The sequence below is a fragment of the Polynucleobacter corsicus genome, from assembly GCF_018688255.1.
In the GTDB taxonomy this organism is placed as follows: domain Bacteria; phylum Pseudomonadota; class Gammaproteobacteria; order Burkholderiales; family Burkholderiaceae; genus Polynucleobacter; species Polynucleobacter corsicus.
Map to the genome: position 1 here is coordinate 1,488,056 of NZ_CP061314.1, position 461,373 is coordinate 1,949,428.

Sequence of the window (461,373 nt, forward strand, 5' to 3'; positions counted from 1 at the left end):
GTCGGGGTAGACCGTTCCACGTGCATTACGCAAGGTAGCAACGTGATCGATATTGATACCAAGTTCAAGGATGTTGGGGTTGCTCATATTTATAGATTACTAGATTTTCTTGAGATCAATCAAAATCTGACGGGTAGTGAGCACTTGATCTTGCAGGTGTAAACCCAACAAGAAGCGCATCAACTGCTTACTCTCAGAAAGTGTCTCTTGATCTGAAAAGTCTCCCGCTGCGATAGCTAGCAAGGATTTGCCGCTCAAGACTGGCCAATGCCCTGGATCGTCTCCTTGCGCAGGCCTGACGCCACGTTCTGGCTGATAAACGTACTGCTCATTTGATATGGGGGCGCTATTGGTTTCAACACAGCGGTCTAGTGCTGCTGCATAGCCGGTCTCTTGCAAGAGCGTTAACTCAAAGGGGCGTAGGATTTCTTCTAGGCCCTTGGATTGAAATTCAAGATTCGATAAAGCGGAGATCGTATCGGTGTAATGGTCGTAGAGTCTTTCATAGTCGTCTTCACGAGCCAGAAATTTGACTAGCAACTCATTGAGATAGAAGCCGCAGAGCAAGGCATCGCCTACCAAAGAGGGTGTACCGCCAACCCACTCTGATTTCGTTAAAGTACGCAGCTCGGACTTGCCACTCCAGGAAACCAATAGCGGTTGAAAACGCTGCAAGACTGGACGCAATACCGAATGGGGACGCTTAGCGCCTTTAGCAATTAGCGCCATGCGGCCATATTGTCGTGTAAACACATCCAGAATTAAGCTAGTTTCCTTATAAGGAATGCTGTGCAATACAAAAGCAGGTTCGTCAGCAACACGAATGGAGGCCATAGCTACTTACTCTAGTCCCTGAGCCCGTAATTCAGCACGATCATCTGCCCAGCCACGCTTGACCTTAACCCAAGTCTCTAAAAATACTTTGCCGTCAAAGAGCTTTTCCATATCAATGCGTGCGTCGGTAGAGATCTTCTTGAGTCGCTCACCCTTAGCACCAATAATCATCGCCTTATGGCTATCGCGATCAACCAAAATGGTTGCTGCAATACGGCGCATCTTGCCATCCATCTTGAACTGATCAATCACTACTGTGCTGGTGTAAGGCAACTCCTCACCAGTGAAGCGGAAAACCTTCTCACGCAGGATCTCGGCGGCCAAGAAGCGCTCACTGCGATCGGTAATGGTATCGCCATCGTAGACTGCCGGCGCTTCAGGCAAATATCCCTCAAGTACGTCTAATAATCTTTCAATATCCCCTGGACTCTTGGCGCTCATTGGGACGATTTCAGCAAACTCACACTTCTGATCTTCATGTCCACCTAGTTCGCACCAAGCTTGGCTCATTTCTTTCATGAAATTAAGTAAGGCCTGATCACGCTCAGAGGGAGTCTGAAAGCGGCTATTAAATAGATCCAATTTATTTAAGACCAGGACAACAGGCAAGTCATGTGGGAGTAATTTCAAAACCTTCTTGTCATCCTCACCAAAGTAGCCAGCCTCGACTACAAAGCAAGCGACATTCACATCTTGCAGAGCCGTAGTTACCGTGCGGTTCAGGGCCTTATTTAAGGTATTGATTAAACGAGTCTGAAAGCCCGGTGTATCGATGAAGATGAATTGCGCTTCTTCGCGATTCTGAATACCTAAAATACGATGGCGTGTAGTTTGTGCTTTGCGTGAGGTAATACTGATCTTCTGCCCAACTAAAGCATTTAAGAGAGTTGATTTGCCCATATTGGGACGGCCAACGATGGCGATGGTGCCGCATCTAAACACGATTAGCCCTTCAGCTTAAGATTTAACTGCTCTTCGGTTGCCACTTTTTTTGCTGCTTTCTTTTTGGCCGACCGAGTCTTTTTGGGCTTACCCAGAGCCTGCGGCAGGGCCTTCAGTGCTGCGATGAGTGCTAGCTTTGCTGCCGCTTGCTCTGCTGCACGTCGTGAGGCGCCCTCACCTTTCACAGCAACCTTGAGGTTTGGTATTAGACATTCAACTTCAAACTGCTGATTGTGAGCTGCGCCAGTAGTACCTGTGACGTTATAGGTAGGCAGTGGTAACTGATAGCTTTGTAAACACTCTTGCAATAAAGTCTTATCGTCTTTACCTAAGGTTTTAGGGTCAACATTAGCCAAAATAATGGAATAGAGTTTACGCAAACAGGTCTTGGCAGCATCAAATCCACCATCTAAAAATATGGCTCCAGTCACAGCTTCAAGAGTGTCAGCCAAAATAGATGGGCGACGAAAACCACCGCTCTTGAGTTCGCCCTCACCTAAGCGCAGGTAGTCTGATAGCGATAGTGTTTGAGCAATCTCATAAAGAGCTTGTTGCTTAACTAAGTTAGCTCGTACGCGAGAAAGATCGCCTTCATCTAAATCGGAATAACGCTCATAGAGCATTTCAGCAACAACGCAATTCAGAATGGAATCACCCAAGAACTCTAGACGCTCATTATTTTTCTTGCTGTGGCTACGGTGCGTTAGAGCTTGATTAAGTAACTCTAGTTTTTTAAACGTGTAGCCTAGTTGCGCTTGCAGCGGTGCAGTTTCGATGGCGGCGCGGGCGTTCATAACTTTATTCGAAGCTGCCAATACGGCCAAGATTTCCGAGGTTCAACCAAACAAAGAATGCTCTACCAACAATATTCTTATCCGGCACAAATCCCCAGTAACGAGAATCAGCGCTGTTATCGCGGTTATCACCCATGGCAAAGTAATGCCCTGCAGGAACAGTACAGGTAAGTCCAGCATTGATGTATTGGCAGTTTTCAAATCCAGGAAAACGCTCTGCAGGAAACATACCGGCAGGACGATCAGGATCATTCAAAATCTCATGCTTGTTGCCACCCAAGTCTGCGGGGAAGGATTCTGCAAATCGCTTGGCGTAACGCATGTTTTCAGGATCTAGGTAAGACTCGCCGCCACTGTATTGCAATGGCTGACCATTTACTGTTAAACGCTTGTCTTGATAAGTGATGGTGTCACCTGGCAAAGCTACAACGCGCTTGATATAGTCAATAGATTCATCGCGGGGATAGCGAAATACCACAACATCACCACGCTTAGGAGAGCCTAGATCGACAACTTTCTGATTAATCACCGGCAGACGAATCCCATAAGTAAATTTATTCACCAGAATAAAGTCACCAATCTGTAGAGTTGGAATCATCGAGCCCGAAGGAATTTTGAAAGGCTCCACAATAAATGAACGCAATACAAACACTGCACAAATTACCGGAAAGAAGCCCGCCGTATATTCCAGCCACAATGGCATACGATCGATGCCGACCTTGCGTCTTTGCGGAGCAAAGTAATAGCGGTCAGCAATCCAAGCAACACCAGAGACCACTACCAAGATAAAGAGGATAAGAGCAAAGTTCATTAGTCATCTACCTGCAAAATGGCTAAGAAGGCTTCCTGTGGAATCTCTACGTTACCTACCTGCTTCATGCGTTTCTTACCTTCTTTTTGCTTCTCTAATAACTTACGCTTACGGGAAATATCACCACCGTAACATTTAGCCAATACATTCTTACGCAATGCCTTGACGTTTTCACGAGCAACGATGTTGCTACCAATAGCTGCCTGAATAGCCACATCAAACATTTGACGCGGAATAATGCCGCGCATCTTGGCAACTACTTCACGACCACGATGTTGGCTATTGCTGCGATGAACGATCACCGACAGGGCGTCAACTCGTTCGCTATTAATGAGGATGTCAACTTTAACTACATCGGCTGGACGATATTCCTTAAACTCGTAATCCATAGATGCATAGCCACGAGAGATGGATTTCATTTTGTCGAAGAAATCTAAAACAATCTCCGCCATCGGTAACTCATAGGTGAGCTTCACTTGACGACCAAGATAATTCATATCCATCTGAATACCGCGCTTACCAACGCACAGGGTAATAATCGCGCCCACGTACTCTTGGGGCATATACAAATTGACTGTCACGATCGGCTCAAGAATCGTATTGATCTTGCTAGCCTCGGGCATCTTTGATGGGTTATCTACTGACAAGATACTGCCGTCAGATTGCTCCACCTGATACACCACTGTTGGTGCGGTTGTGATGAGGTTCATACCGTACTGACGCTCTAAGCGCTCTTGTACGATCTCCATATGGAGTAGACCCAAGAAGCCACAACGGAATCCAAAACCAAGCGCTTGCGACACCTCAGGCTCATACAAGAGCGAGGCATCATTTAACTGCAGCTTCTCCAAAGACTCACGGAGTTGATCGTATTCACTCGACTCTACTGGGTACAATCCAGCAAAGACCTGAGGCTTGACCTCCTTAAAACCTGGAAGTGGTGCTGTTGCAGGAGTTCGGCCTTGCTGTCCTGGGGTATGCGTAACCGTATCACCCACCTTAGCAGCTTTTAATTCTTTAATGCCGGCAATCACGAAGCCCACTTGACCAGCAGACAACTCTGGGCGATCCACCGACTTTGGACTAAACACACCAACGTGCTCGACTAAATGACTTGAGCCATTAGACATCAGAGTAATTTTTTCTTTTGGCTTTAAGGTGCCATTCACAACACGCACCAACATCACCACACCAACATAGTTATCAAACCACGAATCGATAATCAATGCTTGTAATGGATCTGTTGCACTACCTTTTGGCGGAGGTACGCGTGCAATCATTTCTTCGATAACATCCTGCACACCTAACCCCGTTTTGGCTGAACAGGTCACTGCTTCAGATGCATCAATACCAATGACATCTTCAATTTCTTGTTTAGCGCGCTCAGGATCAGCCTGTGGCAAATCAATCTTATTGAGGACGGGCACCACTTCAACACCCAACTCTAGAGCCATGTAGCAGTTAGCGACTGTTTGGGCTTCAACACCTTGACTGGCATCAACCACTAGCAATGCACCTTCGCATGCTGATAAGGAGCGACTAACCTCATAGGAGAAGTCGACGTGCCCAGGTGTATCAATCAAATTGATGTTGTAGGTTTTGCCATCTTTGGATTTATAAGTTAGCGCTGCTGTTTGGGCCTTAATCGTGATGCCACGCTCACGCTCGATATCCATCGAATCCAGAACCTGGGCTTCCATTTCACGATCAGTAAGACCGCCACAGAGTTGAATAATGCGATCAGCAAGCGTTGATTTGCCGTGATCAATATGGGCGATGATAGAAAAATTGCGGATTAAGTCCATAGCGTCTTGTGTAGTCTTCAAAAAACGCCTTGTCAGAACGCACCACGATGATGCGCTGCAAAAAGTCATCTTAGGGTGATTGTAATGGGTGGCGCTAAATTAGCGCCAAACCCGCTTATTTCATCCAAAAAACAAGGTTTTGGCTTATTTTGGCCTTACCGGAATAATCAGAGTGCTATCAGCCCGACGAACAAAGACCGGAACCGACTTATTGGCGTCCAAACCCTTTACAAGACCCTCAAACTGCTTTACCCCAGTGATATCGGCATCGGCAATTCGGATGATGACATCCCCAGGTCGCACTCCTGAACGCGCTAGGGGGCCATCTCCTAAACCGGTAACTTCAACACCTCCGCGAATATTGAGCTCCTTTTTCTTACTATCTGAGAGCTCCGAAACTGCCACCCCAAGAGAATTGGCATTTCCACCAGATGAACCTGAGTTATCCGACTTCTTCACGACAGCTTGACCTGCTTCCGTATCCACTACAGAGACCATCAAGTCCTTAGTTGAGCCTTTACGCCAAACCTGTACGTTAGCACTGGTTCCTGGCTTGGTTTCCCCAACAGCTCTTGGCAAATCAGTCGATTTACCAATATCACGGCCATTAAAGCTCAGAATCACGTCCCCAGACTCAATGCCGCCCGCCGCCGCTGGGCCGCCTGGCTCAACATTACGAACGAAGGCGCCACGAGGTTTACCTAGACCCAAGCTCTCTGCAATCTCTTTAGTCATTTCACCTAAAGCGACGCCAATACGGCCACGAGTCATTTTTCCATTGGTACGCAACTGGTCTGCAACCCGCATCGCTTCATCGATTGGGATAGCAAAAGAGATGCCCATATATCCGCCAGAGCGACTAAAGATTTGCGAGTTAATGCCAATCACTTGTCCGGCAGTATTTAATAGCGGTCCACCCGAGTTCCCAGGATTCACAGCGACGTCAGTCTGAATGAAAGGTAAGTAATCCCCAGTGTCACGGCTCTTGGCAGACACGATGCCAGCAGTCACGGTGTTTTCTAGACCAAATGGGGAGCCAATTGCTAACACCCATTCTCCCACCCTCACTCTTGAAGAGTCGCCTAGTGGCAACTTAGGCAAATCACGTGCCTCGATTTTGACAACCGCCATATCGGTTCGCTTATCCATACCCAATAACTTGGCTTTGAACTCGCGTTTGTCTGTCAAGGTGACGTAGATGGTATTCGCGCCCTCGACAACGTGGGCATTCGTCAAAATCAAACCATTGGATTCAATAATGAAGCCAGAGCCTACGCCGCGATCAGCCTCTTGAGGCTTGCCGGGATTAGGTTGCGCTTGCTTAGGTCCGCCAGGCAATCCTGGCATAGGCACGCCAAAGAAGCGACGGAAGAACTCGGCCTGATCCTCAGGCATTCCCGGAATACCGCCCTGAGCTTGTTGCTGCATTACTTTTTCAGTGGTTCGGATGTTCACCACAGCAGGACTAGCTCGCTCAACCAAGTCAGCAAAGTCAGGAATGGAGACACGTGGACTCTGGGCAGAGGCCTGAGGGATAAGCGCGATTTGCCCCAAGCTAAACATAGCTAAGAACGCAATAAGATACTTTTTCATAGTGCTATAGACCTGCTTGGTAAAAACCAATAATTAAAGAAAAAAGAGGAAGGAAACTACCTAATAAGGATATTAGGTCAATTTGCCAAAAATCAAGGTACCGTTAGTACCCCCAAAGCCAAAGTTGTTTTTCACGGCATGGTCAATCTTCACATCGCGAGCAGTATTGGCGCAGTAGTCCAAATCACACTCTGGATCTTGATTGAAGATGTTGATTGTTGGCGGAGACTTCTGGTTGTGTAGCGCCAGAATAGTAAATACAGACTCCAAGCCACCAGCGCCACCTAAAAGGTGCCCGGTCATCGACTTAGTAGAGTTAATCAAAGCCTTCTTAGCGTGATCGCCAAGGGCAGCTTTAATCGCACCGGTTTCATTCTTATCACCTAAAGGCGTAGAAGTACCGTGTGCATTGATATATTGAATTTGATCTGGATTTAAACCGGCATCGCGCATGGCGTTGACCATACAACGACGTGGGCCATCCATATTTGGAGCAGTCATGTGATACGCATCACCACTCATACCGAAACCTAAGAGCTCGCAGTAAATTTTTGCACCACGCGATTTAGCATGCTCGTACTCTTCGAGCACGATAACGCCAGCGCCCTCACCTAGAACAAAACCATCACGGTCTTTGTCCCATGGGCGTGAAGCTGTTGCAGGATCATCGTTGCGAGTAGATAGTGCACGAGCTGAAGCGAAGCCGCCAACGCCCAATGCAGAGATAGTGGATTCAGCCCCACCAGCAACCATCACATCAGCATCGCCATACTGAATTAAGCGGGCCGCCAATCCAATGCTATGCAAACCAGTAGTGCAAGCTGTCACTGCAGCTACGTTTGGACCTTTAAGACCAAACAAGATACTGAGATGACCAGAAATCATATTAATGATTGAGCCTGGCACAAAGAATGGGGAGATACGACGAGGACCACGAGCTAACAATTCAGCGCCGGTCTCTTCAATCATCGGCAAACCGCCAATGCCTGAGCCAACCATGACGCCTACACGCTCCGCGTTCTCTTCAGTGATCTGTAAACCGCTGTCGCGAATCGCTTGCGTACCAGCTGCGATACCAAAATGGATAAAGGTATCCATATGGCGCGCCTCTTTGGCAGAAACATATTCTTCGACATTGAAATCTTTCACCTCACCAGCAAAGTGCACGCTGAGCGGAGTGTGGTCAAACTTGGTGATGGTAGCAATGCCTGATTTGCCCGCGAGCAAATTAGACCAAGCTACATCAACCGAGTTACCAACGGGTGAAATCAGGCCTAGGCCGGTAACAACAACCCGGCGGCGGCCATTTGATACTGACACAGTAATAGCTTTTAACTAAGCTAGGGAATTAACCCTGAGCTTTTGACTGAGCAAAATCGATAGCGAGCTGAACTGTAGTAATTTTCTCAGCTTCTTCATCCGGAATTTCAATCCCGAATTCATCTTCCAAAGCCATTACCAATTCAACAGTGTCAAGAGAGTCTGCGCCCAAGTCATTCACAAAAGAAGATTCATTCTTGATCTCTGCTTCTGCGACGCCCAATTGCTCAGCGACGATTTTCTTAACGCGTTGTTCGATGTTATCCATTAATTCCCCCAAGGGTTGTAAAAAAACGATGAAAAGAATTTTATCAGCTTGGCAGGCTAAATTAGTAAATCCGCCAAAAAATGATCAATTCCTGCTGTGTTATTAGGCTAAATAGAGCCCGCCATTGACATGCAAGGTATTTCCAGTGATGTATCCGGCCGCTGGAGAGGCTAAAAATGCCACTGCCTGGGCTACATCTTCTGGGCTACCCAGACGCGCCAAAGGAATATTCGCTTTTAGGGCATTTTGCTGCTCTTCACTCAAAGCACGGGTCATATCTGTGTCAATAAAGCCGGGAGCCACACAATTGACAGTGATATTGCGGCTACCGATTTCGCGGGCCAAAGCACGGGTCATACCTGAAACACCAGATTTAGCAGCAGCGTAATTCGCTTGCCCAGGGTTGCCCATATGACCAACAATCGAAGTGATATTAATAATGCGACCAGCGCGCGCTTTCATCATGGGGCGCATTACAGCTTGCGACAAACGGAAAACAGCACTTAAGTTGGTATCGATCACATCGGTCCACTCATCTGTTTTCATACGCATTGCTAGGTTATCGCGGGTGATGCCTGCGTTATTCACCAAAATACTAATACCGCCAAAATCTTTGACGATCAAATCAATAATGTCTTCGCAAGCTTTTGGATCAGTCACATTCAATACCTCGCCACGACCACCGCTCGCTTGTAAACGGGCGTTGATAGCCTTAGCGCCATCTGCAGAAGTGGCAGTACCAATCACCTTGGCACCACATTTCACTAGCTCATCCGCAATGGCTTGGCCAATACCGCGCGATGCGCCGGTCACTAATGCAATTTGCCCACTTAAGTCGAGATTCATATTTGTCTTCCGTTGTTTCTTTGTTTTTTCTTTATTGTTTCTTTTTACTTTACCGCAGCCAATGCCTCATTGAGACTGACTTCATCAAAAATAGGCAGTCCAACGACATTCTCATTAATACGCTTTGTTAGTCCAGCCAATACCTTACCGGGACCGCACTCCACTACTTGAGTAATTCCCTGCTGTGCCATCGCATTGATAGTCTCTTGCCAACGCACAGGCTTGGCAGCTTGACGCACTAAGGCATCCTTAATAGCTGCTGGATCATTTAATACATTGACATCCACGTTATTGACTACAGAAATAGTAGGCACCTTAAATTCAATATCAGCCAAGTAGCCTTTGAGCTTTTCAGAAGCAGGTTGTAGTAAAGATGAATGGAACGGTGCAGATACGGGCAATGGCAAAGCACGTTTTGCGCCAGCTGCCTTGAGTAACTCACAAGCCTTGGTTACTGCATCACTACCGCCAGCGATCACCACTTGCCCTGGAGCATTAAAGTTCACTGCCTCCACTACACCACCAGAGGTTGCAGCAGCCTCAGCACAAACCGTCTTCACGATCGCATCATCCAAACCCAAGATGGCGGCCATACCGCCAGTACCTACCGGAACAGCTGTCTGCATCGCTTCAGCACGAAAACGCACCAAAGGCACAGCATCTTTAAAAGCGATTACGCCAGCAGCAACTAAAGCAGAGTATTCACCCAAGCTATGGCCAGCCATCATCTTGGGAACGGCGCCGCCCGAAGCTAACCAAGCGCGATAAAACGCAATCGCTGCAGTCAGCATCACGGGTTGTGTATTGGTTGTTAAAGACAATTCTTCAGCCGAGCCTTCAGCAATCAGTTTTGCAACATCTTCACCCAAAGCTTCTGAAGCTTCCTGCAAAGTCGCGCGGACTTCAGGGCGATTTGCAATGGTGTTGAGCATCCCAACAGATTGGGAGCCTTGGCCAGGGAATACAAATGCAAATGTCATAGGAATAATCGCTAAATAATAGTTTTAAATATATTTTTGCTTGGGTACTTTGCTTTAGTACTTCGCTTTAGTACTTTATTACTGCCGCGCCCCAAGCAAAGCCACCGCCCACACCCTCTAGCAAGAGATATTGACCACGTTGAATTTGACCAGAACGCACGCCGACATCAAGCGCAAGCGGAATAGACGCAGCAGAGGTATTGCCATGTTCATGGACGGTCACAATGACCTTATCCATTGACATACCCATCTTGCGAGCTGTGCTCTCCATGATGCGAATATTGGCTTGGTGCGGCACCAACCAATCAATTTGCTCTGGTTTGAGATTGGCTTTTTCTAAAGCCTCATGAGCAACTTGTTCAAGTACTTTAACGGCTAACTTAAATACCGCAGGACCATCCATGGTTAAGTAGGCAGTTCCCTCAACGCCACCCTGCTTAGCACGCCCTGGCACACAAAGAATATTGCGTTGACTACCATCTGCATGCAAGGCTGTTGCCAAAATACCTGGCTCTTTCGAAGCTTCGAGAACCACCGCCCCAGCACCATCACCAAATAAAACAGAGGTAGTGCGATCTTGAAAATCTAAAATGCGGGAAAAAGTTTCTGCGCCAAGAACCAATACTTTTTTATAGGTGCCCGTACGAATAAATGCATCTGCAATTGCAAGGGCATAAGTAAAGCCAGCACAGACCGCCTGGACATCAAATGCTGCGCAATTGGTATGGGCACCCAGCTTGTCTTGCACTACGCAAGCCGTGCTTGGGAAACCACCCAAATGATCTGGTGTCGATGTTGCCAAAATAATCAAATCAAGATCTTCAGAGGTGCAGCCAGCCGCCTCTAATGCTGCTTGAGCCGCCTTGACTGCCAGGTCACTCGTGAGTTGATTTTCTGCAGCAAAGTGCCGAGCAGAAATTCCACTTCTAGTCACAATCCATTCATCACTAGTTTCAAGACCAATCTTCGCTAAACGCTCAACTAAGTCTTGATTGCTCAAACGCTGCTCCGGAAGATAACTTCCAGTCCCAGCTATTCGTGAATAAGTACTCATGATTGCTTTGTCTCCGCCGCAAAAGCTTGAGCGATCCGCTCTACCATGCGATTTTTTGCTGCTTCATATGCGCGCTCGAGCGCAAAACCAAATGCAAAACGATCTGCTGAACCGTGGCTCTTAATCACGCAACCACGTAAACCTAATAATACCGCCCCGTTGTAGCGGCGATGATCTACACGCTTGCGAACACGTAATAAGGGCACCATGGCACAGATCGCCATGAGTTTAGTCAGCCATGAGTGATTGAATTCTTGTTTAATTAGGCCGCTCATCATCTTTGCCAAGCCTTCGCTTGCCTTAAGGACAACGTTGCCCACAAAACCATCACACACCACGATATCCGTAGTGCCTTTAAAAATATCATTACCTTCTACGTTGCCATAAAAGTTGAGGTTTGTTTGGCGCAGCAACTCACTAGTCTGCTTCACCACTTCATTACCTTTGATTACTTCTTCACCAATATTCAGTAGACCGATGGAAGGATTTTGTGTGCCGTCGACCACTTGAACCATGACGTTTGCCATTTGCGCAAATTGCACCAAATGCATAGGCTCGCAATCTGCGTTAGCGCCAAGATCCAACATCGTGGTACCGCGCCCTTTTTCATTCGGGATTGCAGTAGCAATTGCGGGACGATCAACACCATCCAAGGTTTTGAGAATATAGCGAGAGATGGCCATCAAGGCGCCAGTATTGCCAGAGGAAATAATCGCGTCAGCCAGGCCTTCTTTAACCTGCTCGATGGCAACTCGCATAGAGGAATCTTTTTTACGACGCAATGCCACCTCAATGGGGTCATCCATCAAAACGACTTCACTAGCGGAAATAATTTGAATGCGCTCCATTAGCGCTTTAGGGAATTGACTCAAGGCTTGCTCGAGTGCCTCCGAATTGCCAACTAAAACGATCTTCACATCAGCATGTTTTTCGAGAAAATCGCAACAAGCGGGAACAGTAACGACTATCCCGTGATCTCCGCCCATGGCATCGATAGCAAGTGTGACGCTCATAAAATCAGGTATTACCGCAAGTGGTTTTTTTCAAAGAAAAAAGCGGCTTTTATTGGAGCCGCTTCTGTCTTTCAGACTAAAGAATTAGTCGTTTTTTGTTTTAACAACTTTACGACCACGGTAGTAGCCGTTTGGTGAAATGTGGTGGCGCAAATGTGCCTCACCAGTTGTGGCTTCAACAGCCGTAGCAGGTGCGGTCAAAAAGTCGTGTGCACGGTGCATGCCACGTTTGGATGGGGATTTTTTATTCTGTTGGACGGCCATATTGAACTCCTAAGCAAGGCAATATTCTAGCATGTAAATTGAGATAAATGCCTGATTACCTGATAAAGCAGATTTGAAAACCCGCCTCCAAGGAGCGGGGCTAAATCAATTTTTCTTCATATTTTTCAATATGTTAAAGGGATTCTGAGGCTTTTCAGGGGTATCTGAAGCTTCACCGCCCTCGCTAAATGAAGAGGCATGGGGCTGGCAAGCGCCCTCTGGATGCTTTGGAATTAAGGGCATGGAAAGGAGGATTTCATCCTCTATTAAGCCAAGGAGGTCAAAGTGCTGACTTGCCACCAAAGGCTCCTGTTGATCATCCTCCATCGGAAAGGCGTCAGCCTCATCCTCGGTGGCCACCATGACAAATCGACTCTCTTGAGCCAAATCTAGGCCGCAATCCTGCAAACAGCTCTGACAAACTAGGTGAATACGGCCTTTTACGGCCAATTTCAGAATTTGCCGGGGCTCAGAACCAGGAGAATCTGCAAAATGGGTCTTTAATTCCCAATGAAAACCATCGCCCGGCTCAATGCTAGAGGCCTCTTCAGTCAGCCTAGGCAGGGCTGAAATCTCCAAAAAACCAGAGCCTTGATAGGACTGAGGGGCGCAAAAGTCGATCCGGCTCAAAGCCTTAGGATCAGCGGATAGCTCAACTTGAGGTAAAACTTGATTACGATTCATGACATCAGTCTAAATGAAGGCTTTAGCGAAAGTACAAGTAGCGATGAGTAATTCTGCAAAAAAACTAATTCTGGCATCTACCTCGGTCTACCGTCGGGAGCTCTTAGAGCGCCTGCGCATCCCCTTTGACATCATCTCCCCCCAAGTAGATGAAACCCCTCTCCCAGGAGAAGACACTGTGAATTTAGCCTTGCGCTTAGCTAAAGCAAAAGCTGCGGCAGTTGCCAAAGATCATCCAGAAGCTTGGGTGATTGGCTCAGATCAAGTGGCCGACCTTTGTGGAGCTGCTATTGGTAAGCCAGGAAACTTTGAGCGCGCCATGGCGCAACTTCAACTCATGCGTGGTGCCACTGTGACTTTTCAAACAGCACTGTGTCTCATGCACGGCCATGAGGAAACAACGATCAATGTTCCTACGGAAGTGACTTTCCGCAAACTTGCTGATGATGTTTTGGAGGCCTACCTCCATGCCGAAGAGCCCTATGACTGCGCAGGCAGCGCTAAGTCTGAAGGCTTAGGAATCTCACTCCTGGAATCCATCAAGAGCGATGATCCCACTGCATTAATTGGCTTACCATTAATTGCACTAAGTGGCTTATTGCGTGATGCTGGCTTTGTCATTCCCAATAAAAAATAAATTAATCGAATGAGAAGAATTAAATAATGAGTTCAACACCAGGCACCCTCTTTTTAATTCCCAACACTTTGGGTGACGATGATCGCGTGGAGCAATTGCCTTGGGTTTTGCCAAACGAAACCATTACCCAAACTGCCAAGCTCACCCACTGGATTGTGGAGGATGCAAAAACTGCGCGTGCTTTTTTAAAAGCAGTCGATAGTGTTTCGCCCTTAGCCTGCACTATTCAAGAAATGCAAATGAGTGAGTGGCGTGGTGTTGCACGCAATGCTAAGTATGGTGACGCTGTCAAGCCGATGGATTTACTCAAGCCCCTCATTGCCGGAAAAGACATGGGCCTCATGTCAGAAGCTGGTGTTCCGGGGGTGGCAGACCCTGGTGCAGAGCTCGTACTGGCAGCGCATAAGCTGGGTGCCAAAGTGAAACCTTTGGTTGGTCCAAGCTCTATTCTGCTGGGCCTGATGGCCAGTGGTTTAAATGGTCAACGCTTTGCGTTTCAGGGTTATGTTCCACATGACGCCCAAGATCGTATTGCACGACTGAAACAGTTGGAAGTGGAATCTAGGAAATTACAGCAGACGCAAATTTGGATTGAGACACCGTATCGCAATACTGCAATGTTGATGGCATGCCTTAATGCGCTATCTCCGCAATCGATGCTTTGCATGGGAATGGATCTGAGTCTACCAACGGAGATGATCACTACTCTATCAATTGCAGATTGGCGTAAGCGCTTCCCTAATGAGGCTGCTTGTGCTTCATTACAAAACAGGCCAGCAGTATTTCTATTGCTGGCCTAGGTGTTTTATTTGCTACCTTGCTGATCTATTGTTTTTTACTTTAGATCAGGGGTCTTAATTAAAGCCTTACCTGCTGCAGCGCCAACTTCAGCACCGAAACGTTTAGCAACACGTTCTGCGAAATTCTCTTTCATGGTGTAGTCCAAAATGTCTGGCGCTTTGAAGATATCGCGTGCCACAGTCTCTACTGTTCCATAACCATCGACTAAGCCAATTTTGATTGCTTGCTCGCCATTCCAAACGCGGCCCGTGAACATCTCTGGAGTTTCTTTTAGACGATCGCCACGACCCGCTTTGACCACCGCAATAAATTGTTGATGAATCTCATCAATCATTGTTTTAATCATTTCTACTTGCTGTGGATTTTCTTTAGAGAATGGATCCATCATGCCTTTATTTGAGCCGGCAGTAATCATGCGACGAGTCACACCTAACTTATCCATCAGGCCAGTAAAACCAAAGCCTTCCATGATCACGCCAATAGATCCAACTAAACTCGCCTTATCGACCAAAATTTGGTCGCCTGCAACAGCGACGTAGTAACCACCTGAAGCGCAGATATCTTCCACTACAACATAAAACGGTTTACCTGGATAGAGTTTACGTAAGCGATGAATTTCATCATTCATCATGCCAGCCTGAACTGGGGAGCCGCCAGGGCTATTGATGCGCAAGACTACGCCTGCACTGTTTTCATTCTCAAAAGCAGCAGTAAGCGAGGAATTAATATCCAAAGCATTGGCCATCGAGCTTGAAGAAATCTCCCCCTCTAGCGTGACTAAGGCAGTGTGCTTCTCCATGCCCATGCCGCGCCCTGGAAGATGAAAATCAAATACCGCCAGTATTACGCCAACAAAGACCAGGAGGGTGAGAACACGAAACACTGCTTTCCAGCGACGCGTCTTACGAGTCTCTTTTAAATTCTCTAGTAGTAAATGCTCGAGTGCTTGACGCTCCCAATTTTGATTCGCGTTCTCAGATTGATTTTGATCCATCTTTTTAATCCTTTTTATTAACTAGTTTTTAACAGTGAGATTCTGACTGAGCCAAGTTGCTAGCTGCGCGACATCATCCACGTGCGTCAGTGATGGCGCTTCTTTTAAAGTGCTCGGAGGATGCGCGCCATACGTTACCGCTACCGCATCCACACCTGCATTGGCTGCCATATCTAAATCATGGGTGGTATCCCCAATCATCAGCATGCGGCGCATTGGCACTTGCATCACATCTGAGAGCTCTAAGAGCATTCCGGGATGAGGCTTCGAGAAAGATTGGTCTGCAGTACGGGTTTCATGAAACATCTGTTCTAGCTGATGATGCTTTAAAGATCGATCCAATCCAACGCGAGATTTGCCAGTGGCAACACCTAATAAATAACCATCCTCGCGCAGACTTTGGAGTAATTCACGAATACCCGGAAATAAATCGAGCTCGTGATCTTTGGCCAGATAGTGGAATCGAAAGCGCTCCGTTAAATTAGGGAAATGGGCTGGCTCAATCCAAGGCACCGCTCTTCTCAGTGAATCCTGAATACCTAAACCAATGACCGAGCTGGCTAAAGTGTCATCAGGCTCTTTAAAACCCAAATCACGGCAAGCTTGCTGAATACAGTCGACGATTGTCGGTGTGGAATCCATGATGGTTCCATCCCAGTCCCATACGATCAGGTCGTAACGTCTATCGGGTTTTTGTTCTTCAGGCATTGTTGGGCGCTTCAAAAGTTTTCATCATTGCTGCAAATTCAGGGGGTAGTGGTGATTCGATACGCATTTTCTCGCCAGTACGCGGATGAGTAAAGCCGGCTAAATGGGCGTGCAAATACAGGCGTTTGGATTTCACAATCTTGTCCTGATCTTCAAAGCCATATTTATCATCACCCAAAATCGAGTGGCCTAGTTTTTGTAAGTGGACTCGAATTTGGTGAGTACGCCCAGTTTTTAATTGGGCTTCAGCCAGAGTAATCGCCACTTCCCCACGTTTCATTACCTTAGTAACACGCAAAGCGGTATGGCTTGGCAGACCACCCGGGTCAACACGAACGCGACGCTCGCCATTGGCTAATAGGTATTTATGTAATGCAAACTTCAATTGCACCGTGCCTGCGCCCTGAGCAATTTCCCCATGGGCCAGCAAGTAATAACGCTTGTCCGTTTGCCCTTCGCGAATCTGTCGATGTAGCTCCACCAAAGCGCTACGCTTTTTAGCCAACAGCAACACGCCTGATGTATCTCGATCCAAACGGTGAACCAATTCCAAGAATTTGAGTTCGGGGCGGGTAATGCGCAGGGTCTCAATCACGCCTAGGGCGATCCCTGAACCTCCATGAACCGCTAAACCTGCTGGTTTATTTACTATTAATAGAGCTTCATCCTCGAACAAAATAGGCATTTTGTCGGAATACCCCTGCGCCCGGGACTTGGTTTGAGCGGTATTGACGGCCGCCATTTGGGCAGGCTCAGCAAGACGAACTGGCGGGACTCTAATGACATCCCCCTCAATTAAGCGCGTAGTCGGCTCAGCCCTTTTCTTATTTACCCGAACCTCGCCGGAGCGAATAATCCGATAAACGTGGCTTTTAGGAACCCCTTTTGCCCAACGTAGTAGATAGTTATCTAGGCGCTGACCAGCCTCCTCTGGACCAATAGTCTGGAGGTGAACAGCGGCTGGAGCTGTGGTTTTGACCTGTAAAGGCTTGGAAATGGGTTCGGATTTCATGATTTATCTCTCTTGCCACCCCGACGGGGGTCGACAAGGGACTTAACAATACCCCATTGTCCTTCAACTTGTGCCGTATAATCAACGCTCTAGCCAATTTATTGGCCCGAGACTAGCCTGATTCAGGTTTGGATCGTGGAGCTTGGAGTCGCCCTTAATAGACTCCCGGGGTTGCCCCTCCCCCGTTGTAATGAGGCGCAGGGTTGGTGTGCCGTATGCCGCGACCCGCGATTAGAAGACAGTTTTCAGGCGCGCGCCTGCATTGATGACCTAAAGGAGGTCTCTGCGGCGATCGTCAAGTGTGGCACCGGTTTAATTGAACATGGTGTACCGGGCAAGAAATGCCCGGATTTGCTTGATCCACACTCCAAAGCCGCCAATGGGCTCTGCCCCAAGCGGTATCTAACTTGTCCCTAACGCAGCGCGCAGCGACGCACTCCCAATAGGAGAGTGTTATGAAACGCATGTTATTTAATGCAACTCAACAAGAAGAGTTGCGAGTTGCCATCGTCGATGGTCAAAAACTCATCGATATTGATATCGAAGCTGCCGGTCGTGAACAACGCAAAGGCAATATTTACAAAGGTGTTATCACTCGCATTGAGCCTTCGCTCGAAGCGTGCTTTGTAAATTACGGTGAAGAACGCCATGGCTTCCTGCCATTTAAAGAAGTGGCGCGTACCTACTTTAAAGAAGGTATTGACGTTCGTAATGCCTCCATTAAAGATGCTTTGCGCGAAGGCCAAGAAATTATTGTTCAGGTAGAAAAAGAAGAGCGTGGCCAAAAAGGCGCTGCCCTGACTTCTTTCGTCTCCTTAGCAGGACGCTATTTAGTATTGATGCCAAACAACCCACGTGGAGGCGGTGTTTCTCGCCGTATTGAAGGCGAAGACCGTCAAGAACTCCGTGAGGCGATGTCTCAATTAGAAGTACCCGATGGCATGAGCATCATTGCTCGTACGGCTGGTATTGGCCGTGACGCTACTGAATTGCAATGGGATTTAAGTTATCTCATGCAGTTATGGACAGCGATTGACGAAGCTGCTAAAGGTAATTCAGCCCCACTATTGATCTATCTCGAATCGAGCTTAGTGATTCGTGCAATTCGTGATTACTTCCAACCAGATATTGGTGAGATCCTCATCGATACGGATGACATCTACGAGCAAGCTGCGGCATTTATGTCGGTAGTGATGCCAGATAACCTGCCAAGAGTAAAGCGTTACCAGGATGATGTTCCATTGTTCTCGCGCTTCCAAATTGAGCATCAAATTGAAACTGCATACTCACGTACCGTGCCATTACCTTCAGGCGGCGCGATTGTGATTGACCATACTGAAGCTTTAGTTTCAGTTGACGTCAACTCCGCACGTGCAACCCGTGGCTCTGATATTGAAGAAACTGCTACTCGTACCAACTTAGAAGCTGCCGATGAAATCGCTCGTCAAGCACGTTTACGTGACTTGGGTGGTTTGATCGTGATCGACTTCATTGATATGGAATCAAGCAAAGCGCAGAAAGATGTTGAGAATCGCCTTCGCGATGCTTTGCGTCATGACCGTGCTCGCGTTCAAATGGGCAAGATCTCCAAGTTTGGTTTGATGGAAATGTCCCGTCAGCGCTTACGCCCTGCTCTCTCTGAAGGTAGTCATGTAACCTGCCCACGTTGTAATGGTACTGGTCACATCCGTGATACCGAATCGTCTGCATTGCAAGTCTTGCGCATCATTCAAGAAGAGGCAATGAAAGAGAATACTGCTGCTATTCATACGCAAGTTCCAGTCGAAGTGGCTGCATTCTTGCTCAATGAGAAGCGCGCTGAAGTCATTAAGATCGAGTCACGCTTCAAAGTGAATGTCTTGATGGTTCCGAATAAGCATTTAGAAACACCACATTACAAGCTTGAGCGTTTACGTCACGATGATCCACGTCTTGATGATCAAAAGGCCAGTTACGTGATGGCAGAAGAAGCTGCGCGTGAACTCGAAACGGATACCGCGGTAAGCCGTAAAGATGCTGACGTTAAAGTTCGCCCAGAAGCTGCTGTCAAAGGTATTACACCAAATGCACCAGCGCCAGTAAGTCAGCCACGTCCTGCACGTACTGAAAAAGCATCTGCAGAAACAGCTAGCACTGGTAGATTCTTCGGATTCATTAAGGGCCTATTCTCCTCAGCGCCTAAACCAGAAGCACAACCCGCACCTAGCGCACCACGTGGTCGCAATCAAAATAATCGTAACGGCAATAACCGCAATCGCGGTCGTCGTGGCGAGCGCAACGATCGCGCTGAGCGTCCAGCTGAGGGTGCAGCAAGCACTGAAGGTGCAAATGCGCCACGCGAAGCAGGTTCAGGTAGAGCTCGTCAAGATGGTCGTAACCGCAATGGCAATAACCGCAACCAGAACAATCCAAAACCAGAGAATCAAGCTGCGGTAACTCCAGCTACTGAAGCTGCTCCTGGAACTGATGCAGCTCCAAATGCAGATGGTGAAGAGCGTCGTGGTCGTGGTCGCAACCGTCGTGGTCGTGGTCGTGGTCAACGTGGCGAGCGCACTGAGTCTACTGGTGATGCAGCAATTGCTTCTGTTGTTGCAGTAGCGACTTCATTCTCAGGCCCACCAGTAGGAATGGCGGGAGCTTCTGCTTCAATGCCGATTCAGAATATTGCCCAAAGCTTTGGCCATACGACTGCACCTGTAGCTTCTAAGGAAGTGAAAGAGCGGGCACCACGTGCGCCTAGAGAACCAAGAGAGCAACGTGCACCACGTCAAAGCAATCACACTGATAATGCTGCTCCAGTATCTACTCCAGTAGCTGCAGTCCCAGCAATTGAAGTGATCGCTAAACCGATGCCTGAGCTCCCTAAGGTTGCCTTTCAGGCACTTGAAGAGACCCCATTGCATAGCGTAGTTCAGTCTGCTGGCATGGTCTGGGTAGCAACAGATTCTGGCAAGCATCAAGAAGCGCAATCGCAAATCCAAGCAGAGCCAGAAATTTTGCCAACAGGCAGAACTCCTAAAGCACCCGTTAGTTTGCAAAATGGTCCAATGGTTTTAGTTGAAACCGGCGGCCAAGAAAAAACGGTTTAATCCAGTTTCTCCAGACTGCTATTTATCCCACAAGGATATTTGGCAGTTTGGCAGAAACACGGTTTCACAGCCATAATTATGCATGGTTGAAAAAGTAATCCCTATACGTTTAGATGAAGGTAAAGGCCTGACGCCGTCCATACCAGGACAGCTTTTGGCTGCGAATGCTTCGACCAAAGATACCCGCGTACGCCAGCTACGTGATTTACGTATCTCCGTCACTGATCGCTGTAATTTCCGCTGCACCTACTGCATGCCTAAGGAAATCTTCGATAAAGACTACCCCTACCTCTCTCATAATGAATTACTGAGCTTTGAAGAGATCACCCGGTTAACAACTATCTTTGCTTCGCTAGGTGTAGAAAAAATTCGCCTTACTGGTGGTGAACCTTTGTTGCGCAAAAATCTCGAAGTGTTGATTGAGATGCTGGCCAAGATTCGCACCACGTCAGGTCGGCCGCTTGATCTCACCTTAACTACGAATGGCAGTATTTTGCGCAAGAAAGCAGCTGCATTAAAAGCTGCAGGTTTGCATCGCCTCACCATCAGCCTGGATGGCCTAAATGATGATGTCTTCAAAAAAATGAATGATGTCGACTTTCCAGTTACGGATGTGCTTGATGGAATTGCTGCAGCTCAAGAAGCGGGCTTTTCCAATCTCAAAGTCAACATGGTGGTTAAGAAGGGCACAAACGATCAAGAGATTATTGGCATGGCCAAGCACTTCAAAGGTAGCGGTGTAACACTGCGCTTTATTGAGTTTATGGATGTGGGAAGCTCTAACGGCTGGGATATGTCCCAAGTACTCCCCTCACAAGAAGTTGCTAATCATATTAATGCCGTCCTTCCGATAGAAGCTATTGAGGCTAACTATCCTGGTGAAGTAGCTCAGCGCTGGCGCTATCTTGATGGCTCCGGTGAAATTGGCTTTATTTCTAGCGTCACACAAACTTTTTGTCACGAGTGCACGCGCGCTCGTATCTCTACGGATGGTCAGCTTTATCTTTGCTTATTCGCAAATGAAGGCTTTGATTTCAAAACGCTACTGCGTTCCGGTAGAAGTGATTTAGAGATTGCCAATGCCATCATGTCAACATGGTCTGGACGAAATGATCACTACTCAGAAATTCGGGGATCCAATACTGCCGGATCAAAATCCGCTCGCAAAGTAGAGATGTCTTACATCGGCGGCTAATGATTACCTCAGAAGACATTACTGGACTGATTTTGGCAGGGGGCCGCGCCCAAAGAATGGGTGGTATTGATAAAGGTCTAATCCCCTTTCATGGCAAGCCCCTGATTGAATCGGCTATCAGCCGACTCAAACCTCAAGTGAGCACTATCCTGATTAATGCTAACCGTAGCATTACAAAGTATTCCCACTATGGCTATCCAGTACTCATGGATGAAACTCCGGATTTTTCTGGCCCATTGGCTGGCTTCTCAGTTGGACTGAGGCATTGCAAAACGCCCTACTTGCTCACGTCGCCTTGTGACTCCCCTTTATTGCCAACCGATCTTGCCGAAAAGATGGCGCACCAATTGGAAAATAATAATTTGGAGCTTGTCTTTGCTTCTTCAAAAGAGGGTGACGGCAAGGCTTGGTCGCAACCAGTTTTCTGTTTAATGAAAAGTGATTTACAGGATTCTTTAAATGCCTTTCTAAGTAAAGGGGATTTAAAGATTGATCGCTGGTTTAAAGAATTGCGCTCTGCTACTGTCATATTTGAAAATGCTCAAGCATTCGCCAATGTCAACACACCGGAAGAATTAGCTGCCTTAGAAAAAGTATCGTCATGACCGATTTAATCAAGCACTCCCCAAACAGCCCCATCCTCTTGACTGCCTCACTCCATGTAGATGAAGCACGTAAGGCTATCTCAGGCTTAGTCAACGAATTACTTCTAGAGTCTCGCAAGCTGAACAATGCGAGCGATATTGAGTTAGTCACTTTGGATCAAGCGATTAATCGCATTTTGGCGGAAGACTTGCTTTCTCCAATAGATGTCCCTGCTGCTGATAACTCCGCCATGGATGGCTTTGCATTTCATGGGGATTGCCTGGGAAATAGTGAGGCAATAGTCACCCTGAAGATCATTGGCACAGCCTATGCTGGCAAACCTTATGAAGGCGCTGTTGGCCCAGGCGAATGCCTCAAGATCATGACTGGCGCCGTCATGCCCAAGGGCTGCGATACCGTCATTCCTCAAGAATTTACCGAATCCGCAAGTGAGTCAACTTTAGGCTTTAAACAAAACCAAGTGAAGCGTGGTGACAATCGCCGCTTACGAGGTGAAGATTTGCAAAGCGGTAAAGCTGCTATTGCTGCTGGTCGCTTATTGCGACCCTCCGACCTTGGCCTAGCTGCGTCCTTGGGCATCGCCAGCCTCAAAGTGCATCACAAACTCAAGGTGGCCATTCTCTCCTCTGGAGATGAATTGCGTACTCTAGGACAAGCTCTTGATGCGGGCAGTATTTATGACAGTAATCGCTATAGCCTGACTGGACTTCTCAATCGACTCAATATAGAAATTATTGATTGCGGCATTGTGCGTGATGATCCTGTCTCGCTGAAAGCCGCCTTCGTAGATGCAGCCTCTAAAGCAGATGTTCTGATCTCTTCTGGCGGAGTCTCCGTTGGTGAGGCGGACTTTACCAAGCAAATCATGCAAGAACTGGGTGATGTAGGCTTTTGGAAAATTGCCATGCGCCCAGGTCGACCCATGGCCTTTGGAATGCTCAAGCCTGTTAATGGCTCTAGCCGCAAGACCCTCTTTTTTGGCCTGCCTGGCAATCCAGTAGCTGTCATGGTGACCTTCTATCAATTTGTTCGCTCCGCTTTATTGCAACTCAACGGTGCAAGCCAGACTGAGCAGCTCATGACCCAAGCAATTGCCGAGGCACCGATTCGGAAAAAGCCAGGTAGGACAGAATTTCAGCGCGCCATTATGGGTCGCGGTCCCGATGGGAAGCCGACGGTAAAGCTTACTGGTAGCCAAGGTGCTGGAATTTTACGATCGATGAGCGAGGCAAATTGCTTTGTCATCCTGTCTCACGACCAAGGGAATGTGGCGACTGGTGACTGGGTAGATGTAGCGCTTTTCGACGGACTGCTTTAAGATTGCACCTCATGAAACTGACCAAAAAAGAAATTGCCTTCGTAGACCCAATGCATACCGCCAAAACTCTGGTTTTGGTTTATCTCTGCTTCTCTGTGCCGATTGTGTTGTTAGCCTTGTTTGTAGCCTTCATTCGTGACGGCGCCATCCCTGGATTTACCGTTCTCTCTGCACTGATTCTGAATGCCCTACTTGGTTTTGCTTTGCTGTGGATTGCTTGTAAGGTCTACAACTGGGTAGCAGGTAAGTTTGGCGGCATCGAACTTGCTCTTCGCGAGCTCCCAGAAGAAATTGAAGCAGATTAAGTTTTCAGCTAGGCTGTAAATACTTCTGTATTGATTAAGCTTGGTGGTTTATTTCCATCAAGCGCTGCTCGCAAATTCTCTACCGCTAAATCTACCATCGCTCTGCGTGTTTTTTCTGTAGCGCTAGCAATGTGCGGGGCCAACACAATATTGCTGCACTTGAGTAACTCGGGATGTACCTGAGGCTCACCTTCAAAAACATCTAAGCCCGCTGCAAAGATCTTGCCACTCTGCAATGCTTTTGCTAAAGCCACATCGTCCACAATACCGCCACGGGCTATATTAATCAGGGTTGCAGTGGGTTTCATCAGCGCAATTTCTGGAGCGCCAATCGTGTGATGATTTTGAGTTGTATAAGGCAGCACCAACACCACATGGTCGGCAGTACGCAGTAATTCTTCTTTGGAAACATAGCTTGCTTTACAAGCTTGTTCATCTTCGGAAGATAAGCGACTGCGGTTGTGATAAATCACTTTCATACCAAAACCTAGTGCACGTTTTGCAATGCCTTGGCCAATGCGGCCCATACCGATAATGCCGACCGTACTGTGGTGCAAATCCATGCCTAATGGGTTATTCACAATCGACCATTGATCCCACTTACCTGCTCGTACCCAATGCTCGGATTCTGTAATACGCCTAGCAGTTGCCATTAACAAGGCAAAGCCAAAATCAGCCGTTGTATCCGTAAGAACGTCAGGGGTATTTGTAGCCATGACCCCAGCAGCAGTAATGGATGGGATATCAAAATTGTTATAGCCAACAGAAATATTGGCTACTACCTTTAAATTTTTGGCTTGAGCTAAAGCGGAAGCGTCAATTCGCTCACTTCCCGCCACTAGGGCGCCCTGGACTTCCGAAAGTGCTTTTTGCAACTCTTCTGGGGTCAATATTTTGTCAGACTGGTTAGAGCGAACCTCATAGGACTCCTCTAATTTGGCTAGCGCTTCAGGAAAAATGGCCCTTGCGACCAAAATTTTGGATTTTTGGGTATCTTTGGAAGTATTTGCTAGAGTGTTCATAGCGTGACTTTACCTCAAGTAAATTAAGGCTTTCGCCTGAAAAAATAGCTGATTCAGCTAAAATGGGCTTTTATAACTTGGCAGTCCATAACCTGGGCTCCTTAACTGCAAACCATCATGACTTACGTTGTTACCGAAGCTTGTATTCGCTGCAAATACACTGATTGCGTTGATGTCTGCCCAGTCGATTGTTTTCGCGAAGGTCCTAACTTTTTAGTGATTGATCCAGATGAATGTATCGACTGCGCAGTCTGCGTACCAGAGTGCCCAGTCAATGCGATTTATGCGGAAGATGATGTACCAGGAGATCAACAGTCTTTTATTAAATTAAATGCAGATCTTTCCGCAGGATGGACATCTATCACCAAATCCAAATCAGCCCTTCCAGATGCGGATGAGTGGAAAGACGTTAAAAACAAAATTGATCAGCTGGTAAAGTAAATTGCACCCCCCCATTGAAACCGATGCAGTCATTATTGGCGCCGGTCCGGTGGGGCTCTTCCAAGTCTTCGAACTTGGACTCTTAGAAATTAAAGCGCACGTCATTGACTCATTGCCTGAGGTAGGCGGTCAATGCACCGAGCTCTATCCAGATAAACCGATCTATGACATTCCAGCAATTCCGGTTTGTACTGGTCGTGAGCTCGTTGGCAACCTTCTAAAACAAATTGAACCATTCAAGCCACAGTTTCACTTAAATCAAGAGGTCTCTACCCTTGAGAAACAGGCTGATGGTCGCTTTCTGATTCGCACATCCCAAGACCAGCAATTTTTGAGCAAAGCGATTTTTGTTGCTGCTGGCGTTGGTGCATTTCAGCCACGCACACTCAATCTAGATGGCATCGAGGCTTTTGTCGATAAACAAGTTTTCTATCGCGTCAGGAATCCTGAGCAATTTGCAGGTAAGCGCATGGTGATTTGTGGTGGCGGAGACTCTGCCTTAGACTGGGCATTGCATTTTGCAGATCAAGCAGCCAGTGTGACACTCATACATCGCCGAGATGAATTCAAAGCAGCGCCTCAATCCGTTGCCAAGATGCGCGCTCTTTGTACTGCTGGCAAGATGCAACTCATTATTGGGCAAATTACTGGCATTGAATCCTCCGATGACAAACTGACTGAAATTGCCGTCACCAACATTGATGGCGAAGTTCAAAGCATTGCCTTAGATGTACTCCTATTGTTTTATGGCCTTTCTCCTAAATTAGGCCCAATTGCTGACTGGGGCTTAGATATCGATCGCAAGCAAGTTACTGTGGATACCGCCTGTTTTCAGACCAGTACTCCTGGCATCTACGCTGTGGGGGATATCAACATCTACCCAGGTAAGAAAAAGCTGATTTTGTCGGGCTTTCATGAGGCAGCCTTAGCAGCCTTTGCTGCAGCCGCCTATCTGGCCCCTGAAAAGCAGATTCAACTCCAATACACCACCACCTCCCCAAAGCTTCATAAAGTGCTTGGGGTAAGCCCATCGACATTCGAGTAAGCTCTTAATATCACTGAATTATTTGACTGAGTAAACCTATGCGTCAATATCACAATCTCATGAAGGAAGTCCTCGAAAAGGGCGTCCAAAAATCCGATAGAACCGGGACTGGAACTATCTCTATCTTTGGCCACCAGATGCGCTTTAATCTGGCTGAGGGCTTTCCGATGGTGACTACTAAAAAGCTCCATCTCAAATCCATCATCCTAGAATTGCTCTGGTTCCTTAAAGGTAGCACCGATAACAATTGGCTCAAAGAGCGCGGCGTTTCCATTTGGAATGAATGGGCAGCACCAGATGGTGATCTAGGTCCAATTTACGGTTATCAGTGGCGCTCGTGGCCTGCACCTAATGGCGAACATATTGACCAGATCGCCGAAGTTGTCGAGACCCTGAAGAAGAATCCAGACTCTCGCCGTATTATTGTTTCAGCGTGGAACGTGGCTGATATTCCTCGCATGGCTTTGGCACCTTGCCACGCATTCTTTCAGTTTTATGTTGCCGATGGCAAGCTTTCTTGCCAACTCTATCAACGCAGTGCGGATATCTTCTTAGGTGTGCCCTTCAATATTGCTAGCTATGCCTTACTGACTCACATGATGGCGCAGCAGTGCAATTTAGAGGTGGGCGATTTTGTGTGGACTGGTGGCGACTGCCATCTCTATAGCAACCATTTAGAGCAAGTTGATCTTCAACTCTCAAGAGATTTCTTCCCGCTGCCTAAGCTCAACATTTTACGCAAGCCTAACTCCATCTTTGATTACGAATTCGAAGATTTTGAAATCGCTGGTTATGAATCCCATCCCGCCATTAAAGCTCCTGTAGCTGTTTAAGAAATTAGATCTTATGACCGTAAATAAGCACCCCGCCATCTCCATGATTGTTGCCCGCTCACGTAACCATGTGATTGGCAAAGACAATCAAATGCCTTGGAAGATTTCTGCTGATCTGCAATTTTTCAAAAAGGTAACGATGGGTCACCCCGTCATCATGGGTCGCAAGACTTGGGAGTCGATTGGTCGCCCTCTTCCGGGACGTCGCAATATTGTGGTGAGTCGCAATGCTGGTCTCCAGTTGACTGGTGCGGAGGTGGTTAACTCCCTAGATGCAGCACTTGCTACTTTAAGTGAATTCCCCCGGGTATTTGTGATTGGTGGGGAGCAACTCTTTACTCAAGCTTTCCCCAAAGCAGATCGCCTTTTCATTACTGAAATTGATATCGATGTTGACGGTGGCGATACTTTCTTTGAAGTTCCCGATCCATCCGATTGGAAAGAAGTGGAACGTACTCCAGCATCTGAAGGTGACATTACATTTAATTTCATTACGCTTGAACGCAAATAAAAATACCGCCTAACCTGACGCCTGTCTTTAGTCAGCTTTTAAAAGGAAGTACCCATGAAATTTTCATCAAAACTACTTTCTGTCCTACTGATATCCCAATGCACTTTTATTTTTGCGAAAAGCGAGGTGGACATGATTTTTTATGGTGGCGATATTGTCACGATGAATAAATCACAAGCTACTGCAGAGGCTATAGCGGTTCAAGGTGGAAAAATCATCAAGGTTGGCTCTCTGGCTAAGCTCAAGACTCTGCAAGGACCAGAAACAAAGCTAGTTAACTTGAATGGTCAGACCTTAATGCCCGGTTTAGTTGAGCCACACGTACACATTATAGGCACCGCATTTTCAGAAGAGATCTTCCTCAATCTCTCCAACTTCACGATGCCCCATGACACCTTAGATAGCCTGGTAGCGAAGCTAACTGCCTATAGTAAAAACTTTAAAGATGGTGAGTGGATTAATGCCTTTGGCGTTGACCCATCCAGAACAGAACCATTTATGTCTGAGTTAACTGCAGACATTTTGGACAAGGTATCGACAACTAAGCCCATCTTTGTGATGAATCAAAGTATGCATATCGCTTACGTGAATCACAAGGCACTAGAAATGGCGGGATTAACTGATTCCAGCCCAGACCCCAAGGGCGGTAAGTTACTGAAGGATAGTAAGGGGCGCTTAACTGGTGTGGTGTATGAATCACCTGCTTTTTATTTATTCCTCGATAAGATGCCGCCACCTACTCAAGAGGTAGTTGAACAAGCTGTTGCCAAGGTTGGTCAGAGACTGGTGAGCAAGGGTGTCACCACTTCAGCAGAAATCACTGTTGGTGGGTACCTTGGCGTTGATAAGGAATACGCCTTGTTTAATGCAATGACCCAAAGCGGCAAGCTTCCAGTTCGGGTAAGGGGCTATATGTATTCAAATGCATACCCAACCACGAACAATAAGTACAAGCCAGGGCAAGGTGATGACACCTTTAAATTAATCGGCGTCAAAATTGTGGCTGATGGCTCCAATCAAGGACTGACTGGTGCGATGAGTAAGCCATATGACTATCCATCTGGGACAAGCAATATAGGCACTCTCAACTTTACTGAGCAAGAGCTATACGACCTTGCCAAGCCAAGATTTGATGAGGGTTGGCAACTTTCTGTTCACTCAAATGGTGACAGGTCAATTGAGCAGACTCTGAATGTTTTTGCGAAGTTGGTTACAAAACCAGCTGATGCTAAAAAAAGATTAAGAATTGAGCACTTCACTGTAGCAACTGAAGCGCAGATTGCTAAAGCAGCAAAGCTTGGAGTTGTTCCTGGCTTTACCATTGGGCACACCGACTATTGGGGCGAGGCATTTCATGATCACCTCTTGGGAGCCGAAAGAGCGGATCGAATTGATCCTAGTGCAAGTTTGATAAAAAAAGGTATGCGTTTTGCATACCATAGCGACTCCCCGGTCTCACCGATTCATCCGCTCAAGTACGCCTCCGAAGGTGCTGCTCGCTTATGGCAAGTCTCACCCCAAAAGGTACTGAATCCAAGCCAGAAGATTTCCATCAATAATGCTCTAAAAGCCATCACGATTGACGCTGCCTACCAACTAAAAATGGATGACAAGATTGGATCGATTCAAGAAGGCAAATATGCTGACTTCGCTATTGTGAGTCAGAATCCGATGAAAACGGATGCCTATAAAATTAGAGATATTGAAGTGAATGAAACCTGGGTTAATGGAAAACAGGTATTTAAGAAGCAGTAAATATTTTTGCATCTCCCCTTATAAGAAAAACCACCCAAGGGTAGTTTTTCTTTATCTGCAGCTAAAGTTTTGCACTCATAGCTTAGACCTTAAAGCTTCTTAGCAAAGCTATATTGAGCGAATGCCTGCTCTGCCACATTGAACCACTGCGCTTCCATGTTCCTGAACACGCGATAGTCTTCGAAAATTTTCTTAAATTGGGGATTCTTAGCGGACTCTTCGGCATAAGTTTCTTGGCTTGCCTTAAAGCAGGCATCCATTACAGAGGTATTGAACTTACGCAAGACCGCGCCATTCTGAATGAGGCGCTGTAATGCTGGTGGATTTAAGGCATCGTACTTGGCACACATATCGGTATGCGCCTCAAAGCAAGCCGCCTCCCATGCCGCTTGATATGAGGGTGGTAATGAATCCCACTGCTTCTTATTCACTAAGAATGAAAGTCCAGCCGCGCCCTCCCAAAATGCAGGGTAGTAATAGTTTTTCGCAACCTTAGCTAAACCCAACTTCTCATCATCATAGGGGCCAACAAATTCAGCGGCATCGATCGTGCCTTTTTCTAGTGCTGAGTAAATTTCACCAGCGGGTAACTGTTGTGGCACTACACCTAACTTCGCCAGCACTTGCCCTGCAAAACCAGCGATACGGAATTTGAGTCCCTTGAGATCTTCTGGAGATTTAATTTCTTTACGAAACCAGCCGCCCATTTGAGTACCCGTTTGTCCGCCTAAGAAATTAACGATGTTATAACTAGCGTAAAGCTCACGCATTAGCTTCATGCCGTTGCCATGTAACATCCAGGCAGTTTGCTGGCGCGCTGTCATACCAAAAGGTGCTGCCGTATCAAAAATAAATGCGCTGTTCTTACCTAAGTAGTAATAGCTGGCGGTATGGCCACACTCCACTGTGCCGTTTTGAACGGCATCCAATACTTGCAGGGCTGGAACTACCTCACCAGCGGCAAATACTTTGACATTGAACTTACCATCAGTTGCCTTACGCAAGGCATTAGCAAAGACTTCTGGAGTGCCAAATAAAGTATCTAAAGATTTAGGAAAGCTGGAGACCAAACGCCAATTTAAGGTTGGCAAACTCTGAGCAATTGATGGTGCTGCCAATGCTGCTGCGCCTGCACCGATAGTGGCTTTCTTTAAAAAGGAACGTCTTTGCATTATTTTCTCCTCTGAATTTTATTTTCCACCAACCGTCATTGATCCAATCAGGATGGAACCGATTTCCTTGGTACCCCGAATCAGTGTGTCACTACCAATCATCTGAATATCCATCAACATATCACGCAGGTTACTGGCAATCGTAATGCCCTCAACCGGATATTGAATCTCACCGTTTTCTACCCAGTAACCAAAGGCACCGCGCGAGTAATCACCAGTGACATAGTTCACGCCCTGCCCCATGAGTTCGGTAACCAGTAAACCTGTGCCCATCTCTTTAAGGAGTGCGGGTAATCCACCCTTTGGCGTCTTACGACTTTGTAATGTCAGATGATGAGAGCCGCCTGCATTGCCAGTGGTCTTCATTCCAAGCTTTCTCGCGGAATAAGTAGACAGGAAATAACCTTGCAAAATCCCTTTTTCAACCACGGTTCGCGCCGAGGTCTTCACGCCTTCCTCATCAAAAGGCACGCTTCCTGTCATTGCCTTGAGGTGGGGGTTTTCAAAGACGCTAATGTGCTTTGGTAGCACTTGCTTACCCAAGCTATCCAATAGAAAACTGGAGCGGCGATATAAAGCGCCACCAGATACTGCTTGCACTAACCCGCCCAGTAGGCCTGCTGCTAAGGGGGCCTCGAAAATCACTGGGCAACGGCGAGTACTGAGCGATCTTGCCTTAAGACGGGAGAGTGCACGCTCTGCTGCGTATTTACCAATGGCAACTGGATCAGCCAACTCCCCTGGAATGCGCGAGCTGGAATACCAATCATCTCGCTGCATGAGCGATTTCTTACCGCCCTCATTTGCAATTGGTGCACAAGAAATATAGTGGCGTGAGAATGGGTAGCCGCCCATAAATCCGTGACTGGTTCCCATCATAAAATGTGCGTGATGTGCCGATACTGAAGCACCATCGCTATTTTTAATTTGCTTACTGACTGCAAAGGCAGCACCTTCAGCAGCGCGTGCAATATCAATTGCTGTTGCTGAGTCTAAGTCCCATGGATGAAATAAATCGAGATCGAGCGGATGTTTTTCGAGCAACTCTTTTTCAGCAGGACCGGCACACAGATCTTCCGCTGTATGTTGAGCAATATGGTATGCAGCCTCAACCGTTGCCTTCAAAGAATCCTTGGAGAAATCACTAGTGCTGGCATTACCTCGGCGATGACCTAAAAATACTGTTACGCCAACCTGCTTGTCTAGGCTTTGCTCAATCGTCTCGACCTCGCCTTTGCGAACGGTAACCGAGAGACCCTGACCTTCAGAAACTTCAGCAACGGCATCTGAGGCGCCACGTCTTTTGGCTTCTGTGAGCATGAAATCGATGATTTCTTGAAACTGATTTGATGAGTGTGTAAACATGCCCTAATAATAGCTAGAATAGAAACATGAAGCATACCGAAGCCTGGAAAAGATCCTCCCCAAACGAAATCAAAATCGGCCTCATATCGATCTCCGATAGAGCCAGTAAGGGCGTTTACACCGACGAGGGCATCCCTGCCCTACAAATGTGGCTACAAACCGCCATCAGCGGTCCCTGCGTGTTTCACGAGCGCCTGATTGCAGATGAGCGGGAGATCATCACCGAAACGATCGTGGAGCTCTCTGACGATCTCGGCTGTGATTTGGTCCTCACTACAGGCGGTACAGGCCCTTCACGCAGAGACGTCACCCCAGAGGCCACAATTGACGCTGGAACCCGGGAAATGCCCGGATTTGGCGAGCAAATGCGCCAAATTAGCCTGCGCTTTGTACCTACGGCAATCTTGTCACGCCAGACCGCAGTTTTACGAGAAATCGAGGGGCATGCCACCCTCATCATTAATTTGCCAGGTCAGCCCAAATCTATCAAAGAAACTCTTGAAGGCTTGAAGGATGCCGAGGGCAAATCTATTGTTCCAGGTATCTTTGCTGCCGTGCCTTATTGCATCGACCTGATTGGTGGCCCCTACATCGAGACCGATGAAACCATCGTCAAAGCCTTTAGGCCTAAGAGCGCCATCAAAAAATAAAGGTGAGTCATCGTTCTGGCAATTAAAAAGGGTTCATCGCTGAACCTTTTTCTTGTTATGGATGCTGAAGTTTATTCCGGCAAAGGCACGATGAACTTTTCCCGGTAGTACTTGAGCTCTTCAATAGATTCCTCAATATCGGCCAAGGCGGTATGCGCCTGCTTTTTGGTGAAGCCCTTTACCAACTCAGGGTGCCAACGCTTACAGAGTTCCTTGAGTGTTGAAACGTCAATATTTCGATAATGAAAGAACGTCTCTAGTTTTGGCATGTACTTCGCCATAAAGCGTCGATCCTGACCAATCGTATTGCCACACATTGGCGCAATACCGGGCTTAATATATTTTTTCAAAAAGGCAATGCATTCAGCTTCAGCAGTGGCTTCATCTGTGGTTGAAGCCTTGACCTTGTCAATCAGGCCAGAGCGGCCATGAGTGCCCTTATTCCAGGCATCCATCGCATCCAATAAGGCATCTTCCTGACGGATCACCCAAACTGGAGCCGTGGCGATGGTGTTGAGGTGTGCATCGGTCACGATCACAGCAATTTCTAAAATGCGCTCTTTTTCAGGATCTAGGCCTGACATCTCCATATCCACCCAAATCAGGTGCTCATTGGCTGGCGCGGCCTTTGGTGTTGGAGTACTTGTTTTTTCACTCATATCTATAATCATCTCATGACATTCACAATTGTTTTTTTAATCGCTTTCATCGCCAGCTTTGGTCTACGCCACTGGTTATCCCAACGCCAAATTCGGCACGTCGCGATTAACCGCGATATAGTGCCTGCTGAGTTTGCATCCCAGATCTCTTTGGCCGAACATCAAAAGGCTGCCGACTATACGATCGCCAAACTGCGCCTAGGTATTTTAGAGAATGGCGTCAGTGCCATTATCTTGATCGGCTTCACGCTCTTGGGTGGTTTACAGATCTTAAATTTATCCCTTTTGCAGCTATTGGGTGAGGGCATTGCTCAGCAAATGGCCCTACTGATATCCATCGTCTTAATCTCCGGAATTCTGGACCTGCCTTTCTCTTGGTACAAACAGTTTTACCTAGAAGAGCGCTTTGGTTTTAATCGCATGAACCCCAAGCTCTTTTTTAGCGATATGTTCAAGGGCTTAGGTGTTGGTGGCGCAATTGGCGTTCCCCTCCTTTGGATCATCCTCAGCCTGATGGCTCAGGCAGGTGACTTTTGGTGGTTGTGGGCTTGGGGCGTACTCACTGTATTTAGTCTATTAATGCAGTGGATATTTCCGACCTTTATCGCACCAATCTTTAATAAGTTTGAAGCGCTAGAAGAGGGACCACTGAAAACCCAAATTGAAGCTTTATTAAGCCGCTGTGATTTTGCTAGCCAAGGTTTGTTTGTCATGGATGGCAGTAAGCGTAGCGCTCATGGCAATGCATTTTTTGCAGGCATGGGTAAAGCTAAGCGTATTGTCTTTTTCGATACCTTGATTGAGAAACTCAATCCCGGCGAAGTCGAGGCTGTCCTAGCTCATGAACTGGGTCACTATAAGTGCAACCATATCCGCAAGCGTTTGCTAGTGTCCTTTGCGGTGAGCTTTCTGACATTTGCACTCTTGGGATGGATCAGCACCCAGCCATGGTTCTACACCGATCTGGGTGTGATGCCCAATCTCAATGGCTATAACGGTGGTTTGGCTTTAGCACTCTTCATGCTCATTACACCAGTATTTAGTTTCTTCCTAACACCCCTGTCTAGCTTGGCATCCCGCAAACATGAATATGAGGCTGATGGTTTTGCTGCGAATAAATCTTCTGCGAGTGATTTGATCTCCGCTTTAGTCAAACTCTATCAAGACAACGCATCGACCTTAACTCCAGATCCGATCTATACCGCTTTTTATAGCTCGCATCCACCAGCTCCATTGCGCATTGCTAATCTCAAGCGATTTAGCTAAGTAATCTAGGATTGTTTAATTAATGGAACAATTTCATGCGCTACTGACTGCCTCCTATGGAAGGCATTATTTAGCGCAGCGCTTTGTTAAAGATGAGCGCGGAAATGAATCCCCTACCGGTGAATTAATTCAAGTCAGCACTCCGGCTAAGCAGCATATTGGTGCCGTGGGTGACCGCATGTTGCTAGAGATGACCTCGGTTGATCAAGCGCGAATTATTCGCATCGAACCACGAGAAAATTTGCTCTATCGATCCGATGCTTTTAAAAGCAAACTGATTGCTTCTAATGTCGATCAAATATTAGTCGTGCTAGCTACGCAACCGGCTTTCTCTCCCGATCTATTAGGAAGAGCGGTTGTTGCTGCAGAGACCAATCAAATTGGTTTACATATCTTGCTGAACAAATGTGATCTTAAAGATAACTTGGAGCACGCACGCAAAATCATTGCACCTTATGCGCGTATGGGCTACCCCGTTACTGAGGTTTCCGCGAAGTTTGATGAGGCCTCTATAGAAGCATTGCGCCCCGCCATTTGCGGCAAAGTATCTGTGTTTGTAGGTCAATCTGGCATGGGAAAATCCAGTCTACTCAATGCCTGGGTTCCCAATGCAGCTGCGATTACTCAAGAGTACTCAGTTCGCCTAGATACCGGCAAACACACCACCACCGCTTGCCGCTACTTTGAGCTACCCGAAGCTTGGGGACGTGATGCTAGCGGTAAATTAGGCGCTTTGATTGATTCGCCAGGCTTTCAGGAGTTTGGCTTGGCACACATGTCGGTTAGCGAGCTGGAGCATGCCTTTAGGGAGTTTCATGATCTGCTGGGCAAGTGTCGCTTTCATAACTGTGCGCACCAATCAGAGCCAGATTGCGCAATCCGAGAAGCTGTCGACAAAAATGAAATAGCGCCAGAAAGACTGGCGCTATTTAGGCAATTACGTTCTGACTCAAAAACTGCTGATACGCAAATTCAGGGCATTAGCCAAGCCAAAGAGCGATGGTCAGCATTAGCAATAAAGCCATCCAAGCGATAACTAAGCGCCATACCAAGCCGACGGCGGAACGCATGGTGCGCTCGTTTGGCTCCTGACCCACTTCGTAAAAAACAGGCTCGCCAGCTTCGGCCATACGCAAAGCTTCATCGCTATCTGGCTCACTCATGGGCTCACCCAAGCGAACACCTAAGGCACCACTTCCAGATGCCAAGATCACTGCTGACAGAGAGTCAGACCATTTACCAGTCAGGTGACGCCATGCATACACAGCGCCTTCAAAGTTACCCACAATCGCAAAGCCCATTGCAGTGATGCGTGCAGGCACCCAATCTAATACGTAGAAAAAATGGCGTGCTGCTTCACTTAAATTAAAGTCGCCTTTTTCTGACCAGCGCTGAGCAGCAGTATCAGCTAAGCGATACAACACTACGCCTGCAGGGCCCATGGGCATTAAGAACCAGAACAACACACCAAACACATGGTGATGTGAGCCAATAATGGCACGCTCTAGTGCAAGCGAAATTACTTCAGTTTCAGTGAGTTCAGAAGCATCTAATTCCGGACCATACCACTGCGCCAGTGCTAAGCGAGCTGCTGGCAAATCATGATTTGCAATTGCCTCGTGAACTAATGTGAAGGAATGGCTAAATTGGCGAAAGCCAAAAAATAGATAGGCAATTAATACGTTCCATAGGAATCCCAGAATTGGGAAGGTCACCATGAAGACAACGTAAAGCACAAAGACCAGGAATGTTGGCAGAATGAACGCCACTAAGCAGGCCATGCGAGCACCTACAGGGCTGGCACCCTGTTCAGTCTTGCCACCGAATTCACCGGCAACCCAATCAAGCCAGCGAGCGCTCATGCGCGCGATCCAATGGGTCGAGGTTACCGGGCGATATTGCTCAGCAATGAGGGCGAAGAGAATAGAAAAGAAAGTCATACTTTTAATAAATGATAAAGGTTACGCAACATTCCAGCAGTAGCACCCCAGATAAAACGATTCTCATAGGGCATTGAATAAAATCGACGACTACCCTGATCACTCTCCCAGACTCGCACTTGATGATTTGCTGGATCCATTAAAAAATGTAAAGGTACTTCAAAAACATCCGCCACTTCAAAAGCATCTAAAGCATATTCTGCCTGAGGTTTTACCAAGCCCACAACCGGCGTCACACTATAGCCGGAAACCGTTAAATATTGAGGTAAATGGCCAATGATCTCGACCCCTTGTGGGTCCAAACCGATTTCCTCTGCACTTTCCCGTAAAGCGGTGTGATTGGGATCCATATCACTCGGATCCATCCGTCCACCTGGAAAGCTAATTTGACCTGCATGGTCATGCAAATGATCGGTTCTTTGGGTCAACAATACGGAGAGTCCCTCACTCTTGAGCAGCAAGGGGATTAAGACGGCTGCCCGAGTCACTTTTCCAGCGGCTTGACGCTTGGAAATAATATCTGCAGCGATAACGTGTCGATTCTCATCAGTAATCTCTGGCTGCCAAGCAGGCGGATTCTGAAAGCGATGCTTTAGATTGGATGGTTCCAAATGGCGAGCAATCACTTTGAGCTGATCGCTACAAACCTCATGAATTGGAATTGCTTGCGCATCAAACCCCAGCGGAGCAGCAACATTTAATCTTTGTTCTTGGGGCTTGGGGGTCTTTGGCATGAGTTTATTTTAGGGCAATAAAAAAGGCAGCCTAGGCCGCCTTCTTTTTGGATTAAAGCAAACCTTATTCTGCTACTGTCGCAGCAACTGCCTTGACTTTGCGTGCAGGAAGCTTCTCTTTAATACGTGCAGACTTACCTGAACGATCACGCAAGTAGTACAGCTTCGCGCGACGTACATCACCGCGACGCTTTACTTCAATGCTAGCGATCAATGGTGAGTAAGTTTGGAATGTACGCTCTACACCTTCGCCAGATGAAATCTTGCGAACGATAAAGCTGGAGTTCAGTCCGCGATTGCGCTTAGCAATCACAACGCCTTCAAAGGCCTGGGTACGCTTACGCGTACCTTCAACTACGTTTACGCCAACAACGACTGTGTCGCCAGGAGCGAAAGCAGGAAGTACTTTGTTAACACTTAAGCGAGCAATTTCTTCTTGCTCAATTTTTTCGATCAAATTCATTATTAATCCTTAAACATCTTGTCAGCGTTTAATCCCGAGACTTTCATCAACGGACCAGACAGAGGATGCAGTTAAAACCATTTCACTAAATCAAAACACAAACACTTTATTCAAAACCATAATTACTTACAGCGTTCGAAGAAATTGCTCATCTTCTTTACTTAGCAACCCATTAGCTCTTGCTGATTTAATTAAATCAGGCCTGAGCCTTAGCGTCAGCTCTAAAGACTTCTGCCGACGCCAATCCGCTATTTTAGCGTGATGTCCGCCTAAAAGCACGTCCGGAACCGATAAATTTTCATATATTTCAGGGCGGGTGTAGTGCGGATAGTCCAAAAGACCATTGATAAAGCTGTCCTGGACGGCAGATTCGCCATCACCTAAGGCGCCTGGAATGAGCCGAATAACCGCATCCATCATGGTCATTGCGGGCAATTCCCCGCCAGAAACCACAAAATCACCCATTGAAAGCTGTAAATCGACGTTTCGATCGATAAAACGCTGGTCAACCGCCTCATATCGACCGCAAATAAAGGTGAAATTGCCATGGTTCAAAATATCTGTCGCTATCTTCTGAGAAAAGACCTCTCCCTGAGGGGCGAGGAGGCAAATGGGGCCGGAAGCGACGTTTTGAGACTGGTGTGCCGCTTTAACAGCAGATATCGTATCTTCCAAGGGCTTTGCCATCATGACCATGCCCGGACCACCACCATATGCCCGGTCATCCACAGTCTTACGAGGGTCAGAGCAATAATCCCGAGGATTCCAAAGGTTGATATTGGCAAGGCCTTGTTCGCAGGCGCGTCCAGTAATTCCCCACCGCGTTAAAGCAGGGAACATTTCAGGGAATAAGGTGACTACATCAAAGCGCATATTGGGGATCAATGACTTTTCTAACTACCAAACTACCAGTCGGATTGCCAGTCTAGGGTAATCAGTCTATTGGGCAAGTCAACATTTTGCACCGCTTCTTTTACAAAAGGCACTAACTGTCTTACCGTTTTGGTTTGCGCATCGCCAAGAGCAATGATTCCATGAGCGCCGTTATCGTTGACCTCAATCACCTCACCCAGACTTTCGCCCTGAAGGTTGATGGCCTTACAACCGATTAGATCAACCCAGTAATAACTATCGCTATCCGTCTTAGGAAATACCTCACGCGTAACTAAGATGCGAGCACCTTTTAAGGCCTCCGCCTGATCACGGTCAGAAATACCATCCAAAGCAATCACTACCGTGCCGCTATGCATCTTAGCTTGCTTCACCTGATACAAAGTCAATGAAGCCTGCTCATGAGATGCGGCAACTCCCGCATTCCGACGAGGAATGAGGGATAACCACAATTCTTTGCTAGATAAGAGAGCTACTGGATCGGAAGAATGAGGGCGAACCTTAATCTGACCCTGTAAGCCTTGAGCGTCTTGAACTGCACCGAGCTCAATCAAATCATTTAGGGAAGGTGTATTCATATCGAAGCCACCTCAAATCCCCAAATAACACTACCAATAAATTCTGCTACCAAAGACTTTGTCGCGAAGAGAGAGTCTTTGGAATTGAAGTCTTTAAACCGCAGGATTGTTTTTGATCAAACGAACTACAGTTGGAGAAATCTGCGCACCAACACCAGTCCAATAGGTCAAACGATCTTGAGCAATACGCATTGCTTGCTCTGTCGCTGCTGCCTGTGGATTGAAGTAACCAATACGCTCGATAAAGTTCGAGTCGCGACGATTGCGCTTGTCTGTAGCCACGATGCTATAAAAAGGGCGCTTCTTTGAACCGCCGCGTGCCAGTCGAATGACGACCATACTTATTCCTTAAAATCTAAAATGAAAACAGGTTGATTACAACCCAATGAAATTACTACAAAATCTTGGACTCCAACTAACTGAGCAAATTAACAAAACAAATGCACGGTATAGCGGAAAAGCTCATATTCTAGACGAAAACCCCTACTTGATCCACCTATTTAAGCGAACGTCTTCTTAGCTTCAACAGTAGAATGGTATCCAGTGAATTATAAAATTATCATTAAAAACAATAACTTATAGAAATATTGCCATGAAATTAGCCACTTTTAGACCCTCTAAAGGCCATATAAGGCGTTTTTTTCTCACGCTTTCTTGCCTCGGTTTAGGTTTTTTGACGGCTTGTGCCAACGTCATCCCGCCCTGCACCGCCAAAACTAGCCCTCCGAGCAGTGAGTTTCGTAACACTAAATGGGAGCTCGTTCGTTGGAATCTCGCACCCAACAGCAAAGGTGAAGTGCGCACCCGACAAATTCCCCAAGGTGACAATAGCAACCCCATCCAAATCACTTTTGATGCCAATGGTGAGCGCGTGAGCGGATCAACTGGCTGTAATCGCTTTACTGCACGCATTACCGAAGATGCTAGAGGCTTTACGCTAGATCAAATTGCCACTACAAAGATGGCCTGTGCACCCCAGCGTATGGAATTGGAAAATGATTTCCTCTATGAATTGAATGATTACCGCTCGATTGTGCGCAATGGCGATCAATTACTGATGATTGGCGCGGATCGCGAAGTTTTAAGTTTCATGCAAAAAAATAATTCATCGAAATAAAAAATGGTTCGCCATTGCAATAACCCATCACTGAAAGTCTGAATGAAAAAATACAAACTCCTATTCTGCTCACTTGGATTATTTTTTCCAGGAACCGGCTTGAACTGTTTTTATTTACAAGGATTGAAATCCTTCTGGGGCTGGGCACAACTATTCTCTTTTATCGGCGGAATCGCTGGTTGCTTAATTCTGAAAGAGTCGCACTTTCACTCTGCACCAGGTTGGGTGCTCATCACCCTCGGCTTCATCACCCTTGAAGCCAGTTGGTTGACCACTATCGCTTATGGCTTACGCGCTGATGAAAGGTGGGATGCCCAATTTAATCCAGGCTTAGAACCTAGTAGAGCAACGCAGTCTGGTTGGCCAGTTGTACTGACGGTGATTTTTTCTTTGGTCTTGGGTGCCGGCGTGATGATGACCTTCTTGGCAATTGCATTTGAACAATTTTTCATCTCCCAACTGCAAGAAGCAAAAAAGCTATCCCAGTAATACAGATAGCTTTTTGATCGACAACTGTTAACAGGCAGCGATAGTTATTCCAGTTTTAAAACTGCTCCGCTGTCAGCGCATTAGTGGATTGACCACTCTCTAAGATCGAAGTCGCAAGAGCTTGAGATTGGGGCAATAGATTTTCTGCAAAGAAGCGTGCCGTGGCAATCTTGGCGTCATAGAAATTCGGATCTCCTGCACGCAACTCTTGTGCGGCCAGTAAAGCGCGTGCCATTTGCCATGCGCCAAATACCAAACCACATAAACGCAAGTACGCAAAACTACCTGCATACACTGCCTTGATATCTGTTTTTGCATTAGCCACAATGTAAGCCACTGAAACTTCGAACGCTTCACGCGCGGGGGTTAGCTGCTTCAATACTGCTTTTGCATCTGCGGTGCCACTGCTTGCTAAATCTTTTTCAGTTTGCTGGATTCTGTCCGAGAACAGCTTCGCAGTTGCGCCACCATCACGCACTGTCTTTCTACCAATCAAATCATTTGCCTGAATCGCTGTGGTGCCTTCATAAATAGTCAGGATACGAGCATCACGATAGTGTTGTGCTGCACCCGTCTCTTCGATAAAGCCCATACCGCCATGTACCTGAACACCCAAACTCGCAGCGTCGATCGACATCTCAGTCGAAAAGCCTTTCACAATCGGCACTAGGAATTCATATACCGCTTGATTCTGCTTGCGAGCCACTTCATCTGGCGAGGCATGCTGTGCATCGTAAGCAGCTGCAGCGTAATATGCCAAGGCTCTAGATGCCTCAATGTTGCCACGCATAGTCATTAACATCCGCTTCACGTCTGGCTGATGAATAATGGCTACGGGACCTGGAGAGCCCTCTAGATCACGACTCTGAACACGGTCTTTGGCGTACTGGACTGCTTTTTGATAGGCGCGCTCGGCAACAGCAATGCCCTGCATACCCACTGCAAAGCGGGCCGCGTTCATCATGACGAACATATATTCCAGGCCACGATTTTCTTCACCAACCAAGTAGCCAATTGCGCCACTATGATCACCAAACTGCAAGACTGCAGTTGGGCTGGCCTTAATACCCAGCTTGTGCTCAATCGAGACGCAGTGCACATCATTACGCTCACCTAGTGAGCCATCTGCATTCACCAAGAACTTCGGCACTACGAACAAAGAAATACCCTTCACACCTTCCGGAGCATCTGGCGTTCTAGCTAATACGAGATGGACAATATTTTTTGCCATGTCGTGCTCACCATAGGTGATGTAAATCTTGGTTGCAAAGACTTTGTATGTACCATCAGCATCAGGGACAGCGCGAGAACGCACCATCGATAGATCGGAACCTGCTTGAGGCTCTGTGAGACACATGGATCCAGTCCATTCCCCAGAGATCATCTTAGGTACATAACGCTCTTTTATCTCGGGGCTTGCTGCAGTTAACAAAGCTTCAATCGCGCCATCAGTCAACATGGGGCATAAAGCAAATGACAGACTTGCAGAGTGAACCATCTCAAAGCACGCCGTGGCAATCAGTTTTGGTAAACCTTGACCACCAAATTCTGCAGGGTGCACAACGCCTTGCCAACCTGCTGTAGCAAATTGCTCAAAAGCCTCTTTAAAGCCAGGAGAAGTAGTGACGACACCATCCTTCAATGAGCTAGGATGTTGATCGCTAGGCCAGTTGAGGGGTGCCACAACATCTTGATTAAATTTAGCAGACTCTTCCAAAATCGCTGGCGCTAAATCTACATCAGCGCCGGCCTCAGCATAAGAAGGATAAGAAACAACTTCAGATAGCCCCGCTAGTTCGTTCATCACAAATAGCATTTCTTTTACTGGGGCTACATACGGCATAGGTATTCCTATAGATCAAAGATGGGAGCAGTTAAAGAGATCTCTTAAATGCCTTAGCCAAGTAAGTTAGTTAACTCCGGGACGGCGGTATTGAGATCTGCAACCAAACCATAATCAGCAACACTAAAGATTGGTGCCTCGGGATCTTTATTAATCGCTACGATCACCTTAGAGTCCTTCATGCCGGCTAAATGCTGAATCGCACCAGAAATACCAATGGCAACATACAACTGCGGAGCAACGATCTTGCCGGTCTGACCTACTTGATAGTCGTTTGGAACATAACCTGCATCGACTGCAGCGCGAGATGCGCCTAGTGCTGCACCGAGCTTGTCAGCTAAGGGCGCAATAATTTCTTGATACTTCTCACCAGAGCCTAAACCACGACCACCAGACACAATGATTTTGGCGGCAGTGAGTTCAGGACGGTCTGATTTCGTAAGTTCTCGACCCACAAAGGAGGAACCACCAGAAACCTCTGTAGCAGTTTGCTTTTCTACTGCAGCCGATCCACCGCTTGCAGCAACAGGATCAAATCCAGTGGTGCGAACCGTCATCACTTTGATTGGGTCAGCAGATTGCACGGTAGCAATCGCATTGCCCGCATAAATTGGACGCTCAAAGGTGTCAGGTGAGACAACTTTAGTGACATCCGATAACTGAGCTACATCTAACTTAGCAGCAACGCGTGGCAAGGCATTCTTACCGTTAGCAGTTGCCGGTGCCAGGATATGACTATAACTATTGGCAATAGAGAGAATCTGCGCAGCTAAGGGTTCAGCGAGTTGATCAGCTAAAGATGCAGCATCCACTTGAATTACTTTACGCACCCCAGCGATTTGAGTGGCAGCAGAAACGGCAGCATCAGCACTACTACCAACTATCAACACATCCACCTCAGGGGAGCACTGCAAAGCAGCCGCTACGGCATTGAGCGTAGCAGCCTTTAAGGATTGATTATCGTGTTCAGCAATAACAAGTGCGGCCATTTAAATCACCTTCGCTTCATTTTTAAGTTTATCTACCAAAGCTGCAACATCAGCCACCATCACACCAGCAGAGCGCTTTGGCGGCTCCTCTACTTTAAGAGTTTTGAGGCGTGGAGCAATATCAACACCCAGCTCTTCAGGCTTCACGATTTCTAAAGTTTTCTTTTTGGCTTTCATAATGTTTGGCAAAGTCACATAACGTGGCTCATTCAAACGCAAGTCAGTAGTAATGACTGCAGGCAGCGCAATCGAAATTGTTTCCAAGCCGCCATCTACCTCACGAGTCACACTCGCTTTACCGTCAGCAACGACTACTTTAGAAGCAAAAGTTGCCTGTGGGATATCCATCAAGCTAGCTAACATCTGACCCGTCTGATTACTATCATCATCAATCGCCTGTTTACCCAAGATGATGATCTGAGCCTGTTCTTTTTCAGAAAGCACTTTAAGAATTTTTGCAACGGCTAAAGGCTGTAATTCAGTATCGGTCTCTACCAAGATGGCACGATCTGCGCCAATCGCTAAGGCAGTACGCAGGGTTTCTTGACATTGAGTGGGGCCAGCAGAAACCACCACTATCTCAGTAGCAACACCAGCCTCTTTTAAGCGAACCGCCTCTTCTACCGCAATCTCATCAAATGGATTCATACTCATTTTGACGTTTGCTAGATCAACACCAGAGTTATCTAATTTCACCCGAATTTTGACGTTGTAATCAACAACCCGCTTTACTGCCACTAAGATTTTCATGCTGGATCTCTATTTTTGAGTAACTTTGATATTTTATCCGCCCAACGCTATTTGGGGTTAGACGTCGATTGCTGAAGCCGAGCCCGCCTGCTTGCGAAGTTCAAACTTCTGAATCTTGCCAGTAGAAGTCTTTGGTAGCTCACAGAACACAATGGCTCTTGGCACCTTAAAGCCAGCTAGATGCTGCTTGCAATGCGCAATGATCTCAGCAGGCGTAACTTCTATTCCCGGCTTAATTTCCAGGAAGGCACAAGGCGTCTCTCCCCACTTAGTGTCTGGCTTGGCAACTACTGCAGCAGCCATGACGGCTGGGTGGCGATAAAGAACATCTTCAACTTCCACAGAGGAGATATTTTCACCACCAGAGATGATGATGTCTTTGCTACGGTCTTTCATCTTCACATAGCCGTCGGGGTTCATTACCGCTAAGTCGCCAGAATGAAACCAGCCGCCCTCAAAAGCCTCTTTGCTTGCCTTCTCATTTTTGAGATAACCCTTCATGGCAATGTTGCCCTTGAACATAATCTCGCCCATCGTCTCGCCATCAGCAGGAACGGGCTCGAGGGTTACGGGATCAAGAACGGCAATCGCCTGCTGCAGGTGATATCGAACACCTTGCCGCGCATTGAGGCGAGCCCTCTCACCAATCTCAAGATCATTCCATTCATCCTGTTTGACACACACCGCTGCTGGTCCATAGGTCTCTGTTAATCCATAGACATGCGTAAGATCAAAGCCCAGCTTTTCCATCCCCTCAATAATGGATGCAGGAGGTGCAGCGCCTGCGATTAAGCCTTTTACACCTACAGGTACTCCTTCTTTTAATTCATCAGGGGCATTAACTAATAGGTTATGCATAATTGGAGCAGCGCAGTAATGGGTAACGCCGTGATCTTTAATGGCGGCAAATATATGTTGTGCATCCACGCGACGTAGGCAAACATTAATGCCGGCACGTGCCGCCACCGTCCACGGAAAGCACCAGCCATTGCAATGGAACATCGGGAGCGTCCAGAGATAGGTGGGGTGCTTGCTGATATCCCAGTCTAAAATATTCGAGATCGCATTGATCGCTGCGCCGCGATGGTGATACACCACCCCCTTTGGATTACCAGTAGTGCCTGAGGTGTAGTTCAAACAAATGGCTTGCCATTCATCTGCAGGGACCTGCCAAGCGAATTGAGGATCACCTTCAGACAAGAACTTTTCATAAGTGAGCTTGCCGAGCTTTTCACCAGGAATATCAAACTCTGTTTCCTCGACATCAATCACCAGAAACTGACGACCGCTTTCTTTCTTGGCTATCTCAAGAGCTTTTTTCATCACCCCCGAAAATTCAGGATCTACGATCACGACTTTTGCTTCACCATGATTGAGCATAAAAGCAATTGACTCGGGATCAAGGCGGGTATTTAAAGCATTTAATACCGCACCCGACATTGGAATTCCAAAGTGCGCCTCAACCATGGGCGGCGTATTGGGCAACATCACAGCAACCGTATCACCCAGGCCAATACCCTGTTTTTGCAAGGCACTTGCTAAGCGACGGCAACGCTCATAAGTCTGAGCCCAAGTCTGACGTAGCTTGCCGTGAATCACCGCCAAGCGATTTGGGTAAACTTCGGCGGATCGCTCCAGAAACAATAATGGAGTAATCGGAGTGAAGTTTGCAGAATTACGCTCTAAACCCTGCTCAAAAATATTAGCCATGTGTTCCCTGGATATTGATTTTTTTTATTTCTAGATTTCTGGAATCTGACTGTAATTAAATATCAGCAAGCGCTTTGACATGCGCTACTACGCTACGACCTAAAGCAGAAAGGTTGTAACCCCCCTCTAGGCAGCTGACGATACGGCCCTGAGCGTATTGGCTTGCAACGCCTTTTAACTGCCTAGTAATCCAAGCGTAGTCATCTTCTACCAAACCCATCTGACCCAAGTCATCTTCACGATGAGCATCAAAGCCCGCAGAAATAATGATGAGTTCAGGTTCAAAATCTCGTAGACGCGGTAACCATTGCTCTTCTACTATGGAGCGCACCACATCACCACGCGTAGATGCTGGAAGCGGTACATTCACCATATTGCTTGCTCTATCTAAGCCGCTGTATGGATAAAACGGATGCTGAAAGAAACTGCACATAAGTACATTAGGGTCATTAAAAAATGCGGCTTCAGTACCGTTGCCGTGGTGAACATCAAAATCAATAATGGCCACGCGCTCAATGCCGTATGTCTCCATCGCATATCGCGCTGCTACGGCAACGTTATCAAAAACACAGAATCCCATTGAGCGGGTTGGCTCTGCATGGTGACCTGGAGGTCGAACTGCGCAAAATACGTTTTCCACTTCACCCTTCATTACCGCATCAACACCCGCAATAGCAGCGCCGGCCGCACGTAGCGCAGCACTCCAAGTATGGGGGTTCATAATGGTGTCGCCATCGAGCATAAAGTAACCGCTCGCTGGTGAGCGCTCTTTAACGAAGGCAATATGATCTGGGCTATGAACTAACTCTAGCTGCTCTTCAGTTGCCAAAGGGGCGTCGAGGTGCTGCAGCAAGCGATCAATGCCACTTCGAATTAATTGATCATTGATTGCCTGAATACGCTCCGGGCACTCAGGATGATGGCTACCCATCTCATGTTTTAGAAAATCGGGGTGAGTTATGTATCCTGTTGTCATTACTAGAAATCCTCAATAGCAAAACTGTAGTTTTTATAATCTAATTAAATCTGCCAACTCTTCAAAAACCCATCCTCATATCCATGAATTTTCGCGTCTCCTACCTTGCTTCAATACCATTAATAGTGCTACTACTTGCTGCCTGTTCCAGCACCCCTATTCAGCAGGCTAGTCCTAAAGAGACTATCGTAAACCAGTCTGAGGATGTTGCGACAGAAGCCCGTTTTAGCCAAAACCTTAATGAGCTAATTACTCAAATTGCCCAAACCCAGGGAATCCCACAGACAACTCTTGCATCAGGCTTCCTAGATACCAAAACGATCCCCTCCATTCGTAAATTGGTGCTACCCCCATCAGGCAGCTTTAAAAAGAATTGGGTGGCCTATCGCAAGCGCTTTATTGAGCCAGTTCGTCTGAAGGCTGGTAAGGCTTTTTGGGAGCAAAACCAAGCATTCCTCAGTAAAGTTGAGCAAGAATCGGGAGTTCCAGCTGAAGTCATTGTCTCCATTATTGGTATTGAAACCATCTATGGCCGTCAAACCGGCAATTTTCGAGTCAAGGATGTACTTTCTACCTTAGCTTTCAGCTATCCCGATACCCCCAATAAAGCGAGCAGAGAACAACTCTTTAAAGACCAACTTCAAGAACTTGTCCTTATGTGCTGGACTGAGAGCGGTGGCAGCTTGCCAGCCAATAATAGTAATCAAGGCTTGAGTACATCTCGCTTTAATAATTGCCTTAATCAAAATAGCTCTTATGCAGGTGCCATTGGCTTGCCACAATTTATGCCTGGCAGCATCCGTAACTTTGCAGTGGATGGCGATGGTGATGGTCACATTGACCTTAAGCAAAGCCCTAAAGATGCTATCGCTAGTGTGGGTAATTTCATGAAAAAACATAGTTGGCAGCCTGGTATGCCGATTTACTTCCCAGTACAGGAAGCGGCGATCAGCGAAGCAAGAGCCCTAGCTGATGGTGAGCCTCAACTCAAATACACCGTTCAAGAACTCATCACAAAAGGCATCCTCACCAATGAGCAAGGTGACCTTCAGTCTGGTGGCGTTGAACCACAAAGTAAGGCTCTCATTGTTGATCTTCCTTATCCCGATAAAGATGGTAACGATCAAGTACGCTATGTCGTTGGCTTAAATAACCTTCTAACGATTGTGCAATACAACCGCAGTTACTTTTACGCACAAAGTGTTGCAGAGTTTGCAGAAGCCCTAGGCTACAAGAACCAAAGCGTAGTACCGGTCAGCACACCTAAGGCAAAGCCCGAAACAAAAGCGAGCGAATCAGCCAAATCTAAACCTAAGAAAACTGCCAATAAGAAAAAGCCAAAGCAGACTTAATGTTGAAGTTTGATTGTCTTATGCTGGAAAAACCCCAGTAGATAAATAGCGATCACCACGATCGCAAACGATAAAGACAATCGTGGCGTTTTCAACCTGGCGAGCGATTCGCAAGGCAACCACTAAAGCACCGCCAGCAGAAATGCCGCAGAAGATGCCCTCTTGGGCCGCAAGGCGACGCGCCATTTCTTCAGCATCTGCTTGGCTTACATACTCTATGCGATCAACCCTATCGCCTTGGTAAATCTTAGGCAGGTACTCTGGAGCCCATTTACGAATACCTGGAATCTGCGAACCCTCTTCCGGTTGAGCGCCAATAATCTGAATATTGGGGTTCATGGCTTTAAGGTAAGTAGAGACTCCGGTAATGGTTCCAGTAGTACCCATCGATGAGACAAAGTGTGTCACCTGGCCATCGGTATCGCGCCAGATTTCTGGGCCAGTCGTCTCGATGTGAGCGCGTGGATTATCTGGGTTTGCAAATTGATCCAATAATCTGCCACGACCTTCCTTCTGCAATTGTGATGAATAGTCACGAGCAAATTCCATGCCACCAGAAGCTGCTGTCAGAATAAGTTCTGCTCCATAGGCCGCCATACTTTGTCGACGTTCAATGCTTTGGTTTTCAGGCATTACCAAGACCATCTTGTAGCCCAACATTGCGGCAGTCATTGCCAAAGCAATGCCAGTGTTACCGCTGGTAGCTTCAATCAGGGTGTCGCCAGGTTTAATTTCTCCACGCTCTTGTGCGCGCAGGATCATCGACAGCGCAGGTCGGTCTTTTACCGACCCCGCTGGATTATTACCCTCTAACTTTCCTAAGATCAGATTATTTTTGGAATCGTTTTCAGCGCCCGGAATACGTTGCAAACGAACCAGGGGCGTATTGCCCACGGTCTGTGAAATAGTTAAGTAAGAGGGTGTGTTCATGAAACCATTTTAGCCATAAGCTAGGCTAGGCGTAAAAGGGTTTAATTTCGGCGACTTGGTTCCGCACGATCCGAATGATGGCGCGCACCACTTTGACCGCGTGAGCCACGTCTGCTAGCCTTGGAGCCCTCTTTATTGGTGCGGCCATGCGGTTCACGAAAAGAACTTGGCGCCTCAATAGTTAAGCCGTTATCCACCATCTTTTCTACGGATTTCATACCGATACCACGAACCCGTTTTTGGAGGTCATTGGCATCCTGAAAATGCCCACCATCTAAACGCTCAGCAATGATTGTTTTTGCCTTAGATGGCCCAATTCCTTTGATACTTTCTAATTCAGACTGGGTTGCAGTATTGACATTGATTGGTGAGGCGGCAGCTAAACCTGAGACAGCTACAAACACTGAAAATACTAAAGACTTTAATAATTGATTCATTTAATCTCCATAGGTTAATAAAAAATCCACCAACACAAAGTGCAAGTGGATTAGTTACAACGAATAAAGATTCAGTCGGTTGACTGCTTTTGGCTTCCTAGAGAGGGCTTGCCAAAAAATCTGCATTGGCTGATAGCCAGGCAATATAACGACTGACACCCTGCTCTACATTGAGGAAGGGCTCTGAGTAGCCAGCAGCACGCAGCTTAGTTAAATCTGCTTGCGTGAAGCACTGGTACTTACCTTTAAGCGCATCTGGGAATGGGATGTACTCAATCGCTTTTTCTTTAACCAACTCTTCTAGGCTCGCAGGATTGGCATTATCAATTTTACGCATGGCATTGGCTACCGCATGAGCCACATCATTAAATGGTTGCGCGCGGCCACTACCAAGATTGAAGATCCCGCTAATTTCTGGATGATCCAAGAAGTGCAAATTCACTTTCACTACGTCTTCTACTGATACAAAGTCGCGGCTTTGTTCCCCTGCGCCATAGCCTCCATACTCACCAAACAGCTTAACTTTGCCGTTGGCTTTGTACTGGTGATACTGGTGGAATGCCACTGAAGCCATACGACCTTTGTGTGATTCACGTGGTCCATAGACATTGAAGTAGCGGAAACCAACCACTTGTGCAGTGTTGGCTTTTTCAGCAAAGCGCTTGCGCATCACTTGATCGAATAGGAACTTGGAGTAGCCATAGATGTTCAACGGCTTCTCATGCTCACGACTCTCTACAAACACATCAGAACCACCATAGGTTGCTGCTGAAGAGGCATAGAGTAATTGCACTTTTTGCTCTGTGCAGATATCGAGTAAATCCATGGTGTAACGGAAATTATTTGCCATCATGAAGATGCCATCCGTCTCCATCGTATCGGAGCAAGCGCCTTCATGAAAGACTGCTCTCACCTTACCAAAGCGACCACTTCTAAATGCTTCCAGAAACTCGTCTTTATCGAGGTAATCAATGATGTCTAGATCTGCTAGATTGCGATATTTATCGGCCGGGCGTAAATCATCGACCGCAATAATATTTTTCTCGCCACGGGCATTGAGCGCCTGAACAATATTGGCACCAATAAACCCAGCTGCGCCGGTCACGATAATCGTCATTGTAATTCCTCAGAAGTAACAGTGGCAGTACCCAACTTACCAACCACAATACCACCAGCTCGATTAGCCAAAGCCATCGCTCTTTCTAGTGGCCAGCCAGCTGCTAATGCGACTGCTAGTGTACCGATAACGGTATCGCCCGCACCTGATACATCAAACACTTCGCGTGCCTGCGCTTTCACATGACTCACACCAGCATCGGTAAACAAACTCATACCCTCTTCGGAGCGAGTGAGAAGAAGCGCCTCGAGGTTTAATGACTTTCTGAGATCTTGGGCTCTCTTGGTGAGATCCTCTTCACTAGTCCATTGGCCAACTACTTGACGCAATTCACTACGATTTGGAGTGAGTACAGTAGCGCCACGATATTTAGCGTAGTCGTCACCCTTAGGGTCAACCAAAATTGTCTTCTTCTGAGCACGAGCCTGCTCAATCATCAAAGTTACTTGACCTAATGCACCCTTGCCGTAGTCAGACAAAATCACGACATCAGCATCACCAACCAGCTTCTCATAGCGCTCGAGTTTGTGAGCCAAAGCTGCCTCACTTGGAGCCTCTTCGAAATCCAAACGAATCAGTTGCTGCTGTCTTGCAATGACGCGCAACTTCACAGTGGTCGGCACTTTGCTATCAATCTCTAATTGGCTATTCACACCACTGGATTTTAGGAGATCTGTAACGCGTCTCCCTGCCTCATCATCACCAATCACACCCAAAATCGTGGTCACAGCACCAAGAGCGGCTACGTTACGAGCTACGTTAGCAGCGCCACCTAAGCGCTCATCGATCTTGCCTACCTGAACAACTGGTACTGGCGCCTCAGGAGAGATCCGATTCGTATCACCAAACCAGTAGCGATCAAGCATGACATCACCCACTACCAATAAGCGGGCTTTAGAAAATTGTTCTCGGTTAGCTTTTTCCACGATGTAACTAATCTCTCTAATCTATCTAATGGATTCTTTTGTACTGCTAGTTAATTATGACGACCAATACCCTGATACTCAAAGCCTAATTCTTGCATAGCTTGGGGCTCGTACAGGTTACGTCCGTCAAAGATGATGGGGTTCTTCAGATTGGCTTTGAGAAGGTCAAAATCAGGGCTACGGAAGGCTTTCCACTCGGTCACGATTACCAAGGCATCTGCGCCTTGGGTTGCTGCCATGGGGTCATCCACCAAAGTCACTTGTTTGAGACCATCTGGATTACCTTTGAAGTCCACCTCTAGACAATGTTTAGTTTCCGGCATCGCTACTGGGTCATGGGCCACCACTTGGGCGCCCCGCTTAACCAGCTCCTGGATGATGACCCGACTAGGTGCCTCGCGCATATCGTCAGTATTCGGTTTAAATGCCAAGCCCCACATAGCAAACTTCTTGCCAGCTAAATTCTTACCAAAGCGTTTTTCAATCTTCTCTACGAGGATGTACTTTTGAGCTTCGTTCACCGCTTCGACAGCATCTAAGATCTTCAGATCACGTCCATGCTCAATAGCAGTTTTAGATAGAGCTGAAACATCCTTCGGAAAGCAAGAGCCGCCATAGCCAGTACCGGAGTATAAAAAGCCATAACCAATGCGAGAGTCTGAACCAATACCTTGGCGTACTGCTTCAATATCAGCGCCGACTAAGTCAGCCAGATTGGCTAACTCGTTCATAAAAGAGATGCGGGTTGCTAACATGGCATTGGCTGCGTATTTGGTGAGCTCAGCACTCTTCACATCCATGTAATAGGTACGCTCGTGATGGCGATTAAATGGGGCGTAGAGTTTGCGCATTTGCTCTTTAGCGCGCAGACCTGCTGGAGTATTTTGTGTGCCGATCACAATGCGATCTGGCCGCATAAAGTCCTCCACTGCCGCACCTTCTTTGAGGAACTCCGGGTTGGAAACTACTGAACAAAGCTCTGGTGAGAGACCTCTTTTATTGAGCTCTTCGGTAATCGCTGCGGAAACCTTATCTGCCGTACCTACTGGCACAGTAGATTTATCGACGATCACCTTAGGACTTGTCATATGAAGTCCAATGTTGCGGGCAGCTGCTACAACGTATTGCAAATCAGCTGAACCATCTTCATCGGGAGGGGTACCTACCGCAATAAATTGAATGTCGCCGTGATCGACAGAGGCTGCAATATCAGTAGAGAACTGCAGGCGACCAGCAGCGCGATTGCGCTCAATCATCTCTTTTAAACCTGGCTCATAAATCGGTACGCCACCAGAATTAAGAATCTCAATCTTCTTGGAATCTACGTCTACACAAAAGACATTATTGCCCTGCTCAGCTAAGCAAGCGCCGGTAACAAGACCTACGTAACCGCTGCCGATGATGGTGACTTTCAAGATATCTCCAAGTAATTCAGTATTAGATTAGTAATTGCAGCTCAGCTTACATTGAGGGGCCGCTGGGAACAGCGCCCTCACTGCGTCTTGGGGAGTATGCCTCCCAATGATTACAACCCGGACACTGCCAGTAAAAACGTCTTGCACGGAAACCACAGTTACCACAGGTATAGCGAGCCAAACTGGTTGTACGCTGCTTCAATAAACTCAATGTTGCCTGTAAATCAGACACTCGCTCTGGTGTACCGTTACTTTCAGCCAAAACCAAGCGAGTCTCTGCTAATTTCGAGAGTGCACTCAAACTGGGTGAATGCTGCATTACCTCAACTAGCATCACCTCAGCAGCTTGAGCCCCACGAATTTGGGTCATATGCTTTTGCACAATGTCCAGTAACTCACCAGAGGCTTGGGTTTTAAGCAGCTCACACAGCGCACTCAAGCCTGAATCTGCTTTATCAAGCGATGTGTGCGCAGCCATCCAGCGATCTGCAAGCAAATGCATATAAGCAGGATGAGTCTTTGCAATTAAAGCCCATACCTCGATTGCCTGAGCTGGGCGGTCCATAGCTATCAAATAATCACCCTGCAGAATGAGTGCACGGGCGTGATGCGGAACCGCTTGTAATGCCAACTGAACAGACTGCTCCACCGCTGGTAAATCTTTGCGACGCAATGCTTCTTGACCAAGCTCACAATGAAACTGTGCAATCTCGGTGTGATGTGACTTTCCTTGCAGGGCCTCGAGCTCGCTTGCAGCAATGATGGCTTTTTTCCAGTCTCGCTCAATTTGATACATCTCGAGCAGGCTCTCTTTTGCGGGCGCCGCAAACTTGCCTTGGCCCACGCGATTTAATGATGCTTCGGCGCGGTCTAATAGACCAGCACGTAGAAAATCACGACCTAGTTCATAGGCGGCATGATCTCGATCACGTGGCTTTAAGTCATCTCGATTGGCCAGGTGCTGGTGAATTCGAATCGCCCGCTCAGTTTCGCCACGGCGACGGAATAAATTACCTAAAGCAAAGTGAAGATCGATTGTTTCAGGATCAAGCTGAGCGATCTTGACTAAGGTTTCAATTGCCTGATCAGGCTGCTCATTTAACAAGAGACTCAAGCCTTTAAAGGTTGAACGCTGCTGACGCATGCGCTCACGCTCATCCATACGATTTTCAAGGCGCAGATCCCAGCGACTAGCCAACCAACCAATGCCAAACATGACTGGTATTAATAACAGCCAGGAGGTTGCGATCTGAATCATGCTGTACAGAATTTAAATAAAAAAATGGTCCGAATGGACCACTGGATATGCGCTATGGGACTAGGCACCAGAACCCTCTTTAGGGCTCACCTGCTTCAGAGGCTTGTAATCAACACGCTCACGTAATTCTTTACCTGGCTTGAAATGGGGCACCCGTTTTTCTGGGATCAATACCTTCTCACCAGATTTTGGGTTACGACCAGTGCGCGCAGGACGGTGATGCAAAACAAAGCTACCCACACCGCGTAACTCAATTCGCTTGCCTTCGGCCAAAGCGTGAGTCATGGTGTCTAGCAATGTTTTTACTGCCAACTCCACATCTCTTGGTAGTAGCTGGGGAAACTGTTCCGCCAAGCTCTCCACGAGTTCGGAGCGAGTAATTGCTTGTTGCTCTTGATCTGACATATCTATCAATAAAAAAACCGCCGCTCCCCAGTGGAAAGCGGCGATATTGATTTAGCCTTGATTGTCCATTTTTGCTTTTAACAAAGCGCCCAAATTGGTTGTACCGGACTGCGCATCACCTTGGAGCTTGCTCATAGCATCTTGTTGGTCAGAGCTGTCTTTAGCTTTGATTGAAAGATTGATTACTCGTGACTTACGATCAATATTAATGATCATTGCAGTTACGCTATCGCCTTCTTTCAATACATTGCGTGCATCTTCAACGCGATCTGTTGAGATCTCAGAAGCACGTAAGTAAGCTTCAACTTCATCAGCCAAGTGAATAGTTGCACCCTTAGCATCAACAGCTTTCACAGTACCAGTTACAAGGCTACCCTTGTCGCTTACGGATGTGTAGTTATTGAATGGGTCACCAGACAATTGCTTGATGCCGAGAGAGATGCGCTCTTTCTCAACATCAATGGCCAATACAGTTGCTTCAACTTCATCGCCTTTTTTGTATTTCTTAACAGCTTCTTCGCCAGGCTCATTCCAAGAAATGTCTGAGAGGTGAACCAAACCGTCGATACCGCCAGGCAAGCCAATGAACACACCAAAGTCAGTAATAGACTTGATTGCGCCAGTCAACTTGTCGCCTTTTTGTTGGCCACGTGAGAACTCTTCCCATGGATTTGCTTTGCACTGCTTGATGCCCAAGCTGATACGACGCTTGTCTTCATCAATATCCAGAACCATGACTTCAACTTCAGTTCCTAATGCAGTAGCTTTGCTTGGAGCAACGTTCTTGTTAGTCCAGTCCATTTCAGAAACGTGTACCAAACCTTCGATACCAGATTCGATTTCTACGAACGCGCCGTAATCAGTCAGGTTGGTTACCTTGCCGAATAAACGGGTGTTTGGTGGGTAACGACGAGCGATACCAACCCATGGATCATCACCAAGTTGTTTCACGCCGAGTGAAACGCGGTTCTTTTCTTGATCGAACTTCAAAATCTTTGCGGTAACTTCTTGACCAACAGTCAACATCTCGCTTGGGTGACGCACACGACGCCATGCCAAATCGGTAATGTGCAACAGGCCGTCGATACCACCGAGGTCCACGAACGCGCCGTAGTCAGTAATATTCTTAACGATACCTTGAACAACACTACCTTCTTTGAGGTTAGACATCAACTTCGCGCGCTCTTCACCTTGGCTAGCTTCAACAACCGCACGACGTGACAACACTACGTTGTTACGCTTACGGTCAAGCTTGATAACCTTGAACTCCATCGTCTTACCTTCGTAAGGGCTGGTGTCTTTAATTGGGCGTGTATCAACGAGTGATCCAGGCAAGAATGCGCGGATACCGTTAACCATGACTGTCAAGCCGCCTTTAACCTTACCGGTAACAGTACCAGTAACGATTTCAGCTTGCTCAAGCGCTTTTTCCAAATTCATCCATGATGCCAAGCGTTTCGCTTTATCACGGGAAAGGATAGTATCGCCATAGCCGTTCTCTAGAGCGTCAATAGCAACAGAAACGAAATCGCCAGGAGCTACTTCAATCTCGCCAGCGTCGTTATGGAATTCTTCAACAGGAATAAACGCTTCGGATTTCAATCCAGCGTTAACAACGACGAAGTTATGGTCGATGCGAAGTACTTCAGCCGAAATAACTTGGCCGGTCTTCATATTCGATCGGGTTAATGATTCTTCAAATAGTTCTGCAAATGATTCAGACATTTATATATTCACTTTGTGCCGCCAGAAGGCTTGACGGGTTAGGTTAAAAAAGCCCCAAGAAACACGCTAAATTAGATAATCGCGTTGTAGAGTTCCTTAAGACGCCAAAACAACTTCCACTACTCTTTACTGCCCACCAAAAACTAAGCTGCTTTTGATTGATACCAATCTAAAACCGTCTTAACTGCTTGATCTATCGATAATTCCGATGTTTCTAGCACTTTGGCGCCGTCTGCGACCAACAAAGGTGCGGCACCTCGACTGCTGTCTCTGGCATCGCGCTCTTGTAAATCGTGCAACAAGTCGTCTAGTTTAGCAGAAATTCCCTTAGCTATCAATTGCTTATACCGACGTTCGGCTCTAGCCTCAGCTGTTGCAGTGAGGAAAATCTTCAAAACCGCATCAGGAAATATCACGCTGGCCATATCGCGACCATCGGCAACTAAGCCTGGGGCAAGCCTAAAACCCTGCTGAACAGCCACTAAGGCCTGCCTAACTTCTGGATGTACCGCTATTGCAGAAGCGCGCAACCCAATGCTTTCTGTGCGAATGGCATCAGTCACATCTTCCGAATTGAGCAGAATTTGGCCATTTTTGAACGAAATCACCAGTTTTTTGGCCAAAATACCCAGTTCCGGGCCATTTTCAGGATCAATGGATGCTTTTTGACTCCCCAGAGCGACGAGCCGGTAGAGCGCTCCACTATCCAGATAATGAAAGCCCAGCTTTTCAGCCACCAAGGAGGCAACCGTACCTTTTCCAGAAGCGGTAGGTCCATCAATGGCGATGACTGGAGGCAGATTCATCAAAAAAGACTTTTAGGAAACAATCTTTGCAAATTCAGCAAAGTAAGTGGGGAATGTTTTAGCAACGCAATTAGGGTCATTGATCTTGAGCGCATTGGGGCCAAAAGCAGCCAAAGAGAAACACATAGCCATGCGATGGTCATCATAAGTATCGATGCCCTCTGCAGGAGACTTCCAGTCAGCGGTCGATTGAGGAGCTTGCACCACGATATAGTCAGCACCCTCTTCCACGATGGCACCCACCTTTTTTAGCTCTTTGGCCATCGCTGCGATACGATCAGTTTCTTTTACGCGCCAGCTCGCAATATTATTCAAACGAGTAGGGCCTTCAGCAAACAAAGCTGCAACAGCCAAAGTCATCGCAGCATCCGGAATCTCTGTGCAATCGATTGTGATGCCATTAAGTTTGCCATTGGCATTCTGAACACCAGCAACTTCAATCCAATCCTCGCCCGATGAAATCTTCGCCCCCATGAGGGCTAGCGCATCAGCAAAAGCCACATCACCCTGAATGCTTTGACTACCAACACCTAAAACACGCACTGGTCCATTACCGATTGCACCAAGTGCTAAGAAGTAAGAAGCAGAAGATGCGTCACCCTCAACCGATAAGACGCCAGGGCTTTGATATACCGCCTCAGACGTCTTAGCAGGAATGACAAATGATTGGGCATCAGGGCAAGCCACTTTGACGCCAAAGCGCGCCATCAGCTTGAGCGTGATATCAATATAAGGGCGAGAAATCAACTCACCAATGACCTCAATCTTGACGGGCTCTTTTGCTACCAAAGGCAAGGCCATCAACAAGGCAGTTAGGAATTGGCTAGAGACATCGCCGCGTACCTTCACTACATCTTTAATTTCAATATCAGCAGCAAGAATCTTGATCGGCGGATAACCTTCTTGCAATTCATAGTCAATCTTTGCGCCTACTTGGCGCAGACCATCTACCAGATCTCGAATTGGTCTCTCATGCATACGAGGCACACCAGATAAATGGTAATTACCGCCCTGCATTGCAAGAGCTGCTGTTAGCGGACGAATAGCTGTACCCGCATTACCCATAAAGAGATCTGCATTTTGCACTGGGAACTTGCCGCCACAACCTTCGACCACACAGACTTTGTCGACTTGATCAGCTACCGATAAACCTAGCTGTCGGAGAGCATTACGCATCACCTGAGTATCGTCGGCATCTAGTAAATTTTTGAGAGTTGTTGTGCCTGAAGACAGGGCAGCTAGTAATAAAGCTCGATTAGAAATGCTCTTAGAGCCTGGCAAGACTATCGAGCCCTGTGCTCGCTGGAATGGTCCAATTTTGATATCCGGCAAGCCACTCATCAAAGCCCATCCAAATCTTGGCGTGCTTTGCTAGCCTTGTTGAATAACTTCTCTAAGCCAGCACCATCATTCTCAGCAATCAATTTACGCATATGGGTCACGATGAGTAAATATTGATCAAGCTCTTTGAGAACTGCGGTGCGATTACCCAAACAAATATCACGCCACATCTCTGGACTCGAAGCTGCAATGCGTGTGAAATCTTTAAAGCCTGCGCCCACATGACTGAGCTTTTGATCAGCATCTTCTGAGTTCACAACGCTGGCCATTAATGCATAAGACAGGAGATGCGGTAAATGAGAGACTGCTGCATAGATCGCATCGTGCTGGACACAAGAAATCTTTTTAACAACAGAGCCAACTGACTGCCAAAAGCCTTCGATTAAATCGGTATCTTGCGGAGAGTTTTCTTGCAAGGGGCAAAGAATGGTTTGCTTACCCTCAAATAAATCTGCTTTTGCAGCGCTAGCGCCATGTTGAGCACCGCCTGCAATCGGATGGGCCGGTACAAACTGGCAAGCTTTTTTACCCAAGACTTCTTTAGCAGCCAGTATCACATCGCCCTTAGTGCTGCCCGCATCGGTAATCATTGTTCTGGGTTCGAGATGAGGTTCGATGGTTTCAAAGGCTGCACGCATCTGGGCCACTGGCATGCACAACACCATCACATCAGCTTGCTTAGCCGCTTCAACTAGGTCGACCACAGCATCTATAGCACCCATCTTGAGGGCTTGATCTAAATTTGCGGCGCTACGGCCGACACCCAAAACCTGATTGACCACGCCCGCTTTTTTTAATGCCAAGCCTAAGGAAGCGCCAATGAGACCAACACCAACAATCGCGACGGTACCGTAATTACTAGATGGATTAATGATGGCCATTGGCTTATGAAATTTGTTTAATTAACCTTGAATTACCGCTGCGCCAAAATATCTTTGAGGGCATCAATAAATGCTGCGTTCTCTTCCGGTAAGCCAATAGAAATACGCAACCATTGTGGCAAACCGTAGTTGCCAACTGGGCGAACAATAATGCCACGCTTAAGCAACTCTAAATTAATGCGAGCACCAGCGCCATCATCCTCACCCACCCTCACCAATACAAAGTTGCCAGCTGAAGGAAGGTAAGCTAAGCCAAGCGCATCAAATGCTTGCGTTAGCTGAACTAAACCAGCGCGATTCAATTCAAAACCTTGCTGCAAGAAAGCAGAATCTTGGAACGCTGCGATCGCTGCCGCTTGCGCCAGACTATTGACGTTAAATGGCTGACGGATACGATTTAGCAAATCCGTCAAAGCAGGCTGAGCCACACCATATCCAATTCGTAAACCTGCTAAGCCATATGCTTTAGAAAAGCTACGCGACAAGATCATGTTTGGGAAGCGCTTCACCCAAGCAATCGCATCGTAGCGCTGCTCCGGGGTGAGGTACTCGTTATAAGCTTCATCCAATACAACCACCACATGATCAGGTACAGCCATTAAGAAATCTTCGATCTCTTTGGCAGTTAAGTAGCTACCGGTTGGATTATTTGGGTTAGCCACAAACACCAACTTCGCTTTATCACCTGAGGCTTTAATTGCTTGCAACATAGCAGGTAAATCATGGCCATACATTGCAGTGGCAGCCACTTCAATCGCCTTGGCGCCAACAGCTTGTGTTGCCAATGGATATACCGCAAAGGCATGTTTAGAGAAAATTACCTCATCGCCAGCTTGAGCTACTGCGCGTGCAGCCAACTCCAAAATGTCGTTACTACCATTGCCCAGGGTAATCCAATCCGCTGGAACACCTAAACGTGCTGATAAAACATTCTTTAATTCAAAACCATTGGAATCTGGATAGCGGCCCAAGTCACTCGCAGCCTTAAGCATCGCGTCTTGCGCCGACTTTGGCATGCCTAATGGATTCTCATTAGATGCCAACTTCACAATCTTATTTTCATCAAGACCGTACTCACGCGCAACCTCACTGATAGGTCGCCCGCCGACATAGGGTGCTATCGCATGGATATGCTTTAAACCGATATTAGATTTTGATGTCATGCTGAGTGAGGATATGAGCCGAGGTTTTTATAAAAAGCAGCTGTCGTTTTTAACTCGTCCAAGGCTTTGGCTACTTTTGCATCTTCAGCATGCCCCGCTACATCAATATAGAAGTGGTACTCCCAAGTTCCCTTACGAGCAGGACGAGACTCAAAGCGATTCATGGAAACACCATGCTTAGCCAAGGGCTCTAATAAACGATGTACGGCACCTGGTTGGTTATCCACTGATAGCACTAAAGAAGTTTGATCTTTGCCGGTAGGCTGACACTCGTAAGTACCAACCACCACAAAACGGGTGCGGTTGTGTGGATCATCCTGAATCTGTGCGGCTACTGCCTGCAATCCGTAAGCCTCTTGCGCAGGGTCTCCAGCAATCGCCGCTAAAGTCAGATCATTGGCAGCCATCCGAGCAGCTTCTGCATTACTACTCACTGCCTGGCGCTTTAAGTGGGGAGCATGCAAACTCAACCATTGCTGACATTGCGCCAAAGCCTGAGCGTGAGCACAAACCGTAGTCACGCCATCTAAGCTACCGTTCTTACTTAAAAGATGGTGGCGAATAGGCAGCACTACTTCACCGCTAATCCGCATCGGCGAATCTAGAAGCAAGTCCAAGGTTCTTGAAATCGCACCCTCACTAGAATTTTCTACAGGCACAACACCAAACTGCGCCGCGCCCTTCTCTACTGCCTTGAATACTTCATCCAAACTGTTACAAGGAAGACCGGCAATCGAGTGACCAAAATAGGTTTGTGCTGCTTGCTCTGAAAAGGTTCCTGCTGGTCCAAGATAGGCAATCGTCTGACGCGCTTCTAAAGCACGGCAGGCAGACATGACCTCACGCCAAATTGCCGCAATACCATCAGGCAACAACGGACCCTTGCTGAGCTCCTGTAAACGAGCAACAACTTGACGCTCACGCTCTGGCCTGAACACTGGTGATGAAAACCCACCCTTAATGTGGCCGACCTCTTGAGCAGCTTGTGCACGCTGTGATAACAAATCCAAAATCTGCGCATCCAGTGCGTCAATCTTGTCGCGGATTGGCGCTAGGTGCTGTTCTTCGGTACTCTGGTCTTTGGAGCTCATTAGGCACGCCTTTCAAAGTCACGCATAAATTCCACTAAGGCCTTGACACCCTCTAGCGGCATTGCGTTGTAAATGCTAGCGCGCATACCGCCTGCCGCCTTATGACCGCGCAAGGCAACTAAGCCTGCTGCATTCGATTGCTCCAGAAACTGAGCATTTAAATTTTCATCCTTCAGAAAGAATGTGACATTCATTCTGGAACGATATTCTTTAGCAACGCGGCTCTCATACAAGCTACTCTGATCCAGGAAGCTATAGAGCAAGTCTGCTTTTTCTTGATTGCGTTTCTCAATCACTTTTACACCGCCTTGCTTCATCAACCACTTAAAGCCAAGGCCAGCCATGTAAATGGCAAAGGTAGGTGGCGTGTTCAACATAGAATCAGTTGCTGCTTGTTTAGACCAGTCCCAAATCGATGGTGTAATTTTCATACTGTGCCCCATCAGATCTTTTCGAACGATCACGATCGTTACGCCGGATGGACCAATATTTTTTTGTGCGCCACCAAACCAGACGCCACACTTTGTGACATCGATTTCTCTAGAAAGCATATTGCTAGAAATATCAGCAACCAAGAGCTTGCCATTGACATCAGGCACATCTGGAAACTCTACGCCGCCAATAGTTTCATTCGCACAGTAATGAACGTAAGCAGCATCATCTGACAGCTGCCAACTCGAGCGATTTGGAATCGTGTTGAATTTTTCAGCCGCAGAAGAGGCTGCCAAATGAGCAACACCATACTTGCCCGCTTCTTTATGCGACTTTTCCGACCAAATGCCGGTCACCAAAAAATCTGCCTTGGGGCCATTCTTGGCTAAGGGCATCAGGTTCATGGGGATGGCAGCATTTTGACCTAATCCACCGCCTTGAAGCATCAATATTTCGTAGGAATCCGGAATGCCCATGAGGGTACGCAAATCTTGCAGCACTTCCTCATACAAGGCCATGAACTCTTTGCCCCGATGGCTCACTTCCATGACGCTGGCGCCCAAGCCACGCCAATTCAACATCTCTGCAGCGGCCTGCTTCAATACCTCTTCAGGCAAGGTAGCAGGCCCCGCAGCGAAATTGAAAATGCGGCGGTCAAACGTCATGATGAGTTAATTAACCTTAAGTGGATGCCAATTAGGCATCGCCAGCTTTGGCAGAATTGGAATCCAGCGCTGGATCAGCGGAAACATCTCCACCTTCACCGTCTTCACCATCATCCAAATCATTCTCATCATCAGTATCGCTTTCAGCAATGCGCTGCAAGCCAGACAAACGTGTACCTTCATCAACGTTAATCAATGTGACACCTTGTGTGGCGCGACCCATCTCACGAATCTCTGAAACGCGTGTGCGCACCAAGATACCGCCAGTAGTAATCAACATAATTTGATCTTCAGGAGATACCAAAGCAGCGGCAACTACTTTTCCGTTTCGTTCGGTTGTCTGAATCGCAATCATGCCTTTAGTGCCGCGACCATGACGGGTGTATTCACTAATCGGAGTGCGCTTACCAAAACCATTTTCAGTTGCAGTCAACACGCTACTCGGAATGGCAAGGCCATTCGCATCAACGACAGCCGCCTCAACACCTTCAGCAGCTTCAGCTGGAGCAACCAACATGGCAATGACTTGATGACCTTCGCCTAAGTTCATACCGCGCACACCACGCGCCGTACGACCCATTGGACGAACATCATTCTCATCAAAGCGAACCGCTTTACCAGCATCGGAGAACAACATCACATCATGCTGACCGTCAGTAATCGCAGCGCCAACTAAGAAGTCGTTTTCATTTAAGTCGACAGCAATAATTCCGGCCTTACGTGGATTGGAGAAGTCGGATAAACGTGTCTTCTTCACAGTACCCAAGCTCGTTGCCATAAAGACGTAATGATCATCTTGATATCCCTTAATCGGGAGAATCACGGTAATCTTTTCACCTTCAATCAGCGGGAACATATTCACGATTGGCTTACCGCGTGAGTTACGACTACCCTGTGGAACTTCCCACACTTTGAGCCAGTACATACGGCCACGATCGGAGAAACACAAAATAATGTCATGCGTATTCGCAACGAAGAGTGTTTCAATCCAATCTTCATTCTTAGTAGCTGCAGCTTGCTTGCCACGTCCACCCCGTTTTTGCGCACGGTATTCACTCAGAGGCTGGCTCTTCATGTAACCAGTGTTAGAGAGTGTGACCACCATATCTTGCGGAGTGATCAAATCTTCTGTGAACAACTCGGTTGCATTCATTTCAATAAATGAACGGCGACCAGAGTCACCACCAGCAATACCAAACTCGGCTTGTACTTCTTTCAACTCAGATTCAATGACTTGAGTGACACGCTCTGGCTTAGCAAGTAAGTCAAGCAAATCCGAAATCTCCGCCATCACATCTTTGTACTCATTTACGATCTTGTCTTGCTCGAGGCCAGTCAAGCGTTGTAAACGCATCTGCAAAATTTCTTGCGCCTGGCTATCAGACAAACGATAGAGGCCGGTAGTTTGCATGCCGTACTCTGGCAGCAAACCTTCAGGGCGGTAGGCATTGCGACCGCCGGGAGTGTCTGTCTCTGCACGCGCCAACATCTCGCGCACCATGGAAGAGTCCCAAGGCTTACTCATTAATTCTTGCTTAGCAACTACGGGGTTTGCAGCAGCTTTGATGATGGCAATAAATTCATCAATGTTTGCCAATGCAACTGCCAAACCTTCTAAGACGTGACCACGCTCACGAGCTTTGCGCAATTCAAAAATCGTACGACGTGTCACAACTTCACGACGATGCTGCAAGAAGTACTCCAGCATTTGCTTCAGGTTCAACAGGCGCGGCTGGTTATCTACCAGAGCCACCATATTCATACCGAAGTTGTCTTGCAGTTGAGTGCTCTTGTACAAATTATTGAGAACTACTTCAGGCACTTCACCGCGCTTCAATTCAATGACTACACGCATACCTGACTTATCTGACTCATCACGTAAATCAGAAATGCCTTCTACTTTTTTCTCATTCACTAACTCAGCAATACGCTCGAGTAAGTTCTTTTTGTTTACTTGGTATGGCAACTCATCGACGATGATGGCCTGACGAGCGCCCTTGTCGAGGTCTTCAAAGTGAGTCTTGGCACGCATCACAACACGGCCACGGCCAGTGCGATAGCCCTCTCGAACACCTTGAACGCCATAAATAATGCCGGCGGTCGGGAAATCCGGTGCCGGAATGATTTCAATGAGCTCGTCAATCGTGCATTCTGGGTTGTGTAATACGTGTAAACAGGCTGTAACCACCTCATCCAAGTTATGGGGAGGGATATTGGTCGCCATACCCACGGCAATGCCTGAGCTGCCATTAATGAGCAAATTAGGCACTTTTGCAGGAAGAATCAGTGGTTCTTTCTCGCTACCGTCGTAATTTGGCCCAAAATCCACGGTTTCTTTGTCCAAATCAGCCAAAAGCTCATGGGCGATCTTACGAAGGCGGATCTCGGTATACCGCATTGCAGCAGCGTTATCACCGTCTACGGAGCCAAAGTTACCCTGCCCGTCAACCAGCATATAGCGCAGAGAGAAGTCCTGGGCCATGCGAACAATGGTGTCATACACCGCAGAATCGCCATGTGGATGGTATTTACCGATCACATCGCCAACTATACGGGCAGATTTTTTGTAAGCACGGTTCCAATCGTTGTTTAATTCATACATCGCAAATAAGACCCGGCGATGGACCGGTTTGAGGCCGTCACGTACGTCTGGCAGGGCTCTGCCGACAATGACGCTCATTGCGTAGTCCAAATAGGACCGCCGCATTTCGTCTTCTAGGGATATTGGTAGTGTTTCTTTAGCGGCTTGTTCCATTTTGAAATAATATCATTTTGATGACTGATAGCCCCTATGCTAAGATTCTGTCAGTTTGTACTAAATTGAGATGTGTCGCTTTGCGGTCTTTTGCTTCAAAGTAGGGCGAATTACATTTAAGTTTGACTTTAATTAAAAAAGAGATTTTTGAGGACTAAAAATGAACAAAACCCTAAAAGTGTTGTTAGCTTCTGTTGTTACTGTTTCTGCTTCCGCAGCAATGGCTTCTGATAACTGGGAAAACAGTGCTGGTTTGAGCTGGAAAAACGGCGACGGCACATTGTGCTGGCGTGACAACAACTGGACACCTGCAACCGCAGCTGCTGGTTGCGACGGCTTTTTAACACCAAAACCTGCAGCATCCGGTGTAAGCCAAAGCAAGATCACTTTGCAAGCTGACACACTCTATGACTTCGATAAAGCAACATTGAAGGCAGAAGGTCAAGCAACATTGAACAAGATCGCTGCTGACTTGAACAAGATCAAATTAGAAGTAATTATTGCTGTTGGTAACACTGATAGCGTTGGTACTGATGCTTACAACATGGCTCTCGGCCAGCGTCGTGCTCAGTCCGTTAAAGCTTACTTAGTAAGCAAAGGTGTTGACGGTAGCCGTATTTACACAGAATCAAAAGGCAAGAGCAATCCAGTTGCATCAAATGCAACTGCTGAAGGCCGCGCTAAAAACCGCCGCACCGACATCGAAGTTGTTGGTACAGCTGCAGTTAAGTAATTTTTTTACTTGTAAAAAAGCCCGGTTCTGCCGGGCTTTTTTATTTCCGCTATATTCGTAATTCACCTATCTCAACGCGCTTACCGCGCTTATCCCTATGAACGTCGATCAATCTGAAATCGCTAAATTTAGCGCCCTAGCCCATCGCTGGTGGGATCCCCAAAGCGAATTCAAGCCTTTGCATGCCATTAACCCCTTGCGCCTCAACTGGATTAAGTCCTTTGTTGACTTGGACGGCAAGAAAGTTCTTGATGTCGGTTGCGGCGGCGGGATTCTGGCGGAGTCGATTGCGCAGTCAGGCGCTGATACCTGCGGCATCGACCTATCTGAAAAAGCCCTTAAAGTCGCTGAGTTACATGCGCTAGAGGTAGGCGCCACCCTCAAATACCGCTCTATTTCAGCTGAAGCGCTAGCTGAGGAAGAGCCAGGGCAATATGACGTTGTTACCTGTATGGAGATGCTTGAGCATGTGCCAGACCCCTCATCTGTAGTCCATGCCTGTGCAAAGCTGTGTAAACCAGGCGGCACCCTCTTTTTTAGCACCCTGAACCGCAACCCCAAGTCCTACTTATTTGCCATTATTGGCGCTGAATATATCTTGCGACTACTCCCCAAGGGCACTCACGAATATGCCAAATTTATTAAGCCCTCTGAATTAGTCGCATTTACCCGTCACGCCGGATTGGAAATGCTTGGCATGAAGGGGATGACATACAACCCCATCACACAAGTCTACAAATTGGGTGAAGATATGGATGTGAACTACATGATTGCTGTTCGCAAATGAGTAGTGGGTTAGTAAGCCCTTACAAGGGCATCTTTTTTGACCTTGATGGCACTCTTGCCGATACGGCTCCAGACCTTGTCGCAGCTGCTAACCAACTCCTCATCACTCGCAATCTTCCAGCTATGCAATATGAGGTATTACGCCCCCGTGCTTCGGCAGGGGCTCGTGGATTGATTAAAGGGGCATTTGGGATCGATACCGATCATCCTGATTTCATTCCGCTTCGAGATGAGTTCTTCTCAAATTATGAAAAAGCACTCTTGGTCAATAGCGTCATTTTTGATGGTGTTGACCACTTGCTTGATCAATTAGATGGCGCAAAGCTACCTTGGGGCATTGTTACCAATAAAAGCGAGCGCTTTACCAATCCCCTAACTGAGTTAATGGGCTTACGCCAAAGAGCAGCATCAACAGTTTCAGGCGACACCACCCCTCACTCAAAACCCCATCCCGAGCCTATTTTGCACGCAGCTAGACTCGCCAATATTGACCCGACTAAATCGGTATATGTCGGTGATGACATTAGAGATATCGTGGCGGGTAAGGCAGCAGGCATGAAGACCATCGCAGCAGCCTATGGCTATTGTGGCTGCGAGGAGCCTCCAGAGGCCTGGGGCGCGGATTATCTCGTATATCACCCAAAAGAATTACTGGAAATCATCTTCCCGCAGTAGGGAGATAAAAAGATAACGAGCAATTTAGGGGTAAGCGCCTTAAAATAGATTCTCCAATGCATGAACTCCGGGGTCGACATGGTTTCGACGTGGATTACAAAGCATCAAGGGCATACCGAGGACCCGTTATCTCGTAAATCAATGGGAATGTAATAACTGCAAACGACGAACGTTTCGCACTAGCCGCTTAATTGCGGTTGCCCCTGAACTGATTCTCTCTTGGGTCAGCTAGCGAAAGCTAGATCAGGGTCATTTACAAGAGATAAGATCATTTCATGTCACGGGGAATGGTTCGAAAACTTAGTGAATCGCCAGCGTGGAACATGTCAGTCTGTGACTAGCTAGCTAAATTAAATGATATGACTAAGTATGTAGAACTTGTTGTAGAGGATTTGCGGACGCGGGTTCGATTCCCGCCGACTCCACCATTTTGAAGTATGTAACAGTCCAACGCCACCCACCAGGGTGGCGTTTTTCTATATAGATAAAAGCTTGCAAGGCCATCATGGTCTTTCCAAATCCAGCTCTAGCCAAAACCTCTGGGGGTATTATTGGGGGTATTCAAGCAAAATCGAACTAGATAAAAAACATGGTTGGGGGTACGTCTGGAAAGCTTACGGATAAAGGGATTAAGAGCTTCGTCAACCTAAATATTTCTAGAGCATTGTTTTACCGCTAATTAATAGGGACTTTAATAACTTGACTCTTTATTAAAGAGTACTTTAATATACATATTTAAATTAAAGAGTTCTTTAATATGAACCGAGTTAGCGGCACTTATGTTGTTACAAGCACCCTTAGCGAATCCGTTAAGGCATTTGTTCCTGCGCCACTGCCACCTAAAGATCCAGCACTCTCGCCTGCCTGCTATATAAAGCAAAACCAAGCGGCTGAGCTCGCATTAGCGCGCCTATCTGGTGTAACAGGTTTAGTGTCGTCGATTGATTGGCTGCTTTATGGCGCTATCCGCAAAGAGGCTTTACTCACCTCCCAGATTGAAGGTACTCAAGCTACCCTCACCGACTTATTTGATGACGAAGCTGGCTTAGATATTAAGAATGCCGATGACATTGAAGAAGTCACTAACTACATGCAAGCCTTTCGGTTTGTTAGAGAAAACTTGCGCGATGAGGCTGGTCTACCTATAAGTGTTCGTCTTTTATGTGGCGCCCATCAGCTACTTCTCAATGGCGTAAGGGGCACAGGCAAACAACCTGGTGAGCTTCGTAAATCCCAAAACTGGATTGGCGGCACGCGGCCGGGTAACGCAGTGTTCGTTCCACCACCAGCAGATGAAGTGCCTCAGCTTCTAGCCAATCTTGAGCAATTTATTCACAAGGAGGATGATGGTCTACCGCGTCTGGTAAATATCGCCCTTGCTCACGCCCAGTTTGAAACCATTCACCCATTCTTAGATGGTAATGGTCGTATTGGCCGATTATTAATTGCAGCATTGATGGAATACTTTGGCTTGTTACCAGAGCCTCTGATGTATTTAAGCTCTTACTTAAAAGAACATCAAATGGAGTATTACCGTTTACTTGGCGCCATCAGAACTGAGGGTGGTTGGGAGTCCTGGGTAAGTTTCTTTTTAGAAGGCGTTACTGAAGCAGCTACGTCAGCCGAAAGAGGAATCATTGAAGTGGCATCTAGAGTGTCAGCTGATAGGCGTCTGTTGCTTGCGTCTCAGGGCGCAAGCCCTGCAAGCTTGCGTCTCTTTGAATTGTTACCGATGATGCCGCGCTTTACGATTGATCGTATTAAGGTAGAGCTAAAGACGACCTTTCCAACTGCGAACGCTGCCGCTAGAACCCTAGAGGGACTTGGGATTGTTACTGAGGTCACGGGTCAATCTCGCAACCGCAGTTTTAGCTATCAACCTTACATTGATTTGATTTCAAAATAAGGTTGATATCAAATTCGATTAACGCTTCGGCGTTTTACCAACGATCTTCACTGCTCTCAAGAAATCAAAGTCAACGCCCTTGTCTGCTTGAGTGACTGTATCTAAGAATAGCTTTAGGTAGCCACGTTCTGCAGTGGGCTCCATTACTGGATTTGCTTTTGCACGCTTTGCCAACTCTTCATCTGAGACCAACAAACTAATCTCACGATTCTTCACGCTCAAGCGGATGCGGTCACCATTATGCACAAACGCTAATGGTCCACCTACTGCAGCTTCTGGAGTCACATGCAACACAATGGTTCCGAACGCCGTTCCACTCATACGCCCATCAGAAATTCTCACAATATCTTTTACGCCAGCGCGAGCAAGCTTCATCGGAATCGGAATATACCCTGCCTCTGGCATACCGGGTGCGCCTTTAGGGCCAATGTTCTTCAGCACCAAAATATCATCTGCTGTCACATCCAAGTCTGGACTATCAATGCGATTGGCTAGGTCTTCACTGTTTTCAAACACAACAGCGCGACCCTCATGCTCCATAAGTTTTTCATTGGCCGCTGATTGTTTAATGATGGCGGCACCGGGTGCTAGGTTGCCATGCAATACTGCAATGCTGCCACGTGGATAAATCGGGTTATCGAACTTGCGCACTACATCTTGCTTAAAGCTTGGAGGGGCCGCATCAATCTCTTCACCTAAAGTGCGACCTGTTACCGTCATCGCATCTAGCTTTAGTAAAGGCTTGAGCTCACGTAGCAGCGTAGTCATACCACCAGCATCATGGAAGTTCTCCATGTAGTGATCACCAGAGGGCTTTAAATCCACCAACACTGGCGTCTCATCACCCATCTTATCGAGTGCATCCAAGTCAATCTCTAGGCCCATACGACCAGCGATGGCAGCTAAATGTACGATGCCGTTAGTCGAGCCACCAATTGCCAATAAAACACGCATCGCGTTTTCAAAAGCGTCTGCTGTTAATACCTTATCAATTGTTAGGCCGTCTTTTGCCATTTGTACAGCGCGAGTACCAGTCTCTTCTGCAATCCGAATACGGTCGGCAGTAACTGCTGGTGGTGTTGCGCCACCAGGCACAGTCATACCAAGCGCCTCAGAGATACAAGCCATCGTACTAGCAGTACCCATGACTGAGCAGGTACCTACGCTAGCTACCAATTGGTCATTCACTTCATCTTTTTCAACTTCATCAATTTCGCCAGCGCGGAATTTTCCCCAATAGCGGCGACAGTCAGTGCATGCACCCACACGCTCGCTTCGATGGGAGCCCGTCAGCATGGAACCAGTGATCAACTGAATTGCTGGAAGACCAGCAGAAGCTGCGCCCATCATTTGCGCAGGTACAGTTTTATCGCAACCACCAATCATCACTACTGCATCCATCGGCTGAGCACGCAACATCTCTTCCGTATCCATTGACATCAGGTTACGCAAATACATGCTGGTAGGCGCAGCAAAGCTTTCATGAATCGAGATGGTGGGGAAATCCATCGGCAAGCCACCAGCCAACATCACGCCCCGCTTTACAGCCTCAATCAGTTGCGGCATGTTGCCATGACAGGGGTTATAAGCACTGCCAGTATTAATAATGCCAATGACGGGGCGGTCCAGAGCGCTATTGGTATAGCCAGCACCCTTGATAAATGCTTTACGCAAAAACAGCGAGAAGCCTTTATCGCCGTAACTGGTTAAGCCCTTACGTAAACCGCTCTCTGTGGGCAGCTTTTTTTCTTTATCTACATTGCTTGTCATAAGTAACTCTTTAACTTAAAAAATAAATGGTGCTTACTCAGCCTTAATATCAGCTTCTCTGATGACCTTTTCCCAACGCTTCACTTCAGTAGCTAGCAACTCAGCTGATTTCTTGGGCTTGGTTGGCGCTGCGGCGTAAACACCCTGCTTAAGGAATGCTTCCTTCACCTCAGGATTGAGTAATAGTTTAGCGATAGCACTATTTAACTGATCAACGATAGGCATGGGCGTACCGACTGGCGCTAAAACACCAAAGGTAGAGCTCACTTCCAGCGCAGGCATACCAGATTCAGCGGTCGTGGGAACATCAGGCAACATCGAAATGCGTTTTGCCGTTGTCACTGCTAGAGGACGTAATTGCCCAGCGTTGATAAACGGCAATGCAGCCGGAACGGTTTCTACTATCATGTTGACTTGTCCCGCAACCAAATCGGTCATAGCTGGGCCGCTACCCTTGTATGGCACGTGCGTGATTTTGAGACCCGCTTCTTTTTGGAAAATTTCTGCACCCATTCTCTGCGGTGCGCCGGCACCGGAAGAGGCGTAATTTAATTTATCTGGATTGGCTTTTGCGTAGTCCACTAAGCCTTTTAAGGTTCTTACGGGAACGTTGGGGTTCACCACCACCACCAAAGGTACAGAACCAACAATCATGACCGGAGTGAAATCTTTCAGGAGATCGTAACGTAACTTGCCCTTTTCAAGCGTGGCCATAGTGGAATGTGAGGTAACTGCGCCCATCAGTAAGGTGTAGCCATCTGGGTTTGCCTTAGCTACCGCTTCTGCACCGATATTGCCACCAGCTCCACCGCGATTCTCAACTAACACTTGCTGACCCAAAGATTCACCTAAATTCTTGGCTAGAATTCGTCCAATGACATCGGTAGCCCCACCAGGAGGATAGGGCACGATGAGTTTGATTGGCCTGTCTGGATAGGCGGCATGCACTAAACCAGAAAAACTCAGGATCAGGGTTGCCTGAGCGATAGAACGGCAAATCCTGCCCAATTGAAAAGTGATCATTTTTATCTCCGTGTCACAGTTTTATATTTATGCTCTCAATATACTAAACTTCATCATTACATCTATTTAAGCTTGCTGAGCCTAATTCCACATCTTGCCAAGGACCGCTATGTCAAACATTCAACCTTTTCACCTGGCTTTTCCTGTAGACAACCTGGAAGCAGCCCGTACTTTTTACGGCAGCACCTTAGGTTGCGCAGAAGGTCGCAGCTCTGATGAATGGATTGATTTTGACTTCTTTGGACACCAATTAGTTGCCCACCTTGCACCTGAAGAATGCAGTCATGCAGCCTCAAATGAGGTTGACGGACATCAAGTTCCCGTAAAATACTTTGGGGTGGTGCTGACAATGCCAGATTGGCATGCATTAGCGGATAAATTAAGTAGCAGTGGCATGAAGTTCATCATCGAGCCACAGATTCGCTTCAAAGGAAAAGTGGGGGAGCAGGCCACCATGTTCTTTCTCGATCCTGCTGGCAATGCCTTAGAGTTCAAAGCATTCGAGGATCCCAGCCAGCTATTTGCTAAATAATTGGCTGAGATAGAAAAAATGACTACAAGCTATCTATTGCATTAGAAAAACTGGTAACTCATGCCTGCTTGAAAATTGATGGGTGCGCCAGCAAAAATTCCATCAGGACTTCTACTGGAAATATAGCGCTTGTTCAGCAAGTTGTTGACCACACCAAATACTTTCAAACTTTTATTGATTGCATAATTCGCACTCCAATTCACAGTGGTGATAGTAGAGATTTCCCCTAAAGTGCCAATGGAGTTTGACAAAACAGTATTTGCTGAATCGGCAAATTGAGGTGATAAGTAATTCACACTAACTAAAGTGTTGAGGCCATTTTTCTGATAGCTGACACCTAAATTCGATACCAACTCTGATGTGTATGGGATACGGTTTCCATCTTTCCCCATAGAAGAATTACCAACAAACTTAGCAACCGGAATGTAAGTTAGATTCCCACTCAGACCCCATCCAGATTCAAGCGCGTAAGCTAAAGATAATTCCATCCCCTGATGTAAGCTCTTGCCGCCGTTGGCTTTAGTAATGCCCGCAGCAAGACTTTGATTGACGATTTGATTACTAAAGTTCATGCTAAATATCGCCGCATCATAGCTGAACCCGTTATTGACGCCCCGTAGACCAAACTCAAAATTAGTTGATCTCTCAGGATCCAATTGCTGATCCACACCCTTTTCACTAATGGCAGTTGCCAATTGAGCGGGCGCAAATCCTTTATATACACTCGAGTAAAGCTGTAACTCTGGAATCAGTTGCCAGCTTGCTCCGATTTGAGGCACAGTTTCTAAATTCTTTGCACTACCTGACTTTTCAGTCAGGACATTATTTCGAGATTGGTTATAGCTTTCAATACGTACACCAGGAGTCACTGCAAAGTCTTTTGATAGCAAGAATCTATTTTGCGCAAAGAGAGCTACTGAATTGGCTTTATTTTCTTCATGCCCTGATACTCTTCCAGACTTAGCTAAGCTTTGGGATGCCACCAGCTGGTTTGATTGCGACTCAGTATGCAAGCGCAGCCCAAATTCAAATTCATTACCTATGCCCATTGCCTCATAAGCATGAGTCACTCGTGAATCCACTCCGAGCATTTGAAATTCCCGATTACGCCCAAACATACAATCATTATTACCATTGCAAAGAGTAAAACTGGTTTTGTCCGCAGTACGACTACTGATGCTTTGACGCCAGTAATCCCGATCTAAGCGACTCCAGTAAAACAAGGTGTTCATTTTTGTCCCTGAACCGAGCTCCCAAGAGTGATTCAGATCAACAGCATTTCTCTGAGTAACGAAGTAATCATTGGGGGCGGGATTCCCTGAAAATCGTGTGTCATATTGATTTGGTCTCAAGCCAACATATGAGGTATTGATATTGTTGTCATAGTGGGTATATTTCAGGCTTAGCCATTGATTTTGATCAATGGCCACCCCGCCCTTGAAAAGAATGTCGTACATCTTGAAGCCATTGCCTTGATACCCATCACTCTCTGACTTAATGATGTTGATGCCTGCGATCGCTCCATTACTTTCCGACTTTCCGCCGGCCTCAATTTGAGCCAATTGATAACCATAATTACCCGCTTTACCAGAAAGCTTAAAGCCCTCCTCTGGAGTCTTGGTCAGGTAATTAATAACCCCACCAATATTAGAAGGGCCGTACTGCAAGCCTGATGCCCCCTTCAAAACTTCAATGCCGCTCATACGATCAACAGGCGGGCTGTAATAAGAGGCGCTAGAAATAAATAGGCTGGGGTGGATAGGTGCACCATCCTCCAGTAACAAGACTTTCTGACTACGACTAGGATTAAGTCCTCGAATGCCAATATTCGGAATGGAGCCTAAGCCGCCTTCATCACCCCGGATATTGATACCTGGAATAGTCTTAAGAGCATCTTGAATAGATAAGGGCTGAAGTAACTCCAGCTGCTTTTGATTGATTACTTCGACCGTACCTGGAATTTTCGAGCGCGCATTTTCCTCGCTGCCGACAATATCCATTCTTGGCAAATCTATTTCCTTAGCCTGAATACCCGAGCTCAAGGAACACCCGCAAATCAAGGCCAAGCGCAAAGCCCAAACCAATTTTTTCTGCTTCATATGCAATCTCCAGAGATAAAAACATCAAATCGCTGGCTAATCGCATATCAAAATACTTTTGCTGGCTAATAAATTAGGGTGCTTAGTGCATCACTATTTAGTCAAAATAAGCTTCTTTAATTTAGTAATTCTTAAAATATATCTTTCGCCATCGTGGATGATGACCACGGTTTTCTCTTTGCCAAACAAAGTCGAACTGGCAATCACCTTATCTAATCTCAATTGAGGATTTACAAAATCTGCTCTCGAGACACTTAACTCTGGTTTCAAGTTACGCCTCTAACCTGAAGTGGATCGGGAGATGGTAGCAGTGAGATATGACCTGATCCTGAGGCTCTAGGGCAGAAAATTTCCACTCTCTCACACCCTCTATGGCGGATCTATCTAGTTTTTCATAGCCAGAACTTTTGAGTAACTGAACATGTTCCACTCGCCCTCGACCATCAATACACAACTTGAGTTGAACGGCCCCTTGCTCACGCATTCGCCTACTTAAAAGGGGATAAATGGGTTTTGGATTGAAAAATATATTTCTATCACGAAAGGTTTGAGCTACCGGAGACGACATGCTTGGCTCATGATTACTGAAGTCCTTCGCAATCGTTGATGCAAGGTAACTTGGAGTGACGTTGATGTCCTGAGTTTGTTTTGATACTTTGGATACAGCGCGATGATCAAGCGAGTCCCTCAAACTGAGATCTAGCCTCTCTGGTGCAAAAGTCTGCGGTGCTCTCACTTGAAATATTCCCATTCCAAAAATAATGGAAATATGCGCCCCAATTACCCCAAGAGGAATGAGATTAGATGCGCTAATCTTTAATTTTTTTCCTATCAAGAAACAAAGCCCTTACATACATCAACTCAATAATGAAAGATGATAATCATTCTCATTTATTTTATTAGATGTTTTCCCGGCCAACAACCCCTTCAATTAAAGGGCCCGCAGGCTCCAAGGATATTCAGAGAGTTGGATGGGTGAAGCTAATACTTCTGATGAATTTGTAAGCGCCAGAGTGAAGTGATTTCAGCTGCTCTTGCAAAATGAAGAGAGTCTGAGTCATCAAATGCTTTCGGATGTTTAGGTTTGGTATCAATACGGTCAAGAACAACTAATCCGGCATCTTCAATCCAAGAGAGTAGCTCTTGTCGAGATCTGAGCTCTAAATGTTCGGCCAAATCAGACAGAATCAACCAGCCCTCACCTTGAGGCAGCAAATGTTCTTTCAATCCCGCCAAAAATCCTTTGAGCATCTGACTCTCGGGATCATAGACCGCATACTCTAGTAAGGAGCTAGGCCTTGCAGGTACCCATGGTGGGTTACAGATAATCAATGAAGCCTTTCCTGCTGGAAATAAATTAGCCTTCACAATGTCTATTTGAGAACCTAAACCTAAGAGTGCAATATTTTCTTTGGCACATATCAGCGCTCGATCATCTTGATCGGTGGCAACAATTTTTTGCACATCCCGCATTGCCAAAATAATCGATAGCACACCAGTACCCACGCCAATATCAAAAGCTGTGGATTCTCGATCAAGGGATTTGGGTAAAGGGGCGCTACAAACTAACTCAATGTACTCACCACGAACGGGTGAGAAAACGCCGTAATGCGGGTGAACGTAAATTGGCTCGCCATTTTCATCTGCCAGAATAGGCAAACCATTTTTGCGCCACTCATGAGCGCTGACTACGCCCAAGAGTTCACGCAAAGAAACTACATAAGAGTGATCAACGATGCCATATGCCTCTAAACATGCTTGCGTGATATTGGGCGCACGACGTAGAGAGATGGTGTGATCCGCATTACATTGAATTAACAACATACCCAGTATTCGGGCACGCTGAGATTGAATTAGGCGGTGTTGATTAAAAATATCTTTTGCTGTTTTCTTGGGGGCAGCATCGATAGACTTATCCACCCTCTTACCGGCACGCTTTGATTTTTTTGATGGTTTGTCTATACGACGAACCAAGGCCTGCAATAACTGTCTAGCGTTTTGGAAATCACCCTTCCAGAGAATAGCCGTACCTTCACATGCCAAATGATAAGCATCATCTGCCGTTAATGTATCGTCGGCAGTCACCACTTTTTTATGTGCTGCGATCCCATTTTCAGAATGCCAAACTGCTGAACAGTTCTGGCCACCCTCTTCCCAGTGAATGAAGCTATCCTGGTTCATGAATTACTCAGGAGGATGTTCCTCGGTATTGACATCTAAAGCAATCAAGAACCGAGAGACCATGTTGTAAGCTGCCACTACAGTGACAAGCTCAACGGTATCGGTATTACCCAAAGTAGCCTGCAAGCGCTTAATCAGAGCGCTATCCACCTGAATATTGCGCGTCATCTGGAACGTGAGTGCTGCAGCATCATTCTCTACAGAAGAGAATAAGGCGCTAGGAAAGTTTGGCTGACCAATTAAACGCAGTGCTTTCACTTGCTCTTCAGTGCCCCCAGCCTTTATAAACGGCGGAGCGTGATGGAAAAACTCATATTCAGCGCCATTCAGAACAGCTACCCCGCACATCGCCAACTCACGCAGCTTTGGATCTAAGGAGAGATTATTGCGAATCTCGCCCACAAAATGGTTCCAGCCCTCGGCAATTGGAGTGCTGTGTAAAAGCATGCGATCCAAATTAATGAACTGACCACCGCGTCTTTTACGAATAGCTGCTACCAAATCAGCAGGCTCAGCCAGGTCCATCGGCTGATAGGGAATTAAACGCTCACTCATATCAATTCCTTATTGTGTTTCTTTAATATTGTTTTCAATCACAAACTTACCCCATACCGCAATTTGCTTACCGATAAAGTCACGCAGAGTTTCTGGATTACCAGCAACAACTTCAATGCCTTGTGATTTTAATTTAGATGCAACTGCAGGCGTCTTGAGTGCTTTCGTGACAGCTTGGTTCATGGCGTTGACGATTGCCGGTGGAGTTTTTCCTGGAGCTAAAACTGCCCACCATGCTGGTGCATTAAATCCAGGGAAGCCACTCTCAGAAATCGTTGGCACATTGGGCAACTCAGGGGATCTTTTAACGGTAGTGATGACTAGGGGAATAACACCACCACTATCAATATGGGGCTTGACTAAGAATTCTGAGCCAACAGCCAGTTGAACTTGGCCACCGAGTACATCTTGCATCAATGGTCCTCCGCCACGGTAAGGAACGTGATTCCAATCAAAGCCCGCTTGCTTAGCCAAACGCGCCATAGCTAGGTGACCTAAGCTACCAATACCAATGGATCCATAGCTAAATTGTTTACCAGTCTTAGACTGGTCTACCAACTGCTTAAAGCTCGTGATAGCAGAATTCTTGCTGGCCACCAATACCATCGGTGAGGTACCAATTAAGGTTACAGGGGCTATGTCTTTAATCGTGTCATACGGAAGCTTATCTTTGAGGACTGGATTTACTCCGTGAGTATCAAAAACTACAGCAAAGGTATAGCCATCAGGATCTGACCTGGTCATGGCGGCCGTTCCAATCACGCCAGATGCTCCACCAACATTTTCGACAATGACGTTTTGCTTTAATTCTGCTTGCAAAGCCGGGGCCAAGGTACGCGCCACTTGATCCACAGAGCCGCCAGGCGGGAAAACAGCAATCAGGCGAATCGGTTTTTGGGTAGGCCAAGCGCCTACACCCGCAGTTTGAGCGCTAGCAAAAGAACCAGCGAACATCATGAAAAAGCCAAATAAAAGGGCTTTTTTAGTTATTTTCAAGTAAATCGGCATGCATCATCTCCCTCGATTAAGACTGCAAGATTACCACCCATCCTCGCCGCTTGTTTGATAATGGATGCCGGAGCAAGATGAGATTACCTATGAAACCAATTTTGAACGTGGCCGCCTACTTATTTGTCAGTCTAGACAATTTAATTGAGCTACGCGCCAAGATCCTAGATGAGTGCAATTCTGGCGAGTTAAAGGGCACCATTCTCTTGACTGGTGAAGGCATCAATATGTTCCTAGCCGGTAGTGAACCTGCATTGCGTCACTTTCTAAATTACTTGCGCCAGGATCCGCGCTTTGCAACCCTTCAAACCAAAGATAGCTGGTCCGAAACTCAGCCATTCAAGAAGATGTTGGTCAAAATTAAGAATGAAATCATTCGGATGAATCACCCAGCGATTCGTCCAGAAGAAGGTCGCGCTAACTTCATTACACCAAAAAAGTTACAAGAGTGGCTTGATCGTGGAACCGATGATTTAGGACGCCCAGTAGTCATGGTGGACACACGCAATGCTTTTGAAGTCGAGTATGGGACTTTTGAAAATGCACTGCATTTTAATATCGAAAAATTTACAGAATTTCCTGCGGCAATTTCAGCTCATAAAGATGAGTTAGCGGATAAAACTTTAGTAAGCTTTTGCACCGGTGGAATTCGTTGTGAAAAGTCTGGTCTCTACATGCGTGAAATTGGCATGCAACACAGCTATCAGCTAGAGGGCGGCATCCTCAAGTACTTTGAAGAAGTTGGCTCCGCACACTACAACGGTAGCTGCTTCGTATTTGATGAGCGGGAAGCGCTAGAACCTAACCTAGACACCATCCCACTTGAACGCTCGATCCGAAAAAAACAGATCGCCTAAATACCGAGGGTTTTAGCGTGATTTACCCACCAAAGTCATATGCTCAACAAAAGGTGGTTTTACGAAGAATGGCCCAACAATAGCTCGCCAATCAGCAAAGGCTTCAGACCCCCTAAAGTCCACTGTATGGTTCTCCAGGGTATCCCAGTAAATCAGCAATAGGTAGCGAGCAGGACTTTCGATACTGCGGTTAACCTTAAAACCCTGGAAGCCTTTAGCTTTAGCAATCACCGTATTGACGCCACGCAAAATGGCCTCCTCAAACTCAGCGCTCTCAGTTGGGTCAATTTCTATATCGCAGTGCTCTAAAATCATGATGCTTCCTTTTTAAAAAGTATTTCTATATCAATAGTAAAATTCATTTATAAAAGAAGCTTAATCTAAAAAATATCTGGGCTCGAGACATGTCTAATATCCTCCATCGGCAAATGCCGATTTTTTTATCTGCCTTGATTTTTTCATGCACAAGCTTAGTAACGAGTTTCAATACTGCAGCGCAATCAACACAGAGCTACCCCAACAAGCCAATTAAGTTGATTGCCCCAGTGGCGGCTGGGGGTGGTCTCGATAACATCGCTCGCTCGCTTGCTGAGAAAATGTCCAAGTCGATTGGTCAAACCGTCGTTGTAGAAAATATTGGTGGAGGCGGAGGTACTATTGCCTCGCAGTCAGTCGCAAAAGCGACCCCAGATGGCTACACCTTAATGGTTGCCTACGTTGGCTCGCATGGAACTAATCCAGCGGTTCGAAAACTACCCTACGATGCCATAAAAGATTTCACGGCAATTGGCATGATAGGGGCAACGCCAAACGCTCTGGTCATCAATCCTGATTTACCGATTAAAAACTTCAAAGAATTTATTGATTACGCCAAGAAGAATCCAGACAAAATCAGTTACGGCTCTGCTGGCCCAGGAACATTGACCCATTTAGGGATGGAGCAATTAAAGCTGGCTGCAGGAATCTCCATGGTTCATGTCCCTTATCGTGGTGTAGGGCCAGCCTATACGGATTTGTTAGCAGGCCAAACTCAAGCGATGCTGCCAACCCTCTTTGCTGCCATGCCCTACTTAAATACCAATCGAGTTCGTGGCTTAGCCATCACTGGCGCCAAGCGTAATCCTGCTGCACCGAATATTCCTACCTTTAAGGAGCTTGGCTACAACGGCTTTGATGGGCAGCAATGGTATGGAATCGTTGGCCCCGCCAACCTTCCGCCTGCGATTGTTAAGAAGCTTAATTCGGAGCTCAATAAGGCATTGGCGCTTCCCGATTTCTCGGAAAAAATGACCAATGAAGCCATGACATTAATGCCGATGTCTCCGCAACAATTTGAAAACTATATTAAAGAAGATATTGCTCGCTGGGCTAAGGTCGCCAAAGAACGCAATATTGAATTGGAATAAATTCAGTTACTCGGTTACTCAGCTATTCACTCTCACTAAATTCGATACTTATAAAAAATAGGAAATCACATGTCCCAAGTTATTCAAGCAGCATCCGATCTAAATGCGCCACCAGTCACTAAAATATTGGCTGAGTTTGTTACTTCACACCCCAGTCAAGGCTGGAGTCCTGAGGTTGACCATGAGGCTCATCGCACCTTTTTAAATTGGCTTGGATGCGCAATTGGCGCAGCTAATCACGAGAGCGTTGAATCCTCATTAGCTGCTATCCGCGAATTTCAACCAGCACCTCAGGCAAGCATTCTGGGGCGAAAGGATCGCGTTGACATGGGTGGTGCAGCGCTCATCAATGGCATTAGCTCGCATACCTTTGACTTTGACGACACGCATCTAAAAACGGTGATACACCCTGCAGGACCAGTAGCCTCTGCCATTCTCGCTTTGGGTGAACATACGAATGTCACAGGCCGTCAAATAGTGGATTCACTCGTTTTAGGAATTGATGTTGCTTGCCGTGTTGGTAATGCTATGTATCCAGACCACTACCATCGTGGCTGGCATATCACTGGCTCTACTGGCATGCTAGGCTCTGCTGCAGCTTGCTCACGTCTAATGGGGCTGGATGTCCAGAAAACCACCATGGCATTAGGCATCGCAGCATCTCAGCCAGTGGGTATGCGTGAGCAATTTGGCACCATGACAAAACCCTTTCACCCAGGCGGTGCAGCACGTGCAGGACAACTCTCTGCCCTGTTAGCAAAGCATGGCTTTACTGCTAGCCCTAAAGCTTTAGAAGCGGGCCGTGGCTATATGCAAACCGTTTCAACTAAATGTGACTGGTCAGAAATTGATCGAGAGCTTGGTAAAGCATTTGAGATTTCATTAAACACCTACAAACCATTCGCTTGTGGAATTGTGATCCACCCAGCCATTGATGCGTGCGCGCAACTCAAAGCACAAGGCGTCAAAGCAGAAGAAGTGGAACGCATTGAATTACGCGCTCATCCACTTGTCCTAGAATTAACTGGTAAGAAAACACCTAAAGATGGTCTAGAAGGTAAATTCAGCGTCTACCATGGCTGTGCCGTCGGCTTAATTTTCGGTCAAGCGGGTGAAGGTGAATATGCCGATGATATTGTCAATCGCCCTGATGTAGTTGCCTTGCGCGCCAAAGTAAACGCCACAACTGATACATCCATCAGTGAAGCATCGGTGGACGTCAAAGCGATTCTGAAGGATGGAAGAGAAGTCCATATCTTCGTTAAAAATGCAATTGGGTCTGTTGAGAATCCAATGAGCGACGCTAATTTAGAGCAAAAGTTCACTAGCTTGACTGAGCCAGTGATTGGCAAAGAAAAAACTGCTCAACTCATTGCAGCATTATGGAATCTAGGAAGTGCACCCGATCTCAAGAAAATATTGAGTCTTTGTACTCCCGACTAACCCACCCTAAAGAAGAAAGCAGTCATCATGGCCAAATTACCGAATATCGTCATCCTCGGAGATTACGAGCGCGCCCTGCGTCGCTTCTCTCAATGGGATCGGATAGAGCAAAATTCACATCTCATAATTCATCATGAGCCATTGCGAGATGAGGCCTTATATGAGGCAGTCAAAGATGCTGATGTCATTGCCATCGTACGTGACCGCTCCCCTTTTAATGAAGCCATGATTGCGAGGCTGCCAAAGCTCAAATTATTGATGTTCACAGGCAAGCGCAATGGCACGCTAGATAGCGCCGCCCTTCTTTCTCGTAATATTCCAATTGCCTGCACGCCAGGAGGCCCTTCGAAAGAAACTACTGCCGAATTAACCTGGGCATTAATTTTGGGTGCGTCAAAACAATTGGTTCGCCAAAATCATCTCGTGAGCTCTGGTGGCTGGCGCGATGAACTCTCCGTTCTACCCATGCTCTGCGGTGAGCGTTTAGGCGTTCTTGGTCTTGGCGCCATCGGCAGCGCCGTTGCTCGTGTTGGTAGGGCATTCGGTATGGAGATTGTTACCTGGAGCCCTAACATGACTCCAGAACGTGCTGCAATTGAAAATGCCACTTCCGTCAGTCTCGATGAATTACTACGCACATCGAAAGTAGTTACTATGCACTTAGTAGCAGGCCCCGGAACTAAGGGCTTGATCAGCGCTGATCAACTCGCCTTAATGCGCCCTGACTCCATTCTGGTCAATACCTCGCGCTCTGCATTGATTAATATGTCCGACTTATGCGCAGCCCTCAAAAAAGGTTGCCCCGGCCAAGCTGCCATCGACGTATTTGATATTGAACCATTACCATCCAATGATCCCTTACGCAGCACCCCAAATTTATTGGCCACTCCCCACCTAGGCTTTATCGCAGAGCCTGTCTTTAAAATGTTCTCTCAGGGGATTACTGAAACTCTGGAAGCATGGTTGGATCAAAAGCCAGTACCTCATCCATACCAGCCTTAACACTTTTGAAAACACTCACTCCAACAGAATTATTTATTACCTTTAGCAAGATCGGTATGTCTGGTTTTGGTGGAGTGCTACCTTGGGCTCGCCGCACTCTGGTAGAGCAAGACAAGGTGCTCAGTTCAGAAGAGTTCAGCGCTATTCTTGGGATATGTCAGATTGTTCCAGGACCCAATATTCTCAATCTCGCTGTCTGCATTGGCTCACGCCTTTGTGGAGCTAAGGGTGCCTTTGCCGCAGCGCTTGGCCTGACCCTTGGGCCAATCTGTATTGTGATGTTGCTAGCAGTCTTGTATCAGCATTACAGTAACTTAGAGAGTGTTCAAGGCCTACTCAGAGGCATCTCTGCAGTGGGCGTGGGATTAATCGCCTCCACTGGTATCAAAATGTTGCGTGATGAGTTTAAATACCCCGCAATGCTTTTGGTCGTAGCTCTGACAGTGACGGCCGCAAGCTATTTCCATCTTGGCCTTGGCTGGGTTGTTCTCCTGGTATCGCCGCTTGCCTTGCTTTTAGCATTCAAGAAGGCTCGCAAGTAATGGGCATACTCCTCGGTTTGTTCTTAAAGCTTTCTGCTTTTTCTTTGATTGCCTTCGGCGGAATCAATGCATTACTTCCCAGCCTTTTAGAGCTTTCGGTTAATCAAGAACGGTGGATAGACCTACAAACTTTTGCTGATTACTTTGCGATTGCTCAAGCTGCTCCCGGCCCAAATTTTATGACGGTCACTCTGATCGGCTGGCATGTTGGAGGGATTCTGGGGGCGCTACTAGCCACTTTTGCTATTGCCTGGCCATCATCTATTTTGGTGTACTTTGTGCAACGACTGATCCTGAGTATGAATGACGAACAAAAAAAGAAGGCGATTCAGTACGCTGCTGCTGCACTAGCAATTGGCTTAGTTCTCTCTTCTGCGTGGCAGATTGCACTGCAAATCAATCATAGCTATGCTGCTTATGGATTGACTCTACTAACTATTGGGATGACAGTCTTTACCCGCTGGCATCCTTTATATTTGATTGCACTGGGCGCAGCCCTTGGAACAATGGGATTGATATGAAACTGACTTCACTTCTGAGTATGACTATTGCCGGCGCAGCGCTCTCCTTGGCGCTGACTTCGCAGGCTCAAAATAGCTACCCTAGCAAATCCATTAATTTAATAGTGCCTTATGGTGCGGGTGGCAGCGCAGATTCTCGGAGCAGACAACTGGCTCAGAAAATGAGCGTCATTCTGAAGCAAGCGATTGTGGTTGATAACAAACCAGGTGCTGGCGGAAACATTGGAACTGAGTTTGTTGCAAGAGCGGTTCCGGATGGCTACACCATTGGTATGGGCAACTTTGCACCAATAGCAGTAAACAAAACGCTTTTTGGAAACTTACGCTATGACCCAGAAACTGCTCTAACTCCCATCATCCTAGTAGAAAAGGGGCCGCTGATTTTAGTAGTGAATCCGAACTCCCAATACAAGACTATTCAAGATATCGTTACAGCAGCCAAAGCAAAACCAGGGACCCTGACATTCTCCTCGGGAGGAATCGGCGGCAGCCATCAACTCTCAGCCGAGCTGTTTATGCAAAATGCTGGCATCCAAATGATTCATGTACCTTACAAGAGTGGTTCTGCTGCGCTGACCGATTTGATGGCAGGCAACGTCGACATGATGTTTGATCAGATGTACTCTGCAGTGCCGAGTATTAGGGCAGATAAACTGCGCCCTATTGCTATTACGAGCAAGAAAAGATCTCCGCTCTTTCCGAGTGTCCCTAGTTTTGTGGAGCTTGGTTACCCTAAAGTTGAAGTGCTTAATTGGCAAGGCTTTATTGCGCCTGCTGGCACACCTAAACCCATTATCGATATATTAAATAAAGCCGCTAATGAGGCGCTTAAAGATCCCCAACTCAGAGAGTTGATGCTCTCCCAAGGAAATGAAATTGGCGGCGGAAGTCCCGCTGATTTTGCAGCCCTCATTAAATCAGAAGCTGCAAAATGGAGTGCTGTAGTCAAGGCTGGAAATATTAAGCCCGAGTAAGCTAGATGCACAAACTTACTTCAGCGCTTGGTAAGTCAGAATACCTAAAAAGGTTAGGCAGAGTGAGCCAACTAAATGTAAGAGCGCAGTACCTAGCGCCCAACTCACTTCGCCACGCTGCATAAAACCAACCACTTCGGCAGAGAAGCTGGAGAAAGTAGTGAGGCCACCCAAGAATCCCGTAATCACGAATAGCTTCCATTCAGGGGAGAGGCTTTGATTATTGCCAAAAAAAGCTACGGCAATACCGATGAAATATCCGCCAACCATATTGGAAATAAAAGTACCTAATGGAAGAGTTGAGGTAACGCTGACTGTGAGGAGATTAAAGCCCGCTCTCAGCAAAGCACCAAGACCGGCGCCAAAAAAAATTGCAAAAATAGATAGCCACATATTCGATATTTATTGGATTGAAAAAGTGAGCATGCTAATAGAACCCATCTCTACTCCATCAATCAATACTTTAGGGGTCTCATTTTGCTCTTGTAGGGCAAGCGCGTATAGAGCTGGCCAATAGTGCTCAGGGGTCGGAATAGATAGATGCGCGGCATCACCGCACTGCTCCCAATTAATTAAATTATCGTGATGATTGGCGCGCATCTCAGAAACAAAAAAATCATTGAACTTCATAGCCCATGGATAAGGTGTTGCACCGTCTTCCCAATGAATAGTGCGCAAGTTATGCACAACATTACCGCTAGCTAGAATCAAGATATTCTCGTCACGCAAAGGTCGTAATTTTTTAGCAAGCTCATAGTGCTCAGTCGCAGACATGGAGCCATCTAGACTCAGTTGCACTACTGGTACATCTGCATTTGGATAAAGGTATGTCAGAACAGACCATGCGCCGTGATCAATACCCCACTCGTTCTCCTCAAGCACTACGGGAACATCCAACAATTCTTTTACGCGATCTGCCAGTGCAGGACTACCTGGTACTGGATATTGAATATCAAAAAGGGCTTGCGGAAATCCGCCAAAGTCATGAATGGTTTTAGGTTTGGGCATTGCAGTAACCCACACTCCGCGGGTTACCCAATGGGCCGAGATGACCAAGATGGCATCTGGGCGTTTAAGTGATTTACCAAGATTGGCCCAAGCAGCTGTATAGCGATTGGGTTCAATGGCGTACATTGGACTGCCATGGCCAGCAAATACTGCAGGTTGGCGATGGCTAGTCATTAATGCAAATTAGCCGAATACGTAGCCAGTGTGAGCCGCAACCAACGCAAACAAAATAGCCAAACTAGTAGCAGCCGCCAACATCACGATCAAAGTGATGATTTTCTTATTGATTTCTTCTTTCGACTCTTTATGCCATTCGTTCATGCTAAACCCCTATTAAACACATTATTTGATAGTGTAATTATCCACTATCGGCCGCGACCAGCCTTGCGCATCATGGCTTTTCCACCCCCAAAGCCTGCCTGAGGCCTGCCGCCAGGACCAGACGGACCTTTTGGGGCTGGTGGACGGGCTGCTGGCTTAGCTGCTGTGGGCTTAGCGGGGGTCTTTGATTCAGGTTTTTTATCGTCTGTCACTTTTTGCTCCTATGGATATCATATTGTCATGATTACTGACTATTCTATCCAAGCCGTTGCCATTAATGCGATTCCTTTGATTTTTGCCATCACCATTCATGAGGCTGCCCATGGCTATGCAGCCCGTCTATTTGGTGACAATACCGCCTATATGCTTGGGAGAGTCAGTCTCAACCCCATTAAACATATAGATCCTGTGGGTACTATCCTCATTCCCCTGCTGTTAATTCTGAGTGGGTCCCCCTTTTTAGTGGGCTATGCCAAGCCAGTTCCAGTCAATTTTGGGCGTCTACGTAACCCCCGAATTGACTCTATCTGGGTAGCCTTAGCCGGACCTGGATCCAATTTCATCCAAGCCCTCATTTGGGCCATCTTCCTGATCATCCTCTTTGGTTTTGACGTGAATGAGCGATTCCTCTTAGCCATGGCTCAAGCGGGCATCACCTGGAACTTGGTCTTACTGGTGTTTAACCTCTTCCCTCTGCCCCCACTAGATGGCGGTCGCATTTTGGCGAGCTTATTGCCAGCACGACAATCCATCGCCTTTGGAAAACTAGAGCCTTACGGATTCTTTATTGTTCTGGCCCTCATCTTCACGGGCGTCATTGGCAGCTTTTGGATGGAGCCCTTGACAGCCTTTTTTAAGAATGTTGTTTACTTTGTCACACTTCCCCTGCAAATGCTTTTCTGAAGTATTCTAAAAATTCGAATTGATCAGCAGTAACCCACTGACCTCACTGGAGCTTAACTATGAAACTAAAACATGTCATTTTGGCCGCCATCGTACCTGCACTAGCCGCTGGGACAGGTATTGCTTATGCGGACTTTAAAAAACCAGAAGACGCTATTAAATATCGTCAAAGCGCTTTTATTGTGATGGCCAATTCCTTTGGGAAAATTGGTGCAGTTGTTAAAGGCGAGGCACCGTTTAATAAAGATGAAGTAGCGAAGAACGCGGCCGTTGTTGCCATGATCTCGACTTTGCCATGGCAGGCTTTTGGTCCAGGCACTGAAGGCGGCAATGCTCTTCCAGTCGTATGGTCAGATAACGCTAAATTTAAAGCGGCGGGAGAAAAAATGCAGTTGGCTGTTGCTAGCCTTAATACTGCTGCGCAGTCAGGCGATCAAGAGGCAATCAAAAAGGCCTTTGGTGCAGCTAATGCTACCTGCAAAACCTGTCATGATGACTTTAAGAAAAAGTAATCAGCTAGTAATGAAGTAGCCCAGAGTTATCGCAATGAGGCTGAGTAGCAATAGCGCAAAGCCTCTTTGCCAACCTCCATCCTTGGAAGCATGGCCCAAGTCTGCAGAGAGATTGATGTCTGTTTCGCTTGGGTCAATTTCTTTATCACCCACCAACATAGGTTTAATTAAATTCTCACCTTTGAATTTTTGGTAATACAGGATTGCACATAAATGCAGCGCAATTAAAATAATTAAAACTATTTCATTCTGACGATGAATTGAAGTGAGCAACTCAACTGTTCCACTAGAAATATATTTTGCAAAAGGTCCTTCGAAGGCAATATCGTCATTTGCAAACAGGCCAGTTACTGCTTGAAGGCCAACTGAAAAGAGTAAAGCTAGAACAGATAAGGCGCCCAAGGGATTGTGGCCAAGACCCGCTTTGACCTTACCCCTTAGAAAATGCATTAAACCCTTTGGACTCGGTACAAAATGAATGAAGCGTGCATGGTAAGAGCCGACAAAGCCCCACAGGATTCTGAAGACAATCAAGCTGAGCACGCAGTAACCAGAGAGCGCATGCCAACTCATCGCATTACCGCCGACTTTGACAGTGACAAAACTCAGAATAATGCCGACTACCAAGAACCAGTGAAACAGGCGAATCGGCAAATCCCAGATACGGATGGTTTTTTTCATATCTAAAGCATAAATCACTACCCCCTTTAGAATAAGAAAAATTCATGAAAACTAGCCAAGCCTTTAAAACTCTGCTGCTCTACCGTATAGGCGCAACCCTGAGCTATCAAATCATGATGGTTGCAGTGGGTTGGCATATCTATGAGATTACCAACAGCGTTATTTCCCTTGGCTTGATTGGTCTTGCGGAACTCATTCCCTACTTTGCATTAGCCCTCTATGCTGGCCATGCAGTAGATCGCCATTCTCGAAAATGGATCGCTGCGATTGCCTGCACCTTTCATATTGCCGTTGCCCTGTTTCTAGTTGCAATCGCACTGGATTGGTTGGCGCCGCCCGTTCCCTTAATTTATTTAGCAGTAGCTTTTTTAGGTTTAGCTCGTGCACTCTTGCGCCCTTCTTATCAGGCTATCTTTGGACAAATTATTCCCCGAGATCAAATGCCGCGCTATACCGCTTATGCATCCTCTGCATTTCAAATTTGCGTGGTAACTGGGCCGGGTCTAGGCGGACTCATGATTGGATTTGCTGGCCTGGAGTGGACTTATGCTCTGGCTGCATTGAGTGGCGCCATCGGCCTCTATGGAGTGAGCTTCATTCGCATCAAACCTGAAAAGTCAGAAGGTATGAGCAATGACTTCTTAAAAAGCTTTTTGGAAGGCTTTCATTACGTACGAAAACACGATTTGATTGTCAGCATCATGCTGCTAGATATGTTCGCCGTACTTTTTGGTGGCGCAGTATCGATACTCCCCGCCTTTGTGAAAGAAGTTCTCAATGCCGGTCCTGAAACCCTGGGAATTTTGAGGGCAGCGCCAGCAGCCGGGGCCGTGATCACCGGTCTTTACTTAGCGCGTCGACCCCTACTAGAAGATTCTGGAAGACATTTATTGTTATCAGTCGGCGGCTTTGGAATTGCCATTATTGCCTTTGGACTTTCAAACAATCTTTGGCTTTGTGCACTCTTCTTATTTATTTCTGGTTGCTTTGACTCTATCTCAGTAGTCATCCGTGGCAGCATTATGCAATTGACTACTCCAGATCAGATGCGCGGCAGGATCAGCGCAATCAATGGGATATTCATTGGCTCCTCCAATGAATTGGGCGCACTTGAATCTGGAATTGCAGCGAGCCTGATTGGGCTTGTTCCATCCATCGTATTTGGTGGAGCTGCAACCTTGCTAGTTGTCTTGCTGACCTATAAGCTTGCACCTCAACTCAGAAAGCTCAATCTTAAGGATCTAACCTAGTCAATCTGAGGTAAATCTTTTTGAATAATTTTTAGACCTTCGCGCAAGGCTTCCTGGTAGCGCTCTCGCTCTGCCTTCATGGTGTCTGCAGTCCAAGAATAAAAACCTTCACCGGTTTTCATACCCAGCTTGCCACTAGCGATGCGATCACTTAAGCATTTGGCAATATCTGGGGAATTATTGAGAGTCGGATAAATCGTTGCACCACCGGCACCATGCACATCCAATCCAGCATGGTCTCTCTGCATTGCAGGTCCTGCAGCAATATAACGAAAGCCAAAGCCAAAACGTACGGCCTTATCGATATCTTCTAAGCTAGCAATGCCGGCGTCGACCATGGCGAAGGCTTCGCGCGATAAGGCGTGCTGTAAGCGATTTGCCAAGAAGCCTGGTAAATCTTTTTTCACGGTAACGGGAACCATACCGCAAGCCGTCATCAAACGAGAAAGGCTTTCGCCCACCATCGGCGAAGTCTTTGCACCGTAGACCACTTCCACGCAAGGCACGAGATGTGCAGGCATGAAGAAATGCAAACCAATCATCCGTGCCGCTGTTTTTAGTCCTGCTGAAATATCGCTAATTGGAAAGCTGGTGCTATTACTCGCTAAGACCGCTTCTGGTTTTGCGTATTGCTCTAGCTTGGCAAATAACTCTTGCTTGATATCCAGGCGTTCAGGTACGCACTCAATTACCAAATCAACTTCAGACCAATCTATTTCTTCCAAGGACCCAGCTGTTGAGAGTAAATGTAGGCGATGCTCATAACCAAGATCGGTCATGGTATTGGCAAAGTAATCCGGTAAAAGTGCGCGGCGCTCGGTAGTAGGCTCCATTACCTGAACCGCGCAACCCCCGCGTGCACAAACCGCGGCTACATCAGCACCCATGGTGCCGCCACCAACGATGACGACCTTAGTTTCAGATGGGGTAAATAACATCTCAATTTCTCCTTCGGGGGCCAGATAAGGATCAAAATCCTCTTACAATGCCTTCATTATTCCAATAAAAAAGTAAGTGAGACATGATCCCAGTCAATTCAGTACTGCAGGTCGGGCAATTTCCTGAGGTAATGCAAGCGGCAATTAACCGGCGCATTAGCCCGGTTCGCTTTCCCGACCTCAATGCCGATCTACCACCAGGCTCTTTTGAGAGTATTTTGATTCGCTCAAACACCCAGCTACCCGCCCAATTACTTGAGAAACTCCCTACGGTAAAGATGGTGGCTACTTGTGGCGTAGGTTATGACAATCTTCCTCTGGATTACCTGAAAGCCAATGGAATCAAGGCCAGCAACACCCCAGGTGTTTTAAATGATGCGGTTTGCGAGCTGGCCATTGGCATGCTCTTTGGCCTATTACGTCGCATTCCGCAGGCGCACGAGTTTGTTAAAAGCGCTGCCTGGTCCAAGGGTTTATTTACCGTCACCACAACGCTTGCTGGTAAACGGGTCGGTATTGCAGGAATGGGTCGCATTGGACAAGATCTAGCAAAACGCCTAGAGCCATTTAAGGTGAATTTAGCTTACACCGGCCCAACCCAAAAAGATCTGCCTTACGAGTACTTTCCTGATATCCAATCTTTAGCAAAGGCATCTGACGTCCTTTTTCTCGCTTGCCCTGCCACCCCAGAAACAGAAAAAATGATTAATGCTGAGGTTCTAGAGGCTCTCGGCCCTCAGGGTTATCTGATTAATATTGCACGCGGTAGCGTAGTGGATGAGGCTGCACTTTTAGTTGCACTGCAACAAAAATGGATTGCCGGGGCAGCCCTCGACGTATTTGAAAATGAACCAAACCCAAACCCAGGGTTCTTAAATCTCGATAATGTTCTGTTAACTCCGCATATTGGCAGCGCAACCTCCGAAACGCGGCAATTGATGACAAATTTAGCAATAGATAATTTAGAAGCTTTCTATAATAAAAGACCACTTCTGACTGAAGTAAAAAATTAAAACGGAGCAAGTATGACAATGACCCTACACCCCTCAACACTACCTGCGGTGCTTTCACCTGTATTGACTCCGTTTAAAGCTGACGGTAGCCCTGATACACAAAAATTACTCAAGCAATGTCAATGGCTTGAAGCCAATGGTGTTGGTCAAGCAATCTTCGGCACCAATTCAGAAGCCAATTCCATTTCAGCGCCACAAAAAATGGATACGCTAACAGCACTCATTAAAGGCGGATTGAATCCTGCCCATATGATGCCTGGCACCGGAGCGACTTCGATTGACGCCACTGTCACGATGACTCGTCATGCAGTTCAACACAAATGTGCTGGCGTGTTGATGTTGCCCCCGTTCTATTACAAAGATGTCACCGATGATGGTTTGTTTGCCTTTTATTCAGAAGTCATCCAAAAAGTAGGTGATGCTGGTTTACAAATCTACATCTACAACATTCCACCAGTCACTAAGATTAATTTAAGCCTCTCTCTACTAGAGCGCCTCACAAAAGCCTATCCAAAAACAATCATTGGCATGAAAGATAGTTCTGGTGATTGGGCTTATACAGAATCCGTTATTAAATTGTTGGCACCCTCCGGTTTCCGCGTTTATGCCGGCAGCGAAGTCTTCCTCATGCGCACCTTGCGCGCTGGTGGTGTTGGTTGCATCTCAGCCACAGCTAACGTAAACCCTAAAGCTATCGCTGAATTAGCAGCCCATTGGCAAGAATCTGATGCAGATCAACACCAAACTGCCCTTGATCAAGTACGCTCCATCTTTGCTCAATATCAAATGATTGCCGGTATGAAAACTGCAGTTGCGCATTACAGCAAGGATTCAGAGTGGTTACGTGTACGCCCACCGCTCATGCAACTAAGCGCAGATCAACAAGCAAAGTTATTGAGTGAGCTACAAAAGATGAATTTCAGCATGCCAGGCCTTTAATTTAATAGATAAAAACAGGAGACAAAATGAAGCTGATTAAAGTAATTTCTGTGTCACTCACAATGTTGTTCGGTGCTGTACAAGCCCAAAACATTTCTATTGCAACTGGCGGAACTGGTGGCGTTTACTACCCAATGGGCGGAGGCCTAGCCTCAGTCTTATCCAAGCATATACCAGGAATGTCAGCAACTGCTGAGGTTACAGGTGGCTCAGTTGATAACTTAAAACTCGTTGGTACTGGCAAACCTTACGTTGGATTCTCAATGGCTGATGCCGCTAAAGATGCTCAAGATGGTGAGGATAAATTTAAGGGCAAGCCAGTAGATTTACGCAACCTACTCATACTGTATCCAAACCTCATGCACGTTGCTACCGTGGAATCCACTGGCATTAAGACCATGAAAGATCTCAAAGGTAAGCGCATCAGTACAGGCTCACCAGGCAGTGCTACTGAAGTAATGGCTTTTCGCTTGTTAGAGGCTGCGGGGCTGGATAAAGATAAAGATGTCAAACGTGAGCGCTTGAGCGTTGCAGAATCTGTCAATGCTGTAAAAGACCGCAAGATTGACGCCTTCTTTTGGGTGGGTGGATTACCAACTGCTGCCGTTACCGATTTAGCAAACAGTCCTGGCATGAAAATTGTGATGGTGGACACTACTGCTGAAATTCCCGCCATGAATAAAAAATATGGCAATCTTTATTTCCCATCCGTAATTACGAAGCAAACTTATAGCGGCATGGAGAAAGATAATAAAGTTGCAGCGGTTGCTAATCTTTTGGTTGTGAGCGCTTCGATGTCTGATGCAGAGGCATACAAAATTGTTAAAGCTATTTTTGATAATCAGCTTGAACTTGTCCGCTCACATGCTGAGTACAGAAATATCAAGCTAGAGAACCAAAAAGCAAACGCCTCACCAATTGCCTTTCATCCAGGCGCATTGAAGTACTTTAAAGAAAAAGGTATCAAAGTAAACTAAGCCATATCGGGGTGAGTTAATCTCACCCCTTCCGCTTTAATGCCATGCATAAATATAAAAATAGATTGAATAAGACATGAATCAGAATGTAATTGATAACGAAACCCAAGAAAAATTAGATGCCTTCATTAAGCAAGAAGAGGGTGATTCTAATGACTACAAAGGTCTACTAGCTGTATTCATTTCTCTGGTGGCAATAGGCATGTCTTTGTTTCATCTATATGCAGCCTACTCGATCGTTCCAACGCATCAGCTCAGAGTGATTCACGTTGCCCTAGTCTTGTTTCTAGTGTTCTTAAGCTTTCCTATTACCGCTCGCTTTAAAAACCAGTTGAAATTTTGGGATGTTTTATTTGCCATATGCTCAGTTGCTATCGCCTATTACATTCTGGCAGGCGGCGATGATCTCATGGACAGAAACACCGCCCCAAACTCTACTGATGTCATGGTTGGTATCGCTCTCATACTGCTCATCCTTGAGGGCGTGAGAAGAACCAACGGTATGGTGCTCGTCACCGTTACTGTACTTTTCTTGTTATATGCTTTCTTTGGCAACTATCTTCCAGCCCCATGGACTCACAAAGGTTACGGCTTAGATCGACTCGTGGGTTATATGTACATGAGTCTAGAGGGCATCTATGGCACCGCAGTCGACGTCTCTGCAACCCTGATTATTCTTTTCACTATCTTTGGCGCCTTTTTGCAATTTACTGGCGCAGGAAAATTCTTTATCGATTTCTCTTTTGCTGCAATGGGCGGCAAATCATCTGGGGTAGGTAGAACGATTGTTTTGTCCTCCTTCCTCATGGGCGGCCCATCAGGATCAGGTGTAGCAACTACCGTTACGGTCGGCTCTGTAGCCGCGCCGATGCTTGACAAAGTAGGATACGATAAAAATGCCGCAGGTGGTCTTTTAGCTGCAGGCGGACTTGGTGCGATCATCTCACCACCAGTGTTAGGAGCAGCCGCCTTTCTGATTGCTGACTTCCTCAAAATCTCTTACTTAGATGTGTTGCTCATGGCAACTATTCCCACAATTCTGTTCTACCTTGGCTTGTTTGTCATGGTTGAAATCGACGTACGCAAGTACGGCATGAAAAATATTCACTTTCCATCGGCGGAAAGCGCCTGGCAGTTAACCAAAAAATATTGGTTTCATTTTTTCTCTTTAATTTCTATTGTAGTTTTCATGATGTTTGGCTTCTCGCCAGTGATGTCAGTATTTTGGGCAACCGTTGTTTCTGCGTTTTCTAGCATGTTGCGCGAAGATACTGCGATCATTCCATGGGCCTGGTTTAAAGGTAAAGAACCGATACTCTCCGGTCTTTACAATTCGAGTTTATCGAAGGCACTCTCGTCTGGCTCTACAGGCGTATTGGCAATTGCAGCAACGTGTGCGGGCGCAGGCCTCATCGTTGGTACTGTTACCCTCACTGGCCTAGGTCTCAAATTTAGCTCCATCGTGATTCAATATGCGGGAGGCTCATTGCTGTTAACGGCCATCTTTACAGCATTGATTGTCTGGATCGTCGGCCTCGCAGTACCAGTAACCGCCTCTTATATTATTTGCGCTGTAATCGCTGCGCCGGCACTCATTAACTTAGGTGTGCCTGCATTTGCTGCACATATGTTCATCTTCTATTACGCGGTACTTTCAGAGGTGTCACCCCCAACTGCACTTTCTCCTTTTGCAGCAGCGGCAATCTGCAAAGGCAATCCCTACAAGACAACGCTACAGACATGGAAGTATGTTGCTCCAGCGATCTTGGTGCCATTTATGTTTGTCCTCGATGAATCAGGCGTGAGCTTACTTCTGATGGGCTCTACCAGCGCTCTAGAGCAGGCTGACTGGATGCAGATTGCCTGGATTTCATTTACTGCCGTAGTTGGCATCATCTGTTTGGCTGGTGGCTTACAGGGTTGGTTTATTGAAAAAACCAAAGTATTTGAGCGCGTCATCATGGTGATCTCCGGGGTGGCTTTAGCCTATCCCTCTACGGAAGCTGATCTGATTGGTTTTATTGGTTTTGCTTTGGTACTGGTCACCCAACTCATGACCCACTACAAACTCAATCCCAAATCCACCTGAACCTATTGAAGCAGTTCAAGATCATAAAAAATCCCGCCTCTTGAGCGGGATTTTTTATTGCCGAGAATTGAAATACTTTAAATAATCTTGGTCCAAGCAGCCTTACCAGCATACTTTTTGATAGCAGTTTCATCAAACTCAAATCCTAAGCCTGGCGTCTTATGCAAGATCAGATCACCATTCTTGAAGGTGAGCTGCTTATTAATCAATCTACGGAAGTTCAAAACCTGATCATCCAAGAAGAATTCCACAAAACGCGCATTTGGTGTTGCTGCCACTAAAGGAGCATGCAGATCATGCATCCAATGTGGGCAAACAATCACACCCTTTAAATCCGCATAAGCAGAAATACGACGCCACTCAGTGATACCGCCACAGACTGCCGCATCAGACTGCAAAATAGCGACGCCACCAGATTCAATTAACTCCCTAAAACGCCAGCGTCCAGCCTCCATCTCACCAGTAGCCACGTTGATCTTAGTTTGACGGGCTAGGACCGCATGTAGATCGATAGCATCTGGGGAGAATGGCTCTTCGATCCAATAGGGGTTGTATGCCTCAAAGCGGCGAATATATTCAAGAGCAGTCGGCAGGTCACGCCAAGCATTGTTAGCATCTAAGGTCAGCAAAACATCCTCACCTACGGCCTTACGAGCAGCTTTAACCCGAGCTTCCTCTTCTCTTGGGGACAGGCGCCCTACTTTCATTTTGACGGCCTTAAAGCCCTGTTTTACGTAGGACTCCATTTCTTTACCCAACATGGCAGGGGTTTTACCATCAAGGTAGTAACCACCGCTGGCATAAGCTGGAACGCGATCATCTACGACCGACCCCAAGTATTGGTGAAGAGGTAGTTTCGCGGCACGGGCATTTAAGTCCCAGAGGGCGGTATCAAGAATAGAGATGCCGCGCATGACTGCGCCAGCGCGCCCTTGCAAGATAGACTCGTTATACATGTCCATCCACAGACCTTCGCTGCGATGACTATTTTGACCAATCAATTTTGGGGCCAGCAATTGCTCAACGGCAATCTTGGCAATATCTCCACCCGCACTGCCGACATAGCAAAACCCAATACCCTCATTGCCATCTTTGCCCCGCACTTTAACCAAGCAATAGTGCCGCTCTGAAACCGTTCGAGTGGAGAAGGAGGTAACCTTATCTAGGGGCACCGCTACTGCAGCAACTGATACTGACTCAATAATGGGCATGAAAATTCCTTTAGCGAAAAATTGATTGTATCTACAACTTTTGCCACTTTCCTTGACCAATTTCAATAGAAAATTGCTGCACTACAACATAAAAAACGGGGGGCTGGGCAACAATATTGGATAATTGAGCAGTGAAAAAAATAGCGAGCCAATTACCTTACTTATTAAGAAACGTCATCAGCGTTGTTGGACTCTCTCTGATCGTACTGGTTTCTAGTGCGAACGCTCAACAAGCAAGTCCAACGAGCAAAACTAACAAAACTCCTCAGGTAAAGCAAAAAACAGTCAGTGCTAGTAATAAGCAGGTTGGCATTCAGCTGAAAGAAAATTCACTCAATCGCTCTACCAAAAGTATGAACTTAAATCCTGAATTATTTAAACGGATTGAGAGCGCGGATAGCAATGGAAGCGGTGCGAATCTGGACTATCGCGTCCAACGTGGTTGCCTGCGTCGAAGTTTTAGCGAAGAAAATCTTCCCGCGAATCTGGGTTTAGAAAACCGAGAATTCAATGATTTCTTTAAATCTCAAACTAAAGGTTTTTTTAATCGGATGCGGGGCAATTGCATTCCTTATGCACTAGCCCTCGGCAACCGCAACCGCTTTGAATCCCTGAGCGTCATGAATGGCCCGATACAGGATGCTAAGACTGAGATTTGGACTTTTACACCATCAGCAGCGGGTAACTTTTTAATTCAACAGGACTATCTCAGAGATGAGTCTAAGCGTTTTACGGAAATTCAACTGCCTCTGAGTACTGTTTTTTATGATCCCAAAAAAGTGGGGGATAAATTACCCGTTGAACTGGTTTGGGAACTGAACTCGATCATCAAACAAATTTACCCTGAAGAAAATAATGCGCTTGAAAATACCAATAGCATTGTTCGCCTGATTGTGGATTTTGGCGATAAGGAGCGTTGGGCTCAAATTTGGGCGGTGGAAATCATTGAACCGTCCTCAAGTGAAGTATTTGCCAGCGCTTTTTGGGTCGAAAGAAGTGATATTCCTGGGAGCTTTTATACCGCCAGCGGAGAATCGATTGAACGTACTTTCTGGACCAACCCCCTGAGCTATCGACGCATCTCTCGCGGGGTTGGTAGTGTCAGAGCATCAAGCAAAAAAGCTGCGCCACCAAAGAACGGTAGCGCTGTTGCTGCCGCTCCCAAGCAAAGATATCGCACCCATATGGGAATTGATTATGCGGCACCAATTGGGACGCCAATCTTTAGCGTAGCTACAGGCAAGATAGTGCATTTGGGCTATAGCGGCGCGTTCGGCAACCTCATCATTCTTGAGCATCCTGGTAACTACCGCACCTACTATGCCCACTTGAGTAACTACAACTCAGAACTAGAAGTGGGCAATGAAGTACGGCGTGGCCTAGAGATTGGCTATGTTGGATCAACCGGACGCTCGACTGGCCCCCATCTTCATTTTGAATTAAGAAAGGATGGGGTCTATGTTGATCCCTATGCTGTAAAAACTCAGCTAGATTTATGGAGTATGCGCGATAGTGACAGTGGATTGCTAACCCGAGAAATTCTATTACTAGGTACACCACCAATCAACTAAGAGATGTCAATCAGTAATTGAAAAAGGGGCCCATTGGACCCCTTTATTTTTGATGCGCTAGCTCTTAACCAAGTACCAATACCGGTATCTTGGAATGCACAATCACCTCGTGCGTTTCGCTACCCAATAAGACGCTCTTAATACCAGTACGCTTATGTGAGGCCATCACAATTACGTCAGCTTTCGATTTCTTGGCGCCATCCAAAATACCCTCTGATAAATTGCTATTAGGGATATGAAGGGTGCTTACTTTTATGCTGGCACCCAATAAAAGAGAGGCCTTTTTAAAGACATCATTGGCGTATGCTTCACAGACCTTCTTATGGTCTTTTTGAGAAATTACGTAGCCCATAGAGCTATCGGAGTACACCATTGGTGGCATTGGATCGGAAACATAAACCAGTGTCACCGCAGCTTTATGAGCCTTTGCAAGCTCAGCTACCTTCTTTAAGGACTTTTTGCTCACATCTGAACCATCGACTGGTACTAATAAGCGCTTAAACATATTTAACTCCTGTTAAATTAACCCTAATGCCTTCCATTCCATCATAGTCTTTATTATTCAACTGTGAAAGCATAAAAAAGGAAACTAAATTGCTCAAGTACTTTGCAGTGTATTTTTCATTTCTCTCAACATTGATCATCATTGATTTAATTTGGTTGCTTGGCATTGCCAGAAACCTCTATCGTGACGAAATGGACTCGCTCATGGCTAGCGAGCCAAAGCTGTGGGCAGGACTAGCTTTTTATCTCTTGTATGCGCTTGGGGCATCGATTTTCGTAATCTTTCCAGCAATTTCAAAACAATCCTGGATGTATGCAGCGCAGTATGGCGCCCTATTTGGGTTCTTTTGTTATATGACTTACGATCTCACTAATCTTGCAGTGATTCGCGACTTTCCTATGCGCCTGGCATTTGTAGACATTGCCTGGGGATCTGCTGTTACCGCACTATCCACAACGATTGCCTACTGGGTTGGCAATCGGATGGCTTAAGAGCCTTTCGCACATGAGTTTTTTTCACCCCAAACTACTCGACACCCTTCAGGGCTATAACGGCGCCCTTTTAAGCAAAGATATATTGGCAGGCATCACGGTTGGAGTAGTTGCACTACCTTTAGCGATGGCATTTGCGATTGCTAGTGGACTCAAACCAGAAGCAGGCATCTTTACCGCCATCCTTGCCGGCGGATTAATTTCCATCTTGGGCGGCAGTCGCGTGCAAATTGGTGGGCCGGCTGGCGCATTCATCGTCATCGTTTACGGCATTGTTGAGCACTATGGCGTTGCCAATTTACTTCTAGCAACTATCATGTCTGGAGTATTTTTATTTCTAATGGGTCTCTTTCGGTTAGGGACATTAATTCGCTTTATTCCGATAGCGGTCATTATTGGTTTTACCAACGGCATCGCTGTATTAATCGGCTTATCTCAAGTAAAAGAATTTTTTGGCCTTCAAATTACCAAAATGCCTGCTGAGTTTTTTCAAGCAATTCAAACTCTGTATGCTGCTGCCGATACGGTTAACCCTATCGCACTCATGCTATCCAGCGGAACTCTCGCTTTTTTAATTGCTTGGAGAGTCTTTCAAAAACAGCTGGGGCAGCTGAGTCATCTGCCAGGCACCGTCATTGCCATGGCTGCCGCCACCATAACCACGAGTACATTTAATCTGCCAGTAGATACCATTGGCAGTCGCTTTGGCGGCATCCCCTCTGGTCTGCCGAGTTTTGAATGGATCCCGATCAGCTGGGGCACCGCACAATTTGTGATTGCGCCTGCAATTACCCTCGCTCTACTTGGAGCGATTGAGTCGCTACTCTGCGCCCGAATTGCTGATGGACTGATTCATGATCGTCATGAATCTAATCAAGAGCTGATGGCTCAGGGTGTTGCCAATGTAGTCACCCCATTCTTTGGTGGCATGCCGGCTACAGGAACGATTGCCAGAACGGTTACCAACATACAGAGCGGGGGAAGTACTCCAATTGCTGGAATCATTCACTCAGTAACATTGCTAGTGATTATTTTATTTGGAGCTCCGCTAGCAGAAAATATTCCTCTGGCTAGCTTAGCAGCTATCCTCATGTTTGTTGCTTGGAATATGGGTGAGTGGAGAAAGTTTGCAGACCTCAAACAATTTCGTCTGCCTTATCGCTTAACTATGTTGAGTGTATTTTTTCTGACCATCGTATTAGACCTCACCATCGCAATACAAGTGGGCTTACTGCTGGCATTCATTACCTTCATCTATCGAATCTCCAGTTTGTCACGCTATGAACCGGTCAATCTCGCTGATTTTCCAGAGCTACAGCAGTATCAGGGAAGGATTGCTGCATTCAGAGTTTATGGCGCTATCTTTTTTGGTGCAGTCAAAATTCTGGAGAACATTGAAAACGAATTACCCTCAAAAGTATTGATACTTGACCTCAAGAATGTGATCTATATCGACGTTTCTGGAATGGATGCGGTGCTTGAACTTGAAGCGGTTTGTAAAAATCGTAATATTAATCTCATGATTTGTGGACTGGCACATCAACCCCACGAGATGGCTATTCGAGCAGGCCTCCTAGAGCGCCTACCTATCGATTGCATCTACCCAGACCTGCAGCAGGGCATTGCCAAAGCCATGAATGAATTATGACTTGCGGGCGATAGACCCACTAACCCAACCATTACGACGTTCATACAGCACAAATAGAACACCCCAAACCACCACTGCAGCATAGGCCCAGACCCAAGATATTTGCGAGGTACGTGAGCCAGTTAAGTCCAGGACAAAACCAAAAATAGCCGGGCCTAACAACCCGCCTCCAAAGCCCATTAAGGAGTGGAGCCCCATTGCAGCACCTTTAATATCGTCCTTAGCACTTATGACTAAGCCTGCAGTTAAGGTGGAAGAATCAGCCATGATGAAAATTGTATGCCCTACTGCTAAGGCAATAATTAACCACCAAGATTGTCCTGTTGACCAAGCGAGCGCCACACCAAATGCTGCGCTAGATAACATGACAAAGAAAATCCATTTTTGACGCCCTATTCTTAAGGCAATCTCATTTCCAATGATGGATGCAGGAACACCAAAGAAATTAATCACGCCAGCAAGAGTAGTTGCAGTTAATAGAAAGGGGTCGCCTGTCACAATGGCACAGAAACCAAAAAAAGCTACGATCCAACTACGGCAAGCAAATAACTCAATGGAGTGGGCGGTATAGCCAAAGATAAATCCTGAGGCTGTTTTGTCTTGCAAGACTAAGCGCCACTTATCTACCGGAAAAATATCGTGCAAGCGAATACGGATTGGACCGTGCCACTTTTCATGGGCGAGTGCAGGAATAAATGAGAGCACAATCAATAATGCCGTGAATGGACCTAGGGCGATGATTCCAAAAACATAGCGCCAGCCCAAACTATTTAAGATCCAACCAGAGCAAAGATAAGAGAAGCCAGTGCCAATACCAAAGAATGCGGTATAAAAGGCAATATGGCGAGTCAGCTCACCGGTCTTAATGCGATCAGACAGAATTTTTAAGCCGGGCATATAAGTACCCGCTAAACCGACTCCATTGAGTGCCATAAATATCAAAGCGGTCCAGAAGTTATAGGCAAAGAGGCCCATACCGAGCAATCCACAAGTCGCTGAAAGACCGCCTACGAGATAGACTTTTTTTGCATCAACGCGATCGGTGAGAGCGGTTGCCAATGGAACCATCAGCATATAACCAAAGAAAAAGGCGCTAGCAATTAAGCCGGATTGCAAATTACTCAGATGCCACTCATCTTGCAATGTGGTTAACACCACCGCGTAACAGGCAAAACCCAATAGCGCGCAAGTTTGCGCCATCAGCATTAGGGGTGTGTAACCAGTGGGTTTCAAGCGCATCAGAACTTATTGCTGACTACTATTTGGGGAATCTTGAAAACTGTTCGAGCGGAACGTGAGCACCAGAGTATCTCTATAGCCATATTGCCCCAGGGGCTGAATAGGGGTAGATTCATGAATCATTTTTTCATCATTCATCAGCAGTAAAGACCAAGGCTCAGTGAGGGTAAATCGTAAACCAGTAGAGCCGGTTGCACTAAAAATTCGGGTCTCGCCACCCTTGACATCGATTCGATTGATTAAAAAGACAGCTACAAAATCAACGCCATCACGATGAGCCCCCTCAGGAGTTGGTCGCCCAATCCCATCGGTCGTATCAATCCGAAATTGGTGAGCTTCTACAAACCAGGTGTTTACTTGCTTAACGCCATCCAGAATATGAGTCAATCCCAGCAAAAGGGCATGCCAAGCAGGATTGCTAGTGAGCTCAGTTTGGGAAGGCTCAAACCAACGTTCAATACCGCCATGCAAGGCGTTGTAATTGACAGACTGCCAGTGGGCACGATGCGGCACGGTAGCTAAAGATTTTCCCTTGATCTCAAAGCTTGAATGGCGGCGAAAGCGATACCGTCCACCATCCTTAAGATAGGGGTCTCTGGGCAAGCCTTCCCAAAACTGAGTGAGGTTGCGAAGCTGATCAAGATCCACATGTGCAATCTGCGCCACATCCTGAGCAGAGACAACAGCAAAACCATCATCTCGTAAAGATTGAACCAAATCCTTAGCGGGCGTTAGTGGCGGTAAAAGGCTGGAAAGAGTCATGGGTTTATTTTAGGCGCATACCAATGCATTAGGAATGCAAATTCAAACGACCTCGCACCTCTCCTACGTGACCTTTTAGGTCATACAACTCTTTTGCATCCAGCATAGAAACTCTAATATTCCCAACTCTTCGCTCAATATCTACCAAATCTCTATAGTTTTTTTCTTTTAACTCTGGGACAGATGCATTTTTCTCTATGACCTTCAGTTCTTCGTACACCCTGGATAACTTGAGACGTAAAAAGAAATTCTTAGCAGCGGGAATATAGGTAAATAAAGGAATCAAAATGACGAGTAATGGAATCACAATTTTGGCAAAGCGCCCAATCCATACCGCCGTCCAGAAAGGTAGGTGGCGATGCAAGAAAGACGGACCATCCTTTAAATAGATTTCAGCATCAACATGTAGAGGAAAATCAAGGCCAGTACCAGATGGGAATTCTCCCGGCTTTTGCAAATAAGAATAGTTTTTCAGAACGTCATAAGTGTCCCCCAGTAATAATGTTACTAGGGCAGGGTTAACATCATCTTTACCAACTAAGGTTGCCGTTGCAGCCAGTACCTGTATATCCTGACGCGGAAGATCATATGCAATACTCACAACCCCACGAGGTACAGTGACCTTTGATAAGAAAGGAAATAGGTGGACATAAGCATCAGCCTGCTCAAAACTCATTAAACGAATGCCGGGTGTTGCATAAAAATTTTTCAGGATGGGCGCCTCAGCTGCGCTAACAATGAAGACTGCATCCAATTCATTCTTCTTAAATTTTTCCAAGGCATCCAGCGGCTTTAACTTTTCAGCATGAAAGTCATTCATACTCAATCCGCTTGCTTCAAGTAACTTAGTCGTCAAGGACAGGGTGCCACTGCCATCATTACCAATCGAGACACGCTTGCCTTTTAATTGACTCAATAAGCTTAAACGTCCACCTTCATTTTTAAAGCTAGATTCCCTATACCAAACCCATACCGGCTCATAAAACACGCCCGCAATAGAAACTAAGTTAGGATATTTAGATAGATCGGCTACACCACCCTGCACCATTGCAAAATCTACGCCGGAATGCTGGTCACTGAGTAAGGCTAAGTTGTCACCTGTTCCGCCGGTCGTACGCAATTTCATAGATACGCCTTGCTCAGCAAGTTCACTCTGGAGTCTTTCACCAAATTTCTGATAAAGACCGGTTGGGAAACCTGTGGCCAATTCAATCGATCTCGGTGGAGGCGGTACGAGCACCCAGAGTGTGGCAAACAGCAAGGCCACTAGACCCAAAAAGGCTATGCCAACCGCAATAGGGTTATAGATATTTTTGCGTATGAAGTTCATAAAAAATTCTGCTTGTTTTTGCCATTATGCCCCGAGCCCATGGATCTAGAGCAGAATGAATTGATTCGAATTATTTCAGGATAAGATGGGGGTTTTATAGAGCCATTAGGACATTCATGAATTCAGCTGCCAATAAAGTAGCCCTAGTCACAGGGGCTGGAACAGGTATCGGAAAAGCCGCAGCAAAAGCACTGTTGCAAGGTGGATTTAGAGTTGTTCTGACCGGTCGAAATCTCGAGAAGCTCAACTTAGCCATTCATGATATTGGTGGGAGCAGTCAAAACTGCCTCGCAGTGAGCTGCGATGTCGGCAAACCAGAGCAAGTAAAAACCCTATTTACAGAAATCCAAAAACAGTTTGGCCGCATTGACGCGCTCTTCAACAATGCCGGCATGGGAGCGCCAGCTATTCCCATGGAAGAGCTGAGCTATGAACAGTGGATGAATGTGGTTAATGCCAATCTCTGCGGCGCTTTCTTATGCTCTCAAGAGGCCATCCGCATGATGAAGGCTCAGTCTCCGCAAGGTGGCCGAATTATTAATAATGGCTCCATCTCTGCACATGCGCCCCGTCCAATGTCTGCACCATACACCGCCACTAAACATGCCATGACTGGATTAACTAAATCTATTGCATTGGATGGTCGCCCATTCAATATTACCTGCGGTCAAATCGATATAGGTAATGCCGGCACTGAAATGACTATTCCCATGGCTGCTGGTATTTTGCAGCCAGATGGCTCAAAGAAGATTGAGCCACTCATGGATGTAGATCATGTTGGACAAGCCGTCTTGCATATGGCCCAGCTCCCCTTAGAGAGCAATATTCTGTCGATGACCATTATGGCAAGCAATATGCCATTTATTGGTCGGGGCTAATTAGGGCCTAATCTGCCCAATGACGAGGCGGGCATTGGAAGTGCCTACCTTAATTGTTTGCGGTGCAGATATCAAATCGCCAGATTCTGGCATTGCCATTCCCGTTTTGGAAATACGCACCTCAACTGATACTTCAGGCAGTTGAGAAATCAATGCATTGGGACTCATTGCTAAAGCATCATTCAAAACAAAGTTGATTGGGAATGCAGTAACCGGAGTTTTGAGAACAGCCACTGGCATGCGCTCGCCTGGCTTACGGGCAATCACCATCAAAACATCACCTGCTTTAATTTTGGACTTCAGCTCTGGTGCAATGTCTACCTGTCCAGTCACGCTTGCACCTTGATTACTGATTGCTGGCTTACTAACTGGTGCAAGGCTACCCTTGCTACGCGCCTCTGCAATAGAGGCTGCAATCGCACGAGCCTCATCGGACTCGGCGGGCAATAGCTTTGCTAACTTCTCCCAAGACTGCACTGCAGCCTTATAGTTCTGCGCATTAAAAGCGGCAGTTCCAGAAAGCCAAAGGGCTAATAAATTATTAGGATCCTGAGCTAATGCCTTATTAATCAATTGCTGTGGCTTACCAGCAAAATTACCATTCGCGTTGGCTGCTAAGACATCGGCATAGTCAGCCAATAATTGTGGGTCTGAATCAACAAATGAGCCGGCACGAGCGTAGGCATTTGCAGCCTCGGTATTGCGGCCTAAAATCCGATAGGAGCGCGCCAGCATAGCCCAGCCCTTGAGATTGTCAGGCTCCTTGTCCATCTTGGCAGCGAACTCATCAACCATCTTTTCAACTGACTCTTGAGTCATCGGCTTCTCAGTACTCTTCTGGGCAATCTGAGCGGCATCACCTAGGTAGAAATAGAAACCCCCTGAGAGTATTGCCACAAAAAGACAAATCCCAATGATGGTTTTTTTAGGAGAGCCCAGTACCGCATGATCATCGGCTTCATCCGTATCCTGAAAAAGCCGCTGACGCATTTCTGCATGAGTCTGCTCATAGCTTCGGCTATCTACTGTACCCGCCAAACGATCAGCCTCGAGCTTATCAAGCTCTTCCCGATAGATGGCTGCATTCATCTGGCGACGCGAGGTTGAGGATTCTTTCGCAGGAAAAAACAATGGGCGCAATAACAGCACCAAGACTAGGATCAATAAAAGAAAAGCGGAGATTACAAAACTAGTCATGTTATTTTTCTATTGAACTGGACTTGGCATCCTGAAGTAGTTCATCAATGCGACGATTATCCGCTTCAGATAGTGTGGTGCTAGGTACGGCTTTATTTCTGCGACGTAGATACACCATCAAGCCAATAATTCCTGCGAGCAAAATTATAAAAGGGCCTATCCATAAGAGCCAGGTGATTGGCTTCACAGGGGGACGATATAGGACGAAGTCCCCATAACGCTCCACCATAAAATTCCGAATTTGCTCGTCTGTCTTGCCCTCATTAATCAGGATGCGAATTTCTCGGCGCAAATCATTTGCCAAATCAGAGCGTGAACCTGCAAGAGATTCATTCTGACAAACTAAGCAGCGCATTTCTTCTGAAATCACAATCAGACGCTGCTCCGTGACAGGGTCATCAGCCAAAGGCACTGCATCTTTAGCAGACGCACTGATAGAGCACAGCACAATAAAAGTGAGTAAGAGGGATTGAAGTGTCTTTTTCAACATTATTTGAGCTCATCCAACAAAGGAATGATCTTCTTACGAAGTAATTCCATCGTGATTGGTCCAATATGCTTAAACCGAATGACGCCAGTCTTGTCAATCACGTAGGTCTCTGGAACGCCATAGACGCCATAATCAATACCTACGCGACCATTGGCATCAAAAGCTGACAATAGGTAGGGGTTGCCTTGACGAGCAAGCATAGTCATCGCATCGTCACGCTTATCTTTGTAATCCAATCCAATAATTGGCGCTAATTGCAATTTACCCAGCTCAACAAGAACGGGGTGCTCCTCACGGCAAGCAACACACCAAGAAGCCCAGACATTCAAAATCCAAGGCCTGCCTTTCATACTCGCTGGTGAAAAGGTTTTTTGAGGATCTGCCAGCTGAGGTATTTCAAAGGCGGGTGCTTGCTTACCAATTAGTGGCGAAGGTATTTCCTGTGGGTCACGATTCAAGCCTACCGCTAAAAATCCAACCAGAATGACAAACAAAATCAGTGGGATTAAAAACTTGGCTTTCATGCTGCTACCTTCTTCAACTTCATACGATAGCGCTTATCAGACATTGCCAGCAAACCACCCAAAGCCATCAGTACACAACCGCCCCAAATCCAATCCACAAATGGCTTGTAATACACTCGCACTGCCCAGGCTTTATCTTCCAACTCTTCACCCAATGAAATATAAATATCTCGGGTGAGACCTGCATCAATCGCCGCCTCAGTCATAGGCATCGTTGATGAAAAATAATTACGCTTTTCTGGGTACATCGTAGTTTCTAGTTTCCCGTTGCGGGTTAATAAGAAAGTGCCTTGTATCGCTTTATAGTTGGGGCCAGGAACGGCTCTAACGCCCTGAAGCTGAATATCGTAGCCACCGACACTAACGCTTTCACCAGCGAGCATACGCACATCTTTTTCCTCTTGATAGGCACCCACCATGGTGACGCCAATCGTAAAGACTGCTATCCCCAAATGCGCTACCTGCATACCAATAAATGAACGCGTTGGCTTACCTGCTTTTGCTTGACGAATAATTTGTAATACGCCAGAAGTAATCACCCAGAAAGCCAATAAGAAACCAAGGCTGCTAAGCCATGTAAATGCACCCATAGCAAACGGAATTAAAGCCGCTGCAATCACTGCGACCAGGGCTGCAATCCATAAGCGCTTAATCACATCCAAGAGATTAGAGTTCTTCCAGCTTGTCCAAGGCCCAATTCCCATCAGCACTAACAATGGGATCATGATGGGTACAAAGACACTATTGAAATATGGAGGCCCTACTGAGATCTTTCCTAAATGCAGAGCATCAATCAATAAAGGGTAGAGAGTACCTAAGAGTACTGAAGCAGCGGATACCACCAAGAAAACGTTACCTAGCAAGATAAAGGTTTCACGGGATGTTAGGCTGAACTTACCACCAAGGGTACTTTTGGGAGCGCGCCAAGCATAAAGCGTCAAAGAAGAGCCCACCACCAGCACCAAGAAAATCAAAATAAAGACGCCGCGCGTAGGATCAGTTGCAAACGCATGAACTGAAGTGAGCACTCCAGATCGAACTAGGAAGGTTCCCAAAAGCGATAGTGAGAAAGCAGTAATTGCCAATAACACTGTCCAACTCTTAAAGCCGCCACGCTTCTCTGTAACCGCAAGCGAATGAAGCAAAGCGGTACCAACTAGCCAGGGAATGAATGATGCATTCTCAACAGGATCCCAGAACCACCAACCACCCCAACCGAGTTCGTAATAAGCCCACCAAGAACCTAGTGCAATACCGAGCGTGAGAAATACCCAAGCAGCCGTTGTCCATGGACGCGACCAGCGTGCCCAAGCAGCATCTAAACGTCCGGATAACAAAGAGGCAATCGCAAATGCAAACGCTACTGAAAAGCCAACATACCCCATGTACAACATTGGCGGATGAAAGACCAAACCTGGATCTTGCAGTAGAGGATTGAGAGATCGTCCATCCTGAGCGGCTGGCAGCAGTCTCTCAAAAGGATTGGAGGTGGCGAGCACAAATAGCAGTAGGCCGGTAGTCACCAAACCCAATACGCCAATCACTCGCGCCACCATAAACTCATCTAGCGCCTTCGAAAGCTGGGAAACTAAAAATGTCCAAGTAGACAATAAGAAGATCCACAGTAACAAGGAGCCTTCATGACCGCCCCATACCGCACCCAAGCGATAAATGACGGGCATTTGTGAATTGGAATGCTCTGCTACATAAAGAACAGAAAAATCATTTGAGTAAAAGCTCCAGGCCAAAATCACAAAGGCAATACCAAGCAATAGGAAAACAGTTTGTGCGGCTGGCCTAGCTAAGATAATCCATTCACGGCGACTTTGATGTGCGCCAACCAATGGCAGTGTCCCCTGAATGATGGCGATACATAAGGCCAGTATTAATGCGTAATGCCCAAATTCAGGAATCATTATTTATTTCCATTTTTTTGAGCCTGCTCTAAAGCATGCTTTGCCTCTGGAGGCATATAGTTCTCATCGTGCTTAGCCAATACTTCACTCGCAACGAATTTTCCACTTGGGTCAAGGCGACCTTGAATGACTGCGCCCTTACCCTCTTTAAACAAATCCGGAAGAATGCCAGTGTAGGCCACCGGAATATCTTTCACCATATCGGTAATCACAAAGTTCACCGTTAAGCCATCCCGCTTAACCGATCCATCCTTGACCATGCCACCAATACGGAAGACTTGACCAGATGGTGACTTACCGGCAGCAACCTCACTCGGGGTGACGTACAGAGCAATATTGCTGTTAAGGGCATTCAAAATTAATACTGCCGCGATGCTAATGGCAATTAGTGCGCCAACAATAATGGCAGCTCGCTTATATCTTGGTTTCACTTGCTACCCTTTTGATCAAACTGCTCCGCTAACACTTCACGTTGCAGTCTGCGTACGATTTTCTTATGGCGTGCGCGAACAGCCAGGGGCTCCAATAAGAACACCAGAGCACAGGCACCAAAGCTGCACCATACATAGGGGGCATAACCACCCATGGCAAAGAATTCAGCCGAACTATTCCACATTACCGCTTCACCTCATTTAATTGCCTAACCCAATCAGTATGAGCCTCGCGCTCCAAAATGATGGCGCGCACACGCATTAACCCTACTGCAATTGAGTACATCCATAAGCATAAGGCCATTAACAACATCCCCCAAAGCATGGTCTGAGCCATGGCTGGTGCTTTAGTTAGCGAAACAGAGGCGCCTTGATGCAAGGTATTCCACCATTTCACTGAAAAATAAATAATAGGTACATTCACCACGCCTACCAAGGCGAGGATCGCGCCCGCTTTATCGGCACGGCGCACATTATCAATAGAGGCCTGGAGGGCGATAAAACCGAGATACAAAAACAGTAGGATTAATTCCGAAGTTAAGCGCGCGTCCCATACCCACCAAGCGCCCCACATCGGCTTACCCCAAAATGCACCAGTCCACAGAGATAAGAAAGCCATCAAGGCGCCGATCGGAGCCAGTGCCTGAGCCATCATGGCTGATAGACGAGTATTAAATATCAGACCTAATCCAGCCCATGCGGCCATCACCACGTAGATGAACATCGACATCCAAGAAGCGGGAACATGAACAAAAATGATGCGATAACCCTGACCTTGCACTGCATCTACTGGCGCCACAAAGAAACTTACCCACAAGCCGGCAGCTCCAAAAATAATGGTGAGTGCCCAGAACCAAGGAATCATTTTTCCAGCCAGCGGATAGAAAGCGCTCGGACTCGAAAATTTGAACCAGCTCATTACGTGACTAGAAGATAAATTATTTATATTACTCATTCAATAGCAATCTTTACAGCGCTCGCACTAACCCAAGGTACAAATGCTAATGCCAAAATCAATAAAGCGCCTAACAGTGAAAAATGCCCCGTGATATCCAGTCCTACACTGCTAGCGTATACGGCGCCAGCCCCAAAAATTAACACCGGAATATAGAGCGGCAAGATCAACAGACTCATCAATACGCTACCACCCCTTACCCCTAGGGTGAGGGCAGCCCCAACCGAGCCTAGCAATGATAAAACAGGTGTTCCGAGCAATAAGGCGGCCATCAGCACCTTTAAGGACTGGGCATCTAAGTCAAACTGAATGCCGATCACCGGCGCCAACAAAACCAAAGGTAGCCCACACACCAGCCAATGAGCGACGATCTTGCCAAATACTAAGGCGGTAAATGAATTCGGGGACAAGACCAGTTGCTCTAGGGTGCCGTCTGCGTAATCTGCTGCAAACATCCGCTGCAAACCCAGCAAGGTTGAGAGCAAGGCTGCAACCCAAATCACGCCAGGCGCAATCTTTCTTAGCAAGGCAGTATCAGCACCAATCCCCAATGGAAATAAGCTCGTCACAATCACAAAGAAAAACAATGCAGTGAGAACCTCGCTCTTACGACGCATCACTAGCAATAGATCACGATGGACGATAGCAATAAAGGCGTTCATAGATCCAATACTCGCAGACCGGAAACAGCTAAGGGCTGATGACTAGTCAGCACGACCAAACCATTGCCCTGAAGATGCTCGACAATCAAATCTTGTAACTCTCCCACGGCATGGGTGTCTAGGGCGTTAAAGGGTTCATCCAAAATCCAGATCTGCGCCCGTCGCGTTAGCATACGCGCCATCAAAACACGTTTTTTCTGTCCAGCTGATAAACAATGGACAGGCAGATCTTCGCGCCCCTTCAGACCAAATCGCCATAAGCTAGCAAAAGCGTCTTGCTCGGAGAGTGCAATGCCATCAATCGCCGCATACATGCGCAAATTCTCAATGGCACTAAGATCTTCTTTTAGCGCATCTCGATGACCCAAAAACAATAGCTTGCTGTGATATTCCGATACTGGTTTTTTGATAGGATGACCACACCAAAGAACCTCTCCAGAATCAGGAGCAGCCAAGCCAGTGAGCAAGCGCAATAGACTTGTTTTACCTACGCCATTCTCGCCACGAATATGGAGGCACTGCCCAGCAAATAACTCTAAATCGAGGCCTGAGAAAAGCGCTCTATCACCGCGCACGCAAGAAATTCCCCGAGCCTCGAGGGCTGCGGTTGCAGTTGCTGGGAAGGGGGAATTGGTCGCTGTCATTGGAAGAAATGGCTTGAATCAAACCACCTCAGGCATTGTCCAAGACCCACTTGGGGCTGTCAAACCACCTAAAACAGTATTCAAAGAATAAATTTCTTTTAATTCAAGCGCTTAGCCAATTATATGCGGAGTGAGGGAGAAGCACTCCGCACTTGAATCATGCTGCTATTCAGGCTTAATACCGGCGCTTTTAATAATCTTGCCCCAGAGGACTGATTCTTTCTTCTGAAATGACCCAAAGGATTCGGGTGACATGGCGTAATACTTAGCCCCTTCTGCCTCTAGCTTTTTCTGCACGGCTGGCTGTTGCATAATTTTTCCCACCTCAGCATTGAGCTTCTTCACAATTGCAGGGGGCGTGCCTGCGGGAGCAAATAAGCCAATCCAATTTTTGACATCGAATCCAGGCAGTGTCTCACTCATACAAGGTAAATCGGGCATCGAAGGATCTCTTGTGGCACCGGTAACTGCTAAGCCACGTAATTTATCGCTCTTCACATAAGGCAGAATTGTGGGCATCGTGGCGAACATTAATTGAGTTTGGCCGCCAATCAAATCCGTAATTGCCAATGCATTTCCCTTGTAAGGAATGTGCGTCATATCCACCTTTGCAGTGAGAATAAAAAGCTCTCCTGCCAAATGACTAGCGGTACCGATGCCACCAGATCCATAAGATACTTTTCCTGGATTAGCTTTGATGTAGCTAATGAGCTCACTGACATTTTTTACCGGGACGCTAGGATTAACAGCCAATAAACCTTCGGCATCAAGCACAAAAGCTACTGGTACAAAATCCTTGAAGGGGTCATAAGGCATGCTCTTTACTAAAAAGGGGTTTACTGCGTGCGTACCAATACTGCCCATAATCAAGATGTAGCCATCTGCCGGTGATTTGGCCACAAAATCAGCCCCGATATTACCTCCACTACCCGTTTTATTTTCTACTATTACCGGCTGCCCAAAAGCTTCGCTTAATCCCTGGGCAATGATTCGTGAAAATCCATCCGCGATACCACCAGTAGCAAATGGGGAGATGATTTTAATTTGATGATTTGGATAAGTCGCTACTTGAGCAATCGCAGCTTGAGTGAATAAACTTGAACCCAAAATGAGGGCCAGGAAAAACTTTTGCATATGATTTTTCTGAAGATATTTAAGGGAGCGGTGCAACTGATAGACCCTGTACCTGATATTGGCTAATGAGATCAGCCACCAAGCCAGATCTAATGAATTCTTCTACACAATTATTCAAAAACTCAACCGACTCTAGGTGGGGTTTTTGTGTGGCAATCGCCTGCTGTATTCCAGTAAATTGGCCATCCAAAATTCTGGATCCAGGAATATCTTGAGAAGCAGCAACTAGGCCAGTTTTCAAGCCTGCCAGAGCATCTAATTTCTCACTGACAAACAATTCATTGCTGGCTTTCACACTATCAGCATGAACTAAGCTGGCATGTTTAAGATTACGCTGTAACCATAAGTCATAAGCACTTTTGTAAAAAGATGCAATCCTCACTCCTGGCTGATCTACCTGTGACAACTCAGTGATGGGAGAGTTGGCGGGAACCAAATAGCAAGCCTCTAGCTCGACATAAGCAGGAGTAAAAGTGACCTTCTGAGCGCGCGCGGGGTCAGAGCCCAATAAGGAGATGCCACATCTGCCGCTGACGGCAGCCTCGACAACTTCGTCTTGCGTATTAAATCCCTGCAAACTTAACTCCACACCCAAGTGTTTTGCAATCGCCCGGCAAATATCAGGCGCAATCCCAATAGGCTCCCCAGAAGGTGATCGACCAGTAACTAATAAGAAGTTGCCTAAATACACCGCAGCAGACAGAACCCCATTAGGCGCGAGTTGCATCCTCACTTCAGGCGAAATAGGGCTCATAAAATTCCTATTTAACAGCGCATTCAATTAATTAGAACTGAACTGTCTGCCCCTCAGTCATGGGAACAATCTTAATTGCGCTACCCTTCATAGCCTCTTGGAATTCCGCCAAGGTACCCTTTGCCAATGGATTGGAGTTGTAATGCATTGGTATCACCATTTTTGGCTTCACCCAAGTACGTAAGGCATAAGCAGCATCATCTGGTGCCATAGTGAAATTACCGCCAATGGGGATCATGACTAAATCTGGCTTGTAATGCTCACCAATAAATTTCATATCACCAAAAAGCCCCGTATCACCCATGTGCCAAATTTTGAAGCCATTCTCAAGCTCAATAATGTAGCCCATCGCCTCACCTGCTGGGTGCGACTCCATCTTTTCAGTTGCCGGATTTTTCCACACTAGCAAGGAGGAGTGCTCAGCCTGTACTGCCGTAACCTTAATACCAGGTAATGGCGTCACACGGCCAGTTTTGTTGAAGCGATAACCAAGATCAGCCGGCAATATCCCCAGAGTAATTAATGGAGTCACCATATCTGCAGGTCCGTATAGCTTGGTGTTATTCATTTTTGCAAGCGCAGGTGCGTCACCAATGTGGTCGACGTGAGCATGCGTTACCAATAGCAAATCAATCGGGCCAATAGCAGACAAATCATTCTTATAAATAGCGGGAGTTTTAGGGCCGCCAGTAATCCATGGGTCGATCAAGATGGTCTTGCCCCCAGGACTTTTAATACGAAATCCAGCCTGTCCTAACCACAAAACTTCTGTTGCGGGCTGCGCACTAGATTTACCCGGCGCTTGAGCTTGGGCAGATACTGAGGAAACCATTAAGAATGCAGCAGCAATCCCAACTAAAAAAGTATTCAACAAAATATATCTACGCATTACTGCCTCCGAGTTTTTTAATTGATCTTGTCAAACTATAGCCGAGAAAGTGGAATTGAGTTTTTGGATCTCAGTTTATGTGGCACTGCATCAATTGATAGATGTTGCCTGTCTCCAATAAAAAAACCCCGCCTTAGCGGGGCTCTGATAACTCAACATTTCGTTTACGGCGTAATGACGATCGCGCCCGAAACTTTTCTACCTTCTGCTGCTTTGTGCGCATCAGCAGCCTGCTCAAGCTTAAACTTGGCACCAATCTGCACTTTCACACGACCCTGAGCAATCGCATCAAATACTGCGCGAGCATTTTCTTGTAGCAACTCGGGAGTGGCGTTGTGCGGGAATACGGAAGGTCTAGTTAAGAAGAGACAACCCTTCTTATTCAGAATCTCCGGCTGAATCTCTGGAGCAGGTCCAGAGGCAGCGCCGAATAAGGCGACCGTGCCAAATGGTGCAGCACAATCGAGTGATCCCAAGAAAGTAGTCTTAGCAACTGAGTCATAAACTACATTCGCTTTACGACCGCCTGTTGCCTTCATAAACTCTTCGACCCAATTTGGTTTTGAGTAGTCCACTACAGCATCACAGCCCGCTTCTTTGGCTGCGGCAAACTTGGCTTCAGATCCTACGGTACCCACTACAAAGGCACCCAAAGATTTTGCCCATCCCGATAGAATTTGGCCAACACCACCAGCGGCAGCGTGAACTAAGACGACATCCCCAGACTTCACCTTATAAGTTTTTTGAACTAAGTATTGGGCAGTCATTGCTTTGAAAAACACAGCAGCAGCAATTTCATCAGATACATTATCTGGTACTGAAACCAATTTATCCACTGCAACATTGCGCGCACTGGCATAAGCACCAATACCGGCATTCATGTAGGTCACACGATCGCCTATCTTGAATCGAGTAACGCCTTCACCAAGTGCTTCAACTACACCGACCGCCTCATGACCTAAACCCGTTGGCAGTTCCAAGGGATAAACACCAGAGCGCTGGTACACATCTATAAAGTTAAAACCAATGGCGGTTTGACGAAGTTGCACTTCGCCTTTACCAGGAGCTGGAAGCTCTTTATCGATTAACTGAATCACATCGGCATTGCCGAGTTCCGAAAGACTAACAATTCGAGCAGTTGTCACAAGTCACCTTATTATTTTTATAAAAAATTATCTTACTGCAAGCGAGGAAGAGACGGTCTCATCCTCCTCAACGATAGCCCAGGTACTATCCCCAAGCTTTTTGACCGCCATCGAATAAGTCCAGGCGTCCGGAATACCACAGCTCCACTGATCAGGCCCGTTCTGAATCAATACATTGCTGCCAATGCGGCTGTCGAAGTAGAGATGGTAGGTTTTTCCATGAAGGGGATTAAAACTAAATTTGGCACTATGAACCATTTCTGTGGCATCCAAACGAGCCTGAAGAGAGCGTGCCTGCTTCATTAATACTTCAGCCTGCTCCATGATGCGATCGTATTCAAGCTTGGCGTTCTGGCGTGCGACATTGACCGCCTTGTCTTTTTCTTCTAAGACCTTAATCGGTGCAAATACAGGTGCACCCACTTCCATGGGATATTCAATACCAGCATGCCGTGCTGGATCAGTATCTTCAATTCTCATAACTTTTTAACCTGCTGATTTATATAGTGAAAGTGTGACACAAATTCACAAAATGCGTTTTTTCCAGCTATAAATAGGGTAAGACTCTTACAAGGAGTTTAAATCCCCTAAAAGGCCTTTGGCATGGAGCACGATTGCCTGCTGATCGATATCGCTAATACGGGATAGGTTGGCAGTCATCAACCGAGTACGCGGGCTTGCCTCAAATTGGGTGCGATGCTTAATGAGAAAGTTCCAATAGAGGGTAGTCATCGGGCAGGCGCCCTCCCCAAATCGAATATCAGGCTTATATTGGCAAGAGCCGCAATAGTTGCTCATTCTCTTAATGTAGGCGCCACTGGCAATATAAGGCTTACTAGTGAAGCGGCCACCGCTCGCAAATAAGGCCATACCCGCCGTATTGGGCAACTCTACCCACTCAATCGCATCAACATACACCGCCAAATACCAATCGCAAACCTCTTTTGGCAAGACTTCTGCAAGCAATGCAAAGTTACCAGTCACCATCAGGCGTTGAATATGGTGGGCATACCCATACTCCAGCGTTTGGCCTATCGCCTGCTGCATACACTTCATCTTGGTGTTGCCAGTCCAATACCAGGAAGGCAATGCATTCTGATGACCGTAAAAATTATCAAGCGCCATTTGCGGCATATCTAGGTAGTACATGCCTCGTACAAATTCTCGCCAACCTAGGATTTGACGAATAAACCCTTCTACCGTCGCCAATTCCAAATCATACTTTTTCCAAGAAACCAAAACGGCATCAATCACTTCTCTGGGGTTGAGCAACTTCAAATTCAATGAACTCGATAACAGTGAGTGCCAACCAAACGGTGTGTCCGTCCACATCGCATCTTCATAAATACCAAACGTTGCTAAGCGGTGCTCAACAAATCCTGTCAGAGCTTGCAGCGCATCTTGACGGGTTACTGGCCACTGAAAATGCGCTAGCGATCCAGGATGATCCGGGTAGCGCTTCTCCACTTCAGCCAACACAGTTTTAGTAATAGCATCTGGTGCAAATAGTTCTGGAGGTGGAATTAAGCCAGGGCCCTTCTTTGGAAAAGGTTTGCGATTATCTCGATCGAAGTTCCACTGCCCGCCCTCAGGGTTACCCTCTTGATCAATCAAGATCCCATGGGTTTTACGCAGGAGTCTATAAAAGTACTCCAGTCGCAACTCTTTTTTATTGGCAACCCATTCTTTAAATTCTGCATGTGTGCAATAAAAATGGCTGTCTTGCCGCATTTCTAGAACAATGTTGAGTTCTGCGGCCAAAGCTTCAATCGATTGCTTAAGGCGCCACTCCCCAGGCTCAACACAAACCAGATGCGTGAATTTACCGCTGCTAATCTTTTGACTAAGCTCCTCAACAATAGTCTTGGGCGAATGTTGAATATAGGTGAGAGTAAAACCCAATTCTTTTAGATGCTCAGCAAAGTGGCGCATTGCCGATAAAAATAGAGCAATCCGCGCCTTATGAGACCAAACGTGCTGCGCTTCATTAGCAGACTCAACCATCAGCACTTCATCTGCTTTAGGGTTGATGTCTTTTAAGGCGGCACTATCGATATCTAGTTGATCGCCTAAAATCAGTATGAGCTTTTTCAAGCCAGCGCCCTTTGCCGTGACATAGATAAAAGGATTTGAGAGATCATCAATTAGCGTTTATAAAAACTCAAAGTGACTTCACCCAAGTCAATCCCAAATTTACTCATCTTGGCTTTATTGAGCATGACCTTAGGCGTTACTAAATACATCCAATCATTAAATTGCACGTGATAGATTGTGCCGTCTACTGGCAAGGCCAAGGTGTATGACCAATTGAGAGCATTACCAGCCGATTCACCTAGCGCATCTCCCACCACATCATCAGCCCTACCAATATATTTACCAGGAGCAGTTTCAGTCAAAGTCCAGATACGCTTTTGCTTCGTACCATCAGAATATTCAAAGCTTTCGTCGAGGGTGCCTACCTTCTTACCATCAACCACTTTCCACTGCGCCACTAACAGTACAGTAAACCGTTTTTTGACTTCACCACTGCGGTCAGTAAAGATCCCATAAGCATCGATCGTGCCATTAAAGTACTCGCTTAGATCAAGATTCGGTTTCTCATTAGCGTACTGCGTTACCGAAGGTGATGAGCAAGCAAATAGGCCTGTGATTATTAAACCTAAAAACATCCATTTTGTAGCGATATAAGTTTTACGCATTTAACATGCTCCTGAAATGAGTTGTGGGGGACAACCTTGCCCTAATAAGTCCGCCCTGAGTTTGGGTGCACTAGTTTTTGAATCAAGCCAAACACCAAAAAAAGCTTTTGCAAAATCATTGCCCTGGATTTGAGATATTTTTTTGCCTTCATAAAAGAAACTGGTTCCCTGCTTTAGGGTATAGACGGCAGAAATAGTCTGGCCAGGCTCCACATTAGGGAAAAAACTTGCCAGCTCTTTGCCCCAAGACGTTGCTTGAGCATCGGCTACGCCTAAGTTTTTCATCTCTTGTGCCGTGCGGTTAGCGAGTGCTTCGCCAGAAAAGGCTCTCTGGTATTTCAGCTCAAGTGCAAACTCTTGAGAATCCTGAGTCGCACTCCGATATAGACTGGCATCGTAAACATGAAACCCCCAAAAGTTCAACCTACCCAAACCTTGCAATTGGACTTGACCCATCATGCTCTTAATATGTGGCGGCTCTTTGGCAAGGCTCATTGGAGCGAGCGTACTGAGCGCTAAAGTGATCACTAATTTATCAAGCAGCTTCATATCTCTAACCCTTTCTATTGACGAGTCGCAGAGCAAGCGGTCCTAAGAGCGCTGAAATTGTATGGCGATACTTTGCAAAGAATCGATAAGCCACATTCCAAAGTGGCTTGAGTGCGGGTCTAGAAAAAAGCCACGCGAGCTTGGGCAGATCGGCACGACGATAGGCTTCCGAAAATACATCCACACCCTCAAGCAGTTCGCCATCATCATATTGCGCACACATGGAAGCCAAAGCTTGCTTGCAAGAGACGCCTACGCGCTCAGGCGAATACTGGTCCGAGTTGATATCAACAAAGCTTAGTAGTCCCGCTTGATTACGTCCCGAAAGGAATTGAATTTCTGCCTGACATAAAGGACAAAGACCGTCATAGAACATGGTGAGCTTTTTCATGACGTTTATTTTTGCTTGTACTGAGTTGCGCAGTAGGCGCGGTTCACCAACTTACTACGCAGAGCGATATGCTTAGTTGATCTGCCGGTAACTCGCTTGCGCCATAATTCAAAAGAGTTGCGTTTGAGATTCTTTCTCATCAAAGCAATGACTTGAGGCTCGGAGTATCCAAAAGTAGCTTCAATAGCTTCAAAAGGAGTGCGATCCTCCCAAGCCATCTCAATTAACCTGGAGAGGTCAGCTTCTGATAATGCTTGGGGTAGGCGGGTCGTCATCAAGCAAGTTTAAGACTTATTCAATAAACTGGCTGAGACCCCTTTCATTGCAACTTTTATGCCACTCATTCCCATACCCTTCCGTGCACTCGTGATTGGCTCCTCTGGAACCATTGGCACCGCCTTTGTAGAGTTACTGCAAGCTGATCCAGAGTGCACTGAGGTGTTTGGCATACATCGCTCATCTGCCAGTCCGATTGATTATCAAGATCTCAGCACAATTGAAGAGGCGGCTAAGACTTTTGCTGGAGAAGCTCCTTTTCAGCTCATTATTAATACCATTGGGATATTGCACTCTGCGGATTGGATGCCCGAGAAAAAACTAGATGATCTCAATGCCCAACAGTTGCAAACTTTATTACAGGTCAATACCATTGGCCCTGGACTAACAATCAAGTATTTCTCCAAATTACTCGATCCAGCGGGATCCGTTATGGCAACCCTCTCCGCTAAAGTAGGTAGCATTGAGGACAATCGATTGGGTGGCTGGTTTAGCTATCGAGCCTCTAAGGCTGCCCTAAATATGCTGATCAAAACAGCCTCAATAGAATTTGCCAGAACCAAACCCAATACGGCCTTAGTGGCCCTGCATCCGGGAACGGTAAACTCCCGTTTATCTAAGCCCTTTAAGGGCGAACAAATAGGTAGACCTGCTTTGGATGCGGCAAGCGATATGCTTGCGGTATTACTCTCACTTCAAAAAACTGATTCAGGTAGTTTTCTGAGTTACTCCGGAGAAAAGTTACCTTGGTAGCTCAACCATAATGATGAAATTTTTACCCCCATTACTTGTTGTACTAACGACCCTCATTGGAGCTCAAGGTAGCGCTCTCGCTCAAACTGAGTTGGCCAGTGCAATGCAAGATGGTCAGCACGTCTTACTCATGCGGCATGCCGATGCACCAGGGTATGGAGACCCTAAAGGCTATCAATTAACGCAGTGCTCCACCCAACGCAATCTGGGTGAAGCAGGCAAGCGCCAGGCTCGGCTGACTGGCGAGTGGCTAGCCAAGCAGGGCATTAGCAAAGCGCAGGTCTATAGCAGCCCCTGGTGTCGTTGCCTTGATACGGCAATTCTTCTGAATAAGGGTGCCGTTACCAAGGAGGCAGCCTTGGGTTCTTTTTTCGACGACATGAGTCAGGCCAAAAAACAAACTGATGATTTAGCTAAGCTGATTCAGGAAGAGCGCATCAAATATCCTAAAGCACCGATCATCATGGTGACCCACCATGTCAATATCCAATCCTTTACCGGCAAGGTTGTTAATTCAGGGGATATGGTTTTGGTAAAAGTAAATTCATCTGGGCAAGCTTTGTCCCATAAGCTCTACCCTAGCCCGTAGCTTGATGCATCAATCTATCAATCGTCCATACATCACCACTTAAAGAGCATTCATGTCCACTGAACTACCCCTCAATGTTTTAGGTCAACCCTTGGTTGCCTGCTCGTTTGATCCGCTTACTGGATTTTTTAGAGATGGTTGCTGCAAGACCAATGAACAAGATCTTGGTAGTCACTTAGTCTGTGCAATTGTGAGTAATGACTTTCTACAATTTAGCCTCAAGCGTGGCAACGATCTCATTACCCCACGTCCTGAATATCAGTTCCCAGGACTGATTGCTGGAGATCAGTGGTGTCTTTGTTTGAATCGCTGGATTGAGGCATTAGAAGCCAACTGCGCACCTAGGATTAAGTTAGAGAGCACACACATCAAAGCTTTGGAGAAAGTCTCACTAGAAATACTAGAACAATATGCAGCGGTAGAGCAGTTATGAAACCCTATTGGGGTGAGAGCCAAAGTTTGCGATAGATTTCTTTTGGATCGTGGTCTTGAGTTTGCTTGGCTACATTAAAAGGTCTACCACCCCTTGGATCCGTTCCGCGCCCAGCAATATAAAGCCAATTTCCTTGATTACTATAGACGTCATAATCAAGTAGCTGAGACTCAAACCACGCTGCACCTGCACGCCAATCGCCTTTCATATCGTATATCCAGTAACTAGCCACAATCTGACGCAATCGGTTCGATAGATAACCACTCTGCTGCAACTCGCGCATACCCGCATCAACTAAGGCACTGCCCGTAGTGCCCGTGCGCCATTGTTCAAAGCTGGGTGCATATGATGGTTTTACGGGTACGCCAGTTAAACCACTGGCGCGATACAACTTCTGACCATATTTGAAATGAATAAAACGGAAGTAGTCGCGCCAAAGTAATTCAAACCAAAGCCAATAGGTCCCATCATTAGCGCCATAGTGATTTTCATACTCGTTAATTTGCGCTGCGATATCCCGGGCTGAAATGCAACCCAAAGCCAACCATGCTGAAAACTTGCTGGAGTAATCTCTACCAATGAGTTGATTGCGTGTCTCCTTATAACTATCAGGAAGGCGTCGCTCTAGATATTGACTGAGGTGCGCTTGTGCGGCAGTAGCGCCTCCTAGAAAGAAAGGGTGAGCATCAGATTGAGGGCTACAGGACGATATTGAACTCTGAGCTAAGACTGCCGGCAACATCGGAATCTGCTGAGGCGCCTTGATGGGCTGAGCGAACTTGAGTTGCGCCCGCTCAATATCACGACGAAACGCCGTAAATACATCGGGCATTTTTTCCAAGGCAAAAGGAAGATGTTGTGGATCCAACATGCTCGATTGCCAAAATTCTTCAACATCAACACCCTGCTCTCGCATTATTCGAACTTGTTCAATTTCTTCAGGGGCTTCGATTTGCTCACAATAGATTGCGATTGCAGCAGTATCTTTGACTAGCTGCAGCAGTACTTCCGCCGACTTACCAGATAACTCGAATAGGTCTGACCCTTGAGCTTGAAGCTGAGCCTTTAAATCACCTAAGGATGCCCTTAAAAAAGTCTGCCGGTGGGAGTCTTGTCGCTCAAAGCCATAAACCTTCTCCTGCTCTTTTGAATCATGCACATAAACCGGCAAGAGCTGGTCAGCTTTTAAGCATGCTTGTACAAAGGCAGGATTATCTGCCAAACGTAAATCATTTCGAAACCAATAGATGATGACTGTCACTTATTCTTTCCACTAGTGCTGGCTGCGATGTTTGTAGTTGATTTTTTAGAGCGGCAAGCATCAGAGCAGTACTTCACCTCATCCCAGTTTTTAGCCCAGGACTTACGCCAAGTCATTTCTTTGCCGCAGACCACACAAGTCTTACTAGGCAGAAATGATTTGTTTCCTTTAAAACCCAATTTTTCAGCTCGAGTCATACTTCCCTATTGAAAAACGAATAGACTATTCAACACATTTAAGAGCCAAGAAAAGACCAGATCGCATTGAAAGCTTTTTATACCGACCACTATGTTTTACCACTTCCGCCGGGACACCGCTTTCCGATGGAAAAGTATAGTCAGCTGCGTGATTTAGTGAGTAAGCTAGCAGGGTTAGATCTAGTAGAGGCTCCCGCCGTCTCTGATACTCAGATTCTATATGCGCATGATCCCAGTTATCTCATCAAAATCCTCTCAGGCAATTTGAGCCCTAAGGAGCAGCAAGACATTGGCTTTCCTTGGAGCGAACACATGGTGGAGCGCTCACGTCGCTCTGCTGGTGCCACCCTTGCAGCCGCTAAGGCGGCACTCAATGAGGGCTTAGCAGCCAATCTCGCTGGCGGCACGCATCACGCTTACCGTAATAAAGGCAGTGGATTTTGCGTCTTTAATGACTCTGCGATTACAGCCCGAGCACTTCAGAAAGAAATCAATCCAAACCTAAAGGTTGCGATCATCGATTTGGATGTCCATCAGGGTAATGGCACTGCTTCTATTTTAGAAAATGACGCTTCTATATTTACCTTATCGATACATGGGGAGAATAACTTCCCCTTTACAAAAGAGCGTAGCGATCTTGATGTTGGCCTCCCAGACAAAACGGGAGATGCGGCCTATTTAGCAGCGCTTCATCAAAGCTTAGAAATAGTAGATACGCGCTTTAAGCCTAACTGCATTATTTACTTGGCTGGAGCCGATCCTCACGAAGGGGATCGCTTAGGAAAGCTCAGCCTGACTCAAGAAGGAATGCGACAGCGAGATGAAGCTATTTTTCAGTATGGCTTAGATCGCCAAATTCCGATTGCCTTCAGTATGGCGGGCGGATACGGCAAAGAAATTCAGTCAACTGTGGCTATTCATTTTCAGACCATCCAAACTGCACTTCAGTTTCAGCGGCAATACGGTTGAATTACCCTACAATACGCCAGCCATGATTTACATTCGAACCGCCCTATTTTTATTAGTCTTGACCAGACCACTTGCATCGTGGGCTGTAGATTTGCAACCTAACGATATTGTTGCGCCACTACCCAATAAAAATTACGTCACGGTGAGTTACCTCAATACCGAGAACAACACGCTCTATCGAAACGGTAGCATTGCATCTGGTAACCCTATTATTGATACTCAGAGCGCAATTTTTCGTGGCACCAGAACGTATGATTTTGGCAGCCTGCCAGCAGCCAGCTTTATTCAACTACCCTACGGATCCATTCAACCAGGGGGCTCACTAGGAAGCCAAGCAGGCGATGCCGGGATTGGTGATCTCACTATTGCAACAGCAATATGGCCTTATCACAACAGAGCCACCAGAACCTATCTTGGCCTAGCGGGATACCTCATTAGTCCAACTGGCAGCTATTCCAGTCAGCGAGCTTTTAATGTGGGTGAGAATCGCTTTCGGTCGGACTTGCAGATGGGCTTTCAAACGCCGATCACTTCCAATGTGGATGGCATGATTGCGGTTGACACCATGTGGTTTGGCGGCAATAGTCAATGTGCTACTGCATGCGGCCTAACTACTGACGGATCCTTAACCCAAAAGCCACTGACCACCACTCAGTTGGGTCCAATCTACCGTATCAATCAAACCTTTACCGTAGCAGCCTCTTACTTTTATGTCGCTGGTGGTGCAATATCAATTAACAACAACTATCAGAATAACGTTGCCAATACACAAAGATTTTTATTAAGTGGGCAAGCGCACACATCGATTGGCAGAATCTCTTTGCAATACGGACGTGATACAGAAATTAAAAATGGCTTTGTTCAAACGCGCTTACTTGCTGTCAGGCTCATGAAAGAATTTTAATCACAGATTAGCGCTTACTAGCATTACTCAATGCTGATTAGCTTTATAAGTAGTCCAGTATTTCTGCATTTCAATGAACAAAAATGAAGCAGACCAAGTAATTAAGATGAAGCCAGTCAGCGCTTCTACTCCAGTCAAGTATCTTAAGTAGCCCTGAGCCACAATCTCACCATAGCCCAAAGTAGTGAATGTGACGAAAGATAAATAAGCGCAGTCCAACAAAATGCCATGGCCTGAAAACTCACCAACGAGACCACCCATGACGGGGAACTGCAAGGTAAAGAAGTAGCCCAAGGCAAACAGCCAGATCTCCACTACATGGGCCATAAAAATGGCGCCAACCCCAACTAACACCCGAAAACGCTGTGCAAGGTGGGCCATTCTGGGAAGCAGCTTATCAAGCTGAAAAAGGGCTTCGTAATGCAATAGGATCGCAATAAGTGCCAGAGAACCATTGATGATGAAGGCAGTGATAAGCAACATCGTCAAATTATCCCCCATTTTCAGGGGATTCCCTCAATAACTAGTGATCAGTGGTCAGCATGATCAAGCATCTAATTTAACCCTCTCAATCAGCTTCAATCCTGGCGATCTTAACCACTGAGGTCCATCTGATATTTTCGGTCTTAATAAACTCATCCAACTGCTTGGGATTCATGTAGACAGCCTCAGCACCCATCTCTACTGCCTTTTGTTTGAATGCGGGCTCGGCCATTACTTTAGCGATTTCAGTTGTCAGTTGATTCACAATAAATGCAGGTGTATTGATTGGAGCAAAAACCGCAAACCATGATGTTGCATCTAGTTTTGGTAAGCCTGCCTCGGTAGCCGTAGGAACATCAGGCAAGCTCTGCAAACGCTTCTTGCCTGTTGTTGCTAATGCGCGTAGTTTTCCAGTTTGGATGTGAGGAATAAATGGTGGAGGCGTTCCAAATGTTAAATCAACCTGGCCACCTAATAAATCAGCTAATGCCGGACCGGTACCTTTGTAAGGAATATGGGTCATTTTGATACCAGCCTGCTGCTCTAACATCGCGCCAGTAACGTGTTGCAAGGATCCATTGCCTGAGGATGCGTAATTCAACTTTCCAGGATTTGCTTTTGCATAGGCGATGAGTTCATTCATCGTCTTAAATGGTAAGTCTGCACGTACCACTACGATTTGTGGTGCTGAAATCACATTTGCTACAGGCTGGAAATCTTTAAGCTCCCATGGCAACGGATTTTTGCTAACCAAAGGCGTAATGACGTGATAGCCAGAATACTGAACCAGCAAAGTGTAGCCATCGGGATCAGCTTTCTTCACAGCAGCAGCTGCAATCGCACCAGATGCTCCTGCTTTGTTTTCAACCACAATCGTTTGGCCCAGAGCAGCCCCAAGAGGAAGAGCCAACACTCTAGCTGTGAAATCTGTCGTACCACCCGGGGCAGAAGAAGCAATAAACGTAATCGGACGATTCGGATACTTCCCCGAATCCTGACCGTAGCTAGAAATTGATAATTGACTTAATAGAATCAAGACCAATATGTTGATCTGAGAAAAATAGGTACGCATTGGACTAACTTTCAATTTAAATAAATCAAATTAACGTAAATCTCCTACATAAGCAGGTGCTGGATGTAAAGTACAGCTACTACCAGCCTGAGCAACTTGCCCTGGCACGGGATGCCCAACAATCAAGGGTAACTCACGTGCCAAATCGATTAATTTAGGGATATTGATACCGGTGTCGTACCCCATGGCATCAAGCATATGAACAGCGTCTTCACTAGAGATATTGCCGCTAGCACCTGGTGCATAAGGACAGCCCCCTAACCCACCTAGGGAGCCATCAAATCGAGTGATGCCGGACTGCACTGCAGCTAGCACATTAGCCAAGCCCATTCCACGTGTATTGTGAAAATGGAATGTCAATTGCAGATCAGAAAACTTCTTCTGTAGATCATTTGCCATAGTCGAAACTTGAGCAGGATGTGCCATCCCGGTTGTATCGCAAATAGAGACGCCACGTACACCCAAGTCTGCAAAGCGTTGCACCAAGTCCTCCACTACGCTTTGCGGTACATCACCTTCCATCGGGCAACCAAAAGCGGTGGATAGGGAAACATTGATGGGGGTTCTGCCATCTACATACTGGATCACCTCAGCCAACCCAGAAAAACTTTTATCTCGACTCATTCGCAAATTAGCTAAGTTATGAGTTTCAGAAGCAGACATCACCAGATTGAATTCATCTGCGCGAGATTCAAAGGCACGCTCCGCGCCGCGTAAATTAGGAACCAAGACTGTATATTCAACACCGGGTACACGCGCAATTCTTCCCATGACCTCTTCTGCATCGCGCAGCATGGGAATCGCTTTAGGCGATGTAAATGAAGTTACTTCAATCTTGGCAAATCCACATTGGCTTAGTGCATCTACCAACTTAACCTTGTCATCCGTAGGAATGAAATTGGGCTCAATCTGAAACCCATCCCTAGCAACAACATCATTGAAATAAATTCTAGTCATAATATGGCATCGTTTGCTTAAGTTGTTGATTATTTAGTGAAGGCAATACCGCGCTCTTTTAAGGATGCTACCTGAGCCTCTGTTAAACCAATACTTTGTAAAATTTCATCCGTATTCTCGCCAATATCCGGAGCCAGAGTTTTAATTGATCCAGGGGTACGCGAGAGCTTTGGCAGCACGCCTGGAACGTCTAATGTAGTCCCGTCATGCATCTGAATACTTTCGATATTGCCACGGGCTTTGTAATGGGGATCGCTGACGATATCAGCCACGGTATATATTTTTCCTGCAGGAACTGCTACTGAATCGAGTAGCTGCAGGGCTTGGTCAGTCGTCATGGTTTGAGCCCAATCACCAATTGCCTGGTCCAACTCTGCAACACGAGCTACCCTGCCATCATTATTTTCAAGTGCTGGATCATTTGCTAGATCTGCTCGACCAATCAGATTCATCAAGCGCTTAAAGATACTATCGCCGTTACCAGCCACCAATACATAACCACCATCTGCACAAAGGTAGGCATTGCTCGGGGCAATGCCCGGCAGGGCACTTCCACCTGCTTGCCGCACCTCTCCAAAAGCGCTGTGTTCAGGCACCAAGCTTTCCATACAATTAAAGACCGCTTCATATAAAGCAATATCAATGATTTGGCCTTTGCCACTCTGGTGACGCTCTTGAAGTGCCAATAAAATTCCGATCACGCCGTGCAGTGATGCCAAGGTATCTCCAATACTGATACCGACGCGAACAGGCACCCTTCCAGGCTCCGCAGTTAAATGTCGCAAGCCACCCATCGCCTCAGCAACCACACCAAATCCTGGCTTATCTCGATAAGGACCAGTTTGGCCATAACCACTAATTCTTAAAACAATGAGTTTGGGATTGAGCTCAAGCAACTTCTCTGGATCCAGCCCCCAACCTTCTAAAGTGCCCGGTCGAAAATTCTCGACCAGAACATCTGCTTCTTTAATTAAGGTGCGAACAATTTCTTGAGCTTCGGCCTGCTTTAAATCTAATGAGAGAGAGCGCTTATTGCGCGACTGAACCTGCCACCAGATCGAAGTACCATCTTTGAGTAAGCGCCATTTACGTAAGGCATCACCCACTTTCGGCGGCTCAATCTTGATGACCTCAGCACCAAAATCTCCCAGCGTTTTAGCGGCAAATGGTCCAGCGATTAACTGGCCCATCTCAATCACTTTTAGCTTGGCTAATGGCTCCATATTTACGCTTGAATGGGCTATTTTTTAAGAAAATTAAAATTTAAATGTCACGGCAACTTGGGGGCCCAGCATAGTTGTTTTTTGCAAAACACCGCCCTCTTTCATGTCATAGTACAAAGCACGATAGGTCAGTGACGCATCGATTAGCTTACCGAACGTTTTACCAACTCCAGCCATTGCTTGCCAGGTTAAGTTTGTCGTACCTCCTCCGCTACCAATATCGCCGTAGAACGGTACATACCAAGTGGAATCTGCAATTCGATAACGACCTTTAGCACCAACAATAGGATCAACTGTAGAAGTAGTTTTAGATGCCGTACCTAGTGCACTGGCATTTAATGTAGCTGTCGCATAGATCGCTCTTGCACCAAGCAAGGCATCTAGGTAAACGTCTTTAGTATTAGCGACTGTATAGCTTGCCATACCAGTCAATATGGTCTGCTGCAAAGTAATCTTATCTCCGACGGTATTACCTGTATTTGGAATCACGCCAGTTTTTTGCAAAGTGGCAGAAACTACATCGCCCATGACACCCCAATTACCCTTGTGCGCTTCTGCAGAAAGCATGCCTCCAGATTTGAGATTACTGACAACATTACTTGAATTAAAGCTAGCCGACTTCGCAAGCCCACTATCCAGACCAAGAGTGCCTCGAATACCAGGAGCCCAAACGTATGGCGTTATCTCAAAGCGCCAAGCCTCAGAAATTGTAGGAATAGGACTAACATCTTCTGCCGCATGAGCTAATCCTGCAGATACAAAGCTTGCAGTTAACAAAACAATCAATGATGAGATATTTTTCATAATATGTAAAAAGTGAGCTGTTAAAAATAGTTTTCTATTTTAGAGTTTAGCGTCTTGAAAGTGAATATCGATCTAATTAACTGGACACCCATTAGCTAATGGCTTTCCAGCAATACGATCTTTAATCCAAGCTAGATACATAGGAGCTGAGACGCCGGGAGTACTAAAGTGGGTTTGCTCTCCTGGCAACTGGACTCTCTGTATGTTTGCGCCCATAGCGCACATCTGCTTTTGATATAGCTCATGCTCAATTGGGGGAACTGCAGTGTCCTTAGTGCCCCAGTAAATAACAACTGGCACAACAGGCTTAACTGGTTTAACACTGCCATCAATTAACGCTTTCACCCAGGCCAAGGAGTTGCTAGCCTGAGGCTTTAATAAAGACTTGTACTGGTCTCCGTAGGCGTAATTAAAAGAATCGGCCATCACATGCACACACTTATTGCTAGCCAATTTATCCACAAACTGCGCGCCCTCATCAGTCAGAATGTCTGTCAACTTGAGATTTGGGTATGCGGCTTGAGTACCCCAAAGACCCATCACATAGTGAGCGAATAAAAATATGTTCGGGACATTAGCCTGAGTAAATTCATTCATCAACTTATTCGCGCCAAGCTCATCAGTCGGTGGGTTACGGAGCATGGCTGCTTGATCATCAGGTGCCAAGCCAACAAACCCAAGATATTGAAGATTATCTGCGACAGTGCCTTGAAGGGCTTGATAGTCGAGCAAACTTGCAGCAGCCAGAATTGCTCCCCCACCCTGTGACCAGCCATAAGCAATCGCCATCTTGCCAGCACCAGGCTTTTTCATTGAGCTTGCTGCTCTTACAGAATTAATAACATCTCTACCATTGGTCCCCGCAATCGCATATTGATGTTTACCGCCACCGCCCAACCCCTGATAATCCGTGGCAACAATCACATAGCCTTCCTTAATAAATTGCTCAACATTTGGAATTCCGTAGTCGGTCCAAGAGTTGCCATCTACCAAAAAATATTCATTCAAGGGTGCGGTTGGATCAACAATTTGGGATGGTCCACAACTTTGAGCCGAACCCGTAGTGCCGTGCGCCCAAGCCAAAATTGGTCTTCCTTCTTTTGGGGCTGCTCCAAGTGGGGCAATAACGACCCCCGTGGCAATAGTCTTGCGCTCAGCTACATCAGATGAGATGTAAGCAATTCGCCATGCTTGCGCGCCCTGCACTGATGTTTTAATTTTCTCTTGCTTTACGATTTGCCCCAGCTTTCCTGCGGGGCTTATTTTTGTGACAGCTTCATAAAAAGGCGGAAGTGGTGGAGCTGCTTGAACGTACAAAGGAGTTAAGCCAATAAAAAATAGAGCTGATAAAAATACTTTGAATACATTTTTCATAAAAATCCCGTAAATACAATCAATCTAATAAATGTCCAGTTTTAACAAATATAGTGCATCCCTCTCTACTAAAGGGCTGATGCAAACTCAGATGAGGGCTTCTAATCCATGAGCCAGCGGGATAGCGTCCATGCTCATCCTCAAACACACCATCCACTACAAAAATTTCTTCACCACCATAGTGCTTATGTGGATTGAAATAAGTTTGGGGAGCCCATCGAACCAAAGTGGAGCCATTACCCTGCCGCATGAGCGGCATTACATGAAGACCAGCTACCATGCCTTGATGCCAAGGCGCTGATTTTGTATCAACGAGCTCGCGCTCCACCTGCTCAACTCCAAGATGTCGCAGCTTCACAAAAAGAGTACAGCCAGATTTACTATGAGGTGCATGAGAGGATCCCGGGGGATTCATGATGTAGGTACCAGCCTGATAATCGCCGGTTTCATCACTAAATTCCCCATCAAGCACCAATATCTCTTCACCAAATTCATGAGTGTGCATTGGAAAATGAGAATTAGGCAAATAACGAACGATCGAGCTTGCCTTTGCAACTTCATCGCCAACACGATCGAGCATACGTCTTTCAATACCCGCCTCAGGGCTAGGAACCCAAGGTAAATCATGGTGATTAATCACGACTCTCTTGCTGTAATCAGAGTTGATATTCATTTATTAGATTCAGATAATTTAAAAGGATGGCTAAGCATATCAAGCAATTTTAGTAGACGCTGTGTAATCTCAACTGAGCCTGTCCATCGTTTTTCTTGCAACATCTTTTACCCAAGGTTGCTTATTCCAGTGCTCTTGGGCAAAAGCATCGATTTCCACCTTGTACTTTAGGGTCAGGCCAATCACATCCAAGCCTTCTAGGAACATGCGGCGATATCTTGCTGACATGGCAAATGCGAACTCATGATGAAGAGTGCGCACCGTGAGGCTCTCAATATCAATATCCAGACTGATTGGCGCACCCTTATCATCAGCCTCCTTCATTAAGGCTTGCACTTGATCTTCAGGCAGAACAACAAGCAATAAACCATTACCCATTGCATTGGAGTAGAAAATCTCCGCAAAGCTAGAAGCAATGACCGCCTTAAATCCAAACTGCTGCATCCCCCAAACAGCGTGCTCGCGACTTGAGCCACAGCCATAGTTTGGGCCTGTAATCAAAACATCAGTTCCTACATAAGCAGCTTGATTCAAAAAGAAGTTTTGCTTCGGCTCTCCATACTCATCAAAACGCAGATCATAAAATAAGCCCTGCGCTAAGCCAGACTTATCGATACCACGCAAAAACTGCTTTGGCATGACTTGATCAGTATCAAAATTAGCAATGCGCAATGCAGCGGCGTGCCCATGAATTTTCGATAGCTTATCCATTTGCAGCTCCTTGTAACTTACGCACATCCGTAATCTTGCCTGTAACTGCAGCAGCAGCTGCCATCGCAGGACTCATCAAGTGGGTAATTGCACCTCTACCTTGACGACCCTCAAAGTTACGATTAGTTGTGGAAGCACAGCGTGTGCCAGAAGTTAAAATATCATCATTCATGGCAAGACACATAGAGCAACCGGGCTTGCGCCATTCAAAACCAGCGGCAATCAGCTTATCGGCAATTCCCTCTTGTTCAGCCTGGGCTTTGACGGCGCCAGAACCAGGTACAACCATCGCTCGAACACCAGCCGCTACTTTGCGATCACCGATTGCGGCAATCACATTCCGCAAGTCTTCAATGCGCCCGTTGGTGCAAGAGCCGATAAATACATGGTCAATTGGTGTGCCCTCCAACGTCTGACCATCAGATAAATGGGTATATCTCAATGCTTGCTCAAGACTTAACTTATTAATCGGATCTTGAATAGAATCCTTAGTTGGGATGGCTGCGTTAATGGCAATAGCTTGGTCTGGACTGGTACCCCAAGTTACAAAGGGCGCCATATCACTTGTATCAAATTCATATTCTTTTTCAAACTGAGCATCTTTATCTGAATATAGACTTGCCCAGTGCGCTAATGCACGGTCTTTCATCTTGCCTGTAATATCAGGACATCTTGCCAGCACGTAATCAATAGCTGTTTTATCTGGTGCGATTAAGGCTCCTCGAGCACCTGCCTCCACTGCCATATTGCATAAAGTAAAGCGTGCCTCTGTACTTAAATTTATTAGTGCGGATCCGCTGAACTCCACTACATAGCCAATTGCACCCTTAGCTCCAATCTGACTAATGATGTTCAATATCATGTCTTTAGAGGTGGTGCCAGCTGGCAATGTGCCATTGATCTTGATGTGCATATTTTTAGCTAAGCGATATACCAAAGTTTGCGTAGCTAGAACATGCTCAACTTCGGATGTGCCAATACCAAAACCCAGAGCCCCCAAAGCTCCATAGGTAGTAGTATGGCTATCACCACAAATGATCACCATACCCGGACGTACCATGCCATGCTCTGGCGATACGACATGCTCAATGCCTTGTAATGGATGATTAGTGTCAAACAGGGGGATGTTGTGCTTTACACAATTTCTCTTCAGATTGAGGGCTTGTAATGAAGATGCTGGATCAGTAATCTGTCTGGGCATTTCATGATGGGTTGGGATGATGTGACTCACAACAGAGATGCTCTGCCCCGGAATGAGTACTCCACGACCTTGTTCATCTAGACCTGAAAATGCTTGTGGACTGGTGTATTCATTCATCAAATGTAAATCGCAGAAAAGGAGCACATTCTCCTCATCTAACTTCACTACCGTATGAGAATCCACTAATTTTTGATATAGAGTTTTAGCGCTCATCAACTATCCTGATTTAAAAATGGCATCACTTTTTCCAGCAGAATCTCTGGAGCCTCCTCTGGAAGATAGTGCCCACAAGGCAAAGTCTCACCAATCACATTTCGACAAATCGCCTGCCACTCTTGGAGGGGCTTAAAGCATTTATCAACCACTCCGTCTGCGCCCCACAGCACCATCGTAGGCATCTCTAGCTTCCTACCAGCGGCAATATCTTCGCGATCATGGATCAAATCAATGTCAGCTGCAGCGCGGTAATCCTCGCACATCCCATGTGCTGCTCCAGGCAAGGCAATACAGCGCATGTATTCAGCTAAAGCCCTAGGATCAAAAGGCTTTAGTCCAGCATGGCGCCTTCCCATTAAATCCCGAATATAAGCTGCAGGATCCGCTTCAATGAGTCGCTCTGGCAGAGGCGAAGGCTGTATTAAAAAGAACCAGTGCCAATAGGCTTTAGCAAATGCATCATTGGTTTTTTCATACATAGAGAGGGTGGGAGCAATATCGAGCATGACCAAGCTTCTGACTGATGCAGCATGATCCATCGCCAAGCGATGTGCGACTCGCGCACCCCGATCATGCGCCAGCACATCAAAACGATTAAATCCAAGTTGGCGCATCACCTCAACCTGATCCTGTGCCATCTCTCTCTTTGAATAATTACTATGATCACTTGTACCCTGTGGTTTTAAAGAGTCGCCATAACCCCGCAGGTCCGTCATGACTAATGTGTGCCTCTTCATGAGCTCTGGCGCAACCTTATGCCAAATGGCATGGGTTTGGGGATGTCCATGCAGCAGCAATAGTGGTGAGCCAGTCCCACCCACATGGCCAGCAATTTGAATCCCGTTCACCTCAAAAACACGCGCCTGAAATCCAGGAAATAATGCATCTGATGACATAAGTACCATTCGTATATTGATTTGATCTACAGTAATACTAAGCTGATTCATGTGGCTCTTTAAACTCAATGTAACAAAAAAATGCCAACCCTAGAGTTGGCATTACTGTTACAAGTTAGGCCGCTAAGGCCTAAGCCCTAAAACCACAGTCAAAAGTTACTGTTTCAACCCCAATAACTTGGCGGGATTCTTTTTCATCATAGTGTCAATATCTGACTGAGAAACGCCAGCAGCTTTAACAGCTGCAATCTCATTTTCAACTCCATCAGGAGGCGTCATCATCCCTTGCTGACCTAGGTCAGTCGACAATACTAAGTGCTCTGCACCGATTTCCTTGACTGCCTTTGCCACAGTATTGGCATCCACCTTCTCCCAATGCGTCATCCACTTGTATTGAGCATCTGGGCCAGTCATAAACTGCAAATAGCAAATCTCAATCTTTGCACCCATCGCAGCAACTTGCTTCGCCTGCTCCATACTGAGCCCTGGAATATTTGTTAAGCCATGGGTAATTAAAATATTATTTACCCCCAACTCTTTTGCACGCTTAACCACCACCATAATTTCCTCTGCTGAAACGTGGCCAGTTGCTAAGATCAAATTTTCTCTAGCAATGATCTTTAATACCTCCTCCATCTCTGGCGTGACATTGCCATTAGCAGTTACTACAAGACCCGATTTATTTTTATCAACTAGTGTCTTAATATGCTTATCGGAGTCAAAGGTAGGCAGCCATACCACTTTGCCGCGACCGCCTGACATACGGTGCATCCACTCCACTGCAGATGGATTTACACCCCCGACAGATTTATTGAGGACAATTCCGCCCCAAACTTCAATACCCGGAACTTGCTGCATCACGAGTGCAGCTCTATCTGCAGTAGTAACAACGTGATTTTTAATTACAAAACCAAGCATGCCCTTACGTTTAGCGATCATTGCAAGCTCAATGTCCGTCAGTGATCTACCAAAAACATCAGGATCTGGATGCACATGCATATCAATTACTCCAGCAGCTGGGCTCACTTTCGGGGGTGGCGGTGGGAATCCAACTTGCGCCATTAGAGGGGTAGCAGTCCCTAGTAAGCCCGCAGTACAGATGAGCAAAATGGTATTGAATGTATAACGAATCATTTACTGTCTCCTTTTATTATTTTCATCTACTGTACTTCAGATAAATTGGGGCGTATTTAAGTAGTTGCCCTTAGGAGGCACTCAATGTATCTGACCTTCTAAATCATTTCACAATACATTGGCTTCTGTAGAATGAATCCCATGAAACCAACGATCAAAATTGATTATGTATCCGATGTTGCTTGCCCTTGGTGTGCCGTAGGCTTAGGCAATCTCAATCTGGCAATTGCCCAATTAAGTGATAAAGCAAATTTTGAGGTTCATTTTCGACCCTTTGAGCTCAACCCTAAGATGCCCTTAGGTGGTCAGGATGCCATCGAGCATCTCACCGAAAAATATGGCTTAACCTTAGAACAGGTCCAAGCCAATCAAGCAAATATAAGAGCCAAAGCTTTAGAGGCAGGATTTGAGTTTCATCCAGAGGGACGGAAAAGGGTTTACAACACATTTGACGCTCACCGTCTTTTACATTGGGCGGGACAGGAGTTTGGAGTGGAGAAGCAAGCAACCCTCAAAAAAGAATTACTCAATACTTACTTTTGCCTGGCAGTGAGTTTAGATGACCAAGAAAATTTGATAGCTGCGGTAACTCGTTCTGGCCTAGATAAAGATAGAGCTCAAGAGGTACTCCAAAATAATGAGTTTTCTAAAGAAGTTCGGGAAGAAGAATCTACCTACACAAATGCAGGTATCAGCTCCGTTCCTTCAATCATTCTGAATGATCAATATCTTTTGCAAGGAGCCCAGCCTCCCGAGTCATTCGTAAATGCATTTAAAGAGCTGATTCAAAAAAGCTAAAAGACAAAAACCCTAACCTACTAAAGCAGGCTAAGCTAGAAACTGCTAAACATTCTTAATCCCATGAACATAGCCGAGCTTGAAGTGATAACGATAGAACATAATTCGAAAACTCATGAATTCAATACTCTTGATGAAGCTATGAATTGGGCTAAGCAACTAGGTGAATTTGTGACGATCAAATTTAATGACCTTGAAATTGCAGGAAAGTTTGGGGTGGATGGCATCTCTGGCGGTAAATTCCCAAACGGTGAACCCTACACATGGAAAAAACGCAGAAAGCACTAGATGGCTGATTGATTTTCACCATTGATGAGTATAGGTACTCAATCCATTATTTGCGGGAGCACCCTATCGCGAGCGTCACTAAAGCAACACTCAAAAAAACCACCCGAAGGTGGTTATGGAAATTCTTAGCAACTTAAAGCAAAAGACAGATTGCATCCTTACGGCTTAAGCTGGGCCCTGATTTCGCCAGGCTTATTTACAGCGCTATGGACATTGAGATAAAGATTACCGCTCTTCAGACTTTGAAGCTGTGCGTCGGTTAATTTTGCGCCAGCTGCAGCAGACCAAACATTATCTGCAGTCTTGGTAAATGGCACGATGACAGGACCATTTTGACCCATTGCCCCTTCGTGAATATGTGCCATTGTTCCTTCAACGCCATTAGTGGTAATTGTTCCCGATAATGAACCATCCGGACCAACCACAATTGATCCCACCCCGGAAGCTGAAGTCATTACTGGTGGAACCTCTTGGGCTCCAGTGAGATTTACTTTCATTGATTGAGCCGAAACGGCTAATGAAGCGACACCAATACTTAATCCCAAAAAAACTTTAGTCAAAACGTGATTAATTTTCATTTATATCTCCTATAAGTTAACTTCTAGATTCAGACTATCACAACTAAGTTAATAAAATATGTTGAGCCTTGGAATGGAAGAAAATAGCCTAAGCAGTGAGCTATTTAGATATTCAGACTTCGAATAATTGCAGATAATTCATCAAATGTTTTATATCCAGTGATGGGCATAAAGCTTTTGGGAGAAAAATCTTTCTCGCCGATTAACATTGCCGGCAAGCCCTGGAAACCATAGGTCTTAAATTCTTGTTCATCAGCCATGACGTGCTTAGTCAGCTCACCGCTATCAAGAGCCTGCCTTAATAGTTGGCAATCAATTCCACTCTGGGAAGCAATTTGCATCACCACTTCTTCATTGCTGATATCAAGACTTTCTAAAAAGAATGCATCAAATAGTGCCCTAGCTAGTTTTAGCGATAGCCCCTGAGGGTTGGCAAAATAAACACTTTCTTGTGCAAGCCATGTGTAGGTCAGAAATTTAGGCCTTAAAAGCTTTAGCCCCTCATCTGCAACAATTGGCTCTAGCTTAGCCTCCTCGAAGTTACTTAGGTAGGATTGCGACGGTGAGATATTGACTTCTACTGGACTTAATTCAAACGCTCTCCACACTATCTCCACTCTATCTTGATACTGCGCTTGTATTTTTTCAAGAACAATAGTTTGAAAATAACTGTATGGACATTCAAAATCTGCCCAGACCTGAATCTGAATCATTGTATTTTTACCTTTAGCAATTCACTACATTCATCAATTTTTTATATACGTCTTGCCAGCACAACTGCCGCCGCTGAGCCGCTACCTACCATAGCGCACCATGCTCTTAGAGCTAAGGATAGTGAAGGGGAGGCCTTTGATCGCGCCTCATTTTTATGATCAATTTCATCGGCTTGGCAACGGATTAAGAGGTCAAGTAATTGCTCATGGCCGCCATATATTTTGAGGTGATTAATCTGATCTTGGTAGTGCTGCTCTACAAATGTCTCAACTGCATCAATAGTGGCATAGACCGTTTTTCTGCCAAATAGTGCTGGTATGGCTCCTGTTAGCCATCCCGCTACCCGCCATGGCCCCAACAAACGGCTTCGATACTTTTTCTCAAAGATAGCCTCTATTAACTGCAAATGCTCAGCTTCAGTAGCTCCATGTTCTTTTGCAAAACAGATGAGCTCCTGATCCTTAAACAGTGTTGCAATAGCGATGATTCCTTTATAAATATAGACAGCGCCTGTTTCACCCGCATGATCAGATCGAAGCTCTTGCTCTAGGTATTTAGAGTATGGAGCCATGCCAGACTCAATCACAGCGCTCATCTTAAACATGCCCTGATGTAACTGACTATCTCGTCATAAAACTGTCGCATTTTTTGTATGAATTTCATTTTTGGCTATGGAATGTAATCTCTGAAATCAAATCTGGAGGTGGGGTCTAGCTTTTTTACTTTTTGCATCTCTAGTTTGGTTCCTTGTGCTTTCTATGTATCCACTTCAAAAAAGAAGTCGCCCAAAAGCGACTTAAGGACCCTGATTACGAGTCAGAAGACATGAACTATTCTCTACCTATCAGAGCTTTTATGTTTAAAACTACTAACAAAGGGGTTTTTACGGCTCTGCAATATCAAAAAATTGAGCGCATACTAACTAAGTATTAACCCTAATGCATATAACTAAAGGATCCTTAAATGACAAAGTTCAAACAGTTTCTTAATAATTTGGTCTTAGCTTTAATTGATGCCCGCAAAGCGTATGCCAAGCGTCATTTGAACCATTTATTGGGCTCATAACCCTTTTTAAACAACCCTAAATGCACTTGACCGTGTTTCGTTATAAAGTTTGGATTAGCCAAGGTTGTGGCCAAACCCAAATTTCACCTTAGTGCGCTATCCAAAAATAGCCGCTATTTAATCGAAGCAACTCTAGAGGAAAAGCACTATGTCTATATTTCGCAGTTTTGCACTCTTAGGTTTTTTCTTGCTTGTGTCTAACCAGTCATACGCCGAGGCAATCTCTAAGGACTATCAAAAGAATTGTGCTCGTGAGCAAGTAGCTGAGCATCAAGGCATTAAAGGCAAAGCGCTTACTGAGGAGGACTTTACCGCTTATTGCGGCTGCCAAGCCGACTTCATTTCTAAAACGGCTTCAAATCGACAAGTTAATGAGTTGGTCATGAATCCAAAAGCAAAGCCTGAGTGGCTCAAGGTTATAGAGTTAAAGGCCATGAAAGCCTGCTTCACAGATCCTAAAATGACTACATAGAATTTAGAAAATCAATGGATGACTTTGGCAGTGTTATTTTGATTGAAGTAGTACTCGTGTTTGGAGGGGTTTTAGTATTTGCATGGTGGCAATTACGAGACCTTCGGAAAGAGCGAGAAAAAAATCAAAAGAAAAAAGAGTAAGAAACTTTAAGATCAGCTTGGCACTCTACTTACCTGCTGAAATCATCGCGTAGTTCAGTGCTCAAATTGATTCACCAAAATGCTTTACTGTTTTAATAATTGCATCATTCAGTACGCCAGTTTGCATACAACCCTATTTATCTTGAGGCTACACTTTGTTTGAAAACGCTCTCCACACATCTGCTTTATTAACTTCCTCCTTACTATTTGGAGGCATGTTATTTTTTTCTGCGAGCTTTGCTGCTTTTTTACTTAAATCCTTACCGCTAGCAGAAGCACGTGCATTAATACGCAAGGCCTTCCCTTCTTTTTATATTTTTGTGGTGATCACATCACTCATTGCAGCATTACTGGCTCTAGCGAGCAGTCTATTTAGTGCCAGTATCTTGACACTCATTGCCCTATCCACTATTCCTACTCGTCAAATCTTAATGCCCGCAATTAATGCGGCTACAGATGCAAAACTAAAACAGCGTTTCTTAGTGTTGCATGGTTTATCTGTGGTTATTACTTTGGCACATATTGTCGCATTAGGATTTGTGATTGTTGATTTAGCAGCCTAATAAACAAGCCTGGTTCTCAGGCTACCCGTGTTATGACCGGACGCATTAAGAAAAAACTGATTCTGTTTGGGTTGAGTAATGCACCAGATCAACCATCTGAATTACTGATTTGCCCACTTTGTGACAGAGCCGTTCCAAAATCTCAACGAGATGAGCACCATCTGGTTCCTAAGTCCCATGGGGGTCGTCAAACGGCGGTATTACATCGTATTTGCCATCGACAGATCCATGCTGTCTTGACTGAAACCGAGCTCGCGCGCCAATACAATACTGTTGAACAACTCAGGCTACAAGCTGACTTAGCAGGTTTTATTGAGTGGGTTCGCTCAAAGCCCGATGATTTTTTTGAGCGCACACGTAAAAGTCGAAGGCTAAAGTCTGCGTAGTGCCTTGTATCAGCATGTGCCATGACAAAGCAATGTTGCTATCTGGGCAAAATTAGCCAAAGGCTTTTATGATGAGACATTGCATCTCAAAGAGATTAATTTTGAGTTGATATTCATCTGAATCAATTTCTAATACTACTAAATTATGAGTTATCAACTGGTTTGGTTTAAGCGTGATTTACGCTGTGAGGACCATGCCGCTCTTGTCGAGGCTGCAAAGCTGGGCCCTATTCGCTGCATTTATGTGCTTGAGCCTACGCTATGGATGCAGCCAGATGTTGCCCTCCAACATTTTGAGTTCATTCGAGAGTGTCTTCATGATCTAGATGCCCAACTGCATTTACTTGGTGGCACTTTGGAGATTCATGAGGGTGAAGTCACTAAAGTACTGAATAACATTTGGGAATCCAGTCCCTTTCAAGGTTTGCATTCTCATCAAGAAACTGGCAATGGATTTACGTATTCCAGAGATCAAGAGGTTGGCAAATGGTGTCAATCTCATGGCATTCATTGGGGTGAGTATCCCCAGTTTGGCGTCGCAAGAGGGTTAAAAAATCGCAATGAATGGCATGCTCATTGGCAAAAGCATATGGAAGCACCTTTATGTAAACTTCCGACGATTCAATTTTGGAAAGCATCGCCTGCACCGAATCTCAGCGCTCACCGTCTCACGCCATCGTCGATGCAGGCTCCTGCGCACCTAAAACATAATCCACCCCTAAGACAACGCGGCGGAAGATCTCTTGCACTCAAAACGCTCAATAGTTTTTTAAAGCAGAGGAGCAAGTGGTACCGAGGCGGGATCTCATCGCCCCTATCAGCGCCAGATGCGTGCTCTCGATTATCGGTATATCTAAGCTATGGATGTCTTAGCATCAGGGAAGTGGTACAAGCAACCAATGAAGAGCTGCTTCAAATGTCGCCAGATGCAAGCAGAAGAAAATCAGGCTTAGTTGCTTTTATGAGTCGCTTATATTGGCACTGTCATTTCATTCAAAAGCTGGAAAGCGAACCTGAAATCGAGTGGCAAAATATGCACCGTGGATATGATGCGTTACGCGAGAATGAATTTAATGATGACTACTTTAATGCATTAAAGGATGGCAAGACGGGTTGGCCCATGGTGGACGCCTGTGTCGTCATGCTACGTCAAACGGGATGGCTGAATTTTAGAATGCGCGCAATGCTGGTCTCAGTTGCAGCCTATCCACTGTGGTTGCACTGGAAACCAGTAGGAGATTGGTTAGCTACCCAGTTTTTGGACTACGAGCCCGGAATCCACTGGAGTCAACTACAAATGCAATCGGGCACGACCGGAATCAATCTGACGCGTGTTTATAACCCGATTAAGCAAGCGCAGGATCATGATCAAAAGGGCTTTTTTGTTAGAAAGTGGCTTCCTCGCATGCGTCAAGTACCGGATATATGGCTTTTTGAGCCATGGCAGATGACTCAAGAGGAACAAAATAATATCGGCATTTATGTGGGCAAAGATATTCCACAGCCAATAGTGGATCTTGCTATCGCCACAAAAATATCTAAGGATCGCCTACATGCTAGGCGTAACTTATCAGACGTTCGGGCTGGGAAAAAAAATGTTATTGATAAACATGCTTCTCGAGCAAAAATGACTGACCGTAAGAACTCTAGAGTTAAAACTGCAGAAGCAAGTCCACAACTTACTCTGGAGTTTTAGATAAGCTCTTATTTTGGTGGTCTGTGCATTGCGCAGATTTTGTTACCAGCAGGATCTCTGAGCCAAGCAATATAAATAGTGCCGGCGACGCCTTCTCGATAGCCTGGGTCTCCCTCGCAGGAAGTTCCGCCATGAGCAACGCCGATGGCATGGAATGCATCTACATCAGCCATTGATTTAGCACTAAAACCAATTGTGCCGCCATTGGCATGGGTCGCTTCATTACCATCGATAGGCTTGGTAATTGCAAAGACACCACCGGGACCGCGATAAAAGTATTTGTCATGACTAAAGCTCCCAGCCTTTATACCCAAAGCTCCTAGAGCAGCATCATAGAAGCCCCTCGAAACCTCTAAATCATTTGCGCCTAGCATGATGTGACTGAACATAGTTCTCCCTATTGATTTAATTAACTATACAAATACCGCTTAAGAATCCATCTGCTCTTCAGATAGATTGATAGGTGCACGCAGAACGGTATTACGAATAAATTGCTTTTCGTAATGTCGATTACGCCTTGACTTCTTAGCTAATGAGCGTTGACCCCTGCGCTTGTCAGAAACAATATTACTCAATTGACTTAGATCATCTAAGTCTCGTATTTGACTTGGTGAATTTCGGAGAGGCATTGCTAGCGATTTTTACTTTAGTGGTATCAGTATTGCGCTTGGAATAAGCATTAAGTGCATTAACTCATATAAATTGATTTTATGCTCGCAGTTGCCTATCTTTTGAAAATTGCATTGATGCTTTGGTTGACGGAAATACCAAAAAACATGGAATTTATGCCTACAGTGAGGGATAGCGACGTTTTTTTAGCGGATACTCATATGAACACCTAAAATGTCTAATGAACTTTTTTTATATAAATGCCCTTTTCCTGGCCTTAGTAACCTCTTCAGTCCAAGCAGCAGAAGTTTATATTACTGATCCTGAGCACACCTTTGTTAGCTTTAGCTACAAACATTTGGGTTATTCAATTCAAACTAGTCGTTTTGATAAGGTGAATGGCACCATTACACTCAATGATCAAATGGATGGCGGCACTATAAATATTGCAATTGAGACCGGCTCAGTCAGCACAGGCTCTGATACCTTTAATAAGCTACTGAGAACCGAAGATTACTTTTATTCAGAAAAGTTTCCTGTAGCTAAATTCACTTCTAATAAGCTTATATTTGATAATCAATCCATTACATCGCTAGCAGGCGAGCTAACCATCAAAGGTATCACCAAGCTCATTAATCTTGATGTAAGCAACTTTGCCTGTAGCCGTAACTTTATTACCTTTAAATATATGTGTGGGGCCAACGCAAGCGCGAAGTTAAGTCGCTCAGAATTTGATTTAGGAAAATATGTTCCATTTGTTGGCGACGAGATAAGCTTAAGCATAGTAATCGAGGCGTCAAAAGAATAGTCTTAATTTAAGCATCAACTCTAACAGCGATATTTCTAGCAACTCACTATGTCTTCATTAAAAAATCTCGCAAATGAATCTGCTTTAATCTCACAAAAAACCATTGCGCATTATGATCAAAATGCTGTTTCTTATGATGAGGGTACAAAAAATCATGATGTCAGTCAAAATATTGATGCTCTATTAAGAGCAATCAAGACTGAGCCGCCGTTTCATATTCTTGATTTTGGATGTGGCCCAGGAAGAGATCTTCAAACCTTTACCAAGCTTGGTCATGTCGCTATTGGGCTTGAAGGTAGTCAACAAGCCGCTCAAATAGCCAAAACTAAAAGTGGTTGCGAAATCTTAGTCCAGGATTTTTTCAGATTATCTTTGCCAGATAATACATTTGACGGTATCTTTGCCAATGCTTCGCTATTTCATATTCCTAATAAGCTATTGCCTATGGTGCTAAGTAATTTATGGGCATGCTTAAAACCGAATGGCATTCTTTTTAGCTCGAATCCTCGCGGTAACAACCAAGAAAGCTGGTGCGGGGATCGCTTTGGCTCTTATCACGATCTAGCAACTTGGAGATCTTTTATGACCCATGCACAGTTCACTGAAATTGAACACTACTATAGGCCAAGTGGACTGCCTATTGAACAACAGTCATGGTTAGCAAGCGTTTGGAAAAAATAATTCGGACTTATAAACCCAAGACTAGCTTGCAGCAACTAATCCAATCGCTTTAATCTTTTTCGGCTGGCCAAGTAGCGCACACCTTCTACGCCATAACGCTCAGAATGTAATTGATTCGGCTCTAAATGAAAGACATCCCCAGATCGATAGATAGTCGTTTTTCCATTAATCTGAATCGCTATTTCTCCATCAAGAACAAGAGCCATGGGCTCAAAATCATGGCAATGCGGGCCTAGCCCACCAGCTTCACACTCAACTAATACAGGCTCAGGAAATCCTTCTTCTTTTAATAGGGTTTCAAAAGTGGTGCGATCAATAGGCATTTATCTATTAACCTTAAAACAGATTCTAAATAAAAGTAAAAAAATATACCAAACCGAGGGTTGGCATTTTCATTTCTGGTAGGCCCAGCAGGACTTAAACCTTGGGCTAAAGAATTCCGGTTTGTGTAGCTTTCACCACTCCCTAAACTATACCTTCATCATATTGATGCTCGACTTAGATGGGTGCCGTCTAGTCGCGCGCTGTTATGAGGTTTTTGCTAGAGAAAAGTTGTCAATAAATAAGCTCGCCTCCAAAAGCTAATTAATGATTGTAGTATCCCCCGTCAATCCGACATTCCTAAAGTGTTGTTTTCTGCCTTTGCTCGATAGTCCCTAGGCGATATTCTGCCAAGAGAGCTGTGTGGTCTTTCTTCGTTGTAAATCGTGATCCAGTTTTCTGTTATTTCACGCACCTCCCTGAGGTTTTCAAATAAATACGCGTTGAGTACTTCATGACGGTAGGTTTTATTAAAGCGTTCAATAAATGCATTTTGTTGAGGCTTTCCTGGCTGGATAAATTTCAGTTCAATGCCTTTAGCTTCACACCAGCCCATAAAGATGGCAGACCGCAGTTCACTCCCGTTGTCCAGACGTATCGCCTGAGGTAAACCATGGATCTCTTCCAGATGCTCCAATGTTCTGACTACTCTGGCTGCTGGCAAACTAATATCAATTTCAATAGCCAAGATCTCACGGTTGGATTCGTCAATGACGTTCAGGGTCCTAAAAGGCCGGCCGTAATGCAAGGTGTCGTACATAAAATCTAAGGCCCACATCGAGTTGGCTTCGGTCGGGGCAATGAGCGGAACTCTGGGCATCTTGGGGATGCGCTTCTTAGTTCTTCTGGGTAAGTTCAAGCCCATCTCCTTGTCCCTAAAGGGACTTCCTTTGGTCGTAATACGCCATACCCGCTTGTGATTCCACTCGTAACCCTGATTGCGCACCCAATCAAAACAGAGCCTAAAACCCCAGCGCCCATTCTTGGAAACCACTTGATTAAGTACTTCAATGACAGGCTCATCGGCTTTAGCTTTGCTCCTTGGGCGCTCGTAATACGATGATTCTCTCCAGCCCCAAATGAGCGCAAGCCCGTGTAATGGGTACCGCTTCTTCGCCAACCAGGTAATCGACTGCATCTCTTTTACCGGTTGGCGCTAGAGCTTTTTTTCGATTAAGTTCTTGAGCGCTCGGTTATCGTGGGTCAGTTCAGCCACCATCGTTTTATATTCTGATAGCTGCTGTTCTAGCTCCTTAACGCGTTTCAGTTCAGAAGCTTCTAGGCCGCCGTATTTGGATCGCCACTTATAAAAGGTAGCGCCGCTAATGCCATGCGTGCGCAATATGTCTGCCATCGCTATGCCACTCTCAGCTTCCTTCAAAATCCCAACAATTTGGGTCTCTGTAAATCGTGACTTCTTCATATTGATTCTCCTGTTGTAAATACTGCCATAAACAACAGAAAACTCAACTTTTTAAATGTACGAATCTAAGGGGATACTACAAATGCTAGAGTTGGTTTTTTATTAGAAGGTAGCACTACACAATCAGATCAAGACAAGAACCCAGTTGAAATCCAAGGCACAAATGCAACAATTAAAGTGCCAATGACTAAAGCAATAAGATAACCAATGATAGGCTTAACGCCTTCATCAGGATTGACCTTGCCGATTGCACAGGCCGCGTAATAGCCAACCCCCAAAGGTGGCGCAAAGAGACCAATACCCATCGATAGAATTACCACCATGGAATAATGCACATCATTAATGCCAAGCTGACGAGCTACTGGGAATAGAAGCGGTCCAAATAAAACAATCGCTGGAATACCCTCGAGTACCGATCCCAGAATCACAAATACGATGATTGAAATGAGCAGAAATAAATGAGGGCCGCCATTTAGGTCCGCCATGATCTGAGCCACTACTTGCGAGAAGCCGGACTGAGTAAGCCCCCAAGCCATTCCAGTTGCGGCACCAATGATCAACAAAATGGCGCCAGACAAAGATGCCGTATCAATCAACATGGGTACGATACGCTTGATATCGAATTGACGATAGATCAAAACGCCGCAAATCACACCATAGACGATGCCAATTGTTGATACCTCAGTTGCAGTCGCAACACCCTCCACTACTGCAGCACGAATAACAAACGGTAGCGCCAGCGCAGGAAATGCGACTAAACAAAGTTTGAATACTTCGGCAGGTTTTGGGCGGGCTATCTGTGTAATCTGCACATGACGATTACGCCACCACACCAAGATACACAAAATAAATGCCAATATTAGTGCAGGCAACATACCTCCTGTAAATAGGGCGGCAATGGAAACACCAGTAACTGAACCAATCGTAATTAGCACCAAGCTTGGCGGGATTGTTTCTGTTTGCGCTCCAGTAGCGGCTAACAGGGCAACCAACTCACCTGGAGGTGTAGTCTTTTTCATTTCTGGGAATAGAGCTGGTGCAATCGCAGCCATATCGGCAGCCTTTGATCCGGAAATACCAGAGACTAAATACATAGCACCCACTAATACATAAGAAAGGCCGCCGCGAACGTGTCCAAGTAATGATGCAAGAAAGGCAATCATGGCTCTTGCCATACCAGTCATTTCCATCAAAAGCCCAAGGAATACAAACAGGGGCACCGCTAATAAGACCATATGAGACATGGCCTCATCCATACGACCAATCACAACAGATATTGGCATATGCGTGCTCAAACCTAAATACGCTACAGTACCTAGCCCAAATGCAAAGGCAATCGGCACTCCAGCAAAAATACTAAAGCCTGCAACTCCCACAAAAAAGATCAGTAGGTTATATTTACCGAGACCTGCAAATGTTGGGGAACAAATATATAAAATAGCAAAGGCAACTGACAAGGACGAAATACTTAAAATCATCACTTTAAGAGTGGCGATTCTGGCAAGTCGAAATAAACAAAAAAACATCATCAGAATCACACCGCTTGGTAGGGCGGCAGCACGCCATAAATTCGAAATCTCTAAGGAAGGTGTAGTGACAATCAACTCATCGAGTGCAAAATGATATGCAGGCCTCAGGATGATTGCTAAATAGAGTAGACAAGCCAATAATCCAGTCGACTCAAAGTACATTTTCTTTTGATCACTCAGCTTACTAATCCAAGCTGTCATGCGCATATGCTCACCACGCTTTAAGGCGATAACCGATCCAATCATGGCCAGCCATAGAAACAGAATAGAAGCCAGTTCATCAGACCAGACAAGTGGTGAGTTCAAAACATACCTACCCACCACCCCAGAAAATAGTATTCCAATACAAGCCAAGACTAAGCAAGCCGCCACCCACTCCACTAAAGTAGCAACGATTGTTTCAAGCCATGAAGCATATTTACCGAAAGGCCCCTTAAAAGGGGCCTCGTTCATGAAAGCTGGTGAACTCACGCTAACTTGCCCGTATATTTCTCAAGCAAGGACCAAGCCTCATCACCAAACTTAGCTTTCCACTCGGAGTAGAATCCAGCCTGTCTTAACTTCTCACGAAATGGATCTGGATTGGTGTCATTGACTGCCATTCCTTTTGCCTTTAGTTCAGCCTGTAACCCATCATTCATCTTTCGCACGTCAGCTCTTTGTAAGATTGCTGATTCAGCAACGTTACGAGTAACAATAGCTTGCAAATCTGGTGGCAGCTGTTCAAACAATTTTTTGTTGCCCATGAACCAGTAACCGTCCCACATATGGTTAGTCATAGAGCAGTATTTTTGAACCTCATATAACTTAGCCGTATAAATAATTGCCAAAGGATTTTCTTGTCCATCAACCACTTTAGATTGCAATGCAGAATATACCTCCGCAAAATTCAATGGGGTTGGTGCCGCGCCCAGGGCTTTAAACAAAGATACCCACATTAGACCAGGAGGCGTACGCAGCTTAATACCTTTTAGAGCATCAGGTTTATTAATCGGGCGCACACTATTGGTCACTTCACGATAGCCGTTATCCCAAATCTTGTCGAAAGCAAAAATCGTACCAGTGTTCGCAATTTGACGACGAACATAAGCGCCTAGCTCACCATCCATTGCAGCCCAAACTTGCTTGTAATCTTTAAATGCAAAACCAACGCCGTTGATCTGCGCTTGAGGAACCAATGAACCCAAGATTAAGGGTGATAGCGTCATGAAATCGAGGGCACCAGATCGTAACTGTGACAGCATATCGGTGTCATTTCCCAGCTGGTTATATGGGAATACCTGAATATCTACACGCCCCTTTGTCTCGAGTTTGATTTTCGATGCCATCTTGTAGGCATGGATATTGAGCGGATGAGTAGCTGGCAAGTTACTACCAAACTTCATATTAAATTCTGCACTCTGTGCAAAGGTATTACCCGCTACCAAAGGAAGCGCTGCAATACCAGCATGCTTAATAAAGTCTCGTCTTGTAAACGTCATACTGTCTCCATTAGATAAATTTCAATTCTTTTTGGGTGAAACAGCCCATCAAGTAGGCTTTTATTTTGGTCTTTAATATAACGTTTATTTTAATAAAACCCCATCAATCAAGGGAAAACCAGCAGATCGTCAAGACTTAGGGACCTCATTATTGCGGCGCAGCGTCGGCAATCCAACGCCTGTCGCCTCAAATCCACCATCTACGGCCAGCACCTGGCCATTAATGAAGGTTGCCTCATCGCTACATAAGAACCCAACGGTATTGGCCATCTCTTCAGGGGTGCCGTAACGGCCCAATGGGATCGTATCGTAATAGTCTGAGCGAATCGCCACACTATGAACTAACTTTGCCATTTCTGTATCGACTGGACCGGGTGCAATCACATTCACACGCACATTGGAGTTTCCTAACTCGACTGCATATTGCTTGGTCAATTGAATAAGGGCAGCTTTACTTGTGCCGTATGCAACCCGCAGAGTGCTGGCCCTCAAACCAGAAATGGAAGCAATATTCACAATCGCACCGCCGCCTTGCTCTACAATCAATCGGCCAAATACTTGGGAGCAAATGAAAGCACCATCTAAGTTGGTATCGAGGACGGTGCGCCATTCTTCATAAGAGGTTTCAAATGCAGGCTTAAATACAGCTACTCCAGCGTTATTGACCAAGGCATTGACATTACCAAACGCAGAAATTACTTTCTCAGCGGCACCATCCACCTCTTGTGGTTTAGATACATCGCAATGAATGCCAATCACATCAACAGATCCACCAAATGTTTTCATGGTGAAATCAAGTGTGTCTTTATCGATATCTAGGAGTGCAACCCGATAACCATGATTTAAAAACCATTGTCCTATTGCCAGACCAATACCACGTGCACCACCCGTGACAACTGCAACGCGATCCCGTATTGAATGTTTTGTATTCATTGACTATTAATCTTTCGGCTTACTTTACAGATTGACATATTTTTGATTGCTCTAGCATTTTTACTAATGCATATATCGATGCGTTATAAGGCACAGGAATGCCATGCTTCTTTCCTAATTCCAGGATATGGCCATTTAAAAAATCAATTTCGGTTTTCTTGCCTCTCGCTAAATCTTGTGCAGTTGAAGAACGCTGCGTGACCATAGTTGTGGCGATCAGAGCATTTGCCTCTAAAGCCTCTGCTTCCGAAATAAAAACTCCCTCTGCTCTAGCAACTGCTAAAAATTCTTCAGTGGTATGTTCAATCTGTTGAATGATCTCGGGAACGCGAACCATCTCTCCATAGGTAATTTGACCAATACCGGAGATGCCGTTGTAAGCGCAATTCACCAAGAACTTTAACCACATGTCCTTCTTGATGTGTTGCGCTATGGAGCAAGGAACGCCCGCACCTTCAAATAGCTTACAAATAGCAGCGAGATTTTCCTGATCCCACTCTTTGGCTGGCTGCAGTGTTCCGACATAGAGCTCACCCCTACCATGATGTTTCATAGTTCTTTGCCCGAGCATTCCTGTAGCGACATAAACAACTGCCGCATACACTGAATTTGAAATCCATTTCGTAGCGATATCTACATTAGCTACACCATTTTGTAAACTCAGAATGACTGCATGACTAGGCACTATCGATGCAATCGCTTTTATGGTTTTTTCTGTATCTAAAGATTTCACACTAAGCAAAACTAGATCAGCATCCTCCAAAACAGACAAATCATCAGAAGCCCGAATACTCACTACATCTTGAAAGGATTTACAGTCCATCTCGAGGCCAAACTCATTGATCGCTTGGACCCGTTCAGATCTCCCAATCAGGGTGACATCGTGACCAGCGCGCGCCAGCATGCCACCGAAATAGCAGCCAACTGCGCCTGCGCCTAGTACATAGATTTTTTGATATTTTGACAAAGAAATAAAGTCTATTAAAAGTTCTTTTATAAATCGAGAACCAATGTTCCACTTTTTATATGAGAGATACAAGGAGTTAAATATTCTGCATGTTCAGCATCACTCAAAATACAATCTCCATGCTCTACATCTCCACTGATGTAGCGTGTTTTACAGGTGCCGCAAAGACCTGATTGACATGAAGTAGAGACATCAACTCCTAGTTTTGCCAACGCATCAATTAATGACTCCGATCGCAAGAGGGCTATTTTTTGGCCAGTGCTCTGAATTTGAATAGCTAATTCACTAGCATCTACATTAACCTCGGCTTGACCACCCTCTTTTTCAGGAGGCTTGAAGTGTTCAAAATGAACATGAATATCACTCCGTTCTTTTGCAGCTTGAGCACATGCCTTCATGAATCCCGCTGGCCCACAATAATAGAGATGGGAGCCAGCCTCAAGCCCCCGAACCATTTCCGTAATATTCAAACCATTGCCAGAAATACCGCCATCCAAATGGAACTGAACTTCACCTGCATCCGATAAATTCCGAAGCTCCTGGTGAAATGCAATATTTTCTTGAGAGCGTGCGCAGTAGTGGAGTTCAAATGGGATGCCTAAAGATTTCAGGCGATGACTCATCGACTTCAGGGGAGTAATACCAATACCACCGGCCAATAAAATGACTTTCTTCGCGGATTCATCCAGTTGAAAATGATTGCGCGGATTGCTTACTGACAAGGAATCGCCCACTCTGAGTGCCTGATGAACTTCTTTTGAGCCACCGCGTCCGTGCTCATCACGCAATACTCCAACTACATAACGATTCTTTTCTACAGGGTCATTACTCAAAGAGTACTGACGGATAGCGCCTGATGGTAAATGCAGATCAATATGTGAACCTGCGTCAAAAGGTGGCAGTGCTTCTCCATCTTCAGAAACTAGCTCATACGAATGAATTGCGCTAGCCTCATGACGGATTCGTTTTATTTTTAATTGTAGTAATTTTTTGTCCGCCACTTTTTTGTCTCGCTCAAAAAAAAGATGGGCTATAAGCACAGCCTATCTCTTTCAATACTTAAATTAATGTTTAAATTGGCCTTTTGCAGTCTGCTCAAGCTCTTCCATCTTGTTCTTAACAAACTCAATACGCTCTCTACCCTTGTATTGTTCGCTTTCAGTAAGAATGGCAATCACTCCTTTGGCAACAAAACGTCTTTGTGCAACTTCCTCTTCTGTAGTTGCGCCAATAGGTAGCTCAAATACATTGCCAGAACAGTAGCTATTAGGCGCCCCACCAACTTCTTTTAGCCACTTAGAAAATGCTTCTGCACTAGCCGCCGGATTGGATCCACGAACTGCATCACGCAACATTTTTCTAAAGAGATAAGGACCTGCATCAAACTTTGTTGGGTTCTCTAAAGCATGAATTGCAATAGGTCGCTGACTAATAATTGCCTCATAGTCACCAGGTGCATATTGAGCCATCTTGTAGTTTGACCTGGATCTGTGATCGGTAGGAATCTCTACGACATCGTTAATCGTGTGATTACCAAAGCGCTCCGCCCTACGCAATGCTACCTGTCCGTCCAAGAAGTCAATAGACTCGTATCCCACAAGTTCTTTTTGACCAATGCCGCGAGTATCGATGCCAGGGCCCATTACACGCCAACCGATCATTTTGCTATTAAAGTCATCGACTGGAACTGTCCAGCGAATAATATGAAAGCGGCTAAATAATTTTTTATTTTCGCCATCTTCAGACGTATAAGCATGCAGACTTAAGTTTGGAAGTACTTGATGCTGTACGCGGATAAATAATTTATCGTTATTTACACGACGTGCACCTGAACAAGCTAAACCACGACCGCCATGAATGGGCACAAATTGCATATCAGGATGAACTTCCATGGTTGGCGCACCTACCTCGTCAAAGGTGGTTCCCTGGTAGTGCCCACCCACCACATTCTTAGCTGCATGTAATTCAGCGGTGTGAAAATTATCTGCCGCATTATCTTGCACTTGCAACCAATTGCAATGCTGAAAATTGCTATAAGGAACTAACTCGTCACCTTCTGCAACAGTAAAGTCCGCCTCCCACTCTGGGAATGGCGGCTCCTTATCTGGCGGCCCCATGTATGCAAAGACTAAACCATTTTTTTCAAAAGCTTTATAAGCACCTTGTTGAATTGAGCAGGCATATTTTTCAGCTTCTACCTCTTCGCCTTTGGGAAAGGGCGCATTCAGACAAGTGCCGTCTACATCAAACACCATGCCGTGATAACAACATTTAATCCCATGCTCCTGAATCAAGCCGTACTCAAGTGATGCACCGCGATGCACACAATGTGCATGCAACACACCAACGCTACCGCTGCCGTCACGAAAGGCGACTAATTCCTCTCCTAAGATCGTCAAAAACCTGGGTGTATCCGTCAGTTCAATTGACATACAAACCGGATGCCAAAAACCGCGCATATACTCACCCATAGGAGTGCCGGGCCCAACTTCCGTTAACTCTGGATCATGCCCTGGAACTTTATTGGTGTAATAACCACCAAAAGGCACCAATTTTTTAGTTGTTGCTGCTGAACCAGCTGATGCACTAACCTTCTTTTCCGCCTGCTCTTGCTTAGTTGTCATTCCTAGGATCTCCTGTTTTTTGACTATTTTACGTACTCCGTATACTGTATACAGAGTATATTATAGTTTTTGAACACCCATACTGTGTAAAACTACCTCCATCAAGCCCTTAAAACCCTGAAAAGTAGATGCTGTCTCAACTGAATAAACTTCCCGCAAGAACTGACTATGTCGACGCAGTTTATAAAGCCCTGCTTGACGCTATTAGTGACGGCTCACTACCCCCAGGCACCAGAATCACTCAGGAAGAAATTGCTGAGCAAATGAACGTATCACGCTTGCCGGTCTTACAAGCCCTTCGCATGTTAAAAAATGATGGTTTTGTAGAGGACGCCCCGGGGAGAGGGGTTCAAGTCACAGCACTCAATATTGAATGGATTGATAAACTTTATGAAGTGCGTGGTGCGCTTGACTCTCTAGCCGCAAAATTAGCGGCGCTAAAGAAATGTGTCATTGATCCCGCCTTAATTCAGAATGGACGCTCTATTTCAGAAAAAGGGGATGTTAGAGCACTAATCGATGCTGACATGGCCTTTCATAGCGCTATTTATGAAGCCTCTGAAAATCCTTTGATTGCTAAAAGTGCTCACTTACACTGGGTTCATCTGCGAAGAGTTATGGGTGCCGTTTTACAATCCACGCAACGGTCAGCTATCTGGGATGAGCATCAGGCAATTGCTGATGCAATTAAAAACGGGGATGAGAAAAAAGCTTCTGAACTATCGGAATTGCATGCCATGCGAGCGAGAAAGAATCTGATTCACCAGCTCAGCGAAGTCCTAACTAGCCATTAAAAAATCCCAGCAGTACTGGGATTTTTTAATGGACTTCAATCTGATCTTAAGCAAACATATCTGGTTGGTTTTCTTTCAAATAACCCCAGATTGGTTGAAAATGAAGCCAGCCAATGTATTCACTACCTACATGCTCACGACTGTAACGAGCGACTTCAGGTGTAAGCATATTCGGCTTAATGCCAGTAGCTTCGACCATCATTTGTTGCTTGCAGCAACGCTCTAGAGCAATAAACCAAAATGCAGCTGCTTCAATACTATGACGACTGACCGTTAACAAGCCATGATTGCGGTGAATAATTGCCTTCACTTTTTTTAATGATCCCGCAACGTTGTAACCTGAGTTATCTTCAACTGCAACTTGCCCTGCTTGTTCAGACAAGACCATGTGGTCTTCATAAAATGCAGCTGCATCTTGAGAAATAGGATCCAACGGTTTACCAAGAGCAGCAAATGCAGTTCCATAAATAGTGTGAGCATGGCACATCGCAACAATATCAGGATGCTTTTCATGTACTGCCGCATGCAACACAAAGCCTGCGCGATTCAATGCATGCTTACCCTCCAAAATATTGCCATCGTGATCCGCCAAAATGAGATTAGATACCTTGACTTGATCAAAATGCACTGCCATTGGATTAGTCCAATACAGGTGTGGATGCTCTGGGTCACGCACAGTCAAGTGCCCCGCAAATCCGTAATCAAACTTTTCTAAAGCAAATGCACGACATGCGGCAACCAAACGCTCCTTGAGATGTTGACGCTCTTCAGCAAAGCTGTTGAATTTAGGCTGATAAGGAAAAATCAGATTTTTATCTTCTGGTTGATAAATAGACTCTCTTCCGCCCAAGTCCAACTTACGTTCTTTTTCCATCACTTCAGCCATGGTCACACCCCTTCTCTGTCAATATTCATTTCAGGTGAACTGATTCAGTTCACCAATTAACAGCAATCATGGGCTTTTGTGAGCGTTTTGACAAACGATAACTATTCATAGATAGATGAATAATAATCATGTATATTATATTTACATGAGAAATATTCCTAACTATATCTTATTGAGGGCTTTTGAGGCGGCTGCACGGCTAGAAAGCTTTACGCTGGCGGCAAAAGAACTGCATCTGACTCAGTCTGCCATCAGTCATCAGATTCGTGAGCTTGAGGACTATTTTGGTAAATCATTATTTTTGCGTCAGAACCGCAGGGTAGCACCCACAGCAGAAGGTCGTCGACTATTAGATTCACTCTCAAGAGTTTTTGATGTCATTGAAGCGGCCTGCAATGAAGTCACTCTTGCGCCCAGCTCACAAGTTCTTGCCTTGCACTGCTCACCTAGCTTTGCCGCAAAATGGTTAAGCCCCAGATTGCCAGAGTTTATTAAAGATAATCCCGACATCACCATTCGCTTAACTTCTGGGGCTGACCATATTGATTTATTGCGCAATCAAGAAATTGATATCGCCATCTCTTATCAATTTTCTCATGAGGGTCCCGGAGTAACCTCGCTTTCCCTGGGCGAAGAGAAAATTACACCACTTTGTTCCCCAGATTTGATTGATCCGAATATTCCTGTTGAGGAATTGATGAGCAAATTAACGCTCATCGAATCCTCACTGAATCACCATAGTTGGGAGCAGTGGTTTGAAATCAATCACCTCAAAAATCCCTCAACTAGAAAAATCGCCTTCGATCGTGCAGCCCTCTCAGTATCAGCCGCTGTAGACGGCATCGGAGTTGTACTAGAAAGCATCCGCTTTGCAGAAAGAGAAATTTCACGTGGAGAGTTAGTAGAAATTGGCGCAAGGGTTTTTCTACCAACAATGGATAGAACCCATTTTCTCTCTTTTAAATCTAATACCAAGAACAATCACAAAATTAAACTTTTTAAAGAATGGATTTGCACTAAGGCAGGAGTAGCTACAGAGTGAATTCACCAATATTCTTGTTTATATTAAGCGGAATTTGCTTTTCTAGTGTAGATGCTATTGCCAAGATTCTCGTTCAGGATACCAATCTCATTGCAGTGGTATGGTCTCGATTTTTTGGTCAGCTCTTACTCGCAGCTCCGATTGCATGGTACTTCTTAGGTAAGAATTTTTGGCGTACTCGTCATTTAGGCTTACAGTTATTTAGGTCTTGCTTATTAGTGGCTACTGCCACCTTATTTTTTGCGGGATTAAATTGGCTACCATTAGCAGAAGCATCCTCTATTACTTTCACCGCGCCAATTTGGGTGGCAATTCTATCGGGCTCGATTTTAGGTGAGCGTGTTGGCTTGAAAGAATGGCTAATAGCTGGGGTCGGGTTCTTGGGAATCCTCTTTATTGCTAGGCCAGGGTCGGCTATTTTTCATTTAGCCGCTTTGCTACTTGTCATGATGGCATTTTTGAACGCTATTTTCCAGCTCTATACACGCAAACTCACTCAAGATTCTGCATACACCACCTTTTTTTATAGCGGTATCGTTGGCTTAATAGCGTCAACTGCCTTACTCCCCTATGCGGATCCACTCCCTGTTTTGCCCGTCTACGAATATGCCTTATTTGGATTGTTAGGCTTGTTGGGTGGATTTGCACATTTACTGGTTGTACTCGCCTTCTATCAAATGCGGCCTTACAAACTCACCCCGCTGGTTTTCTTGCAATTAATCTGGGCGGTTGGATATGGCTATCTCATTTTTGGACAGCTTCCAGATGGCCTCAGTGCGCTCGGCATGGTTCTTATCGCCGCTTCAGGTATTTGGCTCATCTGGAATCATCACTCTGCAGGCGTTGAGGATCCCAATAAGACTTAATAAAAAGAATTCGGTTATTTCTTTAACCAGCTAATGATGAGTTTAGTGACCGCCTCAGGCTGCTCGCGATGTAAAAAATGACCTGCATTATCGACTAGCTGAAAGTCATATTCGCCCGTGAAATACTGTGACTGCTCTAGCATGAGCTCTGCTCTTAGGTCCTCTCGTCCGCAAAGGGCTAATGTAGGAACCTTGATTGGACGCGCCATTTTTTCTCTGACAGCAGCAAGATTGGGATCGGCTTTAGCAGGATCAAACATCGCGCGGTAATAAGCCAATGTGGCTGCAAGTACCCCTGGCTTTTCTAGCGTTTTTTTCACTGCCTGAATATGCTGTTCATCACGGTGACTTGGAATGGTCCAATAAGCCCAAAGATAATCAATAAATGCTTGATTGTTTGCGAGGATCGCTTTTTCTGGAAGATCGGCCAGTTGAAAGAACCACCAATGAAACGATCGATGAATATGTCTCGGATTGACTAAACTCTCGGTGACTTGACCCGGGTGGGGGACCGCCATGACTACAACCCGGGTAATCAATTCTGGATATGCTGCCAGTAATGCATAGGCAATGATCGCACCCCAATCTTGACCCACTAAATAAACCGGCTCTCCACCAGAGAGCCCATTAATGAAAGCGGCAATATCTTCTACTAAAGTCGCTTTGTCATAGAAGCCATCTTGAGGAATTTCAGTAGGCGCATAACCACGCAAATAAGGCGTTACTACTCGATAGCCTTGCGCAACTAAAGTGGGTACTTGATGACTCCAAGTGCTCGCAATATCAGGGAAACCATGTAACAATACTATCAAGGGGCCTTGGCCCTCTTCGTGGTACGCGAATTTGATACCGTTAGCTTCAATATATTTAATAGTCATAGTGTGATCTGTTGGTATTTCAAAGCAAGACGCCGCTTCGAGGCGGCGTCTTTTAAAAAAGCACATCAGTTTGAGTGCATTACATCTTCTTGGCTTTTGCATCCTCTGCATTGAGATATTGAACGCGTCCGTTTTCAATAACGCCCATCACAATATCTTTAGCCTCAATTGCCTCGTGGTCAGTTGCACTGTAAGGCTTCACATAAGTGGTAATCACACCAGGTACAGGCTCATTAAGATTTTGTAATGCTGCCAATACTTTTGGGCCCTCCGTGCTGTTAGCTTGTTTAATAGCAGCCGCCAAGATATAAACAGAATCGTAACCTTGTGCAGCAGAAACTGCTGAAGGCATTAACCCATTTTTTGGCTTGAACTCTTTTAGGTAAGCATCAATAAAGGCCTGACGCTTAGGCGTGTTGCCAATCTGAATAAAGGTCTGAGGCATGACTGCACCATCACCATTTTTACCGGCCGTATCAATAAAGCTAGACATAGACAAAGTCCAGCTACCGATAATGGGCTTTTTCCAACCTAACTTCGCCATGCCGTTTGCAATTTGAGCTAATTCCGGACCGATGCCATAAGTCAGGATGGCTTCTGCGCCAGCATTCTTTGCTGAGAGTAATTGAGAGGTCATATCCACATCAGCAATGTTAAATTTCTCGACTGCCACCGGAGTAACACCATAGGTCTTCAGCGCTTTTTCCATATCTTCACGACCTAACTGGCCGTAATTAGTAGAGTCAGCCAGAATGGCCACCTTCTTGAATCCACGCTTTTCTACGGCCTCTTTAGCGATCATAGGGGCTTGGAGACTATCCCTAGCAGCAATGCGGAAAATATAATTTTCAGGAGCATTAGGAAATTGTTGGGTTACAACTGATCCGGATGGCATTCCAATCACAGGAATTTTTGCATCCTGATAAAAACGAGAAGAAGCCAAAACTACTCCAGTATTCACAAATCCTAAGGCTCCTACAATCTTCGCATTATTAATAAATTCTTGCGCAATTTGAACGCCGCGCTCATTCTTTGCCTCATCATCCCTTTCGACCAAAACAATTTTCTTGCCAATAACTCCACCGGCGGCATTAATTTCATTGACTGCAATTTTGATGCCAGCGCGGTTACTGACACCCATTGAAGATGAACCACCCGTATAAGGACCTTGCACTCCAAGAATAATATCTTCAGCATAAGCACTGGTTGTAAGCATTCCGATAACTGCTGCTGCATAGATGTGATGACGAATTTTCATACTGTCTCCTAATTTAATGTTGTAATTAACACAACTATCTTTGTTACTATCATTAGTGAAATACATACTACAGGCAATACAAAAACAAAAAAACTTATTGAGCTAGGGATTACGCTAATACGAACTGAAAAATACAAATACTATTTACTAAATACTTTTTCCATCTCTCGACGGAACGCAATCGCTTGCTTAGTGCTGTCATAATCAACATCACTCCAACAGACAGGTTTGCCTGCAGGAATATCCTTATTAAGAACCATGCTATGTGCTAGCCCAATTGGGAGAGCGCCCAGCTTCAGTGAATCAGCCGTTGTCATGAGCTTTCCATAAACAGTAAAACCACCTTCACCATCCAATTTCTCGCCGGTCTTCAGAGCTCGTTTAGCGGTGGCAACTACATCACCCCTCCAGTCACCGGTAGCTCCAGTAGCCTCTCCACGAACTGCAATGCTCGCAACAGACGTGCCCAATTCCAAACCGATTAAATGGTACGGTTTATACATTGCTGCATATTTACCGGTGCTATCCGTTTTTAAGCCATATTGCGAAAAACAATCCATTACATACTTACTTGGTGCCTCAAAAACTACATACACACCCCAACGCAGGTCTCGAAATACTGGTCTACCATCTCTCTCTACGGAAGAAGTCACTTCGACTGTGCCCTTTTGCGTCAAAATACCACCCTCAGATACTGGGCGGAAAATATGAGGCAAGTCATCTACTCCACAAGGAGGGAACTCTAAGCCGTTGCTGGGAGGATTGAGGTCACAACCATTCGATACCGCCGCCATTTCCAGCGCGGATTTAGTTCCATCTAAAAATGAATTAAACATTTGGGCATTAAAGTCACCGTCCGCAACTTGCTCCTCTGAAAAACCATAGTGCCCCCATACCGTATCTGGAGTGGACTGGTGATAGATGGGCAAATATTTAGTACCCTTGCCTGCGCACACCACCTCCATACCAATGGTTCTAGCCCAATCGACGAGTTCAGCGATGAGAGCCGGTTGATCGCCAGAAGCCATGGAATAAATCACGCCCGCTTCTGCCGCTTTACGAGCTAATAAAGGACCGGCCAACACATCAGCCTCTACATTCACCATGATGACGTGTTTACGATGCTCAAAGCAGAGCAATGCATGATTAATACCTGCTGCCGGACTACCTGTAGCGTCAATCACGATGTCGATGAATTCGCTGGCAATCATCTTGCCCGCATCGTCAGTGACAAAAGTAGCCCCTGACTTGGCTGCATCTTGTAATGAAGCTGCGCTATAACGAGGCGCATCCCATCCCACACGCGCTAGAGATTCTTTTGCACGGGCAGGTGATAAGTCAGCAACAGCAACCAAATGAATGCCTGGCGTCCGCGGTGCTTGCGAAAGATACATTGAACCAAATTTTCCAGCACCAATGATGCCCACTCGTACGGGATTATTATTTTCTGCGCGTGCTTTTAACTTTTGAATAAGGGACATCTAAAAATCTCCAGTTCTTTTTTTGTAGTAAATATTTCAGTTATTTTTTAAGGCTTCTTTCGCCACCTTGGCAATATTATCTGCATTAACTCCAAAATATTTTCGCAATGCAGCTCGAGTGTCACTCCTGCCGAAACCATCAGTACCGAGAGTAATATACCCCCTAGCCTCGGGAATGTAAGCGCGAATACTTTCAGGTAGCGCATGCACATAATCAGTGGCAGCAATAATGGGGCCTCGCGCTTGAGCAAGTACTTGGGTAATAAACGGCAACTCAACGCCCTTCTCGCCCGCGAGATTTGCCTGCTCTTTAGTCTTACCATCTCGGGAAAGCTCGCTCCAGCTCGTCACACTAAAAATATCGACACTAATACCAGCATTGGCCAATTCATCTGCAGCCTTCAATACTTCAGTCATGATGGCACCAGAACCTAACAAGCTTACACACTTCTTGTTATCGCCATTTTTAGCATTAACCGTCTTAAATTTATAACAGCCACGAATCACGCCTTCTACTGCATTCACAGGTAAATCTGGTTGTGTGTAGTTTTCATTCATCAGGGTGATGTAGTAAAACAAATCTTTTTGATGTACCAACATGTCACGCATCCCTTGATCCACAATCACAGCCAACTCACCAGCAAAGGCTGGATCATAAGCTTTGCAGTTTGGAATAGTGCCCGCAACCAGTTGACTGCTGCCATCTTGATGTTGCAGACCTTCGCCACCTAAGGTAGTCCTACCAGATGTTGCGCCCAATAAAAATCCCCGTGCACGTTGATCTGCTGCTGCCCAGATAGCATCACCAATTCTTTGGAAACCAAACATCGAGTAATAGATGTAAAACGGCAACATGGCTGTGCTGTGGACGCTATAGCTCGTAGCAGCTGCTGTCCAGCTAGCAATAGCACCCGCTTCACTAATACCCTCTTCTAAGATTTGACCATCCAAAGCTTCGCGGTAACTCAGTACAGAACCAATATCTTCAGGCTCATAGCGTTGTCCTACGCTGGAGTAAATGCCAACCTGTTTAAATAAATTAGCCATACCAAAGGTACGCGCCTCATCCGCAACAATCGGCACAACCCGTGGGCCCAGCTCTTTATCTTTTAGTAAGTTACCAAGCATTCGCACAAATGCCATCGTAGTAGACATCTCCTTGTTTTCTGCCTTAATTGCAAAAGCTGCATAAGAATTAATATCTGGAACATTTAACTTGTCGCAAGTGGAATATCGCTTTGGCAATTGACCGCCCAACTGAGCACGCTGTTGTTTTAGGTACTGCATTTCATGGCTACCTTCTTCTGGCTTGAAGAATGCCAAGCTAGTAGCCTGCTCATCAGTCAATGGCAAATTAAAGCGATTGCGATATTCAATTAAGGCTTCATCGTCGAGCTTCTTCTGACTATGGGTAGTCATCTTTCCTTGACCTGCGCTACCCATACCGTAACCTTTTTTGGTATGAGCTAAGATCACGGTAGGCTGCCCTACATGGTTGGCGGCTGCATGATAAGCAGCATAGATCTTAACCAAATCATGGCCGCCACGCTTGAGTCGATCGATCCGTTCATCGGTCATGCCCTGCGCAAGGCGGGCAAGCTCTTCATTCTGACCAAAGAAGTTTTTACGGTTAAAGCTACCATCTTTTGCAGCAAAAGTTTGCATTTGGCCATCAACGGTTTGTGCAAAGGCCTTGACTAAAGCCCCGGTGGTATCTCTGGCAAATAAACCATCCCAATCACTACCCCACACTAACTTAATTACATTCCAACCTGAACCACGGAAAAGCTTTTCGAGTTCATCGATGATTCTGCCATTACCACGTACTGGCCCATCCAAACGTTGTAAGTTGCAATTAACGACCCACACTAAGTTATCCAGCTTTTCTCGTGAAGCTAAAGTGAGGGCGCTCATACTTTCTGGCTCATCCATCTCGCCATCACCAAATACTCCCCATACTTTTCTGGTGGTGCAGTCTAATAACTTACGATCAGTGAGATAACGCATAAAACGGGCGTGATAGATTGAACTAATGGGACCAATACCCATAGATCCTGTTGGAAACTGCCAAAAATCAGGCATGAGCCATGGATGGGGGTAGCTTGATAAACCTCTCGCACCAGAATCCGGCGCAGTGATCTCGCGTCTGTAATGGGCTAAATCATTTTCTGTGAGCCTACCCTCTAAATAGGCGCGCGCATATACGCCCGGCGCACTATGGGGCTGAAAGAAAACCAAATCGCCACGCTCTTTTGCATTCCCACCTTCTGCTCGAGCGCGGAAGAAGTGATTAAAGCCCACCTCAAATAAGTCTGCGGCACTTGCATAACTGGCAATATGTCCACCAAGCTCACCATAGGCTTCATTAGCCTTAGCCACCATGGCTAGGGCATTCCATCGCATTAATGATGCCAGTTTTTCTTCTGTTGCCAAATCTCCAGGGAATTCTGGCTGTTCATCAACAGGAATGGAATTGATATAAGGGGTAACTAAATCAGGCACCCAATTAATCTGATTTTTATTGGCCAGCTTTACTAAATTATCTAAAATAAATTTAGCGCGCTCACTATCCCCAGATGCGAGCAAATCCATAAATGCTTCATTCCACTCGGCAGTTTCAGCGGGATCCGCATCGATGTGCTCAAGGTTTAAGTACTTCTTAATGTCAGGCGCGTTCATGAAAATTTCCTTTGGACTGTCTTTGTTCTAGCTTTACAAAACTACTTTACGAAAATCAGCCAATAATTGAGCAAGATAGGTGGTGAAATGGGTTGCTAATGCACCATCAATTACGCGATGATCTGCCGTCATTGATAAAGGGCATATGAGACGAGGCACAAATTGGTCGCCATTCCAAACTGGCTTCATGACCGACTTATTTACTGCCAGAATAGCTACTTCAGGGGCATTAATGATGGGCGCACAGTAAGTGCCGCCGATACCGCCCAATGAAGAAATCGTAAAGCTTGCGCCCTGCATTTGATCTGGTTTTAACTTTCCTTCACGAGCTAGCTTTGCTAGAGCAGCCGTTTCTTCTGCAATTTCCAAAATACCTTTTTGATCTGCATTACGAATCACTGGTACCACTAAGCCAGCATCTGTATCCACAGCAAAACCAATATGGAAATATTTTTTGAGGATAAGGTCTTCGCCGTCAAGGGAAGCATTGAATGTGGGATATTTTTTTAATGCGACTACTGCAGCTTTGATTAAAAATGCCAATAGCGTGATCCTGACCCCATCTTTTTTAGATTCTGCATTAAGACGAGTGCGAAATGCCTCTAGATCAGTGATGTCAGCGTCATCGTGATACGTCACCGCCGGAATCATGACCCAGTTTCGGGCTAGGTTCGCTGCAGAAACCTTTTGAATACGTGTACGTGGCTGACACTCAATCTCACCAAACTTAGCAAAGTCTACTTTAGGCCATGGCAAAATATCAAAGCCCGCAATCCCTGCGTTAGGGCGCTCAGACACTAAGCCAATAGATGACATCATGCGCTTAATAAATTGCTGAATATCTTCTTTGGTAATCTGACCATTTAATCCGGTGCCAGAAACTTTTTTGATATCAACACCAAATTCGCGAGCAAATTTTCGTGCGGAAGGACTGGCCCAAGTTTCATGTCCTTCAATATTTTGTTTTACATCCTGACGAGTCATGAGCTCTGATGACTTTATTACAGGTGCCTCAATGGCCTTCGCTTTATTGATAATCTCTATTGTGGTTGATTCAATTTTCTGAACATCGCTTACCACATCCGCTTTTTCTTCAGCTTCCTCAAGAACAATGACTGAGCCTCCTTGAGAAAGGAGATCCCCAATCTTCACTTTGATTTCTTTAACAATGCCAGCATGTGAGGAAGGCACATCCATTGTGGCCTTATCAGACTCTAGCGTGAGAATAGATTGCTCCTTCTGAACTTGATCGCCAACTTGCACCAAGACCTCAATCACAGGAATATTTTGATAGTCCCCGATATCAGGAACAACAACCTCAATAGCCAAAGCCCCTCCAATAAGTATCAAAACTAAATATGAAAATTATTTTGGAATAATCCCACCAAAATAGGATGCTAATTATTGGCTTTAAATCTTAATTTTCAGCATAATATGCCGATATATTGCAACATTAAGGAATTTTATGAAACTAGATACGATAGATATCAGAATATTGAACGAACTGCAAAATGACAGTTCTCACAGCAATGTAGAGTTGGCTAAGCGGGTTCATTTATCACCCTCCCCTTGTCTAATGCGGGTCAAGGCACTCAAAGATAAGGGGGTTATTAGGAACTATGTAGCCCTGGCAGACCCAAAAGTTCTAGGACTGGGTCTAAATGTTTTTATCTCCATCAGCCTGAAGGAGCAATCCAAAGAGGCTTTGGCTGAATTTGAGAAGCGCATCTCTGAACATGATGAGGTCATGGAGTGCTACCTCATGACTGGAGATAGCGACTATCTCATCCGCGTCGCAGTTGCCGATATGGATGCCCTCGAAAAATTTATTTTGGAACAGCTGACACCCATTGCCGGCATTGAAAAAATCCGTTCGAGCTTTGCTCTGAAACAAGTTCGATATAAAACTGCCCTACCACTCCCTAAGTAAGTTGAGCACAAACCTCGTCATTTCATTTAGCGTAGACTTGCAATACTCAATGTAGAGAAATAATAATTATTTAGAGACAAGATTAACAAGGGAATCTATGAACCAAAACAATAAAGTAGCCCTCGTTACTGGAGCCGGTGTTGGGATCGGAAGAGCGGCAGCTAAAGCCCTACTTCATGGCGGCTATCAAGTGGTCCTTACTGGACGTAATGTAGATAAGCTTCAAAAGGCGATTGCTGATATTGGTGGTAATGCCGATAACTGCTTAGCAGTTGCCTGTGATGTTGGTAAACCAGATCAAGTGAAAAAACTGTTTGCTGCTATTAAAGAAAAGTTTGGTCGCATTGATGTGCTCTTTAATAACGCCGGCATTGGTGCTCCTGCAATCCCAATGGAAGATCTCACCTACGAACAATGGATGGATGTAGTCAATGCCAATCTTTGTGGTGCGTTCTTATGTTCACAGGAGGCCATTCGAATGATGAAGGCGCAATCCCCACAGGGCGGCAGAATTATTAACAACGGATCTATTTCCGCTCACGCACCAAGACCAATGTCAGCACCCTATACGACAACTAAACATGCTATTAGCGGTCTCACCAAAACGATTTCTTTAGATGGTCGCCCGTTCAATATTGCTTGCGGCCAAATCGATATTGGCAATGCCGCTACTGAAATGACTGAGCGCATGGCCGCAGGCATCATGCAAGCCGATCAGTCCATCAAGGTTGAGCCGCGCATGGATGTAGATCATGTTGGCCAAGCTGTTCTCCACATGGCCCAGCTACCTCTAGAGAGCAACATTCTCAATATGACCATCATGGCAACCAACATGCCATTTGTCGGTCGAGGTTAATCAAGTGTTCTTGTAAATTAGGCATTGAATTTTTAGATCCAAATAAAATTGTTTAATACTTTATTTCGTCCTCATCAATTAATGCTTATCTTTATCTTTGTATTTGTTTCTTCATTATTACTTTATGCGAATATATTTAAACCCGAGTCACGCACAAAAACTACATGGCAAACTGCAGTAAATGAAACAATAGAGGGGGAATTTTGCTCGAGTGTTAAAAAAGATCTTACTGCCTGGGAAATATCAAAAGACGTCGTTCACAGAAAAAGTTTTGAAAATCAGCTAACAACTACGATATCAAATATAAAAAGAAGTTTCGGCTATTTTCCGAAATTATTTACTGTGCCCCCAGAATTTCCAATTAAATATTACTTTGATGAAAGCAATACTCTTTCCTGCGATGGTGCAACTGCAAAGTGGTTAATTCTAGTTCCCCAAACATAGATGACATAATGACCTTTTTTGTTTACAGCACTCTTTGGGGCCATTTCTTAAAGTAATACTCAAAAAAATACCCGTCTACGTAGACGGGTATAAATTTGAAACTAGCTGGAGACTACAACTTTATCCTACCCCAATATCCTAAAAAGATAAAAACAAATTATTTCCCCCGTAAACCAAGATTATTCCGAGCTTTAGCTTAAGTTTAAGCTCTCTGACTATGACAGCAGACTGGCGTTACTTAAAGTAACGCTTAAAAGACAAAACCCCCACCATTACTGATGAGGGTTTGCATTTCTGGTGCGCCCACCAGGACTTGAATCTGGGGCCAAAAATTAATTACTTTATTTGACTACCGCTGCAGAAACCAGCTGCTTAATCATGCGGCGATAGTACGGTCGAATTGGGCCTGGAACTTGACTCATGACGACAACAGCCATCTGCTCCTTAGGATCAATCCAAAAGAATGTACCCGCTGCGCCAGCCCACATGTGTTCACCAGGAGAGCCATCAACAGATGCTAGGCCCTGACCTTGGCGAACCATAAAACCGAGACCAAAAGTGTAGCCATCAACACCCATCAGCAATTGACCAGGCGAAAGCGGTACCGTTGTTCTACTGCCCAACATATCAGATGCCATCAAATTAACTGTCATTGGCGACAAAATTCTTTGGCCATTTAACTCACCACCATTGAGCATCATGCTGGCAAAGTTTAGATAGTCACCAGCCGTACCTGCTGCCCCTGCACCACCCGAATCATTGTTTGGCTTGATGGTGACATCTAGCAACTTGATAGGAGCTTTATTAAATGGATCAGTTGTGAATGGCTCAGCAATACGTGACTGCTTATCCGCAGGGACAGAAAATGCAGTGTCCTTCATCTGCAAAGGAGTAAACAAACGCTCTTGTAGGAAATCCCCAAGACGTTTGCCGGAGGCTACTTCAACTACGCGACCCAACAAGTCTACGGACATACCGTATTCCCAGTTAGTCCCAGGCTGAGTACTTAATGGTGCCTTTGCAATACCCGTGATCATTTCTTGCGGGGTGACACGACGTTGATCATAGTCAGTACCGCCTGCCACATAAAGACCAGCATCGGTATATGCCTTCTTGATATTAGGATTGGAAGTAATTTCTGGGTAGCCAATTCCTGATGTGTGGCGTAAAAGATCCTGTACTGTAATTGGCTTTGCTGCAGGCACTAAGGAGTATTCCATATTGCCACTACTATCTTTTGTTCCTACGCTAACTTGCATATTGGCAAACTCAGGCATGAACTTAGAGATTGGATCGGCTAACTGAATCTTGCCCTCTTCTGCCAAAATCATTGCTGCAACAGATGCTAGCGGCTTGGTCATTGAATAGATTCTAAAAATAGAATCTTTGCTCATAGGCTTATTGGTGCTTTTATCTTGATAACCCACTACCTCTGAATAAACCAACTTTCCTTTGCGGTTGATCATGACTACCGCACCAGGAATATTGCCTTTATCTACCTCAGCCTGCAAAGAGGCCTTCACATTTTTCAATCTCGCAGATGACATGCCAACATCCTCAGGCTTTGCTGTTGGAATGTTTTGTGCAATCGCTAAGTTGCTGATAAAAAAGCTTGCTACAAGTAACTTATTAATAAGATTTTTTTGATATCGCATGTCGGTCTCCTTGTTGTATTAATTTCGAACGATAATAGCATGTGGTATTTTTCAACCCCAGCATAAATTTAGTGCAGCGCACAAAAATTGCCGGTTACCAATTCAATAGATAAACTAGTACTAACCCCAAACCCTCAAACGTGCGATATCGTGACAGTGCAGAGAAAAAATAAAAGGATGTTTCAAATCAAGGAAACATTCAATTAAATTAAAACTAAAAAAGGAGATTTAATGAAGATCAATGTATATGTGACACGTTTCTTAATGCTAATAGCGAGCGCTTGTATTGCACATTCCGCATTTTCCCAAAACTACCCAATAACACCCCTTTCAGAATCAGCTCTAAAAGCACCTCTTATTATTAACAAACAGGGGAGTTTCTTTGTTGGTGGTCAAGATGTCGAATCTAGCACCCTATCAACCATGCCAGCATTTGGCTCTAAAGGAACGATCACTCTAGATCAGATGTATGTGGCATATCAAATTCCTGTTAAAGCCAAGTCAACCTCCGTTGTCCTGATACATGGTTGTTGCCTAACGGGCAAGACCTGGGAGTCAACTCCAGACAATCGCATGGGATGGAACGAATACTTCGTCCGCAGAGGCTTTCCAACCTATGTCGTTGATCAAGTTGGACGTGGCCGCTCTGCAGTCAATGCGGCCTCTCAAATTAATGCAGTTAAAACAAATCAGGTTCCACCTGAAAAATTACCGACTGTAATTGCCGCTAGCCATGAGGGTGCCTGGCAAATCTTTCGTTTTGGTGCTGAATATCCAAAGACGTTTGAGAACCAAAGATTTCCCATTGCCGCACAAAAAGGCCTTTGGCAACAGATGGTAGCCGACTGGTACTACGGACTAGAAGAGCCTAACGCTACGCCAATAGCATTGTCAACGCTATCAAAAGAGCTCAAAAAAACTGTGTTGATAAGCCATTCACAATCTGGTATTTTTCCATTTAATTCTGCCAAAATTAGTAACGAAGGTATTGCAGGTATCATTTCTATTGAGCCGGCAGTATGTCCCTCAGCAGATTCTGATTTAACGCCTTACTTAAAAATACCCTCACTGGTCATGTTTGGGGATTTTGTTGAGTTATCAACTAGATGGGCTCCGCGATTAAAAGCCTGCCGAGAGTTTGTTACTAAAGTCAATGCGCAAGGCGGCAAGGCTGAATTACTCGTTCTACCTGAAATTGGCATAAAAGGAAATACGCATATGTTGATGCAAGATAACAATTCAATTGAGCTGGCTTCATTACTGAGTACTTGGATTGAAAAATGTCTATCAATTAAATAATTCTCTCTCACGCTATTTCTAAAAGATATTCAAGTATTTAGAAAAACATCACAGATGTAACGTAAAGTAGCAATAAAAAATACCAACCCGAAGGTTGGTATTTTCATTTCTGGTGGGCCCACCAGGACTTGAACCTGGGACCAAAGGATTATGAGTCCTCTGCTCTAACCAACTGAGCTATAGGCCCGTTAGTCTTTGGATCAATCCTCTTCGAGGAAGGTCTTGAGTTTGTCGCTGCGGCTTGGATGACGCATCTTTCTCAAGGCCTTGGCTTCAATCTGACGAATACGCTCACGCGTCACGTCAAATTGCTTACCCACTTCTTCGAGAGTATGGTCTGTACTCATCTCAACACCAAAGCGCATGCGCAGCACTTTTGCTTCGCGTGGCGTTAATGAATCTAGAACGTCTTTCACTACATCGCGCATCGAATCGTGCAAAGCTGCTTCAGCTGGGGCCAAGGTATTGCTATCTTCAATGAAGTCGCCCAAGTTGGAGTCCGCATCATCACCAATTGGCGTTTCCATGGAGATTGGCTCTTTAGCAATCTTCATAATCTTGCGAATCTTGTCCTCAGGAATTTCCATCTTGAGAGCCAAGGTTGCAGCATCTGGCTCATGACCAGTCTCTTGCAAGATTTGACGGCTAATACGGTTCATCTTGTTGATCGTCTCAATCATATGCACTGGGATACGAATCGTACGTGCCTGGTCAGCAATAGAACGGGTAATCGCCTGACGAATCCACCAAGTTGCATAAGTAGAGAACTTATAACCACGACGGTATTCAAACTTATCTACCGCCTTCATCAAACCGATATTACCCTCCTGGATCAAATCCAAGAACTGCAAACCGCGGTTGGTGTATTTCTTAGCAATCGAGATTACCAAACGTAAGTTGGCAACAGTCATTTCACGCTTTGCTTCACGGGTACGCTTCTCGCCAGCAGTCATCTGCTTGTTTACTTCTTTCAACTCTGGAAGTGGTAATACAACGCGCGTCTGAATATCAATCAACTTCTGCTGTAGTTCTTGAATCGCTGGAACGTTACGCTGCAGCAATGCGGTGTATGGCTTGTTTTCTTTGAGGAGCTTATTTACCCACTCTAGATTCATCGACATTTTTGGGAAGTCTTTTAATACCTCACCACGATTAACGCCAACCTTATCTACCAACAAGCTCACAATGCCGCGCTCGAGCTTCCAAACTTGGTCCACTTGTGAGCGCATGGTGTCACATAATTTCTCAACACTCTTTGCAGTCAAACGGAAGCCAAGTAACTCACCACGAATAGCTTCTTGCGCCTTGATATAAGCTGGGCAGTTATAACCCTCTTTATCAAAAGCACGACGCATCTTGTCAGACTGGGTGCGCACAATTGCAAACTTCTCTAGGGAGATCTGCTTTAATTCCTCGAGTTGTTTTGCGTTTGCTGTCGCTGCACCGCCGCCGCCTCCACCTTCATCTTCGCCGCCTTCTTCGTCACCCTCTTCAGCATCTGGGTCGATTTCTGGCTCTTCAGGTCCAAGCTTAATATCTTCGGCGTTTGGATCAACTAAACCATCGACAAATTGATCAATCTCCATCTCGCCGCTAGCAATCTTGTCTACGTTAGCCAAGATCTCGCCGATCGTAACAGGGCAAGCGGCCAAGGCCATCACCATGTCTTTAAGACCTGCTTCAATCTTCTTCGCAATCACGATCTCGCCTTCGCGAGTTAGCAAATCTACAGTACCCATCTCGCGCATATACATACGGACTGGATCAGTTGTACGACCGAACTCGGAGTCAACAGTAGCTAAAGCAGCTTCCGCTTCTTCTTCAGCCTCTTCTTCGGAAGTCGTTGCGGAAGCATTTTCATTTAGGAGCAGGGTCTCAGCATCTGGAGCCTGCTCATACACAGTAATGTTGATATCGTTCAAGAGACTGATCAATGTTTCTAATGCGTCAGCATCTGACAACTCATCAGACATCACGTCATTCATTTCGCCATGAGTTAAGTAACCCTTGGACTTACCCATCTTGATCAATGTCTTCAGACGAGTACGACGTAATTCTTGTTGCTCTTCAGAACCCAACTGTTGCGCTGCGAATTCTTTTAAGAGTGCTTTTTCTTTTGCCTTACGCTCACGTGCTTTTTGACGATCAGTGAGAACTGGTTCAGCACCTTCCGCAGCAGCATCCGCTTTTGGTTTGCGACCTTTTTTTACTTCTTCTGTCGCAACAAGCTCAGTCTCTAGCTCAACTGCTTTTGCTTTTTTACCCTTAGCTTCTTTGGCTTCCGGAACTTCCTTAGCCGCTTTAGCATCCTTGGCTGGCTTTAACTCAAGCTTAGGAGCGGCAGCTTTGGCTTTTTTAGGTGCTTCTACTTTCGCTACTGGCTTTGCCGCGGTCTTTGTTGGAGCTTTTGCTGCTGGCTTAGCGGGAGCCTTCACTGGCTTAGCTGGTGCTTTTGCTGTTACTTTAGATTTAGCTACTGGTTTGGCAGGGGCCTTCGCTTTTGCTGCTGGCTTGGCAGGTGCTTTTACTGGTGCCTTAGCTTTAGCAACTGGTTTAGTAGGCGTCTTGGCTTTTGCCGCTGGCTTAGCCGGTGCTTTGGCTTTGGCTACTGGCTTGGCTGCCTTTGCGGGGGCTTTAGCTTTAGCAACTGCCTTGGCTTTTGCCACTGGCTTGACTGGTGCTTTGGCTTTCGCTACTGGCTTGGCTGGTTTAGCTGCTGGTTTTTTCTTGGTATTAGGCATTTATTAGCACTTACTCACGTTACTGATGATTGTTCTCGACTGCTTAGGCGCAGCCACTTAGTCCACTTGCCCCAAATTTCTTCAAAATAAAGCGCAAGTGGCTGAATTAAATCGGTTTTTTTCTGGGAATAGAGGATTATAGTCGATTACGACTTTTTTACCCCCATCCGCACTCAAAATATGGGGTAAATTTCGGGTTTTTCTAGGGTGAAATCAGAAAATTCTTAGGAGAATTTCAATCTTTCGCCCAGTTCGCGATATCGTGCTCGATCTTGCTCTGTAGCAGTACTGCCAGCAATCTTTTGGGCGATTTCTGTCATTTCTGTTTTTAGGTGGGTAAGCTCCAGCTTTTTAAAGGCTCCATCTAAATCTGCCATCGCTCCTTCAATCTCTAAATCGGAGCCCATGACCCGCTTTCTTAGTACCTCATAGAGCGGGGCCAGCTCGCTGCGAGATAGTTGCTCTTGAAATAAAGCAAATGCGCCGGCGCCTACTGCTGGTGGCTTACCGTTTTCACTAGGAATCAATTCAACCTGATCGCACTGAGTCAATAAATCCTTCATGAGCTCTAATGCTTTTTCTGAGCGTAACTCGGAAGCCTGCAAAGCAAGCGCCCTCTTATTAGTATCCAAAGCTTTTCCTAAATGTGGAAACTGAATCAAGACGCGCAACATCTGCTCAGCTAAATCTGTAGGGGCTTGTGGAGGTGGGATATTGAGTACAGGGGCTCTTTTCGCTGAACCCTTAGAGGCCTGCCAAGGTGCGCCCTGAGTCCGGTTGCCGTTATTGGCTTGAACAAAGTTGGGTGCACGTTGATTTGTTGTTGCGTAAGAACCTTGCTGCACTGGTGCAGGAACTATCGTCAATCCACAGAAAGACTCTAACTCTGCCGGCGTTGAATTCGTTCGAATGGCGAGCTCACGCAAGATTTGCGTACGCAGAGCAATTGGCGGCATGGATAGCAACATCGGCTTTGCTGCATGGTGCGTTTGCGCCCTTCCTTCAGGCGTTGTCAGCTCGTGGTCTTGACTTGCAATCTTAAAAAAGAAGCTGGAGATCGACATCGCTTCTTTGATGACTTTTTCAAAGGCAGGCGCGCCATAGGCTCGGACATAACTATCGGGGTCGTGCTCTGTAGGTAAAAATAAGAAACGAATTTCTTTGTCATCCGACATTAACGGGAGGCACGCTTCCAGCGCACGTTGCGCCGCACGCTGTCCAGCAGAGTCACCATCAAAGGAAAATACAATCCGATCAGTTTGGCGCAACAACATGCGCACGTGGTTTGCAGTACAGGCCGTACCTAATGTAGCTACGGCATTAGGAAAACCCAATTGCGCGAGTGCCACGACATCCATATAACCCTCGCACACCAAAACATATTCTTGCGAGCGGATAGCCTGTCTAGCCTCGAACAGGCCATACAAGGTATTGCCTTTAGAGAACAAAGGTGTTTCTGGTGAATTTAAATACTTAGGCTCACCTTGATCCAAAATGCGTCCACCAAAGCCAATGGTCTGCCCCTTGGGATTGCGAATCGGAAACATGATGCGATCACGAAAGCGATCGTAGCGTCTTGCGGTTTGGTTATTGTCGCTCTGCTCACTCTGAATGAGTAAGCCACCCTCAAGCAAAGTCTTGGCCACTTCATCATTGGCATAAGTACCAAAGACTGCCTCAAGACCTTGCCAGCCATCAGGTGCGTAACCCAGGGAATACCGTTTAGCGATCTCACCAGTGAGACCGCGCCCCTTCAAGTACTCCACAGCACGCGGCGCTACTTTCAGTTGTTGGCGATACCAATCGGCAGCTGAACTCATCACTTCACTTAATGCCATGGTCTGCTGTTGGCGGGCAACATCATTCGCAGTACGCTCTTCACGCGGCACATCTAATCCTGCGGAACGTGCCAAGTCTTCAATGGCATCCACATAACCAAGACCGGAATACTCCATGAGAAAACTAATAGCAGAACCATGCGCCCCGCAACCAAAGCAGTGATAGAACTGCTTGGTAGGTGATACAGAAAATGAAGGGGATTTCTCAGAATGAAAGGGGCACAAACCCTGAAAGTTCGCACCTGCTTTTTTTAACTTCACGTGCTGCCCAACCACATCCACGATGTCGACCCGATTTAGTAAATCGGCAATGAAGGATTGGGGTATGAGAGCCATCAGTATGGGATGAGGCTGAACTTATTAACTTACTTAGCCAGCGCCACTTTTACTAAACCAGAAACTTTGCCCATATCGGCTTTACCAGCCAATTGACCTTTAAGAACGCCAATCACTTTACCCATATCCTGTGGGCCAGCAGCACCAGTCGATGCCACTGCTGCAGCTACCGCCGCCTCTACTTCTGCATCAGATAACTGTGCTGGTAAGTAGTCTTGCAGAATGACCATTTCAGCTGCTTCGATCGCTACTAAATCATCACGATTGGCTTTTTCAAATTGAGAAATAGAATCTTTGCGCTGCTTAATCATCTTTTCAATCGTAGCGATGACGCTGGCATCATCCATCACAATGCGATCATCTACTTCACGCTGCTTGATGGCTGCTAATAGAAGACGAATAGTTCCAAGGCGTGCCACTGCTTTTGCACGCATCGCGTTTTTCATATCTTCAGTAATTTGATCTTTCAGACTCATGGTATTTTTCTCTGGTATTCAATATCTCATACATTGCTGGCGATTCAAAAGCAAAAACCCGCTGCGTTTCACCGTCAGCGGGTTTCAAAGCCTCTCGGTGAGGAGAGCTTTTAAATTCGATTAGTAAAGCTTTTTAGGCAACATCTGGCTGCGAATACGCTTGTAATGGCGTTTAGCAGCAGCGGCCTTTTTACGCTTACGTTCAGCCGTTGGCTTCTCGTAGAACTCGCGGGCACGCAAGTCGGTCAAAAGGCCATTCTTTTCAATGGTGCGCTTGAAACGGCGCAATGCCACTTCAAAAGGTTCGTTCTCACGGAGGCGGACTGTAGTCATACTTGTTTAACTCGTATATGCTCGAAAAATATCGATAAATTAACTGAAAAGCGATTCTAGCACGACCAAGTACAAAAATGATTGTTTTAGGCATAGAAACTTCTTGTGACGAGACCGGGGTGGCCGTATACGACACCACCCCCTGGGAAAACCACGCCCCAGCCCATCAGGGCATCCTAGGACAGGCACTGCACTCCCAAATTGCCATGCATCGGGACTATGGGGGCGTTGTCCCAGAATTGGCCTCTAGAGACCATATCAGGCGGGTTTTACCCCTTTTGGATGACACTTTGTATGAGGCTGGGCTCAAATTAAAAGATATTGATGCGGTAGCCTATACCCAGGGCCCCGGATTGGCTGGTGCCCTACTCGTGGGGAGTGCTTTTGCTAAATCCCTAGCCCAGGGTCTGAATTTGCCCTCGATTGGGGTGCATCACCTCGAAGGACACCTGCTTTCACCACTTTTAGGGGTTTCTGTACCAGAATTCCCTTTTATCGCCCTTCTAGTCTCGGGCGGACATACCCAGCTGATGCTGGTGAGCGGGGTTGGTAAATACCAACTTCTGGGTGAAACCTTGGATGATGCCGCTGGCGAAGCCTTTGATAAAACAGCCAAATTACTGGGCTTGGACTACCCGGGCGGAGCTGCTATCTCCAAATTGGCAGAAAAAGGCCAATCCGGACGCTTCGATTTGCCCAAGCCAATGCTGCACTCAGGGGATTTGGACTTTTCTTTCTCCGGACTCAAAACAGCAGTTCTAAACCAGGTGAAAAAATTTGAGGCATTAGGCATTACTGATTCTGATGAGATAGCAACTTTTCATGCGGATCTCGCACGAAGCTTTGTCGATTCCTTGGTCACAGTACTCGTCAGCAAATCAGAGAAGGCGCTTAAGCAAACTGGCTGCAAACATGTTGTGCTGGCAGGTGGCGTGGGTGCCAATTTGCAATTACGCGCAGCTCTTAATGCGAGCGCTCAAAAGAATCGATTTGAAGTGCACTATCCACCTGTCGATCTATGCACTGATAACGGTGTGATGATTGCATTTGCTGGAGCGCTGCGCATGTTGGCAGAAAATAATGGCTCAACTACTTCAGGCGCTTTTGATATCAAACCCCGCTGGGATTTGGCGAGCAATAATCTTAATTAGTCAGACTAATTTTGGCGTAGGCGCTGTGGTTGTGAATCGACTCAAAATTCTCAGCTTCAACCACTAAAGACAAAATACGCTGATCGTCTTTGAGCTGACCCGCTACATCGCGCACTAAGTCTTCCACAAACTTCGGATTGTCATAAGCACGCTCGGTAACCCACTTCTCATCAGGGCGCTTGAGCAAACCCCACAACTCGCTGGAGGCTTGGCTCTCAGCGGCTGCAACCAAATCTTCTACCGTCATCTTAGTCTGTGAATCAAGCTCTACTGACATCGTCACGTGTGAGCGTTGATTATGCGCACCATACTCCGAAATCTCTTTAGAGCAAGGGCATAGACTCATCACCGGAACTACAGCGCGCAGGTTTAACTCAACATCAATTGCACCGGACAGATTTTGCTTTGCCTTTGCAGTCCAAGTCACTTCGTAATCCATTAAGCTTTCAACGCCAGATACGGGTGCAGCTTTTTTTACAAAGTGTGTATAGGTAAATTGAATACGACCTTCACTTGCATTAAGCAGTGGCAACATCTCACGCACCATAGCAACTACAGATGCACTATCAATAGGTTCATTGTGTTTTTGCAAGAGTGCAATAAAGCGAGACATGTGAGTGCCCTTCACATGCGCAGGCAAAGCCACATCCATTTCAAAATTACCAACCGCAGGCATCACACCCGTCTGAGTGCGAATATTCAATGGATGGCGCAAACCCCGAATCCCCACCTGCTCAATTGGTAAAGCGCGCCCATCATGCGAAGACTGGATGTCTGGCATGGATTGCGTTTTGAGGAAGGCGGTGTTGATGTCGTTCATGGCTCTATTTTCAGGCAAAAATGACTTATTTGCCTACAGCCGCAGGATTTGCAGCAATTTTAGCCGGAAAACGTAGGGAAATAGCCTTTGCAATCCCCGCAATGTCCAAGCCACACTGACTCATCAGGAGTTTGTAATCGCCATGCTCGACGAATGCATCAGGAAGACCTAATTGCAAAAGGGGTTTGTTTATCCCCATTGCAGAGAGTGCCTCCAAGCACGCACTACCTGCGCCACCCTGAATCGCACCATCCTCAATTGTCACAAAATAATCATGATCTTGCGCCAAGGATTTGAGCAGCTCCAAATCCAATGGTTTAACAAAACGCATATTGGCAACTGAAGCATCTATTTGTTCAGCCACTTCAAGTGCCGGATAGAGCAAGGTTCCGAAAGCCAATATTGCTATGCGCTGACCCGCAGGCGCGCTCGACTGACGACGCACTTCACCTTTACCCAATGGCACAGTACGTAACTCTTGAGAAGGAATGGTTCCAACACCGGCGCCACGCGGATAGCGCACTGCACTAGGGTGCGGCTGATGAAATGCGGTCGTCAATAAATCACGGCACTCCGCTTCATCTGCCGGCGTCAAGACCAACATATTCGGAATGCAACGCAAGTATGGAATGTCGTAAGCACCAGCATGGGTTGCGCCGTCTGCACCCACTAAGCCAGCACGATCCAAAGCAAATAAGACCGGCAGATCCTGAATCGCGACATCATGAATGAGTTGATCGTAGGCGCGCTGCAGGAATGTTGAGTAAATCGCCACTACTGGCTTCATACCTTCACATGCCATACCAGCAGCAAAAGTCACTGCATGCTGCTCAGCAATACCGACATCGTAATAACGCTGAGGAAAATTCTTTTCAAACTCTACCAGGCCAGAGCCTTCACGCATTGCGGGTGTAATACCCACTAGCAATGGATCGGCTTGCGCCATATCACACAACCACTCACCAAATACTTGAGTGAAGGTTTTTGGAGAAGAGGTAACAGACTTCTTAACACCCTCTTCCGGATTGAACTTACTGGGGCCGTGATACAGCACTGGGTCAACTTCAGCCAACTCATAGCCCTGACCTTTGCGAGTGACTACATGCAAGAACTGGGGACCGCGCCCCTCAAGCGCCAAGCGGCGAACATTTTGCAACATCGGAATGAGGGCATCTAAATCATGACCATCGATTGGGCCGAAGTAGTTAAAACCAAACTCTTCAAAAATAGTGGATGGCGAGACCATGCCCTTAGCATGATCCTCTAAGCGTTTTGCAAACTCACGCAAAGGCGGCGCAATAGATAAAACGCTATCGATACCCTTCTTTGTTGCAGAGTAAATATTGCCGCTCAATAATCTAGCAAGGTGCCGATTGAGTGCACCTACTGCTGGCGAGATCGACATATCGTTGTCATTCAGAATGACCACTAATGGTAGGTCCTCATACACGCCCGCATTGTTCATAGCTTCAAATGCCATACCGCCAGTCATGGCGCTATCGCCAATCACTGCAACAGCGACTTGCTTCTCGCCCTTGGTTTGGAAAGCGCGAGCCATACCCATCGCTGCAGAAATACTCGTTGAAGAGTGGCCGGTACCAAAGGCATCGTATTCACTTTCAGCGCGACGTGGAAAGCCTGACAAACCATCTAACTGGCGCAAGCTACTCATACGCTCACGACGACCAGTTAAGATTTTGTGCGGATAACTTTGGTGGCCCACATCCCACACAATTCGGTCCTGCGGGGTATCAAATACATAGTGCAAGGCAATGGATAACTCGACCGTACCTAAGTTAGAAGAAAGATGTCCGCCCGTTTTGGATACCGAATCCAACACAAATTGACGTAATTCATCTGCAAGCGCAGGAAGCTGCTCGCGAGAGAGTTTTTTTAGGTCTGCAGGTGAATGAATGGAATTTAAAGTCATCAAATCTTTAGTAATCTTATTTATCTCTATTAACCACTAATAGAGCTAAATCTTTCAGGGCTTGGGCTTTAGCGCCAAAACTCTCTAAGCTAGCAATCGCCGTTTCTTGTAAATCGGTTGCTGCTTGCTTGGCATAGTCTAAACCCATCAAGGTCACATAGGTGGGCTTGTCATTGGCTGCGTCTTTTCCTGCGGTTTTACCCAAGGTTTGACTATCTGCAGTGGCATCCAAAACATCATCCACAATTTGAAAGGCCAAGCCTAAAGCTTCAGAGTAATTTTTGAGATGCTGCATTTGAGTCGAATTTAGCTTGGCAGCAATACCACCCATCTGCACTGAACAAGAAAGTAGAGCCCCTGTTTTCATCGCATGCATTTGCTTTAAGCCCGCAAGATCTAGTTTTTTTCCCACGCTCTCAAGATCGATTGCCTGACCACCAGCCATGCCACGCGAACCCGATGCACCAGCTAATGCACTAATCATTGCCAGGCGCGTATCAGCATCGCACTGGGTATTTGCTAAAACCTCAAATGCGCGGGTCTGCAATGCATCACCAACCAATAAAGCAGTCGCCTCGTCATAAGCCTTATGCACGGTAGGACGTCCACGGCGTAAATCATCGTCATCCATACAAGGCAAATCATCATGCACCAAGGAATAGGCATGAATACATTCAATGGCAAACGCAGCAGAATCTAAAGCAGTATTTTTCTCTTCACTGAAATCATCGCCTAACTCACCAGCGGCGTAAACCAATAAAGGACGAATGCGCTTGCCGCCACCTTGAGCGGCATAACGCATCGCTTCATGTAAACGTGCGGGATGAGCATTCGCTGCATCGAGCAATCTATCGAGAGCCAATTCCGTTCGCTGCCCGTGAGCGCGAACCCAATCTTCAAATGAAAGTGCGTTGTTCATAAAAGTAAAGCCTTAGGGCAGCTTACGCCTCCAATACCCGAACTTGCTGCTCAACTTGAGCAAGCATGGCCTGGCAATGTTTTAGGAGTGCTGCACCACGTTGATAAGCCAAAAGCGTCTCCTCCAAAGAGAATTTGCCTGATTCCATATCCGAAATCAGCTTTTCCAGCTCCTTGACAGCCTGCTCATAACGCAAATTAGGGTCGATTTGTAGCTCAAGACCGGGCTTCTGATCTTCAGATTTCTTCGCTGGCATTGGCTTATTTCCTTCAAATTTCTTAGAGATGTAGTCCTATATATTAAAGCGAGACGGGGGTTAGATGGGTATAATCGCTTCCTTCCTTTCCAATATCGATCCGTCGATGGTTGGATTGGTTATTCCGCTTAGCTTCGGCTGACGTTTTCGGGGGTGGGGAGAATGACTAATCTGGCTACCGCGCAGCAGCTTGCGCCGTCCAACTTACAACTGCCGGTTTCGGCCTATTTTGACGTTGATCTCTATCAGCGTGAAATTGAACTGCTTTTTAAGCGGGGCCCAGGCTATGTTGGTCACGAACTCATGGTTCCCGAGATGGGCTCCTACCAAACTCTGACAGCCGAGAATGAAGGCCGCTTATTGGTTCGAAACCAGGCGGATGTTGAGCTACTGTCCAATGTCTGCCGTCATCGCCAAGCACTCATGCTCAATGGCAAAGGTAAAGCAGACAATATTGTTTGCCCCTTGCATCGCTGGACCTACGATTTAAACGGTCAACTCATGGGCGCACCCCATTTTGAAGATAAGCCTTGCCTTAATCTCGGTAAATCGCCCTTGCAGAATTGGCAAGGACTCCTATTTGAAGGTCCACGTGATGTGCGTACTGATCTAGCCAAGCTTGGCGTAGCTGATGATCTCAACTTTGAGGGTTACATCCTCGATCATGTTGAAGTTCATGAGTGCAATTACAACTGGAAGACTTTTATTGAGGTCTACCTTGAGGACTATCACGTAGTACCTTTTCATCCAGGCTTAGGTAAGTTTGTTTCTTGCGAAGACTTGCACTGGGAATTCGGTGACTGGCACAGCGTGCAGACAGTTGGCATTCACAAGGACTTAGAGAAGCCTGGCTCACCCGTTTATCAAAAGTGGCATGAAGCAGTGTTACGCCATCACAAAGGCAAGACACCACGCCATGGTGCTATCTGGCTTACCTACTATCCCAATGTGATGGTTGAGTGGTACCCAGGTGTTTTATGTGTTTCCACCTTACACCCGATGAGTCCCAATAAAACACGCAATGTCGTGGAGTTTTATTACCCTGAAGAAATCGCTCTCTTTGAACGCGAATTCGTAGACGCAGAGCGTGCAGCCTATATGGAAACCTGCATTGAAGATGATGAAATTGCGGAGCGCATGGATGCTGGTCGCGCTGCCCTGCTAGCCCGCGGTCAAAATGAAGTGGGCCCATACCAAAGCCCCATGGAAGATGGCATGCAACATTTTCATGAATGGTACCGTCGTGCCATGAACTATCAAGGCGCATAATTCAGTAACGCCCATCACGCCCTCTATAGGAAGCCATCATGACGCCGCTCATTACTGCAAATCAATTAGAAGAAATTATTAACAGTGGTGAGAATGTATTGCTCTGTGATTGCCGCTTTGATTTAGTCGATCCACTAGCCGGTCGCAAGTCATATTTAGAGGGCCATATTCCAGGCGCACTCTATGTCGATCTAGACCATGATTTATCTGGTGAAAAGACAGGCAAAAATGGTCGTCACCCACTTCCCACCCCAGAAGCTTGGGCCCAAACCAAATCTCGCCTAGGCTTTGACTCCAACACCTTAGTAATTGCCTACGACAATCAGGGCTCTGTATATGCCAGTCGCCTCTGGTGGATGCTCAAAGCCACTGGCCATGCCAATGTACAAGTCTTAGATGGCGGCCTAGATGCTTGGAATGGCCCCATCGGCACAATGCCACGCGAGGCAAAACCAACCACAACGCCGGTACCCACCATGTCTTATGTTGGCTTAGTGACGGTAGAAGAGGTTGTTCACAATCTCCAGACTAAAACGAATGTCGTGATTGATGCTCGTGCAAATGATCGCTTCCATGGTCAAAACGAAACCTTAGATCCTGTTGGTGGACATATCCCCAACGCAATTAATTATTGCTTCAGAGAAAATCTCTCCAGAAAAAGTTTTAAGACCCCAGAACAACTCTTCAAAGACTTTGTAGATCTTTTGGGCTCAAGCAAAGCTTCTGAAGTGATTCATCAATGTGGTTCTGGAGTCACGGCCTGTCATAACCTACTAGCTATGGAAGTCGCAGGCCTCAAGGGCTCACGCGTGTACGCAGGTAGCTGGAGCGAATGGTGTGCCGACCCGAGCCGACCAGTGGCACTTTAATGCAAGAGCGAAAGCAGAATGACCAAGCCAACACCACCGGCAATCAAAATCGTTTGACGTAAAGACTCAGCCCAATGTGGGCGCCGATGCATTTGTGGAATCAGATCACTTACCGCAATATAAATAAAACTACTTGAGGCGATCACCAATAAGTAAGGCATTGCCGCATGAGCCCTCTCCAAAAAGAAGTAAGCCAATACGCCACCTAATACCGCAGCCAAGCCACAAATCAAGTTGTACATCAAAGCACGGGTGCGGGTAAATCCAGCATTCAGCAATACGATGAAATCACCAATCTCTTGCGGAATCTCGTGAGCAATGATGGCAATCGCAGTAAAGATACCCACCTGGTAATCCGCCATAAAGGCGGCAGCAATCAAAACACCATCCACAAAATTGTGTATGCCATCGCCGACCAGAATCATCCAACCGCTTCTACCCGCGACCTCTGCATCATGACCATGGTGATGATCATGGCCATCCCCTTCGTGATGATGGCTATGACGCAATAAAGAAATTTTCTCGAGCAAGAAAAAGCCTAAGAGCCCTGCCAGCAAGGTAGCAAATAAGAGCTGAGGGTTCACGCCCGGCATCGTAAAGGCTTCGGGCAATGAATGTAGCAAGGCGGTGGCCAGCAAAATACCAACTGACACACTCACCATGCTATTGACCATCTTTGATAGCAAAGACAAAGAAAAACTCGCGGCAACGAGAACGCTAGTAGTTCCCGCTAGCGCTGTTACCAACAAAATGCTTTGCAGTACTGACATGGGAATTAGGCAACCCCGTTTTGTTTAAACCAGGCAATGCATTTTTCCCAACCATCTTTTGCAGGACCTTCGCGATAGGTAGCACGATAGTCCGCATGGAAGGCATGCGGTGCATCAGGATAGATTTCAAAACGAGATGCTTTGGCTGCTGGATTTTTGGGAGCTGCTTTGGCAAGTGCTTCACGCATTTGCTCAACACTCTCTAGGGAGATGCCAGTATCAGCACCACCATACAAACCCAGCACTGGTGCCTTGAGATCAGCAGCAATATCCACTGGGTGGCGTGGATTGCCTTCCGTTTTCTCACCAATGACACGACCATACCAGGCTACACCAGCCTTAACTTGAGGCAGTGTGGCCGATAGCCAAGTAATGCGACCACCCCAGCAAAATCCAGTAACGCCTACTTTTTTCAAGTTGCCGCCATTCTTGCCAGCCCATACTAAGGAAGCCTGTAAGTCATTAAGAACTTGAGCATCCCCCGTTGGGGCAACGATATTTTTTTGAATCTCGGCAATAGTGCCGTAAGTGTTCGGATCGCCAGCGCGCGTAAAGAATTCTGGGGCAATGGCCAGGTAACCTAATTTAGCAAAACGTCTAGTGATATCGGCAATGTATTCGTGCACACCGAAGATTTCGCTGGCAACAATCACAATCGGCAAACTGCCTTTGACCTTATCAGGACGAGAAACATAAGCAGGTAGCTGAAAGCTGCCCACTGGAATCATTTGCTCACCCGCTTTAATGCCAGCGAAATCCGTTTCGATCGCTGCGGCCATGACTGGCTCAGAAGCGGCTACAAAACCAATCCCCATAGTGGTTGCGGTAATAGCGGAGGCCTTCATAAAACCTCTTCTATCGCTAGACACCATTTTTGAATCCTGATCTTTTTTAGTTGTCATCTCTTAGCTTCCTAATTTAGTGCGCTTCTTCCCAATTATCGCCAATCCCAATGCCCACTACCAGCGGAACCTTTAGCTCAGCTACCTTACACATCAAATCAGGCAGTTTTGCTTGCAAAAGCTCCAGCTCGTCCAGCGGCACGTCAAATACCAGCTCATCGTGAACCTGGAGCAACATGCGAGTCTTGAGCTGCTCTTTTTCTAACCAGTTTTCGACCGCAATCATAGCCAATTTAATCAAGTCGGCTGCCGTTCCCTGCATTGGCGCATTAATTGCAGCCCGCTCTGCACCTTGGCGGCGAGGGCCGCTACTCTTAATTTCTGGGAGCCATAGACGCCTACCAAAGACCGTCTCAACATAACCATTCTCCCTGGCCTCCAAGCGAGTGCGCTCCATATACTGAGCAACCCCTGGATAACGATCAAAGTATTTAGCAATATAGTTTTGGGCTGCTGAGCGCTCAATACCCAAATTACCGGCCAGGCCAAAGGCGCTCATGCCATAAATTAAGCCAAAGTTAATGACCTTGGCATAGCGACGCTGTTCTGAATTAACGCTCTCGAGCGGCACACCAAAAATCTCGGCAGCTGTAGCTTGGTGCACGTCTTTACCAGCAGCGAATGCAGCTAGTAGATTTTCATCCTCTGCAATATGCGCCATGATGCGTAATTCAATTTGTGAATAGTCGGCCGAAAGCAACTTACAACCCTCTGCCGGAATAAACGCTTCCCGAATGCGACGACCCTCTTCCGTGCGCACAGGAATATTTTGCAAGTTCGGATCGCTTGAAGCCAAGCGCCCTGTCACCGCAGTCGCCTGAGAAAAACTCGTATGTACTCGTCCTGTTTTAGGATCAGCCATGCGCGGGAGTTTCTCGATATAGGTTGACATCAATTTAGCAAGACTGCGGTAGTCCAAAATACGCGCAGGCAAGGGATAGTCTTCTGCCAACTTCTGTAATACTTCCTCATCAGTCGATGGCGCGCCCGATGGCGTCTTCTTAATTACGGGGAGTTCTAACTGCCCAAATAAAATCTCTGCGATCTGCTTAGGGGACTGAATATTAAATGGCTGCCCAGCTAGCTTGTGAATCTCACCCTCAAGAGCAAGCAGACGTTTTCCAACCTCTTGACCTTGCTGAGATAGCAAGGCAGAGTCAATCCGAATTCCATTACGTTCCATGATGCCCAGAACCCGCATTGCTGGCATCTCGATATCTTCATATATGTACAGAAGGCCTGGACTTGTCTGAATTTGTGGCCATAACACTTGATGCAAGCGCAAGGTAATGTCAGCATCTTCTGCCGCATAGTCGGTGGCGATCTTCAGATCTACTTGATCAAAGCCAATCTGATGAACGCCTTTACCGCAGACTTCTTCATACTTTACGGTCTTCATGCCGAGATGTCGCTCAGCTAAGTTATCCATGTTGTGCGGCATATGCGATTCGAGCACATAAGATTCCAACATGGTGTCAAAAGCAATGCCTTGTAAAGTAATGTCGTAGTTCGCAAAGATATGGCTGTCGTACTTGAGGTTCTGACCAACCTTCAGATAGGTAGCGCTTTCTAGCCAGGGCTTCAGACGCGCCAAAACCAGTTCGCGACTAAGCTGAGCCTCTCCATTGCGATGCGCTACCGGTATGTAACAAGCCTCTCCAGGAGTGACGCATAGCGAGATACCGACAAGCTCGGCAGCCAGTGCATCCAAGCCAGTAGTCTCGGTATCCACCGCCGTAAGAGCGGCGTCTTCAATTTTTTTAATCCAACGATCTAGTGTTACTTCATCCACTACGCACTCATAGTATTTTGCAATCGCACCTTGCAGATCCGTTGTTTCTTGCGATAAGGCAGTTGTCGCTTCTGTAGCAGTCGGGCCAAATTTCTTGGCCTCGCTTTTCACATTTTCTTCAGCAGGATTTTTGATGGGGCTACCAGCCAAATCAAAATCGCTATTGGCATCAGTAGCAGCTCCACCTAGTTGCTTTTCGACATCACGCAACCAAGTCTTAAATGCGTAGCGCTCAAACAACTCACGTAAAAGCGGTGCATCTTCTGGTTTCGCATGCAGGTCATCTAGGCCTGGCAAATGAGGCGATAAATCACAATCGGTTTTGACGGTAATGAGTTGCCGGGCTTGTGGCAGCCACTCCAAAGTATTTCTTAAGTTCTCGCCAACAACACCCTTTACTTGGTAGGCGTTTGCCATCAAGTTATCCAAGTCACCAAACTCAGCCAGCCATTTGTTTGCCGTTTTAGGGCCGGCTTTAGGAACACCCGGTACGTTATCAACCGTATCGCCAATGATGGAAAGATAATCTACGATACGCTCTGGAGGTACGCCGAATTTTTCAATGACGCCATTGATATCCAACTTCTCATTGGTCATCGTATTAATTAAGGTGACAGAGGTATTCACTAACTGAGCCAAATCTTTATCGCCAGTAGAAATAATCGTTTCCCAGCCAGCTTGGGTTGCTTGGGTTGCTAAGGTGGCAATCACATCATCGGCTTCAACCCCAGACACCATTAATACTGGCCAGCCCAAAGCTTTCACCATGGCATGGATTGGCTCAATCTGCTTCACCAAATCTTCGGGCATGGGGGAGCGGTGCGCTTTGTACTCAGGATACATTTCGTCCCGAAAAGTCTTACCTTTGGCGTCAAAAACACAGGCAATGTGGTCAGCCTTGAGTTCCGAGCGAGCTCGGCGCATCATATTTACCATCCCGTAGATTGCTCCCGTTGGGTCGCCTGCCCCATTTCTGAGGTCTGGCATGGCATGAAAGGCGCGATAGAGGTAGCTAGAGCCGTCTACCAACAAGAGTCTATGTTTAGTCATACCGCAATCGTACAATCTAGTTGCTAACTGCCTACAGATCAGGATCAAATCCTCCTGAAAAGAGGTCTAAAAAGGTGAAAAATGATGCACGCTCTAACTAATTTACTCCACGCTTCTTTAAGCCAAACCCTTGTTCTGACAAGCTTTTTAGTGGCTTTTGCCACTTTTGGCCTACATTCAGCGCACGCCCAGAATAATTCTCAAGCGCTGAGCCCCTCCGAGCTGCAGCGCATTAATAGCCAGCCCTTGGCCCCTCCGGTGAGCGCTTCTCAGGTAACTAATACGCCCGAAGGTCGCAAACCGAGCTTTCAGCACAAAGAAGCTACTGGCACTGAAATTACTGAATACAAGGATGCCAACTCACCTACTCAGGTTGATGTGAAGACGCGTTATACCAACTACGAAATGGCCCCTCCGACCACAGTCATGCCTGGCGTACCAAAAGAAACTGACCTGATCAGTGTACCGAGTATCAGAGTTCCTTTTTAATCTTTACTCATGGCCGTCTTCACCCCCATTGAACTAAGTGATATCTCCGCTTGGATCTCAAGCGAATTTGACATCGGGCAGGCCATCGATATTCGTGGAATTCATGGTGGGATTGAGAATTCCAATTTCTTCCTCGACACAGAGAAAAATGGCAAGAAACAAGAATATGTTCTGACTATTTTTGAAAGACTATCGGCAGAGCAACTTCCCTACTACTTAGAGCTAATGCGCCACCTGGCGAATAAAAGTATTCCCGTACCTAAGCCGCTTGAAAATAAAGAGGGGCAAATTTTATTTACCCTCAAAGGTAAGCCTACAGCCATTGTGAGTAAGCTTCCCGGCCTTTCTAGGCTTGCACCCGAAGCCAAGCATTGCGCCTTGGTTGGCGAGTATTTAGCCAAAATGCATTTGGCCAGCAGCGACTTTCAGCGCACTCAAGAGAATCTTCGCAGTCTTTCTTGGTGGCAAAAAACAGTTCCGCAAGTTTTGCCACACTTAAGTGATGTGCAACAAGAACTGCTGACTAGCGAGCTCACAGCTCAAGAGCAATTCTTTGCCTCTAAGGCCTATGCAGCACTTCCGCAGGGAGCAAGTCATTGCGATCTCTTTAGAGATAACGTGCTATTTGACCCTCAAGGCACAAGCGATAGCTCCCAAGATCAGCTAGGTGGTTTCTTCGACTTTTATTTCGCTGGAACAGATAAGTGGTTATTTGATTTAGCAGTTACTGCAAATGACTGGTGTCTTGCCGACAATAAACAAGATTTAGATCCTGATCGCTTCAAAGCGCTGATGGATGCCTATCAGGCTGTTCGTCCACTCACTACTGAAGAGCAAGCAAGTTGGCCGCTCATGGTGCGCGCTGCAGCTCTGCGTTTTTGGATCTCCCGCCTGTGGGATTTTTATTTGCCACGTGATGCACAAATGCTCACCCCACATGACCCTCGTCATTTCGAAAATATTCTCTTAAGTCGCAAGGCAATATGAAACTCAATTCCGTCACCCCAAAAGAGGGTTACACCTGGATACGTCAAGGTATTTGGCTTTTCAAACAAAATCCTTTGGGTTTTTTGATGCTGGTATTTATGTATGTTTTTGCCGCCCAACTAGCAGTTCTTGTGCCAGTGATTGGTATTTTTGTTGTCTTATTGCTCACGCCTACTTTGTCGGTTGGCTTTATGACCGCCTGTCGCCTGGCAATTCAAAAAGAACGTATTCGTCCGTCGGTATATGTGATTGCCCTGCGATCCACTCCCTTGATTCGTAAACGTATTCTCCAATTGGGTCTGGTCTATGCCGCGCTTATCCTAGCCCTTAGCTTTATCTTAAGTATGTTGGTAGATTTTGAGTTGCTCATTCCACTGATGACTAACGAAAAGCCCATTACTTCAGAAGCCATCAATCAGATTTACCTGATACTCTTTTTTGGCGGCCTGCTTTATGTGCCAGTGGCAATGTTGATGTGGTTTTCTCCCGTACTCGTTGCTTGGGCTGATATGTCTATAGCGCAAGCACTCTTTTCCAGCGCCGTTGCCTGCTGGACTAATCGAGGCGCATTCTTTTTATATCTCGCGATTTGGGGTGCGATCTTAATCGCCATTCCTTTGACGATTGGCTCCATCTTTGATGCTCTCGACTTAGGTCAAGCCGCATCATTCATCATCGCCCCTATTTCTATGGCAGGGCTAACTGTGATGCACTGCTCTTTCTTTGCCACCTGGAAAGCATGCTTTGCTGAAAAAGAATCGGCTACTTTAATCGCTTAATCTATCGCAGCCAGCTTAGCAATACTGAGCTGTAGCCATTTCACACCATGGCGCTTGAAATTCACCTGAGCGCGCGCATCAGCATCATTACCCTCTAGGCCTATAACACGCCCTTCACCAAACTTGGTATGGAACACATTTTGCCCAATCGTAAATGGGTAGTTGCCGCGTGGTGGTGAGGCCATTCTAGTCACGGCGGTTGAGGCAGAGCCTACTCGGCCAATTTGCCTTGCAGGTCGCTCACGCTCATTATTGCTGTCAAAGAAATCATTCGATCCAAACTCGCGCTGACGGGTATAGCCATCTTGCCAAGTCGACCCTGAGCGGCCGCCATTTCCATTACTAGTACCACCCCAACGGGCATCCTTCACTTTGGGAGTGAGCCACTTCAGTGAATCCGATGGCAACTCTTCTAAGAAGCGAGATGGCATGTTGTAGCGAACTTGGCCGTGCAACATCCGTGACTGCGTATGAGATAGGTATAGACGCTCTTTTGCGCGAGTAATTGCCACATACATTAAGCGTCGCTCTTCTTCCAAACCATGCTGCTCATTAATACTGTTCTCATGTGGGAATAATCCCTCTTCTAAACCGGTAATAAATACAGAGGTGAACTCCAAGCCTTTAGCAGAGTGCACCGTCATCAGCTGTACAGCATCTTGGCCTGCCTGAGCCTGGTTATCACCAGCCTCAAGTGAAGCATGCGAGAGAAATGCAGCTAATGGCGAGACCTCAACTACGCCAGGTGCATTTTCACCCGGTAATGTGGCGGCAGTGGCATCCTGACCATAACCTTCTTCCGCAATAAATGCGGTTGCGGCGTTAATTAATTCCTGTAAGTTTTCTACGCGGTCTTGACCTTCACGCTCTGAGAGGTAGTGCTGAATCAGGCCACTATTTTGAATCACGAATTCCACTGTCTCAGGCAATGTATTGTGACGAGTAGCTTCACGCATGTGATCAACGAGGCGCACAAAGCCACCCAAGGAGGCGCCAGCTTTTCCATCCAATGTCGATGCCGCCAAATACAAAGAACTATTTTGTGCACGAGCTGCATCTTGCACGGCCTCAATTGATCTCGCCCCAATACCGCGTGTCGGGAAATTCACTACGCGCGAGAAGGAGGTATCGTCATTCGGATTTTCTAGCAGACGTAAATACGCTAAGGCATGTTTAATCTCTGCGCGCTCGAAGAAGCGTAATCCACCATAAACACGATACGGAATCGCCGCAGAAAATAAGGCATGCTCAATAATGCGTGACTGGGCATTACTTCTATAGAGCAAGGCAATTTCAGTACGCTTAATGCCACTATTTACTAGGGCTTTAATTTCATCTACAAGCCATGCAGCTTCAGCGTGATCACTCGGCGCATCATAGATGCGGACCGGCTCGCCATGACCAGCATCAGTTCGCAAGTTTTTACCAAGACGATCTGTATTGTTAGAGATGAGGTAGTTGGCTGTATCTAAGATGTGGCCATGCGAGCGGTAGTTCTGCTCAAGCTTGACCATCATCGGGTGGTATTGCTTTTCATACAGACGCATATTCTCAACGTCTGCGCCACGGAAAGCGTAAATACTTTGATCATCGTCACCTACCGCAAACACTGCACTACTTCCCATGCCGCTGACATTGACGCGACTAGCATCATGACCGGAGAGTAATTTGAGCCAAGCGTATTGCAAGGCATTGGTATCTTGAAACTCATCAATCAGAATATGACGGAATCGTTCTTGATAGTGAGTCCGAATAGCCTCGTTATGTTTGAGCAATTCATAACTGCGTAACAAGAGTTCAGCAAAGTCGACTACGCCTTCACGCTGGCACTGCTCGTCATAAGCCTCGTACAACTGGGCCATCTTGGCCTGGAAGTCATCGCCTACAGATAACTCTTTGGCGCGCTGGCCACGCTCTTTGGCATGGGAAATGAAGTATTGCAACTGCTTAGGGGGGTATTTCTCATCATCGACCTTTAAGCCCTTCAAAAGCCGCTTAATGGCGGAAAGCTGATCCTGGGTATCCAAAATCTGAAAAGTGGACGGCAAACCCGCTTCTTTGTGATGCGCACGTAATAAACGGTTACAAAGACCATGAAAAGTACCAATCCACATGCCTCGGGTGTTAATTGGCAACATGGCACTGAGACGCAACATCATCTCTTTAGCAGCCTTATTAGTAAAGGTCACCGCTAGGACGCCAATCGGCGAAACCTGGCCCGTTTGGATCAACCAAGCTATACGGGTCGTCAGAACGCGGGTTTTTCCACTGCCAGCGCCAGCCAAAATCAGGGCTGACTGGGCCTGGCCATTTTCATTTACCGGCGGGAGGGTCACTGCCTCGCGTTGTTCTGGATTAAGGTTTGCGAGTAGGTCTGAGTACATCGCCCCAATTATAATTTGCCTCTTATGCCAAATGCTTCGAATACCCCTAATTCTCCTGACTCCCCATTAGCTAGTTCTGTAGACGAACTGGCTAAATCCTACGAACCTGCCCCAATTGAAGCTTATTGGGGTCCGGAGTGGGAACGCCGAGGCATTGCCGACGCCACCCTAGATGAGGGCAAGGAAGATTTCTCGATTCAGCTGCCGCCACCCAATGTGACCGGCACACTGCACATGGGTCACGCTTTTAATCAAACCATCATGGATGGCTTGGTGCGTCATGCCCGCATGTCTGGCAAAAATACCTTGTGGGTTCCGGGTACAGACCATGCTGGCATCGCTACACAAATCGTCGTTGAGCGCCAACTCGATGCACAGAAGATTTCTCGTCACGATTTAGGTCGCGAGAAATTCTTAGAAAAAGTATGGGAGTGGAAAGAAACGTCTGGCAACACGATTACCCGGCAGATTCGTCGCTTAGGTGCCTCGATTGATTGGGGTAAAGAATATTTCACGATGGACAGCAAGATGTCCAAAGCAGTAGTTGAGGTATTCGTTCGCTTGCATGAGCAGGGATTAATTTATCGCGGTAAGCGTTTGGTGAACTGGGATCCAGTGCTAGGTACCGCTGTTTCAGATCTAGAGGTAGTGAGTGAGGAGGAAGATGGCTCCATGTGGCACATCCGCTACCCATTGGCAGATGGCTCTGGATACCTGACTGTTGCTACCACGCGCCCAGAGACTTTATTGGGTGACGTGGCCGTCATGGTCAACCCAGAAGACGAGCGCTACAAACACCTCATTGGCAAATCAGTACAGCTACCGCTGTGCAATCGCGAGATTCCGATCATTGCCGATGACTATGTGGATTTAGCCTTTGGTACTGGTGTGGTAAAAGTGACGCCTGCGCACGACTTCAACGACTATGCCGTGGGACAACGTCATCAATTGCCACTCATTAATATCCTGACCCTCGATGCCAAGATTAATGAGAATGCGCCTGCGGTTTATCAAGGCCTGGAGCGCTTTGCTGCTCGCAAACAAATCGTTGCCGACTTAGATTCAGCTGGCCTATTAGAAAAAGTACAGCCACATAAATTAATGGTGCCACGTGGTGATCGCACCCAAACCATCATTGAACCGATGCTCACTGACCAATGGTTTGTTGCGGTATCCAAGCCAAGCCCTGACAATAAATATCAACCAGGCTCATCCATCGCTGGCGCTGCACTAGATGCAGTAAAAAATGGCGACATTAAGCTGGTTCCAGAAAACTGGATTAGCACCTACTCTCAGTGGTTGGAAAATATTCAGGACTGGTGCATCTCTCGACAACTCTGGTGGGGCCATCAAATCCCCGCTTGGTATGGCGATGACGGACAGATTTTTGTGGCTCGCTCCGAAGAGGAGGCCAAAGCTAAGGCTGCTGCTGCCGGTTACAAGGGTCAACTGAATCGTGACCCCGATGTCTTGGACACTTGGTTTAGCTCCGCACTGGTGCCATTTAGCTCATTAGGCTGGCCAGAAGAGACGCCTGCACTCAATCACTTCTTACCATCCTCAGTATTGGTAACCGGCTTTGACATCATCTTCTTCTGGGTAGCCAGAATGGTCATGATGACTTGCCACTTTACTGGCAAGGTGCCTTTCCATACCGTGTATGTGCACGGCTTAGTTCGTGATGCTGAAGGTCAGAAAATGAGTAAGTCCAAAGGTAATACCTTGGATCCAATCGATTTAATTGACGGCATCAAAATTGAAGATTTGGTTGCTAAGCGCACTACTGGTTTAATGAATCCAAAGCAAGCAGAAAGTATTGGTAAGAAAACTAAGAAAGAATTTCCAGAAGGCATTCCTGCATTTGGTACAGATGCCCTGCGCTTTACCTTCGCCTCACTCGCATCACTAGGTCGAAATATTAATTTTGATCAGAAACGCTGCGAGGGTTATCGCAACTTCTGCAACAAACTCTGGAACGCTACTCGCTTTGTGCTCATGAATTGCCCTGGCAATGATGAAGACAATGGCTTTGCGCCGTGTGACAGCCAATGCGGCCCAGAAGGACAGCTTGATTTCTCTCCGGCAGATCGTTGGATTGTTTCCATATTGCAAAGAACCGAAGCTGATGTTGCTAAAGGTTTCCAAAACTATCGCTTTGACAACATTGCTACCAGCATCTATCAATTTGTTTGGGACGAGTACTGCGATTGGTACTTAGAGTTAGCTAAGGTACAGCTTCAGACTGGAACGCCTGCACAGCAACGCGCCACTCGCCGCACTCTCTTGCGTGTTTTAGAAACCATCTTGCGCATGGCTCATCCACTGATCCCATTTATTACCGAAACCCTCTGGCAAACCGTTGGACCAAAGGTTGGTAAAGAGCTAGCCAAACAAGATAAGCAAACCATTGCGCTGCAGCCATACCCAGTTGCTCAACTCGATAAGATTGATGAACAAAGCGAAGCTTGGGTAGCCCAGATTAAATCGATTGTGGATGCTTGCCGTAATCTACGTGGCGAGATGCAAGTTTCTCCTGCACTCAAGGTACCCCTCTGGATTAGTGGACCGCAGGATTTCTTGAAAAAGGCAAGTCCGTACCTGACTGCATTGGCCAAGCTATCCGAAGTCAAAATCTACGATGATGAGTCTGCTTTAGAAAAGGATGCCCCTGGCGCACCAATGGCCCTAGTTGGCAATCTGAAGTTATTACTCAAAATTGAAGTGGACGTAGCAGCTGAGAGAATTCGTCTAAGCAAAGAAATCGAGCGCTTAGCTAATGAGATCACCAAAGCACGCAGCAAACTTGGTAACGAAAGTTTCGTAGCTCGCGCCCCAGAAGAGGTGGTAGCCCAAGAAAAGCAACGTCTTGCTGGCTTTGAGCAAAACCATGAGAAGCTTGTTGCACAATTAGAACGACTGAAATAAAGCAGCGATAAAACGATCGGAATCACCATGCCATTAAGCACTAAAGCCGTTACCAAAGCTGTCTTCCCCGTTGCAGGTTTGGGCACACGTTTCTTGCCAGCCACCAAGGCTAGCCCGAAAGAGATGCTCAATGTGGTGGATAAACCGCTCATTCAGTATGCGGTGGAAGAAGCGATTGCTGCTGGCATTACCGAAATGATTTTTGTAACTGGTCGAAGTAAGCGTGCAATTGAGGATCACTTTGATAAAGCTTATGAATTAGAGGCCGAACTCGAAGCCAAGAATAAAACTGCTTTACTAGAGATTGTTCGTAGCGTTAAGCCCAGCCATGTGGATTGTGTCTATGTTCGCCAACCCGAGGCGTTGGGCTTAGGTCATGCAGTCCTATGCGCAGAAAAGCTCGTACGTGATGAGCCTTTTGCCATCATCCTAGCGGATGACTTACTCGATGGCCAGCCGCCAGTACTCAAGCAAATGCTCAAAGTATTTGATGAGCAAAATGGTTCCGTCTTAGCGGTGGAAAAAATTGATCCCTCTAAAAGTAGCTCTTACGGCATTATTTCTGGAGCAGAAGTATCCAAAGGTATTTATCGCTTGAATGGCATTGTGGAAAAACCACAGCCCAAGGATGCGCCATCCAACTTAGCGGTAGTGGGTCGCTATGTTCTGTCTTCAGATATCTTTAATCACATTCGTAATCTCAAGCCCGGTGCTGGCGGTGAAATTCAACTCACCGATGCGATTGCCTCTTTACTAAAAGAAGAGCCTGTATTTGCTTATGAATACGATGGCGTACGTTATGACTGCGGTAGCAAGCTTGGCTACCTTAAGGCTTCAGTGGAATTTGCTTTGCGGCATCCAGAAGTCAACACTGAGTTTGCGGCTTACTTAAAGAGCCGCTCCTTAAGCTAGGCTTCAGCATGAATCTCCAGGGCGAGAAAAGCAAAAAGGCAGAAATTACTTTCTGCCTTTTTCTTTGGTGCTAATGGTTTCAGCGCGTCTTATCTTCTCTTAAGAAAGAAAACCAATACATCACCCTCTGTAGTACTGGACAGCAGTTCATTACCAGTCTGCTTAGCAAATGCAGGAAAGTCATGAGCAGCGCCAGCATCCGTGGCCTTCACTTTCAGCACTTCGCCAGACTGCATAGTAGCCAGGGCTTTCTTGGTGCGTAAGATTGGGAGCGGGCAGTTTATGCCAATCGCATCGACCTCAAGATTAAATTCGATCACATCGCTCATTTAGATGCCACCCAATCTTTTACGCCAGCCAATGCCGCGCCCAATTTACTTGGATCAGTACCGCCGGCCATCGCCATCTCCGGCTTACCGCCGCCCTTACCACCAACTTGATGGGCAACGAAGTTCACTAAGTCACCTGCTTTTACCTTGGCAACCGAATCCGCTGTCACACCAGCAATGAGGCTCACTTTGTCACCCTGCACTGAAGCCAACACAATGGCGGCTGTTTTCAGCTTTGCCTTTAAGGCATCCATAGTCTCGCGCAAGACTTGAGCATCAGCACCATCTAAGCGAGCTGCCAATACTTTGATGCCATTAACATCAACTGCTTGCGTTGCCAACTCATCACCTTGGCTAGCAGCGAGTTTGGAATTGACCTTATCCAACTCACGCTCAGCCTGACGCAAACTATCTTGAAGTTGAGTAACGCGACTCACTAAATCACCAGGGTGAGTTTTGAGTACTGCAGCCGCTTCATTAATCTTATCTTCTAGACCTTGCAAGAAGATTAAGGCATTTTTGCCGGTCACCGCCTCAACACGGCGGATGCCAGCTGCTACGCCACCCTCAGAAACAATCTTCAAGCTACCGATATCACCAGTACGTCCGACGTGAGTTCCGCCACACAACTCTTTAGAGCTACCGATTTCTAGTACGCGCACTTCGTCTGCATACTTTTCGCCGAAGAGCATCGTGGCACCAGTTTTCTGAGCATCGTCTAAAGACATCACTTTTCCGGAGGTGGCTGTATTTGCCAAAATCTCGGCATTCACAATATCTTCAACCCGACGCATTTCTTGAGCCGTAATGGGTGCGTTGTGAGTAAAGTCAAAACGGGTTTTACTAGCATCAACCAAGGAACCTTTTTGCTGTACGTGGTTGCCTAAGACTTCGCGCAATGCTTTATGCAAAATGTGCGTAGCACTGTGGTTTCGCATTGTTTCTGTTCTTTGCTCTACATCTACTAAGGCGTTGATTGCATCGCCCACCTTGAGCTCGCCCTCTTGCACTTCGCCCTGATGCCCAAAAACATCCGCCTGAATCTTGAAGGTATCTTCAACCGCAAAACGCACCGCTTCATTACGTAACTCGCCCTTATCGCCAACTTGTCCACCAGACTCGGCATAGAAAGGCGTGTTATCTAACACGATCACTGCAGCATCACCAGCCTTGATAGACTGCACTGCAGAACCATCAACATAGAGCGCGGTGACTTTGGCACCTTCATGCTTCAAGGTATCGTAACCATGGAACTGGGTTGGCTTGCCAGAGTACTCCAAGCCTTGAGCTACTTTGAACTTACCAGCCGCTCTTGCTTGATCGCGCTGCTTTTGCATTGCCAAGTCGAAACCTTCTGCGTCGACAGTGACATCACGCTCACGACATACGTCAGCAGTCAAATCCAATGGGAATCCAAAAGTATCGTGTAAGCGGAAGGCAGTTTCACCATCCAGCGTCTTGGTACCACCAGCAAGCGCAGTCTCCAAAATCTCCATACCGTTAGCGATTGTCTGGAAGAAACGCTCTTCCTCCTGCTTAATCACTTCGCTCACCTTATCTTTTGCTGCCTGCAACTCTGGATAAGCCTGACCCATCTCTTTTACGAGGGCCGGAACGAGTTGATAAAAGAAAGGTTTGCGTGCGCCCAATTTATAGCCATGACGAATCGCACGGCGCGTAATACGACGCAAAACATAACCACGACCAGCATTACCTGGAATCACACCATCCACCACAATAAAACTACAGGCACGAATGTGATCAGCAATGACTTTGAGAGATGGGCTGCTTGGATCGCAATTCTCACCACCAGCCGCATCAACAGCCTCTTTGGCAGCTTTGAGCAAATTAACAAAGAGGTCAATCTCATAGTTCGAGTGCACATGCTGCAACACTGCCGCAATACGCTCAAGACCCATACCGGTATCGACGCTCGGCTTGGGCAATGGATTCATATTGCCCGCTTCATCGCGATTGAACTGCATGAATACGTTATTCCAGATCTCAATATAGCGATCGCCATCTTCATCAGGGCTACCAGGAGGGCCGCCAGCAATGTGCAGGCCGTGGTCATAGAAGATTTCAGTACAGGGGCCGCAGGGACCTGTATCGCCCATCATCCAGAAGTTATCTGAAGCGTAACGAGCACCTTTGTTATCGCCGATGCGAATAATGCGCTCCGCTGGAACACCGATTTGTTTGTTCCAAATCTCATAAGCCTCATCGTCTTCCGCATAAACAGTGACGAGCAGCTTTTCTTCTGGCAATTTAAAGACCTCAGTCAGCAAACCCCAAGCAAACTGAATCGCATCCTTCTTGAAGTAATCGCCAAAAGAGAAGTTCCCCAGCATTTCAAAGAAGGTGTGGTGGCGGGCTGTATAGCCAACGTTATCTAGGTCATTGTGCTTGCCGCCAGCACGAATACATTTCTGGGCGCTAGTAGCTCGGTTATAGGGACGCTTATCAAAGCCCAAAAATACGTCCTTAAACTGATTCATCCCCGCATTGGTAAACAACAGGGTTGGGTCGTCTCCAGGCACTACTGGGCTGGATGGGACAATTTGATGGCCTTTTTGGGCGAAGTAGTCCAGGTACGCCTGGCGAATTTGAGAGACTTTCATGCGAATAATTATCGCATTGGCACTAGTCGGGGGCAAACCCTTGGTAAAGCACCTCAATCCTGCCTTACAATCCCGTAACATTAATAAATAGATCGGCCTTTAAGTCGATATAAGGAGCTCAACTTGAAAATTCGCAATCAACGGGATTTTGGTGCCGGAATCATGTACATGGTTATCGGCCTATTCTTCACCATAGTGGCTAGTAAATATCCCATGGGTACAGCAGCCAAGATGGGGCCCGGTTATTTCCCCTTCTTCCTGGGCATACTAATGACGCTACTTGGCTTACTAGTCCTCGTAAAGTCACTAGGGGCGAAAGCTGCCATTGAAAGCATTCCTAAATTTAATTGGCGCATCATAGGCCTGATTACTGGCTCTGTTGTCCTCTACGGCATCCTCTTGCCAACCATGGGCTTTGTTGTAGCAGTCTTTGTGCTGGTATTCATGTCAGCCAGCGCAAGCCATGAATTCCACTGGAAGGGCACTTTAATTAATGCCTCCTTTTTAGTTGCATTCACCTACTCGGTGTTTGTATTGGGGCTGAAGCTTCAGTTCCCATTGCTACCTTTCTTTCTTCAATAACAAACCGGGACTCTAAAAATGGATTTATTTGCTAATTTAGCGCTCGGTTTCGACACAGCGTTTACCTTACAAAACCTACTCTACTGCCTGATTGGCTGTGTTTTAGGTACTTTAATTGGTGTTTTGCCAGGCCTAGGTCCAATCGCGACAATTGCGATGCTCTTGCCAGCCACCTATGCATTGCCTCCAATTGCCGCTTTGATTATGTTGGCCGGTATTTATTACGGTTCACAGTACGGCGGCTCTACTACTGCGATTTTGCTCAACATTCCAGGAGAAACGTCCTCGGTGGTGACGGCGATTGACGGCTATCAAATGGCCAGAAATGGTCGAGCGGGTGTAGCCCTGTTTACTGCTGGTATGGGTTCATTCTTTGCTGGCTGCGTAGCAACACTGGTTTTGGCTGCATTTGCCGCACCACTCTCCCAGTTAGCATTTAAGTTCGGCCCCGCTGAGTACTTCTCCTTAATGGTTCTTGGACTAATTGGTGCGGTCGTACTAGCCTCAGGCTCTTTGATCAAGGCGATCGGTATGATCATTCTTGGCCTCTTAATGGGCTTGATCGGTACTGACGTGAACTCTGGCGTGTCACGCTATGCTTTTGATATCCCTGAATTGAGTGACGGCATTGGTTTCGTAGCCGTAGCGATGGGTGTTTTCGGCTTTGCAGAAATCATGGGCAACCTGGAGAAAAAGGGTGAGGATGAAGGCTTCTTGAACAAGATGACCACCATGATCCCAACCAAACAAGATGTGAAGCGCATGATTCCATCCATTTTGCGCGGCACAACCATTGGATCCATCTTAGGAATTCTGCCAGGCGGCGGTGCTGCCTTAGCAGCCTTTGGCGCCTACTCTGTTGAAAAGAAATCCTCTAAGTACAGTCATGAGTTTGGTAAGGGTGCTATTGAGGGTGTAGCCGGTCCTGAAGCAGCAAACAATGCTGCCGCTCAAACCTCTTTCATCCCATTGCTGACCTTAGGTATCCCACCGAATGCCGTTATGGCCTTGATGGTTGGTGCGATGACGATTCACAATATTCAGCCGGGTCCACAAGTGATGACCAGCAACCCAGCCTTGTTCTGGGGTCTGATCGCATCCATGTGGATTGGAAACGTGATGTTGATTCTCTTGAACTTGCCACTCATTGGCATCTGGGTCAAGCTCTTGAAGATTCCGTATCGCTTTATGTACCCAGCTATTTTGGTGTTCTGCTGTATCGGCGTATATACCGTCAACAACACCGTATTTGACGTTTATGTGACCGCAGCCTTTGGTTTAATTGGCTACCTCTTCTTCAAGTTGGGTTGCGAGCCACCCCCATTGCTCTTAGGCTTCGTGCTTGGGCCGATGATGGAAGAGAACTTCCGTCGCGCCCTCTTGTTGTCACGCGGTGACTTCACGACCTTCTTAACCCGCCCACTCTCTTTAGGCTTGCTCATCGCAGCAGCCCTCTTGGTTGTGATCGTGGCCTTGCCAGCGGTTAAGAAAACCCGTGAAGAGGCTTTCGTAGAAGAGTAATTCTCGAATGCTTCCCAGAAACGAGCCCGCAGCAGTTTGCGGGCTTTTTTCTTTATAGGCAGGGCTTTTCTCTACAATGGGCGCATGTCCCAAGATAGCAAACCATCTAAAACGCCTGCCGGCACTCTTGCTGAGCCCTCCAACTTTTTGCGCCAGATCATCGATCATGACCTGGCAAGTGGCGCCTACCAGAACCGTAGCAATCGAGATGGTCAGGCTATCCCATCCATCATTACCCGGTTTCCACCAGAACCCAATGGCTATCTTCATATTGGCCACGCCAAAAGTATTTGCTTGAACTTTGGCTTAGCCGCTGATTACAACAATCAAGCAGGTGGTGCGCGTTGCAATATGCGCCTAGATGACACCAATCCAGTCAAAGAAGATATTGAGTATGCCGATAGTATTTTAGATGCGGTGAAATGGCTCGGCTTTGATTGGGGAACGCACTTGTATCACGCGAGCGATTACTTTGATCGACTCTATGAGTTTGCCGAAATTCTGATTCAGAACAGCAAAGCCTATGTTGATAGTCAGAGCGCAGATGACATTCATACCAATCGTGGCAACTTTGGTCAAACTGGAAAAAATAGTCCTTACCGCGATCGCACTCCCGATGAGAATCTGGCCTTGTTCCGCGAGATGCGTGATGGCAAATTTAAAGATGGTGAACATGTACTGCGCCTGAAGATCGACATGGCGCATCCGAATATTGTGATGCGTGATCCTGTGGTCTATCGCATTCGCCATATAGATCACCACCGCACTGGTAGCAAATGGTGCATCTATCCTTTATATGATTTCACACACTGCATTTCTGATGCACTGGAAAATGTTTCGCACTCTATTTGCACTTTGGAGTTTGAAAATAATCGTCCGCTCTACGATTGGATTGTTGCCTCATTAGCAGAGCTAGGGATCTTCAAAAATCCCGTTCCACATCAATATGAATTCGCTCGCCTCAACCTCACTTACACCATCACTAGCAAGCGCAAGCTACTACAGTTGGTTGAAGAAAAGCATGTGGATGGCTGGGATGATCCACGGATGCCAACGATTGTAGGTATTCGTCGTAGGGGTTACACACCAGAGAGCATTCGTTTGTTCTGTGAACGCATTGGCGTTTCTAAAGCAGATAGCTGGATTGATATGAGCACGCTAGATCAAGCCTTACGGGATGATCTTGAGGCCAAGGCTCCACGGGCTACAGCGGTTCTGAAGCCACTCAAGCTGGTTATTGAAAACTTCGATCCATCTGCGAGCGAGCCTTGCTCAGCACCTCGTCATCCGCAGCATCCCGAGTGGGGTAATCGCGAGTTTCATTTCACAAAAGAATTGTGGATTGAAGAAGATGACTTTATGCAAGAGCCGGTCAAGGGATTCTTTAGACTCTACCCACCGATTGGCGATCAAGCTGGTGGACGTGTGCGTTTGCGTCATGGCTTTGTGATTGAGTGCACTGGATTTGAAGTGGATGCCAATGGCAAGGTGATTCAGGTGAATGCAACGCACTTCGCAGATAGCAAGAGCGGCACGCCCGGCTCAAATAACTACAAGGTCAAGGGCAATATTCATTGGGTCAGCGCGGCAGAAGCTGTGCCTGCACAAGTTCGCCTCTATGACCACCTGTTTAATGATCCACATCCCGATAGTGGAGATAAAAATTTCCTTGAGGCAATCAACCCTCACTCGAAGGAAACGATTACTGCGTACTTAGAGCCTTGCATGAAAGACGCTAAAGCAGAAGATCGCTTTCAGTTTGAGCGCCATGGCTACTTTGTTGCAGATCAAAGCGACTCAAAACCAGGTCAACCGGTATTTAATCGTACGGTCGGACTCAAGGATTCTTGGAAATAGTTTTTAGAAACTCTGCGACGCTGGGATAGCGTAGCGGGGTCTTTAATTCCGAGAGCCGCGCATTCGTTACACGCCGTGACTCCCGCATAAACGACCAGAGCATGGGGGATACGATTTTCTCCAACTGCTCAGCTGGTAATCTGGGTGGTCGCTCCAAACCAAACGCATCAGCTACTTCATCAAAGTAATCACCCATCTTAGTTTCACCCCCGTCACAGGCGTTAATGACACGCTGTGGCTTGCCATGATAAACAGCAGCACAAACCAATCTTGCCAAGTCATCACTCTGAATATGGTTCGAGTAGGCATCCTCTGCCGCAATTAAGGCGGGCGTTCCCGCCTGAATGCGCTCAACCGGCAATCGGTCAGCAGCATAAATGCCTGGCACTCGCAGAATAGTCAGAGCGACTCCGTGGGCTGGAGCCCAAAGACGTAGGCAGTTTTCTGCATCTACCCGTCGCTTAGCTCGCTCGCTTTGGGGTTTAACTGGTGTCACTTCACTTACCTTAGCACCTGCGTGATCACCATAAACACCCGTGGTACTCACATAAATCAGGCGCCCAACAGTATCAGAGCCTTGGGCTAAAATTCGGAGGAGGTTGCGAGTTCGGCAATCACGATGACCTGTATTTTGGGGTGGTGCCAAGTGGATCACGGTTTGCGCTAATCCACTTAAACGCCACAAGCTATCAGGCTTATCCAGATCCCCCAAAATCGGAATCGCGCCAACCGCTCTCAACTCCTGAAAACGGGTTTTCTGGGAAGTTAAGGCATATACGCGATGACTTCGCGCGAGCTGCTTGGCAACACGTAGACCAATGTCACCACAGCCAACGATCAGGATTCGAGATTTACCAAAAGATTGCATAGATCACATCGTAACGATTTATTGAAAGGAATGAGAGTGTCTTATCAAGTCACGCTCAAGGCGAGCGGCAAACAATTTACTGTCCAGAAGGATGAGACCCTCCTGGAAGCAGCCTTACAGCAGGGCATCACCCTGCCCTATGGCTGTAAAAATGGTGCCTGTGGATCCTGTAAAGGCAAGATCCTGGAAGGCCAGGTAGAGCATGGTCAGCATAGTGCTGCCGCCCTAAGCCCGACTGATGAGGCCGCCGGCGGCACCTTATTTTGCTGCGCCCATCCTAAATCAGACCTGCTCATTGAAGCTCGTGAAGTTCAGGGCGCTGGTGATATCGCTATTCGGAAAGTACCTTGTCGCGTCAATACCATCGTAAAACCGAGTGAAGATGTAGCCATTCTTCAATTGCAATTACCAGCTGCCGAGCGCTTTCAATTTCTGGCCGGGCAGTACTTAGAGTTCCTACTCAAAGATGGTCAGCGCCGCGCCTACTCCATTGCGAATGCACCAGATCAAGACGGCCCCCTCGAATTGCATATTCGCCACTTGCCGGGCGGACTCTTTACCGATCTCGTCTTTGGTGCAAAAGACCCCGCTTTAAAAGAAAAAGATATCCTCCGCTTTGAAGGGCCATTAGGCAGCTTCTTCTTAAGAGAAGATTCCAAAAAACCTATTATTTTTGTTGCGGCGGGTACTGGCTTTGCACCGATAAAGTCCATTATTGAGCAAATGCAACTCAAAAAGATTAGGCGCCCGATTCATTTATATTGGGGTGGACGGCGTGCAAACGACCTCTACCTCAATGAACTCTGCCAGTCATGGGCAAAAGATATTCCTGACTTCAACTATATCCCAGTGATTTCAGACGCCTTGCCGGAGGACCAATGGACTGGACGCACAGGCTTTGTGCACCAAGCCGTGATGGCCGACCACCTCAATATGAGCCTCTACCAGGTCTATGCCTGCGGCGCCCCTGTGATGATCAATGCCGCCCGCCAGGACTTTTCATCGCACTGTCATTTGCCTGAGGAAGAGTTCTTTGCAGATTCTTTTACTAGCGCAGCTGACCTCGCGACAAACTAGCCTGCGAAGCGTGATAATAGAATCCTCATTTGATTTCACTTTGCATACGATATGAATAAGCCAGCCCAATCCGTAGATGCCCACTCAGTGATGTTTATTACCCCGCGACCAGAGTTAACTATGGTTGAAGGTAAAGGCTCATGGCTGACTGATAATCACGGCAAGCGTTATTTGGATTTCTTGCAAGGCTGGGCCGTGAACTGTCTCGGTCATAGCAACCCCGGCATGATTGAAGCACTCAATATTCAAGCAAAAAAACTCATTAATCCGAGTCCAGCGTTTTATAACGAGCCCATGATTCGCCTATCGAATCTTCTGACCGAAAACAGCTGCTTTAACAAAGTATTTTTCGCCAATAGCGGAGCTGAAGCTAATGAAGGCGCCATTAAGTTGGCACGTAAATGGGGGCAGCTGAACAAATCAGGTGCTTTTGAAATCATTACTTTTGACCACAGTTTTCATGGTCGTACATTAGCGACGATGAGCGCATCCGGTAAACCAGGCTGGGACACGATGTTTGCCCCACAAGTTCCCGGGTTTCCAAAGGCCGATTTGAATGATTTGGATTCCGTCAAAAAACTGGTAACGGATAAAACAGTTGCGGTCATGCTAGAGCCGGTACAAGGTGAAGGGGGCGTTATCCCCACCACTAAAGAATTTATGCAAAGCCTGCGTAAATTCACCAAAGAAAATAATATTCTGTTGATCGTAGATGAAGTGCAAGCCGGCTGTGGTCGCACCGGCACTCTCTTTGCTTATCAGCACTACGGCATCGAGCCAGACATCATGACCTTGGGCAAAGGCATTGGTGGTGGCGTGCCATTAGCTGCACTGATGGCAACTGATGCGGTTGCTTGTTTTGTACCCGGCGATCAGGGTGGCACCTATAACGGTAATCCGCTAATGGTCGCAGTAGGTATCAGTGTGATTGAACAATTATTAGCGCCAGGTTTCCTAGAGTCTGTGCGCGCCAAAGGTGACCTGCTTAGCAAAGAACTCCTTGCTATCTCTGCAGAATTTAATCTGGATGGCGAGCGCGGTGAAGGGTTGTTGCGCGCCCTGATGTTAAGTAGTGATATTGGCGCTCAGCTAGTTACGATGGCTCGCGACAGAGGTCCAGAGGGTTTATTAATTAATTCACCAAGACCTAATCTGCTTCGCTTTATGCCAGCACTCAATGTTACCGATGATGAAATCCGTCAGATGTGCAATATTTTGAGAGAGTTGCTCAAGCAAGTGGGCTAAACAATACTCAGACTGAATGTAATAAAGGGGCTCTAAGCCCCTTTATCTTTTATTGCAGTAGCACCCCAACACTGGCGTTACTTGCTAGCCAACTAAATTCTTTGGCAGTGAGAATGTGACATCCTCCACCACGCCTTCCAGATTACGAATGCTGCGGGGCCCAAATTCTTGAATCTTGGCCACAATCGAGAGGGCTAGGCTTTCAGGGGCCGATGCGCCTGCAGTGAGGCCTACGCGCCTCTTACCAACAAACCATTCAGCCTGAAGCTGCTCTGGTGCATCGACCATGTAGGCTGGTACCCCCAGTTTTTCAGCTAATTCACGCAAGCGATTCGAGTTCGAGCTTGCCTTACTTCCGACCACAATAACTACCTCAACTTGAGGAGCCATAAATTTCACAGCATCTTGGCGATTTTGAGTCGCATAACAAATATCTTGCTTGCGGGGCTTCACGATATTCGGGAATTTTTGAATTAAGGCATCGACAATTTCTTTGGTCTCATCCACAGAGAGTGTCGTTTGTGTAACAAAAGCAATTTTTTCATTCTCAGCAAAAGGTAGCTTAGCAATGTCTGCCAATTTCTCAATCAGATGAACACCTTCCTTAACCTGCCCCATCGTACCTTCGACTTCCGGGTGTCCTGCATGGCCAATCATCAACACTGTGAAACCATCCTTGCACATCTTAATAACTTCAACATGCACCTTTGTAACCAGGGGGCATGTAGCGTCATACACCTGCAAGCCGCGCGCCTCAGCATCTTGACGAACTTCTTGAGAAACACCGTGGGCACTAAACACCACAATGCCGCCTTTGGGAACTTCATGCAACTCTTCCACAAACACGGCGCCCTTTTCACGCAGCTCGTTCACGACATAAGCGTTATGAACAATCTCATGACGTACATAAATTGGGGCGCCAAAGCGTATCAGCGCTTCATTCACAATATTGATTGCACGATCAACACCCGCACAAAAGCCACGAGGCTGCGCCATCAAAATTTCGGAGGTGCTATCACCGCTGGCTTGTGTAATAGTTTGCTTATTCATAGGCTACAGAATCGCAACAATTTGAGCTTCGAAGGTAACAGGCCTTCCAGCAAGCGGGTGATTGAAATCAAACCAAGCGCCCTCTTCGTTAATCGATTGCAATACACCAGCGTATTGAGCGCCACCGGGTGCATTAAATTCAATGACGTCACCAGGATTAAATTGCGCATCATCATCGCGACCTTCTTTAAGCGCTTTCAAAGAAACCCACTGAATTAATTCTTCTTTACGCTCACCAAAACTTTCTTCTGGTGGCAATAAGGCACTTCTCTGATCACCCACACCCAATCCGATTAATACCTTTTCAAAGCAAGGCGCAAATTGTCCAGAACCCATCAACACCGTCGCAGGGCGATCGATAAACGTATTGATGTAGTCATCCCCACTGGGCAAAGTCAGCCGATAGTTGAGGGTCAGAAAGGAGTTGGGCAAAACCGTAAGCTTAGTCATAAGGTAATTGTATCTAGGCCCGACCCCAGCGTGCACTTGCCGATTACGGATTGGCCAAAAATGGAGCAGCCCCGCGAAAAACTACGCGCCCTTGGCGCTGCAGCCCTCAGCGATGCCGAGTTACTCGCGATCTTTCTGCGCGTTGGCGTCAAAGGCAAAACTGCCGTGGCTCTAGCCAAGGACCTGCTCCACCATTTCAGTAATTTGCCGCGCCTCATGTCCTGTACCCCTGAAGAATTAACCCAAATCCATGGCATGGGCATCTCTAAGTGGTCACAAATCCAGGCGGCCTACGAGCTGGTCAAGCGCAGCCTTGAGGAAACCCTCTCCCAAGAGTCTGTCCTGACCTCACCAGGCTATGTCCGTGAGTTCTTGCAGGCCAGATTTGGACGCTTGCCACACGAAGTCTTTCTGTGCCTATACCTGGACTCCCGCCTACGGCTGATTGAGTGTCAGGAGCTCTTTAGAGGCTCCCTAAGCCACACCGCTGTGTACCCACGAGAAATCCTTAAGGAAGCTCTTGCTAGGAACGCTAGTGCTCTCATCGTGGCACATAACCACCCCAGCGGAAATCCACAACCCAGCATTGCTGACCAAGAATTGACCAAAACACTAGCTAAAGCCTTGCAGCTGGTAGATATCCCCCTACTTGATCACTGCATCGTAAGTCATGGTGGTTTTTTCTCATTTTCTGATGAGGGTCATATGAAAAATGACCATAAATAGAAGTGACTACTAACTTAATGGTATTTTTTGACCAATATTGACAACTATTTTTCCTCACCCTCAAAACTAAAGCCAATTAGGGCTAGATCAAAGTACTCGGAGACTGATACAATCTTCTTTTTTCGCAATTAATGGAGTTATGTCATGGCAAAAGTTTGCCAAGTCACTGGGAAGAAGCCGATGGTTGGCAACAATGTATCCCATGCAAACAATAAAACGAAGCGTCGCTTTTTGCCGAATTTGCAAAATCGTCGTTTCTGGGTTGAATCTGAAAACCGCTGGATTAGCTTGCGCTTAACCAATGCTGGTTTGCGCGTTATCGACAAAAACGGCATTGATGCTGTGTTGTCCGATCTACGTGCACGTGGCGAAATTTAAGGAGCGCACAAATGGCTAAAGGCGGCAGAGAAAAAATCAAATTAGAGTCATCAGCTGGTACTGGTCACTTCTATACAACATCAAAAAACAAGCGTACAAAGCCTGAGAAAATGGAGATCATGAAATTCGATCCAACCATTCGCAAGCACGTTGCTTACAAAGAAACCAAGCTCAAGTAATCTATTGATTCGATATTTATTTGCAGCAAATAAAAAACCCGCTACTACAGCGGGTTTTTTATTGTCTAAATTTTCCTCTTAAGCGTAGCGACGCAACCTCAAAGAGAAGTCGCGCAGGCTCGATAAACCACTCTCTTCAGCGCGCTGACACCACACATGCAACTGATTCAGCAGTTGATCGCCAGTAGCGTTAGATCGGCCCCAAATGGCATGCAGGTCACGACGCATCTCAATCATCTTACGTAGCTGCGCATTAGTTGCCATCAGCTCTTCAAGTTTGATTTTTTCTTCTACTATTAAACGGGATTCATCTTTACCCAGCCAGGTACGGGCATCTTTTAAGTGAGACGCCAATACCTGCATGTGCTGAACTTCATTATTAAAGAAGGTGCTCAAGGTCTTACTATAGCGGGCCATGATTTCATAACGGTTGGCAATAATGGCTTCGAGCGTGTTTTGATCTGCAGGACGTAAGTCGCTCAGCACCGGCTTAGGAGAAGTCTTTTTTACTTTCGCCAAACCAACAGCACTCATGATCTGAATGTACATCCAACCAATATCAAACTCATACCACTTACTAGAGAGCTTTGCGCTTGTAGCGAAGGTGTGGTGATTGTTATGCAACTCTTCGCCACCAATCAAAATACCCCAAGGCATAATATTTCTTGAAGCATCTTCGCAATCGTAGTTACGGTAACCCCAGAAGTGGCCAATGCCATTAATAACTCCAGCGGCAGTAATGGGAATCCACAACATCTGCACTGCCCACACAGTCAAGCCAATTGCGCCGAACAAGAGTACGTCGATGATCAACATCAAAGCTACGCCTTGCCATGAATACTTTGCATAGATGTTGCGCTCAAGCCAATCATCTGGGGTACCGTGACCAAACTTATCTAAGGTCTCTTGATTGCGTGATTCATTTTTATATAACTCAGCACCACGAGAAAGCACGGTGTTGATACCCAAAACTTGTGGGCTATGTGGATCATCCACAGTCTCACATTTGGCGTGATGCTTACGATGAATCGCTGCCCACTCTTTGGTCACCATGCCAGTGGTTAGCCATAGCCAAAACCGGAAAAAATGGGACATGATGGGGTGCAATTCCAGAGCGCGATGCGCTTGGCAGCGATGCAAGAAAATAGTCACCGCAGCAATGGTGATGTGGGTGGCAACCAGGGTAAAAACAAGGATTTGCCACCAAGCCAAATTTAAATAACCATTGGAAAGCCAATTCAGGAATAAATCAAAACTAGAAGCTGTGTTCAAAAGGGGGTTCCCAAGAAGGTCTAAAACCCTATTTTAGTTCTTTATCTACTTTCTTGCTTTTGACTTTTACCGACTTTTCATCATCTTTATCGACAGTTAGCGCAGAAACAGCTGCTTTTCTCTGAAAAACAGCCCCAAAGAAACCATCAGTCCCATGAATATGGGGCCATAACTGCCACCAAGGATTGTCAGGGCTACAGCCCAAAGGAATTTTATCCTTTGGAAACAATGGCTTAAGAACTTCAGCTGCAGGCACAACCTCAAAATTAGGGTGCTTTGCCAAGAAATCCTCTGCAATTTGCTGGTTTTCTTGTGGCAACAGACTGCAAGTTGCGTAAACCAAGCGGCCACCTGGCTTAAGTAAGCGGCTGGCAGAGGCCAGAATATTCATCTGCTTTTGATTGAGCTCCAAAACACCTTCTGGGGTCTGGCGCCATTTGAGATCGGGGTTGCGTCGTAATGTACCCATGCCACTACAAGGAGCATCCACGAGGACGCGATCAATCTTCCCAGCCAAACGCTTGATCTTGGAGTCATTCTCGCTATCAATCCAGACGGGATGCACATTAGAAAGGCCGCTACGGGCTTGTCTAGGCTTTAAATTAGCTAAGCGACGCTCAGATGTGTCTAGGGCATACAAACGGCCTGTGGAGCGCATGATTGCCCCAATTGCCAAAGTCTTGCCACCGGCTCCAGCACAAAAATCCACCACCATCTCGCCACGCTTAGGGGCAAGTAAGTAAGCCAATAACTGACTACCTTCATCTTGAACTTCAAACATCCCTGTTTTAAAGCTCACGGTATTTTGCAAAGCGGGCTTACCCATGATGCGAACACCATCCGGCGCGTACGGAGTTGGAATGGCTTGATAGCGACCACCAAGAGCATTCATCTCAGCAAGCAATTGCTCACGAGTGGTCTTCATGGTGTTGGCACGCAAATCCAAAAGGGCTGGATGCATGAGTGACTTAGCTAATGCTTCACGCGACTCTTCACCGGGATATTTTCCAAACGCATCCCAAAGCCATTCAGGCAAATTATTCTGAACTAAGGGATTGAGTGCTGATGGATCGACTGTTGCAAAACGCTGCAACCATTCGTACTCACCTGTTTTCAGCACATGGGCTAAGTCGGCAATGGCGCTCTCCGCGCGATTGGCAGAGCCTAGACCACCTTCAGACAAAGCAGACAGCAAACCCAGTAGGGCTAAGCGTCTAGCTTGTGAACCCTCACCACTTGAAGCAAATTGTGAGAACTCATTCTTGCGGCGCAGAATGGCAAAGGCACTCTCAGCAATCAAGGCGCGATCACGATTACCCAGCTGAGGCTCAGAGCGGAAATAGCGACTCACTACACGGTCAGCTGGTTGCTCGAAATTAAGCAACTCTGGAAGCAGGCGCTCCAAATGAATTGCGTGCTGAGGCAAGGCCTTCGCATTAGAAAAGTTTTTTTGACCTTCTGGTGCAATGATGTTGCCGCTCGCATTGCGACGCTCAGGGCGACGCAATGGATCTTTAGATTTAGCGGCATAACTTTTTTGTGGGCCTAAGCGTGACCCAGATCTAGATCCAGATTTACTGCCAGCACTAGCTGCGCGGGATGAACGTTCTTTACTCATAATTTTATTAATTGCGACTCCGGTGGTTTAACCTGAACTTGATTACCTTCTATTCGCAATCGTCCATCTAGGAACCATTTTACGGCCCGCGGGTAAATCTGATGCTCAGCAGCCAAAACTCGCGCTGCCAAGCTGTCTGCATCATCACCGGGAAGCACTGGAACTGAGGCTTGGCAGATGATGGGGCCCTCATCCACACCCTCAGTAACAAAATGCACGCTGGCGCCATGTTCGGCTACTCCAGCCTCTAAAGCGCGTTCATGGGTATGCAATCCTGGGAAGGCTGGTAGCAAGGCGGGGTGAATATTGATCAGGCGACCCTCAAAATGGCGGATAAAGCCCGGGGTCAGAATTCTCATAAAACCCGCTAGAACCACTAAATCAGCCCCTAATTCATCGATTTTCGCTATCAGAGCAGCATCAAAGGACTCACGCGTGTCATGCTCACGATGTTCAATGGCAAAGGCCGGAATGCCCTGAGAGCGAGCAAAATCAAGCCCCTTGGCAGCTGGGTGGTTAGCAATGACGCCGGCAAAAGTAACTGACCACTGCTCTTTTTGAGCTGTTTTGACGATAGCCTCGAAATTAGATCCGCGGCCAGAGATTAAGGTGACGATAGATGGCATGCCCACAATATAATTGATGGTTACCCCGAAAGCGACCCTGAAAGCGATTTAGTGAACGTATTCCGCGGCCCCACCCAGTTTTCTGCAGGACCGGCTTGTGCCTTAACCATCGGTAATTTCGATGGCGTGCACAGGGGTCATCGCGCCCTACTCAAGGAGCTGAAGGATGGTGCGCAAGCACGCGGTTTAGTTAGCTGCGTCATGACCTTCGAGCCGCACCCTAAAGAATTCTTTTCTCCAGAACAAGCGCCACCAAGAATTCTCAATTTGCGCGACAAGCTTGCTGCCTTTGCCGACATTGGTATCGATCGCATAGTAGTGGAGCACTTTAATTCCGCATTTGCCCGCCTTACTCCCGCAGAATTTGTTTCTGAAATTATTGTCAAGCAGCTCAATGCCAAATGGATTTTGATTGGTGATGACTTTTGCTATGGCGCAAAACGCGCCGGTAACTTTGCCAGTCTGAAAGCAGCTGGTGAACAATTTGGCTTTGAAGTTTCTAGCATTCACACCGTGCAAGAAGATGGTGAAAGAATTTCTAGCTCAGCATTGCGCAATGCCTTGGCTAATGGGAATATGGATCAAGCCAGTAAATTACTAGGTCGTCCTTATGGTATCTCTGGCCACGTTATTCACGGGCAAAAGCTGGGTCGTACTTTAGGCTTCCCCACACTGAATCTCGCTGTTGCCAATCACTTGCATCACCGTAAGCCTGCTTGCTCCGGCATCTTTACCGCACAGGTATTAGGCCTTGGAGATAAGCCACTGCCTGCGGTAGCCAGTCTAGGCGTAAGGCCGACTGTCGAAGATGAAGGTCGCGTATTGCTTGAGACTCATATCTTTGATTACAACGCCGATGTCTACGGAAAAATTATTACCGTGGAGCTCTTAGAAAAAATTCGGGATGAGGCGAAGTACTCCGATCTCGATACACTTACCAAAGCGATTGCATCTGATGCAGCGCATGCCAGAAATTATTTCCTGAAAAAATCTTATGTCTGAAAAAGAAAACTCTTATCCCGTTAATCTCCTGGAAACATCATTTCCGATGCGGGGAGATTTACCAAAACGTGAACCGCAATGGGTTGCACAGTGGCAGAAAAATAAACTTTACGAAAAGATTCGTGCAGCACATGCTAATCAACCGAAGTTCATCTTGCATGATGGTCCCCCTTATGCAAACGGCGATATTCATATTGGTCATGCGGTAAATAAGATTCTCAAAGACATGATCGTGAAGTCCCACTGGTTGATGGGCTTTGACTCTGCCTACGTTCCAGGCTGGGATTGCCACGGTATGCCCATTGAGATTCAGATTGAAAAGCAGTTTGGTAAAAATTTACCGACGGCTGAAGTACAAGCCAAAGCGCGTGCCTATGCCCAAGTACAAGTAGACAAGCAAAAGATTGACTTTGAGCGCTTAGGTGTTTTGGGTGACTGGAATAATCCTTACCTGACCATGAACTTCCGTAATGAGGCCGATGAAATTCGTGCACTTGGCAAGATCTGGGAAAAGGGTTATGTTTTCCGCGGCCTCAAGCCAGTCAACTGGTGTTTCGATTGCGGCTCCGCATTGGCTGAAGCTGAAGTGGAATACCAAGACAAAACAGATCCAACGGTAGATGTGGGATTTGCTTTTGATGATGCACAGCGTCCTCAGCTAGCGAAAGTATTTGGCCTGTCCGAGATCCCAGCCAAGCCTGGAATGATTGTGATCTGGACAACAACACCCTGGACTATTCCTTCTAATCAAGCATTGAATGTTCATCCCGAGCTGCGTTACGCCCTAGTAGATACAGGTGACAAGTTACTCATCCTGGCAGAAGATCGTGTGGAAACTTGTTTGGAAGATTTTGGCCTCGAGGGCAAAGTCATTGCCACTTGTTTAGGTAGTCAGTTAGCTAATATTTCTTTCTGGCATCCACTAGCTCCACTGCATGAAGGTTACAAGCGCCTTTCACCAATCTACCCTGCTGAGTACGTCACACTGGATACTGGTACTGGCGTAGTGCACTCTGCGCCAGCCTATGGTGAGGAAGACTTTAAGTCTTGCAAAGCAAACAAGCTTGCAGATAAAGATATCTTGAATCCAGTCATGGGCAATGGTGTCTACGCTTCTTGGTTACCTCTCTTTGCCAATGAATATATCTGGAAAGCCAATCCGAAGATTGTGGAGGCTATGCGTGAAGCAGGCAGCCTCTTGCGAGACAAGACCTATACCCACTCTTATATGCATTGCTGGCGTCACAAGTCGCCGATTATTTATCGCGCTACCTCACAGTGGTTTGCGAGCATGGATAAGAAACCAACTGATGGCAGCGCAAGCTTGCGCGAGACTGCATTAGCTGGTATTGAGAACACTGAGTTCTTCCCAGCTTGGGGTAAGCAACGCTTAAACAGCATGATTGCTAACCGTCCTGATTGGACCTTGTCACGTCAACGCCAATGGGGCGTACCAATGGCTTTCTTTGTTCACAAAGAAAGTGGCGAGCCACATCCTCGCACCGTTGAGTTGCTCGAAGAAATTGCTAAGCGTGTTGAAAAAGAAGGTATTGAGGCTTGGCAAAAACTGGAAGTAGCCGAACTACTGCGTGAAGAAGCTGCCCAATATGAAAAGAATCGCGACACCTTGGATGTCTGGTTTGATTCAGGAACTACGCATTGGCATGTCATTCGTGGATCACACCGCAATGAGCTCTATCGCCCTGAAGCCGAGACTATAGATGGTCGTTTAGCTGACCTTTATCTAGAGGGTTCAGACCAACATCGCGGCTGGTTCCACTCTTCCCTGCTTACGGGCGCCATGCTCGATGGCAAGCCGCCATATAAGGCACTCCTAACACACGGCTTCACTGTTGATGGCCAAGGTCGCAAGATGAGTAAGTCTGTGGGTAACGTGATTGCCCCCCAACAGGTTGCCGATAAGTTGGGTGCGGAGATTATTCGCTTGTGGGTAGCCTCTACTGACTACTCTGGCGAGATGACCATCTCTGATGAGATTCTGAAACGCGTGGTGGAAAGCTATCGTCGCATTCGCAATACATTGCGCTTCTTATTGGCTAACTTATCTGACTTTGATCCAAGCAAGCATGCGATGCCTGCAAGCGAATGGCTAGAGATTGATCGTTACGCTGTTGCACTTGCCAATCAGTTGCAGCAAGATGTTCAAGCGCACTACAAGGCTTATGAGTTCCAGCCGGCTGTAGCGCGCATACTGACTTTCTGCTCAGAGGATTTAGGTGGCTTCTACTTAGACATTCTCAAAGATCGTCTCTACACGAGTGCTCCGGACTCCAAAGAGCGTCGCGCAGCACAGAATGCACTCTTCCACATCATTCGCAACCTACTCAAGTGGCTTGCTCCTTTCCTCTCCTTTACTGCTGAGGAGGCCTGGTTGTCATTCCCACACGGTGCGGATGAAAAAGCTAAAGAATCTATCTTTATGGAAGAGTTCGGCACTTTCCCTGAAATTGCTCAAGCCAATGAACTCCTGGCCAAGTGGAATCGTGTTCGAGAAATTCGTTCTGAGGTAACTAAAGCCATTGAGATTGAGCGTGAGGCTGGCAATGTAGGCTCATCCCTTCAAGCCGAGCTGACTATCAAAGTGGGTGATATCGACTTTGCAATTCTGCATTCTCTGGAAGATGACCTGCGCTTTGTGACCATCACCTCTAGCGCTAAGCTAGAGCTCAGCAATGCAGGTCTTGAAGTGCTTGTACGCGGCAGTCAATATAAAAAGTGTGGCCGTTGCTGGCATCACACTCAAGATGTTGGCCTCAACACGGAACATTCAGAGTTGTGCGGTCGTTGTATCAGCAATCTTTTTGGCAGCGGTGAATCTCGCCTATTTGCATAAGTAAGAAAATCAACAGGCCAATAAAAAATATGAGTACTAGCCGATCATTTCTTCGTTATTTAGCCATTGCAATCATGACGCTATTGCTAGACCAGCTGAGTAAATGGTCTGCCTTGAGTAATTTGCAGTTAGGCGTACCTGAACCTGTTTTGCCATTTATGAACTGGTTGTTGCTGTTTAATCCAGGAGCAGCATTTTCATTTTTAGCGCAGGGCTCTGGTTGGCAACGCTGGTTCTTTACCGGTCTTGGCTTAGCAGCCTCCACTTATATCCTTTGGCTGCTGCGCAAGAGCCTAGGCGACAAAATGCTCTGTTGGGCCCTCAGCCTCATTCTAGGTGGTGCCCTAGGTAATGTTCTAGATCGCATCATGTATGGCGCTGTAGTGGACTTTATTGACCTACATTACGCTAATTGGCATTGGCCAGCATTCAATGTTGCTGATAGTGCTATTTGCATCGGTGCAGCCCTCATTATTTGGGGCGAGCTACGCAAGTCATTTGGCAAAACCTCCCAATCCCTTTAAGCTGGCGCCATGCAATCACTTTTAAATAAGAAAATCGTTCTTGGCATCTCCGGTGGCATTGCGGCCTATAAGTCTGCTGAGCTAGCTCGTCAGTTGATGCAAGAAGGAGTAAGCGTTCAAGTGGTGATGACAGAAGCCGCTCAGCAATTTGTGACACCAGTCACTATGCAGGCGCTCACAGGTAATCCGGTTTACACCAGCCAGTGGGATAGCAGTATTGCTAACAATATGGCTCATATTGAACTCTCTAGAGCGGCAGACGCGATTTTGATTGCACCAGCCAGTGCAGACCTCATGGCCAAACTCTCTCTCGGCTTGGCAGATGACTTACTGTCCACTCTTTGCTTAGCAAGAGATTGCCCCCTGTTACTAGCTCCCGCTATGAATAAGCAGATGTGGGAACACGCAGCAACACAAAGAAGCGCCGAGCGCCTCCTGGCAGACAAAGTTGCCTTACTCGGCCCAGCAAGTGGCTTTCAGGCATGTGGCGAAGTGGGCTACGGACGCATGCTTGAGCCCGCCGAAATTACCGAACAACTCATAGCCTTCTTTCATAAGAAACCATTATTAGGCAAGCGCGTACTCATTACTGCTGGCCCTACCTTTGAAGCGATTGATCCCGTGCGCGGCATCACTAACCGCAGCTCAGGCAAGATGGGTTTTGCGATCGCACGTGCAGCAGTTGAAGCTGGTGCGCAGGTTCACCTAGTTGCCGGTCCCTGCGATTTAGATACACCGCTAGCTGCAACTGGAAAAATTACCCGCACCAATGTTGTGAGCGCCAAGGAAATGCATGCCGCCACAATGCAATCTATTGACTGCGATATTTTCTTTGCGGTGGCTGCAGTGGCTGACTGGGGCATTGCCAAGCCAGCTAAAGAAAAGATCAAGCGCCAAGGTAAGCAAGCTCCAAGTTTAGAGTTTGTAGCTAACCCAGACATCCTTGCCGATATGGCCAAAACGGTCAAGACCAAAGGCGGTAAGGCGCATCCCTATTGCGTTGGCTTTGCAGCTGAATCCACCGACCTCCAAAAACATGCTGAAGAGAAGCGTAAGCGCAAAGGCATTCCGATGGTCGTCGGAAATATTGGTCCAGATACTTTTGGTAGCGATCTTAACCAACTCCTCATCATTGATGAGAGTGGTAGCAAGAAAATTGCTAAAGCTGAAAAGCTACAACTTGCACGTCAGCTGATTCAGATAGTTGCTAAAAAAATCTAGTCTCATCAAAATCTCATTCCAATTATTTTTATCCCGCTTTAGGAAATTCCATGCAACAACTTCAAGTCAAAATTCTCGATGAGCGTATGCGCGATCAACTGCCTACATATGGGACCCCTGGTAGCGCTGGATTAGATCTGCGTGCCTGCATTGATGAGGCTATTGAAATTGCGCCAGGACAAACAGTCCTTGTGCCAACAGGATTAGCAATTTATGTTGAAGACCCACGCTATGCGGCATTCATTCTCCCGCGCTCTGGCCTAGGCCATAAGCATGGCATCGTTCTGGGAAATCTAGTGGGATTAATTGACTCAGACTACCAAGGCCAACTGATGGTGAGTACTTGGAATCGCGGATCTACAATCTTCAAACTCGAACCTATGGAGCGTTTAGCTCAATTAGTAGTCATGCCAGTCCAACAAGTAGAGCTTAAGGTTGTTGAAGAATTCACCGAGAGTAGTCGCGGAGCTGGTGGGTTTGGCAGCACTGGCAGGGCTTAATTATTTATTAATGATGGCGCGCGGAAGCGTTCCTCGAGTATCAATGATCGTTTTATATCCGGTGACTGGATCGATAGTCTCCGTATAGGTACCCAATAGGTTAACTGACACAAGCTGCTGAGGTTTTTCATATTGAGCAGATTGAGTTTTTTGTAACTCCCTCTCGTATTGTTGGCGCAACCGAATGCAACTGGGTGCTGCCGCAGAATACTTACTAGTACATTTAATCGCTAAAGCATCTTCATGCATACCCGCCTGATCAAATGATCTTGCCGCCTCAAATGTCATACATTCAGTTGCCTCCCAGGATGAACCGGCACTAAAACCAAAGAGCACTGCAGTACCTCCAATCGATGTAGATCCCATGCACGGAGCGGTGGGGTGATTGGCCGGAGAAAAAGCTGTAGCAACAGGAATCTTAGGGGCAACATAGGTTGACGTGATGGTTGTATTCCCCGATGTATTGCCCTGGGAACTTGAGGCACCAGAAGTAGTATTGCCAACCGATCCACCAGCTGATGTAGAGGCACCAGTTGTTAAATTACCTATAGATCCACCGGCACCACCAGCCGATGTTGAGGCTCCCGTTGTGAGGCTACCAACCGACCCACCAGTAGATGTAGAGGCACCAGTTGTTAAATTACCTACAGATCCACCGGCACCACCAGCCGATGTTGAGGCTCCCGTTGTGAGGCTACCAACCGACCCACCAGCACCACCAGCTGAGGTAGACGCGCCCGTAGATAAGCTACCTACGCTTGAAACAGAATTACTCAGGGGACTACTAGTGACAGCGCCACCGGTAGTACCGCCGGTAGTGTCGACTGTAATTTGAGCGTATGGCTTCGTAAATACGAACGCAATCAAACTTGCCAATACAAGTTTTTTAAACATATAAGAATTCTCTGAGAGGGATGAGACCTACTCTAATTCGCTAGAGAGGACGACTGTTACGTGAGGTTGAAAAACCCAGTGCTGTAACAGTTATCAGCCTTGGACTGCCATTAAGATACTCTCTAAGCACAACAATAGACACAACTCATTCCTAAAGACCTTCTGGGCACCTGAATGAGCACTAAGTGACAGATTGTGCGGATAACATTAATTATCTAGGGCCATTGTGAAATTTAAAAACCACCCGAAGGTGGTCTTTACAGTCTGTCATTACTTCAGAAATACATTCGTAAGACCTAGATTTCCTCGACTGGAGCTACATCAGCTTTTGGCCGCTTACCCGGAACTACTGGGGCATCAAACTGAAGTTGTACTTTGCCATCAGCATCAATATCGACATCCACATGACCACCCTGCGCCAACTTGCCAAATAGCAATTCATCAGCAAGTGCTTTGCGAACCGTGTCTTGAATGATTCGCTGCATTGGTCTTGCGCCCATGAGTGGGTCAAATCCGTGTTTAGCTAGATGGGCACGCAATGCTGTGCTAAATGTAGCATCCACCTTCTTCTCATGAAGTTGCTCCTCTAACTGCATCAGGAACTTATCTACCACGCGCATGATGATGGTCTCATCCAGCGCCTTGAAGGAAACAATCGCATCTAAACGATTGCGGAACTCTGGCGTAAAGAACTTCTTAATATCCGCCATCTCATCGCCAGACTCACGCGCATTAGTAAAGCCGATGGTGGACTTCTGCATTGCCTCAGCACCAGCATTGGTTGTCATGATAATGATGACATTACGGAAATCGGTCTTACGACCGTTGTTGTCCGTGAGAGTGCCGTGATCCATTACCTGCAAGAGGATATTGAAAATATCTGGATGTGCTTTTTCAACTTCATCGAGCAAGAGAACGCAATGTGGCTTCTTGTTAACAGCCTCAGTTAGCAAACCACCTTGATCAAAGCCGACATATCCTGGAGGCGCGCCAATTAAGCGGCTGACAGCATGACGCTCCATGTACTCAGACATATCAAAGCGCAGAAGCTCAATGCCTAAGATATAAGCGAGCTGCTTGGCTACCTCAGTCTTACCCACACCAGTTGGGCCCGAGAATAAGAATGAGCCAATTGGCCTGTCAACCTTACCCAGACCGGCACGAGTCATCTTAATAGCACTTGCCAAGGCCTCAATTGCAGGATCTTGACCAAACACCACGCTCTTAATATCGCGATCTAATGTTTGTAGTTTGCTGCGATCGTCCACGGTTACAGACTGTGGCGGTATGCGAGCAATCTTGGCAACGATCTCTTCAATTTCTGGGCGACCAATGGTTTTCTTCTGTTTGGACTTAGGCAGAATACGTTGCGCTGCACCGGCCTCATCAATCACATCAATTGCTTTGTCTGGCAAATGGCGATCATTGATGTAGCGTGAAGATAGTTCAGCTGCAGCCACTAAAGCAGCAGAAGCATATTTAACGCCGTGATGCTCTTCGAAGCGTGACTTCAAACCACGCAAGATTTGCACAGTCTGATCTACAGTTGGCTCAACTACGTCAACCTTCTGGAAGCGACGCGACAGAGCAGCGTCTTTTTCGAAAATGCCGCGGTACTCTGTAAAGGTAGTTGCACCGATACACTTGAGCTGGCCATTGGATAGCGCAGGCTTGAGTAAATTACTTGCATCTAATGTACCGCCCGATGCAGCACCCGCACCAATTAAGGTGTGAATCTCATCGATAAATAAAACACCATGGGCACTGTCTTTTAAAGATTTGAGGACACTCTTCAAGCGCTGCTCAAAATCTCCGCGATACTTAGTTCCCGCCAATAGCGCGCCCATGTCTAATGAATAGACTGTGGCATCAGCCAAGATCTCAGGGACATCACCCTTCACAATTCTCCAAGCTAAGCCTTCAGCAATCGCAGTCTTACCTACGCCCGCCTCACCTACCAGTAGCGGATTATTTTTACGACGACGGCACAGTACCTGAATCACACGCTCAACTTCACTATCGCGCCCAATCAGCGGATCAATCTTGCCCTGCTTAGCCAGCACATTGAGGTTCTGGGTATATTGCTCTAAAGGGCTCTCCTTACCGCCAGACGATGCATCCTCAGCCTCTTGGGTAGCCTCAGCAGGCTTCACACTCTCAGCTTGATCTTTACGGACACCGTGACTAATAAAGTTCACCACATCTAAACGAGTGACACCTTGCTGTTGCAAGAAATACACCGCATGAGAATCTTTTTCACCAAAGATCGCTACGAGTACATTTGCCCCGGTAACTTCCTTCTTCCCATTTGAAGTGGATTGCACGTGCATGATGGCGCGTTGGATCACTCGCTGAAAACCTAGGGTTGGTTGGGTATCAACTTCATCATTACCCGGAACCACAGGTGTATTGTCATTAATAAAATTTTTGAGCTGGGTACGAAGCTCAGCAATATTGACAGCGCAGGCTTTTAAAACCTCCACTGCGGTCGCATTGTCTAGTAAGGCAGCGAGCAAATGCTCCACCGTAATAAATTCATGTCTTGAAGCTCGCGCATCAACAAACGCCATATGCAAACTGACTTCTAATTCCTGGGCAATCATGCTTCCTCCATAGTGCACTGTAGTGGGTGACCCGCTTCGCGCGAGAGCTCGATAACTTGATGCACTTTTGTTGCTGCAACATCACGTGTAAATAAACCGCAAATGCCTTTACCAACTAAATGAACCTGCAACATGATCCGTGTAGCTGTCTCATGATCCTTATTAAAATACTCCTGAATGACCATCACCACAAATTCCATTGGCGTGTAATCGTCATTTAATAGTAAAACTTTATACATCGAAGGCGACTTTAGTTTCTCGGCCTGCTTTTCGAGAAGAATGGTGTCTTCAATGTGGGGGTTGTTTGGATTGCCAACCGTTGGATTTTTCGTTGTACGACTCATATAAAACATTCTAAACACAGAAATAAAAAATTGGGATTTGGAAGCTTTGTTGCGAAAAAACCATCAAGAAAGTGCCTTAAACACTATATTGGGGCATTTTTCGATAAAAAAAGGGGGGGTTAAGAGTAACTATATTTACCCACCCCCTTGACACCCCACCATAAAGGGCAAACAATCAGGGGGTAGGCTTTATTTGAAGTCCTATTTAGGCGTGTTGTAGAGCGAGACTGATTAAAAAGTATTCACCCTCATCACGGTTGTTTTAAGTTTATGTAATGGAGTTCGCATGGCGACCGGAATTGTTAAGTGGTTCAATGATGCAAAAGGTTTTGGCTTTATCAAACCTGATGATGGTGAAGAAGAGTTGTTTGCGCATTTCAGCGCAATCACAATGCCTGGGTTTAAAACACTCAAGGAAAACCAAAAGGTAACGTTTGACATTACCCAAGGTCCTAAGGGCAAGCAAGCTACTAATATCCAAGCAGCTTAATCTGCTTTAGATCATTACTAAAACCCAGGACTTGTTCCTGGGTTTTTTTTCGCCTGCATTTTCTTGCCTTACTATCCCTGCCTTAGAATTACCTTCACTCACCCACTCCTGAAACCACTATGAGTTTACACAACATCAAACAATTTATCTTTTCACTGACGGCGATTGCTGGAATGTTTTCAGCACCATCATTTGCCCAGCAGAATGTCGGCTTGCCAACAATTGAACTCAAGGCCGGTATCTATCGCATTCAGGCCGAGTTAGCTGATACACCTAAGGCTCGCGAGGTCGGACTCATGAATCGCACCAGCATGCCTACTAACTCCGGCATGCTCTTTATCTTTGAGCAAAAAGCAGGGCATTGCTTCTGGATGAATAACACAAAGATTCCTCTATCGATTGCTTTTATTGCTGATGACGGCAAGATTGTAAATATCGAAGAGATGCAGGCCGAGACTACTAACAACCACTGCCCTAAGGCAGCAGTACGTTATGCCCTAGAAATGAATAAACAATGGTTCTCCGAGAGAGTCATCGTGCCTGGCACGGTCATTCAAGGACTACCAAGAAAATAAGCGACTGATCCTAGCTATAAAACAAAAAACGCAGACCGAGATCTGCGTTTTCTTTTGAGTAAATGGGAGATACTCACCTTACTCGCAAACTCACTTATTCAAAGTGACAGACATAGTGCACTGGAGACTCAGCACGAATAATGAAATAACCGCCTTTTTCTACTTCCCAGCTTTGACCCGCCTTGAACTCCACCTCTGGGGCGCCATTAATACTGACAAAGGCATTGCCATCAACCACTTCCATGATTTCTTTGGTGCTCAGGTCAAAACGTAAAGTGCTTGGTAATACAACACCAACAGATTTACGAACGCCGTTTGGCAAAGTCACGGTATGGGATACGCACTTGCCATCGAAAAATACATTGGCTTTTTTACCTACAGAAACTTGATCAAATTGCATCTTTATTCTTTCTAATCTGAATTACTAGTTAGTTATTTATATAAATTATTTGGCACGCTTGCGTCTTGCAGTTTCAGCAATCCGCATACGCAAAGCATTGAGCTTAATGAATCCACCAGCATCTGCTTGGTTATAAGCACCGCCATCATCATCAAAGGTAGCGATAGTCTGATCAAACAAAGTATTTGCTGAGTCACGTGAGATCACAGAGACAGAGCCCTTGTAGAGCTTCAGGCGTACAACACCATTCACCATTTGTTGCGTGTGATCAATCAATGTCTGTAGAGCCAGACGCTCTGGAGCCCACCACAGACCGTTGTAGATCATGCTTGCGTAACGTGGCATCAGGTCATCTTTGAGGTGAGCTACTTCACGGTCCAAAGTAATACTCTCAATACCGCGGTGCGCTTTTAGCAAGATAGTGCCGCCAGGAGTTTCATAGCAACCACGGCTCTTCATGCCTACAAAGCGATTCTCAACTAAGTCAAGACGACCAATGCCATGCATACCACCGATACGATTGAGCTCAGCTAACAACTCATGTGGCTTGTAAGCCTTGCCATTAATCGCCACTGGATCACCAGTGCGGAATTCAATTTCAATAATTTCTGGGGCGTCTGGAGCCTTCTCAGGAGATACCGTCCAACGCCACATGGATTCTTCTGCTTCAGCATTTGGATTTTCGAGATGACGACCTTCATAGCTAATATGCAATAAATTAGCATCCATGGAATAAGGTGAGCCGCCCTGCTTATGCTTCATCTCTACTGGAATGCCATGCTTTTCTGCATAGGCCATCAATTTTTCACGAGAGAGCAAATCCCACTCTCGCCATGGTGCAATTACCTTGATTCCTGGCTCAAGTGCGTAGTAGCCCAACTCAAAACGAACTTGGTCATTACCTTTACCAGTAGCGCCATGGGATACAGAGTCAGCACCAGTCGCACGCGCAATTTCAATTTGACGCTTAGCAATCAACGGACGCGCGATGGATGTGCCTAAAAGGTACTCGCCCTCGTAAATCGTATTGGCGCGGAACATGGGGAACACAAAGTCACGCACAAACTCTTCACGCAAGTCGTCGATAAAGATATTTTCTGGCTTGATGCCAAACTGCAGTGCTTTGGCGCGTGCCGGCTCCAATTCTTCACCCTGACCTAAATCAGCTGTAAAAGTCACGATCTCACATTGATAAGTATCTTGAAGCCATTTGAGAATCACGCTGGTATCAAGACCACCGGAATATGCTAGAACTACTTTTTTAATATCAGACATGATTTCTATTCAATCAAAAAATTAACTAATAAATAACAAAAATAAATTACTTAAATACTTATTCCAAACGGCCGCAGAGTAAATACTCCATCAAGGCCTTTTGAACATGTAAACGATTTTCAGCCTCTTCCCAAACGATGCTTTGGGGACCATCAATCACTTCTGCAGAAACCTCTTCACCACGATGCGCCGGCAAGCAATGCATAAACAAAGCCTCTGGTTTTGCTAATGCCATAAGCTCTTCATCGACCATCCAGTCTTTAAAAGCCGCCATACGAGAAGTATTTTCATCCTCATAGCCCATGCTAGTCCATACATCGGTAGTAACCAAGTCGGCACCCTTACAGGCGTCTTTTGGATCAGCGCAAATGGTCAGATGCTTTAAAGCTTTCGGAGTCAATCTGGAGTCATCTAACTGATAGCCACTCGGGGCAGAGAAGCGAATTTCAAAGTCCAAACACTCCGCCGCCTGAATCCAGGTATAGGCCATGTTGTTGGCATCCCCTACCCAAGCAACTGTTTTACCCTGAATCGGACCGCGTGCCTCTACAAAAGTAAAGATATCGGCCAATACCTGGCAAGGATGGTACTCATTGGTAAGACCATTGATCACGGGCACTCGAGAGTTTGCTGCGAAGCGCTCAATAATCTCTTGGCCAAAAGTACGAATCATGATGATGTCCGTCATCCTGGAAATCACCTGCGCAGCGTCCTCTACAGGCTCGCCACGACCTAACTGAGTGTCACGGGTGTTCAGGTATACAGCATGACCACCAAGCTGGTGGATGCCCGCCTCAAACGAAAGGCGGGTGCGGGTCGAATGCTTCTCAAAGATCATCGCTAGAGTGCGATCGTGCAAGGGATGCCAAGTCTCGTAACTTTTGAACTTCGTCTTAAGCCAAGCAGAGCGCTTAAGGAGATAGTCGTACTCTTCGCGCGTCAGATCAGCAAACTGCAAGTAATGCTTAACCTGGCCGGGCACTTGGGGCTTTGCCAAAGATGTCATTGATGAGCTTTCTACAAAAGGTTTAGCTTGCATTTTTGTTTGGGGCATCGAACTGCACGAAAATAGTTCCTAAAGTCATCTTAGGGCCTTCGCAGACTGTTAAGCTAAGGTCTAAGTAATACCGATTCCTTACTACGATTTCTACGCCAACTTGAACCACAAAAAGCTTTTCATTCAAGGCATTACAAATGCTGGCAAACCTTTTCGCCCTAGTGACTGGGCCGAACGTCTTTGCGGAGTGATGGCCACATTCCGCCCGCCAGGCGATTCCGGCGACCCCCGCCTCACTTACTCACCCTATGTCAGACCAGTGCTTATTGCACAAGTGAAATGCGTTGTTGTTGATACCAGACTCAGAGATCTTGATCCAAGAGCGCTCGACTTTGTCATGAACTTCGCCAAAGACAATTGCCTGCCAATCGAAGAAGCCTGCGAATTCGAACCGAAGTCGCATTCTCAGTCCTAAAAACAAAAACCCGCTCTGATAAGGAGCGGGCTTAGACTCAGATTACTCTAAAGTCTGCCTAAATCTATAAAAGTCTTACGCTGCCATCGCCTTAATAGCTGCAGACAAACGTGACTTCTGACGTGATGCAGTATTTTTGTGAGCAATCTTTTTGTCAGCAATCTTGTCGATTGTGGACTGAGTTGCTGCGAATACTTTAGCAGCAGCATCCTTGTCGCCAGTTTCAATTGCTTTACGAACTGCCTTGATGGAAGTGCGGAGCTTTGAACGCAAGCTAGAGTTGTGCTCATTCTGTTTTACTGCCTGCCGTGCGCGTTTACGCGCTTGTGCGGTATTGGCCATCTTTAAACCTTGCTATATAAAAATTACAAAATACGGTTAACTAAAATTCTGTGTGGGTTCGCCAAATTTGTAAGCTGACTCACCAAAACCCAAGATTTTACATTAAAGGACTAAAAAAGCCCAGCCGCATGATAAATAGGGGAAAATTAGCCCATGAATTTGCTTTCAGCCGCCGCCAAGGTCAGCTCCCTCACCATGCTCTCCAGGATTACCGGACTTCTCCGGGAAACCCTGATTGCCCGTAGTTTTGGGGCTTCTGAGTGGACAGACGCCTTTAATGTGGCCTTCAGACTACCCAATTTGCTCCGCAGACTCTTTGCCGAGGGCGCCTTTTCTCAGGCATTTGTACCCATTTTGGGAGAAATCTCGAGCCAGGGAGATGTAAAACAGTCCCAAATCCTCGTCAATGCGGTCGCTACGCTCTTATTTTGGGCCTTGCTGCTGACAGTACTCCTCGGGGTTATCGGCGCGCCCCTGTTGATTCTGGCGATTGCTACAGGCTTTGAGGGTGGCCCAGCCTACGACGCGAGTGTCGTGATGACCAGAATCATGTTCCCTTACATTGGCCTTATTTCGATGGTTTCCCTCTCTGCAGGGATCCTCAATACCTTTGGTCGCTTTGCTATTCCGGCATTTACCCCGGTTTTACTCAATTTAGCCCTGATTGGCAGCGCCATCTTTTTGGCACCCTACTTAGATCAACCCATTTACGCCCTGAGTATCGGTGTGCTCGTCGGCGGCGTACTACAGCTAGCCATTCAAATTCCAGCCCTGGCGCATTTGGGCCTACTTCCCAGAGTAGGGCTCCTACCTCGAGCAATTAAAGCAGCAGTTCAAAATCCGGATGCCCGTCGTGTCATGAAATTAATGGGGCCTGCGGTGTTTGCAGTTTCAGTCGCCCAAATTTCTCTCATCATTAATACCAATATTGCCTCTCGCTTGCAAACAGGTAGCGTATCTTGGCTCTCCTATGCTGATCGCCTCATGGAGTTTCCAACAGCCCTTTTGGGGGTGGCGCTGGGAACAGTCTTACTACCAAGCCTGAGTAAAGCAAACGCAAAAAATGATTTGGTACATGCGGGTGAACTTTTAATTTGGGGATTGCAGCTCACCTTTTTGCTGGCAGCGCCTTGTGCGATTGCCCTCTTTATTTTTGGAGAACCGCTAGCAGCAGTTCTGTATCACTACGGCAAGTTCAATGCATTAGACGTCTTGATGACGCAGCGTGCTCTAGCAGCTTATGGCGTTGGACTGATTGGCCTCATTCTGGTGAAGATCCTAGCTCCTGGCTTTTATTCCCGCCAAGATATCCGCACTCCAGTAAAAATTGGCTTGCTTGTCTTGGTTGCAACCCAATTAGCTAATTTGGTTTTTGTTCCCTGGTTGGGACATGCCGGCCTTGCGTTATCAGTTGGCGCTGGCGCCTGCTTGAATGCCGCACTACTGTGGATAGGCCTGCATCGACGTGGCGCCCTACCTAGCTTCGCATGGTTAAAGTATCTGGGGCAGTTATTGCTTGCCTTAATTCCTTTTGCGCTCCTCTTGTATTATGCCGCCACTGCACATAATTGGATTGCACTCCAATCCAGTCCTTGGAGTCGAGTTGGACTGTTGGCTGCCTGGCTAGCCGCTGCCGCTATGGTGTATTTCGCAGCTTTATGGCTTGTCGGCATCCGCTGGCAAAAATTCCTACGTCATGCAAAATAGCTTTATATGCCTACACAACAACTAGACTATTTCACATCCCTCGTAGCTGAAGACGAGCACTTCCCCTTAACCGAGGCAGCGGTGGCAGTTGCACAACATGCCTACCCAGATCTCGATGTTCAGGGCGTACTTGATCAAATCGATCAATGGGGCAACAAAATTAAGCAGCGTATTACTCCCGATACGCCACCGATGCAGCGCCTGCAGTTGCTAAAACATTTCTTTTATAACGAGCTAGGTTTTGGTCCAAACCAGAATGACTTCTACGCGCCCGAGAATTCTTATCTCCACCAAATTATTGAGAGTCGTCGCGGAATCCCAATCTCATTAGCGGTCTTAATGATGGAACTTGGACAGCAAATTGGTTTAAATATTCGCGGAGTATCTTTTCCGAACCACTTCATGATGCGTATCTCCTTGCAACAAGGTGAAATCATCATGGATCCATTGAATGGCGAATCCCTTTCTAAAAATAAATTACAAGAAATGCTCGATCCCTATCTCGATGCCAAAGGCTATCGCGGTGAGCTCAGCCTGCCACTCAATATTTTCTTGCGCGCTTCTAGCTCTCGAGAAATTCTCTCGCGCTTCATGAGAAATCTCAAAATGATTTATTCAGAAAATGAGCGCTGGGAGCGTTTACTGGGCATTCAAGAACGTCTAGTCATTTTGTTGCCAGACTCGGCTGAAGAAGTTCGTGATCGCGGTTTGATCTTTGCCCAATTAGAGTATGTACGCCCTGCGATAGCGGATCTGCATCACTACTTAAGCGAAATGCCTGGCGCAGAAGATGCGGCAGATATTCGTGAGCATATCGCCACGCTTGAGAGCCAAACTAAACTGCATTAAGCGACCCTAATTAGCAGTCTTATTTCTTTTTACCTTGAAATAATTTATAGATTGCAGCCAACACAATTGGAATCGCTGCTGCACCAATGCCAATCAATACGATCACATTGAGGTTTTGGCGAATGATGGGGATATTGCCGAAGAAATAACCAGCAATCACTAAGCCAAAGACCCATAAGAGCGCGCCAGTCACATTAAATAACTGGAAGCGAGAAAAATTCATTGCTGAAACACCAGCAACGAATGGCGCAAAGGTACGAATGATCGGCAAAAAGCGCGCCACAATAATTGTTTTGCCGCCATGCTTCTCATAAAAAGAATGGGTTTTGCGTAAAGCTGCTTGATCAATCCAACGTGATTCGCTACTAAAAATTCGTTCGCCAATCCAGCGACCAATAAAGTAGTTCACTGTATTACCAGCAATTGCGGCAATCAATAATCCAATACACAGTGTCCACAGATTAAAGTGCTCGGTAGCGCAATAGGCTCCGGCAATAAACAATAATGAATCCCCAGGCAAGAAGGGGGCCACCACTAAACCAGTCTCAGCAAATACGATGGCGAAGAGCAAACCATAAGCCCAATAGCCGTATTGCTGAATCACCACGTCTAAATGACGATCAATGTGTAATAGCAAGTCACCTAACTGCAATAAGGTATCGATCAAATCGTGCTCCATGTATTTGTTGCAAGGATATTAACAGGCTAGTAATACAGAGTCTGGCATTTCATTCTTATAATGCGGTATGCAAACTGAACCTCACATTCAGCCTACGCATTTACCTCATCAGCCACCCATACTCTGTATTGTTGGCCCCACGGGCGCAGGCAAAACCCATCTCGCGATGGCATTCGCTGAACATGCCAAATCCATAGGTCAAACCGTTGAATTAATCAGCATGGACTCTGCACTGGTCTATCGCGGCTTAGATATTGGTAGCGCCAAGCCCACCCTAGCTGAGCAAGCTGCCGTTCAGCATCACCTAATCGATATCTTGGAACCCACCGAATCCTATTCAGCCGCGCGCTTTGCAAATGATGCCAAGCAGCTAAGCAAAGAAATTCGTGAGCGCGGAAATATTCCCGTTGTAGTGGGTGGCACGATGTTGTATTGGCGCGCTTGGGCATACGGCCTCTCTTCTCTGCCGCCAGCAGATCCAGAAATCCGCGCCCGTCTCGATGAGCAAGGTAAAGCAATTGGCTGGCCTGCGATGCACACTGAATTAGCGAAAGTAGATCCTATGACTGCCGCGCGCTTACAACCCAACGATTCTCAACGAGTACAACGCGCCTTAGAGGTTTATGAAATTACGGGCAAGCCGATGTCGCAGCTGCTAGCAGATTCACCAAGTGAAGATGGTCGAGAAGGATCGACTATTCCGGAATGGATTGATCTCATTTCATTAGAGCCAAGCGATCGCTCCCGCTTACATCAGAACTTAGAAAAGCGCTTTGATGAAATGCTCACCGGAGGATTATTAGAAGAAGTTGAGCGGTTGAGAAAAAATCCAGGCTTACATGGCGATCTCCCTGCCATTCGCTCGGTAGGCTATCGACAAGTCTGGGAATATTTATCTGGTGAAGTAGATCAAGCCGAAATGCGCTACAAAGCACTAGCCGCTACAAGACAGCTTGGTAAACGTCAATTAACTTGGTTGCGCGCAATCGCTGGAAGAAAAACATTTGACCCGTTCAACCCAACTGAATTAAACGCGGCCCTAGAGTACTGCAAGCAAAGCCTAGATAAGTAGGCTTTTACCGAGCATTAAATAACAATAGTTTGTGGCGCGCCAACAGGACGCTCTACCACCTCACCAACCGTCCAAGCATGAAGACCTTCAGCCTTGAGAGATTGGATTGCAGTGTCAGCTTGGTCGGTAGACACAATTACCACCATACCAATACCGCAGTTAAATACGCGCACCATTTCTGCATCGGCTACGCCACCCTTCATTTGCAACCAGCGGAAGAGTTCTGGCATTTGCCAGCTATCGCGATGCAGTACAGCTTGAGTATTTTCTGGAAGTACGCGTGGAACGTTATCCACTAAACCGCCACCAGTGATGTGAGCCATGCCCTTGACATTGATCTCTCCAATCAACTTGAGTAAAGGCTTCACATAAATTTGTGTAGGGGCCATTACTACATCACCCAAAGGTCGGCCACCCAAATCATCGGTTGGCTTAGCCCCGGCACGCTCAATAATTTTACGAACTAGTGAATAGCCATTGGAATGTGCACCGCTCGAAGCAATCGCCAACACGACATCGCCCGGGGTAATCGTTGCACCAGTAATAATTTTGGATTTTTCGACCGCACCAACAGCAAAGCCGGCCAAGTCGTATTCACCTGGAGGATACATACCGGGCATCTCAGCAGTTTCACCACCGATGAGTGCGCAACCAGACAACTCACAACCTTGCGCTATGCCGCCAACTACAGTGGCTGCGGTATCTACAGTGAGCTTGCCGCAAGCGAAGTAATCTAAGAAAAAGAGGGGTTCAGCACCCTGGACCAAAATGTCGTTCACACTCATTGCCACCAAATCCTGGCCAATCGTATCGTGACGATTCCACTCAAAGGCCAATCTGAGCTTTGTACCAACCCCATCGGTACCGGATACCAACACTGGCTCTTTGTAGCGTTTTGGGACCTCAAACAGGGCACCAAAGCCACCAATCCCAGCCAATACGCCTTCCCGCATGGTTTTCTTGGCCAAAGGCTTAATACGATCCACCAAGTCATCCCCAGCGTCGATATCGACACCAGCGTCACGGTAGGAAAGGCCTTTGGAGGAAGAATTAGTAGATGAGTTCATGGCAGAGATAGAAGATTAGTAAGAAACGCTACTTGGTCGGTAGAATCATTGAATTCTAGAGGATTCGAGGACGATGGCTGAAATTTTTACCCCTTTTCTGACTGCATTTATTCTGGCTTATGCCTTACGCCCAGTTTGCTTGTGGCTTGAGAGGCATCGCCTACCCCGTGCAGCGGCCGCTGGGATTGCCATGATTATTGGTTTAGTAGTCGTATTTTCAATACTGACCCTCTTCATTACCCTCCTGAAAACCGAAATCCCGCTCATTAAGGCTCAATTTCCGACTTGGATCCAAAATACGCAAGCCTGGCTCGGGCCTAAGTTGAGTGAATTTCATATTGATGTGGATTGGGGCACGCTCAAATCCAGCGCTACCCAAAAAATTACTACACACCTCAACGATAATTCTGATGCGCTCATGTCCTCCACCTTAGAGACTGTACTGATGTCAGGTAGCTCGGTGATTGCAGGATTCGTTAATGCAGTTCTGATCTTGTTTGTGATGTTTTATTTATTGATCGACTGGGACCATTTCTTCAAACTTATTAGAGCGATTGTTCCGGTCCGCGCACAAGAGACGATTCACCACCTCGCAATGCATGCCGATGGCTTACTCTCGCAATACCTCCGGGGTATGCTGATTGTGATTTCGATCATGTCCGTTTTCTACAGCGTAGGATTAAGTGTGATTGGGGTTAAAGGTGCGGCGGCCTTGGGCGTCTTCACTGCACTCATGATTGTGATTCCTTATATCGGCATTACTCTGGGCTTTACTCTAGCTGTCCTTGCAGCCCTTTTGCAGTTTGGGCCTGGTAGCGCAATTATTGGCGTCCTCGTGCTGTACGGATTAGGCCAATTCATTGAAGGCTTCTTTCTCACGCCACGCCTCGTAGGCGAACGAATTGGCTTGCACCCCGTTGCAGTGCTCTTTGCCTTGCTGTTATTTGGAAAGTTATTTGGTTTCTTTGGCGTCCTGCTCGCATTACCCATCAGCGCAGTTGGTTTAGTGCTTTTGCAATATGGCTGGACATGCTACACCCAAAGTCCGTGGTACCAAAAGTAAATTACTGCAGCAATGAATAGTCCCTCACTACCAAGACAGTTTGCCCTTGACATCGGCCACACACCTAAACCCAGCTTAAGTAATTTTTTAGCCGGCGAAAATCTAGCGCTGCACTCCACCTTGTTGGCTGTAGCCAAATCCTGGGAAGTGCATGCCCCAAGACTAGTTAGTGAGAATCCTCTTAATCAACGCTGGATCTATTGGTGGGGTCCAGAAGGCTCTGGTCGCACCCATTTACTCGGCGCAATCGGCAATGCTGCTCAGCAATTAGATTTGAAATGCTTCCCCCTGACTCCCAATGAACCCATTTCCTGGGTAAGTCTCGAAGAGAGCCTGCCTGCCCTATGCTCTAGTGATACGCCCTCAGTGATTACTGTTGATGACGTGGATCGACTGGATGAGCGCCTGGTAGCCTCCTTATTTCGGATTCTGAATGCCATTCAGGGTAGCAAAGCGATTCATATTTTCATGGCAGGTAATGCTGCCCCTGGCGCATTAAGACTTCGAGAAGACCTGCGCACCCGCCTGGGATGGGGTTTGATCTTTCAAACTCATCTTTTAGGCGATGATGAGAAAATAGAAGCCTTACAACAAGCAGCACAAGCGCGCGGCTTAGTTTTATCGTCAGATGTATTGCCTTGGTTGCTAAATCGCTTTTATCGCGATATGCCCAGCCTGATGGCATTGATTGATGCCTTAGATGCTTACTCACTAGAAACAAAACGCGCTGTTACATTGCCCCTCGTTAGAGAGCTCTTGCAGCCTAAATAAATATTTATGACTCAATTAGCACTGTTCGATTTAGATCACACTCTTCTCCCCTGCGATAGCGATTACGAATGGGGCCAGTTCTTGGCGCGCATTGGTGTAGTCGATAGCAAATACTATGCGCAGCAAAATGAGCGCTTTTATCAAGACTACAAGGATGGCAAGCTGAATATTCAAGAGTTCCTACGCTTTGCATTAAAGCCACTCTCCGAACATTCCCGCGCACAACTTAAAGAATGGCATGACGCCTTCATGCAAGAGGTCATTACTGGCCAGCTCCGTCAACAGGCAGTTGATCTTGTGAAGCGCCACCAAGATGCTGGCGATCTTTGCTGCGTTGTGACTGCAACCAATAGCTTTGTTACTCGCCCCATCGTAGAAAGTTTTGGCATCGAACATCTTGTCGCTACCGAACCTGCCACCGTGGGAGATCAGCCTTTCGCTGATTTCACAGGTGAAGTTAAGGGGATCCCGAGTTTTCGGGAAGGCAAAATTCAACGAGTTCATGATTGGCTTGCTACTCAAAAGCTCGCATTCGATGAATTGCCACAAAGTTATTTTTATTCAGATTCGATGAACGATTTACCTCTCCTGGAGAAAGTGAGCAATCCTATTGCTACCAATCCAGATGCTCGCCTGCGTGATGAAGCCTTAAAACGTCACTGGCCCATACTTGAACTGTTTGCATGATTACCAAATTTATTAAACGTATTTTGCGTCGTGATCCCATGATCCGACATACTGCAGCCCATACCTCTGGTGCGCCGAAACGAGTTCCCAAAAAAACTCACCGCATTGACCCAGATTTACTTTCGAAAAATGCTGTGAAGGTAACTCAGACTTTGCAGCAGGCCGGCTATGATGCTTTCATTGTGGGCGGCGCTGTGCGAGATTTAGCTTTAGGTATTGGCCCTAAAGACTTCGATGTGGCAACTAATGCCACCCCAGAGCAAGTGCAAAAACTATTTCGTAAAGCACGCCTCATTGGTCGTCGCTTTCAGATTGTGCATGTCACTTTCTTTGGCAAAGGCCAACCGGAAATTATTGAGGTATCCACCTTTAGAGCCTTGCTGGAGAACGCTGGCGAGCATGTAGCAGAAAATGGCCGCATCTTGCGCGATAACGTCTGGGGTAGTCAGCATGAAGATGCTGCACGCAGAGATTTCAGCATCAATGCGATGTACTACGATCCCGCTACTGAAACCGTACTCGACTATCACGGCGGTATGGCTGACATGCAGAAGAAAACCCTGCGCATGATTGGTGACCCGGCTAAGCGCTATCGTGAAGACCCCATTCGTATGCTGCGCGCCATTCGCTTTGCAGCCAAGACAGGTTTTACCTTAGATGTAGCAACACGCGCGCCTATCGCTAAATTAGGTAAGCTAATTCATGATGTTCCATCCGCCCGTCTCTTTGATGAAATTCTCAAGCTACTCATGTCTGGTTATTCATGGGCTGCGATTCAAGGCTTGAAGGATGCAGGTTTACACCACGGCCTCTTGCCTTTACTTGATCACATCTTAGATCAGAGCGCAGACTCTAAGGAAGCGAATGATTTTGTTCGCATTGCCCTTGCCAATACTGACCAACGTATTCAATCTGGCAAAAGTGTTTCGGCCGGATTCTTGTTTGCGACTTTGCTCTGGCCAGATCTACTAGGCAACTGGAAAAAGAATATTGCTAAAGGGATTTCTAATATTCCCGCATTGCATGATGCGATGGATGAGACGATTGCCAGTCAAAGTAGCGGCATGGTGATTCAGCGTCGCTTCGAGAGCGATATGCGAGAAATCTGGTCAATGCAGCCCCGCTTTGAAAAGCGTGTTGGACGCTACCCCTATCGCCTCATTGAATCTCCACGTTTTAGAGCGGGTTATGACTTTATGCTGCTGCGCTGTGCCACGGGAGAAAAGAATCCAGCCCTAAGCGAATGGTGGACCAGCTTTATTGAAACTGATCCAGCTGGGCAAGAAGCACTGATGGCGAGCGTTAAAAATGAGACTGGCAATAGCGCCTCACCAACAAAACGACGTCGCCGTAGAAAAGCCAAAGTGACTGAACCTACTGAAAGTGCAGCGGACTAAGCAAACTTTAGAAAAATTCAGTAAAGTAGTTTCAGTAGTCTTTCTATACCCTTCTCTCGTTTGGAATGAGCATGGCTCGAGCTTTTATTGGATTTGGTGGAAATGTCGGTGATACGCGTCAGCTCATTACTGATGCGATTGTGTGCCTCGCGCAGCGTTGCGAGCTCCAAATACTGGCTAAAAGCTGCTTTTACCAAAGTGCGCCCTTCCAAGCAACCGGGGGCGACTATATCAATTCTGTAATTGAAATTGAAACGCAATTAAGCCCGTATGGCCTTTTGCATGTCTGCCAAGCAGTCGAACAAGAATTCGGTCGTGAGCGCCCTTACGCTAATGCACCCCGCACAATTGATCTGGATATCCTATCCTTTGAGGGCGTATCTCAAACAGATACAGAACTCACAATCCCCCATCCCAGAATCATTGAGCGCTCGTTTGTTCTGCTTCCCTTGCTAGAAATTGCACCAGATTTCTTCTTGCCCAACTGGGGCGAACTCAGGGCGTATTTGCCAAATGTGGCTGATCAGCGCATTGAAAAACTCTCTTGCCGCAACTGTAATTGCGGTGAAAAGCAGGTTTATAGCCAATCAGCGCATTAATTCATTAAACTCACGCCATGGGTTACTTGCAAGGCGAAAAGCCAATCACGATTTCTAAACTCCTCGCCATGCGTGCTGAGGGTGAAAAAATTACGATGCTGACGGCATACGATTCAACCATGTCGGCCTTGTTAAATCGCAGTGGAGTAGACACCATCCTGATTGGGGATTCCTTAGGTAATGTGATTCAAGGTCACTCTAGCACCACACCCGTAACTGTTGAACATGTGGCGTATCACACCGAATGTGTAGCCCGCGCCAACACCCAAGCTTTCATCATTGCTGACCTTCCCTTTGCTAGCTATGGCGACCCTGTTCAAGCCTTAGAGTCAGCAGCAGAACTCATGCGCGCTGGTGCCGACATGGTCAAACTTGAAGGCGGTGATTGGCAAGTCGACATCATTCAGTATTTAGTAGAACGCAGTGTTCCTGTTTGTGCCCACCTAGGACTTCTTCCCCAATCCGTTCACATCCTAGGTGGCTATAAGGTTCAAGGTAAATCGAAAGATTCTGCAAGCCTCATGCTCGAGCAGGCAATAGCGTGCGAGCAAGCTGGGGCACAAATGATTGTGCTCGAAGCTATCCCATCTTCATTGGGCAATCTCATTACCGAATCACTCTCTATTCCCACTATTGGAATCGGTGCAGGCGCAAATTGCTCAGGTCAAGTATTGGTACTACAAGATATGCTGGGCATCAGCCCTGGAAAGCCACCCAAGTTTGTTAAAAACTTTATGGATGGCCACGCCTCAATTGAGGCAGCAGTCAAAGCCTATGTTCGAGAAGTGAAATCCGGAAAATTCCCCGGACCCGAACACGGCTTTGCTGGATAAGTTCAAACTACTAGTTAACTAAAAAAACTCTTTACGCCGTCGAACCAACCCTTTTGATGGGGGTTATGTTTATCGCCACCCAATTTGAGGCTATCGTCAAAGCTCTGCAGTAATTTTCTCTGTTCATCAGTTAACTTCACTGGAGTCTCGATCGCAACGTGGACAAAGAGATCGCCCACGATAGTCGAGCGCAAACCTTTGATACCCTTGTTACGCAAGCGGAATGTTTTTCCAGTTTGCGTACCCTCAGGAATCGGAAACTCGACGCGCCCTGAAAGCGTTGGAACTTCAATGTCCCCACCAATCGTTGCAGTTGCGAATGAGATCGGCATTTGGACATGCAAATCACTGCCATCACGCTCAAATACCTTATGGGGCTTAACTCTCACCTCTACATAAAGATCGCCGGATGGTCCACCATTGACACCGGGCTCGCCATTTCCAACAGAGCGCACGCGCATGCCATCATCAATACCCGCAGGGATTTTGATTTCCAGCGTCTTTTGTTCTTTATGTTTACCGCTGCCATGACAAGTCTTGCATGGCTTCGGAATGTACTCACCAGTGCCACGGCACTTAGGGCAAGTTTGTTGCATGGAGAAGAAGCCTTGCTGGACGCGGACTTGGCCATGACCGGCGCAAGTAGTACATCTCTCGGCTTTGCTACCAGGTTCAGCCCCAGTGCCCTGACATGGCTTGCAATTACTCCAGCTTGGCACCCGAATTTGGGTGGTGTAACCCTCGGCAGCTTGCTCAAGAGTGATTTCCATGTTGTAACGTAAATCGGCACCTTTATATACCTGCGGTCCTGACTGACGTCCACCACCCTGACCAAAAATATCGCCGAAGATATCGCCAAAAGCGTCAGCAAAACCGCCGCCGCCAAAGCCACCACCACCAAAGCCGCCTGATTGATCAAGGCCAGCGTGACCATACTGATCATATGTAGCACGCTTATTCGGGTCCGTTAAAGTTTCGTAAGCTTCTTTCACTTCTTTAAATTGCGCTTCTGCTGTTTTGCTATCGGGGTTGCGATCAGGATGATGCTTCATCGCCATTTTTCGATAAGCTTTTTTTAGCTCCTCATCGCTAGCGCCTTTAGCAACTCCAAGGACCTCGTAATAATCGCGTTTACTTGTAGACACAAAATTCCTCTCAACAACCTGAATGACACAAGTCGGCACATGGCCGACTTGTTATTTAAGTACCTCTAAACTACGTTAAATGACTCTCAATTAAGGGATTATTTCTTGTCATTCACTTCTTTGAAATCCGCATCCACTACGTCAGCATCGGGAGCCGCACCTGGTGCGCTACCAGGCGCTGCGCCAGGAGCGCCGCCAGCCTTAGCTTGTTCTGCAGCCATGGCTTTTTCACCGAGCTTCTGACTTGCTTTACCCAAAGCCTCAGTCTTGGCCTCAATAGCAGCTTTATCGCTACCCTTGATGGCTTCGTCCAATTCTTTCAAGGCAGCTTCGATTGCCTCTTTCTCAGAAGCCTCCAAAGCAGAACCATGCTCTTCCAAAGCTTTCTTGGTTGAGTGGGCCAAAGCATCGGCAGTGTTACGTGCGGTTACTAATTCCAATGCTTTTTTATCTTCATCGGCATTCGCTTCAGCATCTTTCACCATGCGTAAAATTTCTTCTTCAGTCAAACCTGAGTTTGCCTTGATGGTGATCTTGTTCTCTTTGCCAGTTGTCTTGTCTTTTGCAGTGACATGCAAAATACCGTTGGCATCAATATCAAAAGTTACTTCAATTTGTGGCATACCGCGTTGTGCTGGCGCAATACCTTCCAAATTAAATTCACCGAGTAATTTGTTGGCAGTAGCCATCTCACGCTCACCTTGGAAGCACTTAATGGTTACGGCAGGCTGGTTATCTTCCGCTGTAGAGTAAACCTGTGAATGCTTGGTCGGAATAGTCGTGTTCTTCGGAATCATCTTGGTCATTACGCCGCCCAAGGTTTCGATACCCAAAGATAATGGAGTTACGTCCAGGAGCAATACATCTTTGCGATCACCAGACAATACGGATCCTTGAATCGCGGCACCAACTGCAACTGCCTCATCTGGGTTCACATCTTTGCGTGGCTCTTTGCCAAAAATTTCTTTTACCTTATCCTGAACAGCAGGCATACGGGTTTGACCGCCGACCAAAATCACATCATCGATTTCAGCGGGGTTTACGCCAGCATCTTTAATTGCAGTCAAGCAAGGGCCGGTCGTACGATTGATCAACTCTTCTACTAAAGATTCCAACTTAGCGCGGGTCAACTTCAAGTTCAAGTGCTTAGGGCCGCCTGCATCAGCAGTCACGTATGGCAAATTGATCTCAGTCTGTTGTGCAGATGACAATTCGATCTTGGCTTTCTCAGCAGCATCTTTCAAACGCTGCAATGCCAATACGTCCTTACTCAAATCTACGCCTTGCTCTTTCTTGAACTCAGCAATGATCCAGTCAATGATGCGCTGGTCAAAATCTTCACCACCCAAGAAGGTATCGCCGTTGGTAGAGAGTACTTCAAACTGCTTCTCGCCGTCCACGTTAGCAATCTCGATAATGGATACGTCGAATGTGCCGCCACCTAAGTCATACACAGCAATCTTGCGATCAACCTTGTCCTGTTTGTCCAAACCGAAGGCTAATGCCGCAGCAGTTGGCTCATTGATGATGCGCTTGACATCTAAACCAGCGATACGACCCGCATCTTTAGTAGCTTGACGTTGGCTGTCGTTGAAGTAAGCAGGAACAGTAATCACTGCCTCAGTCACTTCTTCGCCAAGGTAATCTTCGGCAGTCTTTTTCATTTTGCGCAGAATTTCTGCTGACACTTGTTGTGGTGCCATTTTTTTGTCGCGCGCCTCAACCCATGCATCACCGTTGTCCGCTTGAACAATTTTGTAAGGCATCAAGCCAATGTCTTTTTGTACTTCCGCATCCGTAAATTTACGACCCATCAAACGCTTTACCGCGTAAATGGTGTTTTTAGGATTGGTAACTGATTGGCGTTTTGCAGGTGCGCCGACCAATACTTCGCCATCTTCAACATAAGCGATGATGGAAGGAGTTGTACGACCGCCTTCTGCGTTCTCGACAACTTTAGGTGCATTGTTTTCAACAACCGAAACGCACGAGTTCGTGGTTCCTAAGTCAATTCCGATAATCTTTCCCATAATGGCTCCAAAAAAATTAAGTTACGTGTAATTTCGTCAAACTGCGAATAATTCGATAAGGAATAAATGGGGTCGAAGAAGGGAAATTCAAGGGTTCAAAAGCAAAAAAGGCAGATTTCTGCCTTTTTTTATCTTTTTTCACCCAGAAAACCCCATTTAGGGGCTTTTTTAGGGACTTTTAATACCTTATTTAGGCGCGCTCACGGTAACCAAGGCTGGGCGCAAAATGCGATCTGCAATGGAATAACCCCTTTGTAAGACGGAAACCACGGTATTGGCCTCTTGGTCCGAAGGGACTGACGCAATGGCCTGGTGATGGTGAGGATCGAATTTGTCACCTACAGTAGGATTAATCTCAGTCAATCGTCCTTTTTCAAAGGCGGCTAGCAATTGCTTTAGGGTGATCTCTAGACCCTCTTTAAAGGCTTTGGCATCTACGGTCTCTGCGTTCAAAGCTGCATACAGACTGTCCGTCACCGGCACGAGGTGCTCAGCAAAACTCTCAATCGCAAACTTATGGGCCTTTGAGATATCTTCAATAGCACGGCGGCGAATATTTTCACCCTCGGCCTTAGCGCGAAGGTAGTTATCTTGCATCTCGCTTAGCTTCTGATTTAACTCAGCAATTTCTTGCTCTGGAGTCTTTACTTCGGCATCTGCAGGAGCTGCTTCTGCACCAGCTTCAGCCTGAGGATCGGCAGCAGTATTTTCTTGCTCAGGGGATGGATTTTGATTTTCTTGGGTCATAGGTGCAAATTCACTTTTCTATCAGGATGGCTACTTCTCAACGATATGGGGCCAATTAAGGTAATTTCAAGTGCGCCTTACTCTAAGCAATATTCGCTTTAGCTAACTCAGCCAAGCGGTCGCGCTCCTGCAATACTGCATCGGACTCAACACCCAAACTCCAACCAGATAGATGCTGCTGGGCAATCTCGTACATGGCATCGATCCACTTTGGATTACTATTTAAACAAGGGATGTAGCGGTAGTCTTTGCCGCCATGCTCCAAAAAGATCTCTCGTGCTTCCATTGCAATCTCTTCTAGGGTTTCCAAGCAATCCGCCGGAAATCCTGGGCAAAAAATATCCACTCGCTTACAACCTGCTTTACCCAACTCTTCAATCATCGGAGCCGTGTAAGGCTTGAGCCACTCCGCCTTACCAAAGCGCGATTGAAAGGTAACTAAGTATTGTCCAGGCACTAAACCTAATGACTCACCAAGCAAGCGACCAGTTTTCAGGCACTCACAATGGTAGGGATCGCCCTTCATTAAATTGCGCTTGGGTAGGCCGTGGAAAGACATTACAAAGCGATCGCCAGCAGCAAAATCTGGGCGACCATCTTTATCCCATGCGCCCAGTACTTGGTCACGCAATGCTGAAATATAGGCAGGATTGTCGTGATAGTACTTGACTAAACGCAACTCGGGTTGATTACGCCAAGTCCCGAGCACGCGAAACACTTCATCAAAACTCGACGCAGTAGTGGTAGCCGAATATTGCGGATATAGCGGCAACAACAAAAGACGCTCCATGCCCTGATCCTGCAAGGCTTCCAGGGCTTGCTGAGTTGAAGGTTCGCCATAACGCATGGCCAGATCTACCAGCACCACTTCACCGTGATCCGCGAATTTCTCACCCAACTCTTTTGCTTGTAGGCGGGAATAATGCATCAGAGGTGAGCCTAATTTTGGCAACCAAATGGAAGCGTACTTCTTTGCGGAAGCACCACTACGAATCGGCAAAATAATACCGTTCAAAATACACCACCAAATAATGCGGGGGATTTCTACAACGCGTGGATCAGATAGAAATTCTTTGAGATAGGCTCTGACTGCCTTAGCCGTTGGTGCAGAAGGAGTACCCAAATTAAGCAATAACACTGCTGTCTTAGAGGGGCGTAAGTGAGGATTTTGATTCAAGGAAGATCCGTCTTTATTAAAGAGAGCTAAAAGATATAAATATTACTAAGAACTGATTGGCGCACTTAATGCGCCCGATAACAACTTAGAGGTAATGTCGACAATCGGAATCACCCGATCGTATGCCATACGAGTGGGTCCAATCACGCCAAGGGTTCCAACGATCTGGCCATCGACGCTGTACGGCGCACTGATGACCGCCAAATCTTCATAAGGCAGCAAATCACTTTCGCCGCCAATAAAGATTTGAATACCATCCGCATGACTAGATACGTCTAGCAACTGCATGAGGACCGACTTTTGCTCGAGCATATCGAACATCTTGCGTAGCTTATCCAAATTAGTACTGAGATCGCCCACATTCAGTAAGCGCCGCTCACCTGATAGCAGCATATCTCCTTGACCCATGCCGTAATCACTAACGCCACTGTGCAATGCTAAGGCCATCAGCCCCGAGATATCGGTTCGCAAATTATCCAGATCAGAGGCAAGGTGCGCACGTACCTCTGCAAAACTCTTGCCGGCAAACTGAGTATTGATGTAATTTCCAGCCTCAACTAGCTGACTTGGGGTGTAGTCCTGCGAAGTGGGAAGGATCCGGTTTTGAACATCACCCTCAGGGGTCACCATGATGAGCAGTATCTTGCCTTCGCCAAGCCTTAAGAATTCAATATGCTTGAAGACCTGGGCCCGCTTAGGCGTCATCACCACCCCGGCAAAATGAGTCAAATTAGACAAAATTTGCGCAGCGGAATTCAGCACCCTTTGGGGTGAATCTGGCAAAAGTCCTTTTTCCATCTCACGGGCAGCCATTTCCTCTAGGGGGCGAACGGTCACCATCGTATCCACGAAGATACGGTAGCCCCTTGGGGTTGGGATGCGACCAGCTGAGGTATGGGGGCTGGTGACTAAGCCCATTTCCTCTAAATCCGCCATGACATTACGAATCGTAGCCGCAGAAAGATCCAATCCCGAGAATCGAGACAGGGTGCGTGAGCCAATAGGCTGCCCCTCTTCGATATAACGCTCGATGAGGGTTTTCAGTAAGGCGCGGGAACGATCATCCATGGTGGAAGGGATTTTATGCCTATGGTTTAATCGTTATATGTTAAGCCCATCCCCAAATTCCAGCAAAAAGGCCTTTAGCCGGGTTGCGCTTGTCGGCAAATATCAGGCTGACGGCATGCAAGAGCGCCTTAAGGACCTGGCAACGCTACTTGGCCAGCAAGGCTGCGAGGTCTTCGTTGAAAGCGCCACCGCAAGCCACTTAAGCCTGAGCGCCTATCCGATCAAAAAAGTAGAGGAGTTTGCGGGAGCCATTGATTTGGCAGTAGTTTTGGGTGGCGACGGGACCATGCTGGGGATTGGGCGTCAACTTGCGGGCAGTAATGTCCCCCTCGTTGGCATCAATATGGGTCGCTTGGGCTATATGACCGACATCCCCATTCAGAATGTTGAAACAGTTTTGCCGCAAATTATTGCTGGTGACTACGAAGCCGATACCAGAACCCTACTAGATGCAGTGGTAATGCGTGATGGCAAAAAAATCAATCAAGCCCTCGCCCTCAATGATGTAGTGGTTAATCGCTCCGGAATATCAGGAATGGTCGAGCTTGCAGTGCGCGTCAATGGTTCATTTATGTATAACCAGCGATCAGATGGCTTAATTGTGTCTACCCCTACCGGCTCAACAGCTTATGCCCTTTCTGCTGGCGGTCCGATTCTGCATCCGCGGGTTGCCGGAATTCTATTGGCGCCGATTGCGCCACACTCTTTATCTAATCGCCCCATCGTATTACCGCAAGATATTCTGGTGAGCATTGAGGTTGTTGATGGCGGAGAAGTGATTGTGAACTTTGACATGCAATCACAAACGCATTTGCACTCCGGTGACATCATTGAAGTTAGTCAATCTGAAAAAACCATCACCCTACTTCACCCTCGCAGCCATAGTGACTACAAAACCTTGCGCGAGAAGTTACATTGGAATGAGTATCCATCGACATTCTGATGTCGAATTTTTTGGTACGCTAAAGCATGCTTCAAACACTATCGCTTCGCGACTTTGTCATTGTTGACCAGTTAGAGCTGGACTTTTCCTCTGGGTTTACAGTCCTGACCGGTGAAACAGGGGCTGGTAAATCCATCCTCTTAGATGCTCTCAGCTTAGTGTTGGGTGAGCGTGCAGATAGCAGCCAAATTCGTGAAGGCTGTAGCCGCGCAGAAATTAGCGCTCTCTTTCGGATTGATTCGCAGCAAATTAAACATTTTAGTGAATGGCTGGATGAGCTAGGTTTTCCACTGGAAGATGATGGGCAAAGTCTTTTACTAAAAAGAACTGTAGAAGCCAATGGCCGCAGCCGCGCCTTCATTAATGGCAGCGTAGCAACTTTGGTGCAACTGCGAGAAGCAGGTGATCAATTAGTAGATATTCATGGTCAACACGCACATCAACTATTACTTAAAGGTGGCGCGCAACGCGAACTACTCGATCGCCATGCTAATCACCTAGATCTGGTTACCGAGGTTTCCCAATTATTTAAAACCCTGAATGAATCGCGCCGTAGACTCGAGCAAGCTGAAAATGCTGGGCAAGATATTGAACGCGAGCGTGAGCGTTTGGAGTGGCAATTAGAGGAACTCACTGAACTCTCTCCGCAGGAAGGTGAATGGACTGCCATTCAAAGTGAGCATGCACGCCTAGCAAATGGCGCAAAGATTATGAGTGGCTGTCAAGAAGCAATTGATGCTCTGAGCGATGCGGATAACTCTGTCGAATCTACCCTCTCTAAGGCTAGCTCCAATATCAGCGCCCTAGCAGAACATGACTCCGCACTCAGTGATATCAGCCAAGCCTTAGAGTCAGCCCAAATTCAGATAGACGAAGCGGTGCATGGCCTCAATCGGTATTTACAAAAACTCGATTTAGATCCTGCACGCCTCAGTGAGGTGGAGGAGCGCATGCAAGCACTTCATGGTGCAGCCAGAAAATACCGCACCGAAGCAGATGACTTACCAAAGCTTCTGTTAGATACTACCGAACGCTTAGAGGCCTTAACAGCCTCGCAAAATATCGAAGCTTTACGTGAGAGAGTGAAACAAGAAGAACTTGTCTACCTCAAGCAAGCAAAGCAACTTTCACAAAAACGCAACAAGGCTGCGCTAGATTTAGGTAAGCAAGTTACCGCTGCAATGCAAGACCTATCGATGGCAGGCGGACAATTGGAGATTGCCTTGCTACCTTTGGCCGAAGGTGGTGCTCATGGTCTTGAGCAAATTGAGTTTCTGGTTGCAGGCCATGCTGGCAGCACTCCACGTTCACTAGCCAAAGTAGCCTCCGGTGGTGAATTAGCCCGCATTAGCTTGGCTATAAGCGTCATCACTAGCAAGGCATCATTTACACCCACGCTGATATTTGATGAAGTCGATGCCGGTATCGGCGGCGCTGTTGCAGAGACTGTTGGGAAGTTATTACGTCAACTTGGTGAGTCACATCAAATTCTGTGTGTGACTCACTTGCCACAAGTGGCTGCGCAAGGTAATCACCACCTCAAAGTCAGTAAATCACAGGCAGGTGATAAAACCCTCTCTCAGGTCACTCCACTTGGAAGGTCTGAGCGAGTAGAAGAAGTGGCTCGCATGCTCGGTGGAGCAACGATTACTGACACAACGCGTCGACACGCTCGCGAGCTACTAGAGCAAAACTAAACTGGTTCAGCGCCCGAAGGGGCAAGAAATATGTCTTGCCATAAAGTCAGAACCACCTCTCTTGCATGAACCAGTTGTGGCTCAAGCTCCAAATCTACCCGCGTCTTTTCTGCACCGTCTAAACGTAAGCGATGTTGACGTGCTCGAAGCAGGCGATAGGCATCTCCCACCTCTTGCGCTATTGCAGCTTGAATTAATCCTGCCTCTCCAGCAATCCGAAGTAAAGCGATGTTTCCCAGGTTACCAATCAGCTGTGGATGGGCGCTTGAGAATGCCAGGACTAAAAATTGCACGATAAATTCAATATCCACCATGCCACCGGCATCATGCTTCAAATCAAAGTCGGGGCTAGGATTTGGATGTCCGGCATGAACCTTGCGACGCATCTCTGAAATCTCATGGCGTAGTTGTCCAACATCACGCTTCTGACTTAAAACATCAAATCGCACACCATCAAAGAATTCTTCAACTACTCTTGATCCCGCCGAGCATCTAGCTCGCGTGAGAGCTTGATGCTCCCAAACCCAAGCGGCGTTGTCACCTTCACGCATCTGGTATTTCTTAAATGCATCGGCATTTGTCACTAAAAATCCGGCAGAACCATTGGGGCGAAGACGTGTGTCGATTTCAAATAAGCTCCCAGCTGATGTATAGGCGGTTAACCAGTTAATCATCCGCTTAGCGAGTAGCGCATAGATTTCTTGGGCAGCAAAATCAGTTGCTTCGGCTTGATATAAGAAAACCAGGTCCAAGTCGGAGGCATACCCCAACTCTTTACCGCCCAACTTGCCATAAGAAATCACTGCGAATGGCGCGGTCGTATCAAGCGGTAATGCAAACTTCTGGGCAACGCCAGGCCATACCCGCTCAAAAGTGGTCTGCAGTATTAAGTCTGCCAAAGCAGATAAATGATCACTCACCTTTTCTACCGAAAGCTCGTGATCCATACCAATGCCCAAATCCGCAAGCAAAGTAATAAAGGTTTCGGTGTGATGGGTGATGCGCAAAATATCCATCGCCTGCTCTGAGCCATCACCATCAGCCATCACGTCATCAAGACGCATATCTAAGGTCGCTTTTACTTCCTGCCAATACTGCTCTGGATTTTCAATCAGGGCTTTCTCGGTGCGCGAGTTGAGCAAGTAATCCAAGAGATGGGGATGCCGAGTTAAATATTGCGCGCCCCATTGAGAGGTCTTGAGTAAAGCCAATACATTCAATAGTGCCTGAGGATATTCAGACAAGATGGATAAATAGGCACTGCGTCTTGCAACTGCATCTAGCAAATCAAAAAAGCGTAGTAAGGTTTGGTCTGCGCTAATTGTTATTGGCTGGTCTATTTGCAAACACTCCGCAGCCTTACGAATGAGGTTGTTAAAAATAATCCTGCTTTTTTCTGGTAACTGTCTTTGTTTAGAGCTATCAGCCCAAGCCAACCAACGGGCTGCAGACTCTGGGAACATTGTGGCATCTAGCTCCCAGCCTTCTGGCAAGGAAGCATTGTCTAATCGTGCTCCATCATCTAGTACAAAAGCTTTTTCGAAATACCGGGCTACTGCTGCTTGATGTTTGTCGAGCTCAGATAAAAAACGGGCTTGCTCTTGAATCTGATCAGGGCCACCCATACTCGCTGCTAAACGAGTGCGAGGACCTTCATCCTCGGGCAAATAGTGTGTCTGCTGATCTTCCCAAACCTGAATCCGATGCTCTAAGCGACGCAAGTAAACGTAAGCCGCCTTTAAATCATCAGCCTCTTGGGCGGGCAAAATACCTTGCTGCTTTACCAACTCCAATACCTCTAGAGTAGGTCGAATGCGAAAGCGCGGATCGGTGCCACCACGCATCAATTGAAACATTTGCGCCAAGAACTCAATCTCACGGATGCCACCACGACCCAACTTAATATCTCTAGATCGACCATGATGATTCGAGGAACGCTTCTCAGCCTCATGCTGTATCTGCCGATGCAATTCACGGATAGAAGCAATCACGCCGTAATCTAAATGGCGGCGATAAACAAAAGGGCGAATCAGTTGATCAAGCTCACGCTCGCAATGAGCAAAGGAGGGTGAATCAGGCAAAGGTGAGATCAACCTGCCCTTAATCCAGGCGTAGCGCTCCCACTCCCTTCCTTGTACCAATAGGTATTCCTCAAGCATATCGAGACTACAGACCAGGGGCCCAGAATCTCCATTCGGTCTCAGACGCATGTCCACCCTAAATACAAAACCATTGGCGTCATGCTCAGCCAATAATTTAATCAGGCGCTTACCCATGCGCACAAACCACTCGTGATGAGACAGGCTCTTCGGTCCGCCCTGAGTATCACCTTCGTGCTCATACAAAAAGATCAGGTCGATATCAGACGAAAGGTTGAGCTCTAACCCACCCAACTTACCCATACCTACGACCATTAAAGGCATCTCTGAATCCGTGACCTGGCTCCAAGGCAGGCCAAAACGACGCTGCTGATCTTCTCGGATATAGGCAATCGAAAGGGCTACTGCCTCCTGCGCAAAATGACTCAGTGCATGCGTTACCTCACTGAGATCGGCCATGCCATTGAGGTCTCGGAAGGCAATCCAGAGCATGAGGCGCTGCCTTGCCAGCCTTAGATCCGCCATAAATTGAGCCTCATCTTGCTCGGGAGCGGCTAAAGCATCTTGGCAAGGACTCAATAGATCCCGGATTCCAATCAGATCCACTTTTTGGGTGCCCTGAGAGCGAAGCCAATCAACCCACTCAGGGCGAGAATGGATCCAGCGTTGCGCGTAGCTGGAGTGCTGCTTTAGAAATTCAATTTGGGCGGCAAAATCAGTCATTTCTCCATCTTAATCCGACTCTAGACTCAAACTTGCAGAAGCTTGGCGATCACCTAATGGCTGACGGATAATAGAGTCCATGCTTGTAAATATCATCTGGACTCGCCTGCTGAGCGTGCTTCAAAAACGTCCTCCAGGTTCTGGTGGTCGCTGGCGTAAGCGCGCCCTTATTGTTGCAGGCGTCACTGTGGCTTTTTTCGTATTAGGCCATCTTGGGGTGCGTTTTATTCTTTGGCCACAGATTGAGAAATCAAAGCCCACCATAGAGCGCTTAATGAGTGCTCGCTTGGGCACCAATTTCACGATGGATGATGTCCAGGTATCTTGGACTGGAATTCGACCAAGCTTTGCGATTCAAGGGTTACGATTCAATGACGCAAGCACTCCCACCCCACCCTTGCTCATTGAAAATATCAGCGGGCAACTCAGCTGGCTTTCTTTCTATTATTTAGCGCCCTATTTTCACGAGATCACTATTGATCGGGCGCAGCTATACGCACAACGCGATTCAAAAGGCATCGTTTCCATTGCTGGAATTCCGATTCAAGGCGATGCCGATAATTTTTCAACCGGTAACTGGTTGTTCGCTCAAAACGATATCCAAATTAACAATGCCAAAATTTATTGGGAGGACCAACAAAGTCGAAAGCTAAAAACTGTCATTGATATTCAAAGCTTTCACTTAATTAATGGCATTCGTAGTCACGAGGGTCAGCTCAACGCTCAAACCCCCTGGAGCCCAAATCCAATCAAACTCCAAGCTGACTTTGTCCATCACCTTGGTGGCCAGGGGGGTAATTGGCGCGACTGGATCGGAACTATTTCATGGGATCTTACTGAACTCAAGCTCGGTCAAATTTCTAAAGACCTCAGTCTTCCGGTCTATGACTTGGGCGGCAGAATCAACTCTCAGGGCAGCCTGAAGCTCGATGGTGGCAAGGCTAATGGAGGGCAAATGTCCTTAATAGCCGATCAACTCATCGTGCAATTAAACAAGGATGAGGATCCCCTTGAGTTTGGCAGGCTGGAGACAGAGCTAATCCAAGATACAGATGGCGGCTTAAATTCCATTACAACAAAAACCTTGGCATGGCGCAATATCGATAGCCCACAAACTGCATCACTTGAAAAATTAAGCCCCATTACTTTCCGTTGGCGTCCACCAAAAGATGGTGGCGAGATCAAAGAGTTCGGCTTCTCATCACCAAAAATACAATTGGAAGATATTGCCCTCTTTGCACTCAATCTTCCTCTGCCAAAAAAGATTCATCAATGGATCAAGATTTCTGAAGCAGATGGTGAGTTGCAGAATGTAGATATAAACTGGTCCGAAAGCCAATCTGCACTAGCGGCTTTGCCTATTCCGGGAAATTGGTTTTCCTCTCACAAACTCGACTTCACTATCAGCGCAAAGCTCAAGGACATTAGCTTTACTGGAGTGAATAAATCGATGCCCTCAGCTGCAAATTTATCTGGCAACTTAGTGAGCAATCAGAAGCAAGGTAACTTCACACTAGATTCGAGCAATCTTGAATTAGAGATGAGTGACTTTTTATCCGCCTCTGAAATTCAACTGGATCGCGCAAAAGGTGAGATTAGTTGGTCCAAGCAAAAAGGGGGTTGGCTAATCAATGCTAAGAAACTGCAGCTCAGTAACTCTGAAATTACAACCAATTTTGATCTCAGCTATTTGATCGGCGCACTTAAGCAACCCGACTTCATCACTTTAGATATGGAATTCGTTAAGGCTAAGCTAGCAACGGTCCATCGCTATTTGCCAGTTGGAATAGATAAGGATATCCGCCTTTACCTAAGCAAAGCATTTGAGTCCGGGGAGATTCAAAATGGCTCTTTACACATTAAGGGTGACCCCAATCAAGCACCTTACCCAGCTGGCACCGTTGGAGAGCTCAGCTTAAATTTACCTTTCTCCAAAGCAAGCTTTAAGCCAGCACCTCTGCTACCAAAAAGCCAAGGGGTTTGGTCAGCACTGAATAATGTCAGTGGCACCATCAACTTGAAACAAGCAGCTTTAAATATTGATGTGGATAAAGCAAACTATCAAAGAGTGGCTATCACCAAGGTCAAAGCACAAATTCCGGATCTCAGCGCTAAAAATCTGGCCTTACTCATTAATAGCTCTATTGAGGGTGATGGCTCTGAAATCCTCGAATACCTATTTGTATCACCCGTAGGTATTTCGCAAGCCAACTTAGCTAAAAATCTCACTCTTAAAGGCCCTGTGAATGTGGGTCTTGACTTAAAAATTCCGCTAGCTGGAAGTGACGATGTTAGCTTCGATGCAAAAATTAACCTTCCTGGAAATCAAGTGCAATGGGGGCAGGTTCCTCCACTTGAAAATCTGAAAGGCAAGGTGCGCATTACTGAAGTTAATCCTGAGTTTGATAATGTCACCGCAAACTTTTTAGGCGGCACCTTCAAAATTGCTAGCGCACCCTCTTCGGCAGGTAACACTAGCTTTAGCATTGGAGGCAACATTAATGCTAGCTTCATCAAAGATTATATTTCAGGAAATTTAAAATCTCGAGCCCACCCAGCACTTCTTAGTGCGATGAGTGGATCAGCTAAATATGAAGGTCTGATCAACTTTAATAAAGCAGGCAGCCAAACCAAACTCAATTTTGATTTACGCAATTGGGCTAGCTCTGCCCCCTCACCTGCCAAGAAATTAGCAGGAACCCCTATGTTGGGTGAGCTCAATCTAAAAATTTACCCTGCCAGCAAAACCAATTTAGTACGCGCAGATTGGTCTGGAAAATTAGGAGACCAATATTTTCTTCAGGGAAATCTCAATTCCACGAATGAAGTAAAAAATGCAGTCGGTGTTGGGTCTCCAACAGCATTGCCACAACAAGGCACTTTACTCCACTTAGCAAGCAATGAACTAGACCTTGATCAGTGGGTAGAGTTTTTAGGAGCAGGAAAATCAAAGGGCAAAACGAATGAAGTCAATCTTTCAAATGCCCTCGAGGAGGATGTACAAATCTCTGCTCAAGTGAAGAAATTAATCGCCCTAGATCGAGAGTGGTCTGATGTCAGCATGCAGTCTCAGAAGAAAAATATCGCTTGGCAACTGCGTTTAAATTCGCCCCAGATTGCTGGACAGCTGCAATGGCAACCCGGCAGTAGTGATCACCCTAGTGGATTTGTGTCTGGAAGACTTACACGCCTCAAAATTCCAGATCAACGTATAGCTCCAGACTTAGTATCCAAGGAAAGTACTCCACAAAAAGCTAGCCCCCTCAAGACTCCGGTCGATCCAAATGCTATCCCCAGTCTAGATTTAACAATAGATGATTTGAGCTGGACCAAGGCGCAACTAGGTGCCGTCAAAATCAAATCTAAAACTAGTCGCGATCTCATGAAGCTTGAGTCAATGCAAATTAATAATCCTCAAGGCAACTCCACTATCAAAGGTCAGTGGCAGGCTAGCGCCCAAAATAATCCAGAACTGAGCTCATTCACTGCGGATATGAATATCAAAGATGCGGGGCAGATTATTTCCCATTGGAGTAACTCTAAGTCGGTAGAGGGTGGCGAAGGAAAGCTCAATGCCTCGCTCTCATGGTCTGGGTCACCCTTTTCTCCAGCCTATGATTCTCTTGCTGGCAACGTGAGCTTAGACCTCGCCAAAGGGCGCTTATTAGAAGTCAATACCGATGGAGCTAAGTTACTGGATGTTCTGAGTCTGCAAAGTCTCTTTAGATTTGCAACCTTAGACCTCAAAGGTAGCCTGGGAAATTTGGCAACCAAAGGTACGCCTTTCAATTCCATCGCCAGCAACTTTGAGATTACACAAGGGGTTGCACAAACCAAGCAATTCACCATGATTCTGGATCAAGCTCGGGTTGCTATGACGGGGCAAATTAATGTCCCCAAAGAAACCCAGGATCTCCGGATAACTATCTTTCCTACGATTGACGCCACTGCAGGCTCACTTGCGGCATTTGTAATTAATCCCATTATTGGTTTAGGAGCAGTACTAGGTCAGTACCTCATCACCAATCAAATTAACCGCACCATGCAGACAGATTATTTGGTTCAGGGCTCCTGGGAAAATCCTGAGGTAGTTCCTCTTGATCAAAAGGGTCAACCGCTCGATGCTAAAACTTTAGAGACGATTCGCACTAAAAATCTTTTGAAAGAGCAGACAAAACCAAGCTCTCCTAATTCTGCTCCCGCAAACCCACCTACAAACCAAAACACCACTACCCAAATGCCAGGTTAAATAGATGAGCGCACCAAGAAATTCTTCTGAACTCAACATGGCATCGATACAAATGGTATCGACTCCCAGTCTCAATGAAAATCTCGAAACTGCAGCACGCTTAATTAAAGCCGCTACAGATTCCGGGGCGCAGATTGCCGTGTTACCAGAATATTTTTGCTTAATGGGTTTAAAGGATACCGATAAGGTCAATGCGCGCGAAGCGGCAGGGTCTGGTCCGATTCAAGAGCGACTTGCCTCAATCGCACAAGAAAATAATATCTATCTAGTTGCTGGGACAATTCCGCTTGAGGCTAATGAATCCAATAAGGTTCTCAATACCTCCTTAGTGTTTAATCCTCAAGGCACACAAATCGCTCGTTACGACAAAATTCATTTATTTGGCTTTCAAACTCCAACGGAGCGTTACGAAGAGTCTGAAACTATTTCAGCGGGTAGCCAACCAGGCCAATTCTCAATCGAGGTTGATGCAGTGGAATGGCACTTTGGATTGAGTATTTGTTATGACCTACGTTTTCCAGAACTGTATCGCGCACTTGGCCAAGTGGATTGCCATATTATTCCAGCTGCATTTACCTACACCACAGGTAAAGATCATTGGGAAATTCTTCTGCGTGCACGCGCAATTGAAAACCAATGCTATGTCCTAGCTTCAGCCCAAGGCGGTCTTCACTTGAATCAACGACGTACTTGGGGTGAGAGCATGCTAATTGACCCTTGGGGAGAGATATTGAGTAATCTTCCTGAAGGCGAGGGTTTTATTCAGGGTACGCTCAGCAAAGATAAATTAAAAGAGGTACGCTCTAAGCTACCTGCACTAAAACACCGCAAGCTTTAATACAGAAAGTTCAGCAAAATCAAGATGAGAGCACCAGAAGCATTATTTCCGAGTGATTGGACTAAGCCTAAGAAACAGGCAGACCTTCTCAAGCTGGCTAAATCTATTCTGCTTGAGCCAACTGGCCTTTCCGAGCAAGACTTGCATCACACTTTTGGCAACATGTTCACGCATCAACTCGACGATGCCGACCTTTATTTCCAACACACCCGTAGCGAGAGCTGGAGCCTGGAAGAAGGTATTGTGAAATCCGGCAGCTTTAACATTGACCAAGGCGTTGGTGTGCGCGCAATCTATGGAGATAAGACCGCCTTTGCTTACTCTGATGAAATTAATTTAGAGGCCCTCAACAAGGCAGCCAAATCTACGCGCGTGATTGGACCCCAAGGTGGTACACGTGCGCTTGCAAGCAAAATCTTCACACCCGTATCCAACGAACTCTACTCAGATTTAAATCCTTTAGATTCACTAGCACCCCAAGAAAAGATTGCCTTACTTGAAGGCATTGAGCGTCGCGCAAAAGCACGTGACCCGCGCATCATCCAGGTGATGGCTAGCTTGGCTGGTGAGTTTGATGTGGTGCTCGTAGTTCGAGCGGATGGCCTATTAGCAGCTGATGTACGTCCGCTAGTGCGGGTGTCAGTCCATGTGATTGCCGAACAAAATGGTCGTCGCGAATCTGGATCTTCAGGAGGTGGCGGTCGTCATGATTACCACTACTTCAATACAGAACTCATTAATCAATATGTTGATGAAGCGGTTGATGGCGCACTGATTAATTTAGACTCTCGCCCCGCCCCAGCCGGCCCAATGACAGTAGTGATGGGACCAGGATGGCCTGGCGTTTTATTGCACGAAGCGGTAGGTCACGGCCTTGAGGGGGACTTTAATCGCAAGGGCTCATCCGCTTTTGCTGGCTGCATTGGACAACGCGTTGCCGCTAACGGTGTCACTGTAGTGGATGACGGAACACTTTCCGGTCGTCGTGGCTCACTCAATATTGATGATGAAGGCACGCCCACCCAATGCACTACCTTGATCGAAGATGGTATTTTGAAGGGTTACATTCAGGATAGCCTGAATGCCAGACTCATGAACATGCCCCTGACAGGCAATGGACGGCGCGAGAGTTTTGCCTCCCTACCAATGCCACGCATGACTAATACCTATATGTTGGCTGGTAAGGATGATCCTCAAGAAATTGTAGCCAGCATTAAACGCGGCCTATATGCAGTCAACTTTGGGGGCGGTCAAGTCGATATTACTAGCGGTAAATTCGTATTTTCAGCCTCAGAGGCCTATTGGGTAGAAAACGGCAAAATTCAATATCCCGTTAAGGGCGCCACCATCATTGGTAGCGGCCCGGAGTCCTTAAAACAGGTCTCTATGATCGGAAATGACCTGAAATTAGACGGCGGCATCGGGGTTTGCGGCAAGGAAGGCCAGAGCGTCCCTGTGGGCGTTGGGCAGCCAACTTTACGCATTGACAGCTTGACTGTCGGAGGAACGGCTTAATACGGCTTAAAATAGCCAGATGAGCCAACAAAATACGAATCCCGCAAACTGGTACGCTGCCGTTGATAAAACGTCAGATACGGACGATCAACGCATTCACAATATTACTGTTCTGCCACCACCAGAGCATTTAATTCGCTTCTTCCCGATCGCCGGAACGCCTACAGAAGCACTCATCAGCAAGACACGTAAAAAGATTCGCGACATCATTCATGGAAAAGATGATCGCCTGCTCGTGATCATTGGGCCTTGCTCGATTCATGACCCCCGTGCAGCACTCGAATACTGCCAAAGACTGCTCGTAGAGCGTGATCGCTTTGCAGGTGAACTCGAAATTGTGATGCGTGTCTATTTTGAAAAGCCACGCACAACGGTTGGCTGGAAGGGCTTAATTAATGACCCGTACTTAGATGAGAGCTATCGCATTGAAGAGGGTCTGCGAATGGCTCGCCAAGTATTGATGGAAATTAATCGCCTAGGCATGCCTGCAGGTAGCGAATTTTTGGATGTAATTTCTCCGCAATATATTGCAGATCTGATTTCTTGGGGCGCTATTGGCGCACGCACAACCGAGAGTCAAGTACATCGCGAACTCGCTTCTGGTCTATCAGCACCAATCGGATTTAAGAATGGCACCGATGGCAATATCAAGATTGCTACTGATGCCATTCAGGCCGCTAGCCGCCCACACCACTTCTTATCAGTGCATAAGAACGGCCAAGTATCTATTGTGGAAACTAAAGGCAATAAAGACTGTCACGTTATCTTACGTGGCGGAAAAGAGCCTAATTATGAAGCGCAATATGTTCAAGCAGCCTGCTCCGAGCTAGAAGCAGCTAAGCTTCCAGCCGGCTTGATGATTGACTTATCTCATGCGAATTCCAGCAAAAAACATGAGCGTCAAATTGTGGTGGCAGAAAATATTGCCGAACAAATTGAATCTGGCTCACATCATATTTTTGGCGTGATGATTGAAAGTCACCTCAATGATGGTGCGCAAAAATTCTCGCCAGGAAAAGACGATCCAAACAAATTGGAATACGGCAAGAGCATTACCGATGCTTGCATTAATTGGGAAGACTCAGCCAACGTATTACAACGCTTGGCTTTAGCTGTGAAGAATCGCAGAAAAGTGAAGAAGTGAAGAAATGGAAAAATAAGGCAAGCTTGCCTTATTAACCTTAAAAGAGACTAATTTATTTAGTCTCTTTTTTTTCATGCTTCCATAAAACGTCTTGACCGCCTGCCGCACGATTCAGAACCCGCGCTAATACAAACAATAGATCCGATAAGCGATTAACGTATTGACGCGGAGCATCGTATAAAGGCTCCTCCCAACCCAAACGCACAATCGATCTTTCTGCCCGTCTACAGACTGTGCGGCAAACGTGGGCCTGAGAAGCTGCACGAGTGCCACCTGGAAGAATAAATTCCGTCAGAGGAGGCAAAGTCGCATTGAATTTTTCCAGCCAAATATCCAACTGAGCTACCTGTTCTGGCTTGAGTAGGGTGTAATTGGGTATACAAAGCTCCCCGCCCAGGTCAAATAAATCATGTTGTACTTGCAAAAATAGGTTTTTGAACTCCTCTGCAAGGCTCTCGGGGATTGATTCAGTCATCAAAACCCCGATTTCGGAGTTCAATTCATCCACATCGCCCATGGCGCAAATGCGCAAATGATCCTTTTCCACCCGGCTACCATCGCCAAGCCCGGTCATGCCCGCATCACCAGTTCTGGTGGCTATTTTTGAAAGTCGATTTCCCATAAAACTAATTATAGGTATATGGCTAAAATGATTCCTATGAATATGGTGACCCCACCCCCCGAACTCGCGGCTATTACCGCCCTGCAATCCAAACTGGTATCGGCCCTGCGCCCTATCCTCCCCGAACATGCCCTACTGTGGGAGCCTGAGGACACGATCCCTTATGAATGCGATGGCCTAGCAGCTTATCGACGCATGCCCCTGGCAGTAGCTCTGCCAGAAACCGAGGAGCAGGTTGTTCAGATTCTAAAGACTTGCTTTGCGATGCAGGTACCCATCGTCCCCCGCGGATCTGGTACCGGGCTATCGGGTGGTGCCATGCCCATCTCCCAGGGCTTAGTACTTTCATTAGCCAAACTCAAAAAGATCATCAACATTGATCCATTTACTAGAACTGCAGTTGTGCAACCGGGCGTTCGTAATTTAGCGATCTCCGAAGCGGTAGCTCATCTCGGACTGTATTACGCCCCAGATCCATCCTCGCAGATTGCTTGCTCTATTGGCGGGAACGTCAACGAAAACTCCGGTGGTGTGCACTGCCTCAAATATGGTCTGACGCTTCATAATGTTTTAAAAGTGCGCGGCATTTTGATGAGCGGTGAGATCGTAGAGTTCGGCAGTCTTGCACCAGACTCCCCGGGACTCGATTTATTAGCAATCGTGATGGGTAGCGAGGGCATGCTTGCTGTAGTGACTGAAGTCACAGTCAAGCTGGTTGCTAAACCCAAGTTGGCGCGCGTCATTATGGCTAGCTTTGACGATATCGAAAAGGGTGCTGATGCAGTAGCGGCCATTATTGCTGCTGGGATTATTCCAGCCGGCCTAGAGATGATGGACAGAGCTACCACTCGCGCAGTAGAAGAATTTGTTCATGCAGGATATGACCTCGAAGCTGAAACTATTCTGCTTTGCGAATCCGACGGCACGCCTGAAGAGGTTGCGGAAGAAATTGAGCGTATGACCAAAGTTCTAGAGCAAGCTGGCGCTAGCGGTATTCAGATTTCTCAGAACGAAGCGGAGCGTCTGAAGTTTTGGAGTGGTCGTAAAAATGCTTTCCCAGCAGCTGGTCGCTTAGCCGCCGACTATTACTGCATGGATGGCACTATCCCACGCAGAAATATTGGCACTTTACTGAGACGTATCCAGGGTATGGAAAAGAAATATGGTCTTGCCTGCTTAAATGTATTTCATGCGGGTGACGGCAATATGCATCCCCTCATTTTATTTAACGGTGCGGATCAAGAAGAGTGGCATCGCGCTGAAGAATTTGGTACAGAAATTTTAGAAGCCTGTGTTGAGCTTGATGGCACGATCACTGGTGAGCACGGTGTTGGTATTGAAAAAATTAACTCCATGTGCGTTCAATTTGGTGAAGGTGAACGTGAATCATTTTGGGGCGTTAAATCCGCATTTGATCCAGAGCGCTTATTAAATCCTGATAAAGCAATTCCTACTTTGAACCGTTGTGCTGAATATGGCCGCATGCGCATTAGTGGTGGCAACTTACCGCATCCTGAGTTGGAGCGTTTTTAATGTCGGCATCTAGCAATACAAATATTGACTTATTTCAAGAGCAAATTCTGGCGGCAGTTAAAAATAAAACTCCTTTATCCATTCAAGGTGGTGGCACCAAGTCTTGGTATGGGAATGCCAATTCTTATGCCAAGTTAGATACCCGCACTTACTCTGGGATTCTGGAATACCAGCCTGAAGAGCTAGTGATTACTGCGTGCGCCGGTACACCGCTAAAAGAAATTGAAGCCGCTCTAGCCGATAAGAATCAAGTGCTGGCATTTGAGCCGCCTCACTTTGGAGATAGCGCGACTTTTGGTGGAGCGATTGCTGCAGGCTTGGCAGGCCCAGGGCGCATTAGCGCCGGTAATTTACGGGATTTTGTTCTGGGTGCTCGCATCCTAGACGGTAAAGGCCAAGATCTATCCTTTGGCGGCAAGGTGATGAAGAACGTTGCGGGATATGATGTCTCCCGCTTATTACCTGGATCAATGGGAACCTTGTCGCTGTTGCTAGAAGCTTCTGTAAAAGTATTACCGCGACCAGCCGCTACAGCGTCTCTTCGTTGCAACATTACCCAAGCACGCGCACTGCAACTCCTAAATGAATGGGCAGGACAACCATTACCACTCTCAGCAAGCTGCTGGATCGGTAGTTCAATAGGTGGTGATGGTGAACTCACCATTCGCTTAGCTGGTGCTGCTGCTGCAGTCAAAGCAGCAATTCCGATCATGGGCGCAGCTGTCAACGCAAGCGAATTAGAACCTCAATTAGCTTCAGATTTTTGGGCTGCTTTGCGCGAACAGCAATTAGCTGTTTTTTCAAACCTCAATAGTGATGAAACTTTATATCGCCTCGCGCTTCCAGCCGCCTGCGGAACACTTGCTTTTGAAAATGCACATGGTGACATTGCTTTGGAATGGCATGGCCAACAACGCTGGCTAAAGGCACTGGGTGATGATGCAACTTTTACCTCTATCAAGGCCTTAGCTAGCGCTCATGGTGGGCATGCAACTCGGTTTAAGCAAGGAAGCAATATTGATCCAGGCAAGCAACGCTTTACCCTTCTGAGTGAGCAAGTACACTCCACTGCTTTAGAGGCAGTACAAGCGCGTCTCAGAACTGCCTTTGATCCAGCGGGCATATTTGCTACTTCACGTCTTCCCTAAGCTCCTCCTTTAGCACCCTTATGCAAACTCAACTCGCCCCCCAATTCGAAAATACTCCTGAGGGTATTGAAGCTGCCAGAATTCTTGGAAAATGTGTTCACTGCGGCTTCTGCACCGCTACATGCCCTACCTATCAATTACTTGGTGATGAGCTTGATGGTCCTCGAGGTCGCATCTACCTCATCAAGCAAATGGCGGAAGGCCAAGCCCCTACTGAAAAAACACGCCTGCATTTAGATCGCTGCCTGACTTGCCGCAATTGCGAAAGCACTTGCCCTAGTGGCGTGCAATACGGCAACTTAATAGATATTGGTCGTAAGTGGGCAGAAGAAAATACTCCTGAGCGCCCTCTTAGTCAGCGCCTTACCCGCTGGGCTCTGAAAGAGGGTTTAACCAGTCCTAAGTTATTTAACTCCGCAATGGCGATTGGTCGCTTAGTTCGACCACTCATGCCGACTGGTATCCAGCGCAAGATTCCGCAAGCTAAAAATAAAGCACTCAATACAAATACAGATCCCTATGCAAGGCCGCAGACTAGCCATTCACGCAAGATGCTATTGCTCGAGGGCTGCGTTCAACCTGGCATGTTGCCAAACATCAACTCATCAACAGCACGTGTTTTGGATGCCCTTAAGATTCAGTTAATTGCTGCGCCTAACGCCACTTGCTGCGGTGCATTGCGTCACCATCTAAACGATCAAGTGGGCGGCCTAGAAAATGCCAAACAAAATATCGATGCCTGGTGGCCGCAAGTTGAGCAAGGCGTTGAAGCCATTGTGATGACCGCTTCTGGTTGTGGTGTGATGGTTAAAGATTATGGCCATCTACTCTCCAATGATCCGCAATACGCCGCTAAGGCCAAGACCATCTCCGCTCTCACTAAAGATATCTCAGAAATCCTGCCAGCACTTCAGGAAGAGCTCGTTGCCCTAGTGGGTAGTGGTCCAAAACCTGGCGTGGTCTATCACCCACCCTGCACATTGCAACATGGCCAACAAATTCGCGGCAAGGTAGAGGGTCTGTTAGCTGGTATCGGTATTGGAGTGCGCTTATGCGCTGATAGCCACCTCTGCTGCGGTTCAGCGGGAACCTACTCAATAACTCAGCCAGAACTCTCAGAGCAATTACGCCATAACAAATTGACTCATCTCAATGCTGCCTGCGAAGAGTCTGGCGTACAAGTGATTGTCTCCGGAAATATTGGCTGCATCGCCCACCTTCAACAAGATGACACTCCAGTGCTTCATTGGATTGAGATTGTTGACCAACTGATTAATCAACAAAGCCGAACCCAATCATGAGTCAAGTCACCACTAATCTCATGATGGTGAGGCAACGACTTGAGTTGGCAGCCTTGGCAGCGAAACGTGAGCCCGAAGACATCCAACTACTCGCTGTCAGCAAAACCTTTCCAGCTATAGCAATTGAGGAAGCAATGCATGTCGGGCAAATTGCCTTTGGTGAAAATTATGTCCAAGAAGGCGTTGAAAAAATTCAGCAGTTATCCAAATTACGCCCTTGGCTAGAGTGGCATTTTATCGGCCCACTACAAAGCAACAAGACACGTGATGTTGCAGAACACTTTGACTGGGTACACAGCATTGATCGCCTCAAAATTGCAGAACGCCTTTCCACTCAACGTGGAGAATTTTCTAACTTAGGCCCATTACAAGTTTGCGTTCAAATTAATGTCAGCGAAGAAGATAGTAAAAGTGGTATTTCTCTCGAAGAGGTCGACGCTCTTTGCGATGCGATTTCTAAATTACCTCATTTAGTTCTTCGTGGACTCATGGCTATCCCTGCACCTAGCGATGATGTCAACCAACAACGTCAATCTTTTGCAGCCGTTCGAGAATGTTTTGTTGGGATTAAGGCCAAGCATATTAGTGATGTTGGATATGATTTCTTTGATACGCTCTCCATGGGGATGTCTGATGATCTGGAGGCTGCGGTCACTGAAGGCAGCACTATAGTGCGTATCGGTAGCGCCATTTTTGGGAAGCGCGATAAGATTAAGGCATGAGCACACAACAAACAAACCAAAATGCCCACATTACCTTCGTTGGGGGTGGCAACATGGGCCGCGCTTTAATTAGCGGCTTACTGGCCAATGGTTTTGAGGCTAATCAACTGTCTGTAGTCGAGGCTAATGCCAGCACTGGCTTGCAGTTGCACCAAGATTTTGGTGTGCAGATCATTGGTGCTTTAGATCAAATTGCTTTTAACTTCTCTAAAAACAATGTTGTGATCATGGCGATTAAGCCCCAAGACTTTAATTTGGTAGCCAAGTCTTTAAGTACAAAACTCAAGCATGCCACTGCACCAGGTCTACTCATTCTCAGTATTGCTGCAGGCATTCGCCTTAAAGATATGAGTCGTTGGCTTGATCATGAGCGTTGTGTACGTGCGATGCCTAATACCCCAGCATTAATTGGTAAGGGCATTACTGGGCTATTTGCTGATGCTACCGTCAATGCTGCCGACCGCGCCTTAGCTGAAACCATCTGTAATGCAGTAGGTCAAACTGTCTGGGTGAATGAAGAAAAACTCATGGATGCGGTTACCGCTGTTTCTGGAAGTGGTCCTGCCTATGTTTTTGCTTTTTTAGAGGCCATGCAATCGAGTGGTGAGAAACTTGGTTTGGATTCGGCCACAGCTCGCAAACTTGCTTATGCTACTTTAGAGGGTGCTTCGCAATTAGCCCATAACTCAGATGAGCATGCAGGTGTACTACGTGAACGTGTCACCTCCAAGGGTGGTACTACTGCTGCTGCACTGGATATGCTTAAGGAACTTGATTGGCATGGCGCACTTGAAAAAGCGATTGAAGCAGCAAATCAACGTGGCAAAACCATGGGTGATGAATTAGGTAAGACCTAATAAGATTCCCAGAAATAGGAATCCACCCAACCAGTTGTTGTGGCGAAATGCCTTGAAGCAATCTTCCCGCTTACGACTAGCCACTAACTTCAGGTGATATACGGCGCAGGCTACAGCGAAGCACCAACCCACCCAAAAGTAATTATTCAGATTGGCTAGTTGAGCAACCCAAATCTGACTCAAGAATAACGCGCAGTAACTCAGGGCAATTGCAAGCACATCAAAGCGGCCAAAGGTAATTGCTGAGGTACGCAAACCCAAACGTAAATCATCATCACGATCGACCATCGCATAAGCGGTGTCATAGGCAATAGCCCAGAAGATGTTGCCCACAAACAAAATCCAAGCCTCCATTGGAATAAAACCCAATACGGCAGCATAGGCCATTGGAATTCCAAAGCCAAAGGCAATGCCCAGAACTGCTTGCGGAATCGCAAAGAAACGTTTAGTGAAAGGATAAATAATCGCAACTGCTAAGGCGAAGAAAGAGAGATCTTGAGTTAAAGCATTCAGGGGTTGAATCAGTATGTAGGCTATCAATGCCAAGGTAGCTGCTACAGCTAACGCCTCTTTTCCAAAAATCTTGCCACTCGTAATAGGTCGCTCTTTAGTTCTCAAAACATGGCGATCAAAATCTTGATCCGCATAGTCATTCATAGCGCACCCGGCGCTACGCATTAACCATGTTCCAAGAGAAAAAATAAGAAGTAGATGCCATTCAGGTAGACCGCCACTTGCCAGCCAAAGTGCCCACAAAGTTGGCCACAACAGCAGTAGCGTTCCGATCGGTTTATCCAGGCGGATCAGGTAGGCGTAAGCAACAATACGATCGCGCATCAGATAAATAGCCTTTCTTTATTGGCAATCATAGTCATGGTGCAATTATCAAGCTTTTAGAAACTCAGTGCGAGAGCCAAGCCAACGCTCCAGATGTCTTTCCACCAAGTCGCCATGCTCAGCTAGCAGACGCTCTGCCGCTGTCTGAGCCAACTCAATCAGCCATGCATCCCGTTGCAGGTCGACAAATCGCAACATCGCATCCCCAGATTGTTTGGCTCCCAATAGTTCACCTGGGCCACGAAGCGATAAGTCGCGCTCTGCTATTACGAATCCATCTGACGTTTCTCTTAAAGTTTGTAAGCGCTCTTTGGCGGCCATGGATAGAGGTTCTGCATACATCAAAATACAAACTGAATCCGCCGAACCGCGCCCAACACGCCCGCGCAACTGATGAATCTGTGCGTAGCCAAAACGTTCAGCGTGCTCAATTACCATCAGCGCCGCATTGGGCACATCCACTCCAACTTCAATCACGGTTGTCGCTACCAGTAACTGGATTTCATTAGCCTTGAAAGCTGCCATTACTGCAGCCTTTTCTTCACTCTTTAAACGACCATGGACTAGACCAACCTTGAAATTCGGCAATGCTTGTGTAAGTTGCTCAAAACTTTCAACCGCTGTTTGCAATTGCAAGACTTCAGACTCCTCAATCAAAGGACAAACCCAATAGGCTTGCAATCCCTTAACCAACCAATCATGTAGTCCACCAATCACCTCATCCCTGCGCGCTGCCTTCACTACCTTAGTGGCAATTGGTTTGCGGCCGGGAGGTAATTCATCTATTACAGAAACGTCTAAGTCAGCGTAGTAGGTCATTGCCAGAGTCCGTGGAATCGGAGTAGCCGACATCATCAACTGGTGACAATAAAAAAGTTCCGAGCCAACACGTTGCTGAATCTCTAAACGCTGTCTCACACCAAAACGGTGTTGCTCATCAATGACTGCTAAGCCCAACTTGGCAAAACTCACCTTATCCTGAATGAGGGCATGCGTACCAATAATGAGTTGAGCCTCACCGCTCTCAATTATTTCTTGTGCGAGTCGTTTCTCCTTAGCTTTCAAACTACCCGAAAGCCATGCAATCTTTACCCCTAAAGGCCCAAACCACTCCTGCATTTTGAGATAGTGTTGCTCCGCCAAAATCTCTGTCGGCGCCATGATGGCCGCTTGATAGCCATGATCCATAGCACGTGCAGCGGCTAAAGCTGCAATCACCGTTTTACCGCTACCAACATCACCTTGCAATAAGCGGTTCATTGGAAAGGTGTTTGATAAATCGACTCTAATCTCCGACCAGACACGAGCTTGAGCACCTGTCAGCTCGAAGGGCAAGACTGTCAGTAAGCCATCTTCAATGCTGTTTTTTATTTTGTTTATTTTGCTTGCCTTGCTTGCTTGCTGACCCTTCACAAAACTAGGGGCTCGCCTTTCTCTTCGGATAGCATGCGCCCGCTTTAAAGAAATCTGCTGGGCTAGCAATTCTTCAAACTGCACGCGCCGCCAAGCTGGATGAGTACGCTCCAATAATGATTGGGTATTGGCATCAGCAGGTGGCTGGTGCAAATAGGTAATTGCATCTTGTAGTGGTGGCCAATCATTTGTCGGCAGAATTTCTGCCATGAGTTTGGATGGCAGAAATTCCGCCAAACTTTCTTTTAAGCTTGCATCTTGAAGGGCCTTAAGCACCGCCTTACGAATAATGGTTTGCGAGATTCCAGCGCTGGCTGGATAAACGGGGGTCAGGCTCGCTGGCAATGGTGCCTCTGGAATAACTGCACGCACAGTAGGGTGAACTATCTCCGCACCTTGATAGCTCTCTCGAATTTCACCCCGCACACGAATATGACTACCGACTGCCATTTGCTTTTGCTGGCTAGGATAAAAATTGAGAAAACGCAGTTGTAACGAAGCAGTCTCATCTTCAATCGTGACCAGGAGCTGCCTTCTGGGGCGAAACGTCACCTGATTACGAATCACAAGGCCCTGAGTCTGAATCGAATGAAATCTCCCAAGACCCAAGGCTTCCTCGATGGTAAAGAGCTCTGTCTCATCCTCGTAGCGGGATGGCAGGTGCAAAGCAAGGGCCATAGGGCTGTTTAAACCCATCTTTTCGAGTGCAGTTGGCGGTCGCTTAGTCGTCATCGTTAAAATCCAATACCTGATGGTAATGCTATGCAACTTTCCGACTTCAATTACGACCTCCCGCCCGAACTCATTGCCCAGCACCCGCTAGCAAATAGAACGGATAGCCGCCTCTTAGAGCTGAATATAGAGGGGGATAATGTCGCCCAATTGATTGATAGGCAATTCCCAGACATCCTGAAGCTAGTAAAACCTGGGGATTTACTAGTCTTTAATGACACCAAAGTCATTCCTGCTCGCCTGCATGGCAAAAAAGAGACGGGTGGCAATGTAGAGCTCCTGATTGAACGCATCAGCGGAGATAAACAAGCCTGGGTACAAATCAGAGCCTCTAAAGTTCCTAAGACCGGCAGCATTGTTCATGTGCACAATCAGGCTGGCGAAACTTTCCCCGTTGAAATGATTGGCTGCGACGGCCGATTCTATGAAGTGCGCTTCCCTGAGAATGTATTTGACTTGTTGGAGCGCTTTGGTGAGCTACCTCTGCCACCCTACATCGAGCATCAGCCAGATCAAGAGGATGCCAATCGCTATCAGACTGTTGTCGCCAAGAATCCCGGTGCCGTAGCAGCTCCTACGGCAGGCTTGCACTTTGATGAAGCCATTCTCAAGCAACTCAGTGAGCTCGGCGTTAAACAGGCCACAGTCACTCTGCATGTGGGCGCAGGCACCTTTACACCAGTTCGCGAGGAAGATCTTAGCAAACACAAGATGCATTATGAGTGGTTTTCAATTCCTACAGAAACTCTCGATGCAATTAAGGCTACCCAGCAGGCAGGCGGCAGAGTCATTGCAGTAGGCACAACTAGCCTGCGCGCCCTAGAGAGTCAGGCTCAAACCCAGCAGACTAGCGGCGAAACCAACTTATTTATTACGCCTGGTTACACATTCAAAACCGTAGATTGCCTACTCACCAACTTTCATCTGCCAAAATCGACTCTACTGATGTTGGTCAGCGCTTTTGCTGGTGTAGACAATATCCGCAATGCCTATCAACATGCCATTCAGAATAAATATCGCTTTTTTAGCTACGGCGATGCGATGTTCTTAAGCCGTCTTAACTAAACAAGCTCATGACAAAACCCGTTCACTTTAATATCCTCGCGCGTGACTCTGCCAGCCCCGCTCGCCTTGGTCAGCTTGAGCTTCCTCACGGCAGCGTTCAAACACCAATATTTATGCCAGTGGGAACTTATGGCACCGTGAAGGCGATGACGCCACGCGATCTTCATGAGGCTAAAGCCCAAATTATTTTGGGCAATACCTTTCATCTGTGGCTGCGACCTGGCTTAGATGTTGTGAAGAAGCATGGTGGCTTACACCGCTTCATGGGCTGGGATAAGCCAATCCTCACTGACTCTGGCGGTTTTCAGGTCTTTAGCCTAGGAGCGCTCAGGAAAATTTCCGAGGAAGGCGTTACCTTTGCGTCTCCGATCAATGGCGATAAATTATTTATGTCGCCAGAAGTGTCAATGGAAATTCAAGCAGTACTTAATAGCGATATCGCGATGCAGTTTGATGAATGTACTCCTTACGAAATCAAGGGTCAGGCAACCTCAGAAAAAACTGCGCGCGCCTCATTAGAAATGTCACTGCGCTGGGGTGATCGCTCCTTAAAACGCTTTCGCGAGCTCGAGACTGGCAATGGCCTTTTTGGCATCGTCCAAGGCGGCATGTTTGAAAACCTCCGTGAATTCTCCCTAGATGCCGTAAGTCAGCAGGGCTTTGATGGCATTGCGATCGGCGGTCTCTCGGTTGGCGAACCCAAGCCCGAGTTTGAGCGCATCCTCAATTTTACAGCCCCGAAGCTTCCAGAACACATGCCCCATTACTTAATGGGTGTTGGCACTCCTGAAGACCTGATGCTAGGCGTCAGTCTGGGTATTGATATGTTTGACTGCGTCATGCCGACCCGTAACGCCCGCAATGGCTGGCTCTTTACCCGCTTTGGTGACCTCAAGCTGCGTAATTCAGGGTACAAGGACGATGATCGCCCTGTCGACCCTACCTGTGCTTGCTACACCTGTAAAAATTTCACCAGATCCTACTTAAATCACCTCCAAAAGGCGAATGAGATCTTGGGGTCGCAGCTCAATACCATCCACAATCTCTCGTATTACCTACAGTTGATGGAAGAGGTCCGAGAATCCCTAGCTAAAGACCGTTTTAGCGCCTATCGCGAGGAATTTCATCGGAATCGCCAACGCGGCGTAGAACCCGGACAGGATTAATAGACCCAAGGGCGTAAATAAGCCCTCAAAGCCCCATACAGTTTAGAATTGCGGGTTTACGGCTTCGCTTTAAAAGCCTAAAACTGAAGTAGTTTCTTGAAGCAGTTTTCAACTGGTAATTAACGGAGGTTTTGTATGTGGATTAGTAACGCTTTTGCCCAGGCTCCAGCCGCGGGCGCAGATTCTGGTGGCTTGATGAGCTTCCTTCCCCTTGTGTTGATGTTTGCAGTCTTGTACTTCATCATGATTCGCCCACAAATGAAGCGTCAAAAAGAAACTAAGGCAATGCTGGAGTCTCTTTCGGTTGGCGACGAGGTAGTCACTGTTGGCGGCATCATTGGCAAAGTAACTGCATTAAAAATCCAAGTAGTGACTGTTGAAATTGCTGCTGGTACTCAAGTGCAAATGCAAAAAGGCGCCATCACAACAGTATTGCCAAAAGGCTCACTGAAGTCTGCTTAATACGCTTGTTTAAAAGTACCTCAATATGAATCGTTACCCTCTCTGGAAATACATAGTCATCCTCTTTGCTTTATTGATCGGGGGACTATATTCATTGCCCAATTTCTACGGAGAGGCGCCAGCGGTCCAAGTCTCGTCCGCCAAGCCAACCATCAAGGTTGATTTGGCGACACAGTCTCGAGTGGAAAAGATTCTGGCTGATGACAACATCGGTAGCACTGGCATCTTCTTTGAATCCACAGGTAGCGTGGGTTCAATCAAAATTCGTTTTAACAATACCGACATCCAACTTCGTGCACGCGACTTGCTACAACAGAAATTGAACATCGATCAAAACGAACCTAATTTCACAGTCGCATTAAACCTTCTCTCCAATACTCCGAGCTGGTTGAATGCGCTGAATGCTTTACCAATGCCACTTGGTCTTGACTTGCGTGGCGGCGTTTACTTCCTGCTGCAGGTGGATATGAAGGGCGCAGTTCAAAAGAAGGTAACTTCTTTGGCAACCGATATTCGCAGCCAGTTACGCGACAAATCGATTCGCCAGCAAGGTATTGAGCGTGGTTCGGGCTCCATCACTTTGACTTTCGGCAGCATTGATGACGCAGAGAAGGCGCGTTCTGTATTGATGACTAGCCAGCCTGAGCTCATTTGGCAAATTAAGCCTACCGGCTTATCTCCAAAACTGCTTGGTGAATTTAAACCGACTGCCTTGAAAGAAATTCAAGATAACGCGGTAAAACAAAATATCGTCACACTCAATAAGCGTGTGAATGAATTAGCGGTTAAAGAGCCAGTGATTCAACAACAAGGTGCGGAGCGAATTGTTGTACAACTTCCGGGCGTGCAAGATACTGCACGTGCCAAGGACATCATTGGTCGTACTGCAACTTTGGAGTCTAGGCTAGCTGACCCCATCGTTTCGACTATCGCCATTGGTGAGACTCCACCTCCAGGCATGGATGTATTCCGCTTCGGCGAGAACCGTCAGGGCGTATTCAAAAAATCAGTCATTTTCAGTGGTGATCGCATTACCGATGCGAGCGCTGGCTTCGATCAAAATCAGCGCCCTGCTGTCAACATCTCCTTAGATGCCGCCGGTGGTCGCGTGATGCAAGAAGTAACCCGTGAAAACATCGGCAAACCGATGGGCATGATCTTGTTTGAAAAAGGTAAGGGTGAGGTTCTCACGATTGCCACGATTCAAGGTGAGTTTGGCTCTAAGTTTCAAATTACTGGCCAACCAACTACCGAGAGTGCAAATGACTTAGCCCTCTTGTTGCGCGCAGGCTCATTAGCAGCGCCAATGGAAATCATTGAAGAGCGTACGATTGGACCAAGCCTAGGCGCAGAAAATATTGAGAAGGGATTCAAGTCCCTGATCATTGGCTTTGGAGCAATCTCCATTTTCATGATTGCTTACTACCTCTTATTTGGCACTTTCTCAGTAGTAGCTCTGGCAGTGAACTTGCTACTCTTGATTTCTGTGCTGTCGATGCTTCAGGCCACCTTGACCTTACCAGGAATTGCTGCGATGGCATTGGCGCTCGGTATGGCGATTGACTCCAATGTGTTGATTAACGAACGTATTCGCGAGGAGCTGCGTAACGGCGCTGCCCCACAAACAGCGATTGCTGTTGGCTTTGATAAGGCCTGGGCAACTATTTTGGATTCAAATGTCACTACCTTAATCGCTGGTCTTGCATTACTGGCATTTGGCTCTGGTCCAATTAAAGGCTTCGCAGTAGTACATTGCCTTGGCATTTTGACTTCCATGTTTTCAGCAGTCTTTTTCTCACGTGGCCTAGTTAACCTTTGGTACGGCAGAGGTAAAAAAGTTCAGAAACTCGCTATCGGCCAAGTTTGGCGCCCAAAGGAGAAATAAGCCATGGAATTTTTCCGGATCAAAAAAGACATTCCCTTTATGCGCCATGCATTGGCGCTCAATGCGGTTTCTTTAGTCACCTTCTTAGCTGCTGTTTTCTTCCTCTGGCATAACGGTCTTCACTTATCAATTGAGTTCACCGGCGGTACGGTAATGGAAGTAGCTTACCCACAGACCGCCCCCTTAGATTCGATCAGAGCGAACGTTGAGAAATTAGGTTACGCCGACACACAGATTCAGAACTTTGGTAGCTCGCGCGATGTAATGATTCGCCTGCCGCTACAAAAGGATACTGAAGGAAAAATGATTTCCTCTGCAGATCAAAGTGCAGCCGTCATGCAAGCACTTGAGCCGGCAACCTCAGGCGTCAAGTTACAGCGCGTTGAGTTCGTTGGCCCCCAGGTTGGACGAGAGCTGGCGATAGATGGATTAATGGCGCTGCTATTTGTGATCATCGGCATCGTGGTTTACCTTTCATTCCGCTTTGAGTGGAAATTTGCTGTTGCCGGCATCATTGCGAATTTACATGACATCGTGATTATTCTCGGCTTCTTTGCCTTCTTCCAGTGGGAGTTCTCGCTCTCCGTCTTAGCTGCGGTACTAGCTGTATTGGGCTACTCAGTAAATGAGTCAGTGGTGATCTTTGACCGTATTCGTGAAAACTTCCGTAAATACCGCAAGATGAATACCCGCGAGATTATTGATAATGCTATTACGAGCACGATTAGTCGTACGGTAATTACTCACGGTAGTACTGAGATGATGGTTTTGGCGATGTTGATTTTTGGTGGCCCCACCCTCTTTTACTTTGCTCTAGCGCTCACCATTGGTATTTTGTTTGGTATCTACTCTTCAGTATTCGTGGCAGCAGCTCTAGCCATGTGGCTTGGTGTAACACGCGAAGATTTAGTGAAGGGCGATAAAAAGCCAGATGATGTTACGCGCAATGATGACCCCAACTTTGGGGCTCAGGTTTAATAATTCAATCTGAGTTAATGTAAGTCCTCAAGGGCGGCCATAATCTTTTGGGTCGCGCCTTGATGCTGGAGCGCATAAGACTTTGCAGCACTGGACATCATCGCCAATTCGGCGGTATTCAATAGCAACTCTTTTAAAGCTTCCACAAGAGCAACGGGTTCACCCTGGATACGCTTGGCAGCACCCATGTCGATGGCATCGAGAGCGGCCTGCTGGAAGTTATAAGTATGTTCACCGAGCAAAACTGGACAGCCGGCAGCACAAGCTTCAATCAAGTTTTGGCCACCAAAGGGGAGTAAGCTGCCGCCCATGACCACCAAGTCAGCAGCGCTGTAATACATTGGCATCTCACCCATGGTGTCTCCCAGAATTACATCTACGCCAGCATCGCCCTTTGGCGTATCAATCCATTCCGAGCGGCATCGAAATGTCAGGCCTGCATCCTGAATTTGATTGGCCACTTCAGAGAAGCGCTCAGGATGACGTGGAACTAAACAGAGCAAAGGGGCAACCTGAAAAGTGTTGCCAAATAAGAGATCTTTCCAAGCCTTCAGAATAATTGCCTCTTCGCCATCACGAGTACTAGCAGCGCAGACCATTAAGCGTTGTTTGCTTTGGAGCTCTTGCTTCCAAGCTTTACCTTGCTGAATTAAGCTGGGATCCAGTGGCACGTCAAACTTCAGGTTACCAACAATCTTCACCTGCTTAACGCCGAGACCACGATACCGATCAGCATCCAATTGTGTTTGAGCCAAGATACCTGAAAATGCTTGGAATAAAGACCTTCCCGCATTACCAAATCGCTTCACGCGACGAGCACTTCGTTCAGATAGACGTGCGTTTACTAAAAATAATGGCAGGCCAATTTCTGCACAATAAAACACCATGGTTGGCCAAGCTTCGGTCTCCATAAATAAACCGAACTTCGGTTTAAATGCACGAATGAAATTAGCAACAGACCAGCAGAGGTCATAGGGTAGATAGACTTGATGTAACTGACCTGCGGCAATTTCCTTCACGAATAGAGTAGCACCAGTGCGGCGACCATTGAGTGTCATATGCGTCAATAGAATCGTCTCGCCACGGGCTAAATAAGCTTCCACCAACGGTTGAGCTGCCCTAGTCTCGCCAACAGATACCGCATGAATCCATATAGATCCCTGAGTAGTTGTTTTGCCATAAGAAAAACCTAGGCGCTCAGAGAAGTGATTTAAATATTCAGAGGAATGGCGTGCGCGCCAAGCCAGGCGAATAAATGCAAAAGGCAGAAGCAGATGCCAAAGCAGTTGATAAACAGCGAACCAGATCTTGGGGCGAGCACCGTATTGCAAATCCTGCAGTGCGGGCCCAAGGCTTGGAGTCAAGCTCACTTTTTGAGACGTTCGGTCAACTCCACCGCCTTACCTAAATAAGAAGATGGGGTCATCTCCAGTAACAGGGTTTTTGCATCGTCTGGAATCTTCAGGCCACGAATAAAGGTTTGTAAATCAGCCTGGTTGATACCTTTGCCACGAGTGAGCTCTTTGAGTTGCTCATACGGGTTCTCAATGCCGTAACGACGCATTACAGTTTGCACTGGCTCTGCCAATACTTCCCAGCACGCATCTAAGTCAGCAGCAATCGCCGCATGATTGACTTCTAACTTACCCAAGCCACGTAATGCGCTGTCATAAGCTAAAACGCTGTGGCCAAAGGCTGGGCCGAGGTTACGCAAGACGGTTGAATCAGTGAGGTCGCGCTGCCAGCGAGAAATTGGTAACTTCTCAGCAAGGTGGCGCAACAAGGCATTAGCTACGCCTAAGTTACCTTCAGAGTTTTCAAAGTCAATTGGGTTCACCTTATGCGGCATAGTTGAAGAACCAATCTCACCCGCTTTAGTGCGCTGCTTAAAGTAACCAATGGAAATGTACGCCCAGAAATCACGGTCCATATCCAACAAAATTGTGTTGGCGCGAGCAATCGCATCAAACAATTCAGCCATACCATCGTGCGGCTCAATTTGAATCGTGTAAGGATTAAAGGTAAGACCTAAGCGTTTCTCTACGACATTCTTAGAAAAGTTTTCCCAATCAAAATGAGGATAAGCGGATAAGTGAGCGTTGTAGTTACCAACGGCACCATTCATTTTTCCTAGGAGTGGAACTGCAGCAATCGTCGCAATCGCACGCTCTAAACGTTTGGCGATATTCGCCAACTCTTTGCCCAAAGTGCTTGGAGAGGCAGGTTGGCCGTGAGTGCGTGATAACAAAGGCACCTTAGCGTTCTCAATTGCCAAATCCGTTAATACGGAAAGTACTTTTCTGAGTTGTGGCAGTAGCACTTCATCACGAGCGCCACGCAACATCAAACCATGCGAAGTATTGTTGATATCTTCAGAGGTGCATGCAAAGTGAATAAATTCACTGGCCTTTAAGAGATCTGAGCGACCAGCTACTTTTTCTTTTAAGAAATACTCTACTGCTTTCACATCATGATTAGTGACTGCCTCGATATCCTTAATTCGTTGCGCATCGGCATCAGAGAAGTTTTCTGGCAAAGATAATAAGAAGGCTTCATCTGCAGCGCTAATTTTTGGCACATCTGGCAGTCCCGCAGAGGCCAAAGCCAATAACCAATGAATCTCTACAAACACGCGCTGTCGCATAAACGCAGCTTCGGATAACCAAGGCCTCAAGGCATCCAACTTGCCGGCATAGCGACCATCTAAAGGGGATAGTGCATTAAGAGTAGAAATCGGCTGACTCACGAATATTGCCTTTACATTGATTGTTTCAATAAAACCTGATTTTAATCGCTCTTAGGAGCAATTCAGTTTGAATGGCATCGCTATAATTGACCCATGAAACTTATCGGATCCCTCACTAGCCCCTACGTACGAAAAGTGCGCATTGTTTTCTTGGAAAAAAAGGTAGATTTAGACCTAGAACTCGAGAATGTCTGGGCTGCAGACACCAAAATAGCCCTCAACAACCCCTTAGGCAAAGTACCCTGCCTGCTTTTAGAGGACGGTGAGGCAATCTACGATTCGCGTGTGATTGCTGAGTACGCTGACACATTGAGCCCGGTGGGCAAACTTATCCCGACAGGCAGTCGTGAACGCGCTACCGTCAAAACCTGGGAAACCCTGGCTGATGGAGTAGAAGATGCAGGAATTTTGGCTCGCTTAGAAGTGACCTTGCGTCCACCTGAGCAACAGAGCCCAGCTTGGATTGAGCGTCAAATGGGCAAAATTAATGCCTCTCTTGCCCAAATGTCCCGTGAATTAGCTGAAAATGCCTGGTGCCACAGTAATCAGATGACTTTGGCTGACATTGCCGTCGGCTGCGCCTTGGGTTATCTGCTATTCCGCTTCCCCGATATCGCTTGGCAAGCGCAATACCCCAATTTAGATGCCTTGTATCAAAAGTTGATGCAAAGGCCTTCCTTCGCAGAAACAGCCCCACCAGCCGCCTAAATCAGGGCGCTGGCAGCTAAAAAGACTTAGGCGGAAATAATTCCGCCGCCTAAGCAAATATCCCCGTCGTACAAAACAGCAGACTGACCCGGAGTCACAGCCCATTGAGCTTCCGGAAAGGTCAACTCAAAACTCGCAGGCCCAGCGGCTCCGGCAGCCAGCGTACATGCTGAGTCTGCCTGACGATAGCGGATTTTTGCAGAGTACTGCCCTGGAGTAGGTGCAACTCCAGCAACCCAAGTAGCGTCAATCGTGGAAAGCTGATTGGCCAGTAGCCACGGATGCTCATGGCCTTGGGCGACATAGAGGGTGTTATTGGCTATATCTTTGCGCGCGACATACCAAGCATCTCCATTGCCGTCCTGACTGCCGCCTAGGCCTATACCCTTGCGCTGTCCCAGGGTGAAAAAGGCAAGGCCCATATGCTCGCCTACTGTTTTGCCCTCCGGGGTTTTAATGGGCCCTGGAGTTCGCGGTAGATAACGGTTTAAGAATTCGCGGAAAGGGCGCTCACCAATAAAGCAAATCCCTGTAGAGTCTTTTTTCGCGGCATTATGCAAGCCGATTTGCTCGGCAATCTTGCGCACTTCCGTCTTTGGAATCTCCCCTAAAGGAAAATGCACATTGGCCAATTGACTCTGGGTTAAGCGGTGCAAGAAATAGCTTTGGTCTTTACTGGCATCCAAGGCCTTCAAAAGCTGTACGCGACCACCCTCATGCCGAACCCGCGCATAGTGGCCTGTGGCAATGGCATCTGCGCCCAAACTCATGGCGTGGTCTAAAAAGGCTTTGAACTTAATTTCTGCATTACATAAAACATCTGGGTTGGGTGTCCTACCGGCAGCATATTCGCGTAAAAACTCCGCAAAAACGCGCTCACGGTACTCAGCAGCAAAGTTGACGGCCTCAACATCAATCCCAATGAGGTCGGCCACCGACACGACATCGAGCCAATCCTGACGTGCAGAGCAGTATTCATCGCTGTCATCGTCTTCCCAGTTTTTCATGAAAAGGCCAATGACTTCATAGCCTTGCTGCTTGAGCATCCAGGCTGCAACAGACGAATCTACCCCTCCAGACATCCCAACCACGACTTTGGAGTGTTTTGAAGCAGGTTTTGCGACAGAATTGAAGGGGATCATCAAAAAATGCGAGAATTCGTTATCAGCTAAAAAATCCATTGTAGAAGTCTTGCTCCAAATTTACGAGATTTGTGGCAAAACCAAATAAATGGCATTAAGGGTAAATAGATAGGTAGATTTTCACCTAACTAACTAAAATAGATTTTTTGAAAAATTTGCTTTTGGAGACATGCCATGCGCATAGGAGTACCGCTGGAAATTAGACACGGGGAAACTCGAGTTGCCGCCACACCGGAAACCGTTAAGAAACTGATTGGTCAAGGCCATACAGTTGTTATTCAAAAAGATGCGGGCGTTACAGCCAGCCAGCCTGACTCTGCCTATGAAGCTGTTGGCGCGACGATTGGTAGCGCAGCAGATGCCTTTAGTGCAGAGATCGTCCTAAAGGTGCGCGCACCTGAAGCGGCAGAACTCAAGCAAATTCAATCTGGTAGCGTGCTTATTGGCATGCTCGATCCATTTAATAACGACAACATCGCTGCGATGGCCGCCCAAGGTGTGACTGCATTCTCATTAGAGGCTGCTCCACGCACTACTCGTGCACAAAGCATGGACGTCTTGTCTTCACAAGCCAACATCGCAGGGTACAAAGCGGTGATGGTTGCTGCTAATGAGTATCAGCGCTTTATGCCGATGCTCATGACTGCAGCCGGAACCGTTAAAGCAGCACGCGTGCTGATCTTGGGCGCCGGTGTTGCTGGCCTCCAAGCCATTGCAACTGCAAAGCGTTTAGGTGCTGTGATCGAAGCATCTGACGTGCGCCCTGCTGCTAAAGAGCAAATTGAATCTCTTGGCGCTAAGTTTGTTGACGTTCCTTACGAAACAGATGAAGAGCGCGAAATCGCTAAAGGCGTTGGTGGCTATGCGCGCCCAATGCCAGAAGCTTGGATGAAACGTCAGGCAGCATTAGTTGCGGAACGTGCTCAACAAGCTGACATCGTCATCACAACCGCCTTGATTCCAGGTCGTAAGCCGCCAGTCTTATTGCACAGCGATACCGTTGCCAATATGAAACCCGGTTCGATCGTAATCGACTTAGCAGCTGGTCGTGGTGACAATGGATCAGGCAACTGTCCTTTGACCCAAGAAGACAAGATTGTTGAGAAAAACGGTGTGAAGATTATTGGTTACAGTAATCTCGCCAGCATGGTTGCTGCGGATGCCTCTGCTTTGTATGCGCGTAACTTGCTCGATTTCATGAAGCTGATCGTTGATCCAGAAGCGAAGTTAGTTATCCCAACCGATGACGACATCGTTACTGCTTGCCTCATGTGTCGTGACGGCCAGGCTATCCGTAAAAACTAATACAGAATATTTAAAGGAAACATCATGGATCTCGCTGCTTTTCAAAGCATCCTCACAGTCCAAAACATCACCGTGTTTGTTTTGGCCATTTTTGTTGGCTATCAAGTAGTTTGGAATGTCACTCCTGCATTGCATACCCCACTAATGGCAGTGACTAATGCTATCTCCGGAATCATTATTGTTGGCGCGTTACTGCAAACTGAAGTCATTGGTGGCGATGAGATTACTCTCACCAGCATCATCGGTGCAGTGGCCGTCTTCTTAGCGTCAATTAATATTTTTGGTGGCTTCATGGTCACCCGTCGCATGCTTGAAATGTTCAAGAAAAAAGCCCCTAAAGCTGATGCGACTGGAACTAAATAAAAACTAGAACAAGATCTATACAGAGACCACAATCATGTCAAACATAACCGCGATTTCCTACCTCATTTCATCGGTGCTCTTCATCCTCGCCTTGCGTGGATTATCTTCACCAACCACATCACGTCAAGGTAATACCTTCGGCATGATCGGCATGTTGCTTGCCGTGATCACCACCTTCATGATTCCTGACTTTAAGCCAGTCTTCTCATTGATTATTGGTGCGATTGTTGCAGGTGCAATCATTGGAATACTTGCTGCTAAACGTGTGCAAATGACCAAGATGCCAGAGCTCGTAGCGCTGATGCACTCTTTTGTTGGCTTATCAGCTGTATTGATTGCGATTGCAGCAGTATTTAATCCAGCCCAAGACCATACTGGTGCCCAAAAGATTGAACTCTTTATCGGTGCATTTATTGGTGCTATCACCTTTACTGCTTCTATTATTGCCTTTGGAAAATTGTCCGGTAAGGTCAGCGGTAAATCAGTGACCTTTGCTGGCCAGCACTTACTCAACCTCATTCTCGCAATTGCCATGGTTTCTGGTGGCGTCATGTACTTCATGACAGGTAGTCATGAAGCATTCTTAGTGATGTGTGCGATTGCCTTAGTGTTGGGCGTGACTTTGATCATCCCAATCGGCGGCGCAGATATGCCGGTGGTTGTGTCCATGCTCAACAGTTACTCTGGTTGGGCGGCTGCGGGTATTGGCTTCACATTAAACAATCCAGTATTGATTATTGCTGGTGCTTGCGTTGGCTCATCTGGCGCAATTCTGTCTTACATTATGTGTAAGGCAATGAACCGCTCCATTCTCGCCGTATTGCTTGGCGGCTTCGGTGCCGAAGCTTCTACTGGTGGCGCCGATGATGGTGGTCCAAAGAACTACAAAACTGGTTCACCAGAAGATGCTGCCTTCCTCATGGAGAATGCCGACACAGTGGTGATTGTTCCTGGCTACGGCTTGGCAGTTGCCCGCGCTCAGCACGCACTAAAAGAGTTGACAGAGAAGTTGACTCATCATGGCGTGACCGTAAAGTATGCGATTCATCCAGTAGCAGGTCGTATGCCTGGCCATATGAACGTGCTCTTGGCGGAAGCTGAAGTTCCTTACGATCAAGTGTTTGAGATGGAAGACATCAACAGCGACTTTGGTCAAGCTGATGTGGTGCTAGTGCTTGGTGCAAACGACGTGGTAAACCCTGCTGCTCGCACGCCAGGCAGCCCAATCTTTGGCATGCCAATTTTAGAAGCCTATAAAGCCAAAACCATCATCGTTAATAAACGTTCAATGGCTGCAGGTTATGCTGGCTTAGATAACGAACTCTTCTACATGGATAAAACCATGATGGTCTTCGGTGATGCGAAGAAGGTTGTTGAAGATATGGTGAAGTCCGTAAGTTAAATAGAAAATCATTTCTGTAAAAGACCGCCTTCGGGCGGTTTTTTATTGCATTAAGATATATAGGAACGCCTCTAGAGCGATAAAAATTATATTAATACGAGACAAAAAATGAAGATCAAAAAACACTTAATTTTAGTAATGGGTTTAATTTGGATTACGTCTGCTCAAGCTCAAAACGCCTATCCCAATAGACCGATTCAGATGATCATGCCGCTGCAGGCTGGAAGTGGTGTTGATATTTTGATGCGACCTATTGCGCAAAAGATGAGTGAAAACTTGGGACAGGCCATCACGATTGAAAACCTTCCTGGTGGCGCTGGTTTAATTGGAGCCACTAAGGTAGCTCAAGCCAATGCAGAGGGCTATGTACTAGGTGCATTTAATGACAGTATCTTGACGATGCTACCTAATCTGCATAAGAAAATTGACTACGATTCTATTCAAAGTTTTGTGCCAGTTTCTGAAGTAGCTGCAATCACTTTCGTAATGGTAGCCAACCCAGCCTTTCCAGGAAACACAGCTGCAGACTTAGTTCGCATCGCTAAAGAAAACCCAGGGAAAATTGATTACGCCTCGGGTGGCAATGGCTCACCACAGCATATTGGCATGGAGATCTTTCGTCAGTACACAGGCGCACCATTAGTTCACATCCCCTATCGTGGTGCGGCAGCAGCAGTAACCGATGTCATGGCAGGACAGGTGCCTATGATGATTAGCGCTTTATCTGTTGTGCTTCCACATATTCGATCGGGAAAGCTAAAGGTGTTAGGCATTACCAGCAAAATGCGTTCACCTTTACTGCCAAATGCGCCGACTGTCAGCGAGAGTGTTAAAGGCTATGAGTTCTCTACCTGGGGTGCGATTGTCGCGCCTAAGGGCACATCACCGGTAGTCGTTACCAAGCTGAATGATTCATTGGCTCTGGCATTAAAAGATCAGAAGTTGCGTGATCAGTTAATACAGCAAGGTTTTGAATTGGCACCTCTGAGCCCCGAACATCTCAAAGAAATGATTGCACAAGGCCTAGTGAAGATGAAAAAAGTAATTAAAGATGGTGGCATTCAGCCCGACTGACCTCATTAAGTAACATCATTTCCCCAATAAAAAGGCTAGCAATTGCTAGCCTTTTTGCCGAGTAAGATGAATTAAATGATTAGCCTCTCTTTTTATACTCCTTGCGACTTCAGATACTTCGCGCGCATTGGACGCAGGACAAAGAAAGCAAGAATAGCAGCCGTTGCATCTAAAGCGATCATGATTGCAAATACCGGGATCCAGCTCTCGGTTACGCCATGAATATAAGCTGCAATCGGGCCGCCAATGATGGAGCCTACACCTTGAGCCATGTACAAGAAACCATAGTTAGTTGTTGCATGCTTTTGACCAAAAGTATCTGTCAAAGTTGATGGAAACAAAGAGAAAATCTCGCCCCAACCAAAGAACACAATACCTGACAAGATCACGAACATCACAGGGTCAGAACGTGTCATTACCCAGAAAAACATCGCTACTGCCTCAAGACCAAAGGCAATAGTCATTGTGTACTCACGACCGATCTTATCCGAAACCCAACCAAATAATGGGCGAGTTAAGCCGTTGGTTACACGGTCAATAGTCAATGCCAAAGGCAAGGCAGCCATTCCAAAAACCATTGCCGTAGTAATTCCAAAATCTTTTGCAAATGCGCCCATCTGCGAAATTACCATCAGACCAGATGTAGACATCATCGACATCATCAAGAACATCAACCAAAAAACTGGAGTCTTCAGCATTACCTTAGGAGCGATTCCTGATGCAGCCGCTTCAATCTGGCCGGCAGTCTGAACGCGGTCAGCGTGAGGTACGCGAATACCTTGCGCAGCTAACAAGCCTACAGCGCCAATAATGTATCCAAAGAAAGTTAATGTGCCTTGTAAGCCAGTTTCAGTAAGACTAGTAGCAATTGGAAAGGTTGTTAAGAGCGCACCGATGCCGTATCCAGCGGCAACCATGCCTACTGCAAAGCCACGGTTATTTGGGAACCAACGAACCATGAGGCCTACAACGCCGATGTAAACAATACCGGTACCCAAACCACCGAGCACACCATAAGTAATGTAAAGATTGGAAACAGTTGTGAGGTTAGCTGAAAGCACCCAGCTTAGACCAGTCAGAATCGTACCAATGGACAGTAAAAGGCGTGGGCCAAACTTATCAACTAAATAGCCTTGAAAAGGCGAGAAGAAAGTTTGCAACACAATTAAAATCGAAAAAGTTACCTGCAACTCAGTCAGAGTCACACCAAGTTGGCCCATGATAGGTTTAGTAAATAGCGCCCAGACATACTGGGGGCTTGAAATCGACATCATGCAAATGACGCCAAGGGCAAGCTGCACCCATTTGGACTTCAGGGGGTTAGTGCTAGCAGGTGCTGCACTCATTGTTGTTGTACTCATACTTGTCTCCTTATTTAAACTACTGGAATTGCTAAAAACAACTTAGTAATTCATTATGTTCTTGGAGGCTCGAAAGGTTTACGCTCAAATCACCGCTTTGGTGCAGACCGCATTAACTTGATGAACCAACTTGCACCAATAAAAAAACGCCTGGTCTTTTGAACCAGGCGTTTTAGTTTCTGCAGCTAGATAGCTGAGGAAGTGCGCAGCAATTACATCATGCCGCCCATTCCACCCATACCACCCATGCCACCCATATCAGGCATGCCACCAGCGGAATCATCCTTTGGGGCTTCGCAGATTGCGCAATCGGTAGTCAACAATAGAGCTGCAACAGATGCGGCATTAACTAATGCAGTTTTTGTTACCTTAGTTGGGTCGATCACACCTTGAGCTACGAGGTCGCCGTATTCACCAGTTGCTGCGTTGTAACCGTTATTGCCTTTGCTAGCCAATACCGCATTCACAACTACGCTAGCTTCATCGCCAGCGTTAGAAACGATGATACGGATTGGCTCTTCCATTGCACGCAATACGATACTGATACCAGCGTCTTGATCGGGATTATCGCCCTTAAGACCTTTGATACCTTGCATTGCGCGTAATAAAGCAACGCCACCGCCAGGAACAATACCTTCTTCAACCGCTGCACGAGTTGCGTGCAATGCATCATCAACGCGGTCTTTCTTTTCTTTCATTTCTACTTCGGTAGCAGCACCAACACGAATTACTGCAACACCGCCTGCCAATTTGGCAACGCGCTCTTGCAATTTCTCTTTGTCGTAGTCGCTAGTTGCTTCTTCGATCTGAACACGGATGTTCTTCACGCGCGCTTCGATTGCTTTAGCATCGCCAGCACCATCAATAATGATGGTATTTTCTTTGCCAATTTCGATACGCTTAGCTTGACCTAAGTGCTCAAGAGTTGTTTTCTCGAGTGTGAGGCCAATTTCTTCAGCGATTACTGTACCGCCAGTCAAGATTGCAATATCTTCCAACATGGCTTTACGACGATCGCCAAATCCTGGGGCCTTAACAGCACAAGTCTTGATGATGCCGCGAATGTTGTTCACAACTAAAGTTGCCAAGGCTTCGCCTTCAACATCTTCTGCAATGATCAACAATGGACGACCAGACTTAGCTACTTGTTCGAGCACTGGGAGCAAATCACGAATGTTGCTAACTTTCTTGTCAAACAAGAGAACGTATGGCGTTTCTAATATGGCAACTTGCTTTTCAGGTTGGTTAATGAAGTATGGGGAGAGGTAACCGCGGTCAAACTGCATACCTTCAACAACTTCAAGCTCATCTTCCAAAGACTTACCATCTTCAACAGTAATAACACCTTCTTTGCCTACTTTTTCCATTGCTTCAGCAATACGCTGACCAATGCTTTGGTCGCTATTAGCCGAGATAGAGCCGACTTGAGCGATTTCTTTAGTAGTTGTGCAAGGCTTGCTTATTTTCTTAAGCTCTTCGAGTGCCGCTGTAACTGCTTTGTCGATACCACGCTTCAAGTCCATTGGATTGTGGCCTGATACTACGTATTTCATGCCTTCGCGAACGATAGACTGAGCTAATACAGTAGCGGTAGTAGTACCGTCACCAGCGATGTCATTGGTTTTAGAAGCAACTTCCTTCACCATCTGAGCACCCATGTTCTGGAGCTTGTCTTTAAGTTCGATTTCTTTTGCTACGGATACACCATCTTTAGTGATGATTGGGCCGCCAAATGAACGCTCGATAACCACATTACGACCCTTTGGTCCTAAAGTTACTTTTACTGCGTTTGCGAGAATATTGACGCCTTCTACCATCTTGGTACGGGCGCTATCTCCAAATACAACGTCTTTTGCTGCCATGATTGAATTCCTTTCTTAGGTACTAATTACTTCTGCACAACGGCCATGATGTCTTCTTCGCGCATAACGAGAAGCTCATCGCTGCCGACCTTAACTGTTTGACCTGCATATTTGCCGAATAACACGCGATCGCCAACTTTGACGTCTGGTGCGTTCAACTTACCGCTGTCATCACGCTTGCCTGGGCCAACTGCCAATACTTCGCCTTGATCCGGCTTTTCAGCAGCAGCATCCGGAATAATGATTCCAGAGGCAGTTTTTGATTCTTGATCTAAACGTTTAATGATTACGCGATCATGTAAAGGACGCAGATTCATTCCTTCTCCTATGTTAGTAAGTGTTAACTAATTAAAAAACCAATATAAATCAATATGTTGCATTCTCTTAACACGAAAGTAACAAGCTTTTCAGCTGAATAAGCCTGTTTTAGCACTCACGTGTAGGGAGTGCTGATTATATAGGCCTGATTCCAGGGAATTCAAGGGCAAATTCACCTTAAATTTCAAAAGAGTCTCCCACTCTTTCTATAATGGAGGCAGGCGAGTAGGTAAATTCCTACACACAAATAAGCCTTAAGCCCTTACTCCTCCAATCCGTCCTGCCTAGACTGACTGTTCAATGATTGGAGAATGCTGATGAGCCCGAAATCCCGGCTGTACACGCTTGTAAAGGCTTGGAAGAACAAACCCTTCCATGAAGTACGCGATGCCTGCGGCCAGCCCTGGCTTGGTCTTAGTGGCGAAGCGCTAGAAGAACACCAATCCTGGTCCCAGCGACAAGCGATTAGTAACGAACCCATCTTTAATAGCCAAGGAACTAAGCTGACAAGCTCTTTATTTCGACCATTACTGACCGCCACCGACTCGCAGCTCCTCAGATTGTTCATGGAGGGCTTAGACACTATTACGTATTGGTACCGCAGCGGTCGCTTTATTCCGGGCATCTTACCTATGCCAGCACAGCATCTCGCATCCAGTAGTTTTATAGATGCTTTAAGTGACCTGATTCTGAACTCACGACTCCCTGTTGGTCTAGTGAGCTTGGGAATTCACAAATTCAAGGATGCTGACTCCATGGAATCTTGCATGGAAGGTTTATTGCGAATGCGTCGTCTGGGCGTTCTGAACCATCTGCTGGATTTTTCGGGCTCGAGCGCAGAAATCCGCTGGGTAGAAGAGATCGAGCCTGAGGGCATTCATATTGAGATGGGGCAATTTCGAGCCGATGGCTTGCCAGATGAAATGATTTCCCTTGGCGAGAAATTCCACGCCCAAATTTATGCCAGCAACATCACCCTGGTGAAGGATTTAGAAAATGTCATGGCAATGGGGGCACACCATAGCTATGGCGGACTCATGATGCCACCAGTAAGCCGACATCAAATGCTACACATGAGCGATAGCCGTATCGCCAAGGCCATTTTTTCGCTGCACCCTCATAAAACCCAAAACGGAGACAAGTAATGAGAAAACGCGTGATGTTGGTGGATGACCATCCAGCTATGCTGATGGCATTAAAAAGTATGTTGCAAGATCAATTGCTTTTTGAGATCGCAGGACAGGCGCAGCATGGTGAAGAGTGCCTACGCTCAATCAAAGAGGTCAATCCGAACATGGTGATCCTAGATTTAGATATGCCAAAGACGGATGGCTTTGATGTTATCCGTAGGATTGGCTTAATGCATCCAGAGGTTCGTATTCTGGTTCTATCTAGCCTAGATGAAGCGGTCTATGGTGGCAGAGTACGTTCCCTGGGTGCGCATGGTTTTGTGAACAAGACTGCTGGGGCTGATGTCATTTTGGCCGCCTGCGTTGCCATCTCACAGGGCTATACCTTCTTCACTCATGGAAAGAACGGCAATACCTCTCTGAGCGATAACGATAAATTGGCATTGATATCGGATCGTGAGCTACAAGTCATGAAGTATCTTGGCAAAGGCAACACCAACCAACAGATATCAGATCTACTGCACATTAGCAATAAGACAGTAGCAACGTACAAGACCAGAGTCTTTGACAAACTAGGTATTAACAATATTGCTGATTTGATCCTGTTCTGCCGCATGAACAACATCATCGAAAGCTAAGTAGCGCATGCATCGATTCATATTGAAAAAAGTATTTACACTCTGCTTTATCTATGCAGGTTTGGCGCATGCCGAGCCCTTTAGTGCTTCAGAGCAATCATGGATCGATGCCCATCCAGTGGTGCGATTTAGTATTCACGAAAAATACGCAAATTATCTAAAGCCGTCCAGCGAACGAAAGGGTGCAGTACCCTTTTTAGCACTGCTATCAAAAATAGAAGAGTGCACACGACAGCAATATGTCCCAGTATGGAGAAAATCGGATCAAGAGGGTTTAAAGCAGCTCAGTAAGGGCGAGGTGGATTTCATGATCGATCCACCAAATATTAACAAGCACGTATTGAAATTTGGCTCTTTATCTGATGCTATCTTTTGGGGGCACGATGCCATCGTTACCAAAGCCTCAAGCACACTAGATTCACCCAATACAAAGATTGCTTACTTTGATCGAGGTCTTGAAAATTCGCCCTCCGATATTAATGGCCACAGTGAGCATAAGCAAACACAATCCCCCACTCGCTTAATTCAATCCCTCATTAAAAATGAGATCGAGGCACTCGTCATGCCCATACGCCTGGCACAGCTACTGATTCGTGAAACCCAAAATTCAGATCTCAAAATAGATGGTCTATATAGTCGTGATCCATTTGCCTATCGCTGGCTCATCTCAGACCAGGATGCCCCACTACACGATGTACTAAACCACTTTCTAAAAGACTTAGATCCCATTGCATCACGCCAAATTTTTGCCTTAGGGGATGAATCCAAACCAAGAACCACCATACTGCCATGGCTGAGCGCTATCTTGATCTTTATTATTGGTGGAGCAATGTTTTATCAGCTCCAAAGAAAGTATTTTCATCAGAAGCGAACCGCTCTGGAATTGCTTCACTCAAAAGAGCTAGCTGAAAAAGCGAACGCCGCTAAGTCTGCCTTTCTGGCCACCATGAGCCATGAAATTCGTACGCCGATGAATGCCATCTTAGGCGTTCAAGAGCTACTGCTTGGTAGCGCGCAATTTCCTAAGAAAGATAAACCTCTATTAAAGAGTGCTCAGGCTTCCGCCGAATCTCTTTTGGGTATGCTCAATCAAGTATTAGATATTTCTAAGATTGAAGCCGGCAAACTCACCCTCAACCTAGAGCCTTGCAATCCACATCAATTGATTATGGATATTCATGCGGCATTTTCTACAGTAGCTAAAAAACAGAATCTGCTACTCCACACTACGATTGATCCTAGACTTGCAGAAGTTCTCATGATTGATTCTTTACGTCTGCGACAAGTGTTGCAGAATTTACTTAGCAATGCGATTAAGTTCACTGCTGAAGGTGAGGTGTACTTTTCTATTAGCGTCCTCGCCGATGATCATGCTGGCCAATTGCTTGAGTTCAGAGTGATTGATACTGGAGCAGGCATGGGGAGCGACCAGATCAAATTGGCTCTGCAAGCTTTTGAGCAATTACCAGCTACACAAGAGTCTTACCTATCAGAGCAAATGAGGGGGACAGGTCTTGGGCTTACCATCACCAATCATTTAGTTAATTCTATGAACAGCCATCTTTATTTTGAGAGCGCGCCAGGCTTTGGAAGCAATGTCCACTTTTCGGTGGCCTTTCCTAGAACCAGCATTGCTGCCGCACAAGCTCCAGGTTTTGATTCGCTCAGACCATCATCTAAGAACTTAATATCAAAAAGGCCGGGTCGAAACAATTCTCTCATTCATGCTTTAGTAGTTGAAGACCACCCAGCTAGTCGGCAAATTTTGTCCTTGCAGTTAGAAGCGCTTGGTATCAGTGCTTGCGTGTGTGAGAGTGCCACTGCAGCGCTAGAGTTGATGCGAGATAATCATTTTGATCTCATGCTCACAGATCAATCCATGCCTGGAATGCAAGGCTCTGAGCTAGCTAAACAAATCCGATCACTAGGTAATCGTGACTTAATCATTATTGGCGTCACTGCAGATATTTATGCACTAGACTCTCGCCATCAATTTTTATCTTCTGGCATGAATGGCGTACTCATCAAACCATTAAGTTTGGGAGCACTTGAGAATGAACTCATGCGCTACTTTGAATCTAGCCAAGGCTCGGTCTCTACTTCTGAGCCCTATTCGTTTGATGCCTTCTCTAATCTCATCAAAAATGATCCCCACCAAATCATCGTGATCTTGGAGGAAATTGAGAAGGTCCACCTCGATACCCTGGATCAACTGCAATTGGATGGCAATCAAGCCCTAATGGATGAAGTCCATTTTCAAAGTCTAGTTCATAAAGTCAAGGGCGGGGCACAACTGTTGGAAGCTACTAAATTTATCCATGCCTGCGAGTCACTGGAAGTTGATGGGGCACTTACAGAGCGCATTGAGAGATTCATCGCCCTTCTAAAAGAGCAAAACCAAACTATCGTGACTTACAAGAAAAAATATCGATAGTCATAGACTGGTGAGCTTCAAGGTTTATCCTATGGGAAATGCGACCCAAATCCTCTTCGCTCACCCTCATCACTCTGCTGGCCTTTTTATGGGCTAGCCTGATTACTTGCCAAGCTCAATCCGTTGACCTAGTTTCTCAAAATACTGCCCTTCAGTACATTCCGAAGGCGGTAGCCACCAGTCTTGAAAAAAGCCAGATCCCTACAGAAGCAATCAGCATTTCAGTGGTAGAAATAGCGCCAGGCCGACCAGGGAAAATAACAGCAAAAACTGAAGTAGATTGGCGCTCGAAGCAGGCAATGAATCCCGCATCCACCATGAAACTGCTGACTACGCTTACCGGTCTAGATGTACTGGGACCGCAATATCGTTGGCGCACTAATGTCTATACCGATGGACTTATTCGTCAGGGCACCCTCAAAGGTAATTTGTATTTGCAAGGTACTGGTGATCCAAAACTAGTCCCTGAAGAAATGGTCAAAATGATGAAGGCCTTACAAAATCTGGGTATTCAGAAAATTGATGGTAATTTATTTTTTGATAGAAGTGCCTATGCTCCCAATATCATGGAGCACAACACGATTGATGGGGAATCCTTGCGCGCCTATAACGTGCCGCCAGATCCTCTGTTGTACGCTTTTAGAACCCTCTCATTTCAATTGGGCAAATCGCGTACTGCAGACTTTATTGATATTAGCTACACACCTCCGCTCTCTCAGCTCAAGGTGATCAATCAAATGCAACTGGTCGATCAATCATGTGATAGCTGGAAAAGTAATATTCGTTTTAACCTAGATCCCGAAGGTGGAATCGTCAATACCAACCAACTCCTCACCGCTCAGTTTTCGGGGAGCTTCCCAAATAGCTGTAAGGGTGTGAATTACAACGTCGTTGCTTTAGATGCCAATACTTTTCTTACGCAGGGATTCGCTGCGGCCTGGGAGCTGGCTGGCGGAACTTGGGCTCAAGCCCCTACTGGAAAATCTGCTTCTGTTCCTTTAGCGTCGAGACTGCTGCTGCAGTTTGAGGGCATTTCTTTGGCTGATGACGTACAAGACATCAATAAATATTCCAATAACGTGATGGCCAGGCAACTCATGTTGACTCTGGCCCTAGAGAAAATGGGCAAACCGGCAACCACTGAAAATGGTGAGCTCGTGATTCAGAGTTGGCTAAAAGGATTAGGGCTTCAGTTCCCAGAACTTGTCATTGAAAATGGCTCCGGTCTATCTCGCAATGAAGCAATCTCTGCAGAACATTTAACGCAATTATTGGTCGCTGCTCGCAATCTATCTGTAGCAGATACTTTCTATAACAGCCTGCCGATTGCTGGGACAGATGGCACGATGCGCAATCGCCTCATGGCACATTTACGAAAGTTTCTGTATTCAAAGAAGAAGCCCGAAGCCCGCATCAAAACAGGTTCGCTTGCCGATGTCAGGGCAATATCCGGCTATGTTATGAGTAAGTCTGGAAAGATGTATGCCGTGACCTCATTCATCAACCACCCCAATGCCTGGAGAGGTTTAGAGGCACATGATCAACTACTGGCGTGGTTACTTAATGATGGCCCAGAACCAAAACACGCACGCTGAAGTCGATCCCGAACTCCATCCCACTCCTCGCCTGCTGGCGGCTCCGGAAATAAAATGAGGTCCCAAGCCTGTTGATCCAAATCACGCAGAGAACGATATAAGCGACTAGCAAAGGCAGCGCTATTACTGGGCACAACAAACTCTTCAAAATGTACTGATGGATGCCCATCTTCACCTAATGAAGAATCTGAATCCCAAACCGCAACCGCTACCCGTGACTTGATATCTGGAAACTCACTCAGAGCATCCAAGACTCTACCTGGGGCATACATTCTTAATGGAGTAGTAGGGGCGTAGTGGGCACGGAGACTGCCAGAGACCCTCGGTACATCACCGCCCTGCTCTATTGAACTACTTTCACCAGGTAAATAGACTTTGATGCCCGTCTTAGAAAGAATTTCTCCTGGAGTAATGAGTCCTGGGCGCAATAACACTGGGTGATCGCCAGAAGATAAATCCAGGATGGTCGACTCAATCCCCACTTCGCAATCGCCGCCGTCCAAAATCATGAGATCCAATATGCCTTCAAACTCACTGCGGACATCAGCGGCACTAGTTGGCGATACTTTTCCAAAACGGTTCGCCGAAGGCGCAACCACCCCGCACTTAAATTTACGGAGTAACTCTTTTGCAATCGGGTGAGCCGGTGCCCGAATGGCTACTGTATCTTGACCACCGGTCAGCTCATTCAAAACGCTTTTATCTTTCTTAAAGACTAAGCTTAGTGGACCTGGCCAAAAAGTATTAATCAGCTTTAATGCATCTTCCGATAAATCCCTTACCCAAGGCGTTAGCACCGGCACCCAATCCACTTGAGCCTGATCGAACTTATCCGGGGCTGCTAAGTGAAGAATGAGTGGGTGATTGGAAGGTCTACCTTTGGCAGTAAAAATTTGTTTGATTGCATCAGGGTTCTTTGCATCTGCCCCTAAGCCATAAACGGTCTCAGTCGGAAAGGCGACCAAGCCACCATCTCGCAAAGTTTGTACTGCTTCGTTAATTACCGCAGATGAATGCAGTGCGCTACTGTCACTGGACATTGCTAGGGCTCGATCCCTAATTCAACTGCGACGGCTGCGCAATTTTGACGTGCCTGGTTAAGCGACTCACCTAAGCAATTAATATGACCCATCTTACGACCTATGCGCGGATCGGATTTACCGTAAAGATGTAGCTTGGCATCTGGATGAGCAAGCACCTGATCCCAAGCAGGCTCTCTCGCTTTATCTTCGCTACCTTCGTACCAAAGATCTCCTAAGAGATTGAGCATAGAGACTGGTGCTAGCAAGCGGGTGTCGCCCAAAGGTAAGCGAGCCATACTTCTGACTTGCTGTTCAAACTGACTGCTGACACAAGCGTCCATAGTGTAGTGGCCTGAGTTATGCGGACGTGGGGCGATTTCATTGGCAATGATGTCGCCACTCTTAAGCACAAAGAACTCTACACACAATACACCCACGTAATCAATCTTACGAATCAGCGCTTTAGCGGCTTCAATAATTTTTTTCTCTTGACCAGGCTTCAGTGATGGAGCTGGCACGGTTGAGGTATGCAGGATACCGTCACGATGAATATTCTGAGATACGGGATAAGCCACTACCGCATCGTCGTACCCGCGTACCACCAAAGCGGACACTTCAAAATCCAAATCCATGCGCTTTTCAAGAACACAAGGCACCTTACCCAATTGGGCCCAAGCATCGACTAGATTGGCAGAGTCATAAACGGTGATTTGACCTTTGCCGTCATAACCCATGCGAGCCGTTTTCAGAATACCGGGAAATAAATCTACAGGAACATGCGCAATATCTGCATCATGCTCGATGACGCAGTAAGGTGCTGGACCAATATTGGTTTCCGCTTTCCAGGTGGCTAAGAATTTTTTCTCAGCCACGCGATTTTGTGCCAAAGATACGCAACTACTGCGAGGCGCTACAAAGACACCTAAAGATTCGAGCTCGTCTAAAGCTTGTGCAGGAACATTCTCAAATTCCGTACTGACGGATTTGCATAATGCTGCCATCTCTTTCAGAGCAGCGGAGTCGGTGTAATCCGCTTGAATAAATTTTTCCGCAATGGAGCCGGCCGGACTATCTGATCCGGGATCCAGAACGCAGACCTTGTAACCCATTGCTTGAGCGGCTTGCGTAAACATTCGCCCCAATTGACCGCCACCTAAAATTCCTAAATACGAGCCCGGCAAGATGGGCTCCAAACGATCTACCATCTGATTAATATCCCGGTAAATTCATGGAGCGTGCAGTATCGGACTGCTTTGCACGAAACTCTTCTAGCTGTTTTGCTAGAGCAGGGTCATTGACTGCCAAATTAGCAATCACATGTAAGGCTGCATTTGCAGCCCCAGCCTCACCAATCGCAAACGTCGCTACCGGAACACCCTTAGGCATTTGTACGATGGAATAAAGAGAGTCTTCGCCACGTAAATATTTGCTAGCAACTGGCACGCCATAAATCGGAATAATTGTTTTTGATGCCAACATGCCCGGCAAATGCGCAGCACCACCAGCACCAGCAATAATCGCCTTGAGGCCATTTTTGGAAGCATTCTCTGCATAGATAAACATGTCGTCTGGCATACGATGAGCGGAAACCACTTTAGCCTCGTGAGCAATACCGAATTGCTCTAGCATTTGAGCGGCGTGCTGCATGGTGTCCCAATCTGAATTGGATCCCATTACTATTCCGACTATTGGCTTTTTGCTCATTGACCTCTCCAAATGCCCTGATCTACATCGTTAATCTATCTGAGGCCTTATTATCCCAGCCTTTTTAGGGCTTTAAAGAAATTAGGCCTTAGTTAAGCGAGCGAGGGCTTCGCGGTACTTTTCCGCTGTTTTATCAATCACTTCTACTGGCAAAGCAGGTGCTGGGGCTCTTTTGGGCCAAGGCTTGCCATCAACCATCGCTGTTTCGAGCCAGTCCCGCACAAATTGCTTGTCATAGGAAGGGGGATTTGCGCCCACATAGTAGGTTTCAGCAGGCCAAAAGCGGGAAGAGTCGGCAGTGAGGATTTCATCCATCAACACCAACTGACCGGCGTCATCTAAGCCAAATTCAAACTTAGTATCAGCAATGATGATTCCGCGAGTCGCGGCAAATTCAGAAGCTTCTTTGTATAAACGAATACTGACCTCACGAATTTGATTGGCTAACTTCTCACCAATCATCTCGATCACTTTCTCAAAAGAGATATTTTCATCATGCTCACCCATTTCTGCTTTTGCAGCAGGAGTAAAAATAGGCTCTGATAATTTCTGTGCATTTTCCAAACCTTCTGGTAATGCGATACCGCAGACCTTGCCAGTCTCTTTGTAATCTTTCCAGCCACTACCAGCCAGGTAACCTCTTACTACCGCTTCGACCAAGATTGGTTTGAGGCGTTTAGCCACTACTGCACGACCTTTGACCTGATCAAGCTCATCGGCAGGCACTACGCTTTCCGGATCAATACCCGTCAAGTGATTCGGAATCACTTTAGCCAACTTCTCAAACCAAAAGTTCGCCATTTGATTAAGCACAATTCCCTTCTCAGGAATGGGCTGACCCATCACTACATCAAAGGCAGATAGGCGATCCGTGGTGACCATGAGTAACTTGTCATCGCCTAGTGCATATACATCACGCACCTTCCCCTTGGAGAGCAAAGGGAGTGACTTAATAGAAGTAGCGTACAAAGCGGGCATATTTATCTCACTTCACGATCTGGGCTAATTTGCCACTCTTATACAGCTCAGCCATTTTTTCCAGAGGAATTGGCTTAATTTTGGATGCTTGGCCTGCACAACCAAAAGCATTGAAGCGCGCAATACAAACCTTCTTGGCTGCTTCACGTGCAGGCTTGAGGTAATCACGTGGATCAAACTTGCTTGGATTTTCAAACAGGTAGCGGCGAATAGCGCCTGTCATCGCCAAACGAATATCAGTATCAATGTTGATCTTACGTACACCGTTCTTAATACCCTCTTGAATTTCTTCAACAGGTACGCCGTAAGTTTCTTTCATATCGCCACCAAACTCACGAATCTCAGCAAGTAACTCTTGTGGAACACTGGATGAACCATGCATTACTAGGTGAGTATTGGGGATGCGGGTGTGAATTTCTTTAATACGCTCAATCGCTAAGATGTCACCTGTTGGCTTCTTAGTAAATTTATAGGCGCCATGGCTGGTACCAATCGCAATCGCCAGAGCATCACATTGGGTAGCTTTTACAAAGTCAGCTGCTTGCTCAACGTCCGTCAATAACTGCTCACGCGTCATCTTGCCGTCGGCGCCATGACCATCTTCTTTGTCGCCCTGCATTGTCTCTAATGAACCAAGAACGCCCAACTCTGCCTCAACAGTAACCCCAATGGAGTGGGAGAACTTCACTACCTCTCTAGATACATCAACGTTGTATTCGTAGCTGGCAACGCTCTTGCCATCAGCCTCTAAAGAGCCATCCATCATCACACTAGTAAAGCCACTCTTGATAGCAGCCATACATACTGCTGGACTTTGGCCATGATCTTGATGCATCACAACTGGAATATGGGGATAAGCCTCAACTGCAGCAGAAATCAGGTGGCGTAAAAATGATTCACCGGCATATTTGCGAGCACCAGCAGAAGCTTGCATGATGACAGGGGAATCTGCCTCATGAGCAGCCTCCATAATCGCCGTTACTTGCTCTAAGTTATTAACGTTAAATGCTGGCAAGCCATAACCGTTTTCAGCAGCGTGATCCAAGAGTTGTCGTAAAGATACTAAAGCCATGATGGTTTCTTAATTAAAAATGTTAGTGATAAATAGTTTGAATAAAAATCTTAAAAATGAATTACTTCACCTGAATAATCTTGAGTGAATTCGTACCACCTGGCTCGCCCATAGGCTCACCAGAGGTTAGGACAACTACGTCGCCCTTCTTCACCGCGCCCATCTTTTTCAAGCAGTCCTCTACTTCCTGCAATGCAGTATCACGGTGCTTGGTGTAATCCAAGCCAATGGGAAATACATTGCGGTAAGTACTTAAGGCGCGTTGAGTAGCAATCTTGGAAGTCAAGGCAAAAATAGGTAAATGGATATTGTGACGACTCATCCAAACTGCAGTAGATCCAGAGTCTGTCAAAGCAGCAATCGCATTGGCATTGAGGTGATGCGCTGTAAACAGAGCGCCCAAGGCAATCGTTTGATCAATGCGTGAGAAGGTTTGATCCAAGAAATCCGTATCCAGTTTTACGCGGTCTGACTTTTCAGCTTCAACACAAATCTCGGCCATTGCCTTGATGGTTTGTACCGGGTAGTTACCGGCAGCAGATTCTGCAGACAGCATGACTGCGTCTGTACCATCTAACACTGCATTAGCCACGTCGCTCACCTCAGCGCGGGTAGGCACTGGAGCATTAATCATGGACTCCATCATTTGCGTAGCAGTGATCGTAAATTTATCAGCCTCAAGTGCGAGTTTAATCATGCGCTTTTGCAAGGCAGGAACGGCCGCGTTACCAACCTCAATTGCTAGGTCGCCGCGGGCAACCATGATGCCGTCACTCTCCGCAATAATGCTCTTGAGAGCTTCAGTTTCAATAGCTTCAGCGCGTTCCACCTTAGCAATCGTACGAACCTTACCAACGCCGTGCTTTGCACTAGCAGCATCTGCCAGCTTACGGGCATAGGCCATGTCAGCACCATCTTTTGGAAAACTAATCGCCAGAAAATCTACGCCCATCGCAATCGCTGCATCCAAATCGGCAATATCTTTTTCTGTTAGTGCTGGCGCAGTCAGGCCACCGCCAGCACGGTTAATACCTTTGTTATTTGAGAGTGGGCCACCTTGCTCTACCAGGGTAAAGATTTCTCCGCCTTTTACACTCTCGACCCGAAGAACAACCAAGCCATCATTCAATAACAGTCGATCACCAGGCCTAACATCTTGTGGCAACTCTTTGTAATCCAAGCCTACGCGCTCTTGATTGCCAAGCTCACAATCAACATCCAGAGTAAATTGCGCACCTTCTTTAAGAAGAATTTTGCTATCGACAAATTTACCCACACGAATTTTTGGGCCCTGTAGATCGGCCATGATGCCAACCTCTTTACCCACTTCTGCGGAAATACTACGCACCAAATCGTGACGCGCTTTATGGTCAGCAACCGTGCCATGAGAAAAGTTCATTCTCACAACATCTACACCAGCACGAATCATCTCACGCAATACTTCAGGCTTTTCTGATGCAGGTCCTAATGTGGCAATGATTTTAGTTGCTCTCAACATATTTAATCTTTCGCTCTTTCGGCTAATACTGCAAAGGCTGGCAAGGTTTTACCTTCTAAGAATTCCAAGAAAGCGCCACCGCCAGTAGAGATGTAATCCACTTGATTTTCAATACCGTACTTCGCAATCGCCGCTAAGGTATCGCCGCCACCAGCAATCGAAAATGCGGGTGAATGGGCAATCGCTGCTGCCAACATCTTAGTACCGCCGCCAAACTGATCAATCTCAAATACACCCAATGGGCCATTCCATACAATCGTGCCAGCGTGCGCCAGCATGGTAGATAAACGTGCCGCAGTCTTAGGGCCGATATCCAAAATCATATCGTCATCAGCCACTTGATCAGCAGCAACACGATTTGCACGCGCTAATGGAGAAAGTTCATTTGCAACAACGACATCTTCAGGGATAGGAACGTGCGCACCGCGCTTTTCCATAATCTCCATGATTTCTCGAGCCTCATTAACCAAATCTGGCTCTGCTAATGACTTACCGATTGGCAAACCTTTAGCCAGCATAAAAGTATTTGCAATACCGCCGCCCACAATTAACTCATCTACTTTGTCAGCCAGGGCTTTGAGAATGGTGAGCTTTGAAGATACTTTTGAGCCCGCCACAATGGCGATTAAGGGGCGCTTAGGACTTGCCAGCGCACGACTCAAGGCATCTAACTCCGCTGCCATCAATGGGCCGGCACAAGCAATCGGCGCATATTTAGCTACGCCATTTGTAGTTGCTTCAGCACGGTGAGCAGTACCAAAGGCATCGTTGACATACACATCACATAGAGCAGCAATCTTCTTAGCCAACTCATCGTTATTCTTTTTCTCGCCCACATTAAGGCGACAGTTCTCTAGCAACACCAACTCGCCTGGATTGACTTCAAAATTACCATCTACCCAATCGCTAATTAAAGGTACTTTACGATTTAAGAGAGTAGCAATTCGGTCAGCCACCGGAGCTAAACTATCTTCGGGCTTAAATTCGCCTTCAGTTGGACGTCCCAAGTGGGAGGTGACCATCACTGCTGCACCGGCATCCAAACACATTTGTACTGCTGGCATGGACGCTTTAATCCGAGTGTCTTCCGTAATATTACCCACATCATCCTGAGGAACGTTGAGGTCGGCACGGATCAATACCCGTTTTCCCTTGAGAAGACCTGCTGCAGCTAATTCACTAAGGCGCTTTACTTTAAAGAGGGTTTCCGGCATGAGAATAGGCAAATGGAGTGGTTTACGGGGAATACTCCATTCTAAATCGTCTGGGCTTTAAACCCCAAAGGAATTGGACTACCCCACCTCACTCCCTGCTCTACAATAAAGGCTGAGACGTATTCCAGGCCTTGGGGCTCCCTAGTGGCCTGGCACCCTGTTTTACCGAATTGAATCACCCAATTTATTAAATATCTAAAAGGTAGAGAAAATGTCGATGTCCGACCGCGATGGCTTTATTTGGTCCGATGGGAAGCTAGTTCCCTGGCGTGAGGCCAATGTTCATGTGCTAACCCACAGTCTTCACTACGGAATGGGTGTATTTGAGGGTATTCGTGCCTATAAAACACCCCAGGGTAGCGCTATATTCCGCCTTCCTGAGCATGTTAAGCGCCTATTCAACGGAACTAAGATTTTCCAGATGAATATGCCTTGGACTCCTGAACAGATCAGTAGCGGCATTATTGAGGTCGTAAATAGCAATAAGTTAGAAGCTTGCTATATCCGACCAATTATCTTTATCGGCTCCCAAAAACTCGGTATCTCTCCAAAGGGCAATAGCATCCATACCGCGATCGCTGCCTGGGAATGGGGTGCTTATTTGGGTGAAGACGGCCTCAATAAGGGTATTCGCGTTAAAACATCCTCATTTACCCGCCATTTTGTGAACTCTTCACTGGTTCGCGCTAAGGCCTCCGGCTACTACATCAACTCCATTTTGGCTAACCAAGAAGTAACCGCTAATGGCTACGATGAAGCCCTCCTACTAGATACAGAAGGTTATGTATCTGAAGGTTCTGGTGAGAATATCTTTATCGTTAATAACGGCATTATTTACACCCCAGATTTGGCTTCTTGTTTAGACGGCATTACTCGTAACTCCATCATGCAAATCGCCAAAGATCTTGGCTACGAATTGCGTGAGAAGCGTATTACCCGTGATGAAGTGTACTCAGCAGATGAGGCTTTCTTTACTGGTACTGCGGCTGAGGTAACACCTATTCGTGAACTGGACGACCGCACCATTGGTGACGGTAAGCGTGGTCCGATTACTGAGCAAATCCAGAAGACTTACTTTGATGCGGTCTACGGTAGAAGCGATCAATACAAGTCTTGGCTAACTTACGTTAAGTAATTGGAAATCAGAGAATGAGTGAAGCTCAAGTTGTAATGGTTGATGGCAATAAAGATTTGCCTTTACATTGCCCAACCAATAAAACCCCTAGCTGGAATTCGCATCCACGTGTATTTCTGGATGTAGCTAAAACGGGTGACGCTAAGTGTCCATACTGCGGCACTGAGTACAAACTCATTCCTGGTACCGAGCCCCACGGGCACTAAGCCTAACAGCGCCCCAGAGCGGGGTGCTGTGTCGGGATACCTCATATGAATCGTATTCTGATCATCGCCCCCAATTGGATTGGTGATGCTGTGATGTCCCAGCCACTGCTGGCGAATCTCACAGCAATGTACCCGCAGTCACAGATTGATGTTTTAGCAAGCCCTTGGGTTGCCCCTATTTATCGTGCCTGCTCCGAAGTTCATCAAGTCATTGAAGCGCGACTAGAGCATAAACAATTGCAATGGGGCTTACGTAAGCAACTAGCAAAGCAACTTGAATTAAGTCAATACACCACCTGCTTTGTTCTACCCAATAGCTTGAAGTCTGCCCTCATTCCTTGGCTTGCTAATATTCCTTTGCGCATTGGCTATCGTGGAGAGATGCGCTTTGGACTGATTAATCTTGCGCTAAATAATCCGAGGAAAGTCGATCGCCCACCGATGGCAAATCACTACCTTGCACTTGCAAATGTACTGGAGCACTCACAAGAGATTGATGCCAACAAGCCTGTAGACCCTAAGCTCAATATTTCACTTGCAGCAAAAGAATCTATCAGCGCTAAGTTACAAGCAGCATCGATCAAGGAAAAATTAATCTACGTACTTTGCCCAGGTGCTGAGTACGGCGCAACAAAACGCTGGCCCGCCGATCACTTCGCTACTCTCGCACAGCAGTTAATCGCCAGTGAGCCAGATGCTCATGTGATTCTTCTTGGCGGTAAGGGTGATCACGCTTTGGGTGAGAGCATTAGGACTCAGGCAAAGAATGGCTCACAAATACACAACTGGTGTGGCAAGACTTCACTAGACGAAGCAATCGCACTCATTGGGGTGAGCAAGGCACTGGTCAGCAATGACTCGGGCTTAATGCATATTGGTGCCGCATTAAAAGTTCCGCAGGTCGCCATTTTTGGCTCGAGTGATCCACATCACACTCCACCACTGTCCGCTAAAGCTAAAGTACTTTGGCTCAATCTACCTTGCAGCCCATGCCATAAAAGAGAGTGTCCACTAGGTCACCTCAACTGTTTAAAAGATATTCTGCCCACCACCGTATTGGGCGCCATTCAAACACTCCATTAATTTTGTAGTGCTATACATCACCAGAAAGTAAGCCATGTCAAAACTAGCCAGACTTTTTCATAACGCCGATGAAGTAGTGGATGCTTGGCGTGATGCCTTAAAAAATCGTGATGTCAAAGGGGCCTTAGCAATCTGGCTAGATGATGACTCGATTACTTGCGTACTCCCAGAAGGCCAGCGCCTCAGTGGCCATGCAGAAATTCGGGACGGCCTAGAGCGCCTCTTAGCCAAGCAAGCTCTTTTTCTAGAGCCGATTGCCTGCATTAGTCACTCTGTTTTAGGAGCCGCGGTCTACGACACCACTGAGGCTGTGCACATCAGACCCGATCAAATTGAAGCGGCATTCTTTCTCAACATCACCTTAGTTCTTCTGCAGGATAGTCAAGGCTGGCGGATTGCACATCTGCATGCGAGCCACTCTACTGAAGATACGTTTGATGCGCCCTCAACTCCACATGGACTGCATTAACTAGCAATGCCACATAGATTGCCGTCTTATGGATGAGCAAGTACTTCGATCGCTAATTAAGTGGCCCAATGTCCCGCACTGCTTTGGCTGGCTAGCACTTGATCGTCGCGGTCAATGGCGCATGCGTGATGAGTTTGCCCAAGCCAATCAATTAGCTGGAAGTGTAATTCAGCACATAGCCCTCAATGAATTTATCTCTAGAAATTATGCGCACGACTCTTCGGGTAGATATTTTTTCCAAAATGGGCCACAACGGGTTTTTGTTACGCTAGATAGCACTCCATTCATTGCCAGAATCTTTCCGAGCGAAAGTGGACCTCAGCTATTAACCCAGTGCGGTATGGAGATCAAACCGCAGGCCGCCCTAAGTGATGAAAAAGGGAATATTTACATCATGGGATTATTTCAACAATCATTCTCTGATCAAGCTGATGGTGCAGTATTTACTAAAACAGAATCCCTATCTGTCGCGCTATTACACGATCATGATTTAGATCTATTCTCAGATCAGTCGAAGGTGATGGAGGATGCTTGTAGTTTCAGGGGCTTGTGGCAATGGAAAGGCAATCAACTACCCATTGAACCTATTCACTCCAGTGAATTAGCCAATCGCTTTAATTTCATCAAAGTACCAAGCAATTAATTAGCTAGGCATATTTTTGCCCTGCTCCTTCAATTCCTCTTGATATTGCTTTTGCATTTCACGAAGACGTGCATCAATGCTAGAAGCCTGATAGAAATCTGCGCCACCAGAAGACCTCGCAATCTTGAGTTGCTCAATCGCTGATGGCCACGCACCCTCAAGCGCATACTTTTCTCCAAGAGCGTAATGGCGCAGCGGCACATTTTTAGCCTGATCATAGGCATTCGAAAGCATGCTCCACCAAACTACTTCATTGGGCTGTAATCTTGTGCGCGCCTTTAACCAAGTAATGGCGTCATTTGTACGACCTAACTTAAGATAGGCATTCATCATTGCCGCACCAGCAGCATAGGATTGCGGGAAGACCTTTAAAGTGGCTTGAGCAATTTGCAAAGCCTCATCACCTTTACCTCTAGCTAATGCCAACTCGGAAGCTGTAATGTCTAAGGAGAGGCTTTGGCGCAGAATGGGTGATCCTAGCGCACTAACGCTATTCGCTAAGCTACGTGCTTGTTGCAAATAGCCTGCAGCCTGATCAAACTTACTCTGTTTTTGAGCAACGAGTGCAAGCCCATAAAAACCTTCCATTTGTTTGCCGGGGGCTGACTGTTTACTCAAACCTTCAAAAGTATTTTTTAAGTCGTACATCTGGCTAGAACTCCCAGATTGCTCCATACGAGCACGCGCTTTGATGAAATAAAATTCCACTGCTGTAGGTACATTTCTGTCGGCGATATTGCGAGCACGATCTTGCATATCCGCTATACGATCAGTAGTTAATGGGTGGGTACGTACATAAGATGGCACCCCGCTATCCATAATGCCGGTCGCCTTTTGTAGGCGCTGGAAAAAACCTGGTGCCCCATTGACGTCATAGCCACTGGCCGCCAGAATCTGAAAGCCAATACGATCAGCCTCGCGCTCAGCATCTCTTGAGTAGGAGAGTTGGTTATTGATTGCTACTGCTTGACCACCCTGCATGAGGCCAGAAGCAGCGCCTGGATTACGTGATGCAGCTAAGGCGCCCAACAAGATGCCAGCCAGAGCAATCATCGTATTAGTGGTCTGCCTATCCATCTGGCGAGCCAAATGACGCTGCAATACGTGACCGGTCTCATGACCCATAACAGAAGCTACTTCTGAATCTGTTTCAGCACTGACCAGCAGTCCTGTATGAAAACCAATAAATCCACCGGGCAATGCAAATGCATTAATACTGCTGTCTTTAACAGCGAACACCTCAAAGTTATAGGCGCCACTACCTTGCTCATTAGCACCGCCCAATTGCAGACGTTTTGCCGCCTGCAATAAGCGCCGCTCCATTTGATTTAAATAATCGTAGATCGGTAAATCATTCGAATAATCCGCATCCGGACGAATCTGGCGCATGATCATTTCGCCATACTTTTTCTCATCCATACGACTCAAGCTATCGCCACCAGGATCCCCCATATCCGGGAGTACAAAACTGGGTTGGCTTAGGGGCGCATTGCGTGATGGCAGGTTTGAGGAGCGGGCATCAGGCGACTGGACAGCTCTACCCAAGTTTTGTAAGGCGGCTGACTCTCCTTGTACCGATACATCCCCCGTTATCGAGGAAGGTGCCGGTCCAGCCGCGTAGACGAAACCAGCACTTGGCCAAGCCAAGCTCAGAATGAGCTGAGCAGCCAAAATTCGTCTAAAAAACGATATGCCCCTTGGTGTCTTTATGACTTGCATCCCTATATGGTAAAACTTATCCCATGAACAAACTAACTCATTTTGATGCAAGCGGCCAAGCCCACATGGTTAACGTTGGCGATAAGCCCCATACCCATCGGATTGCCCTTGCTACAGGCAAGATTACTATGCTCCCAGAGACCTTCAGCATGATTGAAGCGGGTACCCATAAAAAAGGGGATGTTTTAGGTATCGCCCGCATTGCTGGCATTCAGGGGTCCAAAAAGACGTCGGACTTAATCCCGCTTTGTCACCCTCTGGCACTAACGCACGTGAGCCTAGAATTTTCCCTAAATAAAGATACCAGCAGCATTACCTGCCAAGTCAGAGCTGAAACCACCGGCCCTACCGGCGTAGAAATAGAAGCCCTCACCGCAGTCCAAGTTGCCCTTCTCACCATCTACGACATGGCCAAAGCTGTTGATAGGGGCATGGTGATGGGTGATGTTCACCTACTAGAGAAGAGTGGTGGTAAGTCTGGAGAGTGGAAAGCTTAATAGCTAGCTACCATGCAAATAATTAAGCCACCCTATTGACCTCCTCCCAATAAATTGGACACCCTAAATTAGAAAAAATCGGCGATATTATCCCTAAGGAGGGGTGCGCCATGAAGAGGTCAAAGTTCAAAGGGTGGCTTAATTTCTTATAGAGTACTAATCATTGCCCTACTTTGTGATGCGGCACTCTGAAGGTAATAGCTGAGGTAGCAGATTCGTTTCAGAGGAGCGGCAAGACCATCCACCAGCCCAAGTCGATCCTTCTGGCTTGGATAAATCGATTGCCTTTGGAACATTGGCATCTGGATTATTTGTCGGAATGAGATGCAAAGTGTTTTTATTATCTGCAGCAACATTGTTTTGAAAGTCAATGGCAATAGCACCAGAGGGTGTGATTTCAATTAACTTTACGCTGCGGGTTGGCACAAAGGTGAATGAACCGCTGGTTGCCTCATCCATTGGCACAGTACCCCTACTGGCAAAAGCCTCTGTCACAGCAAGCTTGGCGCTAGAGGAAAGATTCATGCCCTCTACGATGCGACTACGGGCAATGTAATCTTGGTACTGAGGAACTGCAACGGCAACCAAAATACCAATGATGGCTACGACAACCATCACCTCGATTAAAGTAAAACCCGATTCTTGTTGTTCATCTTGCATAGGCATAGTGATTAGCTCCTGAGGTTGAATACCTCATCATCTAGTCTATACCCATGGGATTCAAGATGTCCACATGTGAGAAAAGCCGGCTTTGCAGGCCGGCTTTTCTGATTAATGCGAAAGAAAAATTAATGCGCTTCTTTAGCTGCGTTCTTTTTCTTAAAGTAGGTGCCAGCAAGAATAACGATCACTACACCGATGACTTCAAAAGCCAACTTAGCATCGCCCAGCGCCTCCTGAATACTGTCTTTTATTGCTGGATCATCCACCAACATACCGCCAGCTAACAAGCCTAACAATCCCGCACCCAAAGTAATGATGATCGGGAAACGCTCCATTACTTTCAGTAGCATGGCACTACCAAATATGATGAGCGGAATAGACATGCCTAGACCAATAATCAACAGCAGGAGTTGAGTCTCTTGTGGGCCTTTTTGAGCTGCTGCTGCAACTGCTAAAACGTTATCCAAACTCATGACCAAGTCGGCAATCAAGATAGTACGAATGGCAGCCCAAATACTGGTCTTGCCTTCCATATGCTCTTCGCCATCGCTATCAGCCAATAACTGAACGCCAATGTAGACAAGTAAAACTGCGCCAACGATTTTTAGGTACGGCAGGCTTAACAATGCAACTGCGGTAATTGTTAATACAACTCGCAAAATAATTGCTGCAGCGCTACCCCAAAAAATAGCTTTCTTTTGTTGGGCTGGCGGCAAATTGCGGGATGCCAGTGCGATCACCACTGCGTTATCACCTGATAGCAAAATATTGGCAACGATGATTGAGAGTAATGCCGCCCAAAATGTTGCATCTGAAAATGCTGAAAAATCCATAATATCTCCGTGCTTTTATATTTTAGTTTTAACTGCTGCGCTACAAAATTCATGCCGACGAATCGGCATGGATTCATGATTACAACATGGCCTTAAGTAAAGCGGCCATTTCTGATGGGTTTCTAGTCACCTTAAAGCCACACTCTTCCATCACGGCAAGCTTTGCATCAGCTGTATCTGCACCACCAGAAATCAATGCGCCAGCATGGCCCATACGTTTTCCAGGAGGCGCTGTTACACCAGCGATGAAGCCAACAATCGGCTTCTTCATGTTTGCTTTACACCAGCGCGCTGCTTCAGCTTCATCCGGACCACCAATTTCGCCGATCATAATAACTGCATCCGTATCGGGATCTTCGTTAAACATACGCATCACATCAATATGTTTCAGACCATTGATTGGGTCACCACCAATACCTACTGCTGTGGACTGGCCAAGACCAATCGCCGTCAATTGACCAACCGCTTCATACGTCAAAGTACCTGAACGGCTTACTACACCAATGCGGCCCTTTTTATGGATATGGCCAGGCATGATGCCGATTTTGATTTCATCGGGAGTAATGATTCCAGGGCAATTTGGGCCAAGCAATAAAGTCTTCTTACCACCGGCAGCTTCTTTTGCATGCATCTTATTACGTACTTCCAACATATCCTTGACTGGAATGCCTTCAGTAATACAGATGACAAAATCGAGGTCAGCTTCAACGGCTTCCCAAATAGCAGCAGCAGCACCAGGAGGCGGAACATAAATCACTGAGGTGGTTGCACCAGTTTGCTGAGCAGCTTCTTTTACAGTTCCATAAATTGGAATATTGAAAATAGACTCGCCTGCTTTTTTAGGATTCACGCCAGCAACAAAACAGTTTTTACCGTTCGCATATTCTTGGCACTTTTCTGTATGGAATTGGCCAGTCTTACCAGTAATACCTTGAGTAATTACTTTAGTATTTTTATTTACCAAAATAGACATATTGATTTCCTTGATTATTTATTTTTCGCAACAGCAGCAACTACCTTAGTAGCAGCTTCTGCCATTGAATCGGCGCTAATGATTGGTAAACCAGAGTCTGTCAGAATCTTCTTGCCCAGCTCCTCATTGGTACCCTTCATACGCACGACCAAAGGTACAGTCAAGTTCACTGCCTTACAGGCAGTAACCACACCGTCAGCAATCACGTCGCAACGCATAATGCCGCCGAAAATATTCACCAAGATTGCTTCAACGCTCTTGTTCTTGAGCATGATCTTGAACGCTTCAGTTACCTTCTCTGCAGTTGCACCGCCACCAACGTCCAAGAAGTTTGCTGGCTCGCCACCAAACAACTTAATGGTATCCATCGTAGCCATTGCCAAGCCCGCACCATTGACTAAGCAACCAATATTGCCATCAAGAGAAATGTAGGCCAAGTCAAACTTAGAAGCCTCGATCTCAGCCGCATCTTCTTCATCGATATCACGATAAGCCACGATTTCTGGATGACGATACAAAGCATTGGGATCAAAGTTGAATTTGGCATCAAGCGCCTTGATCTTGCCGTTGCCTTCAAGAATCAATGGATTGATCTCCACCAATGAAGCATCGGTTTCCCAATAGGTTTTGTACAAGTTTTTAAATACGTCGCTTGCCATTGGAATGGAGGCATCTGGAACGCCAATGCCTTTCGCAATAATCTGGCAATCAGCATCCGTCAAACCAATCAATGGATCAACAAACACTTTAATAATTTTTTCAGGATGAGATTCTGCAACCTCCTCAATGTCCATACCACCTTCGCTGGACGCCATGATCACATTCTTCTGTGTGCCACGATCGGTAACGATACTGAAGTAGTACTCTTTTTTGATATCTGCGCCGTCTTCAATTAAAAGACGATTTACTTTTTGACCTTCTGGCCCTGTTTGATGGGTTTTTAACTGCATACCCAAAATTTCAGAAGAATATTTTTTCACTTCGTCCATGCTGCGAGCTAATTTCACGCCGCCGCCTTTACCGCGACCACCCGCATGAATTTGTGCCTTAACAACCCATACTGGACCGCCAAGCTTCTCGGCAGCTTTAATTGCCTCATCAACACTAAATGCAGGAATGCCGTTTGGAACAGGCACATTAAATTGGCGCAGTAGTTCTTTGCCTTGGTACTCGTGAATTTTCATTATTACTCCCGAAACGGTATCTTTTTTAGCAAGCTATGAGGATCAGTAAAACCGAATTAACCGTGTTCACCTATTTGAGTAAACGGTAGCGGTTTTCCGACTTTGTAAGTCTATCATGCTGCAATGCGGCAACATGCCCTATCTGCTCCGTAATTGCCCTAGTTTGAGCGCCCTGCTATCACCTTCGAAACCACGTCTGAACTAAAGCCCTTAGAGGCCAGGAAACGATATTGACGAGCTCGCTCCTTTTGCTCTGTTGCTATAGCTCCAAATTTACGTAACCACAATTCATGAGCACGCTGGAATTCGGTCTCTTTTAGCGTCCTGAGAAGATTTACCGTCTTTGCGCTATCTATACCGGCTTGGGTGAGCTCATCTTGTATTTTTCGGGTCCCAAACCGCTCGCTACGACGCCTAACAAGGGCCTCTGCAAAGCGCTCATCAGATAGCCAACCACGAGCCTCAAAATCATCTAAAACAGCTTCTATCTGAGTTGTCAGAGGTATATCTGTAGCTGATGTCTCTGCATCCTCTACAGTTGAGCTGAACTTGAATGATCTTGCTGCAGCCTCTGCAAGCTTAGTGGCTAATCCCTTGCGACTGTACTCGCGCATGGATAAAAGGCGCAAAGCCCGAGCTTTGAGACTCGGGCTTTGTTTCTTGCTTTTTTTAACAGTGCTACCTAATTCTGACATCGAAGAATTACGCTTCCTCTTCTTCGCTCAAAACGTCACTAACTATTGCTGTGCTAGTCTTTACACCCAATTTCGCACGAATCTTGGCTTCAATATCTTGAGAAATTGCTGGATTCTCTTTCAAGAACTCACGCACATTGTCTTTGCCTTGGCCAATACGATCACCGTTATAAGCATACCAAGAGCCTGACTTTTCAACGATATCAGCCTCAACACCCATATCGATAATTTCACCTTCTCGAGAAATTCCAGCGCCGTACATGATGTCAAAGATTGCTTCGCGGAATGGCGGAGATACCTTGTTCTTCACTACCTTGACGCGCGTCTCATTGCCAACAACTTCATCACCCTTCTTGATACTACCGATACGACGAATATCCAAACGCATAGAGGCGTAGAACTTCAGTGCATTACCACCAGTTGTAGTTTCAGGTGAACCAAACATCACGCCAATTTTCATGCGGATCTGGTTAATAAAGATAACGGTTGTGTTGGTGCGCTTGATCGCGCCAGTCAACTTACGCAAGGCTTGGCTCATCAGACGGGCCTGGAGACCTGGTAATGAATCACCCATATCACCCTCAATCTCAGCCCTTGGAACTAAGGCCGCTACAGAGTCGATAACGATTAAATCGATGGAACCTGAGCGCACTAAGGCATCCGCAATTTCCAGGGCTTGCTCGCCAGTATCTGGTTGAGAGATCAACAGATTATTCACATCTACACCTAAGCGTGAGGCGTACTGAACATCTAAAGCATGCTCCGCGTCGATGAAGGCGCAAGTTCCACCAATCTTTTGCATTTCTGCAATCGCATGCAAAGTCAGAGTAGTCTTACCTGAAGACTCTGGACCGTAAATCTCAATGACGCGCCCACGGGCTAAACCACCGACTCCAAGGGCAATATCTAAACCCAACGAACCACTTGAAACAACCTGAATATCTTGATGAATCTCTGCATCGCCCAATCTCATGATTGAACCCTTACCAAATTGCTTCTCAATTTGCGCTAAGGCTGCAGTTAATGCTTTTTGCTTGTCTCCGCTCATACCGTCAAATTCGGATGAGGCTGATTTTCTTTTATCGTCTAAGGCCATATATGCTCCCTTTTCGCTATTTGTTGGGCTATTTTTTGAGTTTTTTGAGTTTTTCGTTAACATGGAGTTACTGTATATAACAACAGTACTATTTGCAAGTGACTTTAAAAAAGAATTTACTGATTCTGTCGTAGATTTGCACTTACATGACGGTGATGCCAATGGAAAAATAGTGGCATAGCAACACCCCATACGATTGCTAAGAGGATGAGACCGCCTAACTGTCCATTGGGACCCCATGAACCTGCACCCATGCGAATACCTGCCTCATAGGACATTGGTCCCGCTATTGCCCCTAAGAGCGCTCCCAACCATGGCTTGTCACGTAACCAGGATAAAGATCCGTTAACAGTGCTGGCTACCAATGCCCATAGGGTCCACATCCAAAATGGGGATAAGTAGACGCTAGGCCAAGCGTCTTTAAAGTACAAAAATCCTAGATTGGCTATAAGTGTGTCAGCGCTCACTCCAAATATAAGCGCCTTAAATATTAGCTTTAGCTCTAGATTCGGGTGCTCTGAGCGCCAAATATGTATCGCAAGGTACAAGAGAGTGCCGATGACTGGCCATAAAACCTGCTCATTAGCAGCGCCAATAATGCAAGCAAACCAACCAACTTGGAACAGCACGAAATTCCAAAATTTAGCCATCGATCAGCTCCAAGCAACATGACCTAAGAAAAAGGCCACTGCCGGTGGGCAATGGCCTCTTGATATGGTGGCGATTCAGGGATTCGAACCCCGGACCTGTGGATTATGATTCCATCGCTCTAACCAACTGAGCTAAATCGCCGAAAGTCAGATTTTAGCTTATTTGGTCAAAATGCTCAATTAATCCACTTTGGCCCGATAAACCTGGGCCATCAAACGATCTTAATGCTTAAATCCGGCAAATTATCGATAGTGCATCGAATGACATCACCACGAATCACTGGCCCCACATTCTCAGGGGTACCAGAGTAAATAATGTCACCAGGAAATAATTCATTTGCCTCGGATAGCTTGGCAATTTGCTCTGCTACCGACCAAATCATTTGATCTAAATTGGCCTTCTGTTTCACAACCCCGTTTACAGAAAGGGAAATTGTGCCTTTAGTAAAGTGGCCCACCTGACCCACTCGAAAGATTGGTCCAATAGGAGCTGAATAGTCAAAAGATTTACCAATTTCCCAGGGCTTTTTTTGATCGCCCATAAAGCGCTGTAAATCACGGCGTGTCATATCTAAACCTAGGGCGTAACCGAACACATACTCCAATGCCTTCTCTACGGGGATATTCTTTCCACCCTGATTGAGAGCCGCAACTAACTCAACCTCGTAGTGATAGTTTTTGGTAAGAGATGGATAAGGATGATCCACTAGCTTATTTGGCGCTACAAACTGAATGGCATCTGTTGGCTTCTGAAAAAAGAATGGCGGCTCCCGAGTAGGATCAGATCCCATCTCACGTGCATGGGCTGCATAGTTTCTACCGATACAGTAAATACGACGAACAGGAAATTCAACATCACTTCCTGCAACAGGTATCAGCGTTTGCGCCACTACGAAAGGGGTCTGGATTGAGTCACCCGACTTGTGAGCCTGAGCGCCAGCAACCAATCCAACCGAAGAGAGTGATGCAACACCGAGCTTAATCGCATTACGACGACTAAGAAGATCGTTTTCTTGATTTGACATGCCTAACCCCTTTAAAAAGATAAGCAATCGTAATCCCATTCCCAAATATATACATTAGGAAAACCCCCCAGCGCAATCGCCGGTAGTGCTGAATAAAAAAACCCGACCACATAGTGGTCGGGTTTAGTTTTTGAAGCAGACTAATGAAACTTAGTCTTTAGCGTAGATATCGACGTCTTTAGTTTCTTTAATAAACAGTACACCGATTACCAATGTCACCGCAGCGATGATGATTGGATACCAGAGGCCGTAGTAAATATTACCGTTTTGCGCTACCAAGGCAAAGGAGATCGTTGGCAACAAGCCACCGAACCAACCGTTACCAATATGGTATGGCAAGGACATCGAGGTGTAACGAATACGGGTTGGGAACATCTCAACCAACATCGCTGCAATTGGGCCATAAACCATGGTTACCAAGATCACCAAAATCACCAAGATACCTAAAACAGCAGGAAGATTAATGGCAGCAGGGTCAGCTTTTGCAGGATAACCAGCAGCATTCAATGCCTCACGAATGGCCTTCTTGAACTCTGCATCTTTTGCTTTCGCATCAGCTGGAGCCATACCCTTAGCGGAGTAGCCTTCGATCTCTGTGTCGCCAATCTTCACAACAGCGGTACCACCGGCTGGGCCAGCAATCGTTGTGTAACTTGCAGAGTTAGAAGCCATCACCTGCTTTGCAATATCGCAAGAGCTAGTGAACTTAGCAGTACCTGTTGGGTTGAACTGGAAAGTACATTCGTTCAAATCAGCAGTAATACTTGCTGGTGCAATCGCCATTGCTTTTTCCAATGCTGGATTAGCAAAGTGGGTTAAGCCATTAAACAATGAAACTGGGGTGTTAGGGATATACAAAATGATGGCAAACAACAGGCCAGCCATGATGATTACCTTACGACCAATCTTGTCAGACAAGCTACCGAATACTACGAAGAATGGTGTGCCGATTACCAATGAAGCAGCAATCAACAAGTTCGCAGTCTTAGGATCTACCTTCAATACTTGAGTGAGGTAAAACAAAGCATAGAACTGGCCTGTGTACCAAACCACTGCTTGACCTGCAACCAGGCCAAACAATGCCAAGATCACAATCTTCAAGTTTTTCCATTGACCAAAAGACTCGGTCAAAGGTGCTTTAGACAATTTGCCTTCATCTTTCATCTTCTTGAAAGCTGGAGATTCGTTCATCGACAGACGGATGTAAACGGAAACTGCCAACAATGCAATTGAAGCGATGAAAGGAATACGCCAACCCCAAACGTCAAAGTCTGCGCCAGTGAATTCACGTGTGAACAAAATCACGAGCAAAGACAAGAACAAACCAAGAGTAGCTGTCGTCTGAATCCATGATGTGTACGCACCACGCTTACCATGAGGTGCATGCTCAGCAACGTAAGTTGCAGCACCGCCGTACTCACCGCCCAATGCCAAACCTTGCAGCATGCGCAATGCGATCAAGATCACAGGAGCAGCAACGCCGATAGATGCGTAGTTAGGCAAAATACCCACGATGAAGGTTGCACCACCCATTAACAGGATCGTCACCAAGAAGGTGTATTTACGACCAATCAAATCGCCTAAGCGACCGAATACCAAAGCGCCGAATGGGCGAACAATAAAGCCGGCAGCAAAGGCTAACAAAGCAAAAATGAAGGCAGAACCAGCATCTAAGCCCGAGAAGAATTGTTTGGCAATAACGGCAGCCAATGAACCGTAAAGATAAAAGTCGTACCACTCAAAAACCGTACCTAAAGAGGAAGCAAAAATAACTTTGCGTTCTTCAGCGGTCATTGGGGCTGCTTTAGTTGATGTTGACATCAGTAGCTCCTAACTATTTTTATTAAAATAAAAAACAACTAGGCGATTATGCTTTGAAAAAAATCAAAGAAATCCACTACTTAGGGTAATTCCTCATCTAATTAGATCGGGGTTTTCCCGAGACATCATCAATCTAGAGGCCATAATGCAGCAACTATTCGCCTAGCGTCTAATAGAACATAAAAGTAACATCACACACTTAATTATTGGGAACTAACAACCATGCAACAAAAATGGGGTATTCGGGGGATGGCGGTAGCGCCACACTCACTAGCGTCTGAATCAGCATTAGCGGTGCTGCGCGAGGGTGGCAATGCATTGGAGGGCATGATTGCAGCGGCGGCGACCATTGCCGTCGTTTACCCCCACATGAACTCCATTGGCGGTGACTCTTTTTGGGTAGTTCACTCCCCTGGTAAAGCTATGGGCGGAATTGATGCCTGCGGTGCAGCAGCTGGTCTAGCGACTAAACAGTGGTACGGAGAGCGCGGAGTCACAAAAGCTATTCCTTTTCGGGGTGCTATTGCAGCCAATACCGTAGCTGGAACTATTTCCGGCTGGGGCGCTGCTCAGAAACTTTCACAGCAAGGTTTGAGCGGAAGACTTCCACTCTCCCGCTTGCTGGCAGATGCCATTCACTATGCTGAAGCTGGAGTCCCGGTAACTCATAGTCAATCTAGTTTGACTGAAAAAAAGAGAATGGAATTAAGCCCCATTCCCGGATTTGCAGAGACATTCTTAGTGAATGGTAAGGCCCCTGAAGTGGGCAGCATCTTTAAACAAGAGCGCCTTGCAAAAACCTTGCGCCAAATTTCCCGCAAAGGGACAGAGGATTACTATCGAGGCGATTTAGCCGAGCTACTTGCAAAAGAGCTTACGGACATTGGCAGCCCCCTTCGACTTAGCGACCTCCATCGCCATCAAGCCAAACTGATTGACCCGCTTGAACTCAAGCACAGCATGGGCAATGTATACAACATGACGCCGCCGACCCAAGGTGTTGTGTCTTTAATGATCATTGGCATCTTGGATCAACTCAATCTCAAGCGCTTCAAAGTCGATAGCGCGGAATATGTTCATCACTGTGTGGAAGCCACTAAGCAAGCCTTCATGGTTAGAGATAAATATGTAACTGATCCTGCTTATATGACAAAGCATGCCCAATCTTTCTTATCTCACGCCTTTTTAAAGAAACTGGCAAAAAATATTGACCCTGAAAAAGCATTACCTTGGGGTCAGGGCAAGGGCCCTGCGGATACGATTTGGATGGGTGTTATCGATGGCAATGGAAATTGCGTTTCTTTCATTCAAAGTATTTATCACGAGTTTGGTGCTGGCATCGTATTACCCAAGTCTGGTGTGAACTGGCAAAACCGCGGATGCAGCTTCTCGCTAGATCCAAAGACACTCAATCACCTTGAGCCCTATCGCAAACCATTTCATACATTGAACCCAGCCATGGCTTTGTTCAAGGATGGTCGGTCGATGGTCTACGGCACGATGGGTGGCGATGGTCAACCTCAAACTCAGTGTGCCGTCTTTACTCGCACAGCAACCTATGGACTTGATCCACAAGATGCGATCAGCCGTCCGCGTTGGTTGCTCGGCAGAACCTGGGGACAGACTAGTGACAGCTTGAAATTAGAATCCCGCTTTAATCCATGGGTTGCTAAAGAGCTGCACGCCCTAGGACATGAGATTGAAATGCTCGATGCCTTTGATGAAACCGTTGGCCATGCTGGCTGTATTATTCGCGACCCGTCCGGCACACTGCATGGCGGCTGGGATCCCCGTAGTGATGGGGCTGTTAGCGCGTTTTAGTAATAAATAATTTGGGTACGCGCAGATCCCAGTAAATGGCAGCTGCGCGTAGTCCAAAAATAGCCAGCATGCATATTACTGATCCTTCTAGCGTGTACGCTGGGAGAAAATTTAAAATCAGAATATAAATGCAGCAACCCAAAGTGACCGGGATTGCATACAGTTCATGTGACATCAATAAAGTTTTTCTGCCAGCCAAAATATCGCGCAATAAGCCGCCACCGATAGCCGTCACTACACCCAAGATCACTGGTGCAACTGGCAATCCAAATTCTAAGTTCCAGGCTTTGTCTACCCCCTGAATGCCAAACAAAGCGGCGCCTAGGCCGTCGATGTAGAGCATCCAGCGATAAATCTGCGGCTGTGTAAAAAAAGATTCTGCTACGAAAGCGACAATGCACGCGCCTAAGGCTACCCAGATATAAATTTGTGCAATCGACCAAAATGCAGGTAAATTCAAAATGATGTCTCGCAGTGTTCCACCACCAATGGCAGTAATCACACCCAATACCATGACGCCAAAAAGATCAACACCCCGATCGGCAATAGCGAGTACGCCAGTGACCGCGAAAGCAACCGTGGCAATGATGCCAATCCAGAAATTAATTTGATCCATGGTTACCAGTCTAAATCACCGACACCAGTCACTCAATCAAGTCCTTAATATACTGAGGGTCATGCTATCAAGGAATCTTTTATGAAAACTCAGCTGTATAGCTTTTGGCGTAGCTCAGCAGCCTTTCGGGTGCGCATTGCCCTAAACTTAAAAGGCCTGAATTATGAGGTGATTCCAATTCATATTGTTAAAAGTGGAGGTGCCCAAACTGCTGGTGAATTTGCCAATAAAAATCCTAATCGCTTGGTGCCCCTCTATACCGATGGCCCTCACACCATTCACCAATCGCTTGCCATCATTGAATATTTAGAGGAGATTCAATCAAGTCCTCCGCTACTACCCCAAACTGCAATCGATCGCGCGTGGGTGCGCTCAGTAGCCATGGATATCGCTATGGAGATTCACCCGCTCAATAATTTAAGGGTGATGCGCTATCTCATGAAAACTTTAGGCGTGAGTGCAGAAGCAAAAGATGCCTGGAGTCATCATTGGATGGTGTTGGGTTTAGAAAGTCTGGAAAAACAATTGAGTGGAGATACGAGGGTAGGTCGTTTTGCTTATGGAGATCAGCCTGGCTTGATTGATATCTGCCTAGTGCCACAAATTTTTAATGCACTTAGTGCAAAGATCGATATGACGAGCTACCCAACACTCATGAAGATATTCCATCAATGTATGAAGTTACCTGCATTTATTGATGCCTCTTGGGAAAAGCAAATAGATGCTGAGGGATTAAATCCCCTTTCTCCACCACAGGAATAAAGACAGCGTCAGCAAGGATCCCATCGTAGTCAAGAGCACTACTCGAGAAATAATTCGGCCATCCGCGTTGTAATACTGAGCCAACATAAATGGGCCAGTGCCTGTGGGCAGTGCTGCCAGTATTACAACAGCACTCACCCATAAGTTTGGCAACTCTAAGATTGGTCCAGCAATCAACCAAGCGACTAGCGGCTGAATAATGAGTTTTGCAAAACTAATACCCCACGCCTGCTGCGGCGCTGACTTCTCTTTTTGCATCAAGAACAGGCCAATAGAAACCAATGCACAAGGTGTTGCAGCTAAAGCTAAGAAAGCAATGACTTGCGCTAATGGCTCATATAGAAGCAAATCTGTAGACGACCATAGCAAACCTGCCACGGGGGCAATCAATAGTGGATTGGTACATAGCGACTTCAGCACGCTCCAAACAATCTCATGGGATTTTTTATAGGACTGAATGCCGACCTCAATGAGCACTGTTGCTATAGCAAACATCACAAAGACAATAAAGGTCGCAATAATTGCTGGCGCCAAACCATCTTGACCAAGCGCCAATACACAGAGCGGAATGCCCATGTATCCCGTGTTGGAGTAAGACGCGCTCAAACCTGAAAAACTGGCGGCCGCTAAATCTCGCTTGCGAACCCAGCTGACTACCAACACCAAAATAAATACTAGTAAGCAACTCAAAAAGAAGGCGGCAATAAAACCGGGCTGCCAAAGTGTTTGCCAACTACTGCTTGCTGCGAAATTAAATAATTGCGCAGGCAAGGCAAGCCAAACGACAAAGCGATTTAACTCGATGGATGCACTCTCACCTAATTTGCCTGTGCGTCCACAAACATAGCCAATCAGAATAAGGGCAAATACCGGAAAGACAACATTGAAAACGTAGAACAATTTAGGTGAACTTTTTTAAATCAGGCAATTTTCTTCAAAGTCTGCTGATATCGCTGCGCATTCTGAACATAACGACCGGCAATATCTTCAATGCCAGCAATTTGCCCTGGAGTCAGCGTCTTCACTACTTTAGCGGGTGAGCCCAAAATCATCGAGCCATCAGGAAATTCTTTACCCTCAGTGACCAATGCTCCGGCACCCACTAAACAGTTCTTACCAATTTTGGCGCCATTCAAAATTACGGCACCAATCCCAATCAAGCTACCATCGCCAATTTGGCAACCATGGAGCATCACTTGATGTCCAACGGTAACGTGCTTGCCAATGATGAGAGGATAGCCAGGGTCAGTATGCAAAATAGAAGCATCTTGCACATTACTGCCCTCGCTAATTTGTATCAGATCGTTATCGCCACGGATCACGACCTTGGGCCACACACTCGCATTTTTGTGAAGCTCGACTCTGCCAATCACTTCTGCGCTCTCGGCAACCCAAGCTCCATCGTCTAAGCGGGGAGCATTTCCATCTAGTTCAAATATAGCCATGACTCATTATAGGTAATGGCTATATTTAAGATAGCCTACCAGTTCGGCTCACGATCCGGACTTGCAGAAATCCGGTGAATACTTAAGTCAGCACCTTCGTACTCTTCTTCTTGTGACATCCGGATACCTAAGACAGCCTTTAGCAATCCATAGACCACAAATCCACTGATAAGGGCAATAGCAACTCCTAAGCCACTGCCGATCAACTGCCCCAAGAAAGTCACTCCGCCGAGACCGCCTAGCGCTTTTGCCCCAAAGATGCCTGCAGCCAAGCCGCCCCATAAACCGCATAGGCCGTGTAGAGGCCAGACGCCCAAAACGTCATCAATCTTCCAGCGGTTTTGTACCAAGGTAAACATATAGACAAAGAGGGCGCCAGCAATTAAGCCAACTACCAAAGCGCCCATCGGGTGCATTAGATCTGAGCCAGCACAAACCGCTACCAAGCCAGCTAAAGGCCCGTTGTAAGTAAAACCTGGATCATTGCGACCAATTACCCATGCAGCTAAAGTACCGCCAACCATCGCCATGAGAGAGTTCATCGCCACTAAGCCACTGACTTTATCTATCGTCTGCGCACTCATGACATTAAAACCAAACCAACCTACCGCCAAAATCCAAGCACCCAAAGCCAAGAATGGAATGCTAGATGGTGGATGCGCAGCATCGTTACCATCCTTGGTGTAGCGACCGCGACGCGCGCCCAAGAGAATGACGGCTGGCAATGCGATCCAACCACCTACCGCGTGCACCACAACCGATCCCGCAAAGTCATGAAACTCTTCACCAGTCAGCGTTTTGATCCACGCTTGAATACCGTAATGCTGATTCCAGGCAATACCCTCAAAGAAGGGGTAAATGAAACCCACCAGAATAAAAGTAGCAATCAGTTGAGGATTGAACTTCGCACGCTCTGCAATACCGCCAGAGATAATGGCTGGGATAGCGGCGGCAAAGGTCAACAAGAAAAAGAATTTGACTAGTTCATAGCCATTTTTCTCGGCTAAGATTTCGGCACCAGAGAAAAAATCAACGCCGTAAGCAATGCTGTAACCAATAAAGAAATAGGCAATGGTTGACACTGCAAAGTCCACCAAGATTTTGACCAAAGCATTGACTTGGTTCTTTTTGCGTACAGTGCCGAGCTCAAGAAATGCAAATCCCGCATGCATAGCCAAGACCATGATTGCGCCGAGCAAAATAAATAAGACATCACTTCCTGATTTCAAAGTTTCCACCGAAATACCCCCATGTTTTTTGCATCATTATGGGGAATATTAAGACCGAATTTGGGCATTAATGCACTTATTTAGTGCAATTTAATGGCTTGAATATGGTTTATTATGGAATTGACATACACCCAAGGGAGAACCCATGAAAAAAGTTTTAGCTCTATTAGCTGCCTTATGGGCATTTTCTGGCTTAGCCCAGGCTCAAGAAAAAATTCAGGTCCTGAGCACACAAGAGCTTGTAAACGTCTGTAAATTGCCAGCAAGTCCTGAATCCCGCAGCTTTTGCGTAGGCTATATAACCGCTATTTACGACACTTATTTGGCTACACGCCACCCACAGCGCGCAAAGCCATATATCTGCGTAAAGCAACCTGCACCATCACGTGATGAAGTCATTGGTGAATTTGTAAAGTTTGCTCAATCTAATCAACAGACCACTGATAAACCTGCAGCAGGTGTTTTCTTGGGCTTCTTAGCATCACGCTTCCCTTGCGCCAGAAAATAATCCAAGACATTTAGCCAATTTAATATTTAAAGACACAAGGAACAGTTGATATGAAAAAAATTATCGCTATTACTGCTGCAACTCTAGCAATCGCAGGTTGCTCCAACATGAGCAATACAGAGCAACGTACTTTATCTGGTGCTAGCATCGGTGCAGCTGCCGGCGCGGTTGGTACAGCTATTTTCCACGGCAACCCAATCTGGGGCGCAGTCGGCGGTGCAGCAGTGGGTGCGGCTTCTGGTTACGTATACGATGCCTACAAAAAAGAGCAGGCTTCTGAGTACAACTCTGGATACAACGCTGGAAAAAATAATCAACCTGCTAAAGCTCCGCAGTAATACTTTATTTTTCTAGTAGCAAGGAAATAAAAAAACCCGACCTGCGTAATGCGAGTCGGGTTTTTCTTTAGAGCCTCAGTGAATTAGGCTAGTAAGAGTTGATTGATACGCTTTACATAAGCCGCCGGATCATTCAATTGACCGCCCTCAGCTAAAAGTGCTTGATCAAACAAGACCTGAGTCCATTCATCAAAGTGCTGATCATCAGATTTCAGCTTCAGTAGCAAAGGATGCTCTGGGTTAATTTCCAAAATAGGCTTAGTGTCAGGCGCCTGCTGACCTGCAGCTTTGAGCATACGCAATAAGTTTCCGGAGAGCTCATTCTCATCAGAAACTAAACATGCTGGAGAATCAGTCAAGCGGAAAGTCACACGCACATCCTTCACCTTGTCTTCTAGGGCCGCTTTCATGCGATCGAGCAAGCCCTTGAAATTCTTTTCAGTTTCTTCATGCTCTTTCTTTTCTTTCTCGTCACTTAAGTTGCCGAGATCAAGACCACCTTTTGCTACCGAGGTCATCTGCTCACCATCAAACTCGGCGAAGAAAGAAAGCATCCATTCGTCTACTCGATCGGTGAGTAGCAATACTTCGACACCCTTCTTGCGGAAGATCTCTAAATGCGGACTATTTTTAGCGGCATTAAAAGTATCGCCAGTCACGTAATAAATCTTGTCCTGACCTTCTTTCATGCGTGAAATATATTCAGCTAGGGAAACAGTTTGATCCGCAGAATCCATGTGCGTACTTGCAAAACGCAAGAGCTTTAAGATGCGCTCTTGATTTGGCTGATCTTCACCAATGCCCTCTTTAAGCACTTGTCCAAACTGAGTCCAGAAGGTGTGGTACTTTTCTTTTTTAATATCGTCATCGCTATTGGCTAGATCCTCCAACATGCTCAGCACACGCTTGGTGGAACTTTCGCGAATGATCTTGACATCACGTGATTCCTGCAGAATTTCACGGGAAACGTTTAAAGGTAAATCTGTTGAATCAACAACACCAGTGACAAAGCGCAAATACATGGGCATTAATTGCTCAGCATCATCCATGATGAATACCCGCTTCACATACAACTTAATACCACCCCGCTTATTACGATCCCACAAATCAAATGGTGCACGTGAGGGTACATACAGTAGTTGCGTAAATTCACTACGGCCTTCAACTCTATTGAGGGAATAGCACAAGGGGTTTTCGTAGTCGTGAGATAAGTGCTTATAAAACTCGTCATACTGCTCTTGAGTGATCTCCGATTTAGAGCGCGCCCATAAAGCGCTCGACTGGTTAATACTCTCAAGCTCATCTTTAATTACTTGTTCTTTTTTATCCGCATCCCACTCTTCTTTATTCATCTGAATCGGCAAAGAGATGTGATCAGAGTATTTACGAATAATCGACTTGAGCTTATGCGTGGAGAGGAAATCGTCCTCACCTTCACGCAAATGCATCGTGATCGATGTTCCCCGTTGTGGGCGGTCAATACTTTCTACTGTAAATTCGCCCGAACCATCGGACTCCCAACGAACCCCATCGGTCGCCGGCAGACCAGCACGACGCGTCTCTACAGTAATACGATCGGCCACAATAAATGCTGAATAAAAACCTACGCCAAACTGACCAATTAAAGCGGCATCTTTTTGTTGATCGCCAGATAGCTTGGAGAAAAATTCTTTTGTACCAGAGCGAGCAATGGTGCCCAAGTTCGCAATAGCTTCATCGCGGCTCATACCAATGCCATTATCAGAAATAGTTACGGTTCTGGCAGCTTGGTCAAAACTAACTTTGATCTTCAGATCAGGATCATCTCCATACCAATCGGGATGCTCAATTCCTTCAAAGCGGAGCTTGTCTGAAGCATCAGATGCATTCGAGATTAACTCTCGGAGAAAAATTTCCTTGTTGGAATACAAGGAATGAATCATCAGTTGTAAAAGTTGCTTTACCTCGGCCTGAAAGCCTAAAGTTTCTTTGCTAGCTACAGTCATGCGTATTCCCTCTTCCCTCATTAATCAATGAACATCTCTTCTGGTAAATGGGGCTTATTTAATGCATTTCAAGATCTATGCCATTAGAAATTTAACTCTGATGTGGCTTTGAATGTTTATCCACGATAGGTAATTCAGCCTTTTTCCAGGCGCTAAAACCACCTTCTAGATGACAAACACCTGGCACACCCATTTTTTGAAGGGTTTCAGTTGCCAAGGCAGATCGCCACGCAGAGGCGCAATAAAGCATTAAACGCTTGCCCTCTCCAAAAACTGGCTTGTAATAAGGGCTATCTGGATCAACCCAAAATTCCAGCATGCCACGAGGCGCATGAATTGCACCTGGAATCATGCCATCACGTTCCAGCTCCCTCACATCCCGAATATCTACAAATACTGTGTTTTGATCATCTAGAAATTGTTGTGCTTGTTCTAAGGGTACGGTCTCAATTTGAGCCATCGCATTGGCAATTAATTCTTGATAACCCAATTTCAATTTCATCCAAATCTCCTAAATTGCTAATACTTTTATTTGATCATTCTTAAGGGCGTTATATCGACTCTGCCCTGATAATATGTAGTTATGAACTTTACCCCTACCGAGCTTGGTGCTAGCGTTATTTTTGCCATAGCAGTGCTACACACGTTTTGCACTTCTTATTTTGAGGTGCTTGCTAAAAAATCTCCAAAGCATGCTGGCTTATGGCATCTCCTTGGTGAAGTAGAAATCGTCTTTGGATTTTGGGCGGCTATCCTCATTATTTTTATGTGGCTCGCTAATGATCTAGCTACCGCAAAAGACTACGCCAATAAACGTAACTTCACCGAGCCGCTATTTGTTTTCGCCATTATGGTGGTCGCTGGCAGTAAACCAATTTTGCATTTTGCAACCCAGCTGCTTCACAAACTTGGCAAGGCAATTCAACTCGTCTTGCGAACCAAACAAGCTCCAACACTCTATTTCTTGACCCTCAGCATCACACCTTTGTTGGGCTCGCTGATTACCGAGCCTGCAGCAATGACGCTGGCAGCATTCTTGTTACGCGACCTAGTCTATCGCCATAAATGCTCTACCTCACTACTGTTCGGTACCCTGGGTGTGCTGTTCGTCAACATTTCGATCGGTGGCACGCTAACTAATTTTGCAGCACCTCCAGTGCTGATGGTGGCATCCACTTGGGGTTGGAGTAGCGCTTTCATGTTCGCCAATTTTGGCCTTGAAGCGATCATCGCCATTTTTATTAATGCCACAATCGTAACGCTGCTCTTTCATAAGCAATTAGTTGAGCCTACGAGTAAAGCTGATCACATTCGTATTCCACTCACCATTACAGCCATTCATCTACTCTTCTTACTAGGCATCGTAGCTTTTGCACATGACCCAGTAATCTTCATATGGCTATTGCTCTTTTTTATTGGTTTCACCACCGCCTATCCAAAACATCAAAGCCCACTCATCTTGCGTGAAGCCTTGCTGGTGGGATTCTTCTTGGGTGGATTAGTAGTATTGGGTGCACTTCAAGGTTGGTGGCTACAACCCATTCTGGAAACCATGAGCCCGACGGCTGTTTTCTATGGCAGCTTGGCACTAACAGCCATTACTGATAATGCAGCGCTCACTTATTTGGGCTCGTTAGTGGAGGGTACTTCACCAGAATTCAAGCTAGCCCTGGTTGGCGGTGCAGTAGCAGGCGGCGGCCTGACCGTTATCGCCAATGCCCCCAACCCTGCTGGACTGGCTATTTTGCGCAGTTACTTCCCCAATGCAGCTGTTTCCGCAGGCTTGCTATTGATAGCCGCCATTCCACCAACCATAGTCGCGATTCTGACCCTAAGTCTGCTCTAAACCACTTATCCCGTAAAATCTCAGCTTCGCCCCCAGCTATAAACCTGAGAACGGCATATGAAAAAGCTCTATATCAAAACCTTTGGCTGTCAAATGAACGAGTACGACTCGGGCAAGATGGCCGACCTCTTACATGCCAAAGAAGGCATGGTCATGACTGATACCCCCGAAGATGCAGATGTGGTTCTATTGAACACTTGCTCAATTCGTGAAAAAGCCGAAGACAAAGTATTTTCAGATTTAGGTCGTCTGCGTGAGCTCAAGAAAACCAAGCCCGATTTATTGATTGGTGTTGGCGGCTGCGTTGCCAGCCAAGAAGGTCAACAAATTATTAGTAGAGCTCCCTATGTGGATGTGGTCTTCGGCCCACAAACACTGCATCGCTTGTCTGACCTCATTACACAACGTCGCGAAACTGGCAGACCTCAAGTAGATATCTCTTTTCCTGAGATAGAAAAGTTTGATCATCTGCCCGCCTCTCGCCAAACTCGCGGCTCTGCTTACGTTTCCATCATGGAAGGTTGCTCAAAGTACTGTAGCTACTGTGTGGTTCCTTACACTCGTGGCGAAGAAGTATCACGCCCCTTTGATGATGTATTAACTGAAGTAGCTGGTCTTACAGCCCAAGGCGTAAAAGAAATTGTCTTACTCGGTCAAAATGTGAATGCCTATCTTGGCAAGATGGGTGGCACGGAAGAGATTGCAGACTTTGCACTACTGATTGAGTACATCGCAGAAATACCTGGCGTTGAAAGAATTCGCTTTACCACTAGCCATCCAAAAGAATTTGCCCAGCGCTTGATTGATGTCTACGCAAAAGTTCCTAAGCTGGTGAGCCACTTGCATCTACCAGTTCAACATGCATCCGACTCCGTTTTATCTGCAATGAAGCGTGGCTACACCGCCCTAGAATATAAAAGCATTATTCACAAGATGCGCGCCGTGAGGCCCGATCTGACACTCTCCAGCGACTTCATCGTGGGCTTTCCTGGTGAGACGGATGAAGATTTTGCAAAACTCCTGAAGATGGTTGAAGAACTCAATTTTGATAATAGCTTTTGCTTTATCTTCAGCGCACGTCCTGGTACACCTGCGGCCAACCTCAGTGATGACACCCCTTATGAGGTCAAACTTAAACGACTACAAACCTTACTTGCACTAGTTGAGTCACAAGCAAATCAGATTAGTAAAAATATGCTGGGCAATACTGAGCGAGTTCTAGTTGAAGGCTTAGCAAAGGATGGCGTGAACCTGCAGGGTCGCGCCACCAATAATCGGGTGATTCACTTTACCGCGCCAGATGCAGATATCGAACCGCTGATCGGTCAAATGGTAGACATCCGCATCACTGAAGTACTCAATTACACACTCCGAGGCGATCTCATCAATGAGCTCACTTCTACGCAAGCCCATTAAGATGATAAATAAGCGTTCATCCTCCTCTAAATTAGAGATTGATATTCAGTTTGCGAGTGCTGCAATTAAAGAAAAAGTTTTGGCAATTGCTTCTCAAGCAGCAATTAAAAAATGGGTAAAGACAGCGATTGGATTGAATGGCCTAATCACCTTACGCTTTGTTAATGCAGCTGAAGGAAAAAAACTCAATTTTGCCTTTCGCAATAAAGACTATGCGACTAATGTCCTCACTTTTCCATACGAACTCAGTAACCAGACTTTGACTGCCGACATTATTTTTTGTCTCCCTGTGATTCAAAAAGAGGCATCAGAGCAAAGTAAAGCTATGAAGGCTCATTTGGCTCATTTGATTATTCATGGCTGCTTACATGCCCAAGGCCTTGACCATGAGGGCGATAAAGAAGCAAAGAAAATGGAAGGTAAGGAAATTACCCTTCTAAAATCCTTAGGCTTTGCAAATCCCTACGCACCCATTTAAAGCATCTTTAAGGCTTCCTTCATTGAATTTTCTTATTTCTGCGATATTCTTGCTATATGCCTGACCCCAACAAATCCCTTTTAGAACGCTTGGCTAATTTTTTAACGCCACAGCCAACCAGCCCAGCTGAACGTCGCCAAGAACTGATCGATACTCTCAGGGAAGCCCAGACAGAGGGTTTAATTGATGCAGATGCCCTCTCCATGATTGAGGGTGTATTCCAGGTGGGTCAATTATGTGCTCGCGATATTTTGATTCCCAGGGCACAGATTGACTGGATTGATATTAGCCAGCCTTTGTCGGAAATTATCAAAAGTGTAATTACTGCAGCTCACTCACGCTTCCCCGTATTTGAAGGTACTCGCGACAATGTCATCGGTACCTTGCTAGCAAAAGATTTATTGCGTCACTCCAGTGAAAAAGATTTTCAGGTACGTGATTGGCTCCGTCCCGCCGTATTTATTCCTGAATCTAAGCGCTTGAGCGTCCTACTACGTGACTTCAAAGACAACCGCAATCACCTAGCTATTGTTGTAGATGAATACAGCAGTGTTGCAGGCGTCATTACGATTGAAGACGTGCTTGAGCAAATTGTTGGCGACATTGAAGATGAGCACGATATTGATGAAGAGGCAGACAATCTAATCTCTTTAGACAATGGCGATATTCGCGTAAAAGGCATTACCGAGCTCGAGCAATTTAACGAGACCTTGGGTACGCAATTTGAAGTTGACGGTATTGAAACGGTTGCTGGTTTAGTCATTCAACATCTTGGTCGAGTGCCGAAGATGGGTGAACTGATCAAAATTGACGGGGTTGAATTTGAGGTTCAGCGTGCCGATCCAAGACAGATTCATATTCTGCTCGCACGACAACTCCCCAAAAAGCCTGACTAAGGATTACCTTGATTGATCTGCAATCAGCAAGGCTGCGCAATAGTACCAATGCATTGCTGCTATTTTTTCTTGGAGCCTTACTAGCCGCTGTAGCAGAGCTACCCTATGGCGGCTGGATACAGATTCCCATCTTGAGTTTAATTTGGTGGCGAATGGATCAGCAGTCAAGCCACTCGATTAAAAATCAATTTATTTTTGGAATGTCATTCGGTCTAGGCTACTTTGTTCTCGGCCTATGGTGGATCTACATTAGCCTACATGACATAGGCGGAATGCATGCTGCGCTTTCTGGCTTAGCGGTATTTTTATTGGCCGCTGGAATGGCTTTCTTTTTCTCCAGCGCCTCCCTCTCCCTCGCTCTAGCAAAACGCAAGCACCTGACAGGACTGATACTAGCGGCCTCTTGGGTGATGATTGAATATCTGCGCAGCGTAGTGTTAACTGGCTTTCCTTGGATGGGATTTGCTGAGGCGCAATTCAATGGTCCCTTCGCACCAGTAGCAGCATTCTTCGGCGGTCTAGCATGCACATTTTTAGTGGTGTGGATTTCTTGGGAGATGACGCAGCTAAGAAAAAATATTTTCTTTAGTGCTACCTGCATTATTTCTACTGTGGCACTTGCGCAACTTGCTGGCTTTTGGACTTTCACAAAACCGATTGGCGAGCCACTGAGTATTCGTTTAATTCAGGGTAACTTCGAGCAGAGCCTCAAGTTCAATCCCAAGGCCATTGAAGAGCAGTTTAGTTTTTATACCAATGCCATCGAGGGTCAGTCAGCAGATCTCATCATCACTCCAGAGACTGCTTATCCTTGGCCCCAAAGCAATTTGCCCGCTGGTTTACTGGGATCGCTACAACATTTTTCTAACAACACCTCTAGCAATGTTTTGCTTGGCGTGATTGGAGAGACGGGTAATTCCGCTGGGGTGCAGTACACCAACCGCGCACTCGGACTCTCTCCCAACGCACCAAACTATCAATACGACAAATCTCACTTGGTACCTTTTGGAGAATTTATTCCACCTGGCTTTCATTGGTTTGTAAATGCTTTCAACGTCCCCATGAGCGACTTCGCGCGGGGCAAACAAGATCAAGCTCCTTTCAGCATTATTCGCTCTGGCAAAGATGCAGTTCATGCAGCCATCACGATTTGCTATGAAGATGTCTTTGGAGGGGAATTGGCCTCCCGCATTCATCGCAGCAGTCAACCCGTCAACCTATTGATCAACATGACCAATCTGGCCTGGTTTGGGGAGTCTCAAGCACCAGCACAGCAGTTGAGGTTATCCCAGTTACGCTCCTTGGAAACTGGCCTTCCAGCCCTACGTGCCACCAATACAGGCATCACGGCAGCCCTTGGGCCAGATGGCAAAGTACTGTCACAACTAGATGAATTTACCCAAGGGGTACTTAGCCTTAAGATCCAAGCCTACTCAGGCATCACTCCTTACGTACTTTGGGGAAACGCGCCCATTTTGGGCCTTTCTTGCCTCTTGCTCATCCTGGGTCTAATTCGCCAAAAACGTATCTAATCGTAATTTCCTAGTTCACCAGCTTGGCCATGTAAAATCAAAGGCTTAGCCAGGTACATCATGCTTACTTTTCAGCAAATCATTCTCAAACTCCAAGATTACTGGGACCAACAAGGTTGCGCCCTATTGCAACCTATCGACCTTGAGGTCGGTGCTGGTACATCTCATACAGCTACCTTCTTGAGGGCTATTGGTCCCGAGCCATGGAAAGCTGCTTACGTCCAACCTTCACGTAGACCAAAAGACGGTCGTTATGGAGAAAATCCGAATCGCCTGCAGCACTACTACCAGTACCAGGTAGTACTGAAGCCTGCACCAGAAAATATTCTTGAGCTCTACTTAGGTTCTCTTGCCGCCTTGGGTCTTGATCTTCAAAAGAACGATGTGCGTTTTGTTGAGGATGATTGGGAAAATCCAACTTTAGGTGCCTGGGGCTTAGGCTGGGAAGTCTGGCTCAACGGCATGGAAGTGACGCAGTTCACCTATTTTCAGCAAGTGGGCGGCATTGACTGCAAACCTGTTTTGGGCGAAATCACCTACGGTATTGAGCGTTTGGCAATGTATATCCAAAATTGCTCCAACGTATACGACCTCGTTTGGGCCGATGGCATCTCTTATGGTGATGTGTATCACCAGAATGAAGTGGAGCAGTCTTGCTATAACTTTGAACACTCCAATACCGACCTATTGTTCGCCAACTTCACCAACTACGAAAGTGAAGCCAAGCGTTTGATGGAGGTGCCATTAGCCTTACCCGCTTATGAAATGGTACTTAAGGCTGGACATACCTTTAACTTGCTAGATGCCCGTGGCGCTATTTCGGTTACTGAGCGTGCAGCCTATATCGGACGTATCCGCAATCTCTCTCGCGCAGTAGCGCAGGCTTACCTTGAGTCTCGTGAGAAGTTGGGATTCCCGATTTGCCAACGTCAATCCAAAGCCTAAGTAGCTCAATCTAATTATGAGTACACCGAATACCCTCTCTCAATCAGACAACCTTCTGATTGAGTTGTTTACTGAAGAGCTTCCACCAAAATCATTACGCCGCTTAGGCGATGCTTTTAGTGAAGGTATTTATTCAACCCTTAAGGCTGCAGGCCTCTTGGGCGATAACTCTCTTACTACTGGCTACGCTACACCGCGCCGCCTTGCAGTTCAAATTACCAATGTCTTGAGCCAAGCTCCCGACTATCCAGTACGTGAAAAATTACTCCCGACTAGCATTGCTTTTGATGCTGATGGGAAGCCGACTGCACCACTGCAAAAGAAGTTGGCCTCTTTGGGCTATGCAGATATCGATCTCTCCACTTTAGAAAAAGCGGGCGAAGGTAAGAATGAAGCCTTGTATCTCAATGTCATCGCTAAAGGTGCGGCATTAGAGCAAACCGCTCAACAAGCACTCGAGCAAACACTGGGCAAATTACCCATCGCTAAAATGATGCACTACCAAGTGCTACAGAAAAATGGTGAATTAGCAGATGTTGAGTTTGCACGTCCAGCGCATCGCATCATCGCTCTCCATGGCAAACAAACATTGCATATCAGCGCATTAGGCATTGATGCAGCAAACCAAACAGAAGGCCACCGCTTTTTGGCTCCCGGCGTTATTACGATTGCCTCTGCCGATCAGTATGAGTCTGAACTCACCACTAAAGCAAAAGTGTTGCCAAGCTTTGATAAGCGCCGTGAATTTATCAAAGCTGCATTATTAAAAGCCGCTGGTGCTGATTTGGTGTTGATGCCAGATAGCCTGTTAGACGAGGTGACTGCTTTAGTAGAGTGGCCAGCAATCTATGAGTGCCACTTTGATCAAGAGTTCTTAGAGGTTCCTCAAGAATGCTTGATTTTGACAATGCAGACTAATCAAAAGTACTTTGCTTTGACTGACAAGCAAGGTAAGTTACGCAATCGTTTCTTAATTGTTTCCAATATCGAGACTAATAAACCAGAAGCGATTATTTCCGGTAACGAGCGTGTAGTACGCCCACGTCTATCCGATGCACGTTTCTTCTTTCAGCAAGATCAAAAACGTCCACTGGCGTCTCGCGTAGCCGATCTAGGAAAAGTGGTTTATCACAATCAGCTCGGAAATCAATTGGATCGCACTAAGCGGGTTCAAGGTATTGCTGTTGGCATTGCAAAAACTTTATCGGCTGATGAGACGCTTGCTAGCCGTGCTGCAGAGATTGCTAAAACGGATTTATTAACTGATATGGTGGGTGAGTTCCCAGAGCTTCAAGGCATTATGGGCCGTTACTACGCTAACCATGATGGTGAAAATTCCGAAGTAGCCTCTGCTTGTAGCGAGCATTACATGCCCCGCTTTGCTGGTGATGTATTGCCACAAACACAAACTGGAACCATCTTAGCGATTGCCGATAAGCTAGAAACCTTAGTTGGTATTTGGGGAGTTGGTCTTGCACCAACGGGTGATAAAGACCCCTACGCCCTGCGTCGTCATGCCCTCGGAATCTGCCGGCTCTTGCTAGAAAAGAATCTCAGCCTCAGCCTGCCCGACTTAATTGAGCTGGCACGCAAACAGTTTCCACAGAAAGATGTTCAAGAAAAAGCGAAGGCTGAAGATATTTACGCCTTCATTATTGATCGTCTACGTGCTTACTTGCGCGATCAGGCTGTTGCTGGCAAGCCATTCACTTCCGAAGAGATTGATGCCGTATTAAGTCAATCACCTGCGCAATTGAATGACTTGATAGATCGCCTAACTGCCTTACGTGAATTTAACGCCTTGGCAGAAGCTGCTCAATTAGCTGCTGCCAACAAGCGTATTAGCAACATTCTGAAAAAGAATGCCACGACTATTCCGGGAACTTGCTCAAGTAAGCTCTTACAAGTTCCTGCCGAAATCGCTCTATACGAAGCCCTTGAGAAACTCACCCCAACACTAACTGCCGCTTATGAGCAACGTCGGTTTGTAGACCTATTAAAGGCATTGGTGGCTTTAAGTACCCCAATCGATCAATTCTTTGCCGATGTCATGGTGATGGATCCCAATCCAGAGGTACGCGATAACCGCTTAGCCCTCCTGCAACAACTTCACCAGAAAATGAATCTCATTGCCGACCTCGGCAAATTAGCATGAGCATCAGCTCCTCTAAACTCATCATTCTTGATCGCGATGGTGTGATCAATGAAGATCGCGATGATTATGTGAAGTCGAGCGATGAGTGGATTCCGTTACCGGGTAGTCTTGAAGCTATTGCATTACTGAATCAAGCGGGCTATCAAATCGCTGTGGCAACTAATCAATCTGGTTTAGCGCGAGGCTATTTCAATATCAATGATCTGCATGTAATGCATAGCAAGATGGATAAGTTACTCAAACCCTTGGGCGGTCATATCGATAGTATTTTCTTTTGCCCTCATATTGATGCCAATGCATGCGATTGCCGCAAGCCGCTACCAGGGATGATGAAAGAAATAGCTCTTCGTTATAAGAAAAATCAAAGTGCTACACCTTTATTAGGAGTGCCAATTGTGGGTGATTCCTTGCGTGACTTGCAGGCAGGAGTTGCTTTGGGCGCCAGTCCGCATTTAGTACTCACCGGCAAAGGCAGAAAGACCTTAGAAAAAGGTGGCCTCCCGGAAGATACGCAGATTCATGCGGATTTGATGGCATTTGCTACTGCGATCTTGCAAGATCAGGTTTAATGCCAATATGACTTTTATTCGCTCAAGCTTATTTACCCTCTTTTTACTAATATTCACGCCGATCTGGTCGGTACTTTGTATCCTCGTTTTTCCATTTCTCAATCCCGAGAATCGCTATCGCTTTATCGGCCTTTGGAATAAAGTCGTCATCTGGATCTTGCAGCCGCTCTGTGGTATCCGTTACGAGATTCGTGGCATGGAAAATATGATGGCAGTTTTAGATAAACCTGTTGTCGTACTAAGTAAGCATCAATCTGCATATGAAACTATTTTCTACATTGCTTTACTTCCTAAGCAGGTGTGCTTTGTTTTCAAAAGAGAGTTGCTCTGGATTCCCTTCTTTGGTTGGGCTTTAGCTTTGCTCAAGATGATTCACATCAATCGCAACAGCAAAGAAACTGCTGCCATCTCCGTTGTTGGTCAAGGAAAAAAACGCTTAAGTGAAGGTAAATGGATTTTGTTATTTCCAGAAGGGACTAGAACGCCTACCGGATCTCACAAACCCTACAGCAAGGGTGGCGCAAGACTGGCCAGCGCTACTGAAGCTTTGGTGATTCCGATTGCCCACAATGCTGGCCGTTGCTGGCCTAAGAATAGCTTTCTAAAGCAGCCTGGAACAGTGATCTTCTCAATCGGCCCCGCCATTACCTCTGTTGGAAAAACAGGCGGCCAACTTCATCAAGAAGTAGAGAAGTGGATTGAAGCTGAAATGCGGGTGATTGATCCTGCTGCTTACCAGTAAAACCAGAAGCTTAATGGGCTAAAGCTTTAGCCCATTCAATGTAGCGCTCCACCGGAATATCCTGAGCACGCGCTTTTAATTCAGATTCAGATAGAGACAGTCGATCAGCAAAGGCTGATAAGTTCGTACGCAGCATTTTTCTTCTTTGAGAGAATGCTGCGGCTACTACTTTTTCCAAAGCATGCCACTGCGCATTACTTAAGTCGAAATCTCTGCGCGGAATCATGCGCACTACAGCAGAATTGACCTTAGGCTGCGGATCAAAAGCTTCAGGCGGAACTTCTAAAACCTGCTCCATGTCATAGCGGGCTTGCAACATAACAGAAAGCCTACTGAATTCAGATCCGCCAGCCTTAGAGACCATGCGCTCAACTACTTCAGCTTGCAGCATAAATACCTGCTCATCAATCGCATGGGCAGCAGAAACAAGATGAAAGAGCAATGGAGAGGAGATGTTGTAAGGCAAGTTACCAACCACCTTACACAGACCGCTATTGGCTGGACGTGCATTTGCCCATTCCAAGAAATCAAACTTGAGGGCATCTCCCGCAATCACATTGAGACCCGTAAGATTCTCTTGGTTCCAGTAAGCCACCAAATCTCGGTCAATCTCCAAGAGATCTAGGTGCTCTAGGTTACTCAATAAAGGTCTTGTTAATGCGCCAAGGCCAGGGCCAATCTCAATCACATGCATATTTTCACTGGGATTGATTGCCGCAACTATGGAATAAATGACTCCGGAGTCTTGTAAAAAGTTTTGACCAAATCGTTTACGTGCTTGATGCGTCATGTTGATAGATTCTTTGTATTCTTTACGTTTACCGCTAATTGATAGGCTAGTCGCAAAGACTCCAACATACTGCTAGGATCTGCAAGGCCTCTACCGGCAATATCTAGCGCCGTGCCATGATCTACTGAAGTACGAATAATCGGCAGGCCTAGAGTGACATTCACACCACCACCAAAACTGACAAACTTGAATGGCGCCAGACCTTGATCGTGATACATCGCAATAAACGCATCCACGCTATTTAAAGCCCTAGCATCAAACATCGTATCCCCTGGATAAGGTCCACTCACCTGAATACCTAAATCTTTGGCAGCCTCGATAGCAGGAATGATGACATCAATTTCTTCGCGCCCAAGATAACCTGATTCACCCGCATGCGGATTGAGTCCCGCCACCCGAATAACAGGCTTAGCAATGCCAAATTTTGCCCGCAGATCCTGGTCGACCATCTGAATGGTTTCCAGAATATGCTGTTGGCTCAGCGTACTAGGAACCTCCCTCAAGGGCACATGGGTTGTGACTAGAGCCACCCTAAGGTCGCGGCTTTTCTGCAAGCCTAAGAGGCCAGCCGGCAATGTCGCGCACAACATCATGACAACATGCTCTTGATGGCAAAGCTTTGCTAAGTATTCTGTATGCCCGGTAAATAAATCCTCATTTGAAGTATCGCCTTGGTTGATCACGCTCTTTTGTATTGGCGCAGTTACCATGGCATCAAAACGACTTTCGAGACAACCCCTAACTGCAGCGTCCAGAATATTCAGAACATATTGTGCGTTGGCAGGATTTAATTGGCCCGCAGTTACTGGAGAGGCTAGCGCAATAGACCCCAACTTCAAGCGATGAGAAAGTTCTTTAGGGATCTCAGTAGCTGAAAATAAGCCGGAATCACCAAGCAACGTAATTGTGCTTGCAGGCTGCTCTTGTAAGAAGGCCATTGCAGCTGCAAGAGAAACCTCTGGACCAATCCCCGCAGGCTCTCCAGAGCTAATGATGAGATTAACGGAGGCTGGCTGCTGGATCATCTGCGTTAATAATCTTCACCGTAGCAGTGTCGCGTAATTCACGTAGCCAATCTTGATAGGCCTGGTCAAACTTACGTTCACGAATGGCTGCACGTGCAAATTGACGCTGCTTCTCTAAAGTCAACTGCGCATCACGACGCTCGAGTACCTGAATTAGGTGCCAGCCAAATTCAGTCTTCACTGGATTACTAACCTCACCTATTTGCAAGCGATTCATTGCCTGATCAAATTCTGGAACTAAATCCCCAGGACCCATCCAACCTAAATTACCTCCATTAGCGGCAGATCCATCTTCAGAATATTTTTTAGCTAAATCACCAAAATCAGCAGTTTTTGCACGAACCTGATCACGGTAACCCGAGAGGCGTCTTTCAGCATCTTGGTCTGTCAAACCCGCACGACTACGTAATAAAATATGTCGCGACAAAGTCTGCGTCACCATTATATTTTGTGGGGTAGTAGCACTTTCTTGGGGGGCAGCTTGCTGCGGCTCAGGAGCGCCGGCAACTAGCGCTCGACGATCTAAAACCTTCAGAACGTGATAGCCAGCGGGACTCTTCACTACAGCATTGGCAACTTGTCCACTACCTGTATTTCTGACGGCCTCATAAAATAATTGCGGCAGGCGATCTGGCGTACGGTAACCCAAATCTTGAAACTTAATTTTTGGATTGTCTTTTGCGGCCATTGCACCTAACTGCAAGAAATCGACATCGCCACGCGCTTCACGCAACAGAAGTTCTGCCCTCTTCTTTGCCTCGGCCTGAGCACCAGCCCCAGCATTGACATCCGCAGGAATAAAAATCTGCGCAAGGTCGATCTCTTCTGGCTCACCTTTTACAGCGGGAGTTGAGCGTGCGGGCTTTCCTCCACCAGCCACCTCACGATTGCGATCAGAGATAAAGTTATCTACCTCCGCATCAGAAATCTTGACCTTGCCCTCGACCTCGCGCTCACGGTAACGACTAATAATCACATCATCGCGCAGCATTTGACTGTAGCGCTCATAAGTACTACCAGTAGCGGCAATTTTTACTTTTAACTCAGCCAGTGTTAATTTATTCTTGGCAGCAATATCGCCAATGATCTTATCCAACTCTTTATTACTCACTGCAATACCTTCTTGCTCAGCATTTTGTAATTGAATTTTTTCAAGAATCAGGCGCTCCAGCACAGTCTTGCGCAAGGCAGCGGCATCAGGGAGCTTACCTCCCTGCTTTTGCAGGGCAACGATCCGATCATCAATTTCTTTACGTGTCACGTAGCCAGTATTCACAACTGCAGCAACGCCATCAATATTCCGAATTTTGCTATCAGCTGAAGTCTTTGAGCTATCTTGTGCAAACGTAAGCTGAGACAGAAAAGCGGTGCCAGCCAAAAGTATGGCTGCAAGTGCTTGATTAAATCGATTCCTACGCATCATTGATAGTTCTCATAAATTGAAGGTGGTATAGGCTTGGAAGTAGGCATATATCCAGGAACATTAAGCTTCATGATATCAACTGGATTACTACCAGCGCTACCAAAGCCCCTAAATTCTATTTGGAATAAAACCTGAGTAGTTGTGATTTGTGAGGTGTTGAGCATCTGTGAGTAAGCGCCGCGTAAAGTCCAGCAGTCACGCATCCACTCTAAGGCCACCAGCGTATTGAGCGTTTTAGTGGTTAAAGCGTCATAACCCCAGCGGCCCAAAACAGATACTTCACGCGTAATAGGCCATTGCCCTGAAACATTGTATTGATCAGTAGTGGTTGCTGAAGGGACAAAAGCCTGGTTATTCTGAACGGATGCTTGTGTTGGTGGAGCCCAAACATTTCGATAGCCAAAATTCAAGCTTCTTCCAGGCGTAGGCCGCCAACTACCGCCCACTGTTGTTTGAACTAAGCGATTCAGTTGCGAGTTGTACTGCCCAAATACATCTGTGCTGAAGTTGCCAAGCAGACGAACTGAAGCAGAGCCCAATGTATCCGAATAGGTTGTAGGATTTGCAATAGTGCCATTGAGGCCCACTTTCTGCCCCGTAAAGGCTTGACGTTGTGCGAGGGTTACGTTGGCTCGTTCTGCGCCTGTATTGGCCTCGATCATACGACTGGTAATGCCGCCCGTTAACTTATTGTTATCTGCAATACGGTCGTTACCAATAAAGGTATTTTCACTAAAAATTTGGGTTACGCCAAAACCGCCATCTGCCGTATCAAATAAAGGGGTTTGAGCCTGACTTTGAAACGGGGTGTAAACATAAAAAGCTCTCGGCTCCATTGTGAGCAACATATCGCGCCCAAAAAAACCTTTTAATTCAGCGGCATCTCTTTCAAACGCCAAACCTGAATCCAAACTCAATGTAGGAATAGTGAATCCTTGAGCGGCCGGGGCACCCACAGGGTTGTATGGTGTTACGTTATAGGTGTTTGATTGAAAACTCACTTTCGGAGTGATGTAGTACCCAGGCGTAATCTGGGGAAGCGCCATGGCACCCTTAATCACCGTTCGATCGGCCTGGCTGTAAGCGCCCGGAGCGGTTGCCGCCAAGTTACCGCCAATGTTGTAGGCAAAGCGAGTGAAATCTGTAGAAAAAGTTGTTGCAGGACCCGTAGGTAGAGTGATGTACTTTCCACTGGTATCAGCAACTGCCGGTGTTAAACGATTGTTATAGGCAGCGGTGACATTCGGCAAAATATTGTATGGGGACTGCACAGTCACAGTAGGGTCAGGCTGCAAAGTCTGGAAAGTCATCGCCCTGGCTCCCACAGTCCAGTTACTTAAGCTACCAGTCAAGTTCTTAGTGGTGCCAACCTCTTGTCGAAATTGGCTAGTAACTGCACCGGCCATACTTTGAGAAAAGTCAGTTGGATATAAGTTATCCGAAACCCGCGCCACATTGGCATAACCAGTCCAAGCACCAGCAATGGGGATCCCACCCATGCCCAACAAGTCGCCACTGAAGTTTTGCCTCTGCTGCCAGTCATAACGCCAGCGATCAGTCCCCGTCTTACGATCATAAGGGAGATAGTCCCCTCCCAAACTGCCTGCAGATTGCTTATCAATAAATTGGTACTTAGTCCCTAGCTGCACTCCACGTTGACCCATCACGCGAGGCAGTAAAAGCAAGTCACGATTAGGTGCGATATTGACGTAGTAAGGCTGCGTTACATCAATGCCATTATTGGAGTTGTAGCCAGCTACTGGCGCCAGAATTCCGGAGCGGCGTTGATTAGAGGTTGGTGCAGTGAAGTAAGGTGTGTAAGCAATAGGTACATCAAAGAATCGCATGACGCCGTGCGTTCCAACCATTTCTTTTTGCTCGTTATCAATCTCCAGCGTACTGGCCGTGAAATACCAATCTAAATTTTCTGGAGTACAAGTTGTATAGGTGGCTTTATCAAATACAAATACATCAGCAGTTTCGATCGTCAATTTTTTTGCATTACCGCTCGCACGGTTATCACGCAACTCGTAGTAAGGAGTCTCAATTTCCCCTTCACGAGCATCCACCCTAAAACGTGCTTTAGGTCCCTTGAAGGATGCGTTGCCTTTTGAGAACTCGGTATTGCCAGACAAATTAGCTACATCAGAATCAGGATCATATTTAATTTCATCTGCTTTAATCACTGCGCCATTACGACGAATTTGTGCGCGCCCTTTTAAGCGCATTTCGCGATCAACGATTCCGTCAATCGAATCACTTGAGGTAAAGGTTAAAGCTTGCCCATCATTAATTGGTTTACCAACTCGTAATTGATCATCCAACTTCAAGACAGTGACGTCACCACGATCGGGAATTAAAACGGAGCTAGCAGAGCTACCTAAAGACTGTGCAGAAGGGGGTAAAGGTGCAGGTGCCTGGGCCTGACTCGCGAGGGCAAATTGCGACAATATAACCCCCATCATTAAACGCAGGGTAATAGCTACAAAAAGAGGGGCGCAAAGGCCGGCACGACGGCGATAATGACTCATAGATCCAGACCCGCCTTATTATACGAATCGACCATGACTGACTCTCGCTTAGACACCCTCCGTAACTGGCTAAAAGGCCTTGAACCTAGCTGGCAATTAGATCTACCCACTTTGACCCCTGCTTCGGCAGATGCCAGCTTTAGGCGGTATTTCCGGATTGCGTCCAAAAACCCAGATTTTCCAACTTTAATCGTGATGGACGCCCCACCCCAACACGAGCCCTTGGACGCCTTTATTGAGGTCGATTTATTGCTCGAAAGTGCCGGCTTAAATGTCCCGAAAATCTTAGAAAAAAATGTCACTGAGGGCTTTCTTTTACTCAACGATCTGGGAACCAAAACTTACCTTGCAGAACTCAATTCAGAGAGTGCCGACCCTCTCTATAAAGATGCAACACACGCCTTAGTGCAAATGCAATTAGCAAGTAAACCAGATGTGTTGCCAAACTACGATGAGGCATTACTGAAGCGTGAGCTAGATTTATTTCCTGAGTGGTATTTAGGGAAACATCTGCATATTGAATTAAGCAAACTTCAGAATTTGCAGATCAAGCAAGCATTCGAACTGATCATTCAAAATAATCTGGCGCAGGCAAAAGTCTATGTACATCGCGACTACCATTCACGTAATCTGATGGTGACTGGAAAAAATAATCCTGGCGTGATTGACTTTCAAGATGCAGTCTATGGTCCCATCACTTACGACGCATCTTCCCTCTGGCGTGACGCTTACATTGCATGGCCTGAAGAACGTGTGATTGATTGGGTCATTAAATTTTGGGAAGAAGGTCGTCAAGTAGGCTTACCCATGCCAAACGATTTTGGTCAGCTCTATCGTGACTTTGAGTGGATGGGCTTGCAACGGCACCTGAAGGTCTTGGGTATTTTTGCGAGACTGTTTCATCGTGATGGCAAAGATGGCTATCTCAAAGATATTCCTCTGGTGCTCGAATATGCGATTGCCACTGCCAATCGCTATATCGAATTAAAGCCTTTGGCACGCATCCTAGAATCGACGCGCCCCGCTCAAGATTAAAAGTCATTCATTATGAATAAACCCAATCCCATTCCATGTTTTTTACTGGCAGCAGGTCGAGGTGAGCGCATGCGCCCCCTGACGGATGAACTACCTAAACCACTCCTCACTATCAAAAATAAATCTTTACTAGCCTGGCATTTGGAGGCGCTCAGTGATGCGGGTATCCAGGATGTAGTGATTAATCATGCTTGGCTTGGTCAGAAGATTGAGGAAGCGCTGGGAAATGGCAGTCAATTTGGGCTCAACATTAGCTACTCCCCAGAAACTAGCGCCCTAGAAACTGCTGGCGGTATTCGTAGAGCCTTGCCTTTACTGAACCCGAGCGATTATTTCCTAGTCATTAATGGGGATGTTTTTAGTCCAAATCTGCCAATTGAGAAGCTCTTGGACCTCGCTTCTGAGTTACGAAGCATGCCAAGCAGACCTCTGGCACACCTTTTGATGGTTCCCAACCCAACTCAGCATCCTCTGGGTGACTTTTATATTAAGGGCTCCCAGATGGCCAATGAACCACTAGATGGCGCTGAAAAACTTACCTTTTCGGGCATTGGACTCTATCACCGGGACCTTTTTCAGGACCTGGAATTAAATGTGCCTACTAAGCTAGCTCCGATTTTGAGGGATGCCATGGCTAAAAATAGAGTGTCCGGTGAAAAATATACCGGACCGTGGCACGATGTAGGTACACCCCAACGATTACAAGAACTCAATGCAGCAAATGAATAATTCCGGCATTTACCAACAACGTCGAGTTGAGCTCGCGAAACTGATCTGCGCCAAAACTGGTGGTGGCATTGCCATCATCACTACAGCGCCTGAAACAGCGCGTAATCGAGATAGTGAGTTTCCCTATCGCCACGACAGTGATTTTTTCTACCTGACCGGCTTTGAAGAGCCAGGCGCAAGCCTCGTACTCAAAATTGCTGGATCAAGGTCACAACCCCAATTGGAGTCACATCTTTTTTGCAGACCTAAGGATGCAGAGCGTGAAATTTGGGATGGTATTCGTTTAGGGCCAGATGCTGCACCAGCAGCCTTGGGGGTGGAATATGCCCATAGCAATCATGAGTTAGATAAAAAACTAGGTGAGTTATTAGCCGACCAAGATGCTGTCTATATTCGTCTTTCAGAAAGCGCTGAAATAGATCGTCGCTTACGCCATTGGATGAAACAAGTGCGAGCGCAGGCGCGTGCTGGCGTGAACCCTCCTTCTGAATTTCATGATGTAGAGAGCTTGATTCATGAGATGCGTCTTTTCAAAGATGCCCATGAGATTGACATCATGCGTCGTGCAGCTGCGATTTCTGCACGCGCACACATTCGTGCCATGCAATCTTGTAAACCTGGTGTGCGTGAATATCATCTTGAAGCAGAGCTACTTCACGAGTTCCGCTACAGCGGCGCACAAAGCGTTGCGTACAACAGTATTGTTGCGGGCGGTGCTAACTCCTGCATCCTGCATTACCGCGCTGGTGATACTGAACTACGTAGCGGAGATCTATGCCTCATTGATGCGGGTTGCGAACTTGATAGCTATGCTTCAGATATCACTCGCACCTTCCCAGTGAATGGCAAGTTCACAGGTCCACAACGCGCACTGTATGACATTACGCTTGCATCGCAAGAAGCCGCTATCGCAATGACTAAACCCGGCAATACATTCATACAACCCCATGAGGCAGCGCTGAAAGTGCTCACTCAAGGCTTACTCGATGAGAAGCTGCTGAAGCTGGCGGAATTAGGCTCTTTGGACAATGCACTAGAGACCGGAGCCTATCGTCGCTTTTATATGCACCGTACCTCACATTGGTTGGGCATGGATGTGCATGACGTTGGCTCCTATCGCGAACCACTTGACACAGCAGCAAACTCTTCAGAAAAGCCATGGCGCGTTCTTAAGCCAGGCATGGCACTCACTATCGAGCCAGGTTTATATATTCGTCCTGCTGATGATGTAGATGAACGCTTTTGGAATATCGGCATCCGTATTGAGGATGATGCTGTAGTCAACGATTCTGGATGTGAATTGATTTCTCGTGGCGTGCCAGTTAAAGCCGATGAAATCGAAGCACTCATGAAAAATAATTAAGACCTTACCAATACAAAATAGATTAGCAAGCATGTCAGCAGAGAACTTCGATATTGTGATTCAGGGCGGTGGGCCAGTAGGCTTAGCCTGTACAGCATGGTGCCTGCAAAAATTTCCTGAGGCCAATATCGCGCTACTGGATCGCAATCCTGCAGATGACGCTGATTTAGTCAATGCTGATAGCCGGGGAGTCGCCCTCTCTCACGGTAGCAAGCTATTGTTAGACACTATCAATGCGTGGCCTACTGAGTGCGCTGATATTCATCGAGTACATGTCTCGCAAGCGGGCCGCTTTGGTCGTGCTCTGATGACCCGCGAAGAGCTTGGTCAAAAGGCTTTAGGCCACATCATTCGTTATCGTGATATTCACCTCACGCTGCGCAAAGCCTTAAGAGATATTCAAAAAAATAGTCCCCATTTCATTTGGAAACATATCGAAGCCAGCACCGATATTGAAAACATTCAAGCCAAGTGTGTAGTGCATGCTGAAGGTGGTTTATTTAAAACCCAAGACTGGGTGGAATCTGGCAGAGACTATGAGCAATCTGCCTTAGTCGGCTTAGTCGAGGTTGAGAATAGTTCACCCTTCCAAGCTTGGGAGCGCTTCACCTCTGAAGGACCCCTGGCAGTTTTGCCGAGCCACTATGGCCCCAATATTCTGAATCTGATTTGGTGCGGAACTCCAAGCTCATCACAAGCACGCCTAGCTTTAAGTGACGCTGATTTTCTGAAAGGCTTGCAAGTCGAGTTTGGCTCACGCATTGGACAATTTCTCAAAATCCAAGATCGCCGACTTTACGAACTAGGACTCAATTACCGCAAAGAAATTACTCAAGGTAATGAAGTTTGGATTGGCAATGCCGCCCAGACCTTGCATCCCGTTGCGGGACAGGGTCTCAACCTTGGATTACGGGATGCCTATCTCTTAGCGGAAAAACTCAGCATCCTCTTCTCTAAGTCTGAGGATCAAAAAACGCCTCTGGCCATTGAAACCACCTTGCAGGAATATGCCCAAAGCCGTAAGCTCGATCGTTCTGCCACCATCGGCCTAACTGACTTCATGGCCAGAATCTTCACCTCTAATCTACTGCCTGTTGTGATGGGCCGTGGATTGGCTTTATCGGCCCTCCAATGGCTTCCTCCCATCAAAACAGCCCTAGCCCGGCAGATGATGTTTGGTAGGCGGTAAGAGGCTGAAATAGCCTCCAAAATAGAAGCATTCCCTATTTGGCCTAAGTCATGGAGTGTGCCTATTTTTTAGGCAAATGCAGGCTGATTTGTGCTAAAGTGACACCCTTTCCTGTAGCCCTAAAAGCCCTCTGTAGCCTAGCCCAAAACACATGAAGATTGGCCCACACCTTCTCGCAAATAAATTGTTTGTTGCCCCAATGGCTGGGGTAACGGATCGTCCATTTCGTCAGCTTTGCAAAAAGCTCGGTGCTGGTTATGCCGTATCTGAAATGATTGCCTCGAATGCCTTGCTATGGAAGAGCGAGAAAACCCAACGTCGCGCTAACCACCAAGGTGAATTTAAGCCGATTGCAGTCCAAATTGCTGGGGCTGATCCGCAGATGATGGCTGCTGCAGCAAAGCTTAACGTCGATCATGGCGCCCAAATTATTGATATCAATATGGGTTGCCCAGCCAAAAAGGTATGTAATGTTGCGGCTGGTTCCGCACTACTAAGAGATGAGCCTTTGGTGCAGCAAATTTTAGAAGCTGTAGTTCAGGCTGTAGGGGTGGGGCCTGATGCGGTTCCTGTGACCTTGAAGATTCGAACAGGCTGGGATCGTGAACATAAAAATGCGATTCATATTGCGCGCCTGGCTGAGCAATCAGGCATCTCCATGCTGACCGTTCATGGTCGCACGCGAGCTGATCTGTATCACGGTGAAGCTGAGTATGAAACCATTACCGCAGTGAAGAATAGTGTTGCCATTCCGGTGGTTGCCAATGGCGATATCACCACTCCAGAAAAAGCAGAATTTGTTTTGAAAGAAACCGGTGCTGATGCCATCATGATTGGTCGCGCCGCTCAGGGACGTCCTTGGATTTTTCGTGAGATTAATCACTTTCTGGAAACAGGCGGAAAATTACCAACGCCGCAGATTAATGAGATTCAAGAGATTATGAATGCCCACCTCATTGATCACTATGAGTTCTACGGTGAATATGTTGGTTTGCGCACGGCACGCAAGCACATCGGTTGGTACTGCAAGGGCTTGCGTGACTCCCATGCTTTCCGCCAAAGAATGAACACTGCCGACGATTGCAAAACCCAATTACAAATGGTGAATGATTTTTTCAATGAAATGAAATCCTATTCAGACAGTTTGTTATTTTTAGAAGCAGCCTAAATTTAGTTTTTTATTTAATTTATCCATGACTAATAAGCACCCCATCACCGAATGCATTGAGACCCAACTCCAAGCTTACTTGGACGATCTCAAAGGAACACCTCCATCCGACTTATACCAAATGGTTCTCGCAGTGGTTGAAAAGCCAATGCTGGAATTGGTAATGCAGCATGCGAAGCAGAATCAGTCTTTGGCGGCACAGTATCTTGGCATCAACCGTAATACGCTTCATAAGAAGTTGGTAGAGCACCAGCTCCTGAAATAAATCAAACCCTATTCGCAAATTCTTAATTAATTAAACCTTCTGAAAAATATGATCCGCACAGCCTTACTCTCTGTTTCCGATAAAAATGGCATTGTGCCGTTTGCCAAAACCCTTCATGAGCAAGGCATCAAGCTGATCTCTACTGGTGGCACTGCAAAACTCCTGGCTGAAAATAATCTACCTGTAGTGGAAGTATCTTCTCTTACTAAGTTTCCAGAGATGCTCGATGGTCGCGTAAAGACCTTACACCCCATGGTGCATGGTGGCTTGTTGGCTCGCAGAGACTTTCCTGAGCATATGGCTGCATTGAAAGAGCATGGCATCGATACGATCGATATGCTCGTGATTAATCTTTATCCGTTCAATGAAACAGTTGCTAAAGCAGATTGTTCATTTGAAGATGCGGTTGAGAACATTGATATTGGTGGTCCAGCGATGTTGCGCGCTGCCGCCAAGAATCACCAAGATGTGACTGTATTGATTTCTCCAGACGATTACGCGCCTATTCTCGAAGAGATGAAAGCCAATCAGAATGTAGTTTCTTATAAGACCAATCTCGGTCTAGCCAAAAAAGTATTTGCCCATACCGCCCAATACGATGGTGCGATTGCAAATTATTTATCTGCGTTAGGTGATGACCTCGATCATCAGAAACGTTCTGCCTATCCAGAAACACTGCACCTTGCCTTTGAAAAAGTACAAGAGATGCGTTATGGCGAGAACCCACACCAATCTGCCGCTTTCTATAAAGACATCTATCCAGTTGATGGTGCGCTTGCGAATTACAAACAATTGCAAGGTAAAGAGCTCTCCTACAACAACATTGCTGATGCTGACTCTGCTTGGGAATGTGTCAAGAGCTTTGCTGGTAATGCTGGTGGTGCCGCAGCCTGCGTCATCATCAAGCACGCCAACCCTTGCGGTGTGGCAGTTGCCGCCAACGCCCTTGAGGCCTATCAAAAGGCTTTCAAAACAGATCCGAGCTCAGCCTTTGGTGGAATTATTGCCCTCAACGTGCCATGTGATGGCGCCGCAGCTGAAGCGATTTCTAAGCAATTTGTAGAGGTATTGATTGCCCCAAGTTTTAGCGATGACGCCAAGATCATCTTTGCTGCCAAACAAAATGTTCGCTTATTAGAGATTCCTCTGGGCACTGGATTTAATGCTTTTGACTTCAAACGCGTGGGCGGTGGCTTACTAGTGCAATCCCCCGACGCGAAGAACGTGCTTGAGAACGAAATGCGTGTGGTTAGTAAGCGTCTTCCAACTCCAAGCGAAATGCACGACATGATGTTTGCATGGCGCGTTGCGAAGTTTGTGAAGTCCAATGCGATTGTGTATTGCGCTAACGGTATGACCCTCGGTATCGGCGCTGGCCAAATGAGCCGCGTAGACTCTGCTCGCATGGCAAGCATTAAGGCGGAAAACGCTGGCCTCAGCCTCAAAGGCTCTGCAGTGGCAAGCGACGCCTTCTTCCCATTTCGTGATGGCTTAGATGTCGTTGTGAATGGTGGTGCAAGTTGTGCCATTCAGCCTGGTGGCAGTATGCGTGATGATGAAATCATTGCGGCAGCTAATGAGCATGGAATCGCTATGATCTTCACCGGCACACGCCACTTCCGCCACTAAGCACTTATGCGCTGGATAGGAATCGACCCAGGTCTACGAACAACCGGTTTTGGTGTCATTGATGTGAATGGCCAAAAACTGAGTTACGTAGCCTCTGGGACGATTGAAAGTGGCGATCCAGACCAAGGTCTTCCTGTGAGATTAGGAATCTTGTATGCGGGCATTAAAGAAGTACTGGAGACCTACCACCCAGAACAAGCAGCTATCGAAGAAGTGTTTCTGAACGTCAATCCTCGCTCCACCCTCATGCTGGGTCAAGCGCGAGGTGCAGTAATTGCAGCCTTAGTATCTGACAAACTCCCTGTTGCTGAATACAGCGCACTGAGAGTAAAGCAATCGATTGTGGGAACCGGTAGAGCTACTAAGTCGCAAGTTCAAGAAATGGTCAAACGTTTACTACGCCTGAGCCGCGCCCCTGGAACGGATGCGGCTGACGCCCTAGGTGTGGCGATTTGCGCTGCACATCACGCCCAGATTCCAAAAGCAATTACTACTGCCCTTGCACCCAAAAAGAGTAGCAAGAAATAACAATACAAACAGGTTAAGATCTTTACATGATTGGTCGCATTCAAGGAATTCTCGTTTCAGTTCATCCACCCCGCCTCTTGGTAGATTGCCAAGGTGTTGGCTATGAGATCGATGTGCCCATGAGCACCCTGTATCAGCTGCCAGAGACCAATCAAAAAATTACATTACTCACCCACTTCCAAGTCCGCGAAGATGCGCAGCAGCTCTTTGGCTTTGCCACTGAAACTGAGCGTGAAGCATTTAGACAACTGATTAAGATTAGCGGCGTTGGTTCACGCACGGCACTTGCGGTACTTTCTGGCATGAGCGTCAATGAGTTAGCACAAGCAATTGCGATGCAAGAGGCAGGGCGTCTTACTCAAGTGCCTGGCATTGGCAAAAAGACTGCTGAACGTCTTTGCCTCGAACTGAAGGGCAAGTTAGCTCCAGATTTAGGAATTGTTGGCGGTAAGTCCCAAGCAGTTGAAGCAAGCAGCGAGGTGTTACAGGCCCTCTTGGCGCTGGGTTATTCAGAAAAAGAGGCTCATCTCGCCCTCAAACAAATCCCGCCGGATAGCACCGTATCAGATGGCATCCGCATGGGTCTGAAATACCTCTCGAAGACTTCATAAGCAGTTACCCAAACACCACTACACTTGCAGTATGGCAATCCACACAGAAGACCTCAGCTCAATCCCCGAAGATTTACCGGAAGGCAATGACCGCATTGTTAGTGGCGCAGTAGGCAATTCTGAAGCCGTTTTTGAAAGAGCCTTACGCCCAAAACAGCTTGATGAGTATGTTGGCCAAACCAAGGCTCGTGCCCAATTAGAGATTTTTATTACAGCGACTAAAGCAAGACAAGAAGCTCTAGATCACGTTCTCTTGTTTGGCCCTCCAGGACTTGGTAAAACCACCCTAGCCCACATTATCGCCAGAGAGCTTGGTGTGAACTTACGCCAAACCAGTGGCCCGGTTTTGGATAGACCTGGTGACCTTGCAGCATTGTTGACGAATTTAGAAGCAAACGATGTGCTCTTTATTGATGAGATTCATCGCCTCTCTCCTGTAGTTGAAGAAATTCTATACCCCGCCCTTGAGGACTACAGCTTAGACATCATGATTGGTGAAGGCCCTGCAGCACGTAGCGTCAAGATTGATCTCAAACCATTTACTTTAATTGGTGCCACTACTCGTGCCGGCATGCTCACCAATCCCCTACGTGATCGCTTTGGCATCGTGGCAAGACTCGAGTTCTACACGACCGAAGAGCTCACCAAAATCATTACGCGCTCTGCCAGCCTACTTAAGGCTGATATTGATCCCGAGGGATCAATTGAGATTGCGAAGCGCGCTAGAGGCACTCCACGCATTGCCAATCGCTTATTGCGTCGAGTGCGTGACTATGCCGAAGTCAAGGGCACTGGCACCATCACTAAAGCGATGGCTGATGCCGCATTGAAGATGCTTGATGTCGACCCAAGCGGTTTTGATGTGATGGACCGCAAATTGCTTGAAGCCATCTTGCACAAGTTTGATGGTGGTCCAGTGGGGATTGATAACCTAGCCGCAGCGATTGGTGAAGAGCGTGACACTATTGAGGATGTCTTAGAGCCTTACCTGATTCAGCAAGGCTATCTGCAAAGAACTTCCCGCGGAAGAGTAGCAACCCGTCAAGCCTATGAGCATTTTGGCTTAACACCACCTAATGATAGTGGCCAGATAAGCTAAGGAAAACCACCAATCCTAGTTTGGTCTATTGGGATAGATTTTACCTGTTAAGTTACTGTAGGCCGCTCCAACCAAAACTAGCACTACAGAATCTATCATTATCGGAAAAAATGCATACCGATAATGCATGACATTACCAAGCACCACAATTAAAGCAATTGCAGCGGCTGGAGGGTGCAAGCAGCGCAAAATAAACATTCCAAAAATGGATAGACTGGCTGCAAATGACATTGCCATCAGCGGGTCGTCCACAAAATGAATTACTGAAATACCAATTAAAGCAGATAAGGTATTGCCGGCAATGACTGCCCAAGGTTGGGCCATAGGGCTCTGTGGAAGTACAAAAACAAGTAAAGCACTAGCACCCAAGGAAGCCATAAGCCATTCATTGACACCACTGAGATCTCCAAGAAACTTTGAGATAGTGAGCACAAGTAAAAGACCTATAAATATACCGAACACGGATCGAAAGCGCTCTAACCAAGAGACATACGGCTGATCTCCGCCAAAATAAAAAGTATATTTATTTAAAAGATATCTAAGCGAATGTCTCATCGTGATTCATTTTTTCTGAAACAGCAAAGTAATATTTAGCGGTGTAGTCAATTTCTTTACCGCTATTTAACTAGCGTCACTCTAGCAAATTTACGTTTACCTACTTGCACAACAAAGGTACCGGCCTCGATTTTTAATTGCTTGTCAGCCACTGTTGTGCCATCAATCTTGACGCCGTTTTGCTCAATGTTGCGCATCGCCTCTGATGTTGATGGGGTTAAGCCTGCAGCCTTCAGGAGATTGGCTATCTGCATTGGGGCACCAGAAAGATTTACCTCTGGAATATCCTCAGGTACGCCGCCCTTAGCGCGGTGATTAAAGTCTTCAAGTGCTTTTTCTGCAGCAGCTTGGGAATGGAAACGGGCGACAATTTCCTGTGCGAGTAACACCTTGCAATCTTTAGGATTTCTGCCGGCAGCAACTTCTTGCTTCATTAAATCAATCTCAGCCATCGGGCGGAATGACAATAACGTGAAGTAATCCCACATCAATTCATCGGAGATACTCAAGAGCTTACCAAACATCTCACTAGCAGGCTCGCTGATACCAATGTAATTACCTTTGGACTTACTCATCTTGTCAACGCCATCCAAACCAACCAGTAATGGCATAGTCAAAATACATTGTGGGTCTTGGCCATACTCACGTTGGAGCTCACGCCCAACTAAAAGATTAAATTTCTGATCAGTACCGCCAAGCTCTAAGTCACTCTTCAAAGCAACCGAGTCGTAGCCTTGCATTAAAGGATATAAAAATTCATGCACAGAGATGGGCACGCCACTACGGTAGCGTTTTGTAAAGTCATCACGCTCTAACATTTGCGCAACGGTATATCGTGCTGCCAACTGAATCATGCCGCGTGCACCGAGCGGATCACACCACTCGCTGTTGTAGCGCACTTCAGTTTTAGCAGGGTCTAGCACCATGCTCGCTTGACGGTAGTAAGTCTGCGCATTGACAGCAATTTCTTCTGCAGTCAGTGGTGGGCGTGTTGCATTGCGTCCAGAAGGATCGCCAATCATGCTTGTGAAATCACCAATCAAGAAAATTACGGTATGACCTAAATCTTGGAGCTGACGTAATTTGTTCAAAACAACTGTATGACCCAAATGAATATCAGGTGCTGTAGGATCTAAACCTAACTTAATACGTAAAGGCGTGCCAGTTGCCTGACTCTTGGCTAGCTTTTGAATCCAATCGGCCTCAACCAATAACTCATCACACCCCCTTTTAGTCACTTCAAGGGCTGCAAAAACTTCGGGGGTCAGTGGGTATTTTTGTTCTGGTTTAGCCGTCATGCTGTATTGGTGAACTGATTCGGTTAAATTAGTATTTAGATTGCTAAAGCATAATTGTCGCATTCCTGAGAACAAAGTCCTGATACCGCATGAATAAGCCCCATCCACTCTATATTGGCCTGATGTCTGGCACCAGCCTAGATGGAATAGATGCCGTACTGGCAAAGATTGGGGCAGCTGGTGATACCAGCCTTTTGGGGTCAATGAGCACTGTATTTACCCCTGAATTGCGTAAAGCCCTTCTAGACTTACAGAGTCCCGGACCAAACGAGATTCACCGAGAAAATCAGGCTGCTAATGCCCTCGCAATAGCCTATGCAGATGCAGTCAAGCATTTGCTGGCTCAGAATGATCTATTACCTGCCGATATCAGTGCGATTGGTGCCCATGGTCAGACCATTCGTCACCAAGCCGATCTCGCTCATCATCTGGCTTATACACACCAGACCCTCAATCCATCCCTGCTTGCAGAGCTAACCGGAATTGATGTCATCGCAGACTTCAGAAGTCGCGATCTCGCTGCTGGTGGTCACGGTGCCCCCTTAGTGCCAGCCTTTCATGCGCAACAGTTTGCTGCGGATAAAAATATTGCTGTCCTTAATCTCGGCGGCATTGCCAATCTCACTCTCCTACCAAGTAAGGGTGAAGTGAAGGGTTTTGATTGTGGCCCCGGCAATATGTTGATGGATGCTTGGATTGCAGAACAGCAAGGCCATACATTTGATGAAAATGGTACCTGGGCATCTCAAGGCAAAGTCAATCCAGCACTACTTTCAAGAATGATGACTGATGCATTTTTTGCAAAAGCCCCACCAAAAAGTACAGGCCGTGACGACTTTCATTTGAAGTGGCTACAAAAGCACATTGGTACAGAGAACATCAATTCAGAAGATGTGCAAGCTACACTATTACAACTGACTGTAGACTCGTCACTCCAAGCGGTGCTACGTCATGCGCCGCAAACCCAGGTTCTAATTGTCTGTGGTGGTGGTGCACGCAATATTGCCTTACTGGAATTATTTAAAGCCAGAGCTGAAGACTTATTTAACAGCTCACTCGAGATTATGACCAGCGATGCACTTGGGATTGATCCACAACTAGTAGAAGGTCTTGCATTTGCCTGGTTAGCGTGGGCTCATAAAGAAAAACGGCCAGCAAATTTGCCAGCCGTTACGGGAGCTAAAGGTCCTAGGATTCTAGGCGCTTGCTATCCAGCTTAAGTTACTAAGTTAGTTCTTATGCGGAGAAGGAAGAGCCGCAACCGCAAGTGGTTTGCGCGTTAGGGTTCTTAATCACAAACTGTGAACCGTTGATATCTTCTTTGTAATCAATCTCAGCGCCAACTAAATATTGGAAGCTCATTGAATCCACCAACAAAGTCACGCCATTCTTTTCAAATAGGGTGTCATCTTCATTCACAGCATCATCAAATGTGAAGCCGTATTGAAATCCTGAACAACCACCACCTTGAACAAACACGCGTAGCTTCAGTTCTGGATTACCTTCTTCGGCAATCAAGTCAGCCACTTTTGCAGCGGCGCTATCCGTAAACACCAACGGGGTTGGTGGCTCAGCTAAGTCTTGTACTGGTTGTGCAGTGTCTTGCGTGGCTAATTGGGTCATGATTTACTCCTAATTCAAAAAACAATAATTCATTTTAGGCTTTTAATTCCAAGCTTGCTGAAAGGTCTTTCCAGCTAGCCCCATTATGGTGAAACAGCAATCTGAGTCAATCCAGTGGTCTCAGGCAAGCCAAACATCAGATTCATACACTGAACCCCTTGGCCTGAAGCACCCTTTACCAAGTTGTCCTCAACCACCAAAATAACTAAAGTATCTCCGTCGCCGGGACGATGAATGGCGATCCGTAAGCCATTACTACCCCGAACAGAGCGTGTTTCTGGATGGCTACCCGCCGGCATTACGTCCACAAAAGGCTCGCCTTGATAGAAATCCTCATACAGCTTTTGGAAATTCACCTTCATTCCAGCCTCAGTCAAGCGCACATACAAAGTTGAATGAATACCCCGAATCATTGGCGTCAAGTGCGGCACAAATGTCAGACCAATCTGATCATGACCAGCGATAGCCTTCAAGCCTTGGACAATTTCTGGAAGATGACGATGGCCTTTAACAGCGTAAGCTTTAAAGTTATCAGCCGATTCTGACAATAAAGTCCCAATTTCTGCCTTACGTCCAGCACCTGAAGTACCTGACTTTGAGTCAGAAATAATATGTGTGCCATCAATCAGCTGTTTGCCACCAGTAGACTTTGGTGACAGTAATGGGGCAAGGCCCAGTTGAACAGAGGTGGGATAGCAGCCAGCCAAACCCACGACGCGGGCTTTTTTAATTTCTTCACGATTGATTTCTGCCAAGCCATAAACTGCTTCAGCCAAAATTTCTGGGCAACCATGTTCCATGCCGTACCACTTAGCAAATTCTTTGACATCTTTTAAACGGAAGTCGGCAGCCAGATCCAAGATCTTCACATTATTAGCAAGCAATTCTTTTGCTTGCGCCATTGCTACACCGTGAGGTGTTGCAAAGAACACAACATCGCATTCATTTAATTTAGCTTCATCCGGTGTGGTGAACTTGAGATCAATGCGGCCACGCAAAGAGGGAAACATCTCGGCCACTGGCATGCCAGCTTCCGTGCGAGAAGTAATTGCCTGGATCTTAACTTCGGGGTGCTGCGCCAACAAGCGCAGAAGCTCCACTCCGGTATATCCCGTGCCACCTACGATGCCAACTTTAATCATGCCATTCTCCAAAATACCGACAGATGCATTTTATCTCTCTAATACGCTGACTGTAGAAACAAAAAGGGCCGCTTGCGCGACCCTTTCGATAAAACTATAGCGACTGAAAGAATTAGCGCTTGCTGAACTGCTTACGACGACGCGCGCCATGCAGACCAACTTTTTTACGCTCAACTTCACGAGCATCGCGAGTGACCAAACCTGCTTTGGACAGGGCTGGCTTCAAAGTGATGTCGTAATCCATCAATGCACGAGTAACGCCGTGACGAACTGCACCAGCTTGGCCAGTTTCACCGCCACCGCTAACGTTTACTTTGATATCAAAGGTTGTTAGGTGAGCTGTGAGAGCCAAAGGCTGACGAGCGATCATGCGTGATGTTTCGCGAGCAAAGTAAGCATCGATAGGTTTACCGTTAACAGTAATCTCACCTTTGCCAGATTTAATGAATACACGTGCTACAGAGCTCTTGCGACGACCTGTACCGTAATTCCAATTTCCATAATTAATAGCCATTTAGTTTCCTTAAATCTCTAACGCTTTTGGCTGTTGAGCCGCATGCGGATGACTGGCGTCGCCGTAGACTTTTAATTTCTTAATCATGGCATAACCTAGTGGGCCTTTTGGCAACATACCCTTCACAGCCTTCTCCAAAGCACGACCTGGGAAACGGTCTTGCATCTTGTCGAAGTTGGTCGAGCTAATACCTCCTGGGTATCCGCTGTGACGGTAATAAATTTTGTTCAAGCCTTTTGTGCCTGTAACACGTAGCTTAGAAGAGTTGATGACAACAATGAAGTCGCCGGTATCAACGTGTGGGGTGTATTCAGGCTTGTGCTTGCCGCGTAGACGGAGTGCCACTTCACTGGCGACACGACCGAGGACTTTGTCCGTAGCGTCAATCACGAACCATTCATGCACCACCTCATGGGATTTTGCAGAAAAAGTTTTCATGATTTCTCAAATTGTTATAGTCAAAAAAAGTTACTCCAACTAAACCACGTCCACCTTGGCCCTGCTTATGTTTGCAAGCTCGCAGATTCTGTAATTCACTTGGTAAAACAATTACCGCTGACTGGTTCGGTAATTCAGTAAAGCCTTGAATTGTAACCCAAAAAAAACCCAGGAACTAGTCCTGGGTTGGAATCCACCTATGTCTAAGTGGAGGAGACACTGGGCGGTAAATCAATCTCTTATATAAGACTGACTACCAATGTGGTTATTGTATCGAGAAATATGGTGCAACGCAAGAATATTGACCAAAATCAATTTTCTGATGATTTTAAGGAAAATTTGCTGAGCAGCTAAGCCCCATTATTATTGTTAAACTATTGATAATATTGATTAATTTATTAAATTAGGGGTCACTAACATGGAATGTCAAGTAAGTTGGTTAGGTAATGGCGGCATGGCGTTTTCGGCAAAAACAGGCAGTGGCCACCAAGTCACCATGGACGGACCGCCCGAAGCTGGAGGCAAAAATAGTGCCCCAAGACCTATGGAGCTGATTTTGGCGGGTACTGGGGGCTGCTCTGCCTTTGATGTGGTGGCAATCCTACAAAAAGCTCGACAAGAGATAAGCGCCTGCGATCTCCATCTGACAGCCGAGCGGGCAGAGACTGAACCCAAAGTATTTACCAAAATTAACCTGCATTTCACGGTTAAGGGCAAAAACCTCGATTTAACCAAGGTTGAGCGTGCAGTGAAGCTTTCCCATGAAAAGTATTGCTCCGCGACAACCATGCTCGCCAAAACAGCAGAAATTACTTATTCCATCGACGTCCTGAATGACGAATAAGTATTGAGAAAGTGCAGAGTCAATCGATAAGCCGGATTCTGTCGCCTAGATTTGCATCTAGGGGCAATCATTCCTCTAGGCCGGCAGTTACCTGACGGCTCAAGCTCCCTACCCGCAGACTCAGCGGGACGCCTCATCGCCTGCTTACTTGGGATTGCTCCAGGTGGAGGTTACCGCGTTTCACCGTAACTAAATACGCTCGTCTCTGTGGCCCTATTCCTCACGTCACCGTGGATGGCCGTTAGCCATCACCCTTCCCTATGGAGTCCGGACTTTCCTCCCCCTCAATAAAGAGGCGGCGATTGCCCAATTGACTCTGCGCCTGCAGTCTAACGCAGTCGCAGAAATTTAGTCTAAAAATGAATTAGGGGCTTGTGTGGCAACTTAAGCCAAGGTCCAAGCAATCGTCTCACCTGCACGCAGCGGCACAATCGTTTCGTCACCCAAAGGAAGCTCTGCAGGAATACTTTGCGCCTGCTTTACCAAAGTTACTTTCTTGGTATTGCGTGGCAATAGATAAAAATCTGGACCAAAGAAACTGGCGAAGCCCTCAAGCTTGTCCAACTTGCCAACACTCTCGAATGCCTCAGCATATAAACCTAAGGCATTAAAAGCGCTATAACAACCAGCACAACCGCAAGCAGCTTCTTTAGCACCCTTGGCGTGGGGCGCACTATCGGTGCCCAAGAAAAATCTGGGGTTGCCACTCGTTGCAGCCTCTAATAGGGCAACGCGATGTTCTTCACGCTTGAGTACTGGCAAGCAGTAGTTATGCGGACGAATACCACCAGAAAAAATCGCATTGCGATTCATTAATAAATGTTGCGGAGTAATCGTAGCGGCTATATTATTTTTTTCAGCAGTGTGCGCATCACGTACATAGTGCGCTGCTTGCTTAGTAGTAATGTGTTCAAACACAATCTTCAGCTCAGGAAAATCTTGACGTAAAGGTTCGAGCACTTCATCAATAAATACCGCCTCACGATCAAATATATCAATGTGAGCACTAGTCACTTCACCATGCACTAACAAGGGCATGCCGACAGCCTGCATTGCTTCAAGTGCAGCATAACAACGTTTAATGTCACTCACACCCGCATCACTGTTAGTTGTTGCTCCTGCAGGGTAAAGCTTAAATCCAGCAATGCCGGCATTCTTTGCTTTACGTACTTCATCCGCAGAAGTGTTATCTGTGAGATACAAGGTCATTAGTGGTGTAAAGCTAGTCACGCCCAAAGATTGAAGACTGGCTTCAATGCGACCGCGATACGCATTTGCCAAATCAACCGTAGTCACTGGCGGCTTCAAATTTGGCATGATGATGGCACGCGCAAATTGGCGCGCAGTATCCGCCAATACATCTCGCATTACTTCACCGTCACGAATATGCAAATGCCAGTCATCCGGCTGAATCAGTTGAATTTGTGTTGGGCTATTGGACATAATTATTTATCAAGCAAGATGATGCGGAAATCGTTTACGTTTGTCAGTGTAGGGCCAGTTTCTACTAAAGCATCTAATTGCGCAAAAAAACCATAGCAATCGTGCTGGTCAAGGTACTGTGAAGGGATCAAGCCTTGCTTATTAGCAGCCTGGCGAATCGCGGGAGTAAACCACGCACCAGCATTCTTTTCACTACCATCGATACCATCAGTATCTGCAGCTAGAGCTGAAACATGAGGAAGATCAGTTGATGCTGCAAAAAATGAAAGTAGATACTCACTGCAGCGGCCACCACGACCCTGAATTCCACTAGGAATAGTTACCGTACACTCACCACCCGAGATAAAGGCGATTGGTCCATTGGTCTTAGTCGATAAACACTGTCGGGCTAAGGCAGCTTGCTCTATACCTACTTCTTGAGCTTCCCCGGCAATGGTGTCACCCAAAATCACTGGCTCATAACCTTGTGTACGGACGTAGTCTGCCGCAGCCTCAAGACTTTTATAGGCCGTAGCAATCACATGATTACTAACTGCAGTATTTTGTAGATCTGCTTCTTTTAAGGTCTCCAGAACTTCACCCGCAAGACCACGCTGCAAATGAGATAAAACAGATTCTGGAATAGAGTCAGAGCTTAAGTGATATTTAACCAAAATATCCAGAGCATCTTGGAAGGTCGAATAATCTGGCGCGCAAGGTCCACTTGCAATATCTGCAGGAGCATCTCCAGTGACATCCGAAATCAGCAATGCTTCAACTCGAGCACCGCGTGCAATTGCCAGCCTTGCTAAATTACCACCCAGAATCGCTGACAAATGTTTACGAACAACATTCATCTCTTCAATTGGCGCACCTGAGCGTAAAAGCGCCTCGGTAGTCTTGCGCATATCTTCGATACTGATGCCAGCTTGAGGCAAAGTGAGCAAACTTGAACCGCCGCCGGAGATTAAGGCAATCAAAACATCGCCAGCTTGTAATTCACCAACTAAGCGGTAGATTTCCTTAGCACCGTCCATGCCGGCTTGATCAGGTACTGGATGACCTGCTTCGATAATTTGGATATGACTAGTAGGGGAGTTGTGCCCATAGCGGGTCAACACTACCCCCTCAATCATTGCATTAGGCCAATGACTCTGAGCATGCGACTCTAGGGCAGTTGCCATTGATGCACTGGCTTTGCCTGCGCCCACCACTAAACACCTTCCTTTTGGCTCCGAACCTTGAGGAAAGATCTTACCGAGATATTCAGGAACAATTTGGATTGGGTCAGCCACCGCTAAAGCCGCGGCAAAGGCATTTTTGAGAATAGTTTCTTGCTGGCTCATAAAGATATTCTAATCAAGAACGATGCGCTCTTGCATTTGCCACATTTCAGCATACCGGCCACTAGCAGCCAATAGCTCTGCATGCGTTCCACGCTCCACTATCTGGCCATGCTCCATGACCAAAATTTGATCCGCATGAATAATGGTGGACAGCCTATGGGCAATAATCAAGGTCGTACGGTTTTTAGCCAAGCCAAGTAACTCTTCCTGAAACGCCCGCTCCGTTTTAGAGTCCAGCGCCGATGTTGCCTCATCAAAAATTAACATTGCTGGCTTTTTGAGTAGGGTGCGTGCAATCGCAACACGCTGCTTCTCACCACCTGATAATTTCAGACCACGCTCGCCTACTTGGGTGTCGTAGCCATCTGGGAGATGCTTGATGAAACGATCAATCTGCGCCGCCCTAGCAGCCTCATGAACTTCTTCAATTGAAGCATTAGGGTTGCCATAAGCAATGTTGTAGCCAATGGTGTCATTAAACAAGACAGTGTCTTGAGGAACAATACCAATTGCCTTGCGCAAACTTAATTGAGTGACATCCACAATATTTTGATCATCAATCAGGATCTTGCCAGACTGAACATCATAAAAACGAAACAGTAAGCGGGCTAAAGTGCTCTTGCCAGCCCCGCTCTGCCCAACCACTGCAGTAATCGTTCCCGCAGGGATATTAAAGCTGACATCCTTCAGAATTTTACGCTTAGCCTCGTAATGAAACGAGACATTTTCAAAGCGAACATCTGGACCACGGCTTTGATCACTAACGCGTAAGGACTGGGCATTGGGCACATCCGCAATCTCCTTCTCCGTATTCAGAAGCGAGAACATACGATCCATGTCAGTCAGCGCCTGCTTAATCTCACGATAGATCACGCCCAAGAAATTCAGCGGAATATACAACTGAATCATCAGGGTGTTAACCAAGACCAAATCACCTAAGGTCATAGATCCATCAATTACACCTTGCGTTGCTCGCCATAAAATCAGGACCAATCCAATAGCAATAATTGCCTGCTGCCCAAGATTGAGTACTGCTAAAGATTTTTGTGACTTCACTGCAGCTGTTTGGTAGCGGATCAGATTTTGATCGTAACGGCTAGCCTCAAAGGCTTCGTTGCCAAAGTACTTTACTGTCTCAAAATTCAACAAGGAATCAATTGCCTTCTGATTGGCCTTGGAATCCATGTCATTCATGGTGCGGCGGAAGTGGGTACGCCATTCCGTCACCACTACTGTGAAGCCGATATACAAGACTAAGGCAACTAGCGTAATGGCAGCAAACCAAATATCGTATGCAAAAGCTAAGTAACCAAGCACCAAACAAAATTCAATCAGGGTTGGCAGGATGCTATAAAGCGAATAAGAGATCAGCGACTGAATACCACGTGTACCGCGCTCAATATCTCGGCTAACCCCGCCGGTCTGACGAGCTAAATGAAAGCTCAGTGCTAGCGAGTGTAGATGCTCAAAAACTTGTAGCGCTACTTTACGAACGGCATTTTGAGTAACGCGTGCAAAAAGCGATTCACGTAACTCAGTAAATAATGAGGCAGAGACTCTTAAAAGGCCATAGGCTAATATCAATCCAGCCGGAACTACCAATAATGCCTGGGGCGAATCTGCCTTGATATTGAGGGTATCAATCAATTCCTTCATCAAAATTGGAATGCCAAGATTGGTGACCTTGGCAGCAACCAAACAAGTCAGAGCAATCGCAACCCTAAACTTGTACTCCAATAGGTAAGGAAGTAAGTCACGAATAACCTTCCAGTCGCTACCTCGTGACGGCTTTGAATCTGCTGCTGAATGGTGATGCCCTGATGAATGTCTCATCACTCTATCTTAGTCAGTTACGCTCTGACGCGCAGAAAATAACTTGAGAATCGCTTCGCCATTACTGGGAGAGAAACATTTACTCACTGCTTCAGCATGAGGCAGCCATTGATAAGCCACGTGCTCTCTTGGTGCCAATTTGACTGAGACCTCATTTGGGACCAGTAATGAGAACCAATGCTCGGCATTTCTAGTCACTCCAGGGGCGTAACGGTGACGCCATTGCGGATAAATCTCGTACTCAATCTGGTGATGCATATCCTGCAAAGAACCCGCTGGAAGAGACTGAACATCAATTCCGGTCTCCTCAAGGACTTCGCGTGCGGCAGCCGCACTAAGATCCTCATCGAAGAAATCAATGCTACCGGTAACGGATTGCCAGAAATTCACTCTATCGGCCCGCTCAATTAGCAAGACCTCCCCGTTCGATTTGTAGATAACAACTAAAACTGAAATGGGGATTTTCAAGATGATCTAAATACTTCCTTAATTAAGCAGCAGGGGCAGCTTGGCGCAAACGAATATGCAATTCTTTTAATTGACGCTCGTCTACCGGACTAGGAGCCTGAGTAAGCAAGCACTGTGCACGCTGCGTTTTCGGGAAAGCGATAACATCACGGATAGATTCAGCACCGGTCATCATTGTGACAATACGATCCAAACCAAATGCAATACCACCGTGTGGGGGCGCGCCGTACTGCAAGGCATCCAATAAGAATCCAAACTTAACTTGAGCCTCTTCGGCACCAATATTCAAGGCGCGGAATACCTGACTTTGCACTGCTTCTTGATGGATACGAACTGATCCACCACCAATTTCACTACCGTTCAGCACCATGTCATAAGCTTTAGCTAAACACTTTCCAGGACTCGATTCGAGATACTGCATATGTTCATCTTTAGGGCTAGTGAATGGATGGTGGCATGCGACCCAACGGGCATTGTCGTCATCGTATTCAAACATGGGGAAATCAACTACCCATAATGGCTTCCAACCTTCGGTAGATAGCCCATGCTCCTTACCCCAAGCAGAGTGACCAATCTTCAAGCGCAAGCCGCCGATAGCGTCATTGACTACTTTTTCCTTATCAGCACCGAAGAAAATAATGTCGCCGTCTTTGGCGCCAGTACGTTTCAAGATGCCCTCGATAGCAGCATCATGCAAGTTCTTCACGATTGGTGATTGCAAACCATTGCGACCTTCAGAAACAGAATTTACCTTGATCCATGCCAAACCTTTGGCGCCATAGATCGCTACAAATTGAGTGTAATCATCAATTTCACTACGGCTAATCTCAGCACCGCCAGGTACGCACAAACCAACTACACGTCCACCCTCTTGATTTGCTGCACCAGAAAATACTTTGAAATCCACATCTTTCATCAAGTCAGTCAATTCTGTGAATTCAAAATTCACACGCAGATCTGGCTTGTCTGAACCAAAGCGCGCCATACCCTCTGAGTAAGGCATGGTTGGAAATGGATTAGGCAACTCCACGTTCATAGTGACTTTGAAAATATGACGAATCATGTTTTCAAATAGCTCACGGATTTCTAATTCATCCAAGAAAGCAGTTTCACAGTCGATCTGAGTAAATTCAGGTTGACGATCAGCACGTAAATCTTCATCACGGAAACACTTAGTAATTTGGTAGTAACGATCAAAACCCGCCACCATTAATAACTGCTTAAATAGCTGCGGAGACTGTGGCAAAGCAAAGAACTGACCATCATGTACGCGTGAAGGTACCAAGTAATCGCGCGCACCCTCAGGGGTGCTCTTCGTTAGCATTGGTGTTTCGATATCGATAAAACCTGCGGCATCAAGGTAGCGACGGCATTCCATGGCCACGTTATAACGTAAACGTAAATTCTTTTGCATTTGCGGGCGACGCAAGTCCAAAACACGGTGAGTTAAGCGAGTGGTCTCAGATAAATTCTCATCTTCCAATTGGAATGGAGGAGTAATGGACGCATTCAAAATCACTAGACCATGACAAAGTACTTCAATTTTGCCGCTGACTAAATCATTGTTCTCAGTACCGGCGGGACGTGCACGTACCAAACCCTTAACCTGAATACAAAATTCATTACGAACCTGCTCGGCTAGTACAAACATCTCAGGGCGATCTGGATCGCAAACAACTTGCACAAAACCTTGATGATCACGTAGATCAATAAAGATCACGCCACCGTGGTCACGACGACGGTTAACCCAACCAGAGAGGGTAATCTCTTGACCAATGAGTGATTCAGTTACCTGACCGCAGGTATGGCTTCGCATCGACATAACAATTTCCTAAAAATCAAAGATGATGGTTTGACTTAGCAGCAGTCAGACCAGTTGAACTGGTGGGGGGAACGGATCCCATTGAAACAATATGTTTGAGCGCCTCTTCAACACTCATCTCTAATTCAATAGTGTGTGCACGTGGGACGATCATAAAAAATCCAGAGGTTGGGTTTGGAGTGGTTGGCAGGAAAACATTAACGTAGTCCTCGCCCAACTTAGCCGCAACTTCTTTTGCTGGCATACCAGTCTGAAATGCAATCGCCCAAGAATCTGCATGGGGATAGCGAATTAATAATGCCTTGCTAAACGCCTGGCCACTTCCAGAAAATAAAGTGGAAGATACTTGTTGAACACTGGAGTAAATCGATCGCACAATCGGAATGCGATTCACCAAGCGATCCCAAACCTTCATCCACCACTGCCCCGCAAAATTGATTGCAAGTAATCCAGTAATCATGATGACTGAAACAACAATCAGAATGCCCACACCGGGTAATTCACGGAAATGTTGCAAATCACCAGAAAACTGATTGGGGAACACAGTAATAATGGCATGCATTACAGAACCAAAAACACCGTCAAGCAAGCCCAAGCCCCATCCAATCACCCAAATAGTGATTGACATCGGTGCCCACACCAGAATGCCTGCGATAAAGTATTTTTTCATTTGCCCACGCTTACGCTTTGCTTAACCTGGCATTTTAGCGGTTTAAGCGGCAATCGGCGACAGTCTAGTGAAGACCAAGGCCGATTATCAGAATCCCAGCCAAAAAGCCGCCCGCAAACAGCAAGGTGCCCACCAAAAGGCGATGAGTCCGTCTTTCCTGCATTAAAAGGCCTTTTAAGACCTCTAATTCAGCATTTTGCTCTCTTTGCGGACCGCGCCCTTGCGCCAAACTCTCCGCAATCAGGCGGGGCAAGGTTGGTAGTATTTTTGCCCAAGAGGGCGCTTCACTCTTAAGCCCTTCAACCAATCCACGCCAACCCAACTGTCGACTAATCCATTTTTCTAGAATCGGCTTTGCAGTCTGCCAAAGATCAAGATCAGGGTCTAATTCACGCGCTAGACCCTCAACATTGAGCAATGTCTTTGATAGCAAGGATAGTTGTGGCTGTACTTCGACCTTAAAACGGCGAGATGTTTGGAACAAACGTACCAGAACAATGCCCAAGGAAATATCTTTTAAAGGTCGATCAAAGTAAGGTTCACAAACGGAACGTACTGCACCTTCTAATTCCTCAACTCGGGTATCTGGAGGCACCCAACCAGATTCCACATGCAATTCTGCGACACGCCGGTAATCTCGATTAAAGAAGGCTAAAAAGTTGAGTGCCAAGTAGTTTTTATCGGTTTCACTTAATGCGCCAACAATTCCGAAATCCAGGGAGATGAATCGCCCAAAACTATCAGGCTCTAAACTAATCATGATATTTCCAGGATGCATATCTGCATGGAAAAAACCATGTTCGAATACTTGGGTAAAAAATATCTCCACGCCCTCTGCTGCTAATTTTTTAAAATCAACTCCAGCGGCACGCAATTCATCAAAACGACCGATAGATATACCGTTCATTTTTTCCATGACAATCACATTGGTGTGACATAGATCCCAATACATTTCTGGAATCATGAGCTTGTCTGAATCAACAAAATATCTTCTTAACTGACTGGCATTAGCGGCCTCACGCATGAGATCAAGCTCATCATGCAGGTGTCTATCAAACTCAGAAACATTTTCAGTTGGCTTTAAACGTCGACCATCAGAAGATAACTTTTCAATGACTTTTGCCAGGTCATACATTAAAGCAATATCGCTCTCAATCACCGGGAGGATGCCTGGGCGTAGGACCTTGATCGCAACTTCTCGCCCATTCCACTCTGGATGCCTCTCAGTGGCACGTAAAGTTCCAAAATGTACCTGAGCTACAGAAGCACTAGCTACGGGCGTTGCATCAAAACTAATAAAGACTTCTTCAACAGGTAAACCAAGTGCTTTCTCAATCAAAAGTCGTGATTCTGTATTAGAAAATGGCGGCACTTGATCCTGCAACTTTGCCAATTCATTGGCAATATCCTCCGACAATAAATCACGTCGAGTAGAAAGCACTTGTCCAAATTTTACGAAGATCGGACCGAGCGCTTCTAATGTCAAACGAATGCGCTCACCTCTGGGTAGCGATTGCCCTGGTGATACCCAGCAAAGAATGGTTAAGAAGCCACGAGCAATCCCAGGCTTCAGAATATCGCGTAGGAGCGGCAGTAAGCCATAACGCCATGCAGTAAAGAAAATAAAATAGAGACGGGCTAAACGACGCACAATGAATTAACCTTTTCGCTCTAAAATTTGGATACGCTTGTCTAGACGATCAACCGCATCACGCAACACACTTAATTCATTCTTACGAATTAAAAAATCTCGTTTATTCAAAAGAACTTTTCTTTCTTCACTGACATACTCAACGACATTTTCCAGTAAATCAGTCGCTGCAGATTTCCCGGCAGAAATGACTTTCTTACCTTGGCGTACGGCAAAGTTTGCAGGTGCATCGCCAATGAGGCGTGCTAGATCTTCCTCATACTCCCACCGAATTTGACCCGCTAAGCGCCCCAATAGTTGTGCCAAGTCAGCATCGCCAGTAATCTTCACTGACTTCATTGCTTGCTCCCGCAAGTTACCAGGACCACCAGCTAAAGCACTCAATGCTCCAGGGGAAACTTCTAACTCTAATGAAGGGGTATCCGCATGAGTCAATGCAAGCAGAGAGCCCTCAGGTGCTATCTCAAAAAAGAGCTGCCCAATTGGCAAACCGAGCAAAATGACTTTGCCAGCATGGCGCGCCAACTCTGCCATAGCCCATGGCTCATCCTTGAGGACATGATTTATTCCTCGGCAAGCGGCAGATGCTGCAACGTGGTGGGTGGTGGGAGATACGGTGTTCATCAGTGTAAAAAACCCGCACAAGTGCGGGCTTTCAGTGGAAAGTACTACAAGCTTAAACTAACTGAGAGATACCCGCTAGTACCCAGCCTCCAGGGCCGCTTACCGGCTTACTGAGATTCCAAATTTCAGAGAAGTTATTCGCCTGTGCGCCTACTTGTTCACGAATCAAGCCAGTGAACTGCACGCTACAGAGGTAGGTATTGTCAGCTATTTCAATTCCGAGCAACTGCGCATTGAGCGTCACTACATCGGTTTGATTAGCGCTGTCAGCGCGTCCGGCCAAGTCTTGCTCAATCGTGGCGAACATGTCTGGGGTCGTGTACTCACGTAATGCAGCTAAATCGCCCTGATCCCACGCCTTTTGCAAGCCTGAGAAAAACTGTTTAGCGTTATCCAAAAATGCGTATTCATCAAACCCTGGCGGCAGCGTTGATTGAAATGGTGCAGGCTCAGCAGCAACACCACCGAATGCACTAGCAGCTGGTGTAAACGCAGGCTCCTGTCTTGGCGCCTGGTCTAGATTGCTACGCTGCATACCTTGCGAAGTCATTTGAGGACTTTTATTAGCACCAGATAAAGTAGGCATCATTTTTCTCATGATGAACATGATGGCAAAGCCGGCTAGCGCTGCAATCAGCAACCCAGTGATCAATGAAGATGCACCCTCACCCAAACCAAAGTGAGACAAGAGGTATCCAATACCAAGCCCTGCAGCTAAACCACCCAGGATGCCTCCCATGCCACCGAAGCGACTTGGTGCTGGTGCTTGAGGAGCGGCAGCAGGTGCTGCTGGTTGAACTTGTTGAGTTGGCTTTTGTGCGGGAGTAGCTTGTTTTTGCATTGGTGCACTTGGTGCCTTGCCGATACTTCTGCCACCACCCAAACGGGCCGCATCAGCATGACCAACGGTGGCAAATATTAAGCTGATACTCAATATAGCTGCCTTGAAAAAATGCTTATTCATATTTTGATCCCCTATAGAACTACTTTAATTCTTAGCCAGCAAAAACTTCAAATTCACTAATATTTAATACCAATATGCAGCGCAACGATACCCCCAGTCATTCTGTGGGTATCTACCTCGTCAAAACCCACTCCCAGCATGATGTCCTTAAGGGCCTGGGCATCTGGATGCATCCGGATCGATTCTGCCAGGTAGCGATAGCTCTCAGAATCTTGGGCAATCTTTTCACCTAACCAAGGCAATACCTTAAATGAGTAGGTGTCATATATCGGTCCTAAAAAGGCATCTGGTTTTGAGAACTCTAGTACCAGCACTCGACCACCGGGCTTAATTACTCTGAGCATCTCTGCCAAAGCAACATCTTTATGAGTCATGTTTCGCAGGCCAAACGCCACTGTCACCACATCAAAATGATTCGCTGGGAAAGGAATTTTCTCCGCATCGAACTGAACGCAGGGTAAAGCCATTCCCTGATCAAGAAGACGATCACGGCCAACTCCCAACATGGAGGCATTAATGTCACTTAACCATACTTGAGCTTCAGAGTTATGACCCCAGCCTGCTGCACGTGCAAAGGCAGCAGCTAGGTCGCCCGTGCCACCAGCAATATCTAATACTTTTTGACCAGGGCGGACTTGAGCACGAGCAATCGTGACTTTTTTCCACAAGCGATGTAGCCCGAATGACATCAAATCATTCATGACGTCGTATTTACTCGCTACAGAATGAAACACCTCGGCGACCTTACCCGCTTTTTCAGCTTCATCAACGCTTTGGTATCCAAAATGGGTCTTACTCATATTCCTCTTTACTTAACTGAAACGACGGTTAATGGCTGCCACAAGATTTACCACCAGCAATACTCATTGGAGCATCACGATCTAGACCAGCAGCAGCTAGTTTATCTAAGTGTTCTTCCCATAATGCTTCTTGGTTCTCGCATAAAAATTGCAGGTAGTCCCAAGAATACAAACCAGAGTCATGTCCATCAGAAAATGAAGGTTTAAGAGCATAGTGACCTACTGGCTCAATATTTGCTATCAGCACTTCACGCTTACCAGTTTGCAAAGTTTCCTGCCCGGGGCCATGACCTTGGACTTCAGCCGAAGGAGACACCACTCTTAAAAATTCAAAAGGTAGGCGAAAGGTATTGCCATTCTCATAAGAAAGCTCTAGCACTTTTGACTGCTGATGCACTACAACATTAGTTGGAATCATTAAACCAACACCCTCTCAATACCGCCTTGATTTGCCTTGGCAACATAATCTTGCATCCAATCAGGGCCTAATAATTTTTGCGCCATTTCCACTACGATGTAATCGGCAGTGGTATCACTATCCGCATCAAAGCGAGCTAGGCCTTGCAGACAAGATGGGCAACTAGTGAGCACTTTGACCTCACCAGTGAAATCATCTTTACGTAATTCATCGGCAGCTTTTTCCATCTCAATCTGTTTACGGAAACGCACCTGAGTTGAAATATCGGGGCGTGTCACCGCAAGAGTTCCAGACTCACCACAGCAGCGATCATTCTTCTGAATTGCTTTGCCATCTTCTGACTGAATCAGCTCATTCACCGTCTTGAGGGGATCTTGCAACTTCATTGGTGAGTGGCATGGATCGTGATACATATACTTCACACCCGTCACATTCGAAAGCTTGACGCCCTTCTCTAGCAAGTACTCGTGAATATCAATAATGCGACAGCCAGGGAAGATCTGTTCGAACTGGTAACCTGCTAACTGGTCATAACAAGTGCCACATGAAACTACTACGGTCTTGATATCCAAGTAATTTAAGGTATTGGCTACGCGATGAAAGAGAACACGGTTATCCGTAATCATCTTTTCCGCTTTGTCGAAGTCGCCATTGCCACGCTGTGGATAGCCGCAGCAGAGGTAACCTGGAGGTAATACTGTTTGCACGCCCACATTCCACAGCATCGCTTGCGTAGCTAAACCCACCTGCGAGAACAAGCGCTCAGAACCACAACCTGGGAAATAGAACACGGCTTCCGTATCAGCGGAGGTTGTTTTGGGATCTCGAATAATCGGCACGTAATTCGCATCTTCAATATCTAAGAGCGCACGAGCAGTTTTCTTCGGCAAGTTACCAGGCATCTTCTTATTCACAAAGAAAATAACCTGCTCTTTAATATTTGGCTTGGTTACTGTGGCGGGTGGGTGCGCAGTTTGTTTGCGAGCGAACTTACGGAACACATCATTACCCAAACGCTGGAGCTTATAACCCCAACCAATCATGGTCTTGCGAAGCAAGTTGATAGTGTCTGGATCGGTGGCATTTAAGAACATCATCGATGCCGCTGTTCCCGGATTAAAGCGTTGCTGCCCCATCTTGCGCAACAAGTTACGCATGTTCATCGAAACCTCACCAAAATCAATATTGACAGGGCAAGGTGTTAAACACTTGTGGCATACAGTGCAATGTGCTGCAACATCATCAAACATTTCCCAATGACGAATCGATACGCCACGACGCGTTTGCTCTTCATACAGGAAGGCTTCGATTAAAGAGGAAGTTGCCAAAATTTTGTCACGTGGGCTGTACAGTAAATTAGCGCGCGGTACATGTGTAGAGCAGACTGGCTTGCACTTACCGCAACGCAAACAATCTTTCACGCTATCAGCAATCGCACCAATGTCGCTTTGCTGCATGATGATGGACTCATGACCCATTAAACCAAAGCTTGGGGTGTAAGCAATACTGAGATCCGCATGCGGCATTAACTTGCCCTTGTTAAAGCGACCTTCTGGATCCACGCGCATTTTGTAAGCTCGGAAATCTTTCAGCTCAGCCTCAGTCAGGTACTCTAGCTTGGTAATACCAATGCCGTGCTCACCAGAAATCACACCATCTAATGAGCGAGCCAATTTCATAATCCGATCGACAGCGCGATGAGCATCTTGCAACATCTCGTAGTCATCAGAATTTACCGGAATATTGGTATGAACGTTACCGTCACCAGCGTGCATATGCAGCGCTATGAATACACGCTTACGTAAAGTATTTTTATGAATGGCTTCCAGTTCATTGAGGATGGGCTCAAATGCTAGGCCACCAAAAATGATTCTGAGTTCAGCGCGTACTTCTGTCTTCCAGGAGGCACGTAAGCTGTAATTCTGAAGATCTGGGAAATAGTCATCCATCTGCGTCAACCAATCTGACCAACGCGCCCGCACCTTATCAATCAGTTCAAGAGCTTGCTGTACGCGATCACCCAAAATTTCAGCACTGGGGATTTCATAATCCTCATCGTTTTTGCCAAGTGGCAGAGCACTCTTTTTTAGGAAAGCTGTGAGGCCATCTAAAACTTGTAACTTATTTTTGAGCGAGAGTTCAATGTTGATACGCTCGATACCGTTGGTGTACTCACCCATGCGCGGCAATGGAATTACGACATCTTCATTAATCTTAAAAGCATTGGTGTGACGAGCAATCGCTGCAGTACGCGCACGATCTAACCAAAACTTTTTACGCGACTCAGCGCTAACCGCAACAAAACCTTCACCCACACGATTGTTGGCCATGCGCACAACTTCGCTAGTCGCAGCTGCTACCGCCTCTTCGTCATCACCAGCAATATCACCAATCAACACCATCTTAGGCATTGCATTACGCTTGGATTTAGTGGAATAACCAACTGCTTTCAAATAGCGATCATCCAAGTGCTCTAGACCAGCCAAGATTGGCCCGCCGTTCTTACTCAAGCCCTCGAGGTAGGCTTTGATTTCTACAATACTTGGAATGGCTTCTTGCGCTTGACCGAAAAACTCCAAGCAAACAGTCCGCATAAATTTAGGCATGCGATGCAAAATCCAAGTAGCGCTCGTAATTAATCCATCGCAACCTTCTTTTTGAACACCGGGCAGGCCTGATAAAAACTTATCAGTCACATCCTTGCCTAAACCCTCTTTACGAAAGCGCTTACCTTCTACTTCTAAAGTTTCTGTTTTGAGAACGCGTTCACCTGGCTCACTCCTACCGTCAGACCAAGTCAGCGCAAAGCGTACTTTTTCTGCTACGTGAATTTTTCCTAAGTTGTGATCAAGGCGCTCAACATCAAGCCAATTACCTTCTGGATCCACCATACGCCAGCTGGCTAAGTTATCCAAGGCAGTGCCCCACAGGACGGCCTTTTTGCCGCCAGCATTCATGGCAATGTTGCCACCAATGCAACTGGCATCCGCTGAGGTAGGATCAACTGCAAACACGAGTCCAGCGCGCTCTGCAGCTTCTGCCACTCTGCGTGTCACTACACCGGCACCAGTAAAGATGGTTGAAACTTCATGGACCACGCCCGGCAAACGCTTTGCCTTGACGCTATCAATCTGCTCAAGCTTTTCAGTATTAATCACTGCCGACATAGCGTAGAGAGGAATAGCGCCACCGGTATAACCAGTACCACCTCCACGCGGAATAATGGTTAAGCCCAAAGCAATACATGCTTTTACTAGGCCAGGGATTTCAGATTCGTAGTCAGGCTTCAGAACTACAAGCGGAAACTCAACGCGCCAATCCGTTGCATCGGTCACATGCGCTGCACGTGAGACACCATCAAAACAAATATTATCTGCAGCCGTGATACGGCTAAGCTCTTTGCGAGCACGCTTACGAATCTCAGTCACTTCTTTAAAGCCCTGCTCAAAACGCTCAACCGCGTGATGTGCCGCTTTTAATAAAACCTGAACTTGCTCAGCCGATTCACCGCTAGATCTTTTCTTTACCTCACCAAGGCGATGCCATAAAGCGTCAATTAATAACTGACGGCGACTAGCACTATCTAATAAGTCGTCTTGCAGGAAGGGATTACGTTGAACTACCCAGATATCACCTAAGACTTCGAACAACATACGAGCAGAGCGGCCGGTGCGGCGAATGCCTCGTAAATCATTTAGAACACGCCATGACTCCTCGCCCAGCAAGCGGATAACGATTTCACGATCGGAAAAGGAGGTGTAGTTGTAGGGGATTTCGCGAAGGCGGGGCGAACCCGCCTCGGCATCTAACAACTGATTCAAAGCTAGTGGGGCGTTCATAGCGTCATATTTGATAAATATGCATTTTAATTGAGGGATAACGATATTGACAGGAAACCAATAAAGATGTTGGCTTGGGGTGATAAACCCCTGCAAATTTAAGGGCTTAGAGCTCATTCATGGTACGCTCATTGCATGGCAACGAACTATTTAAAGAAAATTTTATCGGCCCGAGTCTACGATGTAGCTAGGGAAACGGAGCTCCAAGTAGCCCCCGAACTCACAAAGCGCTTAGGCAATCAAGTATTACTCAAAAGAGAAGATAACCAGCCGGTTTTCTCATTCAAATTACGTGGTGCCTATAACAAAATGGCCCATTTACCCCCAGAAGCTCTGAAAAAGGGGGTAATTGCAGCTTCAGCAGGCAATCATGCCCAAGGCGTCGCCCTAGCGGCGGCCAAAATGAAGTGCAAAGCAGTCATCGTGATGCCTCTGACCACTCCCAGCCTCAAAATCGATGCTGTAAAGGCCCGCGGGGGCTCCTGGGTAGAAGTGATTTTGCATGGTGAATCCTATAGCGATGCCTTTAAATACTCTGAGCTTTTAGAGAAAAAGCGGGGGCTTACCTTCGTTCACCCTTTTGATGACCCCGATGTAATCGCTGGACAAGGCACGATTGCCCTGGAGATCTTTCAGCAGCACCAAGAGCCAATTGATGCCATTTTTGTCGCCATTGGTGGTGGCGGTTTGATCGCTGGCATTGGAGAGTATGTCAAAGCGGTCAGCCCCAAAACTAAGGTGATCGGTGTTCAATCAGTCGACTCAGATGCGATGAGAAGGTCACTTGAAGCCAACAAGCGCATCGAGATGAAAGATATAGGTCTTTTCTCGGACGGAACAGCCGTGAAGTTGGTTGGTAAAGAAACTTTCCGTATTTGCAAACGTGTAGTTGATGACATCATCACCGTGAATACCGATGAAATCTGTGCTGCGATCAATGATGTCTTTACAGACACCCGCAGTATTCTGGAGCCTGCTGGCGCCTTAGCTATTGCTGGTATGAAAAAGTATGTAGATAAGCATCGTCTGAAAAAGAAAACATTGGTAGCGATTGCTTGTGGTGCCAATATGAATTTTAGTCGCCTGCGCTTTGTGGCAGAGCGTGCCGACGTTGGCGAATTCCGTGAAGCCGTTTTTGCCGTGACTATTCCGGAGGAGCGTGGCTCCTTTAGACGCTTCTGTGAGTTACTAGGCAATCGCAATGTCACTGAATTTAACTATCGTATTGCTGATCAAAGTGAAGCCCATATTTTTGTGGGCATCGGAACACAAAAAGCAAGTGATAGCAACACGATTGCAAAGCATTTTCGTAAAGCCAAGTTTGCAACGATCGATCTGACTCATGATGAGCTAGCGAAGTCCCACTTGCGCCACATGGTGGGTGGCCGCTCAGCCCTTGCCCAAGATGAATTACTTTACCGCTTTGAATTTCCGGAGCGCCCAGGGGCACTGATGAAGTTCCTCACGAGCATGGCACCGAATTGGAATATCAGCCTGTTCCATTATCGTAATCATGGTGCAGACTATGGCCGTATCCTCGTTGGTTTACAAGTGCCTAAAAATGAGCAAAAGAAATTTCAAAGTTTCTTAGCGTCACTCGGCTATCCACATTGGAATGAAACAGATAATCCGGCTTACCGCCTTTTTCTCAAATAAGAGTTAATCCTTAATGTCATACACACTTACCGGAAAACTCGTTGTGGCGATTTCATCGCGCGCACTATTTGATTTCGAGGAAGAGAATCGCATCTTCGAATCTACTGATGACAGCGCCTACATGAAGCTGCAATTAGAGCGCCTATCTGAGGCTGCTCAAACAGGCGTTGCTTTTCCATTGGTAAAGAAGTTATTAGCTTTTAATGAAGAAGGTGAGCAACGTGTCGAGGTGGTGATTCTCTCTCGCAATGACCCGGTGAGTGGCTTACGCGTATTCCGTTCGGCCGAACACCATGGCCTTCATTTAGAGCGCGGTGTATTCACCAGAGGACGCCCACCCTATCACTACTTGCGTTCCTTACATGCCAACCTCTTTCTCTCTGCGAATGAAGATGATGTGCGTGCCACGATTGATGCAGGCTTTCCTGCAGCTCGCGTCTATCCAGAATCCAGTAAGACTGCAGAGTCTCACCCTAATGAAATTCGCATCGCATTTGACGGAGATGCCGTTCTCTTTTCTGATGAAGCTGAGCAAGTATTTCAGAGCGAAGGCTTGGTAGCCTTTGTTGATCATGAAAGCAAAAAAGCTGCTATCCCCCTGCCACCCGGCCCATTCAAACCTTTGCTAGAAGCACTCCATCGTTTGCAACGCACGACTAGCGAGAAGGGGATGCGCATTCGTACTGCCTTGGTAACGGCCCGCTCAGCGCCTGCACATGAACGCGCTATTCGCACCCTGATGGCCTGGGGTGTTGATGTTGATGAAGCCATGTTCCTGGGTGGACTTTCTAAAAGCGAATTCCTTCGCGAGTTCGAGCCAGACTTTTTCTTCGATGACCAAACCGGTCACTGCCAATCTGCTGCTTCAGTAGCGCCGACTGGTCACGTGGTATCTGGTGTCTCTAATAAGCCTAAAAACTAATGTCGATACTTACACTTGGTCAAGCAACGCCATATCCCGATCAATATGATCCGAGCTTGCTATTCCCCATTGCTCGCTCCGAGAATCGCCTCAAACTCGACATCAAACCAAATCAAGCACTACCTTTTGTAGGAGTCGATATTTGGAATGCTTTTGAGCTTAGCTGGCTCAATAAAAAAGGTAAACCTCAGATTGCTTTAGCAGAGTTTCAGGTGCCAGCCGATTCGCCGAACATGATTGAGTCCAAATCATTCAAGCTCTACCTCAATAGCTTCAATAGCGCCCGCTTTGAAGATGAAGCAGAAGTTCGTGAACAATTGATCACAGATTTATCAGCTGTCGCAGGCAGCAAGATTGCTACCCGCATTAATCCAACTGAAACGATTGCCAAGAAAGGAATGCAGGAGATGAGTGGCGTGCTGATGGACCGCCTTGATATCGAGATCGATCCAAGCTTATCTGCAGACCCAGCCTTGCTAGAAGTGAATGAATCTTTTGGGCCAATCGAGCAATGCCTGGTTTCCCATTTACTCAAATCTAATTGCCCGGTGACTGGTCAACCAGATTGGGCTAGTGTGCAAATTCGTTACCAAGGTCGACCTATTTTGGAAGAAGGTCTATTACGCTACATCATCGGCTTTAGGCAATTAGGCGAGTTTCATGAGCATTGTGTCGAGACGATCTTCACGGATATCAAACGCCAGTGCAAACCAGAAAAACTTTCTGTCTACGCACGCTACACCCGACGTGGTGGCCTGGACATTAACCCCTTCCGCACTGATCACAATGCGCCTTGGCCCGAAAATACTCGTCATGCAAGGCAATAAGAAAATTAGCGGTTAAATAAAAAGCCCTTCTTGAAGGGCTTTTTATCTTGGGCAAAACGAATTAACGCAATCCTTAAAACGGAATATCGTCATCCATGGCGCCAAGGGATGCTGCATTGGAAGATGCTGGTGCAGAGTTCTCAACCGGCTTTGAGCGGCTATAGCTTTCACCACCATCACCACTGCCGCCTACTGGCTTGCCACCCAGCATTTGCATTGTTTCCGCAACAATCTCAGTGGAGTATTTTTCTTGGCCACTAGCATCAGTCCATTTACGCGTGCGTAAACGACCTTCTACATAAACCTGTGAACCTTTTTTGAGATATTGACCAGCGATCTCTGCAAGTTTTCCAAAGAACGCAACACGATGCCATTCTGTGGTTTCTTTCATTTCGCCAGACTGCTTATCTTTATAACGATCTGATGTCGCTACTGAAATATTCGTTACTGCGTCGCCGCTTGGCATATAACGCGTTTCTGGATCACGTCCTACGTTACCTACGATGATGACCTTATTGACTGAAGCCATGTTGTCTCCCGAAGAAAAATAATACGATTAATAAAATCTAAAATGTAGCTAAAAAAATAAATGGAATCAGTAAAGCTACAACTATGCCTTTGCAGTTAAATCCTTTGCATCCACTACTTTTGCAGGTAATTCGCGCATCGACCAAGCAATTATAAGCCAGCACAAAAGCAATGCTGCGCCCATAACAAAGACCGATAAATTACCATGGGCATCCATTAACCAACCCCCAATAGCGGCTCCTGCAAAGAGGCCAATCGATTGGGTGGTGTTGTAAACACCCAAAGCAGTTCCCTTGGATTCTTTTGCATAACGAGTTACCAATGAGGGTTGCAGGGCCTCCAGCAGGTTAAAGCCCACAAAGTAAACCAGCAATGCTACTGCAATCAAGGTTACGGATGAGGCTTGAGTAAAGATGATTTCAGCAATAATCAGAAGTACGATCGCTATTAATAAAACAAGTCGTATGCGTTGTTTTTTCTCACCGTATATTAAGAGTGGAACCATAAATACAAAAGAGAGCAAGACGACAGAGAGATAAACCTGCCAGTGTGCACTCAGTGGAAATCCCGCTTGCTCTAATAGGCGCGGCACTACTAAAAACATAGCCACTTGGGTGGCGTTTAAAACAAACACCCCCACATTGAGGCGCATGAGCTCTGGGCGCAGAAATACCTGCTTCAGTGAATCTTGCTGTGCATAAACTTCAGGCTTGTTATTTGGCAATACAAAATAAGCTACTAACATCGCTATAGCGCCTAAGATTGCCAATACCAAAAACATCCCGCTTAAGCTAATCATGCGATAAAGCGGGGCAGCAACAACCAGCGAAACAGCAAACGATAATGAAATACTTACGCCGACCAAGGCCATGGCTTGACTGCGCACTTGCTCCCGAGTGAGGTCAGCAACCCAAGCAGAGACTGCTGCAGAAATTGCTCCAGCGCCCATAATGCCCCTCCCAATGGCGATCCAAAGCAAATCGTCCTTTGCTGCGCAAATCAATGCTCCAGCAACAAATAAGGACAGACCCCATAAAACGACTTTTTTTCGACCGATTCGATCAGAAAGCCTACCCAAGGGAATATGGAAGCAGGCTTGAACAATATTGAAAATGCCCAGTGTTAACCCTATTAGGAATGCTTGGTCGCCTCCAGGCAAGTCTTTGGCATGGATGCTAAATACAGGCAAAAGCAGAAAAAGGCCTAGCATTCGGAGGCCAAAGATGCCTGCCAAGGCTAAAGCGGAGCGAAGTTCAGAAGGATTCATGGGAAAGAGCTATATTAACAAGTTACGCTAAAAAATCATGAATAACGAAATCAAGATCCGCGGTGCCCGCACCCATAACCTCAAAAACATCAATCTAGATATCCCTAGAGAGAAATTAGTCGTTTTGACTGGCCTATCTGGCTCAGGAAAAAGCTCATTGGCTTTTGACACCCTGTATGCCGAAGGTCAGCGTCGCTATGTAGAGTCCTTATCTGCTTATGCCCGTCAATTCTTGCAGCTGATGGAGAAGCCTGATGTCGATACGATTGAAGGCCTATCACCGGCAATCTCGATTGAGCAAAAAGCGACCAGCCATAATCCCCGCTCGACTGTGGGTACGGTTACAGAAATTCATGATTACCTACGCTTGCTGTTTGCACGCGCTGGAACCCCGCATTGCCCAGACCACGATCTGCCATTAGAAGCGCAAAGCGTTTCTCAAATGGTTGATACCGTATTAGCTATGCCTGAAGACACTAAGCTTATGATCTTGGCTCCCGTGGTGAGTGAGCGTAAGGGTGAGTTCGTAGACTTATTTCAAGATCTCCAAGCACAAGGCTTTGTTCGCTTTCGTGTGCGCTCAGGTGGTGGCACAACTAATACTGCTAAAGCAGAGATCTTTGAAGTGGATCAATTGCCAGCATTAAAGAAGAACGATAAGCATTCAATTGAAGTGGTCGTAGATCGTATTAAAGTGCGTCCTGATATTCAGCAGCGTGTAGCAGAATCTTTTGAAACTGCTCTCCGACTTGCTGATGGCAAAGCCATGATTGTCGACATGGATACCGGCAAGGAAATGATTTTCTCCAGCAAGTTTGCCTGCCCAATTTGCTCCTATTCATTGCAAGAACTTGAGCCACGACTCTTTTCTTTTAATAATCCGATGGGCGCATGTCCTTCTTGTGATGGTCTAGGCCATCAATCCTTCTTTGATCCTAAGCGCATTGTTGCCCACCCAGACTTATCGCTGGCCTCTGGTGCAATTAAAGGTTGGGATCGTCGTAATCAGTTTTATTTCAAGCTCTTACAAACACTGGCCAAGCATGGCGGGTTTGATGTCGAGAAACCTTTTGAGACTCTCAATAAGAAACAGCAAGATCTGATTTTATTAGGCTCGGGTGATGTCACCATTCCTTTTGAATACATCAATGAGCGCGGCAAAAATAGTACTCGTGAGCATGCTTTTGAGGGCATTGTTGCTAATTTTGAGCGTCGCTATCGTGAGACCGACTCGGCAACCGTTCGAGAAGAATTATCACGCTATCAAAATGTACAGACCTGCCCTTCATGTAGTGGCAGTCGCTTGCGCAAAGAAGCGCGTTTTGTCAAAGTCGGTGATGGTAAGCAGTCACGCGCGATTTATCAAATCAGCGCCCTTCCTTTAAAGGAAGCTAAAGAATATTTTGAAGCACTCGAACTCAAAGGCGCTAAACGAGAAATCGCTGACAAGATTGTGAAAGAAATTGGTTCACGTCTACGATTCCTAAACGATGTCGGCTTAGACTACTTATCACTAGAGCGTAGCGCAGACACACTCTCTGGTGGTGAAGCGCAGCGCATCCGCTTGGCATCACAGATTGGCTCTGGTCTCACAGGAGTCATGTACGTATTGGATGAACCTTCTATTGGTTTGCATCAACGTGATAACGATCGTCTTATCGGCACCTTGAAGCATTTACGCGACCTCGGCAATAGCGTGCTGGTAGTTGAACATGATGAAGATATGATTCGCGCCTCTGACTACGTCATTGATATTGGTCCTGGTGCGGGCGTACATGGTGGCGAAGTCGTAGCCGAAGGGACTCCTGCAGAAGTAGAGGCCAATCCTAAATCTCTCACAGGCGCCTACTTATCTGGTCGGGAGTGGATCGCCGTTCCTGAAAAACGTATCCCAGTAAATGACAAGTTCTTAGAAATCATCGGTGCACGTGGCAACAACTTGCAATCCGTTCACGCCAAGATTCCTGTCGGCTTATTAACCTGCGTCACTGGCGTATCTGGCTCAGGTAAATCCACCCTCATCAACGACACCTTGCACCATGCAGTTGCACATCATATCTACGGCTCCAATGCAGAGCCAGCAGCGCATGATGCGATAAAAGGCTTGGAGCACTTTGACAAGGTCATCAGCGTAGATCAATCCCCGATTGGTAGAACCCCACGCTCAAACCCAGCCACTTACACTGGATTATTCACGCCTATCAGAGAACTCTTTTGTGGCGTACCCGCTGCACGCGAACGCGGCTATGAAGCAGGACGTTTTTCTTTCAACGTCAAGGGTGGTCGTTGTGATGCCTGCGAAGGTGATGGCGTTATTAAAGTAGAAATGCATTTCTTACCGGACGTATATGTTCCTTGCGATGTCTGTCACGGTAAACGCTACAACCGTGAAACTTTAGACATTCGTTACAAAGGCAAGAATATCCATGAAGTGCTGTCGATGACCATCGAACAAGCCCATGAATTCTTTGAAGCTGTTCCAATCGTCAAACGAAAACTCAAAACCTTACTCGATGTGGGTTTAGGTTATGTGAAATTAGGTCAAAGCGCCACAACTTTGTCTGGTGGCGAGGCGCAACGCGTCAAACTTTCTTTAGAGCTTTCTAAACGCGATACCGGTAGAACGCTCTACATCTTGGATGAGCCAACTACAGGCTTGCATTTCCATGACATTCAGTTATTACTGACTGTTCTTCAGACCCTCAAGAAACAAGGCAACACGATCGTCATCATTGAACACAACTTAGATGTGATCAAAACTGCTGATTGGATTATTGACTTAGGACCTAAAGGTGGTGCAGGTGGTGGGCAGATTATTGCTACTGGAACGCCCGAGGAAGTGGCGAAGAATGCGGCTAGCTTTACTGGGCATTACTTAGCGCCGCTATTGATTCGCAAACAACCCGTTGCAGCTAAAAAGAAAAAGTAATTTCATCGGAGTGCATTTGTCATCAGAGCAATTTGGATTCGGCTAAATCAGTCGCTTCTGAATTGCCTGAAAGCACCAAGATGTCGTTGGCTTGTAAACGCAAGTCGGGGGTGAGCTCTAATTTGACGTAGTCAGAGCCACCCACTTTTCGCCTCACTGCCTGCACGCTCACACCTTCATTTTCAAGATGCAACTCTTCAAGCGTCTGCCCAATACTGGCTGACTCAGGCAACAAAGTAACTGAGTGTAAGCGCCATGATTCCTTAGTATCCACCTCATCATTCACGCCACGGAAGTAGCCGCGCAACAGGCTATAACGAGCTTCACGGGCGCCAGTAATGCGACGCACCACCTTACGCATAGGTACACCCATGATCAGTAAGACATGGGACGCCATCATCAAGCTACCTTCAATCAACTCCGGCACCACCTCGGTCGCACCAGCTGCTTGTAATTTAGCTAAGTCTGCATCGTCTTTTGTGCGCACCAATACTGTCATACCAGGACGCAGGTGCTCGACTTGATGTAACACTTTGAAACTAGCCGGCGTGTCCGCATAAGTAATCACCACGGCCTTTGCTCTTGACAGGCCAGCTGCAACCAAATAATTTTCTCGACTAGCATCGCCATAGACCACGTTATCTCCAGCAGCGGCAGCCTCATTCACGCGATCAGGGTCCATGTCTAATGCAATGTAAGGGATTTTTTCTTGATCGAGCATGCGGGCTAAGCTTTGACCTGAGCGACCAAAACCACAAATGACCACATGATTTTCTGTGCGGACACTTTTTGCTGCTACACGTGTCAGTGCCAGCGATTGCAATAGCCACTCATTGCTAGAAAAACGCATCGCAATGCGATCACTATATTGAATTAAGAAAGGTGCACCAAACATCGACAGTAACATTGCTGCCAATACAGCCTGACTCAAGGCAGGATCAATTAAATCTAAACCATCAATTTGATTTAAGAGCACAAAACCGAATTCACCAGCCTGCGCCAAACACAGGCCCGTCCGAATAGAAATACCAGGACTTGAACCAAAGGCACGTGACAATAAAGCAATCAAGCCGAACTTAAAAATCAATGGGCCGATTAATAAGATTGAAACTAGCACCCACTGTTGATAAATCACTTCAAAATCTAATAGCATGCCAACAGTAATAAAGAAGAGGCCCAAGAGCACATCTTTGAAAGGCTTAACGTCTTCTTCCACCTGGTGGCGATAGGGCGTTTCGGCAATTAACATCCCTGCCAAGAAAGCCCCTAAGGCTAAAGATAAGCCAAAGTGTTCAGTTAGTCCCGCCATCCCCAAAACAATCAACAAGAGGTTGAGCATGAATAATTCTTGAGACCGCAATTTGGCAACTAAACCGAACCAACGACTCATCAAGGTTTGGCCGATAACAAAAATGAGTACCAGCGCTACCGTGATCTTGATCGATGCTGCAGTGAGCGCTAAAAATAGGTCTCCAGGATTCTTGCCGAGCGAAGGCAGCAAAATCAACAAGAAAACTACCGCTAAGTCCTGAAACAGCAAAATACCGATAATGTTGCGCCCATGCTCGGTTTCAATTTCAGAACGATCAGAAATGAGTTTGGTAACGATCGCTGTGGAGGACATCGCTAAAGCACCTCCCAGCGCAATAGCCGCCTGCCAGGAAATGGGGTAAATCCAGTTCATCAAGAGGCTGGCTGGGACTGCCAGGAGCATGGTCAAAATGACCTGACTGCCACCCAAGCCAAATACGATGGTCCGCATGGCCCGTAGCTTATGGAGGCTGAATTCCAGGCCAATGGAGAACATCAAGAAAACCACGCCAAATTCAGCTAAATACTTCACTGTGGCTGAATCGTTGGCTAAACCAAGGGCATGTGGCCCAATCAGGACGCCAATGGCAAGATAGCCCAAAATAGGGGGTAGCCCAAAATAGCGGAAAATAACTACTCCGGCTACTGCGGAGGCCAGCAAGATGAGAGTTAACTGAAGGACTGACGGCATATACTCACCCCATGATAGCTAAGACTCGTGACCGAACCCTAAAGCTTGCACGCGACACCCTCACGATTGAGGCTGCTGCACTGCACACCATGCGCGATCGCCTTGAAGGCGCTAATGCAGACGCCCTTGTATTGGCAGTTGATCTGCTCCATTCCTGCAAAGGCCGCATCGTCGTCTCTGGAATTGGTAAATCAGGGCATATTGCTCGCAAAATTGCAGCTACCTTTGCTTCTACAGGCTCCCCCGCTTTTTTTGTTCATCCTGCGGAAGCTAGCCATGGCGATCTAGGGATGGTGACCCGTGATGATGTCTTTGTTGCACTCTCTAATTCCGGTGAGACTGATGAACTACTCACCATCGTACCAATCGTCAAGCGCACTGGAGCAAAGCTGATTGCGCTGACTGGCGCGCCCAATTCCTCTTTGGCAAAGTTAGCGGATGCCCATTTAGATGCTAGCGTTGAAAAAGAAGCCTGTCCGCTGAACCTCGCCCCAACCAGCAGCACAACCGCAGCCCTCGCTATGGGTGATGCCCTAGCGGTTGCCCTTCTAGATGCGCGTGGCTTTCAGGCGGAAGATTTTCAGCGCTCACACCCAGGTGGTCGCTTAGGTCGCAAACAGCTAATGCATGTCAGTGAAGTCATGCGTAGTTTTGATGAAACCCCCAAAATTGCAATCTCCGCTTCCCTGCAAGATGCTTTACTCGAGATGACTGCGAAGCGCATGGGTATGGTGGTTACTTTAGATAATGCAAACAAAGTTGCCGGCATCTTTACAGATGGCGACTTACGGCGCTTACTTGAGAAAAGCACCAATTTAGATGGTCTCACTTTAGAAAAGGCGATTACCTCAGCACCGCGCACGATTCCGCCAGAGTTATTGGCAGAAGAGGCTATTGAGATGATGGAAAAGCATCGCATCAATCATTTGGTAGTCACCGATCCTGCAGGCGCATTACTTGGGGCACTCAACCTCCATGATTTATTTGCCGCCAAGGTTATTTAAGTTTTCTACTTTTTTAATTATTCATTTACCCGCTTATATGCCCACCGCCTTTCACGCTCACAACACCAACCCCCTAAGCCAATATCCACAGGCCTGGGATCGTGCTGGTGCTGTCAAGCTTCTCGTTTTAGATGTTGATGGCGTACTGACAAATGGCCAAGTATTTATTGGTGAAAGCGGCAAAGAATCCCTGAAGGCTTTTGATATTCAGGATGGCTTGGGAATTAAGTTATTGGAAAAAATAGGCATCCCGACAGCCATCATTACAGGGCGTAGCTCCAAAATGGTTTTGGCTCGTTGCGAAGAGCTCAGCATTAAACACGTACATATGGGTGTTGAAGATAAAGCCGATGCTTTAGAAAGCATCTTGCAATCGCTTGGACTGAAGTCATCCGACTGCGCCGTTATGGGCGATGACTGGCCTGATTTGCAAATGATGAAGTCTGCAGGCTTGAAGATATGTCCTGCGCAAGGGCATGACGCTGTGAAAGAAGTGGCTCACTTTGTCACCACTCGATCTGGCGGTAGTGGTGCGGTACGTGAAGTCTGCGATCTAATTTTAAAGGCGCAAAACCGCTATGAGGAATTACTTACTCAGGCGCGTGCTTAAGGTCACTTTGTAATGGAACTGAATACCCAAAAAATCAAACTGAGTATCTGGCGCACATCCTTACGCCTGATGCCTTTGATTCTGATGGGTACGCTCACTCTCGTCACGTTTTGGTTAGTTAAGAAAAATGCACCAGCAGAAAAGTCAGCAATTGAACGTGTGCGCCTTCATGAGCCTGACTACACTATTAGCAATGGCGCCTTATCTGCCCTCAATGAATCTGGTGATACTAAATATCGCGTACTTGGTAAGAAAGTCATTCACTACGACAATGACGCTTCAATCGATATTGAAACACCGCGCATACGCTTGTTCCCACCTGAAAAGTCACCGGTGACTGTCAAAGCAGACAAGGGTCATTTAGACGGCGACCTGACAATTTTGGATCTGATTGATAACGCCGAAATATTTAGGCCGCAACAGTCTGCTACAGCATCTGAGCCAGCAAGACCACGCATGCTTGCGCGCTCTTCTTATTTCAAAGTACTCATTAATGATGACATTATTAAAACGGATAAACCTATTACGCTAGAGCAAGGGGTTTCTGTGATGCACTCAAATGATGGTGGCGTATTTAACAACATCGAACAAAGCATGGTTTTATCTGGTCAAGTAAAGGGTCGTATCGAGCGCATACAACCTGGAGCGCAGCAATGAAACTATTGCGAAAATTGCCAATAGTGTTTGCGCTACTAGGAACTTGCCTTACCGCTCATGCTGAAAAAGCTGATCAAAACAAACCCATCATCCTGGAAGCAGAAAAAGTGTCTGTAAACGATGTACAACAGGTCTATGAGCTTGATGGTGAAGTGCTCTTAATCAAAGGCAGCATTTTGATTGCTGGCGCGAAGGGTGATATCAAAGTCGACCCCGAGGGTTATGAGTACGTTGATGTTCAGGGTAACTCTTCATCTACCGCCAGCTTTAGACAAAGACGCGAAGGGCCCGCTAATGAGTTTATGCAGGGTCGGGGCAAAGCGGTTACCTACAATGCAAAAACCGAGCTTCTCACACTGACTGGCGATGCCAGCTTGAAGCGTCTTCACAATATGCAAATGCTAGATCAATTACACGGCTGGAAAATTGACTACGATGATGTTCAGCAGCGCTATCAAGTCTTACCGCCTACTGATGCCAAAGCAGAAGACCTGCCACTAGCCAGAGCCATCCTTTCACCAAGAAGAAAAGCTACACTAGAGAGATGACCACGAATTCCAGTAGCACTCAAAAACCAGCAACTTTAAGCGCTCAGCACCTTCAAAAGCGCTATGGCTCTCGTACAGTAGTACGGGATGTGTCAGTCGAGGTTAAGTGCGGCGAAGTAGTAGGACTCTTAGGGCCAAATGGCGCTGGCAAAACAACCTCTTTCTACATGATTGTTGGCCTGGTTCCCTTGGATGGTGGGAACATTGTTTTAGACGGCACTGACATCACACATCTACCAATTCATGAACGGGCTCGCATGGGCTTGTCATACCTCCCACAAGAGGCTTCTGTTTTTAGAAAACTCAATGTGGCTGAAAATATTCAAGCCGTATTAGAGCTACAAGTGCAAGGTGGAAAACCGTTAAGTAAGGCCGATATAGCGCATCGGCTAGATGAGCTCTTGGGTGAGCTCCAAATCAGCCATCTGCGAGATAACCCCGCTCTTTCCCTATCTGGTGGCGAGCGTCGCCGTGTTGAGATTGCTAGAGCATTAGCCTCCCAGCCTAAGTTCATTTTGCTAGATGAGCCATTTGCTGGAGTTGACCCAATTGCGGTTGGAGAAATCCAGCGGATTGTGCGCTTTTTAAGAGACCGCCAAATTGGCGTACTTATCACCGACCATAACGTTCGAGAAACGTTGGGGATTTGTGATCATGCCTACATCATCAGCGAAGGTAGCGTTCTGGCTGAAGGCAAACCAGACCAAATTATCGAGAATGATGCCGTCAGACGAGTCTACTTAGGCGAAAACTTCCGCATGTAAATATTCGGCGCTTTTTCGGGTATTTACTAAATAAACATGATCTGCCCCTTGGTTTTCAGCAAAATCGCTGATACGCTGGAGGTTCATGAAGTTCATTTCCGCATAAACAAGTACAACATTACAGGGGCCTGCTGCGCACCCCGAATGATTATTTGCGCACGCATTTTGTTTTTCTATGAATAGGAGCTGCTGATGAATCTGAAAATTAATAGCCGTCATGTTGAAGTTACTCCAGCTATGCGTTCCCACCTCGAAGCTGGGTTAGAAAAAATTCGCAAACACTTTGATCACGTTTTAGATGCCACCGCATTTCTGATTGTTGATAACGCCAAAGAAAAAGATCTTCGTCAAGCAGCCGAGATCACCATTCATCTTAAAGGCAAAGAACTCTTTGCCGAAGCACATAACGCAGACCTCTACCATGCTATGGATGCAGTGGTTGATAAACTTGAGCGTCAAGTTGTGAAGCACAAAGAAAAAATTCAAGATCATCACCACGAAAAACATTTTGAGTAATCTCTAGCATCAGGACATCTATAATCTAGTGCTATGAATGCCCTGACCGATCTTTTCGCTTTAGACCGTATTGCCTTAAATAGTCCTTCTAAGAATAGGACTGAGACATTTGCGGCCGTAGGGCAACTATTTGCCAAACAAGCAGGTCTTGAAGCCGAGGCAATTGTTGGCTTTTTAAATGCACGCGAAGACTTAGGCTCTACCGCACTGGGCGCTGGCGTTGCCATCCCACACGGTCGGGTAAAGGGGCTAAAACAGCCGATTGCTGCATTCGTCAAACTAAAAGAGCCAATTGAATTTGCTGCGCCTGATGGTGAGGCCGTGTCCATCCTGATTTTTTTACTTGTTCCTGAAAAAGCAACTCAGCAACATTTAGAAATTCTGTCCTCGATTGCACAGCTCTTATCCGATCAGGATACTCGTAAGCTACTTGCGTCGGAGGGCAGTCCAGAGAAGGTTTGTGAAATCCTACAAACGTGGGGCTCAACTTGACTACTCAACCCCTACTCCTAGAAGGAGTGACCGCCCAGCAAATCTTTGATGACAATGTCTCCGATCTAAAGCTATCCTGGATCGGCGGTCTAGAAGGCGCGGACAGGCGATTTCCGCCAGAGGCTGTTAAAGCCGCTGCAGCCAGCTCAGACTTAGTAGGTCACTTAAATCTCATTCACCCAAGCCGTATTCAGATTTTTGGTGAACAGGAGATTAACTATCATGCCCAACTTGAAACACAGCAGCGAGAAGAACAGATCTTCGACCTCATTTCTAAAATGCCACCTTGCGTTGTTGTGGCTGACGGTAAAGCAGCTGATGCCGCCCTACAGCTTTTCTGCCAACGATCCTCCACCCCACTCTTTACAACAGCGATATCAGCTGCAGAGGTGATTGATCACCTTCGCACCTACCTCACTAAAATTGGCGCGCCCCAGATTACGATGCACGGCGTATTTATGGATATTCTGGGCTTGGGTGTTTTGATCATGGGTGAGTCTGGCTTAGGTAAAAGCGAATTGGGTTTAGAGCTGATTTCTCGGGGCCACGGCTTGGTGGCTGATGATGCGGTGGACTTTGCTCGACTAGGACCAGACTATATCGAGGGTCGCTGCCCTGTGATTCTGCGCAACCTCTTGGAAGTTCGTGGACTGGGCTTATTGGATATCCGCACCATCTTTGGTGAAACAGCCGTACGTCGAAAATTGAAATTACGTTTGATAGTGCAATTGGTTCGTCGCAACGATGGTGAGTTTGAGCGTCTACCCTTAGAAACCCAACATATTGATGTATTGGGTGTAGCAATTAGAACTGTCAAAATTCAAGTGGCTGCAGGTCGCAACTTAGCAGTTCTCGTAGAGGCTGCCGTACGCAATACAATTTTGCAACTACGAGGTATCGATACCTTAAAAGAATTCATGGAGCGCCAGCGTTTGCAAATGAATGCTGAAGCAGAGTCCTCAAAGTCACAAGGCCGCCTTATTTAATATGCAAATTAATCTGATTACCGGCATCTCTGGCTCAGGTAAATCAGTTGCACTGAGAGCATTTGAGGACGCGGGTTATGACTGTGTTGATAACCTTCCAGTCACCCTTCTAGAAAACCTTATCACTACGCTGGAAGGTGAAAAAAGTGAACGTGTTGCAGTGGCCATTGATGCACGTCGCGGTCAGTCGATTGCAGAGCTTCCGCAGATTTTAGAAAACCTGAGACGTAACCATCAGGTACGCATTGTTTTCCTCAATGCTGATACCAATACACTAATCCAGCGCTTCTCCGAAACCCGCAGGCGCCATCCGCTTTCTGGAAAAACTCAGCAAACCCAAGCTGCTACCCTCATCGAGGCTATTGATAAAGAGCGCAATCTCTTAGAGCCTCTGCGTGCTCAAGCACATAGTATTGATACTAGCAATCTACCTGCTCATGCCTTACGATCCTGGATCCAAGATCTTCTGAAAGATAAGCCACAAGGACTCACCGTTATTTTTGAATCTTTTGGATTTAAAAAAGGCTTACCTAGTGAAGCGGATCTCGTATTTGATGTTCGCTGCCTACCCAATCCACACTATGACAAAGTGTTACGCCCCATGTCTGGCAAAGATCAGCCGGTTCGCGAGTTCTTAGAAAAAATTCCTGAAGTCGTCAGTATGGAAAATGACATTATTCAATTTATTGAAAAATGGTTGCCTCACTACATCGCAGATGGTCGTAGTTACCTTACTGTCGCTATCGGCTGTACTGGCGGACAGCATCGCTCGGTTTATCTTGTGAGTCGCATCATTGCGCATTTTCTGCCACAAAAAGATTTGGCCACACTCCAGATTAATTTCTTAACTCGCCATCGCGAGCTAGATTCAATCCCTGCAAAAGCAGCTTAATTGGTTGGGGTAAGCCGTATTTTCCGAGCTGGCGCAAGGGAATCCACTTCAAGTCATCGCCGTCGAATTTCACACCTTCACTTGAGGTCACATGCCAAATCTGCATCCATAAACGACGATGCGTGAAGACATGTTTAATTTCAAGTCCCCGTTCAATTGAGTAAGTACTCTTTAAGGCGCTAGAGATCTTTTCATCTGGCAGCACCAGCTGAAATAATTCTTTCACAGTTAAATCAACTGAATTGTTGCTTGAAGGTTTGGAGTTTTTTTCTATAGGCCTCCAAGTAGATTCAGGCAAAGACCAAAGTCCGCCCCAGATAGCTTTATCTGGACGCCTTTGTAGCAACACTGAATCGCCATGTCTGAGCAACAGCATGTCGCAATTAAATTCAGGGGATTTTGCTTTGATGACTTTGCGCGGTAATAGTAAAACCTGATCACTGAGATTGGCTTGGCATTCTTTTTCGAATGGGCATTTCCTTGTCCCACTCAAACAGATAGGCTTTCGAGAAGTGCACCAGGTTGCCCCAAAATCCATCAAAGCCTGGGTATACACTGGCATATCCACAGCTTTTTTAGGGAGCAGTGTTTTAGCCAGTAGCCACAACTCGTCGTTTACTGCCTTTTCTTGGATGGCGCCACCTACACCAAATAGTCGCGCCAGAATTCGTTTGACGTTGGCATCCAGAATCGGTGCCCGCTCATGAAATGCAAATGCGGCTATAGCACCTGCTGTAGATCTACCAATGCCTTTGAGCTGTTCGAGCAACAATGGGTTATTGGGAAACTTACCCCCAAATTCTTCCATCACTTGCTTGGCACAAGCGTGAAGATTGCGAGCGCGCGTGTAATAGCCGAGCCCCGCCCATTCTGCCAAGACATCATCTAGTGGTGCGGCAGCCAATTTTTTTACCGTCGCAAAACGTTTCATAAAACGGGGATAGCGCTCTAAAACAGTAGCTACCTGAGTTTGTTGCAGCATGATTTCAGAGACCCACACAGCGTACGGATCTCGAATACTCTGCCATGGCAAGCCTTGGCGTCCGTCCTTGCCATGCCAAGCGATCAGCTTAGTAGCAAAGTGCTTGATCAACGCTTCTGACATTGGGGGCAAAAATAAGTAGATCGTTGACCTTGCACTATTTGTTTTATCGGTGCCTTGCATACCTTGCAAGGCTGATCTTTACGATCGTAGACCTTGGTTTGTACCATGAAGTGCCCTGGGTCACCCTCACTATTTACAAAGTCTTTCAAGGAGCTACCACCCGCAGCAATCGCTTTTTTCAAAATCAATCTCACTGCAGTAGCTAGCCTAGAGCATTGTGGACGCGTGAGTTTTCCAGCAGCTTTTGCCGGATGAATACCCGCCTCAAATAAACTTTCAGAACAATAGATATTGCCGACACCCACCACTGCTTGCCCTGCTAATAAAAATTGCTTCACAGCAACACTACGTTTGCGTGAGCACCGATACAGAACCTCAGTACCAAGCTCGCCCTCAAACTCTGGTGAAAAAGGCTCCACTCCTAATTTTTGTAAAAGCGCATTACTCTCAATTGGCCCCTTGGATTTTGAGTGCCATAAAATAGCGCCAAACTTTCGGGGGTCATGTAAACGCAAACTCAGCTTGCCAAACTCGAAAGTCACCCGATCATGTAGCTTGAGGGGGTCGCTACTAGGCAGGACCCGCAAGGTTCCGGTCATACCTAAATGCAACAATAGATAACCCGCATCAAACTCCATTAAAAGATACTTGCCGCGGCGTTCTATTCCCAAGACTTTTTGACCAGCAAGCAAGGTATTTAAATTACTCGGAACCGGCCAGCGCAAGCGACCATCGATAATTTTGACTGCGCTTACCCTAAGCCCCTCTAAATGGGGCTGGATACCCAATCGGGTAACTTCGACTTCTGGGAGTTCTGGCATAAATGGATTGTAGATTCGCGGATTAGAATGTGCTTATGACCAAATTTTTATTAAAGCCTTCATTAAGGGTCTTACTGCTTATAGCTGGACTCGGCCTTAGCCTATCCTCCAGCAGTGCCATCGCTAAATCCAGCAGCCTGGATAGCGGTCAAGCTGTATTTGAGGTCCTAGCCTCTGAAATCGCCCTGCAGCGCGGTGAAGCTGGATTGGCATACACAACCTATCTGGAGCTCGCTCGCCAGCTAGATGACCCCCGCTTGGCACAAAGGGCTATGGAGATCGCAATAACAGCAGGTGCGCCTGAACTTGCACTACAGGCAGCTCAAACTTGGGATGGTTTGGCTGGACCGAAACAAACTAAACCCAAAGAAGTGCTCGTCACCCTCTTAATTCTGAATCAACGCTGGTCAGATGCAGTCAAACCTGCCATCTCACTCTTGAGTCAACAAACACCAGCGCAACGTGAAAATACTTTGCTACAGATTCAGGCGCTACTAGCTAAAGCAAGCGATGAATCAGAAGCACTAAGAGCTTTCTATGAAATCGCTTCAACATTAAAGCCGGAACCAAAAGATCCAGGGCTTCTTTACACCTATGCCATGTCTGCTGAAAAATCGGGACATCTCGATGTAATGGAGAAAACGCTGCGCGAAATCTTGCGCAAAAATCCGAATGATGTAAACAGCTTAAATGCACTTGGTTACTCACTGGCTGATCGCAATCAGAAATTACCAGAAGCATTTAAGCTGATTAGTAAAGCACATCAACTCTCACCTAAAGATGGTTTTATATTAGACAGTCTTGGCTGGGTAAACTTTCGGATGGGTAAAAATGATCTCGCCTTAGATCAACTGCAACAAGCATTTAGCATGAAACCTGAAGCAGATATTGCCGCACACATTGGCGAAGTCTTATGGGCAATGAATCGCCCAGCGCAAGCAGAAGATATGTGGCGCACAGGTCAGCAATTAGATGCCAACAACCCAACTCTCAAAGAAACTTTGAAGCGCTTGAAACCTGATTGGTCGCTAGCAGATACTGCTCTCAAAGGCACATGGGACGGTCGCTTTGCGGTAAAAATTACGGGACTTACCGAAAGTAAAAATCAGGGTGGCTCAGGTGGATTTACATTGACTCAAGACGAACTGACCGACGTATTAGAAATTCGTAATCCAGTAGGTGGATCCATTGCAAAAATTACGATCAAACCTGGTGAGGCGATTCTAGAGCGCGATGGTCAATTAACCACAGCTATCGATGCTGACACTCTGATACAAAATACATTAGGACTGCCGCTACCTGCTCGCGGCTTATCAGACTGGTTGCGTGGGAAAACTCGTCCCGGCGGTAATGCCAGTGTTGAGCGAAATGCAAAAGGGCAAGTGAGCAAAATCACGCAAGATGGTTGGACCTTAAATTACAACTGGAATAATGCGCAGCGTTTAGAAAAACTCATGATGACTCGCAGCTCTAATATTGGCTCGATTGATATTCGCTTGGTGTTTGATAATCCAAATGAGTGAAGTGTGATTGATGAGTAAGACTTTAGAAATCTACTGTCCCGCAAAGCTCAATCTATTTCTACACATTGTTGGGCGTCGTGAAGATGGCTATCACCTACTCCAATCTGTCTTCCAGTTGATTGATTGGTGTGATGTCCTCACCTTAAAGCCCATTTCTGAAAATGAGATTCGTCGTATTGACCCTATTCCAGGCGTTCCCCCAGAACAAGATTTAGTAGTCCGCGCCGCCCAAGCCTTAAAAGATTTTTGCAAGACCAATCAGGGTGTTGAAATCGGCTTGAAAAAAATGATTCCCATGGGCGCAGGTCTGGGCGGTGGATCCTCTGATGCTGCATCCACACTCATAGGCCTGAACACCCTTTGGGATCTCCATCTTGATATCGCTACCTTGTGTCAGCTCGGCCTAAAACTAGGGGCAGACGTGCCATTTTTCATCTTTGGCCAAAATGCATTTGTTGAGGGTGTTGGAGAGAAATTACAGGCAATTTCCTTGGAAACCCAAGACTTTGTGGTGATCTTCCCTAACCAGGGGATTGCCACTGCTCAGATTTTTCAAGACCCTCAATTGACCCGCGATCATGCACCGATTACAATAGATGGCTTTCTTGCATCGCCAAGCTCATATCAGTCGAATGATTGTCAGGCAGTAGCGGTGCAGAAATGTCCTGAAGTGAAGCAAGCTTTAGATTGGATTTACGAGGCAGTGCCCAACTCGGCACCTTGTATGTCCGGCTCTGGAAGTAGCGTTTTTGCCGCCTTAGACCCTAAGACGGACACCGCAAATCTAGAAAATCTTCTGCAAAATCTTCCAAAAGGATGGATAGGTCGAATTGTTCGGGGGCTAAATAAAAATCCCGCTTACAATTTGATTTCTTCAGATTGACCTGTAGGGGAATCGCCAAGCTGGTTAAGGCACTGGATTTTGATTCCAGCATGCGAAGGTTCGAATCCTTCTTCCCCTGCCAAACTCTGTAGATACGACCAAAAAGACATCCATTCGACCTCTACCAAAACTCCAAAATCACCTATGTCCGCCCCAATGAACGCTGATTTACTGACTCTTTTCACAGGCAACGCAAATCCGGTTTTGGCCCATGCGGTAGCCAAAGAGCTCAATCTCCCTATGGGAAAAGCATTTGTTGGTCGATTTTCTGATGGTGAAATCCAGGTAGAAATTCAAGAAAACGTCCGCGGCAAGAACGTGGTCATTATCCAATCGACCTGCGCTCCAACGAACGATAGTTTGATGGAACTCATGATCATGATTGATGCACTTAAACGAGCATCAGCAAGCCGTATAACCGCAGTGATCCCTTACTTCGGTTACGCTAGACAAGACCGTCGTCCACGCTCTGCACGGGTTGCCATCTCCGCCAGAATCGTAGCAAACATGCTTCAATCTGTTGCTGGCATTGAGCGTGTTTTGACCATGGATCTTCATGCCGACCAAATTCAAGGCTTCTTTGATATCCCAGTAGATAACATCTACTCATCCCCTGTATTACTCGCTGACCTTCAGGCCCAGAAAACCCAAAAAGATCTCATCATTGTTTCTCCGGATATTGGCGGTGTAGTTCGCGCGCGCGCAATGGCAAAGCAATTGGGCACAGATTTAGCAATTATTGATAAACGCCGCCCTAGAGCAAACGTATCAGAGGTAATGCACTTAATCGGTGAAGTAGAGGGTCGCCACTGCGTCATCATGGATGACATTATTGATACTGGCGGGACCCTTTGCAAAGCTGCTGAGGCACTGAAAGAGCGTGGTGCTAAGGGCGTTACCGCTTACTGTACCCATGCAGTACTCTCTGGTGGTGCTGTAGCCCGTATTGCCGCCTCTAAGTTAGACGAATTGGTTGTTACTGACACCATTCCGTTGACTGCTGAAGCCTTGAAAGTGAGCAAAATCCGTCAATTGAGCGTTGCCTCCATCCTGGCTGAAACCCTTTCCCGCATTAGTAAGGGTGATTCAGTGATGTCAATGTTCGCCGAATAAGCCGAAAATAGCATTTAAACCCCAGTTTTAGGCAATATTGAGCCTTTTCTAGGCAAAAACTACGATTCCCAAGATATAATCAAAGGCTTTTCTGTTTGGTCGCGAACGGAAATTAACCTTAATTAGGAATTGAATATGAAAGTAGTAGCCTTTGAAAGAAGCGTACAGGGAACGGGTGCGAGCCGCCGTCTGCGCAACTCCGGTAAAACTCCGGGCATCATCTACGGCGGTAAAGACGCCGCAACAGTAATTGAGTTGGATCACAACGCACTGTTCCATGCTCTCCGCAAGGAAGCATTCCACTCATCCATCCTTGATCTCGAAATCGGCGGCAAAGCACAGAAAGTGTTGTTGCGTGATTACCAGATGCATCCATTTAAGCCTTTGGTTCTGCATATCGACTTCCAGCGCGTTTCCGCGACTGAAAAAGTTCACATGCGCGTTCCATTGCACTTCATTAATGCTGACACTTCAGCTGCCGTGAAATTGCAAGGCGCTGTCATCAGCCACATCTCCACTGAATTGGAAATCTCTTGCTTACCAGCAGATTTGCCAGAGTTTATTGAAGTGGACTTGAACAAGATTGAAGTTGGTCATGGTATCCATGCTAAAGATATCGCATTACCAAAAGGCGTTACCTTGGTCTTGCATATTGAGCAAGAAAACCCAGTACTAGCTAACGCACGTATCCCAGCAGTGAAATCTGCCGATACTGAAGCTGCTCCTGCAGCTGCTGCGGCTCCTGCTGCTGAAGCCCCAAAGGATAAAGCTTAATCATTTAAGCTTTATTTTTGCGACAGAGGAAGCCCGCTTACAAGCGGGTTTTCTTTTTTGCAGAAAAGCTTTTATCCTTAAGCACTCATCATGACTAAATTAATTATTGGCCTAGGCAACCCAGGTGAAGAACATATTGAAGATCGGCACAATGCTGGCTTCTGGTTTGTGGACGCACTCGCCAAACAATTAAACGTCCGCTTTGAAACTGAAAAACGCTTTCATGGAAAAGTGGCCAAGGCTACATGGGAAGGTGAAGACCTCTTCTTGCTTAAGCCAAGCACTTACATGAACCTGAGCGGTCAAGCTGTTGGAGCGCTATGCCGCTTTCATAAAATTACACCTAAAGATGTGTTGGTAGTACAGGATGAGCTAGATCTCAAGCCTGGCACTGCACGTATCAAGCTTGGTGGCGGCACTGGTGGACACAACGGTCTAAAAGATATCCAAGCCCACTTAGGAACCCCTGATTACTGGCGTCTGCGTTTGGGTATTGGCCACCCACGCGATCTTGCTGCAGAAGGTGCACGAGTGATGGATGTTGCTGACTACGTATTGAGAAGACCGCTGCAAGCAGAACAAAAGCAGATTGATGCCAGTATTGAAAATGGCTTACAAATTCTGCCCTTGTTCCTCAAGGGCGATGCTCAGGCAGCGATGCTGGAGTTGCACTCCAAAACGAATTAAAGGCTACTAATTACTTATTTAGCGAGTGTTTTTTGGCAGCAGTTAAGGCCTGATACTTTGCCATTAACTGCGTTTGATTTTCAGAAAACGAGGGGTTCATCGGTATGCAGTCTACCGGGCAGACTTGCTGACACTGGGGCGCATCGTAGTGACCTACACATTCAGTGCATTTATTGGGATCGATCTCGTAGATTTCTAAACCCATGTAGATTGCATCATTCGGGCATTCAGGCTCACATACATCGCATTTGATGCATTCGTCCGTAATCATTAAAGCCATATTTTTGCCTACAAGCCTTACTCTTTACTCTTATTGGCTTCAATCTTTTTGATCAACCACTTTTCTACCGATGGGAATACAAACTTACTCACATCGCCACCCATAGAGGCAATCTCACGCACAAAGGTGCCTGAGATAAATTGATATTGGTCTGATGGCGTAAGGAATAGCGTCTCAACATCGGGCAATAAATAGCGGTTCATACCGGCCATCTGGAATTCGTATTCAAAATCAGATACTGCACGTAAGCCACGCACAATCACACGTGCGTTATGTTCGCGAGCAAAATCTTTTAATAAACCTGTAAACCCGACAATCTTCACATTGGAGTAATGGCCAAGAACTTCTTTGGCAATCTCAATGCGCTCATCCAGTGTAAAGAAAGGGCGTTTGCTACGACTATCAGCAACACCCACAATGAGCTCGCCAAAAATGCTTGAGGCGCGGCGTACTAGGTCTTCGTGACCACGAGTAAAGGGATCAAATGTTCCAGGGTATACAGCAACAGTCATAAGGCTCCTAAGGCTTTTTCAGCTACAGGGGAGAGTTTAGTCCCTCTTAGAGCGAAATAGACAAGCTTTTACTTGTCCAGCCTCTAAGTATTTTCCGCAGTGCCAATCAGGCACTAAGGCCTCAATCTGCTCACGGGGGCGACTAGCAGGAAACTCTACGTAAATTCCCCCGCCTGCACTGTCATCACAAACACGAGCAGCCTCTATAAGCGCTTGATTTAACAGGCCCTCTTCCTGAAAGGGTGGGTCTATAAAGATCAAGTTGCTGGAGTGATCAGCTTGTTGTTTTAAGAACTCCAAACTATCTCTGTGAAGAATCTGCACCTCCCCAGGAGCAGGAGATGACTCTAGTAAAGCAAAATTAGCTAGGAGCTTGGCATGAGCCTTTTTGTCTTTTTCTAATAGGGTTACTGAATGGGCATGTCGTGATGCAGCCTCAAAACCTAATGCGCCAGTACCAGCAAACAAATCTAAACAACGCAAGCCGACTAAATCTTGGCCGAGCCAATTAAATAGAGTCTCACGAACGCGATCGGTACTAGGGCGAAGACCAGGTAAATCCAGCACACCTAGCAAGCGACTACGCCAAACCCCACCAATAATGCGAATTTTCTGCGGAGGCTCAGAGCCCCTACTCAATGAAGCTGACCTGACTAGCTTATTTATTTTTTGCTCCTAAGACCACAATTTTCATACGATCCATGGCTAAGTATTTTTGGAACGCCGCTTTGACTTGCTCAAGGTTAACCGCCTCCACTTGCTTAGTCCAAATCTCCATCGTATCGAGAGGCAAATTATTCCAGGCAATGGATGACACGTTATCGAGTAACTTGCGGTTGTTATCAATTCTTAAAGGATAGCCATTGATTAAGTTTGCTTTGGCTGCCTCGAGCTCTCCTTGCGTTGGGCCATCAGCAATAAATTGCGCAATGGTAGAACTCATTACCTCTAGTGCCAAAGTAGCTTGATCATTCTTCGTTTGTAAACCCGCCTGAAATATCCCCGCATCCTTACCAGGGGCAAAGTAACTAAATACGCTGTACGCAAGACCACGCTTCTCGCGCACCTCTGACATGAGGCGGGATACAAAGCCGCCGCCGCCCAAAATATAGTTACCCACAAGCAATGGAAAGAAATCGGGGTTGTTACGGTTGATCGCAGTCATCCCCATAGTAATATGCGCTTGCTGCGAATCAAACGGAATACTAACTTCACGTTGACTTAAAGGCTCCACTGGTGAGCGCTCAAACTCCGGCAACTTAGGTACAGGAGATCCAGACTGAGGCACTCTTTGCAATAAACCCTGAACAATTTCAGCAGCCTCGGCTTTACTCACGTCACCCACAATGCTGACAGTCATTCGATCACCGCGGTAAAACTGTTTATGAAACTGCTGCAGGTCGTTTGCACCGATATTGGCAATACTTTTCACTGTTGGTGAATTGGCTAACGGATAGTTTCCATAAACAGATTTTCTAAAGCGACGATCCAAAACTGACTCTGGCTTAGTCTCGGACTCTAGCAAGGCAGTAGTCATCCTTTGCTTCTCACGCGCTAAGATCTTTGCATCATAAGTAGGTGCGCTCAACATCGCCGAAGCCAATTGAACGGCGCGGTCACGTAAATCTTTGCGGCTCAAAGTCCGAATACGCATGACAGCGCGCTCACCACTCACAGAAATACCGAGGTTTGCGCCAAGGTCTGCAATCTCATCAGCAATCTGAGCCTCATTTAGCAGGCCCTGATCAGATTTAGCGCCATAGTTCATTAGCTGCCCAGCCATGGTAGCTAAACCACTTTTAACTCCTGAGTCATAACGGTCACCTGCATCAATACTGATCTCAATATCCACCATGGGCAGCGCTTTAGTTTGCACTAAATAGGCTTGCGCGCCCTTGAAGAAGTCTAGCTTTTCTATAGGCAATATCGCGTGTGCAGATGTACTTGCTCCAACTATCAGCGCGATTACAAGACTGCTTTGTGAGATGAATTTATTTAGCATCACGATTGCCTCCTTGCTTGCTCTCACCGGACTGGCGCGCTTGCGGATCTAGCACTGCTATGGTGAGCCCTTCATCTACTAAATATTTTTTTGCAACGGCTTGAACTTGTGCGGGAGTAATAGTTTGCATCTTCTCCAGCATCACATCAATATCTTTCCAGGAGAATCCAGCCATCTCTGTGCTACCGATTTCCATGGCCTGGCCAAAAATGGAATCGCGCTTATAAATTTGATCAGACAAAATGCGCACCTTCACCCGCTTGAGCTCTGACTCTAAGATTCCTTTATCAACCACTTCTTTCAAGGCTTTGCGAATGCTGCTCTCTGCCTGCTCTACTGTCTTGCCTTTAGCCATACTGCTACTAATAAAAAATAGTTCAGGCCCTCTAGAGATCATGTCATAACCGACGCCCACATCATTGACTACGCGCTCTTCCTTCACTAGGATGCGATTTAAGCGTGCGTTGTCATAACCGTCCAGTACAGCAGACAAAAGTTCTAGCGCATAGGGCTCGTTATCATCCAGTCTCCCCACTTCTAATTTTGGGACTTTCCAGGCCATCGCTAGTTGTGCACTATCCGCAGGCGCTTTTACTTGCACTCGCTTAGTGCCTTTTTGCATGGGTTCAATCTGAGGCTTACGTTCTGGCAACTCTCTTGCGGAAGCAACTCCGTAATATTTTTCCACCGCTCGTAGAATCACTTGAGGGTCAACATCACCAGCAATAACGACAGTGGCATTATTTGGTTTGTACCAGCTACGATACCAATCGCGTGCATCAATGGCTTTCATATTCACCAAATCATTCATCCACCCAACCACCGGATAACGATAAGGGGAACTCATATAAGCGGTGGCAGTGAGTGCTTCATCAAGCAAGCTACTGGGATTGTCTTCCGTACGCAAACGACGCTCTTCCATCACTACCTGGATTTCTTTCAGAAATTCCGCATCATCAAAATTAAGATTAGACATCCGATCAGCCTCTAATCTCATTACCTCATCTAACTTAGACTTTTCAACTTGCTGAAAGTAAGCCGTGTAGTCACGAGAGGTAAAAGCATTTTCTCGACCGCCCACTGCTGCAACTAAGCGAGAGAACTCGCCTGACTTTACTTTGTGGGTGCCCTTAAACATCATATGCTCCAGCACATGCGCTACCCCCGTCTTGCCGTTCACCTCATCTATAGAGCCAGCGCGGTACCAAACCATGTGCGCAACGGTAGGTGCGCGATGATCTTCACGCACAATCAACTTGAGGCCGTTGGAGAGTTGAAACTCGTGGGTATTTGCTTGGCCTACCTCTGGAGCTGCAAAAGCAGCAGAACAGCTGAGGACTAAATAGAGAGAGAAACTGAATAAAGTGGAACGCATCTGCAAGATCACCTATACCTAGAATTTAATTGATAAGATGCAAGGATTAAATTGTATCGATTATGTTCGGCCTACGTAAAACCCTCGGATCCCTATTTAAATCCAATCAGACTGATGAAGCCTGGTTTGATGCCCTTGAAGAATCTCTCATTCTGAGTGATGTGGGTCTACCCACGACCGAACAACTGATTAGCAAACTCCGTAAGGCTGCTAAATCGGAAAAGGCCAGCAGCCCGGAAGAGCTCAAGCAACTGATGATCGAAGAAGTGGCGACACTCCTAAAATCTTTGGAGCCCAGCCCCAATCCCTTGTATGTCCATGAGCAAAAGACCACACCAGAGGTGTGGCTAGTCATTGGTGTCAATGGCGCCGGCAAAACCACCACGATCGGCAAACTCTGCAGACTTTTTCAGTCGCAAGGCAAATCTGTCTTACTGGCAGCTGGCGATACTTTCCGAGCTGCGGCACGCAACCAGCTCCTTGAATGGGGTGGCCGCAATCAGGTCGATGTCATCATGCAAGAAAGTGGTGATGCGGCGGCAGTGGCTCATGATGCTATTCATGCGGCGATTTCTCGTAAAAGCGATATTCTGATTATTGATACTGCCGGCAGACTGGCCACTCAAGACCACCTGATGGAAGAGTTAAAGAAGGTCAAAAGAGTGATCGGTAAGGCCCTTCCTGGGGCGCCTCACCAGACTTTGCTTGTTCTTGATGGCAATACCGGTCAAAACGGTTTAAGCCAAGTCAGAGCCTTTCATGCCGCTTTAGAGCTTTCTGCCTTGATTGTGACTAAATTGGATGGCACCGCTAAGGGTGGAGTCATTTGCGCACTTGCCCAGACCCTCGGAGATGGGCTAAAACCCGCGGTTTTAGCCTTAGGCAAAGGTGAGGGAATTGATGATTTAGCCCCCTTCACGGCTAGTCAGTATTCTTCTGAATTATTCAATTAAATCATAGACTTATAGAGGTAAAAAACTATTAGCACTCTCTTGACAAGAGTGCTAAAATAGACACTTATTAATAGCAAAAGCATATAAAAGAAAATGGTTCAAAAGAAAGCATACAAACCGCAATCGCAAGCAAGGCAAACACTGCCAGCAGCGCAGACTGCTGCGGCTTCGCTTGCCTTTCCGATGCTGCCTTCCCTGGGGGTTGGCACACTCGACTCTTACATCTCCTATGTGAATCGCGTACCGATGCTCAGCGCTGCAGAGGAACTACACCTCGCGCAAGAATTTCGTCGCACTGAAAATGTCGATGCTGCGAAAACTTTGGTTCTCTCGCACCTGCGCCTGGTGGTGTCTGTTGCACGTCAATACCTAGGCTACGGCATTCCCCATGCTGACTTAATTCAAGAAGGTAATATTGGTTTGATGAAGGCTGTTAAACGCTATGACCCTAACCAAGGTGCACGCTTAGTCTCTTACGCCATCCATTGGATCAAGGCAGAGATTCATGAGTACATCCTCAAAAATTGGCGCTTAGTCAAAGTTGCTACAACAAAAGCACAACGTAAGTTGTTCTTCAATCTGCGCAGTAACAAGCCCACTCTAGCCGCCCTGACCCCAAATGAAGTTGAGGCTTTAGCGAAAGCGCTCGATGTCAAAGGCTCTGATGTAAAAGAAATGGAAATGCGTTTGGCTGGTGGCGATGTTGCCTTAGAGGGTGATGACAGCAATGATGAATCAGCTTACGCACCAATTCAATGGTTGGCTGATAACAGTCAAGAGCCTACTGAAATGATAGCTGCTGCTGCGACTGATGCATTACATGGTCCTCAGCTTGACCAAGCACTCATGGCACTCGATGAGCGTAGTCGCAATATTGTGCAGTCACGTTGGTTAGCTATGGATGCAGAGGGTAATGGGACGAAAACATTACATGATCTCGCCAGCGAATATGGCATTTCTGCAGAACGTGTTCGCCAGATTGAGACTGCTGCTCTCAAAAAAATGCGCGGCCTCTTGCAAACTGAAGCTGCTTAAGCAGCCCTCCTAAGTAACCGTTATTTCAGAAGTTCTTTTAAGTCTTGCGCCAAGGTCTCAGCACCTTGCGCATGCTTGATGTAAAGGCGTAAACGCCCCTGTGGATCAAAGGCGTAGCTTCCTGCAGTGTGATCCATAGTGTAGGAACCAGGGCTCGTGCCAGGTACTTTCTTGTAATAAATCTTAAAGTCCTTAGTTACTTTTTCTAAAGCTGCTTCATCTGCTGGGCGCAAGCCCAAAAAGCGTGAATCAAATGCCGGCACATACTGTTTTAAGATAGCCGCGGTATCTCTTTCTGGGTCCACAGTGACAAACAGCACTTGCACCTTATCAGCCTGAGGACCCAATAAAGTCATGACCTGCTGCATCTCGGTGAGCGTCGTAGGGCAAACATCAGGACACTGCGTATAACCAAAGAACATCAAGACAGCCTTACCTTTAAAGTCAGCAAGCGTTCTCACCTTTCCATCGGGATCGAGCAAACTAAAGTCAGTACCAAATGCTTTGCTGCCCGTGATATCCACATTCTTAAAACTTTGTTGTGGACTACAAGCTAGCAGAGCTAAGCCGATCAGTGACATTACCAATAGGCGTGAAATATAAAAATAAGGTTTGTAAAAATGCATCTTTACCTCAAACGAAATAGTGATCAATTAATAACACTACAAAAAGTAGAGATAAATACGTAATTGAAAAACGAAAAGTCTTCTTCGCTAGCGCATCGCTGTAAGAAACAAACAAAGCGATGGCATATGCAAGGAATATCAAGCCCAGAATGATTGCTGAGATCAAATAGATCACGCCACTCATGCCATAAATATAAGGTAATAAAGTAGCTGCAATCAAAATCAATGTGTACAGCAAAATATTGAGCAGCGTAAAACGTTCTCCGTGCGTCACTGGCAGCATCGGTAAACCACTTTGCACATAATCATCGCGACGGTATAACGCAAGCGCCCAAAAGTGCGGCGGAGTCCAAACAAAAATAATCAGTACCAAGAGCCACGCTTCCGCCGACAAAGTATTGGTGACTGCCGCCCAACCCAAGGCAGGTGGCATAGCGCCTGAGAGACCACCAATGACAATATTCTGTGGTGTAGCAGGCTTGAGTAACCAGGTATAAATCACCGCGTAACCAACAAAAGTGGCCACGGTGAGCCACATGGTTAATGGATTACAGAAGATCCACAAGATGACCATTCCCAAGCCGCCGAGAATAATCGAGAAAACAGTAATGTGAAAAGGTGTCACTTCACCTGTTGCGGACGGCCTCCAAGCAGTTCGCTTCATCTTGGCATCGACAGCTTGCTCGATTAAACAATTCATTGCAAAAGCGGCTCCTGCTAACAACCAAATTCCAACAATGCCACCAATCAGCACTGGATAAGGAACCATGCCGGGAGTAGCCAAGAACATCCCAATGACTGCACAGAACACTGCCAACTGCGTGACGCGGGGCTTAGTAAGAACCCAATATTGACGCCAACGTGGCATCTCTACAGGATTGGGGGAAGTTGGACTACTCATAATGATTTAGACATCTTCATATGAATGGGGGCGGTCCAAGAGGACCATTGGACTAAACGCACCAAACAGAACACCAATGCAGCAGAACCTGCGGTATGCATTAGGGCCGCGAGGAGAGGCCACTGAAAGACCACATTAGAAATACCAGTCAAGGCCTGGAGAATGAGCAAGCCTAATAATAACTTGGCAATCCTAGCCATTCCTGATGATGTGGAATTACTTAAACGCAGAGCACTTATTCCTAAGGCGCCAAGTACCACTACCGCAACCATAGCAAATACGCGGTGTGCCCAATGGATTGTTTGCAAAGCGACAGGTGTAATAGATTCACCTTGAGCATTCAGGCCTAAGCCACGCCATAGTGTGAAACCCTCTTGCCAAGCCGTTTCTGGCCAAAGTCGATCCATGCAAGTCGGAAAATCAGGGCAAGCTAATACCGCATAATTAGTGCTCACCCATGCACCTAAAAAGATTTGTGTACATAAAATCACCGCTGCAAGTAAAAGTAACTTCGTAGAGAGGGGTTTACTCTGTTGGTGAACAGCTGAGGAAGATGTACCCATCCACTCTTGTTGTGCATAAATCGTTAAGCACGCCAATAAAACTAAAGCCAGCATCAAGTGAATCGTCACAATAATAGGCTGCAATTTCAGTGTGACTGTCCAGGCACCGAATGCCCCCTGAGCACATACCAAAATCAGTAAGCCAAGACTGCCTAATAAAGGTTTATTACCCAGGCTGCGGAGCTTGCTCCAGGCAATTGCCACCTGAATCAAAATCAGCGCTCCGACTGTCATTGCTAAATAGCGATGAATCATTTCAATCCAAGCTTTGATGACAGTTACAGGGCCCGTAGGCATACTAGCTTCAGCTTGCTGGATCTCACTAATTGCGTGCCATGGATTTGATGTGCCATAACAACCAGGCCAATCAGGACATCCCAGACCAGAGTCCGTGAGGCGAGTAAAGGCTCCAAACACTATCAAGTCAAATGTCATGAAAACCAAAACCCAATTGAGCTTTTGGAAAAAGTTATATGCCGGCCTAGTCCAGAGATAGGTCAACGGTAAGCCTGCAAAAACAATTGCGATTGCAGCTAACTCCGCAAGCAATAGCAAGTTACTCATTGCAATGTTTCACCCTTACGATTGAGGCGCAATAGCTTCTCAAGATCCTTTTTAATACTGCCAAATTCTTTAGGGGAATTGGTCACCGGAAAAATCATCATCTTGGCTGGGCTCGGATCAATCAGCTGAATCTTCTGACCTGCTCCATCACGATTAAGCCACGCATCAAATTGCGCTCTTAATTGAGTATCTACCGGCAAATCTACAATCTGAAATCCTGCCGTCTTTTGATCGTACGCCAGTAATACCTCTGGATCGACTGCTTTGCCATCAGTATTGACCCAAACTAGTTGAACGCGACTACTTTCGCGACCAACTGCAATGCGTAGTTGGCGCATTAAAAATAGAGCCTCGAGACAAGATTCATTCTTAATGGTGCATTCCCCAGCGGGCCTTGCCACTAGCAAAGTCCATTTTCCATTAAAAGGAATATCAAACCAAGCGGAATTCATATCTTGCACAGGCTGAACTAGGGTTCCAAAGTTCGTCTTTCCACCCTCTGGCTTAAAAACGTAATATGCTAAATAGGAGGCAATCACTGGGGCCGCGCACGCAAGCAATAAAAACAGCATCTGAATACGCCCACGTCGAGTTTGCACGTTAATTACAGATGCATCTGTTTGTGATGCTGGAATCAATAATTCTTTATCACTCACCCTCTATCTCCATTCACAGCAAGCTCTCGCCGATATTTCATGAGCCCATTAATGAGCCAAAATAAAAATCCAGTCAATGCCAAAGCAAACCACTGGAATGCATAAGCATAATGGCGATCGACTCCGTTTGTTGGGGAGGGCCAATTTCTTAGTAAACCATCCTCTTTCGAAGAACCAGACTCTCGAACGACGAATGGAAGTTGCTTCCATTCATGGCTTTGAGCCTCAAGACCCAAATCAAAATTTTGTTCAATCCGAGGGCTCACTTTCGTAGAATCCTTCTTTCCCAACTCATAAACCCTTCCAGGGTGAGGGAAAGCAATTCCCTCAACAGTCACCATGTCATCCACTGTTTTCACTGGGGGTAACTCAATACGATTGTCGTTATTACGTGGAGCCCAACCCCGATTAACCCAAAGCACCAGCTCTTGGCCATCCAATTTCAGGGGCATCATTACATAAAAGCCGGATTGTCCTGCGGCACCAGCACCACCCTCAGGAATCGGGCGAGGACGGTTATCCAGCCAGACCGCCTCATCTTGAATAAAACGCCCACGAGCTAGAATCCGGCGCTCTGTAGCCTGCTCTAGGCTCAAGCTATCGGCATTCGCATTCAGAATGGGCATTTGCAGTCTTGCACTTAAAGACTCACCCAGGCGAATCTTTTGCTCTGCTCGGTTTAACTGCCAAATACCAGCACCGCAGCCTACTACAATCACCACAAGAGCTGATAATGTAGCGACTATACGACTAGTAATTAAGCTAGAAAAGATATTCACAAGGGTACTTTGAGATGAAATGGGTTATTCCAGTTGCACTACTTATTATTGTTGGGAGCTTAGGCTCAGCACTCTATTTCATGATGAAAGACAAGGGTCGCAGCTCAAGAATGGTTCAGTCGCTTACGTTACGTATTGGGCTGTCAATCGTACTCTTCTTGGGAATTCTGATTGCCCACTACTTTGGCTATATCGAAGCTACCGGCGTTCGAGTGGGAACAAACTAAGTGCCCTCCACTAAGAATCAGGATTCAAAATAAATCGGGGCTCAACGCCCCGATTTTGATTTCATTACATCCAGTAAACAGCGATATACAGACCAAGCCAAACCACGTCAACAAAGTGCCAATACCAAGCGGCGCCCTCAAATGCAAAATGATTTTCAGCAGTAAAGTCGCCGCGGATCATGCGACGGAGAACAATCGCCAACATCAAGCCGCCAAGGAATACGTGGAAGCCGTGGAAACCAGTCAACATAAAGAAAGTTGAGCCATAGACACCTGAAGTTAACTTCAAGTTCAAGGCATGGTATGCATGGTAGTACTCATACATCTGAAAGCCCAAGAAGATAATGCCAAGGCCAACAGTAGCAGCTAAACCATTGATCGCCTTCTTCATATGATTTTCACGAATCGCATGATGAGCGTAAGTTACTGTCACACCAGAAGATAAAAGCAACAACGTATTAATCGTTGGAATGGGCCATGGACCCATAGTGGTAAATTTTTCCACTAAACCAGCAGGACCATCATTTGGCCAAACAGCCTGAAAATCAGGCCAAAGTAATTTACTTTCTACACCACCCATCCAAGGCATCGCAATATTGCGCGCATAGAACAAGGCAGCAAAGAATGCGCCAAAGAACATGATCTCCGAGAAAATGAACCAGGCCATGGACCAACGATAAGAAATATCGACGTTCACGCCATTTTTACCTGAGTTGGATTCGGCAATGGTGTCTCCAAACCACTTATAAAGAACAACTAACACCCAAAGTACACCGACTGCAGTTACTGGGCCGCCCCAAGCTGCGTGGTTTACCCAGCCAGACATGCCAGCAGCAAAAGCAAGCAAACCTATGGCTGCCGAAGCTGGATGGCTAGATAGTCCAGGAACGAAATAGTAAGGGGTTGAATTGGATGACATCTTATTCTCTCTATTCAATCAAAAAATAATCAATGGGACACAACTGCTTTAACTATCAAAAGGAGTATGCCCATAAAAATCAAGGCACCTAAAACTCCCGCAATAACAATGTGGACAAAACTTAATGAAGCAACATCTTCCTGCAAACCTGATTTTTTACGCACACCTAAAAAGGCCCACAGGACCGCAATCATCGATTGCGTAAACGAACTTTTCTTACTCATGATGCTGATTTTGATTTAGGTGTGGTTGAGCCAGCTGGTTGCTGACCAACTCCCAATTCAAAGAAGGTATATGACAAAGTAATTGTTTTGACATCAGTAGGCAAGCCTGCATCAATTATAAATACCACTGGCATCTTCTTCATTTCATGAGGCGCCAAAGTTTGTTGCTGAAAACAAAAACATTCTAATTTGGTGAAGAACTCCATGGCGCTTTTAGGTGCATAACTTGGAATTGCTTGAGCCTCAACAGGGCGACTTAAATTATTGGTAACTTCGTAAACAATCTCAGTCATTTCACCTGGATGCACTTCTAAGAAGTTCTTCACTGGGCGAAACGTAAAAGGACCACGGCTATTAGAGTCAAACTCAATAGTCACCTTACGAGAATAGTCAACCTGAGTATTGCCAACTTTATTTGCACTGTAGGCACGAATACCATAGTCGTTCTTGCTAGTGACCACATTAATACCGGTCACCTCACACAAAGCTTTATACATTGGCACTAGCGCATAACCAAAACCAAACATCATGACTGAAGCTATCAAGAGCTTTAGCAAGATTTGGCGGTTAATGGAGGCAATAGCAGACATAAGTATTCGGCAGGCTTTAACCCAATAAGCCGCGTTTAATCAGGATGCCCAGAAAGAACACTAGAACAACAGTTAACAAAATAAAGCCCAATCTGCGATTGCTGGCAGATTGGGATTTGTGCGCCGCTACTTTAGATTCCTGCAGCATTTAACTCTGCAGTAGTTGGAGGCGTTTCAAATGTGTGATGTGGTGCTGGTGATGGCACTGTCCACTCTAAACCTTTGGCGCCATCCCATGGCTTCATAGGTGCTTTTTCGCCCTTACCGTTATAGGCTGGCAGAACAACAAATAGCAAAAAGAAAACCTGAGATAAACCAAAACCGAGTGCACCAATAGATGCGATCGTATTAAAGTCAGCAAACTGGGTTGGGTAGTCAGCATAACGACGTGGCATACCTGCTAAGCCCAGGAAGTGCATTGGGAAGAAGGTGATGTTAAAGAAAATCATGGAAGTCCAGAAGTGGATCTTGCCGCGAGTTTCATTGGCCATGTAGCCAGTCCACTTTGGACACCATTAATAGAAACCAGCAAACATTGCAAACAATGAGCCAGCCACCAAAACATAGTGGAAGTGAGCTACTACGTAATAGGTATCTTGCAAGCCAATATCAATTGGCGCCATCGCCAGAATCAATCCAGTGAAGCCACCCATGGTAAACACGAAAATAAATCCAACTGACCACAACATTGGGGTTTCAAAGGTCATGGAACCTTTCCACATCGTTGCAACCCAGTTGAAAATCTTTACACCTGTTGGAACTGCAATCAACATCGTGGCATACATAAAGAACAGCTGACCAGTGACCGGCATACCAGTTGCAAACATGTGGTGAGCCCAAACGATGAATGACAAGATCGCAATGGATGCAGTTGCATAAACCATCGAGCTATAACCAAACAAAGTTTTTCTTGAGAAAGCCGGAATGATTTCGCTCACGATTCCGAATGCTGGAAGAATCATGATGTAAACCTCTGGATGACCAAAGAACCAGAAAATATGCTGGAACATAATTGGATCACCGCCGCCAGCTGCGTTGAAGAAAGAGGTGCCGAAGTGACGATCTGTCAAAACCATAGTGATCGCACCTGCCAATACTGGCATAACAGCGATCAACAAGTAAGCAGTGATCAACCATGTCCAGCAGAACATGGGCATCTTCATCAAAGTCAAGCCAGGAGCGCGCATGTTCAAGATGGTCACGATGATGTTAATCGAACCCATGATTGAAGAAGCACCCAACAAGTGGAGTGCAAAGATGGCCATATCTAAACCTGGGCCCATCTGTGATGTCAGTGGAGCATATAAAGTCCAACCACCAGCAGGAGCACCACCAGGAGCTAAGAATGAACCAAACAATAAACAAGCAGCCACTGGCAAAATCCAGAAGCTAAAGTTATTCATCCGTGCGAAGGCCATATCTGATGCGCCGATTTGAACAGGAATCATCCAGTTCGCAAATCCAACGAAGGCCGGCATGATCGCGCCGAACACCATTACCAGACCATGCATCGTGGTTAACTGGTTGAAAAACTCTGGTCGCAAAAACTGCAGACCTGGCTGAAACAACTCCAAACGAATACCCAGAGCCATCACTCCACCAGCTAGTAAGCTGATAAACGAGAAAATCAGGTACATCGTACCGATATCTTTATGGTTAGTTGCAAACAACCAACGGCGCCAGCCATGTGGCGTATGGTCATCATGCGCATGGTCGTGTGCGTGATCGTGGGTAGTTGAAATGGTGCTCATGGATTACTCCGGTTTAGTTTGATCTGTATAAATTCTTAAAAAAATTACTTGCCAGCACGCGCAGAGACAATATCTTGGGTCTGAATTACTTCGCCCGTTTTATTACCCCATGCATTACGGGTATAGGTCATTACTGCAGCAATATCGCCATCAGAAATCACGCCAGCCCACTTCGGCATTGCACCCTTACCGTTGATAAGAATGTTGTATTGGCCAGCTTTTGGACCCAGCACCATCTTGCTGCCATCTAATGCTGGGAAGGCGCCAGCACCTTTGCCATTTGGCTGGTGACATGCCGCGCAGTTAGCTGCGTAAACCTTGGCGCCACGCTCTTTCTGTTCATCTAAGGTGTAAACCTTAGATGGGTCGTCAGATGTTGCGCCCATTTCTTTTTTCTTCTCATCTACCCACTTGGTGTAATCCTCTTGGGAAACGACTCTCACTACGATCGGCATAAAAGCATGTTGTGCGCCGCATAGCTCTGAACATTGACCCCGGTAAGTACCGATCTTTTCTGCACGGAACCAAGTGTCACGAACAAAACCAGGAATAGCATCCTGCTTCACACCAAATGCTGGGACCGCCCATGCATGGATCACATCATTTGCAGTGGTAATGATGCGAATCTTTTTACCAACTGGCACTACCATCTCATTGTCCACTTCCATCAAATACGTATTTGATTTTGGCGCAAGATTGTTGATAGATTCACGGGAAGTAGCCAAAGTAGACAAGAAACTAATTCCTTCGCCTTCGCCTTTGATGTAGTCTTAACCCCACTTCCACTGATAGCCAGTAGTCTTAATAGTGACGTCAGAATTGGTAGTGTCTTTCATTGCTACGACTGTCTTAGTTGCTGGCAACGCCATACCAATAACAATGATTAAAGGAATGATTGTCCAAATAATTTCAACAGTAGTGCTTTCATGGAAAGAAGCAGACTTAGCACCTAGAGATTTACGGTGCTTCAAGATGGAATAAAACATCACTCCAAATACGCCTACAAAAATGAGCGCGCAGATGACCAACATCATCCAATGCAACCAATGAATCTCTGCCATGATTTTTGTGGCTGGGGCAGTGAAATTCAGCTGATTTACTGCTGGACCACCCTGCATATCTTCAGCCGCACGTGCAAATGCAGCGCCAAAGGCTGCTACTAAATAGAGCGAAGCCCTAGTGACTTTTCCAAATAAATTCATCTTATTCTCTGTTTATTGTCGTGAGCTTCTGTAAAAAAACACCCTCAGAAAGCCCAAAAAAACGGTATGAAGCAATTCAACTAGACGCAATTATAGGGTTAATTAGGCTCAAGAACAAACGGGGCCTACTATGCCTCACTCAATCTTGATAATGGTTTAAAAGATAGTGAACACTCACACTTAAGCAGGATCATTCCTAGTCTTGCGCCCTATTTGATTTAAATCAATATAAGCGACATCATCTTGCGCCTTAGCGAGGTTCTTGCCCAAAGCCCAGGCATGTCCATAAACCACCTCTAAGGTCAGTTTTTGAGGTAATTGAGTAGCTACGGCACTATTTTGATAGTCGGAACCGAGCAAATTGAGCGCCCTTGCGTCTGACAGAAGGATGCTGTCAGAGTCATAGTCCAAACCCAAAAACTCCATATCCATCACTGGGTCAGAAAAGCGCTCGCCCAGCAGGGCATCTCCCATATCGTGCATATCCCAAGGGCTAGCCAAGTTTTGAATGGGTAATTCTTGCGCCAAGAGTTCATCTCTGAGCTCTTTGCCAGTATCTGGACCCAGATAGCTAAATGTGAGTAGCCCACCTTCTTTGAGTACTCGGCGGCACTCTTGCAAAAAATGCTTAGGGTCGTCTAAGTCCTGAATCAAGAGAACACTCACTACTAAATCTACAGAATTACTAGGAAGGTTAATGTGGCCCGTTTTCTTGTAGTTATCTAGGGAAATAAGGGGTGCCAACTTCATCCTTGAATTCCAAAAACGAGCTACCCTCAATTTAAATAAATTAAAGCCCGATAGCTCGCATTCGGGTGCGCTATGAAAACGAATTCCTGGAAAGCGTTTTGTCAGAAAAGAACTATGCACTCCAGGGAAATCTGGAATTAGCAAAATATCTTTTGGTTCTAATTTCACGATGTCTAATTTTTGCAACATGCGCGTTGCAATTTCATCCTGAAGCCATCTGATTGATTGGGTCATTGGCTCAGTATACTCAGCGACCCATGCGTCCAATAGAGAATATTTTCCAAGCGATTTTTTCTCACCTGCTACCAAGCGCATGTATTGTTTGCGGAGCATTTCAGCGACACACCCTCTGCCTTGATTGCTCCATCCAACTAGAATCAGATCAGCTATCCAATTACGAATGCTGTCATCAATGTGGCCTTACTCTTGAAGCTGGTGAGCTGACAGAAAAACGCTGCCGAGAGTGCATTACTAACCCACCCTACTTTGATGAAACTCACTGTCTCGATCGCTACGAAGGTAGATTGCAGTCTGCCCTGCATCTGTTGAAATATCAGCGGCGTCTTGCTTGCGCACATGGTTTGGTATCAGCATGGAATCAACTGATGACTCATAGCTTAAAAAATTTACAAGCAGACTATCTACTACCGGTACCACTGAGTCCAGAAAAATTGTGTTCTCGCGGCTTTAATCAAAGCTGGGAATTAGCCAGGCGGATTGATTGTGACAAACACATCCATAAAAACCCACACATCTTAAAACGCCATCACCATACCCAGCATCAGGCCAAAGAGAATCGCGCTAATCGTCAAATTGCTATTCAAGATATGTTCTATATCAACCCTCAATTTCAAGGGCAACTAGAATCCTCTAGAGTCATTGTGTTTGACGATGTCATGACTAGTGGTGCAACCTTAAATGAAATTGCTCGCGTATTGAAGGACAATGGGGCATCACATGTTACTAATTGGGTTCTTCTGCGAACGCTGTACCCAGTCTTAAGTAGTTAACATAAAGCTCAGCACATGTTTAATATCGTTTTATTCGAACCAGAAATTCCACCCAACACGGGTAACATCATTCGCCTATGTGCAAACACGGGCGCAAAGTTACATCTCATCGAGCCGCTCGGCTTCCCTATGGAAGATGCCAAACTGCGCAGGGCTGGCCTGGACTATCACGAGTTCGCCAAAGTAAAAGTTCATCCAAACTGGGCGCAATTTTTGGTTGATGAGCAGCCTCAGCCTAAGCGTCTTTTTGCCTTGACCACCAAAGGATCTGGCAAGTTTCATGATGGCAAATATTTGCCCGAAGATTATTTTGTTTTTGGTTCAGAAACCAAAGGCATCACCGAAGAAGTCAGAAGCTCAATTCCAAGCCCCAACCAAATGCGCTTAGCGATGCAAGATAGCAGTCGCAGCTTAAATCTCTCGAATACCGTGGCGATAGTAGTTTATGAAGCTTGGCGCCAAAACGGATTGCTGGGTGGAAGCTAAGAACTTAAACTTCGAGCTTGGGATCACGCCCCATCAGTTTTTTTACTGCTTCATGGGGTGAAAGTTTTCCAGACAAGACCTCGCCCATCATGGCGGTAATTGGCATCTCGACACCCAAACGCGTAGCGAGATTGCCGACAGCAGAGGCACACAAGACGCCCTCAGCAACATGTCCTAAGTTGTCCAAAATTTCAGGTAAAGATTGTCCTGCTGCAAGCGCTAGGCCAACACGACGATTACGAGAGAGATCGCCAGTAGCCGTCAAGATCAAATCGCCTGCGCCAGTTAAGCCCATACAGGTCTCTGGTCTGCCACCAGCCGCTTTTACTAAACGCATCATTTCTGCAAGGCCACGCGTTAATACTGCAGCGCGTGCATTTAAGCCCAGATCCAAGCCATCACCAATACCAGCCGCAATCGCTAAAACGTTTTTAATAGCGCCACCTAATTCCACACCAACTAAATCATCGCTGGCATAAATACGCATATTGCCGTGGTGGAAAGCGCTCTGAACAATGTCACACAAGGTATTAGATTTACTAGCGATGGTTAATGCGCAAGGCATACCATTAGCAACTTCTTGCGCAAAACTAGGTCCTGATAGAGCGCCGTAAGAATGGCGTATGCCATGGCTATGTACTTGATCTTCGCGTTCCACTACTTGGTGCGGCAATAAGGCAGTGCTGGGCTCTAAGCCCTTGCATAACCAAACAATATTGAGTGGGTGCTTTGCAAGGCGCAATACCTGCGCTACTGTTTCTGATAAACCCGACATCGGGGTAGCAATTACCAAAAGATCATTTTCAGACAGGCGATCAATAGCCCGCTCAAAACTCACTTCTAATTGCAGTCCCTTAGGTAAGGCAACACCAGGTAAAAAGGCTGTGTTCGCACCTGACTGCTGCATACCTTCAATTTGTTCAATGCTTCGAGACCAAAGACTAACGTCGCCCGGCTGAAGATAACGTGCAGCTTGCGCTGCCATAGCCGTGCCCCATGAACCAGCTCCAAGCAGCGTCACTTTCATGATCTGTGGGCTTTAAAAGTCAGCTTAGTGAGGAAGAACGATTTTGCTTTCATCGGCTGAGCTACTTTCCGTTGCAGTCGCTTGCGCAGCCTGCATCAGGCGATGCTCGTACATACCGTGGAAATTAATCTCATTCAAATGAATTGGCTGGAAACCAGCACGACTAATAGTGTCAGCAATGTTTGAGCGCAGATAAGGATACAAAATGGTTGGGCAAGCAATGCCTAGCATTGGGTCAATTTGCTCTGCAGGGATATTATTAAATTCAAAAATACCCGCTTGTTTTGCCTCAACCAAGAAGAGCACTTTGCCCTCTACTTTGGCAGTTACTGTTGCAATCAAGGCAACCTCAAAGATTTCATCGCCAAGGCGGGTGACTGCAACATCAATCTCAACCTCAACTTGAGGCTCAGCTGCAACCAATAAGATTTGTGGTGCATGCGGTTGCTCTAGGGATAAATCTTTGAGATAGATCCTTTGAATACGAAAACCCGGCTCTTTTGAAGTATCGGCTGCATCTGGAGCGGAAGTAGTTTGTTCAGTCATGGAAACTTTCTGAGTAAATTTAAGCTAGCAGTGGATCAAGTTGGCCTGCGCGATCTAAAGCAACTAGGTCGTCATAACCGCCAACATGAGTCTCACCAATGTAAATTTGTGGCACTGTACGACGACCAGTACGGGTCATCATGATCTCGCGCTGCGCAGGATCTCGGTCAATCAGAATCTTCTCTAGACTGGCAACGCCCTTCTTGTGCAGAAGCTTTTCAGCCATAACGCAATAAGGGCAAACTTGAGTGCTGTACATCGTGACTGGTGGCATATTTAAGACTCGCTGAATTATTTAACTAATGGCAAGGCTGCGGCTTGCCAGCCTTGAACGCCGCCATCTAGGGCTGCAACCTCTTGGAACCCCAGCTTATTAAGCTCTGGGACAAGCTTGCGAGCATTCGCACCAGACTCACAGACCAAAATAATGGGGTTGTTACGATCTAGCTTGAGCTTATCTATTCCAGATGGAATTTGCTCAGCCAAAATATGCTTTGATCCTGGTAGATGGCCAATCTTAAAATCGGATGCTGGACGTAAGTCCAAAACGGCTGCCTTACGACGATTGATCCAAATAGTCGCTTCTGTAGGCGATAAGCCTTTTCCGCTAATAAGCGTAGATAATGTAGGGAAGAAGAGCGCTGCGCCCGTAACCAGCAGGAGGGCAATCAGCGCTAAATTATCAATTTGTGTGAGAAAGATCATCACCGGATTATAGAATGGCTCTATGAAACAACTTGTCCTTATTCGTCATGGCGAATCCGCCTGGAACCTTGAAAACCGATTTACTGGATGGGCGGACGTTGACTTAACCCCTAAGGGTACTGAACAGGCCCTTGCTGCAGGTGAAAATCTCCGTAAAGCTGGCTATGAGTTTGATGTGGCCTACACCTCAGTGCTCAGAAGAGCCATTCGTACTCTGTGGCACGTTCAGGACGCCATGGACCTCATGTGGTTGCCAGTGGTCCATAGCTGGAGACTGAACGAGCGCCACTATGGCGCCCTCACAGGTCTAAATAAAGCTGAAACTGCCCAACAATATGGAGATGCCCAAGTTCATATTTGGCGTCGCTCCTACGATATACGGCCACCGCTCCTAGAAAAAGATGATGAGCGTAATCCGCAAAATGATCCACGTTATGCAAAACTGAGTGATTCTGACATTCCCCTGGGAGAGTGCCTTAAAGACAATGTGGAGCGTGTATTACCCCTCTGGAATGAATCGATCGCCCCCGCACTTAAAGCCGGTAAGCGGGTATTGCTCGTTGCGCACGGTAATAGCATTCGCTCTTTAATTAAGTATCTCGACCAGGTTTCTGATGAAGACATCATGGAAATCAATGTTCCTAATGGCGTCCCGCTGGTTTACGAGCTCGATGACAATCTCAAACCTATTCAGCATTTTTATTTGAATTAAGGTAAAACTGAAATATGCGCGTATTTTTCAAGAACTTTGCCCTAGTCTCTGTCGGCCTCATCGCCGGGGTTGCAGCCACCATCCAACTATCAGCTACCGCCCAGCAGGGTGCGACGCTCCCTTTGGATGAACTGCGTACATTATCGAATGTCTTCGCTCAAATCAAGCGTGAGTATGTTGAGCCAATTGAAGATAAGCAGCTGCTAACCGATGCAGTCAAGGGAATGGTGAGCAGTCTTGATCCGCACTCCACCTATCTGGATAAAAAAGACTTCTCTGAAATGCAAGAACAGACCAGCGGCAAGTTTGCTGGTCTTGGAATTGAGATCACTTCAGAAGATGGCGTTGTTAAAGTGCTCAACCCAATTGAAGATAGTCCTGCAGCACGCGCTGGACTCCAAGCTGGCGATCTCATTACGCGCTTAGACGACAAACCGGTTCGCGGTATGTCGCTAGATAAAGCGGTACGTACCATGCGCGGTACACCAGGTACAAAAATTACCTTGACTGTCTTCCGCAAGAGTGAAGAGCGTAGCTTTCCAGTAACCATTACCCGCGCTGAAATTAAAGTGCAATCGGTTAAAGCCAAAATTTTGGATAACAATATTGCCTGGGTTAGAGTGACGAGCTTTCAAGAGCGCACCATTCCCGATCTTGCTAAGAAATTAACTGAGCTTGCAAATCAAGACCCAAAAATGAAGGGCATCATTCTTGATCTCAGAAACAATGGCGGCGGCTTATTACAAGGCGCAGTCGGTGTTGCTGCTGCTTTCTTGCCAGCAGATGCTGTCATCGTTTCTACTAAAGGTCAGACAGCGGACTCTAAGCAGGTGTTCAACGCAACACCGGCGATGTATCGCCTCAGTGAGTCTGGAGATCCTTTAGCTGGCGTACCAGCCATGTATAAAAAGTTACCAATGGTAGTTTTGGTAAATGCCTATTCAGCATCAGCCTCTGAGATTGTGGCTGGCGCATTGCAAGATTACAAACGTGCAACCATTATTGGTAAAACGACTTTCGGTAAAGGCTCCGTACAAACAGTTCGCCCTCTAACCAATGATTCAGCATTGAAAATCACTACGGCGTATTACTACACACCAAGTGGTAAATCAATTCAAGCGTACGGCATCAAACCTGATATCGCGGTAGATCAAAATAAAGACGGTGATCCTGATGATGTATTGATCACTCGCGAGATCGACAGCGAGAAGCATTTGCGCAACAAGCAATCCTCAGAAGAGAAACTAGCCTCTGAACGGGAAAAACGTCGGTTGGAAGAGCTACAACGCATTGAAGAAAAAAATGCGAAGAAGACTCCAGAAGAGAAAGAAAAAGAAAAGTCTAAGAAGCCAGTCGAGCTCGGCAGTGCAGATGACTTCATGCTTACTCAGGCAGTCGCATTTATCAATGGCGAGCCTGTAAAACGCTCCGCCTCAAAGCTAGAGTAAGTTCTCGCATTAAGAATACATATGAATGATGAGCAGCTGCTTCGCTACTCGCGGCATTTACTACTAGAAGAAATTGATGTTGCAGGCCAAGAAAAGCTTCTTGGCTCCCACGTCTTGATTATTGGTGCCGGCGGATTGGGAAGTGCTGCCGCGCCTTACTTAGCTGCAGCTGGCGTCGGAAAAATGACACTCGTTGATCATGACCAAGTCGAGCTTACTAATTTGCAGCGCCAAATCATGCATACCCAGAATTCGATTGGTAAGACTAAAGTGGAGTCTGGAAAGCAATTTTTACAAAGCCTAAATCCCGCCCTCACGATTAATGCAATCGCAGAAAAGGCTTCAGAAGATTTACTCAATACACTCTTGCCGGCAGTGCATCTTGTTTTAGATTGCACGGATAACTTTGCTACCCGCCAGCTGATCAATCAAGCCTGCTTTATTCACAAGATTCCCCTTGTCTCCGGATCTGCACTCAAATTTGATGGTCAACTCAGCGTCTTTGATTTTCGTAATGAAACTTCACCCTGTTATGCCTGCCTTTTTTCTCCAGAAGAGCGGTTTGAAGAAGTCAGCTGCGCCAGTATGGGCATCTTTTCCCCGCTCGTTGGCATTATTGGCACAATGCAAGCGGCTCAGGCTCTTCAGGTGTTGATTGGCTTTGGTCAGCCTCTCGTTGGAAGAATGTTGTTGTGGAATGCTATGAATACTCAGATTGATGAGATTCGTATTGCTCGTAATCCCGCCTGTAAAGTATGTGGCTCCCAACACCGGGAAAATTAAGAGAGCAAGTATTCCAATGCTTTAGCCTGCTCTTCGGGCTCATAAGCACGCAGAACCCTAGGGGCACGCGTCTTCAATAGTCCTACATTTGCTTTTAATATCTCACGCTTGACCAACAATAACTGACTGAAGTGCATTGAGAAATCCGTCAGACCGAGTGCAAGCAATAGCTTCGTAAATGCTGGATCGCCAGCCATCTCACCGCAAACAGCAACAGGCACATCAGCGCGCTTAGCTTGATCAATGATGTTAAATAGCAAATTCAAAATGGCTGGATGCAAAGGATCATATAAGTGTGCCACTGCATGATCTGCGCGATCAATTGCCAAGGTGTACTGAATTAAGTCGTTAGTACCAACAGAAAGAAAATCGAATCGATTGATAAATAGCGGCAGCATCAAGGCAGCTGCAGGGACTTCAATCATTGCGCCAACTTGAATATTAGGATTAAATGCCTGGCCACGCTGATGTAATTGCTGCTTAGCTTTTTCAATCAATCCAAATGTTTCATCGATTTCGCTGGCGTGAGCCAGCATCGGAATCATGATGCGCGCCTGACCATGGGCCGATGCGCGCAAGATTGCTCTAAGTTGAGTTAAAAAGATTTCAGGTTCTGTCAAAGACCAGCGAATCGCTCGTAAGCCAAGTGGTGATGTGCCAGTTTGAGAGGTATCGCCACCTCCACCTAAGGCCTTATCAGCGCCAACGTCAATGGTTCTAATATTGACGGGCAGACCATGCATTAAATCGACTATGCGACGATATTCCTCATACTGCCGCTCTTCATCAGGAAGGGCTTGCTTACGATCCATAAACAAAAATTCGGAGCGGAATAAGCCAACGCCTACGGCGCCTAACTTCACCGCCTGAATAGCATCTTCTGGCAATTCAATGTTGGCAAATAACTCAATCTCGACCCGATCAGCTGTTTCTGTCTTGGAATGCTTTAACTGCTTAAGCTTGCGAGTCTCTTTTAAGGCTTGAGCTTGTAGCTTTCGATACTCGGCAAGAAGTTGTTCATCGGGCGCAACCACGACAACTCCATACTCTCCATCTAATATCAGCCAATCACCATGACGAATCATTTCACTGGCATGTCGTACACCGACTACTGCCGGAATTTCCATACTGCGCGCAACGATAGCGGTATGAGAGGTCTTACCACCAAGATCGGTTACAAACCCCGTAAAAGCGTGATCCTTGAAACGCAGCATGTCATGAGGAGCAATGTCGTGGGCAACAATAATCGACTCAACACCGATATCGCTTGCAGGCAAAAATTCAGCATCATTTAAAGGATCTTTTTGCTGGGCATTCAAGGCCTTAATAACGCGCTCTGCCACCTGACGAATATCGTTAGCACGCTCTTTTAAATAAGTATCCTCAATATCTGCAAATTGCTCTAAGAGATCATTTAACTCGGTTGTTAAAGCCCAAGCCGCATTTAACCGTTGAGTGCGAATTAATTTAATGGGCTTCTCAGTTAAGGCAGGGTCAGCCAAGATCATGCCGTGAACATCTAAGAATGCGGCCATTTCTTGTGGCGCGTCTTTAGGTAGGCCTTGACGTAATTGCGCTAACTCCTGGCGCACCTGCTCAAAAGCATCTAATAATTTTTGAGCCTCATCCTCTTCCTTGCCAGCTTCAACTAAGTAATGACTAACCTCTAATGCAGCACGCGATATCAGTACGGCCTTGCCAATGGCAATACCCTTGGAGACCGCTATTCCGTGCAAAGCAAAAGTCATCCTTACTCGCCCTCACCAAATCGATCATTGATCAATGCAGTTAAAGCCTGCATGGCCTCATCTTCTTTTTCACCAACGGTTTCTAAAGTGACCGTACTTCCAATCCCAGCGGCCAGCATCATGACACCCATAATGCTCTTGGCATTGATTTGACGACCATTACGAGATAAGAAGATTTCACAGGGAAACTCAGCAGCAAGCTGCGATAGCTTGGCTGATGCTCGAGCATGTAAGCCCAACTTATTAATAATTTCGATTTCAGCAACAGGCATAGCGAATCCTATTTCTCTGTAGTGGCTTGCGGGGTTTTAGAGCCTAGACGCAGAATGCCATTTTGACCACCTTGAAGCGCTTTATGAGCCAACTCTTCCAGGCTCTCGCCACGATGGGAGATGCAGCGCATCAGCATAGGTAAATTGAGGCCCGCTAAAACAATGACAGGGGCATTCAAACCCGAAAGTGGACCCAAAGCTTCAAGCTTAGATGCCACATTGGCTGGGGTGGCACCCATCACATCAGTCAAAACCAAAACGCCCTGACCTGTATTGACTCCATAGGCCGCTTTTAAGAGTCGATCGAAGCTGATTTTTATATCTTCGTAGGGCGGAATGTCTACAGCCCTCACTCTCTCAGGTGCCACACCAAAAGCATGCTCAGCAAAACCCAGCATCGCACTTGCTACTGGAGTGTGGGCAACTATGACGATTCCGATCATGTTTATGCCAATACCTTTTCAAGCGCCGTTAACCAAAATTTGGGCACATCAAATCCACTTTGCTCAGTAATTTCTACAAAACAGGTCGGACTAGTCACATTAATTTCTGTGACGTATGCCCCAATTAAATCTAATCCTACCAAGAATAAGCCTCGGGCATTCAAAATGGGAGCCAAGCGCTCCGCAACTTTTCTTTCGGCATCCGTCAATGGCATTGCCACTCCCTTACCGCCAGCAGCTAAATTACCTCGGATTTCACTACCCTGCGGAATGCGGGCTAATGAGAATGGCACCACCTCACCACCGATCAGTAACACCCGTTTATCGCCTTGCTTAATCTCTGGCAAGAATCTCTGCACCATCAAAGTACGCGTGCCATTCTCGCCTAAGGTCTCAACAATGCTGGCAAGATTTAAAGCATCTGGCCCAACGCGAAATATACCCATACCACCCATACCATCTAAGGGCTTAATCACAATGTCTTGATGCTCTTGATGAAACACCTCAATCGCACTGAGTTCACGTGTTACTAAAGTTGGTGGAATAAGTTCTGGAAACTCGGTGATAGATATCTTTTCGGAATGATCCCGAATAGCAGTTGGATTATTAAATACTCTCGCACCCTGTCGAACCGCAGCAGACAGTAACCAGGTGGTATTGAGATATTCAATATCAAATGGCGGATCAGTACGCATCATGACTGCGTTAAAGGAATTTAGTGGGCGATCTTCTATAGCACCCAATTCAAACCATGCGGTACCGCTTGGTTTGATGTCGAGAAACTGGCAGTCTGCAACGACAAAATCTTTTCTCCAGAGGATATTGCGACTTTCGCAAAACCAAAGCTGATGCCCAGCTTCTTGTGCAACTCGCATCATTGCTAAGGTGGAATCTTTACTAATCTTGAAAGACTCTAAAGGATCCGCAATGAAAAGCAGGTTCATGTCAGTATCCGAATAAATTAAGCAGCTTCAGCATTAGGATCAGAGCGCTCTAGCTCTAGAGAGGCTGCCAGCAAGGCTAGACGAGCGACGACGCCATACATATAAAAGCGATTAGGCGGTGCGCTTCCAGGCTTTGCACCTAAGTCTGGAATCGAGTTTTGCTCAAATGCCAAAGGTACAAAATGCATGCCTGGAGCGTTCAAATTCTCATCAGGACCACGGTCAGTATGCACTCGATAGAAGCCACCAATCACATAGCGATCGATCATGTACACCACCGGCTCCGCAACTGCTTCATTGACCTTCTCAAAGGTATAGACACCTTCTTGAATCAAAACATCACTTACCTCAAGACCTTCTTTTACAACACTCATTTTATTGCGGTCTTTGCGGTTCAGGTCTTTGAGCTGTGAAGGATCATTTACCACCATCACACCCATGCCATATGTACCAGCATCCGCTTTAACAACAACGTAGGGTTTTTCTTTAATGCCGTACTCACGGTATTTCTTAGCAGTCTTCTTGAGAACTTTCTCGACAGCCGCCTGTAACTCTTCTTCTCCCTTGCGCTCATGGAAGTTCATATCAGAGCAACTAGCAAAGTAGGGGTTAATCATCCACGGATCAATATCAACTACCTTGGCAAACTTCTTAGCAACCTCATCGTAAGCAGCGAAGTGTTTCGACTTACGGCGAACGTGCCAGCCAGCATGCAGACCTGGCAAGAGATACTGCTCATGCAGGTTTTCTAAGATCGGAGGAATGCCTGCCGATAAATCATTGTTTAGCAAAATTGAGCAAGGGTCGAAATCTTTTAAACCAAGACGTTGCTTCTTCAAACCCAAACGAGACAAAGGCTCCATCAAGAGACGATTGCCATCAGGCAAATCAATCCAAGTTGGTTTTTTAATTTCATCAGACAAAGTACCTAAGCGGACATTAAGACCGGCTTGACGCAAGATCGAAGATAAGCGCGCAATATTCTGCAAATAGAAAGTATTACGAGTGTGTCGCTCAGGTATCAATAGTAAATTTTTTGCTTCAGGGCAAATCTTCTCGATTGCCGCCATTGCTGCCTGAACTGCTAAAGGCAACATCTGGGGTGAAAGGTTGTTAAAACCACCTGGGAAGAGGTTGGTATCAACTGGTGCAAGCTTAAAGCCCGCATTACGCAAGTCAACTGAGCAATAGAACGGCGGAGTGTGCTCTTGCCACTCAAGCCTGAACCAGCGCTCAATCGTTGGAGTTGCTTCTAATACCTTCGACTCGAGGTCAAGAAGGGGGCCGCTTAGGGCAGTGATGAGATGTGGAACCATTCCACCATTGTAAGATTTTTTAAAAGAAAGACGCGGAATCCGAGGATCCCGCGCTTAAAAACCGGGCAGCTAACTAAAGCCGCCCAGTGAGGGGTAAAATAGCTGATTAAGACTCGTAAGCGGACTCACCGTGGGAGCTGATATCCAAACCTTCGCGCTCTTCATCTTCTTTAACACGCAGGCCAACCACGATATCAACCAATTTGAAGGCGATATAAGAGACCACGCCAGACCAAATTAGAGTAACGATCACGCCTTGGCTCTGAATCCACAATTGGCTAGCGATCGAGTAGTCAGGGGCTGCAGCATTCGCTACATAATCCCAAATACCTGTTCCGCCTAAAGCTGGGTCTGCGAACACGCCAGTCAACAAAGCGCCCAAGATACCGCCAACGCCGTGCACACCGAATACGTCCAAGCTGTCATCTGAACCCAAAAGCTTCTTGAGACCAGTAACACCCCACAAGCAAACTACACCAGCAGCAGCACCGATTACGAGGGCACCCATTGGGCCAACAAAACCAGCAGCAGGGGTAATCGCAACTAAACCTGCTACGCAACCAGATGCGCCACCCAACATGGAAGGCTTACCTTTAAGAACCCACTCAGCAACTGACCAGCTCAATACTGCTGCAGCGGTTGCCAATAATGTGTTTACGAATGCCAAGGCTGCACTGCCGTTTGCTTCGAGAGCAGAACCGGCATTGAAACCAAACCAACCGAACCACAAGAGTGAAGCACCAATCATCACGAACACTAGGTTGTGTGGCTTCATCGCTTCTTTGCCATAACCTAAACGTTTGCCAATCACGAATGAACCTACCAAGCCTGCGATCGCAGCATTGATGTGAACAACGGTACCGCCAGCAAAGTCGAGAACACCCTTCTGCCACAACCAACCAGCACGCGCTGTGATTGCTTCAAGTGATGCTGCATCTTTGATGTCATCAGGACCAGGCCAGAACCAAACCATGTGAGCGATTGGTAAGTAGCTGAAAGTGAACCAAAGAATGACAAACAAGACGATTGCAGAAAACTTAGCACGCTCAGCAAATGAACCAATGATCAAGCAGCAAGTAATGGTTGCAAACGCAGCTTGGAAGGCCATAAATACATACTCAGGAATCACAATGCCTTTACTAAATGTCGCGGCAACTGAATCTGGAGTAATGCCAGCCAAGAACAAGCGATCGAGTCCACCAATGAATGCGCCGCCTTCAGTAAATGCAAAGCTGTATCCATAGAGAGCCCACAACACGGTGATCAAGGCAAACACAAACATACACTGTACGAGTACAGAAAGAATGTTCTTGCTACGTGTTAAACCGCCGTAGAACAAAGCCAAACCAGGCAATGTCATCAAGATTACTAGTGCGGTACACACTAATATCCAAGCTGTATCACCTTTGTTCGGAACTAATGCAGGAGCAGCAGCAACTGCGGCTGCGGCGGCTGCGGCTACTGGCTTTGCTTCATCAGCAAAAGCTGGCGAAGCTACCATGACACTGGTTGCACCAATGGCCAAGGCCATTGCGCTTGCAGCTAGGAGTCGTTTCATCCAAGTTAACATTTTGAACCTCTCTTTAAAGTGCTGACGCGCCGGTTTCACCGGTACGAATGCGAATGACGTGTTCAACTGGGGATACAAAAATCTTGCCATCACCAATTTTTCCAGTACGGGCAGATTTTTCAATTGCTTCAATCGCTCGCTCCAAGATGCCATCTTCAACAGCAGCTTCAATTTTTACTTTCGGCAAAAAGTCGACTACATACTCAGCACCGCGATACAACTCAGTGTGACCTTTTTGACGGCCAAAGCCTTTAACTTCAGTGACGGTGATGCCCGAAACTCCCACTTCCGAGAGAGCTTCGCGCACTTCGTCAAGCTTGAAGGGCTTGATGATTGCGGTAATTAATTTCATGTGTTTCTCCGTTCAGAGGAAGGAATTAGAAAGTTTTTGTGAGGGACACTATGCCAGTGGCCTTACCTGCGCTACCGCCATTCGCTGTTGTGTATACGTAGCTGCTGCTACCTGGTGCTTTTGCAATGTTAGTACCAGTGTAAGCAACAGCGCCGGTTAAGCCACCTCCGAAATCTTTAGTCAAGCCAAGCTTCCAGTCTGTATAGCTCATTTTGTATCCCTGAATATCATTTGGGACATACTGATAACCGACGTGTGCATTCAAAGAAACTCCATAGAATCCTGTGTCATAGTTTGTAGTTAAGTCAGGATATAAAGAGCCTTTGCTGTTGTTAATACCGAAGAGATTGGTTAGACCATATGAAAATTTAACAAAACCAGTCACAGCTCCAAATGTGTAATTCTGAGCGGCATAAATCTCTGTTGTGCTTGGAGTTGTTCCAGAAAGCTGACGTGTGGCTCCAGCATTTGCCAGTGTCTTACTGATACCCGGCATTCCGGATGTTGGGTAGTAGTACTGCAATACGCCTACGTCACTAACAAAACCTTCGCCAATCAATTCTTTCTTAACACCAGCATAGAAGTCCATCTCAATTGGTGCTGTTGTTGTTGGAGTTTGGTTGTAACCATCGCTAATCCAGCTGATATTCGAGTTCCAGTTTCCTACATAGAAACCGCTATCGTGTGCGTAGTCAAAGCCACCTTGAATTGCTGGCTTGTTGTTTGTTTGTGTCAAACCACGATATACATAGCTGCTTGCAACAGTTACGTTTGCCGTAATTGGGCTAACCTCTGGGGCCTCTGGTGCAGCTGCAGGAGCTGTTTGCGCAAATGCTGCTGTTGCGAATAAGCCAGAAGCTGCTAGAGCGATGGCTGACTTTTGAATCGTTTTCATATGAAACTCCTTAATGGTCATAAAAAAGGGATAGATGCTTTATTGCATGGAGTGATCATGACGGCTGGGACGCTTGCAGATTTGTCACGATTCACCTAAATAAGGCTTATGCCCAATTTTGGTGCTTAGATATGCCCCATTTTCGTTCATTTTGGTGCATATGCAGCATTGTTAGACGGTTTCGGCTGTTTTTAGCCCAACAACTTAAAATAGATTCCGTATCTTTTAAGCAAATTCCAATAGAACGGCGGTCAGCATCATGCAAAAACCAGGTGAAATCCTAGAACAAATCCAGCGCATTGCTAGTGATATGCAGAACAAGGTTGGGGATGCTATTCGCAATTCACCAGCACAAGAGATTGAAAAGAATGTGCGCGCCATGATGAATCAAGGTTTTCAGAAAATGGACTTAGTGACTCGCGAAGAGTTTGAGTTGCAATCTAAAGTATTAGCTAAGACCAGAGAAAAGTTGGAAGCTCTCGAAGCTAAAGTAGCTGCTCTAGAAAAGTCTTAAACAGTATTGAGTTTCATCTAGAAACTATTCCGGATGAAACTCATCAAAAAAATTTGAGTACGCCTCTTCAGAGAAAAATGTTTTGGCATCTACACGAGCTGATGCAGTGTGCAAAACTGAGACCTGATAAATCCAAGCCCCATTATCTGGCGTCATTCTGGTGATCCAACGAACCCGCATTGACTGCTCTATCCTGCCAGAAGATTTAAATTCTAAAAAATAATCTTTAGTAGCTGCGCGCTGTTTATTTGCAGTCCGATATAGAGCTTCAACACTAACAGCACTTTGCTGATTTACATTTGCGCGGCTAAATAAGTTTCCTTGCAACTGCTCCAATAAATTGGGCGCCAAGCTTACTTGATCTTTACTAAAACGAATCGCACTCACCGAATAAATATCATCATCAATCTTTACCGCTTCTAAAGTTTGTGGAATTTCTTGGTTTTGATATGGCAGTCGTCGCTCAATCTTTTCAGGCTTACCCGGAAAGAGGGCACTGTAAGCCTCTTGTGGAGACTGCACAGTCCGCCAATCTAATTTAGGACTACATGCAGCAAGTAAAAATACAAGCGCTAGAACTACACCAAACTTTTGAAGCATGGGTTTAGATAACACCTGCGCTATGTGCTTGTTCGTCAGCATGGTAGCTAGAGCGCACCATCGCGCCCACGGCAGCATGGGAGAAGCCCATTGCGTATGCCTCTTCCTCGAATTGCTTAAACACATCTGGATGGACGTAACGCTGAACTGGGAGGTGATGACCTGACGGCGCTAGGTACTGACCAATTGTCAGCATATCGATATTGTGCTCACGCATATCACGCATCACCGCCAAGATCTCTTCATCTGTCTCGCCCAATCCCACCATCAAACCACTCTTAGTTGGAATGTGTGGAAAGCGCTCTTTAAAGTCTTTTAATAATTTCAAGGAGTGCGCATAGTCTGCGCCAGGACGTGCTTGCTTATACAAACGCGGTACGGTTTCTAGATTGTGATTCATCACATCTGGCAGGCCTTTTGGCGCGTGCTCAGAAAAAATATCCAAAGCCTTGTCTAAACGGCCACGGAAATCTGGCACCAAAACTTCAATACGTGTGTTCGGGGAGAGATCACGTGACTGAGAAATGCAATCTACATAATGCATTGCACCACCATCACGTAAATCATCGCGATCTACACTAGTAATCACCACATAATTTAATTTCAGAGCAGCAATCGTACGCGCTAAATTACCCGGCTCTTTTGTATCTAATGGATCTGGTCTGCCATGGCCAACGTCACAAAATGGGCAACGACGTGTGCATTTATCGCCCATGACCATAAAGGTAGCCGTGCCTTTACCAAAGCACTCGCCAATATTAGGGCAGCTTGCTTCTTCGCAAACTGTGACCAATTCATTTTCTCGAAGAATCTTTTTAATCTCTGAGAAGCGGGAATTTCCAGAGGCGGCTTTTACTCGAATCCAATCGGGCTTTTTGAGCACTTGCTCCAAGGGAATGATCTTGATCGGAATACGTGCAGTTTTCTCACTCGATTTCTGCTTGCGGGAGGCATCGTAATTGAGATCCTGGCGACTATTAATAGTGGCAGTGGTGTCGAGTTCCGGCTTATTGGTGGTCATGATGAAATCAGTTGCTTTTGCAAATGCCCTAAAAGGGTTTGGCTAATAATGTCTATATTGTCCTTGATCCCAAGAGTTTGCATATCTACAGTCCTTAAGCCCTCATACCCACATGGGTGAATACGGGCAAAAGCAGCTAAATCAGTAGATACATTGAGGGCAAGCCCATGATAGGAGCATCCCTTGGAGACCTTGAGACCCAGTGCAGCAATCTTGGCGCCTCGGTACTCCGCCTGCATTGAACTCTCCTGCGCAATATAAATGCCAGGCGCGCCAGCATGTCTTTCTGCCTGAATACCAAAATCTGCCAAGGTATCAATCAAAGCCTGCTCGATTCGGGAGACAAGCTCTTTTACAAAAATACCCGAACGTCTCAGATCAAGCAGTAAATACACCACGATTTGTCCAGGCCCGTGATACGTGATTTCACCACCACGATCAACCTGCACTAATGGTATTTGATTACTAGGGGAATGTAAGTTACCCGCATCCCCCGCTAAGCCCAAAGTAAAGACCGGGGGATGCTCCAGAATCCAAATTTCATCTGGGGTATTGCTATCTCGCTGCTGCGTAAAATCCCGCATCGCTTGATAGGTTGACTCATACTCAGCTAACCCTAAATGTTTTACTAAAAAATGCATACCGATAATTTAGAGGACAACGCTAACCAAAGGATGCGTAGATAAAGTGCGATACAACTCATCTAACTGCTCTCGGCTGGTAGCAGTGATTGGCAATGTAATGCCTAAATAATTTCCATCTTTGGAGGGTCGCTGCTCAACCTTACTCTCATCGAAGGTAGGATCAAATTGGCGAGCAATGTGCAAGATGGCGGGCAAGTATTCTGGATTGGACTTACCCATTACCTTGATTGGAAACTCGGATGGATATTCGATGAGGGATTTTTTATCTTCAGTCATGTGCTTTTATCTCTCTAAATTTTCTGTTTACTTTATTGATTGCGGTGATCGGGCATACCCAACCAAGCGCTAGTAATGATGTTGCGTATGCAATGCAAACGTCGATGGAAAAAATGATCAGCACCCGGCACCACTTGTACCGTTAACTCTTGGGGACGCGCCCAATCTAAGACATCGATCAAGGGAATGGTTTCATCTACCTCACCATGAATCAAAATCGTATCAGCAGGCACGGGCGCTAAGACCCATTTGCCAGCCGCACTACCCACCATGACGAGCCGCTCAGCTGGGCGCCCTAGCTCTGCCAAGCGCTGTACCAAATGGGTTCCCACAAAGCTGCCAAATGAAAATCCAGAAACCACTAAAGGCAAAGTATTGGCAGTCTGTACCCATGCCTGTTGCGCAGTTCCCTCAAATTGATTCCAACTAGAAGGGGTACGCATCCAATCAGTGACGTGCAGTAAGTCTTCCATCTCGCCAACACCGTCATCATGAACTCCGGCAGTAGTCCCTACCCCACGAAAATTAGGACGCACACTAAGGTAACCCAGTTGATTAAAAGCACGTGCCATGGTTTGCGCAACCTTGTTATCCATCGTTCCGCCCATTAGTGGGTGTGGATGCGCAACCAAAGCCAAACCTCTCACCAAAAAATCAGGATTATTTTTTAATTCATCTGGCAGATCAATCGACATTTCGATTTGACCCACAACACCATCTATATGAATTATTTTGGTACGGCTATTCATGAGAAAGCTTTCTGAAATCTTTTTAAACTAACTGCAGACGCTCTACTGGGCGCCCCTGTATTAAGTGTGACTGGATAATTTCTTCGACATCTTCAGTATCAATAAAGGTGTACCAAATACCCTCTGGATAAATCACCGCCACCGGGCCATAGGCACAACGATCTAAACACCCTGCTTTATTAATGCGGATGTTTCCTGGGCCAGATAAACCCAACTCTTTGACACGCTTTTTTGCATAATCAAAAAGAGCAAAAGCATTATGACGATCACAACAATCTTCGCCGTTACTGCGCTGGTTTAGGCAGAAAAAAACATGATGTTTAAAACTCATAGGTCATCTCAATCAAGGTTTTAAATTAAAGTTGGCTCTATTTCGGAGTACCCAAAATAACGCTAGTGGCAACCATACTACTGAAACCCATTGCATTAATTCATTAAAGTGTAATAGTCGACCTTGATACCAATGTCGTAATGTCAGAATGAAATACGGGTTGTCTGGCAGGAGATTAATTACTAAGGTGGCAGTAACTAAACAAGCGATTGCAAGCCAAGCTTTGCTTGGTGCAGAAAACTGGAGAGCCCATCTGAGCAATAGACTGCCCAACACCATTCCCCAAATAGCCCCTGCGGTGAGCCACAACAAACCAAATTCTGCCCCGAACTGCAATGCAGTAAAGGCAATCTTTACTACAACGGTGAAGCAAAGCAGACTATTGAGAATTTTCCACTGAGGCGCTTTTGCACGCATCCCCAAAGATAGCAAGAGTCCGGTGCCGAGCCAACAGACTGCCGTAATAATGGATTCCTGGATGACATGATTGACCACCATGGTGCCCCAGTCGACGGAGGAAAAAATCGCGTGACCCCATACCCCCGTACCCAACCAAGAGCTTTGGGGATAGATCTGAGCCCAAGGGAAAAGTAAAAATAAAGCGCAAGCAGCCCAGTTCACACCAAACCATTGGTCAAAGCGACGACGTATTGCGCTCCCAGAGAGCCACTGGGGGCCCAAGGGAATGGCTAATAAGCCACCCATCAAACCGCCCAATACATTGGCCCACCAATCCATTTGGCTCGGAATGCGAGTGGGCAACCAAGTTTGTAAGGACTCCACGCTAAAAGCCAATGCCGCACTAAAGCTCAAGGCGACGCTTAAGGCAACAAAATTGCGCCAACGGGGGTAGCAGGCAAAGACCAGCAGAAATCCCAGGGGAATATAGGCCAAGACATTGACTGACACATCAAAGAGCGTAATAAAGCGGGGCAAGGGGGCATCCAACCATGCCCATGGGGGGATCCCATTGGAAAAGTTGAAATCAAAGGGATTTAGGCTCACATAGATGATTAAAAGCGCATAGCTCAAACTAATGGCCCTAGCCAAAGGCATTGCCTGGAGAGGCCAAACAAACTTGCGAGGACGCTGATCTTCGTATTGCATTCCCTTATTCTAGGTCAGCCAGCCTAGATCTTTCTACAATAGAAAAATGAGCCCGAATTGCATTCTCGAACGCGTTGCCACCACCAAATCAACTAATGATGATTTATTAGCTCGTTGGCGTGCAGGTGAATTGATTGATCCCGTTGCACGTATCGCCCACGATCAGACCTCTGGTAAGGGTAGAGCTGGCAGAGTTTGGCTTTCCAACCCTGGAGATACGTTGTGCTTCTCCTTAGCCTACCCATTCGATAAACGCCCTCATGAACTGAGCGGACTTAGTCTAGTCATTGGACTAGCAGTTATTGCCGGCATTGCTGGAGCTTTACAGATCAATGAAACCACTCTTCATCAGCAAGGTCTTAGACTGAAGTGGCCCAACGATTTACTGCTGAACAATGCCAAGCTTGGTGGCATCCTCATTGAAGGTGGGCAGAGCAACCCAAGCTCACCCACTTGGATGGTGATCGGCCTGGGCCTGAACTTACGTAATGCAGAATTGATTGCACAGAACTCAGCAAATCAAACTTCTTTTACTGCCGCTGCTTTGGATCAACTCCCGCCTCATCACACACCGATTCCCGATACGGAGTTTATTTGGCTAAAGCTGATTGAAGCATTTGAAAGTCATTTAACCCAATTTGAAGAGTATGGGTTTAGCTATTTTAAAGATTCCTGGTCGCACTGGGATGCCTTTAACGGTCAGTCTGTTTGTATATCAGGCGCCGGCAAAGAGTCCGTCACTGGAGTCTCTTCCGGAGTGGATAACTCTGGCGCCCTTATTCTTCATCAGCATGACAAATCTATCGCCATTCATGCGGGCGATGTTTCTTTGCGAGTTCAATCATGAGTCTGTATTTGGTATTTGATCTTGGCAACACCCGGCTAAAGTGGGCCGCAGTCGAGTCTACTCAAAACATTGCAGACCGCAATAAAAAACTGTGGGCATACTCTGGGTCGATCAGTACTAAATCTTTCCAGTCAGCCGAACTACGCGCTGAGCTGTCTGACTATATTTCTAAAACTTTACCTAAGCCAGATGCTATTGCCTTTTGCTGCGTAGCAGGCGATGCTGCTATTGAAAATCTACGCAGTCTCTTTCCGCAATGGCAAGATCTTGAGTGGAAACAATTTACGGGCAGCAGTCCCTACCAAGGCTTACGAACACTCTATCAAGACCCCAACAAATTGGGCGCAGATCGATGGGCCGCTCTGATTGGCGCAAGAGCCCTCTCCAGTACCAATACGCTAGTGATCAACGCTGGGACGGCCACTACCATTGACTTGCTGGGTGGTAATGGCGTCCATTACGGCGGCTGGATTTTGCCAGGCTTAAGTCTGATGCAAGAAAGCTTGCAACAAAATACAGCCCAACTCCCATTAGCAGCTCGCACTAACAAGCCTGAGGCTCAAGCGAGCTTTGGCAGCACTACAGATGAGGCGATTACGGGTGGTTGTGATGCGGCGCAAATGGGAGCAATCCTACGCGCAGCCTACCTAGCTAAAGGGATGAATCACCCAGTTGAGCAAATTTGGCTTGATGGGGGCAATGCAAAAATTTTGGCAAATGAAATTAGACAGTTTCCAGAGTTAGCAGCAATGCCAGTAGAGCCTATTGAAGGTTTAGTGCTACGTGGGCTTTGGGCTTGGCTCTTACAAAACTTGAAAGCCGCCAAGTAAGTCAACTGGTGCGGATCTTACCTAATAGGGTTGTTGTGGAGCGCTCGTATAAAAATGGGATCGCAACCGCTGCGCCACCCCAAGTTTTCACAAGGCGGGTCTCCTCCAGGGACTCAATTTCATAATCTCCGCCCTTAACGTAAATATCGGGATGAATCTTGGCAATCAGATTCACTGGGGTCTGCTCTGTAAATAACACTACCAAGTCGACACTCTCCAGTGCTGCCAATAAAGCCTGGCGATCAGCCTCGGTATTAATTGGCCTGTCATCACCCTTACCCAGCATCTTGACCGAGGCATCTGAATTCACCCCCACTACCAGGCTAGCGCCCAAGGCTCTGGCTTGCGCTAGATAACTGGCATGCCCTCTATGCAGGATATCGAATACGCCATTCGTAAATACTAGGGGTCTCGGGAGTGCCGTAATCCGAGCCTCCAGCTCCGTCGGAACGCAGACTTTAGACTCGAAAGAAGGTGGGGATAATGAGCTCATAGCGCCATATTAATGGCATTGGGCTAGATTCAACGATATTTGCCAGAATGTCTTAGACTTGGGCATCCCCGTTCCACCCAGAGGCCCAAAATGATTCGTTATATGCCACGCTACTTACTGGCACTACTTTTTTTGCTGACAGTAATGCCATTTGCAAAGGCAGCTCCACCTGCCGGCAGCTGCAGTCCGCTTTTATCTCACACCTTTCCACGATTGCAGGATGAGGCGCCTCAAAGCCTTTGCCAATACCAAGGCAAAGTCATTCTCGTTGTGAATACAGCCAGTTTTTGTGGCTTCACGAGCCAATACGAGGGTCTTGAGAAGTTGTACGCCAAATATAAAGACCGTGGCCTGGTTGTATTGGGGTTTCCATCAAACGATTTTGGTCAACAAGAGCCAGGTAGCAATAAAGACATCGCTGACTTCTGTAAAAATACCTATGATGTGAAATTCCCCATGTTCGCTAAGAGCTCAGTTAGTGGCAGCAATCCAAACCCACTATTTAAAATGCTCATAGCTAAAACTGGAACGGCACCGAAGTGGAATTTTTATAAGTACCTGATTGATCGGAACGGAAATGTAGTCGATTCTTTTGGCAGCATGACAAAACCAGCAAGCAGCAGTATTACTGGTGAAATAGAGAAACTTCTTGGAGAAAAAATTTAGTGGGTAAGAAAAAAGTTGCCATCATTGGCGCTGGTATATCTGGCTTAGGATGTGCATACGCATTAAGGCAGCACCCAGATTTAGAAATCACCGTATTTGAAGGTGGTAACCATATTGGCGGCCATAGCAATACTGTAGACCTCACACTAGAAACTCCTCATGGCCAGATAACTCATGGAGTCGATACTGGATTCTTGGTATTTAACCGCAAAACCTACCCGCGCTTAGTTCGTCTATTTGAAGAAATTCAGGTTCCGATTGCGCCATCAGAAATGTCCTTTTCAGTATCCATTGATGCGGGAGGAAAAAACGGGCGCAGTAAAAAAATTGAATGGGCTGGCAACGATCTCAACTCCTTCTTTGGTCAAAGATCTAATTTATTCTCCTTGTCATTCTGGAGAATGGCCTATGACATCTTGCGCTTTAATCGCCTCGCCACTCAACTCGCAGAAGAACAAATTACTGCCAAACTTGAGTACTCAGAACCAGATGAGCGCATTAAAGATTTTCTAGATCGCAATCGTTTTAGCACCAGCTTTAAAGAAAATTATTTCCTGCCAATGATTGGCGCTATTTGGTCATGCTCTGTTGAGCAGATGCTAGAGTTTCCGATTCAGACTATGGTCCGCTTCTGCCATAACCATGGTCTCCTGCAAATCCAAAATCGCCCGCAATGGCTTACCGTTAAAGGCGGATCCCGAGAATACGTCAAGCTTTTAGTAGCGGATTTAGAGAAACATGAAGTCCATTTTGTCCGTGAATCCGTTTCTCGAGTCAATGCGAGCAAATCGGAAGACTCTCCAGTTGAAGTGATTACACTCTCTGGGCTTCACCAGTTTGATGAGGTGGTAATGGCATGTCATAGCGATCAAGCACTAGAGTTGGTTCATGGCATCGATCAAGACGCACGCAATATTTTGGCCTCGGTTCCTTACCAGAAGAATCGCGCAATTTTACATACCGATATCAATTTCTTACCCGCTACTGAACGTTGCTGGGCAGCATGGAACTACACCGCAAAATCTGGTGCAACACCGACTGCACAACAACACGTGAGTGTGAATTATTTAATCAACCGCCTACAACCTCTACCCAAAGCATTCGATGGCACACAAGTTATTGTGAGCCTGAATCCACTGACAGATCCTAATCCAAAATTGGTGCATGAAGAAATCCATTACTCGCATCCTGTCTTTGATATGCGCGCTGTGCAGGCACAAAAGGAACTGCCTTTAATTCAGGGGAACTCTTCAATCTGGTATTGCGGAGCATGGACAGGGTTTGGCTTTCATGAAGACGGTTTGCGCTCTGGAGAATTGGTGGCCATGGATCTCATGGAGAGTATTTCTCATCGCGTTCAATCAAACTCCATTAAAGATTCTCAGTAAATGGATTTGCCAACGATTAATTTTGGAGCGGTAAAGCATCGACGCTTTCGTCCCGCTATTAATGCATTTGGCTATGGCGTATTTACTTTATCTATTCCAATGCGTGCGCGCAGGAATAATCCAATATTACTCAGTCAGCATGGACTCAAAGATAAGCAGTTTGGACTTTTTTCCTTTTTTGACCAAGACCATGGATTAGGCGACGAGAACAGTCTGTCCTGGATCGAATCGATTCTTGAAGAAAATCACGTTCATCATGATGATGGTGAAATTTGGTTGCACACTTTTCCGCGAGTGCTCGGCTATGTCTTTAATCCAGTCAGCTTTTGGATCTGCACCCAAACCAATGGTCAAGTGCGAGCGGTACTAGCTGAAGTAAATAACACCTTTGGCGAACGACACTGCTATCTACTCCATCATGACTCTGGTAAAGCCCTGCAATCCGGAGAGACGCTTGTGAGCAATAAGGTATTCCATGTCTCGCCCTTTTGTGACGTCCGAGGGGAGTACCACTTCCGCTTCTTATTTCCCCAAGATAGCAATTCAAGGCGTAATATTGTTTGTCGGATTGAGCTACACGAGGACGGCGCTCCATTAATCAACACCAGCATCAGCGGCCTTACTCAACCCTTGACTAAAAGCGCTCTCTACATAGCCTTTCTGCGCTACCCCCTCATGAGTCTGGGTGTCATTGGCCGAATTCACTGGCAGGCATTGAAATTATGGCTAAAAGGTGTACCCTTTCACTCAAAACCTAAACCACCAGAACTTGAAGTTACTCGATGAATCGCCCCGGTCAAACACTGCTATCCCGCCTCACCTTCTCTCGCCCTGAAAGGCGAAAGTCCAAACCTCAACAAGGTAATGCAAGTACAACAGCCCTATTGGGTCTTTTGGCGAAATTGCGCAGTGGGCACCTAGTGCTCACCCTTCCTAATAATGAAGTAAGAGAATTTGGCAACATCTCAGACCAACTACATGCAGAAATTCAAATTCTAGATTGGTCCGTATTTAAACAGGTTTTATCTCATGGTGATATCGGATTCGCTGAAAGCTATATCCGAGGCGAATGGAATACCCCCGATCTCAAAGCCGTTCTAGAGCTAGCCATTCGAAATCGTACTATCTTAGATAAAGCAATTTATGGCAGCTGGTTTGGATCCATAGCCTATCGCCTGAGGCATTGGTTTAGAGACAATTCTAAATCCGGAAGCCGTAAAAATATTCACGCGCACTATGACCTAGGCAATGCCTTTTATACGCTTTGGCTAGACCCCACAATGAGCTACTCGAGTGCATGGTTTTCTGAGGGTGATAAGCAATCACTCATGGATGCCCAGCGCGCAAAAATCAAACGTATCCTAGACTCCATCCAGGCTAAAAAGGGCGATCAAATCTTAGAAATAGGCTGTGGTTGGGGCGGCTTCATGGAAGAAGCCTTACGCAATGGCAACCAAGTCACTGGTCTGACATTGTCGACGGAACAAAAAGCGTTTGCAGACTCTAGACTTCAAAAGATTTCTACAGAAGTAAGTAATGCAAAGCAATTTGAGGTTCGGTTGCAAGACTATCGGGACTGTAAAGAGCAATTTGATGGTATTGCCTCCGTTGAAATGTTTGAAGCGGTTGGTGAAAATCATTGGGCTGAATACTTCCAAACAGTTGCAAAACGACTCAAATCGGGTGGCCGAGCCTGCATCCAAACTATCGTAATCGCAGATGATTTATTTGATCGCTATCGTCAGAGTACTGACTTTATTCAACAGTATGTGTTTCCAGGGGGCATGCTCCCCTCTCCAGCTAAATTCAAGGCTGCTGCAGCTAGTGCCGGTCTAGAACTTGAGGCAGAGTTTGCCTTTGGTGCTGACTATGCCAAAACCTTATGCTTATGGCGCGATAGCTTTAATCACAAGATTGAAGAAATTTATCGCCTTGGTTTTGATGAGGCATTTATTCGGCTCTGGAATTTTTATCTCATGTATTGTGCCGCCGGATTTTCTGAAAAGAATATTGATGTGGTGCAGTACACCCTCAGACATCAAAATGTCATTCACTCAAGTGATGCACTGCGCCCATGAAACAAAAAGGAATAGATTCTTTTGTAAATCAACGGATTTGGGTCATTGGGGCTTCCAGTGGTATTGGTGAGGCCTGCACAACAGCTTTTATCAAGGCGGGTGCAAAAGTTGCGCTCTCTAGCCGTCGTGCCGAGCGGCTAGATACTCTCGCACAATCTGCGGAGCCAGGACAAGCCCTAGTGCTTCCATTGGATGTCACCCATCAAGAGCAACTCGACTCTGCCTACCGAAGCATCCTAGAAGCCTGGGGTGGCTTAGATCTACTGCTGTTTGTCTCGGGCGTATATACCCCCTTACGTGCTGATAATTTTGAATTTGAGATTGCACAGAAAACCATTGATGCCAATCTACTGGGTCCCATGCGGGCGGTCAGCATTGTGATGCCAGATATGCTCAAGGCGCATGCCGGTCATATTGCCATCGTTGGTAGCGTAGCGGGATATAGCGGACTACCTAAAGCTTTAGCGTATGGGCCGAGTAAAGCAGGGATTATTAATTTCTGTGAAACCCTGTATTACGACTTACTGCCGCAGGGCGTGAGCGTGCATATGATCTCACCGGGATTTGTTGCGACAGAAGCTACCGCACAAAATGATTTTGAGATGCCGGCGCTCATCACTGCAGATAAAGCCGCACAAGAAATCCTTGCAGGACTGCAGGCTGGAGAGTTTGATATTCACTTCCCCAAGCGGTTTTCAGGATTCTTAAAGTTCCTCAGAATCCTGCCTTACCCGCTTTACTTCTGGATCATTCGACGCTTCGTCAAGATATAAGAGCCTGAATTACTTGTACTTATCCTTGCGGATTTTCTGCTCTAAGTAATCCATTACCGCAATCGCTTTTGCCTTGGTTCCAGCAATAGATGGGGATGTGACGTAGCGGCCTTGCATCACAATTGTTGGCACACTATCAATACGATAGGCATCAGCCATCTGTCTTGCAGCACGCGCTTTAGATACAACGGCAAATGAGCGATAGGTAGCCAAGAAAGTATTGCGATCGATGCCTTGTGAGGCCACCCAATCAGCGATCTCATTTTCTGTCATGAGGCGCTTGTTTTCTTTATGCATGGCATACATCACTTTGTCATTCATTGCCTCACCTTTACCCATAGATTCCAGGGCATAGAACAACTGGCTGTGCGGCATGAAATCATCTCGGAAAGCCACGGGCACTTTACGGAATGTCACATCCTTTGCTTGGCGCTTAAGCCAGGCATTGAGCTCTGGCTCAAAGTCATAACAATGGGGGCATCCATACCAAAAAAACTCGATAACTTCGACCTTCCCTTTGGTCTCAACTGGCTGAGGGGTAGGCAGAATACGATAATCAAACCCCTCCTCAATCTTGGGACTTTGCGCAGCAGCAAGGCCTGAAAAAGAAAATGCTAATCCAAGAATCGTGGCAGATAAAAAGGCTCTTTTAGATTTAGATAATGTAATCATGATTTGCTAGATTTAATGACACTCGGTTTAATGCCCATGCCAGTTAGCTTATCACGCACGGGGTTGCTTTCTTCAACACTGTTGTAAGGGCCAACACGCACACGCCAAAGCGTATTACCCTCACTGCTAATCTCACTTAATTGCGATTGAATACCCTGAATCGCTAAGCTCGCTTTTTGTGCATCTGCATCGGCACGCTTATTAAAGGCACCCACTTGTAGAAAGTAAATAGCATCTGATTTTGCAGCAGGAGCTATATCTACCGGCTTCTTACCATTAGCTAAATCAGCAATTGGATCTGGCGCATTAGCGGCAGGTGCTGCAGACTTGCCTTGCAAAGGCTTGTTCAGATCTAGAGCCTCTGCCGGGGGAGTCGCTTCACCTTCCGCCGGCGCTGATCCCGATTTAATTGTTAAAGGAAGATTGGGAGCTCTAACTCCAGGGCGCTCTTGCGGTGTGTTTTTAGAAAGGTAAAAGGCAATCACAAAAGCAACGCCGAGGCCAACACCAAGCCCTAAGATGAAGCCAAGAATAGTGCCGCCATACTCCGGACTCGAAGACCGGGTCTTTGGAGTGAAGCTGGTGTGTTGATTGTTTGTTTTCATCGTATCCCCATCCTTCTTTTTACTTCTTAAGCGCTAGCAAGTACTACAGCTTACATCTTAGCGGGTGCTGATACACCTAATACTTTTAATCCATTTTCAAGCACTTGGCGCGTTGCTAGGAGCAATGCAAGGCGTGCCAATTTCAATGCGGGGTCATCCACTAAAACGCGATCTGCGTTATAGAAAGTATGAAAGTCGCCCGCTAAATCACGTAAATAAAAAGCTAATGCATGTGGCGCTAAATCTGCAGCCGCATCAGTCAGCATTTCTGGATATTCAGCCAAGCGACGCAATAAATGATCCGAAGCTTTACTTTGCAGTAAGGAGAGGTCCGCGCCTTTAAGGTCGGACACTTTTCCGCCCCATTGGGTCAGAATTGAACAAATCCGCGCATGGGCATACTGCACATAGAACACGGGATTCTCATCATTCTGCTGTAATGCCAAATCAATATCGAAAACAAACTCTGTATCGGCCTTGCGGGAGATGAGGAAGAAACGCACAGCATCTCTTCCACGCTGTAGTGCCAGCTCACGCTCATCAGCAGTCATCTCTGGCGTAATGCCACCAGACCACTCCACTAAATCACGCACAGTCACATAGGAGCCAGCACGTTTAGAAATTTTGACTTCTTCACCATGGCGCATCACCGTCACCATCTTATGTAATACGTAGTCAGGGTAAGTTTTCGGAATATCCCAACCACGCTTCTGGGCCACACCCTGCAAGCCAGAGCGGACACGGGCGATGGTGCCGTGGTGATCGCTCCCTTGGACGTTAATTACTTTTTCAAAGCCCCGATTCCATTTACTGGTGTGATAGGCAACATCAGGCACAAAGTAGGTAAAGCTGCCATCAGACTTACGCATAACGCGATCTTTATCATCGCCATCATCTGTTGTCTTGAGCCAAAGTGCGCCCTCAGATTCATAGGTCTTACCAATGCTCTGCAGCTCTTCAACAATTTTTGCAACACTATCATCGGTATATAAGGAAGACTCTAGGTAATAACAATCAAACTTCACGCCAAATGTTTTTAAATCAATATCTTGTTCATTGCGTAAATATGCGACGGCAAATTGACGGATCGCTTCAAGATCATCTTTGTATTCAGGGGAAGCTTTAAAGGCAGTCGCAATCTCCGCAATGTATTCGCCGTTATAAGCGCTCTCTGGCCAGGTGGTATCACCAGGCTTAAGTCCATTTAGACGAGCCTGCACCGAGAGCGCCAGATTCGCAATCTGCACTCCCGCATCGTTGTAATAAAACTCGCGGTGTACCTTGATGCCCTGCGTTGCCAGTAAGTTCGCCAAGGCATCGCCCAGTGCCGCTTGACGACCATGGCCCACATGCAGCGGGCCAGTAGGATTGGCCGACACAAACTCAATCATGGCGCTGGAGACTGGGGCTGCCTCTGGCGCTAGCTGGCCAAACTGAGATCCTGCCGTGAGGACTTCTTCCACAACAGCAGTTTTAGCGGTATTACTAAGGCGAAAATTAATAAAGCCGGGGCCTGCAATTTCGCAGGAGGCAATCAGGTCGCTATAGCCAGGTTGCTGCTCTAAGCGCTCAACCAGCGCTTGCGCTAATTCCCTGGGATTTAACTTCCAAGCCTTAGATATCTGAAGCGCAATATTGCAAGCGACATCTCCATGGTCTACTGCCTTAGGGCGTTCTAAGCGAGGTGCGGGCGCATCGCCCAAACCACGCTCTTGGGCAAGACCCTGAAGGGCCGCACTGAGCATTTCAATTAAACGATTTTTATTAGTTAACAACATAGATAAGTGAGTTTATCAGGTGGTAAGCTACTGAAATGATCTATCAATTTCGCTCCAAAGCGGGTCCTGACGTCATCATGCTGGCTGACCTCACCCAGAGAATCTTTGAAATTTTGGGCCGCCCATTAGAGCCTAGAGGAATTTTGACGGTAGAGCAACTTCCAAGCCTCATCATCTCCCTAGAAACCGCCATCCTGAAAGACTTGGAAGAACGGGCTAAAAGTAATGCGACGGATCAAGAAAATAGTGAAAAACCAAAACATGCCGATAGGCTAGGACAGCGTGCCTACCCCTTCCTAGAGCTGATGAAACAGGCAAAAGCCAAAGATGAGCCAGTGATGTGGGGCGTTTAAGCCACCACATCAAGAAAGCTCTTAGTCTATCGAGCTTGCCAACTGGCGGCGAATGTCTTCAATGGACTCATTGCGGCGCTTAGCAAGATCTTCAATCTGGTCTGCTGACAACTTGCCCACATTGAAATAACGTGCATCTGGATGTGCCAGATAAAAACCGCTGACACTAGAGGCTGGGTTCATGGCCATCGATTCGGTCAAGGTCATGCCAATATCTTCTGAACCAATGACACGCAATAAATCTTTTTTCACTTCATGCGCAGGGCAGGCTGGGTAACCTGGCGCTGGACGAATACCGCGATATTCTTCATTAATCATTTGATCGTTCGTCAAAATCTCATCCGCTGCATAAGCCCACAGATCAGTACGAACACGGTGATGCATCAACTCCGCAAATGCTTCTGCCAGACGATCAGCCAAGGATTGCAACATGATTGCACTGTAGTCATCATGCTGTGCATGGAACTCAGCCACTTTTTTCTCAACGCCATGGCCAGTCGTCACAGCAAAGCAGCCGAGATAATCGGCCACATCAGAATCTTTTGGCGCCACATAATCCGCTAAGCAGCGATTAGGTCGACGAACGCCATCAACTACCGGACGCTCAGCCTGCTGACGCAAGTTATGCCAAACAAATAATGGATGCTCGCGAGCTTCATCGCTATACAAGACGATGTCATCACCTATCGTATTTGCTGGATAGAAAGCCACTACAGCATCAGCCTGTAACCACTGACCTTTGATTAATTTATCTAAAAGCGCCTGGCCGTCTTCAAATACTTTACGAGCCTCTACGCCAACGATTTCATCATCCAAGATTGCTGGAAACTTACCAGCCAAATCCCAAGTCTGAAAGAACGGTGTCCAGTCAATATATTTAGCGATATCACTTAAAGCGAAATTCTTGAAAACACGACGGCCAATAAACTTCGGCTTCTCAGGCACATAATGAGCCCAATCAATCAGCTCGCGATTCTTACGCGCAGCTTCTAATGAGATGGTTGGGGACGCTTTTTTATTGGCATGCTGCTCACGAATACGCACATAGTCATCGCGTAGATCCTGAATAAATTTCTTGGCACTTTCATCTGATAACAAGCTCGATGCTACCGATACAGAGCGGGAAGCATCAGGTACATAAACCACTGGGCCATCGTAATGCGGCGCAATCTTGACTGCGGTATGCACACGGGATGTGGTGGCGCCACCAATCATGAGCGGGATTTGACGCTCACGGAAATAATCATCACGCTGCATCTCTTGCGCAACATAAGTCATCTCCTCTAGAGATGGCGTGATCAAACCAGACAAGCCAACAATATCTGCTTTTTCTTCTTTAGCACGCTTCAGAATTTCTGAGCAGGGCACCATCACACCCATATTGGCAACTTCAAAGTTATTACATTGCAGCACTACCGTCACAATATTTTTACCAATATCGTGCACATCCCCTTTAACGGTGGCCATCACAATCTTGCCTTTGGCTTTTGCTTCGCCACCAGAGGCAATGTGTTGACGCTTCTCTTCCTCAATATAAGGAATCAAGATGGCTACTGCTTGCTTCATGACACGAGCACTCTTAACCACTTGCGGTAAGAACATCTTGCCGGCACCAAACAAGTCGCCAACAACGTTCATGCCATCCATCAGAGGGCCTTCAATAACCTCAATCGGACGACCACCTGCACCCATAATTTGCGCACGCAGCTCTTCTGTGTCACCCTCAATAAAGGTGGTGATTCCGTGAACCAAAGCATGGGTTAAACGCTCACGCACGGGGGCTTCACGCCATACCAAGTTCTCTACTTGCTTGGCGCCACCGCCCTTAAATTGGTCAGCAATATCTAGCAAGCGCTCAGTTGGGGTCTTGCCGTCTTTTTCTTTAAAGCGATTGAGGACCACATCCTCAACACGCTCACGTAATTCAGGGTCTAAGTCTGCGTAGACGCCAAGCTGTCCCGCATTAACAATACCCATATCCATGCCCGCCTGAATGGCGTGATACAGGAACACAGTATGAATGGCTTCACGTACGCGATCATTACCGCGGAAAGAGAAGCTGACGTTCGAGACGCCGCCACTCACTTTCGCGCCCGGCAGATTTTCTTTAATCCAGCGTGTAGCGTTAATAAAATCTACTGCATAGTTATCATGCTCTTCAATGCCGGTAGCAATTGCAAAGATATTAGGATCAAAAATGATATCTTCTGCTGGAAAGCCAATCTCGTTAACGAGAATTTGATAGCAGCGCTGACAAATTTCTGTTTTGCGCTTAAAGGTATCTGCTTGACCCACTTCGTCAAATGCCATCACTACAGAAGCTGCGCCGTAACGACGAATCAAACGTGCTTGTTTTCTGAACGGCTCCTCACCCTCTTTGAGTGAAATCGAGTTCACAATCGGCTTACCCTGAATGCACTTCAGACCCGCCTCAATTACGCTCCATTTTGAGGAGTCAATCATGATCGGTACACGGGCAATGTCTGGCTCTGAGGCAATTAAATTCAAGAAGCGCGTCATCGCCGCTTCAGAATCCAACATCGCTTCATCCATATTGATGTCAATGACTTGGGCGCCATTTTCAACTTGCTGCCTAGCAACTACCAAAGCCTCATCAAATTGATTATTTAAAATCATGCGCGCAAATGCTTTAGAGCCTGTTACATTGGTACGCTCCCCAATGTTCACAAAGCGGATATCGGCTGTAACGTTAAAAGGCTCTAGGCCTGAAAGCTTCATCGGCGATATTACTTTTTCAACCTTACTCATGCTGACAGCTCCGAACTCTCACGATAGAAGGCTCGCGGCTTACGCTGCGCAACTGCATTAGCGATTGCACGAATATGATCTGGCGTAGTTCCACAGCAACCACCTACTAGGTTTACCAAACCATCTTTTGCAAAACCATCAACCAGGCTAGAAGTAATATCAGGAGTTTCATCAAAGCCCGTGTCACTCATTGGGTTAGGCAGACCTGCATTGGGATAGCAAGATACTGCAACATCGCAGATGCGAGATAGCTCAGCAATGTAAGGGCGCATCAATGCAGCACCTAAGGCGCAGTTCAAACCAAACGTGAGTGGTTTAATGTGGCGCAAGCTGTTCCAAAATGCTTCAACTGTTTGACCAGATAAAATTCGACCAGACGCATCCGTGACCGTACCCGAAATCATCACTGGCAAACGCTCACCCGTTTCTTCAAAGAACTCATCCAATGCAAACAATGCAGCCTTAGCATTGAGTGTGTCAAAAATAGTTTCAACTAAAAATAAATCAACACCGCCCTCAAAGAGACCTTCAATCTGCTCTCGATACGAGGCTCGCAATGCATCAAACGTCACATTACGCGCACCGGGATCATTCACATCCGGAGAAATACTTGCGGTCTTTGGTGTGGGTCCAATTGCACCCGCTGCAAAACGGGGTTTGTCTGGCGTAGAGTATTTTTCACAGGCAGCGCGAGCCAATTGAGCGGAGATCACATTCATCTCACGGGCCAAATGAGCCATCTTGTAATCCTCTTGCGCAACTGAAGTAGCGCCAAAGGTATTCGTCTCAATAATGTCCGCACCCGCATCCAAATACTGCTCATGAATCTTGCTAATAATCTGGGGCTGGGTCAATACCAAGAGTTCGTTATTGCCTTTGATATCGCCAAGATGACTCTCAAAGCGTTTGCTGCTTGGTAATCCACGGTAATCCGCCTCACTCAGCTTGTACTGCTGAATCATGGTGCCCATAGCGCCATCCAAAATCAGAATGCGCTGCTTTAGAAGCTCAGGAAGTGCCTGACCGCGGGTGTAAGGCTGGGATAAACCATTAGATTGCATTGCGTAACCGGGATTAATCTCTAGAATCCTCTATTGTATTGGCAATAAGCCACTTTTATCTGACCCGGAGCTGCCCCCTATGTTTGGAACCATCCCAGAATTCAATCAAAGCCTTGAAATGATGAAAACCATGTGGGGCCAGGGAGCTGGCGGGCAAACGCCAGGTCAATTCCCCTTCAACACAGATGCCTCCAAGGCTGCCGGGGGCTTTGGCTCAGCATTTCCAGGGCTGGATACCGAAGAGCTTGAAAAGCGTATTAAAGACCTGAAAAGCGTTGAAAACTGGCTTAATCTCAACCTCAACATTTTGAAGACTACCATTCAGGGGCTAGAAGTACAGCATGCCACCATGATGGCACTCAAATCCTTTGGAGATGCCGTTTCAGCAAGCGCTGCCTCTGCCACCGGTGAAGCCTCTAAGGACTCAGGAACGAAAGCCTCTAAACCACGCAAAACCGCAACACGCCGTCGTCGCAAAGCTGGCGACTCAACTTTCCTCGACGAAGTAGGTAATTCAGGTGAGCAATAGCTTCGCCCATAGCAAATGTCATTTGGTGAATATCTAGTTCACGCCTAAATAAAACCGGCACTATCTCACGAGCAGTTGCCGGTTTTTCACATGCTCCCAGCGTTTCCGCCAAGCGCTCATCATGGTGTGCTTTTAACTGACCAATCCGCGGCTTCATTCCCGTGAAGGGCTTGCCGTGGGATGGCAGCACTAGAGTGTCATCGGGCAAGGGCAAATATCGATCCAAGGAGCTCAAATACAGGCCCAAGGGATCTGCATCTGGATCTGCATCGTAGACGCTGACATTGGTAGAGATGCGTGGCAACAACATATCCCCAGAAATCAATACTCCTAAATCTTGACAAAATAATGAAGCGTGTTCAGGCGCATGACCAAATCCCATAATCACTTGCCACTCATGTCCGCCAATCAAAATCATTTCGCCATCAATGATGCGGCGATATTGCCGTGGCACGCCCGGAACCATATTGCTGTAGTAATTCGAGCGAGCACGAATTTTTTCTAAATCTTCTGGTGCACTTAATCCATGCTTCTGAAAGTGATCAGCAGACCCACCACCACCAGCGCGTGCACCAACTGCAGCTCCGCCCTCTTTATGGCTAAGCCATTGCGCAGTTAAATAATCCGTCATAGAAATCCACAGCGGTGCTTGCCACTTCTCACAGAGCCATTGAGAGAGTCCCACATGGTCTGGATGCATATGGGTCACGATCACCCTCAATACTGGCAAGCCTTCTAGCTGGGTAGCAAAGATCTGATCCCAGGCCACTCTTGTCTCATCATTAGCAATGCCGCAATCTACGATGGTCCAGCCTTGAACGCCTTCAAACTCATCCCGTAGCAGCCATAGGTTGATGTGATCCAAAGCAAACGGTAAGCGCATCCGTAGCCAACGTACTCCGGGTGCGACCTCTATTGAACTGCCCGCTTCTGGTAAAGCATCTGCTAGGGGATAATGAATAGAACTCAGATCGCTGGATTGATTTTTAGTATTCATCTATTTCTATTTTAGGTTTGCTTTGACAACAGTTCCATCGCCTTGCATCAACTGGTGTGACATCAACCCCGACAATGGTTTTTGCCGGGGCTGCTATCGCACGCTCCCTGAGATTGCTGACTGGTCTGAACTTTCTAATTCGAACAAGCTGGAGGTTTTGGAAAAACTACAAGCACGAAAACCTCAAGTTATTCAGTAAGCGCCGTTAACTACCAATCGCTTATTTATTAACATCCACAATTAAACGACCGCGCACATTACCAGCCATCAGCTCTGCAGCGTACTTTATAGAATCTTCTAAATTAATTTCGTGAGAGATCTCTTCCAAAGTGTTGAGATCTACTAGCTTGCTCAACTGCTCGTAAGCAGCAATACGTTTTGCTTTTGCTACTGTCACACTATTAATGCCATACAAAGTGACGCCACGTAAAATAAATGGCGCAACACTCGATGGAAAATCCATGCCTTGAGCTAATCCGCAAGCAGCAACTGCACCATCACTCTTAGTTTGAGCACAGGCGTTAGCCAATGTATGACTACCAACGCTGTCGACCACTGCAGCCCAACGCTCCTTTGCTAAAGGCTTACCAGGAGCTGACAGTACGGCGCGATCAATCACCTCACTGGCGCCCAATTTCTTTAAATACTCCGCTTCGGACATTCTTCCGGTACTGGCGACAACTGTGAATCCTAATTTGCTCAACAGCGTAATCGCAAAGCTACCAACTCCACCTGCGGCACCAGTCACCAATACTTCGCCATCGCTAGGCTTTAGGCCATGCTTTTGTAAGGCCATTACACACAGCATTGCGGTGTAGCCAGCAGTACCAATAGCCAAAGCTTGCTTTGCAGTAAACCCTTTCGGCAAAGGAATGAGCCATTCTGACTTCACACGCGCTTGCTGCGCTAAACCACCCCAATGACCCTCGCCAACACCCCAGCCATTGAGCAGCACCATGTCGCCAACTTTAAATTCTGGGCTAGCGCTCTCTAAAACCTCGCCTGCAAAATCAATCCCAGGCACCATCGGAAAGCTACGCACCACTGGACCTTTGCCGGTAATTGCCAAACCATCTTTGTAGTTCAGCGTGGAGTAGAGCACCTTCACCCTGACATCGCCCTCAGGCAAGCTAGCCTCATCGACTTGAGCAAGCTCAGTCCGATAACCTTGATCATCTTTATTTACCAAAATAGCCTTAAACATGCCTCTTCCTTTTAAAAGCGCTGCATTCTCCACAGCAAATACGTAATGGGTTTATCCTAACGAGCATTACTGATTATGGAGGTTTCCATGAAAAAAATTCTACTATTAACCACTACTTGCGGTCTAGCACTCATTGGCTGCTCTTCGAGCCAGATTAATATGTCTATGGGCAATATGCGCCTGATCACTTCCAGTGCAACGCCACAAGATGTGATGGATTTTGCCAGTACAACTTGTCAGAATGACTTTTACCAAGGTGCGAGCTTCCTTTCTAAGGCTGGCAAAGAATATCGCTTTAAATGCGTGAAGGCTGAAGAAAACGAAATTCTGATTCCTATTCCAGGCACTACCATTCCGACTGCAGCGAAGTAAGTCTCTGAATAAGCAAGCATGATGACCCCATTTACCTCCCAAGAGCTCCGCAAGGGATTCTCTTCATTTGCAACTGGGGTCACAGTGATTACTTGCCTAGATGCGGACCAGCATGCTCATGGCATCACTATCAGCTCTTTTAATACCGTTTCCTTGGAGCCGCCGCTGATTTTATGGAGTCTAAAAAAGCATTCTCGCTTGATGCCTAATTTTGAAGTGGGCCATAAACAATTGATTCATGTACTGGAGCGCTCGCAAGAGGCTATGGCGATGCACTTTGCCACCGTGAAAGAAAATCAATTCACCAGCATCCCCCATAAAATTGCAGCAAGTGGACTTACTCAAATTGAGGGATGTGCTGCTTACTTTGAATGCGAGACCGTATCAGTTCACACCGGCGGCGACCATAACATCATCGTCGCCAAAGTCCTCAACCTAAAGCACGCACCAGATAGTCATCCACTCATATTTGCGCATAGCAAGTTTATGGGTCTAGATTCATCACTTTAAAATATTTAAATAGGAATTGAAATGATGCGTTTATGGGGAAGAAAAAGCTCTATCAATGTGCAAAAGGTATTGTGGTGCCTTGCAGAGCTGGGGCTAGAAGAAGGCAAAGATTTTGAACGCATTGATGCTGGCCTTCATTTTGGAAAAAATCGCACCCCTGAGTTTTTAGCACTCAATCCTAATGGCTTAGTACCAACCTTAGAAGACGGCAATCTTGTACTCTGGGAATCCAATACGATCTTGCGCTATCTTCGCAGTCAATACGATCCGTCAACACATTTTCCGACTGACATTGCCGCCCAATATCAATCCGAGAAGTGGATGGATTGGCAAGTAGGGACAATGTGGCCAAGTTTACGTATCGCCTTTCTGGGGCTAACCCGTACACCTGAAAACGAGAGAAACAATGAAGCAATTCGAAAGTCATACCAAGATACCAGTGCACTACTGACCTTACTAGATCAGCAATTGGTAAGCCAAGCCTATTGCTCAGGAAACTCTTTCAATATCGGGGATATTCCACTGGCACTTTGTGTAAGTCGATGGATTCTACTCAATCAAACTTTTCCAGATCAAACTGGACCGCGCCCTTCTTTACACAATATTGATGCATGGATGCAGAGCATCGAAACAGGTACTAAGTACAGCGTAGTTGCAGAAAAAGAACTGAATATTGTGAAGTAAGGCAATAGCTCAATAAGAAAAGGGTGAACTTGGTTCACCCTTTTTCTTTGCTTGTTTGAGTAATATATTACTGCTGCTTAAATTTCTTCTGATGATGATCTGCACCAATAAATAAGTACATCGCCGGTACCACAAAGAGCGTAAACAGCGTACCAATTGATAAGCCAGTAAAGATCACAATACCCATCGATTGACGGCCAGCAGCACCTGCACCAGAAGCAATGACTAGAGGCACTACGCCTAATACCATTGCGGCAGTTGTCATCAAGATCGGGCGCAAACGTACACTACTGGCTTCTACGATAGCATCTAACTTACTGCGACCAGCTTCTTGTAACTCATTGGCAAATTCCACAATCAAAATACCGTGCTTACTAATCAGCCCCATCAATGTAACCAGTCCAACCTGGGTATATACGTTTAAGGTTGTGAATCCGAGATTGATAAAGATGAGGGCGCCAAACAAAGCAAGTGGCACTGAAACCAAAATGACGATGGGGTCGCGGAAGCTTTCAAACTGAGCGGCCAAAACCAAGAACACAATTAAGATCGCAAAGAACATAGTCACCAAGAAACCGCCTGACTCTGCCATGAACTGACGAGATGGCCCAGCGTAATCCATGGTGTAACCGTTCGGCGCAACCTCTTTCAAAGTTTGACGCATAAACTCCAGTAAATCTGCTTGAGAAATAAACGGGGTACTCACACCAAATATCGTCGCCGAGTTGAGCTGCTGAAAGTGATTAATAGACTGCGGCACTACTCTTTGCTTAATGGTTGCAATGGTACGAGCCTGAATCATCTGACCGCTAGGGGTACGTATGTAGTAGTCGAGGATTTGGTCTGGATTTAAGCGGTCCACTTGCTTCACTTGCGGTATGACGCGATAAGAGCGGCCAGCAACAGAGAAGTAATTAACATAGCCGCCACCCAAAGCAGCGGATAGCGCACTCCCCACTTGCTGCTGGGTCATGCCTAGTGCAGCTACTTTTTCACGATCGATTTCCAAAACATCTTGCGGTTTATCAATCTTCAAATCGGAATCTACGAAAAAGAAGTTGCCACTACGACGCGCTTTATCTAATACCGCTTGAGATACCTCATTTAACAATTCGTAAGACTCGGTAGTGTTAATGACTACTTGAACCGGCAAGCCCTGTGCGCCAGGCAAAGCCGGGAATTGGAAAGCTGCAACACGAGCACCAGCAATCGAATTCCACTTACTCTGCATATCTTCTTGGAACTTAGTGGCATTACGACTGCGCTGACCCCAATCTTTAAGTAAGACACCGCCAAAGCTGCTCGTTGGACTGGTGATCTGGAACATCTGCTCATACTCGGGCTCTGCTGCTGATATTTGATAAATCTGATCAGCATAAGTCTGCATCTGATTAACCGTACTGTTAGGCGGCCCCGAAGCCTGCATCAATACAATGCCCTGGTCTTCTGTTGGCGCTAATTCAGAACGTGCAGTAGAGTAAAGATAAGCCACCCCACCCAGCAAAATCACGCCCATCACAATAATGACCTGCCAAGTGCTCAAGAGCTCACGCAAAGTGGTTTGATAACTGTGGTGAACTTTTTCAAAAATACGGTCAATCTTCTGAACAAACGCTGAGGCCTCTTGTTCTTCAGTAAAGATGCGTGAACACATCATCGGAGAAAGCGTTAAGGCAATTAATCCAGATACTGCCACTGCACTCGCTAAGGTGAAGGCGAACTCGGTAAAGAGTGCACCCGTTAAACCACCCTGAAATCCAATCGGAATATACACTGCGATCAGCACTATGGTCATGGCCAAAATAGGGCCGCCCAACTCACGCGCAGCAATTAAAGAGGCCTCTAATGGAGACTTTCCTTCCTTCATGTGGCGGTCTACGTTCTCGACCACAATGATGGCATCGTCGACCACCAAACCAATTGCTAAGACCAGGGCTAGTAGCGTCAGTAAATTAATGGAATAACCCAAGACCTGCATTAAGAAGAATGTGCCAATGAGAGAAAGTGGCATCGCAATCACCGGTACTACAACTGCGCGTGCACTACCTAAGAAAAGATAGATCACCACTGTCACAATTAACAGCGCCTCTAATAATGTGGCTACTACTTCATCAATCGAGGTAGTAATGAACTTAGTAGAGTCGTACACCACCTTCCCAGACATCCCGGTTGGCAACTGCTTCTGAATCTCTGGCACCGCGGCACGAACCCGCGCTGCTACATCAAGCAAGTTCGCCTGTGGTGCTACCTTAATCGCGATAAATACCGACCTCTTGCCACTAAATGCGACGTTGGTGTTGTAATCCTCGGAGCCCATAGTCACGCTAGCTACTTGATCCAAATACACAATATTGATGCCGTCTTTTTTGATCACCAACTTACGGAACTCATCAATCGTATGCAAATCAGTACCCGCTACCAAGTCCACTGCGACCATGTCGCCTTTGGTGCTGCCCACTGCTGATAAGTAGTTGTTAGCTGCCATGGCGCTATAGACATCATCTGCGCCCACACCAAGGCCAGCCATCTTCTCGCGATCGAGCCAAGCACGTAAAGCAAACTTTCTGCCGCCGGTAATTTCAGCGTTCTGAACACCGTCTATAGAGTCTAGCTTTGGCTTGACTACCCGCAACAGGTAATCAGTAATCGCATTGTTTGGAATATCTTCGCTATAAAAACCCATGTACATGGCCGCAGTCGATTGACCAATTTGTACGGTTAATACGGGCTGTTGAGCTTGCGGTGGCAGTTGATTCTTGACCGAGCTAATTTGGGTCTGGATCTGCGTCAACGCCGCATTGGAATCGTAATTCAGCTTGAGAGTGGCCGTAATTGTCGATAGGCCACTCACACTCATCGAGGATAAATAGTCAATACCTTGGGACTGAGCAATCGCCGTCTCTAAGGGCTGTGTAATAAATCCTGCAATCGTCTCTGGATCAGCACCGTAGTAGGCTGTCGTAATCGTCACAATGGCATTTTGGGTTTGCGGGTATTGATTCACCGGCAAGGATCCCACCGCTTTCAAGCCAAACACCAGGACGAGTGCGCTCACCACCAGTGAGAGCACTGGCCTACGAATAAATATGTCAGTCCAGTTCATCTAGGACTTATTCCTGTGGCTGTGGGTTAGGTGAATTCGCTGGTAACACCTTGTTATTCACAATCAGCGGTGTTCCATTCTTCAACTTGAGTTGGCCGCTAGTAACCACTGTGGCACCCTCATCAACCCCTTTAAGAATCGCTACCTGATCTCCGCGTGTAGGCCCAGTAGTCACAAACACTTGTTGAGCCTCCAGTACTGGCTTGCCCTGCTTATCTTTTTTACCAGTTGGCTTAGCAATAAAGACAGTTGAGCCATACGGGTTATAGGTCACAGCCGTCTGCGGCAAAGTTAGCATCTTCACCTGATCGCCTAATTTGATATTCACATTAGCAAACATGCCCGGCAAGATTTTTTTGTCTGGATTAGCTAACTGAGCCTCAATCTGAATATTACGTGTATTGGTATCAACCTTCGGGCTGACGGCGGTGATCTTGCCAGTAAAGCTTGCATCCTTGAATGCATCAGTCGTCACCACAATTTCTTGACCAACCTGAATTTGTTCGGCATTACTTTGCGGGAGATTGAAATCCACAAAAATCGGATCCAAGGTTTGGAGTGTCAGCAACTTATCGCCCGGGTTAACAAACTGACCAGGGTTAATCATCACAATACCAACACGCCCACTAAAGGGAGCCTTCAAGTTCTTCTTGGCTACCAGAGCAGTTTGCTGCTCTACCTGTGCCTGCTTAGACTTGGCATCTGCTTTGCTAGTGTCGAATACATTCTTACTAATAGCCTGAATCTCGAGCTGCTGTCTATCACGCTCATTAATTACCTTAGCTAAATCTGCCAATGCTTTTAAAGAATTAAGCTGGGCTACATCAGATGCATCATTTAACTTAATGAGTAACTCGCCCTCTTTGACATCCATGCCGGATTTAATGGATACGCTTTGCACCAAACCACCAATTTCAGTACTGAGCTCAACGCCTCTAAATGCACGCACATTACCAACGCTAGATAACTTAGGTTGCCATGCCGTCGTTTCTACAACCATTGTAGAAACCGATGCTGGTGGCAAGCCCATGCCCCCAATGAAATACTTAATCATGGCGGTCTTGAGTTGATTAAATCCAAAAATCAAACCTAGCAATAAAAATACACCGCACAACATAATGGTCATACGACGACCCAAAGGAGTCATAGACTGCAATTTAGCGTTGATCTTGCTGCGCATAAAGCGTTCGCGCAAACGCACCCAAAATCCTTTTATCTTTTCCCAAAGAGCAATCAGTCTCTCGCGAAGTTTCCACTCAATCGCCTTCGCAGACATCCAAGCCCATAAGGCAAGCGCTACTAAAGTTACCTTGGTTTTAATTGTTTCCAGAAGTTTCATTTTGATCTTTGTTCGCTATGGCTTTTGGTTGAAAGGCTGGGCCGGTGCGATTCCACCAACCACCACCCAATGCTGCAAATAATGCCGCTGTATCTGAGAACCGGGTTGCTTGCGCAGAAACCGATTTGACTTTAGCAATTTGATATTGATTTTGGTAATAGAGGACAGCCAAGTAGCTGGCAGTGCCTAGCTTGTATTGCTGTTGCACCAAATCTAAAGTTTCATAAGCGTAGCGTTCGGCATCCGATGCAGACTTTAATGCTTGAGCACCAGTTTCGAGAGCTCGTAAGGAATCAGCCACTTCTTGAAATGCTTTGAGCACAGTAGCTTGATATTGAAAAACTGCTTGTTCGTAATTAGCCATCGCACCACGGCGTTGAGCTAATAATTGCCCGCCCTGAAAGAGTGGCTGAAAGATACCGCCAGCAATAGACCATAAAGTGGCATTGGGCCCAAACAGGGCTGCACTAGTTAATGCTGCCGATCCAATTGCGCCAGTGATATTAAATTGCGGCAATAAATTCGCAGTAGCAACACCTACTAAAGCATTGGTGGCCTTAAGTTGCGCCTCTGCTGCACGCACGTCTGGTCGCTGACGTACTAAGCTCGATGGTACTGAGAGCGGCAGCTTCTCTGGCAAATGCAAAGACTTCAAGTCAAACTTGGTGATATTGGCATTACTAGGTAACTCGCCCACCAATACCGCTAACTGGTTGCGCGCAAATGAAAGATTGCGTTCATAAGTAAATAAATCGACTTGTGAGTTAGAAACCAAAGTTCTTTGTGAGGTCACATCCACTCGAGAAACTGTACCAATTACTAATTGCTTTTCTGTCACCTCAGCTAAATTCGTTTGCGCCTTCAGAATTTCTTCAGTAGCCTGCATCTGTGCACGCAAAGCCGCTTCTCGTACCGCACCGGTAACGATATTGGCCGTCAAAGAAAGATAGGCGCCTTCTAGCTGAAACTGCGCAATTTCCTCTTTTGCTCTAGCGCTTTCAACTGCTCGGCGTGCACCACCAAAGACGTCGAGCTTATAGGTGACATTTACAGAGGCGTTGTAGAGGTTGTAAGTGTCAGACCCGAAAGGCAAGCCATAAATTGCAGCAGGTTGTAACTGCCGTGTGGCACCACCATTTAAACCAACGGCTGGGAAATACTGTCCACCAATTTGTGCGTTGACATTTTCTTGGCTCGCACGAAGCGCAGCATCAGCCGCACCTAAATTAGGGTTTTGCTGAAGAGCCTTTTTAATGAGGGCATCTAATTCAGGGGACTTAAATAACTCCCACCACTGAGCCTCAATATCTGCGCCTTCAATAAATTCTTGCGCTGCGCCCCCTGGAACTCCTGGTGCCGTAGCTAGCGTCTGAGAAAGGGTAGTTTCGGTATATCTGGATGTATTCGGAGCTTCAGGTTGTTTGAAGTCTGGGCCTACCGCGCATGCAGAAAGAAATCCCGCAAAAATAAGCGGAAGCGAACGCAAGCAAGAGAATTCTTTGAAGCCGAACATGAACTGTGACAAACATCCTTTTCTATAGCAGATATTTGAACACACTTTTCTAAACGAGTCTGTGTAACACCTTGATTTAAATAATAAATTTTGTGCACAGCTAAATACAGAAGTCAAACAGATTTTTTATACCCCCGGCATCTTTTTAGTGGGCAATTCTTCCAAAGCTTCCGTTATTGAAATCCTGCATTGCCTGAGCTATCTCTTCTTTGGTATTCATAACAAATGGTCCATAGCCAACGATAGGTTCATCAATAGGTTCGCCGCTCAGTAGCAGGGCAATAGAGTCTTCCAGCACATTCACCTGAATATCCTGACCTTGGTTGCTAAACATCAACATCTGAGCATCCTTGGCTACTACCCCCTCACCCGCTTCAATAGCACCCTTAAGTACGACTAGAGATGCATTCCAACCCTCAGGCACTGGAATACTTGTGGAACCCTTCCTCAACTTCAGATCAATCACCTGCAGAGGGGTGAATGTACGAGCAGGGCCTTGATTGCCATCTAACTCTCCAGCGATGATGCGGGCTTGCCCAGAACCATCCTTCAAGTCAATCGTAGGAATCTGTTTATCCAAAATGGCCTGATAGCCTGGCTTGGTCATCTTCAGCTTTGCCGGTAGATTGACCCACAACTGCACCATGTTCAGAGTGCCGCCGTTTTTGGCAAAGCCCTCAGAATGAAACTCTTCATGCAAGATGCCAGAGCCGGCAGTCATCCACTGCACATCGCCAGGGCCAATGATGCCGCCCTGACCAGTGGAATCTTTATGCGCCACTTCGCCCTCATAAACGATTGTGACAGTTTCAAAACCACGATGAGGGTGCGAGCCTACCCCCTTACGTTCAGTGGTTGAGAGAAACTCTGCTGGACCCGCATAGTCCAGCATCAAGAATGGGCTCATCTGCTTTCCCAGATCTTGATAAAAGAACAAGGTACGCACAGGGAAGCCATCGCCAACCCAGTGACCCTGATCATTGCCTTGAATGCCGATTACTTTTTTCATACTCTTGGGATTACTCCACCGTAACGCTCTTTGCGAGGTTGCGTGGCTTGTCGACATCGGTGCCTAGGGCACAAGCGGTGTGGTACGCCAGGAGTTGAAGCGGAACTACATGCAAGATTGGTGAGAGATTGCCGTAGTGCTCAGGCAAACGAATCACATTGATACCTTCACTACTAGTGATCTCGGTATCTTGATCAGCAAAGACATAGAGCTTGCCACCACGGGCTTTGACCTCTTGCATATTGGACTTGAGCTTTTCCAACAAGTCGTCTTTAGGGGCTACAGTAACCACTGGCATCTTGTCAGTAACTAGCGCTAAGGGTCCATGCTTTAACTCGCCTGCTGGATAGGCTTCAGCATGAATATATGAAATCTCTTTTAACTTGAGAGCGCCCTCAAGAGCAATCGGATAGTGCATACCCCGCCCCAGGAATAAAGCGTTTTCACATTTAGCAAATGCTGCACTCCAAGCAATGATCTGAGGCTCAAGTGCTAGGACCGCATGCAAAGCTTTTGGTAAATGGCGCAAGTCACGTAAGAGCTCTTTCTCTCGTTCGGGACTTACTTTTCCTGCACGCTTAGCCAATGAAACAGCCAATAGATAAAGAGCAACTAGCTGAGTTGTAAATGCTTTAGTAGAAGCTACGCCAATCTCAGTGCCAGCCTTGGTTAAGAAATTCCAATTGGTTTCACGAACCATAGCACTAGAGGCCACGTTACAAATCGCGAGAGTGTATTGATGCCCCAGCGCTTGCGCATGACGTAATGCCGCCAAGGTATCGGCAGTCTCACCAGACTGGGAGACCACCACAATTAATGTATTGGGATTGGGTACGGTTGTGCGATAGCGATATTCACTGGCGATCTCCACTTGCGTCGGAATGCCTGCCAAGTCCTCGAGCCAATATTTAGCAACACAGGCAGAGTAGTAGCTGGTGCCGCAAGCTAAGATCAAAATTTGATCAAACTTTTTCCACTGCTCGGGATCAGCATGAAAGAGTTCTGGACCAAAGCTAGCGATATTGGCAAGTGTGTCACCAATAGCTCTGGGCTGCTCGAAGATCTCTTTTTGCATGTAGTGCTGATATGGTCCCAGATCCACAGAGTCAGCCTGAGCAGGCATCAGCTTTTGCTCTCGCTGCACTGTCTTTCCTACCTGATCAATGATCTCAACGCTCTCTGCCTTGAGAACCGCAACATCGCCCTCTTCCAAATACATCATGGATTGCGCACGACCAGCAAGCGCTAAAGCATCAGAAGCGAGGAAGTGTTCATTATCGCCAAGAGCTACAACTAAAGGTGAACCTACTCGCGCCCCCACCAAAACATCTGGACGATCTTGTGCGATCACGCCGATCGCATAAGCACCATGAAGTCTTGGTAATACAGATCGGACTGAAGCGACTAAATCTATCTGCTTACTGGACACATAAGCTTGATGAATTAAATGCGCAATGACTTCAGTATCCGTTTCTGAAGTAAATACATAACCTGCTGATTTCAGCTCAGTGCGCAATGATTCGTAGTTTTCAATAATACCGTTATGAACAACCGCAATCAAACCCCCAGAGATATGGGGGTGGGCATTTTGTGTATCGGGCTTACCGTGCGTTGCCCAGCGAGTATGCGCAATACCTAGGGTGCCATGAAATTCTTTGCCCTGCTCCGCCAACTCAGAGACACGAGCGGTAGTGCGAGCACGCTCAATTGGATGCTTGGCATCATCACCATTAATTACAGCAAAGCCACAAGAATCATAGCCGCGGTACTCAAGGCGACGTAGGCCTTCAATTAAGACTTCAACAATATTCTGATGTGATGCTGCGCCAACAATTCCGCACATTATGTTTTAGCCTTCACGGATTTTTTTGAAGCTACTTTCTTTGCAGCTACTTTCTTTACCGCCGCATTCTTTTCCTTCTTTACTGGGCGCTGCCACTGTATAGAAAGTTGCTTGGCTCGTGACACGGTCAACTGATTTGGAGGTGCATCTTTAGTCAGAGTTGTGCCGGCACCTAGGGTAGCTCCACGGCCTACGCGTACTGGAGCAACCAACTGAGTATCAGATCCAATGAAGACATCGTCCTCAATAATGGTTTGGTGTTTATTGACACCATCGTAGTTGCAAGTAATCGTACCGGCACCGATATTCACTCTAGAGCCCACGATGGAATCGCCCACATAGGCCAAGTGATTGGCCTTGCTGTTTGCGGCAATCTTGCTGTTCTTCACTTCGACAAAGTTGCCAATATGTACATCATTAGACAAATCCGCACCAGGACGCAAACGAGCATATGGCCCGATTAGTGAATTTGCCCCAACCTGTGCACCATCGATATGGCTGTAGGGATGAATCGTGACATTCTTGCCAATCACGCTATTACGCACAATGCAATACGGACCAACTTTTGTACCCGCAGCCAAAGTGACGCAACCCTCAAATACACAGCCGACATCAATAAAGACATCCGTGCCGCACTCTAGCGTTCCACGAATATCAATCCTCGCTGGATCAGCCAAAGAAACACCGGCATCCATTAATACATTTGCTTGATTGAGTTGATGTACTCGCTCTAATGCAGCCAACTGATCGCGACTATTCACACCCACGGTCTCATATTCAAAATCGGCCTGTGTAGTGCGAATAGGTACGCCATCTGTGACTGCCATGGCAATCACATCAGTTAAATAGTATTCACCTTGGGCATTACTAGCACGCAAAGACTTTAACCATTTCTTGAGTGAGTTTGTTGGCAGCACCATGATGCCGGTATTGATTTCTTGAAGACGTTTTTGCGCAGGTGTTGCATCTTTTTCTTCAACAATCTCTTTCACTGAACCATCGATATCCCGAACGATACGGCCATAGCCCGTTGGATTACTCAGATTTTGAGTGAGGAGCGCTAATGCAGAATCTTGACCACGCATACCATCAGCCAATTTGGCTAATTTTGAGAGCGTCTTTTTACTTGTGAGTGGCACATCACCATACAGAACCAAGGTAGGCTCATTCACATCTAGCTTAGGCAAGGCTTGTAATAAAGCATGGCCCGTTCCTTTTTGCTCAGCTTGTAAGGCAGTAGCTACTTTGCTAAAACGAGAATCTTGCTCGCTAGCAGCTTGGAGGAATTGCTTTACATCGACAGCGCCATGGCCAACAACGACGATAGGGCCAGTTTTAGTGCTTTTACCTTGTAGGTCTAAAGCCGTATTCAAAACGTGCTGGAGAAGGGGTTTCCCGGCCAAGGTTTGAAGAACTTTGGGTAAGGCGGACTTCATCCGCTTTCCCTGCCCAGCAGCCAAAATAACGATATTCATAAAAAGGGATTATAAGACCCCTGAATCAGGGTTCCACAGGCTATTTCATCGATTTCCGTCTCGTCAATTGCCTTGTCGCCAGCAGATCTTGCGGCAATGCCTGACAGTTCTGTAGAAATCTCTAAATTCTTAAAGTCAAACGCTTCGCTATCCATCAAATGGGAAGGCACGATGTGGTGCATTGAGCGAAAGAGATTCTCAACGCGCCCAGGGTGCTTTTTCTCCCAATCGCGCAACATCTCTTTCATGGCGCCACGCTGTAGATTGGGCTGACTACCACACAGATTGCAAGGAATGATCGGAAAGTGCATGTCTACCGCATAACGCTCAAGCAACTTTTCAGGAACGTAGGCTAGAGGGCGAATGACAATGTGCTTGCCGTCATCAGATCGTAACTTTGGCGGCATACCTTTAAGCTTGCCAGCAAAGAACATATTGAGCATTAATGTCTCTAAGATGTCATCACGATGGTGGCCTAAGGCAATCTTAGTAGCGCCTAACTCATCTGCCACACGATACAAAATGCCACGACGTAATCGAGAGCAAAGTCCACAAGTCGTTTTACCTTCTGGAATGACGCGTTTGACGATGCTATAGGTATCTTGATTTTCAATGTGATACTCGACACCCAAAGCTTTTAAATAATTCGGCAAAATCTCCGCCGGAAAACCTGGTTGCTTTTGATCTAAGTTGACAGCAATAATTTCAAAATTAATTGGGGCGCGCTCACGTAATTTCAACAGAATATCGAGCATGGCATAACTATCTTTGCCGCCCGATAAACATACCATCACTTTGTCGCCATCTTCGATCATGCCAAAATCGCCAATTGCTTGACCAACTAAACGGCATAGCTTTTTCTCAAGCTTGTTTTCTTCTAAGACGACTTTACGGATATCACTCATAGCTGCTAAATTTTTTCTTTAATTTCTTTAAGCCTGCTTCATCCGAAACACCTCAACACCAACGGAGTGGCAATCAGGATAGACATCGGGCTTGGCCGTACTCACACGAGCAGCAAGGACCTTAGGGTGCAATAGCATTGCAGTCACAATGTCATCGCAAAAGGTTTCTTGTAAATGGATATGGCCCTGGGAAGACCGTGCCTTAATGGTTTCACGCATAAAGTCATAGTCCACCACCTCCTCCAATAGATCATGTGAAGGGGTATTCATATTCAGCGGAATATAGAGATCTACATTCAAAATGACGCGCTGCTCACCCTTCTTCTCAAAATCATGGACGCCAATATTGATATAGATTTCATAGTCACGTAGAAATAAGCGACGGCAATCAGCAAGTGCTGGATTAGAAAGAATGGTGTTCATAAATTGTGGATTGATTCTTTCTTTATTAACTATTTTTTATTCTGTATTCAATGCTTAATTAGTTTTAAACATCACATCGCGTAATGATGGCAATAGATGCTGTCCGCCATCTACGTATAAGGTGGTGCCCGTGATCGCATTGGAGCTCGCTAAAAATACAGCTGCTTTTGCAATATCACTGGGTGTCGATGACCTTCCTAATGGGGTCATTTGGTGCGCCTCAGTAAAACCAGCTTCGGTTTGATCGCCCGAAGTCAGGGTAATACCAGGTGCTAGACCAATCATGCGTAAGTGCGGAGCAAAATCTACCGCCAGCACTTCAACTGAAGTGAGAAGTGCTGCCTTAGATAATGTGTAAGACAAATAATCTGGATTGAGATTAATTAATTTTTGATCGAGCAACTGAATTACAGAAGGAGTCAATAAATCACTACTGCTTACTTGCTTTGTCCGACTCTTTTGATATTCAAACATCAGCTGAGATAACAAGATTGGGGCAGCTAAATTAACCTGCATGTGGTCTTGCAAAATCTGACTACTGAGCGGAGTATCGGAATTGGCACGATCATATTCAAAGATCGAGGCGCTATTAACCAGGCATTGCAAGTTACTGAACTCAGCAAGCACTGCAGTAAATAGAGAATTGATTTCCGCCTCATTTGCGAGGTCCGCCCTGAATGCTACGGCCTTACGTCCTAACTGCTGAATTTCAGTCACGGTAACTTGATCCTCAGATGCCGACTGGCCATAATGAATTGCAATATCCCAGCCCTGACGAGCAAACTCCAAGGCAATTTCTCGACCAAGACGCTTGGCAGCGCCGGTCACTAAAACCGCTTTATTTTTCTGGGGTTGTGGGTTTGAACTCAAGTTACCTAAATTCTCTTAGACTAGCGAGCTATGGATATTACCTTGACCAGCCTTGAAACGGCTCATACCGAGCTTCTTAGCCAGAAAATAATGGCAGAAATCGCCTCAAACGGCGGCCAGATACCCTTTTCAAGATATATGGAAATGGCCCTCTATGAGCCAGGAATGGGCTATTACAGTGCTGGGGCTCATAAATTAGGTACTGGAGGTGATTTCACGACCGCGCCTGAGCTCTCCCCCTTATTTGGCGCGGCTATTGTAGAAACGCTTTTACCCATTCTGGAAGGTCTTCAAACTCAAGGGCTCCCCACCCAGATTATGGAATTTGGTGCCGGTACGGGCAAGTTAGCCGAATCCATTCTCAACCGTCTGCACGAGCTTGATTTCACCCTGGATCACTACGACATCATCGAGATCTCACCCGACCTAGCTCAAAGGCAAGAAGAGCGACTTCAACAGCTCTCGAAGAAACTCAATCTATCTACTCAATGCCGTTGGCTCAGCTCCTTGCCCAAGGGCTTCAAAGGCATTATGTTGGCCAACGAAGTCATTGATGCCATTCCTTGCGATACCATCATTTTTCAAAATGGCTTCTGGTATTGGCAAGGTGCCTCAGTTGTTGATGGCAAACTTACTTGGTCAATAGGAAAGCCGGTTGAACAGTCGCTACTTCCAGAAGCATTACTGAATGGAAATTTTTCTGAAGGCTATGTCACTGAGTTACATGCACCAGCAAATGCCTGGATGCGGCAGGTTGCCGATCATCTCGATACCGGACTCTTTCTTACTTTTGATTACGGATTTCCTGAGAGTGAGTACTATCACGCTCAACGTCTCGAGGGAACCTTAATGGCGCACCATCGCCATCATGCAATTCAAGATCCGTTTTATCTTCCAGGATTATGTGATGTGACTACCCACGTAGAGTGGTCACAAATTGCGCGTAGTGCGCTAGAGGCAGAAGTGGATGATGTTTATCTTAGCAATCAAGCAAGTTACTTGCTTGATGCGGGTATTGGCGATATCGCATTAGAGATTGGCGACCCCAGCAGTCCAGAAACTTTTTTACCCATTTCAAACTCTCTGCAAAAACTATTATCTGAAGCGGAGATGGGTGAACTCTTTAAGGTCTTCGCATTCTCAAAGAAACTGTCCGACATATTGCCAGAACATGCATTAGAAGACTTGCCTGGCCTGCGAGGCAGAAACCGACTTTAAGTTGATGAGGCAGTTAGCGCTACAGTAATGGCTGAGAGTCTTGCGGCATCTACTGCACGGCGAATGCTTTCACCATTGGATCGGTCTTGTGCAGGGATACCAGCGATCACTTCTGCAGTATTGAGTGCCTGAGCATCTTGTAATGCCAAAATCAAAGAGTCGACATTCAGACCGATGCGTTTAGCTAAATCTAGTAAAGCCTGGCCACGATCAGGCTTGCGCCAAACATCTGCACGATTAAACCAAGCCAGCACATCGGTAGCTTGATATACATCTCCTGCTGTCTGCTCAGTTAATAAATTCAGCTCGCTAAATATTTCACTGAAATCACGCACCTCATTTGGCATTTTGACGCTAGCTGCCCATGACCGAATTTCACTGGCAGGCAAATGCATCAGAGTGATAGCGCAGCGATCTTCCAGACAGCTATCTGCTGCATGTAAATGTGCAATAAGCTGCTCGCGAAATTCTTCTTTAGCCAAATGGGATGTTAGCGTTGATGGCAGCAATATCTTTGCTGCGTGAGTTTCTAGCAGAACTTGGAACATTCGCATTGGTTTGCTGGCAGTAAAGCCTCTAGCTAACTCCTGCCAAATTCTTTCGGCTGAG

Annotated in this window: 456 protein-coding genes, 3 tRNA genes, 2 other RNA genes and 4 pseudogenes (2 of these 465 only partly in view); 193 read left to right on the plus strand and 272 right to left on the minus strand. The window is 46.5% G+C overall.

Annotated features, from left to right (window positions below; genetic code table 11):
* The 15 genes from pdxJ to C2747_RS07785 all read right to left on the minus strand — a co-directional run.
* Positions 1–87: the start of a pyridoxine 5'-phosphate synthase gene (gene pdxJ, locus C2747_RS07715; protein ID WP_215331000.1), read on the minus strand. It extends 657 nt beyond the left edge of the window; 87 of the gene's 744 nt are visible here — the first part of the coding sequence; its start codon is at positions 85–87; its stop codon lies off the left edge, out of view.
* A gap of 12 nt (positions 88–99) precedes the next feature.
* Positions 100–834: a DNA repair protein RecO gene (gene recO, locus C2747_RS07720; RefSeq protein WP_215331001.1), complete on the minus strand. Its 735-nt coding sequence runs from the start codon at positions 832–834 to the stop codon at positions 100–102.
* Positions 835–840: 6 nt separating this feature from the next.
* Positions 841–1,734: a GTPase Era gene (gene era / locus C2747_RS07725; protein WP_251374867.1), complete on the minus strand. Its 894-nt coding sequence runs from the start codon at positions 1,732–1,734 to the stop codon at positions 841–843.
* A gap of 44 nt (positions 1,735–1,778) precedes the next feature.
* Positions 1,779–2,570, minus strand: coding sequence for a ribonuclease III (gene rnc / locus C2747_RS07730; protein WP_215331003.1), 792 nt, complete (start codon positions 2,568–2,570; stop codon positions 1,779–1,781).
* A 4-nt stretch (positions 2,571–2,574) separates the two neighbouring features.
* Positions 2,575–3,381, minus strand: coding sequence for a signal peptidase I (gene lepB, locus C2747_RS07735; protein WP_215331004.1), 807 nt, complete (start codon positions 3,379–3,381; stop codon positions 2,575–2,577).
* The gene (gene lepA, locus C2747_RS07740) at positions 3,381–5,186 is read right to left on the minus strand and encodes a translation elongation factor 4 (RefSeq protein WP_215331005.1); all 1,806 of its coding nucleotides are present in this window, start codon (positions 5,184–5,186) and stop codon (positions 3,381–3,383) included. Before lepA ends, lepB begins: the two co-directional genes overlap by 1 nt.
* A 144-nt stretch (positions 5,187–5,330) precedes the next feature.
* Positions 5,331–6,779, minus strand: a complete 1,449-nt coding sequence (locus tag C2747_RS07745; RefSeq protein WP_215331006.1) for a DegQ family serine endoprotease — start codon at positions 6,777–6,779, stop codon at positions 5,331–5,333.
* 72 nt (positions 6,780–6,851) lie between these two features.
* A complete protein-coding gene (fabF, locus tag C2747_RS07750; protein ID WP_215331007.1) occupies positions 6,852–8,099 on the minus strand; it encodes a beta-ketoacyl-ACP synthase II in 1,248 nt (415 codons plus the stop codon).
* A gap of 28 nt (positions 8,100–8,127) precedes the next feature.
* Complete coding sequence (gene acpP / locus C2747_RS07755) at positions 8,128–8,367, minus strand: acyl carrier protein (protein WP_046330561.1); 240 nt, start codon at positions 8,365–8,367, stop codon at positions 8,128–8,130.
* 102 nt (positions 8,368–8,469) lie between these two features.
* Positions 8,470–9,213 (minus strand): 3-oxoacyl-ACP reductase FabG, encoded by a 744-nt coding sequence (fabG, locus tag C2747_RS07760; RefSeq protein ID WP_215331008.1) that lies wholly within the window; start codon positions 9,211–9,213, stop codon positions 8,470–8,472.
* A gap of 44 nt (positions 9,214–9,257) precedes the next feature.
* Positions 9,258–10,193: an ACP S-malonyltransferase gene (gene fabD / locus C2747_RS07765; protein WP_215331009.1), complete on the minus strand. Its 936-nt coding sequence runs from the start codon at positions 10,191–10,193 to the stop codon at positions 9,258–9,260.
* A gap of 67 nt (positions 10,194–10,260) precedes the next feature.
* Complete coding sequence (locus C2747_RS07770; protein WP_215331010.1) at positions 10,261–11,247, minus strand: beta-ketoacyl-ACP synthase III; 987 nt, start codon at positions 11,245–11,247, stop codon at positions 10,261–10,263.
* Positions 11,244–12,260: a phosphate acyltransferase PlsX gene (gene plsX / locus C2747_RS07775; protein WP_215331011.1), complete on the minus strand. Its 1,017-nt coding sequence runs from the start codon at positions 12,258–12,260 to the stop codon at positions 11,244–11,246. Before plsX ends, C2747_RS07770 begins: the two co-directional genes overlap by 4 nt.
* Positions 12,261–12,344: 84 nt before the next feature.
* Positions 12,345–12,524 (minus strand): 50S ribosomal protein L32, encoded by a 180-nt coding sequence (rpmF, locus tag C2747_RS07780; protein ID WP_011902241.1) that lies wholly within the window; start codon positions 12,522–12,524, stop codon positions 12,345–12,347.
* 105 nt (positions 12,525–12,629) lie between these two features.
* Positions 12,630–13,208 carry a YceD family protein gene (locus tag C2747_RS07785; protein ID WP_215331012.1) on the minus strand — a complete coding sequence of 193 codons (579 nt, stop codon included), beginning with the start codon at positions 13,206–13,208 and terminating at the stop codon, positions 12,630–12,632.
* Between the two features lie 13 nt (positions 13,209–13,221).
* Here C2747_RS07785 and C2747_RS07790 point away from each other — a divergent pair, with 13 nt between their 5' ends.
* Both C2747_RS07790 and C2747_RS07795 read left to right on the plus strand, forming a co-directional pair.
* The gene (locus tag C2747_RS07790; RefSeq protein ID WP_433915493.1) at positions 13,222–13,845 is read left to right on the plus strand and encodes a Maf family nucleotide pyrophosphatase; all 624 of its coding nucleotides are present in this window, start codon (positions 13,222–13,224) and stop codon (positions 13,843–13,845) included.
* A gap of 26 nt (positions 13,846–13,871) precedes the next feature.
* The gene (locus tag C2747_RS07795) at positions 13,872–14,645 is read left to right on the plus strand and encodes an SAM-dependent methyltransferase (protein WP_215331013.1); all 774 of its coding nucleotides are present in this window, start codon (positions 13,872–13,874) and stop codon (positions 14,643–14,645) included.
* A 35-nt stretch (positions 14,646–14,680) separates the two neighbouring features.
* Here C2747_RS07795 and C2747_RS07800 read toward each other — a convergent pair whose 3' ends face one another.
* The 3 genes from C2747_RS07800 to C2747_RS07810 are packed head-to-tail and all read right to left on the minus strand — an operon-like array spanning position 14,681 to position 17,360.
* The gene (locus tag C2747_RS07800; protein WP_215331014.1) at positions 14,681–15,640 is read right to left on the minus strand and encodes a S49 family peptidase; all 960 of its coding nucleotides are present in this window, start codon (positions 15,638–15,640) and stop codon (positions 14,681–14,683) included.
* Positions 15,641–15,661: 21 nt separating this feature from the next.
* On the minus strand, positions 15,662–16,348 hold the full coding sequence (locus tag C2747_RS07805) for an HAD-IIIA family hydrolase (protein WP_215331015.1): 687 nt from the start codon (positions 16,346–16,348) through the stop codon (positions 15,662–15,664).
* Positions 16,341–17,360 carry an RluA family pseudouridine synthase gene (locus C2747_RS07810; protein ID WP_215331016.1) on the minus strand — a complete coding sequence of 340 codons (1,020 nt, stop codon included), beginning with the start codon at positions 17,358–17,360 and terminating at the stop codon, positions 16,341–16,343. The genes C2747_RS07805 and C2747_RS07810 overlap by 8 nt, the downstream gene beginning before the upstream one ends.
* 455 nt (positions 17,361–17,815) lie before the next feature.
* Between C2747_RS07810 and C2747_RS07815 the strand changes: the two genes are divergently transcribed.
* The 5 genes from C2747_RS07815 (at position 17,816) to C2747_RS07835 (ending at position 23,873) form a co-directional block, all read left to right on the plus strand.
* Positions 17,816–20,449, plus strand: coding sequence for an Rne/Rng family ribonuclease (locus tag C2747_RS07815; RefSeq protein ID WP_215331017.1), 2,634 nt, complete (start codon positions 17,816–17,818; stop codon positions 20,447–20,449).
* Positions 20,450–20,531: 82 nt separating this feature from the next.
* On the plus strand, positions 20,532–21,644 hold the full coding sequence (gene moaA, locus C2747_RS07820; RefSeq protein WP_215331018.1) for a GTP 3',8-cyclase MoaA: 1,113 nt from the start codon (positions 20,532–20,534) through the stop codon (positions 21,642–21,644).
* On the plus strand, positions 21,644–22,249 hold the full coding sequence (gene mobA / locus C2747_RS07825) for a molybdenum cofactor guanylyltransferase MobA (protein ID WP_215331019.1): 606 nt from the start codon (positions 21,644–21,646) through the stop codon (positions 22,247–22,249). Before moaA ends, mobA begins: the two co-directional genes overlap by 1 nt.
* An 8-nt stretch (positions 22,250–22,257) precedes the next feature.
* Positions 22,258–23,568 (plus strand): molybdopterin molybdotransferase MoeA, encoded by a 1,311-nt coding sequence (moeA, locus tag C2747_RS07830; RefSeq protein WP_433915517.1) that lies wholly within the window; start codon positions 22,258–22,260, stop codon positions 23,566–23,568.
* Between the two features lie 11 nt (positions 23,569–23,579).
* The gene (locus C2747_RS07835) at positions 23,580–23,873 is read left to right on the plus strand and encodes a hypothetical protein (RefSeq protein WP_015421612.1); all 294 of its coding nucleotides are present in this window, start codon (positions 23,580–23,582) and stop codon (positions 23,871–23,873) included.
* Between the two features lie 8 nt (positions 23,874–23,881).
* Here the strand turns inward: C2747_RS07835 and C2747_RS07840 are convergent, their stop codons facing one another.
* Positions 23,882–24,895, minus strand: coding sequence for a 2-hydroxyacid dehydrogenase (locus C2747_RS07840; protein ID WP_215331021.1), 1,014 nt, complete (start codon positions 24,893–24,895; stop codon positions 23,882–23,884).
* Positions 24,896–25,012: 117 nt separating this feature from the next.
* Between C2747_RS07840 and fdxA the strand changes: the two genes are divergently transcribed.
* Genes fdxA through C2747_RS07865 form a run of 5 tightly spaced genes read left to right on the plus strand, consistent with a single transcriptional unit; the run spans position 25,013 to position 29,480 of the window.
* Positions 25,013–25,336, plus strand: a complete 324-nt coding sequence (gene fdxA / locus C2747_RS07845; protein WP_215331022.1) for a ferredoxin FdxA — start codon at positions 25,013–25,015, stop codon at positions 25,334–25,336.
* A gap of 1 nt (position 25,337) precedes the next feature.
* Positions 25,338–26,381: an NAD(P)/FAD-dependent oxidoreductase gene (locus C2747_RS07850; protein ID WP_215331023.1), complete on the plus strand. Its 1,044-nt coding sequence runs from the start codon at positions 25,338–25,340 to the stop codon at positions 26,379–26,381.
* A 38-nt stretch (positions 26,382–26,419) separates the two neighbouring features.
* Positions 26,420–27,214: a thymidylate synthase gene (locus tag C2747_RS07855; protein WP_215331024.1), complete on the plus strand. Its 795-nt coding sequence runs from the start codon at positions 26,420–26,422 to the stop codon at positions 27,212–27,214.
* A 13-nt stretch (positions 27,215–27,227) separates the two neighbouring features.
* Positions 27,228–27,725, plus strand: coding sequence for a dihydrofolate reductase (locus tag C2747_RS07860; RefSeq protein ID WP_215331025.1), 498 nt, complete (start codon positions 27,228–27,230; stop codon positions 27,723–27,725).
* A 54-nt stretch (positions 27,726–27,779) separates the two neighbouring features.
* The gene (locus C2747_RS07865) at positions 27,780–29,480 is read left to right on the plus strand and encodes an amidohydrolase (RefSeq protein ID WP_215331026.1); all 1,701 of its coding nucleotides are present in this window, start codon (positions 27,780–27,782) and stop codon (positions 29,478–29,480) included.
* Between the two features lie 89 nt (positions 29,481–29,569).
* On the opposite strand, the gene C2747_RS07870 is transcribed toward C2747_RS07865, so the two are convergent.
* Together C2747_RS07870 and pmbA are read right to left on the minus strand one after the other, a co-directional pair.
* Complete coding sequence (locus C2747_RS07870; protein ID WP_215331027.1) at positions 29,570–30,652, minus strand: TRAP transporter substrate-binding protein; 1,083 nt, start codon at positions 30,650–30,652, stop codon at positions 29,570–29,572.
* An 18-nt stretch (positions 30,653–30,670) separates the two neighbouring features.
* A complete protein-coding gene (gene pmbA / locus C2747_RS07875) occupies positions 30,671–32,017 on the minus strand; it encodes a metalloprotease PmbA (protein ID WP_215331028.1) in 1,347 nt (448 codons plus the stop codon).
* Between the two features lie 26 nt (positions 32,018–32,043).
* On the opposite strand from pmbA, the gene mog reads away from it, so the two are divergent.
* Positions 32,044–32,667, plus strand: coding sequence for a molybdopterin adenylyltransferase (gene mog, locus C2747_RS07880; RefSeq protein ID WP_215331029.1), 624 nt, complete (start codon positions 32,044–32,046; stop codon positions 32,665–32,667).
* A 71-nt stretch (positions 32,668–32,738) separates the two neighbouring features.
* Here the strand turns inward: mog and orn are convergent, their stop codons facing one another.
* The gene (gene orn / locus C2747_RS07885) at positions 32,739–33,326 is read right to left on the minus strand and encodes an oligoribonuclease (protein ID WP_215331030.1); all 588 of its coding nucleotides are present in this window, start codon (positions 33,324–33,326) and stop codon (positions 32,739–32,741) included.
* A 15-nt stretch (positions 33,327–33,341) separates the two neighbouring features.
* Between orn and C2747_RS07890 the strand changes: the two genes are divergently transcribed.
* Both C2747_RS07890 and rsgA read left to right on the plus strand, forming a co-directional pair.
* Positions 33,342–34,592, plus strand: coding sequence for a M48 family metallopeptidase (locus C2747_RS07890; protein WP_215331031.1), 1,251 nt, complete (start codon positions 33,342–33,344; stop codon positions 34,590–34,592).
* Between the two features lie 22 nt (positions 34,593–34,614).
* The gene (rsgA, locus tag C2747_RS07895; RefSeq protein ID WP_215331032.1) at positions 34,615–35,628 is read left to right on the plus strand and encodes a ribosome small subunit-dependent GTPase A; all 1,014 of its coding nucleotides are present in this window, start codon (positions 34,615–34,617) and stop codon (positions 35,626–35,628) included.
* Here rsgA and C2747_RS07900 read toward each other — a convergent pair.
* The 6 genes from C2747_RS07900 to rpsP form a co-directional block, all read right to left on the minus strand.
* The gene (locus tag C2747_RS07900) at positions 35,573–36,532 is read right to left on the minus strand and encodes a CobD/CbiB family protein (RefSeq protein ID WP_215331043.1); all 960 of its coding nucleotides are present in this window, start codon (positions 36,530–36,532) and stop codon (positions 35,573–35,575) included. The two genes, rsgA and C2747_RS07900, sit on opposite strands and share 56 nt — an antisense overlap.
* Positions 36,529–37,266 (minus strand): CoA pyrophosphatase, encoded by a 738-nt coding sequence (locus C2747_RS07905; RefSeq protein ID WP_215331045.1) that lies wholly within the window; start codon positions 37,264–37,266, stop codon positions 36,529–36,531. Before C2747_RS07905 ends, C2747_RS07900 begins: the two co-directional genes overlap by 4 nt.
* A gap of 64 nt (positions 37,267–37,330) precedes the next feature.
* Entirely contained in the window at positions 37,331–37,729 is a 399-nt protein-coding gene (gene rplS / locus C2747_RS07910) for a 50S ribosomal protein L19 (protein WP_215331047.1), read from the minus strand.
* A 126-nt stretch (positions 37,730–37,855) separates the two neighbouring features.
* Positions 37,856–38,602, minus strand: a complete 747-nt coding sequence (gene trmD / locus C2747_RS07915) for a tRNA (guanosine(37)-N1)-methyltransferase TrmD (protein WP_215331049.1) — start codon at positions 38,600–38,602, stop codon at positions 37,856–37,858.
* 32 nt (positions 38,603–38,634) lie between these two features.
* Entirely contained in the window at positions 38,635–39,198 is a 564-nt protein-coding gene (gene rimM, locus C2747_RS07920; RefSeq protein ID WP_215331051.1) for a ribosome maturation factor RimM, read from the minus strand.
* A gap of 93 nt (positions 39,199–39,291) precedes the next feature.
* On the minus strand, positions 39,292–39,537 hold the full coding sequence (gene rpsP, locus C2747_RS07925; RefSeq protein ID WP_011902362.1) for a 30S ribosomal protein S16: 246 nt from the start codon (positions 39,535–39,537) through the stop codon (positions 39,292–39,294).
* A 253-nt stretch (positions 39,538–39,790) separates the two neighbouring features.
* On the opposite strand from rpsP, the gene C2747_RS07930 reads away from it, so the two are divergent.
* Positions 39,791–40,315: an META domain-containing protein gene (locus tag C2747_RS07930; RefSeq protein ID WP_215331053.1), complete on the plus strand. Its 525-nt coding sequence runs from the start codon at positions 39,791–39,793 to the stop codon at positions 40,313–40,315.
* A gap of 42 nt (positions 40,316–40,357) precedes the next feature.
* Positions 40,358–40,804, plus strand: coding sequence for a hypothetical protein (locus tag C2747_RS07935; RefSeq protein ID WP_215331055.1), 447 nt, complete (start codon positions 40,358–40,360; stop codon positions 40,802–40,804).
* A 55-nt stretch (positions 40,805–40,859) separates the two neighbouring features.
* Here the strand turns inward: C2747_RS07935 and C2747_RS07940 are convergent, their stop codons facing one another.
* The 5 genes from C2747_RS07940 to C2747_RS07960 are packed head-to-tail and all read right to left on the minus strand — an operon-like array spanning position 40,860 to position 47,072.
* Complete coding sequence (locus C2747_RS07940) at positions 40,860–42,647, minus strand: acyl-CoA dehydrogenase (protein ID WP_215331057.1); 1,788 nt, start codon at positions 42,645–42,647, stop codon at positions 40,860–40,862.
* A 53-nt stretch (positions 42,648–42,700) separates the two neighbouring features.
* Positions 42,701–43,636 carry an electron transfer flavoprotein subunit alpha/FixB family protein gene (locus C2747_RS07945; protein WP_215331059.1) on the minus strand — a complete coding sequence of 312 codons (936 nt, stop codon included), beginning with the start codon at positions 43,634–43,636 and terminating at the stop codon, positions 42,701–42,703.
* Positions 43,637–44,386 (minus strand): electron transfer flavoprotein subunit beta/FixA family protein, encoded by a 750-nt coding sequence (locus C2747_RS07950; RefSeq protein WP_215331061.1) that lies wholly within the window; start codon positions 44,384–44,386, stop codon positions 43,637–43,639.
* Between the two features lie 57 nt (positions 44,387–44,443).
* A complete protein-coding gene (locus tag C2747_RS07955; RefSeq protein WP_215331063.1) occupies positions 44,444–46,096 on the minus strand; it encodes an acyl-CoA synthetase in 1,653 nt (550 codons plus the stop codon).
* A 55-nt stretch (positions 46,097–46,151) separates the two neighbouring features.
* Positions 46,152–47,072 carry a histone deacetylase family protein gene (locus C2747_RS07960; protein WP_215331065.1) on the minus strand — a complete coding sequence of 307 codons (921 nt, stop codon included), beginning with the start codon at positions 47,070–47,072 and terminating at the stop codon, positions 46,152–46,154.
* An 83-nt stretch (positions 47,073–47,155) separates the two neighbouring features.
* On the opposite strand from C2747_RS07960, the gene C2747_RS07965 reads away from it, so the two are divergent.
* Entirely contained in the window at positions 47,156–48,424 is a 1,269-nt protein-coding gene (locus C2747_RS07965; RefSeq protein ID WP_215331067.1) for a lytic murein transglycosylase, read from the plus strand.
* Between the two features lie 18 nt (positions 48,425–48,442).
* On the opposite strand, the gene cysM is transcribed toward C2747_RS07965, so the two are convergent.
* The 15 genes and pseudogenes from cysM to gyrA form a co-directional block, all read right to left on the minus strand.
* Positions 48,443–49,354 (minus strand): cysteine synthase CysM, encoded by a 912-nt coding sequence (gene cysM, locus C2747_RS07970; protein ID WP_215331069.1) that lies wholly within the window; start codon positions 49,352–49,354, stop codon positions 48,443–48,445.
* Positions 49,355–49,395: 41 nt separating this feature from the next.
* Positions 49,396–49,791 (minus strand): ComEA family DNA-binding protein, encoded by a 396-nt coding sequence (locus tag C2747_RS07975; protein ID WP_215331071.1) that lies wholly within the window; start codon positions 49,789–49,791, stop codon positions 49,396–49,398.
* Between the two features lie 97 nt (positions 49,792–49,888).
* Entirely contained in the window at positions 49,889–50,908 is a 1,020-nt protein-coding gene (gene rfaD / locus C2747_RS07980) for an ADP-glyceromanno-heptose 6-epimerase (protein ID WP_215331073.1), read from the minus strand.
* The gene (gene rfaE1, locus C2747_RS07985; protein ID WP_215331075.1) at positions 50,905–51,834 is read right to left on the minus strand and encodes a D-glycero-beta-D-manno-heptose-7-phosphate kinase; all 930 of its coding nucleotides are present in this window, start codon (positions 51,832–51,834) and stop codon (positions 50,905–50,907) included. Before rfaE1 ends, rfaD begins: the two co-directional genes overlap by 4 nt.
* Before the next feature lie 50 nt (positions 51,835–51,884).
* The gene (locus tag C2747_RS07990) at positions 51,885–53,249 is read right to left on the minus strand and encodes a UDP-glucose dehydrogenase family protein (RefSeq protein WP_215331077.1); all 1,365 of its coding nucleotides are present in this window, start codon (positions 53,247–53,249) and stop codon (positions 51,885–51,887) included.
* Between the two features lie 46 nt (positions 53,250–53,295).
* Positions 53,296–54,507, minus strand: a complete 1,212-nt coding sequence (gene lapB, locus C2747_RS07995; RefSeq protein ID WP_215331079.1) for a lipopolysaccharide assembly protein LapB — start codon at positions 54,505–54,507, stop codon at positions 53,296–53,298.
* A 108-nt stretch (positions 54,508–54,615) separates the two neighbouring features.
* A pseudogene (locus tag C2747_RS08000) lies at positions 54,616–54,912 on the minus strand (integration host factor subunit beta); the annotation flags it as partial.
* A gap of 51 nt (positions 54,913–54,963) precedes the next feature.
* Positions 54,964–56,637 carry a 30S ribosomal protein S1 gene (rpsA, locus tag C2747_RS08005; protein WP_215327722.1) on the minus strand — a complete coding sequence of 558 codons (1,674 nt, stop codon included), beginning with the start codon at positions 56,635–56,637 and terminating at the stop codon, positions 54,964–54,966.
* Between the two features lie 143 nt (positions 56,638–56,780).
* Positions 56,781–57,443: a (d)CMP kinase gene (gene cmk / locus C2747_RS08010; RefSeq protein ID WP_215331081.1), complete on the minus strand. Its 663-nt coding sequence runs from the start codon at positions 57,441–57,443 to the stop codon at positions 56,781–56,783.
* Positions 57,444–57,455: 12 nt separating this feature from the next.
* Entirely contained in the window at positions 57,456–58,775 is a 1,320-nt protein-coding gene (gene aroA / locus C2747_RS08015) for a 3-phosphoshikimate 1-carboxyvinyltransferase (protein WP_215333135.1), read from the minus strand.
* Between the two features lie 8 nt (positions 58,776–58,783).
* Positions 58,784–59,665 carry a prephenate dehydrogenase gene (locus C2747_RS08020; protein WP_215331083.1) on the minus strand — a complete coding sequence of 294 codons (882 nt, stop codon included), beginning with the start codon at positions 59,663–59,665 and terminating at the stop codon, positions 58,784–58,786.
* Positions 59,666–59,697: 32 nt separating this feature from the next.
* Positions 59,698–60,828, minus strand: a complete 1,131-nt coding sequence (hisC, locus tag C2747_RS08025; protein WP_215331085.1) for a histidinol-phosphate transaminase — start codon at positions 60,826–60,828, stop codon at positions 59,698–59,700.
* The gene (gene pheA / locus C2747_RS08030; protein ID WP_215331087.1) at positions 60,825–61,919 is read right to left on the minus strand and encodes a prephenate dehydratase; all 1,095 of its coding nucleotides are present in this window, start codon (positions 61,917–61,919) and stop codon (positions 60,825–60,827) included. Before pheA ends, hisC begins: the two co-directional genes overlap by 4 nt.
* Positions 61,919–63,016: a 3-phosphoserine/phosphohydroxythreonine transaminase gene (serC, locus tag C2747_RS08035; protein WP_215331089.1), complete on the minus strand. Its 1,098-nt coding sequence runs from the start codon at positions 63,014–63,016 to the stop codon at positions 61,919–61,921. Before serC ends, pheA begins: the two co-directional genes overlap by 1 nt.
* A 31-nt stretch (positions 63,017–63,047) precedes the next feature.
* Positions 63,048–65,771 (minus strand): DNA gyrase subunit A, encoded by a 2,724-nt coding sequence (gene gyrA / locus C2747_RS08040; RefSeq protein ID WP_215331091.1) that lies wholly within the window; start codon positions 65,769–65,771, stop codon positions 63,048–63,050.
* A gap of 160 nt (positions 65,772–65,931) precedes the next feature.
* Here gyrA and ompA point away from each other — a divergent pair, with 160 nt between their 5' ends.
* From ompA to C2747_RS08065, 5 genes are all read left to right on the plus strand, one after another.
* The gene (gene ompA / locus C2747_RS08045) at positions 65,932–66,504 is read left to right on the plus strand and encodes an outer membrane protein OmpA (protein ID WP_215331093.1); all 573 of its coding nucleotides are present in this window, start codon (positions 65,932–65,934) and stop codon (positions 66,502–66,504) included.
* A gap of 97 nt (positions 66,505–66,601) precedes the next feature.
* Positions 66,602–67,291 carry a bifunctional 2-polyprenyl-6-hydroxyphenol methylase/3-demethylubiquinol 3-O-methyltransferase UbiG gene (ubiG, locus tag C2747_RS08050; RefSeq protein WP_215331095.1) on the plus strand — a complete coding sequence of 230 codons (690 nt, stop codon included), beginning with the start codon at positions 66,602–66,604 and terminating at the stop codon, positions 67,289–67,291.
* Positions 67,288–67,965, plus strand: a complete 678-nt coding sequence (locus C2747_RS08055; protein WP_215331097.1) for an HAD family hydrolase — start codon at positions 67,288–67,290, stop codon at positions 67,963–67,965. The genes ubiG and C2747_RS08055 overlap by 4 nt, the downstream gene beginning before the upstream one ends.
* Before the next feature lie 69 nt (positions 67,966–68,034).
* Positions 68,035–68,393: a transfer-messenger RNA gene (gene ssrA / locus C2747_RS08060) on the plus strand.
* A 329-nt stretch (positions 68,394–68,722) separates the two neighbouring features.
* Entirely contained in the window at positions 68,723–69,871 is a 1,149-nt protein-coding gene (locus tag C2747_RS08065) for a Fic family protein (RefSeq protein WP_215331099.1), read from the plus strand.
* Positions 69,872–69,889: 18 nt separating this feature from the next.
* On the opposite strand, the gene C2747_RS08070 is transcribed toward C2747_RS08065, so the two are convergent.
* Positions 69,890–71,641 carry an IlvD/Edd family dehydratase gene (locus C2747_RS08070; RefSeq protein ID WP_215331101.1) on the minus strand — a complete coding sequence of 584 codons (1,752 nt, stop codon included), beginning with the start codon at positions 71,639–71,641 and terminating at the stop codon, positions 69,890–69,892.
* A gap of 33 nt (positions 71,642–71,674) precedes the next feature.
* Entirely contained in the window at positions 71,675–72,664 is a 990-nt protein-coding gene (locus C2747_RS08075) for a Bug family tripartite tricarboxylate transporter substrate binding protein (RefSeq protein WP_215331102.1), read from the minus strand.
* 109 nt (positions 72,665–72,773) lie between these two features.
* Between C2747_RS08075 and C2747_RS08080 the strand changes: the two genes are divergently transcribed.
* Positions 72,774–73,196 (plus strand): VOC family protein, encoded by a 423-nt coding sequence (locus C2747_RS08080; protein WP_215331104.1) that lies wholly within the window; start codon positions 72,774–72,776, stop codon positions 73,194–73,196.
* 41 nt (positions 73,197–73,237) lie between these two features.
* Here the strand turns inward: C2747_RS08080 and C2747_RS08085 are convergent, their stop codons facing one another.
* The 6 genes from C2747_RS08085 to C2747_RS08110 form a co-directional block, all read right to left on the minus strand.
* On the minus strand, positions 73,238–75,295 hold the full coding sequence (locus C2747_RS08085; protein ID WP_215331106.1) for a TonB-dependent receptor family protein: 2,058 nt from the start codon (positions 75,293–75,295) through the stop codon (positions 73,238–73,240).
* Between the two features lie 93 nt (positions 75,296–75,388).
* A complete protein-coding gene (gene hemP / locus C2747_RS10640) occupies positions 75,389–75,502 on the minus strand; it encodes a hemin uptake protein HemP (protein ID WP_349814589.1) in 114 nt (37 codons plus the stop codon).
* 64 nt (positions 75,503–75,566) lie between these two features.
* Positions 75,567–76,031: an energy transducer TonB gene (locus tag C2747_RS08095; protein WP_215331109.1), complete on the minus strand. Its 465-nt coding sequence runs from the start codon at positions 76,029–76,031 to the stop codon at positions 75,567–75,569.
* A gap of 245 nt (positions 76,032–76,276) precedes the next feature.
* Positions 76,277–77,476 carry a methyltransferase gene (locus C2747_RS08100; protein WP_215331111.1) on the minus strand — a complete coding sequence of 400 codons (1,200 nt, stop codon included), beginning with the start codon at positions 77,474–77,476 and terminating at the stop codon, positions 76,277–76,279.
* Positions 77,477–77,479: 3 nt separating this feature from the next.
* The gene (locus tag C2747_RS08105) at positions 77,480–78,031 is read right to left on the minus strand and encodes a carboxymuconolactone decarboxylase family protein (protein ID WP_215331113.1); all 552 of its coding nucleotides are present in this window, start codon (positions 78,029–78,031) and stop codon (positions 77,480–77,482) included.
* 9 nt (positions 78,032–78,040) lie between these two features.
* Positions 78,041–79,039 carry a tripartite tricarboxylate transporter substrate binding protein gene (locus C2747_RS08110; protein WP_215331115.1) on the minus strand — a complete coding sequence of 333 codons (999 nt, stop codon included), beginning with the start codon at positions 79,037–79,039 and terminating at the stop codon, positions 78,041–78,043.
* Positions 79,040–79,128: 89 nt separating this feature from the next.
* On the opposite strand from C2747_RS08110, the gene C2747_RS08115 reads away from it, so the two are divergent.
* The gene (locus tag C2747_RS08115; protein WP_215331117.1) at positions 79,129–79,896 is read left to right on the plus strand and encodes a sulfurtransferase; all 768 of its coding nucleotides are present in this window, start codon (positions 79,129–79,131) and stop codon (positions 79,894–79,896) included.
* A 12-nt stretch (positions 79,897–79,908) separates the two neighbouring features.
* Here the strand turns inward: C2747_RS08115 and C2747_RS08120 are convergent, their stop codons facing one another.
* Positions 79,909–80,211: an antibiotic biosynthesis monooxygenase family protein gene (locus C2747_RS08120; protein ID WP_215331119.1), complete on the minus strand. Its 303-nt coding sequence runs from the start codon at positions 80,209–80,211 to the stop codon at positions 79,909–79,911.
* An 89-nt stretch (positions 80,212–80,300) separates the two neighbouring features.
* On the opposite strand from C2747_RS08120, the gene C2747_RS08125 reads away from it, so the two are divergent.
* The 6 genes from C2747_RS08125 to C2747_RS08150 all read left to right on the plus strand — a co-directional run bounded on the left by C2747_RS08125 (position 80,301) and on the right by C2747_RS08150 (position 85,784).
* Positions 80,301–81,302, plus strand: coding sequence for a Bug family tripartite tricarboxylate transporter substrate binding protein (locus C2747_RS08125; protein ID WP_215331121.1), 1,002 nt, complete (start codon positions 80,301–80,303; stop codon positions 81,300–81,302).
* A 69-nt stretch (positions 81,303–81,371) separates the two neighbouring features.
* Positions 81,372–82,745 (plus strand): MmgE/PrpD family protein, encoded by a 1,374-nt coding sequence (locus C2747_RS08130; RefSeq protein ID WP_215331123.1) that lies wholly within the window; start codon positions 81,372–81,374, stop codon positions 82,743–82,745.
* A 27-nt stretch (positions 82,746–82,772) separates the two neighbouring features.
* Positions 82,773–83,747: a D-2-hydroxyacid dehydrogenase family protein gene (locus C2747_RS08135; protein WP_215331124.1), complete on the plus strand. Its 975-nt coding sequence runs from the start codon at positions 82,773–82,775 to the stop codon at positions 83,745–83,747.
* Positions 83,705–84,289, plus strand: coding sequence for a chromate transporter (locus tag C2747_RS08140; RefSeq protein ID WP_251374736.1), 585 nt, complete (start codon positions 83,705–83,707; stop codon positions 84,287–84,289). Before C2747_RS08135 ends, C2747_RS08140 begins: the two co-directional genes overlap by 43 nt.
* Positions 84,289–84,810, plus strand: coding sequence for a chromate transporter (locus C2747_RS08145; RefSeq protein ID WP_251374737.1), 522 nt, complete (start codon positions 84,289–84,291; stop codon positions 84,808–84,810). The genes C2747_RS08140 and C2747_RS08145 overlap by 1 nt, the downstream gene beginning before the upstream one ends.
* The gene (locus tag C2747_RS08150) at positions 84,807–85,784 is read left to right on the plus strand and encodes a Bug family tripartite tricarboxylate transporter substrate binding protein (RefSeq protein ID WP_215331125.1); all 978 of its coding nucleotides are present in this window, start codon (positions 84,807–84,809) and stop codon (positions 85,782–85,784) included. Before C2747_RS08145 ends, C2747_RS08150 begins: the two co-directional genes overlap by 4 nt.
* Positions 85,785–85,799: 15 nt before the next feature.
* Here the strand turns inward: C2747_RS08150 and crcB are convergent, their stop codons facing one another.
* From crcB to C2747_RS08170, 4 genes are read right to left on the minus strand one after another with little or no spacing between them, the layout of a single operon-like run.
* Complete coding sequence (crcB, locus tag C2747_RS08155; RefSeq protein ID WP_215331126.1) at positions 85,800–86,177, minus strand: fluoride efflux transporter CrcB; 378 nt, start codon at positions 86,175–86,177, stop codon at positions 85,800–85,802.
* A gap of 9 nt (positions 86,178–86,186) precedes the next feature.
* A complete protein-coding gene (gene ygiD, locus C2747_RS08160) occupies positions 86,187–86,966 on the minus strand; it encodes a 4,5-DOPA-extradiol-dioxygenase (protein WP_215331127.1) in 780 nt (259 codons plus the stop codon).
* A gap of 9 nt (positions 86,967–86,975) precedes the next feature.
* Entirely contained in the window at positions 86,976–87,113 is a 138-nt protein-coding gene (locus C2747_RS08165; RefSeq protein WP_215304924.1) for a hypothetical protein, read from the minus strand.
* Between the two features lie 44 nt (positions 87,114–87,157).
* Entirely contained in the window at positions 87,158–87,325 is a 168-nt protein-coding gene (locus C2747_RS08170; RefSeq protein WP_215331128.1) for a hypothetical protein, read from the minus strand.
* 28 nt (positions 87,326–87,353) lie between these two features.
* Between C2747_RS08170 and C2747_RS08175 the strand changes: the two genes are divergently transcribed.
* Together C2747_RS08175 and C2747_RS08180 are read left to right on the plus strand one after the other, a co-directional pair.
* Entirely contained in the window at positions 87,354–88,016 is a 663-nt protein-coding gene (locus C2747_RS08175) for a site-2 protease family protein (RefSeq protein WP_215331129.1), read from the plus strand.
* Positions 88,017–88,075: 59 nt separating this feature from the next.
* Positions 88,076–88,528 carry a c-type cytochrome gene (locus C2747_RS08180; protein WP_215331130.1) on the plus strand — a complete coding sequence of 151 codons (453 nt, stop codon included), beginning with the start codon at positions 88,076–88,078 and terminating at the stop codon, positions 88,526–88,528.
* On the opposite strand, the gene C2747_RS08185 is transcribed toward C2747_RS08180, so the two are convergent.
* Complete coding sequence (locus tag C2747_RS08185; RefSeq protein ID WP_215331132.1) at positions 88,529–89,209, minus strand: cytochrome b/b6 domain-containing protein; 681 nt, start codon at positions 89,207–89,209, stop codon at positions 88,529–88,531.
* Between the two features lie 44 nt (positions 89,210–89,253).
* Here C2747_RS08185 and C2747_RS08190 point away from each other — a divergent pair, with 44 nt between their 5' ends.
* Entirely contained in the window at positions 89,254–90,459 is a 1,206-nt protein-coding gene (locus tag C2747_RS08190) for an MFS transporter (protein ID WP_215331134.1), read from the plus strand.
* On the opposite strand, the gene C2747_RS08195 is transcribed toward C2747_RS08190, so the two are convergent.
* Entirely contained in the window at positions 90,456–91,397 is a 942-nt protein-coding gene (locus tag C2747_RS08195) for a 3-hydroxyacyl-CoA dehydrogenase family protein (RefSeq protein WP_215331136.1), read from the minus strand. The two genes, C2747_RS08190 and C2747_RS08195, sit on opposite strands and share 4 nt — an antisense overlap.
* Before the next feature lie 83 nt (positions 91,398–91,480).
* Between C2747_RS08195 and C2747_RS08200 the strand changes: the two genes are divergently transcribed.
* From C2747_RS08200 to C2747_RS08215, 4 genes are all read left to right on the plus strand, one after another.
* Positions 91,481–92,410: a 2-hydroxyacid dehydrogenase gene (locus tag C2747_RS08200; RefSeq protein WP_215331138.1), complete on the plus strand. Its 930-nt coding sequence runs from the start codon at positions 91,481–91,483 to the stop codon at positions 92,408–92,410.
* A 12-nt stretch (positions 92,411–92,422) separates the two neighbouring features.
* A complete protein-coding gene (locus tag C2747_RS08205) occupies positions 92,423–93,349 on the plus strand; it encodes a dihydrodipicolinate synthase family protein (RefSeq protein ID WP_215331140.1) in 927 nt (308 codons plus the stop codon).
* 26 nt (positions 93,350–93,375) lie between these two features.
* Positions 93,376–94,326, plus strand: coding sequence for a TAXI family TRAP transporter solute-binding subunit (locus tag C2747_RS08210; RefSeq protein ID WP_215331142.1), 951 nt, complete (start codon positions 93,376–93,378; stop codon positions 94,324–94,326).
* 76 nt (positions 94,327–94,402) lie between these two features.
* Positions 94,403–96,415 carry a TRAP transporter permease gene (locus tag C2747_RS08215; protein WP_215331144.1) on the plus strand — a complete coding sequence of 671 codons (2,013 nt, stop codon included), beginning with the start codon at positions 94,403–94,405 and terminating at the stop codon, positions 96,413–96,415.
* Positions 96,416–96,492: 77 nt separating this feature from the next.
* Here the strand turns inward: C2747_RS08215 and C2747_RS08220 are convergent, their stop codons facing one another.
* Positions 96,493–97,626, minus strand: a complete 1,134-nt coding sequence (locus C2747_RS08220; protein ID WP_215331146.1) for a mandelate racemase/muconate lactonizing enzyme family protein — start codon at positions 97,624–97,626, stop codon at positions 96,493–96,495.
* A gap of 131 nt (positions 97,627–97,757) precedes the next feature.
* Here C2747_RS08220 and C2747_RS08225 point away from each other — a divergent pair, with 131 nt between their 5' ends.
* Positions 97,758–99,197: a M23 family metallopeptidase gene (locus C2747_RS08225; RefSeq protein WP_251374738.1), complete on the plus strand. Its 1,440-nt coding sequence runs from the start codon at positions 97,758–97,760 to the stop codon at positions 99,195–99,197.
* A 64-nt stretch (positions 99,198–99,261) separates the two neighbouring features.
* Here the strand turns inward: C2747_RS08225 and C2747_RS08230 are convergent, their stop codons facing one another.
* Positions 99,262–99,702 carry a universal stress protein gene (locus C2747_RS08230; RefSeq protein ID WP_215331148.1) on the minus strand — a complete coding sequence of 147 codons (441 nt, stop codon included), beginning with the start codon at positions 99,700–99,702 and terminating at the stop codon, positions 99,262–99,264.
* Positions 99,703–99,791: 89 nt separating this feature from the next.
* Between C2747_RS08230 and C2747_RS08235 the strand changes: the two genes are divergently transcribed.
* Together C2747_RS08235 and C2747_RS08240 are read left to right on the plus strand one after the other, a co-directional pair.
* Positions 99,792–100,193 (plus strand): DUF2177 family protein, encoded by a 402-nt coding sequence (locus C2747_RS08235; protein WP_215331150.1) that lies wholly within the window; start codon positions 99,792–99,794, stop codon positions 100,191–100,193.
* Between the two features lie 13 nt (positions 100,194–100,206).
* Positions 100,207–101,841, plus strand: a complete 1,635-nt coding sequence (locus C2747_RS08240; RefSeq protein ID WP_215331152.1) for a SulP family inorganic anion transporter — start codon at positions 100,207–100,209, stop codon at positions 101,839–101,841.
* Here the strand turns inward: C2747_RS08240 and C2747_RS08245 are convergent.
* The 3 genes from C2747_RS08245 to C2747_RS08255 are packed head-to-tail and all read right to left on the minus strand — an operon-like array spanning position 101,836 to position 105,172.
* Positions 101,836–103,080 (minus strand): MFS transporter, encoded by a 1,245-nt coding sequence (locus C2747_RS08245; RefSeq protein ID WP_215331154.1) that lies wholly within the window; start codon positions 103,078–103,080, stop codon positions 101,836–101,838. The genes C2747_RS08240 and C2747_RS08245 overlap by 6 nt on opposite strands.
* A gap of 6 nt (positions 103,081–103,086) precedes the next feature.
* Positions 103,087–103,842, minus strand: a complete 756-nt coding sequence (locus tag C2747_RS08250; RefSeq protein ID WP_215331156.1) for a 2OG-Fe dioxygenase family protein — start codon at positions 103,840–103,842, stop codon at positions 103,087–103,089.
* A 28-nt stretch (positions 103,843–103,870) separates the two neighbouring features.
* Positions 103,871–105,172: a TAXI family TRAP transporter solute-binding subunit gene (locus C2747_RS08255; protein ID WP_215331158.1), complete on the minus strand. Its 1,302-nt coding sequence runs from the start codon at positions 105,170–105,172 to the stop codon at positions 103,871–103,873.
* Positions 105,173–105,288: 116 nt separating this feature from the next.
* Between C2747_RS08255 and C2747_RS08260 the strand changes: the two genes are divergently transcribed.
* A complete protein-coding gene (locus C2747_RS08260; RefSeq protein ID WP_215331160.1) occupies positions 105,289–106,050 on the plus strand; it encodes an SDR family oxidoreductase in 762 nt (253 codons plus the stop codon).
* Here C2747_RS08260 and ccmI read toward each other — a convergent pair whose 3' ends face one another.
* From ccmI to C2747_RS08355, 19 genes are all read right to left on the minus strand, one after another.
* Entirely contained in the window at positions 106,051–107,247 is a 1,197-nt protein-coding gene (gene ccmI, locus C2747_RS08265; protein ID WP_215331162.1) for a c-type cytochrome biogenesis protein CcmI, read from the minus strand.
* 1 nt (position 107,248) lies between these two features.
* The gene (locus C2747_RS08270) at positions 107,249–107,737 is read right to left on the minus strand and encodes a cytochrome c-type biogenesis protein (protein ID WP_215331164.1); all 489 of its coding nucleotides are present in this window, start codon (positions 107,735–107,737) and stop codon (positions 107,249–107,251) included.
* A complete protein-coding gene (locus tag C2747_RS08275; RefSeq protein ID WP_215331166.1) occupies positions 107,737–108,261 on the minus strand; it encodes a DsbE family thiol:disulfide interchange protein in 525 nt (174 codons plus the stop codon). The genes C2747_RS08270 and C2747_RS08275 overlap by 1 nt, the downstream gene beginning before the upstream one ends.
* A complete protein-coding gene (locus C2747_RS08280) occupies positions 108,258–110,177 on the minus strand; it encodes a heme lyase CcmF/NrfE family subunit (RefSeq protein ID WP_215331168.1) in 1,920 nt (639 codons plus the stop codon). The genes C2747_RS08275 and C2747_RS08280 overlap by 4 nt, the downstream gene beginning before the upstream one ends.
* Positions 110,177–110,608, minus strand: coding sequence for a cytochrome c maturation protein CcmE (ccmE, locus tag C2747_RS08285; RefSeq protein WP_215331170.1), 432 nt, complete (start codon positions 110,606–110,608; stop codon positions 110,177–110,179). Before ccmE ends, C2747_RS08280 begins: the two co-directional genes overlap by 1 nt.
* On the minus strand, positions 110,605–110,793 hold the full coding sequence (gene ccmD, locus C2747_RS08290; RefSeq protein WP_215331172.1) for a heme exporter protein CcmD: 189 nt from the start codon (positions 110,791–110,793) through the stop codon (positions 110,605–110,607). The genes ccmE and ccmD overlap by 4 nt, the downstream gene beginning before the upstream one ends.
* Positions 110,793–111,527, minus strand: coding sequence for a heme ABC transporter permease CcmC (ccmC, locus tag C2747_RS08295; RefSeq protein ID WP_433915494.1), 735 nt, complete (start codon positions 111,525–111,527; stop codon positions 110,793–110,795). The genes ccmD and ccmC overlap by 1 nt, the downstream gene beginning before the upstream one ends.
* A gap of 32 nt (positions 111,528–111,559) precedes the next feature.
* Positions 111,560–112,225, minus strand: coding sequence for a heme exporter protein CcmB (ccmB, locus tag C2747_RS08300; RefSeq protein WP_215331176.1), 666 nt, complete (start codon positions 112,223–112,225; stop codon positions 111,560–111,562).
* Positions 112,222–112,869 carry a cytochrome c biogenesis heme-transporting ATPase CcmA gene (gene ccmA, locus C2747_RS08305; RefSeq protein WP_215331178.1) on the minus strand — a complete coding sequence of 216 codons (648 nt, stop codon included), beginning with the start codon at positions 112,867–112,869 and terminating at the stop codon, positions 112,222–112,224. Before ccmA ends, ccmB begins: the two co-directional genes overlap by 4 nt.
* A 165-nt stretch (positions 112,870–113,034) precedes the next feature.
* Positions 113,035–114,003, minus strand: a complete 969-nt coding sequence (locus C2747_RS08310; RefSeq protein ID WP_215331180.1) for a Bug family tripartite tricarboxylate transporter substrate binding protein — start codon at positions 114,001–114,003, stop codon at positions 113,035–113,037.
* A 19-nt stretch (positions 114,004–114,022) separates the two neighbouring features.
* On the minus strand, positions 114,023–114,757 hold the full coding sequence (locus tag C2747_RS08315; protein WP_215331182.1) for a transporter substrate-binding domain-containing protein: 735 nt from the start codon (positions 114,755–114,757) through the stop codon (positions 114,023–114,025).
* A gap of 31 nt (positions 114,758–114,788) precedes the next feature.
* Positions 114,789–115,646 carry a metal-dependent hydrolase gene (locus C2747_RS08320; RefSeq protein WP_215331184.1) on the minus strand — a complete coding sequence of 286 codons (858 nt, stop codon included), beginning with the start codon at positions 115,644–115,646 and terminating at the stop codon, positions 114,789–114,791.
* Positions 115,647–115,810: 164 nt separating this feature from the next.
* Positions 115,811–116,791, minus strand: a complete 981-nt coding sequence (locus tag C2747_RS08325) for a quinone oxidoreductase family protein (protein WP_215331186.1) — start codon at positions 116,789–116,791, stop codon at positions 115,811–115,813.
* A 27-nt stretch (positions 116,792–116,818) separates the two neighbouring features.
* Positions 116,819–117,271, minus strand: a complete 453-nt coding sequence (locus tag C2747_RS08330) for a DUF2452 domain-containing protein (protein ID WP_215331188.1) — start codon at positions 117,269–117,271, stop codon at positions 116,819–116,821.
* An 87-nt stretch (positions 117,272–117,358) separates the two neighbouring features.
* Positions 117,359–118,885, minus strand: a complete 1,527-nt coding sequence (locus C2747_RS08335; RefSeq protein WP_215331190.1) for a cryptochrome/photolyase family protein — start codon at positions 118,883–118,885, stop codon at positions 117,359–117,361.
* 50 nt (positions 118,886–118,935) lie between these two features.
* Positions 118,936–119,490, minus strand: a complete 555-nt coding sequence (locus C2747_RS08340) for a DUF3833 domain-containing protein (protein ID WP_215331192.1) — start codon at positions 119,488–119,490, stop codon at positions 118,936–118,938.
* Positions 119,491–120,039 carry a chalcone isomerase family protein gene (locus tag C2747_RS08345; protein WP_215331194.1) on the minus strand — a complete coding sequence of 183 codons (549 nt, stop codon included), beginning with the start codon at positions 120,037–120,039 and terminating at the stop codon, positions 119,491–119,493.
* 4 nt (positions 120,040–120,043) lie between these two features.
* Positions 120,044–120,430, minus strand: a complete 387-nt coding sequence (locus tag C2747_RS08350) for a thiol-disulfide oxidoreductase DCC family protein (protein ID WP_215331196.1) — start codon at positions 120,428–120,430, stop codon at positions 120,044–120,046.
* A gap of 5 nt (positions 120,431–120,435) precedes the next feature.
* Entirely contained in the window at positions 120,436–120,705 is a 270-nt protein-coding gene (locus C2747_RS08355) for a TIGR03643 family protein (RefSeq protein ID WP_215331198.1), read from the minus strand.
* 58 nt (positions 120,706–120,763) lie between these two features.
* Between C2747_RS08355 and C2747_RS08360 the strand changes: the two genes are divergently transcribed.
* The 3 genes from C2747_RS08360 to C2747_RS08370 are packed head-to-tail and all read left to right on the plus strand — an operon-like array spanning position 120,764 to position 122,481.
* On the plus strand, positions 120,764–121,459 hold the full coding sequence (locus C2747_RS08360; protein ID WP_215331200.1) for an SDR family NAD(P)-dependent oxidoreductase: 696 nt from the start codon (positions 120,764–120,766) through the stop codon (positions 121,457–121,459).
* A gap of 13 nt (positions 121,460–121,472) precedes the next feature.
* Positions 121,473–122,048 (plus strand): histidine phosphatase family protein, encoded by a 576-nt coding sequence (locus C2747_RS08365; RefSeq protein WP_251374739.1) that lies wholly within the window; start codon positions 121,473–121,475, stop codon positions 122,046–122,048.
* A gap of 52 nt (positions 122,049–122,100) precedes the next feature.
* Positions 122,101–122,481 (plus strand): DUF2237 family protein, encoded by a 381-nt coding sequence (locus C2747_RS08370; RefSeq protein WP_215331204.1) that lies wholly within the window; start codon positions 122,101–122,103, stop codon positions 122,479–122,481.
* A 4-nt stretch (positions 122,482–122,485) separates the two neighbouring features.
* Here C2747_RS08370 and C2747_RS08375 read toward each other — a convergent pair whose 3' ends face one another.
* The gene (locus C2747_RS08375) at positions 122,486–123,742 is read right to left on the minus strand and encodes a DASH family cryptochrome (RefSeq protein ID WP_215331206.1); all 1,257 of its coding nucleotides are present in this window, start codon (positions 123,740–123,742) and stop codon (positions 122,486–122,488) included.
* Entirely contained in the window at positions 123,739–123,939 is a 201-nt protein-coding gene (locus C2747_RS08380) for a DUF2256 domain-containing protein (protein WP_215331208.1), read from the minus strand. The genes C2747_RS08375 and C2747_RS08380 overlap by 4 nt, the downstream gene beginning before the upstream one ends.
* A gap of 60 nt (positions 123,940–123,999) precedes the next feature.
* Between C2747_RS08380 and C2747_RS08385 the strand changes: the two genes are divergently transcribed.
* Together C2747_RS08385 and C2747_RS08390 are read left to right on the plus strand one after the other, a co-directional pair.
* The gene (locus C2747_RS08385) at positions 124,000–124,908 is read left to right on the plus strand and encodes a histone deacetylase family protein (RefSeq protein ID WP_215333139.1); all 909 of its coding nucleotides are present in this window, start codon (positions 124,000–124,002) and stop codon (positions 124,906–124,908) included.
* A gap of 22 nt (positions 124,909–124,930) precedes the next feature.
* The gene (locus tag C2747_RS08390; RefSeq protein ID WP_215331210.1) at positions 124,931–125,812 is read left to right on the plus strand and encodes a transporter; all 882 of its coding nucleotides are present in this window, start codon (positions 124,931–124,933) and stop codon (positions 125,810–125,812) included.
* Positions 125,813–125,839: 27 nt separating this feature from the next.
* Here the strand turns inward: C2747_RS08390 and C2747_RS08395 are convergent, their stop codons facing one another.
* From C2747_RS08395 to C2747_RS08445, 11 genes are all read right to left on the minus strand, one after another.
* Positions 125,840–126,295, minus strand: coding sequence for an ion channel (locus tag C2747_RS08395; protein ID WP_251374740.1), 456 nt, complete (start codon positions 126,293–126,295; stop codon positions 125,840–125,842).
* 85 nt (positions 126,296–126,380) lie between these two features.
* Complete coding sequence (locus C2747_RS08400) at positions 126,381–127,367, minus strand: Bug family tripartite tricarboxylate transporter substrate binding protein (RefSeq protein WP_215331212.1); 987 nt, start codon at positions 127,365–127,367, stop codon at positions 126,381–126,383.
* 30 nt (positions 127,368–127,397) lie between these two features.
* The gene (locus C2747_RS08405) at positions 127,398–128,324 is read right to left on the minus strand and encodes a hydroxymethylglutaryl-CoA lyase (RefSeq protein ID WP_215331214.1); all 927 of its coding nucleotides are present in this window, start codon (positions 128,322–128,324) and stop codon (positions 127,398–127,400) included.
* A gap of 29 nt (positions 128,325–128,353) precedes the next feature.
* Positions 128,354–129,547 carry a CaiB/BaiF CoA transferase family protein gene (locus C2747_RS08410; protein WP_215331216.1) on the minus strand — a complete coding sequence of 398 codons (1,194 nt, stop codon included), beginning with the start codon at positions 129,545–129,547 and terminating at the stop codon, positions 128,354–128,356.
* A gap of 33 nt (positions 129,548–129,580) precedes the next feature.
* Positions 129,581–130,351, minus strand: a complete 771-nt coding sequence (locus C2747_RS08415) for a hypothetical protein (RefSeq protein ID WP_215331218.1) — start codon at positions 130,349–130,351, stop codon at positions 129,581–129,583.
* 72 nt (positions 130,352–130,423) lie between these two features.
* Positions 130,424–131,725, minus strand: a complete 1,302-nt coding sequence (locus tag C2747_RS08420; RefSeq protein ID WP_215331220.1) for a lipase family protein — start codon at positions 131,723–131,725, stop codon at positions 130,424–130,426.
* 19 nt (positions 131,726–131,744) lie between these two features.
* Complete coding sequence (locus C2747_RS08425) at positions 131,745–132,398, minus strand: cupin domain-containing protein (protein ID WP_215331222.1); 654 nt, start codon at positions 132,396–132,398, stop codon at positions 131,745–131,747.
* Positions 132,399–132,467: 69 nt separating this feature from the next.
* Entirely contained in the window at positions 132,468–133,109 is a 642-nt protein-coding gene (gene leuD, locus C2747_RS08430; protein ID WP_215331224.1) for a 3-isopropylmalate dehydratase small subunit, read from the minus strand.
* Positions 133,102–134,523 carry a 3-isopropylmalate dehydratase large subunit gene (gene leuC, locus C2747_RS08435; RefSeq protein WP_215331226.1) on the minus strand — a complete coding sequence of 474 codons (1,422 nt, stop codon included), beginning with the start codon at positions 134,521–134,523 and terminating at the stop codon, positions 133,102–133,104. Before leuC ends, leuD begins: the two co-directional genes overlap by 8 nt.
* The gene (locus tag C2747_RS08440; protein WP_215333141.1) at positions 134,523–135,422 is read right to left on the minus strand and encodes an alpha/beta fold hydrolase; all 900 of its coding nucleotides are present in this window, start codon (positions 135,420–135,422) and stop codon (positions 134,523–134,525) included. Before C2747_RS08440 ends, leuC begins: the two co-directional genes overlap by 1 nt.
* Before the next feature lie 156 nt (positions 135,423–135,578).
* A complete protein-coding gene (locus tag C2747_RS08445) occupies positions 135,579–136,556 on the minus strand; it encodes a DUF6282 family protein (RefSeq protein ID WP_215331228.1) in 978 nt (325 codons plus the stop codon).
* A 141-nt stretch (positions 136,557–136,697) separates the two neighbouring features.
* On the opposite strand from C2747_RS08445, the gene C2747_RS08450 reads away from it, so the two are divergent.
* Together C2747_RS08450 and C2747_RS08455 are read left to right on the plus strand one after the other, a co-directional pair.
* Entirely contained in the window at positions 136,698–137,354 is a 657-nt protein-coding gene (locus C2747_RS08450; protein ID WP_215331230.1) for a DsbA family oxidoreductase, read from the plus strand.
* Positions 137,355–137,417: 63 nt separating this feature from the next.
* On the plus strand, positions 137,418–137,642 hold the full coding sequence (locus tag C2747_RS08455) for a hypothetical protein (protein ID WP_215331232.1): 225 nt from the start codon (positions 137,418–137,420) through the stop codon (positions 137,640–137,642).
* A 158-nt stretch (positions 137,643–137,800) separates the two neighbouring features.
* On the opposite strand, the gene C2747_RS08460 is transcribed toward C2747_RS08455, so the two are convergent.
* The 3 genes from C2747_RS08460 to C2747_RS08470 form a co-directional block, all read right to left on the minus strand.
* Positions 137,801–138,220: a CHRD domain-containing protein gene (locus C2747_RS08460; RefSeq protein ID WP_215331234.1), complete on the minus strand. Its 420-nt coding sequence runs from the start codon at positions 138,218–138,220 to the stop codon at positions 137,801–137,803.
* 104 nt (positions 138,221–138,324) lie between these two features.
* Positions 138,325–138,933: a DsbA family oxidoreductase gene (locus tag C2747_RS08465; protein WP_215331236.1), complete on the minus strand. Its 609-nt coding sequence runs from the start codon at positions 138,931–138,933 to the stop codon at positions 138,325–138,327.
* A gap of 41 nt (positions 138,934–138,974) precedes the next feature.
* Positions 138,975–139,538, minus strand: coding sequence for a demethoxyubiquinone hydroxylase family protein (locus C2747_RS08470; protein WP_251374741.1), 564 nt, complete (start codon positions 139,536–139,538; stop codon positions 138,975–138,977).
* 609 nt (positions 139,539–140,147) lie between these two features.
* Here C2747_RS08470 and C2747_RS08475 point away from each other — a divergent pair.
* The 4 genes from C2747_RS08475 (at position 140,148) to C2747_RS08490 (ending at position 143,259) form a co-directional block, all read left to right on the plus strand.
* Entirely contained in the window at positions 140,148–140,471 is a 324-nt protein-coding gene (locus C2747_RS08475) for a hypothetical protein (RefSeq protein ID WP_215331238.1), read from the plus strand.
* Between the two features lie 298 nt (positions 140,472–140,769).
* Complete coding sequence (locus C2747_RS08480; RefSeq protein WP_285896669.1) at positions 140,770–141,177, plus strand: DUF4149 domain-containing protein; 408 nt, start codon at positions 140,770–140,772, stop codon at positions 141,175–141,177.
* 32 nt (positions 141,178–141,209) lie between these two features.
* A complete protein-coding gene (locus C2747_RS08485) occupies positions 141,210–141,563 on the plus strand; it encodes an HNH endonuclease family protein (protein ID WP_215331242.1) in 354 nt (117 codons plus the stop codon).
* A gap of 145 nt (positions 141,564–141,708) precedes the next feature.
* Positions 141,709–143,259, plus strand: coding sequence for a cryptochrome/deoxyribodipyrimidine photo-lyase family protein (locus C2747_RS08490; protein ID WP_215331244.1), 1,551 nt, complete (start codon positions 141,709–141,711; stop codon positions 143,257–143,259).
* An 8-nt stretch (positions 143,260–143,267) separates the two neighbouring features.
* On the opposite strand, the gene C2747_RS08495 is transcribed toward C2747_RS08490, so the two are convergent.
* Together C2747_RS08495 and C2747_RS08500 are read right to left on the minus strand one after the other, a co-directional pair.
* Positions 143,268–143,648: a VOC family protein gene (locus tag C2747_RS08495; protein ID WP_215327845.1), complete on the minus strand. Its 381-nt coding sequence runs from the start codon at positions 143,646–143,648 to the stop codon at positions 143,268–143,270.
* 39 nt (positions 143,649–143,687) lie between these two features.
* On the minus strand, positions 143,688–143,888 hold the full coding sequence (locus C2747_RS08500) for a hypothetical protein (protein WP_215331246.1): 201 nt from the start codon (positions 143,886–143,888) through the stop codon (positions 143,688–143,690).
* 221 nt (positions 143,889–144,109) lie between these two features.
* On the opposite strand from C2747_RS08500, the gene C2747_RS08505 reads away from it, so the two are divergent.
* Together C2747_RS08505 and C2747_RS08510 are read left to right on the plus strand one after the other, a co-directional pair.
* A complete protein-coding gene (locus C2747_RS08505; protein ID WP_215331248.1) occupies positions 144,110–144,676 on the plus strand; it encodes a YceI family protein in 567 nt (188 codons plus the stop codon).
* Positions 144,677–144,724: 48 nt separating this feature from the next.
* The gene (locus C2747_RS08510; protein WP_215331250.1) at positions 144,725–145,357 is read left to right on the plus strand and encodes a class I SAM-dependent methyltransferase; all 633 of its coding nucleotides are present in this window, start codon (positions 144,725–144,727) and stop codon (positions 145,355–145,357) included.
* A gap of 35 nt (positions 145,358–145,392) precedes the next feature.
* Here C2747_RS08510 and C2747_RS08515 read toward each other — a convergent pair whose 3' ends face one another.
* The 9 genes and pseudogenes from C2747_RS08515 to C2747_RS08550 form a co-directional block, all read right to left on the minus strand.
* Positions 145,393–145,680 (minus strand): cupin domain-containing protein, encoded by a 288-nt coding sequence (locus C2747_RS08515; RefSeq protein WP_251374742.1) that lies wholly within the window; start codon positions 145,678–145,680, stop codon positions 145,393–145,395.
* 284 nt (positions 145,681–145,964) lie between these two features.
* The gene (locus C2747_RS08520; RefSeq protein WP_433915495.1) at positions 145,965–146,816 is read right to left on the minus strand and encodes an IS3 family transposase; all 852 of its coding nucleotides are present in this window, start codon (positions 146,814–146,816) and stop codon (positions 145,965–145,967) included.
* 104 nt (positions 146,817–146,920) lie between these two features.
* Positions 146,921–147,101, minus strand: a pseudogene (locus tag C2747_RS10655) (transposase); the annotation flags it as partial.
* 128 nt (positions 147,102–147,229) lie between these two features.
* Positions 147,230–149,083, minus strand: coding sequence for a TRAP transporter large permease (locus C2747_RS08525; RefSeq protein ID WP_215331252.1), 1,854 nt, complete (start codon positions 149,081–149,083; stop codon positions 147,230–147,232).
* Between the two features lie 14 nt (positions 149,084–149,097).
* Entirely contained in the window at positions 149,098–150,111 is a 1,014-nt protein-coding gene (locus C2747_RS08530; RefSeq protein WP_215331253.1) for a TRAP transporter substrate-binding protein, read from the minus strand.
* Between the two features lie 129 nt (positions 150,112–150,240).
* Positions 150,241–151,044: an SDR family NAD(P)-dependent oxidoreductase gene (locus C2747_RS08535; RefSeq protein WP_215331255.1), complete on the minus strand. Its 804-nt coding sequence runs from the start codon at positions 151,042–151,044 to the stop codon at positions 150,241–150,243.
* A gap of 19 nt (positions 151,045–151,063) precedes the next feature.
* Positions 151,064–152,011, minus strand: coding sequence for a ketopantoate reductase family protein (locus C2747_RS08540; RefSeq protein ID WP_215331257.1), 948 nt, complete (start codon positions 152,009–152,011; stop codon positions 151,064–151,066).
* 26 nt (positions 152,012–152,037) lie between these two features.
* Positions 152,038–153,012, minus strand: a complete 975-nt coding sequence (locus C2747_RS08545; protein WP_251374743.1) for a PDR/VanB family oxidoreductase — start codon at positions 153,010–153,012, stop codon at positions 152,038–152,040.
* Between the two features lie 63 nt (positions 153,013–153,075).
* Positions 153,076–154,635 (minus strand): Rieske 2Fe-2S domain-containing protein, encoded by a 1,560-nt coding sequence (locus C2747_RS08550; protein ID WP_215331259.1) that lies wholly within the window; start codon positions 154,633–154,635, stop codon positions 153,076–153,078.
* Between the two features lie 128 nt (positions 154,636–154,763).
* Between C2747_RS08550 and C2747_RS08555 the strand changes: the two genes are divergently transcribed.
* Positions 154,764–155,429: a GntR family transcriptional regulator gene (locus C2747_RS08555; protein ID WP_215331261.1), complete on the plus strand. Its 666-nt coding sequence runs from the start codon at positions 154,764–154,766 to the stop codon at positions 155,427–155,429.
* A 46-nt stretch (positions 155,430–155,475) separates the two neighbouring features.
* Here the strand turns inward: C2747_RS08555 and C2747_RS08560 are convergent, their stop codons facing one another.
* Entirely contained in the window at positions 155,476–156,315 is an 840-nt protein-coding gene (locus C2747_RS08560) for a class II aldolase/adducin family protein (RefSeq protein ID WP_215303336.1), read from the minus strand.
* A 145-nt stretch (positions 156,316–156,460) separates the two neighbouring features.
* Here C2747_RS08560 and C2747_RS08565 point away from each other — a divergent pair, with 145 nt between their 5' ends.
* Positions 156,461–157,357 (plus strand): LysR substrate-binding domain-containing protein, encoded by an 897-nt coding sequence (locus C2747_RS08565; RefSeq protein ID WP_251374744.1) that lies wholly within the window; start codon positions 156,461–156,463, stop codon positions 157,355–157,357.
* Positions 157,354–158,223, plus strand: a complete 870-nt coding sequence (locus tag C2747_RS08570; RefSeq protein ID WP_215331265.1) for a DMT family transporter — start codon at positions 157,354–157,356, stop codon at positions 158,221–158,223. Before C2747_RS08565 ends, C2747_RS08570 begins: the two co-directional genes overlap by 4 nt.
* Positions 158,224–158,237: 14 nt before the next feature.
* Here C2747_RS08570 and C2747_RS08575 read toward each other — a convergent pair whose 3' ends face one another.
* The 5 genes from C2747_RS08575 to aceF form a co-directional block, all read right to left on the minus strand.
* Positions 158,238–159,101, minus strand: a complete 864-nt coding sequence (locus C2747_RS08575) for an alpha/beta fold hydrolase (protein WP_215331267.1) — start codon at positions 159,099–159,101, stop codon at positions 158,238–158,240.
* A 79-nt stretch (positions 159,102–159,180) separates the two neighbouring features.
* A complete protein-coding gene (locus C2747_RS08580; protein ID WP_215331269.1) occupies positions 159,181–160,359 on the minus strand; it encodes an ABC transporter substrate-binding protein in 1,179 nt (392 codons plus the stop codon).
* A 140-nt stretch (positions 160,360–160,499) separates the two neighbouring features.
* The gene (locus tag C2747_RS08585; protein ID WP_215331271.1) at positions 160,500–161,840 is read right to left on the minus strand and encodes an NAD(P)H-dependent oxidoreductase; all 1,341 of its coding nucleotides are present in this window, start codon (positions 161,838–161,840) and stop codon (positions 160,500–160,502) included.
* A gap of 36 nt (positions 161,841–161,876) precedes the next feature.
* Positions 161,877–164,519: an alpha-ketoglutarate dehydrogenase gene (gene mdeB, locus C2747_RS08590; protein WP_215331273.1), complete on the minus strand. Its 2,643-nt coding sequence runs from the start codon at positions 164,517–164,519 to the stop codon at positions 161,877–161,879.
* Positions 164,520–164,552: 33 nt separating this feature from the next.
* Positions 164,553–165,869, minus strand: coding sequence for a dihydrolipoyllysine-residue acetyltransferase (aceF, locus tag C2747_RS08595; protein ID WP_215331275.1), 1,317 nt, complete (start codon positions 165,867–165,869; stop codon positions 164,553–164,555).
* Positions 165,870–165,984: 115 nt separating this feature from the next.
* Here aceF and C2747_RS08600 point away from each other — a divergent pair, with 115 nt between their 5' ends.
* The 3 genes from C2747_RS08600 to C2747_RS08610 all read left to right on the plus strand — a co-directional run bounded on the left by C2747_RS08600 (position 165,985) and on the right by C2747_RS08610 (position 167,749).
* Positions 165,985–166,449: an Lrp/AsnC family transcriptional regulator gene (locus C2747_RS08600; protein ID WP_215303349.1), complete on the plus strand. Its 465-nt coding sequence runs from the start codon at positions 165,985–165,987 to the stop codon at positions 166,447–166,449.
* A gap of 97 nt (positions 166,450–166,546) precedes the next feature.
* A complete protein-coding gene (locus C2747_RS08605; RefSeq protein ID WP_215331277.1) occupies positions 166,547–167,305 on the plus strand; it encodes an SDR family oxidoreductase in 759 nt (252 codons plus the stop codon).
* Between the two features lie 48 nt (positions 167,306–167,353).
* On the plus strand, positions 167,354–167,749 hold the full coding sequence (locus tag C2747_RS08610) for a hypothetical protein (RefSeq protein ID WP_215331279.1): 396 nt from the start codon (positions 167,354–167,356) through the stop codon (positions 167,747–167,749).
* A gap of 341 nt (positions 167,750–168,090) precedes the next feature.
* On the opposite strand, the gene C2747_RS08615 is transcribed toward C2747_RS08610, so the two are convergent.
* Positions 168,091–169,404 (minus strand): serine hydrolase domain-containing protein, encoded by a 1,314-nt coding sequence (locus tag C2747_RS08615; protein WP_215331281.1) that lies wholly within the window; start codon positions 169,402–169,404, stop codon positions 168,091–168,093.
* Between the two features lie 231 nt (positions 169,405–169,635).
* On the opposite strand from C2747_RS08615, the gene C2747_RS08620 reads away from it, so the two are divergent.
* On the plus strand, positions 169,636–170,703 hold the full coding sequence (locus C2747_RS08620) for an alpha/beta hydrolase family protein (RefSeq protein ID WP_215331283.1): 1,068 nt from the start codon (positions 169,636–169,638) through the stop codon (positions 170,701–170,703).
* Between the two features lie 110 nt (positions 170,704–170,813).
* On the opposite strand, the gene C2747_RS08625 is transcribed toward C2747_RS08620, so the two are convergent.
* From C2747_RS08625 to rpsU, 5 genes are all read right to left on the minus strand, one after another.
* Positions 170,814–170,890 (minus strand) — tRNA-Ile (locus C2747_RS08625).
* Positions 170,891–170,903: 13 nt separating this feature from the next.
* Positions 170,904–173,444: an RNA polymerase sigma factor RpoD gene (gene rpoD, locus C2747_RS08630; protein WP_215331285.1), complete on the minus strand. Its 2,541-nt coding sequence runs from the start codon at positions 173,442–173,444 to the stop codon at positions 170,904–170,906.
* A 224-nt stretch (positions 173,445–173,668) separates the two neighbouring features.
* Complete coding sequence (gene dnaG, locus C2747_RS08635) at positions 173,669–175,618, minus strand: DNA primase (protein ID WP_215331287.1); 1,950 nt, start codon at positions 175,616–175,618, stop codon at positions 173,669–173,671.
* Positions 175,619–175,647: 29 nt separating this feature from the next.
* The gene (locus C2747_RS08640; protein ID WP_215331289.1) at positions 175,648–176,094 is read right to left on the minus strand and encodes a GatB/YqeY domain-containing protein; all 447 of its coding nucleotides are present in this window, start codon (positions 176,092–176,094) and stop codon (positions 175,648–175,650) included.
* A 120-nt stretch (positions 176,095–176,214) separates the two neighbouring features.
* Positions 176,215–176,427 carry a 30S ribosomal protein S21 gene (gene rpsU / locus C2747_RS08645; RefSeq protein WP_011903537.1) on the minus strand — a complete coding sequence of 71 codons (213 nt, stop codon included), beginning with the start codon at positions 176,425–176,427 and terminating at the stop codon, positions 176,215–176,217.
* Between the two features lie 77 nt (positions 176,428–176,504).
* On the opposite strand from rpsU, the gene tsaD reads away from it, so the two are divergent.
* Positions 176,505–177,578, plus strand: coding sequence for a tRNA (adenosine(37)-N6)-threonylcarbamoyltransferase complex transferase subunit TsaD (gene tsaD, locus C2747_RS08650; RefSeq protein WP_215331291.1), 1,074 nt, complete (start codon positions 176,505–176,507; stop codon positions 177,576–177,578).
* On the opposite strand, the gene folE2 is transcribed toward tsaD, so the two are convergent.
* Genes folE2 through xseB form a run of 4 tightly spaced genes read right to left on the minus strand, consistent with a single transcriptional unit; the run spans position 177,571 to position 181,503 of the window.
* Positions 177,571–178,398: a GTP cyclohydrolase FolE2 gene (folE2, locus tag C2747_RS08655; RefSeq protein WP_215331293.1), complete on the minus strand. Its 828-nt coding sequence runs from the start codon at positions 178,396–178,398 to the stop codon at positions 177,571–177,573. The two genes, tsaD and folE2, sit on opposite strands and share 8 nt — an antisense overlap.
* A gap of 25 nt (positions 178,399–178,423) precedes the next feature.
* Entirely contained in the window at positions 178,424–180,328 is a 1,905-nt protein-coding gene (gene dxs / locus C2747_RS08660) for a 1-deoxy-D-xylulose-5-phosphate synthase (protein ID WP_215331295.1), read from the minus strand.
* Positions 180,329–180,344: 16 nt separating this feature from the next.
* A complete protein-coding gene (locus tag C2747_RS08665) occupies positions 180,345–181,247 on the minus strand; it encodes a polyprenyl synthetase family protein (protein WP_215331297.1) in 903 nt (300 codons plus the stop codon).
* A 22-nt stretch (positions 181,248–181,269) separates the two neighbouring features.
* Positions 181,270–181,503: an exodeoxyribonuclease VII small subunit gene (xseB, locus tag C2747_RS08670; protein WP_215331299.1), complete on the minus strand. Its 234-nt coding sequence runs from the start codon at positions 181,501–181,503 to the stop codon at positions 181,270–181,272.
* 162 nt (positions 181,504–181,665) lie between these two features.
* Here xseB and C2747_RS08675 point away from each other — a divergent pair, with 162 nt between their 5' ends.
* A complete protein-coding gene (locus C2747_RS08675; RefSeq protein ID WP_215331301.1) occupies positions 181,666–182,772 on the plus strand; it encodes an aromatic ring-hydroxylating oxygenase subunit alpha in 1,107 nt (368 codons plus the stop codon).
* 38 nt (positions 182,773–182,810) lie between these two features.
* Positions 182,811–183,641: a sulfurtransferase gene (locus C2747_RS08680; RefSeq protein WP_215331303.1), complete on the plus strand. Its 831-nt coding sequence runs from the start codon at positions 182,811–182,813 to the stop codon at positions 183,639–183,641.
* Here C2747_RS08680 and C2747_RS08685 read toward each other — a convergent pair.
* The 3 genes from C2747_RS08685 to polA are packed head-to-tail and all read right to left on the minus strand — an operon-like array spanning position 183,638 to position 188,155.
* Complete coding sequence (locus C2747_RS08685; protein WP_215331305.1) at positions 183,638–184,411, minus strand: ZIP family metal transporter; 774 nt, start codon at positions 184,409–184,411, stop codon at positions 183,638–183,640. The two genes, C2747_RS08680 and C2747_RS08685, sit on opposite strands and share 4 nt — an antisense overlap.
* A 5-nt stretch (positions 184,412–184,416) precedes the next feature.
* On the minus strand, positions 184,417–185,313 hold the full coding sequence (locus C2747_RS08690) for a dienelactone hydrolase family protein (RefSeq protein WP_215331307.1): 897 nt from the start codon (positions 185,311–185,313) through the stop codon (positions 184,417–184,419).
* Between the two features lie 16 nt (positions 185,314–185,329).
* The gene (gene polA, locus C2747_RS08695; protein WP_215331309.1) at positions 185,330–188,155 is read right to left on the minus strand and encodes a DNA polymerase I; all 2,826 of its coding nucleotides are present in this window, start codon (positions 188,153–188,155) and stop codon (positions 185,330–185,332) included.
* 81 nt (positions 188,156–188,236) lie between these two features.
* On the opposite strand from polA, the gene C2747_RS08700 reads away from it, so the two are divergent.
* Genes C2747_RS08700 through C2747_RS08710 form a run of 3 tightly spaced genes read left to right on the plus strand, consistent with a single transcriptional unit; the run spans position 188,237 to position 190,410 of the window.
* The gene (locus C2747_RS08700) at positions 188,237–188,644 is read left to right on the plus strand and encodes a hypothetical protein (protein ID WP_251374745.1); all 408 of its coding nucleotides are present in this window, start codon (positions 188,237–188,239) and stop codon (positions 188,642–188,644) included.
* A 9-nt stretch (positions 188,645–188,653) separates the two neighbouring features.
* On the plus strand, positions 188,654–189,631 hold the full coding sequence (locus C2747_RS08705) for a homoserine kinase (protein ID WP_215331311.1): 978 nt from the start codon (positions 188,654–188,656) through the stop codon (positions 189,629–189,631).
* Entirely contained in the window at positions 189,628–190,410 is a 783-nt protein-coding gene (locus tag C2747_RS08710; protein WP_215331313.1) for a BPSS1780 family membrane protein, read from the plus strand. The genes C2747_RS08705 and C2747_RS08710 overlap by 4 nt, the downstream gene beginning before the upstream one ends.
* Here C2747_RS08710 and C2747_RS08715 read toward each other — a convergent pair.
* A complete protein-coding gene (locus tag C2747_RS08715; RefSeq protein WP_215331315.1) occupies positions 190,407–192,794 on the minus strand; it encodes a UvrD-helicase domain-containing protein in 2,388 nt (795 codons plus the stop codon). The genes C2747_RS08710 and C2747_RS08715 overlap by 4 nt on opposite strands.
* 24 nt (positions 192,795–192,818) lie before the next feature.
* On the opposite strand from C2747_RS08715, the gene C2747_RS08720 reads away from it, so the two are divergent.
* Positions 192,819–195,719, plus strand: a complete 2,901-nt coding sequence (locus tag C2747_RS08720) for a valine--tRNA ligase (RefSeq protein ID WP_215331317.1) — start codon at positions 192,819–192,821, stop codon at positions 195,717–195,719.
* A 27-nt stretch (positions 195,720–195,746) separates the two neighbouring features.
* The gene (galU, locus tag C2747_RS08725) at positions 195,747–196,631 is read left to right on the plus strand and encodes a UTP--glucose-1-phosphate uridylyltransferase GalU (RefSeq protein ID WP_215331319.1); all 885 of its coding nucleotides are present in this window, start codon (positions 195,747–195,749) and stop codon (positions 196,629–196,631) included.
* Positions 196,632–196,720: 89 nt separating this feature from the next.
* Here the strand turns inward: galU and C2747_RS08730 are convergent, their stop codons facing one another.
* Together C2747_RS08730 and alaS are read right to left on the minus strand one after the other, a co-directional pair.
* Positions 196,721–196,948: a sulfurtransferase TusA family protein gene (locus tag C2747_RS08730; RefSeq protein ID WP_215333146.1), complete on the minus strand. Its 228-nt coding sequence runs from the start codon at positions 196,946–196,948 to the stop codon at positions 196,721–196,723.
* A gap of 8 nt (positions 196,949–196,956) precedes the next feature.
* Positions 196,957–199,581, minus strand: a complete 2,625-nt coding sequence (alaS, locus tag C2747_RS08735; protein ID WP_215331320.1) for an alanine--tRNA ligase — start codon at positions 199,579–199,581, stop codon at positions 196,957–196,959.
* A gap of 123 nt (positions 199,582–199,704) precedes the next feature.
* Here alaS and C2747_RS08740 point away from each other — a divergent pair, with 123 nt between their 5' ends.
* The 3 genes from C2747_RS08740 to C2747_RS08750 all read left to right on the plus strand — a co-directional run bounded on the left by C2747_RS08740 (position 199,705) and on the right by C2747_RS08750 (position 203,541).
* Entirely contained in the window at positions 199,705–200,163 is a 459-nt protein-coding gene (locus C2747_RS08740) for a tripartite tricarboxylate transporter TctB family protein (protein WP_215331322.1), read from the plus strand.
* Positions 200,164–200,181: 18 nt separating this feature from the next.
* Positions 200,182–201,684, plus strand: a complete 1,503-nt coding sequence (locus tag C2747_RS08745; protein WP_215331324.1) for a tripartite tricarboxylate transporter permease — start codon at positions 200,182–200,184, stop codon at positions 201,682–201,684.
* An 84-nt stretch (positions 201,685–201,768) separates the two neighbouring features.
* Entirely contained in the window at positions 201,769–203,541 is a 1,773-nt protein-coding gene (locus C2747_RS08750) for a glutamine--tRNA ligase/YqeY domain fusion protein (protein ID WP_215331326.1), read from the plus strand.
* Here the strand turns inward: C2747_RS08750 and C2747_RS08755 are convergent.
* The gene (locus C2747_RS08755) at positions 203,522–204,409 is read right to left on the minus strand and encodes an SDR family oxidoreductase (RefSeq protein WP_215331328.1); all 888 of its coding nucleotides are present in this window, start codon (positions 204,407–204,409) and stop codon (positions 203,522–203,524) included. The two genes, C2747_RS08750 and C2747_RS08755, sit on opposite strands and share 20 nt — an antisense overlap.
* Positions 204,410–204,445: 36 nt before the next feature.
* Here C2747_RS08755 and C2747_RS08760 point away from each other — a divergent pair, with 36 nt between their 5' ends.
* Complete coding sequence (locus tag C2747_RS08760) at positions 204,446–205,486, plus strand: CDP-6-deoxy-delta-3,4-glucoseen reductase (protein WP_215331330.1); 1,041 nt, start codon at positions 204,446–204,448, stop codon at positions 205,484–205,486.
* A 51-nt stretch (positions 205,487–205,537) separates the two neighbouring features.
* Positions 205,538–206,731, plus strand: coding sequence for an acetylornithine transaminase (locus C2747_RS08765; RefSeq protein ID WP_215331332.1), 1,194 nt, complete (start codon positions 205,538–205,540; stop codon positions 206,729–206,731).
* 84 nt (positions 206,732–206,815) lie between these two features.
* On the opposite strand, the gene ispH is transcribed toward C2747_RS08765, so the two are convergent.
* Both ispH and C2747_RS08775 read right to left on the minus strand, forming a co-directional pair.
* A complete protein-coding gene (ispH, locus tag C2747_RS08770; protein ID WP_215331334.1) occupies positions 206,816–207,781 on the minus strand; it encodes a 4-hydroxy-3-methylbut-2-enyl diphosphate reductase in 966 nt (321 codons plus the stop codon).
* A 3-nt stretch (positions 207,782–207,784) separates the two neighbouring features.
* The gene (locus C2747_RS08775; protein WP_215331336.1) at positions 207,785–208,231 is read right to left on the minus strand and encodes an FKBP-type peptidyl-prolyl cis-trans isomerase; all 447 of its coding nucleotides are present in this window, start codon (positions 208,229–208,231) and stop codon (positions 207,785–207,787) included.
* Positions 208,232–208,261: 30 nt separating this feature from the next.
* Between C2747_RS08775 and radC the strand changes: the two genes are divergently transcribed.
* The 3 genes from radC to rpmG all read left to right on the plus strand — a co-directional run bounded on the left by radC (position 208,262) and on the right by rpmG (position 209,514).
* Positions 208,262–208,957, plus strand: a complete 696-nt coding sequence (radC, locus tag C2747_RS08780; RefSeq protein WP_349814577.1) for a RadC family protein — start codon at positions 208,262–208,264, stop codon at positions 208,955–208,957.
* Between the two features lie 144 nt (positions 208,958–209,101).
* Positions 209,102–209,335 (plus strand): 50S ribosomal protein L28, encoded by a 234-nt coding sequence (gene rpmB / locus C2747_RS08785; RefSeq protein WP_011903570.1) that lies wholly within the window; start codon positions 209,102–209,104, stop codon positions 209,333–209,335.
* A gap of 11 nt (positions 209,336–209,346) precedes the next feature.
* Complete coding sequence (gene rpmG / locus C2747_RS08790) at positions 209,347–209,514, plus strand: 50S ribosomal protein L33 (protein WP_015421876.1); 168 nt, start codon at positions 209,347–209,349, stop codon at positions 209,512–209,514.
* A gap of 78 nt (positions 209,515–209,592) precedes the next feature.
* Here the strand turns inward: rpmG and C2747_RS08795 are convergent, their stop codons facing one another.
* Genes C2747_RS08795 through purN form a run of 3 tightly spaced genes read right to left on the minus strand, consistent with a single transcriptional unit; the run spans position 209,593 to position 213,030 of the window.
* Positions 209,593–210,786: a DesA family fatty acid desaturase gene (locus C2747_RS08795; RefSeq protein ID WP_215331338.1), complete on the minus strand. Its 1,194-nt coding sequence runs from the start codon at positions 210,784–210,786 to the stop codon at positions 209,593–209,595.
* Positions 210,787–210,814: 28 nt separating this feature from the next.
* Entirely contained in the window at positions 210,815–212,404 is a 1,590-nt protein-coding gene (locus C2747_RS08800) for an RsmB/NOP family class I SAM-dependent RNA methyltransferase (RefSeq protein WP_215331340.1), read from the minus strand.
* A complete protein-coding gene (gene purN / locus C2747_RS08805; protein WP_215331342.1) occupies positions 212,401–213,030 on the minus strand; it encodes a phosphoribosylglycinamide formyltransferase in 630 nt (209 codons plus the stop codon). Before purN ends, C2747_RS08800 begins: the two co-directional genes overlap by 4 nt.
* Positions 213,031–213,081: 51 nt before the next feature.
* Here purN and C2747_RS08810 point away from each other — a divergent pair, with 51 nt between their 5' ends.
* From C2747_RS08810 to dut, 5 genes are read left to right on the plus strand one after another with little or no spacing between them, the layout of a single operon-like run.
* The gene (locus C2747_RS08810; RefSeq protein ID WP_215331344.1) at positions 213,082–214,032 is read left to right on the plus strand and encodes a bifunctional riboflavin kinase/FAD synthetase; all 951 of its coding nucleotides are present in this window, start codon (positions 213,082–213,084) and stop codon (positions 214,030–214,032) included.
* The gene (gene ileS / locus C2747_RS08815; RefSeq protein ID WP_215331346.1) at positions 214,025–216,886 is read left to right on the plus strand and encodes an isoleucine--tRNA ligase; all 2,862 of its coding nucleotides are present in this window, start codon (positions 214,025–214,027) and stop codon (positions 216,884–216,886) included. The genes C2747_RS08810 and ileS overlap by 8 nt, the downstream gene beginning before the upstream one ends.
* Positions 216,887–216,915: 29 nt before the next feature.
* Positions 216,916–217,410 (plus strand): signal peptidase II, encoded by a 495-nt coding sequence (gene lspA / locus C2747_RS08820; RefSeq protein ID WP_215331348.1) that lies wholly within the window; start codon positions 216,916–216,918, stop codon positions 217,408–217,410.
* Between the two features lie 9 nt (positions 217,411–217,419).
* Positions 217,420–218,631 (plus strand): bifunctional phosphopantothenoylcysteine decarboxylase/phosphopantothenate--cysteine ligase CoaBC, encoded by a 1,212-nt coding sequence (coaBC, locus tag C2747_RS08825; protein WP_215331350.1) that lies wholly within the window; start codon positions 217,420–217,422, stop codon positions 218,629–218,631.
* A gap of 50 nt (positions 218,632–218,681) precedes the next feature.
* Complete coding sequence (dut, locus tag C2747_RS08830) at positions 218,682–219,131, plus strand: dUTP diphosphatase (RefSeq protein WP_215331352.1); 450 nt, start codon at positions 218,682–218,684, stop codon at positions 219,129–219,131.
* Here dut and C2747_RS08835 read toward each other — a convergent pair whose 3' ends face one another.
* The 3 genes from C2747_RS08835 to clpS all read right to left on the minus strand — a co-directional run bounded on the left by C2747_RS08835 (position 219,132) and on the right by clpS (position 222,981).
* Complete coding sequence (locus tag C2747_RS08835; RefSeq protein ID WP_215331354.1) at positions 219,132–220,025, minus strand: hypothetical protein; 894 nt, start codon at positions 220,023–220,025, stop codon at positions 219,132–219,134. It abuts the gene before it with no gap.
* Positions 220,026–220,321: 296 nt separating this feature from the next.
* Positions 220,322–222,628 (minus strand): ATP-dependent Clp protease ATP-binding subunit ClpA, encoded by a 2,307-nt coding sequence (gene clpA / locus C2747_RS08840; RefSeq protein ID WP_215331355.1) that lies wholly within the window; start codon positions 222,626–222,628, stop codon positions 220,322–220,324.
* Complete coding sequence (gene clpS, locus C2747_RS08845) at positions 222,625–222,981, minus strand: ATP-dependent Clp protease adapter ClpS (protein WP_215333148.1); 357 nt, start codon at positions 222,979–222,981, stop codon at positions 222,625–222,627. The genes clpA and clpS overlap by 4 nt, the downstream gene beginning before the upstream one ends.
* Before the next feature lie 277 nt (positions 222,982–223,258).
* Here clpS and C2747_RS08850 point away from each other — a divergent pair, with 277 nt between their 5' ends.
* Positions 223,259–223,462 carry a cold-shock protein gene (locus tag C2747_RS08850; RefSeq protein WP_011903586.1) on the plus strand — a complete coding sequence of 68 codons (204 nt, stop codon included), beginning with the start codon at positions 223,259–223,261 and terminating at the stop codon, positions 223,460–223,462.
* A 173-nt stretch (positions 223,463–223,635) separates the two neighbouring features.
* Positions 223,636–224,037 (plus strand): DUF192 domain-containing protein, encoded by a 402-nt coding sequence (locus C2747_RS08855; protein ID WP_251374870.1) that lies wholly within the window; start codon positions 223,636–223,638, stop codon positions 224,035–224,037.
* A 94-nt stretch (positions 224,038–224,131) separates the two neighbouring features.
* Here the strand turns inward: C2747_RS08855 and ppnP are convergent, their stop codons facing one another.
* The 3 genes from ppnP to argF are packed head-to-tail and all read right to left on the minus strand — an operon-like array spanning position 224,132 to position 226,718.
* Positions 224,132–224,437, minus strand: a complete 306-nt coding sequence (gene ppnP / locus C2747_RS08860; RefSeq protein ID WP_015421889.1) for a pyrimidine/purine nucleoside phosphorylase — start codon at positions 224,435–224,437, stop codon at positions 224,132–224,134.
* Positions 224,438–224,482: 45 nt separating this feature from the next.
* Positions 224,483–225,712 carry an argininosuccinate synthase gene (locus tag C2747_RS08865; RefSeq protein WP_215331359.1) on the minus strand — a complete coding sequence of 410 codons (1,230 nt, stop codon included), beginning with the start codon at positions 225,710–225,712 and terminating at the stop codon, positions 224,483–224,485.
* A gap of 58 nt (positions 225,713–225,770) precedes the next feature.
* On the minus strand, positions 225,771–226,718 hold the full coding sequence (gene argF / locus C2747_RS08870) for an ornithine carbamoyltransferase (RefSeq protein ID WP_215331361.1): 948 nt from the start codon (positions 226,716–226,718) through the stop codon (positions 225,771–225,773).
* Between the two features lie 151 nt (positions 226,719–226,869).
* On the opposite strand from argF, the gene C2747_RS08875 reads away from it, so the two are divergent.
* Positions 226,870–227,184, plus strand: coding sequence for a DUF3579 domain-containing protein (locus C2747_RS08875; RefSeq protein WP_215331363.1), 315 nt, complete (start codon positions 226,870–226,872; stop codon positions 227,182–227,184).
* 75 nt (positions 227,185–227,259) lie between these two features.
* Here C2747_RS08875 and rpsT read toward each other — a convergent pair whose 3' ends face one another.
* Positions 227,260–227,526, minus strand: coding sequence for a 30S ribosomal protein S20 (gene rpsT / locus C2747_RS08880; protein WP_046330744.1), 267 nt, complete (start codon positions 227,524–227,526; stop codon positions 227,260–227,262).
* A gap of 153 nt (positions 227,527–227,679) precedes the next feature.
* Between rpsT and murJ the strand changes: the two genes are divergently transcribed.
* Both murJ and C2747_RS08890 read left to right on the plus strand, forming a co-directional pair.
* Positions 227,680–229,233 (plus strand): murein biosynthesis integral membrane protein MurJ, encoded by a 1,554-nt coding sequence (gene murJ / locus C2747_RS08885; RefSeq protein ID WP_215331365.1) that lies wholly within the window; start codon positions 227,680–227,682, stop codon positions 229,231–229,233.
* A 6-nt stretch (positions 229,234–229,239) separates the two neighbouring features.
* On the plus strand, positions 229,240–230,082 hold the full coding sequence (locus tag C2747_RS08890; protein WP_215331367.1) for a SirB1 family protein: 843 nt from the start codon (positions 229,240–229,242) through the stop codon (positions 230,080–230,082).
* A gap of 19 nt (positions 230,083–230,101) precedes the next feature.
* On the opposite strand, the gene C2747_RS08895 is transcribed toward C2747_RS08890, so the two are convergent.
* A complete protein-coding gene (locus C2747_RS08895) occupies positions 230,102–230,761 on the minus strand; it encodes a DedA family protein (protein WP_215331369.1) in 660 nt (219 codons plus the stop codon).
* 67 nt (positions 230,762–230,828) lie between these two features.
* Between C2747_RS08895 and miaA the strand changes: the two genes are divergently transcribed.
* Positions 230,829–231,833, plus strand: coding sequence for a tRNA (adenosine(37)-N6)-dimethylallyltransferase MiaA (miaA, locus tag C2747_RS08900; RefSeq protein WP_215331370.1), 1,005 nt, complete (start codon positions 230,829–230,831; stop codon positions 231,831–231,833).
* A gap of 14 nt (positions 231,834–231,847) precedes the next feature.
* Here the strand turns inward: miaA and purM are convergent, their stop codons facing one another.
* Complete coding sequence (gene purM, locus C2747_RS08905) at positions 231,848–232,900, minus strand: phosphoribosylformylglycinamidine cyclo-ligase (protein ID WP_215331372.1); 1,053 nt, start codon at positions 232,898–232,900, stop codon at positions 231,848–231,850.
* Positions 232,901–232,973: 73 nt separating this feature from the next.
* On the opposite strand from purM, the gene C2747_RS08910 reads away from it, so the two are divergent.
* From C2747_RS08910 to panB, 6 genes are all read left to right on the plus strand, one after another.
* A complete protein-coding gene (locus C2747_RS08910; RefSeq protein ID WP_215331374.1) occupies positions 232,974–233,963 on the plus strand; it encodes an AI-2E family transporter in 990 nt (329 codons plus the stop codon).
* A 12-nt stretch (positions 233,964–233,975) separates the two neighbouring features.
* The gene (gene hda, locus C2747_RS08915; protein ID WP_215331376.1) at positions 233,976–234,734 is read left to right on the plus strand and encodes a DnaA regulatory inactivator Hda; all 759 of its coding nucleotides are present in this window, start codon (positions 233,976–233,978) and stop codon (positions 234,732–234,734) included.
* 6 nt (positions 234,735–234,740) lie between these two features.
* Complete coding sequence (locus C2747_RS08920; protein WP_215331378.1) at positions 234,741–235,421, plus strand: histidinol-phosphatase; 681 nt, start codon at positions 234,741–234,743, stop codon at positions 235,419–235,421.
* Positions 235,418–236,818 (plus strand): polynucleotide adenylyltransferase PcnB, encoded by a 1,401-nt coding sequence (gene pcnB / locus C2747_RS08925; protein ID WP_215331381.1) that lies wholly within the window; start codon positions 235,418–235,420, stop codon positions 236,816–236,818. The genes C2747_RS08920 and pcnB overlap by 4 nt, the downstream gene beginning before the upstream one ends.
* Positions 236,819–236,889: 71 nt before the next feature.
* Positions 236,890–237,417, plus strand: a complete 528-nt coding sequence (gene folK, locus C2747_RS08930; protein WP_215331383.1) for a 2-amino-4-hydroxy-6-hydroxymethyldihydropteridine diphosphokinase — start codon at positions 236,890–236,892, stop codon at positions 237,415–237,417.
* 17 nt (positions 237,418–237,434) lie between these two features.
* Positions 237,435–238,250 carry a 3-methyl-2-oxobutanoate hydroxymethyltransferase gene (gene panB / locus C2747_RS08935; protein WP_215331385.1) on the plus strand — a complete coding sequence of 272 codons (816 nt, stop codon included), beginning with the start codon at positions 237,435–237,437 and terminating at the stop codon, positions 238,248–238,250.
* A 14-nt stretch (positions 238,251–238,264) separates the two neighbouring features.
* On the opposite strand, the gene dnaJ is transcribed toward panB, so the two are convergent.
* The 5 genes from dnaJ to hrcA all read right to left on the minus strand — a co-directional run bounded on the left by dnaJ (position 238,265) and on the right by hrcA (position 244,417).
* Positions 238,265–239,395, minus strand: a complete 1,131-nt coding sequence (dnaJ, locus tag C2747_RS08940; protein ID WP_215331387.1) for a molecular chaperone DnaJ — start codon at positions 239,393–239,395, stop codon at positions 238,265–238,267.
* Positions 239,396–239,493: 98 nt separating this feature from the next.
* Positions 239,494–241,425 (minus strand): molecular chaperone DnaK, encoded by a 1,932-nt coding sequence (gene dnaK, locus C2747_RS08945; protein ID WP_215331389.1) that lies wholly within the window; start codon positions 241,423–241,425, stop codon positions 239,494–239,496.
* 186 nt (positions 241,426–241,611) lie between these two features.
* On the minus strand, positions 241,612–242,172 hold the full coding sequence (gene grpE, locus C2747_RS08950) for a nucleotide exchange factor GrpE (RefSeq protein WP_215331391.1): 561 nt from the start codon (positions 242,170–242,172) through the stop codon (positions 241,612–241,614).
* An 82-nt stretch (positions 242,173–242,254) separates the two neighbouring features.
* A complete protein-coding gene (gene hemH, locus C2747_RS08955; protein ID WP_215331393.1) occupies positions 242,255–243,349 on the minus strand; it encodes a ferrochelatase in 1,095 nt (364 codons plus the stop codon).
* A 45-nt stretch (positions 243,350–243,394) separates the two neighbouring features.
* Positions 243,395–244,417, minus strand: a complete 1,023-nt coding sequence (gene hrcA / locus C2747_RS08960) for a heat-inducible transcriptional repressor HrcA (RefSeq protein WP_215331395.1) — start codon at positions 244,415–244,417, stop codon at positions 243,395–243,397.
* A 37-nt stretch (positions 244,418–244,454) separates the two neighbouring features.
* Between hrcA and C2747_RS08965 the strand changes: the two genes are divergently transcribed.
* Both C2747_RS08965 and recN read left to right on the plus strand, forming a co-directional pair.
* Entirely contained in the window at positions 244,455–245,360 is a 906-nt protein-coding gene (locus C2747_RS08965; RefSeq protein WP_215331397.1) for an NAD kinase, read from the plus strand.
* Positions 245,361–245,386: 26 nt separating this feature from the next.
* Positions 245,387–247,057 (plus strand): DNA repair protein RecN, encoded by a 1,671-nt coding sequence (gene recN / locus C2747_RS08970; protein ID WP_215331399.1) that lies wholly within the window; start codon positions 245,387–245,389, stop codon positions 247,055–247,057.
* Here the strand turns inward: recN and glnE are convergent.
* Entirely contained in the window at positions 247,054–249,879 is a 2,826-nt protein-coding gene (gene glnE / locus C2747_RS08975; protein WP_215331401.1) for a bifunctional [glutamate--ammonia ligase]-adenylyl-L-tyrosine phosphorylase/[glutamate--ammonia-ligase] adenylyltransferase, read from the minus strand. The genes recN and glnE overlap by 4 nt on opposite strands.
* A gap of 79 nt (positions 249,880–249,958) precedes the next feature.
* On the opposite strand from glnE, the gene C2747_RS08980 reads away from it, so the two are divergent.
* From C2747_RS08980 to C2747_RS08995, 4 genes are read left to right on the plus strand one after another with little or no spacing between them, the layout of a single operon-like run.
* Positions 249,959–254,128, plus strand: coding sequence for a YhdP family protein (locus C2747_RS08980; RefSeq protein WP_251374747.1), 4,170 nt, complete (start codon positions 249,959–249,961; stop codon positions 254,126–254,128).
* Positions 254,129–254,132: 4 nt separating this feature from the next.
* On the plus strand, positions 254,133–254,966 hold the full coding sequence (locus C2747_RS08985) for a carbon-nitrogen hydrolase family protein (RefSeq protein ID WP_215331403.1): 834 nt from the start codon (positions 254,133–254,135) through the stop codon (positions 254,964–254,966).
* Positions 254,967–254,990: 24 nt separating this feature from the next.
* Entirely contained in the window at positions 254,991–256,481 is a 1,491-nt protein-coding gene (tldD, locus tag C2747_RS08990; protein ID WP_251374748.1) for a metalloprotease TldD, read from the plus strand.
* A gap of 19 nt (positions 256,482–256,500) precedes the next feature.
* Positions 256,501–257,625, plus strand: coding sequence for a 3-deoxy-7-phosphoheptulonate synthase (locus tag C2747_RS08995; protein ID WP_215331405.1), 1,125 nt, complete (start codon positions 256,501–256,503; stop codon positions 257,623–257,625).
* A gap of 52 nt (positions 257,626–257,677) precedes the next feature.
* On the opposite strand, the gene C2747_RS09000 is transcribed toward C2747_RS08995, so the two are convergent.
* On the minus strand, positions 257,678–258,247 hold the full coding sequence (locus C2747_RS09000; RefSeq protein ID WP_215331407.1) for a cob(I)yrinic acid a,c-diamide adenosyltransferase: 570 nt from the start codon (positions 258,245–258,247) through the stop codon (positions 257,678–257,680).
* 27 nt (positions 258,248–258,274) lie between these two features.
* On the opposite strand from C2747_RS09000, the gene C2747_RS09005 reads away from it, so the two are divergent.
* From C2747_RS09005 to proC, 5 genes are read left to right on the plus strand one after another with little or no spacing between them, the layout of a single operon-like run.
* Positions 258,275–259,780 carry an FAD-linked oxidase C-terminal domain-containing protein gene (locus tag C2747_RS09005; RefSeq protein ID WP_215333151.1) on the plus strand — a complete coding sequence of 502 codons (1,506 nt, stop codon included), beginning with the start codon at positions 258,275–258,277 and terminating at the stop codon, positions 259,778–259,780.
* Complete coding sequence (gene glcE, locus C2747_RS09010) at positions 259,780–260,928, plus strand: glycolate oxidase subunit GlcE (protein ID WP_215331409.1); 1,149 nt, start codon at positions 259,780–259,782, stop codon at positions 260,926–260,928. The genes C2747_RS09005 and glcE overlap by 1 nt, the downstream gene beginning before the upstream one ends.
* A gap of 20 nt (positions 260,929–260,948) precedes the next feature.
* On the plus strand, positions 260,949–262,229 hold the full coding sequence (gene glcF / locus C2747_RS09015; protein ID WP_215331411.1) for a glycolate oxidase subunit GlcF: 1,281 nt from the start codon (positions 260,949–260,951) through the stop codon (positions 262,227–262,229).
* Positions 262,226–262,951 carry a YggS family pyridoxal phosphate-dependent enzyme gene (locus C2747_RS09020; RefSeq protein ID WP_215331413.1) on the plus strand — a complete coding sequence of 242 codons (726 nt, stop codon included), beginning with the start codon at positions 262,226–262,228 and terminating at the stop codon, positions 262,949–262,951. The genes glcF and C2747_RS09020 overlap by 4 nt, the downstream gene beginning before the upstream one ends.
* Complete coding sequence (gene proC / locus C2747_RS09025) at positions 262,948–263,808, plus strand: pyrroline-5-carboxylate reductase (RefSeq protein WP_215331415.1); 861 nt, start codon at positions 262,948–262,950, stop codon at positions 263,806–263,808. The genes C2747_RS09020 and proC overlap by 4 nt, the downstream gene beginning before the upstream one ends.
* Here the strand turns inward: proC and ubiA are convergent.
* Together ubiA and recG are read right to left on the minus strand one after the other, a co-directional pair.
* Positions 263,794–264,645 (minus strand): 4-hydroxybenzoate octaprenyltransferase, encoded by an 852-nt coding sequence (gene ubiA / locus C2747_RS09030; protein WP_215331417.1) that lies wholly within the window; start codon positions 264,643–264,645, stop codon positions 263,794–263,796. The two genes, proC and ubiA, sit on opposite strands and share 15 nt — an antisense overlap.
* 48 nt (positions 264,646–264,693) lie before the next feature.
* On the minus strand, positions 264,694–266,790 hold the full coding sequence (gene recG, locus C2747_RS09035; RefSeq protein ID WP_215331419.1) for an ATP-dependent DNA helicase RecG: 2,097 nt from the start codon (positions 266,788–266,790) through the stop codon (positions 264,694–264,696).
* 30 nt (positions 266,791–266,820) lie between these two features.
* On the opposite strand from recG, the gene queA reads away from it, so the two are divergent.
* The 5 genes from queA (at position 266,821) to secF (ending at position 272,346) form a co-directional block, all read left to right on the plus strand.
* Positions 266,821–267,855 carry a tRNA preQ1(34) S-adenosylmethionine ribosyltransferase-isomerase QueA gene (gene queA, locus C2747_RS09040; protein ID WP_215331421.1) on the plus strand — a complete coding sequence of 345 codons (1,035 nt, stop codon included), beginning with the start codon at positions 266,821–266,823 and terminating at the stop codon, positions 267,853–267,855.
* An 8-nt stretch (positions 267,856–267,863) separates the two neighbouring features.
* Positions 267,864–269,021 carry a tRNA guanosine(34) transglycosylase Tgt gene (gene tgt, locus C2747_RS09045; protein ID WP_215331423.1) on the plus strand — a complete coding sequence of 386 codons (1,158 nt, stop codon included), beginning with the start codon at positions 267,864–267,866 and terminating at the stop codon, positions 269,019–269,021.
* A 135-nt stretch (positions 269,022–269,156) separates the two neighbouring features.
* Positions 269,157–269,483 (plus strand): preprotein translocase subunit YajC, encoded by a 327-nt coding sequence (gene yajC / locus C2747_RS09050; protein WP_215331425.1) that lies wholly within the window; start codon positions 269,157–269,159, stop codon positions 269,481–269,483.
* A 25-nt stretch (positions 269,484–269,508) separates the two neighbouring features.
* On the plus strand, positions 269,509–271,368 hold the full coding sequence (gene secD, locus C2747_RS09055) for a protein translocase subunit SecD (protein ID WP_215331427.1): 1,860 nt from the start codon (positions 269,509–269,511) through the stop codon (positions 271,366–271,368).
* Positions 271,369–271,371: 3 nt separating this feature from the next.
* Entirely contained in the window at positions 271,372–272,346 is a 975-nt protein-coding gene (secF, locus tag C2747_RS09060) for a protein translocase subunit SecF (protein ID WP_215331429.1), read from the plus strand.
* A gap of 14 nt (positions 272,347–272,360) precedes the next feature.
* Here the strand turns inward: secF and C2747_RS09065 are convergent, their stop codons facing one another.
* Positions 272,361–273,677: a 3-deoxy-D-manno-octulosonic acid transferase gene (locus C2747_RS09065; RefSeq protein ID WP_433915518.1), complete on the minus strand. Its 1,317-nt coding sequence runs from the start codon at positions 273,675–273,677 to the stop codon at positions 272,361–272,363.
* Positions 273,678–273,712: 35 nt separating this feature from the next.
* Positions 273,713–275,092 carry an adenylosuccinate lyase gene (purB, locus tag C2747_RS09070; RefSeq protein WP_215331431.1) on the minus strand — a complete coding sequence of 460 codons (1,380 nt, stop codon included), beginning with the start codon at positions 275,090–275,092 and terminating at the stop codon, positions 273,713–273,715.
* A 93-nt stretch (positions 275,093–275,185) separates the two neighbouring features.
* On the opposite strand from purB, the gene C2747_RS09075 reads away from it, so the two are divergent.
* Positions 275,186–275,800, plus strand: a complete 615-nt coding sequence (locus C2747_RS09075) for a glutathione S-transferase C-terminal domain-containing protein (RefSeq protein WP_215331433.1) — start codon at positions 275,186–275,188, stop codon at positions 275,798–275,800.
* 26 nt (positions 275,801–275,826) lie between these two features.
* Here C2747_RS09075 and mnmA read toward each other — a convergent pair whose 3' ends face one another.
* Positions 275,827–276,942: a tRNA 2-thiouridine(34) synthase MnmA gene (gene mnmA / locus C2747_RS09080; RefSeq protein ID WP_215333153.1), complete on the minus strand. Its 1,116-nt coding sequence runs from the start codon at positions 276,940–276,942 to the stop codon at positions 275,827–275,829.
* A 174-nt stretch (positions 276,943–277,116) separates the two neighbouring features.
* On the opposite strand from mnmA, the gene C2747_RS09085 reads away from it, so the two are divergent.
* From C2747_RS09085 to C2747_RS09100, 4 genes are all read left to right on the plus strand, one after another.
* On the plus strand, positions 277,117–278,247 hold the full coding sequence (locus C2747_RS09085) for a Re/Si-specific NAD(P)(+) transhydrogenase subunit alpha (protein ID WP_215331435.1): 1,131 nt from the start codon (positions 277,117–277,119) through the stop codon (positions 278,245–278,247).
* Between the two features lie 24 nt (positions 278,248–278,271).
* Positions 278,272–278,610 carry a proton-translocating transhydrogenase family protein gene (locus tag C2747_RS09090; RefSeq protein ID WP_215305241.1) on the plus strand — a complete coding sequence of 113 codons (339 nt, stop codon included), beginning with the start codon at positions 278,272–278,274 and terminating at the stop codon, positions 278,608–278,610.
* A 34-nt stretch (positions 278,611–278,644) separates the two neighbouring features.
* The gene (locus tag C2747_RS09095) at positions 278,645–280,012 is read left to right on the plus strand and encodes an NAD(P)(+) transhydrogenase (Re/Si-specific) subunit beta (protein WP_215331437.1); all 1,368 of its coding nucleotides are present in this window, start codon (positions 278,645–278,647) and stop codon (positions 280,010–280,012) included.
* 108 nt (positions 280,013–280,120) lie between these two features.
* On the plus strand, positions 280,121–281,086 hold the full coding sequence (locus tag C2747_RS09100; RefSeq protein WP_215331439.1) for a Bug family tripartite tricarboxylate transporter substrate binding protein: 966 nt from the start codon (positions 280,121–280,123) through the stop codon (positions 281,084–281,086).
* Positions 281,087–281,178: 92 nt separating this feature from the next.
* On the opposite strand, the gene oxlT is transcribed toward C2747_RS09100, so the two are convergent.
* The 3 genes from oxlT to C2747_RS09115 form a co-directional block, all read right to left on the minus strand.
* Positions 281,179–282,447 carry an oxalate/formate MFS antiporter gene (gene oxlT, locus C2747_RS09105; RefSeq protein WP_251374749.1) on the minus strand — a complete coding sequence of 423 codons (1,269 nt, stop codon included), beginning with the start codon at positions 282,445–282,447 and terminating at the stop codon, positions 281,179–281,181.
* A 212-nt stretch (positions 282,448–282,659) separates the two neighbouring features.
* Positions 282,660–284,309 carry a chaperonin GroEL gene (gene groL / locus C2747_RS09110; RefSeq protein WP_215331441.1) on the minus strand — a complete coding sequence of 550 codons (1,650 nt, stop codon included), beginning with the start codon at positions 284,307–284,309 and terminating at the stop codon, positions 282,660–282,662.
* A 26-nt stretch (positions 284,310–284,335) separates the two neighbouring features.
* Positions 284,336–284,626, minus strand: coding sequence for a co-chaperone GroES (locus tag C2747_RS09115; RefSeq protein ID WP_015421939.1), 291 nt, complete (start codon positions 284,624–284,626; stop codon positions 284,336–284,338).
* 318 nt (positions 284,627–284,944) lie between these two features.
* Here C2747_RS09115 and C2747_RS09120 point away from each other — a divergent pair, with 318 nt between their 5' ends.
* Genes C2747_RS09120 through dacB form a run of 4 tightly spaced genes read left to right on the plus strand, consistent with a single transcriptional unit; the run spans position 284,945 to position 290,424 of the window.
* Positions 284,945–285,772: a diguanylate phosphodiesterase gene (locus C2747_RS09120; RefSeq protein ID WP_215331443.1), complete on the plus strand. Its 828-nt coding sequence runs from the start codon at positions 284,945–284,947 to the stop codon at positions 285,770–285,772.
* Positions 285,772–286,395 (plus strand): response regulator transcription factor, encoded by a 624-nt coding sequence (locus C2747_RS09125; RefSeq protein WP_046330786.1) that lies wholly within the window; start codon positions 285,772–285,774, stop codon positions 286,393–286,395. The genes C2747_RS09120 and C2747_RS09125 overlap by 1 nt, the downstream gene beginning before the upstream one ends.
* A 7-nt stretch (positions 286,396–286,402) precedes the next feature.
* Complete coding sequence (locus tag C2747_RS09130; RefSeq protein ID WP_215331445.1) at positions 286,403–288,829, plus strand: response regulator; 2,427 nt, start codon at positions 286,403–286,405, stop codon at positions 288,827–288,829.
* Positions 288,830–288,867: 38 nt separating this feature from the next.
* Positions 288,868–290,424: a D-alanyl-D-alanine carboxypeptidase/D-alanyl-D-alanine endopeptidase gene (gene dacB / locus C2747_RS09135; RefSeq protein WP_215331447.1), complete on the plus strand. Its 1,557-nt coding sequence runs from the start codon at positions 288,868–288,870 to the stop codon at positions 290,422–290,424.
* On the opposite strand, the gene C2747_RS09140 is transcribed toward dacB, so the two are convergent.
* The 7 genes from C2747_RS09140 to C2747_RS09170 form a co-directional block, all read right to left on the minus strand.
* Entirely contained in the window at positions 290,370–291,464 is a 1,095-nt protein-coding gene (locus C2747_RS09140) for an L-threonylcarbamoyladenylate synthase (RefSeq protein WP_215331449.1), read from the minus strand. The two genes, dacB and C2747_RS09140, sit on opposite strands and share 55 nt — an antisense overlap.
* A gap of 2 nt (positions 291,465–291,466) precedes the next feature.
* Complete coding sequence (locus tag C2747_RS09145) at positions 291,467–292,651, minus strand: 5-(carboxyamino)imidazole ribonucleotide synthase (RefSeq protein ID WP_215331451.1); 1,185 nt, start codon at positions 292,649–292,651, stop codon at positions 291,467–291,469.
* A 4-nt stretch (positions 292,652–292,655) separates the two neighbouring features.
* Complete coding sequence (purE, locus tag C2747_RS09150; RefSeq protein WP_215331453.1) at positions 292,656–293,150, minus strand: 5-(carboxyamino)imidazole ribonucleotide mutase; 495 nt, start codon at positions 293,148–293,150, stop codon at positions 292,656–292,658.
* Between the two features lie 81 nt (positions 293,151–293,231).
* A complete protein-coding gene (locus tag C2747_RS09155) occupies positions 293,232–294,128 on the minus strand; it encodes a phosphoribosylaminoimidazolesuccinocarboxamide synthase (protein WP_215331455.1) in 897 nt (298 codons plus the stop codon).
* Between the two features lie 7 nt (positions 294,129–294,135).
* The gene (gene fba, locus C2747_RS09160) at positions 294,136–295,200 is read right to left on the minus strand and encodes a class II fructose-bisphosphate aldolase (protein ID WP_215331457.1); all 1,065 of its coding nucleotides are present in this window, start codon (positions 295,198–295,200) and stop codon (positions 294,136–294,138) included.
* A 61-nt stretch (positions 295,201–295,261) separates the two neighbouring features.
* A complete protein-coding gene (gene pyk / locus C2747_RS09165; RefSeq protein ID WP_215331459.1) occupies positions 295,262–296,698 on the minus strand; it encodes a pyruvate kinase in 1,437 nt (478 codons plus the stop codon).
* Positions 296,699–296,700: 2 nt separating this feature from the next.
* Positions 296,701–297,912: a phosphoglycerate kinase gene (locus C2747_RS09170; protein ID WP_215331460.1), complete on the minus strand. Its 1,212-nt coding sequence runs from the start codon at positions 297,910–297,912 to the stop codon at positions 296,701–296,703.
* 211 nt (positions 297,913–298,123) lie between these two features.
* On the opposite strand from C2747_RS09170, the gene C2747_RS09175 reads away from it, so the two are divergent.
* The 5 genes from C2747_RS09175 to C2747_RS09195 are packed head-to-tail and all read left to right on the plus strand — an operon-like array spanning position 298,124 to position 301,448.
* On the plus strand, positions 298,124–299,047 hold the full coding sequence (locus C2747_RS09175; RefSeq protein ID WP_215331462.1) for a branched-chain amino acid transaminase: 924 nt from the start codon (positions 298,124–298,126) through the stop codon (positions 299,045–299,047).
* Between the two features lie 14 nt (positions 299,048–299,061).
* A complete protein-coding gene (locus tag C2747_RS09180; protein WP_215305269.1) occupies positions 299,062–299,253 on the plus strand; it encodes a zinc-finger domain-containing protein in 192 nt (63 codons plus the stop codon).
* 45 nt (positions 299,254–299,298) lie between these two features.
* Positions 299,299–300,336: a lipopolysaccharide heptosyltransferase II gene (waaF, locus tag C2747_RS09185; protein WP_215331464.1), complete on the plus strand. Its 1,038-nt coding sequence runs from the start codon at positions 299,299–299,301 to the stop codon at positions 300,334–300,336.
* A 34-nt stretch (positions 300,337–300,370) separates the two neighbouring features.
* A complete protein-coding gene (locus C2747_RS09190; protein ID WP_215305272.1) occupies positions 300,371–300,805 on the plus strand; it encodes a nuclear transport factor 2 family protein in 435 nt (144 codons plus the stop codon).
* A 28-nt stretch (positions 300,806–300,833) separates the two neighbouring features.
* Positions 300,834–301,448 carry a DUF2946 family protein gene (locus tag C2747_RS09195; RefSeq protein ID WP_215331466.1) on the plus strand — a complete coding sequence of 205 codons (615 nt, stop codon included), beginning with the start codon at positions 300,834–300,836 and terminating at the stop codon, positions 301,446–301,448.
* On the opposite strand, the gene C2747_RS09200 is transcribed toward C2747_RS09195, so the two are convergent.
* Positions 301,449–303,167, minus strand: a complete 1,719-nt coding sequence (locus C2747_RS09200; RefSeq protein WP_215331468.1) for a M48 family metalloprotease — start codon at positions 303,165–303,167, stop codon at positions 301,449–301,451. It abuts the gene before it with no gap.
* A 23-nt stretch (positions 303,168–303,190) separates the two neighbouring features.
* Between C2747_RS09200 and moaC the strand changes: the two genes are divergently transcribed.
* Positions 303,191–303,664: a cyclic pyranopterin monophosphate synthase MoaC gene (gene moaC / locus C2747_RS09205; RefSeq protein WP_215331470.1), complete on the plus strand. Its 474-nt coding sequence runs from the start codon at positions 303,191–303,193 to the stop codon at positions 303,662–303,664.
* A gap of 168 nt (positions 303,665–303,832) precedes the next feature.
* Here the strand turns inward: moaC and C2747_RS09210 are convergent, their stop codons facing one another.
* The 10 genes from C2747_RS09210 to C2747_RS09255 all read right to left on the minus strand — a co-directional run bounded on the left by C2747_RS09210 (position 303,833) and on the right by C2747_RS09255 (position 312,604).
* Positions 303,833–304,330 (minus strand): pilin, encoded by a 498-nt coding sequence (locus C2747_RS09210; protein ID WP_215331472.1) that lies wholly within the window; start codon positions 304,328–304,330, stop codon positions 303,833–303,835.
* A 122-nt stretch (positions 304,331–304,452) separates the two neighbouring features.
* The gene (locus C2747_RS09215) at positions 304,453–305,160 is read right to left on the minus strand and encodes a TerC family protein (RefSeq protein WP_215331474.1); all 708 of its coding nucleotides are present in this window, start codon (positions 305,158–305,160) and stop codon (positions 304,453–304,455) included.
* Positions 305,161–305,239: 79 nt separating this feature from the next.
* Positions 305,240–306,133 (minus strand): succinate--CoA ligase subunit alpha, encoded by an 894-nt coding sequence (sucD, locus tag C2747_RS09220; protein WP_215305284.1) that lies wholly within the window; start codon positions 306,131–306,133, stop codon positions 305,240–305,242.
* Between the two features lie 14 nt (positions 306,134–306,147).
* Positions 306,148–307,317: an ADP-forming succinate--CoA ligase subunit beta gene (sucC, locus tag C2747_RS09225; protein ID WP_215331476.1), complete on the minus strand. Its 1,170-nt coding sequence runs from the start codon at positions 307,315–307,317 to the stop codon at positions 306,148–306,150.
* Positions 307,318–307,475: 158 nt separating this feature from the next.
* Entirely contained in the window at positions 307,476–308,012 is a 537-nt protein-coding gene (gene recX, locus C2747_RS09230; RefSeq protein WP_215331478.1) for a recombination regulator RecX, read from the minus strand.
* Positions 308,013–308,019: 7 nt separating this feature from the next.
* Complete coding sequence (gene recA / locus C2747_RS09235; RefSeq protein ID WP_215331480.1) at positions 308,020–309,108, minus strand: recombinase RecA; 1,089 nt, start codon at positions 309,106–309,108, stop codon at positions 308,020–308,022.
* 116 nt (positions 309,109–309,224) lie between these two features.
* Positions 309,225–309,758, minus strand: a complete 534-nt coding sequence (locus tag C2747_RS09240) for a DUF2878 domain-containing protein (RefSeq protein WP_215331482.1) — start codon at positions 309,756–309,758, stop codon at positions 309,225–309,227.
* 65 nt (positions 309,759–309,823) lie between these two features.
* Positions 309,824–309,900, minus strand: a tRNA-Met gene (locus C2747_RS09245).
* A 70-nt stretch (positions 309,901–309,970) separates the two neighbouring features.
* Positions 309,971–310,783 (minus strand): fumarylacetoacetate hydrolase family protein, encoded by an 813-nt coding sequence (locus tag C2747_RS09250; RefSeq protein ID WP_215331484.1) that lies wholly within the window; start codon positions 310,781–310,783, stop codon positions 309,971–309,973.
* Positions 310,784–310,933: 150 nt separating this feature from the next.
* Entirely contained in the window at positions 310,934–312,604 is a 1,671-nt protein-coding gene (locus tag C2747_RS09255; protein ID WP_215331486.1) for an MFS transporter, read from the minus strand.
* Between the two features lie 222 nt (positions 312,605–312,826).
* Here C2747_RS09255 and C2747_RS09260 point away from each other — a divergent pair, with 222 nt between their 5' ends.
* On the plus strand, positions 312,827–314,425 hold the full coding sequence (locus C2747_RS09260; protein ID WP_215331487.1) for a gamma-glutamyltransferase family protein: 1,599 nt from the start codon (positions 312,827–312,829) through the stop codon (positions 314,423–314,425).
* Here the strand turns inward: C2747_RS09260 and C2747_RS09265 are convergent.
* On the minus strand, positions 314,412–315,041 hold the full coding sequence (locus tag C2747_RS09265; protein ID WP_215331489.1) for a trimeric intracellular cation channel family protein: 630 nt from the start codon (positions 315,039–315,041) through the stop codon (positions 314,412–314,414). The two genes, C2747_RS09260 and C2747_RS09265, sit on opposite strands and share 14 nt — an antisense overlap.
* A gap of 81 nt (positions 315,042–315,122) precedes the next feature.
* Between C2747_RS09265 and maiA the strand changes: the two genes are divergently transcribed.
* Complete coding sequence (maiA, locus tag C2747_RS09270) at positions 315,123–315,803, plus strand: maleylacetoacetate isomerase (RefSeq protein WP_215331491.1); 681 nt, start codon at positions 315,123–315,125, stop codon at positions 315,801–315,803.
* On the opposite strand, the gene C2747_RS09275 is transcribed toward maiA, so the two are convergent.
* From C2747_RS09275 to C2747_RS09285, 3 genes are read right to left on the minus strand one after another with little or no spacing between them, the layout of a single operon-like run.
* Positions 315,774–316,703 (minus strand): AEC family transporter, encoded by a 930-nt coding sequence (locus C2747_RS09275; RefSeq protein WP_215331493.1) that lies wholly within the window; start codon positions 316,701–316,703, stop codon positions 315,774–315,776. The two genes, maiA and C2747_RS09275, sit on opposite strands and share 30 nt — an antisense overlap.
* A 20-nt stretch (positions 316,704–316,723) precedes the next feature.
* Entirely contained in the window at positions 316,724–317,248 is a 525-nt protein-coding gene (locus tag C2747_RS09280; protein ID WP_215331495.1) for a gamma carbonic anhydrase family protein, read from the minus strand.
* A gap of 35 nt (positions 317,249–317,283) precedes the next feature.
* Complete coding sequence (locus tag C2747_RS09285) at positions 317,284–318,486, minus strand: ammonium transporter (protein ID WP_215331497.1); 1,203 nt, start codon at positions 318,484–318,486, stop codon at positions 317,284–317,286.
* Positions 318,487–318,622: 136 nt separating this feature from the next.
* Here C2747_RS09285 and C2747_RS09290 point away from each other — a divergent pair, with 136 nt between their 5' ends.
* A complete protein-coding gene (locus tag C2747_RS09290; protein WP_215331498.1) occupies positions 318,623–318,985 on the plus strand; it encodes a Rap1a/Tai family immunity protein in 363 nt (120 codons plus the stop codon).
* A gap of 50 nt (positions 318,986–319,035) precedes the next feature.
* Complete coding sequence (locus C2747_RS09295; protein WP_015422003.1) at positions 319,036–319,323, plus strand: YMGG-like glycine zipper-containing protein; 288 nt, start codon at positions 319,036–319,038, stop codon at positions 319,321–319,323.
* An 83-nt stretch (positions 319,324–319,406) separates the two neighbouring features.
* On the opposite strand, the gene htpG is transcribed toward C2747_RS09295, so the two are convergent.
* Positions 319,407–321,308 (minus strand): molecular chaperone HtpG, encoded by a 1,902-nt coding sequence (htpG, locus tag C2747_RS09300; protein WP_215331500.1) that lies wholly within the window; start codon positions 321,306–321,308, stop codon positions 319,407–319,409.
* 91 nt (positions 321,309–321,399) lie between these two features.
* Positions 321,400–321,810 (minus strand): rhodanese-like domain-containing protein, encoded by a 411-nt coding sequence (locus C2747_RS09305; RefSeq protein ID WP_215331502.1) that lies wholly within the window; start codon positions 321,808–321,810, stop codon positions 321,400–321,402.
* 81 nt (positions 321,811–321,891) lie between these two features.
* Between C2747_RS09305 and C2747_RS09310 the strand changes: the two genes are divergently transcribed.
* Genes C2747_RS09310 through C2747_RS09350 form a run of 9 tightly spaced genes read left to right on the plus strand, consistent with a single transcriptional unit; the run spans position 321,892 to position 331,887 of the window.
* Positions 321,892–323,154, plus strand: a complete 1,263-nt coding sequence (locus C2747_RS09310) for a putative Na+/H+ antiporter (protein WP_215331504.1) — start codon at positions 321,892–321,894, stop codon at positions 323,152–323,154.
* Positions 323,155–323,211: 57 nt separating this feature from the next.
* Complete coding sequence (gene miaB / locus C2747_RS09315; RefSeq protein ID WP_215331506.1) at positions 323,212–324,570, plus strand: tRNA (N6-isopentenyl adenosine(37)-C2)-methylthiotransferase MiaB; 1,359 nt, start codon at positions 323,212–323,214, stop codon at positions 324,568–324,570.
* Complete coding sequence (ybeY, locus tag C2747_RS09320) at positions 324,542–325,048, plus strand: rRNA maturation RNase YbeY (protein WP_251374750.1); 507 nt, start codon at positions 324,542–324,544, stop codon at positions 325,046–325,048. Before miaB ends, ybeY begins: the two co-directional genes overlap by 29 nt.
* A 56-nt stretch (positions 325,049–325,104) precedes the next feature.
* The gene (locus C2747_RS09325) at positions 325,105–325,944 is read left to right on the plus strand and encodes a CorC family transporter (RefSeq protein ID WP_215331508.1); all 840 of its coding nucleotides are present in this window, start codon (positions 325,105–325,107) and stop codon (positions 325,942–325,944) included.
* Between the two features lie 8 nt (positions 325,945–325,952).
* Positions 325,953–327,476, plus strand: coding sequence for an apolipoprotein N-acyltransferase (gene lnt, locus C2747_RS09330; protein ID WP_251374751.1), 1,524 nt, complete (start codon positions 325,953–325,955; stop codon positions 327,474–327,476).
* A 60-nt stretch (positions 327,477–327,536) separates the two neighbouring features.
* Positions 327,537–328,421, plus strand: coding sequence for a glycine--tRNA ligase subunit alpha (glyQ, locus tag C2747_RS09335; protein WP_215331510.1), 885 nt, complete (start codon positions 327,537–327,539; stop codon positions 328,419–328,421).
* Between the two features lie 16 nt (positions 328,422–328,437).
* Complete coding sequence (glyS, locus tag C2747_RS09340) at positions 328,438–330,576, plus strand: glycine--tRNA ligase subunit beta (protein WP_215331512.1); 2,139 nt, start codon at positions 328,438–328,440, stop codon at positions 330,574–330,576.
* Positions 330,573–331,145 (plus strand): D-glycero-beta-D-manno-heptose 1,7-bisphosphate 7-phosphatase, encoded by a 573-nt coding sequence (gene gmhB, locus C2747_RS09345; protein ID WP_215331514.1) that lies wholly within the window; start codon positions 330,573–330,575, stop codon positions 331,143–331,145. Before glyS ends, gmhB begins: the two co-directional genes overlap by 4 nt.
* A gap of 7 nt (positions 331,146–331,152) precedes the next feature.
* The gene (locus C2747_RS09350; RefSeq protein WP_215331516.1) at positions 331,153–331,887 is read left to right on the plus strand and encodes a lysophospholipid acyltransferase family protein; all 735 of its coding nucleotides are present in this window, start codon (positions 331,153–331,155) and stop codon (positions 331,885–331,887) included.
* Positions 331,888–331,897: 10 nt separating this feature from the next.
* Here C2747_RS09350 and rsmA read toward each other — a convergent pair whose 3' ends face one another.
* From rsmA to C2747_RS09370, 4 genes are read right to left on the minus strand one after another with little or no spacing between them, the layout of a single operon-like run.
* Positions 331,898–332,677, minus strand: a complete 780-nt coding sequence (gene rsmA, locus C2747_RS09355; protein ID WP_215331517.1) for a 16S rRNA (adenine(1518)-N(6)/adenine(1519)-N(6))-dimethyltransferase RsmA — start codon at positions 332,675–332,677, stop codon at positions 331,898–331,900.
* Positions 332,674–333,702 carry a 4-hydroxythreonine-4-phosphate dehydrogenase PdxA gene (gene pdxA / locus C2747_RS09360; protein WP_215331519.1) on the minus strand — a complete coding sequence of 343 codons (1,029 nt, stop codon included), beginning with the start codon at positions 333,700–333,702 and terminating at the stop codon, positions 332,674–332,676. Before pdxA ends, rsmA begins: the two co-directional genes overlap by 4 nt.
* Positions 333,677–335,125: a peptidylprolyl isomerase gene (locus C2747_RS09365; protein WP_215331521.1), complete on the minus strand. Its 1,449-nt coding sequence runs from the start codon at positions 335,123–335,125 to the stop codon at positions 333,677–333,679. Before C2747_RS09365 ends, pdxA begins: the two co-directional genes overlap by 26 nt.
* Complete coding sequence (locus C2747_RS09370) at positions 335,122–337,656, minus strand: LPS-assembly protein LptD (protein WP_215331523.1); 2,535 nt, start codon at positions 337,654–337,656, stop codon at positions 335,122–335,124. Before C2747_RS09370 ends, C2747_RS09365 begins: the two co-directional genes overlap by 4 nt.
* A 33-nt stretch (positions 337,657–337,689) precedes the next feature.
* Here C2747_RS09370 and C2747_RS09375 point away from each other — a divergent pair, with 33 nt between their 5' ends.
* The 10 genes from C2747_RS09375 (at position 337,690) to ruvB (ending at position 347,272) form a co-directional block, all read left to right on the plus strand.
* Positions 337,690–338,691 carry an aminoglycoside phosphotransferase family protein gene (locus tag C2747_RS09375; RefSeq protein ID WP_215331525.1) on the plus strand — a complete coding sequence of 334 codons (1,002 nt, stop codon included), beginning with the start codon at positions 337,690–337,692 and terminating at the stop codon, positions 338,689–338,691.
* Between the two features lie 12 nt (positions 338,692–338,703).
* Entirely contained in the window at positions 338,704–339,420 is a 717-nt protein-coding gene (murU, locus tag C2747_RS09380; RefSeq protein WP_215331527.1) for an N-acetylmuramate alpha-1-phosphate uridylyltransferase MurU, read from the plus strand.
* The gene (locus tag C2747_RS09385) at positions 339,404–340,783 is read left to right on the plus strand and encodes an aminopeptidase P N-terminal domain-containing protein (protein WP_215331529.1); all 1,380 of its coding nucleotides are present in this window, start codon (positions 339,404–339,406) and stop codon (positions 340,781–340,783) included. The genes murU and C2747_RS09385 overlap by 17 nt, the downstream gene beginning before the upstream one ends.
* A 31-nt stretch (positions 340,784–340,814) precedes the next feature.
* Positions 340,815–341,972 (plus strand): FAD-dependent monooxygenase, encoded by a 1,158-nt coding sequence (locus C2747_RS09390; RefSeq protein WP_215331531.1) that lies wholly within the window; start codon positions 340,815–340,817, stop codon positions 341,970–341,972.
* A gap of 151 nt (positions 341,973–342,123) precedes the next feature.
* Entirely contained in the window at positions 342,124–343,140 is a 1,017-nt protein-coding gene (dusB, locus tag C2747_RS09395) for a tRNA dihydrouridine synthase DusB (RefSeq protein ID WP_215331533.1), read from the plus strand.
* Positions 343,141–343,165: 25 nt separating this feature from the next.
* Complete coding sequence (locus tag C2747_RS09400) at positions 343,166–343,405, plus strand: helix-turn-helix domain-containing protein (protein WP_215325802.1); 240 nt, start codon at positions 343,166–343,168, stop codon at positions 343,403–343,405.
* Between the two features lie 48 nt (positions 343,406–343,453).
* Complete coding sequence (gene purH / locus C2747_RS09405) at positions 343,454–345,034, plus strand: bifunctional phosphoribosylaminoimidazolecarboxamide formyltransferase/IMP cyclohydrolase (protein ID WP_215331535.1); 1,581 nt, start codon at positions 343,454–343,456, stop codon at positions 345,032–345,034.
* Positions 345,035–345,040: 6 nt separating this feature from the next.
* Entirely contained in the window at positions 345,041–345,562 is a 522-nt protein-coding gene (gene ruvC / locus C2747_RS09410; protein WP_215331537.1) for a crossover junction endodeoxyribonuclease RuvC, read from the plus strand.
* 26 nt (positions 345,563–345,588) lie between these two features.
* The gene (gene ruvA, locus C2747_RS09415; RefSeq protein ID WP_215331539.1) at positions 345,589–346,173 is read left to right on the plus strand and encodes a Holliday junction branch migration protein RuvA; all 585 of its coding nucleotides are present in this window, start codon (positions 345,589–345,591) and stop codon (positions 346,171–346,173) included.
* A gap of 31 nt (positions 346,174–346,204) precedes the next feature.
* Positions 346,205–347,272: a Holliday junction branch migration DNA helicase RuvB gene (gene ruvB, locus C2747_RS09420; protein WP_215331541.1), complete on the plus strand. Its 1,068-nt coding sequence runs from the start codon at positions 346,205–346,207 to the stop codon at positions 347,270–347,272.
* 15 nt (positions 347,273–347,287) lie between these two features.
* Here the strand turns inward: ruvB and C2747_RS10580 are convergent, their stop codons facing one another.
* Both C2747_RS10580 and tyrS read right to left on the minus strand, forming a co-directional pair.
* The gene (locus tag C2747_RS10580; protein ID WP_215331543.1) at positions 347,288–347,827 is read right to left on the minus strand and encodes an HPP family protein; all 540 of its coding nucleotides are present in this window, start codon (positions 347,825–347,827) and stop codon (positions 347,288–347,290) included.
* Positions 347,828–347,889: 62 nt separating this feature from the next.
* Entirely contained in the window at positions 347,890–349,125 is a 1,236-nt protein-coding gene (gene tyrS / locus C2747_RS09430) for a tyrosine--tRNA ligase (RefSeq protein WP_215331545.1), read from the minus strand.
* Positions 349,126–349,214: 89 nt separating this feature from the next.
* Between tyrS and C2747_RS09435 the strand changes: the two genes are divergently transcribed.
* Complete coding sequence (locus tag C2747_RS09435; protein ID WP_215331547.1) at positions 349,215–350,345, plus strand: anhydro-N-acetylmuramic acid kinase; 1,131 nt, start codon at positions 349,215–349,217, stop codon at positions 350,343–350,345.
* 16 nt (positions 350,346–350,361) lie between these two features.
* Here C2747_RS09435 and erpA read toward each other — a convergent pair whose 3' ends face one another.
* The 4 genes from erpA to rplM all read right to left on the minus strand — a co-directional run bounded on the left by erpA (position 350,362) and on the right by rplM (position 352,842).
* Positions 350,362–350,748, minus strand: coding sequence for an iron-sulfur cluster insertion protein ErpA (erpA, locus tag C2747_RS09440; protein WP_215331549.1), 387 nt, complete (start codon positions 350,746–350,748; stop codon positions 350,362–350,364).
* An 83-nt stretch (positions 350,749–350,831) separates the two neighbouring features.
* Positions 350,832–351,890, minus strand: a complete 1,059-nt coding sequence (gene argC / locus C2747_RS09445; RefSeq protein WP_215331551.1) for an N-acetyl-gamma-glutamyl-phosphate reductase — start codon at positions 351,888–351,890, stop codon at positions 350,832–350,834.
* Between the two features lie 112 nt (positions 351,891–352,002).
* Complete coding sequence (gene rpsI / locus C2747_RS09450) at positions 352,003–352,404, minus strand: 30S ribosomal protein S9 (RefSeq protein WP_215305363.1); 402 nt, start codon at positions 352,402–352,404, stop codon at positions 352,003–352,005.
* Between the two features lie 9 nt (positions 352,405–352,413).
* Complete coding sequence (gene rplM, locus C2747_RS09455) at positions 352,414–352,842, minus strand: 50S ribosomal protein L13 (protein ID WP_015422034.1); 429 nt, start codon at positions 352,840–352,842, stop codon at positions 352,414–352,416.
* Positions 352,843–353,260: 418 nt separating this feature from the next.
* Here rplM and C2747_RS09460 point away from each other — a divergent pair, with 418 nt between their 5' ends.
* The gene (locus C2747_RS09460; protein ID WP_215331553.1) at positions 353,261–353,686 is read left to right on the plus strand and encodes an OsmC family protein; all 426 of its coding nucleotides are present in this window, start codon (positions 353,261–353,263) and stop codon (positions 353,684–353,686) included.
* A gap of 11 nt (positions 353,687–353,697) precedes the next feature.
* Here C2747_RS09460 and rnpB read toward each other — a convergent pair.
* From rnpB to C2747_RS09525, 13 genes are all read right to left on the minus strand, one after another.
* Positions 353,698–354,004: RNase P RNA component class A (gene rnpB, locus C2747_RS09465), an RNA gene on the minus strand.
* Between the two features lie 66 nt (positions 354,005–354,070).
* A complete protein-coding gene (pyrC, locus tag C2747_RS09470; protein WP_215333157.1) occupies positions 354,071–355,135 on the minus strand; it encodes a dihydroorotase in 1,065 nt (354 codons plus the stop codon).
* The gene (locus C2747_RS09475; RefSeq protein ID WP_215331555.1) at positions 355,132–356,454 is read right to left on the minus strand and encodes a glycerate kinase type-2 family protein; all 1,323 of its coding nucleotides are present in this window, start codon (positions 356,452–356,454) and stop codon (positions 355,132–355,134) included. Before C2747_RS09475 ends, pyrC begins: the two co-directional genes overlap by 4 nt.
* 9 nt (positions 356,455–356,463) lie before the next feature.
* Positions 356,464–358,287 (minus strand): ABCB family ABC transporter ATP-binding protein/permease, encoded by a 1,824-nt coding sequence (locus C2747_RS09480; RefSeq protein WP_215331557.1) that lies wholly within the window; start codon positions 358,285–358,287, stop codon positions 356,464–356,466.
* A 9-nt stretch (positions 358,288–358,296) separates the two neighbouring features.
* Positions 358,297–358,755, minus strand: a complete 459-nt coding sequence (nudB, locus tag C2747_RS09485) for a dihydroneopterin triphosphate diphosphatase (protein ID WP_433915496.1) — start codon at positions 358,753–358,755, stop codon at positions 358,297–358,299.
* A 22-nt stretch (positions 358,756–358,777) separates the two neighbouring features.
* On the minus strand, positions 358,778–360,577 hold the full coding sequence (gene aspS, locus C2747_RS09490) for an aspartate--tRNA ligase (protein WP_215331558.1): 1,800 nt from the start codon (positions 360,575–360,577) through the stop codon (positions 358,778–358,780).
* Positions 360,578–360,593: 16 nt separating this feature from the next.
* A complete protein-coding gene (locus C2747_RS09495) occupies positions 360,594–361,247 on the minus strand; it encodes a DUF502 domain-containing protein (RefSeq protein ID WP_215331560.1) in 654 nt (217 codons plus the stop codon).
* Positions 361,248–361,311: 64 nt separating this feature from the next.
* On the minus strand, positions 361,312–362,898 hold the full coding sequence (gene ubiB / locus C2747_RS09500) for a ubiquinone biosynthesis regulatory protein kinase UbiB (RefSeq protein ID WP_215331562.1): 1,587 nt from the start codon (positions 362,896–362,898) through the stop codon (positions 361,312–361,314).
* A 6-nt stretch (positions 362,899–362,904) separates the two neighbouring features.
* Positions 362,905–363,522, minus strand: coding sequence for a ubiquinone biosynthesis accessory factor UbiJ (locus tag C2747_RS09505; protein WP_215331564.1), 618 nt, complete (start codon positions 363,520–363,522; stop codon positions 362,905–362,907).
* 52 nt (positions 363,523–363,574) lie between these two features.
* The gene (locus C2747_RS09510) at positions 363,575–364,486 is read right to left on the minus strand and encodes a Tim44 domain-containing protein (protein WP_215331566.1); all 912 of its coding nucleotides are present in this window, start codon (positions 364,484–364,486) and stop codon (positions 363,575–363,577) included.
* Positions 364,487–364,542: 56 nt separating this feature from the next.
* Positions 364,543–365,286 carry a bifunctional demethylmenaquinone methyltransferase/2-methoxy-6-polyprenyl-1,4-benzoquinol methylase UbiE gene (gene ubiE / locus C2747_RS09515; RefSeq protein WP_215331568.1) on the minus strand — a complete coding sequence of 248 codons (744 nt, stop codon included), beginning with the start codon at positions 365,284–365,286 and terminating at the stop codon, positions 364,543–364,545.
* A 28-nt stretch (positions 365,287–365,314) separates the two neighbouring features.
* On the minus strand, positions 365,315–365,704 hold the full coding sequence (locus C2747_RS09520) for a gamma-butyrobetaine hydroxylase family protein (RefSeq protein ID WP_215331570.1): 390 nt from the start codon (positions 365,702–365,704) through the stop codon (positions 365,315–365,317).
* Positions 365,704–369,543, minus strand: a complete 3,840-nt coding sequence (locus C2747_RS09525) for a DUF3683 domain-containing protein (RefSeq protein ID WP_215331572.1) — start codon at positions 369,541–369,543, stop codon at positions 365,704–365,706. Before C2747_RS09525 ends, C2747_RS09520 begins: the two co-directional genes overlap by 1 nt.
* A gap of 135 nt (positions 369,544–369,678) precedes the next feature.
* Between C2747_RS09525 and ilvA the strand changes: the two genes are divergently transcribed.
* From ilvA to queF, 3 genes are read left to right on the plus strand one after another with little or no spacing between them, the layout of a single operon-like run.
* Positions 369,679–371,199 carry a threonine ammonia-lyase, biosynthetic gene (ilvA, locus tag C2747_RS09530; protein WP_215331574.1) on the plus strand — a complete coding sequence of 507 codons (1,521 nt, stop codon included), beginning with the start codon at positions 369,679–369,681 and terminating at the stop codon, positions 371,197–371,199.
* Between the two features lie 13 nt (positions 371,200–371,212).
* Positions 371,213–372,121 carry a 5'-nucleotidase gene (locus C2747_RS09535; RefSeq protein WP_215331576.1) on the plus strand — a complete coding sequence of 303 codons (909 nt, stop codon included), beginning with the start codon at positions 371,213–371,215 and terminating at the stop codon, positions 372,119–372,121.
* Positions 372,121–372,948, plus strand: coding sequence for an NADPH-dependent 7-cyano-7-deazaguanine reductase QueF (gene queF / locus C2747_RS09540; RefSeq protein ID WP_215331578.1), 828 nt, complete (start codon positions 372,121–372,123; stop codon positions 372,946–372,948). Before C2747_RS09535 ends, queF begins: the two co-directional genes overlap by 1 nt.
* Before the next feature lie 73 nt (positions 372,949–373,021).
* Here queF and ssb read toward each other — a convergent pair whose 3' ends face one another.
* A complete protein-coding gene (gene ssb, locus C2747_RS09545; RefSeq protein ID WP_046330869.1) occupies positions 373,022–373,477 on the minus strand; it encodes a single-stranded DNA-binding protein in 456 nt (151 codons plus the stop codon).
* Between the two features lie 81 nt (positions 373,478–373,558).
* Positions 373,559–374,743: an MFS transporter gene (locus tag C2747_RS09550; protein ID WP_215331579.1), complete on the minus strand. Its 1,185-nt coding sequence runs from the start codon at positions 374,741–374,743 to the stop codon at positions 373,559–373,561.
* 37 nt (positions 374,744–374,780) lie between these two features.
* On the opposite strand from C2747_RS09550, the gene uvrA reads away from it, so the two are divergent.
* Positions 374,781–377,672, plus strand: a complete 2,892-nt coding sequence (uvrA, locus tag C2747_RS09555) for an excinuclease ABC subunit UvrA (protein ID WP_215331580.1) — start codon at positions 374,781–374,783, stop codon at positions 377,670–377,672.
* Positions 377,673–377,694: 22 nt separating this feature from the next.
* Here the strand turns inward: uvrA and C2747_RS09560 are convergent, their stop codons facing one another.
* Positions 377,695–379,674 carry a monovalent cation:proton antiporter family protein gene (locus C2747_RS09560; RefSeq protein WP_215331581.1) on the minus strand — a complete coding sequence of 660 codons (1,980 nt, stop codon included), beginning with the start codon at positions 379,672–379,674 and terminating at the stop codon, positions 377,695–377,697.
* Positions 379,675–379,685: 11 nt separating this feature from the next.
* On the opposite strand from C2747_RS09560, the gene C2747_RS09565 reads away from it, so the two are divergent.
* The 9 genes from C2747_RS09565 to rapZ all read left to right on the plus strand — a co-directional run bounded on the left by C2747_RS09565 (position 379,686) and on the right by rapZ (position 386,143).
* Entirely contained in the window at positions 379,686–380,678 is a 993-nt protein-coding gene (locus tag C2747_RS09565) for a KpsF/GutQ family sugar-phosphate isomerase (protein WP_215331582.1), read from the plus strand.
* Between the two features lie 37 nt (positions 380,679–380,715).
* On the plus strand, positions 380,716–381,288 hold the full coding sequence (locus tag C2747_RS09570) for a KdsC family phosphatase (RefSeq protein ID WP_215331583.1): 573 nt from the start codon (positions 380,716–380,718) through the stop codon (positions 381,286–381,288).
* Between the two features lie 12 nt (positions 381,289–381,300).
* A complete protein-coding gene (gene lptC, locus C2747_RS09575) occupies positions 381,301–381,945 on the plus strand; it encodes an LPS export ABC transporter periplasmic protein LptC (RefSeq protein ID WP_215331584.1) in 645 nt (214 codons plus the stop codon).
* Positions 381,942–382,493, plus strand: a complete 552-nt coding sequence (gene lptA, locus C2747_RS09580) for a lipopolysaccharide transport periplasmic protein LptA (RefSeq protein WP_215331585.1) — start codon at positions 381,942–381,944, stop codon at positions 382,491–382,493. Before lptC ends, lptA begins: the two co-directional genes overlap by 4 nt.
* The gene (lptB, locus tag C2747_RS09585) at positions 382,490–383,257 is read left to right on the plus strand and encodes an LPS export ABC transporter ATP-binding protein (RefSeq protein WP_215331586.1); all 768 of its coding nucleotides are present in this window, start codon (positions 382,490–382,492) and stop codon (positions 383,255–383,257) included. The genes lptA and lptB overlap by 4 nt, the downstream gene beginning before the upstream one ends.
* Positions 383,258–383,449: 192 nt before the next feature.
* On the plus strand, positions 383,450–383,773 hold the full coding sequence (gene hpf, locus C2747_RS09590) for a ribosome hibernation-promoting factor, HPF/YfiA family (RefSeq protein ID WP_215308501.1): 324 nt from the start codon (positions 383,450–383,452) through the stop codon (positions 383,771–383,773).
* A gap of 33 nt (positions 383,774–383,806) precedes the next feature.
* A complete protein-coding gene (locus C2747_RS09595; RefSeq protein WP_215331587.1) occupies positions 383,807–384,265 on the plus strand; it encodes a PTS sugar transporter subunit IIA in 459 nt (152 codons plus the stop codon).
* Positions 384,262–385,251 (plus strand): HPr(Ser) kinase/phosphatase, encoded by a 990-nt coding sequence (gene hprK / locus C2747_RS09600; RefSeq protein ID WP_215331588.1) that lies wholly within the window; start codon positions 384,262–384,264, stop codon positions 385,249–385,251. The genes C2747_RS09595 and hprK overlap by 4 nt, the downstream gene beginning before the upstream one ends.
* A 1-nt stretch (position 385,252) precedes the next feature.
* Positions 385,253–386,143 carry an RNase adapter RapZ gene (gene rapZ, locus C2747_RS09605; protein ID WP_215331589.1) on the plus strand — a complete coding sequence of 297 codons (891 nt, stop codon included), beginning with the start codon at positions 385,253–385,255 and terminating at the stop codon, positions 386,141–386,143.
* Here rapZ and mutY read toward each other — a convergent pair.
* Entirely contained in the window at positions 386,088–387,248 is a 1,161-nt protein-coding gene (gene mutY / locus C2747_RS09610) for an A/G-specific adenine glycosylase (protein WP_215331590.1), read from the minus strand. The two genes, rapZ and mutY, sit on opposite strands and share 56 nt — an antisense overlap.
* Positions 387,233–388,069 (minus strand): bifunctional DNA-formamidopyrimidine glycosylase/DNA-(apurinic or apyrimidinic site) lyase, encoded by an 837-nt coding sequence (gene mutM, locus C2747_RS09615; RefSeq protein WP_215331591.1) that lies wholly within the window; start codon positions 388,067–388,069, stop codon positions 387,233–387,235. Before mutM ends, mutY begins: the two co-directional genes overlap by 16 nt.
* Before the next feature lie 35 nt (positions 388,070–388,104).
* Between mutM and C2747_RS09620 the strand changes: the two genes are divergently transcribed.
* The 6 genes from C2747_RS09620 (at position 388,105) to pth (ending at position 393,049) form a co-directional block, all read left to right on the plus strand.
* Positions 388,105–389,592: a lipoprotein insertase outer membrane protein LolB gene (locus C2747_RS09620; protein WP_215331592.1), complete on the plus strand. Its 1,488-nt coding sequence runs from the start codon at positions 388,105–388,107 to the stop codon at positions 389,590–389,592.
* Between the two features lie 10 nt (positions 389,593–389,602).
* Positions 389,603–390,475, plus strand: coding sequence for a 4-(cytidine 5'-diphospho)-2-C-methyl-D-erythritol kinase (gene ispE / locus C2747_RS09625; RefSeq protein ID WP_215331593.1), 873 nt, complete (start codon positions 389,603–389,605; stop codon positions 390,473–390,475).
* Positions 390,476–390,480: 5 nt separating this feature from the next.
* A tRNA-Gln gene (locus C2747_RS09630) sits at positions 390,481–390,557 on the plus strand.
* Positions 390,558–390,631: 74 nt separating this feature from the next.
* Positions 390,632–391,588 (plus strand): ribose-phosphate pyrophosphokinase, encoded by a 957-nt coding sequence (locus C2747_RS09635; protein ID WP_215333159.1) that lies wholly within the window; start codon positions 390,632–390,634, stop codon positions 391,586–391,588.
* A gap of 135 nt (positions 391,589–391,723) precedes the next feature.
* Positions 391,724–392,362, plus strand: coding sequence for a 50S ribosomal protein L25/general stress protein Ctc (locus C2747_RS09640; RefSeq protein ID WP_215331594.1), 639 nt, complete (start codon positions 391,724–391,726; stop codon positions 392,360–392,362).
* A gap of 90 nt (positions 392,363–392,452) precedes the next feature.
* The gene (gene pth, locus C2747_RS09645; RefSeq protein WP_215331595.1) at positions 392,453–393,049 is read left to right on the plus strand and encodes an aminoacyl-tRNA hydrolase; all 597 of its coding nucleotides are present in this window, start codon (positions 392,453–392,455) and stop codon (positions 393,047–393,049) included.
* Between the two features lie 10 nt (positions 393,050–393,059).
* Here pth and C2747_RS09650 read toward each other — a convergent pair whose 3' ends face one another.
* From C2747_RS09650 to C2747_RS09670, 5 genes are read right to left on the minus strand one after another with little or no spacing between them, the layout of a single operon-like run.
* Positions 393,060–393,329 (minus strand): YfhL family 4Fe-4S dicluster ferredoxin, encoded by a 270-nt coding sequence (locus C2747_RS09650; RefSeq protein ID WP_215331596.1) that lies wholly within the window; start codon positions 393,327–393,329, stop codon positions 393,060–393,062.
* A 17-nt stretch (positions 393,330–393,346) separates the two neighbouring features.
* Entirely contained in the window at positions 393,347–393,841 is a 495-nt protein-coding gene (gene coaD, locus C2747_RS09655) for a pantetheine-phosphate adenylyltransferase (protein ID WP_215325856.1), read from the minus strand.
* 36 nt (positions 393,842–393,877) lie between these two features.
* A complete protein-coding gene (gene rsmD / locus C2747_RS09660) occupies positions 393,878–394,480 on the minus strand; it encodes a 16S rRNA (guanine(966)-N(2))-methyltransferase RsmD (protein WP_215331597.1) in 603 nt (200 codons plus the stop codon).
* Positions 394,481–394,499: 19 nt separating this feature from the next.
* Complete coding sequence (locus C2747_RS09665) at positions 394,500–395,843, minus strand: M16 family metallopeptidase (RefSeq protein ID WP_215333160.1); 1,344 nt, start codon at positions 395,841–395,843, stop codon at positions 394,500–394,502.
* On the minus strand, positions 395,833–397,218 hold the full coding sequence (locus tag C2747_RS09670; RefSeq protein ID WP_215331598.1) for a M16 family metallopeptidase: 1,386 nt from the start codon (positions 397,216–397,218) through the stop codon (positions 395,833–395,835). Before C2747_RS09670 ends, C2747_RS09665 begins: the two co-directional genes overlap by 11 nt.
* Positions 397,219–397,280: 62 nt before the next feature.
* Here C2747_RS09670 and ftsY point away from each other — a divergent pair, with 62 nt between their 5' ends.
* Together ftsY and rpoH are read left to right on the plus strand one after the other, a co-directional pair.
* On the plus strand, positions 397,281–398,171 hold the full coding sequence (gene ftsY / locus C2747_RS09675) for a signal recognition particle-docking protein FtsY (RefSeq protein ID WP_215331599.1): 891 nt from the start codon (positions 397,281–397,283) through the stop codon (positions 398,169–398,171).
* 93 nt (positions 398,172–398,264) lie between these two features.
* Positions 398,265–399,206 carry an RNA polymerase sigma factor RpoH gene (rpoH, locus tag C2747_RS09680; RefSeq protein WP_215331600.1) on the plus strand — a complete coding sequence of 314 codons (942 nt, stop codon included), beginning with the start codon at positions 398,265–398,267 and terminating at the stop codon, positions 399,204–399,206.
* A gap of 20 nt (positions 399,207–399,226) precedes the next feature.
* Here rpoH and C2747_RS09685 read toward each other — a convergent pair whose 3' ends face one another.
* The 5 genes from C2747_RS09685 to C2747_RS09705 are packed head-to-tail and all read right to left on the minus strand — an operon-like array spanning position 399,227 to position 403,238.
* On the minus strand, positions 399,227–399,787 hold the full coding sequence (locus C2747_RS09685) for an SCO family protein (protein WP_433915519.1): 561 nt from the start codon (positions 399,785–399,787) through the stop codon (positions 399,227–399,229).
* 52 nt (positions 399,788–399,839) lie between these two features.
* Complete coding sequence (gene cyoE, locus C2747_RS09690) at positions 399,840–400,733, minus strand: heme o synthase (RefSeq protein ID WP_215331602.1); 894 nt, start codon at positions 400,731–400,733, stop codon at positions 399,840–399,842.
* The gene (locus C2747_RS09695; RefSeq protein ID WP_215331603.1) at positions 400,730–401,860 is read right to left on the minus strand and encodes a COX15/CtaA family protein; all 1,131 of its coding nucleotides are present in this window, start codon (positions 401,858–401,860) and stop codon (positions 400,730–400,732) included. The genes cyoE and C2747_RS09695 overlap by 4 nt, the downstream gene beginning before the upstream one ends.
* Complete coding sequence (locus C2747_RS09700; protein ID WP_215331604.1) at positions 401,857–402,516, minus strand: redox-active disulfide-containing membrane protein; 660 nt, start codon at positions 402,514–402,516, stop codon at positions 401,857–401,859. Before C2747_RS09700 ends, C2747_RS09695 begins: the two co-directional genes overlap by 4 nt.
* Positions 402,513–403,238, minus strand: a complete 726-nt coding sequence (locus C2747_RS09705; protein ID WP_251374754.1) for an SURF1 family protein — start codon at positions 403,236–403,238, stop codon at positions 402,513–402,515. Before C2747_RS09705 ends, C2747_RS09700 begins: the two co-directional genes overlap by 4 nt.
* A gap of 71 nt (positions 403,239–403,309) precedes the next feature.
* On the opposite strand from C2747_RS09705, the gene C2747_RS09710 reads away from it, so the two are divergent.
* Positions 403,310–403,522 (plus strand): twin transmembrane helix small protein, encoded by a 213-nt coding sequence (locus C2747_RS09710; RefSeq protein ID WP_215331605.1) that lies wholly within the window; start codon positions 403,310–403,312, stop codon positions 403,520–403,522.
* 64 nt (positions 403,523–403,586) lie between these two features.
* On the opposite strand, the gene C2747_RS09715 is transcribed toward C2747_RS09710, so the two are convergent.
* From C2747_RS09715 to C2747_RS09745, 7 genes and pseudogenes are all read right to left on the minus strand, one after another.
* A complete protein-coding gene (locus C2747_RS09715) occupies positions 403,587–404,441 on the minus strand; it encodes a cytochrome c oxidase subunit 3 (protein WP_215331606.1) in 855 nt (284 codons plus the stop codon).
* A gap of 29 nt (positions 404,442–404,470) precedes the next feature.
* A complete protein-coding gene (locus C2747_RS09720; protein ID WP_215325868.1) occupies positions 404,471–404,665 on the minus strand; it encodes a DUF2970 domain-containing protein in 195 nt (64 codons plus the stop codon).
* On the minus strand, positions 404,662–405,255 hold the full coding sequence (locus C2747_RS09725) for a cytochrome c oxidase assembly protein (RefSeq protein WP_215331607.1): 594 nt from the start codon (positions 405,253–405,255) through the stop codon (positions 404,662–404,664). Before C2747_RS09725 ends, C2747_RS09720 begins: the two co-directional genes overlap by 4 nt.
* Positions 405,256–405,271: 16 nt before the next feature.
* Positions 405,272–405,403: a cytochrome oxidase small assembly protein gene (locus C2747_RS09730; RefSeq protein ID WP_215305446.1), complete on the minus strand. Its 132-nt coding sequence runs from the start codon at positions 405,401–405,403 to the stop codon at positions 405,272–405,274.
* Positions 405,387–407,006, minus strand: a pseudogene (gene ctaD, locus C2747_RS09735) (cytochrome c oxidase subunit I). The gene C2747_RS09730 and the pseudogene ctaD overlap by 17 nt, the downstream one beginning before the upstream one ends.
* A 44-nt stretch (positions 407,007–407,050) precedes the next feature.
* Positions 407,051–408,124 (minus strand): annotated as a pseudogene (coxB, locus tag C2747_RS09740) (cytochrome c oxidase subunit II).
* A 264-nt stretch (positions 408,125–408,388) separates the two neighbouring features.
* On the minus strand, positions 408,389–409,192 hold the full coding sequence (locus C2747_RS09745; protein ID WP_251374755.1) for a methyltransferase domain-containing protein: 804 nt from the start codon (positions 409,190–409,192) through the stop codon (positions 408,389–408,391).
* Between the two features lie 23 nt (positions 409,193–409,215).
* Here C2747_RS09745 and C2747_RS09750 point away from each other — a divergent pair, with 23 nt between their 5' ends.
* Together C2747_RS09750 and trmL are read left to right on the plus strand one after the other, a co-directional pair.
* Positions 409,216–409,968, plus strand: coding sequence for a ComF family protein (locus C2747_RS09750; RefSeq protein WP_215331608.1), 753 nt, complete (start codon positions 409,216–409,218; stop codon positions 409,966–409,968).
* A gap of 15 nt (positions 409,969–409,983) precedes the next feature.
* Positions 409,984–410,454 carry a tRNA (uridine(34)/cytosine(34)/5-carboxymethylaminomethyluridine(34)-2'-O)-methyltransferase TrmL gene (gene trmL, locus C2747_RS09755; RefSeq protein WP_215331609.1) on the plus strand — a complete coding sequence of 157 codons (471 nt, stop codon included), beginning with the start codon at positions 409,984–409,986 and terminating at the stop codon, positions 410,452–410,454.
* A gap of 4 nt (positions 410,455–410,458) precedes the next feature.
* Here the strand turns inward: trmL and C2747_RS09760 are convergent, their stop codons facing one another.
* The 4 genes from C2747_RS09760 to C2747_RS09775 are packed head-to-tail and all read right to left on the minus strand — an operon-like array spanning position 410,459 to position 412,732.
* Positions 410,459–411,481, minus strand: a complete 1,023-nt coding sequence (locus C2747_RS09760; protein ID WP_215331610.1) for an NAD(P)H-dependent glycerol-3-phosphate dehydrogenase — start codon at positions 411,479–411,481, stop codon at positions 410,459–410,461.
* Positions 411,482–411,505: 24 nt separating this feature from the next.
* Entirely contained in the window at positions 411,506–412,027 is a 522-nt protein-coding gene (gene secB, locus C2747_RS09765) for a protein-export chaperone SecB (protein ID WP_215331611.1), read from the minus strand.
* A gap of 19 nt (positions 412,028–412,046) precedes the next feature.
* A complete protein-coding gene (gene grxC, locus C2747_RS09770) occupies positions 412,047–412,301 on the minus strand; it encodes a glutaredoxin 3 (protein ID WP_215305455.1) in 255 nt (84 codons plus the stop codon).
* A 17-nt stretch (positions 412,302–412,318) separates the two neighbouring features.
* The gene (locus C2747_RS09775) at positions 412,319–412,732 is read right to left on the minus strand and encodes a rhodanese-like domain-containing protein (protein WP_215331612.1); all 414 of its coding nucleotides are present in this window, start codon (positions 412,730–412,732) and stop codon (positions 412,319–412,321) included.
* Between the two features lie 22 nt (positions 412,733–412,754).
* Between C2747_RS09775 and gpmA the strand changes: the two genes are divergently transcribed.
* The 3 genes from gpmA to C2747_RS09790 are packed head-to-tail and all read left to right on the plus strand — an operon-like array spanning position 412,755 to position 415,675.
* Positions 412,755–413,444, plus strand: a complete 690-nt coding sequence (gene gpmA / locus C2747_RS09780) for a 2,3-diphosphoglycerate-dependent phosphoglycerate mutase (RefSeq protein WP_215331613.1) — start codon at positions 412,755–412,757, stop codon at positions 413,442–413,444.
* 14 nt (positions 413,445–413,458) lie between these two features.
* Entirely contained in the window at positions 413,459–414,892 is a 1,434-nt protein-coding gene (locus C2747_RS09785; protein ID WP_215331614.1) for a S41 family peptidase, read from the plus strand.
* A gap of 21 nt (positions 414,893–414,913) precedes the next feature.
* Positions 414,914–415,675, plus strand: a complete 762-nt coding sequence (locus tag C2747_RS09790) for a HesA/MoeB/ThiF family protein (RefSeq protein ID WP_215331615.1) — start codon at positions 414,914–414,916, stop codon at positions 415,673–415,675.
* Here the strand turns inward: C2747_RS09790 and ptsP are convergent.
* The 8 genes from ptsP to C2747_RS09830 form a co-directional block, all read right to left on the minus strand.
* Positions 415,672–417,423 (minus strand): phosphoenolpyruvate--protein phosphotransferase, encoded by a 1,752-nt coding sequence (gene ptsP / locus C2747_RS09795; RefSeq protein ID WP_215331616.1) that lies wholly within the window; start codon positions 417,421–417,423, stop codon positions 415,672–415,674. The genes C2747_RS09790 and ptsP overlap by 4 nt on opposite strands.
* A 2-nt stretch (positions 417,424–417,425) precedes the next feature.
* Positions 417,426–417,695: an HPr family phosphocarrier protein gene (locus C2747_RS09800; protein ID WP_015422104.1), complete on the minus strand. Its 270-nt coding sequence runs from the start codon at positions 417,693–417,695 to the stop codon at positions 417,426–417,428.
* 8 nt (positions 417,696–417,703) lie between these two features.
* A complete protein-coding gene (locus tag C2747_RS09805) occupies positions 417,704–418,138 on the minus strand; it encodes a PTS sugar transporter subunit IIA (protein ID WP_215331617.1) in 435 nt (144 codons plus the stop codon).
* A 2-nt stretch (positions 418,139–418,140) separates the two neighbouring features.
* On the minus strand, positions 418,141–419,082 hold the full coding sequence (gene gshB / locus C2747_RS09810) for a glutathione synthase (protein WP_215331618.1): 942 nt from the start codon (positions 419,080–419,082) through the stop codon (positions 418,141–418,143).
* 17 nt (positions 419,083–419,099) lie between these two features.
* Positions 419,100–420,398 carry a glutamate--cysteine ligase gene (gene gshA / locus C2747_RS09815; RefSeq protein WP_215331619.1) on the minus strand — a complete coding sequence of 433 codons (1,299 nt, stop codon included), beginning with the start codon at positions 420,396–420,398 and terminating at the stop codon, positions 419,100–419,102.
* A gap of 106 nt (positions 420,399–420,504) precedes the next feature.
* Positions 420,505–421,968: an ammonium transporter gene (locus C2747_RS09820; RefSeq protein WP_215331620.1), complete on the minus strand. Its 1,464-nt coding sequence runs from the start codon at positions 421,966–421,968 to the stop codon at positions 420,505–420,507.
* A gap of 13 nt (positions 421,969–421,981) precedes the next feature.
* Positions 421,982–422,320 carry a P-II family nitrogen regulator gene (locus C2747_RS09825; RefSeq protein ID WP_011903792.1) on the minus strand — a complete coding sequence of 113 codons (339 nt, stop codon included), beginning with the start codon at positions 422,318–422,320 and terminating at the stop codon, positions 421,982–421,984.
* Positions 422,321–422,345: 25 nt separating this feature from the next.
* Positions 422,346–423,215, minus strand: a complete 870-nt coding sequence (locus C2747_RS09830; RefSeq protein ID WP_215331621.1) for a TorF family putative porin — start codon at positions 423,213–423,215, stop codon at positions 422,346–422,348.
* 259 nt (positions 423,216–423,474) lie between these two features.
* On the opposite strand from C2747_RS09830, the gene C2747_RS09835 reads away from it, so the two are divergent.
* Positions 423,475–423,729: an accessory factor UbiK family protein gene (locus tag C2747_RS09835; protein WP_215325890.1), complete on the plus strand. Its 255-nt coding sequence runs from the start codon at positions 423,475–423,477 to the stop codon at positions 423,727–423,729.
* Between the two features lie 24 nt (positions 423,730–423,753).
* On the opposite strand, the gene C2747_RS09840 is transcribed toward C2747_RS09835, so the two are convergent.
* Genes C2747_RS09840 through C2747_RS09870 form a run of 7 tightly spaced genes read right to left on the minus strand, consistent with a single transcriptional unit; the run spans position 423,754 to position 428,457 of the window.
* A complete protein-coding gene (locus tag C2747_RS09840; RefSeq protein WP_251374756.1) occupies positions 423,754–424,371 on the minus strand; it encodes a hypothetical protein in 618 nt (205 codons plus the stop codon).
* Entirely contained in the window at positions 424,334–425,350 is a 1,017-nt protein-coding gene (lipA, locus tag C2747_RS09845; RefSeq protein WP_216863441.1) for a lipoyl synthase, read from the minus strand. Before lipA ends, C2747_RS09840 begins: the two co-directional genes overlap by 38 nt.
* A complete protein-coding gene (gene lipB / locus C2747_RS09850; protein WP_215331622.1) occupies positions 425,347–425,991 on the minus strand; it encodes a lipoyl(octanoyl) transferase LipB in 645 nt (214 codons plus the stop codon). The genes lipA and lipB overlap by 4 nt, the downstream gene beginning before the upstream one ends.
* Positions 425,992–426,000: 9 nt before the next feature.
* The gene (locus tag C2747_RS09855) at positions 426,001–426,270 is read right to left on the minus strand and encodes a YbeD family protein (RefSeq protein WP_046330922.1); all 270 of its coding nucleotides are present in this window, start codon (positions 426,268–426,270) and stop codon (positions 426,001–426,003) included.
* Between the two features lie 32 nt (positions 426,271–426,302).
* Entirely contained in the window at positions 426,303–427,019 is a 717-nt protein-coding gene (locus C2747_RS09860) for an alpha/beta hydrolase (protein WP_215331623.1), read from the minus strand.
* Positions 427,020–427,041: 22 nt separating this feature from the next.
* Positions 427,042–427,350 carry a (2Fe-2S) ferredoxin domain-containing protein gene (locus C2747_RS09865; protein ID WP_215331624.1) on the minus strand — a complete coding sequence of 103 codons (309 nt, stop codon included), beginning with the start codon at positions 427,348–427,350 and terminating at the stop codon, positions 427,042–427,044.
* 12 nt (positions 427,351–427,362) lie between these two features.
* Entirely contained in the window at positions 427,363–428,457 is a 1,095-nt protein-coding gene (locus C2747_RS09870; protein ID WP_215331625.1) for a VanZ family protein, read from the minus strand.
* A 46-nt stretch (positions 428,458–428,503) separates the two neighbouring features.
* On the opposite strand from C2747_RS09870, the gene C2747_RS09875 reads away from it, so the two are divergent.
* Positions 428,504–429,304 (plus strand): biotin--[acetyl-CoA-carboxylase] ligase, encoded by an 801-nt coding sequence (locus C2747_RS09875; protein WP_215331626.1) that lies wholly within the window; start codon positions 428,504–428,506, stop codon positions 429,302–429,304.
* A complete protein-coding gene (locus C2747_RS09880; protein ID WP_215331627.1) occupies positions 429,301–430,134 on the plus strand; it encodes a type III pantothenate kinase in 834 nt (277 codons plus the stop codon). The genes C2747_RS09875 and C2747_RS09880 overlap by 4 nt, the downstream gene beginning before the upstream one ends.
* 1 nt (position 430,135) lies before the next feature.
* Here C2747_RS09880 and rfaE2 read toward each other — a convergent pair whose 3' ends face one another.
* On the minus strand, positions 430,136–430,627 hold the full coding sequence (rfaE2, locus tag C2747_RS09885; protein ID WP_215331628.1) for a D-glycero-beta-D-manno-heptose 1-phosphate adenylyltransferase: 492 nt from the start codon (positions 430,625–430,627) through the stop codon (positions 430,136–430,138).
* Positions 430,628–430,729: 102 nt separating this feature from the next.
* Here rfaE2 and C2747_RS09890 point away from each other — a divergent pair, with 102 nt between their 5' ends.
* Genes C2747_RS09890 through C2747_RS09910 form a run of 5 tightly spaced genes read left to right on the plus strand, consistent with a single transcriptional unit; the run spans position 430,730 to position 435,532 of the window.
* Positions 430,730–431,293, plus strand: a complete 564-nt coding sequence (locus C2747_RS09890) for a glutathione peroxidase (protein WP_433915520.1) — start codon at positions 430,730–430,732, stop codon at positions 431,291–431,293.
* Positions 431,293–432,681 carry an NAD(P)/FAD-dependent oxidoreductase gene (locus tag C2747_RS09895; protein WP_215331630.1) on the plus strand — a complete coding sequence of 463 codons (1,389 nt, stop codon included), beginning with the start codon at positions 431,293–431,295 and terminating at the stop codon, positions 432,679–432,681. Before C2747_RS09890 ends, C2747_RS09895 begins: the two co-directional genes overlap by 1 nt.
* A complete protein-coding gene (locus tag C2747_RS09900; RefSeq protein ID WP_215331631.1) occupies positions 432,682–433,467 on the plus strand; it encodes a DUF1365 domain-containing protein in 786 nt (261 codons plus the stop codon).
* A complete protein-coding gene (locus C2747_RS09905) occupies positions 433,464–434,759 on the plus strand; it encodes an SAM-dependent methyltransferase (RefSeq protein ID WP_215331632.1) in 1,296 nt (431 codons plus the stop codon). Before C2747_RS09900 ends, C2747_RS09905 begins: the two co-directional genes overlap by 4 nt.
* Positions 434,756–435,532, plus strand: a complete 777-nt coding sequence (locus C2747_RS09910; RefSeq protein WP_215331633.1) for an SDR family NAD(P)-dependent oxidoreductase — start codon at positions 434,756–434,758, stop codon at positions 435,530–435,532. Before C2747_RS09905 ends, C2747_RS09910 begins: the two co-directional genes overlap by 4 nt.
* Before the next feature lie 9 nt (positions 435,533–435,541).
* On the opposite strand, the gene C2747_RS09915 is transcribed toward C2747_RS09910, so the two are convergent.
* Genes C2747_RS09915 through argS form a run of 3 tightly spaced genes read right to left on the minus strand, consistent with a single transcriptional unit; the run spans position 435,542 to position 438,587 of the window.
* Positions 435,542–436,204, minus strand: a complete 663-nt coding sequence (locus C2747_RS09915; protein ID WP_215331634.1) for a thiol:disulfide interchange protein DsbA/DsbL — start codon at positions 436,202–436,204, stop codon at positions 435,542–435,544.
* Complete coding sequence (locus C2747_RS09920) at positions 436,201–436,809, minus strand: SPOR domain-containing protein (protein WP_215331635.1); 609 nt, start codon at positions 436,807–436,809, stop codon at positions 436,201–436,203. Before C2747_RS09920 ends, C2747_RS09915 begins: the two co-directional genes overlap by 4 nt.
* 50 nt (positions 436,810–436,859) lie before the next feature.
* Positions 436,860–438,587, minus strand: a complete 1,728-nt coding sequence (gene argS / locus C2747_RS09925; RefSeq protein ID WP_215331636.1) for an arginine--tRNA ligase — start codon at positions 438,585–438,587, stop codon at positions 436,860–436,862.
* Between the two features lie 35 nt (positions 438,588–438,622).
* Here argS and C2747_RS09930 point away from each other — a divergent pair, with 35 nt between their 5' ends.
* Positions 438,623–438,940, plus strand: a complete 318-nt coding sequence (locus C2747_RS09930; RefSeq protein WP_215331637.1) for a DUF1840 domain-containing protein — start codon at positions 438,623–438,625, stop codon at positions 438,938–438,940.
* A 21-nt stretch (positions 438,941–438,961) separates the two neighbouring features.
* Here C2747_RS09930 and metH read toward each other — a convergent pair whose 3' ends face one another.
* Together metH and C2747_RS09940 are read right to left on the minus strand one after the other, a co-directional pair.
* Complete coding sequence (gene metH, locus C2747_RS09935) at positions 438,962–441,709, minus strand: methionine synthase (RefSeq protein ID WP_215331638.1); 2,748 nt, start codon at positions 441,707–441,709, stop codon at positions 438,962–438,964.
* Entirely contained in the window at positions 441,706–442,770 is a 1,065-nt protein-coding gene (locus tag C2747_RS09940) for a homocysteine S-methyltransferase family protein (RefSeq protein ID WP_215331639.1), read from the minus strand. Before C2747_RS09940 ends, metH begins: the two co-directional genes overlap by 4 nt.
* 79 nt (positions 442,771–442,849) lie before the next feature.
* On the opposite strand from C2747_RS09940, the gene C2747_RS09945 reads away from it, so the two are divergent.
* Positions 442,850–443,299, plus strand: coding sequence for a PhaM family polyhydroxyalkanoate granule multifunctional regulatory protein (locus tag C2747_RS09945; protein ID WP_215331640.1), 450 nt, complete (start codon positions 442,850–442,852; stop codon positions 443,297–443,299).
* Here C2747_RS09945 and C2747_RS09950 read toward each other — a convergent pair.
* Positions 443,211–444,296 (minus strand): MBL fold metallo-hydrolase, encoded by a 1,086-nt coding sequence (locus C2747_RS09950; protein WP_215331641.1) that lies wholly within the window; start codon positions 444,294–444,296, stop codon positions 443,211–443,213. The genes C2747_RS09945 and C2747_RS09950 overlap by 89 nt on opposite strands.
* 22 nt (positions 444,297–444,318) lie before the next feature.
* Between C2747_RS09950 and C2747_RS09955 the strand changes: the two genes are divergently transcribed.
* Entirely contained in the window at positions 444,319–444,495 is a 177-nt protein-coding gene (locus tag C2747_RS09955; protein WP_215331642.1) for a DUF1289 domain-containing protein, read from the plus strand.
* Between the two features lie 21 nt (positions 444,496–444,516).
* On the opposite strand, the gene acuI is transcribed toward C2747_RS09955, so the two are convergent.
* Positions 444,517–445,500 carry an acrylyl-CoA reductase (NADPH) gene (acuI, locus tag C2747_RS09960; protein ID WP_215331643.1) on the minus strand — a complete coding sequence of 328 codons (984 nt, stop codon included), beginning with the start codon at positions 445,498–445,500 and terminating at the stop codon, positions 444,517–444,519.
* Between the two features lie 87 nt (positions 445,501–445,587).
* Between acuI and C2747_RS09965 the strand changes: the two genes are divergently transcribed.
* Genes C2747_RS09965 through C2747_RS09975 form a run of 3 tightly spaced genes read left to right on the plus strand, consistent with a single transcriptional unit; the run spans position 445,588 to position 447,066 of the window.
* Positions 445,588–445,872, plus strand: a complete 285-nt coding sequence (locus tag C2747_RS09965; RefSeq protein ID WP_215331644.1) for a hypothetical protein — start codon at positions 445,588–445,590, stop codon at positions 445,870–445,872.
* Positions 445,873–445,893: 21 nt separating this feature from the next.
* Complete coding sequence (locus C2747_RS09970; RefSeq protein ID WP_215331645.1) at positions 445,894–446,382, plus strand: flavin reductase family protein; 489 nt, start codon at positions 445,894–445,896, stop codon at positions 446,380–446,382.
* A gap of 21 nt (positions 446,383–446,403) precedes the next feature.
* Positions 446,404–447,066, plus strand: coding sequence for a glutathione S-transferase family protein (locus tag C2747_RS09975; RefSeq protein WP_215331646.1), 663 nt, complete (start codon positions 446,404–446,406; stop codon positions 447,064–447,066).
* Between the two features lie 67 nt (positions 447,067–447,133).
* Here C2747_RS09975 and C2747_RS09980 read toward each other — a convergent pair whose 3' ends face one another.
* The 9 genes from C2747_RS09980 to C2747_RS10020 form a co-directional block, all read right to left on the minus strand.
* Positions 447,134–450,169 carry an efflux RND transporter permease subunit gene (locus C2747_RS09980; RefSeq protein WP_215331647.1) on the minus strand — a complete coding sequence of 1,012 codons (3,036 nt, stop codon included), beginning with the start codon at positions 450,167–450,169 and terminating at the stop codon, positions 447,134–447,136.
* A 7-nt stretch (positions 450,170–450,176) separates the two neighbouring features.
* Positions 450,177–451,316 carry an efflux RND transporter periplasmic adaptor subunit gene (locus C2747_RS09985; RefSeq protein ID WP_215333165.1) on the minus strand — a complete coding sequence of 380 codons (1,140 nt, stop codon included), beginning with the start codon at positions 451,314–451,316 and terminating at the stop codon, positions 450,177–450,179.
* 169 nt (positions 451,317–451,485) lie between these two features.
* Positions 451,486–453,021: an efflux transporter outer membrane subunit gene (locus C2747_RS09990; protein ID WP_215331648.1), complete on the minus strand. Its 1,536-nt coding sequence runs from the start codon at positions 453,019–453,021 to the stop codon at positions 451,486–451,488.
* Between the two features lie 145 nt (positions 453,022–453,166).
* On the minus strand, positions 453,167–454,030 hold the full coding sequence (locus tag C2747_RS09995) for a pirin family protein (RefSeq protein WP_215331649.1): 864 nt from the start codon (positions 454,028–454,030) through the stop codon (positions 453,167–453,169).
* A gap of 10 nt (positions 454,031–454,040) precedes the next feature.
* Complete coding sequence (glmS, locus tag C2747_RS10000; RefSeq protein WP_215331650.1) at positions 454,041–455,873, minus strand: glutamine--fructose-6-phosphate transaminase (isomerizing); 1,833 nt, start codon at positions 455,871–455,873, stop codon at positions 454,041–454,043.
* Positions 455,873–457,348 (minus strand): bifunctional UDP-N-acetylglucosamine diphosphorylase/glucosamine-1-phosphate N-acetyltransferase GlmU, encoded by a 1,476-nt coding sequence (gene glmU / locus C2747_RS10005; protein WP_215331651.1) that lies wholly within the window; start codon positions 457,346–457,348, stop codon positions 455,873–455,875. Before glmU ends, glmS begins: the two co-directional genes overlap by 1 nt.
* Positions 457,345–458,253 (minus strand): tRNA 2-thiocytidine(32) synthetase TtcA, encoded by a 909-nt coding sequence (ttcA, locus tag C2747_RS10010; RefSeq protein WP_215331652.1) that lies wholly within the window; start codon positions 458,251–458,253, stop codon positions 457,345–457,347. The genes glmU and ttcA overlap by 4 nt, the downstream gene beginning before the upstream one ends.
* Before the next feature lie 27 nt (positions 458,254–458,280).
* Positions 458,281–458,676 carry a dihydroneopterin aldolase gene (locus C2747_RS10015; RefSeq protein WP_215331653.1) on the minus strand — a complete coding sequence of 132 codons (396 nt, stop codon included), beginning with the start codon at positions 458,674–458,676 and terminating at the stop codon, positions 458,281–458,283.
* A 54-nt stretch (positions 458,677–458,730) separates the two neighbouring features.
* On the minus strand, positions 458,731–459,546 hold the full coding sequence (locus C2747_RS10020; protein ID WP_215331654.1) for an SDR family oxidoreductase: 816 nt from the start codon (positions 459,544–459,546) through the stop codon (positions 458,731–458,733).
* Between the two features lie 90 nt (positions 459,547–459,636).
* Between C2747_RS10020 and C2747_RS10025 the strand changes: the two genes are divergently transcribed.
* Positions 459,637–460,764: a class I SAM-dependent methyltransferase gene (locus C2747_RS10025; RefSeq protein WP_251374757.1), complete on the plus strand. Its 1,128-nt coding sequence runs from the start codon at positions 459,637–459,639 to the stop codon at positions 460,762–460,764.
* Here C2747_RS10025 and C2747_RS10030 read toward each other — a convergent pair.
* A protein-coding gene (locus C2747_RS10030; RefSeq protein WP_215331656.1) for a tRNA nucleotidyltransferase/poly(A) polymerase-related protein crosses the window boundary here: on the minus strand, positions 460,761–461,373 show its 3' portion. 527 nt of this gene lie beyond the right edge of the window; 613 of the gene's 1,140 nt are visible here — the last part of the coding sequence; its start codon lies off the right edge, out of view; its stop codon occupies positions 460,761–460,763. The genes C2747_RS10025 and C2747_RS10030 overlap by 4 nt on opposite strands.

Excerpts from the sequence above, each read along its gene's own strand:
- recO (WP_215331001.1), bottom strand. The coding sequence starts at position 834 with ATGGCCTCCATTCGTGTTGCTGACGAACCTGCTTTTGTATTGCACAGC.
- era (WP_251374867.1), bottom strand. The coding sequence starts at position 1,734 with ATGGGCAAATCAACTCTCTTAAATGCTTTAGTTGGGCAGAAGATCAGT.
- rnc (WP_215331003.1), bottom strand. The coding sequence starts at position 2,570 with ATGAACGCCCGCGCCGCCATCGAAACTGCACCGCTGCAAGCGCAACTA.
- lepB (WP_215331004.1), bottom strand. The coding sequence starts at position 3,381 with ATGAACTTTGCTCTTATCCTCTTTATCTTGGTAGTGGTCTCTGGTGTT.
- lepA (WP_215331005.1), bottom strand. The coding sequence starts at position 5,186 with ATGGACTTAATCCGCAATTTTTCTATCATCGCCCATATTGATCACGGC.
- C2747_RS07745 (WP_215331006.1), bottom strand. The coding sequence starts at position 6,779 with ATGAAAAAGTATCTTATTGCGTTCTTAGCTATGTTTAGCTTGGGGCAA.
- acpP (WP_046330561.1), bottom strand. The coding sequence starts at position 8,367 with ATGGATAACATCGAACAACGCGTTAAGAAAATCGTCGCTGAGCAATTG.
- fabG (WP_215331008.1), bottom strand. The coding sequence starts at position 9,213 with ATGAATCTCGACTTAAGTGGGCAAATTGCATTAGTGACCGGCGCATCG.
- fabD (WP_215331009.1), bottom strand. The coding sequence starts at position 10,193 with ATGACATTTGCATTTGTATTCCCTGGCCAAGGCTCCCAATCTGTTGGG.
- C2747_RS07770 (WP_215331010.1), bottom strand. The coding sequence starts at position 11,247 with ATGAGTACTTATTCACGAATAGCTGGGACTGGAAGTTATCTTCCGGAG.
- plsX (WP_215331011.1), bottom strand. The coding sequence starts at position 12,260 with ATGAGCGTCACACTTGCTATCGATGCCATGGGCGGAGATCACGGGATA.
- rpmF (WP_011902241.1), bottom strand. The coding sequence starts at position 12,524 with ATGGCCGTCCAACAGAATAAAAAATCCCCATCCAAACGTGGCATGCAC.
- C2747_RS07785 (WP_215331012.1), bottom strand. The coding sequence starts at position 13,208 with ATGAATCGTAATCAAGTTTTACCTCAAGTTGAGCTATCCGCTGATCCT.
- C2747_RS07790 (WP_433915493.1), top strand. The coding sequence starts at position 13,222 with ATGAAGGCTTTAGCGAAAGTACAAGTAGCGATGAGTAATTCTGCAAAA.
- C2747_RS07795 (WP_215331013.1), top strand. The coding sequence starts at position 13,872 with ATGAGTTCAACACCAGGCACCCTCTTTTTAATTCCCAACACTTTGGGT.
- C2747_RS07800 (WP_215331014.1), bottom strand. The coding sequence starts at position 15,640 with ATGGATCAAAATCAATCTGAGAACGCGAATCAAAATTGGGAGCGTCAA.
- C2747_RS07805 (WP_215331015.1), bottom strand. The coding sequence starts at position 16,348 with ATGCCTGAAGAACAAAAACCCGATAGACGTTACGACCTGATCGTATGG.
- C2747_RS07810 (WP_215331016.1), bottom strand. The coding sequence starts at position 17,360 with ATGAAATCCGAACCCATTTCCAAGCCTTTACAGGTCAAAACCACAGCT.
- C2747_RS07815 (WP_215331017.1), top strand. The coding sequence starts at position 17,816 with ATGAAACGCATGTTATTTAATGCAACTCAACAAGAAGAGTTGCGAGTT.
- moaA (WP_215331018.1), top strand. The coding sequence starts at position 20,532 with ATGGTTGAAAAAGTAATCCCTATACGTTTAGATGAAGGTAAAGGCCTG.
- mobA (WP_215331019.1), top strand. The coding sequence starts at position 21,644 with ATGATTACCTCAGAAGACATTACTGGACTGATTTTGGCAGGGGGCCGC.
- C2747_RS07835 (WP_015421612.1), top strand. The coding sequence starts at position 23,580 with ATGAAACTGACCAAAAAAGAAATTGCCTTCGTAGACCCAATGCATACC.
- C2747_RS07840 (WP_215331021.1), bottom strand. The coding sequence starts at position 24,895 with ATGAACACTCTAGCAAATACTTCCAAAGATACCCAAAAATCCAAAATT.
- fdxA (WP_215331022.1), top strand. The coding sequence starts at position 25,013 with ATGACTTACGTTGTTACCGAAGCTTGTATTCGCTGCAAATACACTGAT.
- C2747_RS07855 (WP_215331024.1), top strand. The coding sequence starts at position 26,420 with ATGCGTCAATATCACAATCTCATGAAGGAAGTCCTCGAAAAGGGCGTC.
- C2747_RS07860 (WP_215331025.1), top strand. The coding sequence starts at position 27,228 with ATGACCGTAAATAAGCACCCCGCCATCTCCATGATTGTTGCCCGCTCA.
- C2747_RS07865 (WP_215331026.1), top strand. The coding sequence starts at position 27,780 with ATGAAATTTTCATCAAAACTACTTTCTGTCCTACTGATATCCCAATGC.
- C2747_RS07870 (WP_215331027.1), bottom strand. The coding sequence starts at position 30,652 with ATGCAAAGACGTTCCTTTTTAAAGAAAGCCACTATCGGTGCAGGCGCA.
- pmbA (WP_215331028.1), bottom strand. The coding sequence starts at position 32,017 with ATGTTTACACACTCATCAAATCAGTTTCAAGAAATCATCGATTTCATG.
- mog (WP_215331029.1), top strand. The coding sequence starts at position 32,044 with ATGAAGCATACCGAAGCCTGGAAAAGATCCTCCCCAAACGAAATCAAA.
- orn (WP_215331030.1), bottom strand. The coding sequence starts at position 33,326 with ATGAGTGAAAAAACAAGTACTCCAACACCAAAGGCCGCGCCAGCCAAT.
- C2747_RS07890 (WP_215331031.1), top strand. The coding sequence starts at position 33,342 with ATGACATTCACAATTGTTTTTTTAATCGCTTTCATCGCCAGCTTTGGT.
- rsgA (WP_215331032.1), top strand. The coding sequence starts at position 34,615 with ATGGAACAATTTCATGCGCTACTGACTGCCTCCTATGGAAGGCATTAT.
- C2747_RS07900 (WP_215331043.1), bottom strand. The coding sequence starts at position 36,532 with ATGACTTTCTTTTCTATTCTCTTCGCCCTCATTGCTGAGCAATATCGC.
- C2747_RS07905 (WP_215331045.1), bottom strand. The coding sequence starts at position 37,266 with ATGCCAAAGACCCCCAAGCCCCAAGAACAAAGATTAAATGTTGCTGCT.
- rplS (WP_215331047.1), bottom strand. The coding sequence starts at position 37,729 with ATGAATTTGATCGAAAAAATTGAGCAAGAAGAAATTGCTCGCTTAAGT.
- trmD (WP_215331049.1), bottom strand. The coding sequence starts at position 38,602 with ATGCGCTTTGATGTAGTCACCTTATTCCCTGAAATGTTCCCTGCTTTA.
- rimM (WP_215331051.1), bottom strand. The coding sequence starts at position 39,198 with ATGAATACACCTTCCCTAAATGATTTGATTGAGCTCGGTGCAGTTCAA.
- rpsP (WP_011902362.1), bottom strand. The coding sequence starts at position 39,537 with ATGGTCGTCATTCGACTGGCACGCGGCGGTTCAAAGAAGCGCCCTTTT.
- C2747_RS07930 (WP_215331053.1), top strand. The coding sequence starts at position 39,791 with ATGAAATTAGCCACTTTTAGACCCTCTAAAGGCCATATAAGGCGTTTT.
- C2747_RS07935 (WP_215331055.1), top strand. The coding sequence starts at position 40,358 with ATGAAAAAATACAAACTCCTATTCTGCTCACTTGGATTATTTTTTCCA.
- C2747_RS07940 (WP_215331057.1), bottom strand. The coding sequence starts at position 42,647 with ATGCCGTATGTAGCCCCAGTAAAAGAAATGCTATTTGTGATGAACGAA.
- C2747_RS07945 (WP_215331059.1), bottom strand. The coding sequence starts at position 43,636 with ATGGCCGCACTTGTTATTGCTGAACACGATAATCAATCCTTAAAGGCT.
- C2747_RS07950 (WP_215331061.1), bottom strand. The coding sequence starts at position 44,386 with ATGAAAATCTTAGTGGCAGTAAAGCGGGTTGTTGATTACAACGTCAAA.
- C2747_RS07955 (WP_215331063.1), bottom strand. The coding sequence starts at position 46,096 with ATGGCTAATATTTTTGAGCAGGGTTTAGAGCGTAATTCTGCAAACTTC.
- C2747_RS07960 (WP_215331065.1), bottom strand. The coding sequence starts at position 47,072 with ATGACAACAGGATACATAACTCACCCCGATTTTCTAAAACATGAGATG.
- C2747_RS07965 (WP_215331067.1), top strand. The coding sequence starts at position 47,156 with ATGAATTTTCGCGTCTCCTACCTTGCTTCAATACCATTAATAGTGCTA.
- cysM (WP_215331069.1), bottom strand. The coding sequence starts at position 49,354 with ATGAACACACCCTCTTACTTAACTATTTCACAGACCGTGGGCAATACG.
- C2747_RS07975 (WP_215331071.1), bottom strand. The coding sequence starts at position 49,791 with ATGAATCAATTATTAAAGTCTTTAGTATTTTCAGTGTTTGTAGCTGTC.
- rfaD (WP_215331073.1), bottom strand. The coding sequence starts at position 50,908 with ATGACGATTATCGTGACCGGCGCAGCTGGGTTTATTGGTGCCAATATT.
- lapB (WP_215331079.1), bottom strand. The coding sequence starts at position 54,507 with ATGATTCAGATCGCAACCTCCTGGCTGTTATTAATACCAGTCATGTTT.
- rpsA (WP_215327722.1), bottom strand. The coding sequence starts at position 56,637 with ATGTCTGAATCATTTGCAGAACTATTTGAAGAATCATTAACCCGATCG.
- cmk (WP_215331081.1), bottom strand. The coding sequence starts at position 57,443 with ATGAATCTGCCTCCAGTCATCGCCATTGATGGACCTACCGCTTCTGGA.
- C2747_RS08020 (WP_215331083.1), bottom strand. The coding sequence starts at position 59,665 with ATGGCCATCATTAATCCATCTAGTAATTACGGTACCGTCGCGATTGTT.
- hisC (WP_215331085.1), bottom strand. The coding sequence starts at position 60,828 with ATGACATCAAAATCTAATATCGGTTTAAAGCATATCCATGCGATAGCA.
- pheA (WP_215331087.1), bottom strand. The coding sequence starts at position 61,919 with ATGAGCTCCAAAGACCAGAGTACCGAAGAACAGCACCTAGCGCCAATC.
- serC (WP_215331089.1), bottom strand. The coding sequence starts at position 63,016 with ATGACGTTTGACCGCCGCATTTTCAATTTCGCTGCGGGGCCTGCTACC.
- gyrA (WP_215331091.1), bottom strand. The coding sequence starts at position 65,771 with ATGGAACAAGCCGCTAAAGAAACACTACCAATATCCCTAGAAGACGAA.
- ompA (WP_215331093.1), top strand. The coding sequence starts at position 65,932 with ATGAACAAAACCCTAAAAGTGTTGTTAGCTTCTGTTGTTACTGTTTCT.
- ubiG (WP_215331095.1), top strand. The coding sequence starts at position 66,602 with ATGAACGTCGATCAATCTGAAATCGCTAAATTTAGCGCCCTAGCCCAT.
- C2747_RS08055 (WP_215331097.1), top strand. The coding sequence starts at position 67,288 with ATGAGTAGTGGGTTAGTAAGCCCTTACAAGGGCATCTTTTTTGACCTT.
- C2747_RS08065 (WP_215331099.1), top strand. The coding sequence starts at position 68,723 with ATGAACCGAGTTAGCGGCACTTATGTTGTTACAAGCACCCTTAGCGAA.
- C2747_RS08070 (WP_215331101.1), bottom strand. The coding sequence starts at position 71,641 with ATGACAAGCAATGTAGATAAAGAAAAAAAGCTGCCCACAGAGAGCGGT.
- C2747_RS08075 (WP_215331102.1), bottom strand. The coding sequence starts at position 72,664 with ATGATCACTTTTCAATTGGGCAGGATTTGCCGTTCTATCGCTCAGGCA.
- C2747_RS08080 (WP_215331104.1), top strand. The coding sequence starts at position 72,774 with ATGTCAAACATTCAACCTTTTCACCTGGCTTTTCCTGTAGACAACCTG.
- C2747_RS08085 (WP_215331106.1), bottom strand. The coding sequence starts at position 75,295 with ATGAAGCAGAAAAAATTGGTTTGGGCTTTGCGCTTGGCCTTGATTTGC.
- C2747_RS08100 (WP_215331111.1), bottom strand. The coding sequence starts at position 77,476 with ATGAACCAGGATAGCTTCATTCACTGGGAAGAGGGTGGCCAGAACTGT.
- C2747_RS08105 (WP_215331113.1), bottom strand. The coding sequence starts at position 78,031 with ATGAGTGAGCGTTTAATTCCCTATCAGCCGATGGACCTGGCTGAGCCT.
- C2747_RS08110 (WP_215331115.1), bottom strand. The coding sequence starts at position 79,039 with ATGCCGATTTACTTGAAAATAACTAAAAAAGCCCTTTTATTTGGCTTT.
- C2747_RS08115 (WP_215331117.1), top strand. The coding sequence starts at position 79,129 with ATGAAACCAATTTTGAACGTGGCCGCCTACTTATTTGTCAGTCTAGAC.
- C2747_RS08120 (WP_215331119.1), bottom strand. The coding sequence starts at position 80,211 with ATGATTTTAGAGCACTGCGATATAGAAATTGACCCAACTGAGAGCGCT.
- C2747_RS08125 (WP_215331121.1), top strand. The coding sequence starts at position 80,301 with ATGTCTAATATCCTCCATCGGCAAATGCCGATTTTTTTATCTGCCTTG.
- C2747_RS08130 (WP_215331123.1), top strand. The coding sequence starts at position 81,372 with ATGTCCCAAGTTATTCAAGCAGCATCCGATCTAAATGCGCCACCAGTC.
- C2747_RS08135 (WP_215331124.1), top strand. The coding sequence starts at position 82,773 with ATGGCCAAATTACCGAATATCGTCATCCTCGGAGATTACGAGCGCGCC.
- C2747_RS08140 (WP_251374736.1), top strand. The coding sequence starts at position 83,705 with ATGGTTGGATCAAAAGCCAGTACCTCATCCATACCAGCCTTAACACTT.
- C2747_RS08145 (WP_251374737.1), top strand. The coding sequence starts at position 84,289 with ATGGGCATACTCCTCGGTTTGTTCTTAAAGCTTTCTGCTTTTTCTTTG.
- C2747_RS08150 (WP_215331125.1), top strand. The coding sequence starts at position 84,807 with ATGAAACTGACTTCACTTCTGAGTATGACTATTGCCGGCGCAGCGCTC.
- crcB (WP_215331126.1), bottom strand. The coding sequence starts at position 86,177 with ATGTGGCTATCTATTTTTGCAATTTTTTTTGGCGCCGGTCTTGGTGCT.
- ygiD (WP_215331127.1), bottom strand. The coding sequence starts at position 86,966 with ATGACTAGCCATCGCCAACCTGCAGTATTTGCTGGCCATGGCAGTCCA.
- C2747_RS08165 (WP_215304924.1), bottom strand. The coding sequence starts at position 87,113 with ATGAACGAATGGCATAAAGAGTCGAAAGAAGAAATCAATAAGAAAATC.
- C2747_RS08175 (WP_215331129.1), top strand. The coding sequence starts at position 87,354 with ATGATTACTGACTATTCTATCCAAGCCGTTGCCATTAATGCGATTCCT.
- C2747_RS08180 (WP_215331130.1), top strand. The coding sequence starts at position 88,076 with ATGAAACTAAAACATGTCATTTTGGCCGCCATCGTACCTGCACTAGCC.
- C2747_RS08185 (WP_215331132.1), bottom strand. The coding sequence starts at position 89,209 with ATGAAAAAAACCATCCGTATCTGGGATTTGCCGATTCGCCTGTTTCAC.
- C2747_RS08190 (WP_215331134.1), top strand. The coding sequence starts at position 89,254 with ATGAAAACTAGCCAAGCCTTTAAAACTCTGCTGCTCTACCGTATAGGC.
- C2747_RS08195 (WP_215331136.1), bottom strand. The coding sequence starts at position 91,397 with ATGTTATTTACCCCATCTGAAACTAAGGTCGTCATCGTTGGTGGCGGC.
- C2747_RS08200 (WP_215331138.1), top strand. The coding sequence starts at position 91,481 with ATGATCCCAGTCAATTCAGTACTGCAGGTCGGGCAATTTCCTGAGGTA.
- C2747_RS08205 (WP_215331140.1), top strand. The coding sequence starts at position 92,423 with ATGACAATGACCCTACACCCCTCAACACTACCTGCGGTGCTTTCACCT.
- C2747_RS08210 (WP_215331142.1), top strand. The coding sequence starts at position 93,376 with ATGAAGCTGATTAAAGTAATTTCTGTGTCACTCACAATGTTGTTCGGT.
- C2747_RS08215 (WP_215331144.1), top strand. The coding sequence starts at position 94,403 with ATGAATCAGAATGTAATTGATAACGAAACCCAAGAAAAATTAGATGCC.
- C2747_RS08220 (WP_215331146.1), bottom strand. The coding sequence starts at position 97,626 with ATGCCCATTATTGAGTCAGTATCAGTTGCTGCAGTAGCGGTGCCCCTA.
- C2747_RS08230 (WP_215331148.1), bottom strand. The coding sequence starts at position 99,702 with ATGTTTAAGCGCTTATTAGTACCAGTCGATGGTTCAGATGTGAGCAAA.
- C2747_RS08240 (WP_215331152.1), top strand. The coding sequence starts at position 100,207 with ATGAGTTTTTTTCACCCCAAACTACTCGACACCCTTCAGGGCTATAAC.
- C2747_RS08245 (WP_215331154.1), bottom strand. The coding sequence starts at position 103,080 with ATGCGCTTGAAACCCACTGGTTACACACCCCTAATGCTGATGGCGCAA.
- C2747_RS08250 (WP_215331156.1), bottom strand. The coding sequence starts at position 103,842 with ATGACTCTTTCCAGCCTTTTACCGCCACTAACGCCCGCTAAGGATTTG.
- C2747_RS08255 (WP_215331158.1), bottom strand. The coding sequence starts at position 105,172 with ATGAACTTCATACGCAAAAATATCTATAACCCTATTGCGGTTGGCATA.
- C2747_RS08260 (WP_215331160.1), top strand. The coding sequence starts at position 105,289 with ATGAATTCAGCTGCCAATAAAGTAGCCCTAGTCACAGGGGCTGGAACA.
- ccmI (WP_215331162.1), bottom strand. The coding sequence starts at position 107,247 with ATGACTAGTTTTGTAATCTCCGCTTTTCTTTTATTGATCCTAGTCTTG.
- C2747_RS08270 (WP_215331164.1), bottom strand. The coding sequence starts at position 107,737 with ATGTTGAAAAAGACACTTCAATCCCTCTTACTCACTTTTATTGTGCTG.
- C2747_RS08275 (WP_215331166.1), bottom strand. The coding sequence starts at position 108,261 with ATGAAAGCCAAGTTTTTAATCCCACTGATTTTGTTTGTCATTCTGGTT.
- C2747_RS08280 (WP_215331168.1), bottom strand. The coding sequence starts at position 110,177 with ATGATTCCTGAATTTGGGCATTACGCATTAATACTGGCCTTATGTATC.
- ccmD (WP_215331172.1), bottom strand. The coding sequence starts at position 110,793 with ATGTGGAATAGTTCGGCTGAATTCTTTGCCATGGGTGGTTATGCCCCC.
- ccmC (WP_433915494.1), bottom strand. The coding sequence starts at position 111,527 with ATGAGCTGGTTCAAATTTTCGAGTCCGAGCGCTTTCTATCCGCTGGCT.
- ccmB (WP_215331176.1), bottom strand. The coding sequence starts at position 112,225 with ATGAACGCCTTTATTGCTATCGTCCATCGTGATCTATTGCTAGTGATG.
- ccmA (WP_215331178.1), bottom strand. The coding sequence starts at position 112,869 with ATGACAGCGACCAATTCCCCCTTCCCAGCAACTGCAACCGCAGCCCTC.
- C2747_RS08310 (WP_215331180.1), bottom strand. The coding sequence starts at position 114,003 with ATGCAAAAGTTTTTCCTGGCCCTCATTTTGGGTTCAAGTTTATTCACT.
- C2747_RS08315 (WP_215331182.1), bottom strand. The coding sequence starts at position 114,757 with ATGAGCCCTATTTCGCCTGAAGTGAGGATGCAACTCGCGCCTAATGGG.
- C2747_RS08320 (WP_215331184.1), bottom strand. The coding sequence starts at position 115,646 with ATGCGTAGATATATTTTGTTGAATACTTTTTTAGTTGGGATTGCTGCT.
- C2747_RS08330 (WP_215331188.1), bottom strand. The coding sequence starts at position 117,271 with ATGAGAATTGAAGATACTGATCCAGCACGGCATGCTGGTATTGAATAT.
- C2747_RS08340 (WP_215331192.1), bottom strand. The coding sequence starts at position 119,490 with ATGCGTAAAACTTATATCGCTACAAAATGGATGTTTTTAGGTTTAATA.
- C2747_RS08345 (WP_215331194.1), bottom strand. The coding sequence starts at position 120,039 with ATGAAGCTGCTTGATAAATTAGTGATCACTTTAGCGCTCAGTACGCTC.
- C2747_RS08350 (WP_215331196.1), bottom strand. The coding sequence starts at position 120,430 with ATGAAAAAGCTCACCATGTTCTATGACGGTCTTTGTCCTTTATGTCAG.
- C2747_RS08355 (WP_215331198.1), bottom strand. The coding sequence starts at position 120,705 with ATGACGACCCGCCTACCCCAAGCATTATCAGAAGCTGACCTCTCCAGG.
- C2747_RS08360 (WP_215331200.1), top strand. The coding sequence starts at position 120,764 with ATGCCACTCATTCCCATACCCTTCCGTGCACTCGTGATTGGCTCCTCT.
- C2747_RS08365 (WP_251374739.1), top strand. The coding sequence starts at position 121,473 with ATGAAATTTTTACCCCCATTACTTGTTGTACTAACGACCCTCATTGGA.
- C2747_RS08370 (WP_215331204.1), top strand. The coding sequence starts at position 122,101 with ATGTCCACTGAACTACCCCTCAATGTTTTAGGTCAACCCTTGGTTGCC.
- C2747_RS08380 (WP_215331208.1), bottom strand. The coding sequence starts at position 123,939 with ATGACTCGAGCTGAAAAATTGGGTTTTAAAGGAAACAAATCATTTCTG.
- C2747_RS08390 (WP_215331210.1), top strand. The coding sequence starts at position 124,931 with ATGATTTACATTCGAACCGCCCTATTTTTATTAGTCTTGACCAGACCA.
- C2747_RS08395 (WP_251374740.1), bottom strand. The coding sequence starts at position 126,295 with ATGTTGCTTATCACTGCCTTCATCATCAATGGTTCTCTGGCACTTATT.
- C2747_RS08400 (WP_215331212.1), bottom strand. The coding sequence starts at position 127,367 with ATGCGTACCTATTTTTCTCAGATCAACATATTGGTCTTGATTCTATTA.
- C2747_RS08405 (WP_215331214.1), bottom strand. The coding sequence starts at position 128,324 with ATGACTAGAATTTATTTCAATGATGTTGTTGCTAGGGATGGGTTTCAG.
- C2747_RS08410 (WP_215331216.1), bottom strand. The coding sequence starts at position 129,547 with ATGGAGCCATTAGCCAAGCTAAAAGTGATTGAGATGGGCCAGTTAATC.
- C2747_RS08415 (WP_215331218.1), bottom strand. The coding sequence starts at position 130,351 with ATGAAAAATATCTCATCATTGATTGTTTTGTTAACTGCAAGCTTTGTA.
- C2747_RS08420 (WP_215331220.1), bottom strand. The coding sequence starts at position 131,725 with ATGAAAAATGTATTCAAAGTATTTTTATCAGCTCTATTTTTTATTGGC.
- C2747_RS08425 (WP_215331222.1), bottom strand. The coding sequence starts at position 132,398 with ATGAATATCAACTCTGATTACAGCAAGAGAGTCGTGATTAATCACCAT.
- leuD (WP_215331224.1), bottom strand. The coding sequence starts at position 133,109 with ATGGATAAGCTATCGAAAATTCATGGGCACGCCGCTGCATTGCGCATT.
- leuC (WP_215331226.1), bottom strand. The coding sequence starts at position 134,523 with ATGAGCGCTAAAACTCTATATCAAAAATTAGTGGATTCTCATACGGTA.
- C2747_RS08440 (WP_215333141.1), bottom strand. The coding sequence starts at position 135,422 with ATGTCATCAGATGCATTATTTCCTGGATTTCAGGCGCGTGTTTTTGAG.
- C2747_RS08445 (WP_215331228.1), bottom strand. The coding sequence starts at position 136,556 with ATGATTCGTTATACATTCAATACCATTTTGCTCATCTGTACTGCGGGC.
- C2747_RS08450 (WP_215331230.1), top strand. The coding sequence starts at position 136,698 with ATGAAACCAACGATCAAAATTGATTATGTATCCGATGTTGCTTGCCCT.
- C2747_RS08455 (WP_215331232.1), top strand. The coding sequence starts at position 137,418 with ATGAACATAGCCGAGCTTGAAGTGATAACGATAGAACATAATTCGAAA.
- C2747_RS08460 (WP_215331234.1), bottom strand. The coding sequence starts at position 138,220 with ATGAAAATTAATCACGTTTTGACTAAAGTTTTTTTGGGATTAAGTATT.
- C2747_RS08465 (WP_215331236.1), bottom strand. The coding sequence starts at position 138,933 with ATGATTCAGATTCAGGTCTGGGCAGATTTTGAATGTCCATACAGTTAT.
- C2747_RS08470 (WP_251374741.1), bottom strand. The coding sequence starts at position 139,538 with ATGTTTAAGATGAGCGCTGTGATTGAGTCTGGCATGGCTCCATACTCT.
- C2747_RS08475 (WP_215331238.1), top strand. The coding sequence starts at position 140,148 with ATGTCTATATTTCGCAGTTTTGCACTCTTAGGTTTTTTCTTGCTTGTG.
- C2747_RS08485 (WP_215331242.1), top strand. The coding sequence starts at position 141,210 with ATGACCGGACGCATTAAGAAAAAACTGATTCTGTTTGGGTTGAGTAAT.
- C2747_RS08490 (WP_215331244.1), top strand. The coding sequence starts at position 141,709 with ATGAGTTATCAACTGGTTTGGTTTAAGCGTGATTTACGCTGTGAGGAC.
- C2747_RS08495 (WP_215327845.1), bottom strand. The coding sequence starts at position 143,648 with ATGTTCAGTCACATCATGCTAGGCGCAAATGATTTAGAGGTTTCGAGG.
- C2747_RS08500 (WP_215331246.1), bottom strand. The coding sequence starts at position 143,888 with ATGCCTCTCCGAAATTCACCAAGTCAAATACGAGACTTAGATGATCTA.
- C2747_RS08505 (WP_215331248.1), top strand. The coding sequence starts at position 144,110 with ATGAACTTTTTTTATATAAATGCCCTTTTCCTGGCCTTAGTAACCTCT.
- C2747_RS08510 (WP_215331250.1), top strand. The coding sequence starts at position 144,725 with ATGTCTTCATTAAAAAATCTCGCAAATGAATCTGCTTTAATCTCACAA.
- C2747_RS08515 (WP_251374742.1), bottom strand. The coding sequence starts at position 145,680 with ATGCCTATTGATCGCACCACTTTTGAAACCCTATTAAAAGAAGAAGGA.
- C2747_RS08520 (WP_433915495.1), bottom strand. The coding sequence starts at position 146,816 with ATGCAGTCGATTACCTGGTTGGCGAAGAAGCGGTACCCATTACACGGG.
- C2747_RS08525 (WP_215331252.1), bottom strand. The coding sequence starts at position 149,083 with ATGAACGAGGCCCCTTTTAAGGGGCCTTTCGGTAAATATGCTTCATGG.
- C2747_RS08530 (WP_215331253.1), bottom strand. The coding sequence starts at position 150,111 with ATGACGTTTACAAGACGAGACTTTATTAAGCATGCTGGTATTGCAGCG.
- C2747_RS08535 (WP_215331255.1), bottom strand. The coding sequence starts at position 151,044 with ATGAATACAAAACATTCAATACGGGATCGCGTTGCAGTTGTCACGGGT.
- C2747_RS08550 (WP_215331259.1), bottom strand. The coding sequence starts at position 154,635 with ATGACAACTAAGCAAGAGCAGGCGGAAAAGAAGGTTAGTGCATCAGCT.
- C2747_RS08555 (WP_215331261.1), top strand. The coding sequence starts at position 154,764 with ATGCTGTCTCAACTGAATAAACTTCCCGCAAGAACTGACTATGTCGAC.
- C2747_RS08560 (WP_215303336.1), bottom strand. The coding sequence starts at position 156,315 with ATGGCTGAAGTGATGGAAAAAGAACGTAAGTTGGACTTGGGCGGAAGA.
- C2747_RS08565 (WP_251374744.1), top strand. The coding sequence starts at position 156,461 with ATGAGAAATATTCCTAACTATATCTTATTGAGGGCTTTTGAGGCGGCT.
- C2747_RS08575 (WP_215331267.1), bottom strand. The coding sequence starts at position 159,101 with ATGACTATTAAATATATTGAAGCTAACGGTATCAAATTCGCGTACCAC.
- C2747_RS08580 (WP_215331269.1), bottom strand. The coding sequence starts at position 160,359 with ATGAAAATTCGTCATCACATCTATGCAGCAGCAGTTATCGGAATGCTT.
- C2747_RS08585 (WP_215331271.1), bottom strand. The coding sequence starts at position 161,840 with ATGTCCCTTATTCAAAAGTTAAAAGCACGCGCAGAAAATAATAATCCC.
- mdeB (WP_215331273.1), bottom strand. The coding sequence starts at position 164,519 with ATGAACGCGCCTGACATTAAGAAGTACTTAAACCTTGAGCACATCGAT.
- C2747_RS08600 (WP_215303349.1), top strand. The coding sequence starts at position 165,985 with ATGAAACTAGATACGATAGATATCAGAATATTGAACGAACTGCAAAAT.
- C2747_RS08605 (WP_215331277.1), top strand. The coding sequence starts at position 166,547 with ATGAACCAAAACAATAAAGTAGCCCTCGTTACTGGAGCCGGTGTTGGG.
- C2747_RS08615 (WP_215331281.1), bottom strand. The coding sequence starts at position 169,404 with ATGCGATATCAAAAAAATCTTATTAATAAGTTACTTGTAGCAAGCTTT.
- C2747_RS08620 (WP_215331283.1), top strand. The coding sequence starts at position 169,636 with ATGAAGATCAATGTATATGTGACACGTTTCTTAATGCTAATAGCGAGC.
- rpoD (WP_215331285.1), bottom strand. The coding sequence starts at position 173,444 with ATGCCTAATACCAAGAAAAAACCAGCAGCTAAACCAGCCAAGCCAGTA.
- dnaG (WP_215331287.1), bottom strand. The coding sequence starts at position 175,618 with ATGGCTCTCATACCCCAATCCTTCATTGCCGATTTACTAAATCGGGTC.
- C2747_RS08640 (WP_215331289.1), bottom strand. The coding sequence starts at position 176,094 with ATGAGTCTGAAAGATCAAATTACTGAAGATATGAAAAACGCGATGCGT.
- rpsU (WP_011903537.1), bottom strand. The coding sequence starts at position 176,427 with ATGACTACAGTCCGCCTCCGTGAGAACGAACCTTTTGAAGTGGCATTG.
- tsaD (WP_215331291.1), top strand. The coding sequence starts at position 176,505 with ATGATTGTTTTAGGCATAGAAACTTCTTGTGACGAGACCGGGGTGGCC.
- folE2 (WP_215331293.1), bottom strand. The coding sequence starts at position 178,398 with ATGAACGACATCAACACCGCCTTCCTCAAAACGCAATCCATGCCAGAC.
- dxs (WP_215331295.1), bottom strand. The coding sequence starts at position 180,328 with ATGACTTTAAATTCCATTCATTCACCTGCAGACCTAAAAAAACTCTCT.
- C2747_RS08665 (WP_215331297.1), bottom strand. The coding sequence starts at position 181,247 with ATGAACAACGCACTTTCATTTGAAGATTGGGTTCGCGCTCACGGGCAG.
- xseB (WP_215331299.1), bottom strand. The coding sequence starts at position 181,503 with ATGCCAGCGAAGAAATCTGAAGATCAGAAGCCCGGTCTTGAGCTACAA.
- C2747_RS08675 (WP_215331301.1), top strand. The coding sequence starts at position 181,666 with ATGACTAATCTGGCTACCGCGCAGCAGCTTGCGCCGTCCAACTTACAA.
- C2747_RS08680 (WP_215331303.1), top strand. The coding sequence starts at position 182,811 with ATGACGCCGCTCATTACTGCAAATCAATTAGAAGAAATTATTAACAGT.
- C2747_RS08685 (WP_215331305.1), bottom strand. The coding sequence starts at position 184,411 with ATGTCAGTACTGCAAAGCATTTTGTTGGTAACAGCGCTAGCGGGAACT.
- C2747_RS08690 (WP_215331307.1), bottom strand. The coding sequence starts at position 185,313 with ATGACAACTAAAAAAGATCAGGATTCAAAAATGGTGTCTAGCGATAGA.
- polA (WP_215331309.1), bottom strand. The coding sequence starts at position 188,155 with ATGACTAAACATAGACTCTTGTTGGTAGACGGCTCTAGCTACCTCTAT.
- C2747_RS08700 (WP_251374745.1), top strand. The coding sequence starts at position 188,237 with ATGATGCACGCTCTAACTAATTTACTCCACGCTTCTTTAAGCCAAACC.
- C2747_RS08705 (WP_215331311.1), top strand. The coding sequence starts at position 188,654 with ATGGCCGTCTTCACCCCCATTGAACTAAGTGATATCTCCGCTTGGATC.
- C2747_RS08710 (WP_215331313.1), top strand. The coding sequence starts at position 189,628 with ATGAAACTCAATTCCGTCACCCCAAAAGAGGGTTACACCTGGATACGT.
- C2747_RS08715 (WP_215331315.1), bottom strand. The coding sequence starts at position 192,794 with ATGTACTCAGACCTACTCGCAAACCTTAATCCAGAACAACGCGAGGCA.
- C2747_RS08720 (WP_215331317.1), top strand. The coding sequence starts at position 192,819 with ATGCCAAATGCTTCGAATACCCCTAATTCTCCTGACTCCCCATTAGCT.
- galU (WP_215331319.1), top strand. The coding sequence starts at position 195,747 with ATGCCATTAAGCACTAAAGCCGTTACCAAAGCTGTCTTCCCCGTTGCA.
- alaS (WP_215331320.1), bottom strand. The coding sequence starts at position 199,581 with ATGAAAGTCTCTCAAATTCGCCAGGCGTACCTGGACTACTTCGCCCAA.
- C2747_RS08745 (WP_215331324.1), top strand. The coding sequence starts at position 200,182 with ATGGATTTATTTGCTAATTTAGCGCTCGGTTTCGACACAGCGTTTACC.
- C2747_RS08750 (WP_215331326.1), top strand. The coding sequence starts at position 201,769 with ATGTCCCAAGATAGCAAACCATCTAAAACGCCTGCCGGCACTCTTGCT.
- C2747_RS08755 (WP_215331328.1), bottom strand. The coding sequence starts at position 204,409 with ATGCAATCTTTTGGTAAATCTCGAATCCTGATCGTTGGCTGTGGTGAC.
- C2747_RS08765 (WP_215331332.1), top strand. The coding sequence starts at position 205,538 with ATGAATAAGCCAGCCCAATCCGTAGATGCCCACTCAGTGATGTTTATT.
- ispH (WP_215331334.1), bottom strand. The coding sequence starts at position 207,781 with ATGAATAAGCAAACTATTACACAAGCCAGCGGTGATAGCACCTCCGAA.
- C2747_RS08775 (WP_215331336.1), bottom strand. The coding sequence starts at position 208,231 with ATGACTAAGCTTACGGTTTTGCCCAACTCCTTTCTGACCCTCAACTAT.
- rpmB (WP_011903570.1), top strand. The coding sequence starts at position 209,102 with ATGGCAAAAGTTTGCCAAGTCACTGGGAAGAAGCCGATGGTTGGCAAC.
- rpmG (WP_015421876.1), top strand. The coding sequence starts at position 209,347 with ATGGCTAAAGGCGGCAGAGAAAAAATCAAATTAGAGTCATCAGCTGGT.
- C2747_RS08800 (WP_215331340.1), bottom strand. The coding sequence starts at position 212,404 with ATGAGTAAAGAACGTTCATCCCGCGCAGCTAGTGCTGGCAGTAAATCT.
- purN (WP_215331342.1), bottom strand. The coding sequence starts at position 213,030 with ATGCCATCTATCGTCACCTTAATCTCTGGCCGCGGATCTAATTTCGAG.
- ileS (WP_215331346.1), top strand. The coding sequence starts at position 214,025 with ATGTCTGAAAAAGAAAACTCTTATCCCGTTAATCTCCTGGAAACATCA.
- lspA (WP_215331348.1), top strand. The coding sequence starts at position 216,916 with ATGAGTACTAGCCGATCATTTCTTCGTTATTTAGCCATTGCAATCATG.
- coaBC (WP_215331350.1), top strand. The coding sequence starts at position 217,420 with ATGCAATCACTTTTAAATAAGAAAATCGTTCTTGGCATCTCCGGTGGC.
- dut (WP_215331352.1), top strand. The coding sequence starts at position 218,682 with ATGCAACAACTTCAAGTCAAAATTCTCGATGAGCGTATGCGCGATCAA.
- C2747_RS08835 (WP_215331354.1), bottom strand. The coding sequence starts at position 220,025 with ATGTTTAAAAAACTTGTATTGGCAAGTTTGATTGCGTTCGTATTTACG.
- clpA (WP_215331355.1), bottom strand. The coding sequence starts at position 222,628 with ATGATTGCCCAGGAATTAGAAGTCAGTTTGCATATGGCGTTTGTTGAT.
- clpS (WP_215333148.1), bottom strand. The coding sequence starts at position 222,981 with ATGTTTTATATGAGTCGTACAACGAAAAATCCAACGGTTGGCAATCCA.
- C2747_RS08850 (WP_011903586.1), top strand. The coding sequence starts at position 223,259 with ATGGCGACCGGAATTGTTAAGTGGTTCAATGATGCAAAAGGTTTTGGC.
- C2747_RS08855 (WP_251374870.1), top strand. The coding sequence starts at position 223,636 with ATGTTTTCAGCACCATCATTTGCCCAGCAGAATGTCGGCTTGCCAACA.
- ppnP (WP_015421889.1), bottom strand. The coding sequence starts at position 224,437 with ATGCAATTTGATCAAGTTTCTGTAGGTAAAAAAGCCAATGTATTTTTC.
- C2747_RS08865 (WP_215331359.1), bottom strand. The coding sequence starts at position 225,712 with ATGTCTGATATTAAAAAAGTAGTTCTAGCATATTCCGGTGGTCTTGAT.
- argF (WP_215331361.1), bottom strand. The coding sequence starts at position 226,718 with ATGACATCTTTGGCAAAGCCCCAAGTGCCCGGCCAGGTTAAGCATTAC.
- rpsT (WP_046330744.1), bottom strand. The coding sequence starts at position 227,526 with ATGGCCAATACCGCACAAGCGCGTAAACGCGCACGGCAGGCAGTAAAA.
- murJ (WP_215331365.1), top strand. The coding sequence starts at position 227,680 with ATGAATTTGCTTTCAGCCGCCGCCAAGGTCAGCTCCCTCACCATGCTC.
- C2747_RS08890 (WP_215331367.1), top strand. The coding sequence starts at position 229,240 with ATGCCTACACAACAACTAGACTATTTCACATCCCTCGTAGCTGAAGAC.
- C2747_RS08895 (WP_215331369.1), bottom strand. The coding sequence starts at position 230,761 with ATGGAGCACGATTTGATCGATACCTTATTGCAGTTAGGTGACTTGCTA.
- miaA (WP_215331370.1), top strand. The coding sequence starts at position 230,829 with ATGCAAACTGAACCTCACATTCAGCCTACGCATTTACCTCATCAGCCA.
- purM (WP_215331372.1), bottom strand. The coding sequence starts at position 232,900 with ATGAACTCATCTACTAATTCTTCCTCCAAAGGCCTTTCCTACCGTGAC.
- C2747_RS08910 (WP_215331374.1), top strand. The coding sequence starts at position 232,974 with ATGGCTGAAATTTTTACCCCTTTTCTGACTGCATTTATTCTGGCTTAT.
- hda (WP_215331376.1), top strand. The coding sequence starts at position 233,976 with ATGAATAGTCCCTCACTACCAAGACAGTTTGCCCTTGACATCGGCCAC.
- C2747_RS08920 (WP_215331378.1), top strand. The coding sequence starts at position 234,741 with ATGACTCAATTAGCACTGTTCGATTTAGATCACACTCTTCTCCCCTGC.
- pcnB (WP_215331381.1), top strand. The coding sequence starts at position 235,418 with ATGATTACCAAATTTATTAAACGTATTTTGCGTCGTGATCCCATGATC.
- folK (WP_215331383.1), top strand. The coding sequence starts at position 236,890 with ATGGCTCGAGCTTTTATTGGATTTGGTGGAAATGTCGGTGATACGCGT.
- panB (WP_215331385.1), top strand. The coding sequence starts at position 237,435 with ATGGGTTACTTGCAAGGCGAAAAGCCAATCACGATTTCTAAACTCCTC.
- dnaK (WP_215331389.1), bottom strand. The coding sequence starts at position 241,425 with ATGGGAAAGATTATCGGAATTGACTTAGGAACCACGAACTCGTGCGTT.
- grpE (WP_215331391.1), bottom strand. The coding sequence starts at position 242,172 with ATGACCCAAGAAAATCAAAATCCATCCCCTGAGCAAGAAAATACTGCT.
- hrcA (WP_215331395.1), bottom strand. The coding sequence starts at position 244,417 with ATGGATGATCGTTCCCGCGCCTTACTGAAAACCCTCATCGAGCGTTAT.
- C2747_RS08965 (WP_215331397.1), top strand. The coding sequence starts at position 244,455 with ATGTTAAGCCCATCCCCAAATTCCAGCAAAAAGGCCTTTAGCCGGGTT.
- recN (WP_215331399.1), top strand. The coding sequence starts at position 245,387 with ATGCTTCAAACACTATCGCTTCGCGACTTTGTCATTGTTGACCAGTTA.
- glnE (WP_215331401.1), bottom strand. The coding sequence starts at position 249,879 with ATGACTGATTTTGCCGCCCAAATTGAATTTCTAAAGCAGCACTCCAGC.
- C2747_RS08980 (WP_251374747.1), top strand. The coding sequence starts at position 249,959 with ATGCTTGTAAATATCATCTGGACTCGCCTGCTGAGCGTGCTTCAAAAA.
- C2747_RS08985 (WP_215331403.1), top strand. The coding sequence starts at position 254,133 with ATGAGCGCACCAAGAAATTCTTCTGAACTCAACATGGCATCGATACAA.
- tldD (WP_251374748.1), top strand. The coding sequence starts at position 254,991 with ATGAGAGCACCAGAAGCATTATTTCCGAGTGATTGGACTAAGCCTAAG.
- C2747_RS08995 (WP_215331405.1), top strand. The coding sequence starts at position 256,501 with ATGAGCCAACAAAATACGAATCCCGCAAACTGGTACGCTGCCGTTGAT.
- C2747_RS09000 (WP_215331407.1), bottom strand. The coding sequence starts at position 258,247 with ATGGGAAATCGACTTTCAAAAATAGCCACCAGAACTGGTGATGCGGGC.
- C2747_RS09005 (WP_215333151.1), top strand. The coding sequence starts at position 258,275 with ATGATTCCTATGAATATGGTGACCCCACCCCCCGAACTCGCGGCTATT.
- glcE (WP_215331409.1), top strand. The coding sequence starts at position 259,780 with ATGTCGGCATCTAGCAATACAAATATTGACTTATTTCAAGAGCAAATT.
- glcF (WP_215331411.1), top strand. The coding sequence starts at position 260,949 with ATGCAAACTCAACTCGCCCCCCAATTCGAAAATACTCCTGAGGGTATT.
- C2747_RS09020 (WP_215331413.1), top strand. The coding sequence starts at position 262,226 with ATGAGTCAAGTCACCACTAATCTCATGATGGTGAGGCAACGACTTGAG.
- proC (WP_215331415.1), top strand. The coding sequence starts at position 262,948 with ATGAGCACACAACAAACAAACCAAAATGCCCACATTACCTTCGTTGGG.
- ubiA (WP_215331417.1), bottom strand. The coding sequence starts at position 264,645 with ATGCGCGATCGTATTGTTGCTTACGCCTACCTGATCCGCCTGGATAAA.
- recG (WP_215331419.1), bottom strand. The coding sequence starts at position 266,790 with ATGACGACTAAGCGACCGCCAACTGCACTCGAAAAGATGGGTTTAAAC.
- queA (WP_215331421.1), top strand. The coding sequence starts at position 266,821 with ATGCAACTTTCCGACTTCAATTACGACCTCCCGCCCGAACTCATTGCC.
- tgt (WP_215331423.1), top strand. The coding sequence starts at position 267,864 with ATGACAAAACCCGTTCACTTTAATATCCTCGCGCGTGACTCTGCCAGC.
- yajC (WP_215331425.1), top strand. The coding sequence starts at position 269,157 with ATGTGGATTAGTAACGCTTTTGCCCAGGCTCCAGCCGCGGGCGCAGAT.
- secD (WP_215331427.1), top strand. The coding sequence starts at position 269,509 with ATGAATCGTTACCCTCTCTGGAAATACATAGTCATCCTCTTTGCTTTA.
- secF (WP_215331429.1), top strand. The coding sequence starts at position 271,372 with ATGGAATTTTTCCGGATCAAAAAAGACATTCCCTTTATGCGCCATGCA.
- C2747_RS09075 (WP_215331433.1), top strand. The coding sequence starts at position 275,186 with ATGAAACTTATCGGATCCCTCACTAGCCCCTACGTACGAAAAGTGCGC.
- mnmA (WP_215333153.1), bottom strand. The coding sequence starts at position 276,942 with ATGATCCCCTTCAATTCTGTCGCAAAACCTGCTTCAAAACACTCCAAA.
- C2747_RS09085 (WP_215331435.1), top strand. The coding sequence starts at position 277,117 with ATGCGCATAGGAGTACCGCTGGAAATTAGACACGGGGAAACTCGAGTT.
- C2747_RS09090 (WP_215305241.1), top strand. The coding sequence starts at position 278,272 with ATGGATCTCGCTGCTTTTCAAAGCATCCTCACAGTCCAAAACATCACC.
- C2747_RS09095 (WP_215331437.1), top strand. The coding sequence starts at position 278,645 with ATGTCAAACATAACCGCGATTTCCTACCTCATTTCATCGGTGCTCTTC.
- C2747_RS09100 (WP_215331439.1), top strand. The coding sequence starts at position 280,121 with ATGAAGATCAAAAAACACTTAATTTTAGTAATGGGTTTAATTTGGATT.
- oxlT (WP_251374749.1), bottom strand. The coding sequence starts at position 282,447 with ATGAGTACAACAACAATGAGTGCAGCACCTGCTAGCACTAACCCCCTG.
- groL (WP_215331441.1), bottom strand. The coding sequence starts at position 284,309 with ATGGCAGCAAAAGACGTTGTATTTGGAGATAGCGCCCGTACCAAGATG.
- C2747_RS09115 (WP_015421939.1), bottom strand. The coding sequence starts at position 284,626 with ATGAATCTGCGTCCTTTACATGATCGCGTAATCATTAAACGTTTAGAT.
- C2747_RS09120 (WP_215331443.1), top strand. The coding sequence starts at position 284,945 with ATGAGCCCGAAATCCCGGCTGTACACGCTTGTAAAGGCTTGGAAGAAC.
- C2747_RS09125 (WP_046330786.1), top strand. The coding sequence starts at position 285,772 with ATGAGAAAACGCGTGATGTTGGTGGATGACCATCCAGCTATGCTGATG.
- C2747_RS09130 (WP_215331445.1), top strand. The coding sequence starts at position 286,403 with ATGCATCGATTCATATTGAAAAAAGTATTTACACTCTGCTTTATCTAT.
- dacB (WP_215331447.1), top strand. The coding sequence starts at position 288,868 with ATGCGACCCAAATCCTCTTCGCTCACCCTCATCACTCTGCTGGCCTTT.
- C2747_RS09140 (WP_215331449.1), bottom strand. The coding sequence starts at position 291,464 with ATGTCCAGTGACAGTAGCGCACTGCATTCATCTGCGGTAATTAACGAA.
- C2747_RS09145 (WP_215331451.1), bottom strand. The coding sequence starts at position 292,651 with ATGGTAGATCGTTTGGAGCCCATCTTGCCGGGCTCGTATTTAGGAATT.
- purE (WP_215331453.1), bottom strand. The coding sequence starts at position 293,150 with ATGAGCAAAAAGCCAATAGTCGGAATAGTAATGGGATCCAATTCAGAT.
- C2747_RS09155 (WP_215331455.1), bottom strand. The coding sequence starts at position 294,128 with ATGCCCGCTTTGTACGCTACTTCTATTAAGTCACTCCCTTTGCTCTCC.
- fba (WP_215331457.1), bottom strand. The coding sequence starts at position 295,200 with ATGGCTTTAGTATCTTTACGACAACTCTTGGATCACGCTGCTGAAAAC.
- pyk (WP_215331459.1), bottom strand. The coding sequence starts at position 296,698 with ATGTTGAGAGCAACTAAAATCATTGCCACATTAGGACCTGCATCAGAA.
- C2747_RS09170 (WP_215331460.1), bottom strand. The coding sequence starts at position 297,912 with ATGCCGGAAACCCTCTTTAAAGTAAAGCGCCTTAGTGAATTAGCTGCA.
- C2747_RS09175 (WP_215331462.1), top strand. The coding sequence starts at position 298,124 with ATGTCGATGTCCGACCGCGATGGCTTTATTTGGTCCGATGGGAAGCTA.
- C2747_RS09180 (WP_215305269.1), top strand. The coding sequence starts at position 299,062 with ATGAGTGAAGCTCAAGTTGTAATGGTTGATGGCAATAAAGATTTGCCT.
- waaF (WP_215331464.1), top strand. The coding sequence starts at position 299,299 with ATGAATCGTATTCTGATCATCGCCCCCAATTGGATTGGTGATGCTGTG.
- C2747_RS09190 (WP_215305272.1), top strand. The coding sequence starts at position 300,371 with ATGTCAAAACTAGCCAGACTTTTTCATAACGCCGATGAAGTAGTGGAT.
- C2747_RS09195 (WP_215331466.1), top strand. The coding sequence starts at position 300,834 with ATGGATGAGCAAGTACTTCGATCGCTAATTAAGTGGCCCAATGTCCCG.
- C2747_RS09200 (WP_215331468.1), bottom strand. The coding sequence starts at position 303,167 with ATGCAAGTCATAAAGACACCAAGGGGCATATCGTTTTTTAGACGAATT.
- moaC (WP_215331470.1), top strand. The coding sequence starts at position 303,191 with ATGAACAAACTAACTCATTTTGATGCAAGCGGCCAAGCCCACATGGTT.
- C2747_RS09210 (WP_215331472.1), bottom strand. The coding sequence starts at position 304,330 with ATGCCTATGCAAGATGAACAACAAGAATCGGGTTTTACTTTAATCGAG.
- C2747_RS09215 (WP_215331474.1), bottom strand. The coding sequence starts at position 305,160 with ATGGATTTTTCAGCATTTTCAGATGCAACATTTTGGGCGGCATTACTC.
- sucD (WP_215305284.1), bottom strand. The coding sequence starts at position 306,133 with ATGTCTATTTTGGTAAATAAAAATACTAAAGTAATTACTCAAGGTATT.
- sucC (WP_215331476.1), bottom strand. The coding sequence starts at position 307,317 with ATGAAAATTCACGAGTACCAAGGCAAAGAACTACTGCGCCAATTTAAT.
- recX (WP_215331478.1), bottom strand. The coding sequence starts at position 308,012 with ATGTCAGAATTAGGTAGCACTGTTAAAAAAAGCAAGAAACAAAGCCCG.
- recA (WP_215331480.1), bottom strand. The coding sequence starts at position 309,108 with ATGGCCTTAGACGATAAAAGAAAATCAGCCTCATCCGAATTTGACGGT.
- C2747_RS09240 (WP_215331482.1), bottom strand. The coding sequence starts at position 309,758 with ATGGCTAAATTTTGGAATTTCGTGCTGTTCCAAGTTGGTTGGTTTGCT.
- C2747_RS09250 (WP_215331484.1), bottom strand. The coding sequence starts at position 310,783 with ATGTCAAATCAAGAAAACGATCTTCTTAGTCGTCGTAATGCGATTAAG.
- C2747_RS09255 (WP_215331486.1), bottom strand. The coding sequence starts at position 312,604 with ATGTCAACATCAACTAAAGCAGCCCCAATGACCGCTGAAGAACGCAAA.
- C2747_RS09260 (WP_215331487.1), top strand. The coding sequence starts at position 312,827 with ATGCAACAAAAATGGGGTATTCGGGGGATGGCGGTAGCGCCACACTCA.
- C2747_RS09265 (WP_215331489.1), bottom strand. The coding sequence starts at position 315,041 with ATGGATCAAATTAATTTCTGGATTGGCATCATTGCCACGGTTGCTTTC.
- maiA (WP_215331491.1), top strand. The coding sequence starts at position 315,123 with ATGAAAACTCAGCTGTATAGCTTTTGGCGTAGCTCAGCAGCCTTTCGG.
- C2747_RS09280 (WP_215331495.1), bottom strand. The coding sequence starts at position 317,248 with ATGGCTATATTTGAACTAGATGGAAATGCTCCCCGCTTAGACGATGGA.
- C2747_RS09290 (WP_215331498.1), top strand. The coding sequence starts at position 318,623 with ATGAAAAAAGTTTTAGCTCTATTAGCTGCCTTATGGGCATTTTCTGGC.
- C2747_RS09295 (WP_015422003.1), top strand. The coding sequence starts at position 319,036 with ATGAAAAAAATTATCGCTATTACTGCTGCAACTCTAGCAATCGCAGGT.
- htpG (WP_215331500.1), bottom strand. The coding sequence starts at position 321,308 with ATGACTGTAGCTAGCAAAGAAACTTTAGGCTTTCAGGCCGAGGTAAAG.
- C2747_RS09305 (WP_215331502.1), bottom strand. The coding sequence starts at position 321,810 with ATGAAATTGAAATTGGGTTATCAAGAATTAATTGCCAATGCGATGGCT.
- C2747_RS09310 (WP_215331504.1), top strand. The coding sequence starts at position 321,892 with ATGAACTTTACCCCTACCGAGCTTGGTGCTAGCGTTATTTTTGCCATA.
- miaB (WP_215331506.1), top strand. The coding sequence starts at position 323,212 with ATGAAAAAGCTCTATATCAAAACCTTTGGCTGTCAAATGAACGAGTAC.
- ybeY (WP_251374750.1), top strand. The coding sequence starts at position 324,542 with ATGAGCTCACTTCTACGCAAGCCCATTAAGATGATAAATAAGCGTTCA.
- C2747_RS09325 (WP_215331508.1), top strand. The coding sequence starts at position 325,105 with ATGCCTGACCCCAACAAATCCCTTTTAGAACGCTTGGCTAATTTTTTA.
- glyQ (WP_215331510.1), top strand. The coding sequence starts at position 327,537 with ATGCTTACTTTTCAGCAAATCATTCTCAAACTCCAAGATTACTGGGAC.
- glyS (WP_215331512.1), top strand. The coding sequence starts at position 328,438 with ATGAGTACACCGAATACCCTCTCTCAATCAGACAACCTTCTGATTGAG.
- gmhB (WP_215331514.1), top strand. The coding sequence starts at position 330,573 with ATGAGCATCAGCTCCTCTAAACTCATCATTCTTGATCGCGATGGTGTG.
- C2747_RS09350 (WP_215331516.1), top strand. The coding sequence starts at position 331,153 with ATGACTTTTATTCGCTCAAGCTTATTTACCCTCTTTTTACTAATATTC.
- rsmA (WP_215331517.1), bottom strand. The coding sequence starts at position 332,677 with ATGACGCATCAAGCACGTAAACGATTTGGTCAAAACTTTTTACAAGAC.
- pdxA (WP_215331519.1), bottom strand. The coding sequence starts at position 333,702 with ATGATCCAGCAGCCAGCCTCCGTTAATCTCATCATTAGCTCTGGAGAG.
- C2747_RS09365 (WP_215331521.1), bottom strand. The coding sequence starts at position 335,125 with ATGATGCGTAGGAATCGATTTAATCAAGCACTTGCAGCCATACTTTTG.
- C2747_RS09370 (WP_215331523.1), bottom strand. The coding sequence starts at position 337,656 with ATGAGTCATTATCGCCGTCGTGCCGGCCTTTGCGCCCCTCTTTTTGTA.
- C2747_RS09375 (WP_215331525.1), top strand. The coding sequence starts at position 337,690 with ATGACTGACTCTCGCTTAGACACCCTCCGTAACTGGCTAAAAGGCCTT.
- murU (WP_215331527.1), top strand. The coding sequence starts at position 338,704 with ATGAATAAACCCAATCCCATTCCATGTTTTTTACTGGCAGCAGGTCGA.
- C2747_RS09385 (WP_215331529.1), top strand. The coding sequence starts at position 339,404 with ATGCAGCAAATGAATAATTCCGGCATTTACCAACAACGTCGAGTTGAG.
- C2747_RS09390 (WP_215331531.1), top strand. The coding sequence starts at position 340,815 with ATGTCAGCAGAGAACTTCGATATTGTGATTCAGGGCGGTGGGCCAGTA.
- dusB (WP_215331533.1), top strand. The coding sequence starts at position 342,124 with ATGAAGATTGGCCCACACCTTCTCGCAAATAAATTGTTTGTTGCCCCA.
- C2747_RS09400 (WP_215325802.1), top strand. The coding sequence starts at position 343,166 with ATGACTAATAAGCACCCCATCACCGAATGCATTGAGACCCAACTCCAA.
- purH (WP_215331535.1), top strand. The coding sequence starts at position 343,454 with ATGATCCGCACAGCCTTACTCTCTGTTTCCGATAAAAATGGCATTGTG.
- ruvC (WP_215331537.1), top strand. The coding sequence starts at position 345,041 with ATGCGCTGGATAGGAATCGACCCAGGTCTACGAACAACCGGTTTTGGT.
- ruvA (WP_215331539.1), top strand. The coding sequence starts at position 345,589 with ATGATTGGTCGCATTCAAGGAATTCTCGTTTCAGTTCATCCACCCCGC.
- ruvB (WP_215331541.1), top strand. The coding sequence starts at position 346,205 with ATGGCAATCCACACAGAAGACCTCAGCTCAATCCCCGAAGATTTACCG.
- C2747_RS10580 (WP_215331543.1), bottom strand. The coding sequence starts at position 347,827 with ATGAGACATTCGCTTAGATATCTTTTAAATAAATATACTTTTTATTTT.
- tyrS (WP_215331545.1), bottom strand. The coding sequence starts at position 349,125 with ATGACGGCTAAACCAGAACAAAAATACCCACTGACCCCCGAAGTTTTT.
- C2747_RS09435 (WP_215331547.1), top strand. The coding sequence starts at position 349,215 with ATGAATAAGCCCCATCCACTCTATATTGGCCTGATGTCTGGCACCAGC.
- erpA (WP_215331549.1), bottom strand. The coding sequence starts at position 350,748 with ATGACCCAATTAGCCACGCAAGACACTGCACAACCAGTACAAGACTTA.
- argC (WP_215331551.1), bottom strand. The coding sequence starts at position 351,890 with ATGATTAAAGTTGGCATCGTAGGTGGCACGGGATATACCGGAGTGGAG.
- rpsI (WP_215305363.1), bottom strand. The coding sequence starts at position 352,404 with ATGGCTATTAATTATGGAAATTGGAATTACGGTACAGGTCGTCGCAAG.
- rplM (WP_015422034.1), bottom strand. The coding sequence starts at position 352,842 with ATGAAAACTTTTTCTGCAAAATCCCATGAGGTGGTGCATGAATGGTTC.
- C2747_RS09460 (WP_215331553.1), top strand. The coding sequence starts at position 353,261 with ATGGAATGTCAAGTAAGTTGGTTAGGTAATGGCGGCATGGCGTTTTCG.
- C2747_RS09475 (WP_215331555.1), bottom strand. The coding sequence starts at position 356,454 with ATGAGCCAGCAAGAAACTATTCTCAAAAATGCCTTTGCCGCGGCTTTA.
- C2747_RS09480 (WP_215331557.1), bottom strand. The coding sequence starts at position 358,287 with ATGAGACATTCATCAGGGCATCACCATTCAGCAGCAGATTCAAAGCCG.
- aspS (WP_215331558.1), bottom strand. The coding sequence starts at position 360,577 with ATGTCGATGCGAAGCCATACCTGCGGTCAGGTAACTGAATCACTCATT.
- C2747_RS09495 (WP_215331560.1), bottom strand. The coding sequence starts at position 361,247 with ATGAAAAAATACTTTATCGCAGGCATTCTGGTGTGGGCACCGATGTCA.
- C2747_RS09505 (WP_215331564.1), bottom strand. The coding sequence starts at position 363,522 with ATGAACACCGTATCTCCCACCACCCACCACGTTGCAGCATCTGCCGCT.
- C2747_RS09510 (WP_215331566.1), bottom strand. The coding sequence starts at position 364,486 with ATGAATAAGCATTTTTTCAAGGCAGCTATATTGAGTATCAGCTTAATA.
- ubiE (WP_215331568.1), bottom strand. The coding sequence starts at position 365,286 with ATGAGTAAGACCCATTTTGGATACCAAAGCGTTGATGAAGCTGAAAAA.
- C2747_RS09520 (WP_215331570.1), bottom strand. The coding sequence starts at position 365,704 with ATGATTCCAACTAATGTTGTAGTGCATCAGCAGTCAAAAGTGCTAGAG.
- C2747_RS09525 (WP_215331572.1), bottom strand. The coding sequence starts at position 369,543 with ATGAACGCCCCACTAGCTTTGAATCAGTTGTTAGATGCCGAGGCGGGT.
- ilvA (WP_215331574.1), top strand. The coding sequence starts at position 369,679 with ATGGCAACGAACTATTTAAAGAAAATTTTATCGGCCCGAGTCTACGAT.
- C2747_RS09535 (WP_215331576.1), top strand. The coding sequence starts at position 371,213 with ATGTCATACACACTTACCGGAAAACTCGTTGTGGCGATTTCATCGCGC.
- queF (WP_215331578.1), top strand. The coding sequence starts at position 372,121 with ATGTCGATACTTACACTTGGTCAAGCAACGCCATATCCCGATCAATAT.
- ssb (WP_046330869.1), bottom strand. The coding sequence starts at position 373,477 with ATGGCTTCAGTCAATAAGGTCATCATCGTAGGTAACGTAGGACGTGAT.
- C2747_RS09550 (WP_215331579.1), bottom strand. The coding sequence starts at position 374,743 with ATGAATCCTTCTGAACTTCGCTCCGCTTTAGCCTTGGCAGGCATCTTT.
- uvrA (WP_215331580.1), top strand. The coding sequence starts at position 374,781 with ATGAATAACGAAATCAAGATCCGCGGTGCCCGCACCCATAACCTCAAA.
- C2747_RS09560 (WP_215331581.1), bottom strand. The coding sequence starts at position 379,674 with ATGCCGTCAGTCCTTCAGTTAACTCTCATCTTGCTGGCCTCCGCAGTA.
- C2747_RS09565 (WP_215331582.1), top strand. The coding sequence starts at position 379,686 with ATGATAGCTAAGACTCGTGACCGAACCCTAAAGCTTGCACGCGACACC.
- C2747_RS09570 (WP_215331583.1), top strand. The coding sequence starts at position 380,716 with ATGCCCACCGCCTTTCACGCTCACAACACCAACCCCCTAAGCCAATAT.
- lptC (WP_215331584.1), top strand. The coding sequence starts at position 381,301 with ATGGAACTGAATACCCAAAAAATCAAACTGAGTATCTGGCGCACATCC.
- lptA (WP_215331585.1), top strand. The coding sequence starts at position 381,942 with ATGAAACTATTGCGAAAATTGCCAATAGTGTTTGCGCTACTAGGAACT.
- lptB (WP_215331586.1), top strand. The coding sequence starts at position 382,490 with ATGACCACGAATTCCAGTAGCACTCAAAAACCAGCAACTTTAAGCGCT.
- hpf (WP_215308501.1), top strand. The coding sequence starts at position 383,450 with ATGAATCTGAAAATTAATAGCCGTCATGTTGAAGTTACTCCAGCTATG.
- C2747_RS09595 (WP_215331587.1), top strand. The coding sequence starts at position 383,807 with ATGAATGCCCTGACCGATCTTTTCGCTTTAGACCGTATTGCCTTAAAT.
- rapZ (WP_215331589.1), top strand. The coding sequence starts at position 385,253 with ATGCAAATTAATCTGATTACCGGCATCTCTGGCTCAGGTAAATCAGTT.
- mutY (WP_215331590.1), bottom strand. The coding sequence starts at position 387,248 with ATGTCAGAAGCGTTGATCAAGCACTTTGCTACTAAGCTGATCGCTTGG.
- mutM (WP_215331591.1), bottom strand. The coding sequence starts at position 388,069 with ATGCCAGAACTCCCAGAAGTCGAAGTTACCCGATTGGGTATCCAGCCC.
- C2747_RS09620 (WP_215331592.1), top strand. The coding sequence starts at position 388,105 with ATGACCAAATTTTTATTAAAGCCTTCATTAAGGGTCTTACTGCTTATA.
- ispE (WP_215331593.1), top strand. The coding sequence starts at position 389,603 with ATGAGTAAGACTTTAGAAATCTACTGTCCCGCAAAGCTCAATCTATTT.
- C2747_RS09635 (WP_215333159.1), top strand. The coding sequence starts at position 390,632 with ATGAACGCTGATTTACTGACTCTTTTCACAGGCAACGCAAATCCGGTT.
- C2747_RS09640 (WP_215331594.1), top strand. The coding sequence starts at position 391,724 with ATGAAAGTAGTAGCCTTTGAAAGAAGCGTACAGGGAACGGGTGCGAGC.
- pth (WP_215331595.1), top strand. The coding sequence starts at position 392,453 with ATGACTAAATTAATTATTGGCCTAGGCAACCCAGGTGAAGAACATATT.
- C2747_RS09650 (WP_215331596.1), bottom strand. The coding sequence starts at position 393,329 with ATGGCTTTAATGATTACGGACGAATGCATCAAATGCGATGTATGTGAG.
- coaD (WP_215325856.1), bottom strand. The coding sequence starts at position 393,841 with ATGACTGTTGCTGTATACCCTGGAACATTTGATCCCTTTACTCGTGGT.
- C2747_RS09665 (WP_215333160.1), bottom strand. The coding sequence starts at position 395,843 with ATGCTAAATAAATTCATCTCACAAAGCAGTCTTGTAATCGCGCTGATA.
- C2747_RS09670 (WP_215331598.1), bottom strand. The coding sequence starts at position 397,218 with ATGCGTTCCACTTTATTCAGTTTCTCTCTCTATTTAGTCCTCAGCTGT.
- ftsY (WP_215331599.1), top strand. The coding sequence starts at position 397,281 with ATGTTCGGCCTACGTAAAACCCTCGGATCCCTATTTAAATCCAATCAG.
- rpoH (WP_215331600.1), top strand. The coding sequence starts at position 398,265 with ATGGTTCAAAAGAAAGCATACAAACCGCAATCGCAAGCAAGGCAAACA.
- C2747_RS09685 (WP_433915519.1), bottom strand. The coding sequence starts at position 399,787 with ATGTCACTGATCGGCTTAGCTCTGCTAGCTTGTAGTCCACAACAAAGT.
- cyoE (WP_215331602.1), bottom strand. The coding sequence starts at position 400,733 with ATGAGTAGTCCAACTTCCCCCAATCCTGTAGAGATGCCACGTTGGCGT.
- C2747_RS09695 (WP_215331603.1), bottom strand. The coding sequence starts at position 401,860 with ATGAGTAACTTGCTATTGCTTGCGGAGTTAGCTGCAATCGCAATTGTT.
- C2747_RS09710 (WP_215331605.1), top strand. The coding sequence starts at position 403,310 with ATGAAATGGGTTATTCCAGTTGCACTACTTATTATTGTTGGGAGCTTA.
- C2747_RS09715 (WP_215331606.1), bottom strand. The coding sequence starts at position 404,441 with ATGTCATCCAATTCAACCCCTTACTATTTCGTTCCTGGACTATCTAGC.
- C2747_RS09720 (WP_215325868.1), bottom strand. The coding sequence starts at position 404,665 with ATGAGTAAGAAAAGTTCGTTTACGCAATCGATGATTGCGGTCCTGTGG.
- C2747_RS09725 (WP_215331607.1), bottom strand. The coding sequence starts at position 405,255 with ATGTCTGCTATTGCCTCCATTAACCGCCAAATCTTGCTAAAGCTCTTG.
- C2747_RS09730 (WP_215305446.1), bottom strand. The coding sequence starts at position 405,403 with ATGCTGCAGGAATCTAAAGTAGCGGCGCACAAATCCCAATCTGCCAGC.
- C2747_RS09745 (WP_251374755.1), bottom strand. The coding sequence starts at position 409,192 with ATGACCCAATCAATCAGATGGCTTCAGGATGAAATTGCAACGCGCATG.
- C2747_RS09750 (WP_215331608.1), top strand. The coding sequence starts at position 409,216 with ATGCGTCCAATAGAGAATATTTTCCAAGCGATTTTTTCTCACCTGCTA.
- trmL (WP_215331609.1), top strand. The coding sequence starts at position 409,984 with ATGTTTAATATCGTTTTATTCGAACCAGAAATTCCACCCAACACGGGT.
- C2747_RS09760 (WP_215331610.1), bottom strand. The coding sequence starts at position 411,481 with ATGAAAGTGACGCTGCTTGGAGCTGGTTCATGGGGCACGGCTATGGCA.
- secB (WP_215331611.1), bottom strand. The coding sequence starts at position 412,027 with ATGACTGAACAAACTACTTCCGCTCCAGATGCAGCCGATACTTCAAAA.
- grxC (WP_215305455.1), bottom strand. The coding sequence starts at position 412,301 with ATGCCACCAGTCACGATGTACAGCACTCAAGTTTGCCCTTATTGCGTT.
- C2747_RS09775 (WP_215331612.1), bottom strand. The coding sequence starts at position 412,732 with ATGATCTTTCTCACACAAATTGATAATTTAGCGCTGATTGCCCTCCTG.
- gpmA (WP_215331613.1), top strand. The coding sequence starts at position 412,755 with ATGAAACAACTTGTCCTTATTCGTCATGGCGAATCCGCCTGGAACCTT.
- C2747_RS09785 (WP_215331614.1), top strand. The coding sequence starts at position 413,459 with ATGCGCGTATTTTTCAAGAACTTTGCCCTAGTCTCTGTCGGCCTCATC.
- C2747_RS09790 (WP_215331615.1), top strand. The coding sequence starts at position 414,914 with ATGAATGATGAGCAGCTGCTTCGCTACTCGCGGCATTTACTACTAGAA.
- ptsP (WP_215331616.1), bottom strand. The coding sequence starts at position 417,423 with ATGACTTTTGCTTTGCACGGAATAGCGGTCTCCAAGGGTATTGCCATT.
- C2747_RS09800 (WP_015422104.1), bottom strand. The coding sequence starts at position 417,695 with ATGCCTGTTGCTGAAATCGAAATTATTAATAAGTTGGGCTTACATGCT.
- C2747_RS09805 (WP_215331617.1), bottom strand. The coding sequence starts at position 418,138 with ATGATCGGAATCGTCATAGTTGCCCACACTCCAGTAGCAAGTGCGATG.
- gshB (WP_215331618.1), bottom strand. The coding sequence starts at position 419,082 with ATGAACCTGCTTTTCATTGCGGATCCTTTAGAGTCTTTCAAGATTAGT.
- gshA (WP_215331619.1), bottom strand. The coding sequence starts at position 420,398 with ATGGTTCCACATCTCATCACTGCCCTAAGCGGCCCCCTTCTTGACCTC.
- C2747_RS09820 (WP_215331620.1), bottom strand. The coding sequence starts at position 421,968 with ATGTTAACTTGGATGAAACGACTCCTAGCTGCAAGCGCAATGGCCTTG.
- C2747_RS09825 (WP_011903792.1), bottom strand. The coding sequence starts at position 422,320 with ATGAAATTAATTACCGCAATCATCAAGCCCTTCAAGCTTGACGAAGTG.
- C2747_RS09830 (WP_215331621.1), bottom strand. The coding sequence starts at position 423,215 with ATGAAAACGATTCAAAAGTCAGCCATCGCTCTAGCAGCTTCTGGCTTA.
- C2747_RS09835 (WP_215325890.1), top strand. The coding sequence starts at position 423,475 with ATGCAAAAACCAGGTGAAATCCTAGAACAAATCCAGCGCATTGCTAGT.
- C2747_RS09840 (WP_251374756.1), bottom strand. The coding sequence starts at position 424,371 with ATGCTGACGAACAAGCACATAGCGCAGGTGTTATCTAAACCCATGCTT.
- lipA (WP_216863441.1), bottom strand. The coding sequence starts at position 425,350 with ATGACCACCAATAAGCCGGAACTCGACACCACTGCCACTATTAATAGT.
- lipB (WP_215331622.1), bottom strand. The coding sequence starts at position 425,991 with ATGCATTTTTTAGTAAAACATTTAGGGTTAGCTGAGTATGAGTCAACC.
- C2747_RS09855 (WP_046330922.1), bottom strand. The coding sequence starts at position 426,270 with ATGACTGAAGATAAAAAATCCCTCATCGAATATCCATCCGAGTTTCCA.
- C2747_RS09860 (WP_215331623.1), bottom strand. The coding sequence starts at position 427,019 with ATGAATAGCCGTACCAAAATAATTCATATAGATGGTGTTGTGGGTCAA.
- C2747_RS09865 (WP_215331624.1), bottom strand. The coding sequence starts at position 427,350 with ATGAGTTTTAAACATCATGTTTTTTTCTGCCTAAACCAGCGCAGTAAC.
- C2747_RS09870 (WP_215331625.1), bottom strand. The coding sequence starts at position 428,457 with ATGCAATACGAAGATCAGCGTCCTCGCAAGTTTGTTTGGCCTCTCCAG.
- C2747_RS09875 (WP_215331626.1), top strand. The coding sequence starts at position 428,504 with ATGAGCCCGAATTGCATTCTCGAACGCGTTGCCACCACCAAATCAACT.
- C2747_RS09880 (WP_215331627.1), top strand. The coding sequence starts at position 429,301 with ATGAGTCTGTATTTGGTATTTGATCTTGGCAACACCCGGCTAAAGTGG.
- rfaE2 (WP_215331628.1), bottom strand. The coding sequence starts at position 430,627 with ATGAGCTCATTATCCCCACCTTCTTTCGAGTCTAAAGTCTGCGTTCCG.
- C2747_RS09890 (WP_433915520.1), top strand. The coding sequence starts at position 430,730 with ATGCCACGCTACTTACTGGCACTACTTTTTTTGCTGACAGTAATGCCA.
- C2747_RS09900 (WP_215331631.1), top strand. The coding sequence starts at position 432,682 with ATGGATTTGCCAACGATTAATTTTGGAGCGGTAAAGCATCGACGCTTT.
- C2747_RS09905 (WP_215331632.1), top strand. The coding sequence starts at position 433,464 with ATGAATCGCCCCGGTCAAACACTGCTATCCCGCCTCACCTTCTCTCGC.
- C2747_RS09910 (WP_215331633.1), top strand. The coding sequence starts at position 434,756 with ATGAAACAAAAAGGAATAGATTCTTTTGTAAATCAACGGATTTGGGTC.
- C2747_RS09915 (WP_215331634.1), bottom strand. The coding sequence starts at position 436,204 with ATGATTACATTATCTAAATCTAAAAGAGCCTTTTTATCTGCCACGATT.
- C2747_RS09920 (WP_215331635.1), bottom strand. The coding sequence starts at position 436,809 with ATGAAAACAAACAATCAACACACCAGCTTCACTCCAAAGACCCGGTCT.
- argS (WP_215331636.1), bottom strand. The coding sequence starts at position 438,587 with ATGTTGTTAACTAATAAAAATCGTTTAATTGAAATGCTCAGTGCGGCC.
- C2747_RS09930 (WP_215331637.1), top strand. The coding sequence starts at position 438,623 with ATGATCTATCAATTTCGCTCCAAAGCGGGTCCTGACGTCATCATGCTG.
- metH (WP_215331638.1), bottom strand. The coding sequence starts at position 441,709 with ATGAGTAAGGTTGAAAAAGTAATATCGCCGATGAAGCTTTCAGGCCTA.
- C2747_RS09940 (WP_215331639.1), bottom strand. The coding sequence starts at position 442,770 with ATGCAATCTAATGGTTTATCCCAGCCTTACACCCGCGGTCAGGCACTT.
- C2747_RS09945 (WP_215331640.1), top strand. The coding sequence starts at position 442,850 with ATGTTTGGAACCATCCCAGAATTCAATCAAAGCCTTGAAATGATGAAA.
- C2747_RS09950 (WP_215331641.1), bottom strand. The coding sequence starts at position 444,296 with ATGAATACTAAAAATCAATCCAGCGATCTGAGTTCTATTCATTATCCC.
- acuI (WP_215331643.1), bottom strand. The coding sequence starts at position 445,500 with ATGTTTAAGGCTATTTTGGTAAATAAAGATGATCAAGGTTATCGGACT.
- C2747_RS09965 (WP_215331644.1), top strand. The coding sequence starts at position 445,588 with ATGAAAAAAATTCTACTATTAACCACTACTTGCGGTCTAGCACTCATT.
- C2747_RS09970 (WP_215331645.1), top strand. The coding sequence starts at position 445,894 with ATGACCCCATTTACCTCCCAAGAGCTCCGCAAGGGATTCTCTTCATTT.
- C2747_RS09975 (WP_215331646.1), top strand. The coding sequence starts at position 446,404 with ATGATGCGTTTATGGGGAAGAAAAAGCTCTATCAATGTGCAAAAGGTA.
- C2747_RS09980 (WP_215331647.1), bottom strand. The coding sequence starts at position 450,169 with ATGAACTGGACTGACATATTTATTCGTAGGCCAGTGCTCTCACTGGTG.
- C2747_RS09985 (WP_215333165.1), bottom strand. The coding sequence starts at position 451,316 with ATGACTCCTTTGGGTCGTCGTATGACCATTATGTTGTGCGGTGTATTT.
- C2747_RS09990 (WP_215331648.1), bottom strand. The coding sequence starts at position 453,021 with ATGTTCGGCTTCAAAGAATTCTCTTGCTTGCGTTCGCTTCCGCTTATT.
- C2747_RS09995 (WP_215331649.1), bottom strand. The coding sequence starts at position 454,030 with ATGAAAAAAGTAATCGGCATTCAAGGCAATGATCAGGGTCACTGGGTT.
- glmS (WP_215331650.1), bottom strand. The coding sequence starts at position 455,873 with ATGTGCGGAATTGTTGGCGCAGCATCACATCAGAATATTGTTGAAGTC.
- glmU (WP_215331651.1), bottom strand. The coding sequence starts at position 457,348 with ATGAATATCGTTATTTTGGCTGCTGGGCAGGGAAAGCGGATGAAGTCC.
- ttcA (WP_215331652.1), bottom strand. The coding sequence starts at position 458,253 with ATGAGTGATATCCGTAAAGTCGTCTTAGAAGAAAACAAGCTTGAGAAA.
- C2747_RS10015 (WP_215331653.1), bottom strand. The coding sequence starts at position 458,676 with ATGAACACCATTCTTTCTAATCCAGCACTTGCTGATTGCCGTCGCTTA.
- C2747_RS10025 (WP_251374757.1), top strand. The coding sequence starts at position 459,637 with ATGGCAGAAATCGCCTCAAACGGCGGCCAGATACCCTTTTCAAGATAT.